General features: G+C 33.7%; 448 protein-coding genes, 6 pseudogenes and 1 riboswitch (1 of these 455 only partly in view). Of the genes and pseudogenes, 319 read left to right on the top strand and 135 right to left on the bottom strand.

Features of this window, described 5'->3' with window-relative positions; genetic code table 11:
- The 11 genes in view from wzx to JMUB898_RS01540 are tightly spaced (at most 27 nt apart) and all read left to right on the top strand, a layout consistent with a single transcriptional unit that may run on beyond the window.
- On the top strand, positions 1-469 hold the end of the coding sequence (gene wzx / locus JMUB898_RS01490) for an O-unit flippase-like protein (protein WP_002444578.1). It extends 899 nt beyond the left edge of the window; 469 of the gene's 1,368 nt are visible here — the last part of the coding sequence; the start codon falls outside the window, past its left edge; it ends in the stop codon at positions 467-469.
- Between the two features lie 25 nt (positions 470-494).
- A complete protein-coding gene (locus JMUB898_RS01495; RefSeq protein ID WP_070830063.1) occupies positions 495-1,679 on the top strand; it encodes a glycosyltransferase in 1,185 nt (394 codons plus the stop codon).
- Positions 1,680-2,561, top strand: a complete 882-nt coding sequence (locus tag JMUB898_RS01500) for a glycosyltransferase family 2 protein (protein ID WP_002444570.1) — start codon at positions 1,680-1,682, stop codon at positions 2,559-2,561.
- A 1-nt stretch (position 2,562) separates the two neighbouring features.
- On the top strand, positions 2,563-3,111 hold the full coding sequence (locus tag JMUB898_RS01505) for an acyltransferase (RefSeq protein ID WP_002444568.1): 549 nt from the start codon (positions 2,563-2,565) through the stop codon (positions 3,109-3,111).
- A gap of 2 nt (positions 3,112-3,113) precedes the next feature.
- The gene (locus JMUB898_RS01510; RefSeq protein ID WP_002444565.1) at positions 3,114-4,115 is read left to right on the top strand and encodes an NAD-dependent epimerase; all 1,002 of its coding nucleotides are present in this window, start codon (positions 3,114-3,116) and stop codon (positions 4,113-4,115) included.
- Between the two features lie 15 nt (positions 4,116-4,130).
- The gene (locus JMUB898_RS01515; RefSeq protein WP_002444563.1) at positions 4,131-5,405 is read left to right on the top strand and encodes a nucleotide sugar dehydrogenase; all 1,275 of its coding nucleotides are present in this window, start codon (positions 4,131-4,133) and stop codon (positions 5,403-5,405) included.
- A 27-nt stretch (positions 5,406-5,432) separates the two neighbouring features.
- On the top strand, positions 5,433-6,560 hold the full coding sequence (locus JMUB898_RS01520; protein ID WP_002444562.1) for a glycosyltransferase family 4 protein: 1,128 nt from the start codon (positions 5,433-5,435) through the stop codon (positions 6,558-6,560).
- Between the two features lie 15 nt (positions 6,561-6,575).
- The gene (locus tag JMUB898_RS01525) at positions 6,576-7,172 is read left to right on the top strand and encodes a sugar transferase (RefSeq protein WP_002444560.1); all 597 of its coding nucleotides are present in this window, start codon (positions 6,576-6,578) and stop codon (positions 7,170-7,172) included.
- Positions 7,169-7,789 (top strand): acetyltransferase, encoded by a 621-nt coding sequence (locus JMUB898_RS01530; RefSeq protein ID WP_002444559.1) that lies wholly within the window; start codon positions 7,169-7,171, stop codon positions 7,787-7,789. Before JMUB898_RS01525 ends, JMUB898_RS01530 begins: the two co-directional genes overlap by 4 nt.
- 5 nt (positions 7,790-7,794) lie before the next feature.
- The gene (locus JMUB898_RS01535) at positions 7,795-8,940 is read left to right on the top strand and encodes a DegT/DnrJ/EryC1/StrS family aminotransferase (protein WP_269471254.1); all 1,146 of its coding nucleotides are present in this window, start codon (positions 7,795-7,797) and stop codon (positions 8,938-8,940) included.
- A gap of 3 nt (positions 8,941-8,943) precedes the next feature.
- Complete coding sequence (locus JMUB898_RS01540; RefSeq protein WP_002444555.1) at positions 8,944-9,885, top strand: LCP family glycopolymer transferase; 942 nt, start codon at positions 8,944-8,946, stop codon at positions 9,883-9,885.
- Positions 9,886-9,985: 100 nt separating this feature from the next.
- Here the strand turns inward: JMUB898_RS01540 and JMUB898_RS01545 are convergent, their stop codons facing one another.
- Positions 9,986-11,470: an alkaline phosphatase gene (locus JMUB898_RS01545; RefSeq protein WP_037541814.1), complete on the bottom strand. Its 1,485-nt coding sequence runs from the start codon at positions 11,468-11,470 to the stop codon at positions 9,986-9,988.
- Positions 11,471-11,803: 333 nt separating this feature from the next.
- On the opposite strand from JMUB898_RS01545, the gene JMUB898_RS12630 reads away from it, so the two are divergent.
- From JMUB898_RS12630 to JMUB898_RS01685, 29 genes are all read left to right on the top strand, one after another.
- Complete coding sequence (locus JMUB898_RS12630; RefSeq protein ID WP_165764690.1) at positions 11,804-11,956, top strand: hypothetical protein; 153 nt, start codon at positions 11,804-11,806, stop codon at positions 11,954-11,956.
- 31 nt (positions 11,957-11,987) lie between these two features.
- Complete coding sequence (locus JMUB898_RS01550; RefSeq protein ID WP_002444548.1) at positions 11,988-12,653, top strand: response regulator transcription factor; 666 nt, start codon at positions 11,988-11,990, stop codon at positions 12,651-12,653.
- Between the two features lie 5 nt (positions 12,654-12,658).
- Entirely contained in the window at positions 12,659-13,555 is an 897-nt protein-coding gene (locus JMUB898_RS01555; protein ID WP_126501886.1) for a sensor histidine kinase, read from the top strand.
- Positions 13,556-13,665: 110 nt separating this feature from the next.
- Positions 13,666-14,415, top strand: coding sequence for an ABC transporter ATP-binding protein (locus JMUB898_RS01560; RefSeq protein WP_037541718.1), 750 nt, complete (start codon positions 13,666-13,668; stop codon positions 14,413-14,415).
- Position 14,416: 1 nt separating this feature from the next.
- Positions 14,417-16,426 (top strand): ABC transporter permease, encoded by a 2,010-nt coding sequence (locus JMUB898_RS01565; RefSeq protein ID WP_037541716.1) that lies wholly within the window; start codon positions 14,417-14,419, stop codon positions 16,424-16,426.
- Between the two features lie 139 nt (positions 16,427-16,565).
- On the top strand, positions 16,566-17,303 hold the full coding sequence (locus tag JMUB898_RS01570; RefSeq protein WP_002444541.1) for a DUF4064 domain-containing protein: 738 nt from the start codon (positions 16,566-16,568) through the stop codon (positions 17,301-17,303).
- Between the two features lie 312 nt (positions 17,304-17,615).
- Entirely contained in the window at positions 17,616-19,208 is a 1,593-nt protein-coding gene (locus tag JMUB898_RS01575; protein WP_095323339.1) for a solute:sodium symporter family transporter, read from the top strand.
- A gap of 136 nt (positions 19,209-19,344) precedes the next feature.
- Positions 19,345-20,532 (top strand): hypothetical protein, encoded by a 1,188-nt coding sequence (locus JMUB898_RS01580; RefSeq protein WP_002444538.1) that lies wholly within the window; start codon positions 19,345-19,347, stop codon positions 20,530-20,532.
- Complete coding sequence (locus JMUB898_RS01585; protein WP_002444536.1) at positions 20,529-21,650, top strand: hypothetical protein; 1,122 nt, start codon at positions 20,529-20,531, stop codon at positions 21,648-21,650. Before JMUB898_RS01580 ends, JMUB898_RS01585 begins: the two co-directional genes overlap by 4 nt.
- 331 nt (positions 21,651-21,981) lie before the next feature.
- Positions 21,982-23,304, top strand: a complete 1,323-nt coding sequence (locus JMUB898_RS01590) for a PrsW family glutamic-type intramembrane protease (protein WP_070871928.1) — start codon at positions 21,982-21,984, stop codon at positions 23,302-23,304.
- Positions 23,304-24,032 carry a zinc-ribbon domain-containing protein gene (locus JMUB898_RS01595; protein ID WP_002444529.1) on the top strand — a complete coding sequence of 243 codons (729 nt, stop codon included), beginning with the start codon at positions 23,304-23,306 and terminating at the stop codon, positions 24,030-24,032. Before JMUB898_RS01590 ends, JMUB898_RS01595 begins: the two co-directional genes overlap by 1 nt.
- Positions 24,033-24,213: 181 nt before the next feature.
- Positions 24,214-24,654, top strand: a complete 441-nt coding sequence (locus JMUB898_RS01600; RefSeq protein WP_002444528.1) for a MarR family winged helix-turn-helix transcriptional regulator — start codon at positions 24,214-24,216, stop codon at positions 24,652-24,654.
- 16 nt (positions 24,655-24,670) lie between these two features.
- On the top strand, positions 24,671-26,014 hold the full coding sequence (locus JMUB898_RS01605) for a dihydrolipoyl dehydrogenase family protein (protein ID WP_037541713.1): 1,344 nt from the start codon (positions 24,671-24,673) through the stop codon (positions 26,012-26,014).
- Positions 26,015-26,026: 12 nt separating this feature from the next.
- Entirely contained in the window at positions 26,027-26,521 is a 495-nt protein-coding gene (locus JMUB898_RS01610; RefSeq protein ID WP_002444524.1) for a glutathione peroxidase, read from the top strand.
- A 211-nt stretch (positions 26,522-26,732) separates the two neighbouring features.
- Positions 26,733-27,464: a phosphoadenylyl-sulfate reductase gene (locus JMUB898_RS01615; RefSeq protein WP_037541813.1), complete on the top strand. Its 732-nt coding sequence runs from the start codon at positions 26,733-26,735 to the stop codon at positions 27,462-27,464.
- A 273-nt stretch (positions 27,465-27,737) separates the two neighbouring features.
- Complete coding sequence (locus JMUB898_RS01620) at positions 27,738-29,603, top strand: assimilatory sulfite reductase (NADPH) flavoprotein subunit (protein WP_095323340.1); 1,866 nt, start codon at positions 27,738-27,740, stop codon at positions 29,601-29,603.
- 19 nt (positions 29,604-29,622) lie between these two features.
- The gene (gene cysI / locus JMUB898_RS01625) at positions 29,623-31,341 is read left to right on the top strand and encodes an assimilatory sulfite reductase (NADPH) hemoprotein subunit (protein ID WP_002444517.1); all 1,719 of its coding nucleotides are present in this window, start codon (positions 29,623-29,625) and stop codon (positions 31,339-31,341) included.
- A gap of 21 nt (positions 31,342-31,362) precedes the next feature.
- Positions 31,363-32,139: a uroporphyrinogen-III C-methyltransferase gene (gene cobA, locus JMUB898_RS01630; RefSeq protein WP_002444515.1), complete on the top strand. Its 777-nt coding sequence runs from the start codon at positions 31,363-31,365 to the stop codon at positions 32,137-32,139.
- Between the two features lie 112 nt (positions 32,140-32,251).
- Positions 32,252-32,863, top strand: a complete 612-nt coding sequence (locus tag JMUB898_RS01635; protein WP_037541711.1) for an NAD(P)-binding protein — start codon at positions 32,252-32,254, stop codon at positions 32,861-32,863.
- Positions 32,864-32,883: 20 nt separating this feature from the next.
- Positions 32,884-33,783, top strand: coding sequence for a sulfite exporter TauE/SafE family protein (locus JMUB898_RS01640; RefSeq protein ID WP_002444510.1), 900 nt, complete (start codon positions 32,884-32,886; stop codon positions 33,781-33,783).
- A 23-nt stretch (positions 33,784-33,806) separates the two neighbouring features.
- Positions 33,807-34,985, top strand: coding sequence for a sulfate adenylyltransferase (sat, locus tag JMUB898_RS01645; RefSeq protein WP_095323341.1), 1,179 nt, complete (start codon positions 33,807-33,809; stop codon positions 34,983-34,985).
- A 21-nt stretch (positions 34,986-35,006) separates the two neighbouring features.
- A complete protein-coding gene (cysC, locus tag JMUB898_RS01650) occupies positions 35,007-35,606 on the top strand; it encodes an adenylyl-sulfate kinase (protein WP_002444505.1) in 600 nt (199 codons plus the stop codon).
- Positions 35,607-35,782: 176 nt separating this feature from the next.
- Positions 35,783-37,009 (top strand): ArgE/DapE family deacylase, encoded by a 1,227-nt coding sequence (locus tag JMUB898_RS01655; protein WP_172594629.1) that lies wholly within the window; start codon positions 35,783-35,785, stop codon positions 37,007-37,009.
- 404 nt (positions 37,010-37,413) lie between these two features.
- Positions 37,414-38,190 (top strand): CHAP domain-containing protein, encoded by a 777-nt coding sequence (locus JMUB898_RS01660; RefSeq protein ID WP_002444501.1) that lies wholly within the window; start codon positions 37,414-37,416, stop codon positions 38,188-38,190.
- Positions 38,191-38,387: 197 nt separating this feature from the next.
- Positions 38,388-38,678: a hypothetical protein gene (locus JMUB898_RS01665; RefSeq protein WP_002444498.1), complete on the top strand. Its 291-nt coding sequence runs from the start codon at positions 38,388-38,390 to the stop codon at positions 38,676-38,678.
- Positions 38,679-38,891: 213 nt separating this feature from the next.
- Positions 38,892-40,742 (top strand): anaerobic ribonucleoside-triphosphate reductase, encoded by a 1,851-nt coding sequence (gene nrdD / locus JMUB898_RS01670; protein WP_002444496.1) that lies wholly within the window; start codon positions 38,892-38,894, stop codon positions 40,740-40,742.
- The gene (gene nrdG, locus JMUB898_RS01675) at positions 40,739-41,272 is read left to right on the top strand and encodes an anaerobic ribonucleoside-triphosphate reductase activating protein (protein WP_002444494.1); all 534 of its coding nucleotides are present in this window, start codon (positions 40,739-40,741) and stop codon (positions 41,270-41,272) included. The genes nrdD and nrdG overlap by 4 nt, the downstream gene beginning before the upstream one ends.
- A gap of 405 nt (positions 41,273-41,677) precedes the next feature.
- Positions 41,678-42,976 carry an anaerobic C4-dicarboxylate transporter family protein gene (locus JMUB898_RS01680; RefSeq protein ID WP_126501888.1) on the top strand — a complete coding sequence of 433 codons (1,299 nt, stop codon included), beginning with the start codon at positions 41,678-41,680 and terminating at the stop codon, positions 42,974-42,976.
- A gap of 376 nt (positions 42,977-43,352) precedes the next feature.
- On the top strand, positions 43,353-44,975 hold the full coding sequence (locus tag JMUB898_RS01685; RefSeq protein WP_044466414.1) for a BCCT family transporter: 1,623 nt from the start codon (positions 43,353-43,355) through the stop codon (positions 44,973-44,975).
- Positions 44,976-45,046: 71 nt separating this feature from the next.
- On the opposite strand, the gene cudC is transcribed toward JMUB898_RS01685, so the two are convergent.
- Positions 45,047-45,607 carry a choline uptake/conversion transcriptional regulator CudC gene (gene cudC, locus JMUB898_RS01690; protein WP_002444485.1) on the bottom strand — a complete coding sequence of 187 codons (561 nt, stop codon included), beginning with the start codon at positions 45,605-45,607 and terminating at the stop codon, positions 45,047-45,049.
- Between the two features lie 287 nt (positions 45,608-45,894).
- On the opposite strand from cudC, the gene betB reads away from it, so the two are divergent.
- From betB to JMUB898_RS01745, 11 genes are all read left to right on the top strand, one after another.
- Complete coding sequence (betB, locus tag JMUB898_RS01695) at positions 45,895-47,385, top strand: betaine-aldehyde dehydrogenase (protein ID WP_002444483.1); 1,491 nt, start codon at positions 45,895-45,897, stop codon at positions 47,383-47,385.
- Between the two features lie 151 nt (positions 47,386-47,536).
- Positions 47,537-49,255, top strand: a complete 1,719-nt coding sequence (betA, locus tag JMUB898_RS01700) for a choline dehydrogenase (protein ID WP_002444481.1) — start codon at positions 47,537-47,539, stop codon at positions 49,253-49,255.
- 175 nt (positions 49,256-49,430) lie between these two features.
- Positions 49,431-50,606 carry a M20 family metallopeptidase gene (locus JMUB898_RS01705; RefSeq protein WP_002444479.1) on the top strand — a complete coding sequence of 392 codons (1,176 nt, stop codon included), beginning with the start codon at positions 49,431-49,433 and terminating at the stop codon, positions 50,604-50,606.
- 18 nt (positions 50,607-50,624) lie between these two features.
- A complete protein-coding gene (locus JMUB898_RS01710) occupies positions 50,625-52,010 on the top strand; it encodes an MFS transporter (protein WP_002444477.1) in 1,386 nt (461 codons plus the stop codon).
- Between the two features lie 153 nt (positions 52,011-52,163).
- Positions 52,164-52,376 (top strand): sterile alpha motif-like domain-containing protein, encoded by a 213-nt coding sequence (locus JMUB898_RS01715; RefSeq protein ID WP_002444476.1) that lies wholly within the window; start codon positions 52,164-52,166, stop codon positions 52,374-52,376.
- Positions 52,377-52,411: 35 nt separating this feature from the next.
- On the top strand, positions 52,412-52,882 hold the full coding sequence (locus JMUB898_RS01720) for an antibiotic biosynthesis monooxygenase family protein (RefSeq protein WP_037541706.1): 471 nt from the start codon (positions 52,412-52,414) through the stop codon (positions 52,880-52,882).
- Between the two features lie 175 nt (positions 52,883-53,057).
- Positions 53,058-54,644 carry an acyl-CoA synthetase MbcS gene (gene mbcS / locus JMUB898_RS01725; RefSeq protein ID WP_037541705.1) on the top strand — a complete coding sequence of 529 codons (1,587 nt, stop codon included), beginning with the start codon at positions 53,058-53,060 and terminating at the stop codon, positions 54,642-54,644.
- A 349-nt stretch (positions 54,645-54,993) separates the two neighbouring features.
- Positions 54,994-57,621 carry a pyruvate, phosphate dikinase gene (gene ppdK / locus JMUB898_RS01730; protein ID WP_044466415.1) on the top strand — a complete coding sequence of 876 codons (2,628 nt, stop codon included), beginning with the start codon at positions 54,994-54,996 and terminating at the stop codon, positions 57,619-57,621.
- 1 nt (position 57,622) lies between these two features.
- A complete protein-coding gene (locus JMUB898_RS01735; protein WP_002444468.1) occupies positions 57,623-58,444 on the top strand; it encodes a pyruvate, water dikinase regulatory protein in 822 nt (273 codons plus the stop codon).
- Between the two features lie 359 nt (positions 58,445-58,803).
- Positions 58,804-60,306: an L-lactate dehydrogenase (quinone) gene (gene lqo / locus JMUB898_RS01740; protein WP_037541702.1), complete on the top strand. Its 1,503-nt coding sequence runs from the start codon at positions 58,804-58,806 to the stop codon at positions 60,304-60,306.
- 257 nt (positions 60,307-60,563) lie between these two features.
- Positions 60,564-61,487 (top strand): hypothetical protein, encoded by a 924-nt coding sequence (locus tag JMUB898_RS01745; RefSeq protein WP_002444465.1) that lies wholly within the window; start codon positions 60,564-60,566, stop codon positions 61,485-61,487.
- Positions 61,488-61,704: 217 nt separating this feature from the next.
- Here the strand turns inward: JMUB898_RS01745 and JMUB898_RS01750 are convergent.
- A pseudogene (locus JMUB898_RS01750) lies at positions 61,705-62,648 on the bottom strand (DUF1672 family protein).
- 245 nt (positions 62,649-62,893) lie between these two features.
- On the opposite strand from JMUB898_RS01750, the gene JMUB898_RS01755 reads away from it, so the two are divergent.
- From JMUB898_RS01755 to JMUB898_RS01765, 3 genes are all read left to right on the top strand, one after another.
- Positions 62,894-63,751: a class I SAM-dependent methyltransferase gene (locus tag JMUB898_RS01755; protein WP_002444460.1), complete on the top strand. Its 858-nt coding sequence runs from the start codon at positions 62,894-62,896 to the stop codon at positions 63,749-63,751.
- A 161-nt stretch (positions 63,752-63,912) separates the two neighbouring features.
- Positions 63,913-64,476, top strand: a complete 564-nt coding sequence (locus tag JMUB898_RS01760; protein ID WP_126501890.1) for a PadR family transcriptional regulator — start codon at positions 63,913-63,915, stop codon at positions 64,474-64,476.
- 24 nt (positions 64,477-64,500) lie between these two features.
- On the top strand, positions 64,501-65,673 hold the full coding sequence (locus JMUB898_RS01765; protein WP_037541700.1) for an FAD-dependent oxidoreductase: 1,173 nt from the start codon (positions 64,501-64,503) through the stop codon (positions 65,671-65,673).
- 211 nt (positions 65,674-65,884) lie between these two features.
- On the opposite strand, the gene JMUB898_RS01770 is transcribed toward JMUB898_RS01765, so the two are convergent.
- Positions 65,885-66,775, bottom strand: coding sequence for a fructose bisphosphate aldolase (locus tag JMUB898_RS01770; RefSeq protein ID WP_002444457.1), 891 nt, complete (start codon positions 66,773-66,775; stop codon positions 65,885-65,887).
- Positions 66,776-67,113: 338 nt separating this feature from the next.
- Here JMUB898_RS01770 and JMUB898_RS01780 point away from each other — a divergent pair, with 338 nt between their 5' ends.
- The gene (locus JMUB898_RS01780) at positions 67,114-68,379 is read left to right on the top strand and encodes a putative glycoside hydrolase (protein WP_002444456.1); all 1,266 of its coding nucleotides are present in this window, start codon (positions 67,114-67,116) and stop codon (positions 68,377-68,379) included.
- A 124-nt stretch (positions 68,380-68,503) separates the two neighbouring features.
- On the opposite strand, the gene JMUB898_RS01785 is transcribed toward JMUB898_RS01780, so the two are convergent.
- The 3 genes from JMUB898_RS01785 to JMUB898_RS01795 form a co-directional block, all read right to left on the bottom strand.
- A complete protein-coding gene (locus JMUB898_RS01785) occupies positions 68,504-69,865 on the bottom strand; it encodes an FAD-dependent oxidoreductase (RefSeq protein WP_002444455.1) in 1,362 nt (453 codons plus the stop codon).
- 218 nt (positions 69,866-70,083) lie between these two features.
- Positions 70,084-70,671, bottom strand: a complete 588-nt coding sequence (locus JMUB898_RS01790; RefSeq protein WP_002444454.1) for a class I SAM-dependent methyltransferase — start codon at positions 70,669-70,671, stop codon at positions 70,084-70,086.
- A 147-nt stretch (positions 70,672-70,818) separates the two neighbouring features.
- Positions 70,819-71,247, bottom strand: a complete 429-nt coding sequence (locus JMUB898_RS01795) for a hypothetical protein (protein ID WP_037541698.1) — start codon at positions 71,245-71,247, stop codon at positions 70,819-70,821.
- 282 nt (positions 71,248-71,529) lie between these two features.
- Between JMUB898_RS01795 and JMUB898_RS01800 the strand changes: the two genes are divergently transcribed.
- Entirely contained in the window at positions 71,530-72,867 is a 1,338-nt protein-coding gene (locus JMUB898_RS01800; protein WP_126501891.1) for an aspartate aminotransferase family protein, read from the top strand.
- A 187-nt stretch (positions 72,868-73,054) separates the two neighbouring features.
- Here the strand turns inward: JMUB898_RS01800 and JMUB898_RS01805 are convergent, their stop codons facing one another.
- Positions 73,055-73,618, bottom strand: a complete 564-nt coding sequence (locus JMUB898_RS01805; RefSeq protein ID WP_002444447.1) for a TetR/AcrR family transcriptional regulator — start codon at positions 73,616-73,618, stop codon at positions 73,055-73,057.
- A 135-nt stretch (positions 73,619-73,753) separates the two neighbouring features.
- On the opposite strand from JMUB898_RS01805, the gene JMUB898_RS01810 reads away from it, so the two are divergent.
- The gene (locus tag JMUB898_RS01810; protein ID WP_037541695.1) at positions 73,754-74,482 is read left to right on the top strand and encodes an ABC transporter ATP-binding protein; all 729 of its coding nucleotides are present in this window, start codon (positions 73,754-73,756) and stop codon (positions 74,480-74,482) included.
- Complete coding sequence (locus tag JMUB898_RS01815; RefSeq protein ID WP_002444442.1) at positions 74,479-75,561, top strand: ABC transporter permease; 1,083 nt, start codon at positions 74,479-74,481, stop codon at positions 75,559-75,561. The genes JMUB898_RS01810 and JMUB898_RS01815 overlap by 4 nt, the downstream gene beginning before the upstream one ends.
- Before the next feature lie 167 nt (positions 75,562-75,728).
- Here the strand turns inward: JMUB898_RS01815 and JMUB898_RS01820 are convergent, their stop codons facing one another.
- Entirely contained in the window at positions 75,729-77,180 is a 1,452-nt protein-coding gene (locus JMUB898_RS01820) for an APC family permease (RefSeq protein WP_002444441.1), read from the bottom strand.
- Between the two features lie 347 nt (positions 77,181-77,527).
- Here JMUB898_RS01820 and JMUB898_RS01825 point away from each other — a divergent pair, with 347 nt between their 5' ends.
- The 5 genes from JMUB898_RS01825 to budA all read left to right on the top strand — a co-directional run bounded on the left by JMUB898_RS01825 (position 77,528) and on the right by budA (position 83,112).
- The gene (locus JMUB898_RS01825; protein WP_002444439.1) at positions 77,528-78,253 is read left to right on the top strand and encodes a YoaK family protein; all 726 of its coding nucleotides are present in this window, start codon (positions 77,528-77,530) and stop codon (positions 78,251-78,253) included.
- A 27-nt stretch (positions 78,254-78,280) separates the two neighbouring features.
- Positions 78,281-79,165, top strand: coding sequence for a cidABC operon transcriptional activator CidR (gene cidR, locus JMUB898_RS01830; RefSeq protein ID WP_002444436.1), 885 nt, complete (start codon positions 78,281-78,283; stop codon positions 79,163-79,165).
- A 433-nt stretch (positions 79,166-79,598) separates the two neighbouring features.
- Positions 79,599-80,549: an L-lactate dehydrogenase gene (locus tag JMUB898_RS01835; RefSeq protein WP_002444435.1), complete on the top strand. Its 951-nt coding sequence runs from the start codon at positions 79,599-79,601 to the stop codon at positions 80,547-80,549.
- A 61-nt stretch (positions 80,550-80,610) separates the two neighbouring features.
- Positions 80,611-82,275, top strand: coding sequence for an acetolactate synthase AlsS (alsS, locus tag JMUB898_RS01840; protein ID WP_126501892.1), 1,665 nt, complete (start codon positions 80,611-80,613; stop codon positions 82,273-82,275).
- A gap of 132 nt (positions 82,276-82,407) precedes the next feature.
- Complete coding sequence (gene budA, locus JMUB898_RS01845; protein ID WP_002444431.1) at positions 82,408-83,112, top strand: acetolactate decarboxylase; 705 nt, start codon at positions 82,408-82,410, stop codon at positions 83,110-83,112.
- A gap of 63 nt (positions 83,113-83,175) precedes the next feature.
- Here the strand turns inward: budA and JMUB898_RS01850 are convergent, their stop codons facing one another.
- Complete coding sequence (locus tag JMUB898_RS01850; protein ID WP_037541693.1) at positions 83,176-84,051, bottom strand: oxidoreductase; 876 nt, start codon at positions 84,049-84,051, stop codon at positions 83,176-83,178.
- A 75-nt stretch (positions 84,052-84,126) separates the two neighbouring features.
- Here JMUB898_RS01850 and panB point away from each other — a divergent pair, with 75 nt between their 5' ends.
- The 7 genes from panB to JMUB898_RS01885 all read left to right on the top strand — a co-directional run bounded on the left by panB (position 84,127) and on the right by JMUB898_RS01885 (position 91,191).
- Entirely contained in the window at positions 84,127-84,945 is an 819-nt protein-coding gene (gene panB / locus JMUB898_RS01855; protein WP_044466416.1) for a 3-methyl-2-oxobutanoate hydroxymethyltransferase, read from the top strand.
- Positions 84,938-85,795, top strand: coding sequence for a pantoate--beta-alanine ligase (gene panC, locus JMUB898_RS01860; RefSeq protein ID WP_002444425.1), 858 nt, complete (start codon positions 84,938-84,940; stop codon positions 85,793-85,795). Before panB ends, panC begins: the two co-directional genes overlap by 8 nt.
- On the top strand, positions 85,792-86,175 hold the full coding sequence (gene panD / locus JMUB898_RS01865; protein ID WP_002444424.1) for an aspartate 1-decarboxylase: 384 nt from the start codon (positions 85,792-85,794) through the stop codon (positions 86,173-86,175). The genes panC and panD overlap by 4 nt, the downstream gene beginning before the upstream one ends.
- Before the next feature lie 166 nt (positions 86,176-86,341).
- Positions 86,342-87,259 carry a zinc ribbon domain-containing protein gene (locus tag JMUB898_RS01870; RefSeq protein WP_002444423.1) on the top strand — a complete coding sequence of 306 codons (918 nt, stop codon included), beginning with the start codon at positions 86,342-86,344 and terminating at the stop codon, positions 87,257-87,259.
- Positions 87,260-88,654 (top strand): TcaA second domain-containing protein, encoded by a 1,395-nt coding sequence (locus JMUB898_RS01875; RefSeq protein WP_002444422.1) that lies wholly within the window; start codon positions 87,260-87,262, stop codon positions 88,652-88,654.
- Between the two features lie 216 nt (positions 88,655-88,870).
- Positions 88,871-89,872 (top strand): zinc ribbon domain-containing protein, encoded by a 1,002-nt coding sequence (locus JMUB898_RS01880; RefSeq protein ID WP_037541690.1) that lies wholly within the window; start codon positions 88,871-88,873, stop codon positions 89,870-89,872.
- The gene (locus tag JMUB898_RS01885) at positions 89,872-91,191 is read left to right on the top strand and encodes a zinc ribbon domain-containing protein (RefSeq protein ID WP_002444420.1); all 1,320 of its coding nucleotides are present in this window, start codon (positions 89,872-89,874) and stop codon (positions 91,189-91,191) included. Before JMUB898_RS01880 ends, JMUB898_RS01885 begins: the two co-directional genes overlap by 1 nt.
- Before the next feature lie 93 nt (positions 91,192-91,284).
- Here JMUB898_RS01885 and JMUB898_RS01890 read toward each other — a convergent pair whose 3' ends face one another.
- Positions 91,285-92,967, bottom strand: coding sequence for a CocE/NonD family hydrolase (locus JMUB898_RS01890; protein WP_002444419.1), 1,683 nt, complete (start codon positions 92,965-92,967; stop codon positions 91,285-91,287).
- 150 nt (positions 92,968-93,117) lie between these two features.
- On the opposite strand from JMUB898_RS01890, the gene JMUB898_RS01895 reads away from it, so the two are divergent.
- Positions 93,118-93,711, top strand: coding sequence for a TetR/AcrR family transcriptional regulator (locus tag JMUB898_RS01895; RefSeq protein WP_037541689.1), 594 nt, complete (start codon positions 93,118-93,120; stop codon positions 93,709-93,711).
- 127 nt (positions 93,712-93,838) lie between these two features.
- On the opposite strand, the gene JMUB898_RS01900 is transcribed toward JMUB898_RS01895, so the two are convergent.
- Positions 93,839-94,288 (bottom strand): VOC family protein, encoded by a 450-nt coding sequence (locus JMUB898_RS01900; RefSeq protein WP_002444416.1) that lies wholly within the window; start codon positions 94,286-94,288, stop codon positions 93,839-93,841.
- Positions 94,289-94,454: 166 nt separating this feature from the next.
- Between JMUB898_RS01900 and JMUB898_RS01905 the strand changes: the two genes are divergently transcribed.
- A complete protein-coding gene (locus JMUB898_RS01905) occupies positions 94,455-94,955 on the top strand; it encodes a hypothetical protein (protein ID WP_002444414.1) in 501 nt (166 codons plus the stop codon).
- Positions 94,956-95,114: 159 nt separating this feature from the next.
- Positions 95,115-95,831 carry an epoxyqueuosine reductase QueH gene (locus JMUB898_RS01910; protein ID WP_002444412.1) on the top strand — a complete coding sequence of 239 codons (717 nt, stop codon included), beginning with the start codon at positions 95,115-95,117 and terminating at the stop codon, positions 95,829-95,831.
- 78 nt (positions 95,832-95,909) lie between these two features.
- On the opposite strand, the gene JMUB898_RS01915 is transcribed toward JMUB898_RS01910, so the two are convergent.
- Both JMUB898_RS01915 and JMUB898_RS01920 read right to left on the bottom strand, forming a co-directional pair.
- Entirely contained in the window at positions 95,910-96,131 is a 222-nt protein-coding gene (locus JMUB898_RS01915) for a hypothetical protein (protein WP_119520833.1), read from the bottom strand.
- A 183-nt stretch (positions 96,132-96,314) separates the two neighbouring features.
- Complete coding sequence (locus JMUB898_RS01920; protein WP_002444408.1) at positions 96,315-97,379, bottom strand: quinone-dependent dihydroorotate dehydrogenase; 1,065 nt, start codon at positions 97,377-97,379, stop codon at positions 96,315-96,317.
- 228 nt (positions 97,380-97,607) lie between these two features.
- Between JMUB898_RS01920 and JMUB898_RS01925 the strand changes: the two genes are divergently transcribed.
- Entirely contained in the window at positions 97,608-98,465 is an 858-nt protein-coding gene (locus JMUB898_RS01925) for a fructosamine kinase family protein (protein WP_002444406.1), read from the top strand.
- 71 nt (positions 98,466-98,536) lie between these two features.
- Here the strand turns inward: JMUB898_RS01925 and JMUB898_RS01930 are convergent, their stop codons facing one another.
- From JMUB898_RS01930 to JMUB898_RS01955, 6 genes are all read right to left on the bottom strand, one after another.
- Positions 98,537-99,481: an amidohydrolase family protein gene (locus JMUB898_RS01930; protein WP_002444404.1), complete on the bottom strand. Its 945-nt coding sequence runs from the start codon at positions 99,479-99,481 to the stop codon at positions 98,537-98,539.
- A gap of 189 nt (positions 99,482-99,670) precedes the next feature.
- Entirely contained in the window at positions 99,671-100,291 is a 621-nt protein-coding gene (locus JMUB898_RS01935; RefSeq protein ID WP_002444402.1) for a nuclear transport factor 2 family protein, read from the bottom strand.
- A 34-nt stretch (positions 100,292-100,325) separates the two neighbouring features.
- Positions 100,326-101,162: an alpha/beta fold hydrolase gene (locus tag JMUB898_RS01940; protein ID WP_037541686.1), complete on the bottom strand. Its 837-nt coding sequence runs from the start codon at positions 101,160-101,162 to the stop codon at positions 100,326-100,328.
- A gap of 25 nt (positions 101,163-101,187) precedes the next feature.
- Positions 101,188-102,192: an amidohydrolase family protein gene (locus JMUB898_RS01945; RefSeq protein ID WP_002444399.1), complete on the bottom strand. Its 1,005-nt coding sequence runs from the start codon at positions 102,190-102,192 to the stop codon at positions 101,188-101,190.
- A gap of 110 nt (positions 102,193-102,302) precedes the next feature.
- Positions 102,303-103,007, bottom strand: a complete 705-nt coding sequence (locus tag JMUB898_RS01950) for an SDR family NAD(P)-dependent oxidoreductase (protein ID WP_002444397.1) — start codon at positions 103,005-103,007, stop codon at positions 102,303-102,305.
- Between the two features lie 14 nt (positions 103,008-103,021).
- Positions 103,022-103,564 (bottom strand): TetR/AcrR family transcriptional regulator, encoded by a 543-nt coding sequence (locus JMUB898_RS01955; RefSeq protein ID WP_037541685.1) that lies wholly within the window; start codon positions 103,562-103,564, stop codon positions 103,022-103,024.
- Between the two features lie 130 nt (positions 103,565-103,694).
- Here JMUB898_RS01955 and JMUB898_RS01960 point away from each other — a divergent pair, with 130 nt between their 5' ends.
- The 3 genes from JMUB898_RS01960 to JMUB898_RS01970 are packed head-to-tail and all read left to right on the top strand — an operon-like array spanning position 103,695 to position 105,239.
- Positions 103,695-103,994 (top strand): DUF2316 family protein, encoded by a 300-nt coding sequence (locus tag JMUB898_RS01960; protein WP_002444394.1) that lies wholly within the window; start codon positions 103,695-103,697, stop codon positions 103,992-103,994.
- A 12-nt stretch (positions 103,995-104,006) separates the two neighbouring features.
- Positions 104,007-104,825, top strand: coding sequence for an NmrA/HSCARG family protein (locus JMUB898_RS01965; RefSeq protein ID WP_002444392.1), 819 nt, complete (start codon positions 104,007-104,009; stop codon positions 104,823-104,825).
- A gap of 36 nt (positions 104,826-104,861) precedes the next feature.
- A complete protein-coding gene (locus tag JMUB898_RS01970; protein ID WP_002444390.1) occupies positions 104,862-105,239 on the top strand; it encodes a VOC family protein in 378 nt (125 codons plus the stop codon).
- A 178-nt stretch (positions 105,240-105,417) separates the two neighbouring features.
- Here the strand turns inward: JMUB898_RS01970 and JMUB898_RS01975 are convergent, their stop codons facing one another.
- Positions 105,418-105,648 (bottom strand): DUF896 domain-containing protein, encoded by a 231-nt coding sequence (locus JMUB898_RS01975; protein ID WP_002444388.1) that lies wholly within the window; start codon positions 105,646-105,648, stop codon positions 105,418-105,420.
- A 219-nt stretch (positions 105,649-105,867) separates the two neighbouring features.
- On the bottom strand, positions 105,868-106,434 hold the full coding sequence (locus JMUB898_RS01980) for a TetR family transcriptional regulator (RefSeq protein ID WP_002444386.1): 567 nt from the start codon (positions 106,432-106,434) through the stop codon (positions 105,868-105,870).
- Positions 106,435-106,684: 250 nt separating this feature from the next.
- On the opposite strand from JMUB898_RS01980, the gene JMUB898_RS01985 reads away from it, so the two are divergent.
- The 10 genes from JMUB898_RS01985 to JMUB898_RS02030 all read left to right on the top strand — a co-directional run bounded on the left by JMUB898_RS01985 (position 106,685) and on the right by JMUB898_RS02030 (position 119,764).
- Positions 106,685-108,082 (top strand): amino acid permease, encoded by a 1,398-nt coding sequence (locus tag JMUB898_RS01985; protein WP_037541684.1) that lies wholly within the window; start codon positions 106,685-106,687, stop codon positions 108,080-108,082.
- Between the two features lie 457 nt (positions 108,083-108,539).
- A complete protein-coding gene (locus tag JMUB898_RS01990; protein WP_002444382.1) occupies positions 108,540-109,598 on the top strand; it encodes a PTS sugar transporter subunit IIC in 1,059 nt (352 codons plus the stop codon).
- A gap of 503 nt (positions 109,599-110,101) precedes the next feature.
- The gene (locus JMUB898_RS01995) at positions 110,102-111,508 is read left to right on the top strand and encodes a polyphosphate--AMP phosphotransferase (protein ID WP_002444380.1); all 1,407 of its coding nucleotides are present in this window, start codon (positions 110,102-110,104) and stop codon (positions 111,506-111,508) included.
- 448 nt (positions 111,509-111,956) lie between these two features.
- The gene (locus tag JMUB898_RS02000; protein ID WP_002444378.1) at positions 111,957-112,661 is read left to right on the top strand and encodes an aggregation-promoting factor C-terminal-like domain-containing protein; all 705 of its coding nucleotides are present in this window, start codon (positions 111,957-111,959) and stop codon (positions 112,659-112,661) included.
- Between the two features lie 193 nt (positions 112,662-112,854).
- Positions 112,855-113,343, top strand: coding sequence for a glycosyl-4,4'-diaponeurosporenoate acyltransferase CrtO family protein (locus tag JMUB898_RS02005; protein WP_037541810.1), 489 nt, complete (start codon positions 112,855-112,857; stop codon positions 113,341-113,343).
- Complete coding sequence (locus tag JMUB898_RS02010) at positions 113,343-114,833, top strand: phytoene desaturase family protein (protein ID WP_037541683.1); 1,491 nt, start codon at positions 113,343-113,345, stop codon at positions 114,831-114,833. The genes JMUB898_RS02005 and JMUB898_RS02010 overlap by 1 nt, the downstream gene beginning before the upstream one ends.
- 6 nt (positions 114,834-114,839) lie before the next feature.
- On the top strand, positions 114,840-115,961 hold the full coding sequence (locus tag JMUB898_RS02015) for a glycosyltransferase family 2 protein (RefSeq protein ID WP_044466419.1): 1,122 nt from the start codon (positions 114,840-114,842) through the stop codon (positions 115,959-115,961).
- A gap of 37 nt (positions 115,962-115,998) precedes the next feature.
- Positions 115,999-116,862, top strand: a complete 864-nt coding sequence (locus JMUB898_RS02020; RefSeq protein ID WP_126501893.1) for a phytoene/squalene synthase family protein — start codon at positions 115,999-116,001, stop codon at positions 116,860-116,862.
- A 12-nt stretch (positions 116,863-116,874) separates the two neighbouring features.
- Entirely contained in the window at positions 116,875-118,380 is a 1,506-nt protein-coding gene (locus JMUB898_RS02025; protein ID WP_044466420.1) for a phytoene desaturase family protein, read from the top strand.
- Between the two features lie 223 nt (positions 118,381-118,603).
- Complete coding sequence (locus JMUB898_RS02030; RefSeq protein ID WP_037541681.1) at positions 118,604-119,764, top strand: aminotransferase class I/II-fold pyridoxal phosphate-dependent enzyme; 1,161 nt, start codon at positions 118,604-118,606, stop codon at positions 119,762-119,764.
- Positions 119,765-119,841: 77 nt separating this feature from the next.
- Here JMUB898_RS02030 and copZ read toward each other — a convergent pair whose 3' ends face one another.
- The 4 genes from copZ to JMUB898_RS02050 all read right to left on the bottom strand — a co-directional run bounded on the left by copZ (position 119,842) and on the right by JMUB898_RS02050 (position 123,574).
- Positions 119,842-120,048 (bottom strand): copper chaperone CopZ, encoded by a 207-nt coding sequence (gene copZ, locus JMUB898_RS02035; RefSeq protein WP_002444362.1) that lies wholly within the window; start codon positions 120,046-120,048, stop codon positions 119,842-119,844.
- Between the two features lie 89 nt (positions 120,049-120,137).
- Positions 120,138-122,525, bottom strand: a complete 2,388-nt coding sequence (locus JMUB898_RS02040) for a heavy metal translocating P-type ATPase (protein WP_037541809.1) — start codon at positions 122,523-122,525, stop codon at positions 120,138-120,140.
- 269 nt (positions 122,526-122,794) lie between these two features.
- Positions 122,795-123,001 carry a hypothetical protein gene (locus JMUB898_RS02045; protein WP_002444354.1) on the bottom strand — a complete coding sequence of 69 codons (207 nt, stop codon included), beginning with the start codon at positions 122,999-123,001 and terminating at the stop codon, positions 122,795-122,797.
- A 177-nt stretch (positions 123,002-123,178) separates the two neighbouring features.
- Positions 123,179-123,574 carry a DUF3139 domain-containing protein gene (locus JMUB898_RS02050; RefSeq protein WP_002444352.1) on the bottom strand — a complete coding sequence of 132 codons (396 nt, stop codon included), beginning with the start codon at positions 123,572-123,574 and terminating at the stop codon, positions 123,179-123,181.
- A 304-nt stretch (positions 123,575-123,878) separates the two neighbouring features.
- Between JMUB898_RS02050 and JMUB898_RS02060 the strand changes: the two genes are divergently transcribed.
- The 3 genes from JMUB898_RS02060 (at position 123,879) to JMUB898_RS02070 (ending at position 128,068) form a co-directional block, all read left to right on the top strand.
- Positions 123,879-124,748 (top strand): SDR family oxidoreductase, encoded by an 870-nt coding sequence (locus tag JMUB898_RS02060; RefSeq protein ID WP_002444350.1) that lies wholly within the window; start codon positions 123,879-123,881, stop codon positions 124,746-124,748.
- An 88-nt stretch (positions 124,749-124,836) separates the two neighbouring features.
- Entirely contained in the window at positions 124,837-125,397 is a 561-nt protein-coding gene (locus tag JMUB898_RS02065) for a sugar O-acetyltransferase (protein WP_037541679.1), read from the top strand.
- A 163-nt stretch (positions 125,398-125,560) separates the two neighbouring features.
- Complete coding sequence (locus JMUB898_RS02070; RefSeq protein ID WP_002444346.1) at positions 125,561-128,068, top strand: glycosyltransferase; 2,508 nt, start codon at positions 125,561-125,563, stop codon at positions 128,066-128,068.
- A 51-nt stretch (positions 128,069-128,119) separates the two neighbouring features.
- On the opposite strand, the gene JMUB898_RS02075 is transcribed toward JMUB898_RS02070, so the two are convergent.
- Together JMUB898_RS02075 and JMUB898_RS02080 are read right to left on the bottom strand one after the other, a co-directional pair.
- Entirely contained in the window at positions 128,120-129,061 is a 942-nt protein-coding gene (locus tag JMUB898_RS02075; protein WP_002444345.1) for an NAD-dependent epimerase/dehydratase family protein, read from the bottom strand.
- 195 nt (positions 129,062-129,256) lie between these two features.
- On the bottom strand, positions 129,257-130,324 hold the full coding sequence (locus tag JMUB898_RS02080) for an acyltransferase family protein (RefSeq protein ID WP_037541678.1): 1,068 nt from the start codon (positions 130,322-130,324) through the stop codon (positions 129,257-129,259).
- Positions 130,325-130,645: 321 nt separating this feature from the next.
- Between JMUB898_RS02080 and pruA the strand changes: the two genes are divergently transcribed.
- Entirely contained in the window at positions 130,646-132,190 is a 1,545-nt protein-coding gene (gene pruA, locus JMUB898_RS02085; protein WP_037541677.1) for an L-glutamate gamma-semialdehyde dehydrogenase, read from the top strand.
- Positions 132,191-132,290: 100 nt separating this feature from the next.
- Here pruA and JMUB898_RS02090 read toward each other — a convergent pair whose 3' ends face one another.
- A complete protein-coding gene (locus JMUB898_RS02090; protein ID WP_002444342.1) occupies positions 132,291-132,842 on the bottom strand; it encodes a TetR family transcriptional regulator in 552 nt (183 codons plus the stop codon).
- Between the two features lie 213 nt (positions 132,843-133,055).
- Here JMUB898_RS02090 and JMUB898_RS02095 point away from each other — a divergent pair, with 213 nt between their 5' ends.
- From JMUB898_RS02095 to JMUB898_RS02110, 4 genes are all read left to right on the top strand, one after another.
- Complete coding sequence (locus tag JMUB898_RS02095; RefSeq protein WP_037541676.1) at positions 133,056-133,283, top strand: FeoA family protein; 228 nt, start codon at positions 133,056-133,058, stop codon at positions 133,281-133,283.
- A gap of 5 nt (positions 133,284-133,288) precedes the next feature.
- The gene (gene feoB, locus JMUB898_RS02100; protein ID WP_126514778.1) at positions 133,289-135,283 is read left to right on the top strand and encodes a ferrous iron transport protein B; all 1,995 of its coding nucleotides are present in this window, start codon (positions 133,289-133,291) and stop codon (positions 135,281-135,283) included.
- A gap of 12 nt (positions 135,284-135,295) precedes the next feature.
- Entirely contained in the window at positions 135,296-135,469 is a 174-nt protein-coding gene (locus tag JMUB898_RS02105; protein ID WP_002444339.1) for a FeoB-associated Cys-rich membrane protein, read from the top strand.
- Positions 135,470-135,658: 189 nt separating this feature from the next.
- Complete coding sequence (locus JMUB898_RS02110; RefSeq protein WP_002444337.1) at positions 135,659-136,123, top strand: hypothetical protein; 465 nt, start codon at positions 135,659-135,661, stop codon at positions 136,121-136,123.
- A 158-nt stretch (positions 136,124-136,281) separates the two neighbouring features.
- Here the strand turns inward: JMUB898_RS02110 and JMUB898_RS02115 are convergent, their stop codons facing one another.
- A complete protein-coding gene (locus JMUB898_RS02115) occupies positions 136,282-136,602 on the bottom strand; it encodes a YrhK family protein (protein ID WP_002444336.1) in 321 nt (106 codons plus the stop codon).
- 95 nt (positions 136,603-136,697) lie between these two features.
- On the opposite strand from JMUB898_RS02115, the gene JMUB898_RS02120 reads away from it, so the two are divergent.
- On the top strand, positions 136,698-137,216 hold the full coding sequence (locus JMUB898_RS02120) for a methylated-DNA--[protein]-cysteine S-methyltransferase (protein ID WP_002444334.1): 519 nt from the start codon (positions 136,698-136,700) through the stop codon (positions 137,214-137,216).
- Between the two features lie 68 nt (positions 137,217-137,284).
- Here the strand turns inward: JMUB898_RS02120 and JMUB898_RS02125 are convergent, their stop codons facing one another.
- Complete coding sequence (locus JMUB898_RS02125; RefSeq protein WP_037541675.1) at positions 137,285-138,451, bottom strand: hydroxymethylglutaryl-CoA synthase; 1,167 nt, start codon at positions 138,449-138,451, stop codon at positions 137,285-137,287.
- Positions 138,452-138,694: 243 nt separating this feature from the next.
- Here JMUB898_RS02125 and JMUB898_RS02130 point away from each other — a divergent pair, with 243 nt between their 5' ends.
- A complete protein-coding gene (locus JMUB898_RS02130; RefSeq protein WP_002444332.1) occupies positions 138,695-139,972 on the top strand; it encodes a hydroxymethylglutaryl-CoA reductase, degradative in 1,278 nt (425 codons plus the stop codon).
- An 80-nt stretch (positions 139,973-140,052) separates the two neighbouring features.
- Here the strand turns inward: JMUB898_RS02130 and JMUB898_RS02135 are convergent, their stop codons facing one another.
- Together JMUB898_RS02135 and JMUB898_RS02140 are read right to left on the bottom strand one after the other, a co-directional pair.
- The gene (locus JMUB898_RS02135; protein ID WP_037541674.1) at positions 140,053-140,487 is read right to left on the bottom strand and encodes a CHAP domain-containing protein; all 435 of its coding nucleotides are present in this window, start codon (positions 140,485-140,487) and stop codon (positions 140,053-140,055) included.
- A 255-nt stretch (positions 140,488-140,742) separates the two neighbouring features.
- On the bottom strand, positions 140,743-140,958 hold the full coding sequence (locus JMUB898_RS02140; protein WP_037541673.1) for a sterile alpha motif-like domain-containing protein: 216 nt from the start codon (positions 140,956-140,958) through the stop codon (positions 140,743-140,745).
- A gap of 188 nt (positions 140,959-141,146) precedes the next feature.
- On the opposite strand from JMUB898_RS02140, the gene cidR (JMUB898_RS02145) reads away from it, so the two are divergent.
- The 6 genes from cidR (JMUB898_RS02145) to JMUB898_RS02170 all read left to right on the top strand — a co-directional run bounded on the left by cidR (JMUB898_RS02145) (position 141,147) and on the right by JMUB898_RS02170 (position 148,385).
- Entirely contained in the window at positions 141,147-142,028 is an 882-nt protein-coding gene (gene cidR / locus JMUB898_RS02145; RefSeq protein WP_002444328.1) for a cidABC operon transcriptional activator CidR, read from the top strand.
- A 222-nt stretch (positions 142,029-142,250) separates the two neighbouring features.
- Positions 142,251-142,643 (top strand): CidA/LrgA family protein, encoded by a 393-nt coding sequence (locus tag JMUB898_RS02150; RefSeq protein WP_037541672.1) that lies wholly within the window; start codon positions 142,251-142,253, stop codon positions 142,641-142,643.
- Positions 142,640-143,329 carry an LrgB family protein gene (locus tag JMUB898_RS02155; protein WP_002444324.1) on the top strand — a complete coding sequence of 230 codons (690 nt, stop codon included), beginning with the start codon at positions 142,640-142,642 and terminating at the stop codon, positions 143,327-143,329. Before JMUB898_RS02150 ends, JMUB898_RS02155 begins: the two co-directional genes overlap by 4 nt.
- A gap of 46 nt (positions 143,330-143,375) precedes the next feature.
- Positions 143,376-145,115, top strand: a complete 1,740-nt coding sequence (locus JMUB898_RS02160; RefSeq protein WP_002444321.1) for a pyruvate oxidase — start codon at positions 143,376-143,378, stop codon at positions 145,113-145,115.
- 258 nt (positions 145,116-145,373) lie between these two features.
- Positions 145,374-147,401, top strand: coding sequence for a glucose-specific PTS transporter subunit IIBC (ptsG, locus tag JMUB898_RS02165; protein WP_044466774.1), 2,028 nt, complete (start codon positions 145,374-145,376; stop codon positions 147,399-147,401).
- A 225-nt stretch (positions 147,402-147,626) separates the two neighbouring features.
- Positions 147,627-148,385, top strand: a complete 759-nt coding sequence (locus JMUB898_RS02170) for a CPBP family intramembrane glutamic endopeptidase (protein WP_002444317.1) — start codon at positions 147,627-147,629, stop codon at positions 148,383-148,385.
- A 113-nt stretch (positions 148,386-148,498) separates the two neighbouring features.
- On the opposite strand, the gene JMUB898_RS02175 is transcribed toward JMUB898_RS02170, so the two are convergent.
- Positions 148,499-149,554: a zinc-dependent alcohol dehydrogenase family protein gene (locus tag JMUB898_RS02175; protein WP_002444316.1), complete on the bottom strand. Its 1,056-nt coding sequence runs from the start codon at positions 149,552-149,554 to the stop codon at positions 148,499-148,501.
- Between the two features lie 188 nt (positions 149,555-149,742).
- Between JMUB898_RS02175 and JMUB898_RS02180 the strand changes: the two genes are divergently transcribed.
- The 4 genes from JMUB898_RS02180 to JMUB898_RS02195 all read left to right on the top strand — a co-directional run bounded on the left by JMUB898_RS02180 (position 149,743) and on the right by JMUB898_RS02195 (position 152,720).
- A complete protein-coding gene (locus JMUB898_RS02180; RefSeq protein WP_002444314.1) occupies positions 149,743-150,153 on the top strand; it encodes an acyl-CoA thioesterase in 411 nt (136 codons plus the stop codon).
- 69 nt (positions 150,154-150,222) lie between these two features.
- Entirely contained in the window at positions 150,223-150,549 is a 327-nt protein-coding gene (locus JMUB898_RS02185; protein WP_002444312.1) for a thioredoxin family protein, read from the top strand.
- A 252-nt stretch (positions 150,550-150,801) separates the two neighbouring features.
- On the top strand, positions 150,802-151,650 hold the full coding sequence (locus JMUB898_RS02190; protein WP_037541670.1) for a YitT family protein: 849 nt from the start codon (positions 150,802-150,804) through the stop codon (positions 151,648-151,650).
- A 92-nt stretch (positions 151,651-151,742) separates the two neighbouring features.
- A complete protein-coding gene (locus JMUB898_RS02195) occupies positions 151,743-152,720 on the top strand; it encodes an alpha/beta hydrolase fold domain-containing protein (RefSeq protein WP_002444308.1) in 978 nt (325 codons plus the stop codon).
- Between the two features lie 91 nt (positions 152,721-152,811).
- Here the strand turns inward: JMUB898_RS02195 and JMUB898_RS02200 are convergent, their stop codons facing one another.
- On the bottom strand, positions 152,812-153,813 hold the full coding sequence (locus JMUB898_RS02200) for an EamA family transporter (RefSeq protein ID WP_002444307.1): 1,002 nt from the start codon (positions 153,811-153,813) through the stop codon (positions 152,812-152,814).
- Between the two features lie 19 nt (positions 153,814-153,832).
- On the opposite strand from JMUB898_RS02200, the gene JMUB898_RS02205 reads away from it, so the two are divergent.
- On the top strand, positions 153,833-154,702 hold the full coding sequence (locus JMUB898_RS02205; protein ID WP_037541666.1) for an AraC family transcriptional regulator: 870 nt from the start codon (positions 153,833-153,835) through the stop codon (positions 154,700-154,702).
- Positions 154,703-154,722: 20 nt separating this feature from the next.
- On the opposite strand, the gene JMUB898_RS02210 is transcribed toward JMUB898_RS02205, so the two are convergent.
- Entirely contained in the window at positions 154,723-155,040 is a 318-nt protein-coding gene (locus tag JMUB898_RS02210; protein ID WP_002444303.1) for a hypothetical protein, read from the bottom strand.
- 466 nt (positions 155,041-155,506) lie between these two features.
- Between JMUB898_RS02210 and pgsB the strand changes: the two genes are divergently transcribed.
- From pgsB to JMUB898_RS02280, 14 genes are all read left to right on the top strand, one after another.
- Positions 155,507-156,664 (top strand): poly-gamma-glutamate synthase PgsB, encoded by a 1,158-nt coding sequence (pgsB, locus tag JMUB898_RS02215; RefSeq protein WP_037541665.1) that lies wholly within the window; start codon positions 155,507-155,509, stop codon positions 156,662-156,664.
- Position 156,665: 1 nt separating this feature from the next.
- Positions 156,666-157,118, top strand: coding sequence for a poly-gamma-glutamate biosynthesis protein PgsC (gene pgsC, locus JMUB898_RS02220; protein WP_002444299.1), 453 nt, complete (start codon positions 156,666-156,668; stop codon positions 157,116-157,118).
- A 23-nt stretch (positions 157,119-157,141) separates the two neighbouring features.
- Complete coding sequence (locus tag JMUB898_RS02225; protein ID WP_002444296.1) at positions 157,142-158,215, top strand: CapA family protein; 1,074 nt, start codon at positions 157,142-157,144, stop codon at positions 158,213-158,215.
- Positions 158,205-158,366, top strand: coding sequence for a hypothetical protein (locus tag JMUB898_RS02230; RefSeq protein ID WP_002444294.1), 162 nt, complete (start codon positions 158,205-158,207; stop codon positions 158,364-158,366). The genes JMUB898_RS02225 and JMUB898_RS02230 overlap by 11 nt, the downstream gene beginning before the upstream one ends.
- A 2-nt stretch (positions 158,367-158,368) precedes the next feature.
- The gene (locus tag JMUB898_RS02235; protein WP_002444292.1) at positions 158,369-159,973 is read left to right on the top strand and encodes a gamma-glutamyltransferase; all 1,605 of its coding nucleotides are present in this window, start codon (positions 158,369-158,371) and stop codon (positions 159,971-159,973) included.
- A gap of 277 nt (positions 159,974-160,250) precedes the next feature.
- Positions 160,251-161,132, top strand: coding sequence for a ribose/proton symporter RbsU (rbsU, locus tag JMUB898_RS02240; RefSeq protein ID WP_037541662.1), 882 nt, complete (start codon positions 160,251-160,253; stop codon positions 161,130-161,132).
- Positions 161,133-161,153: 21 nt separating this feature from the next.
- Positions 161,154-161,558: a D-ribose pyranase gene (gene rbsD / locus JMUB898_RS02245; RefSeq protein ID WP_002444289.1), complete on the top strand. Its 405-nt coding sequence runs from the start codon at positions 161,154-161,156 to the stop codon at positions 161,556-161,558.
- A 51-nt stretch (positions 161,559-161,609) separates the two neighbouring features.
- Positions 161,610-162,533 carry a ribokinase gene (rbsK, locus tag JMUB898_RS02250; protein WP_002444288.1) on the top strand — a complete coding sequence of 308 codons (924 nt, stop codon included), beginning with the start codon at positions 161,610-161,612 and terminating at the stop codon, positions 162,531-162,533.
- 137 nt (positions 162,534-162,670) lie between these two features.
- A complete protein-coding gene (gene xylB, locus JMUB898_RS02255) occupies positions 162,671-164,158 on the top strand; it encodes a xylulokinase (protein WP_002444287.1) in 1,488 nt (495 codons plus the stop codon).
- 274 nt (positions 164,159-164,432) lie between these two features.
- Positions 164,433-165,239 (top strand): hypothetical protein, encoded by an 807-nt coding sequence (locus JMUB898_RS02260; RefSeq protein WP_126501894.1) that lies wholly within the window; start codon positions 164,433-164,435, stop codon positions 165,237-165,239.
- 551 nt (positions 165,240-165,790) lie between these two features.
- Positions 165,791-166,834, top strand: a complete 1,044-nt coding sequence (locus JMUB898_RS02265) for a PTS sugar transporter subunit IIC (RefSeq protein ID WP_037541661.1) — start codon at positions 165,791-165,793, stop codon at positions 166,832-166,834.
- A gap of 2 nt (positions 166,835-166,836) precedes the next feature.
- Positions 166,837-167,517 carry an L-serine ammonia-lyase, iron-sulfur-dependent subunit beta gene (sdaAB, locus tag JMUB898_RS02270; RefSeq protein WP_002444284.1) on the top strand — a complete coding sequence of 227 codons (681 nt, stop codon included), beginning with the start codon at positions 166,837-166,839 and terminating at the stop codon, positions 167,515-167,517.
- A 12-nt stretch (positions 167,518-167,529) separates the two neighbouring features.
- A complete protein-coding gene (gene sdaAA / locus JMUB898_RS02275; protein ID WP_002444283.1) occupies positions 167,530-168,429 on the top strand; it encodes an L-serine ammonia-lyase, iron-sulfur-dependent, subunit alpha in 900 nt (299 codons plus the stop codon).
- Positions 168,430-168,612: 183 nt separating this feature from the next.
- Positions 168,613-168,789, top strand: coding sequence for a hypothetical protein (locus tag JMUB898_RS02280; protein ID WP_002444280.1), 177 nt, complete (start codon positions 168,613-168,615; stop codon positions 168,787-168,789).
- Between the two features lie 41 nt (positions 168,790-168,830).
- Here the strand turns inward: JMUB898_RS02280 and JMUB898_RS02285 are convergent, their stop codons facing one another.
- On the bottom strand, positions 168,831-169,322 hold the full coding sequence (locus JMUB898_RS02285; RefSeq protein ID WP_002444278.1) for a GNAT family N-acetyltransferase: 492 nt from the start codon (positions 169,320-169,322) through the stop codon (positions 168,831-168,833).
- Positions 169,323-169,532: 210 nt separating this feature from the next.
- On the opposite strand from JMUB898_RS02285, the gene srtA reads away from it, so the two are divergent.
- The gene (srtA, locus tag JMUB898_RS02290; protein WP_002444277.1) at positions 169,533-170,144 is read left to right on the top strand and encodes a class A sortase SrtA; all 612 of its coding nucleotides are present in this window, start codon (positions 169,533-169,535) and stop codon (positions 170,142-170,144) included.
- Positions 170,145-170,414: 270 nt separating this feature from the next.
- Positions 170,415-171,218 carry a Cof-type HAD-IIB family hydrolase gene (locus JMUB898_RS02295; protein ID WP_002444276.1) on the top strand — a complete coding sequence of 268 codons (804 nt, stop codon included), beginning with the start codon at positions 170,415-170,417 and terminating at the stop codon, positions 171,216-171,218.
- Between the two features lie 56 nt (positions 171,219-171,274).
- Here JMUB898_RS02295 and JMUB898_RS02300 read toward each other — a convergent pair whose 3' ends face one another.
- Positions 171,275-172,267 (bottom strand): D-lactate dehydrogenase, encoded by a 993-nt coding sequence (locus tag JMUB898_RS02300; protein WP_002444275.1) that lies wholly within the window; start codon positions 172,265-172,267, stop codon positions 171,275-171,277.
- Positions 172,268-172,552: 285 nt separating this feature from the next.
- Here JMUB898_RS02300 and JMUB898_RS02305 point away from each other — a divergent pair, with 285 nt between their 5' ends.
- Both JMUB898_RS02305 and JMUB898_RS02310 read left to right on the top strand, forming a co-directional pair.
- Positions 172,553-173,215, top strand: a complete 663-nt coding sequence (locus tag JMUB898_RS02305) for an NAD(P)H-dependent oxidoreductase (RefSeq protein ID WP_002444274.1) — start codon at positions 172,553-172,555, stop codon at positions 173,213-173,215.
- 281 nt (positions 173,216-173,496) lie between these two features.
- Entirely contained in the window at positions 173,497-174,990 is a 1,494-nt protein-coding gene (locus JMUB898_RS02310) for an aldehyde dehydrogenase family protein (protein ID WP_002444272.1), read from the top strand.
- Positions 174,991-175,097: 107 nt separating this feature from the next.
- Here JMUB898_RS02310 and JMUB898_RS02315 read toward each other — a convergent pair whose 3' ends face one another.
- Positions 175,098-175,904 carry a VOC family protein gene (locus tag JMUB898_RS02315; protein ID WP_126501895.1) on the bottom strand — a complete coding sequence of 269 codons (807 nt, stop codon included), beginning with the start codon at positions 175,902-175,904 and terminating at the stop codon, positions 175,098-175,100.
- A gap of 166 nt (positions 175,905-176,070) precedes the next feature.
- Positions 176,071-176,352, bottom strand: coding sequence for a GNAT family N-acetyltransferase (locus tag JMUB898_RS02320; protein ID WP_044466775.1), 282 nt, complete (start codon positions 176,350-176,352; stop codon positions 176,071-176,073).
- Positions 176,353-176,518: 166 nt separating this feature from the next.
- Between JMUB898_RS02320 and JMUB898_RS02325 the strand changes: the two genes are divergently transcribed.
- Positions 176,519-177,472 carry a metal ABC transporter solute-binding protein, Zn/Mn family gene (locus JMUB898_RS02325; RefSeq protein ID WP_037541660.1) on the top strand — a complete coding sequence of 318 codons (954 nt, stop codon included), beginning with the start codon at positions 176,519-176,521 and terminating at the stop codon, positions 177,470-177,472.
- Positions 177,473-177,648: 176 nt separating this feature from the next.
- Here JMUB898_RS02325 and aldA read toward each other — a convergent pair.
- Both aldA and JMUB898_RS02335 read right to left on the bottom strand, forming a co-directional pair.
- Positions 177,649-179,076, bottom strand: a pseudogene (gene aldA, locus JMUB898_RS02330) (aldehyde dehydrogenase).
- A gap of 229 nt (positions 179,077-179,305) precedes the next feature.
- Positions 179,306-180,355 carry a YkvI family membrane protein gene (locus JMUB898_RS02335; RefSeq protein WP_002444267.1) on the bottom strand — a complete coding sequence of 350 codons (1,050 nt, stop codon included), beginning with the start codon at positions 180,353-180,355 and terminating at the stop codon, positions 179,306-179,308.
- A gap of 356 nt (positions 180,356-180,711) precedes the next feature.
- Between JMUB898_RS02335 and JMUB898_RS02340 the strand changes: the two genes are divergently transcribed.
- Positions 180,712-182,499, top strand: a complete 1,788-nt coding sequence (locus JMUB898_RS02340) for a cation:proton antiporter (protein WP_002444265.1) — start codon at positions 180,712-180,714, stop codon at positions 182,497-182,499.
- Between the two features lie 150 nt (positions 182,500-182,649).
- Here JMUB898_RS02340 and JMUB898_RS02345 read toward each other — a convergent pair whose 3' ends face one another.
- The 7 genes from JMUB898_RS02345 to JMUB898_RS02375 form a co-directional block, all read right to left on the bottom strand.
- Complete coding sequence (locus JMUB898_RS02345; RefSeq protein ID WP_002444263.1) at positions 182,650-184,614, bottom strand: fructose-1,6-bisphosphatase; 1,965 nt, start codon at positions 184,612-184,614, stop codon at positions 182,650-182,652.
- 172 nt (positions 184,615-184,786) lie between these two features.
- A complete protein-coding gene (locus JMUB898_RS02350) occupies positions 184,787-185,401 on the bottom strand; it encodes an undecaprenyl phosphate transporter UptA (protein ID WP_044466776.1) in 615 nt (204 codons plus the stop codon).
- Positions 185,402-185,518: 117 nt separating this feature from the next.
- On the bottom strand, positions 185,519-186,517 hold the full coding sequence (locus tag JMUB898_RS02355; RefSeq protein ID WP_002444256.1) for a ThiF family adenylyltransferase: 999 nt from the start codon (positions 186,515-186,517) through the stop codon (positions 185,519-185,521).
- Positions 186,517-187,284, bottom strand: coding sequence for a thiazole synthase (locus JMUB898_RS02360; RefSeq protein ID WP_002444254.1), 768 nt, complete (start codon positions 187,282-187,284; stop codon positions 186,517-186,519). Before JMUB898_RS02360 ends, JMUB898_RS02355 begins: the two co-directional genes overlap by 1 nt.
- A gap of 1 nt (position 187,285) precedes the next feature.
- Positions 187,286-187,486 carry a sulfur carrier protein ThiS gene (gene thiS, locus JMUB898_RS02365; RefSeq protein ID WP_002444251.1) on the bottom strand — a complete coding sequence of 67 codons (201 nt, stop codon included), beginning with the start codon at positions 187,484-187,486 and terminating at the stop codon, positions 187,286-187,288.
- Positions 187,470-188,588: a glycine oxidase ThiO gene (gene thiO / locus JMUB898_RS02370; protein WP_002444249.1), complete on the bottom strand. Its 1,119-nt coding sequence runs from the start codon at positions 188,586-188,588 to the stop codon at positions 187,470-187,472. Before thiO ends, thiS begins: the two co-directional genes overlap by 17 nt.
- Complete coding sequence (locus JMUB898_RS02375; protein ID WP_037541808.1) at positions 188,581-189,171, bottom strand: thiamine phosphate synthase; 591 nt, start codon at positions 189,169-189,171, stop codon at positions 188,581-188,583. Before JMUB898_RS02375 ends, thiO begins: the two co-directional genes overlap by 8 nt.
- Positions 189,172-189,250: 79 nt before the next feature.
- Positions 189,251-189,360: riboswitch (TPP riboswitch) on the bottom strand.
- Positions 189,361-189,826: 466 nt separating this feature from the next.
- Here JMUB898_RS02375 and JMUB898_RS02380 point away from each other — a divergent pair.
- The 11 genes from JMUB898_RS02380 (at position 189,827) to galU (ending at position 201,942) form a co-directional block, all read left to right on the top strand.
- Positions 189,827-191,092, top strand: a complete 1,266-nt coding sequence (locus tag JMUB898_RS02380; protein ID WP_002444245.1) for a pyruvate MFS transporter — start codon at positions 189,827-189,829, stop codon at positions 191,090-191,092.
- A 147-nt stretch (positions 191,093-191,239) separates the two neighbouring features.
- A complete protein-coding gene (locus JMUB898_RS02385) occupies positions 191,240-191,530 on the top strand; it encodes a putative quinol monooxygenase (protein ID WP_002444243.1) in 291 nt (96 codons plus the stop codon).
- A 167-nt stretch (positions 191,531-191,697) separates the two neighbouring features.
- Positions 191,698-193,626, top strand: coding sequence for an FUSC family protein (locus JMUB898_RS02390; RefSeq protein WP_172594630.1), 1,929 nt, complete (start codon positions 191,698-191,700; stop codon positions 193,624-193,626).
- Between the two features lie 75 nt (positions 193,627-193,701).
- Positions 193,702-194,115 carry a DUF2188 domain-containing protein gene (locus JMUB898_RS02395; protein ID WP_037541658.1) on the top strand — a complete coding sequence of 138 codons (414 nt, stop codon included), beginning with the start codon at positions 193,702-193,704 and terminating at the stop codon, positions 194,113-194,115.
- Between the two features lie 152 nt (positions 194,116-194,267).
- On the top strand, positions 194,268-194,966 hold the full coding sequence (locus JMUB898_RS02400; RefSeq protein WP_037541657.1) for a GTP pyrophosphokinase: 699 nt from the start codon (positions 194,268-194,270) through the stop codon (positions 194,964-194,966).
- A gap of 299 nt (positions 194,967-195,265) precedes the next feature.
- On the top strand, positions 195,266-196,138 hold the full coding sequence (locus JMUB898_RS02405) for an alpha/beta fold hydrolase (RefSeq protein ID WP_002444236.1): 873 nt from the start codon (positions 195,266-195,268) through the stop codon (positions 196,136-196,138).
- A 97-nt stretch (positions 196,139-196,235) separates the two neighbouring features.
- Complete coding sequence (locus JMUB898_RS02410; protein WP_044466777.1) at positions 196,236-196,964, top strand: MerR family transcriptional regulator; 729 nt, start codon at positions 196,236-196,238, stop codon at positions 196,962-196,964.
- Positions 196,965-197,105: 141 nt separating this feature from the next.
- Positions 197,106-197,786, top strand: coding sequence for a GntR family transcriptional regulator (locus tag JMUB898_RS02415; protein WP_002444230.1), 681 nt, complete (start codon positions 197,106-197,108; stop codon positions 197,784-197,786).
- 24 nt (positions 197,787-197,810) lie between these two features.
- The gene (gene gntK, locus JMUB898_RS02420) at positions 197,811-199,352 is read left to right on the top strand and encodes a gluconokinase (RefSeq protein WP_002444228.1); all 1,542 of its coding nucleotides are present in this window, start codon (positions 197,811-197,813) and stop codon (positions 199,350-199,352) included.
- 64 nt (positions 199,353-199,416) lie between these two features.
- The gene (locus JMUB898_RS02425; protein WP_002444226.1) at positions 199,417-200,775 is read left to right on the top strand and encodes a gluconate:H+ symporter; all 1,359 of its coding nucleotides are present in this window, start codon (positions 199,417-199,419) and stop codon (positions 200,773-200,775) included.
- Between the two features lie 297 nt (positions 200,776-201,072).
- Positions 201,073-201,942, top strand: a complete 870-nt coding sequence (gene galU, locus JMUB898_RS02430; protein ID WP_002444225.1) for a UTP--glucose-1-phosphate uridylyltransferase GalU — start codon at positions 201,073-201,075, stop codon at positions 201,940-201,942.
- 49 nt (positions 201,943-201,991) lie between these two features.
- On the opposite strand, the gene JMUB898_RS02435 is transcribed toward galU, so the two are convergent.
- Positions 201,992-203,935 (bottom strand): DUF5776 domain-containing protein, encoded by a 1,944-nt coding sequence (locus tag JMUB898_RS02435; protein ID WP_080981453.1) that lies wholly within the window; start codon positions 203,933-203,935, stop codon positions 201,992-201,994.
- Between the two features lie 430 nt (positions 203,936-204,365).
- Between JMUB898_RS02435 and JMUB898_RS02445 the strand changes: the two genes are divergently transcribed.
- Positions 204,366-204,557: a hypothetical protein gene (locus JMUB898_RS02445; RefSeq protein ID WP_126501896.1), complete on the top strand. Its 192-nt coding sequence runs from the start codon at positions 204,366-204,368 to the stop codon at positions 204,555-204,557.
- 446 nt (positions 204,558-205,003) lie between these two features.
- On the opposite strand, the gene JMUB898_RS02450 is transcribed toward JMUB898_RS02445, so the two are convergent.
- Positions 205,004-205,306 carry a DUF1413 domain-containing protein gene (locus JMUB898_RS02450; RefSeq protein WP_002444219.1) on the bottom strand — a complete coding sequence of 101 codons (303 nt, stop codon included), beginning with the start codon at positions 205,304-205,306 and terminating at the stop codon, positions 205,004-205,006.
- A gap of 209 nt (positions 205,307-205,515) precedes the next feature.
- Between JMUB898_RS02450 and JMUB898_RS02455 the strand changes: the two genes are divergently transcribed.
- Entirely contained in the window at positions 205,516-206,208 is a 693-nt protein-coding gene (locus JMUB898_RS02455; RefSeq protein WP_002444217.1) for an SDR family oxidoreductase, read from the top strand.
- Positions 206,209-206,318: 110 nt separating this feature from the next.
- Positions 206,319-207,551, top strand: coding sequence for an acetylornithine deacetylase (locus tag JMUB898_RS02460; protein WP_080981452.1), 1,233 nt, complete (start codon positions 206,319-206,321; stop codon positions 207,549-207,551).
- 103 nt (positions 207,552-207,654) lie between these two features.
- Here JMUB898_RS02460 and JMUB898_RS02465 read toward each other — a convergent pair whose 3' ends face one another.
- The 3 genes from JMUB898_RS02465 to JMUB898_RS02475 all read right to left on the bottom strand — a co-directional run bounded on the left by JMUB898_RS02465 (position 207,655) and on the right by JMUB898_RS02475 (position 213,289).
- Complete coding sequence (locus tag JMUB898_RS02465) at positions 207,655-209,820, bottom strand: RNA degradosome polyphosphate kinase (RefSeq protein ID WP_002444213.1); 2,166 nt, start codon at positions 209,818-209,820, stop codon at positions 207,655-207,657.
- 63 nt (positions 209,821-209,883) lie between these two features.
- Positions 209,884-211,416 carry an exopolyphosphatase gene (ppx, locus tag JMUB898_RS02470; protein WP_002444211.1) on the bottom strand — a complete coding sequence of 511 codons (1,533 nt, stop codon included), beginning with the start codon at positions 211,414-211,416 and terminating at the stop codon, positions 209,884-209,886.
- Between the two features lie 337 nt (positions 211,417-211,753).
- Entirely contained in the window at positions 211,754-213,289 is a 1,536-nt protein-coding gene (locus tag JMUB898_RS02475) for an AbgT family transporter (RefSeq protein WP_037541654.1), read from the bottom strand.
- Between the two features lie 278 nt (positions 213,290-213,567).
- Between JMUB898_RS02475 and JMUB898_RS02480 the strand changes: the two genes are divergently transcribed.
- Positions 213,568-214,386, top strand: coding sequence for an SDR family oxidoreductase (locus tag JMUB898_RS02480; RefSeq protein ID WP_002444207.1), 819 nt, complete (start codon positions 213,568-213,570; stop codon positions 214,384-214,386).
- An 80-nt stretch (positions 214,387-214,466) separates the two neighbouring features.
- Here the strand turns inward: JMUB898_RS02480 and JMUB898_RS02485 are convergent, their stop codons facing one another.
- Together JMUB898_RS02485 and JMUB898_RS02490 are read right to left on the bottom strand one after the other, a co-directional pair.
- On the bottom strand, positions 214,467-214,655 hold the full coding sequence (locus JMUB898_RS02485; RefSeq protein ID WP_002444205.1) for a hypothetical protein: 189 nt from the start codon (positions 214,653-214,655) through the stop codon (positions 214,467-214,469).
- Between the two features lie 25 nt (positions 214,656-214,680).
- Positions 214,681-215,757, bottom strand: coding sequence for a M42 family metallopeptidase (locus JMUB898_RS02490; RefSeq protein WP_126501897.1), 1,077 nt, complete (start codon positions 215,755-215,757; stop codon positions 214,681-214,683).
- Between the two features lie 180 nt (positions 215,758-215,937).
- Between JMUB898_RS02490 and JMUB898_RS02495 the strand changes: the two genes are divergently transcribed.
- Positions 215,938-216,405 carry a YehR family lipoprotein gene (locus JMUB898_RS02495; protein ID WP_002444202.1) on the top strand — a complete coding sequence of 156 codons (468 nt, stop codon included), beginning with the start codon at positions 215,938-215,940 and terminating at the stop codon, positions 216,403-216,405.
- A 68-nt stretch (positions 216,406-216,473) separates the two neighbouring features.
- Here JMUB898_RS02495 and JMUB898_RS02500 read toward each other — a convergent pair whose 3' ends face one another.
- On the bottom strand, positions 216,474-218,051 hold the full coding sequence (locus tag JMUB898_RS02500; RefSeq protein ID WP_037541653.1) for an FMN-binding glutamate synthase family protein: 1,578 nt from the start codon (positions 218,049-218,051) through the stop codon (positions 216,474-216,476).
- A gap of 158 nt (positions 218,052-218,209) precedes the next feature.
- Between JMUB898_RS02500 and lnsB the strand changes: the two genes are divergently transcribed.
- The 4 genes from lnsB to JMUB898_RS02520 all read left to right on the top strand — a co-directional run bounded on the left by lnsB (position 218,210) and on the right by JMUB898_RS02520 (position 221,380).
- Positions 218,210-218,992 (top strand): CPBP family lipoprotein N-acylation protein LnsB, encoded by a 783-nt coding sequence (lnsB, locus tag JMUB898_RS02505; RefSeq protein ID WP_044466780.1) that lies wholly within the window; start codon positions 218,210-218,212, stop codon positions 218,990-218,992.
- A 19-nt stretch (positions 218,993-219,011) separates the two neighbouring features.
- Complete coding sequence (locus tag JMUB898_RS02510; RefSeq protein WP_002444199.1) at positions 219,012-219,803, top strand: CPBP family intramembrane glutamic endopeptidase; 792 nt, start codon at positions 219,012-219,014, stop codon at positions 219,801-219,803.
- A gap of 145 nt (positions 219,804-219,948) precedes the next feature.
- Positions 219,949-220,611: an ABC transporter ATP-binding protein gene (locus JMUB898_RS02515; RefSeq protein WP_037541807.1), complete on the top strand. Its 663-nt coding sequence runs from the start codon at positions 219,949-219,951 to the stop codon at positions 220,609-220,611.
- Complete coding sequence (locus JMUB898_RS02520) at positions 220,604-221,380, top strand: ABC transporter permease (RefSeq protein WP_002444197.1); 777 nt, start codon at positions 220,604-220,606, stop codon at positions 221,378-221,380. Before JMUB898_RS02515 ends, JMUB898_RS02520 begins: the two co-directional genes overlap by 8 nt.
- 68 nt (positions 221,381-221,448) lie before the next feature.
- On the opposite strand, the gene JMUB898_RS02525 is transcribed toward JMUB898_RS02520, so the two are convergent.
- Both JMUB898_RS02525 and JMUB898_RS02530 read right to left on the bottom strand, forming a co-directional pair.
- Positions 221,449-222,918 (bottom strand): sensor histidine kinase, encoded by a 1,470-nt coding sequence (locus JMUB898_RS02525; RefSeq protein ID WP_002444196.1) that lies wholly within the window; start codon positions 222,916-222,918, stop codon positions 221,449-221,451.
- On the bottom strand, positions 222,911-223,582 hold the full coding sequence (locus tag JMUB898_RS02530; RefSeq protein WP_002444194.1) for a response regulator transcription factor: 672 nt from the start codon (positions 223,580-223,582) through the stop codon (positions 222,911-222,913). The genes JMUB898_RS02525 and JMUB898_RS02530 overlap by 8 nt, the downstream gene beginning before the upstream one ends.
- 147 nt (positions 223,583-223,729) lie before the next feature.
- Here JMUB898_RS02530 and JMUB898_RS02535 point away from each other — a divergent pair, with 147 nt between their 5' ends.
- Both JMUB898_RS02535 and JMUB898_RS02540 read left to right on the top strand, forming a co-directional pair.
- Positions 223,730-223,963 carry a hypothetical protein gene (locus tag JMUB898_RS02535; protein WP_002444192.1) on the top strand — a complete coding sequence of 78 codons (234 nt, stop codon included), beginning with the start codon at positions 223,730-223,732 and terminating at the stop codon, positions 223,961-223,963.
- A 135-nt stretch (positions 223,964-224,098) separates the two neighbouring features.
- Positions 224,099-225,265, top strand: a complete 1,167-nt coding sequence (locus JMUB898_RS02540; RefSeq protein WP_002444190.1) for an MFS transporter — start codon at positions 224,099-224,101, stop codon at positions 225,263-225,265.
- Positions 225,266-225,307: 42 nt separating this feature from the next.
- On the opposite strand, the gene JMUB898_RS02545 is transcribed toward JMUB898_RS02540, so the two are convergent.
- Positions 225,308-226,666: a carboxylesterase family protein gene (locus JMUB898_RS02545; protein WP_002444188.1), complete on the bottom strand. Its 1,359-nt coding sequence runs from the start codon at positions 226,664-226,666 to the stop codon at positions 225,308-225,310.
- An 85-nt stretch (positions 226,667-226,751) separates the two neighbouring features.
- Complete coding sequence (locus JMUB898_RS02550) at positions 226,752-228,431, bottom strand: APC family permease (protein WP_002444186.1); 1,680 nt, start codon at positions 228,429-228,431, stop codon at positions 226,752-226,754.
- A gap of 184 nt (positions 228,432-228,615) precedes the next feature.
- Between JMUB898_RS02550 and JMUB898_RS02555 the strand changes: the two genes are divergently transcribed.
- Entirely contained in the window at positions 228,616-229,215 is a 600-nt protein-coding gene (locus JMUB898_RS02555) for a YdeI/OmpD-associated family protein (protein ID WP_002444184.1), read from the top strand.
- A gap of 150 nt (positions 229,216-229,365) precedes the next feature.
- Here the strand turns inward: JMUB898_RS02555 and JMUB898_RS02560 are convergent, their stop codons facing one another.
- On the bottom strand, positions 229,366-230,418 hold the full coding sequence (locus JMUB898_RS02560) for a 2,3-butanediol dehydrogenase (RefSeq protein WP_002444182.1): 1,053 nt from the start codon (positions 230,416-230,418) through the stop codon (positions 229,366-229,368).
- 512 nt (positions 230,419-230,930) lie between these two features.
- On the opposite strand from JMUB898_RS02560, the gene JMUB898_RS02565 reads away from it, so the two are divergent.
- From JMUB898_RS02565 to JMUB898_RS02580, 4 genes are read left to right on the top strand one after another with little or no spacing between them, the layout of a single operon-like run.
- Positions 230,931-232,202, top strand: a complete 1,272-nt coding sequence (locus tag JMUB898_RS02565) for a betaine/proline/choline family ABC transporter ATP-binding protein (protein ID WP_002444181.1) — start codon at positions 230,931-230,933, stop codon at positions 232,200-232,202.
- A complete protein-coding gene (locus JMUB898_RS02570; protein ID WP_002444179.1) occupies positions 232,202-232,837 on the top strand; it encodes an ABC transporter permease in 636 nt (211 codons plus the stop codon). Before JMUB898_RS02565 ends, JMUB898_RS02570 begins: the two co-directional genes overlap by 1 nt.
- A gap of 21 nt (positions 232,838-232,858) precedes the next feature.
- Positions 232,859-233,803 carry an osmoprotectant ABC transporter substrate-binding protein gene (locus JMUB898_RS02575; RefSeq protein ID WP_172594856.1) on the top strand — a complete coding sequence of 315 codons (945 nt, stop codon included), beginning with the start codon at positions 232,859-232,861 and terminating at the stop codon, positions 233,801-233,803.
- Positions 233,803-234,489, top strand: coding sequence for an ABC transporter permease (locus tag JMUB898_RS02580; protein WP_002444175.1), 687 nt, complete (start codon positions 233,803-233,805; stop codon positions 234,487-234,489). The genes JMUB898_RS02575 and JMUB898_RS02580 overlap by 1 nt, the downstream gene beginning before the upstream one ends.
- An 80-nt stretch (positions 234,490-234,569) precedes the next feature.
- On the opposite strand, the gene lrgB is transcribed toward JMUB898_RS02580, so the two are convergent.
- Together lrgB and lrgA are read right to left on the bottom strand one after the other, a co-directional pair.
- The gene (gene lrgB / locus JMUB898_RS02585; RefSeq protein WP_002444173.1) at positions 234,570-235,271 is read right to left on the bottom strand and encodes an antiholin-like protein LrgB; all 702 of its coding nucleotides are present in this window, start codon (positions 235,269-235,271) and stop codon (positions 234,570-234,572) included.
- Between the two features lie 3 nt (positions 235,272-235,274).
- Complete coding sequence (gene lrgA, locus JMUB898_RS02590) at positions 235,275-235,721, bottom strand: antiholin-like murein hydrolase modulator LrgA (RefSeq protein ID WP_037541652.1); 447 nt, start codon at positions 235,719-235,721, stop codon at positions 235,275-235,277.
- A 538-nt stretch (positions 235,722-236,259) separates the two neighbouring features.
- On the opposite strand from lrgA, the gene JMUB898_RS02595 reads away from it, so the two are divergent.
- The 4 genes from JMUB898_RS02595 to JMUB898_RS02610 all read left to right on the top strand — a co-directional run bounded on the left by JMUB898_RS02595 (position 236,260) and on the right by JMUB898_RS02610 (position 240,368).
- Positions 236,260-237,660 carry an MFS transporter gene (locus JMUB898_RS02595; protein ID WP_002444167.1) on the top strand — a complete coding sequence of 467 codons (1,401 nt, stop codon included), beginning with the start codon at positions 236,260-236,262 and terminating at the stop codon, positions 237,658-237,660.
- A 239-nt stretch (positions 237,661-237,899) separates the two neighbouring features.
- Positions 237,900-238,832 (top strand): 2-dehydropantoate 2-reductase, encoded by a 933-nt coding sequence (locus JMUB898_RS02600; RefSeq protein WP_037541651.1) that lies wholly within the window; start codon positions 237,900-237,902, stop codon positions 238,830-238,832.
- 159 nt (positions 238,833-238,991) lie between these two features.
- Complete coding sequence (locus tag JMUB898_RS02605) at positions 238,992-239,465, top strand: DUF1440 domain-containing protein (protein WP_002444163.1); 474 nt, start codon at positions 238,992-238,994, stop codon at positions 239,463-239,465.
- 51 nt (positions 239,466-239,516) lie between these two features.
- Positions 239,517-240,368, top strand: coding sequence for an NAD-dependent epimerase/dehydratase family protein (locus JMUB898_RS02610; RefSeq protein ID WP_037541649.1), 852 nt, complete (start codon positions 239,517-239,519; stop codon positions 240,366-240,368).
- Positions 240,369-240,453: 85 nt separating this feature from the next.
- Here the strand turns inward: JMUB898_RS02610 and yidC are convergent, their stop codons facing one another.
- Positions 240,454-241,275: a membrane protein insertase YidC gene (gene yidC / locus JMUB898_RS02615; protein ID WP_037541647.1), complete on the bottom strand. Its 822-nt coding sequence runs from the start codon at positions 241,273-241,275 to the stop codon at positions 240,454-240,456.
- 180 nt (positions 241,276-241,455) lie between these two features.
- Positions 241,456-242,955, bottom strand: coding sequence for a serine hydrolase domain-containing protein (locus JMUB898_RS02620; RefSeq protein ID WP_002444157.1), 1,500 nt, complete (start codon positions 242,953-242,955; stop codon positions 241,456-241,458).
- A gap of 288 nt (positions 242,956-243,243) precedes the next feature.
- On the opposite strand from JMUB898_RS02620, the gene JMUB898_RS02625 reads away from it, so the two are divergent.
- Entirely contained in the window at positions 243,244-245,073 is a 1,830-nt protein-coding gene (locus JMUB898_RS02625; RefSeq protein ID WP_002444155.1) for an APC family permease, read from the top strand.
- A gap of 96 nt (positions 245,074-245,169) precedes the next feature.
- On the opposite strand, the gene JMUB898_RS02630 is transcribed toward JMUB898_RS02625, so the two are convergent.
- Together JMUB898_RS02630 and JMUB898_RS02635 are read right to left on the bottom strand one after the other, a co-directional pair.
- Positions 245,170-247,377 carry a cation:proton antiporter gene (locus JMUB898_RS02630; RefSeq protein ID WP_002444153.1) on the bottom strand — a complete coding sequence of 736 codons (2,208 nt, stop codon included), beginning with the start codon at positions 247,375-247,377 and terminating at the stop codon, positions 245,170-245,172.
- A 251-nt stretch (positions 247,378-247,628) separates the two neighbouring features.
- Complete coding sequence (locus JMUB898_RS02635) at positions 247,629-249,032, bottom strand: amino acid permease (protein WP_002444151.1); 1,404 nt, start codon at positions 249,030-249,032, stop codon at positions 247,629-247,631.
- Positions 249,033-249,364: 332 nt separating this feature from the next.
- Here JMUB898_RS02635 and JMUB898_RS02640 point away from each other — a divergent pair, with 332 nt between their 5' ends.
- Positions 249,365-250,174, top strand: coding sequence for a metallophosphoesterase (locus JMUB898_RS02640; protein WP_002444148.1), 810 nt, complete (start codon positions 249,365-249,367; stop codon positions 250,172-250,174).
- Between the two features lie 193 nt (positions 250,175-250,367).
- On the opposite strand, the gene JMUB898_RS02645 is transcribed toward JMUB898_RS02640, so the two are convergent.
- A complete protein-coding gene (locus tag JMUB898_RS02645; RefSeq protein ID WP_002444146.1) occupies positions 250,368-250,982 on the bottom strand; it encodes a C39 family peptidase in 615 nt (204 codons plus the stop codon).
- A 158-nt stretch (positions 250,983-251,140) separates the two neighbouring features.
- Here JMUB898_RS02645 and JMUB898_RS02650 point away from each other — a divergent pair, with 158 nt between their 5' ends.
- Positions 251,141-251,608 carry a GyrI-like domain-containing protein gene (locus JMUB898_RS02650; protein ID WP_002444144.1) on the top strand — a complete coding sequence of 156 codons (468 nt, stop codon included), beginning with the start codon at positions 251,141-251,143 and terminating at the stop codon, positions 251,606-251,608.
- Between the two features lie 150 nt (positions 251,609-251,758).
- Here JMUB898_RS02650 and JMUB898_RS02655 read toward each other — a convergent pair whose 3' ends face one another.
- The 3 genes from JMUB898_RS02655 to JMUB898_RS02665 all read right to left on the bottom strand — a co-directional run bounded on the left by JMUB898_RS02655 (position 251,759) and on the right by JMUB898_RS02665 (position 255,034).
- Positions 251,759-252,961 (bottom strand): putative multidrug effflux MFS transporter TcaB, encoded by a 1,203-nt coding sequence (locus JMUB898_RS02655; RefSeq protein ID WP_037541644.1) that lies wholly within the window; start codon positions 252,959-252,961, stop codon positions 251,759-251,761.
- A gap of 173 nt (positions 252,962-253,134) precedes the next feature.
- A complete protein-coding gene (locus JMUB898_RS02660; protein ID WP_002444140.1) occupies positions 253,135-253,842 on the bottom strand; it encodes a hypothetical protein in 708 nt (235 codons plus the stop codon).
- A gap of 46 nt (positions 253,843-253,888) precedes the next feature.
- Entirely contained in the window at positions 253,889-255,034 is a 1,146-nt protein-coding gene (locus JMUB898_RS02665; RefSeq protein ID WP_002444138.1) for a glycerate kinase, read from the bottom strand.
- Between the two features lie 182 nt (positions 255,035-255,216).
- Between JMUB898_RS02665 and JMUB898_RS02670 the strand changes: the two genes are divergently transcribed.
- From JMUB898_RS02670 to JMUB898_RS02685, 4 genes are all read left to right on the top strand, one after another.
- Complete coding sequence (locus JMUB898_RS02670; protein ID WP_002444135.1) at positions 255,217-256,704, top strand: DUF6056 family protein; 1,488 nt, start codon at positions 255,217-255,219, stop codon at positions 256,702-256,704.
- A gap of 16 nt (positions 256,705-256,720) precedes the next feature.
- The gene (locus tag JMUB898_RS02675; protein WP_002444133.1) at positions 256,721-257,101 is read left to right on the top strand and encodes a GtrA family protein; all 381 of its coding nucleotides are present in this window, start codon (positions 256,721-256,723) and stop codon (positions 257,099-257,101) included.
- Between the two features lie 240 nt (positions 257,102-257,341).
- On the top strand, positions 257,342-258,238 hold the full coding sequence (locus tag JMUB898_RS02680; protein WP_044466783.1) for a cation diffusion facilitator family transporter: 897 nt from the start codon (positions 257,342-257,344) through the stop codon (positions 258,236-258,238).
- Positions 258,239-258,449: 211 nt separating this feature from the next.
- Positions 258,450-259,136 (top strand): 2,3-diphosphoglycerate-dependent phosphoglycerate mutase, encoded by a 687-nt coding sequence (locus tag JMUB898_RS02685; protein ID WP_002444129.1) that lies wholly within the window; start codon positions 258,450-258,452, stop codon positions 259,134-259,136.
- Positions 259,137-259,347: 211 nt separating this feature from the next.
- On the opposite strand, the gene JMUB898_RS02690 is transcribed toward JMUB898_RS02685, so the two are convergent.
- Positions 259,348-259,452 carry a putative metal homeostasis protein gene (locus tag JMUB898_RS02690; RefSeq protein ID WP_000762708.1) on the bottom strand — a complete coding sequence of 35 codons (105 nt, stop codon included), beginning with the start codon at positions 259,450-259,452 and terminating at the stop codon, positions 259,348-259,350.
- 220 nt (positions 259,453-259,672) lie between these two features.
- On the opposite strand from JMUB898_RS02690, the gene JMUB898_RS02695 reads away from it, so the two are divergent.
- From JMUB898_RS02695 to JMUB898_RS02715, 5 genes are all read left to right on the top strand, one after another.
- Entirely contained in the window at positions 259,673-261,109 is a 1,437-nt protein-coding gene (locus tag JMUB898_RS02695) for an MDR family MFS transporter (protein ID WP_002444077.1), read from the top strand.
- 146 nt (positions 261,110-261,255) lie between these two features.
- Positions 261,256-262,047 carry a transporter substrate-binding domain-containing protein gene (locus tag JMUB898_RS02700; RefSeq protein ID WP_002444075.1) on the top strand — a complete coding sequence of 264 codons (792 nt, stop codon included), beginning with the start codon at positions 261,256-261,258 and terminating at the stop codon, positions 262,045-262,047.
- Complete coding sequence (locus JMUB898_RS02705) at positions 262,028-262,747, top strand: amino acid ABC transporter permease (RefSeq protein ID WP_002444072.1); 720 nt, start codon at positions 262,028-262,030, stop codon at positions 262,745-262,747. Before JMUB898_RS02700 ends, JMUB898_RS02705 begins: the two co-directional genes overlap by 20 nt.
- Positions 262,744-263,475: an amino acid ABC transporter ATP-binding protein gene (locus JMUB898_RS02710; protein WP_002444070.1), complete on the top strand. Its 732-nt coding sequence runs from the start codon at positions 262,744-262,746 to the stop codon at positions 263,473-263,475. Before JMUB898_RS02705 ends, JMUB898_RS02710 begins: the two co-directional genes overlap by 4 nt.
- 104 nt (positions 263,476-263,579) lie before the next feature.
- Positions 263,580-263,924, top strand: coding sequence for an ASCH domain-containing protein (locus JMUB898_RS02715; protein ID WP_002444069.1), 345 nt, complete (start codon positions 263,580-263,582; stop codon positions 263,922-263,924).
- A 234-nt stretch (positions 263,925-264,158) separates the two neighbouring features.
- Here JMUB898_RS02715 and JMUB898_RS02720 read toward each other — a convergent pair whose 3' ends face one another.
- Positions 264,159-265,406 (bottom strand): aminoacyltransferase, encoded by a 1,248-nt coding sequence (locus tag JMUB898_RS02720; protein ID WP_037541806.1) that lies wholly within the window; start codon positions 265,404-265,406, stop codon positions 264,159-264,161.
- A gap of 341 nt (positions 265,407-265,747) precedes the next feature.
- Here JMUB898_RS02720 and JMUB898_RS02725 point away from each other — a divergent pair, with 341 nt between their 5' ends.
- The 7 genes and pseudogenes from JMUB898_RS02725 (at position 265,748) to JMUB898_RS02755 (ending at position 270,469) form a co-directional block, all read left to right on the top strand.
- Positions 265,748-266,107 carry a DUF4467 domain-containing protein gene (locus JMUB898_RS02725; protein WP_037541642.1) on the top strand — a complete coding sequence of 120 codons (360 nt, stop codon included), beginning with the start codon at positions 265,748-265,750 and terminating at the stop codon, positions 266,105-266,107.
- Between the two features lie 26 nt (positions 266,108-266,133).
- Complete coding sequence (locus JMUB898_RS02730) at positions 266,134-266,727, top strand: DsbA family protein (protein ID WP_002444066.1); 594 nt, start codon at positions 266,134-266,136, stop codon at positions 266,725-266,727.
- 244 nt (positions 266,728-266,971) lie between these two features.
- Positions 266,972-267,940 (top strand): annotated as a pseudogene (locus JMUB898_RS02735) (metal ABC transporter solute-binding protein, Zn/Mn family); the annotation flags it as partial.
- A 117-nt stretch (positions 267,941-268,057) separates the two neighbouring features.
- Positions 268,058-268,525, top strand: a complete 468-nt coding sequence (locus tag JMUB898_RS02740) for an SRPBCC family protein (protein WP_002444064.1) — start codon at positions 268,058-268,060, stop codon at positions 268,523-268,525.
- A gap of 80 nt (positions 268,526-268,605) precedes the next feature.
- Positions 268,606-268,788, top strand: coding sequence for a hypothetical protein (locus JMUB898_RS02745; protein WP_370444535.1), 183 nt, complete (start codon positions 268,606-268,608; stop codon positions 268,786-268,788).
- Between the two features lie 134 nt (positions 268,789-268,922).
- On the top strand, positions 268,923-269,744 hold the full coding sequence (locus tag JMUB898_RS02750; protein ID WP_002444063.1) for a formate/nitrite transporter family protein: 822 nt from the start codon (positions 268,923-268,925) through the stop codon (positions 269,742-269,744).
- A 188-nt stretch (positions 269,745-269,932) separates the two neighbouring features.
- Positions 269,933-270,469 carry a GNAT family N-acetyltransferase gene (locus JMUB898_RS02755; RefSeq protein WP_002444061.1) on the top strand — a complete coding sequence of 179 codons (537 nt, stop codon included), beginning with the start codon at positions 269,933-269,935 and terminating at the stop codon, positions 270,467-270,469.
- Between the two features lie 360 nt (positions 270,470-270,829).
- On the opposite strand, the gene nikA is transcribed toward JMUB898_RS02755, so the two are convergent.
- Positions 270,830-272,305, bottom strand: a complete 1,476-nt coding sequence (nikA, locus tag JMUB898_RS02760) for a nickel ABC transporter substrate-binding protein (protein WP_002444059.1) — start codon at positions 272,303-272,305, stop codon at positions 270,830-270,832.
- A gap of 53 nt (positions 272,306-272,358) precedes the next feature.
- Here nikA and JMUB898_RS12745 point away from each other — a divergent pair, with 53 nt between their 5' ends.
- The 14 genes from JMUB898_RS12745 (at position 272,359) to JMUB898_RS02825 (ending at position 288,431) form a co-directional block, all read left to right on the top strand.
- A complete protein-coding gene (locus JMUB898_RS12745) occupies positions 272,359-272,805 on the top strand; it encodes a class I SAM-dependent methyltransferase (protein ID WP_232019005.1) in 447 nt (148 codons plus the stop codon).
- Complete coding sequence (locus JMUB898_RS12750; protein ID WP_232019006.1) at positions 272,774-273,082, top strand: hypothetical protein; 309 nt, start codon at positions 272,774-272,776, stop codon at positions 273,080-273,082. Before JMUB898_RS12745 ends, JMUB898_RS12750 begins: the two co-directional genes overlap by 32 nt.
- Before the next feature lie 471 nt (positions 273,083-273,553).
- On the top strand, positions 273,554-274,273 hold the full coding sequence (locus JMUB898_RS02770; protein WP_037541640.1) for a sirohydrochlorin chelatase: 720 nt from the start codon (positions 273,554-273,556) through the stop codon (positions 274,271-274,273).
- Between the two features lie 95 nt (positions 274,274-274,368).
- The gene (gene nirB, locus JMUB898_RS02775) at positions 274,369-276,774 is read left to right on the top strand and encodes a nitrite reductase large subunit NirB (RefSeq protein ID WP_044466786.1); all 2,406 of its coding nucleotides are present in this window, start codon (positions 274,369-274,371) and stop codon (positions 276,772-276,774) included.
- Positions 276,775-276,777: 3 nt separating this feature from the next.
- Entirely contained in the window at positions 276,778-277,092 is a 315-nt protein-coding gene (gene nirD, locus JMUB898_RS02780) for a nitrite reductase small subunit NirD (protein ID WP_002444050.1), read from the top strand.
- A complete protein-coding gene (gene cobA, locus JMUB898_RS02785) occupies positions 277,083-278,027 on the top strand; it encodes a uroporphyrinogen-III C-methyltransferase (protein ID WP_002444048.1) in 945 nt (314 codons plus the stop codon). Before nirD ends, cobA (JMUB898_RS02785) begins: the two co-directional genes overlap by 10 nt.
- A gap of 217 nt (positions 278,028-278,244) precedes the next feature.
- The gene (locus tag JMUB898_RS02790; protein WP_044466787.1) at positions 278,245-281,928 is read left to right on the top strand and encodes a nitrate reductase subunit alpha; all 3,684 of its coding nucleotides are present in this window, start codon (positions 278,245-278,247) and stop codon (positions 281,926-281,928) included.
- A complete protein-coding gene (gene narH, locus JMUB898_RS02795; protein WP_002444044.1) occupies positions 281,918-283,471 on the top strand; it encodes a nitrate reductase subunit beta in 1,554 nt (517 codons plus the stop codon). Before JMUB898_RS02790 ends, narH begins: the two co-directional genes overlap by 11 nt.
- Positions 283,449-284,039: a nitrate reductase molybdenum cofactor assembly chaperone gene (gene narJ / locus JMUB898_RS02800; protein WP_161792491.1), complete on the top strand. Its 591-nt coding sequence runs from the start codon at positions 283,449-283,451 to the stop codon at positions 284,037-284,039. Before narH ends, narJ begins: the two co-directional genes overlap by 23 nt.
- The gene (narI, locus tag JMUB898_RS02805) at positions 284,032-284,709 is read left to right on the top strand and encodes a respiratory nitrate reductase subunit gamma (protein ID WP_002444041.1); all 678 of its coding nucleotides are present in this window, start codon (positions 284,032-284,034) and stop codon (positions 284,707-284,709) included. The genes narJ and narI overlap by 8 nt, the downstream gene beginning before the upstream one ends.
- A 19-nt stretch (positions 284,710-284,728) precedes the next feature.
- Positions 284,729-285,181: a nitrate respiration regulation accessory nitrate sensor NreA gene (gene nreA, locus JMUB898_RS02810; protein ID WP_037541636.1), complete on the top strand. Its 453-nt coding sequence runs from the start codon at positions 284,729-284,731 to the stop codon at positions 285,179-285,181.
- A 9-nt stretch (positions 285,182-285,190) separates the two neighbouring features.
- On the top strand, positions 285,191-286,225 hold the full coding sequence (locus tag JMUB898_RS02815) for a sensor histidine kinase (protein ID WP_037541634.1): 1,035 nt from the start codon (positions 285,191-285,193) through the stop codon (positions 286,223-286,225).
- 19 nt (positions 286,226-286,244) lie between these two features.
- A complete protein-coding gene (gene nreC, locus JMUB898_RS02820; protein ID WP_002444035.1) occupies positions 286,245-286,901 on the top strand; it encodes a nitrate respiration regulation response regulator NreC in 657 nt (218 codons plus the stop codon).
- Positions 286,902-287,255: 354 nt separating this feature from the next.
- Positions 287,256-288,431: a nitrate/nitrite transporter gene (locus JMUB898_RS02825; protein ID WP_044466789.1), complete on the top strand. Its 1,176-nt coding sequence runs from the start codon at positions 287,256-287,258 to the stop codon at positions 288,429-288,431.
- A gap of 103 nt (positions 288,432-288,534) precedes the next feature.
- Here JMUB898_RS02825 and JMUB898_RS02830 read toward each other — a convergent pair whose 3' ends face one another.
- Together JMUB898_RS02830 and JMUB898_RS02835 are read right to left on the bottom strand one after the other, a co-directional pair.
- Positions 288,535-288,951, bottom strand: coding sequence for an Hsp20/alpha crystallin family protein (locus JMUB898_RS02830; RefSeq protein WP_002444031.1), 417 nt, complete (start codon positions 288,949-288,951; stop codon positions 288,535-288,537).
- Between the two features lie 289 nt (positions 288,952-289,240).
- On the bottom strand, positions 289,241-289,687 hold the full coding sequence (locus JMUB898_RS02835; protein ID WP_002444029.1) for a MarR family winged helix-turn-helix transcriptional regulator: 447 nt from the start codon (positions 289,685-289,687) through the stop codon (positions 289,241-289,243).
- A 164-nt stretch (positions 289,688-289,851) separates the two neighbouring features.
- Here JMUB898_RS02835 and JMUB898_RS02840 point away from each other — a divergent pair, with 164 nt between their 5' ends.
- The 3 genes from JMUB898_RS02840 (at position 289,852) to JMUB898_RS02850 (ending at position 292,427) form a co-directional block, all read left to right on the top strand.
- A complete protein-coding gene (locus JMUB898_RS02840) occupies positions 289,852-290,481 on the top strand; it encodes a nitroreductase family protein (protein WP_002444027.1) in 630 nt (209 codons plus the stop codon).
- 120 nt (positions 290,482-290,601) lie between these two features.
- Positions 290,602-290,967 (top strand): DUF3139 domain-containing protein, encoded by a 366-nt coding sequence (locus tag JMUB898_RS02845; protein WP_002444025.1) that lies wholly within the window; start codon positions 290,602-290,604, stop codon positions 290,965-290,967.
- A gap of 179 nt (positions 290,968-291,146) precedes the next feature.
- Entirely contained in the window at positions 291,147-292,427 is a 1,281-nt protein-coding gene (locus JMUB898_RS02850; protein ID WP_126501899.1) for a cation:dicarboxylate symporter family transporter, read from the top strand.
- 184 nt (positions 292,428-292,611) lie between these two features.
- On the opposite strand, the gene JMUB898_RS02855 is transcribed toward JMUB898_RS02850, so the two are convergent.
- The 6 genes from JMUB898_RS02855 to JMUB898_RS02880 all read right to left on the bottom strand — a co-directional run bounded on the left by JMUB898_RS02855 (position 292,612) and on the right by JMUB898_RS02880 (position 298,999).
- Complete coding sequence (locus JMUB898_RS02855) at positions 292,612-292,962, bottom strand: DUF4889 domain-containing protein (RefSeq protein ID WP_002444021.1); 351 nt, start codon at positions 292,960-292,962, stop codon at positions 292,612-292,614.
- Between the two features lie 178 nt (positions 292,963-293,140).
- Positions 293,141-293,569, bottom strand: coding sequence for a pyridoxamine 5'-phosphate oxidase family protein (locus JMUB898_RS02860; protein WP_241159062.1), 429 nt, complete (start codon positions 293,567-293,569; stop codon positions 293,141-293,143).
- Positions 293,570-293,633: 64 nt separating this feature from the next.
- Positions 293,634-295,739 (bottom strand): AraC family transcriptional regulator Rsp, encoded by a 2,106-nt coding sequence (gene rsp, locus JMUB898_RS02865; protein WP_044466791.1) that lies wholly within the window; start codon positions 295,737-295,739, stop codon positions 293,634-293,636.
- A gap of 1,010 nt (positions 295,740-296,749) precedes the next feature.
- Positions 296,750-297,127, bottom strand: coding sequence for a DUF1722 domain-containing protein (locus JMUB898_RS02870; RefSeq protein ID WP_002444015.1), 378 nt, complete (start codon positions 297,125-297,127; stop codon positions 296,750-296,752).
- Between the two features lie 243 nt (positions 297,128-297,370).
- A complete protein-coding gene (locus JMUB898_RS02875; RefSeq protein ID WP_002444014.1) occupies positions 297,371-298,318 on the bottom strand; it encodes a magnesium transporter CorA family protein in 948 nt (315 codons plus the stop codon).
- A 69-nt stretch (positions 298,319-298,387) separates the two neighbouring features.
- A complete protein-coding gene (locus JMUB898_RS02880; RefSeq protein WP_002444012.1) occupies positions 298,388-298,999 on the bottom strand; it encodes a TetR/AcrR family transcriptional regulator in 612 nt (203 codons plus the stop codon).
- A gap of 162 nt (positions 299,000-299,161) precedes the next feature.
- Between JMUB898_RS02880 and JMUB898_RS02885 the strand changes: the two genes are divergently transcribed.
- The 9 genes from JMUB898_RS02885 to JMUB898_RS02925 all read left to right on the top strand — a co-directional run bounded on the left by JMUB898_RS02885 (position 299,162) and on the right by JMUB898_RS02925 (position 307,846).
- On the top strand, positions 299,162-300,439 hold the full coding sequence (locus JMUB898_RS02885; RefSeq protein WP_126501900.1) for a YhgE/Pip domain-containing protein: 1,278 nt from the start codon (positions 299,162-299,164) through the stop codon (positions 300,437-300,439).
- Positions 300,440-300,629: 190 nt separating this feature from the next.
- Positions 300,630-301,409, top strand: coding sequence for an SDR family NAD(P)-dependent oxidoreductase (locus tag JMUB898_RS02890; protein ID WP_080981441.1), 780 nt, complete (start codon positions 300,630-300,632; stop codon positions 301,407-301,409).
- 186 nt (positions 301,410-301,595) lie between these two features.
- On the top strand, positions 301,596-302,015 hold the full coding sequence (locus JMUB898_RS02895) for a MarR family winged helix-turn-helix transcriptional regulator (protein ID WP_002444006.1): 420 nt from the start codon (positions 301,596-301,598) through the stop codon (positions 302,013-302,015).
- Between the two features lie 137 nt (positions 302,016-302,152).
- Positions 302,153-303,511, top strand: coding sequence for an MATE family efflux transporter (locus JMUB898_RS02900; protein ID WP_002444004.1), 1,359 nt, complete (start codon positions 302,153-302,155; stop codon positions 303,509-303,511).
- A gap of 170 nt (positions 303,512-303,681) precedes the next feature.
- The gene (locus JMUB898_RS02905) at positions 303,682-304,932 is read left to right on the top strand and encodes a copper resistance CopC/CopD family protein (RefSeq protein WP_002444002.1); all 1,251 of its coding nucleotides are present in this window, start codon (positions 303,682-303,684) and stop codon (positions 304,930-304,932) included.
- 11 nt (positions 304,933-304,943) lie between these two features.
- Positions 304,944-305,540 (top strand): YcnI family protein, encoded by a 597-nt coding sequence (locus tag JMUB898_RS02910; protein WP_037541628.1) that lies wholly within the window; start codon positions 304,944-304,946, stop codon positions 305,538-305,540.
- Positions 305,541-305,679: 139 nt separating this feature from the next.
- The gene (locus JMUB898_RS02915; protein WP_002443999.1) at positions 305,680-306,096 is read left to right on the top strand and encodes a DUF2871 domain-containing protein; all 417 of its coding nucleotides are present in this window, start codon (positions 305,680-305,682) and stop codon (positions 306,094-306,096) included.
- Between the two features lie 289 nt (positions 306,097-306,385).
- Complete coding sequence (locus tag JMUB898_RS02920; protein WP_002443997.1) at positions 306,386-307,420, top strand: NAD(P)/FAD-dependent oxidoreductase; 1,035 nt, start codon at positions 306,386-306,388, stop codon at positions 307,418-307,420.
- Positions 307,421-307,444: 24 nt separating this feature from the next.
- On the top strand, positions 307,445-307,846 hold the full coding sequence (locus JMUB898_RS02925; protein ID WP_002443996.1) for a GNAT family N-acetyltransferase: 402 nt from the start codon (positions 307,445-307,447) through the stop codon (positions 307,844-307,846).
- Between the two features lie 61 nt (positions 307,847-307,907).
- Here JMUB898_RS02925 and JMUB898_RS02930 read toward each other — a convergent pair whose 3' ends face one another.
- Positions 307,908-308,900, bottom strand: coding sequence for an acrylyl-CoA reductase family protein (locus JMUB898_RS02930; protein WP_002443994.1), 993 nt, complete (start codon positions 308,898-308,900; stop codon positions 307,908-307,910).
- 316 nt (positions 308,901-309,216) lie between these two features.
- On the opposite strand from JMUB898_RS02930, the gene efeO reads away from it, so the two are divergent.
- Genes efeO through JMUB898_RS02945 form a run of 3 tightly spaced genes read left to right on the top strand, consistent with a single transcriptional unit; the run spans position 309,217 to position 312,996 of the window.
- Complete coding sequence (gene efeO / locus JMUB898_RS02935; RefSeq protein WP_044466794.1) at positions 309,217-310,074, top strand: iron uptake system protein EfeO; 858 nt, start codon at positions 309,217-309,219, stop codon at positions 310,072-310,074.
- Positions 310,071-311,297: an iron uptake transporter deferrochelatase/peroxidase subunit gene (efeB, locus tag JMUB898_RS02940; RefSeq protein WP_126514779.1), complete on the top strand. Its 1,227-nt coding sequence runs from the start codon at positions 310,071-310,073 to the stop codon at positions 311,295-311,297. Before efeO ends, efeB begins: the two co-directional genes overlap by 4 nt.
- Complete coding sequence (locus tag JMUB898_RS02945) at positions 311,278-312,996, top strand: FTR1 family protein (protein ID WP_002443987.1); 1,719 nt, start codon at positions 311,278-311,280, stop codon at positions 312,994-312,996. The genes efeB and JMUB898_RS02945 overlap by 20 nt, the downstream gene beginning before the upstream one ends.
- Before the next feature lie 205 nt (positions 312,997-313,201).
- Here JMUB898_RS02945 and tatC read toward each other — a convergent pair whose 3' ends face one another.
- Positions 313,202-313,912 carry a twin-arginine translocase subunit TatC gene (gene tatC, locus JMUB898_RS02950; protein ID WP_037541626.1) on the bottom strand — a complete coding sequence of 237 codons (711 nt, stop codon included), beginning with the start codon at positions 313,910-313,912 and terminating at the stop codon, positions 313,202-313,204.
- A gap of 10 nt (positions 313,913-313,922) precedes the next feature.
- Positions 313,923-314,144 carry a twin-arginine translocase TatA/TatE family subunit gene (tatA, locus tag JMUB898_RS02955; protein ID WP_002443985.1) on the bottom strand — a complete coding sequence of 74 codons (222 nt, stop codon included), beginning with the start codon at positions 314,142-314,144 and terminating at the stop codon, positions 313,923-313,925.
- A gap of 182 nt (positions 314,145-314,326) precedes the next feature.
- Between tatA and JMUB898_RS02960 the strand changes: the two are divergent.
- The 3 genes and pseudogenes from JMUB898_RS02960 to JMUB898_RS02970 all read left to right on the top strand — a co-directional run bounded on the left by JMUB898_RS02960 (position 314,327) and on the right by JMUB898_RS02970 (position 317,988).
- Positions 314,327-314,846: pseudogene (locus JMUB898_RS02960) on the top strand (GNAT family N-acetyltransferase).
- A 225-nt stretch (positions 314,847-315,071) separates the two neighbouring features.
- Complete coding sequence (locus JMUB898_RS02965; protein WP_002443983.1) at positions 315,072-317,240, top strand: bifunctional glycosyltransferase/CDP-glycerol:glycerophosphate glycerophosphotransferase; 2,169 nt, start codon at positions 315,072-315,074, stop codon at positions 317,238-317,240.
- A gap of 145 nt (positions 317,241-317,385) precedes the next feature.
- Positions 317,386-317,988: a hypothetical protein gene (locus JMUB898_RS02970; protein ID WP_002443982.1), complete on the top strand. Its 603-nt coding sequence runs from the start codon at positions 317,386-317,388 to the stop codon at positions 317,986-317,988.
- A gap of 154 nt (positions 317,989-318,142) precedes the next feature.
- On the opposite strand, the gene JMUB898_RS02975 is transcribed toward JMUB898_RS02970, so the two are convergent.
- The gene (locus JMUB898_RS02975) at positions 318,143-319,822 is read right to left on the bottom strand and encodes a CDP-glycerol glycerophosphotransferase family protein (RefSeq protein WP_002443981.1); all 1,680 of its coding nucleotides are present in this window, start codon (positions 319,820-319,822) and stop codon (positions 318,143-318,145) included.
- A gap of 332 nt (positions 319,823-320,154) precedes the next feature.
- Here JMUB898_RS02975 and JMUB898_RS02980 point away from each other — a divergent pair, with 332 nt between their 5' ends.
- A complete protein-coding gene (locus JMUB898_RS02980) occupies positions 320,155-321,756 on the top strand; it encodes an L-lactate permease (protein ID WP_002443980.1) in 1,602 nt (533 codons plus the stop codon).
- 205 nt (positions 321,757-321,961) lie between these two features.
- On the opposite strand, the gene JMUB898_RS02985 is transcribed toward JMUB898_RS02980, so the two are convergent.
- Positions 321,962-323,107, bottom strand: coding sequence for a glycosyltransferase family 4 protein (locus JMUB898_RS02985; RefSeq protein ID WP_037541623.1), 1,146 nt, complete (start codon positions 323,105-323,107; stop codon positions 321,962-321,964).
- Between the two features lie 354 nt (positions 323,108-323,461).
- Here JMUB898_RS02985 and JMUB898_RS02990 point away from each other — a divergent pair, with 354 nt between their 5' ends.
- A complete protein-coding gene (locus JMUB898_RS02990; protein WP_002443977.1) occupies positions 323,462-324,940 on the top strand; it encodes a malate:quinone oxidoreductase in 1,479 nt (492 codons plus the stop codon).
- Between the two features lie 206 nt (positions 324,941-325,146).
- On the opposite strand, the gene JMUB898_RS02995 is transcribed toward JMUB898_RS02990, so the two are convergent.
- A complete protein-coding gene (locus JMUB898_RS02995; RefSeq protein ID WP_002443974.1) occupies positions 325,147-326,502 on the bottom strand; it encodes a HAMP domain-containing sensor histidine kinase in 1,356 nt (451 codons plus the stop codon).
- Positions 326,495-327,169 carry a response regulator transcription factor gene (locus JMUB898_RS03000; protein ID WP_037541621.1) on the bottom strand — a complete coding sequence of 225 codons (675 nt, stop codon included), beginning with the start codon at positions 327,167-327,169 and terminating at the stop codon, positions 326,495-326,497. Before JMUB898_RS03000 ends, JMUB898_RS02995 begins: the two co-directional genes overlap by 8 nt.
- Positions 327,170-327,302: 133 nt before the next feature.
- Between JMUB898_RS03000 and JMUB898_RS03005 the strand changes: the two genes are divergently transcribed.
- Together JMUB898_RS03005 and JMUB898_RS03010 are read left to right on the top strand one after the other, a co-directional pair.
- On the top strand, positions 327,303-328,358 hold the full coding sequence (locus tag JMUB898_RS03005; RefSeq protein WP_002443970.1) for an ABC transporter permease: 1,056 nt from the start codon (positions 327,303-327,305) through the stop codon (positions 328,356-328,358).
- Entirely contained in the window at positions 328,358-329,026 is a 669-nt protein-coding gene (locus JMUB898_RS03010) for an ABC transporter ATP-binding protein (RefSeq protein WP_002443968.1), read from the top strand. The genes JMUB898_RS03005 and JMUB898_RS03010 overlap by 1 nt, the downstream gene beginning before the upstream one ends.
- Positions 329,027-329,085: 59 nt before the next feature.
- On the opposite strand, the gene JMUB898_RS03015 is transcribed toward JMUB898_RS03010, so the two are convergent.
- On the bottom strand, positions 329,086-330,048 hold the full coding sequence (locus JMUB898_RS03015) for a YdcF family protein (RefSeq protein WP_037541619.1): 963 nt from the start codon (positions 330,046-330,048) through the stop codon (positions 329,086-329,088).
- A 186-nt stretch (positions 330,049-330,234) separates the two neighbouring features.
- Between JMUB898_RS03015 and JMUB898_RS03020 the strand changes: the two genes are divergently transcribed.
- The 3 genes from JMUB898_RS03020 (at position 330,235) to JMUB898_RS03030 (ending at position 333,727) form a co-directional block, all read left to right on the top strand.
- Positions 330,235-330,690 (top strand): MarR family transcriptional regulator TcaR, encoded by a 456-nt coding sequence (locus JMUB898_RS03020; protein WP_044466795.1) that lies wholly within the window; start codon positions 330,235-330,237, stop codon positions 330,688-330,690.
- Positions 330,691-330,973: 283 nt separating this feature from the next.
- Positions 330,974-332,365, top strand: coding sequence for a membrane-associated protein TcaA (locus tag JMUB898_RS03025; RefSeq protein WP_002443961.1), 1,392 nt, complete (start codon positions 330,974-330,976; stop codon positions 332,363-332,365).
- A gap of 147 nt (positions 332,366-332,512) precedes the next feature.
- The gene (locus JMUB898_RS03030; protein WP_002443959.1) at positions 332,513-333,727 is read left to right on the top strand and encodes a putative multidrug effflux MFS transporter TcaB; all 1,215 of its coding nucleotides are present in this window, start codon (positions 332,513-332,515) and stop codon (positions 333,725-333,727) included.
- An 83-nt stretch (positions 333,728-333,810) separates the two neighbouring features.
- On the opposite strand, the gene JMUB898_RS03035 is transcribed toward JMUB898_RS03030, so the two are convergent.
- The gene (locus tag JMUB898_RS03035) at positions 333,811-334,362 is read right to left on the bottom strand and encodes a TetR/AcrR family transcriptional regulator (protein WP_002443957.1); all 552 of its coding nucleotides are present in this window, start codon (positions 334,360-334,362) and stop codon (positions 333,811-333,813) included.
- Positions 334,363-334,502: 140 nt separating this feature from the next.
- Between JMUB898_RS03035 and JMUB898_RS03040 the strand changes: the two genes are divergently transcribed.
- Positions 334,503-335,150 carry an HlyD family secretion protein gene (locus JMUB898_RS03040; RefSeq protein WP_002443955.1) on the top strand — a complete coding sequence of 216 codons (648 nt, stop codon included), beginning with the start codon at positions 334,503-334,505 and terminating at the stop codon, positions 335,148-335,150.
- A 12-nt stretch (positions 335,151-335,162) separates the two neighbouring features.
- A complete protein-coding gene (locus tag JMUB898_RS03045; RefSeq protein ID WP_002443953.1) occupies positions 335,163-337,217 on the top strand; it encodes a DHA2 family efflux MFS transporter permease subunit in 2,055 nt (684 codons plus the stop codon).
- A gap of 330 nt (positions 337,218-337,547) precedes the next feature.
- On the opposite strand, the gene JMUB898_RS03050 is transcribed toward JMUB898_RS03045, so the two are convergent.
- Positions 337,548-338,129: a hypothetical protein gene (locus tag JMUB898_RS03050; protein WP_241159061.1), complete on the bottom strand. Its 582-nt coding sequence runs from the start codon at positions 338,127-338,129 to the stop codon at positions 337,548-337,550.
- Positions 338,130-338,407: 278 nt separating this feature from the next.
- On the opposite strand from JMUB898_RS03050, the gene JMUB898_RS03055 reads away from it, so the two are divergent.
- Positions 338,408-339,307, top strand: a complete 900-nt coding sequence (locus JMUB898_RS03055; RefSeq protein ID WP_002443950.1) for an alpha/beta hydrolase fold domain-containing protein — start codon at positions 338,408-338,410, stop codon at positions 339,305-339,307.
- Positions 339,308-339,356: 49 nt separating this feature from the next.
- Here the strand turns inward: JMUB898_RS03055 and JMUB898_RS03060 are convergent, their stop codons facing one another.
- Complete coding sequence (locus JMUB898_RS03060) at positions 339,357-339,749, bottom strand: hypothetical protein (protein WP_002443947.1); 393 nt, start codon at positions 339,747-339,749, stop codon at positions 339,357-339,359.
- Positions 339,750-339,751: 2 nt separating this feature from the next.
- Entirely contained in the window at positions 339,752-340,228 is a 477-nt protein-coding gene (locus JMUB898_RS03065) for a thioesterase family protein (protein ID WP_002443945.1), read from the bottom strand.
- A 110-nt stretch (positions 340,229-340,338) separates the two neighbouring features.
- Between JMUB898_RS03065 and corA the strand changes: the two genes are divergently transcribed.
- Together corA and fni are read left to right on the top strand one after the other, a co-directional pair.
- Positions 340,339-341,286 carry a magnesium/cobalt transporter CorA gene (corA, locus tag JMUB898_RS03070; RefSeq protein WP_002443943.1) on the top strand — a complete coding sequence of 316 codons (948 nt, stop codon included), beginning with the start codon at positions 340,339-340,341 and terminating at the stop codon, positions 341,284-341,286.
- A 46-nt stretch (positions 341,287-341,332) separates the two neighbouring features.
- Complete coding sequence (gene fni / locus JMUB898_RS03075; protein WP_002443941.1) at positions 341,333-342,382, top strand: type 2 isopentenyl-diphosphate Delta-isomerase; 1,050 nt, start codon at positions 341,333-341,335, stop codon at positions 342,380-342,382.
- A 258-nt stretch (positions 342,383-342,640) separates the two neighbouring features.
- On the opposite strand, the gene gltS is transcribed toward fni, so the two are convergent.
- Positions 342,641-343,849, bottom strand: coding sequence for a sodium/glutamate symporter (gltS, locus tag JMUB898_RS03080; RefSeq protein ID WP_002443939.1), 1,209 nt, complete (start codon positions 343,847-343,849; stop codon positions 342,641-342,643).
- Between the two features lie 348 nt (positions 343,850-344,197).
- The gene (locus JMUB898_RS03085) at positions 344,198-344,806 is read right to left on the bottom strand and encodes a DNA-3-methyladenine glycosylase (protein ID WP_126514780.1); all 609 of its coding nucleotides are present in this window, start codon (positions 344,804-344,806) and stop codon (positions 344,198-344,200) included.
- Between the two features lie 204 nt (positions 344,807-345,010).
- On the opposite strand from JMUB898_RS03085, the gene JMUB898_RS03090 reads away from it, so the two are divergent.
- The 3 genes from JMUB898_RS03090 to JMUB898_RS12755 all read left to right on the top strand — a co-directional run bounded on the left by JMUB898_RS03090 (position 345,011) and on the right by JMUB898_RS12755 (position 346,695).
- On the top strand, positions 345,011-345,610 hold the full coding sequence (locus JMUB898_RS03090) for a DUF805 domain-containing protein (RefSeq protein WP_037541615.1): 600 nt from the start codon (positions 345,011-345,013) through the stop codon (positions 345,608-345,610).
- Between the two features lie 130 nt (positions 345,611-345,740).
- Positions 345,741-345,938, top strand: a complete 198-nt coding sequence (locus tag JMUB898_RS03095; protein WP_037541614.1) for a helix-turn-helix transcriptional regulator — start codon at positions 345,741-345,743, stop codon at positions 345,936-345,938.
- Complete coding sequence (locus JMUB898_RS12755; protein WP_002443932.1) at positions 345,931-346,695, top strand: hypothetical protein; 765 nt, start codon at positions 345,931-345,933, stop codon at positions 346,693-346,695. Before JMUB898_RS03095 ends, JMUB898_RS12755 begins: the two co-directional genes overlap by 8 nt.
- A gap of 139 nt (positions 346,696-346,834) precedes the next feature.
- On the opposite strand, the gene JMUB898_RS03105 is transcribed toward JMUB898_RS12755, so the two are convergent.
- Positions 346,835-348,454, bottom strand: a complete 1,620-nt coding sequence (locus JMUB898_RS03105) for a ribulokinase (RefSeq protein WP_002443930.1) — start codon at positions 348,452-348,454, stop codon at positions 346,835-346,837.
- 182 nt (positions 348,455-348,636) lie between these two features.
- On the opposite strand from JMUB898_RS03105, the gene JMUB898_RS03110 reads away from it, so the two are divergent.
- From JMUB898_RS03110 to JMUB898_RS03130, 5 genes are all read left to right on the top strand, one after another.
- A complete protein-coding gene (locus tag JMUB898_RS03110; protein WP_002443927.1) occupies positions 348,637-349,536 on the top strand; it encodes an ABC transporter ATP-binding protein in 900 nt (299 codons plus the stop codon).
- On the top strand, positions 349,529-350,764 hold the full coding sequence (locus JMUB898_RS03115; protein ID WP_002443925.1) for an ABC transporter permease: 1,236 nt from the start codon (positions 349,529-349,531) through the stop codon (positions 350,762-350,764). Before JMUB898_RS03110 ends, JMUB898_RS03115 begins: the two co-directional genes overlap by 8 nt.
- A gap of 238 nt (positions 350,765-351,002) precedes the next feature.
- Complete coding sequence (locus JMUB898_RS03120) at positions 351,003-351,329, top strand: YnfA family protein (protein WP_002443923.1); 327 nt, start codon at positions 351,003-351,005, stop codon at positions 351,327-351,329.
- Positions 351,330-351,358: 29 nt separating this feature from the next.
- Positions 351,359-352,369, top strand: a complete 1,011-nt coding sequence (locus JMUB898_RS03125; RefSeq protein ID WP_002443921.1) for an aldose epimerase family protein — start codon at positions 351,359-351,361, stop codon at positions 352,367-352,369.
- Positions 352,370-352,659: 290 nt separating this feature from the next.
- Complete coding sequence (locus JMUB898_RS03130; protein WP_002443919.1) at positions 352,660-353,349, top strand: ribose 5-phosphate isomerase A; 690 nt, start codon at positions 352,660-352,662, stop codon at positions 353,347-353,349.
- 58 nt (positions 353,350-353,407) lie between these two features.
- On the opposite strand, the gene JMUB898_RS03135 is transcribed toward JMUB898_RS03130, so the two are convergent.
- The gene (locus JMUB898_RS03135) at positions 353,408-354,484 is read right to left on the bottom strand and encodes a peptidoglycan release complex CPBP-like subunit SdpC (protein WP_002443917.1); all 1,077 of its coding nucleotides are present in this window, start codon (positions 354,482-354,484) and stop codon (positions 353,408-353,410) included.
- 248 nt (positions 354,485-354,732) lie between these two features.
- On the opposite strand from JMUB898_RS03135, the gene hutG reads away from it, so the two are divergent.
- Complete coding sequence (gene hutG / locus JMUB898_RS03140) at positions 354,733-355,668, top strand: formimidoylglutamase (protein WP_002443915.1); 936 nt, start codon at positions 354,733-354,735, stop codon at positions 355,666-355,668.
- Positions 355,669-355,759: 91 nt separating this feature from the next.
- Here hutG and JMUB898_RS03145 read toward each other — a convergent pair.
- A pseudogene (locus JMUB898_RS03145) lies at positions 355,760-356,629 on the bottom strand (LysR substrate-binding domain-containing protein).
- A gap of 270 nt (positions 356,630-356,899) precedes the next feature.
- On the opposite strand from JMUB898_RS03145, the gene hutU reads away from it, so the two are divergent.
- The 7 genes from hutU (at position 356,900) to JMUB898_RS03180 (ending at position 365,369) form a co-directional block, all read left to right on the top strand.
- Positions 356,900-358,561, top strand: a complete 1,662-nt coding sequence (gene hutU, locus JMUB898_RS03150) for a urocanate hydratase (protein ID WP_126501903.1) — start codon at positions 356,900-356,902, stop codon at positions 358,559-358,561.
- Complete coding sequence (hutI, locus tag JMUB898_RS03155) at positions 358,561-359,796, top strand: imidazolonepropionase (protein ID WP_002443911.1); 1,236 nt, start codon at positions 358,561-358,563, stop codon at positions 359,794-359,796. The genes hutU and hutI overlap by 1 nt, the downstream gene beginning before the upstream one ends.
- Before the next feature lie 333 nt (positions 359,797-360,129).
- Positions 360,130-361,251 carry an amidohydrolase gene (locus JMUB898_RS03160; protein ID WP_044466798.1) on the top strand — a complete coding sequence of 374 codons (1,122 nt, stop codon included), beginning with the start codon at positions 360,130-360,132 and terminating at the stop codon, positions 361,249-361,251.
- 131 nt (positions 361,252-361,382) lie between these two features.
- Positions 361,383-362,264: an SDR family oxidoreductase gene (locus tag JMUB898_RS03165; RefSeq protein WP_002443907.1), complete on the top strand. Its 882-nt coding sequence runs from the start codon at positions 361,383-361,385 to the stop codon at positions 362,262-362,264.
- Between the two features lie 262 nt (positions 362,265-362,526).
- A complete protein-coding gene (locus JMUB898_RS03170) occupies positions 362,527-363,126 on the top strand; it encodes a hypothetical protein (protein WP_232019007.1) in 600 nt (199 codons plus the stop codon).
- A gap of 294 nt (positions 363,127-363,420) precedes the next feature.
- Positions 363,421-364,722 (top strand): Na+/H+ antiporter NhaC family protein, encoded by a 1,302-nt coding sequence (locus JMUB898_RS03175; RefSeq protein WP_002443902.1) that lies wholly within the window; start codon positions 363,421-363,423, stop codon positions 364,720-364,722.
- Between the two features lie 131 nt (positions 364,723-364,853).
- Entirely contained in the window at positions 364,854-365,369 is a 516-nt protein-coding gene (locus tag JMUB898_RS03180) for an SRPBCC family protein (RefSeq protein ID WP_002443901.1), read from the top strand.
- A 61-nt stretch (positions 365,370-365,430) separates the two neighbouring features.
- Here JMUB898_RS03180 and JMUB898_RS03185 read toward each other — a convergent pair whose 3' ends face one another.
- Positions 365,431-366,192 carry a MurR/RpiR family transcriptional regulator gene (locus tag JMUB898_RS03185; RefSeq protein ID WP_002443900.1) on the bottom strand — a complete coding sequence of 254 codons (762 nt, stop codon included), beginning with the start codon at positions 366,190-366,192 and terminating at the stop codon, positions 365,431-365,433.
- Positions 366,193-366,409: 217 nt separating this feature from the next.
- On the opposite strand from JMUB898_RS03185, the gene JMUB898_RS03190 reads away from it, so the two are divergent.
- Positions 366,410-368,008, top strand: coding sequence for an alpha-glucoside-specific PTS transporter subunit IIBC (locus tag JMUB898_RS03190; RefSeq protein WP_126501904.1), 1,599 nt, complete (start codon positions 366,410-366,412; stop codon positions 368,006-368,008).
- Positions 368,009-368,144: 136 nt separating this feature from the next.
- Here the strand turns inward: JMUB898_RS03190 and JMUB898_RS03195 are convergent, their stop codons facing one another.
- The gene (locus JMUB898_RS03195; protein ID WP_002443898.1) at positions 368,145-368,675 is read right to left on the bottom strand and encodes a hypothetical protein; all 531 of its coding nucleotides are present in this window, start codon (positions 368,673-368,675) and stop codon (positions 368,145-368,147) included.
- A 282-nt stretch (positions 368,676-368,957) separates the two neighbouring features.
- Between JMUB898_RS03195 and JMUB898_RS03200 the strand changes: the two genes are divergently transcribed.
- From JMUB898_RS03200 to JMUB898_RS03210, 3 genes are all read left to right on the top strand, one after another.
- Complete coding sequence (locus tag JMUB898_RS03200) at positions 368,958-369,872, top strand: bile acid:sodium symporter family protein (RefSeq protein WP_037541610.1); 915 nt, start codon at positions 368,958-368,960, stop codon at positions 369,870-369,872.
- A 105-nt stretch (positions 369,873-369,977) separates the two neighbouring features.
- Entirely contained in the window at positions 369,978-370,616 is a 639-nt protein-coding gene (locus JMUB898_RS03205) for an HAD family hydrolase (protein ID WP_037541609.1), read from the top strand.
- A 12-nt stretch (positions 370,617-370,628) separates the two neighbouring features.
- Positions 370,629-370,817, top strand: a complete 189-nt coding sequence (locus JMUB898_RS03210; RefSeq protein ID WP_037541608.1) for a hypothetical protein — start codon at positions 370,629-370,631, stop codon at positions 370,815-370,817.
- Positions 370,818-371,031: 214 nt separating this feature from the next.
- Here JMUB898_RS03210 and JMUB898_RS03215 read toward each other — a convergent pair whose 3' ends face one another.
- Positions 371,032-371,217, bottom strand: a complete 186-nt coding sequence (locus JMUB898_RS03215) for a hypothetical protein (RefSeq protein WP_002443895.1) — start codon at positions 371,215-371,217, stop codon at positions 371,032-371,034.
- On the bottom strand, positions 371,214-371,573 hold the full coding sequence (locus JMUB898_RS03220; protein WP_044466799.1) for a hypothetical protein: 360 nt from the start codon (positions 371,571-371,573) through the stop codon (positions 371,214-371,216). The genes JMUB898_RS03215 and JMUB898_RS03220 overlap by 4 nt, the downstream gene beginning before the upstream one ends.
- 384 nt (positions 371,574-371,957) lie before the next feature.
- On the opposite strand from JMUB898_RS03220, the gene JMUB898_RS03225 reads away from it, so the two are divergent.
- Positions 371,958-373,364 carry an amino acid permease gene (locus JMUB898_RS03225; protein ID WP_002443891.1) on the top strand — a complete coding sequence of 469 codons (1,407 nt, stop codon included), beginning with the start codon at positions 371,958-371,960 and terminating at the stop codon, positions 373,362-373,364.
- Positions 373,365-373,459: 95 nt separating this feature from the next.
- Here the strand turns inward: JMUB898_RS03225 and JMUB898_RS03230 are convergent, their stop codons facing one another.
- The 5 genes from JMUB898_RS03230 to JMUB898_RS03250 form a co-directional block, all read right to left on the bottom strand.
- Positions 373,460-374,332, bottom strand: a complete 873-nt coding sequence (locus tag JMUB898_RS03230; RefSeq protein ID WP_037541607.1) for a MurR/RpiR family transcriptional regulator — start codon at positions 374,330-374,332, stop codon at positions 373,460-373,462.
- Position 374,333: 1 nt separating this feature from the next.
- Positions 374,334-375,776 carry a PTS transporter subunit EIIC gene (locus tag JMUB898_RS03235; protein WP_002443887.1) on the bottom strand — a complete coding sequence of 481 codons (1,443 nt, stop codon included), beginning with the start codon at positions 375,774-375,776 and terminating at the stop codon, positions 374,334-374,336.
- Between the two features lie 13 nt (positions 375,777-375,789).
- Positions 375,790-376,677 carry an N-acetylmuramic acid 6-phosphate etherase gene (gene murQ / locus JMUB898_RS03240; RefSeq protein ID WP_037541606.1) on the bottom strand — a complete coding sequence of 296 codons (888 nt, stop codon included), beginning with the start codon at positions 376,675-376,677 and terminating at the stop codon, positions 375,790-375,792.
- Positions 376,678-376,679: 2 nt separating this feature from the next.
- Positions 376,680-377,723, bottom strand: coding sequence for a MupG family TIM beta-alpha barrel fold protein (locus JMUB898_RS03245; protein WP_037541605.1), 1,044 nt, complete (start codon positions 377,721-377,723; stop codon positions 376,680-376,682).
- Between the two features lie 163 nt (positions 377,724-377,886).
- Positions 377,887-378,255: a hypothetical protein gene (locus tag JMUB898_RS03250; protein WP_002443881.1), complete on the bottom strand. Its 369-nt coding sequence runs from the start codon at positions 378,253-378,255 to the stop codon at positions 377,887-377,889.
- Between the two features lie 59 nt (positions 378,256-378,314).
- Between JMUB898_RS03250 and JMUB898_RS03255 the strand changes: the two genes are divergently transcribed.
- Positions 378,315-379,061 (top strand): CPBP family intramembrane glutamic endopeptidase, encoded by a 747-nt coding sequence (locus JMUB898_RS03255; protein WP_002443878.1) that lies wholly within the window; start codon positions 378,315-378,317, stop codon positions 379,059-379,061.
- Positions 379,062-379,087: 26 nt separating this feature from the next.
- Here the strand turns inward: JMUB898_RS03255 and JMUB898_RS03260 are convergent, their stop codons facing one another.
- On the bottom strand, positions 379,088-379,786 hold the full coding sequence (locus tag JMUB898_RS03260; RefSeq protein WP_002443877.1) for a helix-turn-helix transcriptional regulator: 699 nt from the start codon (positions 379,784-379,786) through the stop codon (positions 379,088-379,090).
- A 465-nt stretch (positions 379,787-380,251) separates the two neighbouring features.
- Between JMUB898_RS03260 and JMUB898_RS03265 the strand changes: the two genes are divergently transcribed.
- From JMUB898_RS03265 to JMUB898_RS03295, 7 genes are all read left to right on the top strand, one after another.
- Entirely contained in the window at positions 380,252-381,043 is a 792-nt protein-coding gene (locus JMUB898_RS03265; protein WP_037541802.1) for an inositol monophosphatase family protein, read from the top strand.
- 227 nt (positions 381,044-381,270) lie between these two features.
- Entirely contained in the window at positions 381,271-382,221 is a 951-nt protein-coding gene (locus JMUB898_RS03270) for an LCP family glycopolymer transferase (protein WP_037541603.1), read from the top strand.
- Between the two features lie 522 nt (positions 382,222-382,743).
- A complete protein-coding gene (gene fdhF / locus JMUB898_RS03275; protein ID WP_126514781.1) occupies positions 382,744-385,698 on the top strand; it encodes a formate dehydrogenase subunit alpha in 2,955 nt (984 codons plus the stop codon).
- The gene (locus JMUB898_RS03280; protein ID WP_002443868.1) at positions 385,698-386,165 is read left to right on the top strand and encodes a helical membrane plugin domain-containing protein; all 468 of its coding nucleotides are present in this window, start codon (positions 385,698-385,700) and stop codon (positions 386,163-386,165) included. Before fdhF ends, JMUB898_RS03280 begins: the two co-directional genes overlap by 1 nt.
- A 163-nt stretch (positions 386,166-386,328) precedes the next feature.
- Positions 386,329-386,550 carry a hypothetical protein gene (locus JMUB898_RS03285; protein WP_002443867.1) on the top strand — a complete coding sequence of 74 codons (222 nt, stop codon included), beginning with the start codon at positions 386,329-386,331 and terminating at the stop codon, positions 386,548-386,550.
- Between the two features lie 21 nt (positions 386,551-386,571).
- Positions 386,572-387,348 (top strand): N-acetylglucosaminidase, encoded by a 777-nt coding sequence (locus JMUB898_RS03290; RefSeq protein WP_002443864.1) that lies wholly within the window; start codon positions 386,572-386,574, stop codon positions 387,346-387,348.
- A gap of 145 nt (positions 387,349-387,493) precedes the next feature.
- Entirely contained in the window at positions 387,494-388,618 is a 1,125-nt protein-coding gene (locus JMUB898_RS03295; RefSeq protein WP_002443863.1) for an FAD-dependent monooxygenase, read from the top strand.
- Between the two features lie 194 nt (positions 388,619-388,812).
- Here the strand turns inward: JMUB898_RS03295 and JMUB898_RS03300 are convergent, their stop codons facing one another.
- From JMUB898_RS03300 to JMUB898_RS03320, 5 genes are all read right to left on the bottom strand, one after another.
- Complete coding sequence (locus JMUB898_RS03300) at positions 388,813-389,772, bottom strand: 2-hydroxyacid dehydrogenase family protein (protein WP_037541601.1); 960 nt, start codon at positions 389,770-389,772, stop codon at positions 388,813-388,815.
- 82 nt (positions 389,773-389,854) lie between these two features.
- On the bottom strand, positions 389,855-390,169 hold the full coding sequence (locus JMUB898_RS03305; protein ID WP_002443859.1) for a DMT family transporter: 315 nt from the start codon (positions 390,167-390,169) through the stop codon (positions 389,855-389,857).
- Positions 390,170-390,171: 2 nt separating this feature from the next.
- Positions 390,172-390,501, bottom strand: coding sequence for a DMT family transporter (locus JMUB898_RS03310; RefSeq protein ID WP_002443857.1), 330 nt, complete (start codon positions 390,499-390,501; stop codon positions 390,172-390,174).
- 213 nt (positions 390,502-390,714) lie between these two features.
- Positions 390,715-391,215 (bottom strand): CHAP domain-containing protein, encoded by a 501-nt coding sequence (locus tag JMUB898_RS03315; RefSeq protein ID WP_126501905.1) that lies wholly within the window; start codon positions 391,213-391,215, stop codon positions 390,715-390,717.
- Between the two features lie 322 nt (positions 391,216-391,537).
- A complete protein-coding gene (locus tag JMUB898_RS03320) occupies positions 391,538-392,041 on the bottom strand; it encodes a DUF4870 domain-containing protein (RefSeq protein WP_371268608.1) in 504 nt (167 codons plus the stop codon).
- Between the two features lie 423 nt (positions 392,042-392,464).
- On the opposite strand from JMUB898_RS03320, the gene JMUB898_RS03325 reads away from it, so the two are divergent.
- Together JMUB898_RS03325 and nhaC are read left to right on the top strand one after the other, a co-directional pair.
- Complete coding sequence (locus JMUB898_RS03325) at positions 392,465-393,535, top strand: NAD/NADP-dependent octopine/nopaline dehydrogenase family protein (protein ID WP_002443851.1); 1,071 nt, start codon at positions 392,465-392,467, stop codon at positions 393,533-393,535.
- A 65-nt stretch (positions 393,536-393,600) separates the two neighbouring features.
- Positions 393,601-394,998 (top strand): Na+/H+ antiporter NhaC, encoded by a 1,398-nt coding sequence (gene nhaC, locus JMUB898_RS03330; protein WP_002443849.1) that lies wholly within the window; start codon positions 393,601-393,603, stop codon positions 394,996-394,998.
- A gap of 354 nt (positions 394,999-395,352) precedes the next feature.
- On the opposite strand, the gene JMUB898_RS03335 is transcribed toward nhaC, so the two are convergent.
- Positions 395,353-396,102, bottom strand: a complete 750-nt coding sequence (locus JMUB898_RS03335) for a CHAP domain-containing protein (RefSeq protein ID WP_044466802.1) — start codon at positions 396,100-396,102, stop codon at positions 395,353-395,355.
- Between the two features lie 591 nt (positions 396,103-396,693).
- Here JMUB898_RS03335 and JMUB898_RS03340 point away from each other — a divergent pair.
- The 4 genes from JMUB898_RS03340 to JMUB898_RS03355 all read left to right on the top strand — a co-directional run bounded on the left by JMUB898_RS03340 (position 396,694) and on the right by JMUB898_RS03355 (position 400,498).
- Entirely contained in the window at positions 396,694-398,664 is a 1,971-nt protein-coding gene (locus tag JMUB898_RS03340; RefSeq protein WP_049402103.1) for a helix-turn-helix transcriptional regulator, read from the top strand.
- Positions 398,665-398,699: 35 nt separating this feature from the next.
- Complete coding sequence (locus tag JMUB898_RS03345; protein WP_044466804.1) at positions 398,700-399,428, top strand: transcriptional regulator, SarA/Rot family; 729 nt, start codon at positions 398,700-398,702, stop codon at positions 399,426-399,428.
- Positions 399,429-399,470: 42 nt separating this feature from the next.
- Positions 399,471-399,794 carry a PH domain-containing protein gene (locus tag JMUB898_RS03350; protein WP_002443841.1) on the top strand — a complete coding sequence of 108 codons (324 nt, stop codon included), beginning with the start codon at positions 399,471-399,473 and terminating at the stop codon, positions 399,792-399,794.
- A gap of 362 nt (positions 399,795-400,156) precedes the next feature.
- Positions 400,157-400,498 (top strand): SarA family transcriptional regulator, encoded by a 342-nt coding sequence (locus JMUB898_RS03355; RefSeq protein ID WP_037541600.1) that lies wholly within the window; start codon positions 400,157-400,159, stop codon positions 400,496-400,498.
- A 111-nt stretch (positions 400,499-400,609) separates the two neighbouring features.
- On the opposite strand, the gene JMUB898_RS03360 is transcribed toward JMUB898_RS03355, so the two are convergent.
- From JMUB898_RS03360 to JMUB898_RS03390, 7 genes are read right to left on the bottom strand one after another with little or no spacing between them, the layout of a single operon-like run.
- Positions 400,610-401,446 (bottom strand): urease accessory protein UreD, encoded by an 837-nt coding sequence (locus tag JMUB898_RS03360; RefSeq protein ID WP_002443837.1) that lies wholly within the window; start codon positions 401,444-401,446, stop codon positions 400,610-400,612.
- Positions 401,446-402,060, bottom strand: a complete 615-nt coding sequence (gene ureG / locus JMUB898_RS03365; RefSeq protein ID WP_126514782.1) for an urease accessory protein UreG — start codon at positions 402,058-402,060, stop codon at positions 401,446-401,448. Before ureG ends, JMUB898_RS03360 begins: the two co-directional genes overlap by 1 nt.
- Before the next feature lie 11 nt (positions 402,061-402,071).
- Positions 402,072-402,761 carry an urease accessory protein UreF gene (locus tag JMUB898_RS03370; protein WP_002443833.1) on the bottom strand — a complete coding sequence of 230 codons (690 nt, stop codon included), beginning with the start codon at positions 402,759-402,761 and terminating at the stop codon, positions 402,072-402,074.
- Positions 402,754-403,206, bottom strand: a complete 453-nt coding sequence (gene ureE, locus JMUB898_RS03375; protein ID WP_002443831.1) for an urease accessory protein UreE — start codon at positions 403,204-403,206, stop codon at positions 402,754-402,756. The genes JMUB898_RS03370 and ureE overlap by 8 nt, the downstream gene beginning before the upstream one ends.
- 13 nt (positions 403,207-403,219) lie before the next feature.
- On the bottom strand, positions 403,220-404,935 hold the full coding sequence (gene ureC, locus JMUB898_RS03380) for an urease subunit alpha (RefSeq protein ID WP_002443829.1): 1,716 nt from the start codon (positions 404,933-404,935) through the stop codon (positions 403,220-403,222).
- 2 nt (positions 404,936-404,937) lie between these two features.
- Complete coding sequence (locus JMUB898_RS03385) at positions 404,938-405,342, bottom strand: urease subunit beta (RefSeq protein ID WP_002443828.1); 405 nt, start codon at positions 405,340-405,342, stop codon at positions 404,938-404,940.
- An 11-nt stretch (positions 405,343-405,353) separates the two neighbouring features.
- A complete protein-coding gene (locus tag JMUB898_RS03390; protein ID WP_037541599.1) occupies positions 405,354-405,656 on the bottom strand; it encodes an urease subunit gamma in 303 nt (100 codons plus the stop codon).
- 255 nt (positions 405,657-405,911) lie between these two features.
- Here JMUB898_RS03390 and yut point away from each other — a divergent pair, with 255 nt between their 5' ends.
- From yut to JMUB898_RS03420, 6 genes are all read left to right on the top strand, one after another.
- On the top strand, positions 405,912-406,811 hold the full coding sequence (yut, locus tag JMUB898_RS03395; protein WP_037541598.1) for an urea transporter: 900 nt from the start codon (positions 405,912-405,914) through the stop codon (positions 406,809-406,811).
- A gap of 343 nt (positions 406,812-407,154) precedes the next feature.
- On the top strand, positions 407,155-408,300 hold the full coding sequence (locus JMUB898_RS03400) for an acyl-CoA dehydrogenase family protein (protein ID WP_037541597.1): 1,146 nt from the start codon (positions 407,155-407,157) through the stop codon (positions 408,298-408,300).
- Positions 408,301-408,512: 212 nt separating this feature from the next.
- Positions 408,513-409,433, top strand: coding sequence for an ABC transporter substrate-binding protein (locus tag JMUB898_RS03405; protein ID WP_126501906.1), 921 nt, complete (start codon positions 408,513-408,515; stop codon positions 409,431-409,433).
- 121 nt (positions 409,434-409,554) lie between these two features.
- A complete protein-coding gene (locus JMUB898_RS03410) occupies positions 409,555-410,493 on the top strand; it encodes a nucleoside hydrolase (RefSeq protein ID WP_002443816.1) in 939 nt (312 codons plus the stop codon).
- A 111-nt stretch (positions 410,494-410,604) separates the two neighbouring features.
- On the top strand, positions 410,605-411,153 hold the full coding sequence (locus JMUB898_RS03415) for a biotin transporter BioY (RefSeq protein WP_002443813.1): 549 nt from the start codon (positions 410,605-410,607) through the stop codon (positions 411,151-411,153).
- A 39-nt stretch (positions 411,154-411,192) separates the two neighbouring features.
- Positions 411,193-411,948, top strand: coding sequence for a GNAT family N-acetyltransferase (locus JMUB898_RS03420; RefSeq protein WP_002443811.1), 756 nt, complete (start codon positions 411,193-411,195; stop codon positions 411,946-411,948).
- Between the two features lie 39 nt (positions 411,949-411,987).
- Here JMUB898_RS03420 and fdhD read toward each other — a convergent pair whose 3' ends face one another.
- Positions 411,988-412,779 carry a formate dehydrogenase accessory sulfurtransferase FdhD gene (gene fdhD / locus JMUB898_RS03425; protein WP_002443809.1) on the bottom strand — a complete coding sequence of 264 codons (792 nt, stop codon included), beginning with the start codon at positions 412,777-412,779 and terminating at the stop codon, positions 411,988-411,990.
- Positions 412,780-412,996: 217 nt separating this feature from the next.
- Here fdhD and modA point away from each other — a divergent pair, with 217 nt between their 5' ends.
- The 5 genes from modA to JMUB898_RS03450 all read left to right on the top strand — a co-directional run bounded on the left by modA (position 412,997) and on the right by JMUB898_RS03450 (position 416,878).
- Positions 412,997-413,791, top strand: coding sequence for a molybdate ABC transporter substrate-binding protein (gene modA / locus JMUB898_RS03430; RefSeq protein ID WP_002443807.1), 795 nt, complete (start codon positions 412,997-412,999; stop codon positions 413,789-413,791).
- Positions 413,792-413,804: 13 nt separating this feature from the next.
- Positions 413,805-414,476, top strand: coding sequence for a molybdate ABC transporter permease subunit (modB, locus tag JMUB898_RS03435; RefSeq protein WP_002443804.1), 672 nt, complete (start codon positions 413,805-413,807; stop codon positions 414,474-414,476).
- The gene (locus tag JMUB898_RS03440) at positions 414,477-415,085 is read left to right on the top strand and encodes an ATP-binding cassette domain-containing protein (protein ID WP_002443803.1); all 609 of its coding nucleotides are present in this window, start codon (positions 414,477-414,479) and stop codon (positions 415,083-415,085) included.
- A gap of 251 nt (positions 415,086-415,336) precedes the next feature.
- On the top strand, positions 415,337-416,341 hold the full coding sequence (locus tag JMUB898_RS03445) for a ThiF family adenylyltransferase (RefSeq protein ID WP_037541595.1): 1,005 nt from the start codon (positions 415,337-415,339) through the stop codon (positions 416,339-416,341).
- A gap of 18 nt (positions 416,342-416,359) precedes the next feature.
- The gene (locus JMUB898_RS03450) at positions 416,360-416,878 is read left to right on the top strand and encodes a MogA/MoaB family molybdenum cofactor biosynthesis protein (protein ID WP_037541594.1); all 519 of its coding nucleotides are present in this window, start codon (positions 416,360-416,362) and stop codon (positions 416,876-416,878) included.
- A gap of 26 nt (positions 416,879-416,904) precedes the next feature.
- On the opposite strand, the gene moaC is transcribed toward JMUB898_RS03450, so the two are convergent.
- A complete protein-coding gene (gene moaC / locus JMUB898_RS03455; RefSeq protein WP_002443796.1) occupies positions 416,905-417,393 on the bottom strand; it encodes a cyclic pyranopterin monophosphate synthase MoaC in 489 nt (162 codons plus the stop codon).
- A 61-nt stretch (positions 417,394-417,454) separates the two neighbouring features.
- Here moaC and JMUB898_RS03460 point away from each other — a divergent pair, with 61 nt between their 5' ends.
- The 7 genes and pseudogenes from JMUB898_RS03460 (at position 417,455) to JMUB898_RS03490 (ending at position 422,251) form a co-directional block, all read left to right on the top strand.
- Positions 417,455-418,714, top strand: coding sequence for a molybdopterin molybdotransferase MoeA (locus JMUB898_RS03460; RefSeq protein ID WP_126501907.1), 1,260 nt, complete (start codon positions 417,455-417,457; stop codon positions 418,712-418,714).
- Entirely contained in the window at positions 418,711-419,193 is a 483-nt protein-coding gene (gene mobB, locus JMUB898_RS03465) for a molybdopterin-guanine dinucleotide biosynthesis protein B (protein ID WP_002443792.1), read from the top strand. The genes JMUB898_RS03460 and mobB overlap by 4 nt, the downstream gene beginning before the upstream one ends.
- A complete protein-coding gene (locus JMUB898_RS03470) occupies positions 419,190-419,636 on the top strand; it encodes a molybdenum cofactor biosynthesis protein MoaE (RefSeq protein ID WP_002443790.1) in 447 nt (148 codons plus the stop codon). Before mobB ends, JMUB898_RS03470 begins: the two co-directional genes overlap by 4 nt.
- 1 nt (position 419,637) lies before the next feature.
- Positions 419,638-419,871, top strand: a complete 234-nt coding sequence (gene moaD, locus JMUB898_RS03475; protein WP_037541593.1) for a molybdopterin converting factor subunit 1 — start codon at positions 419,638-419,640, stop codon at positions 419,869-419,871.
- Between the two features lie 5 nt (positions 419,872-419,876).
- Positions 419,877-420,482, top strand: a complete 606-nt coding sequence (gene mobA / locus JMUB898_RS03480; protein WP_002443783.1) for a molybdenum cofactor guanylyltransferase MobA — start codon at positions 419,877-419,879, stop codon at positions 420,480-420,482.
- A gap of 12 nt (positions 420,483-420,494) precedes the next feature.
- Positions 420,495-421,517 (top strand): GTP 3',8-cyclase MoaA, encoded by a 1,023-nt coding sequence (gene moaA / locus JMUB898_RS03485; protein ID WP_002443782.1) that lies wholly within the window; start codon positions 420,495-420,497, stop codon positions 421,515-421,517.
- A gap of 383 nt (positions 421,518-421,900) precedes the next feature.
- A pseudogene (locus JMUB898_RS03490) lies at positions 421,901-422,251 on the top strand (SarA family transcriptional regulator).
- 143 nt (positions 422,252-422,394) lie between these two features.
- Here JMUB898_RS03490 and JMUB898_RS03495 read toward each other — a convergent pair.
- Together JMUB898_RS03495 and JMUB898_RS03500 are read right to left on the bottom strand one after the other, a co-directional pair.
- Positions 422,395-423,594, bottom strand: a complete 1,200-nt coding sequence (locus tag JMUB898_RS03495; RefSeq protein WP_044466808.1) for an MFS transporter — start codon at positions 423,592-423,594, stop codon at positions 422,395-422,397.
- Positions 423,594-424,025, bottom strand: a complete 432-nt coding sequence (locus JMUB898_RS03500) for a MarR family winged helix-turn-helix transcriptional regulator (RefSeq protein WP_002443780.1) — start codon at positions 424,023-424,025, stop codon at positions 423,594-423,596. The genes JMUB898_RS03495 and JMUB898_RS03500 overlap by 1 nt, the downstream gene beginning before the upstream one ends.
- 175 nt (positions 424,026-424,200) lie before the next feature.
- Here JMUB898_RS03500 and JMUB898_RS03505 point away from each other — a divergent pair, with 175 nt between their 5' ends.
- The gene (locus tag JMUB898_RS03505) at positions 424,201-424,962 is read left to right on the top strand and encodes a VOC family protein (protein ID WP_002443779.1); all 762 of its coding nucleotides are present in this window, start codon (positions 424,201-424,203) and stop codon (positions 424,960-424,962) included.
- On the opposite strand, the gene JMUB898_RS12840 is transcribed toward JMUB898_RS03505, so the two are convergent.
- Positions 424,959-425,210, bottom strand: coding sequence for a hypothetical protein (locus tag JMUB898_RS12840; protein ID WP_080981450.1), 252 nt, complete (start codon positions 425,208-425,210; stop codon positions 424,959-424,961). The genes JMUB898_RS03505 and JMUB898_RS12840 overlap by 4 nt on opposite strands.
- Positions 425,211-425,364: 154 nt before the next feature.
- Between JMUB898_RS12840 and JMUB898_RS03515 the strand changes: the two genes are divergently transcribed.
- Together JMUB898_RS03515 and JMUB898_RS03520 are read left to right on the top strand one after the other, a co-directional pair.
- Entirely contained in the window at positions 425,365-426,615 is a 1,251-nt protein-coding gene (locus JMUB898_RS03515; protein ID WP_044466809.1) for a lipid II:glycine glycyltransferase FemX, read from the top strand.
- Between the two features lie 94 nt (positions 426,616-426,709).
- Positions 426,710-429,877 carry an efflux RND transporter permease subunit gene (locus tag JMUB898_RS03520; RefSeq protein WP_037541592.1) on the top strand — a complete coding sequence of 1,056 codons (3,168 nt, stop codon included), beginning with the start codon at positions 426,710-426,712 and terminating at the stop codon, positions 429,875-429,877.
- A gap of 64 nt (positions 429,878-429,941) precedes the next feature.
- Here the strand turns inward: JMUB898_RS03520 and mspA are convergent, their stop codons facing one another.
- Together mspA and JMUB898_RS12635 are read right to left on the bottom strand one after the other, a co-directional pair.
- On the bottom strand, positions 429,942-430,259 hold the full coding sequence (gene mspA, locus JMUB898_RS03525; RefSeq protein ID WP_037541591.1) for a membrane stabilizing protein MspA: 318 nt from the start codon (positions 430,257-430,259) through the stop codon (positions 429,942-429,944).
- 250 nt (positions 430,260-430,509) lie between these two features.
- The gene (locus JMUB898_RS12635; RefSeq protein WP_002443773.1) at positions 430,510-430,674 is read right to left on the bottom strand and encodes an SE1832 family protein; all 165 of its coding nucleotides are present in this window, start codon (positions 430,672-430,674) and stop codon (positions 430,510-430,512) included.
- Between the two features lie 150 nt (positions 430,675-430,824).
- Between JMUB898_RS12635 and JMUB898_RS03530 the strand changes: the two genes are divergently transcribed.
- Positions 430,825-431,733, top strand: coding sequence for an AEC family transporter (locus JMUB898_RS03530; protein WP_037541590.1), 909 nt, complete (start codon positions 430,825-430,827; stop codon positions 431,731-431,733).
- A gap of 314 nt (positions 431,734-432,047) precedes the next feature.
- Here JMUB898_RS03530 and JMUB898_RS03535 read toward each other — a convergent pair whose 3' ends face one another.
- From JMUB898_RS03535 to JMUB898_RS03545, 3 genes are all read right to left on the bottom strand, one after another.
- Positions 432,048-432,839: a glucose 1-dehydrogenase gene (locus JMUB898_RS03535; RefSeq protein ID WP_002443769.1), complete on the bottom strand. Its 792-nt coding sequence runs from the start codon at positions 432,837-432,839 to the stop codon at positions 432,048-432,050.
- Between the two features lie 19 nt (positions 432,840-432,858).
- A complete protein-coding gene (locus tag JMUB898_RS03540) occupies positions 432,859-433,722 on the bottom strand; it encodes a GRP family sugar transporter (protein ID WP_126501908.1) in 864 nt (287 codons plus the stop codon).
- 327 nt (positions 433,723-434,049) lie between these two features.
- Positions 434,050-434,934 carry a GNAT family N-acetyltransferase gene (locus JMUB898_RS03545; RefSeq protein ID WP_002443764.1) on the bottom strand — a complete coding sequence of 295 codons (885 nt, stop codon included), beginning with the start codon at positions 434,932-434,934 and terminating at the stop codon, positions 434,050-434,052.
- A 250-nt stretch (positions 434,935-435,184) separates the two neighbouring features.
- Between JMUB898_RS03545 and JMUB898_RS03550 the strand changes: the two genes are divergently transcribed.
- Positions 435,185-437,320 carry a DNA topoisomerase III gene (locus JMUB898_RS03550; RefSeq protein ID WP_037541589.1) on the top strand — a complete coding sequence of 712 codons (2,136 nt, stop codon included), beginning with the start codon at positions 435,185-435,187 and terminating at the stop codon, positions 437,318-437,320.
- 112 nt (positions 437,321-437,432) lie between these two features.
- Entirely contained in the window at positions 437,433-438,767 is a 1,335-nt protein-coding gene (locus tag JMUB898_RS03555; protein ID WP_002443759.1) for an NCS2 family permease, read from the top strand.
- A gap of 59 nt (positions 438,768-438,826) precedes the next feature.
- On the opposite strand, the gene JMUB898_RS03560 is transcribed toward JMUB898_RS03555, so the two are convergent.
- Positions 438,827-439,231 (bottom strand): hypothetical protein, encoded by a 405-nt coding sequence (locus JMUB898_RS03560; protein WP_002443757.1) that lies wholly within the window; start codon positions 439,229-439,231, stop codon positions 438,827-438,829.
- Between the two features lie 354 nt (positions 439,232-439,585).
- Here JMUB898_RS03560 and rpsJ point away from each other — a divergent pair, with 354 nt between their 5' ends.
- The 35 genes from rpsJ to rpsI all read left to right on the top strand — a co-directional run bounded on the left by rpsJ (position 439,586) and on the right by rpsI (position 458,252).
- Positions 439,586-439,894 carry a 30S ribosomal protein S10 gene (gene rpsJ, locus JMUB898_RS03565; RefSeq protein WP_001118667.1) on the top strand — a complete coding sequence of 103 codons (309 nt, stop codon included), beginning with the start codon at positions 439,586-439,588 and terminating at the stop codon, positions 439,892-439,894.
- Between the two features lie 27 nt (positions 439,895-439,921).
- Positions 439,922-440,584 carry a 50S ribosomal protein L3 gene (gene rplC / locus JMUB898_RS03570; protein WP_002443755.1) on the top strand — a complete coding sequence of 221 codons (663 nt, stop codon included), beginning with the start codon at positions 439,922-439,924 and terminating at the stop codon, positions 440,582-440,584.
- 29 nt (positions 440,585-440,613) lie between these two features.
- Positions 440,614-441,237, top strand: coding sequence for a 50S ribosomal protein L4 (rplD, locus tag JMUB898_RS03575; protein ID WP_002443752.1), 624 nt, complete (start codon positions 440,614-440,616; stop codon positions 441,235-441,237).
- Positions 441,237-441,512 carry a 50S ribosomal protein L23 gene (gene rplW / locus JMUB898_RS03580; RefSeq protein WP_002443749.1) on the top strand — a complete coding sequence of 92 codons (276 nt, stop codon included), beginning with the start codon at positions 441,237-441,239 and terminating at the stop codon, positions 441,510-441,512. The genes rplD and rplW overlap by 1 nt, the downstream gene beginning before the upstream one ends.
- Positions 441,513-441,543: 31 nt before the next feature.
- On the top strand, positions 441,544-442,377 hold the full coding sequence (rplB, locus tag JMUB898_RS03585; RefSeq protein WP_002443747.1) for a 50S ribosomal protein L2: 834 nt from the start codon (positions 441,544-441,546) through the stop codon (positions 442,375-442,377).
- 67 nt (positions 442,378-442,444) lie between these two features.
- Positions 442,445-442,723 (top strand): 30S ribosomal protein S19, encoded by a 279-nt coding sequence (rpsS, locus tag JMUB898_RS03590; RefSeq protein ID WP_001829710.1) that lies wholly within the window; start codon positions 442,445-442,447, stop codon positions 442,721-442,723.
- 28 nt (positions 442,724-442,751) lie between these two features.
- Positions 442,752-443,105, top strand: a complete 354-nt coding sequence (gene rplV, locus JMUB898_RS03595; protein WP_000387527.1) for a 50S ribosomal protein L22 — start codon at positions 442,752-442,754, stop codon at positions 443,103-443,105.
- Between the two features lie 24 nt (positions 443,106-443,129).
- Entirely contained in the window at positions 443,130-443,783 is a 654-nt protein-coding gene (gene rpsC, locus JMUB898_RS03600; RefSeq protein WP_002443735.1) for a 30S ribosomal protein S3, read from the top strand.
- Positions 443,784-443,785: 2 nt separating this feature from the next.
- Positions 443,786-444,220 (top strand): 50S ribosomal protein L16, encoded by a 435-nt coding sequence (gene rplP, locus JMUB898_RS03605; protein ID WP_002432945.1) that lies wholly within the window; start codon positions 443,786-443,788, stop codon positions 444,218-444,220.
- Positions 444,210-444,419 (top strand): 50S ribosomal protein L29, encoded by a 210-nt coding sequence (rpmC, locus tag JMUB898_RS03610; RefSeq protein WP_000644737.1) that lies wholly within the window; start codon positions 444,210-444,212, stop codon positions 444,417-444,419. Before rplP ends, rpmC begins: the two co-directional genes overlap by 11 nt.
- Before the next feature lie 24 nt (positions 444,420-444,443).
- A complete protein-coding gene (gene rpsQ, locus JMUB898_RS03615; protein ID WP_002432741.1) occupies positions 444,444-444,707 on the top strand; it encodes a 30S ribosomal protein S17 in 264 nt (87 codons plus the stop codon).
- Positions 444,708-444,737: 30 nt separating this feature from the next.
- Positions 444,738-445,106 (top strand): 50S ribosomal protein L14, encoded by a 369-nt coding sequence (gene rplN, locus JMUB898_RS03620; RefSeq protein WP_002432661.1) that lies wholly within the window; start codon positions 444,738-444,740, stop codon positions 445,104-445,106.
- A gap of 40 nt (positions 445,107-445,146) precedes the next feature.
- Complete coding sequence (gene rplX, locus JMUB898_RS03625) at positions 445,147-445,464, top strand: 50S ribosomal protein L24 (protein ID WP_002443733.1); 318 nt, start codon at positions 445,147-445,149, stop codon at positions 445,462-445,464.
- 25 nt (positions 445,465-445,489) lie between these two features.
- Complete coding sequence (rplE, locus tag JMUB898_RS03630; RefSeq protein WP_037541587.1) at positions 445,490-446,029, top strand: 50S ribosomal protein L5; 540 nt, start codon at positions 445,490-445,492, stop codon at positions 446,027-446,029.
- Between the two features lie 23 nt (positions 446,030-446,052).
- Positions 446,053-446,238, top strand: coding sequence for a type Z 30S ribosomal protein S14 (locus JMUB898_RS03635; RefSeq protein ID WP_001829713.1), 186 nt, complete (start codon positions 446,053-446,055; stop codon positions 446,236-446,238).
- A 31-nt stretch (positions 446,239-446,269) separates the two neighbouring features.
- Complete coding sequence (gene rpsH, locus JMUB898_RS03640) at positions 446,270-446,668, top strand: 30S ribosomal protein S8 (protein ID WP_002432853.1); 399 nt, start codon at positions 446,270-446,272, stop codon at positions 446,666-446,668.
- 24 nt (positions 446,669-446,692) lie between these two features.
- Positions 446,693-447,229 (top strand): 50S ribosomal protein L6, encoded by a 537-nt coding sequence (gene rplF / locus JMUB898_RS03645; protein WP_002443729.1) that lies wholly within the window; start codon positions 446,693-446,695, stop codon positions 447,227-447,229.
- A 31-nt stretch (positions 447,230-447,260) separates the two neighbouring features.
- The gene (gene rplR / locus JMUB898_RS03650; RefSeq protein ID WP_002443727.1) at positions 447,261-447,623 is read left to right on the top strand and encodes a 50S ribosomal protein L18; all 363 of its coding nucleotides are present in this window, start codon (positions 447,261-447,263) and stop codon (positions 447,621-447,623) included.
- 20 nt (positions 447,624-447,643) lie between these two features.
- Positions 447,644-448,144, top strand: coding sequence for a 30S ribosomal protein S5 (gene rpsE / locus JMUB898_RS03655; protein WP_002443725.1), 501 nt, complete (start codon positions 447,644-447,646; stop codon positions 448,142-448,144).
- 16 nt (positions 448,145-448,160) lie between these two features.
- The gene (rpmD, locus tag JMUB898_RS03660; RefSeq protein ID WP_002432330.1) at positions 448,161-448,340 is read left to right on the top strand and encodes a 50S ribosomal protein L30; all 180 of its coding nucleotides are present in this window, start codon (positions 448,161-448,163) and stop codon (positions 448,338-448,340) included.
- A gap of 16 nt (positions 448,341-448,356) precedes the next feature.
- Positions 448,357-448,797 carry a 50S ribosomal protein L15 gene (gene rplO, locus JMUB898_RS03665; protein WP_001829796.1) on the top strand — a complete coding sequence of 147 codons (441 nt, stop codon included), beginning with the start codon at positions 448,357-448,359 and terminating at the stop codon, positions 448,795-448,797.
- On the top strand, positions 448,797-450,089 hold the full coding sequence (gene secY, locus JMUB898_RS03670; RefSeq protein WP_002443722.1) for a preprotein translocase subunit SecY: 1,293 nt from the start codon (positions 448,797-448,799) through the stop codon (positions 450,087-450,089). The genes rplO and secY overlap by 1 nt, the downstream gene beginning before the upstream one ends.
- 17 nt (positions 450,090-450,106) lie before the next feature.
- Complete coding sequence (locus JMUB898_RS03675) at positions 450,107-450,754, top strand: adenylate kinase (protein WP_002443720.1); 648 nt, start codon at positions 450,107-450,109, stop codon at positions 450,752-450,754.
- Between the two features lie 190 nt (positions 450,755-450,944).
- Entirely contained in the window at positions 450,945-451,163 is a 219-nt protein-coding gene (gene infA / locus JMUB898_RS03680; protein ID WP_001829792.1) for a translation initiation factor IF-1, read from the top strand.
- A 31-nt stretch (positions 451,164-451,194) separates the two neighbouring features.
- Positions 451,195-451,308, top strand: a complete 114-nt coding sequence (rpmJ, locus tag JMUB898_RS03685; protein WP_001829709.1) for a 50S ribosomal protein L36 — start codon at positions 451,195-451,197, stop codon at positions 451,306-451,308.
- Between the two features lie 22 nt (positions 451,309-451,330).
- Positions 451,331-451,696 (top strand): 30S ribosomal protein S13, encoded by a 366-nt coding sequence (rpsM, locus tag JMUB898_RS03690; RefSeq protein WP_002432712.1) that lies wholly within the window; start codon positions 451,331-451,333, stop codon positions 451,694-451,696.
- 21 nt (positions 451,697-451,717) lie between these two features.
- Positions 451,718-452,107 (top strand): 30S ribosomal protein S11, encoded by a 390-nt coding sequence (gene rpsK, locus JMUB898_RS03695; RefSeq protein WP_000101625.1) that lies wholly within the window; start codon positions 451,718-451,720, stop codon positions 452,105-452,107.
- Positions 452,108-452,183: 76 nt separating this feature from the next.
- A complete protein-coding gene (locus JMUB898_RS03700; RefSeq protein ID WP_002443717.1) occupies positions 452,184-453,128 on the top strand; it encodes a DNA-directed RNA polymerase subunit alpha in 945 nt (314 codons plus the stop codon).
- A gap of 16 nt (positions 453,129-453,144) precedes the next feature.
- Entirely contained in the window at positions 453,145-453,513 is a 369-nt protein-coding gene (gene rplQ, locus JMUB898_RS03705; RefSeq protein ID WP_002432926.1) for a 50S ribosomal protein L17, read from the top strand.
- 360 nt (positions 453,514-453,873) lie between these two features.
- A complete protein-coding gene (locus JMUB898_RS03710; RefSeq protein ID WP_002443715.1) occupies positions 453,874-454,683 on the top strand; it encodes an energy-coupling factor transporter ATPase in 810 nt (269 codons plus the stop codon).
- A complete protein-coding gene (locus JMUB898_RS03715) occupies positions 454,680-455,540 on the top strand; it encodes an energy-coupling factor transporter ATPase (RefSeq protein WP_044466811.1) in 861 nt (286 codons plus the stop codon). Before JMUB898_RS03710 ends, JMUB898_RS03715 begins: the two co-directional genes overlap by 4 nt.
- Complete coding sequence (locus JMUB898_RS03720) at positions 455,530-456,336, top strand: energy-coupling factor transporter transmembrane component T family protein (protein WP_002443711.1); 807 nt, start codon at positions 455,530-455,532, stop codon at positions 456,334-456,336. The genes JMUB898_RS03715 and JMUB898_RS03720 overlap by 11 nt, the downstream gene beginning before the upstream one ends.
- Before the next feature lie 3 nt (positions 456,337-456,339).
- The gene (truA, locus tag JMUB898_RS03725) at positions 456,340-457,143 is read left to right on the top strand and encodes a tRNA pseudouridine(38-40) synthase TruA (RefSeq protein ID WP_002443710.1); all 804 of its coding nucleotides are present in this window, start codon (positions 456,340-456,342) and stop codon (positions 457,141-457,143) included.
- Positions 457,144-457,402: 259 nt separating this feature from the next.
- Positions 457,403-457,840, top strand: coding sequence for a 50S ribosomal protein L13 (gene rplM, locus JMUB898_RS03730; protein ID WP_002443708.1), 438 nt, complete (start codon positions 457,403-457,405; stop codon positions 457,838-457,840).
- Positions 457,841-457,859: 19 nt separating this feature from the next.
- Complete coding sequence (gene rpsI, locus JMUB898_RS03735) at positions 457,860-458,252, top strand: 30S ribosomal protein S9 (RefSeq protein ID WP_002443706.1); 393 nt, start codon at positions 457,860-457,862, stop codon at positions 458,250-458,252.
- 106 nt (positions 458,253-458,358) lie between these two features.
- Here rpsI and JMUB898_RS03740 read toward each other — a convergent pair whose 3' ends face one another.
- Positions 458,359-459,090 carry an NAD-dependent protein deacylase gene (locus tag JMUB898_RS03740; protein WP_049402035.1) on the bottom strand — a complete coding sequence of 244 codons (732 nt, stop codon included), beginning with the start codon at positions 459,088-459,090 and terminating at the stop codon, positions 458,359-458,361.
- Positions 459,091-459,342: 252 nt separating this feature from the next.
- On the opposite strand from JMUB898_RS03740, the gene JMUB898_RS03745 reads away from it, so the two are divergent.
- From JMUB898_RS03745 to lacB, 3 genes are all read left to right on the top strand, one after another.
- Positions 459,343-460,098 carry a DeoR/GlpR family DNA-binding transcription regulator gene (locus JMUB898_RS03745; RefSeq protein WP_044466813.1) on the top strand — a complete coding sequence of 252 codons (756 nt, stop codon included), beginning with the start codon at positions 459,343-459,345 and terminating at the stop codon, positions 460,096-460,098.
- A 313-nt stretch (positions 460,099-460,411) separates the two neighbouring features.
- Entirely contained in the window at positions 460,412-460,840 is a 429-nt protein-coding gene (lacA, locus tag JMUB898_RS03750) for a galactose-6-phosphate isomerase subunit LacA (RefSeq protein WP_002443699.1), read from the top strand.
- Between the two features lie 14 nt (positions 460,841-460,854).
- Complete coding sequence (lacB, locus tag JMUB898_RS03755; RefSeq protein WP_037541583.1) at positions 460,855-461,370, top strand: galactose-6-phosphate isomerase subunit LacB; 516 nt, start codon at positions 460,855-460,857, stop codon at positions 461,368-461,370.
- Positions 461,371-461,373: the final 3 nt, after the last annotated feature.

A 461,373-nucleotide genomic window follows, 5' to 3' on the forward strand; every position in this document is an offset into this window, starting at 1 on the left:
CAATACATACTTATCAAAATTTAACTATCTTAGAGTAAAAAATAGATTTAATGAATTAATTAATTTATTTAGAAAAGCAATAGTGACGAGTTGTTTCTTTACTATTGTTGCTTTCATATTATTCTTAGTTTTGGGCAACTTAGTATTAGATATATTAGGAGCAGACTATCACTTATTTAGTTTAGTACCTATGATTATTATCATGCTTTATAGATTTCTATATAATAATCAGATGTTGTTTACGAATTTCTTATCAACTAAGAACCTCATACCACATCATAAATCCTTTTTATTGTCGGCAATCGTAACTGTTATTGTACAAGTTATACTTCTTCAATTTTTAAATTCAAAATTGATCTGGCTCATTCTACCGTTATTATTGATTCAATTAGCTTTCAATAATTGGTATTGGATCGTGTATGTAATTAAAGATATTAAAAATGATAGAAAAGAATTCCAAGCAAATTAGTAAGTGTTTGCACAGGGGGTAAATTATGAAAGTTTTATTTGTTGTAAATAATTTCAACTTTGGTGGGCCACAAAAAAGTTTATTAAATTTGTTATATGAATTAGAAGATTCCAAGATAGAAGTTGATTTAATGATATTAAATCAACAAGACGCATTAGTTCAGTATTTACCTAAATATGTTCATGTAAAGAAAGTACCAAGTAAGTTTTCATTGCTAATGCTCAATAAAAGTAATCTAGTATCTTCAGCTTTAAAAAATTGGAAAAGTCCGAAGTTAGTAATGAAAGTTTTCTTATTTGTCCTTCGCAGTAAATTAAACCTTCAAGATAATACAAAAGCAAAACAAAAATTTTGGATTAAAAATAAATGGAAAACACAATACAATGAAAACCACTATGATTACGCTATCGGTGTGTCAGGTGGCCATTCTGTGTATTTCATTCATGATTATATTAGTGCTGATAAAAAGATAGGATGGATTCGCACTGATTATAGAGTGTTAAAAAGAGATCACGATATAGATCAAAAATATTTTAGCCGAATATCGGGAATGTTAGCAGTTTCTAAAATGTGTGCTGATATTTTTGAGAATATTTTTAATATTAAACCTTATGTTTTTTATAATAGTTTACCGATAAAACTCTATGAAAATATTCCGGATGAAAATCTTGAAATTAATAAGAATTTTTTAAATCTTGCCACGATTTGTCGGTTAGATAATGGTAAGGGTCTTGATTTGTTGATTGATACAGCTAAAATTCTTAAAAAACGAAACATTAAATTTAAATGGTACGTGGTTGGAAATGGAAAATTAAAAAAATGGTTGAATGATGCAATAAAAGACAACAACTTAACTAACGAAGTCATACCTTTAGGATTCAAGTTTAATACTGGGAGTATAGTGAAGAAAGTTGATATTTTAGTGCATCCTTCAAGATTTGAAGGGAAATCTAACACTATAGATGAAGCTTTATATTATACAACACCTGTTGTCGCAACAAATTTTGAAACAGTTTTTGAGCAAATTCAAGATGGTAAAAATGGTTTCATTGTAGAAATGGAACCAATAGAAATAGCTTCGAAAATTGAGCTTCTAAACAATGATAAAAATTTATTAGATAGTATTAAACAGAATTTAAGTCAGAGTACAGATATTCAAATGCATAAAGGTCAAGAGTTCTTGAATATTATTAAAAAGGTGGGAAATTAAATGTTAACTATTTTTACACCTACATTTAATCGTGCACATACGCTACCAAGACTATATGAATCGTTACTCAAACAAACAGATCATAACTTTGAATGGTTAATTGTAGACGATGGATCAAAAGATGACACAGAAGAAATTGTTAAAACATTTAGCGAAGAGCACTTTAAAATTCGCTATATTAAACAAGAAAACGGGGGTAAACATATCGCTACAAATGTTGGCTTGAAATCAGCACAGGGCGATTTATTTACTGTTCTGGATAGTGATGATTGGTTTTATCCTGATGCTGTAGAGTTTTTTAATACTCAATTTAATAAATTTAAAAGTATGAAAGCACTTATTACTTTAGACACATACGAAGATGGGACAGTGATTGGTGAAAAACTACCTCCTCTAACAAAAGTGAATTGGGTAGACTTACGTTATAAATATAAAGTAAGGCATGACAAGTGTTACGTATTTAAAACGAATGCTATTCGAAATATGACGTTTCCTCAATATGGTAAGTCCAGACATATGCCACCATCTTATCAATGGTTTGAATTTAGTGAGTTATATGATTGTTACCTTGCTAATAAAAACACCAAGTATGTTGAATATCAAGAGGATGGGATTAGTAGTAAAGTTAAATCGAATTATTTTAAATCAGCTGAAAATTATTGTGAGTACCGAAAGTTAGCTCATAAACAATTGCCATATTTAAAAGATAAAATAATCAACTTAATGTTATTTGATGTATCTTGGATAGACACTAAGTTGAATCCTAAGTATAGATTTAAAAATTTAGAATTGTTAATTCAATCTATTATAGTATTACCACCATCATTAATACTCTATTTGTACTATAAGAGGAAATTTACCAAGAAAGGGTGGTTAAATTGATATGAAACTCACCCATAGATTAATTGATTTAATGCAAATTCCATATAATAAACTACCTAAGGCTCTGAGCGATATGATATGGAATGTTTTTACAGTAAGTGATTCTAAAATAGCAGTAACTTCTAGATATATGTATTTAAAGAAATACGCCAGTTTTATTGATAGAAATATTTATGTCGGTAAATTTGTTTGTTTAAAAAATATTGATAGGTTAACAATCGGTAAAAACGTTAGCATCCATTCATTTAGCTACATTGATGCTTATGGAGAAATTTTCATCGGGGATAATGTTTCCATAGCCAATCATTGTACGTTAATTTCCTCTGAACACACATGGGATGATCGAAATATGCCTATTAAATTTAACGCAATCTGTCCTAAGAAAATCATTATTGAAAAGGATGTATGGATAGCTTCAGGGGTGAGAATTTTAGGAGGTAATATCATTAGAGAAAGAAATATTATTGGAGCTGGTGCAGTTTTGACTAAAAATACTGAACCAAATAGTTTATACGTTGGTATACCCGCTAAAAGAATGAAGGAGGTCTAAATATGAAGGTATTAATTACTGGTGTGGCAGGTTTTATAGGTTCTCATTTATCAAAGAAACTTATCAATCAAGGATACGAAGTAGTTGGTATTGATAACATAAATGATTACTATTCAGTTCAATTAAAAGAGGATAGATTGAAATCAATAGGTAATGAAAATTTCACTTTTTACAAAACAGATTTAGAAGACAATGAAACTATCGATCAAATTTTCGACAAGGAGAAACCTGAAGTTGTAGTTAACTTAGCTGCACAAGCAGGTGTACGCTACAGTATAGATAATCCTAGGGCATATATAGATTCAAATGTAGTAGGTTTCTTAAATATTTTGGAGGGATGTAGACACCATAAAGTAGGGAATCTAATCTATGCGTCATCAAGTTCAGTTTATGGAGCAAACACAAATAAACCATTCAAAACTTCAGATAATATTGACCATCCATTAAGTTTATACGCAGCAACTAAAAAGTCTAACGAATTAATGGCACATACTTATAGTGATTTATATGACTTACCAACGACAGGACTTAGATTCTTCACTGTGTATGGGCCATGGGGAAGACCAGATATGGCACTATTTAAATTTACAAAAGCAGTTGTAAATGATGAGTCTATAGATGTTTATAATCATGGTAATATGATGCGAGACTTCACATATGTAGACGATATTGTTGAAGCAATAAGTCGCTTAATTAATAAACCTGCCCAACCTAATCCGAATTGGTCTGGATCAAATCCTGATCCAAGTTCTTCATATGCACCGTATAAAATTTACAATATCGGTAATAATAGTCCGGTGAGATTAATGGAATTTGTCGAAGCCATTGAAAATAAATTGAATAAAAAAGCTAAAAAGAATTATTTGGATTTACAGCCAGGTGATGTTCCTGAAACTTATGCAAACGTAGATGATTTATATAGAGATATTAATTTCAAACCACAGACCTCTATTCAAGATGGAGTAAACAAATTTATTGATTGGTATTTAGAATATTACAAATAAAGGGGAAATGATTGAATGAATAGAAAAATTGCAGTAGTTGGATTAGGATATGTAGGTTTACCGGTAGCAGTTACTTTTGGGAAAAAACATGAAGTCATTGGTTTCGATATTAATGATCGTCGTATCAATGAGTTAAAAGAAAATTATGACAGAACAAATGAAGTAACTACAGAGGATTTAAAAGAGACAAATATTAATTTCACTTCGAAATCAGAAGATCTAAAAGCAGCCGACTTTATCATTGTAGCTGTACCTACACCAATTGATAAAAATAATAAACCTGACTTAACACCATTGCTAAAAGCAAGTGAGACAGTAGGTAAAGAGTTAACTAAAGATACAATTGTGGTTTATGAATCAACAGTTTATCCAGGTGCAACTGAAGAGGATTGTGTACCAATTTTAGAAAAAGAATCCGGTCTTAAATGTGGCGATGATTTCTTCGTTGGTTATTCTCCAGAGAGAATTAACCCAGGAGATAAAGTTCATACATTTGAAACAATTACTAAAGTAGTTTCAGGACAAACATCTGAAGTATTAGATATTGTAGCAGAAGTATATGGTTCAGTTGTAACAGCTGGCGTTCATAAAGCATCTTCAATTAAAGTTGCCGAAGCGGCTAAAGTTATTGAGAACACGCAACGTGACGTGAATATTGCATTGATGAATGAACTAGCACTCATTTTTGATAAATTAAATATAGACACAAATGAAGTGTTAAAAGCTTCAGGCACAAAATGGAACTTCCTTAACTTTAAACCGGGCTTGGTGGGTGGACACTGTATTGGTGTAGATCCATACTATTTAACTCATAAAGCTCAAGAAGTAGGCCATCATCCAGAAGTGATATTAGCAGGGCGTCGAATTAATGATGACATGTCAAAATTCATAGCATCTAACGTTGTAAAAGGTTTATTAAAACAAGGTTTAGAAGTACAAGGTGCTACAGTAAATGTTCTAGGGTTAACTTTCAAGGAAAATTGCCCAGATTTAAGAAATACAAAAGTAATCCATATTATTGAAGAATTAATAGACTATGGTTTAGATGTTCATGTTAGTGATGTAGAAGCAGATAAAGATGAAGCAAAGAAATTTTACAATATCGATTTAAAAAGTAAGGATCAATTACCAGAGGCAGATGCAGTCGTATTTGCAGTAGCTCATAAAGATTATGTTCAAAATAAAAAAGAGTATATCAATTTAGTTAAAGAAAATGGCATTGTTTTTGATATAAAAGGTGTTATTGACGATAACGATGTAAGCTCAAAACAAGGATTATGGCGCTTATAATAATGATTGATCTGTAGGTGGAAAAGATTGGATAAGAAAAAAATATTTCATTTAGTTACAGTTTCAAAAAGTATTCCTTTAATGAACGGCCAAATTGAGTATTTAAGAAATAAAGGATTCGATGTCCACATCGTATCCTCAGCTGGTAAAGAACAAAACGCATATCCAAAAGATATTGTACATGCAATTAACATGGAAAGAGAAATTTCTATAAAACAAGATTTAATATCATTATTTAAAATGACAAAATTATTTCTTAAAGAGAAACCACTCATTGTTAATTCAGGTACACCCAAAGCTGGTCTAATCGGAACATTAGCAGCATTTATCACTCGACGACCAGTGCGAATTTACACTGTTAGAGGTTTACGTCTAGAAACAGTGCATGGTTTCAAATATAAAATACTATACGCTATGGAAAAACTAGCAATGTTTTGTGCCACGGATGTTATAGCTATATCCGAAAGTTTAAAAGATAAAATCGTATCTTTAAGATTAGAAAAACAAGGAAATATTCAAGTTTTAGGTTACGGAAGTAGTAATGGAATTAACTTGGAGAAATTCTCTAAATCGTATAACGACATACCAGTTTCAATTGAAAACCAATTAGAAAATCACTTCGTATTAGGTTATGTGGGAAGAATAGTAAAAGATAAAGGTATTCGTGAAGTAATAGAAAGTTTTAAAATCCTTAAAGATAAAGGATACAAAGTAAAACTCTTAATCGTGGGCGCATTAGAAAAAGATGATTCAATAGGTGAAGAATACTATAACTTTATTTCAAACAACAAAGACATTGTGTTAACGGGGCATGTTGATCAACCTGTAAATTACTATAATCATATGGATGTATTACTATTCCCTACGTATAGAGAAGGATTTGGCAATGTGAGTATTGAAGCGCAAGCACTTGAGATCCCAGTAATTACTAGTAACGCTACAGGTGCTAAAGATACAGTTGAAGATAAGCATACAGGATATATAGTTGAAATAGGTGATTATATAAAAATTGCTGAGAAAACTGAAACTTTAATCATTGATGAAACTTTAAGATACGAATTAGGTCGTAACGCTAGAAAACGAGTTATCGATAAATTTGATAGTAAAATTATTTGGAAACATCTAGAAACAATTTACCGAAATAAAAATTTATAAGAGAGTGTGTTGACTATGCTTAAACGTGCTTTTGATGTTGCAGTGAGTTCTTCCGGATTAATCTTATCATCCCCCATCATTTTAGGCGCATCGATATTAATAGCTAAAAAGTTAGGGAAACCCGTTTTGTTTAAACAAACAAGACCAGGTCAATATGGTAAGCCATTTCAAATTTATAAATTTCGTACAATGACTGATGCAAAAGATGAAAATGGTGAACTATTACCAGATGAACAGCGTATGACACCTGTAGGTCGATTTATTAGAAATTCAAGTATTGATGAACTACCTCAACTTATCAATGTGTTAAAGGGAGATATTAGTTTAGTTGGTCCTAGGCCTTTGTTGATGGAATATTTACCACTCTATAATCAAGAACAGAAAAAGCGTCATAATGTTAAACCAGGAATTACAGGATGGGCACAAATAAATGGTAGAAATGCAATTTCATGGGATGCTAAGTTTAAACTAGATGTGTGGTATGTGGAAAATCAATCATTTAAATTAGATATGTATATTATCTATAAAACGATTGTTAATACATTACAAAAAAAAGATATTAACGCGCCGAATCACGTTACAGCTGAAAAGTTTAAGGGGAATCACGTATGAGCAAACCAGTTTTATTAATAGGTATGGGCGGTCATTCAAAAGTAGTGAGAGATATTATTGAAAGTAGCACTGATTACCATTTAGCTGGTTACTTAGATGATGTCATTAATGATTATTATGAAGAAGATGGATTAATTTACGATAATCTAAAAGACATCAATCGATTGAAATCACAATATTATTTTGTTTTAGCAATCGGTAATAATACAGTGAGAGAAAAAATATTTAATAAAAATGATATTCCGATTGAACGTTTCCCAGTTTTTATTCACCCGTCATCAATAATTAGTCCAAGTGCTAAAATTGGTTATGGTACCGTTGTTATGCCTAAAGCTGTTATAAATGCAGATAGTAAAATCGGAATTCATACCATTATTAATACTAATGCGATTGTTGAACATGATAATCAAATTGGAGATTATGTTCATATTTCCCCAAGTGCAGTATTAGCTGGAGGAGTAAAAGTAGGGAATTTATCTCATATAGCTCTTAATGCTACAGTATTGCCATTAGTTGAAATTGGAAGTCATTGTGTAGTGGGTGCAGGAGCCACAGTAATAAAAAATGTTAAATCAGAATCAACAGTCATTGGTACGCCAGCAAAATACAAGGAGTGAAAAAATTGAAAGAAGAAAGAATTTACTTATCACGCCCTCACATGGGTGGAAGTGAACAAAAATATATTCAAGATGCTTTTGAGAAAAACTGGATTGCCCCGTTGGGAGAAAATGTTACAGAATTTGAAAATAGCGTTAAGGCTTATACAGGTAGTGAAGCAGCATTAGCTGTTGGTAGCGGTACTTCGGCTATACATTTAGCGCTTATTGAAGCTGGCGTAGAAAGAGATGACATTGTATTCTGTAGTTCTCTAACTTTCTGTGCATCTGCAAACCCAATTATGTATCAAGGAGCTAAACCAGTATTCATCGATTCTGAAAATGATTCATGGAATATGTCACCAGTTGCATTACGTAAAGCATTTGAAAAATTTGAGAGAGAGGGAGTTAAACCTAAAGCAGTAATAGCCGTTAACCTTTATGGTCAATCTTCTAAAATAGATGAAATTAAACAAATTTGTGATGAGTACAATGTTGTATTAGTTGAAGATGCGGCTGAATCTTTAGGAGCAATATATAAAGGTCAGAAAAGTGGAACATTTGGCCATTTTGGTATCTTCTCATTCAATGGTAATAAAATCATCACTACTAGTGGCGGTGGTATGTTGATTTCAAATGATAAAAAAGCAATTGCACACGCATTGTTTTTATCTACTCAAGCACGAGATAAGGCTCTACATTATCAACACAGTGAATTAGGTTTTAACTACAGATTAAGTAATATATCAGCAGGTATAGGCAGAGGTCAAATGGAAGTATTAGATGAACACATCGATCGTAGACGTGAGATATTTAGTACGTATGAGAAAGAATTGTCACCATTGGGTGGTTTTAATTTCCAACCAGAACTTCCTGATTCAAAAGCCAATCGTTGGTTAACTGCTTTAACAATTGATTGTGAGAAGACAGGTTTTACTGCAACAGAGCTTATTGAAAAACTTCAAGAACATAATATTGAAGCAAGACCTGTTTGGAAACCTATGCATTTACAACCATTGTATGAAGGTTATGAATTTTTTAAAGAAGATAAAGATAATAGTGCATTTTTATTCAAAAATGGTGTATGCTTACCTTCAGGATCAGATATGACTGATGAACAATTAAAGCATGTTATTAATATTATTATTAAGGAAATGCATAATAGGGGGTAACTCATGGCCAGAGAAAAGAAAAAGAAATCTTTAGTCTTTAAAATTCTAGTAATCATTTTAATAGTCTTTATACTATTAGCAATAGTATTTGGTATTTATATTTTTTCAAAAGTAAATTCATTAAGTAACGCAATTCATAATCCATTAGATAGGGATAAATCTGAATTAAGAAACAAGGCTGTGGGTGATGGAGATCCAGTGTCAATTGTAATCTATGGTATAGATGAAGATTCAGAACGTAAACAACAAAATTCAGGTCAAAGAACAGATTCTATAATCATGATGTCTATTAATCCTAAAGATCACAAAACAGTAATGGTAAGTATTCCACGTGATACAAGAGCTAAAATTGTGGGAAGAGGAACGACTGAAAAAATCAATCATGCCTATGCTTATGGTGGACCAACCATGGCAGTAAAGTCTTTAGAAAAATTAACTAACGTGCCAGTGGACCATTATGCTGCAATTAACATGGATGGTGTTAAAACAGTTGTAGACCAATTAGGTGGTGTTGATGTAACAAGTAACGCTACATTTAAATTCCATGGATATCAATTTAATAAAGGTCAAAAATACCATATGAATGGCGATAAAGCTTTAACTTATATGAGAAGCCGTGAACAAGAGGGCGCTGGTGGCGATAGTGGCCGTCAATTACGTCAACAACAAGTCATAGAAGCAGTGGCTAAAGAAGGTTTACAAATCGGATCAATAACTAAAATTGATGGAATCTTTAAAGCAGCTGAAGATAATGTTAAAACAGACTTAAGTTTAGGTCAGTTAAATAAAATGCGTCAAAATTACAATGATGCCCAAGATAACGTTGAACGTGATACAATCCAAGGTGAGAATAAAATTGGGAACGACAACTTGTGGTACTTCTATCCAGATGAAAACAATCTAAACAAGGTAATGAAAAAATATAAAGACAATTTAGATTTATAAATTAAAACCCAGTTAGAACGATGAAAGGTTCTAACTGGGTTTTGTAATATATAAGGGTTACTTGGCTAAACGCCGATATCCTCACAACGCTCTACTATTATTATTGTTGATTTTGGTTAGATGCTACATCATTTTTAAAGAAATCAAAGATGTTTTTAGCACTTTGAGTATTTTCCATGTTACCTTTGAATTTACTTGATCCTGGACCATAAGCGTAAGTATTCACGTCTTCACCGGTATGTCCGTTTGTAGTCCAACCAGTATGTGATGCATCATTGATCGGTTTTTGAATTGCATTTTGTAACTTAGTTGTAGCAGCAGCTACTTTTGGATCTTTTTCGTCTTTACCTTCTTTTTGAAGTTTGCGTAAATCTTTCGCAGCTTGTTTTACTTTATCCATTTGTTTACTTGGGAAGTTGATACCGTACCCTTCGTTAATCACTTTTTCTGGATCTTTTCCTGAAGCAATCTCTTTAGTCATATACATACCAGAGTGTTTCATTTTATGAATGGCTTCTGGATCCCACTTATAATCTTTACCTTTAGCGATAGTCATACCACCTGTAGAATGGTCGGCTGTTGCAATAACTAAAGTATCTTTATTTGTTTTAGCATAATCGATTGAATTTTGGAATGCTTTTTCGAAACCACTCATCTCAGACATGACACCAGTAACATCGTTAGGGTGAGCCGCCTTATCGATTGAAGCGCCTTCTACCATTAGGAAGAATCCTTTTTTATTTTTATCTAACTTACTTAATGCACTTTGTTCCATATCAACGAGTAAAGGATTTTTTGACGGTGCATCGATTTGAAGTGGCATATCTTTTTCAGAAAATGTACCTAAAACTTTATCACTTTGAGAATTTAGAAGTTGTGTTTTATTGTTAACTAAATCGTAACCATCTTTTTTGAATTTCTTATCAAGGTGACCATTTTCTTTACCGAAGTATTTAGAACCTCCACCTAGCATTACATCTACTTTGTGTTGGCCATTGATTTTATCATTATAAAATTGTTGAGCAATTTCGTCTTTTTTATCACGAGAATCAACATGAGCGGCGTAAACAGCTGGTGTTGCGTCTGTAAGTTCAGCAGTCGTTACTAAACCTGTAGATTTACCTTGTTCTTTAGCTTGTTCTAATACTGATTTTAAAGGCTTTTTGTTGTTATCAACGCTAATTGCGCCGTTATATGTTTTATGTCCTGTGGCGAAAGCAGTACCGCCAGCAGCTGAGTCTGTTACATTTTCTTTAGGATCATTAGGATATGTACGATTTGTTCCTTTTAAATATTTATCGAACGCAGTAGGGTTCATTTTTTTAGCGCCAGGTTGATTTTTATAATAACGGTAAGCTGTGTTGAAAGATGGCCCCATGCCGTCACCAACCATGAAGATAACATTTTTAGGATTCTTAGTATTACCAAACGCGATGGCATCATCTTGTCCTTGTTGGCCTTGTGCATTTTCTCCTGGACCTGCGCCACTTCCAGATGCATGCGAGATATTTGAAACGCCTAAAACTGAAGCAGCCACCATTGAACTTGCTATCGTAGTTTTACTCAATTTATTTATAAAATTCATCATTAAGGTACCCCCTAAATAAGTATAGTTATGTATTGCAATTTCAGTATAGAATATGAATTTTGACTAAAAGTAATTTTTAAGTAAATGAATTGTAAATGGATATAATTCTAAAAAGAATTTAAATATAAATTGTTTAAAATTAAATTCAACACATGAGCAAGTGAATCAAAAATTACATTTCTTACGAACACCAACAGCTATTGAGTGTCAAAATATCGTGATAGAATAACTTATTTAAAAATGTCTTTTTAAGTCATAAACATGTAAAATGAGGATAAACAGAATCTTAATTAATAATAGGAATTTTAACTCTTTGAAGTAGGTGAAATGATGATACTTGTTATGTTATCTCCAATTTTAATCATTGGATTTATTGCTTTAGGTATATTTGAAGAAAGACGAAGAAGTAAAAAGGCTCAAGAACAAAAAGACCAAATTGAAAAAGATAAAAATAAAGTTTATGATTCAGAAGAGGATAAATAAATTACACAATGTGGTTGAAAGGTGAACAGGTATGAAGATTCTCATTGTAGAAGACGACTTAGTGATTGCTGAAAGCTTGGCGAATGAATTGTCAAAATGGAACTACGACGTAAAAGTGGTTGAGAATTTTGACAAAATCATGGAAGATTTTCATGAAATGGATCCGCAGCTTGTCTTATTAGACATTAATTTGCCCACGCTTAATGGCTTTCATTGGTGTCAAGAAATGCGCAAAGTATCCAACGTCCCTATTATGTTTATAAGTTCGCGTACGGATAATATGGATCAAATTATGGCAATTCAAATGGGTGGCGATGATTTTATTGAGAAGCCGTTCAACTTATCGTTAACCATCGCAAAGATCCAAGCTTTGCTACGACGAACATACGACCTATCAGTATCTAATGACGAATTGGATGTGAAAGGCTGTAAACTTATCCTTGATGAAGCAAAACTAATTAAGGAAGGCGAAGCGGTTCAATTATCACTAACAGAACTTCAAATTCTGAAAATGCTGTTCCAAAATGAAGGTAAATATGTAAGTCGTACAACTTTAATTGAAAAATGTTGGGAATCTGAAAACTTCATCGATGACAATACATTAGCAGTAAATATGACACGATTACGTAAAAAATTATCATCTATCGGTGTGGATCATTTTATAGAAACAAAGAAAAATGTCGGATATAGGGTTTAAAAATTATGTTACTATCATTTATTAAATCAATTCGTAATGAAATCTCAATCGTAGTATGTATATTTTTATTATTTGCACTTATTTTCTTCCTGTTTACACTGCCATTCAGTGCTTTCGGTCTTGCGCTAGGTATCGTCTTACTCGTCATATCCATTCATTGGTGGATTAAATATCTTGGATTTAAGAAGGATGAGCGTCTTAAAGAGACGATTGATAATTTGGAAAATGAATTAACAGAAGTGAAAAATCAACAAGTGGAATATCGTAATGATGTAGAAAGTTATTTTCTAACATGGGTGCATCAAATTAAAACGCCTATAACAGCTTCTCAATTATTACTTGAACGTAATGAAGAAAATGTCGTAAATCGTGTTAGACAAGAAATCGTACAAATCGATAACTATACAAGCTTAGCTTTAAGTTATTTGAAATTACTCAACGAAGAATCCGATATGACAATTTCAGAAGTTGAAATGAACGAACTCATTCGTCCACTTATTATGAAATATAGAATTCAGTTTATTGAACAACATATGCGAATTCATTATGAAAAATGTGAAGATAAAGTTTTAACTGATGCGCAATGGGTTTCAATAATGATTGAACAAATTCTTAACAATGCTTTGAAATATGCACGTGGAAAGGATATATGGATTGAATTCGATGCATCAGAACAATCACTTATAATCAAAGATAATGGCGTAGGTATCAGTAAAGCAGATATTCCCAAAATATTTGATAAAGGCTATTCAGGTTATAATGGCAGACTCAATGAAGAATCAAGTGGAATAGGTTTATTTATTGTTAAACATATTTCTAATCACCTGAATCATGAGGTCGATGTAGATTCAAAACTTAATGAAGGTACAACATTTAAAATCCATTTTCCGAGAGAAGATTAGCTAAACTTTCAAAACTGTAAGTTTGCCAACGATATTTGTAAGAAATTATGAATGTTGTTGGCGCTTTTTTATTTTATGATAATAAGTGAAATGAGAAAGGGGCATTCATGATGTTATTAGAAGTGAAAAGTGTAAAAAAAGTATATGGCAGAGGGCTTAACTCAACGACTGCGTTAAATAATATGAACTTAGAAATAGAAGAAGGCGAATTTGTAGCTATTATGGGGGAGTCTGGCTCCGGTAAATCTACATTGCTCAATCTCATAGCTACTTTCGATAAATTAACTGAAGGCTTTATTACATTGAATGGTACAGCGATTAATAAATTGCGAAATAAAGAAATTGCCCGTTTTCGCAGGGAAACATTAGGGTTTGTCTTTCAAGACTTCAACGTACTTAATACTATGTCCAACAAAGATAATATTTTGATGCCACTTGTCCTTGCGAATGAACGCCCTAAAACGATGGACGAACGTCTTAAATCGATAAGTACTCAATTAGGGATTCATGATCTACTAGATAAATATCCATACGAAATTTCAGGTGGTCAAAAGCAACGTGTTGCCATAGCCCGTGCACTGATCGCTCAACCTAAATTACTCCTTGCCGATGAACCAACAGGCGCGCTTGATTCTAAAACTTCTAAAAACCTTATGAAACTCTTTAGAGAAATTAACCAAAATAATCAAACGATATTAATGGTCACACACTCCAATATTGATGCCTCCTATGCCGAACGTGTGATTTTTATCAAAGATGGTAGATTATATCACGAAATTTATCGCGGTGAAGAATCTCGAGATGAATATCAGAAACGAATTGCCGACAGTTTAGCCATCTTAAATGGGAGAGGTGATTAGTGTGACATTCAAGATGCTTTGGCAAATGGTTAAACGAAGTTACGTTACACAACGTCATATTATCATCCCATTTATTATTGCTGTAAGTATTATGTTTGCTATAGAGTACATATTAATCTCGATTACACAAAACACCTATACTCAAAAGCATAATAGCTTTTTGCCACTATTTGCCATACTTGGTAATGTACTAATGTCTATGTTGACATTGATTTTTGTTGTTTATGCAAATAACTTTGTGATTAAGAGAAGGCAACGAGAATTCGCATTGTATATGATTTTAGGGATGGAGAAGAAACATCTTAAAATTGTACTTATTATTGAATCTTATATTAATTTCATAATTATAAGTTGTATTAGTATGATTGGTGGATACTTATTCGGTTCTTTATTTTTTATGCTTATAAGTAAGGTATGGATAGGCAAAAATGCGAGTTTAGTTGATTACCCATTTGACTTTAAGTCCATGTTAATTACTTTAACGATGCTGATTGTAGTTTTAAGCGTTCTCAATATGATTAATATTATAAAAGTAACTTTCCAAAGTCCGCTTAAACTAGTCGATCAAAACGTAAAAAAGTCAGGGAAAACATCTAAAATTTTTACTTATATTGTATTGGTATTGGGCATCCTTGCGACAGGCACTGGGTATAGCATTGCCTTACAAGATAATTCGGCAATGGGTTCATTAGCGTCTATATTTGTGGCGATGTTCTGCGTATTTCTAGGCACGTACTTTCTTTTTATATCTTTGAGCGTTGTAATACTGGATTGTTTGAAAAAAATACCAAAATTCTACTATAAGACCAATAACTTTTTTACCGTATCTAACCTAAGAAGTCGTTTGAAATCCAATGCGGTAAGTTTGGCTACCATTTCGTTATTATCTACTTTTCTTATAGTCACTTTAGGTATGACAATTCAAACATACAGAGGTTTCAATGAAAGATTAGATAATATATGGGCGAATCAATATAAAGTCGATATGAGTGGCGACTTTCATAAAGATAAAAAAGTAAAAAAAGATATGACAAAAACAGAAGATTATATAAAAAAACATGTCAAAACTGATACATTTAAAAGGTATACCTTAGATACAATCAATGCTGAATTAGAAATGAACAAAAATGGTTCAACATTGAATCCGAGCTCAAATCAATTTGATGGTAGATTATTCTATTTATCTAAACAAGTACCTCACTATTTTACAATAACTTTTATGACACTTGCCGATTATAATCATTACCATTCCCATCTTAATCTTAAAAGTAATGAAATTGCCGTTAACACGGATAATAGTTTATTAAGCAAGACTAATAAAATAGAAATTAATGGAACTGTATATAAGGTGAAGCATATCAAAAAAATGAATATCAATACTTTAGATAACGTCATGGATGGTGCCTATATCGTAACGAAGAATAATCAAACAAAGACAAAGATATTTAATTATTTAAATAAAGATAATCGAGAAAAAATTTATCCTTCAAGTTCTCATATAGAGTTTAATAATATGGAAGATAAACCTCTGACACATGCTCAAATGAATAAAATTAATAAAAAGATTAAAGGATTCATAGAGGATAAACCAACGTTTAAGAGGCAGTGGATAGGAGTTAACGGAGGGTTAATATTTGTAGGCACAGTTGTATCATTTGTCTTACTCATTGCGATATTCTTGATGATGTATTATAAACAAATTTCTGAGGGTTACGATGATCGACACGAATACGAAGTCATGAAGAAAATTGGATTAGAACAAAGTTTGATTAAACAAATTATTAACAAACAAATCATCTGGATATTTTCAATACCTGTAATTGTAGCAATGATTCACACCTTGGTTGCATCTAAAATAATTTTTAATCTTCTTGGATTCGTAACAGTTAAAGACATTGGAATGTTTGCGACAAGTTACTTAGGAGTAATTGTAGTATTTATTGCTATATACTCTCTCATGTACTGGATTACTTCGCGTATTTATTACATGATTGTTAATAGTAGACGCTAAATTGTTTAATACTTCAAATTAAATATTTATAATTAAAATGGATATTATCAAAAAGTTAGTATCCATTTTTTATTTATCAGGAATAAATCTCATCTGTGAGGGTATAAAATAAATAACTTAAAAAGGAGGAATAATAAACATGATTAAACGTACTGGTGAAAAAGTTCTATCCTGGATTGGAAATATTCTCCATCTTTTATACTTAGGTTTTATTGTTTTAATGGTTTCCATGATGGGCAATAAAGATTTTAAAGATGAAATGATTAACAGTAGTCAAAGTTCAAATCCAAACGTATCATCTGATCAACTTAACCAATATTATGGTATGTTATCAAGTATGGGGACAGGTTTTATTATATTTTTAATTGCATTATTGATTCTTGCAATTATAGGTACGATTTTAATTAGTAAAAAACCTAAAGTTGCAGGTATTTTACTCATCATTGCAGGTATAATAGGTATATTTACAAGCTTTATCGCAGGAATTCTATGGCTTATTGCAGGTATCATGTTATTAGCACGTAAACCTAAAGATGATATCTATAATCATAATGGTGACTATGCAAATAACGAATATCAAAGTAACAACAATCATGAACGCTATGAAAACGGCGATCAACAAGTAAACGAGAAAAACAATTCATTTATTTTATCTGAAGAAGACAAGAAAAATGAACAACAAGACATTAAAGAACACTATTCAAATGATAGCCACAATGACACTCAAAACGTTAATGAGAATAGAGACAACCATGCCAACCATCAAGACAACAATCATCAAGACTTAAACGCTAATACGCATAAAGATAACGATTTTATTGATAAAGAAGAACAACTTCGCAAAGATAAAAAAGAAGAAGATCCTTTTAAATATTAAACAGCTACAAATACTAGTTTAATATTAATGTTCAATATCGACCTGACACTCAAGTTGGGTCGATTTTTTACGCAATTCAGATGCATTACGAACGAGTTTCTTCCTATTATATAATATAAATTTTCAAACTGATTTGTATATGAAAATGAAATTTACATACAACTATTGAAAATATTAATGAATTAGTCTAGAATTCTTCAATGCGCACAATTCAATGCGTATATGAAAATGAAGTTTTAAAAATAATATTTACGTCTATATATATCTTGCGTGCAAAGTTCAACTTAAAATTTGAGGGAGGTTGTTTAAAGAATGAATTGGATATCGATAGTCTTATTCATTCTAGTTGTAGGGGGTATATCATTATATGCCTATCTGCAATCAAGAAAGGTTAAAACAGATAGTTCGGACGGTTACTTTATGGGAGGTAACAGTCTCACAGGATTTACAGTCGCTTCTACGATTATTATGACCAATTTATCTACAGAACAAATTGTAGGACAAAATGGTCAAAGTTATGCACAAGGCATGGAAGTAATGGCTTGGGAGGTCACTGCAGCTGTCGCAGTTGTATTACTTGCATGGGTGTTTCTACCTAAATATCTACAATATGGTGTAAGCACAATTTCAGAATTCCTAGAACTGAGATATGATACATTCACTAAACGATTTGTATCCATCTTATTTATCTTCACGTATGTAGTTTCCTTTTTACCTGTAGTACTTTACTCAGGGTCACTCGTTTTCAACAAAATGTTTAACGTCGACAAATATTTAGGTGTGAGCAGTACTACTGCAGTCATTATTATTTCTTCAGTTATCGGTATCGTAGGGATTCTCTATCTCTTCGTTGGCGGTTTATCATTGAGTGCATTTAGTGATTCAATTTATGGAATGGCGCTCATTGTTGGCGGTCTTGCGATTACAATTCTTGGATTAGGCCACCTAGGTGACGGTAATTTCTTACACGGTTTCGATAAAATGGTCCAAAACACACCTGAGAAATTGAACGGTTTCGGTAAGATAGATTCCGATATCGTGCCATGGCCAACACTTTTCTTTGGTATGTTCTTCAATAACTTATTCTTTTGGTGCGCTAACCAAATGATTGTACAAAAAGCACTCGCCGCTAAAAACTTAAAAGAATCACAAAAAGGTGCAATTTACTTAAGTTTATTCAAGGTATTCGGTCCTTTATTTACTGTGTTACCAGGTGTGGTAGCGTATAACTATTTCAATGGTAGTATCAAAACTTCAGATAACGCGTATCCTGCACTTGTCAGTTCCGTTCTACCTGATTGGGCGTTCGGCTTATTTGGTGCGGTGATTTTCGGTGCGATTTTAAGTTCATTCGTAGGTTCTCTAAATAGTACAACAACGTTATTGACGTTAGATTTCTATAAACCTATTTTCGGGAAAAATAAATCCGACAAACACATCGCACGTGTAGGTCATATTGCTACTGTTGTCATTGGGGCAATTGTAGTAGGACTTGCGCCTGTCATTTCATTATTCCCAAGTGGATTATACGCAGTTGTACAACAATTTAATGGTGTATACAGTATGCCAGTTTTAGTACTTATTTTAGTAGCCTTTTTCTCTAAACAAACTTCAAAATTAGGTGCTAAAGTGGCACTTGCAACACACATTGTACTATATGCAATAGTCAGTCTCGTATTTACGCAAATCAACTATCTCTACACGTTTAGCGTATTATTCTTTGTAGATTTAGCTATTGTATTAATTTTCAATAAGATTAAACCGTCAAGTGAGTACGACTTGAAGTCACGTAAAGCAGTTGTTGATACAACACCATGGAAATATCGTTATATTGCAGGTACTATCATTCTTTTACTCGTTGTATTAAGTTATGTTATCTTTTCACCACTCGTACTTGCGAAATAAATGTTACATTTGGAATTTGATAAATGAATGAACACAAGTGTGCGTTGAAACCCGTATCAATCGGCGTAGACGTACACTTTAGTTATATTAAATTTAATTTTCCTGAAAATGAAAACGAAAGGAGGGTCAATGGTATATGCATACAGTAGGCATCATACCGTCACCCGGTGTTGCGCATGAACATGCGAAGAAAATAATACCAAGAGTAAAGAAACTACTCACTGAACGTATTGACGGGGACAATCACTGGAACTTTGATATTAAAGTAGATTTGATGATTGGTTCAGCGGAGGATGTGCATGAAAGTGTTGATAAAGCTGCAAAACTCAAAGAGCAACATCAATGGGATTATGTCATTTGTTTAACAGATTTACCAAGTATTTCTGATAATAAAGTCGTTATTAGTGATTATAATAGTGAGAAACAAGTGGCAATGTTATCTTTGCCATCACTTGGCGTTATTGATTTAAAACGTAAATTGATCAAAACGGTAACTTCTTTGATTGAACAACTTTATTATGAAAAACCAAAAAGTAAAAATGCGCCTCATCCATTTGTACGTATGAAAGCAGTTGAACCTGAAGAAGATGAATCATCTAAAGAGCGCTATATTAATACGTTGTTTATTATGAGTTGGATACAGCTCGTTGCGGGTTTGACACGTGCAAATCAACCGTGGAAGAATATATTTAACTTTAAGAAGATTATATCTGTAGCGTTTGCGACAGGAACTTATATTTCTATCTTCTCCATGCCATGGGAGTTAAGTGTCATCTATTCACCATTCAGATTAATATTACTGATGGTCATTGCCATAATAGGAATGGCAGGCTGGCTCTTCTATGCGCATCAGCTATTGGAGAGAAAGACTGCAAAGTCGCAACGTGTGTACCGTTATATTTATAATTCAACGACACTCGTCACTTTAAGTATGATTACACTTATCAATTATTTCATTTTATATATCTTACTAGCGATTAGTATTACATTATTTGTACCCGTCGATTTATTCAATAGTTGGACAAGCGCTAAAGCGCAGTTCACATTTACGAATTATCTGCGATTGATTTGGTTTGTCGCATCATTAGGTTTATTAGCAGGTGCTATGGGTTCCACAGTTGAAAATGAAGAAAAAATACGTCGTATTACGTACTCTTATCGACAATATCATCGTTATAAAGAAGCAGAACAAGAACAAGAGCAACAAGAGGAATCTCAAGATGTTTCTCATCAAAAAGTGGAACAACAAGCATCTAGTAATGAAAATAAAGATGAGCAATATGAAGGCAAAAAACAAGGACACAGAGAGGAGGATGAGTCATGACAGAAACAGAAAAAATAACAATTGGTCTTGTTGTAGCACCTGGTGTCACAGAACGGTTAGGTGAAAGTTTAATCCAAGAACTACCAGACGTACTTTCCGAACAGTACAACAATAAGAAGGAATGGACGATTGATTTAGTCACTGATCCATTAACTGGTTTCGCAGAATCTGTAGATGAAATTTTCAAGAAAGTTGCAGATTATCATGATAAACGTCAATGGGATTACGTTATTTCCATCACAGATTTGCCGATGTTTGCTGAACATCAAGTGATGGCATTGGATATTAATATGTACAACGGCGCTGCTATCTTTTCATATCCTGCATTTGGATGGCGACCTGTGAAGAAAAGATTTAAACAAGCAATAGTAAGCATCATTCAAGAATTACACGAAGCGGAAAATGTAGATCGTAATTATGATGATAATAACAATATTGAAACTTCTGTTAGTAGACAATTTCCTCTCTCGAAAATTAGTAAAACAAAAGTATATTTAGAAGAGACAGACTCTTACCATTTAAGATATTTATCTGATTCACGTTCTAGAGGTATGTTTAGACTTGTCAGTGGGATGACTTTCGCGAACAATCCATTAAACATGATGGCAAGTTTAAGTAATATCGTAGCAATTGCCTTTACAACTGGCGCATTTGGTTTAGTGTTTACGACAATGTGGCAAATGGCAAATAGTTTCTCAATGTGGCGTTTATTTGGTATTTCAATTATAGCGATTATCGGCATGCTTATTTGGATTATGATGTCACACAATTTATGGGAATCTATCAAAGAGAGCAACAATAAACGCATTACTTGGCTATATAATGCAACAACAGTCATGACTCTAGTCATCGCAATTATCATCTACTATATTATTCTTTACTTGTTATTCTTAATTGCCGAACTTGTATTACTACCAGCTGATTTCCTCGGTCAACAAGTAAGTCTCAAAGGTCCCGCTGGTCCAGACCTTTATCTAAGTATTCCTTGGTTTGCAGCTTCCATTTCAACTGTTGCAGGTGCCATTGGTGCAGGTCTTTTAAATGACCAATTAATTAAAGAAAGTACCTATGGTTATCGACAACGCATTCGCTATGAAGATAATTATGATGAAAAATAAATAGAAAAAATTTCATACTTATTTGAAGTATGATAAAAAGGGTCTGAATGCGAATGATGAGGTACAAATGTTGGCTGAGACGACACGGTAATGATCAAACAATACGAAGTAATTTGAAAAAATAACCACTCCAAAAAAGTTTGGAGTGGTTATTTTTATATGTATAAATATTTTAATGACTGATATTGAAGTATAACTTTTACATTTAAATAGGAGAAGTAAGGTAAATAAGAGTAATTTAAACTATTAAGAGTATAGATTTTCTATAAAAAATAATTTAAAATATTGTGTAACAACTTATTTTAAAGAGAAAATGAAAGTAGGGTTGGTTATGCAATGTTCAAATTGTGGAGGAGTCATTCAAAAGGATGATAAATTTTGTGCCCATTGTGGAAGTAAAACTGAGGGGCATGGGGAGAATCATTCTGAAAATAATTTAGAAAGAAAGTGTCCAGCATGTTCTGAAGTTGTCGGGGAGAATGATCAATTTTGCATGAATTGTGGTAGTCCGATTGAAAAGTCAGAAACACAAATAAATTCGAGTATAGTTGCAACAAATTATTCAAACACAAATAATCACATTGAGAAAGAAGCAACCGAGAGTATTAATTTTACTGAGGAAGCTAAAAATTTATTTAATAGTACAACGAAATCTATAGGGAAATTAGCTGGAAATGATGAAAGCTTAAAATTAAACTTGAGAGACATGTTCTCTGAAGTTTTTAAACATCACAATAAACATGATTCAGACGAAGTATTCATTGCAGGTACACGAAACACAACGCCTCATATAAGTGAAGTTTCGGAAGAATGGAGTAAGCCATGGGTATTTTCTAGAGTGTTTATAGCTTTGGCTATTACTTTCGGTGTGTTATGGGTGTTAACTAATGTTCTTGGAAATGAGAACAGTATTCCAGGGATGATATTTATAGGTGCTTTAACAGTTCCTATTTCCGGTTTGATTTTCTTTTTTGAATCTAATGCATTTAAAAATATCAGCATTTTTGATGTTATGAAAATGTTCTTTATTGGTGGAGTCTTTTCTTTAATCAGTACAATTATATTGTATAATTTTGTTACGTTTAGTGACGAATTTCAATTTTATGGCATCATGACGATTAGAGACGCATTTTTAGTTGGTTTAATTGAAGAAATTGGGAAAGCTATTATAGTAATTTTATTTATCAATTATTTAAAAACAAATAAAATTTTAAATGGTTTATTAGTAGGCGCTTCTATAGGAGCGGGATTTGCAGTGTTTGAGACAGCTGGTTACATACTTAATTCAGGGTTGCAATCTGTAGATAGTTTAAGTGCGATGACTGATGTCATTGTCTTAAGAGGATGGTCATCTTTAGGGGGACACTTAGTGTGGGCTGCTATCGTTGGTGCTGCAGTTGTTATAGCTAAAGGAGAACGTCAATTTGAGTGGAGCAATATATTAGATAAACGTTTCTTGTTCTTCTTTTTTGCCTCAGTAATTTTACATTGTATTTGGGATACAGATATTACCATTTTAGGAAGCATGAATCTTAAAATGATCTTATTAATTATTATTGCTTGGTTACTCGTATTTATTTTAATGAAATCAGGTTTAACTCAAGTAAATAAACTTAGGGAAGCGTATTTTTTAACGGAAAAGAGTGAAGCGTAATGAAATATTGTCCAAATTGCGGAAATCAATTGAAAGAGGGACAATCATTCTGTAATAAATGTGGAACGCATATTAAACAATCGAATCAAAATCATTCACCTCAATCGAATGGTAATCATCGAAATTATCAACTATATCAACAGAAAGAAGAGAAGAAACCCACAGTGTGGATTGTGTTGTTATCTATCATCTTTGTTTTATTAATTGCCGCAGTTCTGTATGGTGGGTATTACGCCTATAATCATTATGTTAAGAATGATGATACAGAAGCAGAATCAACACAAACGACTCAAACGGATTCGAATGATTCGCAAAGTAAAAGTGATTCAACTTCCAAAGGTCCTCGCATTGATATCTTTAGTAGCGATTTTGATAAAAATTATATGAAATCTGCTTCGACACGTGGATATCACGGTATATACAAAGGTATGACACGTAAAGAAGTAGAAGATAAATTTGGTAAATCTAATGGAAATGTAGAGGGTTCAAATTATAATTATGAAACATATGGCAACTTGGCAGTGGCTTATGAAAATGATGAAGTTGTTCAAGTTGGTATAGCACCAAGTAATGTGTCGGAAGATCAATTTATCCAAACATACAACGAACCAGATGAAAGAAAAACCAACCAATTAATTTATGACAGTAATAAAGATAATGATTTCTCAGTATTAGTTAACACTAAAGATGGGAAAGTCTCTGTTATCGAAAATGTTGATCAAATATAACTTTTAATCAGTATTGATGCGATGGCTGAGAGGAGCAGTATCATTCGAAGAGTAAAAGTTGCAAAGAGTTGCGAAAGCAACTCTTTTTTTATTTGGCATACAATTATGCAGAATTTTTGATTTGCATTACACAATGTAATAGAATGCAATCAATCGTGTACGATTGAAAAGAGGTGAATGTGTGAATCAACAATACAGAGGACTTGCGAATCAACTATGTTTTTCCGCATATAATGTAAGTCGCTTATTTGCACAATTTTACGAAAAAGAACTTAAACAGTTCGGTTTAACCTATTCACAATATCTCGTGTTATTAGTTTTATGGGAAAATGATGAACAACCACTGAATGTCATTGGGCAACAATTAGATTTATCTAGTAACACGTTGACACCACTATTAAAAAGACTCGAACAAGCAGGATGGGTTAAAAGAGAACGCGCGCAAGAGGATAAAAGACAATTAATTGTCTCGCTTACTCACAAAGGTCATCAACAACAAGATGCTGTATTCGCAGCCATATCTCGTTGTTTACCAAAAGAGTTTAATATAGATGAATATGATGAAACCAAACGAGTATTCGACGAACTAGAACACACACTCAAAGCACTCATACAAAAATAAGTAAAGGATGAGGAAAATGAAAAAATATGACGTTGTATTTCTAGGAAGTGGACACGCAGCATGGCATGCCGCATTAACTTTAAAACAATTTGGTAAATCTGTTGCGATTGTTGAGAAAGATACAATTGCTGGAACATGCACTAACTATGGCTGTAATGCCAAAATTTTACTTGAAGGGCCATACGAAGTCTTAGAAGAAGCGGAGCAATATTCAAATATCATTAACACTCAAAACCTCGCCGTGAATTGGCAAAATTTAATGGATTATAAAAAAGAAGTGATTCACCCGATGTCAGGCAGCCTTAAATCAATGTTTGAACAACAAGGCATTGATGTCATTATGGGAAAAGGTAAAATTGTGGATGAATATACCATCGATGTAGAAGGTAATCAAATCCAAGCAGATTTCATAGTGGTTGCTACAGGTCAGCACAGTAATAAATTAGATATTGATGGGAAAGAACTCACGTATGATAGTCGTGATTTCTTATCAATGGAATCTCTACCCCAAAGTATAACTTTTATTGGAGCGGGTATCATAAGTATAGAATTCGCATCTATCATGATTAAATCAGGTGTTGAAGTTAATGTGATTCATCATTCAAATGAACCTTTAAAAGGCTTTAACACATCTCATGTAAATAAATTAATTGAAAAACTAAAATCAGAAGGCGTACAATTTTATTTCAATGAAAATACTCAATCAGTTAAAAAAGACGGACAACATTTTGTTGTGACGACTGAATCTGGGTTATCTATTGAAACAGAGTACGTACTAGATGCGACAGGAAGAAAACCAAACGTGCAAGAGATTGGTTTAGAAAATGTAAACATTGAATTTAGCGATAAAGGTATAAAAGTCGATGATTATTTAAGAACAAATGTGAAAAACATATATGCAAGTGGCGATGTAATTGACAAGACGATTCCTAAACTAACTCCAACTGCAACATTTGAATCTAATTATATCGCTGCGCATATTCTTGGATTAGATCAGAATGCAATTCAATATCCAGCAATTCCTTCAGTATTATATTCATTGCCAAGATTGTCTCAAATTGGTGTCACAGTAAGTGAGGCTCAAAAGAGTGATGACTATACTGTTAAAGATATTCCGTTTGGTAAACAGATGGTGTTTGAATATAAAAATGAAACTGAAGCAGAAATGTCTATAGTATTAGATCGTCATCAACGATTAGTCGGTGCAGAAATTTATAGTAATGATGCAAACGATTTAGTCAATCTATTAGTATTTATTATTAATAAACAAATGACAGCTCAAGAATTAAATCAAAATATTTTTGCTTTCCCTGGAGCATCTAGTGGCGTTATTGATTTATTAAAATTCGCAATGATGTAGAGGTGTATCTCAATGAGTAAGGATGTTTATGATATAGAAGTTGAAAATTATGATGGTTCTACCTACTTTTTAGAAAAATATAAAGGAAAAGTTCTAATTATTGTAAATACCGCAACTAATTGCGCATTAAGTGATCAATTTGAAGGACTAGAAACGTTATATCAACATTATAAAGAAGAGGGCTTAGTCATTCTAAGCTTTCCATGCAACAACTTTGACAACCAAGAACCGGGGTCGATAGAGGAAATATACGACACGTATCGACAACAGTTTGGTATCACATTTCCAATTCATTCAAAGACTGATGTGAATGGAGAAAATGAACATCCTTTATATACTTTATTGAAACGTGAAAAACCAGGATTATTTGGTTCACCAATCAAATGGAATTTCACTAAATTTATCATTGATAGAAATGGTAAAGTTGTAGGAAAATATTTACCATTTGATAAGCCAGAAGAAATGGAAGCACACATCAAAGAATTATTAAATGAATCCAAAGATTAATGATAAGTTTCCTTCAAAGTCGTTCTAAATTGAATGACGCTTTGAGGGAAATTTTTTTATTTATTTTCTAAAAATTAATCATGAATATTTACACTCTCATCTTGACTTTCAATATAAAAGTAGTTAAAGTATAAAACATAATTATTCTGACAATTCAGATAGGAATTAACATAATTGAATAAATTTATGAACAAGGGGGTACCATAAATTGATTTCAGTCGATAAGATTACTTATCAAAGTTTTACGGGCGATCCATTTATTAACGCTATCAATACTGACGATGAAACAAAGGGCGCTTATCAAATATTAAATTGGGCGTACAAAACATATGGTGACGACATTGTTTATTCTTGTAGTTTCGGTGCAGAGAGTATGGTACTCATCGATTTAATTTCTCAAATTAAACCAGATGCTCAAATCGTTTTTCTAGATACTGATCTACATTTTCAAGAAACCTATGATTTAATCGATAGAGTGAGAGACAAATATCCACAACTTCGCATTAAAATGAAGAAACCAGAACTTACATTAGAAGAGCAAGCTGAAAAATATAATCCGGCCTTATGGAAGAACAATCCAAACCAATGCTGTTACATCAGAAAGATAAAGCCACTTGAAGAGGTATTAACTGGAGCTGTAGCTTGGGTTTCTGGATTAAGACGTGCTCAATCACCAACACGTGCTAGCACAGATTTTATTAATAAAGATGAACGTTTTAAATCAGTTAAAGTATGTCCGTTAATTTATTGGACAGAAGACGAGGTTTGGGACTACATCAAGAGTAATGACTTACCTTACAATGAATTACATGATCAGCATTATCCTAGTATCGGCTGTATTCCATGCACTGCGCCTGTATTTGACTCGAATGATTCACGTGCTGGAAGATGGTCTAACTTCGAGAAAACAGAATGCGGATTACATGTTGCTGACAAACCATAAAGGTAAATAAAATTTTTTACAATTAAAACCTAGTATTCCGATAAGGTATAAAGAATAGGTTGCATTTTGACTATGTGAGTATGATGTTTGAAATGATATACGAAGAACATTCTCGGTGGCTCATGTATACTCATTGTCCGACAAAATGCTTTATTTTCTTTGTTTTACTGTAGAGAATATTTGGTACATACTAGAATTGACGATATTGCAAATTCATTTTCAAATATAGAGTAAACAAAATATCGGGATATTATAGATAAGAGGTGTATATGATTGAACTTAAGTGTCACTAATAGTCCCTTTACTGAAGGGCAAGCATCACAGATTAATGAATTACTCCAAACCTTAACACCAGACCAAAAAGTATGGTTGAGTGGCTACCTTATAGCAAATCAACAATCGAATGTTGCAAATGGAGAAACCTCTCTTAATGGTACAACTTCTTCAACACCATCCGTAGAACAGAAAACGGAAGAGATGTTGCAAGAGAAAGAGCCTGAAGTTATACCACAGAAACGTTCGATTACCATTCTTTATGGATCTGAAACAGGTAATGCACAAGGATTAGCAGAAATATTTGAAGAACGTTTATCAGATATTGGAAACGAAGTCACGCTCAAGTCTATGGATGATTTCAAACCGAAAGATCTTAAAAAAGTTGAAGACCTATTTATCGTTACAGCAACGCATGGTGAAGGTGATCCACCAGATAACGCAGTTGAACTACATGAATATATTCATGGTCGTAAAGCGCCTAAATTAGATGGTGTGCGATTCTCAGTGTTAGCTTTAGGTGACCAGACATATGAATTCTTCTGTCAAACAGGTAAGGATTTCGATAATCGCCTTGCAGAACTTGGTGCGGAAAGAATTTATGACCGCGTCGACTGTGATGTGGATTATGATGAAGACGCTGAAAAGTGGATGGCAAATGTCATCAATGCCATAGATTCTACGCCAGCTGATACAGATAGTGAACAAGTGGTGAGTGAATCAATAAAGTCCGCAAAGGAGAAGAAATACTCTAAGTCCAATCCTTATGATGCTGAAGTTTTGACGAATATTAATTTAAACGGTCGAGGTTCGAATAAAGAAACAAGACATGTTGAATTACTACTTGATAATTTTGGTGAAGAATACGAACCGGGCGACTGTCTGGTGGTCTTACCTCAAAACGACCCAGCACTTGTTGATTTATTAATCAGTACATTAGGTTGGAGTCCAGATACTCAAGTATTAATCAATGATGATGGAGACACACTTAATCTTGAAGAAGCATTAACATCACACTTTGAAATTACGAAATTAACGAAACCGTTAATAGAGAATGCGACCACTTTCTTCGACAATGAAGAACTATCTGAGAAAGTTCAAGATAAAGCGTGGATTCAAAATTATATCGAAGGACGCGACTTAATCGATTTATTAAATGACTTTGCTACAACGGATTTACAGCCGGAAAATATGTATCAATTATTGAGAAAGTTACCACCTAGAGAATATTCAATATCTAGTAGTTATAAGGCAACGCCTGATGAAGTGCACATTACTGTAGGAGCTGTCAGATACAATGCGCATGGTCGAGATCGTACAGGGGTATGCTCAGTCCAATTTGCTGAGAGAATTCAAGAAGGAGACACAGTGCCAATTTACTTGAAACGTAATCCGAACTTTAAATTCCCTCAAAATGAAGAAACACCAGTTATTATGATTGGTCCTGGTACAGGCGTAGCACCTTTTAGATCTTACATGCAAGAACGTGAAGAACTAGGATTTAAAGGTAATACATGGTTATTCTTCGGTGAACAACACTTTACAACTGATTTCTTGTACCAAACAGAATGGCAAGAATGGTTAAACGATGGAACACTATCTAAGTTGGATGTGGCATTTTCAAGAGATACAGACCAAAAAGTGTATGTGCAACATAAGATTGCTGAAAATAGTGAACAATTTAATCAATGGATTGAGAATGGCGGTGCAATCTACGTTTGTGGTGATGAAAGTAAAATGGCTAAAGATGTTCACTTAGCAATTAGAGAAGTATTAATGAAAGAACAAAACTTATCTGAAGAAGATGCAGAAGAATATTTAAAACAATTGAAACGAGATAAGAGATATCAACGAGACGTGTATTAATTGAAAGGATGGGGGATACATGGCTAAAACAAATAAGCAAATTTCAGAAGAACTTGGTAACAATCTTGATGAAATGGAATATTTAAAAGCCGATAGTGACTTTCTACGTGGCACAATTGAACAAAGTCTTGCTAATCCTATTACGGGCGCAATTTCACAGGATGATGCGAAACTATTAAAGTTCCACGGAAGTTACATGCAAGATGATAGAGACTTAAGAGATGAACGACGTAAACAAAAATTAGAACCAGCATATAGTTTTATGATTCGTGTGCGCGTTCCCGGGGGTAAAGCGACACCAGATCAATGGATAGCAATGGATGAAATTTCAAACAACCATGCCAATCATACGATTAAATTAACGACGAGACAGGCATTCCAATTCCATGGCATTCTCAAACGTAATTTAAAACAATCAATGAAAGAAATTAATAACGCTGTGCTAGATTCTATCGCTGCATGTGGTGATGTGAATCGTAATACTATGTGTAATCCGAATCCCTATCAATCTCAAGTGCATAAGGAAGTGAATGATTACGCCACTCATATAAGTAATCATCTATTACCTCGTACGGGCGCGTATCATGAAATTTGGCTAGACGGTGAGAAAGTTTTAGATTCTAGTGTGGAAAAGGAACCGATATACGGCAGTACGTATCTACCACGTAAATTCAAAATCGGTATTGCGGTACCACCTTCAAATGATATCGACGTGTATTCTCAAGATATTGGATTAATCGCTATCGTGGATAATGGCGAATTAGTTGGGTTCAATGTCACTGTTGGTGGGGGCATGGGTATGACGCATGGTAATACAAACACATACCCTCAACTTGGTCGACTGATCGGTTTTATTCCTAAAGAGAGTGCTGTAGAGGTCTGCGAAAAATTACTTACGATTCAACGTGATTATGGTAATCGTGAAAATCGTAAAAACGCACGTTTCAAATATACTGTTGATCGATTAGGAGAACAGTGGGTTAAAGAAGAATTGAATCGTCGTTTAGGATGGAAGATTGAAGAGGCACGAGATTTTGAATTTGAACATAACGGTGACCGTTTAGGTTGGATTGAAGGGAACGGTAATTGGAATTTTACTTTATTTATCCAAAATGGCCGTGTCAAAGATACTGAAGATTATCAATTGAAAACAGCATTAAGAGAAATAGCTGAAATTCATACAGGAGACTTCAGACTATCACCTAACCAAAACTTAGTCATCGCCAATGTAACACCAGAGAAAAAAGATGAAATTCAAGCCATTATTGATAAATATAGCTTGACTGATGGCAAGAACTATACTGGATTACGTAGGAATTCTATGGCATGTGTAGCCTTCCCAACTTGTGGGTTAGCGATGGCAGAATCTGAAAGATATTTACCATCACTTATTTCTAAGATAGAAGACTTATTAGACGAAGCGGGTGTACAAGACGATGAAATCACAATCCGTATGACAGGTTGTCCAAACGGTTGTGCGCGTCCAGCGCTTGCAGAAGTTGCATTTATCGGAAAAGCTCCAGGTAAATACAATATGTATTTAGGCGGGGGCTTCAAAGGCGAACGTCTTAATAAATTGTATAAAGAAAATATTGATGAAAATGAAATTCTAAATAGTTTACGTCCATTATTGATAAGTTACGGAAAAGAGCGCTTAGACGGCGAACACTTTGGTGACTTCGTTATCCGTTCAGGTGTCGTAGCGAAAGTTCACGATGGTCGAGACTTCCATAGCTAATCAAAAGGGGGAGTGATTGATATGGGCAAGGTATTTCTAGTTGGCGCAGGCCCTGGTGATCCTGATTTATTAACGATTAAAGGGTTAAAAGCCATCAAAGAAGCTGACGTTATACTTTACGATCGTCTTGTTAACAAGAAAATTTTAGAATTTGCGTCACCCTCGACCAAATTCTTCTACTGTGGTAAGGACCCTAACAGGTATGCTTTACCTCAAGAAGAGACGAATAAAATGATGGTCGCTTTAGCTAAAAAAGGGCATACAGTTACACGCTTAAAAGGTGGCGATCCTTTTGTCTTTGGCAGAGGCGGCGAGGAAGCAGAAGAGCTAGCAAATTACAATATTCCTTTCGAAGTTGTGCCAGGCATTACCTCTGGCATTGCAGCACCTGCATATGCAGGCATTCCTGTTACGCATCGTGACTTTAGTTCGTCAGTGGCGTTCGTAACTGCAGTGAATAAAACAGGAATGACTAAAGAACAATATTGGGAACACCTAGCTAATGGACCTGAAACTTTATGTGTGTATATGGGAGTGAAACGACTTCCTGAAATCTGTCAATTATTGATTAAACACGGTCGTTCAATTGATACACCTGTAGCACTTGTTCATATGGGAACATCAGAACAACAAATAACAGTTACAGGTACATTAAGTACTATTGTAGAGAAGTCACACCAAATTAAAAATCCAGCTATCATTATAGTTGGCGATGTTGTTCATATGAGAGAGAAGATTAATTGGTTTAGAGAACAAGCAGATCAAGCTGAAATGTCACTGAGTTTATCGACAAAGTAACATCTGAATCGTATGGTGATTTAAATCAATCCTTTGTTGTTTTAATATTAATTTTCAGAAAATGAAGAAAAATAGTAAGATGAATACTATAAACTTTCAGGAGGGCTTTAACGTGAATATGCCATTAATGTTGGATTTAACAGATAAGAAAGTCGTAATTGTGGGCGGGGGTAAAATCGCCACGAGACGCGTTCAAACATTATTAGATTATACGACATTGATTCACGTGGTAAGTCCAACCTTAACTGAGACCATTGAACAACTGGTTAAAACAAAATGTATCACATATTCGAATAAGTGCTTTGAACCACAAGATATTGATGATGCAGACTTTGTGATAGCAGCCACTAATGATCAGAAGATAAATGAAGAGGTGATGCACGCATTACCTCGACATGCATTATTTAATCATGCGGGACAAGCCGAATTAGGTAATGTAACGTTTCCCAATATCTTTAAAAGAAACCGATTAACGATTGGCGTTTCTACTGAAGGGGCAAGCCCGAAATTAGGCCAACGTATTATCAAAAATTTAGAACATACATACACCGAAGATTACGCGGATTACGTTCAATTTTTATATGAAAGTAGACAATACATTAAAGCACTCAGAATAGAGCCATCTGATAAACAAGCGTTACTTGAACAAATTTTATCAGAAAAATATTTAGATGAGACTAAGCAACATGAATTCATCCGATGGCTTAAATCACAAGTCAAATGAAGAATGGGGGCGTATAATATATGCGCAAAGTATTAATATTCGCAATTGCAGGCTTCTTAGCTCAACTTGTAGATGGGTCACTCGGCATGGGATTCGGTGCATCGTCGTCATCTATACTATTAACTTACGGCATCGCACCAGCAGTTGTTTCTGCTACGGTTCATTTTTCAGAAATTGCAACTACTGCAGCTTCAGGAACATCTCACTGGAAATTCGAAAATGTTCATAAGCCAACGATGTTAAAGCTTGCGATACCTGGTTCTATTTCCGCATTTATTGGAGCGGGTGTTTTAACATTTATTCATGGTGATTATATTAAACCGTTCATTGCATTATTTTTATTAAGTATGGGGTTCTACATTTTATATCAGTTCCTATTTAAAAGAACACATGAACATCATACACATGTTGGAGATTTAAGTAGTTTCAAAGTTATTCCACAAGGCGCGATCGCTGGGTTTTTAGATGCTATAGGTGGTGGCGGCTGGGGACCAGTCAATACGCCACTTTTGCTCTCAAGTAAGAAGATTCAACCACGTTATGCGATTGGTACAGTCTCAGCGAGTGAATTTTTTGTCACGTCTTCTGCTGCATTAAGCTTTATTATATTTTTAGGTTTAACGCAAATTAATTGGTTTGCTGTCATTGCGCTTAGTGTTGGTGGAATGATTGCAGCTCCGATTTCTGCTTATTTAGTTAAAATTTTACCTATAAATATTTTAGCTATTTGTGTTGGTGGTTTAATTATATTCACAAATAGTAATGCATTATTAAGTTATTTCGTTAAAGATGCAACAATTTCAAATACAGTTAGATTTATTATTCTTGCGTCAATCATTGTTCTACTCATTGTTCAGATGGTTCGAAACAAGTTATTGTCTTTTTCTTACAAGAAAAGCCGAGTAAACAAATATAATTAATTGGATAAAGGGGTTATGAAACGATGTCTAATAATGAAGAAGTAATCAATTATACAATCAAACCACATGGTGGAGAATTAATTAATCGAGTACTCGAAGGTGAAGAAAGAGAACATTTAATCAAAGAAGCTTCATCCTACAAGTCAATCACGTTAAATCCATGGAGTATATCAGATTTAGAGTTGATCGGTATAGGTGGATTTAGTCCCTTAACAGGTTTTATGAACAAAGCGGATTACACGGCAGTGGTTGAAGACACACATTTAGAAAATGGATTAGTTTGGAGTATTCCTATCACACTTCCAGTAACTGAAGAGGAAGCGGATCAGCTAGAAATTGGAGAGCATGTTGCCTTATACGGTGAAGATGGAGAATTATACGGTACTTTAAAATTAGAAGAAAAGTACAAATATGATAAAGAAAAAGAAGCGAAACTTGTATACGGAACAACTGAAGCGGCACATCCAGGTGTGAAAAAGGTATATGAAAAAGGAAATGTTTATTTAGCAGGTCCTATACAATTATTGAATCGTCCTAAACATGATGAATTTTCCGATTATCATTTAGATCCAACTGAGACAAGACAGTTATTTCATGACTTAGGATGGAAAACAGTCGTTGGGTTCCAAACAAGAAATCCTGTTCACCGTGCCCATGAATATATTCAAAAATCAGCGTTAGAAATCGTGGATGGTCTATTATTAAACCCTCTAGTTGGAGAAACAAAATCTGATGACATCCCTGCTGATGTACGTATGGAAAGTTACCAAGCCATTCTTAAGAATTATTTCCCGGAAAATAGAGCGCGTTTAGTGATTTATCCAGCAGCTATGCGTTATGCAGGGCCACGTGAAGCAATACTTCATGCGACAGTACGTAAAAATTACGGATGTACACATTTCATTGTAGGACGTGATCATGCGGGTGTAGGTGATTATTACGGCACATACGAGGCACAAGAACTCATTTCTCAATTTGAAGATGAACTAGATGTTCAAATATTAAAATTTGAACATGCATTTTATTGCGAAACGTGTGGCAATATGGCAACCGCTAAAACATGCCCTCATGATGCATCGCAACATTTGCATCTAAGTGGTACAAAGGTAAGAGAAAAGTTACGTAATGGTGAATCACTACCTCCTGAATTCTCTAGACCAGAAGTTGCTGAAGTGCTTATTAAAGGGTTACAACAAAAATAATAAATAGAGGGGAAAGATAACATGAGTGAATCTAATCATATTACTTGGCATGATTCAGAAGTAACGAAAGAAGAAAGACAAAATCGTAATGGCCATAAAAGCGCAGTGATATGGTTCACTGGATTGTCTGGGTCTGGTAAATCAACCGTATCCGTCGCTCTTGAAAAAGCATTATTCAATGAAGGGAAACAAACATACCGTTTAGATGGGGATAATGTACGTCATGGTTTAAATAAAAATTTAGGTTTTAGCCCTGAAGACCGTACTGAAAATATCCGTCGTATTGGTGAAGTAGCCAAGTTAATGGTAGATGCCGGTTCATTGACTGTTACGGCATTTATTTCTCCTTATAAAGAAGATCGTGATAACGTTCGTGCAATTCTTGAAGACGATGAGTTTATTGAGGTCTATACACAATGTAGCGTTGAAGAATGTGAGAAACGTGACCCTAAGGGATTATATAAGAAAGCACGTGATGGAGAAATACCTGAATTTACAGGAATTAGCGCACCTTACGAAGCTCCAGAACATCCAGAAATTATTCTAGATACGGAAAATGAAACAATTGAAGAATCTGTAGATCGCGTCATCCATTATCTTAAAGCACATCGATATATTTAAAAGGTTGAAACATTCAGTTAGCATGATTGTTTTGAATCGATTTCCATTGAAAACATTGCCATGCATACACTAGTGAGCTATTTAAACTAATACTACTTTTTCATCTTATTATATAATGTTTAACATTGCTGTATTTTGTTAAGAAATAAATGAAGAACAAAAAAGGTAGTGATGAAATGAGTACATTTAGTGAAGAAGAAAAACTACAAATATTGGCAGATATGGTAGAGATTCGAACAGAAAATGATAATGAAATCGAAGTGTGCCAGTATCTACAAAAGTTATTATCAAAGCATGACATTGGTTCAAATATTTTAAAAGTAAACGATAAAAGAGCAAATATCGTAGCTGAAATTGGAAGTGGTTCTCCAGTATTAGCAATAAGTGGTCATATGGATGTTGTGACAAGTGGAGATGAAAATGAATGGACATATCCTCCATTCGAACTCACTGAAAAAGATGGGAAATTGTATGGTAGAGGAACGAGTGATATGAAAGGTGGCCTTGCAGCACTTGTCATTTCACTTATTGAGCTTAAAGAAGAAGATGCTTTAAAAGATGGTACAATACGCTTATTAGCTACAACAGGAGAAGAAAAAGAGCAAGAAGGTGCCAAATTATTTGCTAAAGAAGGGTACATGGACGATGTAGATGGTCTCATCATCGCCGAGCCTACAAAAAGTATGATATTTTACGCACACAAAGGTTCAATGGATTGTAAAGTTTCAGCGAAAGGTAAAACAACGCATAGTTCAGTGCCATTCTTAGGTGATAGTGCGATAGATACGCTTGTTGATTTCGTGAATCAAATGAAAAACAAGTATCAAGATATTAAAAAAGAAGATACAAAACATGAATTAGATGTAGCGCCAATGTTTAATAGCCTTCTTGATGATTCGTTAACTGAGGAACAAGAAAATATTGTATCAGGATTTTCAATGGTTGGTTCCATTATTAATGGTGGAAGTCAGTTTAATTCAGTTCCTGGACATGCCTACATAGAATATAATGTTAGAACTGTACCGGAATATGATAACGAATTTGTGAAGAAGTTATTTAAAGATGTCATCAAAGAAGTAGATGAGGATAGATTAACTTTCGAAGTGCCAAGCGATAATAGTTTGGTAAAAAGTGATAAAGACAACGCGTTAGTCAAATGTATCGCTAACATTGGTCCTGATTATGTAGATGATAAAATGATTGTCAGCGCATTAATCGGTACAACAGACGGTTCTAATTTATTAAAAGATCGCGAAGATGATGTTGATTTTGCAATTTTCGGACCTGGTGTACCACTTGAAGCACATCAAGTAGATGAATATTTAGAAAAAGATACATATCATAACTATATTGATCTATATAAAGATGTGTTTGTGAAATATCTAGAAGATAAAAGTAAATAAGAACAATCATGAAGGCAATGTATTATAGTCATACGTATAGTAAAAAGACGATTAACTCTTAAGAGGTGGAACGTAAGTTTCACCTCTTTTTTATGAAAAAATAAGGTTGTAAAATTATCAGATAAATTACAACAGTTCGTACAACATTGTTGAATAAAATGCTATAACTCCTGTCATGAAAGTAAATTTAATTCTGTAAAAATCAAACATCATTTTTACAAGAAAGCGTTACATTATTATGATTCATTTACAAAGCATTAACATCGCCCACAAATGGTTGTGTGTCTGTTAGAGTGTGTCTTGTCGTTAATTAACGAAGAAAAATTAAAATGATATTGCAAATAGAAAATTGAAGGTAGCCACGAGATAGTTAAAGATTTACAAAATTTAGGAGGATATTAAAAATGAAAAAAATCGCTACAGCTACAATCGCAACAGCAGGTATTGCAACATTCGGTTTCATGCAACATGATGCAGATGCAGCGGAAAATAACAATAACGGATATAACCCTAATGATCCTTATTCATACAGCTACACTTATACAATTGATCAACAAGGTAATTATCACTACAATTGGCAAGGTAACTGGAGCCCTAATCAAGCTCAACAAGGAAATAACGCTAACTACTCAAATGCTAACCAAGGTACTCAAAACTATAATTCAAATAATTATTATAGCTACAATTACAATGGTTCAAATAACAACCAAACTCAATCATATCAATCAAACAATAATGGCGGAGGTTTAGGTGCAAGCTATTCAACTTCAGATAGAAACGTTAAAGTTACTACACAATCTGCACCAACACAACAATCTTCAAACCATTCATCAGCTGCATTCTCAGGTCAAACATCTTCAGGTTCAAACCTTTACACTTCAGGTCAATGTACTTATTATGTATTTGACAAAGTAGGCGGTAAAATCGGTTCTACATGGGGCAACGCTAATAACTGGGCTAACGCAGCTGCACAAGACGGCTACACAGTAAATAACAAACCTAAACAAGGTGCGGTAATGCAAACATCACAAGGTGCTTTCGGTCATGTTGCATATGTTGAAAACGTAAACAACGACGGTTCTGTAAAAGTATCTGAAATGAACTATAACGGCGGACCTGGTGTTGTATCTACACGTACAATTTCAGCTAGCCAAGCAAGCGCTTATAACTATATTTCATAATTTTGTATCCACAAATATATTTAATATTGAAGTCACGAATCGGTAGAGGTTCGTGGCTTTTTTTGCATTTATTTTAGAAAAGTGGAATAGCCATCAACAATACATAGCCTTATGTGATTGAACACGTTATTTAAGGGAAAAACACAACTAAGAATAGCATTAAACTAACTAAAAAGTGTTGAGGATGGTGAAATCGCATGGAATTTAATATTTGGATGTGGATAATATTAGCAGTAATTATTATTGTTACTATTGCTGTCATACTCATATTAACGGTAGGTTCAGTATATGAAGAACGTGCTTATGATAAACGTTCAAAAGCCGAAAAACGTAAGAATACGGAGAAGAATCTTGAAATGGCAAAAGGGCATACAGGTGATGAAACAGAGACATTAGAAAATCAAACTAAAGACAAAACACATCATGAAGCTGATAAGGCTAAAGATAAATTTGCTCATAATCATAATATAGAAGATAAAAATAAATAATTTAAACAAATATGAATGTCCTAACACTTGAATTAATTGTCATTTGTTAGGACATTTTTTAATTGTCTGCAACAATCTATTCGTCATACATATAGTTCACTAAAAGTTAAACTCTTTGTGACGTTTCTGTGAACGACTAGGTTATTCATTGTAATACTATATATAGTGTTATATTTTAAAAATAGATACTATATATAGAGAAAGGTGATAAAAATGACGACATTAGAGCAATCGTTAACTCGATTAATTACTAAAGATCCTACTATATTAAATGAAAATGCAAATAAAGATAGTAATACATTCTCAACAATGAGAGATTTAACAGCAGGCACTGTATCAAAGTCCTATGCACTCGAACATTTACTTCCTAAACAAGTTGCCGAAGCACATTTGTCAGGAGATATACATTTCCATGATTTAGATTATCATCCTTTTCAACCACTAACGAATTGCTGCTTAATTGATGCGAAAGATATGTTGGAAAATGGATTTGAAATAGGCAACGCACATGTCACTTCTCCTAAATCAATACAAACTGCCTCAGCACAACTTGTTCAAATCATCGCAAATGTGTCTAGTAGTCAGTATGGTGGCTGTACAGTCGACCGTGTAGACGAATTATTAAGTACATATGCTCAACTTAACGCACAACATCACCGTGAAGTAGCTCAAGAATTTGTTCAACCGGATAAATTAGATGCCTACGTAGATAAACAAGTTACAAAAGACATTGGAGACGCGATTGAAAGTTTAGAGTATGAAATCAATACACTTTATACTTCAAATGGTCAAACACCGTTTGTAACATTAGGATTTGGACTTGGGACAGATGAATTAAGCCGTAAAATTCAACAGGCTATTTTACGTACACGAATTAAAGGGCTTGGTAAAGATCGTATGACTGCCATTTTCCCTAAACTAGTATTTTCAATAAAGAAAGGTGTTAACTTTAATCCTACTGATCCAAACTATGACATTAAACAACTCGCACTAGAATGTTCTACGAAACGTATGTACCCTGATATTCTCAATTACGATAAACTTATTGAGCTATTAGGTGATTTCAAAGCGCCGATGGGTTGTCGCTCATTCTTACCTAGTTGGAAAGATGCTGAGGGTCATTTTGAAAATAATGGACGCTGTAACCTTGGCGTCGTTACATTGAATGTTCCAAGAATTGCTATTGAGTCTAATGGTGACATGAATATGTTTTGGGATATTTTCGAAAAAAGAATGGAACTCATGCATGATGCGTTAGTGTATAGAATTGAACGTTTAAAAGATGCGATACCTAATAATGCGCCTATCTTATACAAAAGTGGTGCATTTAAATACAAATTGAAAGCTTCAGAAGACGTAGACGCACTATTTAAGCAACAACGTGCTACGATTTCAATGGGTTACATAGGCTTATATGAAGCAGCTACAATGTTTTACGGACCAGATTGGGAAAGTAATCAAGAAGCTAAGACGTTTACATTAGATATTCTTAGAGAGATGAAACATTATCAGAACGAATGGACAGAGAAATATGATATTTGGTTCAGTATTTATAGCACGCCAAGTGAGTCGTTAACAGACCGATTCTGTCGATTAGATAGAGAACGTTTTGGTGACATACCTGATATCACTGACAAAGGTTACTATCAGAATTCATTCCATTACGACGTACGTAAAGATGTCACACCTTTTGAGAAGTTAGATTTTGAAAAGGATTACCCTTACTACGCTAGTGGAGGTTTCATACACTATTGTGAATATCCTAAATTGAACCATAATCTCAAAGCTTTAGAAGCAGTATGGGACTATTCATACGATAAAGTTGGATACTTAGGAACAAATATACCAATTGATCATTGTTATAAATGTGATTATGACGGGGATTTTGAAACGACTGAAAATGGTTATAAATGTCCACATTGTGGCAATAGCGACCCTAAAACTGTCGATGTGGTTAAACGAACATGTGGCTATTTAGGAAATCCTGTTCAAAGACCTGTCATCGAAGGACGTCAGAAAGAAATTTGCGCAAGAGTCAAACATATGAAGGAACCACGCTCATGAGTCTATTAGACATTAAAACTGGACAGAATCATATCGCGAAAATTGAAAGTCACAGTTTTGTTGATGGTGAAGGCGTCCGTTGTAGTGTGTATGTTTCTGGTTGTCCTTTTCAATGTAAAAAATGCTATAACGAGAAGGCACAAAATTTTAAATATGGTGAAACATTTTCAGAAGATATTTTAGAGGAAATATTGGAGAATTGTGAGCCTTCCTATATTTCTGGATTAAGTATTTTAGGTGGAGAACCATTTTGTAACTTAAATATTACGTTACGCATTGCCCGTGCTTTTAGACAACGGTTCGGACACAGTAAAACAATTTGGATATGGACCGGGTTTCTTTTTGAATATTTAAAACATCAAACAGATGAACGTCGAGAATTACTTGAACTTACTGATGTATTAGTAGATGGGCTTTTTATGTACCAACTTTATAAGCCTAATTTGCCATATAAAGGGTCATTAAATCAACGTGTCATCAACGTTCATGATTCATTACAACATGACGGCATTATTGAATATGTGTCTTGAAGAAGCGGGTGAAAGTCTAATTTTGAAAAATATACGAAGTATTGATGGCGACACGCCTGCAGGAATAGCATGCGTCTTGAGACTACAGGCTCAAGCCATGCCCGCGGCAAGGGAGCCTAAGCAATACGAAGTATTGAATATAAATGTAGCAGTGAGATGAATCCTTATTGAAATCATCTTACTGCTTTTATTTTTAGATAATTATGTATCAGACTATCCTTTTTTTATATCTAACATGAAATTTCAAATAAATGAAATGACGATAATGATGAAAAGTGATAATGATTAAACGTTGTTAAAGCGAAGAATAATAATATTCTTGTTATATATATACTTATTACATCTTTAAATGATAAAATATAGGTAATGACTAAATTCGTTCATCAAGAGTAAGGAGATCCTTCCATGTTATTGTTTATCATAGAAATCATCATAATGATTCTAGCGATACTATTAGGACTTAGAACAGCCGGTGCGCTTGGTTGTGGTATCTTTGCCATTGTCGCACAGCTGATCATGATATTTGTATTTCAATTACCTCCGGGTTCAGCCCCTGTTACAGCAGTTTTAATCATTCTTTCTATCGGCATCGCAGGTGGGACACTTCAAGCTACAGGCGGTATCGACTACTTAGTTTATATTGCATCACGTGTGATTGAACGTTTTCCCAAATCTATTATTTTTATAGCACCAATGATTGTGTTCTTTTTCGTGTTTGGGATCGGAACAGCGAATATCGCTTTATCTTTAGAACCGATTATTGCAAAGACTGCTCAGAAAGCACACATTCAACCTAAACGTGCATTGACTGCTTCAGTATTGACAGCCAATTTGGCATTACTTTGTAGTCCGGCTGCTTCAGCAACTGCTTACATTATTTCAGTTTTAGCGGGTTATCATATCTCAATGGGAAAATATTTGAGTATTGTATTACCAACAGCAATCATTAGTATGCTATTACTGAGTGTGTTCTGTACGTTTGTCGGACGTAAAGAGAAAGTACGTGGTGATTCAGAGCGTTTAGTTCAAATTCCAGAGGTTGAACTTGAGAATGAATTTTCAGGAAAAGTAAAAATAGGCGTGCTAGTCTTTCTACTTTGTGTTATGGGAATTTTAACGTTTGGTATATTTCCACATCTGATGCCAGAATTTGATGTAAATGGAAAGACAGTGAAAGTTGAAATGACTGAGATTGTACAATTCTTTATGTACTTAAGCGCAGCAATCAACTTACTATTAATTAAAATTAATACGTCTGAGATTCTCTCATCACATATTACGCAGTCAGCGATGGGAGCGTTGTTTGCAGTATTAGGGCCAGGTTGGCTAGGGGCTACAATCTTTAATGCACCTCAAAACTTAAAGATATTAAAAAATGACATTGGTCAAACTGTCAGTCAGGTTCCTTGGTTAGTCATAATCTTAGTATCTGTGGTTGCAATGATTGTCATTTCACAAACTGCCACAGCTTCAATAATGGTGCCAATTGTAATGAGTATAGGTATACCACCTATTTACTTTGTCGCAATGGTCCAAACATTAAATGTTAACTTTGTTATACCCGCACAACCTACATTACTTTTTGCTGTTGAACTGGACGAAACGGGACGAACGAGACCAACAAGCTTCATCGTACCAGGATTTTTCGTTATTACTGTATCTATCATTACAGGATTCCTAATTAAAACATTATTGGGATATTAAAAATTGAGATGAAATTCAAACTACTTTTCCAATCAAATGGGGAAGTAGTTTTTATTTGAAAAAATTGAAATACTTTGATGAAGAAATACATTTTTGGAAATAAATAATTATTCAATATAAATGCATAAAAATCCAAAGAGAACATACTGTAAAGTTCGTTCATTTTGTTAAATTTTAATTTAACACTGTTGTCATAGTCATTTTGTATAAACATCAAAATGTTTAAAACTATATAAATATTCAATCAAGTCATCAAAAATATTTGTATGGAATTTGCATTATTATTAAAACTTCGTTATTGTCTTTTTTGTGAATCAATAAAAATTGAGCGTAATTGAACAACACGATTCATAAAATAATATTAGGGGGATCACAATTGAAAAAGGAAAAAGTTATGGACTGGCCGACCTTTATAGGTGTAGTTGTCGTATTACTTTTTGCTGTTATACCTATGATGGCCTTTCCAAAAGCAAGTGAAACAATCATCACAGACATCAATAGTGCCATTTCAAATTCAATTGGTTCTGTGTATTTATTTATGGGGCTTGCAATATTCTGCTTCGTTCTATACATAGCATTTGGTAAGTACGGTAATGTCACGTTAGGGAAGGCAAGTGACAAACCAGAATTTAATAATTTCACATGGGCTGCAATGCTATTTTGTGCTGGTATCGGTTCAGATATTTTATATTGGGGTGTCATAGAGTGGGCATTCTATTATCAAGTGCCACCAAACGGCGCGAAATCAATGTCTGACGAAGCACTACAATATGCTACGCAATACGGTATGTTCCATTGGGGCCCTATCGCATGGGCAATTTATGTTCTTCCTGCATTACCTATTGGCTATCTTGTATTCGTTAAGAAACAACCAATCTATAAGATCAGCCAAGCTTGTCGACCTATCTTAAAAGGTCAAACAGATAAATTTGTTGGTAAATTAGTAGATATTTTATTCATCTTCGGTTTACTTGGTGGTGCCGCTACATCATTAGCACTAGGTGTTCCTATGATTTCAGCAGGTGTCGAAAAGTTAACTGGTTTAGATGGAACAAACATGGTTTTACGTTCAATCATTCTTTTAACAATTACAGTTATTTTCGCAATTAGTTCTTATACTGGATTGAAAAAAGGTATTCAAAAATTAAGTGACGTCAACGTGTGGCTTTCATTTGTACTTTTAGCCTTTGTATTTATCGTAGGGCCAACAGTGTTTATTATGGAAACAACTGTGACAGGCTTTGGTAATATGTTAAGAGATTTCTTCCATATGGCGACATGGATGGAACCATTTGGAGGCATTCACGGACGTAAAGAGACACACTTCCCACAAGATTGGACAATTTTCTATTGGTCTTGGTGGTTAGTATATGCGCCATTTATTGGTTTATTCATCGCACGTATATCTAAAGGTCGTACCCTGAAAGAAGTCGTTCTTGGTACAATCTGTTATGGTACGTTAGGATGTGTATTATTCTTCGGTATCTTTGGTAACTATGCAGTTTACCTACAAATTACTGATCAGTTTAATGTTATTAATTACTTAAACAGCCATGGTACTGAAGCGACGATTATCGAAGTAATGCATCAACTACCATTCCCAACACTTACAATTATTTTATTCTTAATTTCAGCATTCTTATTCTTAGCAACTACTTTTGATTCTGGTTCATACATCTTAGCAGCTGCATCTCAGAAAAAAGTTATCGGTGAACCTTTAAGAGCTAATCGCCTATTTTGGGCATTCGCATTATGTTTATTACCATTTTCACTCATGTTAGTGGGTGGAGAAAGAGCACTTCAAGTACTGAAAACTGCTTCAATTTTAGCAAGTGTTCCATTAATCGTTATCTTTGCCTTTATGATGATATCCTTCTTAATTATACTGGGTCGAGATAGGATTAAACTTGAAAAGCGTGCAGATAAACTGAAAGAGGTTGAACGTCGTTCGCTTAGAATTGTTCAAGTGAAAGAAAAACCAGAAGACGATAATCTATAACTATAAAGAAAAGCCAAGAGAAAGGTGACGTTTTGACGTCACAATCTCTTGGCTTTTTAATGTTTTGTAACTTAATTTTCTTCATTTTTATGTTCAGGAATTGGGAAGTATTTAAATATTTCGCCAGTTTCTAATGCCTCGCAAAGTTGTGCTAACCATTCATAGTAAACTTTTGAATGATCTAATTGTGCTTTAACATTTAACGCGTCTTCTTTGTCTGCTTCATCTAAATGATCTTTATTTAAAAGTGGATTGATAATCTTTTCAGCATCTTTAATTGCCTCCATATTCGTATCAATCTCTCGTTCCCATTTTCGAGTGAAGAAATTACGGAAAAAATTAAAGAAATCTTTCTCAGCAATAAAATGTTGCTTACGACTTCCACGTGTGAATTGCTGTTTAACAATATCAAATTCTTGAAGCTTCTTAACACCTGAACTCATACTTGGTTTACTCATTTGAAGTTGTTGACGCATTTCATCTAGAGTCATACTACCTTCAAATACCATAATGCCGTATAAATTTCCGACACTACGGTTGATACCGTATAAATCCATCGTTTCACCAATTGAGTTAATCACTAAATCTTTGGCTTGTTCAACTTGGTGCGCGTCGCTATTTGAACGTGTCATCACTGCACCTCCAATTTCTAATATTGCATTTTACCACGTTAATTAAGCTGTATAACGTAATTTTTAAAATTTTAAATATGCCAAACTATTATAAAACCTTTTTTCAAAAATGAAAATCACTTTATTAATTTGTTTTGTCATAGTTGTTATTGTAACTTACTTTGACTTTATAACATGCGTTTTACAAATATTTTTTAAGAAATTGACACGTTTTCAATACCTATGCTAACATAAATTTGTAAAATTCGTTAAATAAAAATTTAACAAACTTAACGGAGGTTGTTTTGATGGAACTTGTAGATAAATTATCAAATCGCCAATATATTGATGGTGAGTGGGTTGAAAGTTCAAATAAAAATACTAGAGATATCATAAATCCTTACAATCAAGAAGTCATCTTTACTGTAGCTGAAGGTACAAAAGAAGATGTTGAAAGAGCTATTCTAGCAGCAAGAAGATCATTTGAAGAGGGCGAATGGTCACTTGAAACAGCTGAAGTTAGAGGTAAAAAAGTAAGAGCTGTTGCAGATAAAATTAAAGAAAATCGTGAAGAGCTCGCAAAACTTGAAACGTTAGATACAGGTAAAACATTAGAAGAATCATATGCTGACATGGATGATATTCATAATGTGTTCATGTATTTCGCAGGATTAGCGGATAAAGATGGTGGCGAAATCATCAATACGCCAATTCCAAATTCTGAAAGCAAGGTTGTCAAAGAGCCAATCGGTGTTGTAACGCAAATTACACCATGGAATTATCCTTTATTACAAGCATCTTGGAAGATTGCACCTGCGCTTGCGACAGGTTGCTCTCTAGTGATGAAACCTAGTGAAATTACGCCTTTAACTACGATTCGCGTATTTGAACTAATGGAAGAAGTTGGTTTCCCTAAAGGTACAATTAACTTAGTATTAGGTGCTGGCTCTGAAGTTGGTGACGTGATGTCAGGTCATAAAGAAGTTGACTTAGTATCATTCACAGGCGGTATAGAAACTGGTAAACATATTATGAAACAAGCGGCAGATAACGTAACAGAAGTGGCATTAGAACTTGGCGGTAAGAATCCAAATATCATCTTTGATGATGCAGACTTCGAATTAGCAGTAGACCAAGCTTTAAATGGTGGCTATTTCCACGCAGGTCAAGTGTGCTCCGCAGGATCAAGAATTTTAGTTCACAATAGTATTAAAGATCAATTTGAAAAGGCACTTATCGATCGTGTAAGTAAGATAAAAGTAGGTAACGGCTTTGATGAAGATACTGAAATGGGACCAGTGATTTCAACTGCACATCGTGAGAAAATTGAAAATTACATGGAAATTGCAAAACAAGAAGGTGCCACAATTGCTATCGGTGGTAAGCGTCCAGAGCGTGAAGACTTACAAGATGGTTTATTCTTCGAACCTACTGTAATCACTGATTGTGATACTTCAATGCGTATTGTACAAGAAGAAGTCTTCGGTCCAGTTGTTACTGTGGAAGGCTTTGAAGACGAAGAAGAAGCAATCCGTTTAGCTAATGATTCTATTTATGGTTTAGCGGGTGCTGTATTTTCTAAAGATATGGGTAAGGCACAACGCGTCGCGAATAAATTAAAACTTGGCACAGTTTGGATTAATGATTTCCATCCTTATTTCGCTCAAGCACCATGGGGTGGTTATAAACAATCAGGTATCGGTAGAGAACTTGGTAAAGAAGGTCTTGAAGAGTACTTAATTACAAAGCATATCTTAACGAATACTAATCCAGAACCAGTTAATTGGTTTAGTAAATAAGTCATAAGTTCATAATTTATTATTAAAAATAAAAAACAATTGCGAGTGAGCGCTAAATTCGAACAAGAGCGCTCACTTCAATATGTGAAACCTTTTAAGAAAGAGATGTTGAGAAACAAAGAAAACAAATCAATTTTGGAGGTCGAATTCGATGAGAAGAAAACACGATTCATATGATTACATCATTATCGGTGGCGGTAGTGCAGGTTCAGTACTAGGTGCCCGTCTTTCTGAAGATAAAGATAAAAATGTTTTAGTATTAGAAGCAGGACGTAGTGACTATTTCTGGGATTTATTTATTCAAATGCCAGCAGCGCTTATGTTCCCTTCAGGTAACCCATTCTATGATTGGAGATATCAAACTGAAGAAGAACCACATATGGGACGTAAAGTCGATCATGCCAGAGGGAAAGTACTTGGTGGTTCAAGTTCAATCAACGGAATGATTTATCAAAGAGGTAACCCAATGGATTACGAAGGTTGGGCAGAACCTAAAGGCATGGAAACATGGGACTTTGCGCACTGCTTACCTTATTTTAAAAAGTTAGAAACTACATACGGTGCGTCACCATATGATAAAGTTCGCGGACATAATGGACCAGTTAAATTAAAACGTGGACCAGCAACAAATCCTTTATTTAAATCATTCTTTAATGCAGGTGTTGAAGCAGGTTATCATAAAACGCCAGATGTGAATGGCTTTAGACAAGAAGGATTCGGACCATTTGATAGTCAAGTCCACCATGGACGCCGTATGTCAGCATCTAGAGCTTATTTACGTCCAGCTATGAGACGTAGAAATTTAGATGTTGAGACACGTGCTTTCGTTACTAAGTTAAACTTTGACGAGAATAATAGTAAAAAAGTAACGGGTGTAACATTTAAGAAAAATGGTAAAGAACAAACAGTCAAAGCAAACGAAGTCATTTTATCTGGAGGCGCATTTAATACACCTCAATTACTACAATTATCTGGTATCGGTGACTCAGAATTCCTAAAATCTAAAGGAATTGAACCACGTATGCATTTACCAGGTGTAGGTGAAAACTTTGAAGACCACTTGGAAGTTTACATTCAACATAAATGTAAAGAACCTGTATCATTACAACCAAGCCTTGATGTTAAACGTATGCCTTTCATCGGATTACAATGGATTTTCGCACGTAAAGGTGCGGCAGCGTCTAACCACTTTGAAGGTGGTGCATTCGTAAGATCAAATGATGAGGTAGATTATCCTAACTTAATGTTCCACTTCTTACCAATTGCGGTACGTTATGACGGTCAGAAAGCCCCTGTCGCACATGGTTACCAAGTACACGTGGGTCCAATGTATTCAAATTCAAGAGGTAGCTTGAAGATTAAATCTAAAGATCCATTTGAAAAGCCAAGCATCGTGTTTAACTACTTATCAACGAAAGAAGACGAGCGCGAATGGGTAGAAGCAATCCGAGTTGCTAGAAATATTCTTAAACAAAAAGCAATGGATCCATACAATGGAGGAGAAATTTCACCAGGACCTGAAGTACAAACTGATGAAGAAATTTTAGATTGGGTTCGTAAAGATGGTGAAACGGCATTACACCCATCTTGTAGTGCGAAAATGGGACCTTCTTCTGACCCAATGGCAGTTGTAGACCCATTAACAATGAAAGTGCATGGCATGGAAAACTTACGTGTCGTAGATGCTTCAGCAATGCCACGTACAACAAATGGTAATATTCACGCACCAGTATTAATGTTAGCTGAAAAAGCAGCCGACATTATTCGAGGCAGACAACCACTTGAACCACAATATGTAGATTATTATAAACATGGTGTTCATGACGAAAAAGCTGGCGCTATGGAAGACGATCCATTTTATCAACATTAATTCATAAATAAGACTGCGCGCACACTTCAATTATCATTAATTGAGGTGTGCTTTTTTATGAGGAAAAGATACCAACGATAATTGTGTTTAACATTTTTAAAATATATAGTAAAAAGACACTGCACAACATTCTTTCGCAATTAAGTTTTATAATTGTATTGAGGAGAGGATTTCAATGAATCAAGAATTAATTAAACGTTTACGTGAAAAAGAAAGTAAAATGATAGAGATGAGACGTTATCTTCACGAACATCCAGAACTTTCATTTCATGAAACAGAGACACCTCAATACATTGCAAACTTCTACAAAGATAAAGATTGTGATGTTGAAACAAATGTAGGGCCTAATGGTGTCAAAGTGACGGTTGATAGCGGTAAGCCTGGGAAGACGCTTGCGATACGTGCAGACTTTGATGCACTACCAATTGAAGAACAAACCGGACTTTCATTTGCCTCTAAAAATAAAGGTGTGATGCATGCATGTGGGCATGATGCACATACAGCGTATATGCTCATACTTGGAGAAACATTAATAGAAATGAAGGATCAATTCAAAGGTAAAATTGTGATTATTCATCAGCCAGCTGAAGAAATGCCACCAGGTGGTGCCCAAGGCATGATTAAAGATGGCGTGCTTGATGGTGTGGATCATGTGTTAGGTGCACACGTAATGAGTACGATGGAAGCAGGGAAAGTCTTTTATCGAGAAGGATTTGTTCAAACCGGACGTGCTTATTTTAAATTAGTGGTACAAGGTAAGGGTGGACACGGGTCATCACCTCATATGGCAAATGATGCAATTGTTGCTGGAGCGAACTTTGTAACAACTGCTCAAACCGTAGTTTCTAGACGACTGAGTCCATTTGAAACAGGCGTCGTGACAATCGGTTCCTTTGATGGTAAAGGCCAATTCAATGTCATTAAAGACCAAATTGAAATAGAAGGAGACGTACGTGCACTCACGGATGCTACGAGGGACACCATTCAAGACGAATTAACACGACTTGTTAATGGTTTGGAAGAAACCTTTGGCGTGACGTGTGAGTTTGAATTTAAAAAGGATTATCCAGCCTTATATAATGATCCAGATTTTACATCATATGTTGCAGAAACGATTAAAAATGCGAAAATAGAAGATATTAAAGGTGTAGAAATCTGTGAACCGCAACCACCATCAGAAGATTTTGCGTTTTATGCTGCCGAACTGCCTAGTACATTTATTTATTCGGGTGCAGCGCCAGAAGATGGAGAGATCTACCCTCATCATCATCCAAAGTTTAATATTAGTGAATCATCAATGCTTGTAGCTGCAGAAGCTGTGGGTACTGTTGTTTTAGATTATTTAAGTTAAAAGGAGAATGAAACATCAATGAATCAGCAACAAGAATATAATGGGACACGACAACTTTTAGCGGGTATCGTCCTTGCAGTCATCACATTTTGGCTGTTTGCTAACTCGCTAATTAATGTCATTCCAACTTTACAAACTTCATTCGGAAGTTATTTAAGTACAATCAGTATCGCGGTTAGTCTAACCGCCTTATTTAGTGGCATGTTTGTAGTAGGAGCAGGTAGTTTAGCCGATAATTTTGGTCGCGTACGCCTTACTATGATAGGGCTTTGGCTCAATATTATCGGCTCTTTATTAATTATCATTACTGACTTTACGCCACTATTATTAGTAGGTCGGGCCATCCAAGGATTATCTGCTGCAGCAATCATGCCAGCGACATTATCATTAATTAAAGCGTATTATCATGGAAACCATCGTAGAAGAGCATTAAGTTATTGGTCCATTGGCTCTTGGGGAGGCTCTGGTTTTGCCTCACTATTTGGAGGTATCATTGCTACATTCTTAGGTTGGAAATGGATATTTATTTTTTCGATAGTGGTCTCCGTTATTTCCTTAATATTAATTAAAGGGACACCAGAATCTAAGAATCACAATACTTCGGCAAGAAAATTTGATATTGTTGGGCTCATTTTACTTGTTATTATGATGCTCAGTCTCAATGTTATCATTACTCAATCTGCACAATTAGGTCTCTTTTCAGTAGCGATTGTATCGTTAGCCGTTGCATTTGTACTCTCAGCCATTCTGTTTTTCATTTTTGAAAGTAGGAAAATCAATCCACTCATCGATTTTTCATTATTTAAGAATCGATTCTACACCAGTGCGACGCTTGCAAATTTTTTAATCAATACAGTAGCTGGTACGCTCCTTGTTACCAACACATTTGTACAACAAGGTATAGGCTTAAGTTCTTTTGAAACAGGGTTATTATCAGTGACTTATTTGATAGCAGTCCTCGCAATGATAAGAGTTGGGGAGAAAATCTTACAAGAATTTGGACCAAGAAAACCTATGCTTATTGGCACAATGTCGACTACGATTGGAATCTTTTTAATGTCGATTACATTCTTTCCTGTTCCAATGTATATCGTTTCATGTATATTCGGTTACTTGTTGTTTGGATTAGGTTTAGGATTATTTGCGACGCCATCTACTGATACAGCTATTTCAAATTCACCCGAAGAAAAGGTAGGCGTAGCCTCAGGTATCTATAAAATGGCTTCCTCTATAGGTGGTGCCTTTGGTGTAGCAATATCAGGTGCAATTTATAGCATATTTTCCACATTATTCGACCCTAAACTTGGTGCGATGATAGGACTATGGTTTAATACAATGATGGCGTTTACTGCATATTTTATTGTTTGGTTAACACTTCCTCACCAAAAGACAAAATCATTATAGAAAGTACCATTGTTTCTTTTAAAAATGACAACCTTTTTATGGTATTTTCTTTTTTATAAATGCAAATAAAATTTAAATGATATAGTTTGGTATGATGTATTATTTGTAAATTCGTGATAGTATGAATTTATATTACGAAAAAGAGGTGATCGTGTGAGTTTCTATGAATTTATACAAAACTTTGTTGGTGATCAAACGCCTTTAGGTGAATTAGCTGAGTGGGTTAATCAAGACGCACATTTTCCTGTAGAAGAGACAGTAGCTGACAATATTATTCACTATTTTAATCAAATTAAAAATTTTGATCACGAACTCATAGAAGTTGTTAAACGGTCACTATCACTATACGAACAAAGCAAAATTTAATACTTACAAATTGAATTGAAATGAAGGAATCATACATGTTAATCAATGACGCTTATAAAACATATATTATAGAAGAAACTGATGATTGTTTTATGATTGAGAAGAATAATGATAAACAATATTATGAAGTCTTAGAAACTATTAATCAGCTATCTAATGATACATTTTGCGTGCTTAATCATCTTTTTGTGAATGAGGGACATGAAGAGATGTTTGAGGATAAGTTCTTACAAAGAGATAAACATTTGCAAGATGTGCCAGGCTTTAAAGCATTAAGATTTCTTAGACCTAAAACATATGGGAGACATTATATCATCGTCACATTATGGGAAAGTCGTCAGGCATTTTATGATTGGCAAAATTCTAGAGAATACGCAGAAACACATAAAAAACGTGGTACATCAAAAGGTGTCGACCATCAGATTGTTAACCGCGACTTGTCATATAATGTAAGAGTAGAGTTAGAAAAATTAAATGAACACATAGACTTTGAAAACGTCTTTTAAATAAAGTCTTACCCTTTAGCGATTTAAAGGGTAGGACTTCTTATTTTTTATGAGTACACCAAGTTTTAACATCACGAAAATTCAGAAAATTATTATAATGCAAGGGGTATCCGTTTGATAGGATATCAAGTTCTGATAGTATGAGTATGAATGTGAATTGAAAGGAAGTAAAATTATGAATAAATCAGATTTACTCGCACCAGAGAAATACAATATTATTTCTGAAATAGAAAAATACGCTTCAAACACTTCTAAGAAAGCGATTATTTATAAAGATAATGAACATGACAATATCTCAGTTAGTTATGAAGAACTTATGCATAATGCGAATAAAGTGGGGAATGTCTTTTTAAATCATGGGCTTAAAAAGGGCGATAAAGTACTTATCATCATGCCACGTGCCATTGCAACATACGAATTATACATTGCAGCGTTAAAATTAGGCATCGCCATTATACCGAGTTCTGAAATGCTACGTACGAAAGATCTTCAATACAGAATTACACATGGTGAGATTGATGCAGTTATTGCGATGCACTCACTCACTAAAGAATTCGAAGGTGTAAAAGAATACGAACAATTAACTAAATTTATTGTCTCAGGTCATCAGCAAGACTGGATTTCTATTGATGATGAAAAGGCTGAGGCAAGTGATATGTTAGAGACTGCTGACACTTCACGTGATGATTTAGCGATTCTATCATATACTTCAGGAACTACAGGGAACCCTAAAGCTGTTACACATTCTCATGGATGGGGTTATGCACATTTACAAATGGCACCTAAACATTGGTTATGCATTGAAGAAGATGATCTTGTTTGGGCAACAGCCGCTCCGGGTTGGCAAAAATGGGTGTGGAGTCCATTCTTATCTATTCTAGGTACAGGGGCAACAGCGTTTGTCTATAATGGGCGTTTCCAACCAGAAACATATCTTGAATTACTACAAGATTATCAAATCAATGTGCTTTGTTGTACGCCAACTGAGTATCGTATGATGGCCAAATTGAATAACTTGCAAGATTATAATTTGGAACACTTACACAGTGCAGTATCAGCAGGAGAGCCTCTCAATCGTGAAGTTGTAGAACAATTTAAAAGAAACTTTAATTTAACAGTAAGAGATGGATATGGTCAGACTGAAAGTACGTTACTTATTGGTTTCTTAAAAGATACTGAACCTCGTCCTGGTTCAATGGGGAAAGGTATTCCAGGTAGCTTTGTCACTATTATTGATGATGATGGTAATGAAGTGCCTCCTCATACAAAGGGAAATATAGCGGTACCTTTAGACTTACCTGCACTATTTAAAGGTTATTATAAAGATGAAGAACGTACGAAAGCAGCTTCAGCCGGTGAGTATTATGTCACTGGAGACTTAGCGCATAAAGATGAAGATGGCTATTTCTGGTTCGAAGGTCGACGTGATGACATTATTATTAGTTCTGGTTATACAATCGGACCTTTTGAAGTTGAAGATGCGTTAACGAATCATCCTGCAGTAAAAGAATGTGCGGTTGTCGCAAGTCCTCATGAAATTCGAGGTAACATCGTTAAAGCATTTGTTATTTTACAAAATGACTATAACGGTAGTGAAGAACTTATTAAAGAACTTCAAACATTCTGTAAAAATGAAGTTGCGCCATACAAATATCCAAGAGCGATTGAATTTGTTGACGACTTACCTAAGACAAATTCAGGAAAAATCAGACGTGTTGAATTACGCGACGCAGAAATTGCAAAGTATCATAACAAAAATTAAAACAATATAAGTTAGGATGTCATATCAATCCTAAAATAGAGCTCTAAGATGATTTCTATTTATGAAGTACACCTCAATAGTTGGACAAAAAAATCTAACTTTATGAGATGAAGTGCAGGAATAGAATTATCTTAGAGCATTTTTTATATCAATGTGCACCTTATATCTATTGAGAATTCAAACGTTTCGTCGAATTTTTTAACTCGGGATTTTGTTGGCTCAATGTATGTTATTCACTAAATCGTAATAAATATGAAATCCTTTTCATGTAAATAGTTGTAATTCTTTTTCTAATATGACATACTCTAAAATGATTAGTATGACATATTAAATGAAGAGGTGGTCTAAAATGACACAATATATTTATGCATTTGATGAAGGACGCATTTCTATGAAAGATTTATTGGGAGGTAAAGGGGCCAATTTATCAGAAATGAAACGTCTTGGCTTACCAGTTCCTGATGGCTTTACGATTACAACCGAGGCTTGTATTGATTATTTAAAGCAAAATGAACAATTACCTTCTGAAGTTAAAACACAATTGATTCATCACTTAACATCATTTTCAGAAAGAACAGGGAAATCCTTCTCATCAGATGATGATTTATTGTTAGTTTCAGTACGTAGTGGTGCGAAGATTTCTATGCCAGGTATGATGGATACCATTCTTAATTTAGGTTTGAACGATGACAATGTTAAGAAACTCGCCGAGAAAACAAATGATGCACGTTTTGCTTATGATTGTTATCGTCGTTTATTACAAATGTTCGGTGAAGTTGTATATGGTATTCCAATGCTTGCATTTGATACATATTTTGACGATTTTAAAAATCAACACAATTACGAGAACGATGCGGATATATCTGCTGAAGGGTTACAAACAATTTGTGAAAGATTTAAAGAAATTTATAGAGAAGAAGTGTATAAACCTTTTCCACAAGAACCATTAAAACAATTAGAAGAAGCAATCGAAGCGGTATTCAAATCATGGGATAATGATCGTGCACGTGTATATCGAGATTTAAATGATATACCGCATGATATTGGTACTGCCGTAAACGTTCAAGAAATGGTATTTGGAAATAGTGGTGAACAAAGTGGCACGGGGGTAGCATTTACGAGAGACCCTGTCACTGGGGAGAACAAATTATTTGGTGAATATTTATTAAATGCGCAAGGTGAAGATGTTGTAGCGGGAATCCGTACGCCTCAAGACATCGATACATTGAAATCACAAATGCCAGATGTTCATCAAGAATTTGTAGAAGTGACAAAACAATTGGAAACACATTATAAAGATATGCAAGATATTGAATTTACGATTGAAAACGGTAAATTATATTTACTACAAACACGTAATGGTAAACGTACGGCAAGAGCTGCAATTCAAATTGCTGTTGATTTAGTTAACGAAGGTTTAATTTCACGTGAAGAGGCTGTAACGAAAGTAGATGTAAAATCTATCGATCAGTTATTGCATCCTAATTTTAAGGAAGAGGCCTTAGAGCAAGCGACTGTTATATCGAAGTTAGGATTACCAGCAAGTCCGGGAGCGGCAACAGGAAGTATCGTATTCTCTGCAGAGGAAGCGAAAGAACAAGCGGATGAAGGAAAGAAAGTTGTATTAATGCGTCCAGAAACATCTCCAGAAGATATTGAAGGTATGGTTGCAAGTGAAGCAATTGTTACTACACATGGCGGAATGACATCCCATGCAGCAGTGGTTGCGAGAGGAATGGGTAAATGTTGTGTCACTGGATGTTCGGATGTTGAAATTGATACAGTGAATAAAACTGTCTATTATCCTGATGGTGAATTGCATGAAGGAGACATTGTGTCCGTTGATGGTTCTACAGGTGACATCTATTTAGGCGAGATTGAAACTGTAAATGCTGAGCATAGTGATGCGTTTGAACAATTTATGGAGTGGTCAGAAGATACTGCACGTTTACAAGTTAGAATGAATGCAGAAACGCCTCAAGATATCCAAGCAGGATATAACTTTGGTGCGAAAGGAATCGGACTCGTAAGAACTGAGCATATGTTCTTTGGACCAGAACGTCTGGTGGAAATGCGTCGATTTATATTAGCATCAAATCACGATGAACGTGTCGAAGCACTTGAGAAGATTAAAACGTATCAAGTGAAGGACTTTGAAGAAATATTTAGATTATCTCAAGACCGACCAACAATTGTCCGTTTACTTGATCCACCATTGCATGAATTTTTACCAAGTTCGGATGAAGATATTCAAAACGTAGCACAACAGCTAGATATATCTACAGATATATTACGCAAACGTATGGCTGAATTAAATGAAGTTAACCCAATGTTAGGACACCGTGGATGTCGTTTAGCAGTCACTTACCCTGAATTATATGAGATGCAAGTGGAAGCAATTATTGAAAGTGTATTGAAGCTTCAACAAGATGACATTAAATGCCAGCCTGAAATTATGATTCCGCTTGTATCAACGGTTGAAGAGTTTACAACATTGAAAGAACGTTTAGCTGCAACGATTACTCAATTGGAAAATGACGCAAATACGAAGGTCAATTACCTTATTGGTACAATGATAGAAACACCAAGAGCTTGTCTTATTGCGCAACATCTTGCCAAACATTGTGATTTCTTTAGCTTTGGAACGAATGACTTAACACAGTTAACTTATGGTTTCTCTAGAGATGATGCAGGGAAGTTTATAAATGTGTATACTGAAAGTAATATTTTACAGCTTGACCCATTCCAAACATTAGATACAGACGGTGTAGGGCAATTGATTCAATTAGCAGTTGAACAAGCTAAACAGGTTAAACCAGAGATTAAGATTGGTGTATGTGGTGAACTTGGTGGTGACGCGAAATCAATTTACCAATTCAACAACTGGAATATCGACTACGTTTCATGTTCACCGTTCAGAGTACCTGGTGCCATATTAGCTACAGCTCAAAGTCAGGCGGAGGAAAGCGAGCGATAAGGTGAAAGAGAATAATGATCAAGTTTTAAAGTTATTTATAGTTTCTGATTCAATTGGAGAAACAGCGCAACGTATGATTCATGCAACATTAACCCAATTTCCAGATTTAACACAGGTAGAAATTAAGAAATTTCCCTATATCAAGGATGAACAGGAATTTCTCAATGTTCTTCAACTTGCTCAAGAACAACATGCAATTGTTGCAACAACATTAGTGAGTGAATCGTTTAATGCTTTAGGTCATCAATTTGCCAAAGAACACGATATTCCATATGTAGATTATATGTCAGAGTTAATTCGTATTATTGAAAATCATACACACGCCGAGCCGTTAATGGAGAGCGGAGCATTACGTAAACTCAATGATGAATATTTCAAACGAATTGAAGCGATCGAGTATTCAGTTAAATATGATGATGGCAAGCATTTTACAGATATCGGAGAAGCGGATGCACTCATCGTTGGTGTTTCAAGAACATCAAAGACACCTTTAAGTATGTACTTAGCGAATAAAGGATATAAGATTGCGAATATCCCACTCGTTCCTGAAGTCTCAATTCCTGATAATGTGTATCAACAAAAGGGTTTGAAAGTATTTGGGTTAACTGCAAGTCCAAATTATATTGCAAACATTCGTCGTAATCGGGCTGAAACGCTAGGTTTATCGGCTGAGTCTACCTATAATAGCTTGGAACGTATTAAGAAAGAATTGTCTTATGCAGAAGAAGTTTTTAAGAAATTAAATGCGACTGTGATTAATACTGAATATAAATCAATTGAAGAATCAGCATTTTATATTGAAAAGTTCTTAATGCAGAAATAGAAAATATAAAATTATCGCACATATTCGATGATGAGTTTCATTTGTCAGCGGATATGTGCTTTTAATTTGAATGAAAAGGAGGGAATATGAAAGGTATGAAGTTACTTATTTGAAAGTGAAAATTTATTTTGTAATTCATATTTCTATTATAAAAAAGTTATTATTACAAAAATGAATTGTCTTAGCTATAATAATTTACATTTCCTTAGCATTGTTTTAACATATAAGTGTAATAACTAGTAAAGGGTAGAGAAAACTCTTTCATTCATGGAGTTGTAAGCAGGGAATACTTGATTGAAAAGAACAACTCTAATGAACTGGTAAGCATTTTTATACAATTTTTTGGAGAGGTGAACAACATGGCAAAGTCTGAGAAAAAAGACGTTGTGTTAATTGGTGCCGGCGTACTTAGTACAACATTCGGTTCAATGTTAAAAAGCATCGAGCCTGAATGGGACATCCACTTATATGAACGTCTAGACCGTCCAGGTATTGAAAGTTCAAACGAACGTAATAATGCTGGTACTGGACACGCTGCGTTATGCGAATTGAACTATACAGTTCAACAACCAGATGGTTCAATTGATATCGAAAAAGCAAAAGAAATTAACGAACAATTTGAGATTTCTAAACAATTCTGGGGTCACTTAGTTAAAAGTGGTCAAATTGAAAACCCTAGAGAATTCATTAATCCATTACCTCATATTAGTTTTGTACGCGGTAAAAATAATGTGAAGTTCTTAAAAGATCGTTATGAAGCCATGAAGAATTTCCCTATGTTCGATAACATCGAATATACTGAGGATATTGAAGAAATGAAAAAATGGATTCCACTAATGATGAAAGGTCGCGAAAATAACAGCGGTGTTATGGCGGCTAGTAAAATCGATGAAGGTACAGATGTGAACTACGGGGCATTAACTCGTAAAATGGCTAAGAACCTTCATGACTCACCAAATGTGGAAGTGCAATACAATCATGAAGTTGTAGATTTTGAACGTTTATCTAATGGTAAATGGTTAGTTAAAATTAAAAACCGTAACACTGGCGATGTATTCGAACATCAAACAGATTACGTGTTCATCGGTGCTGGTGGTGGCGCAATCCCACTATTACAAAAAACAGGTATCCCTGAAAGTAAACACTTAGGTGGTTTCCCAATTAGTGGACAGTTCATTGCTTGTACTAACCCTCAAGTTATTGAACAACATGACGCCAAAGTATATGGTAAAGAACCACCTGGTACACCTCCAATGACTGTACCTCACTTAGATACACGTTATATTGATGGTGAAAGAACATTATTATTCGGACCATTTGCGAATATTGGACCTAAATTCCTTAAATTTGGTTCTAATTTAGATTTATTCAGATCTGTTAAACCATACAATATTACAACATTATTAGCTGCAGCTATTAAAAACGTGCCATTGATTAAATACTCAATTGACCAAGTCATTATGACTAAAGAAGGTTGTATGAATCATTTACGTACGTTCTACCCTGAAGCACGTGACGAAGATTGGCAATTATACACAGCTGGTAAACGTGTACAAGTGATTAAAGATACTGAAGAAAACGGTAAAGGTTTCATCCAATTTGGTACTGAAGTTGTAAATTCAGAAGATCACTCAGTGATTGCTTTATTAGGTGAATCACCAGGGGCATCTACTTCTGTTTCTGTAGCTTTAGAAGTTTTAGAACGTAATTTCCCTGAATATACTTCAGATTGGGAACCAAAAATTAAAGAAATGATTCCTTCTTATGGTGAATCATTAATTCACGATGAACAATTAATGAGAAAAATACGTAAACAAACTTCAAAAGATCTTGAATTAGGTTACTACGATAAAGCTAAATAATTAAAGTTAACTCGTGAGAGACGTGTGAGATGATAAAACATCTTGCACGTTTTTTTGTTTGTCTTATGATTCTAAAAAATATTTAAAACATAAGTAACCAACTACTTTATTTAATTCAAAAATATTTATTAAAATATATAGAATACTATATAAAATACTCAGTTATTACTGTAGAATAGAAATATAAACATTTATTTTATCAACATGTTTATATTAAATACATATCATTACGTATAAGAACTAAAAAGGAGAGAAAAATGAGAAAATTTTTAGGGATTTTATTAATTATGATTATTATTGGGGTGGTAGGTTGTTCACATGATTCTGATTCTAACAAATCCTCTTCTAAGAAATCAGAGAATAAAACGGATGTTGCGACGAAGTATTCAGAAGAAGATAGTAAAAAAGATCAATATAAGAAGCTAGAAAAAGAGGTTAAAGGATTAAAGCAAGTTCCTATTTTAGATAAATTAGATCCTTTGATGACTGAAAAGACTTTTACTAATAAGACGGGGATGCAAGGTTGGAAAGATTATAAGAAATTATCGGATAAGGTCACATTAGCTGATTTAAAATACACAGAGGAATCTGAAGGTTCATCACTTGAAGAAGTAGATAAATTTTTTAAAGATAAAAAGGGTATCAAACGAAAAGTAATGAAAGACCCTGATAAAGATGTTAAACATATTGATTATTTATATATTGATCGACATGGTAAGAAAATTGGGAATACAGATGAACCAGAAAATTATTCTCAAATCATGGCTACGTTCAAAAAAGATAAATTGATTGCTCTATCAAATCAACCTGGATTGTTTCATATGAGTCCCAAGGACCAAATTGCTAAAAAAGATTTAATTAAAGTTAAAGAATTAAAAGATATCACAAAGTTAAAGAATCCTAAGGCAATTTCGTACAGTATCGTTCAAGTGAAATATAAAGGCAAGCCTTATACTGATTTTTCAGTGTTAGGTAATGGTTCTGACTCAGATAAAGATGTTGCAGATGCTGTTTTAGCTTATTACTTATTCTCACCAGTAGAGTTAGATGGTAAAAACCATAAAGTACTAAATGTAAGTTCAGCTCCATTTATGAGTGCACAAGCTGACTTTTCAACATATCAACTTGAAGTATTTAAAAAAGTAGCAGAAGAAGAAGAAAAATATATGAGCGATAATTAGAGTATGCTGATAAATTAAAAATAATTTAGCTGTCAGGAGCTTTATCAGTTTTAAGATTTAATCTTTGCTTATATATTTAGGGATAATTTAAACAAATAGCCACTCTTTCTAACGTCTATTAAGACATAGAGAGAGTGGCATATTTAGTTAGCAGTTTTGTTATTAATATGAATTTCATCCACTACTTAATTCAATGATATCTAAATCGGTCGCATGTTTATTTTCGTTCATCATATCTGCCACCCTCGATGGAAATGACATTGCTTTCTGGTTTTAAACGCCCATGTCCATCAATCTTTGTTGGAGATACGTTATCTTTGTAAAATCTTACGAATTTCTTACCAGGATATAATTTCATTACGTTATTTATAGGTTTTTGTAAGTTCCAAACATAATCTGCAATCTTGTCTCTATTTTCATTATCTTTGTAATATGCAATAAAATCAGACTCTGCTTGTTTTTTATTTCAGGATGTTTCGCAATTAAGTTATCAAATTGTTGATTAAATTCTTCACCGTTCAACTTCATTATTGGTTTGAAATCTTTTTTAAACTTGTCCAATCCTTCAATGCCAGGAGCATTAAAGTTTAAGTACTGTTTTGTAACGCCATTAAATTCTTGCTTTTTTTGAAGTTTTTCATTCATGGCATAATAACCATTTTTTTCAACTTCATGTTTAAACTTGTGGCGTGCTTGTTCGATTTCATTTTCATAACGTTTATACATCATTGCGGCAACTGCAGCGGAGGTTTCGTTTTCATGACCAGGTGTAAAGGTTGTGATTGTTAAGCCATTATCAGACTCAACGAAAATTAATTTTAGTTGGAAAGGGATATCATACTTAACAGTTCCAACTACCAGTAGACCATCAGTTTTACTTTTTTCACTGAAACCAGAAGAATTAGTATAAGCATCGACCAAATTAATTTTACAATCTAACCCAAATGTGTCTTTTACATATTTTTTATATTGTTTCTCGGCTTCATCTTTATATTTTTCTTTAAATTCCTCGTTGCGTTTTTTATGCTCACCAATGTACTTGCCGTCATAATTTTTTACACTCACTTTTTTGGGAATATCTTTTGTTTGATCTTTATCCATGAATGAACAACCTTCTAAAATCATTGATGTACACAATACTATGGTAATAAGTTTTTTCATAACTTAATATCTCCTCTACCATGAGTCGCTTTATATATAATTAGTAATATATTATAAAATATAAAATGTTTAAATATAATATTATTATAACTTATTAGTAAGTATATTGACTATTATTTTTAAAGATTAGGAAAATTATATTGAGTTATGTACCAAACTAACCACATCTAAGTGAAGTTTAATTATTTTTAATAACTGGTGACTGACGATACAATAATTACAAAGTTTATTCGAAGGAGTTTGTAATGATGGTGGATATGAATATCTTTGATCAACAATTTTGGAAAGACGCTTGGGATAATGATCCTAATACTCAAGATAAAAGGATGAAACGTGCAGGTTTAGGAAATCCTGATGCACCAGGATTTGAAAAATGGGCTGAGAACTTCAATAAAAATTCGTTTACAGAAGAAAGTCAGAAACGCACAAAGCGTATTATGTCATGGATTGAGAACCAAACGGGCGCATTTAAAAACTTAAGTATATTAGATGTAGGTGCTGCTTCAGGTGTATTTAGTATTCCTTTCGCAAAAGAGGGGGCTAAAGTTACGAGTCTCGAACCATCAACTGTATTACATGAGATGTTAAAAGATAATGCACAGCATTATGATGCTTCAATTAAGACGATAAATCAGTCGTTTGAATCAATATCAGCTTCAGATTTAAATAATGTAGACTTTGTCTTTGCATCTATGTGTCCAGCAGTAACAACTTGGGAAGCGGTTCAAAAAGCCATTGATATCGCAAATCAGTTTGTTTATGTGAGTTTAATAGCAGGACCTAAAGAAAACTCAATTGTAGAGAAGGTGACTGCATTTTTAGAAATGAAACCCTCACCCATGACAGCCGATATGTATTATTTAATGCAACTACTGTATTGTAATAATTATACCTATGACACATTAATTGAACATCACACTCAGCATACTGAAAAAAGTGTTGAAGAAGTCATGCAACAATTACCATCATGGTTAAAAGAAGTAGAAATTGAAATAGATCATCAACAAATGGAAAGTATTGAACAATACTTACAAGATAAATATGGAGATAACGTCCCATTAACGACAGGTGGTAAATTTGGGAAGGTATTAATACATCTTTAAAATTTAAAAATATATAGAGTGAATCGGAATACTGTTCTGACAACATTTATGTGAACAGTATTTCTTTTTTTATAATTTATTTCGATATATCGTTGACTTATTTCGATATATCGCTTAATATAATGATATATCGAAATGATAATTAAAGAAAGGTGATATTTATGTTCAGAAGAAGACCAGAAATGATGAGACAACATATGGAAAAATTTGAAGGATTTGATTTTGGAAGAGGCGCTACTGGCTTTGGTAGTCCAAGAGGTGGCGGTCGAGATCGCTTTTTCAAAAAAGGAAATTTACAATTTGTCATTCTTAAAATGTTGAAAGAAGAATCTAGACATGGTTATCAAATTATTAAAGATTTAGAAGAACGTTTCAAAGGTTTTTATGCGCCGAGCCCTGGTTCAGTTTATCCCATATTACAAATGTTAGAGGATAGAGAATTTGTTTCTATTTCTAAAGACGGAAAAAAGAAAGTGTATTCAATAACTGAAGAAGGCGAAAAATTCTTGGAAGAAAATATTGATAATGATGCGTTTACTCAAAGAATGGAACAATTCCAAAACATTGATTTTGAGCAATTGAAAGCTTCTCGTGAACAATTACATGAAGTATTTCAAGGTTTTATGAAAGCAAGTCAACGTGCTTTACAAGATGAAGGAATGAAAAAAGAGTTTGATCAATTTGTAGAAGAAACAAAAGAACGTTTGAAAAAATTTTCCGAATAAAAATAGATAATGGAGGGTTTTGGAATGAATATAAAAGATGTTAAAAAGGTAGGTATTATTGGTGGAGGACCTGGAGGATTGATGTTAGGTCTTCTATTACAACAACAAGGGTTCGAGGTTTCCATATTTGAAAAAGCTGGGTTAGATGTTAATAGAGACCGTGGTGGATCATTAGATATACACGAAGAAAGTGGACAGTTACCATTGAAAGAAGCGGGTATGATTCATCGGTTTAGAGAACTTGCACGTTTTGAAGGCGAAGATACACGCGTATTAGATAAAGATGGGAAAGTGTATTATGAAGAAACTGCTGACCCAGAAGTTGAAGGTGGTCGTCCAGAGATTGATCGTGGTGAACTTTGCGATATCATTAGTGAACAATTAAAAGAGGGCACTGTCGTATATGGTAAAACGTTCGAATCGCTTACTCGATTAGATGATGGACAAGTTAAAGTTTCATTCGTTGAAGGAGACACAGCTACGTTTGATTTCGTGGTAGGTGCTGATGGAGCATTTTCAAAAGTGAGACCTTATTTAGCAAATGTGGACGTTGAGTATAATGGTATTTCAATGGTGGAACTGAATGTAGAGGATGTGTATAACCAATATCCTGATTTGGCTGAGTTTAATAAACACGGTAAAATGATGGCATTTGGTGACCACAAAGCGATACTCGGCCAAGTGAATGGCGATGGCAGAATTAAAGTATATATGTCATATCAAATGGATTATGATGAATTTGATAAATTTAAAGGGATGAACAAGTCAGAAATTAAAGAACAGTTATTGAACGATTTTGGAGATTGGCATCCAGAATTAAAAAAATATATTGAATATGCAGGCGATGATATATTATTACGTCGCATATATAAATTACCTATTGGTTTCAAATGGGAAAATCAACCTAATGTTACTTTAATTGGAGATGCAGCACATCTTATGAGTCCATTTGCGGGCGAAGGTGTGAATATGGCATTTTATGATGCGTATTTATTAGCTGAAGCGCTTAAAGAAAATGACGAGTTACAGATGGCTTTAAAAGAATACGAAGACAATATGTATGAAGCATCGGAACAAAGTGCGCGTGAGTCTCAAGCTAACTTGGAAGAAATGTTTGGTGACAATGCTGCACAAAAATTTGGAGATTTCTTTAATCAAATAGGTGAGTTATTTGAAGAACATCAATCACATAAATAAATAGATATTTAAAAAATGCCGGCTGGTTGTCTTGAACCAGTCGGCATTTCATGTACTTCCGAACGAGGAAATAATTTAACTTCGCCGGAAAGATAGACGGGCTACGAAAAGCAGGTTTTTCGGCAGAAATACTCAAAGTTCGACAAAACTTGAGAAACAGTTTTGCTCACTTTTCGATTCTGCTCAAAACCTAAGCGCTTTTCTTCGCACCTTAGTTTTTATTTACTGATGCGTCGTAGATTGAGTCTACAGCATCACCTAATGCTTTATCGAATTCTTCTTGTGATTGGCTAGCACGTAAGTCACTAGCTAATGCACGTGAGAAGCTTGCGATTAATTCATCGTTTTCTTTTAATAATTTGTTAGCTTCATCTCTGCTGTAACCACCAGATAATACAACTACACGTACAACGTTTGGATGTTCAGCTAATTCTTTATATAAGTTAGGTTCAGTAGGAATAGTTAATTTTAACATTACAAGTTGATCATCATTTAATGAATCTAAGCCTTTTTTGATTTCAGCTTTTAATACTTTTTCAATTTCAGCTTTATCTTTAGCATTAATGTTAACTTCTGGTTCAATGATTGGTACTAAACCTTTAGCAATGATTTTTTTAGCGAATTCAAATTGTTGTTCAACAACATCTTTGATACCTTGTTCGTTTAATTCTAAGATGTTAGAACGCATTTTAGTACCGAAAATATGACGTTCATTGGCACGGTCTAAAGTTTCGTCTAAGTCATTGATTGGTTTCATTAATTGAACACCGTTTTGTTGTTCAGCAAGACCTTTATCAACTTTTAAGAAAGGCACAATGCCTTTGTCTGCTAAGTAGTCACCAGTGTATTTACCCTCAACTTCGCGATCCATTGTTTGTTCGAAGAGAATGGCACCTAAGATTTTATCAGGTGAAAATGAAGGTGAAGTCACTACGCGCGTACGCATATCGTGAACAAGTTGGAACATCTCATCTTCATTGCTATATTGGTCTTCATTAACGCCATATTCTTTAAGCGCTTTAGGTGTACTACCGCCACTTTGGTCTAATGCAGCGATAAACCCTTTACCATTAGTCATTTTTTCTAATTGTTCTTTATTCATACTTTCCACTCCTTAACATAACTTTCACTTACAGTATGATAAAAATTATATTTTATCTCAAGTTTTTCAACTCGAAATTTATGTGAAACTGTCTTTAATCGTGTATGAAGTCATAAATTTGACGAAAATTAGAATTATATTGATGGCAATGTAAAAAGATGGGCATAAATTAATTGAGAGCCGTACACACGTTTTAATTCAATTTTCAAAATAGTATGTTATTCTATGTTTATAAATAATTAGTAATAATATAAATATATTACTTAATTACGCATTTTAGTAAATTTAATAGTAATAAATTTAAATTTATATTTTGTGTGTTTGGGAGGCGACAGGGTATGAATAAAAAGAAAGTTCTAGCTGTTTTTGCTACAAGTGCATTACTATTATCAGCTTGCAGTCATGATGAAGGACAGGACAATAAAACGAACGATGAAGACAAAGGGGATAAACAATCAACTAAACAATCTAGTAAGAAACAAAGTGACAATGCGGTTCAATACCCTAAAGATGGTGTGAAGGGCATTTATGTGGCGAGTGGTTCTACTAAAGATGAGAAAATGGATGAACTGATTCAATACATTAAAGATTCTAAACTGAATTCAATGGTTATAGACGTTAAAGATGATGCTGGTAACATCACAATGAAGTTCCACACTGGAAATAAACTCATAGATAAAAACGAAATGGATCTTGCTGAAGCAAAGCCACTTTTAAAGAAATTGAAGAAAAACAATATTTATCCAATCGCACGTATTGTTACCTTCAAAGATACTAAATTGGCTAAGGAACATCCTGAATGGTCATTTAAAGATAAGGATGGGTCAGTTTGGGAGAATGGTAAAGGCGATAGCTTTGTTAATCCGTTTGTAAAAGATGTTTGGAAATATAATGTTGCAATTTCTAAAGCTGCAGCAAAGGCTGGGTTCCGTGACATTCAATACGACTATGTTCGATTCCCTGAAGGCTTTGAAAATGAAGCAAGCAATTTAGATTATGATAGAGGCGACTATCAAAATAGTAAGTTAAGTTCTGGAGACCAACGTGTAGATACTGTAACTAAATACTTAGAATATGCACATAAAGAATTGGAATCATATCATGTTAAAATTTCTGCAGATGTCTTCGGATATTCAGCATTAGTTAAAAATGCGCCAGGTATTGGACAAAGTTTCCCTAAAATCTCTAAAAATGTAGATGCAATATCTTCAATGATTTATCCATCTCATTGGAGTCCAGGAGACTTTGGATTAAAAGCACCAGATACAGAACCTTATAAAACAGTGAATCGTTACATTCAACGTGAAAATAGTATTTTAAATAAATTAGGTAACGATAAACCGAAATCAAGACCGTGGATCCAAGATTTTACTGCCTCTTATTTAGGTGAAGGTAAATATAAGGAATATGATGCACAAGCCATTTCAGATCAAGTTCAAGCGCTTAAAGACAATGGTATCAATGAGTTCTTAATTTGGAATGCAGCTAATGACTATACAAATGGACCTAATTATCACCCTAAAAAAGAAAAAATTAAAGACAAAGGTGAAAAAAAGCATAAGCATAAAGACTCAAAAGAAGATAAACAAAATCAAAGCAATTAGTATATATTTCAATCATCTTAGTGTCATTCTATATTAGACGCTAAGATGATTTTTTACATAAAAAAACTCAGTAAGACGACGATAGCGTACGCCTTACTGAGCATTTATTACTTATTCAAATGAATTAGAATAACATTTTGTCGCTTCCGAACGTATCGCCCAATGCTTGTTGCGCTAATACATTGAGATAGTTCCAAGGACGGTCATAATCAGGTTGGAAGAAGAAGTCTTGTACAGCAAATTGTTCTAAAGTGAAACCAGCTGATATCGCAATAGAAATCGTATTGATAGAAGCTGTTACATCTTCAGTAGACATCACTTGTCCACCTAAAATTTTATGACTATCTTCATCGTAAATGATTTTCATATGAACTTTTGTATCATCTTGCATAAATTTAGGATGAATAAGTTCTTCTACATATTTCTGACCTAGATTACCATCATAACTATCCGCTTCAGTACCATGGACACCTGTTTGTCCGAATTTATAATCAAATAATTGTAATCCAGAAGTACCGGATACTCTAGGCATTGTCATATCGTTACCAGTCATGTTTTTCGCTGCAACAACGCCTTGACGACGAGAATTGGTTGCGAGCGCGATATAACGATCTTCATTAACTGGTGCGAATGGTACAAGTGTTGCGTCACCACCTGCGTAGACATCTTTAGCAGATGTTTGTTGTTGATGATTGACATTGATAATACCTTTTTTACCTAAATCAATTTTGCCATCTAACCATTCTGTAGCAGGTTCAACACCCACTGCGAATAATACGGTATCAGCTTCGTATTCAGCTTTATCTGTCACAACTTTAGTCACATAACCATCGTTGTCACCTGAAAGTGATTGAACGGTTTCGCCACCTTTGAAATAAAGACCGTGTTGTTTAGAATTTTCTTCTAAAATATCAGTGAATTCTTTATCAAGGTAAGTGTTTAAAATTCTATCTGCAATATCAACAATTGTTGTTTCAATACCTGCTTTAGCAAAGGCTTCAGCAGCTTCAATACCAATGTAGCCACCGCCTACAACAACTGCTTTTTTAGATTGTGGCATACGTTGTTTAATTTGATTTGCCCATTCACGACCTCGCATAAATAAGACGTTATTATATTGATCTATACCGTCAACAGGAGGTGTGACAGGTTTGCCACCTGGACTTAAGAACAATTTATCATATGACACTTCGTTAGATTGTCCGTTTTGTTCTACGGTAATCACTTTTTTATCCGTGTCTAAGTCAGTCACAGTACTATTAGTATGAATGTTCACGCCTTGTTCTTCATAAGAAGATGTTGAAGCATAGTGTAATGAATCAAGTGAAGGAGAAACATTTTCTAAATAACTTTGAATTCCACAGGATAGGAATGAAGGTTTATCGCCACTTTCAAACACTTCGATTTCAGCACTTGAATCTTCTTTTAAAAGGGTTTCAATAGCTTCATAACCTGCATGTGACGTACCAACAACTACATATTTCATAATCTAATTCCTCCTTAAAGAATGTATATCTATTTACAATTAATATGCATAAGATTAATTTAGTGTTTACAATACTTCATTTTCCCTTTAAAGCCTTGTTTATTCATTTGTTACTTGTTTCAAAGTTATTTTTCAAAAAATCGTCATAAAAAAGGCCGAAACAATAGCGATTCGTCACTATCTTTCGACCAGTTATAAAAGTAATTAATGTTGTTCGATTATGAAGTTTTGAGTAAAGACTTACGTCTAGCGATCAATAATCCGCCTGCGAGTAGTGAGGCAGTAGCTGCGACTTCTGTGCCTCGAATACTGTCATGATTACCACTTTCTGGAAGTGTCTGTTTAGATTGCTCCGGTAAATCAGAAGGCTGCACATTTCCAACATAGAACGCGTTAAGTTCTCTAGCAGAATCCACTGATGTGTCAGCATTTGTTGCATGATGTGTTTCTTTATAAGTTTTAGTTGTAATACCTTGTCCTGTATAACAATCTTTATTATTTAAAGTACTATACTCACCATAGTTTCCACTTTTATATTGAACTTCTCCATTTTTGTAGACTTTATATGTGCCTACACCTGCACCAGATTTATTACTAATGTCGATTTTGTAGTAATCTCCTTTATCTTTGACAGTGTTGAAATTCTGTAAGTAGGGATTGCCACCGCTGTTTTTCATAGCTTGTTGTGCTACATGTTTTGCATTATTTGCAGTTACTTCATCCGCTTTTGCTTCAGAAATATTTACAGTGGAAAATAATACTGCACTTGTTAAAACAGTTGATGCAAGAAGAACAATCTTGTTCACAATGATAACCCCTTTTCGAATTAGAGAATTTAGAATTTGATAGAATGTTTTCTACGCTTTTAGTGTACCACCTGAATTGAATAATCATACCGCTTTAAATGAAACCACATCGAAACTTTAAGGTAAGTTAAAAAAGTTAATATAAACTCATAAATGTTTATTTGAAATCGTAGGAATACAAATCGCCATTAATACCATAAAGATAATATGAGCAACCATCCACCAGAAGTATTCAGACCAGCTAAATGTAAAGAATGAACGTTGTGCTATAGCGATTAAAAAAGGGTACATAATAATAAAAATAACTATTAAAGGAAAGTATGCTAAATAGTAAAGTGACTTTGAATATTGATAAATGATTAAAAATATGACATAAATCGTAAACCCAATACATAGATGAATCAGACCTTCGACAATGGTAGGTACGTTTTTGGGATCTACAAGAAAATCAATATTAAGCAATAACTGTGTTAAATGTGTTGATTGTAAAAGGACATCCATCACCATCGTAGTGATTAATAGAAGTGCACTAATGATGAATGCACATAGTAAGTGATAACCATATCTTAACCACATATCATTTCCTCCAATCATTGTATTACTTATTTTAATTCCCGTATCCATTATGTTTATACATCGTTGCTTATCAAGTTAATTTCATATTTAAATTAATGAAGAAGTTTAATTTTTTAATTATTCTGAAAATATTTACAAATCAGAAAATTATTAGTATATTGATTACTACCATAATATCAAGAATTCATTTTGAGACTGATAAAAATATAAAAAGAGAGTGTTTAGATGGACTAAAAACAGTATGAAGAATGAATGATAATTCATAGGGAAGGTGAATTTATCATGAGTAAAGCAGAAAAACTAATAAATGAAGATGGAGAATATTTCGCGAAATCAGGACGAATCAAATATTATCCTTTAGCTATTGATCGTGGCTTTGGTGCCACATTAGTTGATGTAGACGGGAAAGAATATATTGATCTCTTATCAAGTGCCAGTTCACAAAATATTGGACATGCACCTAAGAAAGTGACCGACGCGATTAAAAGACAAGCAGAAAAATTTGTGCACTATACGCCAGCTTATATGTATCATGAGCCGCTAGTTCGTCTATCTAAAAAGTTATGCGACATTGCGCCGGGCAATGATGAGAAAAGAGTGGCATTTGGTTTATCAGGATCAGATGCTAATGATGGCATTATCAAATTTGCACATGCTTATACTGGGCGACCGTATATTATCAGTTTTACGAATGCTTATCATGGTTCAACATTCGGTTCATTATCGATGTCAGCCATTAGTTTAAACATGCGTAAACATTACGGACCATTACTCAACGGTTTCTATCATATTCCATTCCCTGATAAATATAGAGGGATGTTCGAGCAATCACAACCTAATACAGTTGAAGAATATTTGGCTCCTCTTAAAGAGATGTTTGCAAAGTATGTGCCAGCTGAGGAGGTTGCATGCATCGTGGTTGAGACGATTCAAGGTGATGGTGGGTTGTTAGAACCAGTGCCGGGTTATTTTGAAGCATTACAAAACTTATGCCACCAACATGGTATTTTAATCGCTGTTGATGATATCCAACAAGGACTTGGTCGTACTGGCACATGGAGTTCTGTATCGCATTACAATTTCACGCCAGACCTCATCACATTTGGAAAGTCCTTAGCAGGTGGTTTACCAATGTCAGCGATTGTAGGCCGTAAAGATATCATGGAAAGTCTTGAAGCACCGGCTCATTTATTTACAACTGGAGCGAATCCAGTAAGTTGTGAAGCAGCTTTGGCCACAATTGAAATGATCGAAGAAGAAGATTTATTAACGGCTTCCACTGAAAAGGGGAACTACGTACGTCAGCGTATGAATCAGTGGGTTAAACAATATGAAAGTGTAGGAGACGTGCGAGGTGTAGGACTATCAATAGGTATTGATATTGTATCTGATAAAAAAGATAAGACACGCGATCCAGAAGCGGCTTTAAAGATATGTAATGATTGCTTTAAACATGGCGTTGTGATTATTGCTGTAGCCGGCAATGTTTTACGATTCCAACCTCCACTAGTGATTACTTATGAACAACTTGATCAAGCGCTCGACACCATTGAAAATGCCCTTCAAGCTTTGCAACAAGGTAAACTAGATCAATATGAAATTACAGGTCAAGGATGGTAATCATCAAATCATGAAATTGTAGCTCAAGTAAATAAAAATAAGTTAAATTAGCAACAATAAATATGTAATAAGCCTCGCTATGCATCATTTAATGGTCATAGCGAGGCTTTAGTATATTGAATCTATAACAATTGGATATTAAAGAAATACTTGATAATAAGTAATTGTGTTTTATCATGTTATCAATTTATTTGAATGCACTAGTAATGATTTTATTCATAATAGTTGCTAATTCATTAGGTTTCTCTATACATCCTCTATTAACCCAATCTTGTATTACTCCGAAAATGGCATTACTGATAAAAATTAATAAGAAATACTTTTCTTTTGTCGTTAACAACTTTGTATTTAAGATGGGTACGATATTGATTTCTATATTTCTTTGTAATACTTTTTTGATTTCTTGATGCAACTTATGTGCACTGTTATCACCTAATAATATTAATATAAGAGACCCACTTGTTGACCAGAACTTAATAGCATTTTCAAAAAAATAAGTTTGTGAGGAAAATTCTTCTTTTAATAATTCTCTTTTTCCTTTTTTTAATAGTTCATTTAGATGAGAATAAATAAAATGTTCTTTATCATTATAGTGTGAATAAAATGTTGTTCTACTGATTTGACTTTCTTTACAAATGTCTTTCACAGTTATGGTCTCATATGTTTTTATTTTTAAAAGTCTCATCATTCCATTACGAATACGATTTTGAGTTTTGGTTACACGGATATCCCTAATATCTCTTTCTCTCATTATGATCCACCTTTTAGTGAACAATTAATGTCAATGTGTTCGCTTTTTAATAATTTTTATCACTATAATTACATAAAACTCTTAACATTAAATATATATAAACTGTAAGTCATGTCAACAAAGGAGGCAATTTGTATGGATCGAAGCATTGCTAGCTTGTACGAAGTGGTAAAATCATATGGAACACATAAAGTGTTAAATCGTATTACTTTAGAAATTAATAGAGGAGAACTTCTTGGTTTAATTGGACCTAGTGGTTCAGGTAAGACGACAACGATAAAATGTTTACTTGGTATGGAAAATTTCGATTCTGGTTCAGCTGAAATTTTCAAACAAAAAATACCTAATCGTCAAGTTTTAAATAAAATCGGTTATATGGGGCAAACAGATGCACTTTATGAAAATTTAACTGCTTATGAAAACTTAGACTTCTTTGGTCACCTTTCAGAATTAAAAGGTAAAGAATTGGAAGACAACATTAAGAAAAATATGTCTTTAGTTGATTTAGAAAACACATTGAACAAAAAGGTTAATCAATTTTCAGGGGGAATGAAACGCCGACTATCTTTAGCAATGGCTTTGCTTGGTCAACCCGATTTAATCATATTAGATGAGCCGACAGTAGGAATCGACCCTAAGTTACGTAATCAGATTTGGACACAATTAAAAAATATAGTCGATAAAGGAAAAAGTGTGGTAGTAACCACTCATGTTATGGATGAAGCTGAGCGTTGTGATAAGGTTGGCTTAATTATAGAAGGTAGATTGTTTGCCTTAGATACTCCTAAAAATCTAAAAAAGAAATTTAACGCTGATACGATTGAAGAAGTATTTATAAAAGCCGAGGAGGTGAGTTCATCTTGAAACTTTTCGCAATAGTCAAACGTGTTATGAAGGAATTACTTCGTGATAAACGTACGCTTGCACTTATGTTTTTAGCTCCCATGCTGATATTGACATTGATGTATTTCGTCTTTAATGGTAATGAAGAAGACTTGAAAATTGGTATAGATCATTCAGTGTCATCTAATATTACAAACCATCTTCCTTCTTCAAATTTAGATATTAAAAAATATAAAACACAAAAAGATATTAAATCTAAAATAGAAGACGACAATTTAGATGGGTTTATATATCAAAAAAGTCATACACTTCATGTGACTTATACAAATGAAGATCCTAGTAAATCTAATCAGATTAAACAAATGATTGGCCAAGCAATTCAGAAAGATAGACTTAGTAGTGTAAAGAAAGTTTCTGAAAAAATGCCAAAGTCAATGCAAATGAAGAATAAGCAAGATATTGATATATCTAATCATTATTTATATGGCGATTCTAATAGCAACTATTTTGATAAAATGTTTCCTATTTTAATGGGATTCTTTGTATTCTTATTTGTATTTTTAATTTCGGGCATTACATTATTAAGAGAACGCACTACAGGAACATTAGAACGTGTTTTATCTACTTCTATTCGTCGTACGGAAATTGTTTCAGGTTATCTTATAGGCTACGGAATTTTCGCTATCATTCAAACACTGATTATAGTGCTATTTTCAATTTATCTTCTTAGTATTCATTTAGCGGGTAGTTTAGGATATGTTATTTTAATTAATATATTATTAGCCATTACCGCATTATCAATGGGGATTTTCATTTCTACATTTGCTAATTCAGAATTTCAAATGATTCAATTTATTCCACTATTTGCTGTGCCACAAGTATTCTTTTCAGGTATATTTCCTTTAGAAAATATGCCCCATTGGCTTAGCAATATAGGATATTTATTCCCATTGCGATATGCTGGTAATGGTTTAATAAACGTAATGATAAAAGGACAAGGATGGACTCATATTTGGTTCGATTTACTTATACTCACATTATTTATAATTGTGTTTATCGCTTTAAATATTATTGGATTAAAACGTTATAGAAAAGTATAAAAGTGTATTGTGAGGTATGTGAAATCGAAACATCCTATTATATATTGATGTAAAATGACGTGTAAATACGTAGTATTGAATATAAAAGTAGCAGTAAGAAGATTCTAGCTGAAATCATCTTACTGCTATTATTTTTGGAAATTATGTCCCAAGCTCTATAATATGAATTATTTTGGTACGTGATACTCTTCTTCTTCATTTTTCTTAGAATGTTTTAGGCCATAGAGTAAATAAATCACAATACCTATAAAGAACCAAATTAAAGTATATAATTTAGCTTCATGACTTAAACCCCAGAATACAAGTAATACGAGCACAAATGTAATCGCAGGTAAAACGGGATATAATGGTAATTTAAAAGCTGGTTTAGGTAAATCTTTACCTTCACGTTTTCTTAGACGATACATTGCAAGTGATACAAACATAAATGCAACTAATGTACCTGCAGAAATCAATTGCGCTAAGAAAGTGAATGGGAACATTGATCCAATTAATACACCAATAATTGTTAAAATCACTAATGCTCTATTAGGTAAATGTTTATGATTTAAATGACTCAACCATGCAGGGAGTAAGCCATCACGACCAAATGAATATAATAGACGAGATCCGGCTAACATCATACCTATTAAAGCCGTAAACATACCGATCACCGAGATAGCTTGAACAACTGCTGCGATGATACCGTGACCACTTTGACGTAATGCCCAACCTACAGGTTCAGCGTTACCAGCATATTTAGAATAGTGGAACATACCAACTAATACTAAGGCTACAGCTACAAATAGTACAATTGCGACAACTAAAGACCCTAAAATGCCTCTAGGCATCGTTTTTTGAGGATTAATTGCCTCTGCAGAGTTAGCCGCAATTGAGTCAAATCCGATATATGCTAGGAATATCATTGAGACACCAGCGTATACACCTTGCCATCCACCGAAGTGACTGCCTGAAGCAGTGACTTTATGCTCAGGAATAAATGGTACATAATTGCTGAAATGAATTGCTGTTAAACCAACAATCACGAAAAGGATAATCGCTAACACTTTAAGTATAACTAAAATATTTTCAAGACGTGCAGCCTCACTCATACCACGAGAAAGTAATAAAGCAGTCAAGATAATAACCACAGCTGCAATAATATCAATGACGCCACCATCACTACCAAACGGATTCGATAATGCTTTAGGTAAGCTAATTCCAAGTGGTGCAATAAGTCCTCTTAAGTTAGCTGAAAAACCTGATGCTACGAAAGCAACTGCAATAAAGTATTCTGCTAAGAGAGCCCATCCAGCAACCCATCCGAAGAGTTCGCCAAATAATACGTTAATCCAAGAATAAGCTGAACCTGCGAAAGGCATAGTTGATGCCATTTCAGCATATGTGAATGCTACAAGTCCTGCTACGATAGCTGCTAATAAAAATGATAATGCTACTGCAGGTCCTGCATGCTCTGCAGCTACCACCCCAGGTAAGGTAAAAATTGATGTTGAAACGATGGTACCTACACCTAATGCAAGGAAATCACGCACACGCAACGTACGTTTAAGGTGTCCATCTTTGTTTTGATAAATTGTTGGATTCTCTTTTCGAGTAATCCGGTTAAAGAAACTTGACATAATGAACCTCCACTGATTAAAAAGTAATCTATTTCGAACAGCTATTTAAATTGTTTAATATTCTTGAAAAACGCTTTATTAACAATATGAATGATGAGCTATTTCTAATAATTTATATCATAGCACAGAATAATGTGTTTTTATCTAAAAATTCTGAAAAATTAAAGCTTTTTATGTCTATTTGATGAATAAATCAAACTTAAGCTTATCGCGAAATGATAAACTTGATTATATCAGATATCTGAAAAATAAGAATAGCTTTTTAAAAGGAATTTTTACCAATATTTTACAAATTACATTTAAACAGTGTAAAACTAATAAATTAACAACTGGCATTTAAAAGGTGTATGATAATTTTGAAGAAAATTGAAAAGAGGTGGGTAGACATTTCACTAGATAAATATCTCACTCAAAATATTTATCAATTTAAAGAAATAGCAATTGCATTGACGTTTGTTGGTGGATATGTAGATGCCTATACCTTTTTAGAACGAGGTGGAACTTTAGCAGCTGGACAAACGGGGAATATCATCTTTTTAGCTTCTGAAGTGTCACATCATAACCTTAATGGTGGTCTTTTAAAAATTATTTCAGTACTCTCCTTTATGATTGGCGTCATGTTTGTTTCATTGATACATGCTAAAATTGCGACAAGATATTGGCGTTTAATCGCGTTACTTCCAATCACAATTAGTAGTATCGTTGTCGGTTTCACTCCGAGTACAGTATCTAATTTATTTATTATTCCGCCACTCGCATTTAGTATGGCCATGCTAACTACCGCTTTCAGTAAAATCGAAGGCGAAGGTTATGCAAATACCTTTTCAACTGGTAATTTAAAAAAAGGCGTTGTCGCATTAAGTGAATATATGATAAATAAAGATAAAGTACAATTGAGTAAATCGTTACTTTACATTAGAATAGTAATAAGTTTTGTTGTGGGGGCAATTGTATCTGCGTTACTTCAAAAATTTATGGGAATCTATACCATATTAATTGCTGCAATCATTTTACTGGGTGTCTTAATATTTTATAGCTTCCTCATTTATCGCAGAGAACGTAATATACAGTAATATTAATTTGCATAAGGATGAGAATAAATGGAAATTAAACAAATAAAATATTTCGTAGAAGTTGTTCGCCAAGGTGGAATGACACAAGCATCTGAACATTTATATATTGCTCAATCAACGATAAGTAAAGCGATTAAGAACATTGAAAATGAATACGATATTACTTTATTCGACCGTTCTCAGAAACAAATTAAACTCACTGACATTGGGCAAACATTTTATGATAACAGTTTAGAATTTTTAGCATTATTTGAAAAGCTTTCATTAGAAATGAATGATGTGGTGAATGTTCAAAAAGGTCACATTAAAATAGGTCTGTCACCTATGATGAATGTGCAAATGTTTACGAATGCCCTCAACCAGTTTCATAAGTTATATCCGAATGTGACGTATGAAGTGATTGAAGGCGGAGGTAAAATAGTTGAGAATTTAACTGCCAATGACGAAGTAGATATCGGAATCACTACTTTACCAGTAGATCACACGCTTTTCCATTCAATTCCTTTATACAATGAGGAATTACTACTTGTGGTAAGTAATGATCATCACCTTGCACATTTGAAAAAGGTCGACTTAGCTGAACTGAAAGATGAAGAATTCGTACTCTTCCATGATGATTATTATTTAAAAGACCAGATCATTGAAAATTGTAAACGGATAGGCTTTTACCCTAAAACAGTGGCAAACATCTCACAAATCAGTTTTATTGCCAATATGATTCAACAAGGTATAGGTATCAGTATCGTACCAGAAAGTTTAGTACATTTAATGGGGGACAATGTTACGTCTATCCAGTTAGAAAATGTAGAGCTCTCTTGGCATCTAGGTGCGATTTGGAGAAAGGATGCATACCTGAATTTTGTAACACGCCAATGGATTGATTTTATATCACAACTTGAGCCTATTAAATAGAATACGTTTAATCTGTTTGAGTTATTAATCATAGACTTAATATAAACTGGATAATAAATTCCAAAATACAAAGCTCCTAAAATGAAGTGAATGAATACTTCGTTTTAGGAGCTTATTTTATGTTGTTACCTCACTGTTTAAACACGTAATGTAATATGACTGATTACGTTTTTCTATAGATGAACCATTCCTTTTAAGAATAGTAATAATCGTTATTATGTATTTTATTAATACTTCGTTGTGTACTATAATTGTAAATGTAATGAAGTTGGTCACTAAATACTATATTTTGTATAAATTGTAACAAATTTGTCACTGAAATGACGAATATATAAAGAAGTAGAATTAAAATTCTAGTTATTTTAATGAAAATATTATAAAAATAAAACTAAGCACATCATTGTGTAACTTTATTTCGAAGGAGTTCGTTAAAATGAAAAAATTTAGTAAAAAAGTAGTATTAATTGGTGATGGATCAGTAGGTTCTAGCTATGCGTTTGCAATGGTCACACAAGGTATAGCAGATGAATTTGTCATCATTGATATTGCGAAAGATAAAGTGGAAGCTGACGTGAAAGATTTAAACCACGGCGCACTTTATAGTGCATCACCTGTTACAGTCAAAGCGGGAGAATACAGCGATTGTAAAGATGCAGATTTAGTTGTGATTACAGCTGGTGCGCCACAAAAACCAGGAGAAACACGCTTACAACTCGTCGAAAAAAATACAAAAATCATGAAAAGTATCGTTTCAAGCGTGATGGATAGTGGTTTCGATGGCTTCTTCTTAATCGCAGCGAATCCTGTAGATATCTTAACACGTTATGTTAAAGAAGTGACTGGTTTACCAGCAGAACGCGTCATTGGTTCAGGAACAGTATTAGATAGTGCTAGATTTAGATATCTTATTAGCCAAGAGTTAAATGTTGTACCTTCTAGCGTTCATGCAAGCATTATTGGTGAACATGGTGATTCTGAATTGGCTGTATGGTCACAAGCTAATGTTGCGGGTATCTCAGTATTTGATACTTTAAAAGAACAAACAGGCAGTGAAGCAAAAGCTGAAGAATTATACGTTAATACAAGAGATGCAGCTTACGACATTATCCAAGCTAAAGGCTCTACTTATTACGGTATTGCTTTAGCACTTTTACGAATCTCTAAAGCATTATTAAATAATGAAAATAGTGTTTTAACTGTGTCAAGTCAATTAAATGGGGAATATGGACATAAAGGAGTTTATTTAGGTGTCCCAACACTTATTAATCAAAATGGGGCAATTAAAGTATATGAAACACCTTTAAGTGATAATGAAAAACAATTATTTGATCAATCAGTGAACACATTAGAAGAAACATATGAATCAATTAAGCATTTAGTGTAAATGTTTTAAAATTAAAAGAGGATAGCTAGGAAATTAAATTTTTGAAAGGATATGAAAATAAATGGCTGACAAACAATATTCAGCAGCAGATATGGTAATTGATACTTTAAAAAATAATGGAGTTGAATACGTATTCGGTATTCCGGGAGCTAAAATAGATTACTTATTTGACGCATTAGAAGATGATGGTCCAGAATTGATTGTTACACGTCATGAACAAAACGCAGCAATGATGGCACAAGGTATCGGACGCTTAACAGGTAAACCGGGAGTAACACTTGTAACAAGTGGCCCTGGAGTTAGTAATTTAACAACTGGTTTACTCACTGCTACATCTGAAGGTGATCCAGTGTTAGCAATTAGTGGTCAAGTTAAACGTAACGATTTATTACGCTTAACTCACCAAAGTATTGATAATGCATCATTATTAAGATCATCTACGAAATACAGCGCAGAAGTTCAAGACCCAGAATCATTATCAGAAGTTATGACAAATGCCATGCGCACAGCAACGTCAGGCAAAAATGGAGCAAGTTTTATTAGTATTCCGCAAGACGTTATCTCTGCACCAGTTGAAGCGCAAGCAATTTCGCTTTGTCAGCAACCTCAACTCGGTGTCCCAACTGAAAAAGATGTTCAAATAGTCATTGATGAAATCAAAAATGCAAAATTCCCAGTTCTTTTAGCTGGAATGAGAAGTTCAAGCCAAGCAGAAACGGAAGCTATCCGTCTTTTAGTTGAAAAAACAAATCTCCCTGTCGTTGAAACATTCCAAGGTGCAGGTGTCATTAGTCGAGAATTAGAAAATCATTTCTTCGGACGTGTAGGTCTTTTCAGAAACCAAGTTGGTGACGAATTATTAAGAAAAAGTGATTTAGTCGTTACAATTGGTTATGACCCAATCGAATATGAAGCAAGTAATTGGAACAAAGAATTAGATACTAAGATTATTAATATCGATGAAGTACAAGCAGAAATTACTAATTATATGCAACCAGTTAAAGAATTAATTGGAAATATTGCTGGAACAATTGAATTGATTTCTGAACATGTAGACGAACCATTCATCAATCAAGACCATTTAGATGAACTTGAAAAATTAAGAGCTGAAATCATTGAAGCAACGGGGATTAAAGCTACACACAAAGATGGTGTGATGCATCCAATTGAAATTATTGAAACGATGCAAAAGGTATTAAGCGATGATACAACAGTGACTGTTGACGTAGGAAGTCATTACATTTGGATGGCACGTAAATTTAGAAGCTATAATCCAAGACATTTATTATTTAGTAATGGTATGCAAACATTAGGTGTTGCACTTCCTTGGGCTATTTCAGCAGCGCTTGTTCGTCCAAATACACAAGTCGTTTCAGTAGCTGGTGACGGTGGTTTCTTATTCTCAGCCCAAGATTTAGAAACAGCGGTACGTAAAAACTTAAATATCATTCAATTAATTTGGAATGATGGACGCTACAACATGGTTGAGTTCCAAGAAGAAATGAAATATAAACGTTCTTCAGGCGTAGAGTTTGGTCCAGTTGATTACGTTAAATATGCTGAAGCATTTGGAGCTAAAGGATTACGTGTTTATAATCAAGAAGAATTAGAAGCGGCGATTAAAGAAGGTTATGAAACAGATGGTCCCGTAGTCATCGATATTCCAGTGAACTATGAAGATAATATGAAATTATCTACAAACATGTTACCGAATGCTTTAAATTAATTCGACAACGTATGTGATAGTACTATCATTTTCAAAAATAAAAGAACGCATTCTAAAGAGAAAGTTTAAATCTTTAGATTGCGTTTCTTAAAGTGTAAGAACGAGTGAATATTAATAGGAGTGAAATGAATAATGACTAATGTATTATATCAACACGGCACGTTAGGCACGTTAATGGCAGGTTTATTAGAGGGAACAGCCTCTGTCAATGAGTTACTAGAACATGGAGATTTAGGTATTGGCACGCTTACTGGTTCAAATGGTGAGGTCATCTTTATAGATGGTAAAGCGTATCATGCAAATGAACATAAGGAATTTATTGAGTTAAATGGAGATGAAATGACACCATATGCCACTGTGACACAGTTTAAAGCGGATAACCAATTCCAATCTTCGAATAAAGACCAAGATGCGATATTTGAGGAAATTAAAGAACAAATGGTAAGCGAAAATATGTTTTCTGCAGTGAAAATCTCAGGAAAATTTAAGAAAATGCACGTACGTATGATGCCTGCTCAAGAACCTCCGTATACGCGTTTAATTGACTCAGCACGTAGACAACCTGAAGAAACGAGAGAAGACATTAAAGGTGCAATTGTAGGCTTCTTTACACCTGAATTATTCCATGGTGTGGGTTCCGCAGGTTTCCATATTCACTTTGCGAGTGATGAACGTGACTATGGTGGTCATGTACTAGACTTTGAAGTAGATGATGTTAAAGTCGAAATCCAAAACTTTGAAACATTTGAACAACATTTCCCTGTAAATGCGAAATCATTTACAGAAGCGCATATCGACTATAAAGATGTTGCAGATGAAATCAGAGAAGCTGAATAATATTTCGATTCCCAAAGACGTATCAATAACGCCTTTGGGATTTTTTTATGCTTTGATAACTATTTATTCACTTTCTGTTTGTGTGAATTGACGATGATAGGACTTTAAGAATATATAAACTGAGTCGAGATAGGGTGTTTCTAGTTGATGATAACGGGCACGTTCATAAATATATCCTTGAATCGCCTCGACTTCCAAAGGTTGTTGATTCATGACGTCATAATACATGCTTGTTCCCATCTCGTCTGGATAACCTTTATAAATTGCCATGATGTCATCAACCGTTTGCTTTGGAAAATGAATACCCTCAGACTGAGCAACTTTAAGACCCTCTTCAAGAATGTTGCGGCAAAGTTGACTCATTTCTGGCAATTGTAAAATTTTAGCAGTTTGATGACCAATCGCAGTGATTGAATTAATACCTAGATTAACTAGTAATTTATACCAAATTTTATGTTCGATATTATTTTCTAAAATAAGTTCAATTTTAGTAGAAGAAAGTAGTGTTTTTAATTCTCGTGTCTTTGGCGTATCTTGGACGTGAAGACGATAATCTCGAAAATGTGTAACCTGATTTGCTACTTTTTGACCACTAATGTAGACGACTGCTTGATGAACATGTTGATATGGAATACGTTGCACTTGTCCATAACCATTTTGCGCTAAAATAATTAAAGTATCTGGATGTGCGAGTGCTTTTAATTGTGTAATTACAGTGCCGAGTTGATGTGTTTTAACAGCAATGATAATGACATCGAATGTTTGATTCATGTTATCGTAAGAACTAACATCAATGGTTATCGCTTTAGAAGTATTTTCCGGGAAATAAGTCATCGATTGCTTTCGACGACCAATGAGTTTCGTTTCTGGTAAAATCGCTTTTAATTCGGCAGCAATCGTTGTTCCAACGGCGCCAGGACCTATGATAGCAATTGTCATGAGATAATTCTTTCCTTTCTTGGTGCAATTCATTATACTATTGCTAATAATAAAGGAAATAAAGGATGAAATGAATTGAAAACATTAAGTCAATTAATGAAGATGAAACACGAGCAAACGAAATTATCTATGGTTACAGCTTATGATTTTCCGAGTGCAAAGCAAGCACAGCAAGCTGATATCGATATGATATTAGTTGGAGATTCACTTGGCATGACCGTTTTAGGTTATGAAAGTACAGTTCAAGTTACAATAGAAGATATGATTCATCATGGTAAGGCAGTGAGACGCGGAGCACCTGACACATTTGTAGTTGTAGACATGCCTATTGGGACTGTAGGTTTAAGTGATGAAGACGACTTAAAGCATGCTTTACGTTTGTACCAAGAAACACAAGCGAATGCATTAAAAGTGGAAGGCGCACATCTTGTTTCTTTCATTCAAAAGGCGACACGTATGGGTATTCCAATCGTTTCTCATTTAGGACTAACTCCTCAAAGTGTCGGGGTGATGGGCTACAAATTACAAGGTGGCACGAAAGAAGCAGCTATTCAGTTAATTGAAGATGCCAAGGCAATGGAAGAAGCAGGCGCAGTATTACTCGTTTTAGAGGCAATTCCAAGTGACTTAGCTCAAGTGATTACTGAGAAACTTACTATACCAGTGATTGGTATTGGTGCCGGTAAAGACACAGACGGACAAGTATTGGTATATCACGATATGTTGAATTATGGTGTGGATCGCCAAGCTAAATTTGTTAAACAGTTTGCTGACTTTTCAATAGGTATTGAAGGTTTGAAACAATATAATGATGAAGTTAAAAATGGAACATTCCCTTCAGAACAACACACATACAAGAAAAAGATTATGGACGAGGTTGAAACCAATGACTAAAGTCGTTACTACTATTAAAGAAATGCAAAACATCGTTAAGTCATATCATCGACAAGGACAAACAATAGGCTTTGTACCGACAATGGGAGCATTACATGAAGGTCATTTGAAAATGATGCGTATGTCAGTAGAAGATAACGATGTGACAGTGATTAGTGTCTTTGTTAACCCATTACAATTTGGACCCAATGAGGACTTTGATGCTTATCCACGTCAAATTGATCAAGATGTTGCGGCTGTAGAAGCGATAGATGTTGATTATGTTTTTTATCCGAGTGTTGAAGAGATGTATCCAGATCAATTAGATATCACTTTGAAAGTAGGCCGTTTGGCTGAAGTGCTTGAAGGGGCGCAACGCCCAGGTCATTTCGAAGGCGTGGTTACAGTTGTAAATAAATTATTTAATATTGTACGTCCTGACTTTGCTTATTTTGGGAAAAAAGATGCCCAACAACTTGCAATTATTGAAAAGATGGTTAAAGATTTCAACCATCCTATTGAAATTGTAGGTGTGGATATTGTAAGAGAAGACGATGGTTTAGCTAAAAGTTCACGAAACGTTTATTTAACAAATGAGGAACGTAGTGAAGCTGTACATTTGAGTAAAAGTTTGCAACTTGCACGTGAATTGTACGATAAAGGCGAACGACAAAGTGACGTCATCATTCAAAGTATAGTTTCTTATTTAAATGACCATACGAGTGGACATGTAGACGAAGTAGCTATTTATAGTTACCCTGAATTAATCGAACGGGAAAGGATTAATGAGCAAATATTTATTTCATTAGCGGTGAAATTTTCAAAAGCGCGCTTAATAGATAATATAATAATTGGAGATGAAAAGTATTGATTAGAACGATGATGAATTCTAAAATTCATAGAGCAAGAGTTACAGAGTCGAATTTAAATTATGTAGGAAGTATTACGATAGATACTGACATTTTAGAGGCAGTGGATATTCTACCTAATGAAAAGGTAGCAATAGTAAACAATAATAATGGCGCTAGATTTGAAACATATGTTATTGCAGGTGAAAGAGGAAGTGGCAAGATTTGTTTAAACGGAGCAGCTTCAAGATTAGTTGAAGTTGGAGATGTTGTGATTATTATGACATATGCACAATTAAACGAAGAAGAGATTAAAACGCATGCACCTAAAGTAGCTGTTTTAAATAAAAATAATGACATCGTTGAGATGATTCATGAAAAAGAAAACACGATAGTTTTATAGAATTTATAGACTTTTCTTAGCCGAGGTACTTATAGAGTAGCTCGGTTTTTTATGTTAAAAAGCGTGGATTACTTTAAAAATATTATATAAATATAAAATTATATAGATAGCAATATAAATATAGTATATAATCTAAATTATCTTAATATTGGAGGTCCAAACATCTATGAATTGTCCTAAATGTGGTCAGAACTATCAACAAGAAGACGTCTTTTGTGGCAACTGTGGCACAAAGCTCCCTGAGAGCGTAGCAGAAACTACAAAGACAACATCAGAAACTGCAAATAAAGAGGCACAAGGTGAACAAAGTGTAATCCAAACACAAGTAACAAAGGAAATTGAAGAAGTAACTACAAATTCAAAGGAACAAGCATTCTATCACCACCAAAACATCAATCAGTCAGTAGTCAATCAAAATGATACGCATGAACATATTGAAACGCCGTTAGAACAAGGTACACAAAGTAATAATAAAGATACATTCTATGAAATGAAGCAATTTTTTATAAGTGCTTTTACACATCCAGATCAAGTTTTAAAAACGGAACAAACATTTAGTACTAAATTACTTTTAATACTCATCATTGCTGGATTAGCTGTAGTTGCCTTGTTATTTAGTGCATTAATTCCAGACCAAGTAGGTTTTTTTGAAGTGTCAAAATCTAGTATCGTATTTAAATTTACAGTGAGTTTAGCTATTATCTTAGCCGTTCATATCGGCATCACTTATTTAGTTGTCAGATTAACGATACTTCCAGAAGTTAAGTTCAATAAAGTATTTTCGGACTATATATTAATCAATACATTCACAGTTGCTTTATTAATTCTTTCAGCGTTTTTATTTGCGTTAAGTTCTTACAAATTTGCTTCGCTGATTATTATCATCATGTATTTATTTTTAACAATATCACCAGCATTCATGCTTGCGAAATATAGTTCAATATACAATACAAGAATTTCAAGTTTGTATGGAATTTTGATTCTATTATTTGTACTTTCAATTATCATTTTAGTTTTTGGTCAAAATATCATTGAAGGTACACTAATGCAAAACTTTAGTAAATTATTTGGAAGAGTGATTTAAGTGAAGTTTTGTAAACACTGTGGAAATCCTTTAAACCCTAGTCATAAAGTTTGTACGAGATGTGGCAGGCCAATAGGTCATATAACACAAACAGCACCTAAACATGAAGTTCATCAGCCATATCCTCCGGGTCGTTATCATGATGGGTATCAATTTAAGAAGCCGAATAAACCGTTAATTGTTATTTCAATTCTCGTCGCTATGATCACGATAACACTGATTGCACTGTTCTTTTTTCTGAAACATCAGCTTTCTCCTGAACAAACTGTTGATCAAATTTCAGATGCACTTAAAAAAGAAGACGCTCGTCATCTTTCTAAATTATTAACTTCTGACGGTAAGAAGCTCGACGATAGTGAAGCACAAGCGTATCTTCGTTTTTTGAAAAATGAAGGCAAATTAAGTGAACTAACGCAAGATTTGAAAGATAGTCTTGATAAAATGAATACATCGAAGACGAAAACACACACTGTGAGTATTAATAATTTAGCAATTATTCAAGTTGTTAAAAAAGGTAAGCGTTATGGCTTGTTTAATCATTACGAGTTTAATATTCCTAAATATTCAATTGATATGTATGCACAAGATGATGGAAAAATTAATTATGAATATAACGGTAAAAAGCATACGATTCATTTGAAGAAAAGCGAAACTGCTCATGTAGGCACATTTCCACTTGGAAATTACCAGCTTGAAGCTAAAAAGCAAGTTGGTAATAAAACATTCAAGGGAAATTTAACGATATTAATGACACCCGCTCGCTCAATCGTTAAAGAAAATTTTAAAGAAAAACGGTTTATGATCAAAGCAGATAATACTTATAAAGTGAAAGATATACGATTATTTATTAACGATAAAGATAAAGGTAAATTAGAAGAATATAAAACGTATGGCCCATATACTTCAGATGAAAAGGTGGTTGTACACCTTGAAGGCAAAGTTGGTAAGCATCTTATTAAAACAAATCGTGAGCAAGTAAAATTACCTGAAGGAACTGAAGAATACAAAACAATCACGCTCTCATTCGATCCGGAAGAAATAAATAAGTTTGATGATGATGACACTGATTCAGATGACTCAAACAAAGATAAAAAAGAAGATAAAGAACATAAGGAAAAATCTGATGATAAAGAAAATGACAATCAAGAAAAGAAGAAAACAGATTTAACACTTTCGGAAGCAAAAGATATAATAAAACAATTTGATGAAAGTGCTCCCTCTGATTCTAACCACTCTTATGTGTTACATCCTTATATGAAATGGGGCGACTCTGTTATAGATGTTAAAGATAAATCAGGAAGAACAATTTACATATATTATATTTCTACTAAAGAAAAATTTATTTCTAAAGGTAATATAGATGGGGATCATATAAATAGTGGTTACTATCATTAACTTATTATAAATCGATAATGAGTTGATTCTTTATCATGCCTCTAAGATTATTTTCATTAGCAAAATAGTCTTAGGGGCTTTTTATATTGCTATACCACTAAATTTTAAATTAAAATAACGTGAATCAATAAAAATATTTAAATTACTGTAGATAACAATATAAATGTAATGGTATAATTTTAAAGATTTCAAAAAATTAAAATGGGAGGGACATTTATGCATTGTCCGAAATGTGGAAATCCAATTGAACCAGACGATTTATTCTGTGGGGAATGCGGGCATAAAATCGAAAAACGTTCAAAAGCTGTGCATTCTGCTGAAAGGGATATTTCAAATGCAGAACATACAGAATCCGAAGCACCACATCAAGATTTAACAGGAAATAACAAGTCTATGTACGACGCTGAAAGCATGAACGAGCAACATTCAACTACACAACATAAAGGTCAGCAACAAGTATCTCATGAGCAACAAAGACCTCATCATCACAATACTTCTACATACGAGCAACACACACATCCACAGTCATATCATTCTTATCAAGATAAACAACAACAAGCTAATCAGCCTAACCAATTTAGTGAACAAGCTAAAGAAGTAACAGAGGAAAGTAAAGGTTTCTTTAAAAGCGCATTTGTTTCACCAGATCAAATCATTAAAAGCCAACATACGTTTAGTTTTAAATTATTATTTTCTCTTCTTATCATAGGTTTGATTTTGATAGCACTTTTAATTGGGGCAATGATTCCATCTGAAGTCGCTTATATAGGCACTTCAAAAGGATCCATAGTAATATCTATACTTTTAGGGATTGTTCTCTTTTTAGCAGTAATCATAGGAGCAACATATGGTGTGACACGTTTAGTTGTAAGACAACCTATTACCTTTAAAAAAGTACTCTCAGATTATGTTCTTATCAACAGCGTGACCGTTGCAGTATTACTTATTTCTATTATATTGTTTTTTGCGCATTCTTATCGTTTTGCGTCAACAGTATTTATATTATCAATCTTATTATTAGTAGTTTCTGGTGTGTACTTGATTGCCAAATATAGTGCCAATCATGACACACGACTATCTAGCTTTTACGGAATAATTATATTTAGCGTTGTGGTTTTCTTATTTATAAGTATTTTTGGAGAATCATTCTTTAATCAGATATTCGGAAACTTAATTGATCGTTTAGGTGATATTTTTGAAGGAGGTATGAATTACTAATGAAGTATTGTAGTAATTGTGGTCAACCCTTACGTGAAGGTGTGAAAGTTTGTACGAATTGTGGTACGCCAGTCAATCAACATCATCAAAGTCATTCTCAACCTCAGTATCGCCAAACTTCAAATCATCATGCTCCAACACATAATGGAAATAAGAAGACATGGATAATTATTTCTATTGTTGCAGTAATCATTATAGCTTTGATTGCACTGTTTTTAATTTTGAAAAGTCAATTGTCACCAGAAAAGCAAGCGTCTCAAATTGCGCATGCAATTAAACAAGATGATGCGAAAGCTTTATCTAAAGAAGTGACATCTGGTAATAGTCACTTGAGTGAAGAAGAAGCTCGTGCATACCTTAATTATATTAAAGAGGAAGATGATTTAACTCATGTAGGCAACAGCATTGAACAAACTACAAAAGAAGTTAAAGATAATTATTATAAAAATTCCTCAGTAGATGCAAATGGAAATAATATTTTAAATATTTCTAAAGATGGGAAAAAATATTTATTCTTTGACAATTATCAATTTGACGTTCCTCATTATTCTATCAATCTTTTAGCAAGTAATAGCGGAAAAGTGACTTATCAATTTAATGATGAGAAACATACAATTACAGTTAATGAAAATGAAGAGAAAAAGTTAGGAACATTTCCAATTGGTAATTATAATTTAAAAGCAACTAAAAATATGGATGGTAAGAAATTTAACGGCGCAATCGTGATAAATATGAGCGATGATACGTCGAATGCATATGAATCATTCAAACAAAAACGCTTCAATGTCTTTGTAGATGGTGGTTATATGTTGGATAATGTGAAAATATATGCAAACGGCAAACAAATAGGTGATGAATCATCATCAGAAACGTATGGTCCTTATGATCCTGATGAAGATGTTGTAGTACATGCTGAAGGTTCATACGAAGGCAAAACATTTAAATCTAATTCTGTAAATGTCGCTAGCGCAAGTGAAGATGATGGTGGAGTAACAGATGTAGATTTGAAATTTGATGAAGATGAAATCGACAAATATGTAGATGAAGATATAAAGAGTGACTCAGAATCAGACTCTAATGATGATTCTGAAGAAGTGACACGTGATAATGTAATCGATAAAGTTGAATCATACGAAGGTCACAATTTAGATACAAGTAAATATACTTATAAAGAACCTGAAAAAACAGATGATGGTGATTGGGGCTTCTCATTTACTGATAAAAACGGTGATTTAGCTGGATCATATACTGTAGATTCAGAAGATGGTCTTGTTACCAAATATGATAAAGATGGCGAAGAAGTTGGTTCAGGTTACTAATAGTTAGAAGAAAAGCACTAACATAAGCAACTAAGTCAATTAGAATTTGAGTAATTCAAAATTGGCTTAGCATGACTTAGTTAGTGCTTTTTATTATTGAGGTATGATTGGAATAATCAATTGAGAGTCATAGTTTCCACCGGTATGAACATGATGGATACCTTGATTGACAGTTTCATGATGTTCATAACGTGTGCTTAAACCTGGAGAGCTATTGCCTTTAATGATTTCATTTCCTTTAATCACAACTACAATAGATTCTCCTTTTTTGAAATATGTGCTTGAAGGTAATATCTCAATTTCAATAGGTACAATTTCACCATTTTTAATTTTTAATTCTTGTTCATGTTTGTGCCAAGGTTGTGCAATGGTTGATTTGTCTTTATCTAGTTCTCGGTGTGATACCCTTAACCAACCTGTAGCTACTTGTCCATTTTCAATATGGTTAAAGTCAGGGAAATGAACTTCTTCACCCTGTTTATTGAGTTTTTTGATTCCTGCAAAGATATCCATATCGTCAGTTTCTTCAGTTGAAACCCACAATTTTAAGTTCATATTACCTGTGATTTCTGTATCTTCTGAAAAGGTATGAGTAAATCGTAATTCGTCAGTATCTTTTTCAGAATGATAACTTGTAACGTGAGTTTGATTTGGTACTTCATGAGTTAATGACATGTCTTCTCCTTCTAAATATAGAGAAGTATATTGTGTATTTGGAATAGGAAAATTAGAAGCTTTCCGATAATGACCTTGATAGAATTGATTTCTAACTTCATAAGTCACATGAGGTGTATCTTTCCAATCATTGTCTTCTTTTTTTAAATAATAATCGAAGAATGACTTTTGTTTTTCTAGATTTTCACGTGCATAGTAACTTTCCCATTCCTTACGTCCATGTATATATAACCATTTATCAACTGAGCTTGCTTGTTTGAAGCCTTCGAAAGAGCCACGATTGTGTAATCCTTGCGTAGACCAACTTGCACAAGTTAATAAAGGAATACGTATATTTGATAGAGGAACTTGGCGTGCTTTCCAATAATCATCGAAAAGTGGATGCGCACTTTGTGCTTTAATTAAGTCTTCTATATTAGGATTTTTTGGCCATCTTGCGAAAATACCTTGAATCCAAAAGCGATAAAAACCTGTATCTGGAATACCACCGTGGAATGCGATTTCACGATACATATCATTTAAACCTTCCCAAGGAATCATAGCTTTCAAATGAGGTGGATTTAGAGAGGCTACCCACCATTGAGTAACAGCTAGATAAGAAACACCATTTGTACCAACACTTCCATTGCTCCATTCTTGTTGTGAAGCCCATTCAATCACTTCGTAATAATCTTTGGCTTCTCGTTCTGACCAAGGTGATAACACGCCATTTGAACCAGAGCTTCCTCTAAGTGCTACTTTAACTACGACATAATCATTTGGTACCCAAAATCCAGGATCTGGAGATTCTTCTGGTGTAAAACTTGAAGTCGCTATATTTCCTAATGTAGGCCATTTTGCTCCCATATTAGTGATTTTAGGTTTATTATCTTTCCCATATGTGTCCGCTGACATAACGACTGGAAAGCGTCCTTCTTTGTTAGGTCTGAAAATATTTAAATATAACGCTTCGCCATCTTTCATAATAACTTTGACATCTTTTTCCATGATCATTTCTTGGTTACCATATTGTACGCTGTCTACAACAATATGGTTAGTGCCTGATTTTACATCGTTAACATGAGTCACTTCTAAATTTGGATTTCCTAATAATTGTTTCATAGCTTACCCCTTCCTTTGTTGAGAATCATTTTCAATACATCTTCATCATACAAAGAGGGAATATAGATAACAATCCTCATTTCTTTAAGTTTGTCTAAAATCCAACACATTGCTTATAATTGTGGAAAGAAATTAATAGAAGGTGACATGATGTCTCAAGATAGGAGAGTAAGAAAAACACAAAAAGCTATTAAAGACGCGCTCATTTCATTGCTCAACAAGAAAAGCTTTAGTGATATTACAATTCAAGAAATTTCAGATATGGCAGATGTTAACAGAAGTACATTCTATACACATTATTTAGATAAATATGATTTATTAGATCAAATGGAAAATGAAAAGATTGATGAGATACGAAGTTTTATAAAAGGAAATACTCATTTTGATAATGAAACTTTTTCTGAAAATCAGCTACGAGAAACAATGGAATTTGTAATTAGTAGTATAGGAAAGCATCTAGAATTTTATAAACTGATGTTTAATATTGGAAAAGACTCTAATTTGCATGAGAAACTATATGAATTATTAACAGGCCACCTTAATAATGTTGTAAACGACGATGACAAAATCGGCGATATTCCATTCCCATATTTTATGAGTTATGTTTCAGGAGCAGGTTTATCATTGATACGTCATTGGGTTGAAGATGAAAATAGAATTTCACAAGAAGCATTGATTCAACATTTTTATGAAATCGTGAATTATGGTCCTGCAACGATTATAAGAAGAGAAAAAAGAAGTTGAAAATACTGAGAGGGAAGTTGACTGCTAGGGAAACGCAACCACGTAAAACTGACGTAACAAATTAAATATACTCCTAAAAAGAAGTCTCAAGTGCTTCATTTTAGGAGTTATTTTTCCGAATAACCTATTATTTATTCATTTTCGAATAATCTTGGCCGTTAAGCATCCAACGTACACCATATTTGTCCGTAAATGCTCCCATTGTTCCGCCCCAAAATTGTTCAGCAAGAGGCATTTCAATATTTAAAGATTCATGATCTTTAATTCTATCGTAGAAATTTTCAACTCTTTCAGCATCGTCTTTATCATTAACATCATAATCAATTAATAATGATATTCCATTATTAATGTTTTCCACGCGACCAAAAGAATCAGAACATAAGATTTTAACACCTAATATTTCAAATTCAGCATGCATTGTTGCTTCATCAGCTTGATCTTTTGTTAAACCAAAGTTCTCAGCTTGCTCTTCTCCAACTGCTAATCTATTCACATTTGTTGCGCCAAACACATCTTCATAGTATTCAATAGCATCTTTAGCTTTTTCAAATGATAAATAAGGATGTAATTGTGTCATATTTTTATAACCCCTTTATTTACAAAATTTCTTTCTAAAGCGATCATACTATAAATATAAATGAGTGTCCTCAAATTAAAACTATTAAAATGTCGGCTATATTTGACACATTTGAACTTGTCGTATATATTTGACATTGAGAAAAGATATTGAGGAGTGAAACGAGATGAGTAAATTCAATGATTTAATGCTTAATTGGGTCACAAGTACCTCTACGAAAAAAGATGAAAGAGAAAAATCGGAGCTCAATCAAAAATTAGCAAACATGTTCGGGATATACTATATAATTACTGCAATATTAATTGCAGTGTTTACAGGTATAGATATGTATCATCACACCATTTCGATACAAACGATACTTTTATTTGCTACGTTCTTTATATTTAATTTGATAATCGTATTTAACTTTAGTAAGAACCGATATTTTGAGGAAGCGGCGTATTCACCAAAAGAATATAAGAAATTAGTAAAGCGATACACAATACTGAGTATTATATTTATGGTTTATTTTGGTTGTTGCATGGCATTCTTTTCGGTAATGTTAGATTATTTTTGGAACGATCCTATTAGTTGGACCAATAATATACTACATGGATTGATTTCAGGATTCTTTTTTGGTGCATTCATGTTTTGTGTGTATATTATTAAGCTGAAAAAGGAATACTGAATGATTAAAATAAAGTGCTAGCGTATGAATGTTTAACAGGAAAATTTCATTTTTAAGTATTTTAAAAATTAAATATTAAAATAGCCTCTCTTTATACATCTGATAATATATAATAAAGTCAAACTATATTTACCGGATGTATTAAAGGGAGGTTTTGTCATGATCGAAGCGGATCAAATATTGGCAAAAATGAAAAATCAGAAAATCAATTACGATAAAGTTTTGAGAAAAATGATATCTCAGTGGGAACGTGAAGGGGAGCGTCCACGAATTTTATTACATAGTTGTTGTGCACCATGTAGTACTTATACTTTGGAATTTCTTACACAATATGCAGATATTGCGATTTACTTTGCTAATCCTAATATTCATCCTAAGAGTGAGTATTTGAGACGTGCTAAAGTTCAAGAACAATTTGTAAAGGATTTTAATGAAAAGACAGGCGCCAATGTGGAATACATTGAAGCGGAATATAAACCACATGAATTTATGAAAATGGCTAAAGAAAAGGGGCTTACTGAAGAACCTGAGGGAGGGCTACGATGTACAGCATGCTTTGAAATGCGCTTAGAAATTGTAGCGCAAGCGGCAGTCAAATATGGTTACGATTATTTTGGAAGTGCCATCACACTTTCTCCTAAAAAGAACGCGCAACTCATTAACGAGTTAGGTATGGATGTTCAAAATATCTATAATGTTAAATATCTGCCGAGTGACTTCAAAAAGAATAAAGGGTATGAACGCTCTATTGAAATATGTAAAGACTATAATATATTTAGACAGTGTTATTGTGGTTGTGTCTTTGCAGCCATGAAACAAGGCATTGATTTTAAACAAATTAATAAAGAAGCAAATGCATTTTTACAACAGTTTTAACGATAAAAATCCCAAAAGTAGAAGGAAATGAGCGTTTTAGTAAAGGCTACTTCTCTACGTTTGGGATTTTCTATAGCATTACATCATTTTATGAATAAATCTAAATATGGCTAAACCTGCGATAACAATCATTGATAAAAGTGAGAATATCTTAAACTTTTTGCTCTCAGTTTGTTTCTCTGATTCGCCTGTTTCCATCATTTCACGTAATTCGCGTTCAATTTCTAAGTCTAAATCTGTTTTTCGATAACCGTTTAAACCTTGTCGTTCATCTTCATTATCCTCATGTTGCTTAGGCATTTCAGTCGATGTCTCTTGCTTCACTTGTTCATTTTTATCTTTGTTCTCGTCACTCATCTTTATGCCTCCTAAATTCATGAAACACATATTTTTATTACAGTATAAAACGTTTTAAATATATGTAAAGAATTTTTTAAAGGTAAAATATAATTAATATGAATTTACGACTAACGGATTATCAAATTATGCATCTAAACCAATAATATCACTTACCTTATGATAGTTATTTTCAGTTAGATACTGGGCAATTTCTTTATTTATTTTCTTAGTTAAACCTGGACCTTCAATGACTAAAGAAGAATAAATTTGTAATAATGATGCACCGTTTCTTAACATTTTAATCGCATCTTCTGAACTAAAGATGCCTCCAGTACCAATAATTAAGAATTTACCTTGCGTCTCTTGATATGCATATTTAACAAGTTTTAAGTTGCGTTCAAATAAAGGCTTACCACTTAATCCGCCTTCTTCAGTTTTATTGTCTGAAGTTAATCCATCACGTTGACGCGTTGTATTGGCAAGGATAACACCGTCAAACGTTTTCGTAATTGACGGTAAAATGTTTTTGAAACCTTCTAATTCCATGTCTGAAGTTAATTTTAAGAATATAGGTACATTGATTTCATTTTCAGATTTAAAATGAGTTAAAGCTTCACAAAGCATTGAAAATTCATCTTTGTCATGGAAATTCTGTAAATTCTCAGTATTTGGAGAGCTAATATTTACAGTAAAGAAAGTGACGTCATTCTTAAATGTGTCAATTACTTTAATATAGTCTTGATAGCGGTCTTCGTATGACGTATTCTTATTCACGCCAACATTTATGCCAACTGGAATAGTGTAGGCATGACGTCGTATGTTACTAAGCGCTTTGTTCATACCAATATTATTGAAACCCATGCGATTAATTAATGCATTATCTTCAACTAAACGATACATACGTGGCTTTGGATTACCTGGTTGAGGTTTAGGTGTAATACCACCTAACTCAATTGCGCCAAAACCAACATGTTCTAAGGCCTTAGGTACTTCGCAAGATTTATCAAATCCAGCAGCAAGTCCTATAGGATTATTGAATTTGATGCCATGGATCGTTTGAGCAAGTATAGGATTACTATAATTGAAAAGTTTATCCATGACTGAATACATAATTGGAAATTTTTGTACTGTTTTGAGGGCATCAATGGTCATTCCATGTGCACGCTCAGGATCTAGTTTAAATAAGAAAGGTTTAACTAATTTATACATGATAACGCTCCTATTTCATTATATTTGAGGCTTACTATCCCCAACTTAATATATTTGAAATCCATTCTTTTAATAGACTAGCATTTTAATAAATATTTTCATAGTTAAATTAGTGAAAGTTAAAAAATTGACTTAATTACAAAGTATAAAGTTGAAGTTGAGATTAATCATCTACAGAATAGGAAATATAATAAGGAATAACGATAAACTTCTTAGGAAGGTGAAAGCATGAAAGCAGAATGGAAAGAAGAACTACCTTTAGAAGGAATTAAGGATATCTCGCCTGTAAGTGGTGGAGATGTTAATGAAGCATTTAAAGTGACTACAACTGAAGATGACATATTCTTTTTACTTGTACAGCGTCATAGACCTGAATCATTCTATGCAGCTGAAATTGCTGGGTTGAATGAATTTGAAAATGCTGGAGTCACGGCGCCACGTGTGATTGCTAGTGGCGAAATCAATGGTGATGCCTATCTTATTTTAAGTTATCTTGAAGAAGGTGGACGTGGAAGTCAACGTGAACTTGGGCAACTTGTTGCGAAAATGCATAGCCAACAGCAACCCGATGGTAAATTTGGTTTTAGTTTACTACATGAAGGTGGAGATATTTCATTTGATAATACATGGACGGATACATGGAAAGAAATTTTTATTGATAGAAGAATGGATCATTTAAGAGATGAACTCATGCGAAAGGGTTTATGGAATGAAGAGGACAACAACGTTTATGAACAAGTGAGAACTGTAATGGTGAATGAATTGGATAACCATGAAAGTAAATCTTCTTTATTACATGGTGATTTATGGGGCGGCAACTATATGTTTCTTACAGATGGAAGTCCAGCTTTATTTGATCCGGCACCACTTTATGGTGATAGAGAGTTTGACTTAGGGATTACTACAGTTTTCGGTGGTTTTACGGAAGAATTTTATGATGAATATGAAAAACATTTTCCATTAGCGAAGGGTGCTCAAAAGAGATTAGAATTTTATAGATTATACTTACTCATGGTGCACTTACTTAAATTTGGTGGCATGTATGCGGCCAGTGTTAATCGCTCGATGGACACAATTTTAGAATAATATTAAACAACCCCACACAGATGCGTTGGTAAAAACGTTCGCTATTGTGTGGGGATAGTTATTGTAGAAAATTAATATTTCATTTTATCTAATAATGCTTTGCCGTTGTCATATAACATATGAATTTTAGAGTCAATTGTAATTAAATCTGTTGATTCTATTTCATTGGCTAACATTGAGACGACTTGATTCGTCGTATAAGGTGCATCAGAACCATAGACAATCTTATCTGGATCAACCATTTCTAATAATGTAGGCAATTGATAAGGTAAAACCTTTCCAGCTAAATCAAAGTAAAGGTTCTTCATCACTTGTTCTAAATCATCGGGTTGTTTTTCAGAGCCAAACATCTTATTACCCATAGCCACACGTTGAGCGATGACAGGTAGTAATGCACCGCAATGAGGGACAATCCATTTAATATTAGGATATTTACTAAAGACATTCTTCTGACTCATATAAATAATTGTACGTGTCGTATCAAAGATAAATTCCATTAATGGTGGCGGAACTTCCTCGCTCATTGCTTTAATCGCAGGTTTTGGTTCGTTAGGATGAATAGCAACTGTAGCTTGACGTTCATTTAACTTTTCAAGAACTGGGTCTAAGCGTTCATCACCTAAATAGACGCCACGTGCATTGGTTGGCAATGTAAAGCCTAAAGCTTGTTGGTCATCTAGCGCTTTGTCTATTGTATTGACGCTTTCTTCTGCGAGCGGTAACGGTAAAGTAGCGAAGAATCCAATTTGATCGCTGTATTGTTGAGTGATGTCGGCTGCGTATGTGTTAACTTCCTCTGCAAGTTCTAACATTTTGTCATCTGGTGCAGCACTGATGTGTGGACTTGAAATGGATAAGACACCATATTCAATATCCTGTTCTTTCATTAAATTGATATATGATTCTGGTGAAAATGGGGGCGTCTTCACGCCATCACCTTTGCCATCAAAGTAATCATCAAGAAATTGACTAAAGCCAGGAGAAATATAATGTGCATGTAAATCTATCTTTTTCATTCTATATACTTCCTTTTAAGTTTCAGTCATCACGCTTTCTTACGGGAACGAGACGAGGAGCCAAGATCTTGGCACTCGTTCTATACCGTAAGGAGGCGGATGCCTTTTTAATTATTACATTTAACTTTGTAGTTTCTACGATTGGGATAGTGAAAATAATTTTTCTAAATGATATTTCTGTCTTATTGCTTATTCTTCATTTTGAGTTAACCAATGATCGAGCTGTTCGTAATATTTATTAACTGCCTCTGGTCGATCAATACCTGGTAAGTCATGATTAACGTCATAACCGAGTTCATTGAGTGCATAGGATAAACAAGCATAACTTTTACGATATCCTTCAAAGTCTGAGTTAGGTAAATTAATAGTAGTTGGTATCACAGGTGTTAATTTATCTTTTTCATAAATGGAACCTAAACCTTTAATTAACCAAATGCCTTCTTCATTTTTTTCGAGACTATAAATAATTTTAGCGTCAGAATCTAATTGCATTTCAACGTTTTTGATATCAACTCGAAATTGTATTGTAGCTTGCATCATAGCGATAGCACGATTGTCATTTATCCACATTTGCGTATTATAAATTTGATGTGGAGCATAGCGATTCATTTCTTCAGAAGATTTGACAAATTCTTCACCTGTACCATCAAACCATGAAATATTTACACGAGAATCTTCTGCAAAGCAGCTTCTCATACTATCCCATAAAGCATTGTCTCTACAGAAACGTTCAAATTGAATTAACTCTAAAATATTTTCCTTATCCAATAAAGTTTCGTTGGTATAAGGTTTATTTCGTTCAAATAGCATTGAATCAAACTCCTTTTTAAACTTCTAAAACGGATTAATTCCAAATGTTTAATAAAACTTCAGCAAAGCCTTCAGGTTTCTGAATATAACCTAAGTGACCGCCAGGGATATCAACAATTTCAATTCCAGTTTCATCTTTAATGAAGAAGTTTACTTCTTGAGGGAAAGAACCTTTAGAGTCTGTACCATTTAATAGCGTAATTATATCTTTATGTTGATTTAAATCCTCAATAGAAATATCAGATTCAGTGTATTGTCGTATTTCATATTTGAACCAACCTAGCATTTCTTCAAAGCGTTTTTTACTTTCCGCGTCATCTTCAGATTGTGCAGGTTTAGACATATATTGTTGGTCAAGTTGACTTGTTTTTAATGTTTCACCGAAAAGTTTCATTGCTTGAGGCATGCCTTCATTAACTGCAATATCTATGATTTCTTCATTTTTATCTTGCCAATACTTAGCATTTGGTAAGAAAGTATTGATAGGTGGTTCATGGAAAGCAATGCGTTTCACAACATCTGGATGTTCTTTTAAAACGTGCATAGCTACAATGGCACCTGAGCTTGAACCTAACACGTATACAGGTTCATCACTTAATGATTTCGCTAATTCAGCGATGTCTTGAGCATCACGTTTAACGCGATAGCGACTGTCAGGGTTTGACACTTCTTCTGGTAACGGTTCAGTTAATTCGCTTTGACCATATCCGCGACGATCGACTGCAACCACTGTGAAATGGTCTTGGATTTGTTTTGCTAGTGGCATGTAAATGTCACCAGTTCCATTTGCACCAGGAATTAAAATAAGTACAGGACCTTTACCAATTTTGTGATAACGTAATTTAGCCCCATGTAATTCTAAAGTTTCCATTTGAAAAACCTCCATTTGAGTCTATTTATTTTTCTAAGCCTAATAATTTAGCACCATTTTTATAGCTGATTTTTTCTTTTTCTTCTTCTGTCAAATCTAATTCGTCTAGGAATGTCCCTAATTTATCAGGTTCAACGTAAGGGTAATCTGCTGAATATAAAATTCGATCGACACCGACTTCTGCTTTGACTAAATCAAATTGTGGTTTAGTTAACATTCCGCTTGGCGTAATATAGAAATTATTTTTGAAATAATAACTAATAGGGTGTTCTAAATGGTCGGCAAATAAGATGTCATCCATACGTTCAAGGAAGAATGGAACAAATTCTCCCCAATGTCCAATAATCATATTTAAGTTAGGATGACGATCAAAGACACCAGATAATACGAGGTGTATAGCGTGAATACCCACATCTACATGCCAACCGTAACCAAAACAAGCGAATGTAGCTGCAGTTACATCTGAATAATTACCTTTATAATAAGCTTGGTAGACATCGCTTTGAACTGGAGAAGGATGTAAGTAAATAGGTACATTTAATGCTTCAGCTGTTGCAAATAAATCATCGTATTGATCTTGATCTAGGAAGCCATTTTTAGGATGTCCCATAATTAATGCACCTTTAAAACCTAATTCTTTAATGCAACGTTTGAATTCTTCAACTGCTGCTTGAGGTTCGTTGATAGGTAATGTGGCAAATCCCACAAATCTATCTGGATGTTCGTTAACATATTTTGCTAATGTATCATTGGCTTGTTGACATAGTTCGATGGCACGCTCACCTTCTAAATTGGAAGGTGCACCATTACCATATGACAATACTTGCATTTCAACATCATGTTCATCCATGAATTTGATACGCTCATCATGTTTTGTAATGTCATCTGCATTCGTAAAGCCTGATTTTTGTTCTAGACCTTTTAGCATGGTTTGCATTGGAACACCGTTAGGGTCTGAAGACATGTACTTCATTGTTTCTTTCTGAATGTCATCCACGACATAATGTTCTTCAAAATTAATACTTTTCACTTGAAATCCTCCAGAGATTGATAAAACTAATTTTTTGTGATTATTATGTGCGATTTACATTTAATGCACTACGTTTTTCCCATTAAAAATAAAAGCAAACACGTACAAAATTACCAAGGCATTGGGCCGTCACCGTCGATAAACGTGCCAGTTGGACCATCAGCATTGATTGTGGCGAGTTCAACAATTGGTTTGACGCCTTCTGATGCTGGTTTAGAGTTGTTGCTGAAGTCTCCAACCAAATCAGTGTTAGTTGAACCTGGGTCTGCAGCATTAATTTGCATGTGTGGAAGACCTTTAGAATATTGTAAAGTCAACATTGTCACCGCTGATTTTGAAGAACAATAAGCGAGGGAATTCACTTTTGATTCAGCTTTATCAGGATTTGTCACCATACCGAATGAACCTAAACCACTACTTACGTTAACGACTACAGGCTGTTGTGATTGCTCTAGTAATGGGATGAATGTATTCATCATTCGAACGATACCGAAGACATTTGTGTTATAAACTTTTTCAACATCTTCTACAGTTATGTCGGCTACTTTGGCAAATCCGCCTGAAATTCCAGCATTATTAATAAGTACATCGACACGTCCTTCTTTTTCGGAAAGGGTTTTGAAAGCTTGTTGAACTGACTCATCATCGCTAACATCAAGTTGTACGTAATCAACACCTAATTCATTAGAAGCTTTTTGACCACGTTCTTCATTTCTTGAACCAATATAAACTTTATAGCCTTTCGCTTTTAATTCTTTAGCTGCCTCATATCCTAAACCTTTATTTCCACCAGTAATTAACGTTACTCTATCCATTTCAAACACCTCGATTAATTTAAATATAGTCTCATTAAGTTATCTCTAATTTCGTTATTTGAAAGTTGTCTTTTACTTCTTTGAATTTCATAAGCCTTTGTAGATAAAGACTTTAATAGCATATCCGTTTTGAATGTAGCCCATCTTTCATCATGACCGTCATGAAATAAATCATAATAGAAATCGAATAAGTCAGAGAAAAATTGGCTATGATGAAATTGAGTCTTAGTATTACTTTCCTCAATACAATTTAATAAATCACTATTTTCAAATTTAAATTTAAGAAAAACATCTAGGGATTGTTTCATAATCTCTTCTTTAGATTGAGAAGTTGAGGCTACACGCTTCATTTGATGGATAATTTCATCAAAATCATGTTCGATAATGTGATAGCACAAATCGCTTTTATCTTTAAAATGACGATAAAGTGTACCCATACCAATTCCTAGTTCTTTAGAAATCCTATTCATGCTGACGGTATCAACACCATGTTCTTTAAATAACTCAATGGCTTTTTCTTCTATGCGTTGACGATTTTCTAAAGCATCTTTTCGCAATACATTCACCTTCTTAATTAATAATTATTGACAAACGGATAATGCTCCGTTTATTATAAGTCATGCTAAATACGAAATCAAATAAGAGACTATATAACAATGAAATTATATGAAAGTGAGTGATTGACTCATGTCATTAAATAAAGAACAAAGACGTATCACTGCTATAGAATTACAAGAACATTTCAATGAATCAACGTTAAGTATGGAAGATATTGCTAATAAAATGAGTATTTCAGTAGAAGAAGTGGAAAAGGTATTGAACATGAATGCACCAAATGGTTTCTTTGGTAATCAACTTCAAAGATTTATTCATCTCGTTTGGGATATTCGTGATGTAATGAATTCAAATATTAAAGAAAATGGAGATACGCCTGAAGAATATACTTATTTAAAAGGTGAAAAAGAAGATTATTGGTTTTTACAATAGGAGAGAGATAAAATGACAAAAAGTATTTTAGTAATTGGAGCAACTGGTAAACAAGGTAATGCTGTTGTGAAACAATTGTTAGAAGATGGTTGGCATGTGCGTGCTTTTACAAGAAATAAAAATAATGAGAAATTAACGTCTATTGAGAATGAGCATCTTGAAATCTTCGAGGGAGATTTAAGCAACGAAGATAGTTTGGCTCAAGCAATGCAAGATCAGTATGGATTGTATAGTGTGCAACCAATTATTCCGGATAATGTTGAAGAAGAGTTAAGACAAGGTGAAATGATTATTGATACGGCCGAAAGACAAGGGGTCAATTATGTAGTTTATAGTACGGCTGGTGGAGTGAACCGTGATAGAACTGGCCCGCATTTTGAAGCTTTAGCCCAATTGGAAAATAAAATCAAAGCATCACGTTTAAATTTTACAATTATCAAACCTTCATTCTTTATGGATAATTTCTTAAGAATCACCAAAGTAGAAAATGGAGAAATTAAAATACCAGAGTTTATTAATCCAAATGTGAAATTTGCAATGATTTCTTCCATTGATATTGCTAAAATTGCATCCACATTATTCGAAGATGCAGAATCATACAATCATCAAGAATTAGAAATTGCTTCTGATGAACTTACTTTAAATGAAGTAGTGAAAACATTTGCGACGGTGACAGGCAAACCTACAGAAATCGAAGGGGCATTTTCAAGTGGTACTGCTGAGAGAAGCTGGCTTGAAGAAAAAGGATATGTTATTGATTTTGTACAAATGGAACGTATCAACCCAACGCGTTTAACACTCGATAAATGGATTGCCGAAGTAGATTTTTAGACTTTCTGTTAATCATCAAATTTAAGAGGTGAAGATATGATGCATTCAATGTGGTTTAATTTAAATGTTAAAGATTTAGACCGTAGTGAGCAATTTTTTAAAACATTAGGATTTGAAATTAATAAAAATCCTGACATGTTAGATAAGATGGTAGGTATTTCGATTGGCCAAACCATTGTGATATTAATAGAAAATAATCATTTCGAATCTGTATCACATCAAGAAGTTGACGCGCATCCTAATGAAGTAATGATTTCATTAGGGGTGAAAGAAAATAAAGAAGTGGACGAATTAGTAGAGAAAGTAGAGTCTGCAGGGGGAACGATTATCGATCCACCAGGAGTAAAGCAGGGTTATTATGGAGCAATGTTCGCTGATCCAGACGGACATAAATTTAACTTTCTAGTTTGTTAAGGTTAATAATTATTACATTAGAATTTCTACAGATTAAAATCTTAGTTGTTTAGAGGAATACAATAGACCAGGTCTATTGCATAAGAGTTTCTACAGATTAAAATCTTAGAAACTCTAAAAATATAAGTGGCGCCGTGTACATTATTTTAGTACATGGCGCCTTTATTTATACCACAAATTATTCTTGAATATTGCCATATTCTTTACGTAATTCGTAAACTTTGTCTGGTGTAACGTCTTGACCAAGTGGATCAAGTACTTTCATTGTTGAAAATGTTGTAAGTACTTGTCCACGAATCATTTTCAAATATTCTTGTCTTAATTGATGTTGTTCTTGTTTTTCTTCAATACTTAAACTTTCAACTTTTTCTTTATTTGCTAATTGATTAATTCTATCTAATAATTTCATAAATGAATATCCTCCTTATTTTCTAGGAATAAAACAACAGTTATTATCTATACAACACATGTTGTTTAAATTCAATATACGCTCATGGATGTTCTTTTACAACCAACATGCTCATATTAAAAGTTGCTTAAGCAACATATAATCATATGTGTTGTTTAAATGTATTAAAAAATAAAAACCACTCACAATGTGTGAGTAGTGGTTGTAAGCAAATAAAATTTAAAGTTGTGTAATATGTTGAATGAGGAAAGGAAGATTTTTCTTAATAAATGTTTCTGGCGTGAGTTTGCTTGTTTCTAACCAATGCTTAGCCAATCCACAAACACCTGCTGCTAAGAAACTTGCGCTATTTACCAGTATCTCTCGTTCATGACTAGGGAAACTATTTTCAAGCATAATAGTGAAAATATCCTCCAGTTCATTATTGATACGTTTATGCGCTTGATTACAGAATTCTTCACTGTTCATTTCGCAAGAATCTTGAACTTCAACCATATAATAGGCAATAGAAATAAATATATTAGAAAGAATTTCCTCATTAATTACTTCTGAAATATTTAAAGTATCGTTTAAATCCTTAAGAATAGTTACAGATAGTGTGTAATCGAGAATATCATATTTATCTGTAAAATGCGCATAGAATGTCGCTCTATTCACTGTCGCTTCATCGGTGATATCTTTAACACTTACTTGAGATAATTTCTTTTCTCTTGATACTTTTTGAAAGGCATTAACAAGTAATTTTTTAGTTCTGATAATACGAGGATCAATTTTAGTAGCGTCCATGTTTTCACCTACCTAACACGTGTTGTTTAACTTAATTAAATTATCTTCTCTAAATAGGCAGATGTCAACGAAGGAGATTCGATGAATACATAAGTATTTGATTGTTTTTAATTATTTAGGGTATTATAAAAATTACAAGAATAAATGATTTGATTTTGAGAAGAATTGTTTATTAGATAAAAAGGGGTATCTAATTATACATTAACATTCAGACATAAATATACTCCACGAAATGGAGAAGAATGAAGTTATGGCAGATAAGCTGCAAAGAGAATTAAGTAATAGGCATATTCAATTGATTGCAATTGGAGGCGCTATTGGGACTGGGTTATTCCTAGGTGCAGGTGCATCAATTCATTTAGCAGGACCTTCTATATTACTGACATATATTATAGTTGGTTTTATATTATTTATGTTTATGAGAGCAATGGGAGAATTGCTTTTATCTAATTTAGGATTTAAATCTTTTGGGGATATTGCGCATCACCATATAGGTTCTATGGCAGGATTCATGGTCGGTTGGACGTATTGGTTAACTTGGATTATTTCTGGTATGGCAGAAGTGACTGCTGTAGCAAAATATGTTGACTTTTGGTATCCAGAAATGCCGAACTGGATTACAGCTGCGGCTACAATATTAATTTTAGTTGCTTTAAACCTATTTAGTGCAAAGTTATTTGGAGAGTTAGAATTCTGGCTATCAATTATTAAAGTCATCACGATTTTTGCGTTAATCATTATTGGTATCGTTATGATTGTGTTTGCGATGAAGACACAATATGGTCCAGCAACAGTAACTAACATTTGGAAGGAAGGTGGCTTCTTCCCGAATGGTGCTTCTGGATTTTTCATGTCATTCCAAATGGCAATATTCTCGTTTATTGGAATTGAGTTAATAGGTATTACAGCAGGTGAGACAAAGGATCCACATACGACGATTCCTCAAGCAATTAATAATGTACCTTTCAGAATATTAATTTTCTACATTGGTTCGTTAGCTGTGATTATGTCAGTCGTACCATGGGATAAATTAAATCCTGATGACAGTCCATATGTAAAATTATTTGGACTTATTGGTATTCCATTTGCTGCAGGAATTATTAACTTTGTCGTATTAACTGCAGCAGCATCATCATGTAACAGTGGTATCTTTGCGAATAGTCGTACAATGTTTGGATTAGCAGGAAGAAAGCAGGGACCAGCGTTCTTACACAAGACAAATAAAAATGGCGTTCCATACTACGCAATTCTTGTGACTTGTGGATTATTAAGTATCTCAGTTATTTTAAATGCAATTTTTAAAGACGCAACGAAAGTATTCGTTCAAATCACTACATTTTCAACTGTATTAAATATCTTAATATGGGCAGTGATTATGGTCGCATATCTTGGTTTCTTGAAGCATAATCCAGAGTTGCATAAGGAAAGTAATTATAGAATGCCAGGCGGTAAATACATGGCTTATGGTATTTTAGTATTCTTTGCTTTCATTTTTGTGATTTTACTTATTAATAGTAGTACGCGTTTGGCAGTTCTTTCTATACCTGTATGGATTGGCGTATTATTCCTGATGTATCAAAAATATAAAAAAGAATCTCGTAAAACAGAGATTCCTACAGAAACTGAAGAAGACGTTGAAGAAGCATAATATTAATTGATAAATAAATTAAGACAATATAAAACAAAATCCCTAGTAGCGTTTTTGGGCTGACCGAATTCTCTACTAGGGATTTCTATATGTTTAGATTATTCTATCTTGAATTTTCGGCTCTATACTAAATAGGACCAATTTTTCTATTGTCATTAATGATGAATTTTAGATTTTCACGGACTAGATTGTATTACAAGTTACCCAGATTATTAAATAATTCGCTTTCTAGATAGTATTTTCTAAATTTGTAAAATTTATCCAAAAATAATTATCTAAATTTTCAGAAAAATATGATATACTATTGTTCATAGTCTTGAGAAGCGTGTATGAATTTTATTAGATATCCCTCTAAGTTTATTGCATCAAAGAATCATTTAATTGACTCATACATTGCCTATCAAGACTTCTGTTTTATATACATATTGATTACTTAGCATATTGGGAGGTTTAAGTCATGTCAGCGATTAGAAATATTGACGGACCAAAGGATTTTATTTTTAGAGTTTTATCAGGGGTAGCGATTGGGATTGTCGCGGGACTCGTTCCAAACGCCATTTTGGGAGAAATTTTCAAGTATTTTATGCAATATCATCCTATTTTTAAAACTTTATTAGGAGTCGTACAAGCCATCCAATTTACTGTACCAGCGCTTATTGGTGCGCTTATCGCAATGAAATTTAATCTAACACCTTTAGCTATCGCAGTCGTTGCGAGTGCCTCGTATGTTGGAAGTGGCGCAGCTCAATTTAAAAACGGTGCATGGGTCATCGCAGGTATAGGGGACCTCATTAATACGATGATTACAGCAGCAATTGCAGTGTTATTGATTTTACTTGTAGAAGAACGTGTAGGCAGTATGGCACTGATTGTCTTTCCAACAATTATTGGTGGATTGTCTGCTACTATAGGTGTGTTTACGTTACCATATGTAAGATTGATTACAACTGGTATAGGAAATATGCTGAACAGCTTTACTGAATTGCAACCAGTACTAATGAGTATGCTTATTTCAATGGTCTTCAGTTTTATTATCATTTCACCATTATCAACGGTAGCTATTGCGATGGCTATTGGTTTATCGGGAATTGCAGCGGGTTCTGCGTCAATCGGTATCGCTGCAACAGAAGCGGTACTTCTAATTGGAACAAGCCAAGTCAATCGCTTAGGTATTCCACTTTCTATTTTCTTTGGTGGAGTGAAAATGATGATGCCAAATATGGTGAAATACCCTGTGATTATGGTACCTATTTTTATTACAGCAGCTTTATCAGGTATTGCCTCAGGAATGATTGGTATTGGAGGAACAAAGGAATCGGCAGGTTTTGGATTTATAGGAATGGTAGGGCCAATTAATGCATTCAAATTTATGCACGTTGATTCACCATGGCTAAGTGTATTACTTATTGTCGTTGCCTTCTTTGTTGTACCATTTTTAGTTGCATGGATTTTAGATTTATTACTAAGAAAAGTCATTCGCTTATATTCAAATGACATATTTAAATTTATGGGATGAAAATGAGCATCCTGAACTGTAGACGAAGTGAGAATGCATATGGCAGACTTAAAAAACTATCTTAATAACGGAGTCGTATTTACTTAAATGCACGCTAAGTAAGATGATACCAATAGGAAATATTTTATTCTTAGTAGAAATACGTAGTATTGATGGCGACACGCCTGCAGGAATAGCATGCGTCTTGAGACTACTTGTAAGTCAGTTGATTTTTTAAAAGACAGGCTACGCAGTAGCTGATTGATGTTGAGCTAATGTAGGCTCAACATCTAATCATCCTTGCGGGGGTGATAATACGAATTCTTGAAATCTAGAATTCTGTATCACTCCCAAGCCATGCCCGCGGCAAGGGAGCTAAGCAATACGAAGTATTGATATATTAATCAGAGGTTGTCTACAGTTTTTACTCTTCAATGTTTAAGGCATTGGAGAGTTTTTTTATGTGCTAAAATTAACAATGATAGAGTTGCTTTTTGAATGTATCAAAAATAAAGGGTGAAACGATGTCATATAATATAGAAGCATTGCAATTAAAAGTAGCACAATTAAGCAGAAAGACACACGAATTAGGTATTCCTGTCATGATATTATTCGAAGGTGTGCCAGCTTCAGGTAAAACGCGCTTATCTAATGAATTATTACTTAACCTAGATGCTAAGTATACCGATTTTATAGCTACTAAATCACCAGAAGCTCATAATCTAAGATATCAATTTCTGCAAAAGTACTGGAATACATTACCGCAGAAAGGTAATATCAATATTTATTTTAGAAGTTGGTATTCACATTATCTCGACTATAAAGAGAATCAAATTAAACAGAATCAATATTCGAATTACGATGTTTTGATTAGACAAATTGATGATTTTGAAAATATGTTAAAAAAAGATAATTACGAAATCATTAAATTTTTCATCGAAATCAATGAAGAAAAGCGTCAAGAACATATTGAACAAACAAAAGAAAATCCATTAATGAAATGGAAAGTACAAGAGTATGAGAAAGTCATACCTCAAGACATTTACATAAGTGAAATGCGACAAATAATAAATGATAGTGATGATTGGAAGGTCATTGATTATACTGAAAGAAAGCAAGCAATCGAAAATATGTATCTACATATAATAGAAAGATTAGAATCTGCTATAGACAACTTTCAAACTCATGAAAGCGTTATCGATGGTAATTTTAATAAAAACTTTTCTACATCATTATTCGATATAGAAGTACCTAAAATTCATAAAAAAGAATACAAAGACCAAATGGAAATATTACAAAATAGGATGAGAGAACTCCAATTTGCATTATATGAACGTAAAATACCATTAGTTTTAGTATTTGAGGGCATGGATGCAGCAGGTAAAGGCGGAAATATCAAACGTATAAGGGAGAAACTCGATCCAACAGGATATCAAGTTCATGGTATAAGTGCACCGACTGATGTTGAAAAGAATCATCACTATTTATGGAGATTTGCAAAAGAAATGCCAAAATCAGGGCATGTAGAAATATTTGATCGGAGTTGGTACGGAAGAGTTCTTGTTGAGCGAGTTGAAGGATTTGCTGAACAAGCAGAATGGAAACGGGCTTACAAGGAAATTAATCAGTTTGAACAAATGTGGACAGATGAAGGAGCTTTAATTATCAAGTTTTTCTTATGTTTAGATAAAAAAGAGCAGTTAAAGCGATTTAAAGATAGAGAAAAGAATCCAGATAAACAATGGAAAATTACACATGAAGATTGGCGAAATAGAGAAAAATGGGATCTATACTTAGAAGCGAGTTACGATATGATTAAGCATACAAATATGAATGAAGCGCCATGGCACGTTATACCAGCAGATCACAAAAAGACAAGTCGTATTAAAGTACTACAAACAATCATTAATAGATGTGAAGAAGTGCTGTAAAACGATATCATGGATTTAATATCAAGATGATTTTCAAGGATTTTCTCTTTGAAAGTCATCTTTTTTTAGATGAATTGAGCAAAATTAGATTATAGAATTATTACGGTAGTGTAACAAAGTTGAAATCTGTAATATTACAGATAACTTAATAGTTGAGTCAAACCTATTAAAGAACTGATGTAAAACCACAAATATCGATGAAATTTTAAACGATTATTAAGGAATTATATGTTACAAAGCGATACATAAATATTTCAAGATTACAAAACTAAGTATGCATTGTAATTTTTTGTAAGGAACGTGTAATATACAAATGCATTTTTTATGGTATAGTGAATACCGTCAAAAGTTAACAAAAAACATTTTCAATATCGCACAACGAAATTTAAACACTAAGAATATAATTTACAAATTTTAATTTTAAAACATATCTGGAGGATTTTATATTATGAAAAAGACAGTTATCTCTACATCATTAGCTTTATCTTTAGGAGTTGCAGGTTTTGCATTAACAGGTCACGAAGCACACGCTTCTGAAGCTACAAACGTAGATCAAGCTCACTTAGCTGATTTAGCTCAAAACCACCCTGATCAATTAAATGCAAAACCAGTTCAAGCTGGCGCATACGATATTCATTTCGTAAACAATGGTTTCGAATACAACTTCACTTCTAATGGTACTAACTGGTCATGGAGTTACCAAGCAGCTGGTTCTCAATCTTCATCAGCTGACTACACTCAATCATACAACCAAGAAAGTTCAAACCAATCAGTAAGTTCTAATACACAATCAAGTAACACTAATGTTGAAGCTGTTTCAGCGCCAACTACTAGTCACCATAACTACAGCACTTCAACTACTTCATACTCTGCACCATCTTCAAGCTCAGCTTCAACTGGTGGATCAGTTAAAGCTCAATTCTTAGCTGCTGGTGGTACTGAAGCTGCTTGGAATGCTATCGTAATGCCAGAATCAGGCGGTAATCCTAACGCAGTAAACCCAGCTGGTTACAGAGGTTTAGGTCAAACTATGGAATCATGGGGTACTGGTTCAGTAGCTTCTCAAACTAAAGGTATGATTAACTACGCTAACAGCCGTTACGGTTCATTATCAAATGCAATTGATTTCCGCGCTAGCCACGGTTGGTGGTAAGATTTAATTTATAACTGGATAGCACAATCGAGTTATAAATGTTCGAGGATGACATCAGTCATCCTCTTTTTTTATGCAATTTTTTAATTGTGTTGAATAAAGTAACTTAAGCGTTTCATGCCTTATATCGAAGGGAATATAAACGAATAACTATCAATCGGTTTCTGTATCTTTTAAAGAAAGCTGTGAAATGATGAAGAACATTAAAAAGTTAGCTCAATTAGTGATTTTACATAGTGTTTTCTGGTTTTCAGTACAGATGAGTATCGCACAATTGGGAACTCGCATACCGTTACGCTTCTTTGATAAGAATGCGCACTTTTTTCGTCCTTTTCAATGGGAAAAAGGTGGTCAAATTTGGGGCGATACACTCCAAATAAGTAAGTGGAAAAAATTGATCCCTGAAGGTACAAAACTCAATAGTGCGATTTATGATAAAAGTGATTTAACTAATAATATAGAAGAAACACGTCATTTATTATTGGAAATGAGAAGAGCCGAATTAGTTCATTGGTTATCAATGGTTCCTCTGATTGTGTTCATTAAGACATCTAAATACATAAAATATATCAATTTATTGTATGTCGTATTTAGTCATGTACCTATCATTATTGTTCAGAGATATAATCGACCGAGAATTGAACGATTCATTCGTTTAGTTGAAAAGCGAGGGAAGAAATGATGACAAAGTCAGTTATTGTTATAGGTGGCGGATTAGGTGGTATAGCCGCTGCAATACGAATGGCTCAAAGTGGCTTCAACGTGAAATTATTTGAACAAAATAATCATATTGGTGGTAAAGTCAATCGCTTAGATGAAAGTGGATTTGGTTTCGATTTAGGACCGTCAATATTAACGATGCCTTATATCTTTGAGAAATTATTTAATTACAGTGATAAAAAGATGTCAGATTATGTCGAAATTGAACGTTTACCATTGCAGTGGAGAAATTTCTTTTCAAATGGTGAAACGATTGATCTATATGAAAATAATGAAGCTACAGTATTAAACAACGTGCAATTGAATGAGAAGGATAAAGCAGAACTTGATCGATATTTTAAATACACTGAACGTATTTATCGTTTTACGGAAAAGGGGTACTTTAATCATGGCCTTGATACATTACCTGAAATATTAAAATATCATGGACCATTGAAAGCGTTACATGGTTTTGATTACTTTTCAACGATGCAACAGGCCATTCATCGATATATTTCAAATCCGAGATTAAGAGAAATATTGGGTTATTTCATTAAATATGTAGGTTCATCATCTTATGATGCGCCAGCTGTGCTTTCAATGTTATTTCATATGCAACAAGAACAAGGATTATGGTATGTCAAAGGAGGCATACACCACTTGGCTCAAGCATTAGAGCAACTTGCGATTGAAGAAGGCGTAGAGCTTCATACGGGAACATCTGTGAACAATATTAAAACGTATCATCATAATGTCACTGGTGTACGTCTTGCTAATGGTGACATCGTTGAGGCTGATTACATTATTTCGAATATGGAAGTCATTCCGACATACAAATATTTGCTTCATTTTAGTCAACAAAAGATCGATCAACTTGAAAAGACATATGAACCAGCGAGTTCAGGGTATGTGATGCATTTAGGTGTCAATCGATCATATCCGCAATTGGCACACCATAACTTTTTCTTTTCCAACGATTCTAAACGAAATTATGATGAAGTCTTTCATCAAAAAGTGTTGCCACAAGACCCTACCATCTATCTTGTGAATTCGAACAAAACTGATTTACAACAAGCGCCTGATGAGTTTGAAAATATTAAAGTATTACCGCATATTCCATATATTCAAGATAAACCCTTCAAAAAGGAAGACTATGAAGCGTTTAAAACACGTGTATTAACTAAATTAGAAAAAATGGGACTCACTGATTTAAGGAAGCATATGATTTATGAAGATATGTGGACGCCAGAAGATATTCGCCAACACTATCACTCTCATAGAGGTGCCATTTATGGTGTGGTGGCTGATAAAAAGAAAAACAAAGGCTTCAAATTCCCTAAGCATAGCAAGTATTTCGACAATCTGTTCTTTGTAGGAGGATCAGTAAACCCTGGTGGAGGGATGCCAATGGTAACGTTAAGTGGACTTCAAGTCGCTGATAAAATTAATGCAATCGAAGCTCAGAAGGAGTGATCGTAGTTGAAAATGATACAATTCATACTTACTATACTATCTACGATTTCACTCATATGTGGTCGACTTATATTTAATCAAAGACATCGATTACTATCATCGCAAAGCCCTATTATTCATAGTAATGAAGTCACAATTATTATCCCAGCGAGAAATGAGGAACGTCGGCTACCTCATTTGCTTCAATCATTGCAAGGGCAACAAGGTATTTATGAAGTGATTGTGATGGATGATGGTTCTAAAGATAACACAAAAGAGATTGCACAAACATTTGGTGCGACAGTGTACGAGACAGAACAGAATTTCGATAGACAATGGTTTGGTAAATCCCATGCCTGTTATCAAGGTGCTACAAATGCACAATCAGAGCTATTAATGTTTGTAGATGCAGATGTAACGTTTGGTCATCCCCATGCGATTGAAAAGATATTAAATACGTATCGCAAACAACATAATCATGGATTACTCAGTGTTCAACCTTTTCATGAAACGGGTAAGTTTTATGAGAGTTTATCAGCAATTTTTAATTTGATGACGGTTGTCGGGGTGAATCAGTTCTCAAGTTTAGCTCGTCAATCTAATAACGATATTGCTTTTGGTCCTATTACATTAATGCATCGAGATGATTATTTTAAAACGGATGGACATAAAAATGCACAGCATTCAATTATTGAAGGTTTTGCTTTAGGAGAAAAGTTTGAAAGTGTACAATTACCTGTAACGGTTTACGAGGGTGGAAACGATGTTAAATTTCGGATGTATGAAGACGGTATTCAATCGCTTATACAGGGGTGGACGAAACACTTTTCAGTAGGGGCAAATAAAACACAACCGCAAATCATGTTAGCTATTGTTATGTGGTTAATGGGTTCAATCACGTCCACTCTAACACTATTGATAAGTGTATTTACCAAGCCTGCATCAAGAATTGTGTCTTACCTATTCTATGTTTTATACACGTGCCAATTTGTACGATTACATCGAAGAGTGGGTGCTTTCTCAATGGTATTGCTCATATTACATCCGGTATTATTTATCTTTTTCATATTTATCTTCGCAAATTCTTGGCGACATACGCATTTTTCTAAAAAGGTCGAATGGAAAGGTCGTTCATTTAAAATAAATTAAAAAGTAAACAAATCTCATAACAATTAGGAGGAGAATCATGACAACGAATGAAGAAAATTTTAAATATTGTCATCAAATTATGAAAGAACATTCTAAAAGCTTTTCATATGCCTTTGACTTCTTGCCTGAACAAGAACGTCAAGCAGTATGGGTGATATATGCAGTATGTCGAATTATAGATGACAGTATTGATGTGCATGAAAATCCTCAAATACTAAAAGATATTCATGAAGATATTTCATATATTGAAAACACAATTGATATCAGCCATCACGAATTTAAAAGTAATCAATCTATTATGGTAGCACTATATGTTGTTTCACAACACTACACGATTGAGTACCAATCATTTTATAACCTGATTCAAAGTGTTTATGAGGATCAGAACTTTGAAATGTTTGAAACGGACGAAGCACTTTTAAATTACTGTTATGGAGTTGCAGGAACAGTAGGTGAGGTCTTAACACCTGTACTAGCTCAGTCACCGAATAAGGAGACGTATGCTACCGCACGTAAATTAGGCGAAGCGTTGCAAATCACTAATATTTTACGTGATGTAGGTGAAGACTTTGAGAATGGCAGAATTTACTTTAGTGAAAGTAGTCTTGCGCGCTTTGATGTCTCCATTGAAAATGAATTCAACCATCGCATTTCAAATCAATATATTGATTTATGGGAATATTTTGCAGCAATCGCAGAAGATGATTATGAAATAGCGTTGTCGAATATTGACACTTTTAATAAAGAAGCCCAACCCATTATAGAATTAGCAGCAGTGATATATCGCGCTATTTTAGATGAAGTAAGAAAAGCGTCTTATACTTTACATCGTCGTGTCTACGTTTCAAAGCTTAATAAAGCGAAATTATATAGAAAGATTAAAAATAAATATCAGTTATAGGTGGAATGTGGTATGAATATTGCTGTGATAGGTGCAGGTGTCACTGGCTTAGCAGCGGCAGCTAGACTTGCTTCTCAAGGAAATCGTGTAACCATCTTTGAAAAGAATAATCGTATAGGCGGGCGAATGAGTCAATTCACGAAAGATGGTTTTACGTTTGATATGGGGCCATCTATTGTGATGATTCCAGAAGTATATAGAGCAGTATTTGAAGAATGCGGTAAAAATTTTGAAGATTATGTGGAAATGGAACAGTTGCCATATATCTATGATGTATATTTTGGGAAAAATGATAAAGTACGCGTACCGACAGATTTAGCAGAGTTACAAGAAACGCTAGAAAGTATTGAACCTGGTACTACGCATGGCTTTATGTCATTTTTAACGGATGTTTATCAACGTTATGAAATTGCGCGTTATCATTTTCTAGAGAAAACATACAGAAAGGCTTCAGATTTCTATAACTTGGAATCCATCATTCAAGGTTTGAAATTAAAAACGTTAAATAATGCTGATAATTTAATAGAAAATTATATTGATAATGAACGTATTCAAAAATTACTGGCATTCCAAATGCTATATATCGGAATCGATCCCAAACGAGGCCCTTCATTATATTCGATTATTCCAATGGTCGAAATGATGTTTGGCGTCCACTTTATTAAGGGAGGCATGTATGGCATGACGCAGGGTTTAGTTCAATTAAATAAAGATTTAGGCGTTGAAATACAACTCAATGCTCAGATAGATGAAATCATCATTGATCCTAAGTATAAACAAGCGGATGGCGTGAGAGTCAATGGCTTAGTGCAACGATTTGATAAAGTCCTGTGTACTGCAGATTTTCCTTATGCTGCAGAGAAGTTAATGCCGTCTCACTCTCGAGTTAAAAAATATAAACCTAGTAAAATTGAACGTTTAGATTATTCTTGTTCTGCATTTATGATGTATATCGGTATAGATAAAGATATTACTGATGAAGTCATGCTTCATAATGTGGTCTTTTCTAAGCGATTTCGACAAAACAATGATGAAATATTTGGCGGTAGGATATCAGAAGACCCATCAATTTACGTTTATGTGCCAGCAGTTGGAGATTCAAGTTTAGCGCCGAAAGGTAAGACTGGATTGTATATTCTAATGCCTACACCTGAATTGAAGACTGGTCAGATTAATTGGAAAGATGAATCAATCATTGAACAAGTAAAAGACATTATTTATCATCAATTAGAAACGATTGATGCGCTAGAAGACGTGAGATCACACGTTATTTCTGAAACTGTATTTACGCCTATTGATTTTGAAAAGGAATACAACGCAAAATTTGGTACAGCGTTTGGTTTAATGCCTACATTAGCACAGAGTAATTATTATAGACCACCGAACGTTTCAAGAGATTACAAAGATTTATATTTTGCAGGAGCAAGCACACATCCAGGAGCTGGTGTACCCATCGTGCTTACAAGTGCTAAGATTACAGTGAATGAAATGTTAAAAGATATTGAGAATGGTGTTTAAAAGAGAAGATTTTGTCGTTGTTATGATTAATTTATTTTACTTTGAGGAACTCACATTTGTGGGTTCTTTTTTAAATTTAAAATATAAAGAGAAACAGTATATATAATGAGTGGGGCAACTTTAAATTGATTCAGTTCAGAATATTGTAAATATTGACATAATTAAGGTTGTTGATAAAATTGAAGATAACATGAGGACATAGATGAATTCGAGGGGGCTTATGATGGTTATTTCAGATAGACTTGCAGCAATTCCTGATAGTTATTTTGGTAAAACGATGGGGCGTAAAGTTGAACATGGACCTCTACCACTGATAAATATGGCAGTAGGGATTCCTGATGGTGAAACGCCCAAAGGTATTGTCAATCATTTTTCAGAAGCATTACGTATCCCTGAAAATCAAAAATACGGTGCATTTCACGGTAAAGAATCATTTAAAGAAGCTATTGTGAATTTCTATCAACGACAATATGGCGTAACGTTGCACAAAGATGATGAAGTATGTATCTTGTATGGAACAAAAAATGGACTTGTAGCATTGCCGACATGTATTGTGAATCCTGGAGAAACCGTACTTTTACCCGATCCAGGTTATACTGATTATCTAGCAGGTGTCATGCTGGCCGATGCGAAACCAGTGCCACTTGAACTTGAACCTCCTGACTATTTACCAGATTGGAATAAGATTGACCCACAAACTTTAAAGGAAACAAAATTAATTTATTTAACCTATCCAAATAATCCTACTGGTTCTACAGCCACACAATCAGTCTTTGATGAAGCAATTGAAAAATTTAAGGATACAGATACTAAAATTGTCCACGATTTCGCCTATAGTGCATTTGGATTTGATGCTAAAAATCCGAGCATTCTTGCCTCGAAAGATGGTAAAGAAGTTGCGATAGAAATCTTTTCATTATCTAAAGGATACAACATGTCAGGTTTTAGAGTAGGTTTTGCAGTAGGGAATAAAGAGATGATTCAAGCTTTGAAAAAGTATCAAACACATACGAATGCAGGAATGTTCGGAGCACTGCAAGATGCTGCAACATATGCGCTCAATCATTATGACGACTTTTTAAAAGAACAAAATGAAACGTTTAGAAAAAGACGTGATATGTTTGAAGCAAAACTACAAGAGGCGAAGTTACCATTCGTTCATTCTAAAGGTGGGATATACTCGTGGTTGCATACGCCACCTGGATATAATAGCGAAGAATTTGAACAATATTTATTACAAGAGAAATCTATTCTAGTCGCACCAGGTATACCGTTTGGTGAAAATGGGAATGATTATGTCAGAATTTCTCTTGCATTAGATGACGAACAACTAGAAGAAGCAGCAGAAAGATTAACACAACTCGCAAATATGTATGACGTGTAAATGTGAATCAAATTAAAAAAGCATGGAGTGTGAGCGATAATTATATCGCATTTCACTCCATGCTTGATTATTTTAGTTTATTTCGCGTCATAACCTTGGTCTTCGATTGCTTCTTTCATTTGAGCAACGTTGACTTTTGAATCGTCGTATACAACGCGAACATGTTTTTCATTTAAATTTACTTCTGCAGTATGAACGCCATTGAGTTTAGCTAAAGAAGATTCCACTGCATCTTTGCAATGTTCACAGCTCATTCCTTCTACTTGAATCGTTTCCTTTGTCATAAGTCCCACTCCTTATTGGTTTTCCGCTTGTTTCTAATTACTATATTAAAACGCCCTTGCAAATTTTGAAAGTAAAGTTTACTTAAAGCCTATAATTTCATATTTTTAAGACGAAGTGCATTGGTAACCACACTGACTGAACTTAATGCCATAGCAGCACCGGCAATCCATGGCGCGAGAAGGCCTAAGGCTGCAATTGGGATACCTGCGACATTATAACCAAAAGCCCAGAATAAATTCTGACGTATATTGCGAATCGTCGCTTTACTCGCTTTGATCGCTTTAGGTAATAGTAATAAATCTCCGCCAAGTATAGTGATATCTGCAGCTTCAATTGCTACTTCTGTACCTGTGCCAATCGCAATTCCTATATCAGCTTTTACTAGGGCTGGTGCGTCATTGACACCATCACCAACCATTGCTACGTTTCTTCCTTCTTCTTGTAAAAGTGACACCTGTTCTGCTTTTTGTTCCGGCAACACTTCCGCGATAACTCGGTCAATACCAACCTCTTGAGCAATCGCTTGTGCGGTTTGTTTATTGTCTCCTGTAAGCATAACAACTTCTATATTCATATTTTGTAACTCAGATACAGCTTGTTTTGCAGTATCTTTTACAGTGTCAGCAACAGCAATGATGCCTTTAAGTTCTTGTTCAATGGCTATCATCATAGCAGTTTGACCTTGTCGTTCATATTGAGCAAGTTTCTGTTCATTGTCTGCATCAATCGTGATATCAAAGTCATGCATTAATTTGCGATTACCAATTAATACGTGTGTTTCATTAATCATTGCTTCAATGCCATGTCCGGGTCTCGCATTGAATGATTCATTGTCCAATAAGGAGAGCCCTTTATCTTCAGCAAAAGTGACAATGGCTTCAGCGAGTGGATGTTCAGATGCTTTCTCTGCACTCGCTAAAAGTTGAAGTGTCTCTAAATCACCAGCGTAGTCTGTAACTTTAGGTTTACCATTAGTAATTGTGCCCGTTTTATCTAATACAATCGTGTCAATATGATGCGTGCGTTCTACAAATTCGCCGCCTTTAAATAGAATACCGTTTTCAGCAGCGCGGCCCGTACCTACCATAATAGATGTAGGCGTTGCTAGACCTAAAGCACATGGGCATGCAATAACGAGAACAGATATTGCAGCTAGTAATGCAGGTTCAAATTGACCTGTATGCACGAATACAATCCACACAATAAAAGTGACTATGGCAATACCCACTACAATAGGTACAAAATAGCCAGAAATGATGTCCGCTAGTCTTTGGATAGGCGCTTTAGAACTTTGGGCTTCTTCAACGACTTTGATAATATTTGATAAAGCAGTATCACGACCTACTTTAGTTGCTTTCACATGCACTGACCCGTTCTTATTTAATGTTGAACCAATAACAGTATCACCAATGACTTTTTCAACTGGTATAGATTCACCTGTCAACATGGATTCATCAATGGATGTGCTACCCTTAATGACTTCACCATCAACAGGAATTTTCTCTCCTGGTTTAATGATTAAAGTATCACCCTCGATGACTTCATCAAGTGCTACCATGACTTCTTGATTGTTTCTTAATATACGCGCTTCTTTAGCTTGCAAACTTAATAACTCGCCAAGTGCATTCGTTGTTTGGGATTTAGCACGTGCTTCTAAATACTTTCCAAATAAGATTAAAGTAATTAAGATTGCGCTCGTTTCAAAATATAAATGAGGTTCATTTACGTGGTGAGTTAACCATTGAATCATTTCATAAAGACTGTAAAAATATGCAGCACTTGTGCCTACAGCGACTAATACATCCATATTCGCTGAGCCATTACGCAAGTTTTTATAAGCGCCCACATAGAATTGCCAACCAATAATAAATTGAACAGGCGTAGCCAGAATGAATTGAAACCACGGATTCATTACAATTGCTGGTAGATGAAGCGGAAGTAAATGAACAAACATCATAAGTAATAACGGTGCTGATAAGATAGCTGAAATAATTAATTTCGTGCGTTTTGCTTTAAGTTCTTGTTCTTTACGAGACGTTTGTTGATCATCGTCGTTATTTATCGGTTCAGCGTCGTAACCCAATTTTTGAATACGTTGAATGATTCGATCCGTATTTATGGCATTAGGATAATAAGATACTAATGCTTGCTCCGTCGTTAAATTGACTGTAGCGTGTTGGATTCCTTCAGTTTTATTGAGGACTTTCTCTATACGATTGGAACACGCGGCACATGTCATTCCTGTGATGTCTAATTCTTGCTTTTCTGTTCTAACATCATAGCCTAACTTTTGTATTTCTGAGATAAATGATTTGGAATCATATTGATCAGCGTCGTATTCGATTGTTGCTTTTTCAGTGGTGAGGTTAACTTGTGCTGAAACATCGTCAAGGCGATTAAGTTTTTTCTCAATACGGTTGGAGCATGCCGCACATGTCATTCCAGTAATATCTAGCGTCGTTGTTTTATGTGTCATAGGAACGCCTCCGTTTCTTTTCACAAGTTCAATGTACCCCCTATAGGTATATAAGTCAATCTCTTTGTTTAATAATATTGAAAATAAAAACACGTACGTCATCGATAAGGATTACGCACGTGTGATAGCATTTATATTTAAGAAATTGAGTGAACAATCAAAAGATCAGGCATGTGAAATGGAAAAATTGTTGAACGTGTATTTATTAGTATTGAAAATATAATGATTGTGATTTCAATTTCGGATCGTTGTTACGTTATTTAAATGTATTAGAAAAAGTCAGATGGCTTTAAGTTTTCTAAGTCTAAATCTTTAAAGTTATTGAAGTTAAAGTTAGAGAAATCTTGAACAATTTCGCCACTTTTAGCTTGTTCGTAGTAATGGCCTGCTTCATTAAGGATATCGTGGTCTTGGAATGTTTTGATGATTCCTAAGATAATAAGGACTGAAATAACGCCTTTTAATAGTGTCTTCATATTTGGATGGCTCCTTTGTTTATTTCTTGAGATAGATTATACAAGACTTTTTTTGAAAACACATGCATCCATAGTATTGAAATTACATCAAACTTTAGAACTACTTCTTCCAAGGGAAGTTAGTAGTTCTTATGCAATAGACGAAGTCTATTGTAAACCAAAGTCTTCAATTATTTCTTATTTTAAATCATATTTTTCCTCAAAGCGATGTCGCTTTCTATATTCTCTGTATTTTTTATCATTATCAAAACGCTCTTTATATTTCATTTTTAATTCTGCATCTCCAGTTACTTTACCATCATCATTAACGTCATATTGATATGTATTATAGGGCTCATCTTTAAAAGTGACTTCAACATTATTTTCTCTAGTGTTCAACGTGAAATTGGGTTTCTCTGTTTTAATTTTGTCTTCCCATCCTTTTTGTTTAAGCAAACGATGAACTTTAGCTTTAGTTTTAGCTTCTTCATGACTTTGGTAATTAAAATAAATATATTTACCTATATTAAAAATTAATCCTGGGCCAACGAATATAATAATAATGATGGTTATAATTATATATTTTTTCTGCATTTTAAACTCCTTAAATAAGTGTTTTTACATCTTTAATATTTTGAAGAATTTAATAAAATAATACACTTTTATCATATGTTTTTTAATGAATCAGAGTCAAACTCTTATGAGGAACCCCTTGTTGTTAGGGCCCCAACTTGCATTGCCCGTAGGATTTCTTGAGGAAATCCTCTGTGTTGGGGCCCCGACCCCAACTTGCATTGCTTGTAGGGTTTCTTGAGGAAATCCTTTGTGTTGGGGCCCCGTGTTTGTTTTGGAGCTTATGTGGGAATGTGTTTTGTAAATGTAGAGGAGGTTGATTTTTGTGAGTTTATTGGATTTTCATAAGGAGATAAAAGGTTATACTCAGGATAGACAACCGGGGATTGAAGCGGATATGAATCCTAAACCAATTGCTGAGCTTGATGAATATAAAGCTGCAGGAAAGTTACAAGGTAAAGTAGCATTAATTACTGGCGGGGACTCTGGGATTGGTCGTTCAGTCGCAATCCTTTATGCGAAAGAGGGTGCAAACGTAGCGATAGGTTATTACGACGAACACCAAGATGCAGAAGACACTGTTCGACGCTTAGAAGAATTAGGTGTCAAAGCGAAAGCATATGCACATGACTTAAAAGATGAAAAGCAATCTAAACAACTCATCGATAATGTCGTTAAAGATTTCGGTGGATTAAATATTTTAGTAAATAATGGTGGTGTGCAATTTCCTAGAGATAACTTTGAAGACATTACACCCGATCAAGTTAAAGAAACATTTATGACAAATATTTTTGGAATGATGTTCTTGTCACAAGCAGCTGTGCCACACTTATCAGAAGGCGATGCCATTATTAATACTACGAGTGTGACGGCTTATAGAGGTTCTGGACATCTGATTGATTATTCTGCTACGAAAGGTGCTATTGTCTCATTTACTCGCTCTCTAGCGACAACATTAATGGAGAAAAGTATTCGTGTAAATGCTGTAGCACCTGGTCCAATCTATACACCATTAATTCCATCTACTTTTGATGAGGAAAAGGTTGAAAATCAAGGTGGCGGTACACCTATGGGTCGTCGTGGTCAACCAGCAGAACTTGCGCCGTCTTATGTTTTCTTAGCTACACATGCTGATAGCTCTTATATCACTGGTCAAGTGATACACGTTAATGGTGGAGATTATATTACAACTTAATACGTTGAAAAGTGTTCACTGAGAGTTTACTTAATAACTCTTAGTGACTTTTAAAATAAATTGATTAAGCAAAGATTGAGGAATGTTTATGACTGAAAAGGAAAAAATGTTAGCACATCAATGGTATGATGCAAACTTTGATGATGAATTAAAAAAAGATAGATTGAAAGCGAAGGAATTATGCTTTGATTTGAATCACACGCGTCCAAGTGATGAAGAAAAACGAGACAGAATCATGAATGAATTATTTGGATATCAAACTGAGAACGTAGGTATCTCTATACCTTTTGATACTGATTATGGTTGGAATGTTAAATTTGGAAAAAATGTATTTATTAATACAAATTGTTATCTAATGGATGGTGGAGGTATTACATTTGGAGATAATGTCTTTATCGGACCTAATTGTGGCTTTTATACCGCTACGCATCCTTTAAATTATAAAGAACGTAATAAAGGTTTAGAACTCGCTGAACCTATTGTCGTAGGAAGCAATACTTGGTTTGGAGGACACGTGTCAGTGATGCCTGGCGTCACAATTGGAGACGGTAGTGTCATAGGTGCAGGTAGTGTTGTAACTAAAGATATACCTCCTAATAGTTTAGCGGTGGGTAATCCCTGTAAAGTAATCAAATCTATAGAACAATAGAAGCAGTGATAGAGTTTAGAATAAATTTACATTGAACATATATAACATTATATAAAAAAAGTATATAATATTTTATGGATAAGGAAAGATAAATTTAAAGAGAAGTTTTAACACTCGCACATTTAAATTTATGTATATTAATGACATCTAAGAAGGGGAATCTATGAAAAATTTTAAAAACTTTATCGCTAATCAAAGTAGAAGAAAAATTAATTTTATTACATCTCCAATAAATATGATGAATAAATCAAATTATAATCATCAAGTGATGACTTACGCTAAATATTATGGTGATTTAAAAGTCAAAGACCATCAAATTCTATATCAAGTGAGAAATGGTAAGAATATTACAGGTAATCCTTATGCAATATTTCTATACTTAGTGAATCATAAAGAATATAGAAGATTTCTTCATAAATGGGTGGTCGATTCTAAAGAAACATTGAACTTCTATAAAAATAAATTTAAGAATTACAATAACGTAGACTTTGTCATTATAGACTCGAGTGATTACTTAAAATCACTTGCTGAAAGTAAATATTTAATTAACGATTCAACTTTTCCCTTATATTTTGCCAAAAAGGAAAATCAAATTTACATCAACACATGGCACGGGACACCTCTGAAATATATGGGATTAGATATGGACAACAATGTACAAGGATCACAGAACATTATTAAGAATTTTTTATCCAGCGATTATATAATCAGCTCAAATAGGCATACTACAAATATATTCAAAAGCGCATTTAACCTTCATCACATCTATAATGGAGAAATTCTTGAAAAAGGGTACCCCAGAATTGACTTAACATTAAAAAATCAAAAATCTCAAATTCTTAATACATTGAAAGGTCTTATTAGTGAAAATGAAGAGAAAATATTATTATATTGTCCGACATGGCGAGGAGAAGATTTAAATAATCCAGATATAAATATAGAAAGCATACTTAATGAAGCAAAAGAGCTTGAAGCACATTTAAATTATAAAGTATTAGTAAAAGTACATCCTTTTATTTATGAAGAGGCTAAAAAGGATTGTGATTTGAAAAATTATTTAATTCCTGACTATGTTGATACCAACGAATTATTAGCAATTGTTGATTTAATGGTTACAGATTATTCGAGTATTTTCTTTGATTATTTAGTAACGAATAAACCAATCATTTTTTATACTCCTGATTATGATGACTATAAGTTCTGTAGGGGAATGTATATTAATCCAAATGAATTGCCTGGTCCCGTTTGCACCCATATTAACGATGTCATTTCTTCAATCAATAATAAAAGTTATGAAAATCATCAAATTAAAAATAATTATGAAAAATTTAAAACGACTTATGTAAGTTTAGAAGACGGACATGCTTCTAAAAATATCGTTGAACATATTTTTAATCGAAAAGCGGAATCCCCAAAACGTAATACAACAAGAAAGAAAACAATTTTAATTTATCCAGGTGGAATGAAAAATAATGGCATCACTACATCAATCATTAATTTATTAGAAAATATTGACTATCATCAATATGATATTACGATATTTTTGAACTATAGTAAGAAAGAAGAAATGTTGAGCAATTTAGATAGAGTGAATCCAAATGTAAGAATTATATTTAGAAGAGGGCCATTACTTGCATCCTTAAAAGAGTGTTATAAGGTTGATTTTGTAAAACAAAGAGGGCTTCAATCATTTTTAGAAAAACTCCTCTACCCTAAAAAGGTATATCAACGAGAATTTAGAAAAATATTTGGAGATTCTCATTTTGATTATGCTATCGATTTTAGTGGTTATTCTATGTTTTGGGCTAATCTTATTTTAGCAAGTAATGCTAAACGTAAATTAGTTTATTTACATAGTGATATTAAAGCAGATATGGAAAGAAGAATTAATGGTGTGAGACCACATTATCAAAATTTAAAAGGTTTGGTTTCTCTTTATCCATATTTTGATAAACTCGTCAGCGTTTCCGAAGCTACGAGTCTTTTAAACAAAGAAAAAATAAATAATCCTTTATTAAGTGATAAGTATTGTTCTTCAAGAAATACGATTAACTTAAATAAGATACACACTTTAGTAGAAGATGATTCAGATCGATTCGAGAAAAATGGTGAGTCAGTCTTAATCAATATTAAAAATGGTAATGTTCAAACAGTTGAGTTTAGTAACAATGACTTTAAAATTGTGAGCATAGGGCGACTTTCTCCTGAAAAGGGATTTGATCTACTCATTAATGCGGTTGCTAAATTAGTGCCAAAATATCCAAACATAAAATTATATATTATGGGTGAAGGACCATTAAAAAAATCTCTACAGTCGCTTATAAAAAAATTAAAAATGAGAAACCATGTGTTTTTATTAGGACACAGAAAAAATCCATTTTATGTGATGAAACAATCAAATTTATTTGCACTCACTTCTCATTACGAAGGACAATCAATGGTACTATTAGAAGCTTTAACTCTAGGAGTGAATGTTCTTGCATCAGATATTGTTGCTAACAGATATGTATTAAAGGATGGCAAGTATGGAACACTTGTTATCAACGAGATAGAGGAGATTGCAAAAGGTATTGAAACATTCATATTAGGTCAAAATGAGAAATATGAAAAGTTTGATGCTGAAGCTTATAATGCTAAAGCTATTAAAGAATTCTATGATTTACTACAATAAAAATAAAAATCAAAACGGTTGGTCAGCTCATGATTCACCGTTTTGATTTTTTTAATGACTATTTTTACTATATGATACGTAAGCGTTAATACCACTATGAATATTAAATTGTGGTGAATAACCCAGACGCTTAAGTGGGGTAATATCTGCATATGAATGTTTGATATCACCTATTCGACATTCTTTATAAATGTGAGGAATGGTATAGCCAAAGACTTTTTCAAAGGATTTAAAAACAGTATTAAGAGATGTTTCGCTTCCAGCTCCAACATTGAATATACCCCCATTAGTGTCTTTAGAATAAAGTACTGTCCATATTGCTGAAACTAAATCATCTATATATACAAAATCACGCGTTTGTTCACCGTCACCATAAAACGTAAATTGTTCTTTATTAATAAATTTTGCATTAAGAATTGATAAAACGCCTGAATAATCAGAGTTCGGATTTTGTTTTGGTCCATAAACATTGAAAAATCTTAAACATACAGTAGGTACGTTATAGAGATGATGATAAATGTGAGCGTACTGTTCTCCAGAAAATTTTTGTATCGCATAAGGGGAAAGAGGGGCTACTTTAGAATTTATCGTTGATTTAGGTAGATCAGGCAAATCGCCATACACAGCGGCAGATGATGCGAAAATAAATTTTTTAATTTGACTATCCCATTTTCGTGTAGCTTCTAATAAATTAATCGTTGCATTAATATTAGTCTCGTTTGAGATAACAGGTTTTTCAATTGTTTCAACTACACTTACCATCGCAGCTAAGTGAAAGATATAATCAAATTGTTCTTTTTTAATTAACTCTGAAACAAAAGTCACATCAGTAATATCTTTTAAATAAAAATGTTCTTTAGGTATGAAATGAATATTTTCTAATCTTCCTGTACTAAGATTATCAATGACATGTACTTCCACTCCTTCATTAGTTAAACGTTCTGAAATGTGTGACCCAATAAAACCTGCGCCCCCAGTAATTAAAGCTTTCATAGATGCACTTCCTTAAGATGTATTGAATAATTAACACTAACATTATACTATAATATTTTTATTTAATTTAACTAAATTTCAAGGTTGAGTATTGTTGAGTTAAGGATATTTTTCATAAACTAAAAAAAGACGAGTTCTATATAGATAGAACTTGCCTTTTATACTTTAACCGAAGAAAATTAGTCTTAATTTATTTTAATCCATATTATTATTTTGATAGCTTTCGTAAATATTTTCATATTTAATTTTTCCTATTCCACCTACAATGTATTTTCCAAATTTGAATAAATTAAAGAGATATCCAACTGTAATAGCTAGAGTAAGTGTAACGATGGTATTGAATAATACATTTTTAATGGGGTTACGACTCAGTAATCCTAAATCATGAACAAAGAAATAATGAATTAAGTAGATACAATAAGAATAATTACTAATAAATACAATAAATTTTGGTACATACTTAATATAAGAAGAGAAAAGGAAAAACAATAAAATTACCATTGTTACATAAATAGGAGTGTCCACTCTTTTTGATTCTACCCATGTGCTTATACCCAATATATAATTTAAAAACATAAAAATTATTGAGAGAAATGCTCCAATAATAATATGCCAAGTATAATCTTTGATTTTATTCATAAACGCTTCATAATAAGTTCCTATATAAAAGCCAAGCAAGAAATAGCTCAACCATCCTATGAAGATCATCCATCCCTCACGATCCCATATAGCTGCTAATATCGGATTATTAGGAGGCGATATAAAAGTTCTCATGGCCCAATACATAGTAGTTATTAAAATTGATATTACAATCATTTTAATAGGATTTAAACCAATTAAGTATTTAGAAAATAGCCAATGCAGTAAATAAAATTGAAAAATGATTACTATAAAATATGTAACAGCTCCTCCGTGAAACATTGTATCTCCAACATGGAAGAGATATTCATGTAAATTTTTCGGTCTAAAGTAAAAATAGGAAATGCTTAAATTGATTATTACATAAGGTATCCCCAAATAGATTAATTTATTTTTGAAGAATCCTTTCTTTATCTTGGAACCATAATTTTTGGCTAGTAAGAATTCTGATATAAACACGAACATAGGTGTACTAAACATTAATAATAGTTGGAATAGTCGGAGAGATGTACTATGTGGAACGTCATGCATTTTTGAAAAAGTAGTGGTAATTGAGTGGATAATTACTATACTTAAACAAGCAATGGAACGCATCCAAAAAATTACAGATGTATAAGTTTTCATGTAGTGATACCTTTCTGAATTTATTTTGTTTTATAAAATACTGGCCCAGTCATTAATTGTATATAATAATCTTCTTGTTTTCAACAACATTTTTTAATATAAAAAGAATTAAATATATATACGATAATCATATTATTGACTATGATAAATCATTTGCTGTCAACTTATTTTCAAGACTTTTCTGATAATATAAATGTAAGCGATTGCAAAATCATGTTGTTACATAGTAGAATGAAATAAATGATATGAACTATCATTTAAATGTATGTCAATGTTTTGTGATTTTTAAATAAATTTAAAATACATAGGGGGTAAATGAGAATGGTAGTACCTTTCAAAAATGAACCTGGGATTGATTTTTCAGTTCAAGACAATGTAGATCGTTTTAATGAAGAATTGAAAAAGGTAAAAGGCCAACTTGGTCAAGATATTCCTTTAGTCATTAATGGAGAGAAAATTGATAAAAGCGACAAATTTGAGTCTTTAAACCCTGCAGATACATCTCAATTGGTTGCAAAAGTCTCTAAAGCTACAAAAGATGATGTGGAAAATGCATTTAAAGCAGCTAATGAAGCTTATCAATCATGGAAGAAATGGTCGCATAAAGATCGTGCTGAATTATTATTACGTGTAGCAGCGATTATCCGTCGTCGCAAAGAAGAAATTTCAGCTGTTATGGTTTATGAAGCAGGTAAGCCATGGGATGAAGCGGTTGGTGATGCTGCTGAAGGTATCGACTTCATCGAATACTATGCACGTTCAATGATGGATTTAGCAGATGGTAAACCTGTATTAGATCGTGAAGGGGAACATAACAAATATTTCTATAAACCAATTGGTACAGGCGTTACAATCCCACCTTGGAACTTTCCATTTGCAATTATGGCTGGTACAACTTTAGCTCCTGTAGTTGCAGGTAATACAGTATTACTTAAACCTGCTGAAGACACTGTATTAACAGCATATAAATTAATCGAAATATTAGAAGAAGCTGGTCTACCTAAGGGCGTTGTCAACTTTGTCCCTGGTGATCCTAAAGACATTGGTGACTACTTAGTAGACCATAAAGACACACACTTTGTTACATTTACAGGTTCTCGTGCCACAGGTACACGTATATATGAACGTAGTTCAGTAGTTCAAGAAGGTCAACACTTCTTGAAACGTGTCATTGCTGAAATGGGTGGTAAAGATGCCATCGTTGTTGATGAGAACATAGATACAGATTTAGCTGCTGAAGCGATTGTAACTTCTGCATTTGGCTTCTCAGGACAAAAATGTTCAGCATGTTCACGCGCCATTGTTCATAAAGATGTACATGATGAAGTCCTTAAAAAAGCAGTTCAACTTACAAAAGAACTCACTCTAGGTAATACTGAAAATAACACATTCATGGGACCAGTCATTAACCAAAAGCAATTCGACAAAATTAAAAATTATATCGAAATTGGTAAAGATGAAGGCCAATTAGAACAAGGTGGGGGCACTGATGATTCAACAGGTTACTTCATTGAACCAACTATCTTCTCAGGTCTTAAATCTTCTGACCGTATCATGCAAGAAGAAATCTTCGGACCAGTTGTTGGATTTATTAAAGTAGATAATTTCGATGAAGCCATCGATGTAGCGAATGACACAGAATATGGCTTAACTGGTGCTGTGATTACTAATAACCGTGAACATTGGATTAAAGCTGTGAATGAATATGATGTAGGTAACTTATATCTCAACCGTGGTTGTACTGCTGCAGTTGTTGGTTACCATCCATTTGGTGGCTTTAAAATGTCTGGTACAGATGCGAAAACAGGTAGCCCTGACTACTTATTAAACTTCTTAGAACAAAAAGTTGTTTCTGAAATGTTCTAAATAAAATCAATTTAGCCGTCATGATGAAGGTGAAACGCGTATACTTACGTGCTTCTCTTCAAATGACGGCTATTTTATATCACTTTTAATTGTAGATGGCTTACTCAGAAATGCTTAGATTAATCGCTTTATGAAAGACGGCGTCAATTTCTGAAGCTGGCCAATCAATATCTTCTTGTTTGATCCACTCCATAAATCCATCTAATGTCGAACCATAAATGTAAAAGACAAGATTTTCTGGGATTGCAGTATCGACCGAAATACGATGTATATTTTCTTTAATATCTGCCTTCATAATGTCTACACAAAATTCTCTAAATATTTTAGCGAATGAAACATCATCTTTTTGAACCTTCTCTATTCTTTCTAATTCTTCTTTATTCGTAAAGGTAGCTTCAATCGTTTGGAACGGATTATTTAAACGTTCTTTTAAATCTGTTGAAAAGTAGTCTTTAGTGAGTAATTTAAATAAATAGACTAATAAATCATATTTATCATAAAAATGTTTATAAAATGTTGTGCGATGAACCATCGCATGATTACATATCTGGTTAACTGAAATTACTTCAAAACTTCGTTTTTCTAGTAGTTCATAAAGACTTGTTGATAAAGCTTTTTTAGTTTTAATTACTCTTAAGTCATTTTCATTCATAACATAACCTCACATTAAAAATCTACACTGTATAGTTAGACTATAGCGATGATAATTTTATAACGCAACGATAATGATTAAAATAGTCGAATTTTACATATTTTCACCAAATCGACACATTTAACTTTTTGTAGATATTGTAAAAAATCACGTAGAGGCATATTCTTTTCTTAATGATAATGATTCTTAATTAGAGATAAAAAGGTGAGTATGATGTTGAATGTAAAGAATGGATTAAAAGACAAAAAATATAGAATCAAGCATATAGGAATTACAAATAAAAAAATGCTATATCGGTTAGGTGCTATGGGTGTAACTAAAGGTAGCGAAATCAGTATTAAGCAACAATGTTTGTTAAATGGACCAAGTATCGTGGAAATAAATGGGCAATATCTCAGTATAAGACAATCTGATGCACGCCTTATTGCATTGGAGGACTAATTTCGATGAGTGAGACTTTCTGTATATTAGGTAATCCAAATGTAGGTAAAACCTCTTTATTCAATGCTTTAACCGGTTCGTACGAATACGTAGGAAATTGGAGTGGGGTAACAGTAGAAAAAAAGATTGGTAAATTGAAAGGGAGTTTAGGTAGTTTAATTGATTTACCAGGTATTTATGACTTGTCACCGATCTCCAAAGATGAAACAGTTGTCACTGATTATTTATTGACGACAAATTTCACAGGCGCAATCAATATTATTGACGCTAGTCAACTTAAGAGAAATATGCAACTCACTATTCAACTAATGGAATTAAATGTGCCATTAATTATTGGATTAAATATGGTCGATGTAGCGACACAAAGAGGTATCAAGATTCAATTTGATCAATTAATGAAAAGGTTAAAAATACCTATGTTCCCAATCGTGGCTAGAAAATCTAAAGGGACTAATGACATATTACATGAGTTAGAGTTTTTAAAGCCCGATGACAGACAAGTATTTAAAATTGATTATGGTAAAGAAATTGAAGATGCAATTGAACGCATGAGTTTAATTATAAAAACAAATTCAAACTTTCCAAAAGAACGCATTCGTTTTATAGCAATACAATATTTACTCGATAACGTACAAATTTCTCAAAAATTAAGTGATGCAATTTTAGAACAAATCGCGCCCATTAAACAAGAATTAAACCATCAATCAGATTTATATGCTCGTGAACAAATTGAAAAGATACGCAATAACTATATCAATGAAATATTAGAAGGTGCAGTTGAATATCCTGAAGAAGAAAAACAATTCCTCACTGCCACTATAGATAAACTTCTTATTAACAAGTACTTAGGGATCCCTATTTTTCTAGGTATTATGTGGCTTATTTTTCAAACGACATTCACATGGATAGGCACCCCATTATCTGACCAGATGGATAGCTTCATTGGAGGGCCATTTACAGATTGGGTAAAGTTACTCATGAATGATTTGCACGTTTTGCCATTTCTTCAAGATTTAATTACGGACGGCATCATCGCTGGCGTAGGTTCAGTACTTGTCTTTGTGCCTCAAATCGTCGTGCTGTTCTTCTTTATTTCTTTATTAGAAGATTCGGGTTATATGGCAAGGATTGCCGTCTTAATGGATAGAACAATGGAAACCATTGGACTCAGTGGTAAATCATTTATTCCAATGATTATAGGATTTGGGTGTAATGTGCCAAGTATTATGGCTGCACGCAGTATTGAAAATGAAAAAGAACGTTTGATTACGATACTCATCGCACCTTTCATGTCTTGTTCAGCGCGTTTACCTGTCTATGCTTTATTTGTGGGCGTATTCTTTAAAGCTTATCAATCTCTAGTAGTGCTAAGTCTATATTTATTAGGGATTTTAGTCGCGTTGATTGTCAGCACGATTTTAAATCGCTGTATTTTAAAAAATTCAGATTCGATTTTTATCGTTGAGCTACCTACTTATCGCGTGCCATCCTTTAAAACACTCTGGAGAAGTACTTGGGAAAAGGCTAAAGGATTCGTAAGAAAAGCTGGTACATTTATTTTTGGTGGTTCAGTAGTAATTTGGGCTTTGACTTACATCGGCCCTCATGGCGTGAATGTGAAAATAAACCAAAGTTTCATACACATTTTAGGAGAGGCAGTGTCACCAATTATTGCACCACTAGGTTTTGGTACATGGCAAGCTGGTGCAACATTAATTCCTGGATTTTTAGCTAAAGAAGTGATTATTAGTTCTATGGCAATTCTCTATTCATCCAGTGAAGATGGTTTGGTTCATGTTATCCAACAGCAATTCACACCATTATCTGCATATGCCTTTATGATATTCATATTACTCTATGTACCATGTATCTCTACAGTCGAAACGATTCGTAAAGAAACGTGTTCATGGAAATGGACATTATTCGCACTCATTTATCCGATTATTACTGCATATGGATTAACGCTAGCATTTTATCAAATAAGTAAATTATTTATATAAGGAAGTGATAATATGTACATCGCTATTAATATAATCATTTGTTTAGCGATATTTGGTTATACAATCATGTCGCTTTATAAGTTCTTTAAACGTTCTAAGTCAGGGCAATGTGGCGGTTGTAAGACAGGTTGCCAGTGTGACCATCCCGCCTCAGACAAAGTAAACCCAACACATTCTAAAATTTAAAGCTATTCATATAAACTTCTTCGTTTTCGAGTACGGCTCGTTAATGAAGAAGTTTTTATTATTAAGAAAAAGTTGAGTAATTATTAATTTACAAAAATAATGATTAATAATTTTAAAAAGTGATATATTATATGTAACTATAAATAGTAGTATTTAATTATTTTGCAGTAAACATGGAGGATTTGACTTATGAAAGGTAGCAAGAAGCTTGATAACTTATTAGAAGATAATAAGAAAAAATTAAAGAAATTATTTAAGTATGATAAGAAAGAAGCGTTATCATTCACGAAAGAAGATAGAGAAAAAGTCAAAGATAAGTTTGGGGTCTATGTTATTTTTGATCAAAAGAAACCAGTATTTGTAGGGCAAACAGGTGGTTACTCAACAACATATAAGCCTATTTCTAAAGATTTATATACTAAGTTAGGTCAATATAATTCACAGTCTGATAGTGGTACGACGAAATTTAGAAAAGGATTTGCGCAAAGCAACAATCTAGATACTTCTGATTTAAAAAGTATCACTGCAGAAGAACATAGTTTAACGTTCCAATACATTAAGGTGAAAGATGAACCAACTTTTATTAATATTTTAGAACTTTTAGCTTTAGAATATGCGAAAGACAAAGGTTATCAGCTGTATAATTTTGAATAAGTAAACAAAAAGATACAGATGCAGGTAACAACACGTAATCTTTAATCATTCATTGAAGTATCAATATAAAATACGCTCTAAGAGAGCGGGACAGTAGTAATAAATGATGTCCCAATCTCTTAGAGCTATTATTTTAGAATTTATGACTAGGTTGCGTCTTAAAGTTTAGATTGATGTTGTAATTCTTCTTGATATTTACGTTTATAAAATTTAGATAACTTGAGATCGTGAATAAATGAAATAACTGGTCGTGCTGTCATCTGCAGACTGCCTATGACAAAGAGTATAGTGCCAGCAACCATTGTTTGGTCACTAAAGAAGAAAAAGCTTCCCACTAGAAAGATTAAACCTAATACAATATCATTAATTTGATATAAAGCTTTGTAGAAAGTGGTAATTTGATTGGCACGATTTTGACTTTCAGAACTTAAATTATTTTTATTAAAATGAAGATCAACATCGTTTTTATGATGAATCATAGATATTCCCCCACATTATTTGATGTGTAAAGCATTCCCATTTCCATTTCTACTTAAACTCAACGCGTATGAGATAAATAAAAGGAGTTGTTACAATGCAATATCAAACGACATATCAATCACCACTAGGCCAATTACAGTTAATTAGCGATGGTACTTCGCTGACTCATCTTTTATATCCACATCAATATGAAAAAAATATTGATATGAAAGATGATTTACCTATTTTCACTAGCGCTAAACGATGGTTAGATCATTATTTTAATGGTGACGATCCAATGATAGATTTTCAATTATTGCCACAGGGAAGTAATTTTCAACAAGAGGTTTGGAATGAATTAACGACAATTAAGTATGGAGATTTAAAAACATATGGAGATATTGCGAAAATAGTAGGTCGGAAATTAAATAAACCAAAGATGTCAGCGCAAGCCGTTGGAGGTGCAGTAGGAAGCAACCCTATTTCAATCATCATACCGTGTCATCGTGTTGTTGGGAAAGATGGTAGTTTAACAGGTTATGGAGGCACAATTGATAACAAAATTAAATTGTTAGAAATTGAAAATGTCGATATGACAAAACTTTATCGTCCTAAACATAGTACAAAACCATAAGATAATAGAAAGGGAGTAGGATAGCGAAATCAATTTCGCTGGCCTACTCCCTTGCACTTTATTATTTTTTATTCTGGAATATGATATTCACGGATATCTTCTTGAATGTCTTTTAAGTAATAAATATCTTTGTCTTCATTAGATTGTTCAATCTCATGGTTAAAGTCTAAGTCGTCAAAACGTTTAAAGAATGATTCATATTCTTCAACAGATACTTCTGTACGATTGTTTAATAATGATTTATGACCTTCGATATCTAAATGTTTGTCGAAGCCATCAACAAGTGTTGCACTGAAGAATTCGCCTACAGAACCGGAACCATAACTAAATAATCCGATTGTTTGATCGCCTTTAAGGTCACGTGTCTCTAGTAATGAAATTAAGCTTAAGTATAATGATCCAGTATAAATATTACCGACGTAGCGATTATAATACACTGCATCTTCATAACCTGATTTCAAACGTTCTTGAGTCGTTTCATCAGCATTATCAATAATCGAATCTAATGCTTTTTTGCCCATTTTAGTAAATGGAACATGGAAACAAAGTGATTCAAAGTCAGATAATGATTTTCCTTGGCGACGTGCGTATTCATTCCAGCTTTCTTGGAAAGATTTGATATAAGCATCTTTAGACAATGCTCCGGCAACTAGTGGGTATTTATGCCCAGTTGGTCTCCAGAAATCATATACATCTTCAGTGTATGCAACAGCGTCATCGTTTAATTTTAAAATACTTGGTTCATGTGAAATCATCATTGCTACAGCGCCGGCACCTTGTGTAGGTTCACCGCCAGAGTTAATACCATAACGTGCAGTGTCACTTGCGATGACTAATACCTTTTCATTAGGACGTTGTGCGAGGTAATCTTTAGCAAGTTGTATAGCTGGTGTTGCGGCATAACATGCTTCTTTCATTTCAAAACAACGCGCGAAGGGTTGGATACCTAACAAATGATGTATCTGAACGGCAGCTGCCTTTGCATTATCGATAGCAGATTCAGTTGCGACGATAACCATTCCAATATTCTTTTTATCTTCGTCTGTTATAATATCCTTAGCAGCATTTGCTCCCATAGATACTATATCTTGGTTTACTGGGCTTACGGCCATCTCTGTTTGACCGATTCCAATGAGAAATTTATTTGGATCAACTTGGCGTGCTTCGGCGAGTTTTGCCATGTCTACATAATACTTTGGTACGTAAAAGTTTATTCTATCGATACCTATGTTCATAAGGCGAATCATCCTTTCATTTTTAAAAGTAGCATTAGTATCATATCAGAACGATACATTATTATACAATGAAATATAACAGAATAATTCATCAAAGTATAACAGAAATGTAAGCGTTTTACACGATAATTTGCTACCATGTAATCAATCGCATATGCGAAGTTTTAGAATCTTTAATTTTCAGGAAAATAATTATTAACAAGTTTAAAATAAATAGATAGACATATATAAAGGAGTATACTCATGAAAAGTTTAGAAAAGGGATTTAGACATTTATCGCGAGAAGACAAATTAAAACAATTAGTCGAATATGGTTGGCTTCATACTGATAATTATGAATCATTACTCAATCAACCACTTATAAATGAAGAAGTTGCGAACAGTTTAATAGAGAATGTCATTGGACAAGGCGCTTTACCAGTAGGACTATTACCGAAGATAGTGGTGGATGATAAAGAATATGTAGTGCCAATGATGGTAGAAGAACCTTCAGTCGTGGCAGCTGCGAGTTACGGGGCAAAATTAGTGAATCAAAGTGGAGGATTCAAAACGATTTCTAGTCAACGTCTAATGATAGGACAAATCGTCTTTGATGGTGTGGAAGATACTGAACAATTATCTTCAGATATTGAGCGTCTTGAGTCTCAAATTCATCAAATTGCTGATGAGGCATATCCATCTATCAAAGAACGTGGTGGCGGTTATCAACGTATCGAAATTGATACATTTCCAGAACAAAATTTATTGTCACTGAAAGTATTCGTGGATACGAAGGACGCGATGGGTGCCAATATGTTAAATACGATTCTTGAAGCTATTACAGCACACCTTAAAAATGAATTCCCAGACAAAGAGGTATTAATGAGCATCTTATCAAATCACGCGACAGCTTCCGTTGTAAAAGTGCAAGGTGAAATAGATGTTAAAGACTTAAATAGAGGAGAGAGAAGTGGCGAAGACGTAGCTTATCGAATGGAACGTGCATCGGTACTAGCACAAGTTGATATTCATCGTGCTGCTACTCACAATAAAGGAGTAATGAACGGTATTCATGCAGTAGTTCTAGCCACAGGTAACGATACTAGAGGCGCAGAAGCCAGTGCACACGCCTACGCAAGTCGTGATGGACACTACAGAGGTATCGCAACATGGGAATATGATAAAGACCGTGGCAAATTGATTGGTACGATTGAAGTGCCAATGACATTAGCAATTGTTGGCGGTGGAACAAAAGTATTGCCAATTGCTAAAGCTTCTCTTGATTTATTAAATGTGGAAACAGCTCAAGAATTAGGGCATGTTGTAGCTGCAGTGGGATTAGCCCAAAACTTCTCTGCATGTAGAGCGCTTGTTTCAGAAGGCATTCAACAAGGACATATGAGCCTACAATACAAATCCTTAGCCATTGTAGTTGGTGCCGAAGGGGAAGAAATTGCAAAAGTTGCAGAGGCATTAAAACAGGAACCTCGCGCCAATACAGCTAAAGCTAAAGAAATTTTAGAAAATATACGCCAATCATAATTAAAAAGCCATCAAACGGGTATGTTCTCCATATGTAATCATAAATATGGATAGATACTTGTTTGATGGCTTTATACATATTAATAAATGTAATTGTAGTGGCGTGCGGATGATTTACTGATAATACGTGTGCCATAACCTAAAGGCACGTTATAGTTATATTCCGAAATTTTGATGCTACCACTTTTATATACTCTTTCAACGACAGCAACATGGCCATAATAACCTGCAGTTGATTGCATCACAGCATATTTTCTTGGTTTGTGACCTGTTGAATAACCTGATCGACGTGCATTATAGTACCAGTTTTTAGCATTTCCCCATCTGTTAGAAACAGGTTTTCCTAATTGTACACGACGTTTATAGGCCCACCAAGTACATTGGTGTTTGTTGTAATAATTATATGAAGCAGCGTGAGATACGTGCGTTTGTTCCATTGTTTGATATGTCAAAGTTCCAGTGAACATTATTCCAGTAGCGATAATAATACGTGATAATAATTTTTTAAGTTTCATTTCTTCTCCCCAAAAAATGTATTTATTTATTAACCTCACTCATAATAATATTTAAAAATACGTAATACAATATAAGAAACGAATTATACAAGTAAATGTAATCCTCATGAAATATTGTGGCAGATTTTGTAATAAAGTTAATATTGTATGCAATTTATAATAGAAAAAGGCGCCCATAGGAGGACGCCATGCGAGATGATAAACCCCATGTATTTTTGTATATGATAAATGTTAAAAGCATTGTTCCAACATCAATTATATACCGGTGAATTGGTTGAAAACAGCAAGTGCACGTTTGATACTCGTCACTGGTATGTTTTCAGGACATGGATTATTTCGAAAATATGTCAATATTTCACTATGGCTCTTCACTTCTTTAGGAAAATTGATATCTTGATTAATCCAATCAACCAATTCACCTAATGGTGTGTCATCACCAAGGAAATTTTGCATAAATTCGTAAAAGCTCAATTCCTCACCTCAAAAAATGTAATCTGAGCCAAAAACGATTATAACATATTTTCATTTGTTAAAAATACTTACTAAATAAGAATGATTATACTGAATTGTATTCAAAAAAATTTTAATCACTAGAAAGGTCAATCTTATTGTATAATTAATTGTAGTTAATATTTATTTTTATAAAAGAGGGGATATGCTTGGATATTAAACATATGAAGTACTTTGTTGAAGTCGTCAAACAAGGTGGAATGACAAACGCTTCTAAATCACTATACATCGCACAGCCTACCATTAGTAAGGCGATTAAGGATATTGAAGCGGAAATGGCTGTCCCTTTATTCGATAGAAGTAAGAGAAATTTAGTCCTTACAGATGCAGGAAAGATTTTCTTCAATAAGTGTAAGGAAATTATCGCCTTATATGATAATTTACCTACTGAGATTAATAGCATGTTTGGTTTAGAATCAGGACATATTAATATTAGTATGTCAGCAGTCATGAGTATGCGTAAATTTATAGGTATATTAGGGGAATTTCACCAATTGTATCCGAATATTACATATAATCTCATTGAAAGTGGAGGGAAAACTACAGAGCACCTCATCTTAAACGATGAAGTTGATATCGGTGTTACGACTTTGCCAGTTGACCATCATTTATTCGAATCTATTTCACTTAATAAAGAAGATTTAAGAGTGGTGTTACACAGAGAACATCCGTTAGCACACAAATCTTCTATTAATATGGAAGAGTTAGCAGAAGAAAATTTTATATTATTTAATGAAGATTTTTATTTGAATGATAAAATTATTGAAAATGCTAAAAATGCTGGGTTTGTTCCCAACATGGCGTCTCAAATATCTCAATGGAACGTAATAGAAAATCTCATTATAAATAAATTAGGTATTACCATTTTACCAGCAACGATTTCTGAATTACTTAATGATGACGTAAAAATGATTAAATTAGAAAATGCTAATACAGATTGGGAACTTGGCGTTGTGTGGAAGAAAGATAAACGTTTAAGTCATGCAACGAATAAATGGATAGAATTTTTAAAGGAAAACTTAACAGAATAAATTGAATCACTTCATTATGAGATTAAGAAAAACTGTCGATAGTGTACATCATTATTCGACAGTTTTTTTATCGGATTGTGCAAACGGTTTCATAGATTAGAGGAATAGAAAACATTCTGAATAGATATTTTCACTATAGAATCGCGAGCATTATAATAGATAGTAACACTGAAAAAAGTTAGTAACAATTTAGACACAATTTGATAGAAAGGGATGTTGATGATGGAGAGGGCTCGATTTTTGGTTAAATTAATACTTCAACTTGCACTCATCTTACTCATTACTTTTATAGGTACAGAAGTGCAGAAACTATTACACATCCCACTTGCAGGTAGTATCGTTGGTTTAATATTGTTCTTCTTTCTTTTACAGTTTAAGATTATTCCAGAAAGTTGGATTGATGTAGGGGCTAATTTCTTACTCAAGACAATGGTATTTTTCTTTATCCCATCAGTAGTAGGGATTATGGATGTTGCTTCTAATATTACATTGAATTACGTATTGTTCTTCATCGTTATTATTATTGGCACATGCTTAGTCGCTTTATCTTCAGGTTTCATTGCTGAAAAAATGGTAGGAAAAGACAAAATAACAAAAGGGACAGATCAGTCATGAATGATTACTTACAAGCCGTTCTCATGATATTATTAACAGTCGTTTTGTACTATGGTTCGAAGAGACTTCAAGATAAATATAAAAATCCATTTCTAAATCCCGCACTGATAGCTTCAATAGGGATAATAGTTGTATTATTGGTTTTTGGAGTGAGTTATAAAGGGTATATGAAAGGTGGTAATTGGATTAACCACGTTTTAAACGCTACAGTCGTTTGTCTTGCTTATCCGTTATACGAAAATAGACAGAAAATAAAGCAATATATATCTGTTATATTTGCAAGCGTGTTGACTGGTGTACTGCTCAATTTTGTGTTAGTATTTACAACGTTGAAAATCTTTGGTTATTCTAAGGACACGATTGTCACCCTATTACCAAGATCAATCACTGCTGCAGTTGGTATCGAAGTATCCCATGAATTGGGAGGCACAGATACGATGACTGTACTCTTTATTATAACTACAGGTTTAATCGGCAGTATTTTAGGTTCAATGTTATTGCGTATGGGAGGTTTTAAGTCCTCTATAGCCAGAGGATTAACTTATGGGAATGCTTCTCACGCCTTCGGTACAGCAAAGGCATTGGAATTAGATATAGAATCAGGAGCATTTAGTTCTATTGGTATGATTCTTACGGCTGTCATTAGCTCAGTCTTAATACCAATACTGATTTTAATGTTTTACTAAAGGGAAAGATGTACTCATATATTAGAAAGGGAGGCTATTTGTAAAAATGGCAAAAATTAAAGCAAACGAAGCATTAGTTAAAGCGTTACAAGCTTGGGACATCGACCATTTATATGGTATTCCAGGTGACTCAATCGACGCAGTAGTTGATAGTTTACGTACGGTAAGAGATCAATTTAAATTCTACCATGTACGTCACGAAGAAGTAGCAAGTTTAGCAGCTGCTAGTTACACTAAAATGACAGGTAAAATCGGTGTAGCATTAAGTATCGGTGGACCTGGTTTAGTTCACTTATTAAATGGTATGTATGATGCTAAAATGGATAACGTTCCTCAATTAATTTTATCTGGTCAAACAAACAGTACTTTATTAGGAACTAAAGCATTCCAAGAAACAAATCTTTCTAAATTATGTGAAGATGTTTCAGTATACAATCACCAAATTCAAAAAGGTGACAACGTATTCGAAATCATTAACGAAGCAATCCGCACTGCATATGAGAAAAAAGGTGTAGCAGTAGTTATTTGTCCAAATGACTTATTAACTCAAAAAATTAAAGACACAACTAACAGAGCGGTTGATACAACTAAACCAAAACCTGTATCACCAAAATTCAAGAGCATCAAAAAAGCTGCGAAATTAATCGATAAAGCTAAAAAACCAGTAATGATTATTGGTGTTGGTACACAACATGCTAAAGACGAATTACGTGAATTTGTTGAAGCAGCAAAAATTCCAGTAATTCACACACTACCAGCTAAAACAATCTTACCTGATGACCATCCATACAGCATTGGTAACTTAGGTAAAATTGGTACAAAAACATCTTATCAAACAATTCAAGATGCTGACTTATTAATCATGGCTGGTACAAACTACCCTTACGTAGATTACCTACCTAAGAAAAATATTAAAGCAATCCAAATTGATACAAACGAAGCTAATTTAGGTCACCGTTTCAATATCAATGTTGGTATCTTAGGCGACAGTAAAGTTGCTTTCCATCAACTAACTGAAAATATTAAACACGTAGCTAAACGTGCTTTCTTAGATAAAACATTAGAACGTAAAGCAGTTTGGGATAAATGGATGGAACAAGATAAAAACAATAATAAATCACCATTACGTCCAGAACGCTTAATGAAAGCAATCAATGCTAACTTAAAAGACGATGCAATCATCTCAGCAGATGTTGGTACTGCAACAGTTTGGTCAACACGTTACCTAAACTTATCAGTAAACAATAAATTCATCATCTCAAGTTGGTTAGGTACAATGGGTTGCGGTCTTCCAGGTGCTATGGCAGCTAAAATTGCATACCCTAACCGTCAAGCTGTAGCTATTGCTGGTGACGGTGCATTCCAAATGGTAATGCAAGACTTCGCAACTGCAGTACAATATGATTTACCAATGACTATTTTCGTATTAAACAATAAACAATTATCATTCATTAAATATGAACAACAAGCTGCTGGTGAATTAGAATATGCGATTGATTTCTCTGATATGGATCACGCTAAATTCGCTGAAGCTGCTGGTGGTAAAGGTTATGTTGTTAGAGACGCTAGCCGTCTAGACGATATCGTAGAAGAAGCTATGGCTCAAGACGTTCCAACTATCGTTGACGTTCACGTTGATCCTAACGCTGCGCCATTACCAGGTAAAATCGTTAACGAAGAAGCGCTTGGTTACGGTAGATGGGCTTACAGATCAATCACTGAAGATAAAAACTTAGACTTCGATCAAATCCCACCAATCTCTGTAGCAGCTAAACGTTTCTTATAATAGTTGCTTCTTAAAGAACTCGACTTATGCGTCGGGTTCTTTTTATTTGAAAAAATAAAGAATTGTCTTGTAAACGCTTAATCAAGTGTGTATACTAATTGTAAATAAATAGTAAGCATTGCGTGTTACTGGTCATGCAGGCATGAGCAAATGAGAGTTACCATTTTTCTAGATATCTAGAAAGTGATGGTCTTGTTTGTTCATGTCTTTTTTTATGCCAATGTACGCTTTTACTATAGATAGAGAGGAATGTTTAACATGTTTAAAAAGTTATTTGGGCAGTTACAACGTATTGGTAAAGCATTAATGCTTCCAGTTGCGATTCTACCTGCTGCCGGTTTACTTTTAGCAATAGGTACAGCTTTACAAGGTGATTCACTTCAACACTATTTACCATTCATAAAGAATGGCATTGTCCAACAAGTTGCTACGATGATGACAGGTGCTGGTGGAATTATTTTTGATAATCTACCAATCATATTCGCATTAGGTGTAGCCATTGGTCTTGCGAGCGGTGATGGTGTAGCAGCTATAGCAGCGTTTGTAGGATTTATCATTATGAATAAGACAATGGGAGCATTTTTACATATTACATCTGAGCAACTTGGTGATCCTTCTAAAGGTTATGCTAATGTACTTGGTATACCAACATTACAAACAGGTGTGTTTGGCGGTATCATCGTAGGGGCGCTCGCCGCTTGGTGTTACAATAAGTTTTACAATATTTCATTACCATCATATTTAGGTTTCTTTGCAGGTAAACGCTTTGTACCTATTATGATGGCTACGACTTCGTTTATATTAGCTTTTCCAATGGCAATCATTTGGCCTTATATTCAAACGGGCCTAAATTCATTTAGTGAAGGATTGCTCGATTCTAATACAGGTTTAGCGGTATTTTTATTTGGTTTTATTAAGAGATTACTTATTCCTTTTGGATTGCATCATATCTTCCATGCGCCGTTCTGGTTTGAATTCGGTTCTTGGAAAAATGCAGCAGGAGACATTATCAGAGGGGATCAACGTATCTTTATAGAACAAATTCGTGAAGGTGCACACTTAACATCTGGTAAATTCATGCAAGGTGAGTTCCCAGTTATGATGTTTGGTTTACCTGCAGCAGCATTAGCGATTTATCACACAGCGAAGCCAGAAAATAAAAAGATAGTTGCTGGTTTAATGGGTTCAGCAGCATTAACTTCATTCTTAACAGGGATCACAGAGCCTTTAGAATTCTCATTCTTATTCGTTGCGCCATTATTATTCTTTATACATGCTGTACTTGATGGTTTAGCATTCTTAACTTTATATTTATTAGATGTTCATTTAGGTTATACATTCTCGGGAGGATTTATTGATTATGTATTACTAGGCATCTTACCTAATAAAACGTCTTGGTGGTTAGTCATTCCAGTCGGTTTAGTGTATGCAGTCATTTACTATTTTGTATTTAGATTCCTTATCACTAAATTTAACTTTAAGACCCCTGGCCGTGAAGATAAACAAACTGCTACCAAGAGTACCTCAACAAGTGAACTTCCATTTGCCGTTTTAGAAGCTATGGGTGGCAAAGAGAATATTAAACATTTAGACGCTTGTATCACGCGTTTAAGAGTTGAAGTAGAAGATAAATCTAAAGTAGATGTACAAGGTCTAAAAGCTTTAGGTGCTTCAGGTGTTCTAGAAGTTGGTAATAATATGCAAGCCATTTTCGGACCTAAATCAGACCAGATTAAGCATGACATGGCTAAAATTATGAGTGGTGAAATTACTAAACCTAGTGAAACGACAGTGACTGAAGATGTTTCTGATGAACCGATTCATGTCGAAGATGTGAGTGAAACAGAACTCTTTGCGCCTGGCCATGGTCACATCATCCCACTTTCTGAAGTTCCTGATAAGGTGTTCTCTGAAAAGATGATGGGTGATGGTGTAGGATTTATTCCGGAAAAGGGTGAAATCGTTGCACCTTTCGATGGCACAGTGAAAACCGTTTTCCCTACGAAACATGCAATTGGTCTAGAATCAGATTCAGGCGTGGAAGTATTGATTCATATCGGTATTGATACTGTAAAATTAAATGGCAAAGGTTTTGAAAGTCTAGTCCATGCCGATGAAACAGTGACGCAAGGTCAACCATTAATGAAGATTGACTTAGCTTATTTGAAAGAAAATGCTCCAAGTATCATTACACCAGTGATTATTACAAATCTAGGAGCGCGTACTTTAAATGTTGAAGATGTTAAAGACGTTGATCCTGGAAAGGTCATTATGACAATTAAATAATAATAGCTAATTGGAAGTGGGATAGACCCGTGTTGTAAGCCCGCTGTAAGATGGCTAGGATTGGAAGCACTTAATATAAGTGTACTGTCAATTTGGAAAAACAAGCTGAGTATTGATGTCTTAGCTTGTTTTTTTACATCTTTATTGACATAAGCATTGATAAATTGCAATGTAGAGGTATAAGTCACATGTATGTCATAACAAGTTGAAGGGTGGATATGGGGCATGATTGATTCCAAGTTAGACAAAAAGTCGAATGAAAGGCACAAAGGTAATAAAATCCTCAATGTTTTAATCATCTTTGTCATGTCAATTGCTATACAAATACCAGTAGGCATATCATTAGTTGCGCTTCCCTTATCATTGCGTCTAAATGATTGGTATACGATTGCCATAAGTATGCTTACTCTAGGGATAGCATTACTTATTGTATGGGGTGTGCGGTCATATTATTTACATCGTACATATGAATATCAACACTATAAAATGAGAGCAAGAGACATTTTAATTAATTTAGGTTTCTTTCTCCTAGTGATTATGTGTAGTATTAGTGCTAACCTTTTAATGCTCTATTTTACAGGTGATACAAACACAGAGAATGAAAAAACAATAGATGAAAGTCTTAGCTCACTTGTAGATAAAAGTCATTTACCTCATCCTACTATTGTACTTGTAACAGTATTATGTATTTGTTTCATAGGACCTTATCTTGAAGAGCTTGTGTTTAGAGGAATTTTCAAAGAAACTTTATTTATGAAAAGTCGCTTCTGGTTGCCTTTAATCATCTCATCAATGGTATTCAGTTCACAACATCTATCATCAAATATATTCTCCTACGGATTATATTTTTTAATGGGATGCGCCCTCTATATTACTTATAATAGAAGGCGAAATTTGAAGGATAGTATGATGGTACATATGCTCAATAATTCTCTGACAACAATTCCTATTTTTATTGGTTACTTGTACTTCTACTTTAAGTAACATTGAGAAATTTAACTAAATAAAAAGCATTTAATTCAAACTTGGTCATCTTTAACAAAATGATTGAGTAAGAATTAAATGCTTATTTTTAATGTTGTAAAAAAGAGTTCGCCCTATGCTGGGGTAATATCATTTTCAATTAATAATTTAATTGCTTTGTGATCTGTAGCATTTCTGAATAAATCATATGCATTTTCAATGTCACTTAACTTACTATAATGTGTGACGAGTTGTTCAGGTTGAATAATCTTACTTTTTAAAGCTTCTAATAATTCTTCAGTCGTATTACCTGAAACTAAACCTGTTGTGACATTGATATTTTTAATCCAAAGTTTATCAATATCGAATTGAACTGGTAGACCATGAACGCCGACATTAGCAATGGTTCCATCTACACCTATAAGTTTTTGACATAAATCAAATGTTTGTGGAATACCTACAGCTTCAATAGCGACATCCACGCCACGAGGGTTGAGTTCTTTTACTTTTTGAATAGCTTCTTCAGCATTTTTGGAATTAACAACGTGTGTTGCACCTAGTGATTGAGCTGTTTCTAAACGATTATCATCCAAATCAATCATAATAATTTTAGAAGGAGAGAAGAACTGAGCAGTTAATAAAGTGGCCAATCCGACTGGACCAGCGCCGACGATAGCGACAGTGCTACCAGGTTTTACTTTACCTTTTAATACGCCAATTTCATAACCAGTTGGTAGAATATCTGATAACATGACGAGTGCTTCGTCAGGTAAAGAAGCGGGTGCGTGATATAAAGAATTATCTGCAAAAGGAACTTTAACATATTCAGCTTGGGTACCATTGATTAAATGTCCTAAAATCCAGCCACCATCATTTTCACAATGTGCGTAAATCCCTTTTTTACAGTAATAACATTTACCACAAGATGAAACTGCAGAGACGATAACTTTGTCTCCAACCTTAAAGTTATTTACATTACTACCTACTGATTCAACAATACCGATACCTTCATGACCTAAGGTTGTATTTGCAGTCACTTCAGGCGTATCACCTTTAATAATGTGTAAGTCTGTTCCGCAAATGGTTGTCTTTACCATTCTAATAATAGCGTCAGTGCTCTCTTTAATTTCAGGCTTCTCTTTATCGATGAGTTCCGCAACGCCAGGGTTAACATAGTTATACGCTTTCATAGTAAAACCTCCTATTATTGTGAATTATTTCACAATAATTATACCATGATATAAAAGAATAAAGTTGAGTTATTTTTATGACAAAGCTTCTTCAAATGATGTCATAAACATTTCGTTAGCACTTTTAATGAAAATAAATATCTAAACATTTAAAATAGAAGTGAATATATAGATAAGGAGTAATCATCATGAGTGAAGAAGGTAAATTAGTAGCTGAGAAAGAAATAGAAGTGAATAATTATGATATTGATGCAATGGGGATTGTCAGTAACATTGTGTATGTCAGATGGTTTGAAGATTTACGAACAGTATTTATCAATCAACATATGAATTATTCAGAGATGTTGAAAAATCACATCTCTCCAATATTGATGAAGACTGAAATAGAGTATAAAGTGCCTGTTACGATACATGATCGTCCCATCGGTCGTTGTTGGTTAGTGCAAGCGAGTAAATTGAAATGGATCTTTAAATTTGAAATTTCTTCAGGTGACAAAATTCATTGCGTAGGATCTCAAATGGGTGGATTCTATCATCTTGAGCAACAAAAAATTACAAAAATGCCACAAGTATTTCAAGATATTCTAAAAAGCGAATAAATTCAGTAAGAGATAAAAGTAACTCGTACTACTATAGTTAATAAATTTATAGGATTGAAGGTGTTTACCATGGTTCAAAACATACAAAGCATAGAAGAATTTCATCAACTGATTCAAACGTATCCTCTTGTGGTCATTCATGTCATGAGAGAGCATTGTAGTGTTTGCCATGCAGTACTCCCTCAAATTCAAGATTTGTTAAATGAATATCCGCATGCAAAATTAGGGGTTATTAACCAATCGCAAGTTCAAGATATTGCAGGGGAACTTTCTATTTTCACAGTTCCTGTTGACTTGATTTTTATGAATGGTAAAGAGATGCATAGGCAAGGTCGTTTTATTGATATGCAAACCTTTGAACATCAACTTCAATTAATGTACGACGCAATTGAATAAAAATAAGTATAGGGAGTCGTAAGAGTAGACTTCACTTCTTATAATACGAGGCTGGGATATTATTGTTTATCTCAGCCTTGTTTGACGTGTTGGTAGTATATGTATGAGGTGAAAGTGCGCTTATATGAAGCTGCTCTCAACCCTAATTGATTGGGCAGTCAAATACTTCGTGTTACTATTAAATACGTGTGACTTTTCAAGAATAAAAAAAATCAAACAAATAAAATCTTAGTTGACATGGAGGAGGCTCAAATGGAGAAAAAACGTCGTCAAGAACACTTGAAAAATATTATATTCTGTCTACTCGGTACGCTTATTATAGCGCTTGGCGTTAATATGTTTGTTATTCCTGGTAATTTAGGTGAGGGTGGCGCTATCGGACTTTCACTTATTTTAAACTATACATTAGGAATTTCACCTGCGCTTAGTTCATTCATCATTAATGCCATACTCATTGTTGTGGGTTGGAAATTTTTAAGTCGTACAACAGCTATTTATACAGCGATAACGATCACAGCAAGTTCTATCTTTCTTGATTTAACAGAACATTTTGGACTAGGTATTCATGAAAACTTTATTAATTCTGTATTCGCCGGTCTACTTATAGGAATTGGTTCAGGCCTAGTGATTGCTGCACAAAGCACATTAGGCGGTACTTCTGTCATCGCGAGAATTATCAGTAAATATTCTGAAGTTAAAACCTCTCAAGCATTATTGATACTAGATGCTTTAGTTGTGTTATCTTTCCTTCTTGTATTGCCAGTTACAAATGTACTCTATACGATAGTCATGCTTTTCATAGTGGAAAAAGCAATGGCATTTGTAGTTGAAGGTTTCAATCCTAAAAAGGCTGTAACCGTGATTTCAAAATACAATAGAGAAATTAGCTCTGACATTTTCCAAGCAACTGGAAGAGGCGCCACATTGCTTAGTGGTAAAGGCGCTTATCAACAAAATAACACAGATGTCCTATATGCGGTGGTCTCTCAAAGTCAAATTGGTACAGTGAAAAAAATCGTCAATTCTTATGATGAGAGCGCCTTTCTCGTCATCCACGATGTACGTGACGTATTAGGTAATGGCTTTATCAATCTTAAATAGCCAAACAGATTTAAGATGAAGCCAATTGCTCAACGTTTTTCTATTTTTGATTTAAAATTAAATTAAATAGAAAACGAGGAGGTAGAAAGCTCATGTTTAAAAAATTAGTTACTATTATAGGTTCTACGATTATGGGCACAATTTTATTCGCAAGAGTAAAAGAAAAAAGAAGCTATAAGAGCTTTTTACAGGAAAAAATGATACGTATGTCAGGAATGAAGAAGACATTTGAAAATGTTGAAGATGCCAAAGCTGCTTTAGAGGAAACCAAACATGTGACGGCTGGAAAGTATAATGGTACAGATTATGAATTTAGACATAAAGTCCAAATTAAGGACTATTATGGTTCATTAGTTTATATCATCAATGACAAAGGCAATCGTGATCAACGTACGATTCTGTACATTCATGGTGGGGCATGGTTTCAAGATCCTTTAGATTCTCACTTTGAATATATTGATTTAATGGCAGATACTTTAGATGCAAAAGTTGTCATGCCTATTTATCCAAAAGTTCCGCACAGAGATTATCGTACAACATTTGAATTATTAAACAAACTTTATCCTCATTTACTTAATAAAGTAGATGATCCAAACCAAATGACGATCATGGGAGATTCAGCAGGTGGTCAAATTGCGTTGGCCTTTGCTCAGAAACTTAAAAAAGATAACATGCCACAACCTAGTCATATTGTATTAATTTCACCGGTATTAGATGCGACATTTAGCAATCCTGAAGCTCAAAAATATGAAAAAGAAGACCCAATGTTAGGTATAGAAGGAAGTAAATATTTAGTAGAGTTATGGGCTGGTAACACGTCGCTAGATGATTATAAAATCTCTCCAATCAATGGAGATTTAGACGGTTTAGGGCATATTACAATTGCAATTGGTACGAAAGAAACGTTGTACCCTGATGCAGTAAAACTTTCTCATATGTTGAATGAAAAAGGTATCAGTCACGAGTTTATTCAAGGGTATAATCTGTTTCATATTTATCCGATATTCCCAATACCTGAACGCCAACGTTTCTTAGAACAACTGAAAAGTATTATTAATAAAGACAAATGATAAAGAAAAGCTCACAATAGACATTTGAATATGTTTCTTGTGAGCTTTTACATATATAATTATGACTGACTATGAATGTGTATGTGGCTCATTATGTACCTTCGGGTTGCTTTTTCAAAGAAAGGATGAGAATGAGTAACATAATCAATAGCATTCCTAAAATTTGTAGGGGTTTAAATGTGATATTTAGCCAAAGACTACTGGCGAGAACGGCTACGACAGGTTCGATTGTTCCAAACAATGTCGTTTCTTTCGCTGAAAGGTATTTCAAACTATCAATAAAAAGATAAAAGGCTAATGCAGTGCCTCCAATAATACCAAAAATTAAAAACGTGATAGTAGAACTATGCCATTGTGAAAAATGAGCGTGCCAAATGGGATGACGTAGATTCATCACAAGGCCAGAAATAATCATTGCCCATCCGACAACGAGAATAGATGCATATTTATTCAATAATTGATTCGCATAAATAGTATAAAATGCTAAAGCAAGTCCAGCTAAAATGCCCCAAAATAAACTTGAAGGTGCAACGACTAACTTCGATACAGAACCATTCGTTAGCAGTAAGAAAGTACCAACAAGTGTTAAAATCATTGCCAAGACATCAAATATTTTTAACCGCTCTTTTCCTCTAAATACAAACCACAATATGATATAAACAGGCGCAATATATTGAAGTAGTGTGGCAACAGCTGCGTTACCAGTATTGATTGAAGACATATAGGCATATTGAACAATTAACATCCCAAATAAGCTATAAATAAGTAGAGTCACTATATGGGAGAGGTGCTTAAAAATAATAAATACAGACTGTTTAGGATTCATAATCTTAAATATCATTAATAAAAATAACCCGCTGATGATTAAGCGCGCAGTCACGTACCAGTCTATTTGAATGCCTTCATATTTAAATAAATAGTCGGAAACAGTGCCGCCTAAGCCCCATAAACTTGCGCCTATCACTGCAAAGAAAATACCTTTTATTCTAGATTCCGTGTGACTTAGCAAATTGCCACCTCCAAATAGATGATTAATCACATCATATATGGTATATAATAAAAAATATATATCTATTTCGATAAAAAGTATCAATATATTGAGGTTGTTAACCATGACAATAAATATTAAGTTGAAAGACAATTTAGAAGAAGTCATTCAATATCCAGATGTATTATGGCAACATGTAATCTTACATACAAAACTTAATCAAACGATTTTAGGTTATATACCGTTACACTGGCATAATGATTTGCAATTGATGGTTGTGACACACGGAAAGATCAATATTAAAATTGCTGGACAAAATGTCATATTGAAGGAGAATGAAGGATTTTTTATCAATACGAATATCGTACATGAAATCGAAGATAAAGAAGAGGATGCGTCATTTTATTGTTGGAATATCGGGTTACCCGATGCAACTGATTATGTCAATTTTAAATATGTAAATGAAATTATAAATCAAATAGACTTTCAGCCTTTTATGAAATTAACTACAAAAATTCAAGATGAGAGAATTTTAATTGAAAAGGTTAAACACGTGGGGGGATTATTTGAAGAGAGGGGAGCGCACTATCAACTCAATATTTTAAGTGAGTATTATTTATGTTTAAAACAACTGATCACACTCATTGATCGAGACCAGAGTATTAATGATTATTTCTTCGACCCAAGAGTCAAAGACTGCATTAATTATATTCAAGAGCACTATGAACATAAAATAGGTATGCGTGACTTAAGTGAAATATCGAAAATCAGCAATTCTGAAACGATTAAGTTGTTTAAAAAATATGTAGGTCTCACGCCTTTTCAATATTTACTCCACTATCGTTTGGAAAAGGCCGCAAAGCAACTCACGCTTACTTCTAACAATGTCACTGAAGTTGCTATGGGTTATGGTTTTTCAACTACAAGTTATTTTATACAAGTCTTTAAAGAAAAGTATCACGTGACACCTAAACAATTTCAATTATTACACTAATAAATATGCGAATTCAGTTATCAATATACCTGATAACTTGAATTCGCATTTTTTTGAGTGTGATTATTTGTTTGAGATTTATTTGAATCTACCATTTGGTAATTAGTATTCGTGAATGAATGTGAATGAGATGAATCTGAGCTACTTGATGTTGAACTTACGTCTTCATCACTATTTCTAGATGTGTTGTTGATACGAGAGTGATCACTATCTAACACAGAGTTACTCATATCTTTACCTTGTAAACTACCGATTAGTATAAAAGCAAGATAACAACTACAAATGACTAAAATGATTGCAAGATAGATGCCAACAGCGAGTTTTACTGGTTTATCCATCCATATCCTCCTAAGGTCGTAGTAACTTTCATATTCAACTTAACATCTAATCTTTAATCTAATGTAAATTCAAAGTAAAGTTCTTATTACTTTACAAAAAATAATGATGAAAATTTAAGATTTGTACAATTTAAATACGAAAATTAATATTTAATAAGCAAAAACCATAGAAAACATGCATAAAAATTTACATTTCTTTACATTATCTTAATCTTGCATTAAAGGAGTTAAAACTGAGTCAATACCTACATGATAGTCTACTATTAGTTAGAGAATAAAAAATTTGTAACAAATTTAGATGAATTATATATATTATATTGACTTTTGATTAAATTTTTCTTTAGACTTTAACTTGATGGAAACGTTTTAAATTTTTGTAAAGATTGTGAGTTAATTAATTTAAAATCAGTTGTTTATCATTTCCATTAACAATTTAATATTACACAGAAAAGCGAGGTAAGATGGATTGATTCTCATTATAGTGTGTGTCCTGTTGATTCTATGGCTCGGTATAAAAGAAAAAAGACGTCATGCGAATCGACTTAATAAAATTCCTATACGAATTAATATTAATGGTATTCGTGGGAAATCGACAATTACTCGGATGGCTTACAGTATCCTTCGAGAAGACCATTACAGAGTAATTGGTAAAACGACAGGAACAGATGCAAGAATGATGTACTGGTTCACACAGAAAGAATACGATGTAATTAGGAAACCTCAAGGTGCTAATATCGGTGAACAGCGTGATATTATTCGTAAGGTTGTTAAGCAAAAAGCAAACGCACTTGTTAATGAGTGTATGGCTGTAAACCCTGACTACCAAATAACGTTCCAAAAAGACTTGGTAAAGGCGAATATTGGCGTCATCGTAAATGTTATGGAGGACCATATGGACGTATTAGGTCCTACACTTCAAGATGTGGCTCAAGCCTTTACTGCAACGATTCCTTACAACGGTAAATTAGTTGTAATGAAAGATGAATATACTGATTTCTTTGCGAAAGAAGCTAAAAAGCGGAATTCGGAATTAATCGTCGTAGATAAAGATGAAATACCTGAATCATACTTAAGAAAATTTGACTACTTAGTCTTCCCTGATAATGTTGCCATTGTCTTAGGTATTGCAGAAGCTGTTGGTATCGATCACGAGACAGCACTTCAAGGTATGTTAAATGCCCCAGCGGATCCAGGCGCGGTGCGTATTAAATATTTCCATGCAAATAACACAAAAAATGTGTTTGTTAATGCTTTTGCAGCAAACGAACCCAAATCTACAAAGGCAATTTTGAACAAGGTGGAATCATATAATTATCCATACAATAAGAAAATCATTATTCTTAATTGTCGTTCGGATAGAATTGATAGAACACAATTATTTGTTGAGGATTTCTTAGAAGATGTTGATTATGATGTATTAATTTGTACTGGTAAAAGTACGCAATTGGTTTCAAACCTTATGCAAAAAATGCCAGAAAAGAAATATTTAAATTACGAAGGGCAAGAATTCTCAGAAATTGAAAAAGGAATTATGCATGAATCTGAAAATGCACTTGTCTTTTGTGTCGGAAATATCCACGGCCCGGGTGGAAGAATAGCGGAATTCATAGAAGGGATAGAATAAAATGATAGGTTCAGAGTTATATTTCTCCTTATTCGTAGGTGTAGTTCTCAGTTTAATTTTTGCTGAGAAATTCGGGATTAACCCGGCAGGACTTGTTGTTCCTGGTTATTTAGCTTTAATTTTTGATCAGCCCATAATGTTATTATCGGTATTAATTATTAGTTGTTTAACATTCTTTATTGTTAATAACGGTATTAGTCAATGGGTGATTTTATATGGTAGAAGAAAATTCGCTGCCATGATTTTGACAGGTATGGTACTGAAATTTATATTTGACCTCCTTTATCCTCTGACACCATTTGAAATGGTAGAAGTATCAGGTATTGGTGTTGTCATCCCTGGTATCATTGCAAATACAATTCAAAAACAAGGTGTCGTAATCACATTATCATCAACGATGTTATTAACATGTATTACTTATGTCATCTTATTCTTATATAGCTTTATCAACTAATCACGAACAAGGAGCGCGTAATAATGAAAAAGAAAAAACGATTATCGCCCAGTGAGTGGTTACTTAAACAGTCGAAACGACATAAAAGAAGAAACACGCTTTACACGGCGATTGTCCTTTTAATAGCTTTAGTTTTATTGGTATTTGCTATAAAAGCAATACATGTCAATCCTGTTAAAAGTGATGCTAAAAGTGGCAATAGTATTCGAATTACATATTTAGGTAACATTACGTTAAATAAACACATTCGTCAAAATAATCTCAATGAAGTTTTCTCAGGTATTCAAGACACTTTGAAGAATAGTGATTTTTCTACTGCTTCTCTATTGGTTAATGAATTTTCAAAAGATCAAAAAGAAGAACTTAATAAAAACTTAGAAAACATCATGTTCTTACGTAAGCAAAATATTAAGAGTGTGAACCTCATCAACCAATCCATTGATAATATTCAAGCGACAGAGTTGATGAGACGAGTAGAATCTCAAGCAGGTTATAACTTCTTAACAGGTAATGGTTCAAACCCAATCAATAGTAAAACCGTTCAACAAGAGATTAAAGGTAAGAAAATTGCAAATGTATCATTTACTGATATTGAATCTAATTATACGAAACCTTTAAAAAACACGACATCAATTAGTTTAGATCCTGAAATTTTTTATCCATTGATTAAAAAATTGAAAGAGAATAATGATTATGTCGTTGTGAATGTTGATTGGGGAATTCCTAATGAACGTAACGTGACGGATAGACAAAGACAATATGCACACGCATTATCTGATGCTGGTGCGGATGTCATTATCGGTCATAATTCAGTAGTTCAAAAGGTGGAAAAATACAAGAAAACACCTATCTTCTACAGCTTAGGTAATACAACTTCAGATGACTTCTTATCTAAAAATCAAAAAGGTATGATTGTACAACAAGATTGGAACGGAAAAAATAACAAATTCCATATCACTCCAATACAGTCTAAAGACGGTAGAATCTCTAAAGATGATATGAACAAGATGGATCATATTCGTTTCCATAACAATATCAAAGATAAATCAATTAACTTAAAATCTGATAATAGTGGAGGTTATACTTTTGAATATTAAAAAACATTGGTTGCCAATCGTTGTTGTCGTTTTAGTCATTGTCATCTTTTTATTAGTGACATTTGCCAAAGCAAATGAAGGTTTAGATAAATACGAGCAAGATGAATTAAAAACTGGAGAACAGCAATATCTTTCAAAAGGGGCAAGCTAAATATGAATATATATAATAAAGTGACCTTAAGCGTCATTTTAGTTATAACGATTGTGATTTCATTCCTCTTTTATTTCATTACGACTGAAAAGAAAGTGGATAAAGACACGTTGTATGAAAATAAAATAGCGAACCATAAACAATCTGGTAACCAAAAGAAATATGGTGTTGCCTCTAATAACGCTATTGCCACTAAAGTAGGTAATAAAATTATTGAAGATGGCGGTAATGCCATTGACGCGGCTGAAGGTGTTGCGTATGCGCTTGCTGTCACTGAACCTCATTCCTCAGGTTTAGGTGGTGGGGGTGCGACGCTATCATATAACGGTAAAGATGGTGAAGTGCCTAAACTATATGAATACAAAACAATGTCTTCATATAATTTCAAGCAAGGTGACAAAATTGGTACGCCAGGATTTGTAAGAGGAATGCATGATATGCATGAAAAAGAAGGTAAGATGGACGAGAAGAAAATCTTCGACTATGTTATTCCTCTAGCAGAAGATGGATTCGAAGTAGATTCAGAATTAGAACGTAGTTTGAAAATTTATGGATCTAAAATTGACCGTAATTCTCCTTTCTTCAAAGGCAGTAAAACGGTTCGTGAAGGTGACGTTGTCAAACAAGATAAGCTTGCTGACACCTTGAAGAAAATTCGTGATAAAGGTCCAGATTATTTCTATGAAGATGTCGGTAAAAGTGTATCTAAACAGTTGAAAAATGAATTGACTGAAAAAGATTTTACGACCTTTAAAACAGAATCTAAAGAACCCGTTAGCACTACATATAAAAATAACAAAGTTTACTCAGCCTCTAATCCATTAGGTGGTACATTAACATTACAAGGTCTTAAAGTAGATGAAAAAGAAAACCAAAATAATGCAGACCGTACGAATTTTATCACTGCTATGATTAAATCACGTGACTTGATGTATCAAAACCGTGATATCGTAAACGGTTCAGAGGCAAGTAATGAAGAAAGTCTTTCTGATGAATATTTACTAGGCCAATTAAATAAAGTTAATGTAGGCGGTAATACTGAGAATAGTAGTGATTTCAACCAAATTAGAACTGATAATACAAGTACGACTCACTTTGTTGTTATCGATAAAAACGGCAAGTTAGCAAGTACAACAAATACGCTCTCAAGTTACTTTGGTTCAGGTGATTTCATGAAAGAAGGATTCTATATGAATAACTCATTAGGAGACTTCTCTAAAGATTCATCTAGCCCTAACTATGGGGAGCCACATAAAGCACCAAGATCATTTATTTCACCTTCAATTGTAGTAGGACCTAATTTCTACATGGGTATTGGTACTCCAGGTGGTAACAAAATCCCAACAATATTAGACGAAACAATTGTGGATTATTTAAATGGTAATGGTACACTTCAAGAATCGATTGATAAACCACGATTTTATAATGATGGTGGAACAATCTTCTATGAAAATGCTATGAGCGATGAAGATATTAATATCTTCAAGAGTCTCGGCTATGGTGTTGAAGAAAAACGTAATGACCCTAACTTTGGTAGTGTCCAAGGTGCGGTGTACGATAAGAACAAAAAAACGGTTGATGTAGGTTCTGACGTAGGTAACCGTTAAAATTGAATATAATGTATCGAAATACACCTTTAAAGTTGAAATTGAATTCACTTTGAAGGTGTATTTTTTATGAAATGAAATTCTCTGATAAAAACATTTAATTTTAAAGTGACTTATTTCTGATTGCAAGCTTAAATAGCCTTTTATAAACAAATTTTCAAATCATCTGCGAATTTTTTATGACATCTTTTGTAAGCGTGTACAGTCAAATATAGAAATAGTATGATGATTGAGTAAAAGTTTTACATACATAAATTTGATGACTAAGAGGTGGCTTATGGATTTCATAGCGTTATTAATAGGATTAGGACCATTATTAGGTTGGGGGCTGTTCCCAACAATTGCCTCTAAATTTGGTGGACGTCCAGTTAACCAAATCTTCGGGGCGACAGTGGGTACGCTCATTTTTGCTATTGTATTAGCCTTAGTAAAAGGTATTGGCATACCTGGAGGAATGGCGCTCGTATTTTCAATTATTTCAGGTGCAGGATGGGCATTTGGACAAATCATTACATTTAAAGCATTCGAGTTAGTAGGTTCTTCTAGAGCAATGCCAATCACAACTGCTTTTCAATTATTAGGTGCTTCATTATGGGGCGTTTTCGCATTAGGAAATTGGCCCGGCGTAGCGAATAAAGTGGTAGGTTTTGTTGCACTGATTGTCATTTTAATTGGTGCACGAATGACGGTTTGGACTGAAAAAAGTGAACAAGAATATAGTCAGAATCTTAGAAAAGCAGTGATTTTATTACTGATTGGAGAAATTGGTTACTGGGTTTATTCAGCAGCACCACAAGCAACTGATATTGGTGGGCTAAAAGCATTTTTACCACAAGCCATTGGAATGGTACTTGTCGCTGTAATATATGCATTGATGAATATGCAAAAAGGCAATGCCTTTAAAGAAGCGGTAAGTTGGAAACAGATTATCTCTGGTTTCTTCTTTGCATTTGCAGCTTTAACATATTTAATTTCAGCTCAACCCAATATGAATGGCCTTGCTACTGGCTTCGTACTTTCACAAACATCTGTAGTTTTAGCTACATTAACTGGAATTTTCTTTTTAAATCAAAAGAAAACGCCAAAAGAATTGATGATTACCATTGTCGGGTTAGTCTTAATACTTATCGCAGCATCTGTGACAGTATTTATTAAATAATATAGTGAAGGATTGATATTTATGAAAAAGACAGAAGTATTAAATAGTCATATTTCACAAGCAATTTCAACGTTAGGTCATTATGATTTATTAACAATTAATGATGCAGGTATGCCCATACCAAACGATGATAAACGTATAGACGTAGCAGTCACGAAAGGTTTGCCTCGTTTCATTGATGTGTTAGAAAATGTGCTAACTGAAGTAGAAATTCAAAAAATATATTTAGCCGAAGAGATAAAGACGCATAATTCGAAACAATTAAAAGCAATTAAGCAGTTAATCAATGAACATGTAATCATTGAATTTATACCGCATTCTAAAATGAAAGAAATGCTACAATCGCCTTTGAATAAAGGAAATATACGAACAGGTGAAACGACACCTTTTTCAAATATTATACTGGAATCTAACGTAACGTTTTAAAGTATTCAAAAATTTAAAAATCATAATATATATAAAGAAGGTGCCATTCGAATGAGTAAGAATAAAGTGGTAATCGTAGGATCTACAAATGTCGATAAATTTATTAATGTCGAACGTTTTCCTAAACCGGGAGAAACGTTACATATCGATCAAGCGCAACAAGAGTTTGGTGGAGGCAAAGGTGCGAACCAAGCTATTGCTGCTGGTCGATTGGAAGCAGAGACGACATTTATAACGAAAGTGGGTAAAGAAGGAAACGCAGATTTTATCATCGATGATTTTAAAGAAGCTTCTATCAATACTGACTACATCTTAACTTCTGAAAATGAAGAAACAGGACAAGCATTTATAACTGTGACTGATGAAGGACAGAATACAATTCTGGTTTATGGTGGAGCGAACATGACTTTAAATGCTGAAGATGTCAATCATGGTGAGCAAGCGATTAGAGAAGCAGATTTTGTTGTTGCTCAATTAGAAATTCCTATTGAAGCCATTGAACAAGCGTTCAAAATAGCTAAAGCACATGGTGTAACAACGATACTTAATCCTGCGCCTGCAATTGATTTGCCAGATTCACTACTTTCGCTCACTGACATCATTATCCCGAACGAAACTGAAGCAGAACGATTATCTGGAATTTCTATAAAAAATGAAGCCGATATGCAACAAACGGGAGATTACTTCTTTGAGCGCGGTATTTCAACAGTACTTATCACGCTAGGTGAACAAGGTACGTACTTTGCCACGCAACATGAATCTCACATTGTTCCGGCATATCAAGTCAAAGCCATTGATACGACTGCAGCGGGTGACACATTTATTGGTGCTTTTGTGAGCAGATTAGAAAGGGATTTGAGCAACCTTGAAGATGCGATTCGATTTGCTAACCAGGCATCTTCTCTTACTGTTCAACGAAAAGGCGCACAAGCATCAATCCCAACCTACAAAGAAGTAACAGCTCAATATCAGTAATAATTATTCCAATAAAAGTAGGTACAAATGTGCCTACTTTTTTAATATAACGTTTTCATACTGTGACAGAGCGTTTATGATAGAGATATAAAGAAAACGCTTATACATAATTGCTTGAATGAGAAGGTGAACAAAAGATGGAAGAAGTTGTATTAGGCATTGATTTAGGAACAAGCGCAATTAAAATTATTGCAGTCAATCATCAAGGAGAAGTATTAGATACAGTCAGCGAACCATTAGAATTATTCCAAGACCAACCTGGATATAGCGAACAAAATCCTGACGATTGGTACGAGTCCACGAAACGTGGCATCCAACGTATAACAAGCTCCCAAATGTTAAAGAATAAGATAGTTAAAGGTCTTTCTTTTTCAGGACAAATGCATGGCTTAATCATATTGGACAAACAAGGCAAGCCGTTACGAAGAGCAATCCTGTGGAATGATACGAGAAACTCAGAACAATGTCGCCAAATTAAAGAAATATACGGAGAGCGACTCAATTATAATCCTATTTTAGAAGGCTTTACATTACCTAAAATGTTGTGGGTTCAACAGCACGAACCTGATATTTGGGAACAAGTGCATGTATTTATGCTACCTAAAGATTACTTAAGATATTGTCTTACTGATCAAATACATATGGAATACAGTGACGCTGCGAGTACATTACTTTTAAACCCACAAACGAATCAATGGACGAAAGAAGTTGGCGCACGATTTAACATTCATGATATCTATCCACCATTAGTTCATTCACACGAATGTGTTGGATATATTAAATCATCGCTTGCGAAAGAACTTGGGTTTGAGAGTGATGTTGCAGTTTATGCAGGTGGTGGCGATAATGCTTGCGGTGCGATAGGCGCTGGAGTCATTAATGATAAGGAAGCTTTATGTAGTGTTGGAACATCTGGCGTAGTGTTAAATGTCGAATATAATCATGTCACTGCTTATGATCATAACCTTCATTTCTTCAATCATAGTATTCCAGATACGTATTATGCGATGGGAGTCACATTAGCTGCTGGCTATAGTTTAAATTGGTTAAAGAAGACCTTCTTTGAAAATGATTCTTTCGAAACAATTTTAAAAAATGCAGAAACATCAAAACTAGGTGCCAATGGGCTATTATTTGCGCCATATTTAGCAGGTGAGCGGACACCCCATGGTGATGCGCAGATTAGAGGGAGTTTTATAGGAATAAGTGGACAACATACTAAAGCCGATTTTGCACGTGCAGTAGTTGAAGGTATTACATATTCACTATATGACTCTATAAAATTAATGCGAGAAGCGGGACATGAGATTAACTCGATTACATCTATTGGAGGAGGCGCTAAAAGTAAGTTTTGGTTACAACTGCAAGCCGACATTTTCAATATGGAAGTTAAGAAATTGAAACATGAAGAAGGACCAAGTATGGGTGCCGCAATGTTAGCAGCATATGGATTGGGATGGTATGCGAGTATAGAAGCATGTGTGGCATCATTTATAAAAGTTGAAGAAATATTTAAACCTAATAAAGAAAAGCACCAGCAATATAAAAAATATCATGATATCTATCAACGAATTTATCACCAAACTAAGCACTTAACAGAGGATTTATTAAAAATTTCTAAATAAAAGGGTGGAAACCATCGGATTTGAGGATTCGATGGTTTTTTAATTTTTGATTTATGTGATTGCTAAATATGGAAAACCGTTGATTAAAATCGTGTAGAAAATAGACTTTTAAAAAGTTAATAGACCAAAAATGATTTTTTGTTGATGCGACTTAAGAGAATAAATATTTCCTTGAAAATGTACGTTGACATTAAATAAATTAAAAAGTTTAATAAAAATATAATTTTGAAAATAATATAGCAGCACGATAATAAGACACCGAGAGGATGATTAAATGTTAATTTCAAAACGAGAATTATGTGAGTCTTTATATCGCATGTCACCAAGAAGATTTGCATATATGAATGAACTCGAATATCCTGATTTATTATTAACGATTGAGCGACACGATATTTCACTTCCTACTTCAAATCAACTTCAAAAAGCCATACAATTCGGACACTATCCCCTGACTCATACTCACAATCTTAACAAGGAAAATGAAGAGATTTTTATCAAAATAAAAGATGAAACGCTAAAAATGAATGAAGAGGAGAGGTTGAATTTTCTTCAATTTTATCCCTCTCATCAAATGCATGAGATGATAAACGCCTATTCAAGAATGACAAAATTAAATATAAAAGAAACGAAACGACCACTAAAATTACCATTCCCCCTTGATCAAGATACATTGGTAAAAGAAATGAATATACCACAAAATAACGAAAGTACTCCTGTCTTTTTATATGTACTACAAAAGCTACTCTCTGAAATGAAAAGATGTGACTTAAAATTCTCACTCCACGAAAATATTTTAGAAATTAAATATTCAAACCACATCATTAAAGCATTTTTTAACCTTCATAAAAATAGTAAGGTGATATTTCCTTTACAAATATTTATTAGTGCACATTGTAGACATGCTCCTTTTATTGAACAAATAGAGTCACTATCTGTCGTTTCTTCTAAAGAACTATTATCGAGTATGAGTAAATTGTTATTATTAATATTTCAATTGCCTGAGACACTTACTAGACTGGAGTATTCACTAAGTCAAAGGAACCACACTTTAGCTGAGAAACTATCTAAAAAATATAAATAAAGGTTAATGTAATGTGCAGTTATCGGGTTAGGGGGCCTCCAAATGGTCAAAAATATTTATAATGTGATAGGTAAGAGAGAAGTTAAGATAAAATTCTGCTTTTTATTCAATGAATATTGATGTAAAAAGTTATATTTAAAATAAACATTCATATTTAAGGGCGTATTGCACAAGAAATTTGCAAGAAGCCCTTAAAAATTGTGAGCAATTTGTTACATAAATAGAGTTGAAGCGTTAAAATAATAAAGTCGCCTAAATGTTGTATACTAGTTACTTTATACATTGTAATAAGACATAATTAATATGTTTTGAAATTTGAGGGGATAATTAAATAAAGCGTTTACATTTATTTGGGTTATGGTGTAAAATGTATTAAATAGAATCAAATAACAAAATATATTCTATTTTAAACTTTTTAAAGTGATAATAATTGCAATTAGTGAATAATTTCACAATACGGACTAAATTATTATACAAAAATTATTGAAATCGCTTTCTTAAGGGTGTACGATAGCTATGGCCTAAAAAAACAGAAAGAAGGTTTTGGGGAAATGAATATAATCCTAGGAGTAGGGACTCTAGTACTTGTACTTATAATTATGACATTGTTCTTAAATTTTGCGCCATACGGTAAACAAGGTTTACAAGCTTTATCAGGGGCAGCTTGTGCAACATATTTACCACAAGCGTTTTTAAGTTACGCTATTGGTGGCGTATTTCATATTAAATTTTTTCAAGAAATTGGTGATTTAGCAGGAAGTTTAAGCGGAATTGCAGTAGGTATTCTAACATGTTTAAACTTACGCGTATCTCCAGTATTTGCTGTTATCGTTGGTTTAGTATTACATGATCAGAAATTATTACCAGCATTCATAGCTGCATATATTGTTGCTTTTGGAATTAAATTCATTGAGAAGAAAGTTCCAGAAGGACTAGATTTAATTGTTGTTATTTTATTGGCTCCAGCAATTACATTTGGTTTAGCAAATCTGATTTCACCAGGGGTCATCGCTGTTCTTAAACAAATTGGTTCAGCTATTTCTTCTGTAGGTAATGACAATCCATACGCATTAGCAGTTATATTAGGACTAGTTATCCCAGTTACAGGTATGACACCATTAAGTTCAATGGTTTTAACAAGTTTATTAGGTTTAACAGGTATACCAATGGCAATCGGTGCCTTAACATGTACAGGTGCTTCATTTGCCAATGCAGTTTTATTCAGCAGACTACACATTGGTAAGAAAACAAATGCATTCGCAGTATTTATTGAACCATTAACTCAAATAGATTTAATTGCACGTTATCCATTACAACTCTTCGGTTCAAATGCAATTATCGGAGTTGTAAATGCTTGTATCGTTACATTTAGCGGCTTAGTTATTAACGTAAAAGGTATGGCAACGCCTATCGCAGGTGCGATTGTATTATTTGGTTTTAATAATGCAGTAACTTCAGTTATAACAATTGTTGCAGTGGGTATAGTAAGTGTAGTACTTGCATTTGTTCTAAGTTCACTTATCAAGAAATTTGATTTAATGAATATTAGTTTTAAATTGCCAGGGAAAAAGAATCGAGTTAAGGAGAGTGTTTAATAATGGCTAAAAGCTATGATTACCAAAGCGCTTTTGACATTATTGGACCAGTTATGATGGGACCATCAAGTTCGCATACTGCTGGTGCAGTAAAGATAGGTAACTCAGCACGAGCTGTTTTAGGAGATGTGCCTAAAAGCTTAGAAATTCATTATTATGAATCATTTGCTAAAACGCATCAAGGACATGGAACAGACGTTGCTGTAGTAGGTGGTGCTATGGGCTATAGCACATTTGATAATCGAATTAAATCAGCTTTAGATATTGCTAAAGAAGATCATATAGATGTAGATATTATCGAAGAAGACGGGGAAAGTATTGGGCAACATCCTAACTGTGCTTATATTAAAGCTGACACTAAGGATGGTCGTCATATTGAAGTCATTGGTATTTCAATTGGCGGTGGTACAATCAAACTCAAAGGTATTAATGTGAATGGTTTAGAAGTGGAAATTAATAACGGGCTTCCAATGCTAGAAATCGATGGCGAAATAGATAAAGCACAAGTCAATCACCTAATTAATGATATTACAGATATGGAAGTTGATTTTGGTGATGAAACAGTCAAAACGAGCGACAATAATTGTTTAGTCGTATTACCTTTAAACAAAGCAATCTCAGAATCAACATTAAATAAAATTAGAGATAAATACAGTGACTTAAACGTTTCCTATATCAATTAGAGGGGGATTAAAATGTTTGATTCAATTAGAGAGACAATAGATTATTCGGTTGAAAATAACATTACATTCGCTGATATTATGATCAACGAAGAAATGGAAAGAGAAGGCATATCACGCGATGAAGTACGTGAACGCATGAAACAAAATCTTGAAGTTATGCGTGACGCTGTTGAAAAAGGAACAACAGGTGAAGGTGTAGAAAGTGTTACAGGTTATACAGGACACGATGCAGCTAAACTTCGTGACTACAATGAAAAGAATCATGCGCTATCTGGCCGAGAAATGATTGAGGCTGTGAAAGGCGCTGTTGCTACTAATGAAGTTAACGCAGCAATGGGTATTATCTGTGCTACACCTACAGCTGGTTCATCGGGAACTATTCCCGGCGTACTTTTCAAACTAGAAAAAACACACGATTTAACAGAAGATCAAATGGTAGACTTCCTTTTCACTTCAGCATTATTTGGACGTGTTGTAGCGAATAATGCAAGTGTTGCAGGTGCAACAGGTGGTTGCCAAGCAGAAGTAGGTTCTGCATCAGCAATGGCAGCTGCAGCTTCAGTGGCTATCTTCAAAGGTACACCAGAACAATCTGGTCATGCGATGGCACTTGCAATAAGTAACCTATTAGGTTTAGTTTGTGACCCAGTAGCAGGATTAGTTGAAATTCCTTGCGTAATGAGAAACGCAATTGGTTCAGGTAACGCATTAATTTCAGCAGACCTTGCATTAGCTGGTGTAGAAAGTCGTATTCCAGTGGACGAAGTAATTGGTGCAATGGACAGAGTTGGCCGTAACTTGCCAGCATCTCTTCGTGAAACTGGTTTAGGTGGCTTAGCAGGTACACCAACTGGCGAAGAAATTAAACGTAAAATTTTCGGTGAAGCTGACAATATGGTGAATAATAAATAAAAGATAAATTGAAATTTAAAGCACTTAGGTTTTGTTTGAAAAAACAAAGCTTAAGTGCTTTTTTAGTATCAACAAGGATAAGTCCCTCGCACTCCTTTATAAATCGCGAATGAATAAATTCAGTAAACGCTTCTTTACAAAACAAGGGCCCCAATCTAAAATAACTTAAAAGGGGCTGATGCAATGCTAAGATTGTTTCTTATCTTTATTGCATTCATCATTAACACGACGATAACTTATTTGGGAACTACGGAGGGAACATGGGTCAACTTATTATTTAAATCGTTATCGCTAAGTATGATTCTTGTATTTATGTTCTACTATATTCGTTTTGTTATTGAAAATAGAAATAAAGAATGAAGTTGAACTAAGTAGTTTATTATAGCTCAACTTCATTCTTTTTATTTGTATAAATCTAGCTGATAAAATGCTAAATCTAACCATCTTTCAAATTTGTATCCTACATTCGTGATTGTTCCAGCGTGAGTGAAATTAAATTTCTTGTGTAATTGAATACTTCCTTCATTTGAAGCATCAATACCAGCTACAATCGTGCGATAATTGTTGTCTTTAGCGTGTTGAATGAGTGTGGTTAATAATTGTGAAGCGATACCTTGACCACGATATTTGGGATCTACATATATAGAATGTTCAATCGAATAAAGGTACGCAGGCCAATCTCTAAAGGAACCATATGTTGCATATCCTACAATATGGTTATCCTTAACATAGACCCATATGGGCTCATCGGCCATTGCCTTCGCTTCAAACCACTGTACGCGTTCTTCTAATTCTTTAGGATCATAAGTGTATATAGCAGTAGTATTAATGATTGCATCGTTATAAATATTTAAAATATCAGGTAAATCCTCTTTTCTAGCAAATCGTATCATTTACATCCCTCTTTTCATATTTCTTTTCATTAAAAACCAATTTACATGAGTAATCAATAACTTGTTAAGTTTTATTACATTATGTTTAAAAAGAAAATGTTTATCAGCAAGTTAAACTAAGTCACTCATGTTGGTGTTGAAAAATAATGCTATACTAAATTTAAAATCATATTTATTCATTGAGAAATATAATTTAAAGGAGTTACTGAAATGAAAAAATGGACGAGTCATTTAATGACGTTCATAGGCATATTGTTAATCATCCTAGCAATTTATTTGTTCGCAAAGCCACATATTGATAATTATTTCCATGATAAAGATAATAATAATAAAATCGAACAATATGATAAAGATGAAAAAAAGGATGTCTCAACAAAACATAAAAAGCCTACAATTCCAAAAGATAAATCTAAAATGGCAGGTTACATTGAAGTGCCAGACGCTGAAATTAAAGAACCTGTATATCCAGGACCTGCCACGCCTGAGCAACTCAATAGAGGTGTAAGCTTTGCAGAAGGTGATGAATCACTTGATCAACAAAACATTGCAATCGCTGGTCATACATTTACTGACCGCCCACATTATCAATTTACAAATTTAAAGGCTGCTAAGAAAGGGAGTAAAGTATATTTCAAAGTAGGTAACGAAGTTAGAAAGTATAAAATGACGAAAATCCATGATGTCGATCCTACAGAAGTGAAAGTATTAGATGAACATAAAGGTAAGAAGAATCAATTAACATTAATCACTTGCGATGATTATAATGAACAAACAGGTGTCTGGGAAAAACGTAAAATATTTGTAGCAACACAAGTAAATTAATGTTGAACGAGACGTACGAGGCTGGGATATCATTTGGTATCTCAGCTTTTTATGAAATTCTGCAAACCATGCAAGTTGGGTGTGAAGCAATGATAAGCATTTGACTAAATGACATGTCTGACTCACACACGTGTGTGTTTGTTTTTTTATGATATGAAATGTCTTTCAAAAGATGAATATAGTTTCAGTGTCTTGTCCTGAACTTCATTACATTTAATCTCAAAGATATAATGAGGATAAAGTTGTTCACATAAAGGGGATGCATGAAATATGATAAGTGCAATTGCAGTTGATATGGACGGTACATTTTTAGATTCAAACAAGCAATTTGATGAAACACGTTTTGAGCGCATTTTTAAGAAATTAAGGGAGAACCATATTCAATTTATAGCGGCTAGCGGCAATCAATATGCTAAGTTAAAGTCAATCTTTGGTGTTAGAGATATGTTTTTTATTTCTGAAAATGGAGCAGTCATTTATAAAGGGGATCAATTATATAATTACCGTAGCTTTAATCGTAAAGAATTTCAAAATGTGGTAGATTATCTAAATATTGATCACAACATGAAAGAGTTAATAGTATGTGGTATAAAAAGTGCATATATTTTAAAAAACACTTCCGACACGTTTAAAGAAGACGCTTATTTTTATTATCATCAGTTGGAAGAAATTGATTCATTGCAAGATTTACCTCAAGATGATTATGTGAAGATAGCATTTAATATTAATCGAAAAACGCATCCTCATGTTGATGAAGCATTGAACGAGACTTTTAAAGATACCATTCAACTTGTGTCTAGTGGTCATGACAGTATAGACGTGATTATGCCAAATATGACAAAAGGACAAGCATTAACACGATTACTTAATGAGTGGGAGATGTCATCTGATGAATTAATGGCATTTGGTGATGCAAATAATGATAAAGACATGTTAGAACTAGCCAAACACAGTTACGTAATGGCCAATAGTAGTGATGCCTCACTTTTTGAAATTGCGAATAGTGTAGCGCCATCAAATGATGAACAAGGCGTTTTAACTACGATTGAAGAAAAAGTGTTAAAGCATTTATAAGCATATGAAAAGGTGAGACAGCGATATTAACGCTATATCTCACCTTTTTTAATATATTAATTTAAACGTGTATCACAAGTGCCTGTTTGAATTACAGATAATGCTGCGTTCAAGCCACCTTCAACTAAGTTTTGTACTGCTTCGTCTGAAAAGAACGCGATGTGAGGTGTTACTAAAATGTTTTCATGTCTAATGAGTTCTAACAATGTTTGGTCTTCAATTGTTTTATTTGTCCAATCGAATGTGAAGTAGTCGGCTTCATTTTCATAAGTATCGATGGCAGCACCATATAAAGTACCATTGTTTACAGCTTCGATAAGGTCAGGTGTGTTAATGACAGCGCCACGAGCAGCATTGACTAGCACAGCACCTTTCTTAACTTTCGCAAACATTTCTTTATCAAATAGATGGAAGCTTTCTTTATTAGCAGGAACGTGAAGTGAGATAATATCTGCATCTTTAATCGCTTCTTCAACTGAATCCTTATACTCTAAGAAATCTAGAGAATCATTTGGATATGCATCGTAGCCAACAACTTTTGCACCGAAACCTGCATAGATTTTACCAGTTGCAGCTCCAATACGGCCTGTACCAATAATCGCAACGGTCATATTTTTAACAGGTTTAGACATTATTGGTGCAGCCCAAGTGAAGTTATGATCTTGTACGCGTCTTTCAATAGCTGGGAATTTACGCACAAGTTGTAAAGCAATAGAAACTGAATATTCGGCGATTGTCTCAGGTGAATAACTAGGAATGTTAGAAATAACAATACCATGTTTTTTAGCAAGATCTAAATCATACATATCAAATCCTGCAGTACGTTGAGCGATTTGTTTGATGCCGTAAGCTTCTAATTTAGGGTAAACTTCATCTTCCAATTTACCAAATTGCATTGTAGTGACACCGTCGTAGTCTTTAAGTTGATCTACAGTATCTTTACTTAAAAGGTCAGTAGAAGTTGTCACTTCAATATTATTTTTTTTACCCCAATTTAATGCCATTTCTTTCTCATATTCGCGTGTACCGAAAAACATAATTCTTGTCATTAAAAATAACCCCATTTCTAAAAAAATAAAAAAACAATAATAACAATAAGTTATCTAGATAAAAAATAATTAAGTAAGACTAAAACTTACAAACCTATTATATTGTGAAAGTTTTCACAAATCAAGAAAGAACATATTAGTCGAGAAAGAAAAATGTGAAAATATTCACATTAATAATAAACGTGTCACTTTTTTAAGAAAGAAACCAATTACTTTTGTTGTGTATAAAAGTCATTTATACTTTCTTTATGAAAAGAATCGATTAGTAGGAGGATGAACATTTAAATGAGCAGTATGAATCAAAAGATTATTGATGCGTTTGAATTTAGACATGCAACGAAACAATTTGATCCATCTAAAAAGGTTAGCGATGAAGACTTTGAAACAATATTGGAATCAGGTAGATTGTCACCAAGTTCTTTAGGTTTAGAACCTTGGCATTTTGTAGTAGTTCAAAGTGAAACATTGAGAGATAAATTAAAACCATATAGCTGGGGTGCTCAGAAGCAATTAGATACAGCAAGTCACTTTGTATTAATTTTTGCACGTAAAAATGTAACATCTCACTCAGATTATGTTCAAAATCTTATCCGAGGCGTTAAAGAATATGAAGAAAGTACCATTCCAGCAGTAGAGGAAAAATTTGATAACTTCCAAACAAACTTCCATATTAATGACAATGAGCGTACATTATATGATTGGGCAAGTAAACAAACATACATCGCTTTAGGAAATATGATGACTACAGCGGCGCTATTAGGTGTAGATTCATGCCCAATGGAAGGATTCGATTTAGATAAAGTTACTGAAATTTTATCAGAAGAAGGAATTCTTGATACTGAACATTTTGGTATTTCAGTCATGGTTGGTTTTGGCTATAGAGCTGAAGAGCCCGCGCACGGTAAAGTCCGTCAAAGTAAAGGTGATGTCATTAGTTGGATAGAATAAAATGCTATATTTATCTTTAGATTCTAGAACTCAAACTTCTAGAATCTATTTTTCTTTTTCAATAAAATATAAAAATTTTGTGTAGTGAATAACACATTGCTAAGTGGGTATATCACATATGTGACTTTTTTTAGAAATAGTATAAACACATCATTTTGAAAATGGATTAAAAGAGGTTAGAATTAAAAATACGAAAAGTAAACGTTTACATTTTTCATAGATTCAAAATTTACGAAAGATAGTTTCAATAAATTAATTATCACTATAAAGGATGGATTAAAATGGCAAATATTAACGTTAGAGATTATATCGACGAAAGTTATGGCTTGTTTATAAATAACGAATTCCAAGCAAGTGGTAGTGGTGAAACAATCACAGTAACAAATCCTGCGAATGGTGAAGATTTAGCCAAAGTTGCTAAAGCAGGTAAAGATGACGTAGATAAAGCAGTTCAAGCTGCGCATGATGCGTTTGAATCATGGAGTAAAATTTCTAAGGAAGAACGTGCTGATTATTTATTAGAAATTAGTAATAAAATTCATGAAAATACTGAACGCTTAGCAGCTATCGAATCACTACAAAACGGTAAACCTTATAGAGAAACTTCAACATTAGATATTCCTTTAGCTGCAAATCAATTTAAATATTTCGCAAGCGTGTTAACAACGGATGAAGGTTCAATTAATGAAATTGATGAAAACACTATGAGTTTAGTAGTTAACGAACCTGTAGGTGTAGTTGGTGCAGTGGTTGCGTGGAACTTCCCAACATTATTAGCTTCATGGAAGTTAGGACCAGCATTAGCAGCAGGTAATACAGTTGTTATTCAACCATCATCTTCAACACCGTTATCATTAATTGAAATTGCTAAAATTTTCCAAGAAGTTTTACCTAAAGGCGTAGTGAATGTATTAACAGGTAAAGGCTCTGAGTCTGGAGATGCAATCTTTAACCATGAAGGTGTAGATAAATTATCATTCACAGGTTCAACAGATGTAGGTTATGGCGTAGCTAAAGCTGGAGCTGAGCGCATTGTACCTACAACATTAGAGCTTGGTGGTAAAAGTGCTAATTTAGTCTTTGACGATGCAAACATTGATCAAGTTGTTGAGGGTGTCCAATTAGGTATTTTATTCAATCAAGGTGAAGTATGTAGTGCAGGTTCAAGATTACTTGTACAATCTTCAATCTACGATAAATTAATTCCTAAGTTAAAAGAAGCATTTGAAAATATTAAAGTAGGCGATCCATTTGATGAAAATGTAAAAATGGGTGCGCAAACAGGTCCAGAACAAATGGAAAAAATTCAAAGCTATGTAAAAATTGCTGAAGAAGATAATAATGTTAATATTATTACAGGTGGCCATCGTTTAACAGACAATGGTTTAGATAAAGGTTATTTCTTCGAACCAACATTAATTGAGGTAAATGACAACAGCAACCAACTTGCCCAAGAAGAAATCTTCGGCCCAGTATTAGTCATTGAAAAATTTGAAAATGATGAAGATGCAGTAAAAATTGCTAATGATTCTGAATATGGTCTAGCAGGAGGTATCTTCTCAACAAATATTAATCGCGTGTTCAATGTAGCCAAAGCTATGAGAACAGGACGCATCTGGGTTAACACTTATAACCAATTCCCAGCAGGTGCACCATTCGGCGGTTATAAAAAATCTGGTATCGGTCGAGAAGTATATAAAGATGCTATTAAAAACTATCAACAAGTTAAAAATATCTTCATTGATACAAGTGACCAAACAAACGGCATGTATTAATTGAGATAAAAACTTCAAACAAAAAGAGGGCCAAAAGCCCTCTTTTTATACTGTCTGCAAAGATTGAACTTTGTAGGCAGTTTTATTTATACATAATTATAAAAAATCTATTCAGGAACCACGTTTGTATCACCATGGATAGTAATATCAAAGCCTTCGGGTGAAGTAACATGTGTTTCTTCTGAATTTGGTTTATATATGTCAATATGAGTTAAACCATAAGTGCTTTCGTTCGCTTCTCTTTTATGATTGGACTGCCAAGTATTAGCTGCAATATGGTGATGATATTTTTGTGTAGACATAAAGAGCGCTTGTGGGAAGTTAGAAATATGTTCTAATCCTAACTCATCAATATAAAATGCACGTGCTTGTCCTAAATCATGTGTTTTAAGATGTAAGTGGCCGATTTTTCCATCTTTTGGCCGACCTTGCCATCCCTCAGTCGAACGTTGTTCAATTAAATCGTTAGCATCAACTTCTAGCGTATCCATCTTCACGAAACCATCACGCCATTGCCATTCATCAGTAGGACGATCTTGATAAACTTCAATTCCATTTCCTTCTGGATCAGCAAAGTATAAAGCTTCACTTACAAGGTGATCACCGCCACCCACGGCAATATTTAATTGAATTGCGTGATATAAGAAATTTGCCAAGTCTCTACGTGTAGGTAAAAGAAAAGCAATATGGAATAAACCTGCTTCTCTATAGCCAGGTTGACGGCCGTCATGTAATTCTTGAAGAGTAAGGGTGTGCCCATTAGCACCTACATTCAATATAGTTTGTTGCGCATGTTGTGCTTTAATTGTAAATCCTAGCACAGTAGAGTAAAATTCAGTCATTTTATTTAAATCTTTAACGTTTAAAGTAATATTTGTAACTTGAGTTGCTTCAGTAGAATGGAATGAAGTCATTTCGTCTTACCTCCTATGATGAAAAGTCACCATTGTTTAATATTTATATCTAGTATAATTAATATACTCTTAAAACATTTAATACGCAAGCTTTAATATCTAAAAAAATTCCAAGAAGGTGAATACACTTCTTGGAAACTGAATTACTATTTATTTGTTACTTTTATTAACCTAAATACACATCTTGTGCATGGTCATCTTTTTCTAAAACGTCTTTAGCGAATGGGCAAGATGCAATGATTTTTAAATTGTTGTCACGTGCATATTCAACCACGCGATTGACTAATTTTTTACCTAAACCTTGTCCACCTAATTCATCTGATACACCTGTATGATCAATATCAATTTCGTTGTTGTCTACTTCTTTGAAAGTGATAACTGCTTGCGGGTTATTTTCATCTTCTCCAACATAAAATTTATGATCGCCTTGTTTGATTTCTTCAGCCATTTACGTTCACTCCTTTAAAAATGTATATACATATAAATATCACTTTTCACGCTTTATGAAACATTTGAAATACATTACATGATTAATATATCGTTAGCTATTGCTTTTTTGATAAGTAACCGATATAGTGATAAACGAAATAATTACGCTTTATGGGGGTCTCATTTTGAAAAGAAAGGCGATCATCTGGATTACATTATCCATTATATTAATACTGAGTGGATGTAGTAAAAGTATGAATCATAAAAAAGACAATATTAGTAGTCAAAATAAAATGAAAATATACACAACTGTGTTTGCGTTTCAAAGTTTTACTCAACAAATCGGCGGGAAGTACGTAAATGTTGAATCTATCTATCCTCCAGGTGCAGATTTACATTCTTATGAACCAACGCAAAAAGATATGATTAATATTGCTAAAAGCGATTTGTTTATTTATTCAAATGATGACTTAGACCCAGTTTCTGCGAAAATCACCCAATCTATGGAAAATAAAAACATGAAATTAGCTCTTGCAAATGGTTTGAAACAAAAAGACTTGATTCACTCTGATGATCATGATGAGGATGGGGGACATCAACACCATCATGAATCAAGTAATGATCCTCATATATGGTTAGATCCAGTATTAGACCGTGTATTTGCAAAGGAAATCAAAGATAAATTAATTCAACAAGACCCTAAGCATAAGTCTTATTATGAAGAAAACTATAAAAACTTAGATAAAGAAATCAAAGATATTGATAATAAAATGAAAAGGATCACTAAAAATCCGAAACGTGATAAAGTAATCATTTCACATGACTCATTAGGTTACCTCGCACATCGATATCATTTTAAACAAGAAGGTGTGAATGGAATGAATGACGAAGAACCGAGTCAGAAGAAGATATTAAGCATTGTGAAGGAGATTAAAAAGTCAAAATCTCCATATGTACTATATGAACAGAACATCACTTCTAAAATTACAGATGTGATTAAAAAGGAAACTGACACCCAACCTTTAAGTTTTCATAATTTAGCAGTGCTTACGAAAAAAGAACAAAATGATGACGCCATCACTTATCAATCATTAATGAAAAAAGATATCCAATCTCTAGAAAAAGCATTAAATCATTAAAAATACCTAGCATTACACATATACTTCAAATCGAAGTTCAATGTGTAATGCTTTTTTATTTATCAATCAACAAGAGGAAAGATAAACATAAGTGGTAAATTATATTTTCCCAAATAAAATAGCCCCTCAAATTTAATTTAAAATGAGGGACTAATAATACGTTTCTGCTTGAATATTTATTTATAGCGCAAGTAGCTCACGGTAGTGTTGTAATATTCTTCGAAACCATGGATGCCGTCTGCACCCCCTAATCCTGATTCACGCCAACCGGCATGATAACCGTTAACGACTTCTTCGGCTTCACAATTTGCGTAAACTTCACCGAATTTTAAACGCTCTGAAGCGGTCATCACTTCTTGTAAGTTTTCAGAGAAGATGTATGAAGATAAACCAGCATTTGTATCATTAGCATCTTCAATGACTTAGTCAAAGTCTTCATAAGTGGCAATCGCTAATACAGGACCAAATATTTCCTCTTTAAATACACTATCTTCAGTATTTACATGGTCTAGAATCGTTGGTTCATAGAAGAAACCAGCACGGTCTAGTTTATGACCACCCATGACTAATGTTGCACCATTAGTCACAGCAGATTCTACTTTTTCATGAATACTATCCAGTTGTTTTTGGTTAATGATTGCGCCATAATCTGTATTTTCATCTAAAGGATCTCCGACAGTCAGTTGACCCATTTTGTCTTTTACTTTTTCTACAAACGTATCATGGACATCTTTATGAACAAAGATACGTTCTGGACAAGTACACACTTGACCTGCATTATTAATACGAGCAGTAACGATATAGTCAACAGCTTTGTCTAAATCAGCATGTGGTGTGACGAGTACAGGAGCGTTACCACCTAATTCAAGATTTAATTTCTTAACTGTTTGTGCTGCATGCTCATAGACGGATTTACCTGCGCGCATACTACCTGTTAATGAAATAAGTTGGATATCTTTATGAGTTGCGAGTTGAGTGCCAACAGTTTCGCCGGTACCAGGAATAATTTGAATCAAACCAGCCGGAATCGTTGAAGCACGGAAGAGTTCAGCTAAACGTAATGTTAATAATGTTGTTTCTTCACTTGGTTTAATGACGACGGAACAGCCAGTCACGATAGCTGGAATAACTTTACGCATCAAGACCATAATCGGTGCATTCCAAGGCACAATCCCTGCTGTGACCCCAATTGGTTTCTTAGTTAATTGAATGATTTCATTCTCTACACTATTTTGTAACACTTCGCCTTTGTTACTCATACTTAAACTTGTCATATAGTCGATAAATGTAATTGATTTATCAATTTCTCCATAAGCTTCGGCGAGTGTTTTTCCTTGTTCTTTCACATATAATTGTGCAATTTCATCACGGTTTTGTTCTAATAGAGGAATAAGTAATTTGACGTGTTCAGCACGAGTCGGTTGAGGGACACGTTCCCATTCGAGTTGAGCGTGTTTAGATTTTTCAATCGCTTCATTGACTTCTTCTTCAGTCGCGAACGTAATTGTATCAAATTTTTCTCCTGTAGCAGGATTAATGACATCCATCGTTTCAGTTGATTTACTTTCGATAAATTCATTGTTAATAAATAATTGATTTGTCATTTGAGACACCTCCATCCTCTATATTCCCGAAATTGATTATCCTAATTTTGAAAATGAAAAAGAGGTTGGGACATAATCAATTGTCTCAACCTTCTTTAATATATTGGCAGTAGATGTCTGAATTGAAAGTGCGCTTATATCAAGCTTCTTTCAATCCTAGCCATCCTTGCCGGGGTGAGACAACGAAAATAATTTTGATAAATTATATTTCTGTCTCACTCCCTTAAATTTATTTTCTAAGAATACCTTTATAAATCACTGGGATAAGTAAGATAAAACCGAATAACCCCATAATAGGGAAAACTTTACCAATCAATGAGATAAATCCGATAAATGTGCATATGAACGTAATGATAGACATCACGATGATTAAACTATAATAACGTTTCGTAAATGGTTGGCTAAAACGAGAAGCAAATGCGTACATCAGGCCGACAACCGTATTGTAAATCACTAATACCATAATGACAGACATAATTGTGCCAATTGAAGGTGAGATTTGCTTCGCTAAGAGTAGCGATGGTAATGCCACATGTTTAATTTTATTAAATTCAGTGACTAGACCTAAATTGATCATTAATAATAAGAACGTGATGATGATACCGCCAATCAGACCGCCATAAATCGTCGACTTCTGGAACTTCAGTTTGCCGCCCATCACTGTTAAAAAGCTAAACGCAGCAGCAATTTGTAAGCTTGCGTAGTTAATCGCATCGAACCACCAACCGGGTGAAATAGATTTATTATGATTGGAGTACTCATTTGCCGCAGTAAAATCCACGTGTCCTGTAATAAAATAATACATCGCAATCATGACTACAATTGCAACTAGGAATGGCGTGACGCCTCCAAGTACTGCAATAAGTCGATCAAATTGTAAAAATAGAGTAAGCAAAATGAGCACGACGAGTATGAGAGAACTTAACCAGAATGGTATACCAAAACTTTCATTTATTGTTGAAGCGCCACCTGCAGTCATAATGATGGCGAGTGAAAATAAAAACACAGTCAGTATGATATCGAATAGTTTTGCAATGACTGGGTGTAAATAATAGCGGATGGATTCAGAATGATTTTGAGATTTTAGGCGGTAGCCAGTGTTTAAAACAAATATTCCGCCTAAAGTCACAATCAGACCAGTAATCAGTATGCCAGTAATACTATAAATGCCATGGCTTGTAAAAAATTGAAATATTTCTTGTCCTGTCGCAAATCCTGCTCCAACCACCACGCCAACAAATGCAAATGCCACGATGATGGATTCTTTAACAGTATTCATTAAACATGCATATCCCTTCAAAATTGATATATTCTATATGTATTCTTTTCTTTTAAAAAGTTTAAAAATCACATTCATCTATTGTAGATGATAAAGATAAAAAAATAAACAGTAAAGTTCATCACATATGTACGATTGTCTAAATGTGACGTACGATTATTTGTGTTTAATGTATAATTGATGTGTATCACACGTTTGAAATTTTAAATTATGTTAAGTTTAATTTTGTACTGTTGAATTAAAGATATAAATTTACAAAAGTTTTAAGCAAATGGTAATGCATGAGTCCACCATTTTTGATAGTATTAGGCAATATTGAATATAGAATACAAGTAAAAATATAAGAAGGTGTTTGTATGTCATTGAATTTGCCCATTATGCTGACGATTGTTTTATTCTTAGCATTAGGGATTTTCAGTCAATGGTTAGCTGACAGAATTAAATGGCCTTCCATTGTAGTTATGGCAATTGTTGGATTGTTAGTCGGTCCAATTCTGGGATTGACTAATCCTAAGGAAGCGCTTGGTTCAGACGTGTTTAGTCCGATTGTTTCTTTAGCCGTCGCAATTATACTATTCGAAGGTAGTAGTAATTTGGACTTTAGGGAACTGAAGGGCATCTCCAAAGCAGTCATTCGAATCATTACAGTTGGTGCAGTTATCGCATGGATATTAGGCGCTATTGCGTTACATACCATTCTCAATTTCCCATTATCCGTATCGTTTGTGATGGGGGGACTCTTTTTAATTACAGGTCCAACCGTGATTCAACCTTTACTCAAGCAGGCGAAAGTGAAGAAGAATGTTGATTCCATATTACGATGGGAGAGTATCATTCTAGACCCAATCGGTCCAATGCTTGCGTTAACGGCGTTTTATATCTTTCAAATTCTCGAACAAGGTATTAGTTTCGTCGTTATTCTACTCTTTGTTCTGAAAATGATAGCCGTCGTCGTAATCGGCTTTGGTGCATCATACTTATTCAATTGGTCTATCCGTCGCGATATGATTCCACAAAGTTTGATGCCTCCGATTCAACTCATATTTATTCTATTAACATTTAGTATTTGTGATGAAATACTTTCTGAATCGGGTCTATTAGCAGTGACAATCTTTGGATTAAATATGGCGCGTAAGAAACGTCATGATTTAATTTTCAAAGAATCTGACCATTTTATCGATAATGCGTCATCGATTTTAGTCAGTACAGTCTTTATTTTAATTACATCTTCACTTTCAAAAGATGTATTATTAAACGTATTATCATGGCAATTAATTATTTTCTGTTTAGTCATGATTGTATTAGTTAGACCGATTTCAGTACTATTTTCAACGTTTAGAACTGAAATTTCTAAAAAAGAACGTGCGATTGTCGCAATGATGGCGCCAAGAGGGATTGTGGTTCTTACCGTAGCGCAATTCTTCTCAAGTTTATTTATGGACGATAAAGTAGCCATGGCGAAGTATATAACGCCAGTAACGTTCGGATTGGTTTTTATTACTGTGGTGATTTACGGATTTAGCTTTACACCGCTAAGTAAATTATTTGGTGTTGCGAGTAATGAACCACCGGGTGTTATCATTGTGGGTGAAAGTGAGTTTTCATTCCATTTAGGAGTGAATTTAAGAGATCATGGAATTCCTGTTATGATGTTTAATCTATTTGAAAATACTTCTGAGAAAGCACATGAAGCGGGGTTTGAAGTCTTTAAAGGTAATTTATTATCAAGTAATGATCGTATTTACTCTGACTTACTTCGCTATAACAAATGTATCTTGATGACGCAGTCGTTCATTTTCAATAGTTTGGCATTTAATGAACTGGTACCAGAATTTGGTTTGAGTAATGTAGATATGATGCCTGTTTCTTTCAATGATGAGCAGGCGAGAAATAACTTGAGTGGACCGATTCGTAATCATATTTTATTTGATGAAAATCATAGCCCACGATGGTTTAATAACTATATTACGCAGCATAATATCGTGGAAGTGCCAGCCGAAGAATATCATGAGCTGACTGATAATGACATGTTAATTTATTATATTAATGATGATAAAGAAGTGACGTTTAAACGTAGTAGTAGAGAATTACCGCAACATGATACAGGTGTATACGGTATCTTAAGAAATGCTTATCATGCGTAAACGTTATTAAATATGAATATAAAAAAGGTCATCTGCTTTCTGGGAAGTGTATCCACAGAAAGTGTGATGACCTTTTTAACATTTAGAAGGATTACAATGAACTTTGCCCATTGCATAAGAAATACTAAGCGCTAAAGCGCAAAGTATTTCTTATTTCAAGTATCTGTCGTGCATTAATATTTTTAAGATATCAATTTGGTCTTGTAATTCTTTACCGACATTGGTGTCTCTGATTTTCTTACGTTGAAGTTCTTCGTCTACCACACGTTTTACTGATAACTCATCAGTACCGTCTGATAAGACCTTTTCCTTAGTATTAAATTCCTGATGTGCCACCAATTGCATTCCGAAAGAATTATATAGCAATGTATAACCGGCAATACCAGTTGTAGATTGATAGGCTTTAGAGAAACCACCATCAATGACTAACATCTTACCATCAGCTTTGATAGGATCTTCGCCATCGATTTCTTTCACAGGCGTATGCCCATTAATAATGCGACCTTCATCAGGATTCAAGCCAAAGTCTTTAAGCATCTTACGAATCATATCAACATCTTCACGTAAATGATAATAAGGATTCTTTTCCTCTTTATGAGACACTTTATCTTCAATAAAGTAACGTTCAAACGTTGTCATTGCACGCTTACCAAAGAGGGAAGAGTATTTACCTGTCCATAAATACCACACTAAATCAGTAGAAATATCGTCTGTGATATCTTTATGATCAAAGGCTTTGCGCACATGATATTCAAAGACATCTAATAATTCACGACCACTTAATTCTTCACCCTCGATCTCGAAAGCTTCCATTTCTCCATTTTCATCAACTGGGATACAACCATGAATCAGTAGATTTCCATTATATGGAAGGTATAGTTTACCTTCACGCATTAAGAATGACATATGGCGTCTTAATTTCTCAGATTGTTGGAAAGAAAGAAGTAACTTGTCGACTACTTCCTCTTCCTCTGGTAAAAGTTTTGCAGGGTCATTAGGATCTACAGTTTGGAAACATGTGTCCTTAAGAGGGTATGTTTTACCGTAAACTGTAATTTCATTTTTATTATAATCAATTTTTTCTAATACTAAACGTTCTTCCATTTCGAAAGAAGGACGACGCTTAATAATAGGCATTTCAAGCTTGAATTGAATCATCGCAATCGCTTGATGAATCTTAGTGATTTGGCTTTCCTCACGTTTTGTTAAGCTTGCTTCTTTATCAGGACGTTTCTTAGGTTTAAAAGCAGGGTTCTCGCCGTCGTAATACTTTTCAGCCAAAGTAAGTAGAGGGCGTAAGTTAATGCCATAAGCGTCTTCAATAATATCTAAGTTATCATAACGTGCACAGATACGAAGTAGATTAGCCAGACATACTTTAGAACCAGCATAAGCGCCTATCCATAGTACATCATGGTTACCCCACTGAATATCGACTGAGTGATAGTTAATAAGTGTGTCCATAATCTTATCTGGTTTAGGACCACGATCGTAAATATCGCCAACAACGTGAAGATGGTCGACGACAAGACGTTGAACCGTATATGATAATCCGATAATAAGGTCGTCTGATTGCTCTAATTCAATAATTTGGTTAACGAGTGTCTCATAATAAGGCTTCTTATTGTGGAATTCGTTACTTTTATAAAGTAGTTCTTCAATAATATATACGAATTGTTCTGGTAAGGCCTTACGTAATTTCGAACGAGTATATTTAGATGAACAATATGTAATTAATTCAATGAGAAGTTCGATTGTTGTGATATACCATACATTTAGTTTACCAATTGAATCAAAATTGTTTTTTACTAATTTTAATTTTTCTTCTGGATAATATACTAAGGCTGCTAAGTCATTAATCTCTTGTTGAGATAATTTATCTTCGAAGATGTCATTAATTTTGGCTCTCACGTTTCCTGAACCATTACGTAAAACGTGTTGGAAAGATTCATATTCACCATGAAGGTCGCTGACAAAATGTTCAGTGCCTTTTGGTAATTCTAGAATGGATTCTAAATTAATGATTTCCGTCGCTAATTTCTCAGCACTATCAAACTTTTGAGAGAGTAAATCTAAATATTTTTGTTTCATTTCACTTTCAGTAATAGGAGTCATGCTTAGTCACCTCTGTTTAATATTTCCACCACTTATGCATTTAATAATGCGCTTACATAAATTATCTTTAAAATACGCTACTTTTTCAATGAATGCGTCCTAAGAATTTAAATTCATACTAAAAAAGCTGAGCGAGCCGATTAAAATAGTAATGGCATACTCAGCTTGAGTTTTATTTAACGTTTTTGCGACGCTTCATGAAGTAACGTATGACGAAATAGATAATTGCGATAATAATGATGACATACATAATACGTGAATATGTGTGAATGCCATTCATTAGTGCACTGAAGCTATCACTTAACACTCGTCCAAGTAAGATGAGTGCGAAGTTCCAAATGGTCGTACCGAGCAATGAAAGAATAGTAAATTGTACCACATTCATGCGGTTGATACCGGCTGGAATAGTGATCAGTACACGTAATACTGGAACAAAACGACATAGGAACACGGCCCATGCACCATATTTTTTAAACCAGTCGTTCGCACGCTTTAAATCTTTACTTTTTAATTTCATCCATTTTCCGTGGCGATCAACAAAGCGATATAATCTTTCTTCAGATATTAAGCGACAAATATAATATAAAATCAATAGACCGATAAACGAAGCAATTGTGGCGATAATTAATAACGTCCAAATAGATAAATGCGACTTCACGGACAATAATCCAGCAAACGTTAAGATAATCTCAGAAGGAACAACAGGTAAAACGTTCTCTAATAAGATTAAAATAAATATTGCCATGTAGCCCCATTTACTAATAAATTCTGTAATAATATGTTCCATTTAAAATTTGTTTCTCCTTTAAATCAAGCAATGGTCGAGCATCGTTTGTTTATTATAACCAATATTAACAGTAAATGCTTAAAATTAATAACGAAGATACATCAAATTCTAATGAAACTAACGTATTGATTTTAATAATGTATGATAAATACCTTGTGCTTCTTCATCACTTTGGATACCATAAGCATTCATACGGCCATCTTTAAATAGCGTAAATTCGTAGTTTTCGTATTGAATGAGTTTCGCGAATGAAGTTGATTTAATAACATTTCCTGGGAAATGATTAGCATAGTCGAAAGCGTGCTTCGGTAATCTAAATAGAAACGTTTGGCCACACATAGATTCGATTTGATTATCCTTTTTCAAGTTGAGTAGGTCATATTCTTGATTTTCACACACCGGGCAGTCTTTATTTTTCAGAATATCTATGTTCATCGCCTTATAGTTTATATCAAACGCATCAACTGTAATTAATTGTTTGGAAAAGCCTTTTCCAGCAAGATAGCGAATTGCTTCAGCGACTTCATAACTCGCTACGATTGAAATAATAGGAGGAAGTACACCATTGATAGCGCAACTTTCTCCTGTTTCTGGCATCGTTTGCATGAGACATTTCAAACAAGGGCCTTGATGATCAATACCATAAATCGTTCCTTTACTACCTACAGCTGCACCGTAGACCCACGGAATTTGATACTTATGACACACTTCATTAATTAAAAAGCGAACTTTAAAGTTATCCATACCATCGATAATCATGTCAGGTTGCACTTCACTTATAATATCTTCAATATTAGATGAATTTACCTCAACATCGTAAGCAGAGATAGCAATATTTGAATTGATTTTCTTAATTTTTTCTTTCACAGCTTGGACTTTAGAAGTGAGGTGATACGCATCTTCTTCATCATAAAGTGTTTGACGGTGTAAATTTGAAATCTCTACGATATCCATGTCAATGATGGCAATATGATTAGCGCCCATACGTGCAAGTTGATCGATAATATGAGTGCCTAACGCACCAGCACCAAAGACTAGGATGTGAGCGTTAGATAATTTTGTTTGTCCGTCTTCGCCAAACGGTTGAAAGCGTGTTTGTCGATCATAACGTGACATTATAAGAATCCTAATCCTTCAGTAGGGCTTGAAGCTTGTGCTGTATATTTCACTGGAATTCGCCCAGCTTCGTAAGACAATCTTCCAGCATTGATGCCAAGCTTCATTGCTTCAGCCATTTTGACTGGATCCTTTGCAGCAGAGATTGCTGTATTAAGGAGAATTCCATCAGCACCTAATTCCATCGCATGACAAGCATCTTTAGGAGACCCAATGCCTGCGTCTACAATCACTGGTACGTTTGCATTTTCAATAATATAGCTTAGATTGAGTGGGTTATTAATGCCACGTCCTGTACCAATAGGTGAGGCAAGTGGCATCACTGCATGTACACCGAGTGCTTCTAAACGTTTTGCTAGGACGAGGTCGTTTGAGATATATGGGCATACGATATAGCCTTTGTCTAAGAGTACTTTACATGCTTCATATGTTTCAAAAGGATCAGGAAGTAGTGTTTCGTCGTCTCCAATTACTTCTACTTTAATCATGTCGCAAACCCCAGCGTGATTTGCAATTTCTGCGATTCTAATTGCTTCTTCTGCTGTTTTAGCCCCAGCTGTATTTGGAAATGTAATAAAATCTTTTAGGTTAACATTGGCAAGTGGGTTAGGTAAGTTACGGTCATATAGATTCATACGTCGAACTGCGAAAGTTAACACATTTGTTCCTGATGCTTCAATCGCTTTTGATTGAATATCTTCATTTTCAAATTTACCAGTACCTAATAATAAGCGAGAGTGTAATTCTAAATTTCCAATTTTAAACATATTATCCGCCTCCAACGATTTCTAATAATTCTAATCGGTCATCTTCTCTGACTGTATGTTCATGGTATGCATCTTGTTTGATTAACGCTTTATTAAATTCAACGATGACGCGTGTTGGATCTAACTCGAGTGATGTGAGCACATCATGTATTGATTGTTCATGGTCGAAACTGAACGTGTCGCCATTAATGATACACTTCATAGTTATTCCTCCTTGATACGCTAAAACTTGAATAATGAGGTGGTTTGATACCTGAAATTAACCAATTTGCGATATCCCGACCAATAATAGGTGACAATAAGATACCGTTACGATAGTGTCCAGTGATCACAAATAAGCCATCATCGATTTGATCCATCATAGGCACTTCATTGTCTGTATATGGACGAACGCCTGACCATTCCTTAAGAATACGACTATGTTTAAGTTCTGGAATGCGTTCGCACGCATGATTGAATAACCAGTTTAACCCTTTCTTAGTAGTACCAACCGAATAGTTATCGAACTCGCTTGTTGCACCAATTAAGAACCGATTAGGTTGTTTTGGAACGATGTAACAACCATTCGTCATAAATAATGTTTCTGAAAGATTGAGCTCGTCATTTTCCAATAACAGAACTTCACCTTTCACGCCAATCACTTTTCTATGAAGATTGTAATTTTTAAGAAGTTGAGAGGACCAAGCGCCCCCAGCAACGATAATTTTACGTGCTTCAATAAGAGGTTGTTGGTCAGTATAAACTGAGTAATAACCATTATTTCTTTCAATAGATTGCACCTCAGTGTGATGATAGCGCGAGATGCGTCTCATGTTGAGTGACTCTAGTAATGCTTTGGTGTATGCGTTAGCGTTGATTTGGCCATCATGTGGGATATGAATCGCTGCATAAGATGGCTTCACATTTCCATTCGTTAAGTGCATGAGGTCTTCAGGTGATAATTGTTTAACACTAGGGTCGTTTTGCTTTAGAAAGTTGTATTGTCGTCGCAAGGATTCAACATCTTCTTTACTATGCGCAATTTTAATTAAACCTGAATCTTGAAACTGAATATCAATACCTGTTTCGTTCATTAATGATTCACTAAGAAGTGGGAACATTCCTCGTGATTCAATCGCTAGTTTGAATAAATCACTTTCTTCGGTGAATTCATTTTGCGCGCCTAACATCCCACCAGCTTTATATGACGCATGTTTACCTGGGACATCTCTATCTACAATAGCTACATCGTATTGCGTTGCACTTAATTGTCTTGCTATCGACATGCCGATGACACCTGAACCAATAATAAGCACATCATGCATGTTTCAACCACTTCCTTTTTAATTCTTTTATGTCCTCGAGTGACGCATTCATGAAAAATGAAATGGCACAAATTCCCGCGAACCTTTTTGTTACCTGAGCAATTGTCTGTTGAGAAATACCTCCTATGGCATAGATAGGAAAAGGGAGATTCAACACCTCTTCAATTTCGTCATTTGTCCGTGGTAATTCATTTGGATGCGACGTCGTAGGGAAGATATGACCGAAGAATACATAATCCAACCCTCTATCAATACATTGACGTACACTTTTGGCATTATGGGTCGACATGCTCACTTGTATGTCAGGATGGGTCTTTTTGTATGAAAATGCTGTTTCATCATTTTCCTTAAAATGAATGCGTTTGAGATTTAAATCTTCTAATAAAGCAATATCGCTATGAACAATGATTTTGTCTTTAGCAAACCCTTGATTCATTAAGTGAATCATCGATTGCTTTAATTCTTTTTGAGGCATTGATGTTCGAAATAATAATCCATCAATACCTTCCGCAATATCTAAGTAATGTTCTAAATCTTGAGCAGTAAGGACTTTATCGTAAGTAACCGCAATAAATATGTGTATCACCCCAAATCCACAAATAAAAAAACGCTATCTCCCTGAATTGGGAAATAGCGCTTAGATTATGTATATAAATCCTAAAACTTTCGCATCGCCACTTCCCTACGCCAGTATGAACTGGATCAGGTTCTAGGAATTATAAAGTCTATTCTTTACTCTCAGCCTTAAACAAAGGCACTTCCAGTGGATTGATATAAAATTTTATCAAAGATATGTAACCGTTTTTCTTAATGTATATATTACTATTTTTATCTATATACATCAAATGCTATTGAAAGAAAGTAAAACCTGTTGATAATGTATAAATTTGCAAAACACTTACTCATAGTGAATATTTAATAATATACTTTATGTTTTAAACGATTCATTTTCTGTAAAATTATAGTTTTGAACTTCATGAAATCATACAAGACGATCAATTTAACCAAACTCAAAAGCGAGTGGTGAAATATACGAAAAATATACATTTTTTCAAGAAATTTCGTTCAAACTATTGTAACCGTTTTCACAACATGCTATATTATAAAAAATTGTAGCGCTACAACTTACTCAAGTTGTTCTAAAAAGGGAAGTTTCAACAGACATCATAGGAAATTTCTGAAACTTAACGACATCTTAAATAGAAACAACATAATATTAAAGGAAGTAGGAAACAAATATGAAAGAAAAACGCAGTAATGTACGTTGGTATTTCGCAATAGGGTTCTTCTTCATTGGCGTTATTGCATATATGGATAGGTCTAATATCTCATATATCGCTGCTCCGATGATGAAAGATTTAGGTTTAACCAAAACACAATTCGGACTACTTGCCTCATTCTTCTCGCTAGGTTACGCATTTATGCAAGTGCCATCAGGGATGTTAGCTGAGAAGTTTGGACCACGTAAGATGATTACTATTGCACTTGTATGGTGGAGTGCTTTCACAATTTTAACGGGAATGATTAAACACCATGGATTGTTATACTTTATAAGATTCTTATTTGGCGTAGGGGAAGCTCCAATGTATCCATCTAATGCCGTATTTAACTCTTTCTGGTTTGCTAAAAATGAAAAAGGAAGAGCATCTAGTGCATTATTAGCAGGTTCTTACTTTGGTCCTGTGCTTGCGCCAATCATTACGATTGCTATCGTTAATGCGTTTAACTGGCAAGCGGTATTCTATATCTTCGGTGCGATTGGTATCGTCATGGCTATTCTTTGGGCGATTATTGCTAAAGATTTACCTGAACACCATAAGATGGTTAGTGATGCAGAGAAGAAATATATTACTGAACATCGTGATACAGTTGCGACTGAAAAGTCTTTACCACCATGGAAACGCTTCTTAAGTCACTTCAGTTTCTATGCCATTGCTTTACAATATTTTGTAGTACAATTCGTTATCGCATTATTCTTAATCTGGTTACCTACATATTTAGCCGAACAGTATCATGTAGATTTCAAAGATATGTCAATCAGCTCTCTGCCATGGTTATTCATGTTCTTTTTAATACTTTCAGCTGGAGCGATATCAGACAAGATTTTGAATTCAGGAAGTTCTCGCTTTGTAGCTCGTGGCGTAATTGCTATTGCAGGATTCGTTGTATTCTCTGTATCTATTTTCTTAGCTGTCCACACAGACAACTTATATATGACGATTATTTGGTTATCACTTTGTTTAGGTGGCGTTGGTATTTCAATGGGTATGAGTTGGGCTGCAGCTACAGATTTAGGACGTAACTTCTCAGGTACAGTCTCTGGTTGGATGAACCTATGGGGAAATATCGGCGCATTGATTAGCCCATTACTTGCCGGTATTGTCGTAGATCAACTAGGCTGGTCAATGACATTGCAATTATTAATTGTACCTGCTGTCATTGCTGCTATTTTATGGTTCTTCGTTAAGCCAGATAAGCCACTTGTTGTAGATGAAAAACATTAATTCAATTAATTTCAAAACATACTAAGATTTCCAAACCACTCGTCTTAGTATGTTTTTATTTTTTTAAAAGTTAAAAAGCATTTATAATGAATCTAACATGATTCAACCATTAATACGTTTACAATCATACTTAGGAGATGATGACGAGTGATTATTATTAATGCGAAGCTTCAAATTGATGAAAATAAACGCGACGATTATTTAGAGCTAATGAATGAACTGGTTCAAAATTCTAGGCAAGAAGAAGGAAATGTATTCTATCATCATTACGAAGATGTAAATGAAAAGAATGTCTTCGTTGTGGTTGAAAATTATAAAGATGAACATGCGGTGCAAGCACATAACGACTCTGGACATTTCCAAACATTCAGTCAACATATTGGTGACTATGTTATTAAAGAGCCAGAGATTAATGTGAGTGAAACAATCGAAAAATAAACTCATTTAGCCCAATATTGAAGATATGAGTGTTATAATTAAATAATTGAATAGATGTATCAACTACAACTATGTTTACGACGAGCGGAACAATATTAGAAACACCTCATTTGTTCCGTTCTTTTTTGTGTTTCATTTCGGGAATGCTTTAGAAAGGAAGGTAAAAAATGAATCAAATCTTGAATTCTTTGATTCGCTTTGATACGTCAAAGATTGATTATTTTAAGGGGATAAGACAAGGTCTACTTATGGTATTACCTGCATTGATAGGTTATCTATGTGGTTTCCCAAGTTTTGGGTTGCTCATTTCCACTGGTACACTCGCCCATATCTATGTCTTCAAAGGGTCTCCGCAGTCTATGCTTAGAACCGTCATCATATGTGTGCTGTCGTTTACAGTTTGTATGATATTAGGCACATTGACTGTAACACAGCCTATTTTATTTGGCTTATTACTATTAATTGTGGTTGCGGTGCCTTATTATAGTTTCAATGCACTTAAACTCGCTGGTCCATCATCGACATTCTTTTTAGTAACATTTTGTTTACCCATTAATTTGCCAGTTGCGCCTGATCAAGCGCTCATTCGTGGATTAGCCATCTTTATTGGTGGTGTGTTAGCTACAATTACTGTACTTTTAACCATCTTTTTCACAAAGGAGAAGGCCGAAGATCGAGCGATTAAAGCTGACTTTAAGACACTTCATAATTTATTACATCATTTTAACGATGCAGAACAATTTAAGAGATATGCCCGTAATGCTGTAACGGAATTTAGAACTTCTGAAAAGTTATTAATCACTTCTACATCAGGTGGGAACGGTAATTTAAGTAATAGATTCCAAAAATTGATTTTACTGCATACATCAGCACAAGGGATTTATTCAGAGCTATTAGAATTAAATGAGAAAAATATCCGACCATTACCTGAAGATTTAGTAGAAATGATGGATTATATTATTAAAAATGTAAGATACCCACAACAACTTCGACCTTGGACAAAAACAGTTGATGTGGCACCAGAATTCCAAAATCTTATGAATCATATTTTGAAAATAGATGAAATGATTCATGCCAATGAACATCACATTGAATATGAAGCGGATATTCGAAAGCCATTATATAGTAAGCGTATATATCAAAACTTAACGTTTGATTCAATCGTCTTCAGAAACGCCTTACAATATACGGTGATTATGGGGATCGCGATTTTTATAGCACTGGCATTTAATATACAGAAAGCATACTGGGTGCCATTAACAGCGCACACAGTCATGTTAAGTAATATGACTACGATTCGAACACTCGACCGTTCACTTGCTAGAGGGCTCGGAACTATAGTTGGTGCCATCGTATTGTCTGGAATACTTGCATTTAATATTAACCCAGTTGTCGCTATATTGATTATGAGTATTTCAGCACTCATGACGGAAGCATTTGTGGCATCGAACTATGCATTTGCTGTTATCTTCATTACAATCCAAGTCATTATTTTAAATGGCTTAGCATCTCAAAACTTAAGTATCGAAATTGCTTACACACGTATTATCGATGTACTTGTAGGTATTATTATTGCAGTTCTGGGCATTCTTTTCCTAGCTCGTAGAACAGCGTCATCCATGTTGCCAAGTGCAATTGCTGAACTTGTTCGTAAAGAAAGTATTCTATTTCATTATTTATTTTCCGAAAATAAACAAGAAAACAACGACCGCGATAAAGTTGAAAAATTAAATTTATCAGTAAAAATTAGCAATGTGACGCAAATGTATAACTCAGCAAATGGGGAACTATTCAGTAATAAAGAAGCAGTACGTTATTATTATCCTAGTATCTTCGCATTAGAAGAGATCAGCTTTATGTTAGAACGTGCGATGAATAATAAACATAGACAAACGATAGATGATCAACAAATGGGTGAATATCTTGTCGTATTTGAAAACATTGCTAAGCATTTCCAACTCCAAACGGACTTAAATATGAAAGAGATGAGTCATTTACCTCAATATAATTATATTCGTGCGGCACTGATGAATATCCAACGAAATTGTAGCGAACAACGTAAAGATATTACGCATAGTGAAGAAGGTGCACATTAGTTCTCGTTTGTTACTCTGTTTCAATCTTATATTTTAGTGGTAAATATTTACTAAAATAATTGAGGAGGTATGACGATGCCTTGGACAATGAATGATTATCCGCAAAGTTGGAAGAACTTTGATGAACTTGAACGTAAAAAAGCGATTGATATTGGCAATGCCATGTTGAAAGATGGCTATAAAGAAGGCGACGTAGTTCCAATTGCTACACAACAAGCTGAAAAATGGTACAAAGATGCATCTAAAGAAGAATTAGATGAATTGAAAAACAAACATATTACGGAGCATCAGAAAGATCAATCTGCGAATCCGAAACTTAATGAAGAAAATATCCATGTCTATTTTGAAGATGATGAATGGAAAGTGAAGACTGAAGATGCAAAGCAAGCGTCAGATACTTTTGAAAAGAAACAAGATGCTGTTCAACGTGCCAATGAAATTGCTGAAAACAAAAATACTAAAGTCATCGAACATAAAAAAGACGAATAAATAAGTGGAATGAATTTAAACCGTATAGGCTGCGTGCTTATACGGTTTTCGTAGTTCTATGGCAATAAAACTAAAGTATGATGGGCTAACGTTTCTCACTTAAAATTAATTTCGATATAATGAAGGTGGATAGAAAACGGAGGTCGAGAAGTATGTACGTAGAAAGAAAACCTTCATTATATGTCGAAGATTTAAGAAATGAATTTAAAAATAGTTTAACTCAATTTCAAGATAGTGATGCTGCTTTCGATACACTAGTAGGATTTGTGGAATTAGATCATTTGTATTCCTCTGCTTTAAAGGAAATTAGTACGAAACTCAGTATTTTAGACGAGAATTTTAATCATCAATATAAACATAACCCGATTCATCACATGGAAAGACGCGTTAAGGAAATGCATAGTTTAGTAAATAAACTGAACCGAAAAGGTTTAGAAGTAAGTGCTCAGAGTGCCAAAGATAATATTATGGATATTGCTGGCATTCGAGTTGTATGTAACTACCTTGATGATATTTATGTCATTGAAAAAATGTTATTAAAACAAGAAGATGTGACGTTGTTAAAGCGTAAAGATTATATTGAGCATCCTAAAGAGAATGGCTATCGCAGTTTGCATATTGTTGTATCGATTCCAGTCTTTTTAGCAGATTCTGTAGAAGTCACACCTGTAGAAATTCAAATTCGTACGATAGGTATGGATATGTGGGCAAGTTTAGAACATAAGATTCGATATAAGAATGACGCTGACACTGAAAAATATAAAGGACTACTTGAACAATGCGCAACTGATATTACAAATGTCGAAAGTAAAATGCAGCAAATACACTCTGAAATCTCAAATAAAGATTAACCTTGAGATATTAAAACGCTTTGATAAATGTTCAAAGTTTATATGATTAAAAGAAGCTCATTTGATATATTGGCAGTAGATGTCTGGATTGAAAGTGCGCTTATATCAAGCTTCTCCCAATCCTAGCCATCCTTGCCGGGGCGAGACAACGAAATTAATTTTGTTAAATTATATTTCTGTCTCGCTCCCTTTTTTGTGCTTAATTTGAATAAATATTTAATTTATTATTACAATAATTATATGAAAAGAACTTATATGATATTATAATTTTAATTGATATTAGAATAACGAGGTTTTTTATGATTAAAGAGAATTTTACAACTAAGGTTTATCCACTTAAACAATTTAAAGATGAGTATAGTGAAGTCGCATTTGCAGGCAACTCAAAATCCGATGATGTGATTGTGTTCATTCATGGGGCATTATTAACATATAAAATTATGACGATGTTTGAACCTTATTTCAGAGAATATCAATTGATATTCGTCAATTGTCCTAGTAGAGGTAAAAGTTCACAACTAGATAGAGATTCACATACACTTGATGATTATTCGGAACGTATTTATGACGTTTTAACTCAAGTCGTTGAAGAACAACACATTCAAAAATTAAGTGTAGTGGGCTATTCTATGGGTGGCATGATAGCAACGAGGTTGCTTAAATATAATACACTCCCAATCACTCATATGATTTATTTACATAGTGCTGCTAAAATCACTCCTGATGCAAGTATGTTGGCCCGTCTTTTTACAAGAAATAGTAAAAGAGATACATTAAAAGATGAAGTGAAAGCTGTAAAGAATTTGCCTCAATACATATTAGATAAAACAATCTATGCCCATAAGGAAAATGCATTAGATCTTATTCAATTTGTAGCACCAATTAAGACGATTATTACTGATATCATTTACACTATTAATACAGATTATCTACCAGATATTGATGAGATTAGACAGTTTCCTAAGATATTATTTATGTCTGGTAAAGAGGACCAAATTATTCCCTATACAGATTCGCAAGCGACACTTGAAAAGTTTAAACAACTTGGCGGAGAAACAAAAGAAATTATTTATCCTGGCATAGGACATATAGATTTTCCAAGTGTTTTGGAAACAACTTCTGAAGATCAAATAGGCGTAGTAGATCACATTAAGGATTGGATTTCAAATTAATTAAAAAAATAAGACGGTAGGGCGTCTTAAAATTGATAAAAGGTGTTGCTAGTGACGTAACGTCATTTAATAAAGTGTGATTAGGAGGTGAAAATCTATGTCAACTTATACAACAGGAGATATAGCTAAAAGATGTCATGTTTCAGTACGAACTGTTCAATATTATGATAGACAAGGAATCTTGCGACCAAGTCAGATGTCAGATGCAAATCGGCGCGTTTACACGGACGAAGAAGTTAAAAAACTTAAACTTATTATTGTACTTAAAGAATTAGGGTGCTCACTCAAAGACATCAAGTTATTATTGAGAAATGAAGAAACACTCAAAACACTTAGCTCTATGTTAAAAGTGAAAGAGGATGAACTACAACAAGACATAAGCAGAAAAGAAAATGTAGTCAAAAGAATTAAAGAAGTTCGTAAATACTTTAACAAGACATCAATTTCTCCAATTACACATTTATATGACATAGATCATATTATGAAAGAATCATTAAATTTAAAAAGTATCAGAAAGAAATTATGGCTAGCCACTGGGATAGTAGGAATCATTCAATACACTGGACTTGTTGCTTCTATTGTCACGAAAGAGAAAGAACCATTCTTATCAGTGACGCCAGTGACAATCGTATATGCGCTCGTATTAACGTATTACTACAAAAACAATGTGTCTTATTTATGCCCTAATTGCCAAAATGTATTTAATCCTAAAACTTTAGACTTTATTAAAGCACAACACACGCCTAAAACTAGAAAGCTCACATGTCCAGATTGTCATGAAACACACTTTTGTATCGAAGTTCCAAAAAATGAAGAACAATGTTAATACAAGCCCCAACGTAACTTTGCGTTGGGGTTTTTTATCGTTCGTAGTAGTCAAAACTAAAAGAAAGCGCTTGCAATTATAAATTTCGTATATTAACATACTTGTATACAAGTTAAGTCATTCGACTTTGGGGGTGGAAACATGACTTATGGTTATCCTAAAAAGTGGTTAGAAGGTTTAACAACAGGAGAATCAATTGCAGCCGAAATACGACTTGGTATTGTAAGTGGTGCAATTACTACTGACACATTACTTACAGAGAATCAAGTTGCAAAGCAATTTAATGTAAGTCGTTCTCCAGTAAGAGATGCTTTCAAATTACTTCAAACTGATCAGCTGATTCATCTTGAACGTATGGGCGCACAAGTGCTACCTTTTGGAGAACAAGAAAAGAGAGAAATGTATGACCTTCGATTAATGCTTGAATCTTTCGCATTTTCAAGGTTAAAAGACCAGGATACCCAAACAATTGCTAAAGAAATGAAGAAGCAACTAGAGATGATGAAAGTCTCTGTACAATTTGAGGATGCAGAAGCTTTTACCAAGCATGATTTTGAATTTCATGAAGTCATGATTTTCGCGTCTAATCATCAATATTTAAAGACATTTTGGAACCACTTAAAGCCAGTCATGGAATCACTCATTTTACTATCAATGAGACATCGAATGGATACAAACAAGCAAGATTTTGAACGCATCCATCGTAATCATCAAGTATTTATAGATGCGATAGAACAGTATGATTCTGAAAAACTAAGAGAAGCGTTTCACTTAAACTTCGATGACGTTGGAAAAGATATTGAAGGCTTTTGGTTACGTTAATGAAATAGAAAAGAGGGACCTATAATGAAGTACATGATTGGTGTAGATATTGGTACGACAAGTACGAAATCAGTACTTTACGATGAAAACGGAAAGTTCATAATGAAACATAATATAGGCTACGACTTACATACACCCAATGTAGATGTCTCAGAAGAGAACCCGGATGAATTATTCGATGCCGTATTAATGACTGTGAAATATATCGTTAGAGAAGCGGGTGTCTCGAAAGAAGATATTAAGTTAATTTCATTTAGTGCTCAAATGCATAGTTTAGTAGCTATGGATGCACAAAATAAGCGTTTAACAGAGAATATCACTTGGGCAGACAATCGTGCGAGTCGTTATGCAGATTTAATTGAAAATGACCACAACGGATTCGATATTTATCATCGAACTGGTACACCGTTACATCCAATGTCACCATTATCAAAAATATTTTGGATGAAACACGAACAACCTGAAATATATAATCAAACAGCAAAATTTGCGGATATTAAGACTTACATATTCTACCAATTATTTGAAAAATATATCATCGATTATTCAATGGCATCTGCGACAGGCATGTTTAACCTTGAACAATTAGATTGGGATGAAGAAGCACTAGAATTATTAGGTATTACTAGAGAACAATTACCTGAACTCGTTCCAACTACTCATATTTTAAAAGGAATGAAAAAACGTTATGCCACACTCATGGACATTGACGAAAATACACCAGTCATTGTAGGTGCAAGTGACGGTGTGCTATCAAATTTAGGGGTGAATAGCTATAAAAATGGAGAAGTAGCAGTCACTATCGGGACATCTGGTGCAATTCGTACGGTTATCGATAAACCACGTACTGATGAGAAAGGGCGTATCTTCTGCTACGTGCTTGATGAAGATCATTACGTAATTGGCGGGCCAGTGAATAACGGTGGCGTTATACTCAGATGGCTTAGAGATGAAATACTCGCTAGCGAAGTAGAAACTGCCAAACGATTAGGCGTTGACCCATATGATGTTTTAACTCAAATCGCTAGTCGAGTGAAACCGGGAGCAGAAGGGCTTATCTTCCACCCATATCTTGCCGGTGAACGTGCGCCACTATGGAATGCAGACGCAAGAGGTTCATTCTTTGGATTGACCCTTTCCCATAAAAAGGAACACATGATACGCGCAGCATTAGAGGGTGTACTTTATAACTTATACACTGTTTACCTTGCGTTAATAGAAGTGATGAACGAAACACCAAGTACGATCAAAGCGACAGGTGGTTTCGCTAAAAGTGAAATTTGGCGTCAAATGATGGCAGATATCTTTGATACAGATCTTATCGTGCCAGAAAGTTATGAAAGCTCATGCTTAGGTGCATGTGTACTTGGATTAAAAGCATTAGGCGAGATTGAGGATTTCTCAATAATTGAAGAAATGGTGGGCACAACGAACGCACATCATCCAGAAAAGGACACAGTTGCTATTTACCAGAAACTCGTAAAAATCTTTATCAACATTAGTCGCTCTATGACAGTGAATTATAGTGAAATTGCGAATTTCCAACGAGAACATATAAATGAATAATCGCAATGCCAATTAACCATATAACTTGCAACTCAGACATTAAAAGAGAAAGAAGGGGAATGTTATGTTTGGAGAAATTTGGCCACTCATAAGTGTTGTATTAGGAATTGTTATATTACTTACTTTAATTATTTTCATGAAATTAAATACCTTTATTTCGCTAATCATTACTTCAATGATTACTGCGTTACTACTTGGTATGCCACTTAATAAAATTATGGAAACCATTGAAAATGGTATGGGGAGTACATTAGGACACATTGCATTAATCTTTGGGTTAGGTGCGATTCTAGGTAAACTGCTTGCCGATGGCGGTGGTGCAACACGAATTGCTGACACGCTGATTGCAAAGTTTGGACAGAAACACGTGCAATGGGCAATGCTTATTGCTGCCTTTATCGTCGGTATTGCATTGTTCTTTGAAGTGGGATTAGTATTACTTATTCCGCTTGTATTCACAGTAGCTAAACGCGCGAATGTTTCAATCTTGAAACTTGGACTACCAATGGTAACAGCCTTATCAGTGACACATGGTTTCTTACCACCACACCCAGGGCCAGTGGTTATCGCTAAAGAACTTAAAGCAAATATTGGTGAAGTCTTACTTTATGGTATGATCATTGCTATCCCAGTTACACTGATTGCAGGTCCTTTCTTTAACCGCATGGCTCAGAAGATGATACCAAGTGCTTATACGCGTGAAGGTGACATTTCATCTCTTGGCACACAAAAAGAATTCAAAGAAGAAGAAATGCCAAGTTTCGGCATCAGCTTATTAACAGCTATTTTACCAGTGATCCTTATGCTTATTTCAACTATCGTTCAACTTGTCACAGGTCATGAAAAGCCAACAAACTGGTTTGAACAAGTGATTTACCTCATTGGTACAGCTGGAACAGCAATGTTAATCGCAGTTATCTTTGCTATCTTTACAATGGGTATTATGAGACATCATAAAATGGAAGACATCATGTCCTCAGTAACCAATGCTATTTATCCAATAGGCATGATGCTCCTTATCATTGGCGGTGGCGGTACATTCAAACAAGTACTTATTGATGGCGGCGTTGGTGATACAATCGCTAAAATGTTCGAAGGTTCACACATGTCACCTATATTACTTGCTTGGATTGTTGCAGCAGTGTTGCGTATTGCACTTGGTTCAGCAACAGTTGCAGCCGTTTCAACTACAGGTATCGTATTACCATTACTCCATCATTCAGATGTGAACGTCGCACTTGTCGTACTCGCTATCGGTGCAGGTAGTGTCATCTTATCTCATGTGAATGACGCAGGCTTCTGGATGTTTAGAGAATACTTTGGCCTTACGATTAAAGAAACCTTCTTAACATGGTCATTATTAGAAACTATTATTTCAGTATCAGGCATTATCTTTATCCTATTTATTAGTTTATTTGTATAAAAACAAGTCGAGGTCGGGACAAAAGTGTTTAGGATTTGAGCAGAACCGAACGATGAGCAAAATTGTTTCTCAAGTTTTGTCGAATTGTGTGTGTTACTGCCGAAAATCCTGCTTTTGGGACGCCGTTAATTGGTTTCCCAGAGCACAAACTATAAAGGTCCCGACCTCGTGTTTTTATATGTTAAATTTCAATATTCTCATTTATTAAACACCACTACAATTACTATGAAAGCATTTTAAATAATGATAAACTTTACAATGAATGCGATACATAACATTGATAAAGGGGTTTGAATATTGAGACAAATTAAAAAAGCAATCATACCTGCTGCTGGGTTAGGTACACGTTTCTTACCAGCAACGAAGGCAATGCCTAAAGAAATGCTTCCAATTTTAGATAAACCAACAATTCAGTACATAGTGGAAGAAGCATCTCGTGCAGGCATCGAGGATATTATTATCGTTACAGGTAAACATAAACGTGCAATCGAAGACCATTTTGACAATCAAAAAGAACTAGAAATGGTACTTGAAGAAAAAGGTAAAACTGAATTACTAGAAAAAGTACAATATTCAACAGAATTAGCTAATATTTTTTATGTACGTCAAAAAGAACAAAAAGGTTTAGGACATGCAATATACTCAGCACGTCAATTTATTGGTGATGAACCATTTGCGGTTCTTCTAGGTGACGATATTGTTGAATCCGACACACCTGCGATTAAACAGTTAATGGAAGTTTATGAAGAAACTGGCAACTCTGTTATTGGTGTCCAAGAAGTCCCTGAATCTGACACGCATAGATATGGTATTATAGACCCACTTTCAAAAGAAGGGCGACGTTACGAAGTTAAAAAGTTTGTGGAGAAACCTAAACAAGGTACTGCACCATCTAACTTAGCAATTATGGGACGCTATGTATTAACACCTGAAATATTTGATTATCTTAAAACACAGAAAAAAGGCGCAGGTAATGAAATTCAACTCACTGATGCCATCGAACGTATGAACAATGATCATCAAGTATTTGCATATGACTTTATCGGCAACCGTTACGATGTTGGTGAGAAATTAGGCTTTGTCAAAACAACTATAGAATACGCACTCAAAGATGAGAGTATGAAAGATGAACTGAAACGTTTCTTAAAAGAACTAGATAATAAATAAAGTAAAGAGGCACGCAGAAAATTAACATTCTGCGTGCCTTTGTTATGCGTTAATTTAAAACTTCAACAAAATTAATGTTAGCAGTAATGTAGTAGCCGTCTACTGTTTTTAATCTTGGAGTAAAGTTTTTTGTATAATCAATATCAATAATATTTAATTCTTCATTAGGTTGCATCGTTCGAATCGGTTCATTTTTGAAGGTAACATCAGTATATAGTTTACACTTCTTCAATATTCTAATTCTTTTAGGAATAGTAGAAACGTATCCATCTTTCTTTTGTAATTCGGTAGGATTTACGAAATTTACATTAGCAGTAATAAAATGATTATCTTTTGTAATTAATCTTGGTGTCCCTTTAGATGTTTGACCCATTCCAGAAATAGCAACCAAACTACCTTTACTAATTGAATTAAATTCCTCTTTGAAATCTGCATCCATATAACTTTTTATAGATTTTGTAGTAATGACATAATTAGGTGCCTCGCTTAAATATTTATTTACTTTCGTTTCTTTAGTAGACGTATTGGAACCTTTAGTGTCTTTAGATTCTTTATTTTGACTATTTACAAATTCTAATTTAAAGTTTTGACGTTTTAAATTTACTTTGTCGTTGAAGTTTGGATAAGTAGCAAAAACGAGTGCTGATTTATGATGATTAAATTGAACTGCAATATTAAAGTCGTATTTATAAAAGTTAATGTCCTCAGACTTTATATAAATGTAGTTGTCCTTAAGTTCATAATTAATTTTCTTAGAATATCTTTCATCATGAATTTTTATTAATTCTACATATTCAATTTCTACATCAGCTTTAGTGAACAATTCAATAACTTCATAAAACGTATTATCTATCATTTCTGTTCCTTTATAAACTGGTATACATTCTTCTTGAAGTTGAATTAAATGATTGAATTTATCAGGATACTTTAGATAAACATTCTTATCTTTAATATATTTTTGTTTACTGGAATCATAAATCATATAATGAATATATTCTTGTAATGCTTTTTTATCTGAATGAAAAAGTTGGTAGATATTCTTGTATTTATCTGTAATGAGTAAATCTTCTATATTAAACCCAGCTTCTTTAATAATAGTTTCCACTTTAGAAAATTGATTAAAGAAGAATGCTTTATCCTCAGATTTTAAGAATGTTTTAGACACTAGAAAACGTTGCATGTAGTCTATCTCAACGATACGACTTAAAATTCCTTCCATAGCTATTTTGGGAATTTCCAAATTGACTATTTGACGAAGTACTTCTAAATTGATTTTAGATTTTTCAATAACATCTGTAGATTTTACTAGTGAAACATTGTCTGTATATCTATTGATATGATACACGGCTGAAGTAGTCATTGATGCACTTTTACTCTTACTTATTAACTCCGCAAAGAATAATTTATCTTCTCCAAATTTCATATGTTGAAATTTAATATCATTATCTATTACTGTAGAGCGCTTGAATATCTTTCCTGGTGGACCTACAGCTCGGAATACTTTGTTGATTTCATAAGGAACTAAACCATTAGCTTCTTGGAAGGAAGCAAAACGAGCTAGTTTAGAAATCGTGTTATCCGTATGCTTAAAGCATTGACCAAAGCCAAAGTCGGCCTCATGTTCAACCATCTGTAAGACTAACTTTGGAAATCCTTTACTGTCTAACCAGTCGTCGGCATCCAATAATGCAATATACTCTCCATTTGCAACCTCGATACCCACATTACGAGGTTGAGATGGACTGCCTGAATTTTCTTCTAATTGAACACACTTAATGAAATCATATTTCTTCTCGTAATACTGCAGAATCTCATATGAACGATCTGAAGAAAGATCATCTACAAATATAGCTTCAATCTGAGTATGATCCATTTCTAAATCAACTAAAGATTGCACACATCTCTCTATAAACGGTTCCTTATTATAAACAGGAACAACAATTGAAATTAATTTATTAATTTTAATCTCCCCTAAAAAGCAAAAATGTAATATAAAACAATTTTAGAATTACAAAATAGTTATACACTATAAATAGGTATTTTACAAGAGCTATAATTAGTGAAAGAATAAAAGCGTGCTAAATATTAATTTCTTAAAACTAGAAATTATCGCTAATGAATATAAGATTTTATGCCGAATGGTAATAGTGTAGTAACAATGAATTTATCTTTAGAAACACCAATACGTGATGATATTTATAGATACATTACCTGATAAAACTTAACTATATATTAAGTAAGTACCGATAAAGCTAGATATCCATGATATATTATTAGCTCTATTGGTGCTTTTTAACTAAAATTTACATTAATATAAATAAGTGATGATTTTGTGAAAAGTATCACAAAATACTTTTAATTTACATGAAAAGGTGTAGTATATGAATTGTAAGGAATAAGAAATAAATTTTGGAGTGATGACTATGAGAAATATAATTGAGGATTTAATATTCTCAGATGCAAGTAGTTATGACATTTATATACACACTGGCGTAAATCAAGGTCTTATTGGAGATCTTAAAGATGGTTATTTAACAATTGACTCAATCCCTTATGTTGACGCCGAAAGATTATATTATTATAGTCTCGAACGTAAATCCCTTGTTACTAGTTAACCTAAGCTATTGATAACTCCCGAAAATGATGAAAACGCGCCTTGCTCTCAAAGAGTAATTGAGGGCAAACATACTCTATATACCCCTAAAATCTAGAATAATGTGTTTGAAGACCACATCTTACTTCCCCGTGAGATGTGGTTTTCATTATGCTTTGTTATTCAATTGAATTTAGATATACAAGGACTTCTACAAATCGAACAAAAAATAAGGTCATCCGACTCCTGTGGGAACAGGACAAGTCGACAACTTGCATAGCAAGGTTGAGACTGTCCCCACGGAAAGCGTGATGACCTAAAAAATGTTTCATCGAAAACCGTTGCGTGACGCTTGGCGGAGAAGGAAGTGAGAGTGACTACAGGCACGAACCTTACTCGCAAAAAAGCGTCGCAACTAGGTTGAGAGATGTTCATCGAATAATTGAATATACTTTTCTAGCATTTAAACTATTGAACTATTCGACCTCTTGGGTTTTCTTTTTTATCATTTTGTTTAAAGTTCTTTTTAATGCCATTGTATGCATATGTGATATTGAATAGCTTATTCTTCGCAGCATCTCTACTCGCAAATGGTAATCTCACATCACTCATTTTCTCAACTGCGCTTCTAAAAGCCTTTTCCTCTTTTTGTCTTTCTTTCAAAGACATATTTAACCATTCTTCTTCAGTAAACAAATCTTCAAAATGAAATTCAAATGCAGTACGATGCTTCATTTCTCTTAATTCTAAAACACGATCATGATAAGACATCTCTTACATTACCTCCCTCTATCTTCTTCATATATATGCCCATATATGTAAGTTACATATCTACTTTATAATGATTATTAAGAACATACAATGAAATTATAACACTTTTTAATATAGGTAATCACTTCAATTTTCTAAAGTAACGAAAAGCGTTAAGATGAACTTAACTACGTTGAAATTCATTTTCAGAAATAAAGGAGTCGAACAAAATGGTAGAGTTAAAAGATAAAATAGCAGTGATTACAGGTGCAGGTAGTGGCATAGGTGAAGCCATCGCGAAGGCCTTAAGCAATAACGGGGTAAGCGTTGCACTTGCCGGACGTAATGAAGATAAATTACAAGCTGTTGCACAACAACTTAACGTCGACACCAAGGTGATTCCAACCGACGTAACGAAAAAAGATAGTGTGGATCAAATGCTACAAGTAGTGAAAGGGCACTTTGGCAAAGTCGATATCGTGGTAAATAGCGCTGGTCAAAGCTTATCTTCAAAGATTACAGATTATGATGTCGAACAGTGGGATACGATGATAGATGTCAATGTGAAAGGTACACTTTATGTGTTACAAGCAGCCTTACCGTACTTATTAAATCAATCAAGTGGACATATTATAAACATTGCTTCAATTTCAGGATTTGAAGTTACAAAATCAAATGCAGTTTATAGTGCAACTAAAGCAGCCATCCATACAATTACTCAAGCTCTTGAAAAAGAACTCGCTCGTACAGGTGTCAAAGTGACAAGCATTTCACCAGGTATGGTTGAATCCCCAATGACAGAACATATGGATTTCGGCGACCGTAAGAAATTAGAAACACGAGATATTGCTGAAGCAGTAGTGTATACATTGACGCAACCAAGTCATGTAAATGTCAATGAAGTAACGGTTAGACCTGTTTAAGAAAAATGGACACAAGGTCAGAAGCGAAAAATCACAATAGAAAAGATAATGTTAAACTTGAATTGTAAACGTTTAGATTCATTTATTTTACATAAAGGATGGGATTTGAATTGAATAATCGTCAATTTGAGATTTTAGATATGCTTGTTGGATTTAATACTGAAAGTCCTCCAGGTCGTAACACGGATCCACTTCAAGATGAAATTGAATCTTTATTGAGAGATTTAGGGTTTTCAATTCAACGTGAACATTTGTATGACAATGATAGTGTGATTGTTGCGACGTTGAAAGGTGAAGATTCAAACGCACCGAAGTTGATTCTCAATGGTCATGTAGATGTAGCTTCAGTTGATGATGATCAGTATTGGCAGTATCCTCCTTTTCAATTAACGGAAGTGGGTGGCTGGTTATATGGCAGAGGCGTGAGTGATATGAAAGGCGGCATGTCATCATTATTCTATGTTCTAGAAAGGTTAAAACAAGAAGGCCGACGACCTAAAGGTGACATTATCGTACAATCAGTGGTCGGTGAAGAAGTTGGCGAGGCAGGGACCAAACGTGCATGTGAAATAGGTCCTAGAGGCGACTTGGCATTGGTTCTGGATACAAGTGAAAATCAAGCGCTAGGCCAAGGTGGCGTGATTACTGGTTGGATTACAGTGAAAAGTAAAAATACGTTACACGATGGCGCACGTAGTCAGACGATTCATGCGGGCGGTGGATTATTTGGTGCCAGTGCTATTGAAAAAATGATGAAAGTGATCCAAGCGTTAAACGAACTTGAACGTCATTGGGCTGTGATGAAAGAAAGTCCAGGTATGCCTCCAGGTGCGAATACGATTAATCCAGCAGTGATTGAAGGTGGTCGTCATCCAGCATTTATCGCTGATGAATGTCGTTTATGGATTACGGTTCATTATTTACCTTACGAGCGATATGAAGATGTTGTTAAAGAAATAGAAGATTACTTAAATCGCGTGGCAGAAGCGGATATTTGGTTGAGAGAGAATCCACTTGAGTTTGAGTGGGGTGGAGAATCTATGATTGAAGATAAAGGAGAGATCTTCCCAAGCTTTACAGTGCCGGTAGAACATCCAGGCTTTAAACAGTTAGAGATTGCGCATCAACACGTTCATGGTCGTTCATTACAACATGGCATGAGTACGACAGTTACTGATGGCGGTTGGATTGCTCATTTTGATATTCCTACTATATTATATGGTCCAGGTAGTCTAGAAGAGGCGCATAGCGTTGATGAAAAGATTGAAAAAAGTGAATTAGAACAGTATAGCAATGTATTATATGAGTTTCTGAAACATTGGTATGAAACACCTAGTAAATGAGAAAACTATTATTTATGAAGAGAGCGGGATAGAAAATAATTTTGTTAAATTATATTTCTATCCCGCTCTCGCTTATTAATATTATTTTATAAGGTTATTCATTCTATCTTTTAAATGTATCTCTTAATCTGCTCATCCAACTACCGCCACGTTTTGAACGAACGGGTTGACCTGTTGGCTGAGCAGTCTGCTTTTTTAGCTCTTTACCGTATTTAATTGCTTCTTGCATAAGATAAGCTTGAGAATTTAATGGAGATAAATTGTTTTGAACATAGTGATAGACACCATTTTCATCTTGGAAACGTCCTTTTTCATTATCTGAAAGTTGCAAGTTCATGTAATTTACTAAACGTTTTCCAATATTTTTATCTTCAACAGGGAATAAGATTTCGACACGTTTAATCATGTTACGTGTCATCACGTCTGCTGATGATAGGTAGATACGTTCGTCACCATTATTATGGAAATAATAAATACGTGAATGTTCAAGTAGTCGTCCTACGATACTTACGACTTCGATATTCTCGCTGATGCCAGGTATACCTGGTTTAAGACAACAAATACCACGAATGATAAGTTGAATCTTCACGCCGGCTTGAGAAGCTTCAAAGAGCTTTTCAATAATCGTTTTATCGGTGAGTGAATTCATCTTCATCATAATCTTGCCATTTCCATGTTCTAAATGACTACTAATTTCTTTATCGATACGGTCAATAAAGACGTCACGAATATCAAATGGCGCTACAATCAGTTTATTATACTCAGGTTTAATAGAGTAACCACTTAAATAATTGAAGAAATTAATCGCATCTTCAGCAATGTCTTTATTTGTAGTAATCATCCCCATATCTGTGTACAGTTTAGCTGTTTTGTCATTATAGTTTCCTGTACCAAGATGTACAAATGATGTTAGCTCTCCACCAATACGTTTAACGACAAGCGCAATCTTACTATGTGTCTTTAGATGCGTCATACCGTAAATCACATGGCAACCTGCATCTTCTAACATACGTGCCCAATGAACGTTATTCTCTTCGTCGAAACGTGCTTTCAATTCTACAAGTACAGTGACTTGCTTACCATTTTCAGCAGCTTCCTTCAAACTGTTAATAATCGGTGAATCTTTACTTACACGATATAATGTTTGCTTAATGGCAATGGTGTTTGGATCATCGGCCGCTTCACGTATGAAGTCTACAATAGGTTCAAATGATTCATATGGATGATGGAAGAATATATCTCTTTCTAGAGCCAATTTATAAATATTGTTATTTCCTAAAGATCTCGGTACTTGGGGCGTATATTTCTCATACGTTAGATATTTGAGTTTATTAGAGAGATGGCTCACTAAACCGAATAAAAATGTTAAATCAAGTGGACCATTTAAGAAGTATACGTCATTCTCTTCAACTTCTAATTGGTCAATCAGCCATTCGATATTCTCTCTTTGTGCAGTGCGACCATCGACTTCTAAGCGCACAGCTGAGCCGCTTTTACGTTCTTTTAAGAAGCGCTCGATTTCTATCAGTAAATCTTCGGCACCATCTTCGTGAATCGTCAAATCTGCATTTCTTGTGATTCTGAAGGTAAAAGTATTTAAAACTTCATAACCGGTAAATAGATAGTTGATAAAGTAAGTAATGACATCTTCGACCATTACAACATATTGTTTAGCACCTTCATTAAGTGTTAGAAATCGAGGGATTAATGATGGAATTTGTACGATTGCTGAGTTAATGGCATCTTCAGTGTCGATATCGACAAATATGTTTAAACTTTTATTGTTTAATTTTGGAAAAGGGTGATACGCATCAATACCTAATGGTGTAAGTGTAGGTAGAATGCGTGATTTAAACTCTTTTTCTAATCTTTCGATGAGCGTTTCAGATAAACAGTCGGGTTTGACCATTTCAATATCATAATGTCGTAACTCTTCAATCAGTTCATTATAGCGTTGATATTGAGTATGAACATATTCTGTATTTTTTATCTTTATCGCATCAAGTTGTTCTTGAGGCGTCATTTGAGCTTTATTTTCAGGTTTGTCATAGCCTAACTTCACTTGGTCTTTTAAACCAGCTACGCGCACCATAAAGAATTCATCTAAATTCGAACTAAAAATAGAGATGAAATTTAACATTTCGAGTAATGGATTATTCTTATCGTAAGCTTCCTGAAGGACTCTATAGTTAAAATCGAGCCAACTTAACTCCCTGTTATTATAGTACTGTGGTAAATTAATATCCTTTTCTCCCAATTGAGTTTGCATACTCTCAATACACCTCATTATTTAATCTTTGTTCTTGTGTAGTCTAAAAATATCATACGAATTTTAAGATTTTGTAAAGATGATTGCTACTTTCCCCTTTAAAATCTTTTCAATATGTTTCTTCTGCCTATTCGCTTGATACTCTTCAGCAATAGGCTCTCCTTTGTAGTAAACATAGAGTTCGTATTTATCGTCTTTTTTCTCTTTGAGTTTAACTTCTTCTACAAAACTGGTATGTGAGATATTTAACGCGTTTACGAATTTAATAATGCCACCTAAGGCTTGAATGGTATCAACTTCTTTTCCACTGAACCATTGCGTTTCTTTACAATAAAATTTAAGTAATGATTTATTTTTAAAGCTTGCGAGAAGGGCTAACTTCACACGATCTTTATGAGGGAACCCGTTAATCATTGAATTCGCAATTAAGTAATACGTGTGTGGTGAACTTGAATCTGAATCGATAAAGCTACCTAAGTAATACATATACGCACCTTCAACGAATAAGTGTTTATCATGATCTGTAATTTTTAAATCACTATGTTTTAATAGTTGGTCGAGTAGGGATTGTGCTAATTTTAAGCGACGCTTCGCACTTTCTTCCTCAATGTGATATTCATTGGCTAAATGCTTTAAAGCATCTCTACGTACATGTTCTTTTTTAAATTCATGAGGATGACGTTTGCGAATCAGATTCATGGCAAATCCTTCACGAATACCATTTCTTGAGAAAGTGAATTGTGTCGCATCTATTTTTTTGAAAAGTGTCTTAAACACAGACACGGCAGGTAGAATAATGTCTACGCGATCTCGACTTAAACCGTCTAGATTGGTTAATTCATCGCGAGAACTTTTACGAATGATATCGTAAACTTCATCTATATCCTTTAATGACATGGTATAGTTGTGAACGCCACCGATAGGATAAGAATGTTCAGATTGATGTATACGAGCAACGTTACGTGCTGAGCCACCTACACCTACAAGCGCGATCTCTTGATCTTTCAACCAATCTAATTGATTGAATTGTTCGGATAAGAATTTTTCCATACTTTTAATTGCTGGTTTATCATTATGATCTTTATCCCCGAAGAACTGACGTTTCAATGTGACAACGCCAAATGGGAAGCTATGTGCTTCTTTTAATTTCTTATCTTTAAAAAGTGTCACTTCGGTAGAACCACCACCGATATCAACGGATATACCATTTTCAATATCTGTAGTATGTGAAATCGCATAATAACCATAAAATGCTTCGTCTTCTTCAGGGACGATTTGAATTTCAATATTTAGTTCTTTTTTGATTTGTTTGATAATGTCGTTACTGTTTTTAGATTGACGAATCGCAGCTGTCGCAATAGGATGAAGCTCTTGAACATTAAATTTGTCGGCAACTTTTTTGAAACTTAAAAGTGCTTCTTTCAAAACGGCAATACCGTCATCATTCATTTCAGTGTCACTGGTCAAATACTGACTTAGACGTGCGGGCGTCTTAATATTTAAGATTTCATTCAAACCCGTTTCTTTAGTGAAACCAAATATCACAAGTCGAATTGTATTTGAACCAATATCTATTAATCCAATTCTTTCTTCCATCTCTACCTCCTGTGTTTGATACGGGAAGTTCTAAATACCCCTGTTTAATTTTATTTTACATGATATAGATAAATTGAAAAGATTTTTAAGAAACTTTTTGTTAAAGATTTAATGTAATTTGAGACAATTATAATATTTTAGGCAATATGTATATAAAAAGTAGAAAAGAAGATAGGATGAAGGAATCATTGTCCGATTGATTTATTGAAGATTTAAAATTGAAAGTAAATATAAAAGTGGACGTGGGAGAGAAATAGCATTGAGCGAAATTAATTTCATAGTCCCACACCCAACTTGCAATGTTTGTAGAATTTCGTAAAAAGAAATTCTCTTTGCTTTACATTTTAATTGGTCCGCCTGGTCCAACAGGGATTCCGAGTAAGAACCAAATGAGGGTAAAGGCAATCCAAACAATTGTAAGTGCGATAGAGTACGGCATTAAGCTTGATAGTAATGTGCCAAGCTTCATCTTTTTATCATATTTTTGAGCGTAAGAAAGTAATAAAGGTAAGTATGGCATCATAGGTGTAATAGGATTGGTGATGGAATCACCTACACGATAAATGGCTTGTGTGAATGCAGGGTGGAAGCCGACTAAAATGAGCATCGGTACAAAGATAGGTGCTAAGATGCCCCATTTTGCAGAAGCACTACCAACCAACATATTGACCATTGCACTTAAAATAATAATGCCGATAATTAACACAATGCCATTCTGATGTTGTAATAATTTCGCGCCTTTAACCGCAGCAATCACACCCAGATTGCTCCATTCTAGAAAGGCAAGTAATTGTGCAGCAAAGAACACAATCACGATAAAGGAACCCATCGAACCTAGAGAATCTGCAATCATGCTACCTAAGTCTTTAGTGTTTTTAATTTCTCCACTTAATACGCCGTAAATCGTGCCCGGTACCAAGAACACGACTAAGATAATCAATCCCACGCCATTAATGAGTGGGGCGTCATCTAACAAACTACCTGTTTTCGCATTTCTCAAAAAGCTATGTTCAGGTATTGCGCATATAATAAGTAACACGATAAGTACGACAAAACTAATATTTGCAAAGAAGAGCGCTTTATTTTCTTTGGGTGTGATATGTGAAGAGGTTTCTTCTGTATCTTCGTGTGCTTGGCTGTCGTCATATTTTCCTAATCTAGGGATGATCAATTTCGTTGTAACTAAATGAATCGTTGGCAATAGAACGACTACGCTCGCAGCGATGAAGTACCAGTTCATAGCGACATTGGTTTTAATATTTTTGGATACAATGCGTGCGGCTGGATCTGTAAACGAATAGACTAGAGCATCTTGCATGCCTACGACTAAGTTCGCCGCGAATCCTCCAACGGCAGACGCATATGCCATGGCTAAACCTGCAATAGGGTGGTAACCAATCTTTATAAATAACATTGCAGCGAGTGGTGGCAGGATGATTGTTGCTGCATCTCCTGCGGTACTGCCTAATATTCCGATAAGTATAATCGTTGGAACGATCAATTTCTTTGGTGCTCTGTTGACGACTGAAATCATTAATTTATCGAAGTAGCCAGACTTTTCAGCTGCACCGATACCAATCATAACGCCTAACACTAAACCGAGTGCTGGGAATTCGGAAAAGTTCTTAATCGCGTTGTTCATGATATAAGCAAATCCATCATGACTCAGAATGCTCTTAATGTGAATGGTCTTTCCGTCACCTGGATGTTTGACTGACACATTGAATAAAGAAACAATCCAAGTGATGATTGCGAGCCCTACACACATTAAGAAGAAGAGTACTGCTGGATCAGGTAATTTATTTCCTACAAATTCAACGCCATTTAAAAATTTACTTACAAAAGACTTTTTCTCCTTTGTATTTGCCACCATCAATGACTGCCCCCTTTGTTTAGTTATAACAACCATACCCATATTTGCCATTTTTAGGTAAGAATTTTCTGAAATTTAAAACTTAGCATACAGGATTATTGATGATATGTAAACGTTACCACTAATTTGATGGTTCATTTTCCAGAAAATGGATATCACATATTAAAGCGTTATCATTGAGATGTCGGCGTTTAAGGTAAATTTAAATGTGGAATATACATTGTAATTAACGAAAAAGTTTCATGTAGAAATCTAAAAATTCGGGAGAGTGACAGATAATGAAACGATTAGAGAACAAAATTGCAGTGGTGACTGGTGCAAGTACAGGTATCGGACGAGGCTCTGCAATGGTATTAGCGAGCGAGGGTGCGCACGTACTAGCTTTAGACATCTCTGATGAGTTGGACAATACGGTGCAAGAAATTAATGACGCAGGTGGACAAGCAACAGCTTACAAAGTAGATATATCTGACGATCAACAAGTGCAACAATTCGCAGATGAGGCGAAAGAGAAATATAGTCGTATTGATGTGATATTTAATAATGCCGGAGTGGATAACGGAGCAGGTCGTATTCATGAATACCCAGTAGAGGTGTTCGATAAGATTATGGCAGTAGATATGAGAGGGACGTTCTTAGTCACTAAATTCTTATTACCATTGATGATGGATCATGGCGGTTCAATTATAAATACGGCTTCTTTCTCAGGACAAGCTGCAGACTTATACCGCTCAGGTTATAATGCCGCAAAAGGTGCTGTCATTAACTTTACGAAATCGATTGCGATAGAATATGGTCGTGAAAATATTCGTGCAAACGCGATAGCGCCTGGTACGATAGAAACGCCACTTGTTGATAACTTGGCAGGTACTTCTGAAGATGAAGCGGGTCGCACATTCCGTGAAAATCAAAAATGGGTGACACCTTTAGGACGATTAGGTACACCAGATGAAGTGGGTAAACTTGTCACATTCTTAGCTTCAGATGATAGTTCATTCATTACAGGTGAAACCATTCGTATCGATGGTGGCGTCATGGCATACACATGGCCAGGAGAAATGCTCAGTGACGACAGTTGGAAAAAATCAACGAAATAAATGTTTTGATTGAAGTTAAACCCCAGTCAATGTTCAGATGACTGGGGTTTATTTATGATATTGAATATTGAGTTCTGTAGTTATTGGGCGCAATCTTCACATAGTTTGTATTGTGCGTCAGCCCAACTTGCTAAATGCGTATAACCTTTTAAATCCTTTGCTTTTACTTTAAGTGTCAGTTGTTCCTCTTTACCTATCTCTTTTCCACAATTTGAACATTTCATTGCTCCAAAAATTGATGTTTTTTTGTCATCATTTTTAGAAAACATGATTAGCCTCCTTAATCAATTTGAATTACCACATTAATGCTTGATAACTTTCATCATTAAGTGAACGGACAATTTCAGTGATAAGACGGACAGAATTTTCATAGTCATCCGTGTTTAAAACTGAAACATTAGAATGCATGTATCTGAGTGCGACACCTATTGTAATCGTAGGTATACCTTCATTGGCAACATGGATACTACCTGCATCCGTTCCACCACCTGGCGTTGTAGCCCATTGAACAGGAATATTGTGAGCTTGAGCTACCGATTTAATATGTTTACGGAAACCATCGTGGGCAATACTAGTGGCGTCCATCATAATCACAAGTGGTCCATCACCTAATTTACCCTCATTCTTTTCGTTCGTCATACCTGGAACATCGAAGGCCACGCCAACGTCTACTGCGATGGCTAAGTCTGGCTTGATAAGATTGGCCGCAACTTTGGCGCCGCGTAAACCAACCTCTTCTTGAACTGTTGCGCCAGCGTATAAGTTAATATCAATGTTTTCATCTTTAAGACGGTTGAGAACGTCTATAGCTAATGCGCAACCGTAACGATTGTCGAACGCTTTCGCAGTTAAATATTTCTCATTCGCTAGCGTTTCGAATTCACTATAAGGTGTAATCATATTGCCGAGTTCCACGCCTGCTGCTTCAGCTTCTTCTTTACTTGCCACACCGATATCTATATACATATGTTTAATTTCAACGGGTTTCTTACGTTCTTTAGGTGTAAGTGCATGTGGCGGTTTTGAACCTATGAGACCTCTAATTTCTTTACCATCCTCAGTCGTGATCGTCACTTTTTGAGATAACATCACTTGGTTCCACCAACCACCGATAGGCGTGAAATAAATATAGCCATCTTTATCAATTTGAGTTACGATAAATCCAATTTCGTCTAAGTGGCCGGAAATCATTAAAGATTTTGAGCTATTTTGAGCGTTCTTTTTCCCGAAAATGCCACCCAAATTGTCTTCGATGATGTTATCACTCACAGGTGTTAAATAGTCTTTCATTAATGATTTTACTTGCTGTTCATGTCCAGCAATGCCATTAACGTCGGTTAATGACTTGAGTAATGCTTTAGATTCTGGCATAACTATTGCCTCCAATAATAAGTCTTTGAATATAGTATAACATTTGTGAGAATTGCTATTTGTGATTATGATGTTTTGAATTTAATTTTCCGAAAAAATGAATGGAGTGAATAAGTAACATATTCGAGGGGAAGGTGGTATAATTTATATAAGAAAAATAGACGAGAGAAGGCGACAACAATGAAAAAAGTGATTTCACTTTTAGTAGTGATAGTCTTAAGTACTGTTGCACTTACAGCATGTAGTAAAGAACGTACGAAGACATATGAAGGCGATGTCAATGGTAAGAACGTCATTACATCACTGACATATAAAGATGATGAAGTACTTAAGCAGTCTACGATTGGAACATTGAAGTACGACGATTTAGGAATTGATAAGTCACAAGCGAAAGAGATATTTAAGAAAGATGAGAAAACGTTTAAAGGTCTTAAAGGTGTGACATATAAGGTTGATTACAAAGATCAAAAGGCTGTAGAGCATATTGAAATTGATTATAAAGACGTAGACGTTGATAAATTGAAGAAAAATTTAGGATTTGAGTCTGCTAAAGCAGTTAAAGATGATCATGTGAGTATGCATAAAATTGTTAAACAGCTTAAACGTAATGGTCTAAAAGAAAAAAGTAAAATGAATGATGAAGAATAGGTTATACAATATATTTATGGTTATAGAAAGAGTGCGGTGTTTCAGTTGAATCACCGCACTCTTTTTATTTATGAAATTAATTTAAGTTTATAATCTTTTATTTTTTGTGTAGCGCCATCAAGTTCTCTATAAATGATATGATCTGCTGAAATTTCAGTAGGGCTTGTTACGCCGACAGCCGCTGCGATGTTAAACAATCCTTCATGTAAACTTGTCACGTAGTTCGTCACACGGTATTGCTTCTCATCTACGATAAGTGCTTTCTCTTTTTTAGGGTCTGTCGTTGCTACGCCTACAGGACATGTATTAAGGTGGCACTGTTGACTCATAATACAACCTACACTAATCATCATGCCTCTTGCGACGTTAACTAAATCTGCACCTAATCCTAATGCGATAGCAATCTTGTCTGGTGTGATTAATTTACCTGAAGCAAAAATTTTAATTTTATCTCTAATACCATACTTTTCTAACATACCTGAAACAATTGGAAGGGCAGTTAGTAAAGGTAAACCAACGCCGTCTTCAAGTTCTTGGAAGGTAGCCCCTGTACCACCTTCGCCACCATCTACAGTGATAAAACTTGGATAAATATCGAGTTCTACCATTGTTTTTACAAGACTTTCGATTTCCTCAACTTTACTTACGACAATTTTAAATCCTGCAGGTTTCTGACCTAAATCTTTAATCTTTTGTACAAAGTTAAGTAATTCTTCGGGATTGTTAATAAAGTCGAAGCGGTTAGGTGAATTAATTGTTTCGTGTGGTTTAACATTTCTGATTTTAGCGATTTCTTCTGTGACTTTATTGCCTTCCATATGGCCACCACGCGTTTTAGCACCCTGAGCTAATTTTAATTCGAACGCACGAATATTTTTACGATCTGCCAATTGTAAAAACATGTCTTTGTTAAAGCGTCCTTCCTTATCTCTCACGCCGAAAAGTCCAGGCCCAATTTGGAAAATGATATCACCATCACCTTTAAGATGATAATCAGAAAGGCCGCCTTCACCTGTATTCATCCACGTACCTGCTTTAGATAAGCCTTTAGATAATGCAGTAATAGCATTTTTACCTAGGGCACCATAACTCATCGCTGATTGACCGACGAGACGTTTAATCTTAAATGGATGTTTGAGCTCAGCTCCTAATACAACTGCATGTTCATCTGATAAGAAGAAAGGATCAATTTCTGATCTTTTTCTATGTTCATCACGACTAAATAATCTTTCATTTTCTATTTTATATAAAAATGTTGAAATTAAGTCTGAATTATCGACATGTAATTCAGTTGCTTGGAGTGGAAACATTGTATTTTGTATGTAGAATCCATCTTTATACTCAGTCTGAGTACCATAACTCGTCATTCGAGAGTTATATTTACCTGCAAGCACAATGTGTTTATAATCATTTCTTGAAAATGGTTTTCCTTCATTATCATCAGCGAAGAAATATTGACGTAGTTCAGGACCGACTTTTTCAGAAATATAACGAATACGTCCTAAAACAGGAAAATTTCTAAGTACACTATGTTGATCTTGACCTTTATCTTTAAATAGCCAAATTAACCCTATAATAACGACGCTTAATAGCACAACCATGATAATGATATTGACTATAAATTGCATCGTAGTCAATAAAGACATAAACATTCCCCCTAAAACAATTTATATAGTTTTATGATACAACAATGTATGCGTTTTACAATGAAAGAGAGTAAAATTATTTTAAAAATTAGATTGAAATTATTACTTAAGTACATTTAAATGGTAATGTAATGATATTGGATGATTAGAGGTGAACTATGAATAGGGAACAACAGTCGACAAAGAAAGAACAACCTACGCCGTTATGGAGAAGTAATCATATAGTCAAAAAAGACTTCATACTCATACCCGCATTTATCATTTTTCAAAGTATCATACCTATTATCATTGTATTCGGAACACTTGGCGTTACTGCGATGCTTACACAACATGCACCGCCAGAGTGGTTTTATAATCTTTCATTAAGTTTCAGTTTTGTACTAGCACAATTTTTAGTCTTATTTTTATTTTATGCCATACATAAACGGTATGTTGTGGATATTGCACGCCGACAATTTTATTTTGCCAAAAAACATGTAAATCGCATCGTTATTGTGGTGATGATTGTATTTGTGCTAATGTTACTTATTGAGTGGCTAGTACAATTCTTACCACTGTCATTGAATTATAATGCGACACAATATGAACGTCGCGTGGAAGGCTTATTTTTACATCCTATCGCAATTGGCTTCACATTTATTTCAATGGTTATTTTACGCCCAATGGTTGAAGCGTTGATTTATCGTCACCTTGTTATTCATGAACTAGGTAAGAAATTGAATAAAAAATTAGCGATTGCTGTTTCAATTGTTGCAGAAGCATTGGTTCATGTTTACGATATGGCATCTGTACTTGAATTGATACCTTATTTGTTAATTGCGAGCGGTGCGACATATATTTATGTGAAATCAGGTGAAAATCTGGCTTCATCATATATTTTTCAGGCGAGCATTCAATTGCTCATTTTTATAGAAATGCTATATAAACATTTTGTCTTATAAAAAATAAAAGGAGTATGAAATGGTTAGCGAATCACAAGAACAACATCATCAAGCTTATCCTTCATTTAATAATGAATTTGCTTCAAAAAGAATAGTTAAAAGAGATTTTTGGTTAATCCCAATTTATGTATTTTCGTACATGGTATTACCGATAATACTAGGATTTTTAATTACTATTTTTTGGGGAGCATTAAATCCGCTTTTATCAGAAAAATATCTATTTGACTACTTTATGAACGCGACATCAGTTTGTACAATAATAGGACAATTGCTTTTCCTATTATCTTTTTATCTTATGCATCGTAAAACAATTGTACCCATTGCGATATCTCGTTTTAAAGCACTTAGAAAACATATTATATTAATTATAGGCACAATCGTACTCATTTATTTATTCAGTGCATTATACGGATACGCTATGGAATTTTTACCAGAAAAGTTTCAATTTGAAGACACTGAAAATAATAAAGAAATAGCGAAAATGTTCACGCATGGATGGTTAATTCCATTTCTATACATTGATATCGCAATTCTTACACCATTTGTAGAGGAATTATTATTTAGACATTTACTGATTCACGAATTAGGTAAGAAACTGACGTATGGTGTGATGTACGTGATATCTATTGTTATATTTGCGGGCGTACATTGTATTGATGCGAAATCACCTTTTGAAATAGGACCATACTTAATTATTGCGACAGGTATCGTGGCCGCTTATCACTTTAGTGGTCGGAACCTTGCTACTACAATTACTATGCATATGACGATTAATACAATATCATTTATTATGATGGTATTTACTTTATAGAGTGAGGGCACACGTTGAGGCGTGTGCTTTTTTATTTTCAAGACAAATTAAATAATCAGAAAATATAAATATTTAATGACTCTAGTTAAAAATCTTATATTAGGGAATATAAATACGAATGGGTTCAGAGAAAGGAGCGTTAGTCTTGCTATTAAAAGTAGAAAATCTTACATATGAAGCGGATAAGCGAACAATATTAGACGACATCAACCTTAATATTGAAAAAGGAGAAACGATTGCTATCATTGGGCCTTCTGGAAGTGGGAAGAGTACGTTATTAAAACAGCTTAACAATTTAATTAGCCCTACAAAAGGAAAACTCTATTTGCATGATAAGTTGTACGAAGATTACTCTCCAGAAGAATTAAGATCACGTGTCAGTTATCTTATGCAACAGAGTGAGTTGATTAGCTCAACCATTGAAGATAATATGAAATTTCCTTGTGAAGCAAGAGGGGACAAGTTTGATAAGGAAAAGGCAAAGCAACTCATCAATCAAGTAGGTTTAGGCAATTACGATTTAGATGCTGAGATAGAACACATGTCAGGTGGGGAACGACAAAGAATTACGATTGCACGTCAACTTATGTATGAACCTGAAGTCTTACTGTTAGATGAGTCAACAAGTGCTTTAGACACTAAAAATAAAGAAAACATCGAAAAGATTATCTTTGAATTCGCTAAAAAGGGGATAGCGATTCTTTGGATTACTCATAGTGATGACCAAAGTATGCGTCATTTTCAAAGAAGGATTACAATCACTGATGGTAAAATTTCGAATGATGAGGAGTTGAGCGGGCATGAGTAGTACAGCATTGTGTTTAACAGCACTGTTATTATTAATTCCAATATTTATTTCGTACAAGGAAGGCTTACATATTATTAAAGATTTAGTTATAGCTACTATAAGAGCTGCTATACAATTAATAATCTTAGGCTTCTTACTACATTATATTTTCAAAATTAATGAAAAATGGTTATTAATGATTTGTGTGTTAGTGATTATTATTAATGCATCATGGAACACAATTAGTCGTGCTTCACCAGTGATGCATCATGTGTTTTGGATTTCATTCGTAGCCATCTTTGTAGGTACTGCATTACCATTAGCGGGCACGATTGCTACTGGCGCGATTAAGTTTACAGCTAACGAAGTCATTCCAATCGGAGGAATGTTGGCGAATAATGGCTTAATTGCGATTAACCTAGCTTATCAGAATTTAGATAGGGCCTTTGTTCAGGATATTTCAGGTATAGAGTCGAAGTTAACTCTTGCTGCTACACCTAAGTTGGCATCTAAATCTTCCATTAGAGAAAGTATACGTTTAGCTATTGTTCCTACAATTGATTCAGTTAAAACGTATGGTCTTGTTTCAATTCCTGGAATGATGACTGGTTTGATTATAGGGGGCGTACCACCTTTACAGGCTATTAAATTCCAATTGTTAGTTGTATTTATACATACAACTGCAACGATTATGTCAGCATTAATCGCTACTTACATGAGTTACGGACAATTCTTTAATGCACGACACCAACTCATCGCAAGAACCGCAGATGTTAAAGAAGAGGATTAATAAATAAAGATGGAACGCCTTATATAATGCTTTGAATTTGCATATAAGCGTTCCATTTTTTGCCTTATTTAGATATTTTCTTTAAGTGTTATTTTAAAATGAATAGCATCATAACATTGTAAAATTTGAATGTCTCCTTCATGATAATTAATTGCTTCTTTGATAACAGAGAATCCTACGCCATGATTCTTTTTATCTCTTTTTGTTGTAACACTTCGTTCCAAAACATCCTCTAGATTAATATTTTTATCAAATCCCTCTCCGTTATCTTTATAATTTATGGTTAACTGAGACTCATTTTTTTCTAGTTCTATTTCAATTGAAGGATAAAATTTATTATGTTGAATACTATTATCTATTAAATTCATGAACAACCTTTCAAAATATAGTTTATTTCCATAAAAATTTGTTTTAGCTTCGAATAGATAGCCCACATGAATTTTTGAGTAATTCAAGGAAGAAATAAGTTTATTAATAGTTTGTTGTATATTAAACGATTGTTTGTCACTTTTCATTTGAGAAGTTTCCACATCAAAATTGGTACTTAAAGACTCAATTAATTTATTCATATATTGAGCTTTTTCAATAATTAAATTCTGATAATGCTTTTGGGTATCTGCTACTTTAATTAATTTAGAGTATCCATATATCGAAGTTAAAGGAGATTTTAAGTCATGAGATATCTGGTTTAACCATTTTTCTTTATAATAATTGATTTGATTTTGATAGATTCTGTCATTCAAAAGTTGATCATTGAGATTAGACAAAGATTCATTAAGTTCCGTGTATAATTTTTTTGATCTTTTCTTGATTTTACCTTCTTCAGGCTTGAACAGCTTTCCATTGGATAAATTTTTTATCCAGTCTGTATAGAAAAATAAAGGTTTAGTTAGTCGCTTAGATACAAAATAGGCTGTAATTAATGCTAAGATGATATCTAATATGATAAATATAGCTAATACGATATAAAGCTCATAGCCTTTAATATCATTTGAAGTTGAAACTTCATCAGGACCTAGTACAGGTCTTTGATTGGTATTTTTATAAAAACTTATTTGTTGATTGTTATTTAGATTATAACGATATTTATTAAAGTCTTGAGTTGCAATGCTATCTAATAATTTACTTGTACTAACATCATCAATATTTTTTATTGAAGTATGAGATTTATTCTTATAAATAAATACGAAGTAACCACCTTTATAGAAGGGGATAGAATGAGCGTAATTGATATTTTTTGATATTTCAATTTTTATGGATATATTTGATTTATTTTTTGGATATATTACTTTTTCTTTATTATTAATTATATAAATCTGAGTGTTGGTTTTACTAGCTAAGTTTTTTAGGTGGTTATCTGGTTCAGTTTTGTTTGAGAACAAATTGAAGTAATCAGGATCCAAATTTCTAAAATCACCGTAAATATATTTAAACGAAAAAAATATAACGAATATAATAGTAGTAAGGGTTAATATTAAATTGATTGATAAAAATATCGCCAAGTATTTAAAGAACTTAAGTGTAAATCTCTTATTCATCTTTAACTTCCTTATACATATATCCTTTGCCTCTCACTGTTTTTATTAATTGAGGATGATTGGCATCGGACTCAATCTTTTTTCTAAGTGTTCTAATATGAACCATTAAAGTATTATCATCCACACTCGTGTGAAATCCCCAAACTTTTTCATAAATTTGGTCTTTAGAAAGAACTTGATTTCTATTATTTACAAGAAAAAGCAATAAATCATATTCTCTTGAAGTTAAATTTATAGTTTTATCTTTTACCTTAACTTCTGTAGAATTAAAATCAATTTTAAGATTTTTATAACAATAACTCGTTTTATCATTATTTAAATGTAGTGCTACTCTATAGTATAATTCCATTGGATCAAATGGTTTTTTTATGTAATCTACTGCACCATTTTCAAACCCTCTATACACATCAATTGAAGTATTTTTGGCTGTAACTACTATGATGGCAGTTTCATTTAAATTCACGTATTTAATAAGTTGGTAACCATCCTCAGAGTTTAAATTTAAGTCCAACAAAATAACTTGGTAATGTGTTTGTTCAATCATTTCTTTTGCTTTACTAATTTCTGATGCACAATCAATATTTGTAATACCCTGATTGCTTAAAGATAGCTTTATAAGTTCTTGGATATCTCTATCATCTTCTATAATTAAAATTCTACTCATATATAGACACCTCAACTTTAGTTTAATTCTAAATACTTAAATAAACTATGGATATTACAAGATTTAAGGAAGAATTAAGGTAAATATAAAATGATTTTAAGTTTACCTCTCTATACTGGCATTAATAATTAAAAGAGAGGTAATAAGATGAGAGGACTTGCAAATGTATTAAGTATTATAGCGACACTATTTGGAGTCGTTTTATTTACAAGATTTATTTGTATATTACTAAATCAATATTATCATTTAAATATTGTGTATAAAGACCTCATTTACAATGATTATCTAATGTACACACTGATGATAAGTATGGTATTATGCATTATTATCGAAGAGTATATAAGACATCACTTTTTAAATGAAGGTGAAAATAAAAATTAACGTAATAGACACCAAAAATGAATTTTATATTATATAATGAAACAGTTACGAATCTTTAAAATAGTTTGTAGCTGTTTTTATTTTTGGCTACAAATCTTTCTAAGACAATCTATTTTTTGTGAAAGGAGATTAATTATGTCTATTGTGCGAATTGCAACTTTTATATTGAGTGTTTTTATTGTGGGAATGGTCGAAATGATGGTTGCTGGAATCATGAATTTGATGAGTCAAGATCTTCATGTTTCAGAAGCGGTCATTGGACAGCTCGTTACGATGTACGCCCTCACGTTCGCAATTTGTGGTCCAATTTTAGTCAAGCTGACAAACCGATTTTCAGTACGACCTGTTTTATTGTGGACGTTATTCGTCTTTATTATTGGTAATGGTATGATTGCGATTGCGCCAAATTTCCCAATTCTAGTGGTTGGACGAATTTTATCTTCAGCAGCAGCGTCGCTAATCATCGTAAAAGTCTTAGCACTTACAGCCATGCTGACTAAACCTAAGAATAGAGGTAAGATGATTGGCGTGGTTTATACTGGATTTAGTGGTGCGAATGTCTTTGGTGTGCCTATTGGAACGATGATAGGCGACTGGGTTGGATGGCGTTTCACGTTCTTATTTATTATGTTGGTCAGCGTTGTAGTTGGTTTATTAATGATGATGTATCTTCCTAAAGATCATGAATTAGCACATGCCAATCCTTCTTCTGAAAATGAAACGCAAACACCATCACGTATTTTACGACCTGCTGAAATAGTAAAATATCTCATTATCACATTTCTCGTGCTTGTAGCAAATTCAGTGACATTTGTGTATATCAATCCATTGATATTATCTAAGGGGCATGAATTGTCATTTGTTTCTCTCGCATTACTCGTTAATGGTGTTGCGGGTGTCATTGGCACATCACTTGGTGGTGTCTTTTCAGATAAGATTACAAGTAAGCGATGGTTAATCATTTCAATATCGATATTCATCATCATGATGCTTATATTAAATCAAATTCTAGCTGGAACTGTGATATTATTGATTGGGCTATTCATATGGAATATTATGCAGTGGAGTACGAATCCAGCTATTCAAAGCGGTATCATTGAACATGTTGAAGGTGATACGAGTCAGGTTATGAGTTGGAATATGTCCAGTCTTAACGCGGGAATTGGATTTGGTGGCATCGTTGGTGGATTAGTCATGTCACATTTATCCGTTCAAGCTGTGACGTATACAAGTGCAATTATTGGATTATTAGGCCTGATTGTTGTTATCACTTTAAAGAATATTCATTATGCTAAAAATTAAAAACTGGTACGCTCATGAATAGAGAAGATGAGCGTACCAGTTTTATTTGTATATAAAAGTAGATTGCGTATCACGTTGATACGGAGACCAAGGCATTTCACTATATCTTGCAAAATATGCTAAATCTGATATCATTCGCTGACTTAAGTCTATATCACTTTTAATGATGTCATATTGATTTGTAGTTAAAATATCTAAATGGCCAAACCAAAACACGATATCGAGAATATGATAAGCAGTTTTAAAATGTGTACTATTCGGACGGCACCAATCAAAACGTGCGAGCCATTTATGAGGTGTATGGATATGTTGTAAAAGGTGGATGGCTGGTTCTATAAAGTAGTATTGAGTGATGAGCTCTCTTTGTTGTTGTGCAGTTCGTGCATGATTTTTAGAGATATCTATATCATACAATTTCATTACTTCGACAAAACGAGATGGTGAGAGTGTTCTTGATTCATTTTCAATATAAATGTCACCTTCAGAATTTGTAAAACTCATAAATACTGGTTTCGGAAAGTCATCTATAGTTCTTGTCATGATAGGGCTTTGAATAGGACGATAAATTAAATCTAGACTTCTCGATTTACCTCGTTCTGATTCATGTAAATCCATAAGACGTAAGATGTCTTCGTGAGTAAGAGATTCAAGAGATTTTCCTGGGTAATAGGTATTGATCAACGTCGAAAAATGATTCGCCTTTAATTGAGCGTTCTCTTTAGTTTCATTAAATAACGCACCACTTAACAACATAACTTTATGATAATACGTATCTAATTCTGGTATTTGCATTAAAGCAAGGATGCTCATACTTCCTGCAGATTGTCCCATTAAAGTCACATTGTTAGGATCACCACCAAAGTATTCAATATAATGATGCACCCACTTTAAAGCATTCATCTGATCAGAAAGCCCGTTGTTATAATCAAATTGAGGATCTAGCGCTGACCAATCTAGAAAGCCTAATGCACCTAGGCGATAATTAAATGTAATCACAATGATATCTTCATGTTCAACGATATGGTAAGGATTATATAAGTCTGCTGTTCCATGACCCTGCGTAAATCCACCCCCGTAAAAATAAACAACTACGGGTTTTATCTTACTGCTACAACTTTTTCTCCATATATTGAGATACAGACAATTTTCATTTTGTATAAAACTGTTAAAACCATTTTGTTGAGTTGAAAAGAAATCTTCAAGCGCATTATAAGGTTGAGGTGGAATAGGTTGGACCTTCCTTGCATCAATATATGAGTTGCTGATTCCATGGTTCAATTGAGAATGTTTAAAACGTGAAGTTGCATTGAATGGTTGCGCATAGGGGATACCTAAGAATCTATCAATTTGACCATCACTGATTCCATTAATCGTTCCACCCTTAACGTTAACTTCTACCATCTCTTCATCTCCTTAATGATCTTATTTTAAATAGTAACATTAAAAAACGCTCGAGACATTGATCTCGAGCGTTAGGTCATGTGATTTAGTTGTTTTGTTCTTGGCGGTCTCTTTCTTTCCAATCTTTATGTCTTGCTTTTCTACGGCGTTTTCTTAATTTATCGCCCATCTTCTTGTTCAATTTATTAGCACGTTTGAAGTAGATACTTTCGAAATAACTTGTCGTACCTAATTGATAGAAGATTAATGCGACGATTGCAATCACTAAGAAATCCCATGGATAATGAATCCAGTTCATACCTTTGAATTCTTTACTTCCTATGAATGATAAGAAGGCTAGAACGATAAGATAAATGATAATCCATAAACTACCGCCGATTTGTTTTTTAGTATTTTTCCAATTCATCTTATATTCATAGAAGAAATAAATTGGTAAACCTAAAATAATAATGAAAATAACTTCTGCAGTTGTCGGCCACATTGCCCAATAAATTGCAAGTGACGCAAGAACGAATGACAATGGTGCCATAAATTTCAAGATGTTCGCTTTGAATGGACGTGTCATCTTAGGTGCCATTTTACGTAATGAAATAACTGTTGTTGGACCTGTTAAGTAAGCAACGAGTGTTGCAGTGGAAATAACAGCTGCCAATGTACCCCAATCACGGAATAATGTAACCATAATCATACTTACAATCGCGTTAAATGCAATGGCAACACGCGGAATATTATATTTTTCATTCATTTTTCCTAAGAATTTAGGAATATGACCATTCTTTTCCATAGCGCGTAATACACGACCAGTAACTGCGACGAATGATACGCCAGTACCAAAAGGAGATACTACGGCTTCAACATATAATAAAATAGCAAGCCAGTTAATTCCTAATAAGATCGCCATATCTGCGAATGGTGAATTGAAGTTGATACCATTCCAACCATGTTCATGAATCATAGAACTTGGCATTGAAGTAATAAATGTACTTTGAAGAATGATATATAATACTGCACTTAATGTAAGCGAAATCGCAATACCACGTGCAATATTTTTCTCAGGATTTTTAATTTCAGAACCCATATTAATGATTGTTTGGAATGCATTAAATGAGAAAATGATACCTGAAGTTGTTGTCGCAGCAAAGATTGGTGCACTACCATATGGCATGAACGTACTTGCTGAGTGACCATAGTTGTTTGTATCAAATCCTGAAATCATTAACATAATGATTGTTAATAAAGGTACTCCCAATTTAAATACTGAAATTAAACTTGTAAATGAAGTTAATAATTTAACTGACCAGTAGTTTAAAAGTGAGAAGATTGCGATAATGATGTAAACGGCAAATAAACCAATCGTACTGATGGAACCGTCTTTCATTAAAGCTCCCATAGGTTTAGCCCAGTCCCAAGGCCAAGAACTCATATACTGTACAGCAGAAACAGCTTCAATTGGGATAATTGTTACGAGTGAAACCCAATTGGCCCATGCTGCAATGAATCCAAGTAGTGATCCGTGAGTATACTGTGCATAGTTACTCATACCGCCTGATTGAGGGAACATTGTTCCGATTTCGATATAGTTGTAAGCTATCGTACCAATAACTACGAAACCAATAATCCAAGAAATGATGGCGGCTGGACCCGCGATAGATGAAGCCTCCCATGCACCGAATAACCAACCAGAACCGATAAGAGAACCAAGTCCTAGTAAGACGAGTTGCGAGAGGTTAATCTTACTACTTTTCGATTTATTATTTTTTTCCATAATTACTCCTTTTTATATGCTGAAAAATTCAACAAATTACTACGCTACAATTATACGCTAGATTATTTAATAGTCAAATTGTGTATTTGTATAAATTTAATAAACTTTGCATAATTCGATTTTTCTGAAAATTAATTATATAATAGGCTTTAATACTAAATAAAAGGATTGGAAAGATTAAATAATGGTGAATAAACAAAAAAATGAAAAAGTAGAAGAATTTTTAAATAAAGATAGTCAATGGCAAGAATGTTATCAATTTCTTAGAGATTTAATTTTTCAAGATACAGAACTTGAAGAAACTTATAAATGGATGCACCCGTGTTATACATTAAATGGAAAGAACGTGGTTCTCATTCATGGCTTTAAACATTATGTAGCGCTTCTCTTCCATAAAGGTGCCATATTAGAAGACAAATATGGAACATTAATTCAACAAACTGAAAAAGTACAAGCAGCACGTCAACTTCGATTCGAAAGTTTAGATGAAATTAAAAATCGCGAAGAGGAAATTAAATATTATTTAAATGAAGCAATTAAAACTGAAAAAGCAGGTAAAAAAGTTGAGATGAAGAAAAATGAAGACTATGAAGTACCTGAAGAATTAGAACAGAAATTTGCAGAAAATCCACAACTTAAAGAAGCTTTTTATCAGCTAACACCTGGACGACAACATCAATACCTGTACCATTTCTCACAAGCAAAACGCAGTCAAACACGTATTAATCGCATTGAAAAGTATGTGGATCATATTTTAAATGGAAAAGGAATGCAAGATAAATAAAAAGGAATTTATCTAAAGCATGACAAAATCACATCGACTCAACCCGAATCAAAATAAACTGTCGATAAAGCCAAAGACTTTATCGACAGTTCTAAGTGAACAGATTCCAACTTGTTCACTCTTTTTATTTCACTCTAAATTCGTATAGAATTATTTTTGGTCGCCATTCAAACGTACTAAAATTTTAGCTTGAGATTTGTCATTTACAAGTTGATTAAATCCACTTTCAACGATATTATCTAATTCAATTTCATCAGTAACTACATCTTTAACATTTAAGCTACCGTTTGCGATTAAGTCGATAGTTTGTTGGAACGTTGTAGGTGTGTAAGCAATTGTAGTTGTTAATTTAACACCTTTATTCATTTGTAGTAGTGGGTTAAATTCTACCGGATGACCGAAAATAGCCACAATCACTGATGTGCCTCGAGGACGTGTCACTTCGATAGATTGTTGTAATGTAATACCTACGCCAGCGACTTCAAATGATACATCTACACCATTGTCAGTATGTTCGTAAACTGCTTTCACTGGGTCTACATTTGCAGAATTGAAGGTATGTGTTGCACCAACGCTTCTCGCTTTTTCTAAACGTTCTTCAGATAAATCGAAGACAAAGATTTTACTTGCGCCAGCCGCTTTCGCTGCGATAACAGTTAATAAACCAATTGGTCCTGCTCCAAATACTGCGACAGTGTCACCGAATAATAATTCGCCTTCCTTAACTGCTTGTACTGCAACGGCAGTTGGTTCTACAAGTGCGCCTTCACGTGCTGTTACATTATCAGGTAAATGATATACATTTGTTTCAGGTGCATTAGTGAATTCAGCAAATCCACCGTCTGAGCCTAAACCAATAAATGAATAACCATCATATAAATCGATGTTTTCTTCTTTTTCACGTTTAGAAACTGTAGGATTTACAACAACACGGTCACCTTTTTTGAAACGCGTAACGTCTTTACCGACATTTTCTACTACACCTGAAAATTCGTGACCTAACGTCACAGGTGCTTTTTGACCTAATAGTGGGTCGGGTTTGTCTGTTGAAATGAAAATAGGTCCTTCTAAATATTCATGTAAGTCTGTGCCACAAATACCTGTCCATGATACTTTCACTTGAACTTCATTATCTTTCAATGCTTTAGGTTCGCGATCCTCTACACGTACATCTTTTTGTCCATACCAGACTGCTGCCTTCATATTTAACAACCCCTCAATTGTAAATTTGACATCCGAAACTTCTTCAGTCTTTTGATTAGCGTAATAATTCTTATTACACTTTGAGAATAATACTATTATTATGGGATTTCAATAGTTTACGGCAAAATTATGTGAAATAATTCACGAAATTTTAATTTCCTATTTTTCTCACTGAAAATTAATTTTCCAATGTTATAAATGTAGATATCATTGCTTTTTTATAAAAACTTTAACTTAAAAAATTGTTACTATGTGCCCGTGAGCAATGTTTAATAAAATAATATAGGGTATATAGTTATGTAACGGTCGAAGTTCAAGCCAGCCCATGAGTGTACAGTTTTGAGCAAGCTTTGTTATTACTCGTGTATGATTACATATTTAAAATTTTAAAAGCAAAGGCCTCTGCGCTCTTGTTTAACTTATGAAACTATTTGTTTAACAACTGCTCTTGAGGTCTTTTATTTTTGAAAATGAGCTTCGTTACTTTAACCACAAGAAAGGGGAACACAACTATGTTAAGTATCAAAAACTTAACCAAAATTTATTCAGGGAATAAAAAAGCGGTTGATAGTATCTCTTTGGATATTGAATCAGGAGAATTTATCGCATTTATTGGGACAAGTGGTAGTGGTAAGACGACTGCCTTACGTATGATTAATCGTATGATTGAGGCAACTGACGGCCAAATTACGATGAATGGGAAAGATGTGCGTAATATGAATCCTGTTGAATTGCGTAGAAGTATTGGTTATGTCATTCAACAAATTGGATTAATGCCACATATGACTATTAGAGAGAACATTGTTTTAGTACCTAAACTCTTAAAATGGTCTAAAGAAAAGAAAGATGCTAAAGCGAAAGAATTAATTAAATTAGTAGATTTACCTGAGGAATATTTGGATCGTTATCCTGCAGAATTATCAGGGGGTCAACAACAACGTATCGGTGTCGTACGTGCACTGGCTGCTGAACAAGACATCATTTTAATGGATGAACCGTTCGGAGCACTGGATCCAATTACTCGTGACACGTTACAAGATTTAGTTAAAGAATTGCAACAAAAATTAGGTAAAACATTTATTTTCGTCACACATGATATGGATGAAGCCATCAAATTGGCAGATAAAATTTGTATCATGTCAAAAGGGCAAGTCGTTCAATACGATACGCCAGATAATATTTTAAGAAATCCAGCTAATGATTTCGTTAAAGATTTCATTGGTCAAAATCGTCTTATTCAAGATCGTCCGAACATGAAGACAGTAGAAGGTGCCATGATTAAGCCGGTAACTGTTCATGCAGATGATTCATTAAATGATGCGGTCAATGTGATGAGACAACGTCGTGTAGATACGATTTTCGTTGTGAATAATCACAACACGTTGCTAGGGTTCTTAGATATCGAAGACATTAATCAAGGTTTAAGAACAGGTAAAGAACTTATCGATACAATGCAACGTGACGTATATAAAGTACATATAGATTCGAAATTGCAAGACTCTGTGCGTACCATTCTTAAACGTAATGTAAGAAATGTGCCAGTCGTCGATGATCATAACCAACTCATTGGCTTGATTACCCGCGCCAACTTAGTAGATATCGTTTACGATTCTATCTGGGGTGAAGACGAAAGTGAGACTACTAAGGCTGAGACCTCTTCTGAAAATGGTTCCCACAATCGCGTACAACAAGAGCAAGAAGAGAATATTGCGCAAGAATCGGAGTTACAACATAAAGGAGCCAACGAGCCTGACGATACTCAGAAAACGGGAGTTGATCAATAATGGGTGCATTCTTCCATGAGTATGGCGGTCAACTAGTATCAAAAACGATAGAACATTTCTATATTTCTATTATTGCGTTACTCATCGCAATTGTTGTAGCAGTACCTATAGGCATCTTGTTATCTAAAACGACACGTACAGCCAATGTCGTGTTAACAATCGCAGGGGTGCTTCAAACGATTCCTACGCTCGCAGTGTTAGCTATTATGATTCCGATTTTCGGTGTAGGTAAAACACCTGCAATTGTAGCTTTATTTATCTATGTATTATTACCGATTTTAAATAATACAGTATTAGGTGTGAAAAATATTGATAAAAACGTCATTCAAGCAGGTCAAAGTATGGGAATGACTAAAATGCAGTTAATGAAAGATGTGGAGTTACCACTTGCGTTGCCTTTAATTATCAGTGGTATACGTCTCTCAAGTGTGTACGTCATTAGTTGGGCTACACTTGCAAGTTACGTTGGTGCAGGTGGCTTAGGTGATCTTGTATTTAATGGTTTAAATCTGTATCAACCACCTATGATTATTAGTGCAGCAATTTTGGTTACACTTTTAGCATTAATCGTCGACTTTTTACTTTCATTAGTTGAAAAGTGGGTAGTGCCTAAAGGTCTTAAAGTATCTAGATAATTAAAAAGGGAGGAAACGTCATTGATGAAACATTTGAAATATACAGTTATTCTCATTGCATTGTCTCTCTTAGTATTATCTGGATGTAGTTTACCAGGCCTTGGTGATGGCAATGCAAAAGATGATGTCAAAATTACAACAACTGAAACAAGTGAAACAAAGATTATAGCTAATATGGAAAAGTTAATGATTGAACATGAAACAAAAGATAAAATTAAGCCAACTTTAATAGGTAACTTAGGATCTAGTATTATCCAACATAATGCGTTGCAACGTGGAGATGTTAATATGTCAGCGGTTCGTTATACCGGCACAGAACTTACGAGTGTACTTGATGCGAAACCGACTAAAGATCCTAAAAAAGCGATGTCAGAAACACAACGTTTGTTTAAAAAGAAATATGACCAAAAATATTACAATTCTTTAGGTTTTGCGAATACTTATGCATTTATGGTCACAAAAGAAACTGCTAAAAAGTATCATTTAGAAAAAGTGTCCGATTTAGAAAAGTATAAAGACAAATTACGTTTAGGTATGGACACACAATGGATGAACCGTGCTGGAGATGGTTATCCTGCTTTCGTTAAAGATTATGGATTTAAATTTGATAGTGCACGTCCTATGCAAATCGGACTTGTATATGATGCACTCAAAAATAAAAAGTTAGATGTAGCCGTCGGTTATTCCACTGATGGTCGTATCGCTGCTTATGATTTGAAAATCTTAAAAGATGATCGTAAATTCTTCCCACCATATGACGGCAGTCCGTTAGCTACAGAAAAACTTGTAAAAGATAATCCAAAAATCGATAAAGCTTTGAAGAAATTACAAGGTAGAATTACGACGAAAGAAATGCAGAAATTAAATTATGAAGCAGATGGTAAAGGGAAAGAACCAGCAGTGATTGCAGAAGAGTATCTGAAGAAACATCATTATTTTGATGATGAAAAAGGGGGTCAAAAATAATGAAAGGTAATTTATTACATTCAATATTAGAGTATTATTCTCTCAACTGGGCCTTCCTTTTAGAGTTGTTCTTTAAGCATTTATTGATGTCAGTGTATGGCGTCTTATTTGCATGTATCATTGGTATACCGGTTGGTATTTTTATAGCGAAATATAAACGTTTATCATGGATCGTCATTACAATTGCTAATGTTATTCAAACTGTACCAGCCATTGCGATGTTAGCCATTTTAATGTTAGCAATGGGTCTTGGACCAACGACAGTGGTAGTGACCGTATTCCTATATTCATTACTTCCTATTATTAAAAATACTTACACAGGTATTGTTGAAGTAGATGACAATATTAAAGATGCTGGCAAAGGAATGGGGATGACTGGTAACCAAGTACTTCGTATGATTGAATTACCGCTCTCATTATCGGTAATTATTGGAGGTATTAGAATTGCGCTTGTCGTAGCCATTGGTATTGTAGCGATCGGTTCATTTATCGGGGCACCAACACTCGGAGATATTATTATTCGTGGTACGAATTCAACTGATGGTACAACATTCATTTTAGCTGGCGCCATTCCAATCGCATTAATAGCTATTATTATAGATATTGGCTTACGTTTCTTAGAAAAACGTTTAGACCCAACCCGTAAAAATAAAGGACAAGAACACCAAGTTCAAAAATTAAGCTAATATCAAAAAATGAATACTTAATACAAAATATAGCTCCTAAAAGAAGTCATTACAAAACTTCATTTTAGGAGCTATATTTTTTATAGTAAGATGGGTGCGAGTATAGGCACAACAGCTACCACAATAACACCTACGATAACTACGGCAATACTCCCCATTGATTCTTCCGTTTCTCCTAAATCTTTAGCAGCAGCGACACCTAACGTATGACCACTTGTTCCTAATGCTAAACCTCTAGCGATAGGATTAGAAATTTTAAATAGTTCAACTATTTTAATACCTAGCGCAGAAATCACAACCGCATTAAGAATAACGGCTAATGACGTTAATTCTTTAACCCCACCGATACCTTCAGATACAGGTAAGGCGATAGCTGTTGTTGCAGCTTGAGGTAACATTGATGCAATAATTTGTGAACCAAATTGGAATATTTTAGCTACTAGGTAGATGAGCATCAGTGCACTCACTGTTCCTATTGCAATGCCACCAAAGATTTCAAGCCAGTATTTTTTCAATACTTCACGTTTTTTATATAACGGAATAGCGAAACTAATTGTAGCCGGCTCTAAGAAGAAGAAAATAACGTCACCACCAACTTTATATTGTTGATAGCTGATGCCAGTTACTTTTAAAAATACAATCCCTACAACCATACTGACAAATAAAGGTGCTAATAAAAAGAACCCGTTCGTCTTTTTATAGAAATATGTAGCAATCACAAATGGAATTAAGGACAGTAAAATTCCAAAGTAGGGTGTATTGATTCCTAAATGTTCAATCATTGTTTAACCTCCGATTTGACTCGTTTCTTTATTTTTCTCTCTAGAAGGGAATAATGATTTCGTCACTAAGAGTTGAGAGGCGAAACCAGTGCAGACGAGTAACAAGATAGTAGAAATAATAATCAATAATATAATTAATATTGGGCTTTTGCTTAAAATAGGCAAAGAATTGATTACTGAAATACCAGCTGGAACGAATAAGAAACTGATATTATTCGTTAGTGCTGTTCCTACTGTTTCAACTTGTTCTAGTTTGACGATGCCAGTACATAATGCGATAAATAGCAAAACGAGACCAATCACTGAAGCTGGCATTGGAATCGGAATAAATGATTCGATAATTTTAGCAATAAGTAAGACGGCAGCTAATGTTAAAGCTTGTTGGAAAAAATGATATGTTTTTCCTTGTTGAACTTTCGTATCTTCATTATTCGAATTAGAGTTTATCAAAACAATAATTCCTCCTTTACTTTCTATAAAACACATTGTAATACTTATTATTTTTTAAGTGGTGTTTAATTTATACAAATATTCAAAACGTTAATAAATCGCCATAAAAAATATATTTTTTAGACTTATTTCATCATGTATAGTGACGTGGAAAAATTTTCAAGATCGTTGAATAAAGCACTTACATTCCTATAAAGACTGGTATGGATGATTAAATATGTCGGCATACGTATTCAGTAGAGTATGGAAAAATCAAAGTAGATAGTGTAGAATATGTTTCTATATTTACAAATTTTCTAAAAATTATAAGAAATTAATGTACAAATTAAGATAACTCACGTGACACATCATTATTTAAGCTAATTATTATTAAGTATTATATGATTTAAAAAGAGAATTGATGTGTGATAAAGTTTCTTAATGTATTATTTCTAAAAAAGCAGGGGAAACTTTTAGAAAGTTGTTTCGGGAAATTATATTAAGATGAGTTAGTCTTTCATGAATAGGGTTTCTAATTCAATAGGAGGAAAAGTGATTGATGGATAATTCAAGAGCATTTAGGGGAGATAACCGCCTATTATTAGGTATCATATTAGGGGTTATCACATTTTGGTTATTTGCGCAGTCGTTGGTTAATTTGGTTGTGCCGTTGCAATCATCTTATAACAGTGATATTGGTACGATAAATATCGCCGTAAGTTTATCAGCGCTATTTTCAGGTTTATTTATTGTTGGGGCCGGAGACTTTGCGGATAAATTTGGGCGTGTCAAACTCACATATATTGGTTTGGCCTTAAATATCATTGGTTCAGTTCTTATTATCATCACGCCTTTACCAAGTCTATTAATCATTGGTCGCGCCGTTCAAGGTTTGTCAGCAGCTTGTATTATGCCGGCAACCTTAGCAATTATCAATGAATATTATATTGGTACAGCTAGACAACGTGCTTTAAGTTATTGGTCAATTGGATCATGGGGCGGAAGTGGCGTTTGTACTTTATTTGGTGGTATGATGGCTACCAATTTAGGTTGGCGTTCTATCTTTATCGTTTCAATTGTATTGACTATACTTGCTATGTTTTTAATTAAACACACACCTGAAACGAAAGCAGAACCTATTGGAAACCAACCATCCAAGTCTAAGAAGTTTGATGTCATAGGCTTAGTCATTCTTGTCGTTTGTATGTTAAGTATTAATGTTATTATTACGCAAACATCGAATTATGGTCTATTTTCTCCAATCATCTTGGGTTTAATCGCAGTGTTTATCATTTCTTTAATTGCCTTTGTGATATATGAAAATAGAGTTAAACATCCACTTGTTGATTTCGAAATATTTAAAAATAAAGGCTATACCGGCGCGACGATTTCTAACTTTATGTTAAATGGTGTAGCTGGCGGTGCTTTAATAGTAGTTAATACTTACTACCAACAAGAATTAGATTTTAATTCTCAACAAACGGGTTATATTTCACTTACATATTTAATCGCCGTCTTAATTATGATTCGTGTGGGCGAGAAAATTTTGCAAGAGTTAGGACCTAAGCGCCCGTTACTCATGGGAAGCGGTCTAACGGTGTTAGGGTTAATTTTACTATCGTTAACATTTCTCCCAGATTTCTGGTATATCACAGCAAGTGTTGTAGGATATTTACTATTTGGTGCAGGTTTAGGAATTTATGCCACACCATCAACAGATACTGCAGTAGCTCAAGCACCAGACGATAAAGTTGGTGTTGCTTCAGGTGTATATAAAATGGCTTCCTCTTTAGGTAATGCCTTTGGTGTCGCAATTTCAAGTACAGTTTATAGTGTGCTTGCTTCTCAATTAAACTTATCATTAGGCGGTTTTACCGGCGTCATTTTCAATGCCATTGTTGCATTCATTGCTCTAGTATCGATTTTAATTTTAGTACCGAAAAAACAATCAAATTTATAAGTGATTTAAGACTAGGAAAAATAGTTTTGTTCCTAAAAGGAAAACGAAGTATTGACGGCGAGTTGTCTGATGAATAGTGTGAGCCTTTAAGGAACTATGAAAGTATATTGAATCTCCTAGTCTTATTTTACAGGTAAAATTAACAGAAAATTTAGAAAAAATACTTATGATGCATTGACGCGCAGCAACAAAAGTTGTACTTTAAAAACAAAATCACTCAATTAAAGGGGATGGCTTGCATGAAAATAGCAATTGCTGGTTCAGGCGCACTCGGTAGTGGATTCGGAGCTAAATTATTCCAACATGGTTATGATGTGTCACTTATTGATGGATGGGAACCACAAGTCACGTCAATTCAACAAGAAGGGTTACACATCGATATCAACGGTTCAATGTATCATTTTGATATTCCTATGTATCGTTTCTCTCAAATTCCACAATCTGAAGTCTACGATATTGTCTTCCTTTTTCCTAAATCAATGCAACTCAAGCATGTTTTGGAAGACATACAACCTCATTTACACAATCAAACAATCATTGTATGTACAATGAATGGATTAAAGCATGAACGTGTTATTCGAAATTATGTTGAAGAATATAGAATTGTACGTGGCGTAACAACATGGACAGCAGGAATAGACAAACCAGGACGTACGCACCTCATGGGAAGTGGCCCTGTTGAAATAGGAAGTCTCGTTCCTGAAGGAAAAGATAATGTTAAAGTTGTGGTGGATATTTTAAATAAAGCTGAATTAAATGGGGTTGAGAGTGATAATTTGCATCAATCCATATGGAAAAAGATTTGCGTCAATGGAACAGCCAACGCGTTATGTAGTATCTTGGAATGTAATTTAGCTACATTAAATGACAGTAGTTATGCTAAAAATTTAATTTATCAACTGACACAAGAAATTGTTCATGTGGCTACAACAGATGATGTTTATCTTAATGTAGATGAAGTATTTGAGTATCTGATTAATTTAAATGAGAAGGTAGGACCACATTATCCATCTATGTATCAAGATTTAATTAAAGATCACCGTAAAACAGAAATTGATTATATTAATGGTGCTGTGGCTCAATTAGGTAAGGAAAATAATATACCAGCGCCAGTTAATGCATTTGTAACAAATCTTATTCATTCAAAGGAAAATCAATTGAATGCACAATAAAATTAAAGAAACAGCTTACAAGTTATAGCCTAATTAATGATTTCAGATATAAGGTTGAACGTATGCTGTTTCTTTTTTATTAATTTAAACGATATCTTATGCTTTAGTATTTTACAAAAGGGTAAACAAATACACGTAAGATAAAAAGGAGATGAAATCATGTCCAGTACATGTCGACGTATCATAGTTACAGGAATTGTCGGCGGTTTTATTGGTGGAGCTGTGAAAATGGGCTGGGAAGCGCTTATGCCCCCGAGAACACCTGAACGTGAAGAAGAACCACCGCCTTTGACATTATTAAATCAAGTCGGATTACCTGAAAAAATTAAAAATGCCTCGTATACTTACAATCAGAATGAAATTCCTCTGACGGTCATGGGTATTCATTATGGTTTCTCAATTGTGCATGCGTTTGCGTATGCCGTCTTAGCTGAAAAGTGTTCCAAAGTAACTGCATTAAGAGGTGGTTTATTTGGAATTGCTGTTAATACCTTTTTCCATGAATATCTTTTACCGCAAATGGGATTAACTCCAAAAGTTGAGGAATTACCGAAAGAAGAACGTATTTCAGAATTATTGGGACATATCGTTTGGATGAATGCCATTGATTATGTCAGATCTGCTCAAAAGTAGAGTAGATTTGGGAATTCATTTTCAGAAAAATAGAAAGAGAAGGTGAATAAATTGAGTAAAATATTCGTAACAGGTGCAACTGGATTAATTGGAACAAGATTAACAAAACGTCTCAAAGAGGAAGGACATGAAGTTGCTGGTTTCACAACATCTGAACATGGCAAACAAAAATTAGAAAGTGCTGGAGTTCAACCCTATGTAGGAGACATCTTAAAGGCTGAAACGATTGATGCAGCGATTGAAGCATTCAAGCCTGAAATCATCATTAATCAAATTACTGATTTAAAAAATGTAGATATGAGTGCTAATACTAAAGTGAGAATTGAAGGCTCTAAAAATCTTATGGATGCCGCACTTAAACATAATGTGAGAAAAGTCATTGCTCAAAGTATTGCATTTACGTATGAACCTGGGGAAGGTTTAGCGACTGAGGAGACGCCTTTAGATTATAATTCAACAGGTGACAGAAAGATTACTGTAGACGGTGTTGAGGGCCTTGAAAAAGAAACTGCACGTATTGATGAATATGTGGTACTACGTTTCGGTTGGTTATATGGGCCTGGAACTTGGTACGGTAAAGATGGTATGATTTATAATCAATTTATTGATGGAGATGTTACTTTAAGTGATGGTGTAACATCATTCGTTCATCTTGATGATGCTGTAGAAACATCAATTCAAGCGATTCATTTTGATAGTGGTATTTATAATGTTGCTGATGATGAGCCAGTTAAAGGATCTGATTTTGCAGAATGGTATAAAAATCAATTGCAAGTTGATCCAAAAATCAATATTCAACCTGCGCAACCATTTGAAAGAGGCGTAGCAAATGATAAATTTAAAGCACAAGGTGGTACTTTAATCTATCCAAGTTGGAAAGATGGTATGGACCCTATAGAATAAAATAAAGGCACGATTTAAAGTAAGACATCGCAATCATTGATTGCGTTTACGTTTCACTTTAAATCGTGCTTTTTTAATTTTTTATTTATTCTATTTCCTTTTCTTGATTCTGATTTAAATGCTTTTTAAGATTAGCAGCTTCTTGACGTGCCAGTTTACCATAATAAGAGTGGGCAAAATGCATTTGTATAATCAAGAAACCAGCACTTATACTCCAGTATAATCCTAGAGCTGAAGCTGAAGTCAATGAAGCATATGTAATAAATATGGGTGACACAACCATGATGACATAATACGTTGTTCGTTGATCTTTAGGATAATGTATTGAATTGACTAACGGCTGAATAAAATACATACTCGCTGCGATAATAGTCATAATTAAGTTAGGTTCTGTTAAATTAAACCATAAGAAATGAGGATATTTTGTAATACCATCACTAGTAGGGTATTTTAAGCTCATATATAGTCCCATAAGAATAGGGATTTGAATTATGACAGGCAAGCATCCGATCATATTTTTAAATGGATTAATACCATATGATTTATATTTTTTCATTAGTAATTGGTTTGCAGCGTTACGTTCTTCTTGTGAATCAGCATTTTTAATTTTCTCTCTAATTGCATCTAATTCAGGTTTTACTACTTTTGTTTTTTCGCGCATCATATGCATATTTTTCACTTGAATCAGCATTAAAGGAAGTAAGATAAACCGAACGATGAGTACAATCACAATAATGGCTAAACCGTAATTATCATGAAAAAGTCTCCCTAAAAAGTGAAGTAAACCATCCATAGGTTTAACAAATGTATTGTAGAAAATGCCAGTCTGATTTTCTTTCTTAGAATAATCACAACCAGTTAAAAATATAATCAAACTTAACAATACTAAAGTGAGTCGTTTATGCATCGTCATCTTCCTTCTTCTTTCTATCTCTATTTGGATAACTAAATTTTATCAAAAAATTATATACAAAGTATTAAAAAAAGCAAAAAATTGCACATCCTAAAAGTAACAAAATACGTACTTTTGAATGTGCAATCGTTCCTAAATGTTAAAAATCTTTGCTTAGATGCAATAAAATGCAATCTATGTTTTTGGCTGACGTGTCAAAATAACAACAGAAAGCCATATCATAATCATGAGCATGAAAATATAAAAACTAGCGATGAGCCACTTAGCATGAATCGGTAACCATGATAATACGAATGTCCAGCTAGCATTACCTAAAATAAATAATGGAAGCAAGTAAATGGCGATACTAAATAAAACAAAGAGTGTCAGTAGGAGTAAAAAACTGATAAACGCAATTTTTCTTTTATCATATACGATTCGTTTAAGTTTCAATTTATTTAAGCGACTTAGACTCAGTATCAGAAATATAAATGTGCCAATACATGAAAGAATTGTAATTGTGTGATTAAAATTTGCTGATTGATCAATTTTTTGCTCAATAGTTGTATAATGATCATTATTTAAAATTTGCGAATTTAAATTGTCAGTTAAATTTGTAACATGTGAAGAATTCATATTCGCTAATACGACAATGCCATATGATTTTTTCGGATTTAATAAAATTTCAGATGAGAAATTGTCTAAAGTGCCTGTGTGATAAATAGTATGGTCATTCGAATTAATAAACCATCCTGCCCCATAACCATTTGCATCTGCTATACCCTCAGATTTAGAAATGGCCTGATGGGATTGTTCAACAATAGATCGTGTTTTGTCGGAAGGTTCCAATTGCATTTTAATCCAATTTTCCAAATCTTTTGTGCTAGACATCATAAACGCTGAAGGTGTATCCCCAATATTGAATTCTGGTGTGGTTTTTTCAGTGTCACCACTGATTAATTCATAACCAGAAGCCTCATTTTTACCTTTTTTACTTGTAGTTTTAAACGTCGTATCTTTCATGTTTAAAGGTGATAATATATGTTCCTTAATATAAGATTGGTATGATTGGTGTGAAACGTTCTGAACAATGAGACCCAAAATATCGTAGTTCATATTAGAATATTCAAAGGCATCTCCAGGCGCTTCATTCAGTTCTTTACCTTTCGCATAGTCTACTATATTTTTAATACTATTATAGTCTTCAGAATAATGATCTTCTTCAGTGATATCGCTAGGTATACCACTAGTATGACCGAGTAGTTGCTTTATTGTAATGTCCTTTTTTTCATCATCATAATTCATATAAAAACCAGGTACATATTTTGATACTTTATCGTTTAAATTCAGTTTACCTTCCTTAGCAAGTTGTAGCACACTGTATCCAGTAAATGCCTTTGTATTTGAAGCAATTTCAAATCGAGTACGGGGTGTTACTTTTGTTTTCTGACTTACATTAGCATAACCATAACCTTTATTTAAGAAGATTTTATTATCTTTAATGATTAATACAGAAACTCCTGGTATTTTCCCATTTCGCATTGCTGAATGAACAATGCTATCGATTTGCTTTTGCGAATGATGTGTTAACATCGTTTCGGTTTTACTATGTGCTGTATAGTGTTTTGTTAATATACCGCTCATTAAAAGCACCATCATTACGAAAGCAGTGATAATAAAAGGTTTTGTTTTCATTATGCCATCCTCTATCAATTATGTTTTATATTTTTGATTGTACGCAACCTAGATGTAATAAGTGTGTTTATTATAACAGTTTTCGTAAAGATTACTTCATAAGAAGACTCATCACGTTGTTGACAATCTTTTTGTAGTTAAAATAATTGGTAATTTACAACTAAAAATAAGTGTATTATAACACTAATTGAGTAAACTATATAATAAAAGATATCATGAAATCCTATACATTTTCTAAAGATGGGAGTATAGTTTAGCCATTGATAAAGAGTTAAAGAGGTAGGAGTCATGTTCAATCAATTTAAAAGACTTTTGATCGGTAGACCAAAGAAAAATAGAGATTTGAAGGATGAGAAAATAACTAAATTCAAAGGTTTAGCAATCTTATCTTCTGACGCATTATCTTCTGTGGCATATGGGCCAGAGCAGATTTTAATTACTCTATCAGTAGTTGGAGCCGTTGCTTCATGGTATACTTTGCCAATTGCTGGTGCGGTACTTATTTTACTTGCAGCTTTAATCATGTCATATCGACAAGTGATATACGCCTATCCTAAAGGTGGAGGCGCGTATATGGTATCTAAGACGAATCTCGGCGAGAAATGGGGATTGCTCGCAGGTGGTTCGCTATTAGTCGACTATATTTTGACAGTTGCCGTAAGTATTTCGTCGGGTGCAGATGCATTTGTAGCTGCATTTCCAAATTTATATCATTTTAAAGTATTAATTGCTTGTTTATTAGTTTTATTCATATTAATCATGAACTTGAGAGGATTAACTGAATCGGCAACAGTGTTATCCTATCCAGTTTATTTATTTATCATAGGTTTAATTGTATTAATTATTGTAGGAACATACAGAGTTGCAACTGGAGACATTCAACCACATATGCATTCGACTGTGGGGACTGCAGTACCAGGAGTGACATTATTCTTGCTGTTGAAGGCATTCTCTTCTGGGGCATCATCTTTAACTGGTGTAGAAGCGATTTCTAATGCCGTGACTAACTTCAAAGATCCTGCACCAAAAAATGCAGTTAAAACACTTATCGCAATGGGTTCAATCCTTGCTGTCTTACTTGTAGGAATCGTGGGGTTATCTTACGTTTATGGCATTATGCCACAAACTGAAACAACAGTATTATCTCAATTAGCATCAAAAATATTTGGTAATAATGTTGCTTTCTATTTCGTCCAAGCAACGACAGTAATGATATTAGTACTAGCTGCTAATACAGGATTTACTGCTTTTCCGATGTTGGCTGCATCAATGTCTAAAGATAAATACATGCCACGTATGTTTATAGTTCGTGGAGATCGTTTAGGTTATTCTAACTCGATTATTGTATTAGGTGTATTGGCAATTATTTTGATTATTGTATTTAATGGAATGACAGAAAATTTAATTCCTTTATATGCCGTTGGTGTGTTTATCCCATTTACACTCGCTCAGTTTGGAATGGTTTTAAAATGGACAAAAGAACGACCTAAAGGTTGGGGGATTAAATTATCATTTAACTTAGTAGGCGGAACAATTACGTTTATCGTGTTTATGATTTTATTAATTACTAAATTCACTCAAGTATGGCCAATATTACTGTTCTTACCATTTGTTGTGTCCGTATTTATCAGAATTAATACGCATTATAAAAATATAGCTCAAGAATTGCGTTCAGATATCGATGTACATGATATTCCTGTAGTGGATCGTAATTTGGCTATTGTGCCAATACCTAGTATTACGACTGCGGTTGATAAATCGATTTATTACGCACAAATGTTGGCTAACAATGATGTGATTGCAGTACATGTGACTTTTGGTGATGAAGACGATAAAGCGTTGATGGAGAAATGGAAACGACACTTCCCAGATGTAAGATTAGTCATCCTGCATTCAGAATATCGAAGTATCATTCGTCCTATTTCAAGATTTATCGACAAAATTCGTAAGAAAGCAAATGATCAAAATTATTTAATTACAGTGGTTGTGCCTGAATTTATTCCTAAGAAACCGTGGCATAATTTATTGCATAACCAAACAAGTTTTAGATTGAAAATGCACCTCATCTATCAAAAGAACGTTATTTTATGTACAATTCCATTTAAACTTAAAAAATAAAATTTGCACCATTTAAAATAGAGAAAGGCTCAGAAAGAATGTGTTAATCATCTTTCTGAGCCTTTTATATTGAGGTATCCAATGATTTATTAAGTTCTATTCATCTGATTCATGTGATAGGACAATTTCATTATAGTTGATGTTTTCACGTATTTGAGTTGCGACTTCATTTGTAATTTTATTACGCTTAATTAATTCATCTAATACACTTCTTTGTGTATATAAGCCTTCTAATTTCAACTCTCTTTGAATTTCAGGAACGAGTTCATTTGTATGTTGACCGTTTTCTTTAGATGTCTTCGTGAGATGACGGGAACGGCTACGTAACATTCTGGATAGTGAATAGTATTGATTAATGACTAAACTCACTTCTAATACATTTGAACTATTTTGTTCTTCCTTCATTCTTAGAACGATATGATGATTAACAATTCTTAATATCTTTTGAACTTGTTTATAACTTCCGTAAAATTGTTGCTTCCTAATTTCACGTTGTTCTTTCAATTCTTTTCGAGAATTTTTATAAGCTTCACGTTGTTCTCTAATTTTTTCTTTGTTTTCACTAGACGGTTGATGTGCTTCTTTTAATTTTGCATGCGCTTGTTTATGAACTAAGCGTTCTTCTTTTCTACGATTTTTTCTAGCTTTGAAACGTAAGTAAATCATTCTGAAGAAACGTGTGAATTTTTCAACGAAAGTTTTTTCATTATACGCTTGCGTTGCATCCATGACGCTACGATAATCACGTAAATTTGTTGCATCGATTTTGCCACTATTGATAAGTCGTTCCAATGTCTCTGTTTCAACATCTTCAGCAATATCTTCTAATCTCCGAAGTTCCTTCGTATTCTTATTATCTGGCTCTATATTTAACAGAAATCCTAATTCTTGGAAGTATTGGTTCATCACTTGTCTATAATCTACTGTTGGCTGTTCTTTAGATTCCTTTTTAAAATGATCTATCACATTCTGAACGATGAAAATCTTAGCCGATTGATAACTCATACCTTTGAATTGAGGTTCCTCCTCAGAAGGCGTAATCAGAGGTAAGATGACTTGAGCTAAAATTAAACTAATTAAGACCATTAACGATGCAATAAATAATAAATCATTGCGATATTCAAATTGATGTCCATGATTAATCATATACGGTAAGGTTAATGCCATTGAGAGTGAAATTGTACCGTGTATTCCGCACATTGTCATAATGAATGCATAATGTGCTCGCTTTGGAGGTGTTTCTTCATCCTCCGACTCATTCATATAATATTGGATATTTTTCGGGAAATAAAAATCTTTATACCATAAGAAGACCCATATAAAGCGAAATACATAGATTGCAAGTGCAATTAACAAAGTAATCGTAATTAGGAATTTAATATTCTCAGGTTCTTCTTTAACAATCTCCATCAACACTTCGGGTACCATAAAGCCGAGCACCACAAATACAAATCCATTTAATGCATAACTCAGCGTATTCCATATTTGCGTAAAGTTCATTTGTAATTCTGTTTGTGCACGGATTAAACGGTCTCGTTCTAAACCATGAATTAAACCTGCTACAACGACAGCGATAATGCCTGATGCATGAAGTTCTTCGGCCAAAAAGTAAACAGCAAATGGTGTAAGTAGTTGGATAAATGTCAAAGTGTTATTGTCCTTAAGCCCTTTATTCGCTGTAAGGTAAATACGGACTCTGACAACAATAATGCCAAAGATCGCACCAACTAAGATTCCAATAATAGTAGAAATAATAAATTGTTCAATGGCATTCATTGCAGAGAATACACCTGTCACAAGCGCAGTGACCGCAATTTTAAAGGAAATGATACCTGCTGCATCATTCAGTAAAGATTCACCTTCAAGAATCGACATTGATCCTTTTGGTAAAACCTTTCCTTGTGTAATCGCAGAAACAGCTACAGCATCAGTTGGACATAGGATGGCTGCAATCGCAAAAGCGGCTGGCATAGGTAGATCAGGCCATATCCAATGTATAAAATATCCAACGCCGATGACAGTTGTAAAAACTAATGCCATTGCCATCAATATAATTGGTTTGCGATATTCGAGTAATTTAGTTCGCGAAACATGTGTCCCCTCAACGAAGAGGAGGGGCGCAATGACGGCCATCATAAATACTTCGGAATCAAATTCGAAGTGCATTGGGATAGGTAGGATGAAGATAATCACACCTAAACCGATTTGAATAAATGCAGTAGGTATCTTCGGAAACATATTATGTAAAACAGAACTTACGATTACTGCAAATATAAATATTAAGAAAGCTTCTAATAGTTCCATATGATTCTCCTCTATAAAATCAATAACATATATTTTACCATTTCATCGTATAAATAGCATGATTGCAATGTTTATAAAAAAAATAATCATCTATTTGATTATTACCCATAAAAGAAGAGATACATACAGATGATGATAATTGATATAAAAAAGGGAGTAGTGACAGCAATATAATTTTGCTTAATTATATTGCGACCCCACTCCCATGGTATTTGGATGGATATACCCCAATCCTCTTTATTAAATTTAATTTATGTGTTTTCTGCATGCTTTTTATCGAGTATGCGTTGTTTTTTGGCTAAAGCTTTAGCATTCGTTTTGTACTTTTTATAGTAGAAGAATAGGAAGATAAACCAAATTGGTGAGATAAATATTGCCGCACGCGTGTCATTACTAAAGAATAATAATATAAACACGAAGAAGAAAAAGGCTAAAACGACAAATGCAACACCTTGACCCCCAATTAATTTAAATTTACTATTTCTATGTGCTTCGGGATTCTTTCTAACATAAACAATATATGAAACGATAATCATCGCCCAAACGACTAAGAATAGAACAGTTGATAATGTTGTGACGTAGATGAATAACTTGATGGCGTCTGGGAAGATGAAATTTAATAATGCAGCCACTAATAGCGTGATTGATGAAACAAACATTGAAAGGTAAGGTACGCCATTGCTATTCGTTTTAGTTAACACTTTAGGTCCTAAACCTTGTTTAGCCAAACCGAATAAAATACGGCTATTAGAATAAATACCACTGTTAGTTGCTGAAGCTGCAGCAGTTAATACGACAAAGTTAACGATGCCGGCTGCAAATGGAATACCAATTAAGCTGAATAATTTAACGAATGGACTACTGTCCGGATCAATATTATCCCAAGGTATCACTGACATAATGACTAATAAACCACCAATATAGAAGAGTAAAATTCTGACAGGTACGTTGTTAATCGCTTTAGGTATTGTCTTTTCAGGATCTTTCGTCTCACCTGCAGTTACACCGATTAACTCAATACCAATGAACGAATATACTGCAATTTGGAATGACATTAAGAATCCGAATGTACCATGTGGGAACATGCCGCCGTGTTTAACCAAGTTTGTAAATGATGCATGACCGTAGTGCGTCTTAAATGATAGGAAAATTAAAACCAATCCAACGATTACCATCGCGACAATCGTTACCACTTTAATGATTGAAAACCAAAATTCAAGCTCTCCAAACAATCTGGCACCAAGTAAGTTAAATGAAATTAAAATCAATACAATAAATAATACAGTGAGCCAATGGGGGACTTGAGGATACCAATATGCAAAATATTGCCCCATAGCTGTTAAATCAGACATACTTGATACTACCCAACAAATCCAGTATGTCCATCCAATGACGAAGCCTCCGAAAGGCCCTAAGTATTCATTTGCAATATCTACAAATGAATTAAACCTAGAATTACTTAATAACAATTCTCCCAATGCGCGCATAAATGCGAATAAAATAATCCCAATAATCATGTAGGTAAATAACAGTGAAGGTCCAGTTAACGAAATCGTTTGTCCAGAACCTAGAAACAATCCAGTACCAATCGCGCCACCAATTGCGATTAATTGAATGTGTCTGTTATTCAACTCTCTATGCAACTGTCTAGCCATAGATTTCCTCCTCAGAAAAGCAAATATGAAAGCGTTTTCTTTCGTTTAATAATATAGAAATGAGTTGAATAAAGCAATAATTTTCAGAAATATAAGTAAATACATTTATTGTAACATTTGTGATAATAAATACTTATGATTTTTTAGAATTATCAAAATATTCGAACGCAATCATTTTAATTTATAAAAATTCATTAAAGCTAAAAATTATACTTAATTATAATCCTTATTCTTCAAATAGCAAGTCATTATACAATACTGATTAATTAACTTTGATTTCTTGATATGTAATAATAAATATTAATTTAATCATAGTTGAGAAGGGTTAAACGATGAAAATAGGAGCAATTTCAGATTTACATGTAGACCGTCATCCAAAATTGGAGCAAGATGAATATTTAAATGTCTTGAGTCAGGTTATTCAACATAGAAAGCTAGATATCTTATTAATTGCGGGAGATATTTCTAACGATTATCAAATGAGTTATCATTTTATAAAGCAATTAAAGGATAATATTAATATTCCGACATACTTTATACCTGGGAATCACGACTTATGGTCAGATGATTCTGATAAAACATCTACTGAAATTTTAGATTACTACAAGTCAAAAGAAGAATGTCTAATTGGGCGACCTTTCATTATTAATGACGAATGGGCAATAGTTGGAAATACAGGTTGGTATGATTATAGCTATGCCGATACACGGTTTACTCAAGATAAAATCCAAAAAGGTAAACATTACGGGGCAACGTGGCAAGATAAAGTGAGAATGGATTGGTCACTCTCTGATCAACAACTATCTAAAATAGCAGCGAATAAAGTAGAAGAGGATATCAAGCAAGTGTGTAATCGGAATATCATATTAATGACGCATATTGTTACACATCCTCAATTTGTTGTGCCAACACCACATCGTATTTTTGATTTCTTCAATGCGTTTATAGGGACTCATGATTTTGATGCTATCTATGAAGCATATCCTATCAAATATAGTATTATGGGGCACGTTCATTTTAGAAAGGAAATTAAGGAAAATGGAATAACTTATCTTTGTCCGTGCTTAGGGTATCAGCGACAATGGAGAACGCCAGATATGGTGATGGAAATGAATCACGCACTAGTAGATTTTGATATTTAGTATTTAAATATAATATAAACATAAAGAGGTTGGGAACTTTATCGTTTATGCTCTGGGAGACCGATTAACGGCGTCCCAAAAGCAGGATTTTCGGCAAGTAACACATTCACAATTCGACAAAATTTGAGAAGCAATTTTACTCATTGTTTGGTTCTGCTCAAATCCTGAACACTTTTATCCTGACCTCTTTCATTTAATTAGGATTGATATACACACACATTTGACCGGGTGCATCATAACTACGTTTTAATTTCGATTTTTTAATTTTAATGATCTGTTTTTTATTGGGGATAATCGACGGCAAGATGATACCTTTTGCTATCCGAGTCCATAAAGGGTCGATATAATAGTAGTGAGTCTCATCATAACCGATAAGTAAAGTGACATGAATATTCGATACGAGTCGTGTAGGTTGATCATCTAAATGAAAAACGCGATGAAGGGGTCGAGTGCCTAAACTTGTATGATAAATAATGACAGGTTGACCACGATTGATAATTTGTTCAAGTTGTTCCAAACTCGTGCCTGTACCATTTACTACACGTTGATCATATTGTTGTAAAAATGGGACAAAAGCATCTGGAAATATCGTTTGATGATAACCAAACTTAACTAGTAAAGGATGTCCCACGTAACCTTTGTATGGATTATTTGGATGGGTGGGCCATTGACTCATGATATGAGTGGCTTTGATTGAATAATGATTAAACTGGAGTAACATAGCTGCAGAAACACCCTCACAACCCATCACCATAGGTATCGGGAATAATTGACTTATAGGTTTAACTGGTAGAATCGTTTTCTTCATAATTTTTTCCTCAACGTACTAGTATTTATGTAGTATTAAATATTATATAACGTACGATTCATTTAGTATATTAAAATGTTTATTCTTTTTCATAAGGTTATTATTGTGAAAAGGGGTTATAAGATATTTGAGTAAAATTTTAAACGGGGGTATATCAAATGGACTATAATATAAAAAATCTTGATAAAACTAGGATTATTGGTGTTTACAGACATTATAAAAGTGGTGGACACGCACAAAGTAATATTGCAGATTTCTGGGAAGATGTACATTCAATGAAATTGGATGAACGATTAATTGAAAAAAGTGATCAACAACTCAACGGACTTTTAGGTGTATGTATACCTCATCAAGATAAAACGATGGACTATGCAATTGGTGTTACTAGCGCTGACGACCCACATGATGGTTTGGATACATTTTATTTAGAAGGTGGAAAATATTTAGTCGTAGAAGCGAAAGGACCTGTTCCTAAAAGCGTTCAACAAACAATGAATCACATTCATCGAGAGTTGATTCCAAATGAAAATATCGAAGTTAAGCAAGCACCATTTTTCGAATTATATAGAGAAGGCGACACAGAAAGTGATAATTATATTACAGAAATTTGGATGCCAATTCATTGATTTGCTTAACCATAACATAATTGTCTAAATATCATTTCTAACATGATATGACAGAGACTTTGAATAATAGATATGATCATAGCCTCTAAAATGCTTTTACTTAAAAGTCATTTTAGAGGCTATGATATTTAGAAGGTGGAAATTTTGATATTAGGAAACCTTTTTAGAATACAGTTTGAAATATATTATTTGTAGTACAACAAGTAATATTGCAGTGATACTAATAATCATTAAATAAGGTGTCATGTCATGTTCTCCGTTTAAACCGACGAGGGGAGAGATGATTCCACCTAAGATAAATTGAAACAATCCAAGTAAACTTGAAGCATTACCACTTCCACCTGTACGCTCTTCCATTGCCATTGAAAAGCCTAATGGTGCAATTGAGGTTACTGGTGAAATGTTAATAAAGAACGCAATAAGTAACACATATAAGGGCAGATGGAAAGTTAATGTTATGACGAGTAATATCACTCCTGAAATTTGTATAAGTGTTAAGTAAATTAAAATCTTATGTCTACTTATTTTTTCAACTATGAGTGCGACAAGCTGACTTACAACGATTAAACCTACACCATTAATCGCTAACATAACACTAAATTGTGGAGCACTCATATGATATATCCTTTGGGTAATAAAAGGAGATGCTGATGAATAACTAAATAGCATCACGTAAGTTAACCCTTGTAACAGCATAGGTATCACAAATGCTGGTTTTTTAAGTAAATATATGAAATCTTGTAGAATATCTTTGAAATTAAGACGATTTTGGGCTGTGTGTATGTGTGAAGGCATTTTCAAGAAAACACCAACCAATACAATGACAGCGATGAATGTTAGAAATGCAAATATCCTTCTCCAATTAGAAATGGATAATATCAATCCGCCTAGAAGTGGCGCTAATATAGAAATAATCCCATTCACTACCATTAAAGATGCTAAAAACTTAGCTAACGCATTACCATCATACTTATCTCCAACTGAAGCTTTGGCAATGACAATCGCGCCGCCACTTGTTAATCCTTGAATGAATCTCATGATTAAAAATAATGTGAGATGTGTAGTGAATACAGAAATCATTGATGCGATGAAGTATCCTATCATTAAAATCATTGCGACACGTTTACGACCAAAAACGTCTGAAATCGGACCGAATAAAAATTGCCCGAGTGCGAGACCAATCATTGCAAAGGATAATGTAAGTTGTATTTCTGAGGTTGATGTACCAAAATCATGCTGAACTTTAGGCAATGAAGGTGTGTATGTATCTATTGTGAGCGGGCCGAAAGCAGTCATTACTCCTAGAATAATGATTAATATCATTGAGAAGTGCTTGGCACTTGAATTTGTCATAAATAATCTCCTTTGAACAAGTTACAGCATTAATTATATACGTTTTACATATGTTTGTAAGTATTAAACTTTAATCTGAAATTTAAAATAAATAAAAACCCTAGAAAGCTAGTTGATTACATTGCTTTCTAGGATTTAAATGGATTCGACGATTGGGTATGAATTGAGTTGCTTTAATTATTTGAATTTGAGCTGTTACCGTTAAGAATACTTTCTAATTTTGATTTAATGCTATCAAATTTAGTGTTGATATCGTCAAGCATACTATTGATTTTACTTTGGTTTTCGTTGTTTTGTTGTGCGTTGTTAGCATTTTTAAGTTTTTCTAGTTGTTTTTGATAAAATTGAGTGAATTTAGAGTCGGCATTGTTTTCTTCTTTTTGTTTTAATTTGTCAATTTCACTTTGTAATTTATCAATTTGAGATTCACTGTTTTTATTATTTTTAATATCACTTTTAGCAGAGTCCACTTGTTTGTTGATGTCATCATTCTGACTTTCAACTTGTTTTTTATAATTTTGAGACACATTTGGATCGTTATTTACTTTATCATCATTGTGATTCATGATTGCGCGTGTTACGAATATCGCTACCACAATTAATAATATAACGACAAGTGCGATGAGCCATTTTTTAGTTCTACTTGATTTTTCATTTTCTTCTTCTAATTGCTGTTCCCGACGATAGTCACGGCCATTGTAGTAACGTTCCGGTTCATCTTCAAAGCCTCTGTTATCTCTATGTTGATTTGGTCGTTGAGCGTTTGGTCGATTTTGAGATTGTGCTCTGTTTCGATATTCATCTTCTTCTGCTCGTCTTTTATGATTTTGATATTGGTTATCATATTTGTAAGAATCTCTATACTTGTCTGTTCTTTTCATAATGTCACCTCATTAATAATGGTAAACTTCAATGTCTTAGATTTAATTATAAATTTAATTTGATTAATCTTGCGATGTTTGACGCAGTTCTTTGAAGATATTTGGGTCCATTTTCAAGAGCAGTCTTAATATCGCATGGATGTTCAACAATACTAAAGACACTATCAATGCCGTGCTCATACACTGCTTGATAATTGGTTCCGAGACTACCGCAAATTGCGATAACTGGAATGTCAAAGACTTTGGCCGATTTCGCAACGCCTATAGGTGTCTTACCGTAAATCGTTTGTTTATCCAATTGACCTTCTCCAGTAATGACAAGATGTGCATCTTTCACTCTTTCTTGAAAATGTGTTTCCTCTAGAACTAGTTCGATTCCTGGTTGTAGCTTAGCATCTAAGAAAGCGAGTAATGCAGTTCCCATTCCGCCAGCTGCACCTGAGCCAGGGCTATCTTTAACACGCTTGTGTAATTCTACTTCAATTTTATCATGATAGTGGCTAAGTGCGGAATCCAACTTTGGTATCATCTTTTCTGTTGCGCCTTTTTGAGGTCCATATACTTGGGTTGCGCCATTTTCACCTAACAGTGGGTTAGTTACGTCACAAGCCACTTTAAATTCTACGTCATGTAGTAATGGATTCATTTGAGAGATATCAATACGATGAATGGAAGATAATGCTGCGCCACCCTGTGCAATCTCTTTATCGTCAACATCTTTAAAGGAAACGCCTAATGCTTGCAACATTCCAACGCCGCCGTCATTCGTTGCGCTTCCTCCAATGCCTAAGATGATTTTTTTAACACCATGATGAAGTGCATGATTAATGAGTTGTCCAGTTCCATATGAAGATGAGTAAAGTGGATTTCTTTCATCTTCTTTCAATAAGTCAAGGCCGGAAGCAACCGCCATTTCGATGATTGCTGTTTGATGTTGATTACTTATGGCGTACATTGCTTCAATCTCTCTATGAAGCGGGTCTTTGACTTTAGCGGTGTATGATATCGCGTTTAAAGCTTCTTTTAAAGCCTCAGTTGTACCTTCGCCACCATCAGCCATAGGAATTAAATCGAATGTAATATAATTATCCCAGACCTCTTGAAATCCTTGTTGAATGGCTTGTGCTACTTCTTTCGCTGTCATGCTCTCTTTAAATGAATCAGGTGCAATAACAATTTTTAAATGTGACACATGATATCACTTCCTATTAGTATGTCTTATTTCTATTTTATATAAAAATGAACTTCAACTAAAGTAATGTTCATAATTATCTTTAGTAAAAGGATGTATTTTATAATATTATATGTCTATAATAAAATTTAAATAAATCATGTTTTTCATAGAACATCAAGACATCACAGAAAGGATAAGTTATGAATCAAATTAAACAACACGAACAACTTTATTGGTATATAGGTATTATTGTTTTCTACTTCATTATGGCTATTTTAACGCCATTATCGTTTGTAGATTGGCATTGGTACTTAAATTCTCATTTGAGTTCATTGAGTCATGATCTCATGCAGAATAATGGAAGATATTTGGGGAGTTTTTTAGAAATTATTGCTATGCATAGCGCAATCTTCAAATGTTTAAGCTATACGTTTTTGTCATGTTTCATCATCTATTTATGCACCATGATAGTAAATGTGAACAGAAAATTATTGTTTATTATTATAACTTTTACTTTATCTATTATTATCCCAAGCTCAATTTATAGTGAGACTTATGGATGGTTTGCAGGATTTTATAATTATATCCCTTCATCAATCGTTTCGCTTTTTATTTTATATTCTATTATATATATACTTTATGGTGAGAAAGAAGCGAGTATCAATCATCTTTGGCTTTTTTTAATCGCATGCTTATTCGGCCAATTATTCATAGAGAATATGACAATATACAACAGTTTAATGATTCTCATAGGTTCAATTATTTATTTCTTTCAACATAGAAAGCTCAGTTATTACTTAATTGTAGGATTTATGCTAAGTTGTATAGGTGCGATTATCATGTTTTTAAATCCTATTTATTTTGAAATTATTGAAGGAAAAGCGGCATATTATTTAATTTCAGATAAAGGGGGATTCATACATAAAGCAGGCTATACATTGTTGATGCAATTACCAAATTATATCTTTCTTGATCAATATATAATATTAACTGTTATATCACTACTAGTAGCGGGCCTATTACTTAAAAATATAATATTTAAAACGAAGCATATCATCTTAAAAATAGCACTATTCAGTTGTTTATTTAGTCTGCCTGTCTATAAAGTATTGATTTATAATCAATTTCATTTCGAATTGTATACGAAATCATTTTCAATCGCCGTTTTAAATTTACTAATATGTACCGTTTATTTTGTAAGTTTGATTTACTTCATTGTATTAGTGATAAATGAAAGATATCTGAGAGCCATCGCAATAGGCTGTCTCGTGTCTATCGTATTAGCAACGTTACCTTTGTTATTTGTCGCGCCTATAGGCCCTCGGAACTTTTACTTTATTTATGTACTATGGATGATACTTGTACTTTGTTTTGCAAAGCAATATGGTGAAAGTATTAACAGTGCTACAGTTTTTATAAAAACGCTAGTTTGTATACTAAGCTTTATTTTAATTGTAGGATTTAGTTTGATTTATAATAATAGTGTACATAGAATTGAAAATATTGAAACGCAACTTAAAAATGGTAAAAGTCATAAGAATATCATTCTAGAACGTTTACCATTTGAAAGATACACACATTTAACAACACCTACACAGGAAAGGGACTTAAATGATCTCAAGGCATATTATGACTTACCTAAAGATTTAAAATTTAAAGTAGTACCTTTTGGAGTAGATGGAGAATAAATAAAGGAGACACATAATGAGATTAACCCAAACACATTATGAAATTATAAAATTTGTAATAGTGGGTGGAATCAATACTTTAAATTACTATATTGTATATTTATTACTTCTAAAGTTATTAAATGTTAATTACTTAGTCAGTCACGTCACAGGATTTATTGTGAGTTTCATCATTTCATATTACTTAAATTGTTATTTTGTTTATAAAGTCAAACCTACTTTAAAAAAGTTTTTGAGTTTTCCGTTAACGCAAGTTGTGAATATGGGGATGCAAACGCTATTGTTATACATATTCGTGCAATGGTTTCATATTTCTTCAGAAATTGCACCATTTGCAGGATTAGTGATTACCATTCCAATTACTTTTATCTTATCTAAATGGCTGTTGCGAGATTAAACTGTTAACCATACCATCTAAGTCGATTGAAGTTTAGGTGGTATTTTTTATATGAAAAATGATTTAAGAAAGTGCCATAAAAGTGAGGCATATTTGATGAAATTAAATTAATAAATTAGGTAAATCTAAAAATTTAATTAGTTTGTTTACATAAAAAATACAGAAATAAAAAAACGTTGTAATAGCTCGAATATTGATTCATACTATGATTACTAAAGGAAAATAAGGTGGTAAGTTCGCATGTCTCAAAGTGAAAATTTGAAGATAGCCCAACGTGGTGCCTACCTCAGTTTAGTCGTTTACATCATCTTATCGATAACCAAGTATGTAGTTGGATATATGTATAATTCAGCTGCTGTAAGAGCAGATGCTTTAAACAATATGACGGACATTCTCGTATCAATTGCTGTTATTGTAGGTCTTAAAATTTCTATCAAACCAGCTGATAAAAATCATCCTTATGGTCATTTGAAATCTGAGAATATTTCAACGTTATTAGTTTCGTTCATTATTATGTTTGTAGGGATTCAAGTCGTTATTGAAAATGCGCCAAGATTAATCACGCATGATAGACATGTCCCGAATATCATGACTATTATTGTTAGTGTTATAAGTGGTGTAATTATGTTAGGTGTATTTTACGTTAATCACAGACTTGCTAAGAGAACAAAAAGTAGTTCATTAAGTTCAGCCGCAAAAGATAATTTATCTGATAGTTTAGTTAGTATCGGAACAGCAATTGGTCTAATATTTACACAAATTGGATTTCCGATTGTCGATATTATTTTAGCGACATTTTTAGGATTGTTAATTATTTATACAGGTTTTGGAATCTTTAAAGAGTCTATATTTACTTTAAGTGATGGTTTTAATGAAAAGGATTTGGAAGAGTATCGTAATGATATCTTGGAAGTGGAAGATGTTATTGATGTAAATAGCATTAAAGGTAGATATCATGGTAGTAGTATTTTTCTTGATGTAACGATTGTGGTTCAATCTGATTTATCTTTATATGAAGCGCATCAAATTTGTGATAGAGTTGAAAATCATTTACATGGTAAAGGCATTTCGTCAGTATATGTTCATCCAGAACCTAATGATAAGGAACATCATATTAATAATGACTCAATATCATAACATATCAATAGATCTTGCTCTTTGTTAATGTGAGCGGGGTCTATTTTTTTATGAGTTAGGATGATGAATTTTAAAAATTGATAAGGGAACAGGATATTACTAAAATAGCCATACAATTGTTTGGGAAATATGGGAATTGCGTTTTATAATAAAAGTAGTGAGAGAAAAGTGTGGCCAATTAAGTAATTTAAACTAGGAAGGTGTTTTTCTTATGCCAAAATTAATATTATGTCGTCATGGACAAAGTGAATGGAACGCTAAAAACTTATTCACAGGGTGGTCAGACGTTAAGTTATCGGAACAAGGTATTGAGGAAGCGAAAACAGCAGGAAAAAAAGTAGAAGAAAATAAATTGGAAATTGATGTTGCTTATACATCATTACTTACAAGAGCTTTAGAAACTACACAATATATTTTAGCTGGTTCTGATCAACAATGGATTCCAGTTCATAAAAGTTGGCGTCTCAATGAACGACACTATGGTGCACTACAAGGTTTGAATAAAGATGATGCTCGTGAAAAATGGGGCGAAGAGCAAGTGCATCAATGGAGACGTTCTTATGATGTTCAACCGCCTGCAGAAAGTGAAGAACAACGTGATGATTACTTACGCAATCGTAGATATAATCACTTAGATAAAAGAATGATGCCGTACTCTGAAAGTTTAAAGGATACTTTAGAACGTGTGGTACCTATATGGACTGATCGAATTTCACAACATCTATTAGATGGAGAAACAGTACTTGTGTCTGCACATGGTAACTCTATAAGAGCATTAATCAAATATTTAGAAGATTTATCAGATGAGGAAATCGTCGGATATGAAATTAAGACAGGTGCACCACTTGTTTATGAATTAACAGATGATTTGGATGTTAAAGATAAATACTATTTATAATATAGAAAAATAACGCAAGCCATTAAATGATAAAGTATTAAATTATCATTTAATGGCTTTTCTATTGTGAAGTTATAAGCTGATAGTAAGGAAATTTAAGAATAAAATGTTTAATAGCTTACCCAATTCGGGGAAATGATAACGATATCGTAAGTTGATTCACATTCAAATAAATATTTTTAATGATATTTGCATAGTTAAATTTTAAAAATTATTTAGCTCTTTTATGTTGTTTAATAATCTTTAAAGCACGTTTTCTTGTTTTGATATTTGGACTGTTAAGATTACGTCGTGCAGTTTGTAAATCTAGTTTCATATCATTTTCCTCCTTTTCTAGCTATATTATGGAAGAAAAAAGTTTATTTGTAAATAGTAATTATTACGATTTACTAAAAATAGTTATCCTTTCTCAAAGGCACTAACAATTTTTGAAGTTATTTTCAGTAGTAAAATGAGTCAATTATATGATTGATGCACTCAAAATATGTATAATAGGCAAATATCTAATTGATAATTTATAAAAAGGAGGGATAATCATGTCTTTAAAAACCAAGTTAGTCATGATTATTACAATGTTACTTGGTGGATTCTTTGGATTATTAAATGAGACACTATTAACAACTGCATTACCAAGTATTATGAAAGATTTTCATATCCAATATTCCCAAGTACAATGGCTAACGACAGCGTTTCTACTCACGAATGGGGTAGTCATTCCATTGTCAGCTTTAGTCATTCAACGCTTTACAACAAGACAAGTGTTCTTAACGGGAATTCTGATTTTCTTTATAGGAACAATTGTCGGAGGTTTCAGTCCTAATTTTACAATTTTATTATTCGCAAGAATTATTCAAGCCTTAGGTTCGGGAATTATGATGCCATTAATGATGACAACCATTCTTGATATTTTCGAACCACATGAACGTGGTAAATACATGGGTATCTTCGGACTTGTCATTGGTTTAGCGCCTGCGATAGGTCCTACGCTATCAGGTTATTTAGTGGAGTATTTTAACTGGAGATCGTTATTCCATGTCGTTGCACCTATTGCGGCAATCACATTTATCATTGCTTTATTTACCGTTAAAAATGTTGGCACAAACGTGAAAGTGCCTATTGATATCATTTCGATTATATTATCTGTCTTTGGATTTGGTGGTCTATTATATGGTACAAGTTCGATTTCACACGATGGATGGGATGATCCAATTGTCATAACAACAATTATTGGCGGTATCATACTCGTAGCATTATTTATTTGGAGACAATCTCATCTTGAAACGCCATTACTTAATTTCGGAGTATTTAAAAATAAACAATTTGCTATAGGATTATTAATCATGGCAGTAACGATGATTTCCATGATTGGTTCAGAAACAGTACTACCGATGTTTGTTCAAAACCTATTAAATGAGTCTGCACTTGATTCAGGACTTATACTTTTACCTGGTGCGATTGTCATGGCAGTGATGTCTATGACTTCTGGTGCTATGTATGAAAAGTTTGGTGCCAAGCCATTAGCTATCATCGGTATGTTAATCGTGATTATCACAACCTCTTATTTCGTAGTGATGGATGAACATACATCAACAATTATGTTAGCAACCGTTTATGCGATTCGTATGATAGGTATTGCTTTAGGATTAATGCCAGTCATGACACATACGATGAATCAATTAACACCAGAAATGAACGCACATGGATCTTCCATGACGAATACAGTCCAACAAATTTCCGGTTCAATTGGTACGGCAGGTTTAATTACAATCTTGAGTCAGGCGAGTCAACATTTTTCACCTAAAATGAGTGACTATAAAGGTATGAATAAACAAGAAATAATTGGTCAAATTAAAATTGATACGATGCTTCATGGTTACCATGCTGGATTTTTATTTGCGGTTATTATTACAGTTATTAGTTTCCTATGTACATTTATGATTAAGAAAACTTCCAAATCTAAGACTCAAGAGTAAACATGCGTGCGTGTTTTTGAGTATAAAAAATATATTAGAACATTCTGAACACTTGATATAAAAGAACTTCTTATTGACTATTATAATTTTAAAGGATAAAATATTTTTATTCCGATTAGAATAATAAGAATAAGGGGTTTAGATAAATGAAGAGACTTTTATTTTGCGTTATCGCATTAGTTTTCGTGTTAGCCGCATGTGGCAATAACGATTCTTCAAGTAATAAAGATGGTAAATCAAGCAGCAAAGATGATAATACATTACGTGTAGGTACTGAAGGTACATATGCACCATTCACTTTCCACAATAAAAAAGACCAATTAACAGGTTACGATATTGATGTCATCAAAGCCGTAGCTAAAGCAGAGAATTTGAAATTGAAATTCAATGAAACATCATGGGATTCAATGTTCGCTGGATTAGATGCAGGACGTTTCGATGTTATCGCTAACCAAGTTGGTGTCAATAAAGACAGAGAGAAGAAATATAAATTCTCAGATCCTTACACATACTCAAGTGCAGTATTAGTCGTTCGTGATAATGAGAAAGATATTAAATCATTTAATGATGTTAAAGGTAAAAAGCTAGCACAAACATTTACTTCAAATTATGGTCAGTTAGCTAAAGATAAAGGTGCTGACATTACTAAAGTTGATGGTTTTAACCAATCAATGGATTTATTATTATCAAAACGCGTTGATGGTACATTCAATGATAGTCTTTCTTATTTAGATTATAAGAAACAAAAGCCTAATGCTAAGATTAAAGCAATTAAAGGTAATGCTGAACAAAACAAATCAGCTTTCGCATTTTCTAAAAAAGTAGACGATAAAACAGTTCAAAAATTCAACGAAGGTCTTAAGAAAATTAGAGACAATGGTGAATTAGCTAAAATAGGTAAGAAATGGTTTGGTCAAGATGTTTCTAAGTCTAAATAGTGAACAACAACACGCTTTAGATGCAGCAAAACAAGCATTTGGTCCAATGTTAGAGGGATTGGTGAAATACTCAATCCCTATTACTATAGTTACATTTATATTAGGACTTATTATTGCCTTGTTTACTGCATTGATGCGTATTTCAACAAGTAAAATTTTAAGAGGTATCGCACGCGTTTATGTTTCAATCATTCGAGGTACACCAATGATTGTTCAGTTATTTATTATATTTTATGGTATACCAGAGCTTGGAAGACTTATTACCAATGATGCGGATAATCAATGGACATTAGCACCAGTTGTAGCAGCAATTATAGGATTGTCATTCAATGTAGGCGCTTATGCATCTGAAATTATTCGTGGAGGTATTATTTCAATTCCGAAGGGACAAACTGAAGCGGCATATTCAATCGGAATGAATTATCGCCAAACAGTTCAGCGTATTATTCTACCACAAGCGATACGTGTTTCTATCCCTGCATTAGGTAATACATTTTTAGGGTTAATCAAGGATACATCATTATTAGGATTTATTCTTGTAGCTGAAATGTTCAGAAAGGCTCAGGAAGTAGCTTCAACTTCGTATGAATATTTAACAATATATATTCTTGTAGCTATCATGTATTGGGTTGTATGCTTTATCATCTCTATTATTCAAGGATGGTATGAATCACGCATTGAAAGAGGGTATCGCTCATGATTGAATTAAAAAATATCCATAAGTCTTTTAATGATACAGAAGTGATTAAAGGTATCGATTTAACAGTCGATAAAGGTGAAGTTGTGACATTAATAGGACGTTCAGGCTCAGGAAAGACGACCTTACTACGTATGATGAATGCATTAGAAATACCAACTCAAGGTTCAGTGTTTGTAAACGGTAAAACCTATACTGAAAAGGATAAAAAATCACAAATCGAAGTGCGTCAACAATCTGGTATGGTCTTCCAGAGTTATAATTTATTTCCACACAAATCCGCATTAGAGAATGTGATGGAAGGTCTTGTTACAGTTAAGAAAATGCAAAAAGCTGAAGCTAAAAGTAAAGCAATGGAACTATTGGAAAAGGTAGGTTTAGTGCACGTTAAAGATCAACGTCCTCATGCATTATCAGGAGGGCAACAGCAACGTGTAGCCATTGCTCGAGCGTTAGCTATGAATCCTAAAGTCATGCTTTTCGATGAACCTACATCAGCACTTGACCCAGAGTTAGTAAATGATGTGTTAAAGGTGATTAAAGAACTAGCTGATGAAGGTATGACAATGGTCATTGTTACACATGAAATGCGCTTTGCTCGAGAAGTTTCAAATCAAACAGTCTTTATTCATGAAGGTGTAATCGCAGAACAAGGCGCACCAGATGAATTATTTAATCATCCTAAAACTGAAGAATTAAAACGCTTTTTAAATGTAATTAACGAAGAATAGTAGAGGTAGCCATGTAGACGTGAATTAGACGTTTACATGGCTATTTTGTGTTAGAATAGGTGTAATTTAATTTTTCAAAAAAGAACAGTTTGAGGAGTGAAAGAATGGAGCACTCGATGAAACTCTATGTTGAGCCATTTGAAGCGGTTCGCAACAATAGAAAGACGATAGAAATAAGATTAAATGATGAAAAAAGACAATCAATTAAAATAGGAGACACGATAGTCTTTACAAATATAGAATCACCTGAGAAAAAACTGAAAGTAAAAGTGTTAGAAAAAAGAGTTTTCGATACTTTCCAACAGTTATTTAATTATTATGATAATGATGATCTCGGTTATAGTGATAATGTTTCGCTAGCACAAAAAGTAGCTAGTATTTATAAAATTTACAATCAAAATGATGAATTAAATCACGGCGTTGTAGCTTTAAAAATAAAATTAGTTTAATCATAAATATGACTGTATATAAAAACTGCCCCCAAAGTCAGAGACCTTGAGGGCAGTGTAAAAGGTTGAGACTAAAATATATTCTCAAAAGAATCAAGTAGTATTGATGGCGACACGCCTGCAGGAATAGCATGAGTCTTGAGACTACAGGCTCAAGCCATGCCCGCGGCAAGGGAGCTGGTCAATACGAAGTGATATTATAATCTAGTTAATGTCTCAACAACACAACTTCTATTATTTACGGTTTTCTAGTGTTTCTTTTACTTTATAGAAAATAGGTTTAATCGGTTTGATAAAGTCACCGATATATTCATAAACATCAGCATTAAAGCCTTCTTTGAACTTTTGAACACCTGCATCTTCAGCATCTTCACTAAAGTCCCCAGTAATACCATAGAAATTATATCGATCAATGTTATGTTCTTTTGCGAACTTAATCATTTCCCATTGTAAACGATAAGCTCCCATATACGCATTATATTTAGGGTTTGAACCACTTGAAAGATAATATACTTCATGATCATTATAAATATACAATGCTGCAGCTAAGTTCAGTACTTGTCCTTCTTCATCAATTTTTTCTTTAGTCTGTTTGATTTTACGTTCATTACTATCAAATTGTTGTTTAACTTGAGTATGTTTTGTCTTATTTTTCTTAGAATTAGGATTCTCTTCAAGTGTTTGTTCAACCTCTTTAAGTTGCTTTTCTAATTCTTTATGTTTGTCTTGTAACGTATTTAAATAATCTTGTAAGTCAATGTAAGCAAGTTTAAGCATTGCATGGTCTTCATATGTTTTTTGCATATCTTCGAAATATGGTTTTTCACGGAATTTGAAACCATGTTTCTCTTCGGCCATTTGGAAGAGTTCAAAGAACGTATCAGTTTCTTCGATAGGAAGTGTTTTAACTTGGACGCCCATTTCATATGTTTTCTTAATGTTACGGCGAGTTTGATAATCCATTTCTTTCAATAACTGATCTTCGGATTTATCTTTAAGATTTAGAACGGATAACCAGCGAATTTGGCTCATCGTATCGTAACCAACTGTATAGCCTTGGTGTTTATAACCTAAGTCTTCTAACGTTTTAATGAAAGGTCGATTATCAAATGATTCGATAATTTCACCTTCAGCATTTCTTAAGTTTTCTAACAAGTAAGGGTCAACAAGTACATATAAACAGTTGCGCTTTTTCAAATAATCTGTGAGGGATTTGAAGAAGAAACGAACTAATGTCAAGTTGCGATAATCCATCACTGGACCTCTATGTGTGTAGAAATATTTAAAGAATTTAAGTGAACGTGCTTCTGTTAAAAGACAAGCAGCAATGACTTTATCATTGTCATCCTTAACTCCCACAAGATGAACGTCACCTTTCATTTTATTACGGTTATTATAATGTATACTGGATTGTGTATAATGAGAAAAGTTTTCTGAAGTAAATCGATCAAATTCTTCAGATGTCAAGTTAACAAATTTCATCATCAATCTTCCCCTCTATGTCGATTTCGTTATCAATATTGTCATGATTTATCTATTTTACCAAACTAAAGGCATCATTACATATAATAACACAAATAATAACGTCATACTTTTGTATGAGATAAATTTACCCCAACTTAAATAATCTTAATAAAATCATAAAATTAAGAATAACTAGCATCGTAGCTCTATTCGTTATATGATAGAATTTATAATGAAAGAGTGAGATTCTAGCATTGCTCATTTTTGAAAAGGAATTCAATGAATGTATAATGTATAGACTTTCACGGTAATTTAATTTTCTACTAATTAGAATAAGTAGAGAGGCAGGAGTGAGTAGTTTGAAGAAATTGGCAGTTTCTTTAGCTGTAATCGCAGTATTGTTAGCAGGTTGCAGTAGTAGTAAATACACAGATAAAATTGATAAAGCTGTGAAAATGCAAGACAAAAAACAAGAAAAAATTGCTAAAAACGATTCAGGCGATGAAGTCAAACATTTTGATAAAAAAGATGCAAATATCTATGTTTTTAATAAAGGGAAATATGTCATTCTAGCTTATAAACCATTAAGTGATGATGCAGAAGTTCATTATTATACTTATGAGTTTAAAGGTAAAAAGGCACATTACAAAGAAAACTTTAATTCAAAAGGTTATTACCAATCGCATGAACCTGACTATAAAGAAGAGAATATGAAATAATCGCGTTTTAGCAAGAAGGAGCACCAATGAAAAAAGTAATTGGATTAATGAGTGTCATAACTATTATTCTATTGTTTGGATGTTCAAAGCAACCTAGTTCTACTAATGATGTACAAAATGGAAAGCCACTCATAGTGATGTATGGTGATTTTAAATGTCCATATTGTAAGAAAGTAGAAGACAATGTGATGCCTAAATTAAAGAACAACTATATTGATAAAGATAAAGTAAAATTCCAATATGTGAATTTAGCCTTTTTGGGAAAGGATTCTATTATAGGTTCTAGGGCACAACATGCAGTCAATCACTATGCACCTAAGTATTCACTCCAATTTCAAAAGTTAATGTTTGAACAACAACAAGATGAAGATAAACAATGGATCACTCATAAATTAGTAGATCAACAAATTGATAAATTAAATATAAGTCAACATAGTAAAGATAAAATTAAAAAAGACTATAAAACTAAAGATTCTGAATCATGGAAAGCTGCTGATAAAGATAAACAAATAGGTAAGGAACATCATATTAAACAAACACCAACAGTATTTATTGAAGGTAAAAAAGTTAAAGACCCATACCATTTCAGTAGTTATGAAACATTATTGAAAGACAAATAATACTATCTTAAAAAGAAGAGACAAACGTATTTTAATAAAAGAACAAAGTATTGATTTTAATTGGCCTCTATAGTGAATGTTATAAATTCATTATAGGGGCCATTATTTTATTTTGATTCATTTTGAAGGACTTTTTTACCATTCAAATAGATATCAATCATACTTTTTTGAAAAACACCTTGTAATTTAGTGAAGTTAGGTTTATACTTTTAAATCGTAATAATTACTATTTAGGAGGCTGTTTATGAAAAAGGTATTAAGTTTATTATTCATTATCCCTTTATTTGCTGTAATTTTAACAGCGTGTGGAAATGATGATAACAAAAAGCAAGATGGGAAAGTCACTATTAACACGACAGTATACCCACTTCAATCTTTTGCAGAACAAATAGGTGGAAAGCATGTTGATGTGAAATCAATTTATCCAGCAGGTACGGATTTACATAGTTATGAGCCTACTCAAAAAGATATATTAAATGCGAGTAAGGCAGATTTATTTGTCTATACTGGTGACGATTTAGATCCAGTCGCTAAAAAGGTTGCTAGCACAATCAAAGATAAGAACAAAAAACTTTCTCTTCAAGATAAATTAGACAAATCAAGTTTACTTCCTGACCACCATCATCACGGTGAAGAGCATGAGGGGCATGAGGAACACGAACATCATCACCACGGAGAATATGACCCGCATATCTGGTTAGATCCTAAGATGGATCAAACATTTGCTAAAGAAATCAAAGATACGTTAGTTAAAAAAGACCCTAAACATAAAAAAGAATATGAAAACAATTATAAAAAATTATACAAACAACTTAGTGATTTAGATAAAGATATGAAAAAGGTCACTAAAGACAAAAAGAACCATACCGTATTCATTTCACATGAATCAATGGGTTATTTAGCACATAGATATGGATTCAAACAAGAAGGTATTCAAAATATGAATGCTGAGGATCCATCACAGAAAGAATTAACTCAAATTGTTAAAGAAATCAAAGATAGTAAAGCGAAATATATTCTTTATGAAGATAACGTTGCGAATAAAGTGACAGAAACACTCCGTAAAGAAACAGATGCGCAACCACTCAAATTTTACAACATGGAATCTTTAAATAAAGATCAACAAAATGATAAAGATTTATCATATCAATCATTAATGAAAGAAAATATTAAAAATATAGATAAAGCTTTATCAAACAATACAAAAACAAAATAGCAATACGACATTGAGTCCTCAGTCGAATGATTGAGGGCTCTTAATACCTTTTAAAATGTATTTCTGTTACGATAAAGACACTAATAAAACAGAGATAAAATGTGAGGGTTAATTATGCCAATAAAAAAAGAAAAGAACAGAATTATTTTTTCTAGAACATTTAATGCACCGGCGAATAAAGTATTTGATACATATACTCAGAAAGAACTTTTCGAGCAGTGGTTTTATCCTGAAGGTGCTTCTGTAGAAGTGTATCAATTTAATGCTGTTGAGGGTGGAAAAGCATTTTTCGCAATTAAAGCACCGAATATGACAAGTTATACAATTACGGAATATCAGAAAGTACAAAAGCCACATCGCCTTGAATACTTAGATTATTTTGCAACGCCACAAGGAGAGAAAGATACATCTATGCCAGGTATGCAAATTTTAATGGATTTTAAAGAGAGTAATGGTAAGACAACTGTAACTTCTACATCTGTTTTCCCAACACAAGATGCTGCTCAACAAGCTTTAGATATGGGTGTGGAACAAGGCATGAACGGTACCTTAGACAATTTAGAAGCGCTATTAGAGAAATAATGTCATAAATATGTCAGAGTCAAAAAGTCTTATATCATATATAATTAGAATTAAGAAAATATCATGCAAGAGAGGTATATATGATGAAACAAAGATATTTGAAAGTATTGGGACTTTACACATTAACTACTGGCATATCCACAATGTTAGTTACTTCTAATTGCGTATCTAATAAGGCATTAAGATTTATTTTAAGAACAGCACTCGGATACGGCATATTTGCATATTGCTTACACTTTTTAGCTCAACGTAAGCGCAAATAGATCTCAACGTCACTCTAAAGTAGGGGTGGCGTTCTTTTTTTATGGAAAATAAAATTTAATATACACTTATCGAGCGCTAACTAATATAATGTAAAAGTATCATTAAATGCGTGAGGTAGGGAGAGAAAGTAAATATGTTCAAGAATAAGAAAAACATTGAAGATACATATGCTACAAAAGCTATTGTTCACAACATAGCAGGTCAAGTTCAAATGAAGGAGGTTATGGCGGATAAGACACCAACTCGTTATGCCTTAAAATCGATGATGGCTGGGTTCTTGCTATCTATTGTTACGGTTTTCATGCTCGCAATTAAAACACAATTTGCGTCTACACATAATGATGGATTAATTAACTTAATGGGTGCCATTTCTTTTAGTTTGGGACTTGTACTTGTCGTGCTTACTCACTCTGAGTTGCTTACAAGTAATTTTATGTATTTAACAGTGGGTTGGTACTATAAAGTAATAAGTATGAAGAAAGTCGTTTGGATTTTTATTTTCTGTTTTATTGGGAATATTATTGGTGGATTTATTCTATTCTTCTTAATGAAGTTTTCACACGTGATGACACCTGAGATGACAGACAGTTTAACTACACTCGTTCACAAGAAAACAGTCGAGTCGACATGGCTCAACATATTAGTTAAAGGTATTTTTTGTAATTTCTTCATCAACATAGGTATTTTTATATCTTTACAATTTAAAGAAGGACTAGCCAAAGCATTTTTCATTGCTTGTGGTGTCATCGTCTTTGTCTTTATGGGCTACGAACACGTTGTATTTAATGCTGGTCTATACGCTGGTATGATTTTCTTTAATGCAGATGCGCTATCATGGATTGACGTCATTAAGAATATTGTCTTTGCATTTATTGGTAACTATATCGGTGGTGGCATTTTCGTAGGTTTAGTGTATGCATATTTAAACGGTAAACGTGACAGTTTATCTCAATAAACTTTAGCAGGTTCATTTTTTGAACCTGCTTTTATTTTTGGAAAATAATAAAATGACAGCTAATGACATGAGTACGCCTTCATATTTAAAAAGATTAATTAGATCATATAAGCTCAATTAATGGACATCGATAAGCCGACAAGGTAGGCTATGACTCATGTTCATTGTTAACGTTTGGGAGTGAAAATATGTCAGAAATAAATATAAGAATAGCAAATGAAGAAGATGCAGAAGCGCTACATCAACTAATGTATGATGCCTTTACACCGTTAAGAAAATTAGGCATTGATTGGCCATCAGTGAATGCAGATTTAAATATGGTCAAAGAAAATATCGTGAATAATACGACCTTTGTGATGGAAAAGGATAATGAAATGATTTCAACAATCACTGTTAGATATCCATGGGGTAGTGTAAGAAGTATATCTGGATATCCTTTCGTATGGTGGTTTGCTACAAAGCCTGCATACGATGGACAGGGGTATGGGAGTCGATTATTGAAATATGTAGAAGAAGATTTCTTAAGAGATACATTAAAAGCTGCTGCGGTCACATTAGGTACTTCCGCTCGATTACATCCTTGGTTGCTACAAATCTATAAAAAAAGAGGGTATGAAATATACGCAGAACATGAGAATGACGATGGCGATTTAGGTGTGATTATGCGTAAAATATTGATACCTGAACGATTTGAAGAGAAAATACTAGGACAACCACCATTTTAAAAACTGAGCTAAGATTGATTAAAAAAACCATCACATTTTAAATCAATAATATATAAACGAGTGATTGGCTCAAAAGAATTATTCTCAAAAGATAAACGAAGTATTTATGGCGAGACTCCTGATTTCTTTAAAAATGAACTTAAGTGCGAAGCACTTAAGTAAGCAATTCTAATGATTGAAATCAAAGAATTGCTTTAAAGACCAAGGCTGAGACGGCACCCTAGGAACGCGAAGCCATACAATACGAAGTATTGAATATAAAAGTAGCAGTAAGAAGATTCTAATTGAAATCCTCTTACTGCTATTATTTTTTGGAACTCTCTTAAATTAAGATTAATTTCTCAAATTCTACTTAAGAGATTATTCTTTTTTACTTACTTTATAATCAATTAAATATATAGACTCTGGTGTAACGTTGAAGTTTTGAACTTTGTTGCTTACACCATCTATTTGACTGTTATAAGTGATATAACTATTCGGTATATCATCTTTAGATTTTTCTAAAATATCATTTGTCACTGACGCACGTTGTTTTTCTCCAAAAGTCGTATTTAACTTATTAATAAGTTGAGTAACTTCTTTGTTGTTGTAATGACCTTTGTTGAGTGCACCATTTGGTAAGTACGCTGTATTGAAGAAGTAACCTGTATCACCACGAGGTACAGTTAAATAACTATACATGGACACATCCCATGCTTTCGTATCTTTTAAGTAACCATCAATATCATCTACATTACGTAATTGAATATCAATATTCGCTTTTTTAGCCTCAGATTGAATAACTTGGCCAATTTTAGGTAATTCTGGGCGTCCATCATAAGTGACCATATTGATTTTAAGTGGGTGAGATTTCGTATATCCTTCTTGTTCTAATAATTTCTTCGCTTTTTTAATATCTTGATTTTGAACTTTTCCATTTTCCACTGTTTTAAGTCTGTGATTGAAAGGTCCTGAAGCGGGCTTAGCATAATTTTTAGATACATCTTTAGCAATTTCTTTACGATTGATAATCATATCAAATGCTTTTCTAACATTTTTATTCATCTTTTTACTTTCATGATTATATAGTAGTAAATGTGTTCTAAATCCTGATGTACTTTGGATTTCTGCTTTTTTCGAATTTTTTACATCATTGATTCGATCTATTGGCACATCAGTCGTTAAATCAGATTTGCCTGACAATAGATTATCTACACGTGTATTACCATCTTCGTGGTAAGTTACATTGATTTTCTTCAATTTAGGTTTCCCTTGCCAGTAATCTTTGAATTTAGAGAGTTCAAGTTTTTGTGAACGTTTGTAATTATCTATTTGATAAGGTCCTGTACCTACTGGCTTATCACTCACTTTACTTTTCGCTTTCACATCGTAAATCGCTGCGAATGGACTCGCCAATTCTGATTTTAATTCAGGATAAGGTTCTTTAGTTGTAATTGTGACTTTTTGACCATCTGCATCAATTGATTTAATCGGTAGTGAACCTTTTAATAAATCACTTTTCTTCATACCTTCTTCGAGACTTTCTTTCACTGCTTGACCAGTTAATTGTCGTCCATCTTGGAATTTAATTTTATCTTTTAAAGTCAGTTCTAATGTACTATCTGATTTTTGTTTATAACTTTTAACTAATAGAGGTTTAACTTTCCCATCTTTAGACATTTTGAAAAGTGATTCTAAAGCACCTACTTTAACAGGGATATCAGTCTCATATGGCGCAATTGACTTCGTCTTTAATGGGATATCGATGTTTAAGGTATCTTTATCAGTTTTTGAATGATTACCACAGCTTGCTAAAATAAAAGATACCATTACAATAAGAATTATAAACTTTTTCATAAAACAAGTCCTTTCTATAAATAAATGAACATAATATGTGATAGGAGAACGATATGTCTAACATTAAAAGTAACATTATCAACTACTGGAATAAGCGATCTCAATCTTTCGTACAACACAAAAAAGAAGAGCTTCACAGTGAACAGGCACAACTTTGGATTAACGAAATTGAACGCTATGTTCATCTAGATAGTATACAAACCATTTTAGATATTGGAACGGGAGCAGGGTTTTTAGCAATTTTATGCTCCAAATACGATTGTGATGTGACTGGTATTGATATTTCACCTGAAATGATTCATCAAGCTCAGAACTTATCACAAGAATTAAACGTTCATATTCAATTCAAAGTGATGGATGCTGAAGGTTTAAACTTTGCGGATGACTCCTTTGATCTTGTCATTGCTCGCAATGTGACTTGGTTAATGACAAATCCTTCCAAAGCTTATGAAGGAGTGGTTAAGAGTATTGAAACCACACGGTCATCTTTTAAATTTTGATGCGGATTATGGAAAAGATAATTTTACGCAAATATCAGATTTGTCGAATAGTCATGCGCATAACGATTTAGAGTTTTCAATGCTCAAAGAAAGTGAACATCTAAAAAATGCGATAGATATTAATCAGCACACTCGACCAACATATGACTGTCAGATTCTAGAAAAATGTAATGTATCTAAAATAGAAGTGGATCCAAGTGTATATCAAAGAGTGAATCGTCCACAAAGTCAATTCTATAACCCATCTCCGTTATTCGGTATACATGTTGTTAAGTAAAATAGCATAGTTTTAAATACAAATTCTAAACCAACTCTTTAAAGATAATGCTTTGATACCAATACTTCGTATTGACTAGCTCCCTTGCCGCGGGCATGGCTTGAGCCTGTAGTCTCAAGACACATGCTACTCCTGCAGGCGTGTCGCCATCAATACTCCGTTAAGCAAATGTGAGTTCTTGATGGAGAAGGGTTTCTAGTAGTTTGCTTCACTAATTTTACTTAGTAACAATCATAGTTTTAAATATTATTATTTTTAATTTTAGACATATTTGTTATTCGCTAACATATTGATTATATAACTTATAATGAAAAATTAAAAATTTTTGTCAGATTTAATGACGTAAATAATTTCGTGAGGACATTCCCTCATGTTTGGGATAAGGGGATTCCCTACTTTTTAAAATAATGTGAAAATAATCACAAATATTCGAAAAATTGTTATACAATGCAGTTGAAAGGATTGGTAATAGTGATAGGTAACATATTAGTCGCGCACGGTATGAGAAAAGGTGAACAAAACAGGGCATTAGAAGAATTTATTACTACACTCCTGAAAAATGAAGACTACCATTATGAGTTGGCCTTTCTAGAAAGTGATACTCAAAATTTAGAGATTACAATGGAAAAAATGATTGAAAAAGGAGTTTCAAGATTTAGAATTGTTCCATTACTCATATTTAGAGCGATGCATTATATCGGTGACATTCCTGAAATTTTGAAAGAAATGAAGGTCAAACACCCTCACATAAAGAGTGAAATGAGTGAACCACTTGGTACACATCCTTATATGAAAAAACTTGTAGAAAAAAGAATTGCTGACGTAAAATTACAAGAAACATCAAATGCTGCAACGGTTATTATCGCACATGGTAACGGAAGTGGTCGATTTACGAAGGCACATGATGAACTTAAAGAATTTGTTAAAACAATTGATTCAAATCAACCAGTATACGCTAGAGCGTTATATGGTGTTTTAACATTTAGAAATGACTTAGACGAAATCTCGAAGAACTATGACGACCTGATTATCGTGCCTCTATTTTTATTTGATGGTCGCTTAGTAAATAAAGTCAAACGTCTTATTTCAGAAATGGACATTCATTGTGATTTGCATATCACGCCATCAATCAATTTTGATACGATTTTAAAATTGATTATTCGTGAACGTTTGGAACAATTGAATGTTTAATGTTACTTGACTCACTACTTCCTTAGTTTAGACCTTATTACCAATCCTTTAGCAACAGATGGTAAAGTAATTTTTAATGTTAGAGGAGCATATATATGTCTAAACAAAAATTAGTAATGATTGGCAATGGTATGGCAGGAATCAGAACGATAGAAGAAATTATCAATCGTGATGCAAATCGATATGACATCACTGTCATTGGTAAAGAACCTTATCCTAACTATAACCGCATCATGTTATCTAATATTTTACAGAATAAGATGACTGTAGAAGAAACAATAATGAATAGTTATGATTGGTATGCTGAAAATCGTATTACTTTAATTAATGATGACCCAGTTGTAAAAGTGAATAGAGAAGCTCAAAGTGTTATGACGCAAAGTGGCAAAGAAGTCAATTATGATATTTGTATTTTTGCGACTGGTTCAAAAGCGTTCGTTTTACCTATTGAAGGTTCAGATTTACCTAGCGTGATTGGCTGGAGAACGATTGAAGATACTGAACGAATTATCGATATTGCCAACAAAAAGAAAAAAGCAATTGTAATTGGTGGGGGATTACTTGGTTTAGAATGTGCTAGAGGTTTACTTGATCAAGGTATGGAAGTCACAGTTTTACACCTTGCTGAATGGCTCATGGAAATGCAATTAGACCGTAAAGCTGCCGACATGCTTAAAGCAGATTTAGAAAAGCAAGGCATGCATTTTGAATTACAAGCAAACACTAAAAAGATTATAGGAAATGACGATGTTGAAGCTGTCCAACTCGCTGACGGTCGAGTCATCGAGACAGATTTAGTTGTGATGGCAGTAGGCATTAGACCTTATTCAGAAGTTGCTAAAGATGCAGGATTAGACGTTGAGCGAGGTATTGTAGTTAATGATTACTTACAAACGTCTGACGCTCATATTTATGCTATAGGTGAATGTGCGCAACATAATGGTAAGGTATACGGGCTTGTAGCTCCTTTATATGAACAAGGTAAAGTACTAGCTGATTATTTAACTGATAATGAAACGAAGGGCTATAAAGGTTCTACAACGTTTACTTCATTAAAGGTTTCAGGTTGCGATTTATATAGTGCGGGTCAAATTGTGGAAAATGAAGAAGTACATGGCATTGAAATCTTTAATAGTATAGACAATATCTATAAGAAAGTTTATTTAAACAATGGACAAGTCGTAGGTGCGGTATTATATGGCGATACAGACGATGGTTCTCGTTTTTATAATATGATGAAAAAACATGAATCATTAGAAGACTATACCCTTGTGTCATTATTACACAAAGGAAATGAAGCATCTGGTACGTCAGTTGCTGACATGGCTGATGATGAAACAGTATGTGGTTGTAATGGTGTGGACAAAGGAACGATTGTTAATGCAATTACTAAAGAAGGACTCACATCAGTAGATGAAGTAACGCAATCAACGAAAGCGGGTAATTCTTGTGGTAAATGTAAGAAACAAATAGGAGAAATACTTCAATACACTTTAGGAGATGACTTTGTTGCTGCGAAGCCTGCAGGTATTTGTAGTTGCACAGATTTAACTAGAGATCAGATCGTAACACAAATTAGAGCTAAAGGACTTAAAACATCCAAAGAAGTCAGACATGTTCTGAATTTCAAAGATAAAAATGGATGTCCAAAATGTCGTCCAGCTATTAATTACTATTTGAATATGGTATATCCATTCGAACATCAAGATGAGAAAGAATCACGCTTTGCGAATGAACGCTACCATGCCAATATTCAAAATGATGGAACATTTTCAGTGATACCTCAAATGAGAGGCGGCGTGACTGATGCCGATCAATTAATTAGACTCGGAGAAGTGGCTAAGAAATATAACGTCCCATTAGTTAAAGTTACTGGGTCACAACGTGTAGGGTTATATGGTTTGAAAAAAGAAGAACTACCTAAAGTATGGGAAGATTTAGGCATGCGTTCAGCTTCGGCTTACGGTAAAAAAACACGTTCAGTTAAAAGTTGTGTAGGGAAAGAGTTTTGCCGCTTTGGTACGCAATATACAACACGTTTAGGTATTAGACTTGAAAAAACATTTGAATATATTGATACACCTCATAAGTTTAAAATGGGCGTTTCAGGTTGCCCAAGAAGCTGTGTTGAGTCTGGTGTCAAAGACTTTGGTGTCATATCAGTCGAGAACGGTTTCCAAATCTATATTGGAGGTAATGGTGGCACTGATGTCACTGTGGGACAATTGCTCACAACAGTTGAAACAGAAGATGAAGTCATCCAATTATGTGGTGCGCTCATGCAATATTATAGAGAAACAGGCATCTATGCAGAAAGAACAGCACCTTGGCTCAACCGTTTAGGCTTTGAAAATGTTAAAGAAGTTTTATTGGATAAAGATAGACAACAAGAGTTATTCAATCGAATTATGGAAGCTAAAAAAGCAATTGAAATGGAGCCATGGCAAGCTATTGTAGAAGATAACAATGCACAAAAAATCTTTGAAGTTGAGAAGGTGTAATAAATGAAAGCAATGGAAAAGGTAAAAGTCACTACTATAGACGCGTTAACGCCTCTTATTGGTAAAAAGGTTATCGTAAACGAAAAAGAAATCGGCATCTTCTTAACTGAAGATGGAAAGGTTCACGCTGTAAGTAATATATGTCCGCATAAACAAGGGCCATTGTCAGAAGGAACAGTGAGTGGAAAGTATGTGTATTGTCCGTTGCATGACCAAAAAATAGATTTGGATTCAGGAGAAGTTCAAGAGCCTGATACAGGATGTGTGAGCACATATCAAGTTGAAGTGATTGATGGAGATGTCTATCTATGTCTGTAGATTCAATGGGCAAGGTTTACCTGGTCGGAGCAGGCCCTGGAAATCCTAATTTACTAACCAAAAAAGCAGAAAAATTAATTAGAGCCGCTGATGTGATTCTCTATGATCGCTTAGTTAACCCATTGATTTTACAATATGCACCTCCACATACTGAAATGATTGATGTAGGCAAGAAACCTTATTTCAAACATATTCAACAAGACGAAATAAATATGAAAATGGTTCAAATGGCTAAAAAATATCATTGCGTTATCAGACTAAAAGGCGGCGATCCAGCAATATTTGGGCGAGTAACTGAAGAAATCACTACGCTTAAAGCGTATGGTATTGAACATGAGATTGTACCTGGAGTGACTTCAGCGAGTGCAGCAGTTGCATCATTAAATACTGGCTTAACAATGAGATCAATCGTACCAAGTGTCACTTTCTCAACAGGTCATTTTAAAGATTCGTCCAATCGAGAAACAGATATTCGTAATTTAATTAACGGTGGTACTTTGGCTATTTATATGGGAATTAAACGATTAGGTCATATTATTGAACAAATTACAGCTTACACAAACGAAGACTACCCTATAGCAATTGTATTTAATGCCACATGTTACAACCAACAGGTAGTGACAGGTTATTTAAGTACGATTGAAGAAACGTTAAGTCAAACGCATTTCGATGGACAACCAGGTATCTGCATTTTAGGTTCGTTAGTGAAATATATCGATCAATCCAATTTTAATATGGAGAAAATGGCTGAGGATGTAATGCCAACGTTATACCTTATTAAAGGTGATAAAGAACTGGCTTTAAGAAAAGCTGAAGAACTGTATGAAGAAGGGAAACAATGTTTATTAGATTATGATGAGCAATATCACCCATCACAACAAACCATTTATCAAAATTTAATCAATCAATATCATATTGAATATATTGAAGTTTAGAAGACGCTATACTTCTTATTTTAATTTACTTTGCTAATGAAATGAGACCATGAATTCAATTTCGAATTCATGGTCTTTTTTAGGGATTAAACATGTTTAATTAGGCATTTCCCTAATATCTAAACTTTGTGAAAAAATATACAATCTATTTGAACGTAATAACAATGATAGGAATGTGAAAGTAGCAAATGCATTTGATAGTAGGAGGATATTATTGATGGGAAAATTTGGATTAAATTTCTTTAAACCGACTGAAAAGTTTAATGGAAATTGGTCGGTTTTAGAACATAAGAGTAGAGAATGGGAGAAAATGTATCGCGAAAGATGGAGTCATGACAAAGTTGTTCGTACAACGCATGGCGTCAACTGTACAGGTTCATGTTCATGGAAAGTGTTTGTGAAAAATGGTGTTATTACGTGGGAAAATCAACAAACTGATTATCCGAGTTGCGGACCGGACATGCCTGAATTTGAACCTAGAGGATGTCCGAGAGGGGCTTCATTTTCATGGTATGAATATAGTCCACTTAGAGTGAAATATCCATATATAAGAGGTAAATTATTAGATTTATGGACTGAAGCATTAGAGGAGAACAACGGTCATCGCATTGCTGCTTGGGCTTCGATCGTTGAAGATGAAGAGAAAGCTAAAATTTATAAGGAAGCTAGAGGTAAAGGTGGACATGTAAGAGCGAATTGGAAAGATGTCACCGATATTATTGCTGCGCAAATTCTTTACACAATTAAAAAAGATGGACCAGATCGAATCGCAGGATTCACACCTATACCAGCAATGTCGATGATTAGTTATGCTTCAGGCGCTCGATTTATTAATTTATTAGGTGGAGAGATGCTTAGTTTCTATGATTGGTATGCAGACTTACCTCCTGCATCGCCACAAATTTGGGGAGAACAAACGGATGTACCAGAATCAAGTGACTGGTTTAATGCTGCTTACATTATTATGTGGGGCTCAAATGTACCGTTAACACGTACGCCTGATGCACATTTTATGACAGAAGTCAGATATAAAGGGACTAAAGTAATTTCAGTAGCACCTGATTATGCTGAGAATGTAAAGTTTGCTGACAATTGGTTGGCGCCTCATCCTGGTACTGATGCTGCTGTAGCTCAAGCGATGACGCATGTTATTTTACAAGAATTTTACGTTAATCAACCGAATAACATGTTTATAGATTATGCAAAACAATATACAGATATGCCTTTCATTATTATGTTGGACAAAGATGAAAAGGGTTATAAAGCTGGTAGATTCTTAAGAGAGAGCGACTTAGGAATTGAAAGTGAAAATAGTGAATGGAAACCAGTGATTAAAGATATGGTCAGCCAACAGTTTGTCGTGCCAAATGGAACGATGGGACAACGTTGGGAAGAAGGTAAGAAATGGAACTTAAAATTAGAAACAGAAGATGGTACTCAAATTAATCCAGCTTTATCAATGACAGATGATGATTACGAATTACAGACAATTCAATTTCCTTATTTCGATAGTAATGGTGATGGCATATTTGAAAGACCTATACCGACTCAAACCATTCAATTAGCAAATGGTGAAGAAGTTTGTGTAACGACTGTTTATGATTTGATGACAAGTCAATATGGTGTTCAACGCTTTAATCATGAATTAGAAGCACAATCATATGAAGACAGTACATCTAAATACACACCTGCGTGGCAAGAATCAATCACAGGCATCAAAAAAGAATTAGTCATTCAAGTAGCTAGAGAATTTGCACAAAATGCTATCGATACGAATGGGCGTTCTATGATTATTATGGGTGCCGGTATTAATCATTGGTTTAATTCCGATACGATTTATCGTGCCATATTAAATTTAGTAATGTTATGTGGCTGTCAAGGCGTAAATGGAGGCGGTTGGGCGCACTATGTAGGTCAAGAAAAGTGTCGTCCAATAGAAGGTTGGAACACAATTGCATTTGCTAAAGACTGGCAAGGACCACCACGTTTGCAAAATGGTACAAGTTGGTTCTACTTTGCAACAGATCAATGGAAATATGAGGAATCAAATGTAGATCAATTTAAATCTCCACTAGCCAAAAATATTAAACATCAACATCCTGCTGACTATAATGTGACGGCTGCACGATTAGGATGGCTTCCATCCTATCCTCAATTCAATAAGAATAGTCTTTTATTCGGTGAGGAAGCGAAAGAGGTTGGAGACAATTCAAATGAAGCCATTCTGAAAAGAGCGATAGATTCGGTTAAAAACAAGGAAACACAATTCGCAGTTGAAGATCCTGACTTAAGAAAGAATCATCCTAAAACACTCTTTGTTTGGAGATCTAATTTAATATCTAGTTCAGCTAAAGGGCAAGAATATTTCATGAAACACTTATTAGGTACGCGGTCAGGTTTAATGGCAGAACCTAATGAAGACGATAAACCATCAGAAATTAAATGGAGAGAAGACACAGTCGGCAAATTAGACTTGTTGGTGTCATTAGATTTTAGAATGACTGCCACACCACTATATTCTGACATTGTTTTACCAGCAGCTACTTGGTATGAAAAACATGACCTATCTTCAACTGACATGCATCCATTCATCCATCCATTTAATCCAGCCATTGATCCATTATGGGAATCACGTTCAGATTGGGATATCTATAAGACTTTGAGTAAAGCTATTTCAGAGATGGCTAAAGATTATTTGCCAGGAACATTTAAAGATGTTGTAACAACGCCTTTAGCTCATGATTCTAAACAAGAAATCGGTACAGCATATGGAGTAGTCAAAGATTGGTCTAAAGGAGAAGTGGAAGGTATACCAGGTAAAACAATGCCTAATTTCTCTATTGTAGAACGTGATTATACTCAAATTTACAATAAATATGTTACAGTCGGTCCTTTATTAGAAAAGGCTAAAGTCGGGGCACATGGTGTAAGTTTTAGTGTTTCTGAACAATACGAAGAATTAAAAAGTATGGTAGGAACTTGGAATGCTGATAACGACAATTCAATACGACATGGTAAACCACGTATTGATACAGCTAGAAAGGTAGCTGATGTGATTTTAAATATTTCTTCGGCTACAAATGGACAGTTATCTCAAAAATCTTATGAAGATTTAGAGAATCAAACTGGTATGAAATTAAAAGATATTTCAGAAGCACGTGCGTCTGAAAAAATATCATTTTTAAATATTACATCACAACCTAGAGAAGTTATTCCTACGGCAGTCTTCCCAGGTTCAAATAAAAATGGACGACGTTATTCACCTTTTACAACCAATATTGAAAGACTTGTACCTTTTAGAACCTTAACTGGCAGACAAAGTTATTATTTAGACCATGAAATATTCCAACAATTTGGCGAAAGCCTACCTATCTATAAACCAACTTTACCACCTATGGTATTTGGTACACGTGATAAGAAGGTTAAAGGCGGACAAGACGCCTTAGTACTTAGATATTTAACGCCTCATGGCAAATGGAATATCCACTCAACATATCAAGATAATGAACGCATGCTTACTTTATTTAGAGGTGGGCCTGTTGTTTGGATTTCTAATGAAGACGCAGAAGCACATGATATAAAAGATAATGATTGGTTAGAAGTCTATAACCGCAATGGTGTGGTTACTGCTAGAGCAGTTACATCACATCGTATGCCAAGAGGCACAATGTTTATGTATCATGCTCAAGATAAACACATTGAAACACCAGGATCAGAAATTACTGATACACGAGGTGGTTCACATAATGCACCAACAAGAATTCACTTAAAACCAACGCAACTGGTTGGAGGATATGCTCAAATAAGCTATCACTTTAATTATTATGGACCAATCGGGAATCAAAGGGATGTTTATGTGGCGGTAAGAAAGATGAAAGAGGTGAATTGGCTTGAAGATTAAAGCTCAAATAGCGATGGTCTTAAATTTAGATAAATGTATTGGTTGTCATACGTGTAGTGTTACATGTAAGAATACATGGACAAATAGACCTGGTGCGGAATATATGTGGTTCAATAATGTAGAAACTAAGCCAGGTGTGGGATATCCAAAGCGCTGGGAAGATCAAAGTCATTATAAAGGTGGCTGGATTCTAAATAAAAAAGGGAAACTCGAATTAAAGTCTGGTAATAGATGGTCAAAAATTGCATTAGGAAAGATCTTTTACAATCCTGATATGCCACTTATCAAAGATTATTATGAACCTTGGACATATAACTATGAACATTTGACAACTGCAAAAGAAGGTAAGCACTCACCAGTCGCTAAGGCGCATTCACTGATTTCTGGCGATAAATTAGATTTAGAATGGGGACCAAACTGGGAGGATGACTTAGCAGGGGGTCATGTCACAGGTCCAAAGGATCCAAATATTCAACAAATTGAAGAAGATATTAAGTTCCAGTTTGATGAGACATTTATGATGTATCTGCCGAGATTATGTGAACACTGTCTTAATCCAAGTTGTGTTGCATCGTGTCCTTCAGGCGCTATGTATAAAAGGGATGAAGATGGCATCGTATTAGTCGATCAAGACGCGTGTCGAGGCTGGCGTTATTGTATGACTGGTTGCCCTTATAAAAAAGTTTACTTCAACTGGAAAACGAATAAAGCTGAAAAATGTACATTTTGTTTCCCTAGAATAGAAGCAGGTATGCCAACAGTTTGTTCAGAAACGTGTACAGGTAGAATGAGATATTTAGGTGTTCTATTATATGATGCTGATCGCGTTCAAGAAGCGGCTTCTGCAGTGGATCAAAAAGATTTATATGAAAAACAATTAGATTTATTCTTAGATCCATTTGATGAAGAAGTAATCGCTGAGGCTGAGCGACAAGGATTAAGTCATGAATGGATTAATGCAGCTCAAAATTCTCCAGTATATAAACTCGCTGTAGAATATAAAATGGCATTTCCATTACACCCAGAATTTAGAACAATGCCTATGGTTTGGTACTGCCCACCTTTAAGTCCGATTATGAGTTATTTCGAAGGTCAAAACGCAGGACAAAATCCAGATATGATTTTTCCTGCGATCGAAGAAATGCGTTTACCTATTGAATATTTAGCAAATCTATTAACTGCAGGGGATACGGCACCTGTCAAACAAGGCTTACAAAAAATGGCTATGATGAGAAGTTATATGAGAGCAAAAGTGACTCAACAACCGTTTGATTATTCTAAACTTGAACGCTTAGGTTTAACAGAAAGCCAATTAAACGATATGTATCGATTATTGGGAATCGCTAAGTATGAAGATCGATTTGTTGTTCCGTCATCACATAAAGAAACGTATTTGGACACTTATAAAGCTCAAGGAAGTCAAGGGTATGGTGGAGAATACTTTGGCGCTAATTGTGAAGGCTGTGGTGTGGCAGTAGGTTCTGGTAAAACAGGACAAGAGATTTATAATGATAATTTCTATGGAGGGATTTTCCGTGATTAATCTTCAGAAATTACATCTTTTTCAAGAAAGCTTAGGTTATCTAGGACAACAAATTAATTTTCCGGAGAAACTTACCTTTCATCCAACAACATTCGAAGAAACCATTACACAGTCGCACCCAGGTTATGAAGAATTAAGTCATTATCGAAATATAATGATGCAATATTCTTTATTTGAAATCAAAGCCATCTATACGGATACGTTTGATTTTAGTAAAAATTATCCTTTATACATGACATATAATAAATTTGATACTCAGAAAGAACGCGGACAAATGTTAGCTAAGTTGAAAGTATTGTATGAAATGTTTGGACTTAAAATGGTAGATAACGAGTTGTCAGATTACCTACCATTGATGCTTCAATTCTTACAAATTGCCGATTGGGAGAATGATGACCGAGCACAGGAAAATTTGCAATTAATTATTATGATTATTGAAGATGGAACTTACGAAATGGCTAATGAACTTGCTAAAAATAATAACCCTTATGCGTATGTAATTAAAGCTTTAAGAAAGACTTTAAAAGCGTGTATCGAGTCGCCTAGAGAGGTGGAAAGCCATGCTTAATCAATTTATTTGGATTATCTATCCGTATTTGTGTTTAACTATTTTCATTATTGGACATTTAGCACGCTATAAATATGATCAATTTTCTTGGACGGCGAAATCCAGCGAATTAATTGAAAAGAAACAATTAAAATGGGGCAGTTTATTGTTTCATTTAGGTGTTATTCCAGTATTTTTTGGGCATGTGGTAGGTTTATTGGTACCTGCAAATTGGCTTGAAGCGGTTGGAGTTAATAATCATATTTATCATATTGGTGCGGTATATATAGGAAGTATTTTTGGTATAATAACATTATTAGGTATGATGTTACTTACGTTAAGAAGACTTACAATCAAAAATGTAAGACGTTTAAGTTCTTTTTCAGACATATTCGTTAATATTCTTCTGTGTATCATATTGATAATGGGTTGTTATTCAACTATTTTCACGAATGCAGTCCAACCTGATTTTGACTATCGCCAAACCATAGCCATTTGGTTTAGACATTTATTTATGTTTTCACCTAATGCTGACCTTATGTTAAATGTACCGTTATCTTTTAAAGTTCATATCTTATTAGGATTCACAATATTTGCATTATGGCCATTTACGAGATTGGTTCATGTGTGGAGTGTCCCGCTTTCATATATGAATAGAAGATATATTATTTATCGGAAAAATAAAGTTTAATGAAGAGGGGATGGGTAAGTTGAAACCAGAATCTTTATTACACAACAAAAGTCTACAAGATAATTTAGATCGATTGAGAAAGAACGAAGGTTATGATTTTGGCGCAATTGCAATGTATGAGCATTATCATAGATCTTCTCCAATTAAATGGAAATATGTCTCAGGAAATACGAATGAACGGTACAAACTTATTATTTTAAGAAAGGGCAGAGGCTTAGCTGGTACTGTTATGAAAACAGGGAAACGTATGGTTATTGCAGATGTAGATATGGCATTAACTCAAGCCGAGAAAATAAAGTTTCCCATCATCTTGAATGAAGCACTAACAGCAGTAGTAGCAGTACCATTATGGCTTGATGAACAAATGTATGGTGTATTATTGTTAGGTCAACGAAATCATCAACCTCTTCCACAGACATTAGAACAACTTGATATACAAAGTCAAATTGGATTTTTTACAGAAATGAATTAGGTGATAACCATGCAAAGTAAACTAGAAGGCAGTATTGAAGCACTATTGCATAAGTACTACGATGCGACGACTGAAAAGATTGTCTTTGTGAATCATCTCGGTAAAATTATAGCGATGAATGACGCCGCTAGCGATATTTTATCTGAAGAAGATAATTATAATGCGATGACTCATGCAATTTGCAATCGTTGTGAAGGATATTCTAATGAATATGATATTCAATCTTGTGAGAATTGTTTTTTAGAAGAAAATCAACTACAGAAATCAAATTTCCAAGTATTTATGAAGACGAAAGATAATAAAGTAGAACCTTTTACGGCTACATATCAAACGATTGATTCAGACAGAGGGATTAGTGCGTTTACTTTACAAAATGTGTCTCCTCAAATTGAGAGACAAGAAAAAATGTATCAACAAAAGATGTTGCATAAATCGATTCAAGCACAAGAAAATGAACGAAAAAGAATTTCTCGTGAACTTCATGATAGTGTGATTCAAGAAATGTTAAATATTGATGTTGAACTGCGACTTTTAAAATATAAATATCAAGATGAAAATTTAGTAGACAGTGCGCAGCATATTGAGGGTTTAGTATCGCAACTCATTGATGACATTAGAAATCTATCAGTCGAATTGAGACCCTCCTCATTGGATGATTTAGGTATTGAGGCTGCCTTTAATTCTTATTTCAAACAGTTTGAAGAGAATTATGGTATTCAAATTAATTATCAATCTAATATCAAAGGTATGCGTTTTGATAATGAGGTTGAAACGGTGGTATATCGTGTGATTCAAGAAGCTGTATTAAATTCATTAAAATATGCTGAAGTAAACGAAATAGAAGTGAATATTAATAAAAGTGACAATAGATTACTAGCTGAAGTTGTAGATCGTGGAAAGGGTTTCAATATTGAGGATAAGCCTAAAGGATCAGGGTTGGGCTTTTACGGCATGAAAGAACGTGCTGAATTAGTTAATGGAAATATTAACATTGAATCTCATATTAACAAGGGAACCATCGTAACGTTAGATATACCTATATAAAAATCTTGGGGGAATTAATGTGAAGATTGTTATAGCAGATGACCATGCTGTAGTAAGGACTGGATTCTCAATGATATTAAACTATCAAGAAGATATGGAAGTTGTAGCAACTGCAGCAGATGGTGTGGAAGCATATCAAAAGGTCTTAGAGTATAGACCCGATGTTTTAATATTAGATTTAAGTATGCCACCTGGCGAATCAGGTTTAGTCGCTACAAGCAAAATTTCTGAAAGCTTCCCAGAGACAAAAATTTTAATTTTAACAATGTATGATGATGAAGAATATTTGTTTCATGTACTGAAAAGTGGTGCGAAAGGTTATATTTTGAAAAATGCGCCTGATGAACAGTTAATATTGGCTGTGAGAACGGTATATAGAGGGGAAACATATATTGATATGAAATTAACCACTTCTTTAGTTAATGAATTTATTAATCAATCTAACCAAGAAGAAGTTAATTATTCATCAGACCCATTTAAAGTTTTGTCTAAACGAGAACTTGAAATCTTGCCTTTAATTGCCAAAGGATACGGTAATAAAGAAATCGCTGAAAAGTTATTTGTGTCTGTAAAGACGGTCGAAGCACACAAAACGCATATAATGAATAAATTAAATCTTAAAAGTAAACCAGAACTTGTTGAATATGCGTTGAAAAAGAAATTGCTTGAGTTTTAAATGAGTAGAACGCTCACTTTTAAGAATATAACAAACCAAAAATAGCTATGAAAAATCGATAACGGTTTTTCATAGCTATTTGTATTTAAAGGCTGAGTCGCGACTTTCAAGAGAGGAAACTCATCTCTAGGTTCAGCACATTAATAACTCAATTTATTATAGGGAAAAAGAAGCTCTAAATCAGGGGAAATCCTTATGTTCATTTTTTCACAATCATCTTAAAATTAAATTGTAATTAGTACTGTGTCTATATCACTTATTCGCTTTTAACGACTTTTAATTTTGACCTCTTATCAGATGATAGGCGCGGTACTAATATTTGTTTACTATAAATTTTATGAAGGTGAAAACAACATGAAAAAAGGAGTTTATCAGCTTACATTACAAACGCTAAGTTTAATAGTTGGATTTATGGCATGGAGTATTATTTCTCCATTGATGCCGTTTATAACTCAAGATATTCAAATTTCGGCTAGCCAAGTATCTGTGATTTTAGCTATTCCGGTCATTTTAGGATCAGTTTTGCGTGTACCATTTGGTTATCTTACAAATATAATTGGTGCTAAATGGGTATTTTTTAGCAGTTTTATTATTTTGTTATTTCCTATATTCTTTTTGGGACAAGCACAAAGCACGACAATGCTTATGGTATGTGGCTTCTTCTTAGGAGTAGGGGGTGCAATCTTCTCAGTAGGTGTAACGGCTTTACCAAAATATTTCTCTAAAGATAAAGTAGGACTAGCTAACGGTATATATGGAATGGGAAATATAGGAACAGCGATCTCATCTTTTTGTGCACCTGTTCTTGCTGGTTTAATAGGTTGGCAAAGTACAGTAAGAAGTTACTTAATTATTATCGGTTTATTTGCAGTATTAATGTTCTTATTGGGAGATAATAAAGAAACGAAAGTTAAAGTACCTTTAATGTCACAAATGAAAGTGTTATCGAAAAATTATAAATTATATTATTTAAGTTTGTGGTATTTTATTACGTTTGGTGCTTTTGTTGCATTTGGTCTATTTTTACCGAATTATTTAGTTCATCATTTTGAAATTGATAAAGTAGATGCGGGTATTCGTTCAGGAGTATTTATTGCACTTGCAACATTCTTAAGACCACTTGGTGGAGTGTTAGGGGATAAATTTAATGCAGTAAAAATGCTTATCATAGACTTTATGTTCCTGATTATAGGAGGCATGATTTTAAGTTTATTTGATGGTATGATTCACTTCACAATTGGTTGCTTAGCGATAAGTATTTGTGCGGGTATTGGTAATGGTCTTGTCTTTAAATTAGTTCCATCATATTTCTCAAAAGAAGCTGGCTCAGCTAATGGTATCGTGTCAATGATGGGAGGACTAGGTGGTTTCTTCCCACCTTTAGTCATCACGTTTGTGACTGGTTTAACAGGATCTAGTCATCTTGCCTTTGGATTACTTGTGTTATTCGCATTGATTGCGTTAATGACAATGATTCATTTATATAAAAAGGAAAACGTCTCTAACATTTCAACGATATACGACAAATAGCTAATATATGACAAATTAATTTTACTATTTGTTTAAAATACGATTGCTTAAGCATATACATTATAACCCTCAATTCTTGATAGAGTTGAGGGTTAAATTTTATTTATTGAATTGCAATCGTTGTCGCTTTCTCGTCTTCATCGATGACTTTAGGCAATGTAACGTATAAAACGCCCTCTGCATGGTTAGCAGTAATCGCTTCTTTATTAATGTCATCGAACTTAAAATGTCTTTCTAATTCACCAGTTGAACGTTCGTTTAACTGTATTTTTTGGTTTTCATTTTTAAGCTTTTTATTGGCTTTAATCAATAATATATTTTGTTCAAATTTGAGTGAAATATCTTCCTTACTTACGCCAGGTAATTCTGCCTCTACGATATATGCCTCGTCTGTGTCATAAATATTTGTAGGGAAGGCGCTTGATGAAAATTGATTATAGACTTGTTTGCCTATGTCTTTAAACAATTCGCTAGGATCATTTTTGAAAAAATTATTATTAAAGAACTCATTACTATTCATTATACTCCACTCCTTAAAAAGTGTTAGATAATCAATTGATGATAGGACACCTAAATTTCAACTTCATTATATAAATTGAGTTGAAATAGGTAAAGCAAGAACACTTTTAAAAAAGAGGTATTTATATAAGTTTAGTAGGGATTATGAGTAAAAAAATATTTGGTTCGTACGAGAGAATAAGACAAAAGCTTACTATACATACTGTTGTTATTAAGTTGTGCCGTTTATGCCGAAGTTGAATGTGTCAAAGATTTTCAAAAAGTCTACTTTTGTCTCTTCTCTGCTAGTATTACTTTTCTAGATTTTTATCAAAATTTTTAGAAACAAAATTTTGTAAGTTCGCAATTAATTCTTTAGCTTCATCTTGATTGATATTAAATTCACTATAAACTTTCATCGAGATATCTGATAAAGTCTTTTTTATTTCTTTACCTCGTTCTGTTAGTGAAATTTGAAGATTACGTTCATCCTTCTCTTCACGGCTTCGAACGACATAGTTTTTCTTTTCAAGCTTTTTCAATAAGGGGGTCAGTGTTCCCGAGTCTAGAAATACTCGTTCACCAAGTTTTTTAATATTAAGTTTCTCATCATCTTCGATCGCCATTAGTACTATGTAACCTGTGTAGGTAAGTTCATACTCTTTAAGGTAATTCGTGTACTTCTTAATGATTTCTTTGGACGAAACATAAAATAAAAAACATAATTGTTTACTTAAATAACTATTCTCTACATACATTAAATCACTCCTTGTTAAAGTAACAATATTATGAAGTGTATGACTTGTCAAGTGCTGATTTCATCACTATAATCAAATTGTTTTAAATTAAATTTAGGGTGCAATTGAATCAAATTTATTTGATTGTAAAACTCAAACGAATATAGAAAAAGGGGAATTGAGATATGAGCAGAATAAATGATTTTAATGAAATACTTAATGAAAGAAAATCGGTAAAGGTATTTGACAGTGACTATAAAATTCCACATGAAGAAATGGATGAAATCATAATTAAAGCTACAAAGGCACCTTCTTCAGTTAATATGCAACCATGGAGAATTGTCGTTGTTGATAGTGATGAAGGTAAAGCTAAACTTAAAGATGCATTTGGATTTAATTCAAGACAACTGACGACATCATCAGCAATGATTATTATATTTGGTGATTTGCAAAATTATGAAAAAGCGGAACAAATTTATAGTGATGCTGTAGACCAACAACACATGACTGAAGAAATCAAAACGCAAATGTTAGAATGGATTCTTCCTTATTACAAAGGACTTTCAAAAGAAGGTATGAAAGATATTGTAAATATTGATAGTAGTTTAATGGCAATGCAATTCATGCTCACAGCTAAAGCTTATGGATATGATACAAATCCAATTGGTGGTTTTGATAAAGAAAATATTGCTGAAATTATCGGTTACGACTCAGAAAGATATATACCTGTGTTAGCAATTGCTATTGGTAAAAAAGCTCAAGAAGCACATAGCTCTGTTAGATTACCTGTTCATGAAATTAGAGAATATTTATAATATGAGTTTGCTATTGATGAAGTAAGATGAGAACATTTTGTTACAATATGAATGAATCTCTTTAACAACAATCATAATTAGTTCATACTTAACAAGATAAGTATAAAAGGAGTTTCTATCATGAGTAGAAAACAGGTTATTTTTAGAATTATAATTATATTAATCATTTCTCTTATTTTAGCTGTTGTATTTTTCTTTGGGCTAAAAACTTATCAAGGTCATAAAAATATTGAACTTATGGATAGCTATATTAAAGAACACCATCTTCAAGATAAAATCAAAAAACAAGAGACTTTATATAGTGCGAAAAAAGGAATGTATTATAAACAAATTGTTTATAAAGACGAACCCAATGTGACTTATGTACTTCAACCGATAAGTACGAATAAAGGTATTTTCTCTGAAGGTTTTGATAGTGAAACTAAGAAAAGTATCAAAAAAGCTAAACACAGTGATTTCGATAAAAATTATAAACCCTCTAAATAAGTAGATTTTATGACACACGATTTCAAATAAACGTTGGAATCGTGTGTTTTTTACAATATTTATTGTTTTTTCATGCGGAACCTTAAAACTTTTATTCATTATCCAAGTTAAAATTTATGTAGATATTTTAATTTTATCTGATATAATTAGGTGATGTCAGATGAAGGGGAGTTTGCATTATGGCTCTATTCAAGAGAAAAATAAGTTTACCAACGCAAGTTATTATTGCATTGGTACTAGGTGTCATCGCGGGGCTTTTATTATTTGGACAAGATAATGTAGCAAATTACATTAAGCCATTTGGTGACATTTTCTTAAATTTAATTAAAATGATTATTATCCCGATTGTATTCTGTGCATTAGCCTTATCTATTTCGAATTTAGGGGATTCAAAAAAGGTAGGAAGCTATGGATGGAAAGCAATCCTTTACTTTGAAATTATAACAACAGTCGCTATAGGGTTAGGGATTATCATAGGTAACTTGTTCAAACCAGGTTCAGGTTTAGATCCTGATAAATTACCTAAAGGCGATATTTCTAAATATCAATCTTCAGCACAATCAGCTGAACAAGCTACAACATACGGTAATCATTTAATTGATACTATCGTAAATATTGTGCCTACTAATTTATTTGAATCTTTAGCAAAAGGTGATTTATTACCAATCATCTTCTTCGCTGCTTTCTTCGGCTTAGGATTAGCTGCTATTGGTGAAAAGGCAGAACCTGTTAAAGGTTTCTTAAATGGTACATTAGAAGCAGTATTTTGGATGATTAATAAAATTTTAAAACTCGCTCCTATTGGAGTATTTGCATTTATATGTACTACTGTTATGACATTTGGCGCATCAGCTTTAATTCCGTTATTAAAATTATTAGTTGTTGTTGTTTTTGCAATGATCTTCTTTGTGGTAGTTGTATTAGGCATCGTTGCAAGAATGGTTGGAGTAAGTATCTTCTCAATCATGAAGATTTTAAAAAGCGAGTTGTTGCTTGCATTTTCAACTTCAAGTTCAGAAGCAGTACTACCAGTTATTATGAAGAAAATGGAAAAATTTGGTGCACCAAAAGATGTGACATCATTTGTTATTCCGATTGGTTATTCATTTAACTTAGACGGTTCAGCATTATATCAATCTATCGCAGCATTATTTGTGGCTCAAATGTTTGATATTCATTTATCATTAACACAACAAATCGTGTTGATGGCTACTTTAATGATCGCTTCAAAAGGTATGGCTGGCGTGCCTGGTGTATCTATTGTAGTTTTATTAACAACACTAGGTTCTATGCATTTACCAGCACAAGGTCTTGCATTAATTATCGGAATTGACCGTTTATTAGACATGGTTCGTACATGTGTTAACGTGATGGGTAACGCATTATCAACTATTGTTATTTCTAAATGGGAAAATGTTTACGATAAAGAAAAAGGCCAAGAGTACCTTAAAACACTATAAAAATTTATATCTGACATTTTTAGCGAATCTTAAAACTTTAGTTTTTAGATTCGCTTATGCATTTGTCCAAAGACAAATGTAAACATATGGAAACTTTAGTTTTTAGATTTGCTTAAAAAAAGACCTTGAAATGAAACAGATTCTTTCATTTCAAGGTCTTTTTTATCATATAGGTATGGCCGTATTACATGCCGTGGTGCATACCTTTCATATCATGTATTTTAGACATTAATCCATGGGGAACATCATCATGATCTACTTTTTTAACTTTAGTAATTTTACCTGATTTTTCATCTTTGAAAATCATGACAAAATCTTCTTTTTTCACTGAAACGTTAGCATTTGATGGTAACTTAACATTTTTCTCTATTTTTTCATCTTTTTCGCTAATCATTTTGTCTATTGTAGTACTATTTTTCATAATACCGTAATACGTATCTTTTTTACCTCCAGTCATCATCATAATGACAAGTACAATACATACAATCAACATGATTGCGATAAGTCCGAAACCTAAGGCTTTCTTATTTTTCATAGCTGTATAAAACTCCTTTATCTATATTACTTCATTTATACAAAACTTCTAATCACTTTGCAATTGTATTTAAAACATTTTTAAAATTAAAAACGTTAAAAATTCATAGAATGATAACATTTTGATAATCAAAAAGCCCTCTGCCATCAATTTCATGACAAAGGGTTCGAATAAACAGTTAAACTTCTATTGTAATAGGTGTATCTAAATCATCATCATTCATTAACTTAATTGATTTAGGTTGTACTTTTAATACACATAATTCCGGATCTTGTTTTGAATCGAAGAACGTCTTATCTTGAGTTTCCCATAACCAATCAATCACTTTTTGATCTTTAACAACCTCAATTTGAGCATCAATTTCTACAAAACTATTATTTGTAGTCTCGTTATAACCTAATAAGATATAGGCATAAGGGTTATCTTCAATTTCTTCCACTTTTACTGAATTAATGTTTGTTTTAGTATATAAAGTTAAATCATCATTGTAAAAAACCATATATCTACTATTAGGTTTATTATTATATGCAGTTGATAATACACCGACTTTTGAATTGTCTAATACTTTTTCTATTGCTTGAGTTGCTTGTTGTTTATCCACACTCATCATCTCCTTATTCATTCATATATCCAATCGGAGACGATATTAAACCAAAGCTCTTTATTGACTTTTATAACGGTTTAATGCAGATATATTTCACCTCATCATGTTTCAGTGTAAGTTGAAATGGTTTGTGATTTTCCTCTTGGACAGCCAATTCTGTTTTAGGATGATTACATTTATCTAATTCTTCAAGAATACTTCGTTCAATGTATAATAACTCTTTACTTTTTGGTAGTAAGTTCTGAATTGAACCATGTTCATTGTTTAAAGTATTAATAATGATGAGAGAATTTACATTTAATTGATTTTTGAAAATGAATTTCTGCTTACTATCAGATAAGTAACGGTCATTAATTTTATTAAATAATAGAAAATGATAATTTCCGCCTTTACGACTCATCAAATAGTTGTTTCCAACTTCCAATGGTTCATCTACAAATGAAGCAACCATTTTGTAGATATGCATTAAAGGTAGTGGGCTACCATAGCTATTGAATAAAGAAATATATTGTGAATCGTCATCAATAAGTTGATAGCTAATTCCACCACCGTATCTCATTAAAGCGATTAAATGACATACTAAATCTGATAATTGCAGAGGGTTAGCGCCATTATTAGTATATTTAAAGCATTTTAATGATAGATTGTTATAGACAAATCTTGTGGAAGAGATACCAGAATCTAACATAAACTGTTTATAATTTTCAAAATGTGTAGATGAGTGATGATATGTTTTGCGTTTATTTAATAATAAATTTTTAGTTTCAAGATTTTCGATATCAATAAAATAATAGTCAAAATTTAAACGTTTCATGATGTCGTAGGTATGATCAATCGACGCAGATTCACGAAGTAGGCCTTCTACAGTCATGCCATATCGGATTTCCCTATTTTTATTTTTAATTTTCAAATGACATAGATGAATTTCATTGACTGACATGCTCTCTGAATCGAAGACAAGCATGAGTTTAACTAACTTTTTATTAGTTTTGTAATCTTGGTTACTTTGTAAAAATGACAATATCACTTGATTAATAGCTTCAAATTGTTGTGTAGTTTTTATTTTCATGGCTAGGCCGATATCTTTTTCGAATAACTTTTCAAAGCAACGGTTTAATAAATTGAAATTGATATGACTCACAACAATGTCACTAATGTCTTGAATGAATACGACGGGTTGAGGTAAGTATGAAAAATCGATGTCATAATACTCATTGAATACAAACTGAAATAACTCATTAAAGTTTTCGAAACGAATAAACGCTTTAGAACTTTTGGTGCGATCTTTAGGATTAAACTGGTCAATATCTTTTTCAGTAATTTCAGTAGCGAGTTGGTCATTAAATTCAAATTGGTTAATTAAATCTTTAAATTCTGAGTAATTTTCATTAATAAATTGAATCGTAGGGTTTAATTCAATTTTAGAAATATAAGATCGGAACTGCTTAGGACTAAATCCTAAATAATTTTTAAATTGGTTTGTAAAATTTGTATGACTGCTAAAGCCAGAATGTTCAGATATCGCATTGATAGAGTCATCAGTAGATAATAGTAATTTAATTGCATGTATCACTTTTAAACTTGTGAAGTAGTCTTTAAAGTTCATATTTAAATATCTTACGAATAAGTTTGAACAATATGATTCTGAAATATTGCAGTGCTGTGCCACTTGCCGTAGTGATAACATTTCTGAAACTTTGGTATGGATATAGGTTAGACCTTCGACGAATATAGGATGGTTGATAGCAACTTTAGGAATATATTTTCCTTTGTACCTAATTACTGACTCTTTATATAAAGTTTGTATAATTTTTGAAATTGCTTGATTATCTTGTTCCTCATTATTCATAAATCGATGGATAGATTGTAGAATAATATTTTTAACGAAACCACTTGATTGCAATAAATGTCTGTCAAAGTAACATTTAAAGAATTGATTATCTTCATTATAAAAATAAAAAACAGGTATAGAGAGCGTAACTAAATTCGAGGATTGATTAACGTAATAAATATCTGTTTGATTAATAATAGCGATATGGTTGTCTAAATCCTTCGTTTCTCCATTGATTGTAATCTTAAGATCATTTGTTAATGAAAACATGAGAATGATTCGATTAATATTGCGAGTAGGGGGCGAATGATGATGTTTATATATATTTAAAAGACAAGTCATGATTTAGAAATAGGCTCCTTATTGAATATTAAATGTTATTATAATGTATTCTTGTAGAAATGGTAATAGTGAAAAATAAAATTTTTTATTCGTGATGTTAAGCAACCTATTCAAAATTATAAGTAGTGTACAATACAAATAATTATTTAGGAATATAGAGTTCTTATTTTGGAAATTTTAGATAGAGTGCAAATGAATTTTTTGGTACATAATAAATATAGATTTCGACACAATGTAAATTCAAAAAAGAAGTTGATGTAAAGTCTTAGACGATTTACGATTAATTTTAAATTGAATTAATTTTTGGAGAGAAATCACAGCAATTAAATGTACGATGTTTGTTTATTACATCTAGAATCGACAACAGAAAAAAAGAAACATCAAAAACAACACATATTTTTCTACCTTTAATTGTTTAACTATACCAATAGAATAAACAACAAGAAGAATTCAGTTATACTTAATAATTTTCTCGAAACTTATTCATCAATCATCTTAGAAATAGGCATCTAGAAAGTAATGGCACCATGGAATAAGAAAATGTTCAAACAACTAAGAATCAATTACATCATGAGACGAACATTCTTTCTTTAACAACCAGAATCAACATCAAGACAAACTAATGTAAAGACAAATTATTAAAATGTATAAAACAACTTTAATTAAACAACTAGAATCTACATCTATGAACATTTAAAGTATAATCGATCAACAACAATTGTTTTAGTAGCAACAATTAGAAAATTTTTAGTTAAATTACTCTCCCCCGAAGTACGATTAATTTAAAAGAAAAACAATTCTTGTGGTGCCATGATAAGTTTTATAACTTATTAAATATCAGCTTAATGTTTTAGTTATTAGAACCCATTAACAATAAGACGAGTCAGTACATCAAAGTTATTATCATCAAGTCTTATATCGGGCACATCTTAGAAATCCAAATCTTTTTTCAGAATCAAATAGCACGTACATAATTGCAGTAAAGGCTAGGGTATAATTATATCCTGGCCTTATTTTAATTGTTTCAATACAGTACTATTTTGAAGATAACGCACTTCATATTTGTCTGAGAGTTCTTTCAAATAATTAAGGAGTGTTAATTGATTGAGCTGATTATCATTAAATTTATTTTTTAATAATAATGCTTTGTGTTGTTCTTCATCTGTTGCTACTTTTTTGAAATATCCCCACATATGATCATAGGCATTAATAATAGAGCCTTTAGTTGGTGTGATTGCTAATGCATTTGCAATTTCATTTTGGACCTCTTTTAGGGAGGGGTCACCTTTTAACATATCTCTAATATTGTCATATGCATGTTGATGATGTAATAAAACATGATATTTTTCTTCACTCCATAGTTTCTCAATTTTTCCTCGTTCTTTCATGATTCACTCACCTCAATTCATATATTTAACAATACCCTTACACATGATTTTAAAATTACGTGAATACTGAAAACCATTAAATGCGTATTATGGGTATGTAGTCAGATATATTAGAACCTTTGATTTCAGACACTTTAGCATGTTGTTTGTTAATAGAGTTAGACAATATAAAAATGCCTCAGAAAGATTGTAACTTACAGTCTTTTTGAGGCATTCGTGTTTTAAATGATTCATATATTTAATCTATAATTTCTGTTTGCGCCATAAGAAAATACTTACAATTGCAACAAGTATAAGAGAAATACCTACTACAATAACCCATGAAGCATAACTATGCGCATCGATTGGCAATGGTACGTTCATACCAAAGAAACTAAACACTAATGTTGGGAGTGTGAGAAGTACTGTGAACAACGTTAATGTCTTCATTATCGTATTCATATCATTAGAGAGTAATGAAGCATACGAGGTTGTGATACTCTCAAGGATACGTTGATGTAACTCGGTTGTTTCAATCGCTTGATTGTTCTCGATTACTAAATCTTCTAGTAATTCTTCGTCTTCTTCAAAACGCTTAATTGCAGGTAATCGGAATAACTTTTTAATAATGGTATCATTACCTTTTAAAGCTGCTAAGAAGTAAACTAAACTTTTTTCAACTTCCATTAATTTAAATAGTTGTTTATTTGTAATATTATTTTTCAAATCTTTTTCAATACGGATTCTCGATTTATTGAGTAAACGTAAATTCCTATTATAGTGATTCGCAATCGTTAATAAAATTTCGAGTGCAAAGCGACTATGAAAATTTAAATGAATGTCATCTTGTCGTGCGAAATTCTCTAGGAATTCATTTTCAGCGTCACAAACAGTCATAATCATACCATTACCAATAATGATACCAAGAGGGATTGTGACAAATGACAACACACGTCGGTTGGTTGAATTGACAATAGGTAAGTCGATGATGATAAGTGAATAACCTGTATCTTCATCGTATTCAATACGTGCGCTTTCTTCAGAATCTAAGGGGTCACGAATGAAGTCTTCAGGAATATTGTAAAACTCCATTAAATTTTCGATTTCTTCACGTTCAGGTTCAACGACGTTAATCCATGACGCGCTATGATCCACTGTAGTTTCTATGATTTCATTTGAATTGCTACTTGCATGTTTATAAGCAGTAATCATAACTATTATTCCTTTCAAAATCTTTTATATTCTATACTTGATTAACAGTTAGATTCTTAAGCGTCTAATTTAAGCATTGTTCTTTTGATATTTATATTCAGCCATGATACGTAATGGTCCATTAAAAACAATTTTATATATATGATGAGTGAGTTCTTCAACTGAAATACGATGAGGATCTAGAACCCAATATTTAATTGTATTAATTGTAGCTCCAGCTACATAACTATGAAAATACATTTCCGGTATACCATCGATTTCATGATTGATACTCATATATCTACTCATATTTTCTTTCATCAGTTCACTTATTTTTTCTTCAAGTTTACTTGTACGTTCTAACTGTAAAATTGTATGATAAAACTCCAAATTATCATCAATATGTTGAAGGATTTTTGTCAGTACATTTTCAATAAAGAGTTGAGAAATCTCTTCAACAGTTTCTCCGTTTATATGGTTGAAATGTGTAAGATGAGAAAGCTCTGAAATACATTCATCTTCCATGTCAGTTAGCAACATATATTTATCTTCATAATGTAAATAGAACGTACCTCTATTCACGTCAGCTTCAGATGTAATGTCTCTGATAGTAATCTTATCTAGATCTTTGTTCTGTAATAATGTTGTAAATGCCTTCTTAATGGAAGATTTTGTCTTTCTAATGCGCCTATCTTCTTTCAATTAAATATAACCTCCCGTAAAATAATAGACAATTTACAACAATGTGTTCAATAACAGACGTATCTCTATAAATTGATGATTGTTAAATTGTTCTTACCTATTATAATAGACAACGTGAAAATTATTCAACACATTGTTCAATAAAAATAGGGAGGTCATTTCATGAATATATTTAAAAGTAAATTATTATGGTTCGCGCCTATTGCTGCGATAGTAATTTTAGTTATTTTTTCTTTAGCATTTTATCCGGCATTTAATCCTAAACCTAAAGATTTACCAATTGCCATCGTGAATAATGACGAAGGTACAACAATTCAAAGTAATAAAGTAGATATCGGTAAAAAAATTGAAGATAAATTATTAGATAGTGATTCAGATAAAATCAAATGGGTCAAAGTTGATAAAGAATCTGATTTGCAAAAAGGTTTCGATAATGAGAAATACTACGGAGCAGTTGTCTTTGAAAAAGACTTTTCAAAAAATGCGATGAGTAAAACTCAAAAAGTTGTCATGGATAGTAAAAAATCAGAAATGAAAGAGAAAGTTGAATCTGGTGAAATTCCAGCACAACAAGCTCAAAAAATGAAACAAAAAATGGGTAATCAAAGTGTTGATGTGAAACAAGCAAATCTTAAAACGATTGTTAGCCAAGGTTCTAACTTACAAGCATCAAATATTGTGACTAACGTTTTATCTGGCATCGGTGAAAACTTAAATAAACAAATTACAAAACAAAGTTTATCTACACTCCAAAAGCAAAATGTAGATGTAAGTCCTAAAGACATTCAAGGTATTACTAATCCAGTTAAAGTAGATAATCAAAAAGTCAATAAAGTTAAAGACCATCAAGGTGGCGGTAATGCACCATTCTTAATGTTCATGCCAGTATGGATGGGCTCAATGATTACTTCCGTTCTATTATTCTTTGCATTTAGAACAAGTAATAACTTTGCAATTCAACATAGAATTATCGCTTCAGTAGGACAAATGGTTACTACTGTTATAGCAGCATTCTTAGGAAGTTTCGCTTATATTTACTTTATGAAAGGTGTCTTAGGATTCCACTTCGATCATCCTAATAGAGTGGCGCTGTTTATCGCTCTAGCAATTATGGGATTCGTTGGACTTATTTTAGGAATTATGGTTTGGTTAGGAATGAAATCATTACCTATCTTTATCTTGCTCATGTTCTTCAGTATGCAAATGGTTACATTACCAAAACAAATGCTCCCTGGAGGCTATCAAAAATGGGCATACGGTTGGAATCCATTTACTCATTACACTACAAGCTTAAAAGAACTTATATATATGAATAAAGCCATAGAATTAAACGGAACAATGTGGGTGTTTATCGGCTTTATGATTTTCGGTATTGTTTCAAGTTTAGTTGCTGCCATTGTTAGAAAACACAGCACTAAACGTACTGAAGTACCATCTTAATATGACCAATACAACGTTAGCTTAATAATAGCTAGCGTTGTTTTTATTTTAAAAAAATTCATTGAGCATATATATGATATTTGGTGAACTAAAAGAAATACAAATGAACAAAAGTAAGCGTTTACACTATGAAAACGAACATAAATAAGCTAAAATGTTGTTATACATAAAGACAAGGAGATGGAGAATGATGTCAGTATTAGATCAATTTAAACTAGATGACAAAGTCGCAATTGTGACAGGAGGCGCATCTGGTTTAGGCAAAGCAATGGGGAAAGCTTTAGCAGAAGCGGGAGCAAATTTAGTCATCGCTGATATGAATCTGGAAGTAGGTCAAGAAACTGCTAAAGAATTTGAAGAAGCAACAGATAATAAAGCAATTGCTTGTGAGGTAGATGTTACAAATTTAGAACAAGTCAATGCAATGGTCAAAGAAACGATGGATACTTTCGGACACATAGATATCTTATTCAATAATGCTGGTATTAATGAGCATGTGAAATTTGAAGATATGCCTTATGATAGATGGAAGAAAACGATGGACGTGAATTTAAATAGTATGGTACTTGTAACGAATGCGGTAGGTGAAGTATTTCGCAAGCAACAACATGGTGTGATTGTAAATACATCTTCCATGTCTGGCGTAATTGTTAATTCACCTCAACCACAAGCTGCATACAATACATCTAAAGCAGCTGTTATTATGCTTACGAAAAGTCTAGCGAATGAATGGGCTGAACATAATATTCGAGTCAATACGATTGCACCAGGTTATATGAAAACAGAACTCACTAAAGACTACTTTGCAAAAGGTGGCGACATGATAGATACGTGGATGAATATGACGCCAATGAAACGACCTGGCGTTCCAGAAGAATTACAAGGCGCAGCATTATATTTAGCATCTGATGCTTCATCATTTGTAACAGGTTCTGTTATTACAGTGGACGGCGGATATACAGCACTTTAATTAAGTTGAAAAAAGTTCATAAATAGGAAAAGGTTTGGGTGTAATAGCCCAAACTTTTTATGTGGACAAAGTAAAAAGCAATACGCACTAATTTATCAGAAAATTAGAACTTTAATATATCGGATTGACGTTTTCGATATACGTGCTATTATATTACTTAGATATCTAACTAAATGAGGTGGAACAATGAATTTAACATTTCAATATTTGATTCGTAGTCTTGCACATCAAATGAAGAACTACGCAGATAAAAGGTTAGATGACTTTGGTATAACTCAAGAACAAAGCCATACACTTGGTTACATTTATCGACATCAAGAAGAGGGAATGACCCAAAAAACATTATTAGAAGCCTTTGATCGAAAAGGATCTACAGTAAGTAGTACTTTGAAAATTCTTGAGAGCAAAGGACTCATATACCGTAAAGTCAACCCTAAAGATACCAGAAGCAAACTTTTGAAACTCACTGATGAAGGTATTACACTGGTTGAATCATTTATTAAAATCTTTGATGAGATTGAAGAGAATATGTTAAAAGATTTCACCGACAATGATAAAGAAAAGTTAAGAGAATATTTTGATAGAATGATGAACAATTTAAAATAAATGCAAGATTAGAACTATAGTGTTGAAATCATCTGTACTTTAGTATGTGGCACAAAGGTTCTAATCTTAAATTTTAAATATATAGTTAGATATCTAATTATTAGGTATCTAAACAAAAAGAAAAGGGAGTTTATGAAATGAAAGACGAACAACTATATTATTTTGAGAAATCTCCAATTTTTAAAGCAATGATGCACTTCTCAATTCCAATGATGATTGGGTCATTACTTAGTGTTATTTATGGTATTTTAAATGTATATTTCATAGGATTTTTAGATAATAGCCATATGATTTCAGCGATTTCACTTACTTTACCTATTTTTGCTGTGTTAATGGGATTTGGTAATCTTTTTGGCGTCGGTGGAGGTACATTTATCTCTCGTTTACTTGGTGCAAAAGATTACAGTAAAGGTAAACATGTAGGAAGCTTCTCAACATATGCAGGTTTTATTCTAGGTATTATCATTGCAATGATAGCTTTACCTTTTACAGATCAAATCGCACATATTTTAGGTGCTAGCGGTGAAACATTAACGTATACAAGTAACTTCTTAAAAGTGATGTTTTTAAGCTCACCCTTCGTCATTGTATTCTTTATTTTAGAACAATTTGCACGCGCTGTGGGGAAACCTATTATTTCAATGATTGGTATGTTATCTAGTGTAGTTTTAAATATGATTTTAGATCCTATCTTCATTTTTGGTTTAGATTTAAATGTCGTTGGTGCAGCATTAGGAACAGCAATTTCTAATGTAGTTGCCGCACTCTTTTTTGTGATTTACTTTTCAAAAAATAATGAATCGATATCACTTCGACTAAAAGATGCAACACCTACATCTGAGATGTTAGCTGAAATCTTTAAAATAGGTATTCCAGCATTCTTGATGGTCGTATTAATGGGCGTGACTGGATTAGTATTAAACCTATTCTTAGCGAAATATGGAAACTATGCGATTGCAAGTTATGGAATACAGTTTCGACTTGTTCAATTTCCTGAGTTAATTATTATGGGATTGAGTGAAGGCGTAATTCCACTTATTGCATATAATTTCGTATCTAACAAAGATAGAATGAAAGATACAATTAAAGCGGTTATTATCTCTATTGCAATCATTTTTGTGATAAGTATGAGTGTTGTATTACTTTTCGGTCATCAAATTATCCAATTATTTAGTACAGATGTTCACATCGTTCATCTTGCGACCTTCATGTTAAAAGTCACTATGACATCATTACTTCTTAATGGTATTGGCTTTTTATTCACTGGTATGTTACAAGCTACAGGTCAAGGACGAGGTGCCACAATTATGGCGATACTACAAGGGACTGTAATCATTCCAGTACTATTTGTAATGGAACATCTTTTCGGATTAACTGGTGTGGTATGGTCATTATTAATTGCTGAAACACTTTGTGCTTTAGCAGCTATGCTCATCGTTTATTTATTACGTAATCAATTAGCTGTTGATAGAGACGAATTACTTGCAGAAGCATAATTCAAATTAATCTATAGGCAAGTTTAGAAACAGTATTAATGAAGGTTTCTAACTTGTCTTCTTTTTTGTCTAAATAGTGAAAAATTAGAATTGTTATTGTTAAGTGAAAATGTAAGCTATATCATTGAAAACAGGGCAAAATTTATAAGGACATATAAGAGGAGGTTTCAATGTTACTACGTAATAAGATGTCTAAGTACATCATTGCATTGGTGATTATATTTTTCATGACATTGGTTCCAGCCTTTGAACATCAAGCTTCTGCACATGCAACTTTAGAAAAGACTACGCCTCAAGAAAAGGGTGTTGTTAAAGAAAAGCCAGAAGAAATTCAATTGGAATATAACGAACCTGTGAATGCAAAATATTCAAATATAACATTATATAATGATAAAGGTAAGAAAATCAGTGAAGTCAAGCCGACGACCTCAGGATGGTCTAAAACTTTAGAGTTCCCTGGTGATCAAATTGCTAAAGGAACAAATACGGTTGAATGGCATGCAATTTCTGCTGATGGCCACGAGGTCAGTAATAAATTTGAATTCTCTGTTGGAAAAGTGACTGCCAAAAATGTAGACACTTCAGATGCTTTTTATGCGCAACCAAGTTTTTGGTTCGGTGTCTTTAGATATCTGACAGAGGGCGCGACAATTATTTTAGTTGGCTTGTTCTGGGTAAATGGTATTGCCAAACGACGAGGTTTACGACAATTTAATGTCTTACCTAAACAAGTAGGCGTTACTTGGATAATGGCAATGACATTACTCATGTCGATGATTGTTTACATGATGACACTCACGTCAGATGTGTTAAATGATATTTTAACGTTAAAAGCAGATGTCATTATGCAATTTCCATATATTATTAGTTCAATTGCTCTAATCGTGTTATTCATATTGATGACACTTAAAGATATGGAAAAAGTATGGTACTGGTTGGTATCACTTGCGATGATATTAGCAATAGCGATGTCAGGACATGCTTGGTCACAACATATACCTTTATGGTCTATCATCATAAGAACGTTACATTTAGCAGGTATGACATTATGGCTAGGTGCCTTAATTTATCTCATCTGTTATGCCAAAACTGAACGCGGAAATCAATTAACTAATGTGAGACAGATGTTGTTAAGAACAAATATCACAGCTGTAGCTATATTAATTATTTCTGGTGTGTTGATGGCGATAGATGAAACAAACATACTGACAATTTGGAGTCATCTACAAGCTTGGACAATATTTATGATCCTCAAAGTGATTGGTACTTTAATAATGATGATTTTAGGTTTCTATCAGACAACCAAAGCTTTAGGTAAAAGAAATAAAGTAAATCAACCAACATTATATATAGAACTTATTATCGGTATAGCATTAATCTTTGCTGGCGTGATGATGAGTCAAATTAATATTCCAAGTTAAGGAGGACAATGATGTTACGAAAATTAATATCTATGACAGTGATTTTATTCTTTGCAATAGGGTGCTTTAAATACGCTGACGCCCATGTCACGCTAAATCCTAATCAAAGTGAACCAGGATCTTATGATAAATACGATGTGCGTGTGCCTGTCGAACAAGATGATAATACTGTAAAAGTTGAATTAAAAGTACCTAAAGGTGTAAATGTTGCAAACGTTGCACCTGTACAGGGATTCAAACATCATTTCGAGAAAGATAAAAAAGGCAATATCACTAAAATTACTTGGACAGCAACAGGGAAAGGTATTGGACCTAATGAATTTATCGAATTCCCAATCGTTGCAGCTAATCCAGAAGATGAAGGTACATTTAAATGGAAGGCATATCAAACATATGACAATGGTGATGTTGTAAAATGGACTGGTAAAGAGGACAGCGAACATCCTGCACCAACAACTACAGTGAAAAAAGGTGCGAGTGCAAATGATAATAAATCTGATGAATCAGCATCCACTGGTGGTGGATCTATCGCTTTATGGATAGTATCTATATTTGCAATTATTATTTCATTAGTTGCTTTATTCAAACATGCACGTAATAAAAAATAAGTATTAGCTAAAAATTCCTGAGGGGATCTCAGTAATCCTTTTCAGGGATTTTTATTATTACTACAACGATTCTTCGTGATTTTGTCACTTTAATATTTAACAATATGTTCTATAATATAATCGTGAGGGAGGACTCATCATGCGTAGATTACTATATTCTTTTCTTTTTTATATGATTATAGGATTACTAAGTGGTTTTTATTATAGAGAATTAACGAAAGCGCATCATTTTACGGGCGATACACAATTAGCGCTTGTGCATACTCATACACTCATATTGGGGATGTTTATGTTCTTACTATTATTACCACTTGAAAAGGTATTTAAATTAAGTAGTTATTATTTATTTAATTGGTTCTTCGTCGTTTATCATTTAGGTGTCATTGTGACAATTGGAATGATGACAGTTAAAGGCACACTACAAGTTGTTGGTGCTAAATACTCTCCAGAAGCATTAGCAGGCTTTGCAGGTATAGGACACACTGGAATGCTTGCAGGACTGTTATTACTCTTCTTTTTACTCAGACAAGCCATCATTACAGAACCCAGAGATTAACGTAAGGAAAATTGAAGTATAAAGAATATTAGAAAATTACTGTCATTCGAGAAGACATATTTTCTTGAAAGAAATACGTAGTATTGGAATTTTAACTTTATATTTCGAAGAGTTATCTATAGTCTAAAACTCGTGAGATATTGAACTCACGAGTTTTTTATTTTGCGAGCGTTGTTTTAATATTTTCAATCTTCTATTTCACTATAGTATAATGATTGTGTGTTAAATGATAACTATTATCATTGGGGAATATCTGATGTAATTTACATACATCATAGGAGGAAATCATATGGAAGACGTTACAATTATTGGTGGCGGTCCAGCTGGATTATTTGCAAGTTTCTATTCTGGATTAAGAGGGATGTCAGTTAGAATCATAGACGTGCAAGATAAATTGGGTGGCAAAATGCAAATTTATCCAGAAAAAATTATTTGGGACATCGGGGGCGTGGCACCTAAGCCATGTTACCAAATTATTGAAGATATGATTCAACAAGGTTTGCATTTTCAACCTAAAGTCAATTTGAATGAACGTGTAACTGATATACGCAAAGTTTCAGAAAGACATTTTGAAATTGAAACAGAAGAGGGACATATTTACGAATCTAAAGCAGTTATTTTCGCCATAGGTGGAGGTATAATCAATCCTAAACCACTTGATATTAAGGGAGCAGCACGATATCAACTCACTAACCTTCATTATGTAGTGCAATCATTTTCAAAATTTAGAGGCAAAAATGTGCTCATTTCAGGAGGCGGCAATACAGCATTAGATTGGGCGAGAGATATTGCTAAAATCGCCAATCGTGTTACAGTCGTTTATCGAAAAGCAGAAACGAGTGGTTATGAAGCGATGAATAGGATTTTGGAAAATCTTGGTGTACAATTATTGCCAAATACTAAAATTAAACAACTCATTGGAGACGACAATGAGACACGCATCCGTCAAGTTCAATTAGAAAATGTTGAGACTGGTATATCAGAAACTCAAGACTTTGATGAGGTGATTATTAGTCATGGTTTCGATCATGAGAATCCACTACTCAAAGATTGTACATCTCAATTTGAACTTTATGACGAATATCGTGTTAAAGGATTTGGAAATACCACAACGAGTGTCGATGGTATATATGCTTGTGGAGATATTGTGCATCATGATGCAAAGGTTCATCTGATTGCAAGTGCGTTTAGTGACGCAGGTAATGCTGCAAATTTAGCCAAAACATATATAAATCCGGAGGCAGCTACTGAAGGCTATGTATCAAGTCATAACGACATTTTTAAAGAATCTAATGAAGATATCGTTAATCAATATCTGTATTGAGTTGAATGAAAGGACGAAATAGGGATGGCATTAGTTAAATTTGAGGCGCCTAAAGTTCAAGACTATTGTGATTTAAGAGTGAACGCAGGTATGAGTCCTAAATCGATTGAAGCGGCTGAAAAGGGGTTACCCAATGCTTGCTTTAACGTCACAATTTATGAGCAAGAAACTTTAATAGGTATGGGACGCGTAATTGGTGATGGCGGTACCGCATTTCAAATAGTAGATATCGCAGTGGATAAAAGTCATCAAGGTTTAGGCTATGGTCGTAAAATAATGGAAGAAATTATGACTTATATTGATAGTGTTGCAGAAAAAGGAACCTACGTCAGCTTGATGGCAGATTATCCAGCAGATCAACTTTATGAAAAGTTCGGTTTCAAAAGTACAGAACCCTATTCAAAAGGAATGTACATCAAATATTAAATTGAAAGCGCGCGAGTGGGTATCAGATCCACTCGCGCGCTTTTTCATACATTATTTATACTTAAGCATTGAAATCAATGACAATACGTCCAGTATTTTCATGATTAATGACTTTATCAATAGCATCAGGAATATCCTCGAATGAGATAATATGCTTGATATCATGTAATTGATCAGGTTTTAAATCTCTTGCTAATCGTCTCCATACACGTCTACGTAATTTAATAGGTGTAAATACAGAATCAATACCGATGATACTCACACCTCTTAAAATAAACGGAAAGACAGAACTTTCGAATTCCGTTCCACCAGTCATACCAATGACAGCTACGCTACCATTATTATCTAAACGTTTAACAATATAAGGTAAGTTCTTACCACCTACTGGGTCAATGGCAGCTTGCCATGTACGAGAAGCAAGTGATTTATCATCATTATCAGGTAAACGGTCAATTACTTCAGTGGCGCCTAATTCTTTTAGTTGGTTATCAACATCTTTACGACCTGTACTTGCGACAACATCGTATCCTAAATTATCTAGCATCAGCATTGCCAATGTACCAACACCACCAGTCGCACCTCTTACAAGCACTTCATTACCTTCAATTGACATGCCAGCTTTTTCTAACTTTTCAATGGCTAAACCAGCAGTATAACCTGCTGTTCCATAAATCATCGCTTCTTCTAAAGTTAAACCTTCAGGCAATTCAATCACCCATTCTGATTTAACACGGGCATATTCGCTAAATCCTCCATAGTGACTTACTCCTAGATCATAACTTGTGACGATGACTTTATCTCCAACTTCAAAACCAGGTGCATTTGTTTCTTCTATCGTTCCTGCCAAATCGATACCAGGGACCATTGGATACTTTTTCACGATAGCATTATGATCTTGTGCAGCTAACGCATCTTTATAATTGATACCTGAATAATGTACTTTGATAAGGACATCTCCCTCAGGTAAATCATCTTTTGTTAGGGTTTTATATTCTTGTGAAACTTTGCCATTCTCGTCTTGATTAACTATAAAAGCTTTGAATTTTTCAACCATTATCAGTCACTCCTTCAAATGTTTTATATATCAACTTCGCATAGTTAAATGTATTCATTGGTTCTAAATTTACTTAATTATTGTTTACCCAGTAATTTTACTTTTTAAAATGACTATCTTTATAAAGTACCTTTTCTCATTTAAAAATTAAAATGATATTTTGATAAAAAGTTAAAAGAGTTGTTATTGACACAAATAACACCCACGAATATAATTATCATGATAATGATTATCAATTGAGAAGTTTTGTATGAATCTCATTGGGAGATTGAATGTCTTAACAATACATAGTTTAAATTTTTTATGAGGTGAAGTAATGAAGAAATTACCAGTGATTTTATTAGCATCATCATTGTTATTAGCAGCATGTGGAAATAATGACAGCGATAAAAATAGTTCAAGTTCAAATAATAATAGCAGCAACAGTAGTAATAAAAAAGAATTAAACGAAGCAACTAAAAAGTATGAGAAATATACAGATGGTCAACTTGATCAATTCTTAAAAGGAACTCAAAAATTTGTTGATGCGATTCATGATAATGATATGCAAAAAGCGAAAGAATTGTATCCTAAAGTACGTATGTACTATGAACGTTCTGAGCCTGTAGCAGAAGCATTTGGTGATTTAGATCCTAAAATTGATGCTCGTTTAGCTGATATGAAAGAAGAGAAAAAAGCGGATCAATGGACTGGTTATCATAAAATCGAAAAACAATTATATCAAGATAATAAAATCGATAGCACGACTAAAAAAGATGCAGATCAGTTATTAAAAGATGCGAAAGAGTTACATGCGAAAGCAGACACTTTAGATATTACGCCAAAATTAATGTTGCAAGGTTCAGTTGACTTATTAAACGAAGTTTCAACATCTAAGATTACTGGTGAAGAGGAAATCTATTCACACACTGACTTATACGACTTCAAAGCTAATATTGAAGGTGCACAAAAAATTTATGAATTATTCAAACCTACATTAGAGAAGAAAGATAAAAAGTTAAGTGCTGATATTCAAAAGAACTTTGATAAAGTGAATAAACTGTTAGATAAATATAAAGACGGTGACGGTTACAAATCATATAATGAAGTAACTAAGAAGGATAGAAAGGCATTATCTGATGCTGTTAACTCTTTAGGTGAACCGTTAAGTAAGATGGCCGTGGTTACAGAATGAGTAAATTAGATAAAGATCAATCATCGCAAATGTCGCGCCGTTCATTTTTAAAAATGTTAGGCATCGGTGGGGCTGGCGTAATGATTGGAGCAAGTGGTATCGGAAGTATCTTCTCATTTAAATCAATGTTTGATACGCCAGAAGATGAAGAGAAGGATGCATATGAGTTCTATGGCAAAGTTCAAGCTGGAATAACTACGCCAACACAGCGGTCTATTAATTTCGTCGCTTTAGATTTGAAGACAAAAGATAAATCTGAAATTAAAGAGATGTTTAAACAGTGGACTAAGATGGCGGCACAAATGACTGATGGTGATGCTGTAGGAAAAGAAAGCAACAATCCTTTACTACCTCCTGTTGATACAGGTGAAGCGATTGGTTTAAGTGCAAGTAAGCTCACACTTACGTTTGGCGTAAGTAAATCATTTCTTAAGAAGATAGGTATGTCAGATAAGATACCTAAAGACTATAAAGATTTACCACACTTCCCAAATGATCAACTTTCTGATGATTATAGTGATGGAGACATTATGATTCAAGCGTGTTCAATGGACGATCAAGTCACATTTCATGCAATTCATAATTTAATACGTCCATTTAGAGATGTTGTACAAGTCAAATGGTCTCAAACAGGTTTCGTATCAGGCCAACTTCACGAAACACCACGTAATTTAATGGCATTTAAAGATGGTACAGTTAATCCTCGTCATACTGATGAATATAAAGATTATGTATTTATTAATGATGGATGGGCTAAAAATGGGACATACTGTATTATTCGTCGTATTCAAATCCATATTGAAACTTGGGACCGTACTGCGCTTGAGGAACAAGAAGCTACGTTTGGTCGTAAACGTCAATCTGGAGCGCCGCTTACAGGTAAGAAAGAGTTTGACGAACTCGATTTGAAAGCAAAAGATAGCAGTGGTCAATACGTCATTCCTGAAGATGCACATGCACGCTTAGCGCATGAAGCCAAGACTTCTATTAAACGTCGTGCCTATAACTATGTTGCAGGAACAAATGAGAAGACGGGTGCATTAGAAACTGGATTACTATTTATTTGCTTCCAAAAATCAACACAACAATTTATTGATATTCAAAATCATTTAGGTCATAAAGATAAATTAAACGAATATATTACACATCGTGCCTCCGCAACATTTATCGTGTTACCTGGTGTAAAAAAGGGAGGATACCTCGGTGAAACATTATTCGATTAAGATACTTGCCATCTTAATTCTATTATTAACTGTATTAAAAGTAGCACCTGTACATGCAGAAGATGCTTCAATGAGTGAAGCATATGTATCGATTACAGATGCTAAATCAACAATTAATGATGATTCTAAAAAAGATAGCGACAAGCAAAAAGCGATTCGCAATGTAAAAAAAGAAATTGATGCTTTAAATGTGAAAGATAACAAAGAAGGTAAAGCAGTTAAAAGTAAATTAAAAGAAGTTGAAAATGCTAAATCTTCAGATACACAGGGAGATAAGCTATCCGAATTGACTAAAGCATTAATTGCTTATGAAGATTCTCAGTCTTCTAAAGATGCGTCAGGTCAAATAAAAGAGCTTAAACAAGCAGTAGATGCGAAAGATGCGCCCATACAAAAAGCGATTAAAAGTAAAAATCGTTCAGAATTAGAATCAATTAATAATAGCTTAAATCAAATATGGACAAGTCATGAGACGGTAATTCGTAATTATGATCAAGGAAAATATGGCACAATCGAAGTCAATTTAATGCAACTTCGTGTTGCCGTTCAAAAGGATCCGTTAGATACTAAGAAAGTTAAAAATGCATGGGATACCTTTAAATCGAGTATCGACACGGTAGATCAGAAACAGTCTTCTGAAGATAATGGAAAGTACAAAGTCACGCAATTAAATGACGAATTAGATAAAGCGATTAGTGGTATTAACAACAACGATTTAAATAAAACTGACGAAGCCTTATCTAAATTCATTCAAATTTGGCCATACGTCGAAGGGAAAATCCAAACAAAAAATAGTAGCTTATACACGACGATTGAAGACAAGATTCCTTATTATCAAAGTATATTAGATCATAGTAATAAAGAACGTGTTAAAGATGGTTTAAAAGATATTAATAACGATATCAAAGACACTGTTGGAACAGGTGATTATACCTTTGTCGATGTGATGATTATCTTCTTACGTGAAGGTTTAGAAGTGCTACTTATTATTATGACGTTAACAACAATGACACGTAAAGTTAAAGACCATAAAGGCACATCCAGCGTTATTGGTGGAGCGCTTCTAGGTTTAGTTTTAAGTATTACACTTGCAGTCATCTTCATTGCAACGATTGGTAACAATGGTATTGTACGTGAGGGTATGGAGGCTGTGCTAGGCATTGTTGCAGTTATATTGATGTACGTTGTCGGCGTGTGGATGCATAATCGCTCGAGTGCGAAACGTTGGAATGAAATGATTCAATCGATGTATCAGAATGCAATTAGTAATGGTAATCTCGTATTGTTAGGTACAATTGGTTTAATTTCAGTGCTCCGTGAAGGTGTCGAGGTCATTATATTCTATATGGGTATGATAGGAAGTATTAAAACCCAAGACTTCATTATCGGTATCGCAATAGCTATTGTGATTTTAATCATCTTCGCCTTTGCGTTTAGATTCATTGTAAAATTAATTCCAGTACACTATATCTTTAGAGTACTTTCAATACTTATCTTTATCATGACATTTAAAATGTTAGGTGTAAGTATTCAAAAATTACAATTATTAGGTTGGATGCCTCAACATAGTATTGAAGGACTTCCTACAATCAGTTGGATTGGATTCTATCCAAGCATTGAAACAATTACTGCTCAAATTATTCTTATTGTGTTGATACTTTTCTTTGTATTTAAACAACGTAAAAAGAATCATTTATAAATAAAAAGAGGTTGGGACATAATCAATTGTCTCAACCTTCTTTAACATATTGGCAGTAGATGTCTGAATTGAAAGTGCGCTTATATCAAGCTTCTTTCAATCCTAGCCATCCTTGCCGGCGGGGCCCCAACATAGAGAATTTCTTAAAAGAAATTCTACAAACAATGCAAGTTGGGAGAGAGACAACGAAAATAATTTTGATAAATTATATTTCTGTCTCACTCCCTTTTTGCTTTCGGGATGTAATTTTCGCAATAAACATACTGATTTCAAATAAAATAATTAACGGCAATGTTAATACCAAATTTAAAATTAAATCTGGTGGTGCGATAATACTTGCTGCAACAAAGCATGCGAAGTAAACATATTTTCTATAACGTCCTAACTGAGTCACATCAATTAATCCGAAATGTGCTAATCCCATAAATAATATAGGTAATTGGAATATAAATCCAAAGACGAGTAACCATCTTATTAGTTCTCCTAAATAAGCTTTGAATCCGATAACTTGATCAATACTTAGTAGGTGAGATAGATTTTCCGAAAAGTTAATAATCATAGGGAAGCCAATGAAAAAGGCAAAGGCAACCCCTGAAATAAATAAAATTGCACAGAAAAAACTGTATTTATATATAAACTGTCGTTCATATGCATGTAAACCTGGTGCAACAAATGACCAGAGTTGATAAAAAATGATTGGTATAATAATACATATCGCAACTGTGAATATAATCATGACATAGATTTGAATTGTTTCTGTAAACGAAAAAGTATGCAACGTAACATGTGCACGTTTAATATATCTAATCAATGATTGAATCCACCAATGAGATGAAATGTAAACGATGATGACTGAAATAATAAATGCAATGAAGATAACGACTAGTCTATGACGCAATTCACCAAAATGTTCTATTAATGAAGAATTACTTAGATTGTTCTCGTTGTGATTTGGATGCTTTACTGGGAGTTTCGTGTGAATCTTCGTCTATATGTTCAGCTGCTGATTTAAATTCTTTCAAAGTTGAACCGATTGCTCTACCAAATTGTGGTAATTTCGTTGGTCCGAATATAATTAATGCAATAATTGCAATAACGACTAAACTCGTTGGGCCAGTGATACCTACGACAAACATACTTCCTAACATAATATAACCTCACTCTATTTTTTACGATTTTCATCTATAACTTTATACTCATTGATAAATATTATCAATACCCAAATGATAGTATTGTAAAATAATTAGGTTTGATGCTACGAATAAAAAACAGTGCCATTTTTATTAAAATACGTTAAAGTGGTTTAAACGATAAAAAGGGGATGTTGATGATGAATGAACGTATTCGTGAAGTGAAAATTGATGAAGTAACCATTTTACAAGATATAGCTAAAAGAACGTTTTATAATACATTTAAATCATCCTATAGTGACGAAGACTTTAATAAATTTTTTGATGACGCGTATCATCTAGATAAATTAGAAAATGAACTCCAAAATAAAGCATCGTTTCATTATTTTTACGAGGTTGGCGAACAGGTAGTGGGTTATTTAAAATTAAATATTAATGACGCTCAAACTGAAAAAAATGGGTGATGCGTATTTAGAAGTGCAGCGCATTTATTTTGATGAGAACTATCAAGGTGGAGGTAGAGGCCACCGTTTGATTGATTTAGCTATTAAAAAAGCACATGAACATGACAAAACTAAAATTTGGTTAGGTGTGTGGGAACATAATCCTAAAGCGATTCGCTTTTACGAAAAAAGAGGATTTGAAATCACGGGGTCTCATGAATTTTATACAGGAGATGTGATTGATAGAGATTTAATCATGGAGAAGACATTGATATAAATGTTGGAATAGAATTTACTGTGTTTATATTAAAGGCATTAAAATATAAAAGGGTGTACCTATTATTATTAGCGTTTGTGGCAAATTTTAGATATAATTGTAACATTAAATTTCCATTAATTATAAGTTAATTTATAGTAAACCATTAAGTAGTATTCCTACATAATTTATCTAAAACTTACATGTTGGATCATTTTTATATAGTAGAAAGAAAGGACGTATAGTATGAATACACTGACAATTATTGTCACATATTATAATTCAGAGGAATATATTCAAAGTTGCTTGGAAAGTATTAAACAACAAAGAACTCAAGATTTTGATGTCATTATCGTTAATGATGGTTCTACGGACCAAAGTGAACAATTAATGAAAGAAGCTTTAAAGGACTATAACAAAGAGGTCAATTATATTAAATTAGACCGTAACCAAGGACACGCACACGCGCGTAACGTTGCATTAGATGAAGTAGATACACCATATTTTATGTTTTTAGACGCTGATGATGATCTAGCTTCTTATGCGGTAACATTTTATTTGGAAAAGTTAAATTCAACCGATGGATTAGTCGCTCCAATACATTCATTTTCAATTAAACGTCCGCAATATGTCGATTTAGATAGAGTGAAAGTTGAATATTACCATGCCGCTCAAAATTTAAATTCATTTTTAAGAAAGCAGACAGCTTGTAATATTATTTTTAGAACAGCGATTGTTAAAGCACATCATATTCGATTTAATGAAGATTTGGATATTTATATTGATTGGTCATTCCTTCTTGAATACATGAAATATGTCAACAAATTCATTCGTATCCTGAATTTCCCATTCTACTTCCGTGGCGAAGTGTATGATCCATTTGAGACATTAACGTTAAGTGAACAGAATTTTGATGTATTATTTGAAGATTACGTCAGAAGTTTCTACGATGCGTTAGAACGTACTTCAAACAAAATGACACGTGAATTTATTATTTATAAAATGCAAAATAGAATTGCGAGAGATTTCGATCCTACACACTATGATATTAAGCAAAGATATGAGGCACATAAAAATACACTTGTAGAACTATCACGCTTCCTCAATGTACATCTTGTTAAACAACAAAAACTTATCAATATGATAGAAACAATACTATTAATGAATGATGATACGGATAAAGCCTTTAAAGTGAATCAATTCAGAAAGACATTGCGCCATGTGAAGAACGTTGTGTTGAGAAGAAAAAATAAAGAACGTTCAATGTATGAATTAACAGATAAGGAAGAGAATGTTAAGCCTCAAACAATTGTATTCGAAGCCTTTGGCGGTAAAAACTATAGTGATAGTCCTAAATATATTTATGAATATATGCAAAAATACTATCCAAATTACCGCTACGTTTGGTCACTTAAAAACCCTGACAAGAGCGTAATTCCAGGTAATGCAATTAAAGTGAAACGTGGTTCAACTGAGTTTTATCAGGCTTATTCTGAAGCAAGTCATTGGGTTTCTAATGCGCGTACGCCTTTATATTTAAACAAAAAAGAGAATCAAACATATATTCAAACTTGGCATGGTACACCATTGAAACGTCTTGCTAACGACATGAAAGTGGTTCGTATGCCTGGAACAACAACTTCTAAATATAAACGCAATTTCAATCGTGAAACTTCACGTTGGGATTACCTTATTTCTCCTAATAGATATTCATCTGAAATTTTCAGAAGTGCATTCTGGATGGATGAACCTAGAATCTTAGAAATTGGATATCCACGAAATGATGTATTGGTAAATCGAGCAAATGATAAAAAGTTTATTGAGGAAATTAAAACGAATCTCAATTTACCACATGATAAAAAAGTCATCATGTATGCACCAACATGGAGAGACGATGAGTTTGTGAGTAAAGGTAAGTATCTATTTGAATTGAAAATTGATTTAGAAAATTTATATAAAGAACTAGGTGATGATTACGTTATCCTATTACGTATGCATTATCTTATTTCAAATGCTTTAGACTTATCTGGATATGAAAACTTTGCCATCGACGTTTCCAACTATAACGACGTTTCAGAATTATTCTTAATTAGTGATTGCTTAATCACCGATTACTCATCTGTGATGTTTGATTACGGTATTTTAAAACGTCCACAGTTCTTCTTTGCATATGATATCGACAAGTATGATAAAGGATTACGTGGCTTCTATATGGATTATATGAAGGATTTACCTGGTCCAATCTATACAGAACCATATGGTCTAGCAAAAGAGTTAAAAGATTTAGAGAAGGTACAAAATGAGTATCAAGATAAAATTGATGCTTTCTACGATCGATTCTGTTCAGTGGATGATGGTAAAGCGTCTCAATATATCGGAGAATTAATTAATAAAGATATTGAAAAGAAACGTTAAATTTAATACTTAGTTAATAAAAGTGGGGTATAATATTAATAAGGAATTAATATTATACTCTTTTTTTATGCTTTTTTGAAAGTGAGTAGCTATAAAATCAGAGTAACTAGCGTTTGATTTTTATATAAAGCAGGAGGAGATTCACATGAAAAGATTATTAGCAAGCATCACTGTACTGTCCTTATTACTCGCAGCATGTTCTCATAATGAAAATAATGAGAATGATAAGAAGGACAACAACTCAAAAACAGAACATAAAGATAAAAAATCTGACAGTAACTCAAAAGATAAGTCTAAAAATCATCAAAAATCTCAAGAGCAAAATGATAAAAATTCAAAATCTAACGATAATGGAGACAATAATCAAGCATCATCCAGTAATCAAGCGAATAATGGTGACCATTCACAAACAGGAAAGGATAATAGTAATCACAAAGATTATGTAGCGCCATATCAAAGTAAAGATGCGACACAGGTAGCAAGAGGTCTCTCACCATTCAAAGGTAATGAAGGGCAAGCATTACAGCAGTTACCAAATTTCAAAACAGCCCTTGATATCGCGCGTAAAGAAGCGAATATGTTTGGTAATTCAACTAAGAAGTATAATGATTATTCAATAGAAGCAACTGAAGATGGCTTTAGATATGTATTTAGCTTTAAAGATTCATCTAAAAAGGATAATTATTCTATTGTAACTGTTAACCGTCAAGGCGAGCCAACACTTATTGATCCAAATTATCAACCATAATATAAATTGAAGTAACATACCAATTGCAGGTTAAAATCAAATCTATATTGAAAAAAATAATCCCTCAGAAAGATTGAAGTACAATCTTTTTTGAGGGATTCGTTCGTCTTAAGTATACATATCATCTATAGCTGTTAAATTAAGATTAATATGTTTAATTTAATTGTTGGGTAATTAAATGGCTCAGTTCTTCTAATGATTGATTATGTCTGTTTACCAATTTACTGTCGATATGAGGTACTTCATCAGAAATTAAATTATTTGTGAGTAATGTTGCATCTGTGTACCATACTTGTTTAAGGCTCTCAAGTACATCTTCATACACGCCACGTTCTTCAACATATTCAGCATGCTGAGGTGTATAAAGACATACCTTTTTATTAATCGTGAGTGCATCGAAAATAATAGAAGAATAATCCGTCAATACGATATCAGATACAATAATTAAGTCTTGAGTTTCCACACTTTCAGGAGGGACAATGACTTGTTCGGGTATGTGTATATCCTCACTTTCAACATGTCCTTTAAATATGACATTATATTTAGCGAGTAACTGCTCTGAAATAGGTAAAATATCCTCTTCGGATGGATTCGTTTTCCAGGTAGGTGCATAGAGTAGTACAGGTTTCGATGGATCTAAGTTTAGTCCTTTGATAATTCGTTTTCGTAATGATAGATCCTGTGCTCTATTCAATAAATAGTTGACTCTTGGATAACCTACAGGCAAGATGTCTAATTTCTGACTTGGAAAAGCTGATTCAAAATACGTAACAACAGGTTTTGAATCAACGACAAGATAATCTTGATGAACCCATTTATTATATTTACGTGCACGATAGTTATAAATATTTAAGTTTTGATGTGGCTCTTTACTATCTAAGAAGAGACGCTTAATCGGTGTGCCATGCCATAATTGAATGACTTTACCGTTAGGACGTATGTCATCAGGTAAGTAGCTCTCGATAATAACCACTTTAGCAGTTTCAATTAATTCTTTAGCCTTTTCATCCTTAGGAGAGTAGAAATGAGGCCCCGTTCTATCCTCTGTTATAAAATAAGATTCAACAGTAGGGTTATGTTTAACAAAATAATTAAACAAATACTTCGAGTTTCCTCTGTAATTATAATCAAAACCTAAGAATATGACATGGTCTTTCGTTTTAGATTCATCTTTGTCATAAAGATAACTAATTTCTCTATGCTTTCTTAGAGAGTAATTTTTAATTGGATTGACTAGCCATCTAGGTGCTTTAAATTTAGTGCTTAGCAATACTGAATCAGAATAACGAATGCTGTCATGATCATTAAAAGGTACACGTGTAAACGGAATTCTGCGTTGATGTTCATAGGCAATTTTATTTAAGAAAAATTTGTCCCTATAACTCAAGTGATTACGATCAAAACTTCTCCAAAATACTTTACTTGTTCGAAGCGAATCTTTGAAATCTAATGCTACATGTCCATCTACAGCGACATGGCCTTTAAGAATGGTGAATAATGCTAAATCGAAGATAGTCTCAACTTCAAATTTATGTAATAAGGCAATAGTAGATTTCATTTCATAAATGACGTTCGGATATAAATTAATATTTTGTACCCAATCTTCAAATTCAATATACGATTTACCAAAGTATCTACAATCATTAAGATACTGATTATGTATTGTATAGTCGACCACAAATGATGTTGATGGTAACTCAATCGATTTCAACATTGATTGATGAATTTGAATTTCGTTTGAATAGGGTACAAAATGTGTGTAACCTTCATGTATTGCTCTTTCTAATTGTCCTTCTAACTTTTCCATATGGGAAATATTAATTTGTTTTATCATTCAAATTCCTTCTATCTCATAACTTTTTTAATGTATTTATTTTAACACGAGGGACGTTATGATTCATCATTTCACAATTTAAAAATGATTAAATATGAAATTCCAAAATCTTGAGTGAAGATAAGTTGAAACGTTTTCCAACGCAACTGAATAAAGAGTGAAAAGTCTGTTGAATTTTTAAAAGGAAGATGATATATTTTAATTGTGAAAAACTTCACAAAATTGTGAAAGCATACAGATGATTTTTAGTTATCGATAACACATTTTTAATTTTTTCAGTATGTGACTAGCTAGTAATTTTATAGAAAATTTTAGGAAAGAAGAGTCAAAATATGTTAGTACAAACATTTAATCCATTTGATAATTTAATATTATCAAGTTTAATCGCAGCGATACCTATTGTTCTATTCTTACTATGTCTTACTGTTTTTAAAATGAAAGGAATTTATGCCGCGATAACGACACTTGTCGTGACATTAATGATAGCCGTTCCATTTTTCAAATTGCCAGTTGGTATTGCATCTGGGGCAGTTGTAGAAGGTTTCTTCCAAGGTATTATACCGATTGGTTATATCGTTATGATGGCCGTTCTACTTTATAAAATCACATTAGAATCAGGACAGTTTTCTACGATTCAAGATAGTATTACAAGTATTTCTCAAGACCAACGTATTCAATTATTGCTGATTGGTTTCTCATTTAATGCATTTTTAGAAGGAGCAGCAGGATTTGGGGTACCTATTGCCATTTGTGCATTATTATTATCTCAACTTGGATTTAGACCATTACAAGCAGCGATGTTATGTTTAGTTGCGAACGCTGCTTCAGGTGCGTTTGGTGCCATTGGTATTCCAGTTGGTGTTGTAGACACATTACATTTACCTGGAAATGTTTCAGCGATGGGTGTATCTCAGACATCTACGTTAACTTTAGCCTTTATTAACTTCTTTATTCCATTCTTACTAATATTTATTATTGATGGTTTTAAAGGTATTAAAGAAACATTACCTTCTATCTTAGTGGTTTCAATTACGTATACCGCATTGCAAGCACTCTTAACTGTATTCAATGGTCCTGAGTTAGCTGATATTATACCGCCACTTGCATCTATGTTAGCTTTAGCATTATTTTCTAAGAAATTCCAACCGAAAAATATCTTCAGAATTCAAAAAGATGTCGAACCAGAACCCGTTCAACATCATAAAGGTAAAGATATATTATACGCATGGAGTCCATTCATCATATTAACAGTCATTGTAATGATTTGGAGTTCTCCATCATTTAAAGGATTATTCTTACCAAAAGGGAAGTTATCAAGTTTAGTATTTAACTTTAACTTGCCAGGTACCTTTAGTGAAATTGCACATAAACCTATCGTGTTATCACTTAATATTATTGGACAGACAGGTACAGCCATCTTACTTACAATTATCATTACGATATTAATGTCTAAGAAAGTAAACTTTGGAGATGCCGGACGTTTATTTGGCGTAACATTTAAAGAATTATGGTTACCAGTCTTAACGATCTGTTTCATTCTAGCTATTTCTAAGATTACGACATACGGTGGCTTAAGTAGTGCAATGGGACAAGGTATTGCTAAAGCGGGTAGTGTCTTCCCAATCTTATCTCCAATACTTGGATGGATAGGGGTATTTATGACAGGATCTGTAGTAAATAACAACTCTCTATTTGCGCCTATCCAAGCGTCGGTTGCACAACAAATTGGAACGAGTGGTTCTTTACTTGTTGCTTCTAATACAGTAGGCGGGGTAGCAGCTAAACTGATTTCACCTCAATCTATTGCGATTGCCACAGCTGCCGTTAAAGAAGTTGGTAAGGAATCCGAATTATTAAAAATGACTTTACGTTATAGCATTGGATTATTAATTTTCGTCTGTCTCTGGACATTTGTATTATCACTTTTATTATAAAAATGAAATACACTTATCACCGAATTTGGTACAAGGAAATTAATTTTACTAGAAAGATATTTCTATCTCACTTTCGAAATATCAATTCTAAAATAAGAGCTCTAAGAGGAATTCTAATCAAAGAACTCCTCTTAGAGCCTATTTAATGTCAAGATATCGTTTGCCAGTTATGAACTAAGCTAATTGCCCGAAGCGGTTTACTTTATTATCTAAACATCGACATAAAGTCTTCATATACTTTATCAGGTTGATATAATTCTAAAGTTTCTCTGCCACCTTGAACGATGTGTTCAAGCTCATGGTAGTTATGCGTGGTTAAATCTATTTGTTTCGCAAGTTGTGAGACGTTTTCATACTCAACAAGGTAACCATTCTTTCCATTTTTAATAATAGCATCTGGTCCCACATTCCCTTTAAAGCTGATAACGATATTATCTTGAGCCATAGCTTCTAATATGACCATTCCAAAACCTTCATTGCGAGAAGGAACAACGACAATTTTACTTTGAGCTAATTTACTATTTAAATCTTGTGTAGATTCATTGAGTTGTATAATATCCCCCAAATCATACTGATTGATAAATTCTTGAAGTTGTAATTTTTCTTTACCATCTCCATAAATATGAACCTCGTAATTTAAACTTCTCAAATAATCTTGAATGAGTCTGACGCTTTCTAGAAGTAAGTCAAATCCCTTTTCATATTCAAGACGTCCAGCAGCTACAATGATATTTTTCTTTGGCGCTGCAATCTTTTTCTCAGTAATCATATTTGGAACGACGTAGACAGGCGTCTTGATTTGAGATTGATATCTTTTGCGATCTGCTTCTGTTAACGTTGTAATCTTATTTAGATTGCGATACGCTGCTATGATTTCTCTTTGATATTGTTCAGGGTGGGCTTCGAAATTCATATGTTCCATACCAATGGTTGAGACTTCAGTTTTAGCATATTTAGAAATAAGTATGTTGAAGCTTGCGCGTGTTCCTACTAACACATCGGTAGAAACGTTTTTGATAGCTTTAATTATTTTCTTTTCTACATAACTTGAAAATTGATTGAGTCCCGGTTCGTGTTGAGAAATATGTTTCGTCTTTAAGAATGGCGTGTATGTTTTAACGCGGTTCGCAACAATCGCCTTTAAATTTTTAGGCTTAAAACGATAGTCAACAAGTACTTTAATCTTAATATCTTTATGCAGTTGGAAATAGGGCGTTTCAGCACCTCTAAATACTGAAATGATAGTAACAGGATGTCCTTTTTGTGCCAATGTATTCGCAAGTTGTGTTACAGACTTTACCGTTCCACCCATTGCATAAATGTTATGCATGAACAACGTGAACGACTTCATGAATTTAAACACCTCATTGTTTCTTTGTTATTATAAATAATTATAACATTAGACTTGCTTTCTCAGGTAATATGTTAAAATGGTCAAGTGGTTAAAATTTAAGACTACAAGTTTAATTATTTATGTATATCTGACTTTTTATCCTTTTGTGAAATACAATTTATGTATATAATTAAAGTAGTCTAATCAATGGTTATGATGAGAAGGTATATAGACTTCTTAAATAACTCTTGGGATATATTTTTTTTATAGATTTAGAAAGCGCTTTAATTTTAATAAGAAAATCTATGTTAAAACAAATCCATTAGAGTCAATCGTTCCATTTATTCATTGAAAAGGGGGACTGTATTTGTTATGAGTACACAACATAGCAAAACAGATGTCATCTTAATTGGTGGCGGTATTATGAGTGCAACGTTAGGAACATTACTTAAAGAATTATCACCTGAGAGAGAAATTAAATTATTTGAGAGATTAGAACAACCAGGAGAGGAAAGTTCAAATGTTTGGAATAATGCAGGAACAGGGCATTCAGCATTATGTGAATTGAACTATACTAAAGAAGGTAAAGATGGCTCAGTTGATATTACAAAAGCGATTCAAATTAATGAACAATTCCAAGTGTCTAAACAGTTTTGGGCGCATTTAGTACGTACTGGTCAATTAGAAAGTCCAGGAAACTTCATACAATCTGTGCCACATATGAGTTTTGTCAAAGGTGAAAATAATGTACGTTTCTTAAGAAGCCGTGTAGATAGTCTACAAAAGAACGTTCTTTTTGAAAAAATGGAAATCTCTGAAGATCCTGAAAAGATTAAAGAATGGGTACCGCTTATGATGGAAGGACGTCAATCTGAGGAACCGATCGCTATTACTTACGATGAAACAGGAACGGATGTGAACTTCGGCGCATTAACGAAGAAATTAATTAGTAATTTACAAGATAAAAACGTTGAAGTTAATTATAAACACGAAGTTCAAGATATTAAGAAACAAGATAATGGCAATTGGCATGTTGTCGTAAAAGATTTAAAATCTGGCCAAGTCACACACTATGAGACTGAATTTGTATTTATTGGTGCAGGTGGCGCAAGTTTACCATTATTACAAAAAACAGGTATTAAAGAATCTAAACACATTGGTGGTTTCCCGGTAAGTGGTTTATTCTTAAGATGTAAGAACCCTGATGTGATTCAACGACATTATGCGAAAGTATATGGTAAAGCTGAAGTAGGTGCACCGCCTATGTCAGTACCTCACTTAGATACACGCTTTGTGAATGGTGAGCGTTCATTATTATTTGGACCATTCGCAGGCTTTTCACCTAAATTCTTAAAAACAGGTTCATACCTAGATTTAATTAAATCTGTAAAACCGAATAACATTGTAACGATGTTAAGTGCAGGTGTGAAAGAATTTAACCTAACTAAATATCTTGTATCACAATTGATGTTATCTAACGAAGAGCGTGTCGATGATTTACGAGTATTCCTTCCTGAAGCGAAAGATGAAGATTGGGAAGTTATCACGGCCGGTCAACGTGTTCAAGTCATTAAAGACACTGATAAATCGAAAGGTAATCTACAATTTGGTACAGAAGTGATTACTTCTGAAGACGGTACGCTAGCAGCATTATTAGGTGCTTCTCCAGGCGCTTCGACTTCAGTAGATATTATGTTTGATGTATTACAACGTTGTTATAAATCTGAATTTAGTGGTTGGGAATCTAAAATTAAAGAAATGGTACCATCATTTGGTTTGAAACTTTCTGAACATGAAGATGTTTACCGTGCAGTTAATAAAGAAATTAAAAAATATTTAAATGTGAAATAAATTTTAAACGAAGAGGGATTGAGAGAAGCTCGGTATCAGTGTACTTTCAATTCAAACACTTTCCGCTAATAGGTTAATAGAGTGTAGGCATATAAAATTAAATGTTAATACGTAGTATTTGATATAAAAGTAGCAGTAAGAAGATTCCAATTGAAATCCTCTTACTGCTATTATTTTTGGGAATTATGTCTCAGCTCTCTTTTTATTTACATATTCAATTGAATGGAGAATATTGTAGAATCGTTTGAATGTAAGAAGATATGTCCTCCATGTAATTCAATAATTGATTGAGTGATAGCTAAACCTAAACCGTTACTCGTGTTATCAGTACTTGTTTTATAAAATCTCTCGAAAATGTGAGCCTTATCTTGATTTGAAATGGTACCTTCATTTTCAATTGTAAAAATGATATTGGATGCTTCTTTAAATAAACGCATTTGAATCATACCTTGTTGTGGTGAATATTTAATCGCATTGATAATTAAATTGCTGAACGCTTGATGTATCAAACGATCATTTCCTAGGAAATACACATCTTCCAACTCAGTCATGATAACTAAATCTTTATTTTCTGAACGATAGTGTTCATGTCTTACGATATCTTTAATTAATGCATTTAAGTGTATATGATCGTTAAATGTTAAATGAGCAGCATTGTCTAATTCTGATAGTAACAGTAATTCTTTTGTTAACTCGCTCACTTGTGATGTGATACTAAATAATTCATTAATATAAGATGTGCGTTCCTCTTTATTTTTGGAAAACTGTAACTGAGTAAGTAATCTTTGCATATGTGTTAATGGTGTTTTGATTTCATGAGAGACATTTTGTACAAAGTGCTGTCGCATTTGGTCAACTTGTCCTAGACTTTGTCTCATATGATCAAATATCAATTGTAAAGTTCCAATTTCATCTTGTCTCGTTTGTTTGATTGGCGTTTGGAAATCACCATGCATGAGTCTGTTGGTCGCATTTTTCAAAGCAGAAACAGGCTTAATAATAGAATACGTAGACGCAATAACTAATGAAATTGAAATGACCAGTAATAATGAAAGTAAAACTGCTAAAAATATTCTAAATTCGCTGAATGTTTCTCCGATATCAGGGCGCATAAATACGGCTAATGGTCCATGCTGAGTATGAAAACGCACGCCCACTGTATTGTCTGTTTCGTTGTCGAAGAATCCAGTTACGAATAGTTCGAAAGGTTTATTCTTAATACCATGATAATCTTTGCCGTTCAAGACGGATTGTATAGCGTGATTTGATAATGAATCCTTTCGAAAAGCTTCTCCGTAAAAGTGCTTCGATTGATGCGCGTCCACGGTAAGAATTTGGTAATTCATATCACCTAAATGTTTAAAATAGGACGTCAATTGCTTACTATTTTGTGTTGTTTCATACTCTCGCGCTTGCTTTAAGGTGTGCATAATTTTAGCATCGTTAGAGGACTTCAAATTAAAGTGATAATAAACATTCGTAAGTAAAAAGCTAACTAAAGCGCTAAAAAGTATAACAGTAATCGTATATATAGCTATTCTGGAATAGAGTGTTTTAAACATTTTGACTCACCATATATCCTTGTCCGCGCACAGTATGGATGGATACTGAAGCCTCTAATTGCATTAATCTTTTGCGCAGCCTTTTAATATGTACATCGACAGTTCGATCATCACCTTCATAATCAAAGCCCCAAATTTTCTCAATAATGTCATCTCGAGTAAATATATGTTTAGGATTTGATACTAATAAGAATATCAATTGAAATTCCTTATTAGGCAGATTCACTGTTTTCGAATCGACGCTAAGTTCCATGTAAGACTGGTTGAGTGTCAAATTGCCAAGTTTCAGTTCGCTTTCAGCATTGATTTGGTATCTTCGTAATACTGCTTTGATTCTGAATAACAATTCTTTAACTTCAAACGGTTTAGTCACATAATCGTCAGTACCACTTAAGAAAGCACGTTCTTTATCACTTAGCGCATCTCTTGCTGTTAACATGATAACAGGTAATTCATAATCTTCTTTCAGTTTTTGACATAATTCGAAACCATCCATGCCCTTCATCATAATATCGACAATCGCGATATCTACATTCTCTTTTTCTAGAAAATGAAGTGCCGTTTCGCCACTTAAAAATGTATGTGTGCGAATATGCTCATTGATGAGGTGGGTTGCTACATAATCCAAGATTTTACGATCGTCATCAACGATTAAACAATTAACCATAGTATGTCCGCTCCTAAGTTTTTCTATCATTATACTATTTCAAATTTAACTTTAACACATCGATCTTAGTTCATATTCAGTTCACATTCACTGCTTAGAATCTTTAACTATAAAGATAAAGGAGTGACGATACATGAATTTGGCATGGAAGGAAATAAAATTTTATAAATTCAGATTTATACTAATCATGCTGATTGTGTTTTTAATGGCAATCATGGTTCTATTCATTAGTGGTTTAGCTCAAGGATTAGCTAGAGAAAATATTTCTATATTTGAACAGTTTAAAGGGAATCAATTTATCATTCAGAAAATGAAAGAACCACAAATTGAAAAGTCTGCATTGTCAGAGGACCAACAACGACAAATCGATAAGGTAGTTAAAGCAAAACCAGTCAATATGATACAGAAGACATTAAATATTAATGAAAATGAAGAAAATGTGGTCGCATTAAATCGTACTAAAGACAGTGACTGGAAATTAACTTCAGGTAGATATCCGCAACATAAAAATGAAATTGTAGTCAATAAGAAGCTTCTCGCAGAAGGTCTTAAAGAAGGAAGTACAGTTAAATTTAAAAATAGTGATCAGAGTTACAAAATCGTAGGCATTTTAAATGATGCAATGTATGCACATAGTAATGTTGTAATATTGAACCAATCTGTTTTTCAAAATGAAAGTAAAGCCGTAGCATCATTTTATTCAACAAATCAACTCAGCAAAGTACAGAAAAAACAAATTCAATCCATTCAAGGCACTCAAATCGTCAACACCCAAGATTTAACAGACCATATTGCGAGTTATAAGGCTGAGCAAAGTCCATTAAAAATGATGATTTATAGTTTATATGTGATTACTGCAATTGTTTTAAGTGCATTCTTTTATGTCATGACCATTCAAAAAACATCTGAAATTGGAGTGCTCAAAGCTATAGGTATCTCAACACCACATTTGTTAATCTCACTGATTTTACAAATTTCTTTAATTACGTTTATTGGCGTAGCCTTATCAGAGATTTTAATCATGATGATAAATCAAATTATGCCGGTGACTATGCCATTTCATCTAAGTATAGGTAACCTGCTTTCAGTGGTAGTGATATTTCTAATCGTAGGTTTAATCGGTGCATCACTGTCATTTATTAAATTATTAAAGATTGATCCAATTGAAGCTATTGGGGGTAATGAATAATGACTTTAATCGTAGACAATATCGTTAAAACTTTTGGGGAAAATGATTCAGCAACTCAAGTACTTAAAGGCATTAACTTTGAAATTAATAAAGGGGAGTTTGTCATCCTTAATGGCGCTTCCGGCTCAGGTAAAACGACATTATTAACAATATTAGGTGGTTTACTGTCTCAAACCTCTGGAGATGTATTATATGATGAGAAACAGTTATTCATTAACGGTAAGGACAATTCGCAATTTAGACTGAATGATATAGGGTTTATATTTCAATCCTCACACTTGATTCCTTATCTGACAGTAGAAGAACAGTTACTTATTGTAGGTAAAGAAGCGGGAATGCCTAAGAAAAGTGCTAAGTCTAGAGCAACACAATTACTTAATAATATAGGATTGGCGCATCGACTTCACAGTTATCCGCATATGTTATCTGGTGGGGAAAAGCAGCGTGTGGCAATTACTCGCGCATTTATGAATCAACCTAAAATCATTCTAGCAGATGAACCTACAGCAAGTTTAGATGCCAAACGAGCTAAAGAAGTAGTATCAATGATAAGTCAACAAATTAAAGCACACAATAAGATTGGAATTATGATTACTCATGATACAAGTTTATTCGAATACGCAGATCGCGTCATAGAATTATATGATGGACAAATTATAAAACAATAAAAATGAAGCAAGAGAACAGTTGATGTCGCAAACCATACATCATTAGGTTCTCTTGCTTTTTAATTTAGAATTAAACTGAGAATGCTAATCCAAAAAGTGATTGCAAAATAAATGGTTAGTAATAAGCGATATTGATACATAACACCTAAGAAATCTTTGATTAATGCTCTACTGAAAAAGTGGTACGGTGTATGACTGCCAATACCCTCAAATTTTAAACCTAACTTTTCAGCGAGTCGTAACGATCTTAAAATGTGAAATTGACTTGTTACACAAAGAAGTTGCGACTGACGTTTGAAATGCGTTTCAATAATTGGTTTAGAATATAAGAAGTTTGTATACGTATTCGTGGATTGATTCTCCATTAAGATTATATCTTCAGGTATACCTTTTGCTATTAAATAACGTTTCATTGCTAAAGCTTCAGTAATCGGTTCGTCAAGACCTTGCCCGCCACTTACTAAGAAATAAACAGGCTTTGCTTGTGAATGATAAACATTTATTGCGCGGTTTAACCGTTCAGCTAACATAGGTGTAACTTGCTCTGTGAAGATACCAGCGCCAAGCACCATAATCAAATCTACATTTTTATGAAATGAATGACTCCCAAAGGCAGAGGACCAAGATACATAACATATAAATGCAAAAAACGTGCTAAAAGCAATTGCACTCAGCCATAACGCCAGTCCATTGATAACTGGGATTGAAACTGTACTGATATAGAAACAAGCTATTAAAAATAAAGCAAGTTGATAGGCGTTAATACACATATTTTTTAGAAAATGACGACCACGACTAAAGTTAAATAAATGACGATGTTTCATTATAATGAGTATAGAAGCAATAATCATTATAATGGATAAATCATAGGGCAGTGTTAAAGTGATTAAATGATACGTCACGATGATGAAACCTAAAATAACTGTTGAAATAAAGCTCAATAAATTAAGTGTTAAAGGTTGGTCAAAGTACAAAGATACAATGAGAATAAATGCGATGATGGTTAAAATGATTGAAATCATGATTGATGTTCCTCTTTTTATATTGTACTTATAAATGTAGACTAACCAATCATAATTAGCAATCTTAAAGATAAAGTATTGCTCAGAGAATTTGAGGTTTCAATTATCCAGTATTCTTGCTATTATTTAAAAGTATGAAAAATAATTTTTTTATAGAAATAGATAAAATAATATAGGAGATTCTACATGGTTAGAAGAATAGAAGATCATATTGTATTTTTAGAGAAATTTATTAATGATGTAAATACATTGACGGCTAAGTTACTTAAAGATTTACAAAATGAGTATGGCATTTCATTAGAACAATCGAATGTGCTTAGTATGTTGAAAAATGAGTCTTTAACAGTGAGTCAAATTACTGAAAAACAAGGTGTAAATAAAGCGGCAGTAAGTAGAAGAGTTAAAAAATTATTAGATGCTGACCTAGTTAAATTAGAAAAATCTGATGCTAATATCGACCAACGTTTAAAAATTGTTAATCTTTCTGAAAAAGGTAAAGAATATATCGCCAAAAGAAAAGCAATCACGAGCAGTATTGCTAACGATATGACGAGCGACTTTTCAACTGAAGAAATTGAAAAGGTACGACAAGTACTTGAGATTATTGATCATCGAATCAAATCTTTCAATTCTAAATTTTAATTTATTCGAAGATTTAGACTATACATAGAATCACTCGTAGGAATATAATGATGTATGTGTAGATAATCGTTAAGAGATAAGACTAAATAAGTATTTATTTGATGATGAACTGTTTATATAATTTAAATAAGTATGTAACTTTCTTTTAATTAAAATACAATGAAAACTACATATAATGAGAATTGTATTTTTAATCTAACCTCTGTAAAATAAAACGGGTAGATAAAATAATTATATAATATGAATGTGAATTGAATGTAGTGTTAGAAATAGAGGTGATAGAATGAAACAATGCCCAAACTGTGGCCAGACAGTCAGTGATGATAATAATCAGTGTCCTAAATGTGGGCAATCGCTACCAAAAAATAATAAAGCTAAACAAACATCATCTCATTCATTCAATGATAACGCTACGAACCTTAAATTACGTAGAATTGTTCCACTAGGAATTATCTTTTTTATTTTGATACTTATTGTCATTTTATTCTTCCTTTTAAAGAATTTTAATTCTCCAGAAGCGCAAACTAAGATTCTAGTTAATGCGGTTGATAATAATGATACGCAAAAGGTTGCAACAGTGTTAAGTACAAAAGATAATAAAGTGGATCCGGATGAAGCGAAAGAATATATTAAATATATTAAAAGTGAAGTCGGCATGAAAAGCTTTAAGAGTGATATCAAAGAGACCGTCAGTAAATTAAATAAAAATAATTCTAGTGTCGCTTCTTATATTCAAACAAGAAGCGGACAAGATGTTCTAAGAATAAGTAAAAATGGAACGAGATATTTATTCTTCGATAATATGAGTTTTACGGCTCCAACAAAACAACCGATAATTAAACCAAAAGAAAAAACTAAGTATGAATTCAAAGCAGGCGGTAAAAGTAAAACAGTCATCGCAGACGCTCACAAAAATACACCCCTTGGTAATTTCATTCCAGGTAATTATGAATTGCCAGCTAAGAAAACCACACAGAATGGAACGTTTAATGGTAATTTGAACTTCGATTTTAGAGATAGTAGTTCTGAGACAGTTGAAGCATCCGAAGACTTTGATCAAGCGTATTTAAATATTAAATTAAAAGGCGCGAGCAAATTAAGTGATAGCTCTGAAAAAGTTAAAATTAATGATCGAGAAATGTCATATTCAAACTCAAAAGAATATGGACCATATCCTAAAACGAAAGATATTACGATTTCAGCGACTGGTAAAGCCAAAGGACGTACATTTAAGTCTGAAACTAAAACAATCAGTGCTGATGACTTAAAAGATAATACCAAAGTGACATTAGAATTTGAAAGTGATAAAATTAGCAGCTATGTTGAGAAGAAAGAAAAAGAGGAAAATAGTCTTAAAAATAAATTAACTCAGTTCTTTACCGGCTATTCAACAGCAATTAATACAGCTTTCGACATCAATGATTTTGATTTTATTTCAAGTTATTACAAGAAAAACTCTTCTATTTATAAACAAATGAAAAATAATTTTCTGACACAAACAAAAGTATCAATGATTTCTCCTCAAGTGCTGAGTGCAAGTAGAAGTGGAGATAAGATTAAAACCACAATCCAACAAATTGATTTAACAGGAAATTACGTTAATAAAGATTATGAATTAGAAATAGATTCTGATAACAGCAACATGCAACTTACAAAAGCAGACGACGATGAGTGAGCGCTTTCGTCTGCGGTCTAATCTGAGCCAAATGCAAAAATGCATTTGGCTTTATTGCTACCATTTAGTAATATTAGTAATTATCGGAACACGTTTATGAAATAGTAAATGTAGGTTCGCTTTAAAAAATAAAAAGGGGAGTTAATATTGGAAAATTCTCGCTCAACGTATCATAAATCTATACTATTTATTGTCATTTTAGGGGCACTCACTGCAATAGGACCCTTATCGATTGATATGTTTTTACCAGGTTTGCCTAATATTAAAAATGATTTTGATACAACAGCATCGAATGCACAATTAACGATTTCACTCTTTATGGTCGGTTTAGCATTCGGTAACTTATTTGCAGGTCCAATTTCAGACGCTTCAGGACGTAAGAAGCCACTCCTCATAGCAATGATAATATTTACGTTAGCGAGTTTAGGTATTATTTTCGTTACGAATATTTGGATTATGATTGCACTAAGACTGATTCAAGGATTAACAGGTGGCGCAGGAGCAGTGATATCAAGAGCCATTGCAAGTGATATGTATTCTGGCAATGATTTAACTAAATTTTTATCCTTACTAATGCTTGTAAATGGTGTTGCGCCTGTGATTGCGCCAGCACTCGGTGGGGTAATCTTAAGTTTTGCCACTTGGCGTATGGTTTTTATCATTTTGACTGTATTTGGATTACTCATGTTCGTAGGTACTTTATTTAAAGTTCCAGAATCACTTGAAAATGAACACCGCGCCAATAGCAATATTGGAACAATGTTTAAAAATTTCAAAGATTTATTTGCCACGCCACGATTTGTTCTACCTATGTTGATACAGGGCGTGTCATTTATATTATTATTTACTTATATTTCAGCATCTCCATTTATCGTACAGAAGATTTATGGTTTATCTCCATTCCAATTTAGCATCATGTTCGCGTTTATTGGCATAACATTGATTATCTCAAGTCAACTGACAGGTAAGTTAGTAGATTATATGGATAGTCAACAACTACTTAGAATTATGACGGCCATTCAAATTATAGGTGTGATACTTGTTTCGCTGATATTGATCAATCATTTGAATTTCTGGTTATTAGCCATCGGTTTTATTATACTCGTTGCACCTGTCACGGGTGTTGCCACACTAGGCTTCTCAATTGCGATGGATGAAAGTAAGAGTGGTAAAGGGAGTTCATCTAGTTTATTAGGATTATTTCAAACGCTCCTTGGTGGTTTAATGTCTCCTTTAGTTGGTATTAAAGGTGAAAATGATCCTACTCCGTATATCATGATTATCGTCATTACAGCGATTATATTAATCATTTTACAGTTAGTAAATATGAAAGTATTTAAAAAAGCTAAACCTAATCAATGATGTTGATTTCCTTCTTCAAAGTGCTTGTTAGAAAGTCGTACTTTGAAGAGGGGAATTTCATTTTAAGTTTAGCTTTTATTATTTTATCGTTGTAGTTTAATTGTATTTGCGAGTAAGACGCTAGCGACGTCTTCAGGTGATTCTTTGCAACCATGACGTAACCAATCAAAAAGTATGCCAGCTTGACCACCAACAGAATAAATCACAAACATACGCTTATTCTGAATGGTTGTTTCATATCTATCCATTACTTTTTCATAGCATCGCTTTGTCTCATTAATATAATCAAGCGCAATTTCCTTATTAGGATGAATAATGAGAGTTGCTTTATAAAATGCTTCCTTACGCTTAATATATCGCGCAACGAGTAAGAAAAATTTATATAATTTCTTTTGATCTTGCTTGATATTATGAAAATCTTTATAAAATGAATTCAATATAGCCTTATATTTATTTAAATGATAGTTTTGAATTTTCTCTAATAAATGATATTTATCTTGAAAATGATCATAAAATGTCGAACGATTTACACCACTATAAGCACATATCATTTTGATTGTGATTTCCTCAAAAGGGTATTCTTCAATCAATTCAATAAGGCTTTTTATTATTTTATATTTCGCACGTTGTTTCATTGTTTCACCTGATCAATCTGAATAATATTTTTATATAAAATGCTAACCAACACAATTGTGAAAAATGTTGGTGTTTTTTTTAGTGACACATCTCTATAATAGATAAAGTGAATTTTAAAAGCAAATAGGAGGATATATTCATGAAGAAAATGGTATTAGTGAATGTCATTACTATCATTGTTCTTGTAGTAATAGGTGTTCTAGGTTTCTGGTTCTGGAATAATGCAACAAGCTATGTAACTACAGACAATGCAAAAGTAGACGGAGATCAAATCAAAATCTCTAGCCCAGCTTCAGGAGAAATTAAATCTCTAGATGTGAAACAAGGAGATAAACTTGATAAAGGTGATAAAGTAGCTGAAGTTTCAGCTCAAGGCGAAGGTGGTCAATCTAAAGATATGAGCATCAAAATGCCTCAAAACGGTACAATCGTTAAAACTGACGGCATGGAAGGTTCAATGGCTCAAGCTGGTAACCCAATCGCTTACGCATATAATTTAGATGATTTATACATTACTGCAAACGTTGATGAAAAAGACATTTCTGATGTAGAAAAAGGAAACGATGTAGACATCGATATCGATGGTCAAAAAGCTTCTATTAAAGGTAAAGTAGAACAAGTTGGAAAAGCAACTGCAGCTAGTTTCTCATTAATGCCTTCATCTAACAGTGACGGTAACTACACTAAAGTGTCACAAGTCGTACCAGTTAAAATTTCTCTAGATTCTGAACCATCTAAAAATGTTGTTCCAGGTATGAACGCTGAAGTTAAAATCCATAAAAATTAAGGGGGTCATTTCATGACAACGACCTTCATTATTGTTTATATTGTTATAGCGCTCATACTTATTGGTCTAATTAACGTACTTTTTTCAAAATCAAGAAAAAAAGCTAAAGATCAAAAAGTGGAACAACGTTCGACTAAGGATTCTGAGAATCAAAGTTATCAATCTAAATTTAAAGCAAGTGATCTAGATAAACAATCTGAGTCTAACAATGCTTCAAGTCAAATCAGAAATCATTCTGATAATATCGAAGATGATAAAAGAAAACATCACTTCGAAACTACTAATGAGGGAGATCAAACATCTTCTAAAGCTACTAATGCAAATAGCAAATATGATGCATATCCTGGTTCTCTACGTCGCTCAGATCAACACGAAGATCAAGCGAATGATGAGAAACAAGATCATCAAAAAGATAATACTGAACAACCTAATGAAGAATCAGATGAAGTTTTAAATCCAATTGACCCTAACTCAGAAGAGGGTAGAGTCAATGAAAAGATTAAAAAACAAGAATCTAACTTCATTTTCGGTAAAGGTATTTCAAGAGGTAAAATTTTAGCAGCAATGTTATTTGGTATGTTCATTGCGATTTTGAACCAAACATTATTAAACGTTGCTTTGCCTAAAATTAATACGGAATTTAATATTTCTGCTTCAACTGGACAATGGTTGATGACAGGATTCATGTTAGTGAATGGTATTTTGATTCCAATCAGTGCATTCTTATTTAATAAATATTCTTATAGAAAATTATTTATTGTAGGTTTAGCATTATTTACAATTGGTTCACTTATCTGTGCGATTTCATTTAACTTCCCAATTATGATGGGTGGTCGTGTACTACAAGCGATTGGCGCAGGTATCTTAATGCCATTAGGTTCTAACGTTATTGTAACGATTTTCCCACCTGAAAAACGTGGTGTCGCAATGGGGACAATGGGTATCGCAATGATTCTAGCTCCAGCTATTGGACCTACTTTATCAGGTTATATCGTTCAAAATTATCATTGGAACATTATGTTCTATGGTATGTTCTTTATCGGATTAGTCGCAATTGTAATTGGTATGTTCTGGTTTAAACTTTACCAACGTACGACAAATCCAAAAGCTGATATTCCTGGTATTATATATAGTACAATCGGTTTCGGTGCTTTATTATACGGTTTCTCTGAAGCTGGTAATAAAGGTTGGGGTTCAACTGAAATCGTGACAATGTTTATTATTGGTACAATCTTCATTATCTTATTCGTTATTAGAGAGTTAAGAATGAAGGCACCAATGTTAAACCTTGAAGTATTAAAATATCCAACATATACACTTACAACAGTTATCAATATGATTGTTATGATGAGTTTATATGGTGGTATGATTTTACTTCCATTATATTTACAAAATTTAAGAGGTTTCTCAGCACTCGATTCAGGTTTACTTATGCTTCCTGGTGCTTTAGTTATGGGTGCTTTAGGACCTGTTGCAGGTAAGTTATTAGATACAATTGGTATTAAACCATTAGCCATCTTTGGGATTGGTATTATGACTTATGCAACTTGGGAACTAAGTAAATTAAACATGGACACACCTTATCTTCATATTATGGGTATCTATGTATTACGTTCATTTGGTATGGCATTTATCATGATGCCTATTATGACAGCAGGTATGAATGCATTACCTGGCCGTTTAATTTCTCATGGTAATGCTTTTGTTAATACGATGAGACAATTAGCTGGATCAATTGGTACAGCGATATTGGTGACTGTAATGACGACTCAACAAACTAATCATGTTGCAGCATTTGGCGATGAATTAGATAAAACAAATCCTGTCATTCAAGATCATATGCGTGAATTAGCACAACAATATGGTGGCGAATCAGGCGCATTAAAAGTGTTATTAGAACATATTAATAAACTTGCATCTGTAGAAGGTGTTAATGATGCATTTATCATTGCAACTGTGATTAGTGCCATTGCCTTAATCTTAAGCTTATTCTTACAAAGTAAGAAAAAAGCACAAGCATCTGCTGAAAAAGCAAATGCCGAAGATAAAGCAGCTCACCAAGAGTAAATATTAATTAAGAGATAAAAAATTGTGTTGTGGGGGCACGATTTTTGAAGAATCGGTAACGTTCCGTCGTTATCGATTCTTTTTTGGGAGCGGGACAGAAATATAATTTAGCAAAATTATTTTCGTTGTCCCGCCCCGGCAAGGATGGCTAGGATTGAGAGAAGCTTGATTCAAGTGCACTCTCAATTCAGACATCTACTGCCAATATGTTAAATGAGACTGATATATTTAATATTTTCTAGACTATTATGCATGCGCAAAAAGCGCAGGCGAACCATAATAAAAAGGCCTATCGATGACTCAACTAAGAGTGATTGATAGGCCTTCAATTTATCGTATACGAGCTAGACGGTTACGGAAGAATAAACTAATAAATAATAACGCAATACTACAAGCAAGTAGAATTAATCCATTATGAATTGCATCAGCTTCCGTAATCACTTGATCTGGTGAAACACTTAAATAATATTTCTTAAGAGACTCTGAAATATTTTGAGCAATTGTATGAATGATATAACTGAAATACATAGTAATAAAAAGCATTACCGCTAAAATAATGATATTAAAAATTTTTAATAATGTTCGATTAAGAATGATAGTAATCACAGTTATAAACATACTAATGAGACATAAAACAAAGAAAATATTAAAAACTAAAATAAGGTTATCTATTGAATGTTGTAGATCATTCATGTCACCTAAATTAATATCTAAATTTCCAATTTTAGTAACAGTATCTTGGAAATTTCGTATTTCATGAAAATTAATCTTTTGATTAGCGAAGACTATATTAAAAATAGGTTGTTTTAACATACTATATCCTGTAATAGCAGTTAAAACTAATACAATAATATGAATAACGATACTTACCCAAGAACGTTTTTTCTTTCCATATTTTTTACCGCGATGCATTTCTTGATTACGAAATTGTGAATTGAAATCACTTGGATTTTGATTTGCTTCAGTCACTATGATGCCTCCTTCAATCACATTTTTTCTATTTTTATCTTTTTAATATAATGTCTGTTATAATTGGCTTTATTCAAGTATCACTATCAGTAATAGACATCATTATTTAAAGATGCAATTGATATATGTATTATTATATCTTTTTTAAGAAAACGAATATACAGATTTAAGCAAATTGTTTTCTAAATTTAAAATTTGAAAAGGGGCAGGTTGGTCACGCTATGAAAAACTATTTAATGAATAGAGTCGTTAATAAATATATACTTCATAACAGATCTATTTTCTTTAACAGTGATGAAGAAGTAGAACAATTTTTAGAGAAAAGAAGAACTGAAAATAGTAAAAAGCATAAACAACCGTCTACATTAAATGTAAAATCTAATCTTGATAAATTATCTCTAGGAGATATGCAAGTGTTTAGATTTAATTTTAGACATGAAGCTAAACATAAAATCTTATATCTCCATGGTGGATATAACACATTGCAACCGTCACCGTTTCATTGGAGATTATTGGATAAATTGGCTCTCAATACATTAAACGAAGTCGTATTACCAATCTATCCAAAAGCGCCGGAATATCATCTTGAAGATACCTATCAAGCTATCAAAAAAGTATACGATGAATTAGTTTCTGAAGTAGGTAATGAGCATATTGTGATTATGGGAGATGGTTCTGGTGGAGGATTAGCGTTGCGTTTCGTTCAATCCTTGGTTGAAGAACAGCAACCTGTACCGAGTAAACTATTCTTAATATCACCTTTATTAGATGCCACATTATCAAATAAAGATATTACTGAAGAATTAGAAGACAAAGATATCTTAGTGAGTCGATTTGGGGTTAATGAGTTGATGAAAGCATGGTCTAATGGCTTGCCACTAACTGATAAGCGTGTTTCTCCATTGTATGGAGAACTAAAAGGTCTACCTCCTGTATATATGTATGGTGGTGGTAAGGAAATTGGAAATCCGGACATGAAGTTGTTTGCACATTTATTAGAAGACAATGGGCAGTACATTGATTTTAAAGAATATCCTAAAATGGTTCATGATTTCCCGATTTATCCTATTAGACAATCGCATAAAGTCATTAAACAAATTACAAAAGCAATACAACAATAAAACAGGACTTTGGAGGTGGTTCAAACTTCCAAAGTCCTTATTCATTATCCTATTCAATGATTGAATTGATATGAGTTACAACAAAGTTTTGGCCTTTTAAGTAATAAAATGAAGCGATGAATTCATCAAATTGATGTGGTATATCAGTAAAATTACTAAAAGTAAATTTCTTTTCTAGATTTTGATCTCTCACGTGCTTTTCATAATTATTATATTGAATGAGAAATTCTTCATCGATATGATTTTCCTCAATTAACGTTGAAATCTCATCAATCGCAAACTTTTGCCCTTGTAAGTAGCTCATATGAATTGCACGCTTGACTAGTTGAGACGCCGGTCCATTGATAACCAATTCTTTTTGATTATTTAATTCACTCAATTCAAATTTAACATCATCTTTTAAATCTATAAGTTCACTTTTAATGCGTTGACGTGTAGGCATATTTATTCTCCTTTTTTAGGGATACCAATTCGATGTCCCAGTTGTTTTGGCCATTCTATTTTTTCTTGCTCTGATTCATATGCTTTAATGAAATTCATATATTTCTCAGGAAATGCCGCAGAACGACGTTGCTTTGTATCAATGCCCATCATCATGACTTCATTTGTAGCTGCAACGGTACCATTTTCATGTAGCATTCTTAAAAAGAAATGCGTACGTTTATAATCATAATCATAAAGGTATAATTCAACTATGAATGTTTGACCTAATGACAATTCTGCTAAATACGTTGTATGTTCCTCAATAGTAAAAACGGTATATTGGCTTGCTTCTCTTTCTTCAAGAGATAAGCCATGACTATAGTTAAATTCATTAACCACTTCGCTAAATATCATATTGTAATACGCATCATGCATATGATTGTTATTATCAATTAAATCTTCGGTTACATTTCGAGTAACCTTGAATGTGTGAGACATCTCTTTTTCCTCCCCTTATACCTAACACTATCTTACTAGATAAAATTAACACATACACGTAATTAAATTCATGATAAAATGTAACAGAGATAACAAGAGGGGGAAGTAAAATGACCTTAACCGTAAGATATCAATCATTAACACAACCTCTTACGGAAGTAGCAAATGTTCGGGATGTTCCTAAAGATGCAACAATTGTTTGGTATGATTTTGAAAATGCTTCAGAACGTGAGAATGATTTTCTCAGAAATAACTTTAACTTCAACTATTTAGAAATAGATGATGCCATTACTGGTATACCTCGCGTGAAGTATAAAGAATATAAAGCATATCAGTATATGATATTCCATAGTATTATAGACTCAGATTATTCTCCAATTGCGCTTAACGTCTTTTTACAGGATAAAATTCTTGTAACGTATCATCATAAGCCCTTTAGATCATTGAAGAGAGTAGCTAAATATAATGCTGAAAATCATGACGCTGATTTGGACTGCGCAGATATAGTAATACATATACTGGATAGTATGGTGGATAAATACTTTGATTTCGTATATGGCATCGAGGATAAAGTTTATAATTTCGAAGCACGACATGTCGATGATCGGTATAGTAAAAGTGTAATGGAAAATGTCTTTCAATTACGTTCCGATTTGATTAAAATTAAGCGTGTCATGTTTCCGATGCAAGAAGTAGTTGATACGATTAAAAGTGAAGGCAATATCATTAAAGATGCTAAGCACTCAATGTATATTCAACATATCGATGATCATCTGATCAAACAACGAAGTGTCATTAGAACAGCGCAAGAGATGACAAATGAAATACGTGAAAACTATGAGTCATTTACTTCATTTAGAATGAATAGTATTATGCAAATTTTAACACTAGTATCAGTTATTTTCTCTCCGTTAACTTTTATAGCTGGTGTATACGGTATGAACTTTGATTACATGCCTGAATTAAAATGGCATTATGCTTATTTTGTTTGTCTAGGCGTCATGCTCGTGATAACAATTATTTTAATAATCTTTTTCAAAAGGAAAAAATGGTTCTAAAAGAGGAACAATCATATTATGAACTTTAACAAAGGATGGTATTTCAATGAGTGATTCACTGAGAGAACAAAGAAAAAATGAACATGTAGAAATTGCAATGTCACAAACTGATGCACCACAATCTGATTTCGATAAATTGAGATTCGTTCATCATTCAATACCTAATATTGATGTCAATCAGGTCGATTTAACGAGTCATACATCTCATTTCGATATGCAATTTCCAGTTTATATTAATGCGATGACTGGAGGCAGTGAGTGGACGAAACAAATTAATGAAAAATTAGCTATTGTAGCCAGAGAAACAGGTTTAGCAATGGCAGTAGGCTCTACCCATGCCGCTTTAAGAAATCCTAAAATGGCTGAATCATTCAGTATTGCAAGACAAATCAATCCTGAGGGAATGATATTTAGTAATGTTGGCGCAGATGTACCTGTAGAGAAGGCTGTCCAAGCAGTTGATTTACTTGAAGCTCAAGCGTTACAAGTTCATGTAAACTCTCCTCAAGAATTAGTTATGCCAGAAGGTAATCGTGAGTTTTCAACATGGATGGACAATCTTGAATCCATTGTGAAACGTGTGAATGTACCGGTTATTGTTAAAGAAGTTGGCTTCGGAATGAGTAAAGAGACCTTTAAATCATTAGTTGAAATCGGTGTTCAATATGTAGATGTAAGTGGTCGTGGTGGTACAAACTTTATTGATATTGAAAATGAACGTCGCACAAACAAAGATATGAATTATTTAACACAATGGGGACAATCAACAGTAGAATCTTTACTTGAAAGTACAGATTATCAGGATAAGTTGAATGTCTTTGCAAGTGGAGGCTTGCGAACACCATTAGACGCCGTGAAAAGCTTAGCTTTAGGTGCTAAAGCAGTTGGTATGTCGAGACCATTCTTAAATCAAGTGGAGCAAACAGGAATTACGAATACAATTGAATATGTAGAATCATTCTTAGACCATATGAAGAAAATTATGACGATGTTAGATGCAAAAGATATTGAAGCATTGAGACATAAGGATATCGTATTTAGTCCGGAATTAATTTCATGGATTGAGCAACGTAGTCTAGATATTCATAGAGGATGATAAATAAAAAGGGAGCGGGACAGAAATATAATTTAACAAAATTAATTTCGTTTTCCCTCTCCCAACCTGCATTGTTTGCAGAATTTCTTTTTAAGAAATTCTCTATGTTGGGGCCCCGCCGGCAAGGATGGCTAGGATTGAGAGAAGCTTGATGAAAGCGCGCTTTCAATCCAGACATCTACTGCCAATATGTTAAAAGAGACTGAGATATTTAATATGTCCCAGTCTCTTTTCTAATAATTGATGTAAATATTGTATCTAACTAAAGAACTGTATGAAGCCCATCACAATGATAACGCCAATTAAATCGATTAAGAAAGCACCTACGATCGGTACAACTAAGTATGCTTTTGGTGAGCTACCATACTTTTTAGTTATAACATCTAAATTAGCCATTGCGTTTGGTGTGGCACCTAAACCATGACCAATGAATCCGCCTACCATTACTGCGGCATCATAGTCTTTACCAAGACCTCTAAATAAAACAAAAATAGAGAATAAGACCATAAATACCACTTGTATCAGAACGATAATCAGAAGTGGAATCGCAAGTGAGTATATTTCAGTTAGTTGAATACTCATCAAAGCTAATGATAGGAAGATACCTAGGGAGATATCCCCGATTTGATCATTAATTTTTAAGTCTACAATATTCCATCCAGAGAGTTCTGACACATTTCGAATAATTACAGCTACAAACATGGAACCTACATACATTGGAATATTTACACCTGTTAAATCAGTAAAAGTATTTCCAATATAAGTACCTAATGCCATACAAAATACTAAGATTGTAAACTGTATGAAAAAGATTTGCGTAGGTTTGAATTTATTATGTAGCGTTTTGTTATATTCAACTTCGCCATAATTTTTAAATGACTCATCACGATGTTCAGGTTTTAGGTTATAACGTTTAATTAAAAATTTGACGACGGGTCCACCGATTAGACCACCAAATACAAGTCCTAATGTAGCGGCAGCGAGTGCTGCAGTGACGGCTGAGTCAATACCCATATCTTGAATTGTTTTACCATATGCAGCAGCGTTACCGTGACCACCTTCCATTGACATTGATCCAGCAGTTAAACCTAATAGTGGTTGAATATTTAAAACTTTGGCTAATGAAATACCTATAATATTTTGACAAAAGGCCATAATTCCACAGAACATGAAATAAAGTAACATGACCTTTCCGCCAATTTTAAATAACTTAAATGATGCACCTAAACCAATTGTTGTGAAAAATGCTAACATAAAGAAATCCTGAATAAATGATGCATCAAGTTTGATTTTAATAATATGTAAAGAATCGAGTATGGCTACGAGAATTGAAAAAAGTAATCCGCCAATCACTGGCGCAGGTATACAAATTCTCTTTAATATCGATACATGATTAACAATTGATTGTCCGATTAAATATAGAACACATGCTAAACACAAGGTTGTGATTGCATCTAACTCTATCATAAAATGCCCCCTTAGAAGTAGTCCCAAAACCTATGTTTAATACTTAATCTATATAATTATGTAAGCGTTATAAAAATGGCCATGTTAACCATTATACACGCGTATTTAAAATAAATCTAGATATTCAATTAATATTAATTATATATATCTAAAATTCTGAAAATATTAATTTAAATTATATTCCGAGTTAACAATAAATTAATATATAGTAGACATGATATTCAAAACGATTCAGGAGATATCGATATTAAATAATAAATAAGCGAGGAAGCTCTGTACTGAACCCCAAAAGTTGGACTAAAAAATCTAACTTTAAGGGGTGTATATCATGAGCGCCTCGCTTTACTTTTATTTCCATGTGTCATCAGGATTTTGAAAGTCAGATTTACGCATGCGTGATACATATGGATTGCCTTTAACAGTATAACGAAGTGGTTTGTGTGTCCATTCTCCTTTATTAGGAATACCAATTCTTCCACTTTCTACTATTTCTTTAGGATATTTTCTATTATTAATATCGATGGAAAGGCGACAATCATTAAGTGTTGAACCATCTATAGCTCTAGGAATATTCAATGCTTTTGTCCATTTTCCTGGGCCGTTCGTTATTTCATAACCTGTTTTACCACGATTCATTTTCATCGCTTCTATACCATCTTCTGGTTCAATGGCACGAATTAATACGCCTTCTGGAACGCCTTGTGTACGTGTGACAAAATTGATGAGTAAGTGGGTATGCATCACATGTGCGTATATCGTTCCTCCCGTTTTATAAAGAGACGTTACTTTAGGCGTCTGTTTACCACCGTAACCATGTGCGGCTCTGTCATTGAAACCTAAATAAGCCTCAGTTTCCACGATGTAGCCAGAGTAGTATTGATTGTCATCTTGATATATGATTTTAACGCCTAATAAATCTTTAGCAGTTTGTGTTGTTGCTTTATTGATAAAGTCCACAATCATCTCACCTTAAAATATAATAAGAATACTTTATAGAAAATTTGAATTGAGAATTAAAATTTAAAATATACATTTTTATTAAAGAAATGTTTTGATATACTCAATATACAAGTTTCTACTATAGTTTACTCTTTTTTAATTTATCAAAGAGTAGAAGATTTTAAAACAGTTTTACATGACACAGAAAAAGGAGAATGAATGATGCGAGATAAAGTAAGTTTTGGGCGAGCACTTAAATTATTTTGGAGTAATTATGTTAACTTTAAAGGTCGCTCAAGACGAAGCGAATATTGGTATGCAACGTTATGGAATTTAATATTTGTAATTCCAGGATTAATTGGTCTATTTATAGGTTTTATGTTTGCGATGATAGGATCGGCAAGTCACGATGAAGCCGCTTTAACTATTGGTGGATCTTTACTCATTTTAGGTTACTTATACTGCATTATCTTTGCCTTAGCCACTTTAATACCTAACTTGGCTATTTTAGTTAGAAGATTTCATGACTTATCATTTTCAATGTGGTTACCAATTAGTGGTGTAATAGTAATATTTATTGTCAATGTTACTGCTAACATTATTTCACTTAATGACAAATGGTCAGACAATGGTTTTGTTTTACTCTTATTATATATATTACTTGCAATCCAATGGATATATTCAGTTATTCTTTTAGTCATGGTTTGTCTTAACGGTAAGAAAGAAACAAATAAGTATGGACCTAGTCCTAAATTCACTGAATACGCAACTAATTATGAAGGTAAAAACCATAATCCAGTTGATAAAGCTAAAACTAATTAATTGGCTTTTCACTAGCGGTCTCTCAAAGAGGCCGCTTTTTTAAAATAAAAGTGTCATATATATTTGACTTCTGCCTATTTGTTTGATTATGATAAAAGTACTTAATCATTGTGAAAGAAGGGCTACTGATTTGAATAAAGTGAAACAATTTAGAGCACATCAGAAAATATCTCAACTTTCTCTAGCCCGAGCTGTTGGTGTTTCTAGACAAACAATTAATATGATAGAAAATGACAAATATAATCCATCTTTAAAATTATGCATTAATATCGCGAAAAAACTAAATGTGACATTAAATGATTTATTTTGGGAGGATGACCATGATTAGTCGGTTATTTAAAGTAACAGATGAGCATCAATTACAAAGATTGAATCGTTTATTTGCTAAATTTGGGGCGCTCATTTTTATTTTTTTGATAGCTATGTTTTATTTTGAGGTCATGTTTGATGTTGAACGCGCGTATTTATCTCCATATTTAATAGGCACCATTTTATGTATCGTTGTCTTAGTTAGTATGTTAGTGACCAATGGATATAGTGATACTAATAAAGAAATATATGTTAGAAATGACAACGAAAAAAAGATGCTTAATAAAATGAGCTTTATAAAAAGAGCGATCTTTTTAATTCTAGCATTTGCATATCTATACCTGATTCCCAATATCATCATTCCTATTTTAATAGGTAACAAGATGTTTGGTTTCCAACCCTCGTCGCTTATCATATTTATCCCATTAATTGTCTTTATTTTCACTGGAGATAAGAGAATTAAAGTATCAGATAAACCAACTGCTCCAGTTAAGGAAAAGATTAATCACACGGAGCCATTGCTCCATCTTATACCTCAATACCATTTTAGTGACGAATATGAACGAATGAGGATAGAAATGGAGTACGCAAAGAACTTCGTATGGTTGGTTATCTCGCTTAGTCTTATTTCTATTATAGATATTGTCATTGAAATAGTGATGAATCATACACCTTATGCATCAATAGTTACACTTATTTTCAATGCCATTTTAATCATTATCGCTACTTTAAAAGTCATTTCAATAAAAAAGAATAATATAAGTCAAAAGGCTTAATTCATCAAAGTAAAGCTTAATAGTCATATAAAAATCTCTAAGAGGTTGGGACGACGAAATTAATTTTTCTAAATTGTATTTCTGTCTCACTCTCTTAGAGATATTTTTTTGAAATCTACATTCCAATCTGACGATTCAATTATTCATGTATGTAGGATAGTTCTGGATTTTCATGACCTAAAATATCATGTAGTTTTCGATATTTATCGAACAGTTTGTCATATGCTTTGACTTTATCAGGTTCCGGTTCTTTGATGTAGTAAATAGGCTGTTTCATATGTTCTACGGTTTCTTTTAATGATGGATATGCACCGCCAACATTGGCGCCCAGCATTGCTGCACCGAGTGCGGTAGCATTAGATGATTCAAGTACTACTACTTTCTTGTTTAACACATTTGCGTAAATATCCACTAATAATTGACTTTTCTTTGGAATACCACCTGAGGCATAAACCGTATGAACTGGAATTTCATTGTCTTCAAATTGTTTCATGATCATCTTAGTACCGTACGCTGTCGATTCTAAATACGCACGGTGAATCATCTCGAAAGGTGTTTGCAATGTTAAGCCAAAGACGCTACCTGAAAGATGGCTGTCACTTAATATGCTACGGTTACCATTATGCCAATCGAGTACTATGACATGTTGTTCTTCTACATCGATGTCGCTTGCGAGCTCCTCTAAAAATTCAAGTATTGAAACTTCCTTTTCCAAAGCTTGGTCAACGATATGTTTCGGAGCTAACTGCTCAGAATAACTAAATAAATCTCCGACAGCAGCTTGACCTGCTTCATATGCATATAAACCTGGGATGACTGCATCTTTCACAGAACCAGTAATCGCAGGGATAGGTTTTTGTTTAGGGTCTAGCATTAAATGACAGGTACTTGTGCCGATAACAGCTGTAAATTCACCTTGTTCAATAGCCCCTGCACCTAGTACACCTGAATGGGCATCAATCATATATGGAGAGATTTGCACTTTCTCAGGCAAATTCCATAATTGTTGATAATATACTGCTAAATTTCCTGCGCTTTCACCTATATGTACGACCGGTGCTTCACATTTTTCCTTAACGATAGTAGGCAAAGTTGTATCTACAGCTTCAAAGAAGTCATAGTTAAACCCGTTCACTTCATCCCAAAAACCTTTGAACCCAATACCACAATTGGAACGAATATTTTTATTTGTAAGCAAGCTTGTAATGTAGTCACCAGCTTCCATGATATAACTCGTGCGTTCAAGTAATTCAGGTGCTTCATGTTTCATTTCTAATATTTTTGGAATCATCCATTCACTATTGACGCTTGAACCGTAATAATCGAGCCATTGATTAGATGTTTTATCACTGGCTTCAACCATTTGTGTCGCTTCATCTTGAGCGCCATGATGTTTCCATAATTTAACATAGGCGTGTGGATTGTTTTTAAAACGATCTTGTCGATGTAATGGTTCAAAATTTTCATCTAAAAAGACAATCGTACAACTTGTGAAATCGACACCAATGCCTAATACATCATTTTTGTTCACTTTGCTCTCTTCTAATACATATTTAACGCCATTTTCTAAAACATGAAGATAATCGTCAGCATTTTGTAAGAAATAGTTACGAGGGAGTGCTTCGCCATTCAATGTTTCGGCAATTGTACCGTGTTCATAAGTTTCTTCATAGCTTGAGATCATCTCACCATTGGATGTATCCACAAGAATCACTCGACCTGAAGCTGTACCATAATCAATGCCAATACTGTAGCTCATTTGTCTAACCCCTTTAAATTTGAAAAGTATGTATTGCTACGAAACTTATAGATAATGATAGGGCTTACAAAAAAGTTTGTAAAGTTTATTAAGTTTCAAAATTTACATATAAGAATTAATTGAATAATGTTATATTAAAAAAGAATTTAAACCAAAAAATCATATTGATAGGAGTATAAAATATGAGTTTGATAATTGATCATGTCACCAAGAAATTTGGAGATTTCACTGCAGTTAATGATATTTCTTTGAAACTTGAAAAAGGAAAAATGTTAGGGTTTCTAGGGAGAAATGGTGCAGGTAAAACAACTACATTTAGAATGATACTCGGGTTGAGTGAGACGACAGAAGGTACCATTACATATGAAGGTAAAAAAATAGGTAAACACATGTATAATTCGATTGGTTATCTTCCCGAAGAACGAGGCTTACATCCTAAAATGACAGTCGAAGAAGAATTAACGTATCTTGCGACGTTAAAAGGCTTATCTAGTAAGGAAATTAGACAACGTATTGATTATTGGTTAGAGCGTTTTGCGATTACGGAAAATAGAAAAAAGCGGATTCAGTCACTCTCAAAGGGAAATCAACAGAAAATCCAATTACTTGCGAGTATGCTTCATAATCCTGAACTACTCATTTTAGATGAGCCATTCAGTGGTTTGGATCCAGTTAACGTAGAGCTATTAAAACGTGCGGTAAAAGATTTAAATGATAAAGGTTCTACCATCATATATAGTTCACATCGTATGGAACATGTGGAGGAACTCTGTGATGACGTTTGTATCATTGATAAGGGTGAGTTAGTTGTTTCTGGAGACATTCAACATGTTCGCTCTGAACATGGTAATAAGCGTGTGATTATTGAAGCCGATCATCACATTGATGGCTTAGATGAGATTGCCGGTATTTTAAATATTGAGCAACATAAACGTGATATTCGAATAACAATTGAAAATGAAGATATCGCTAAAGATATTTATAAGAAAGTGATTGAACAAGGATTTGTAAGACGTTTTCAAGTTTTAGAACCTTCACTTAATGACATTTTTATAGATAAAGTAGGTGAAACACATGAATAAATTTTGGTCGACCTTTAAACTCACGTATATCAGTAAAATTAAATCAAAAGCATTTATCATTTTTATGTCTATCATTGTCATACTGATGATTGCACTTTCAAATATAGATAAAATTATAGATTTATTTGACAATGGCCCAGATAAAGTTGGCGTTGTGACGCAAAATGAACAAATTTATAAAGTATTAAAACAACAAAGTCACGCACTCGATGATGACGCTACTTTTAAAAAAGTCAGTGAAAAAGATGCACATAAGTTAGTAAAAAATGAAAAATTAAAGAAAGCCTATATCGTGAAACAAGATAAGCATCATCAATTATCAGGAACGATATTGAGTAAAGACAACGTAGAGGCTGAGGACGAGCAAAAATTGACTGAGGTACTTACTTCTATCCAATCTCAATTGGTCGCTTCGAATCTCAATTTAAGCCAAAAAGAATTGAAACAATTACAAGCAAGAAGTCATGTAGACAGTAAAGTCATCTCTAATAAAGAGGATAGTCAATTAAATTCAGGGGAACAAACTTTAAATTACATATTAGTTTATGCGACGTTAATGCTTATCTTCTTTATTGTATTTAATTACGCTGGACAAGTTGCGATGGAAATTGCTACGGAAAAGACTTCTCGCGTCATTGAGATGATAATTACAAGTGTGTCACCAGTGATTCATATTTTAGCTAAAATTGCAGGCGTTATTGCTGTGGCATTCACTCAAGTTATTATGATTATTATCATGGCATTACTTTGTGTCTATGCATTTGATTTAAAAAGTTTATTTAAAGAATTTGACATTCAAATGAATCATCTTGCATGGCAAATTATCATTGTAAGCATACTTTGCCTTATTGTTGGTATCTTAAGCTATGTATTACTTGCAGCTATTCTTGGCTCATTAGCAACGAGAATTGAAGATATGAATCAAACGCTTATGCCGTTAACTTTATTAGCTATGATCGCATTTTATATTGCAATATTTAGCATCATGAAGCCGGATATGCTGCTTACTAAGATTACAAGTTTTATCCCATTCCTAGCACCGTTTGAGTTATTAGTACGTTCTCAATCCTCAGATTTAGAAATTTGGGAAATCGCTGTGAGTATGGGGATTTCAATCATTGTAGTCGCACTATTATTATGGATTGCTGTTAAAACGTATAAAGATTCTGTGCTTACTTTTGAAAAGGGATTATTCAAATCAATTCAACGTCTTGTGAAAAAGAATTAATCAAACTAAGTCAAGCAGTTTTATTTTTATGTTCTAAACCTATGGAATATTAAAAGAAAAAGTGTAACAATATGTATGTGAAAATACCGTCGTTAAATTAAAGATAGATTTATAGAATCTAACATTGATACAATGTTACTTATCATATCAATCTAAATTAAATACTATTCTTATTTATAACTGAACTACCCCTTCGTTATAGTGAATAGGATAAATTTTAAAGGTGGTGCATTGTATCGTGTTTTATTCTGCGTTTATTTTCATCATAGCAGGCCTCTGTGAAATTGGTGGAGGCTATTTAATATGGTTATGGTTAAGGGAAGGCCATTCATATTGGCTAGGTTTATTAGGTGGTATGATACTCATACTATATGGCGTAGTGGCCACGTTTCAGGCGTTTCCGACATTCGGTAGAGTATATGCTGCATATGGTGGTGTGTTTATTATTATGAGCCTTCTTTGGGCTTTTGTGATAGATAAACAGACGCCAGATAAATATGACATTATTGGCGCCTTAATTTGTATGATAGGCGTATTAGTGATGTTATTACCTAGTAGAGCTTAATTTAACGTGGTTGAAAGGGAGATTATGTAATGATAGTTGAAGTTGAGCATCAAAGACATGATGTTGATTTAATTAAAATTGATAATGATGAAACGAAGATTGTATTTACGAATTACGGGGCTAGAATCGTTTCTTGGAAGTATCACGACAATAATATTATTTTAGGGAATGTTGTAGAAGCTGATGAATTCTATTTTGAAAATCCTTTTAATTTTGGTGCCACTATCGGTCGCTATGCAGGTAGAATTGCCAATGCTTCATTTGAATTAGAGGGACAAACATATGAATTAGAAGCAAATCAGCATCCACACCATATACACGGTGGCTCTAAAGGTTTAGATACTAGAATTTTTGATTATGAAATTGTAGACGAAATTGGCCAGATTAAAGTCATTTTCACAACAACGATTAAAGAAAAGGAAGATCATTATCCGGGCGATATGACTATTAAAGTCACACACACTTACGATGCTGATCAACGCTGGACGATACAATATGAAGCGGAATCCACGCAAAAAACGCTATTTAATCCAACAAATCATGTGTACTTTAATTTAAATCGAGATAATAATGTTGTTGATAATCACAAAATATCAAGTTCTTCTTTAAAAATGTTTACTTTGGATGATAACCATATTGTGAAACAAGAAGCGCCACTTGATTTCTATGATGTATTTAAAGAAAAGAGTGTACTGTTTAAAGATATATTTAATAGTACAAATGAAAAACTTCATCAGCAAATGCAACGTTATAAAGGTTTAGATCATCCATTTGAGGTAGGAGAGCGTCAACTTCTTATTGATAATAATGAGTTTGAATTAAAAGTCGAAACAGATATGCCACATATGGTGATATATACTTTTAATGAACCACAAAATTGGGATAGTGATTTCAATATTTATAAATCTCATTCTGGATTTACTGTGGAAACTCAAAATCTCCCTAATGATATCAACATGTATGGTGAGAAAGCGCAGTCTATTTTAGAAGCACATACGCCTTATCTTTCTAAAACAAGCTATCAAATTAATGAAAAGTAAATAATTAATTGAAAACGTCGGGTCTCCATTTTATGAAACTGAAATGGTAACTCGACGTTTTTAATATTTTGACTTTACAGAGTGTGTGATTTCTAGATGAATGGGGATGTTTTAAATGAGGAGCTGCTATCAATTCAAGTTGCTTACTTTTTAAATATTGAGATGATTGAACTCTAATTTTAAAAGAGAAAAAGTATGAAAATTAATTTCATTATCTAAAGGTATTTAAAAATAATTAAACTCATGTAAAATGAAATTAAGGAAATTAGAGAAAAGGGGATAATCAGCAAATGAAAGACGTAAAAGAACTTAAACTCATGACGTTAGATGATGTGATTAGTCAGATAGAAGATGGTATGACGCTTGGGATAGGGACTGGAAGTACAATCGAATTGCTAGTACCTAGAATTGCTGAATTGGTTCATCAACATCATTACGATATTACTGGCGTATGTACATCAAATAAAACGGCCTTTCTGGCGAAAGAATTAGATATTAAAATTGTTGAGGTTAATGATGTCAATCACATTGACTTAGCTATCGACGGTGCTGATGAAGTAGATCCAAACCTTAACCTTATTAAAGGTGGTGGCGGTGCACTATTCAGAGAGAAAGTGATTGATGAAATGGCTGAAAGATTCGTTGTCATTGCTGATGAAAATAAACTTGTTGATTATTTAGGGCAAACGTTTGTATTACCAGTTGAAGTAGATAAGTTTAATTGGTATCAAGTAGCGAAAAGAATAGAAGACATTCAAGGAGTGAAAGTTAATAGACGCGTGAATGAGGATGTTCCATTTACGACAGATAATGGAAATTACATATTAGATTGTACATTGCCAGAAGGCATTGACCCTTATGACATGCATGAATTTTTAATACATCTAACGGGTGTATTAGAAACAGGTTACTTCCTTGATATGACGGATCAGGTAATTGTGGGAACACAAGATGGCGTTAAAATTATGAATAAAGCGTAGAATATATAAAAAGAACTTGAGGGTTACAAAATGCCTCAAGTTCTTTTTATAGGTTTTGTTATTCTTTTTTAGTTGAATCTTCGGTAGTTTGTTCTTCTGCTTCGTTGATTTCATCTTTCGCATCGCTAACTACAGATGAATGACGGTCTTCTGTGTAAGACGCACTATCCTTTAAATCTGAGTTGTCAGTATGCGTTTGTTCAGAATCAACTGCTGAGTGTGATTCATCTTTTGGTTTCTCAACGTTTTCCTTTTCAGAGTCAGCTTCTTTGGAACGATTGTTCACGCCTTCGAAATCATCCTCTTCAGTATGGTCTAAATAGTTGTTAGGTTCAACTTCTTCTAAACTTTGCTTTGTTGTTTTATAAACAATAGCACGAATGATTAAACTTAACACGATGAAGACAACACCTACAAGAGTTGTTGAGATCGCAATGACTTTCATTGAGAAAAGATCGCCGGTTTCCTCACTAAATAAGAATACTAATGCAAATGTCATCGCAGCATGGAAGACTGTAGCAATGTAAATGGTACGTCCTTGAGTAGCTCTGATTAATTCACCGATAATCATTGAAAACGCAAATGTATATAAGAAATGGTAACCAGCATATTCCAGACCGTATGTAGTATTAGCAGTAAAGATTGAATAAATAATACCTACAACAATACTTGCAAAGAAAGTGTTCATCTTTGTTTCAAGAATATTTTGTAAGTATGAACGGAAACCAAATTCAGTAACAAAAGCCATTAAAATATGGCCAATTAATATTGTAATTAATGATACTGATAAATCTGATGTTTGTAATAAGATGAAACTATCAGCAAAAGTATTAAAGCTATACATACCAATCATAAGAATAATTAATGGTAAGATAAGCGCTAAAATAAGTCGTTCAATAACCTTTAAACTGATTGAAAACTTTAACCCTGCTAATTGTTCTTTTTTATACTTAAATACTAAAATACATACAATTGATGCTATTAAAGGTGCTAAATCTTTGATGTCAAAAACAAATCGTTTAACTCCAATGGATACTTGGAAATCTCTAAGTATAACGGCTAAGGCCATTGTTATAACAAAGAAGACAAAGACCATCATAGCCCATTGAAACCCAGAAATTCGAGAGTTCTTCATTTTATGTAACCTCCATTAGGTAACAAGCTAAATTTATTTTATTTACAATTATACATCTTACAAGGAGATGTTTAAATTGTCTATTTTAATTATCATCAAAATGTAATAGTCTTGAATCATTTTGTTAGCTAATCGTAATTAAATATTTTCTTTTCAGGGTATCAAAATATTACAAGCGTTGAATTCAAATACACCAATAGTTATACTTTATTTAACTATTGTGATTAACAAATCAAGGGGGAAGTATCATGTATAGACTTGCTGAACGTGATTTATGGACAGGTCGTCTAGATAGTGAAACAGATGTAAAACAATTTAGACACTTTCAAACTGTAAAATTTGGTGATTTATCGAAAGTTGAAAAATCTGGGACACGAAAAGGGGTAGGTATATTAGGGTATGCTGTTGATAAAGGCGTCGAATTAAATAAAGGACGTGTAGGTGCAAAAGAAGGCCCGAATGCGATTAAAAAGGCGTTTGCAGGTTTGCCAGATTTAAATCAATGTGAAGAACTTGTTGATTATGGCAATGTCGAGCATGATCACGACGCCCTGATTGATACTCAAAAAGAATATGCAGAGTTAGCTGCTAAATCTATTCAAAATCATAAGCAAACATTTTTACTTGGTGGCGGACACGATATTGCTTATGCACAATACTTAGCTACGCGTAAGGTTTACCCTAACGAATCTATTGGCGTCATCAATATTGATGCCCACTTTGATACACGTGATGAAGGTGAGTCTACCTCAGGCACAAGCTTTAGACAAATATTAGAGCAAGATGATAACGCTGATTACATGGTATTAGGTATATCACAAGGTGGTAATACTCAAGGATTATTTGATTATGCTAAAGAGAAACATGTTCAATATGTTTATGCTGATGAATTGTTAAACCAAGTGTCTCCCCCAATTAAAGATATGATAGAGCATTTTATTCATGATCATGACATTATTATGTTTACCGTTTGTATGGATGTTGTGGATAGCGCGTTTGCGCCCGGGGTAAGCGCACCAGCTGTACTAGGTATCTATCCTCACACTGTATTTGAATTAGCTAAACGTATTATACCAAGTGAGAAGGTTGCTTCAATCAGTATTGCTGAAATGAATCCTCAATATGATTTAGACAATCGCACTGCGAAACTTGTAGCAAACTTAGTACATCACTTCTTAATTTAACTCCTTGAAAATGTAAGCAAAATGACTACGTTAATTATAAATAAAACACCTGTAAAAGTTAGGATGATGATTCCCACTTTTACAGGTGTTTCTAAATATCCCAGTAATCTAAACATTGTTGTATTAAAGACATGACTTGTTCTGAATGTTTACGTTTTTTTAAATAATTAATAAAAATCTTGCGTCCTAAGTTAGGACGTATTTTTATACTATCTAAATTCTTGGCAAAATAAGACTGATAATAAAAGCGAGGCACAATTGCATAACCGAGATTTAAATGCACAAAGTTTGTAGCAGATTCAAAACGATCTGTTTCCACTACAATATTTGGAAATTCATTTCTTCTATTAAAATAATCGTCTAGATGCTTGCGTACTTGCGAATTTTTATTTGGCATAATGAGAGGCAGATTTTCTATTTTAATTGTCTTTTGATTTGGAAATTCATTTTTAGGGGTGAGTAAAACATATGGTTCTTCATATAGAGGGATAGACGCAATATCTTCGTGATTAATTTTTTCATTGGTTAGCGCAAAATGTACATCGAAATTAAGTAACTGATCAATAGAATCGCTTCTATCGTGAACTTCATACATACGATATTGTTGATCTGGAAAACTTTTATGATGTATCTGTGTGACTTTAGCTATCCACTGACTTGTAGATTCCAATATGCCCATTTTAATTCTTGGTTCTGATGTAATGTTTAAATCATACATCTTTTCAACAGTAGAACGATATTCCTGAACTAATTGTGTCGCATACTTATAAAACTGAATGCCTTTTTCGGTGATTTTGATATCTTTCGTAGTCCTCATAAATAAGTCATAACCTAAATCTGCTTCCATTTTTTTAATTGTAGCGGTCAATTAAGGTTGACTAATATGTAAAAAGTTAGAAGCTTTTGTAAAACTATTGTATTTAACTATAGCCAAAAAATATTCTAGCTGAATGATTTTCATGTAAAGCACCCCGTATTTATAGTTTTAAGTTATAAATGATTAGTTTATTTATATTTGTTGTCTATATCTCAGACTATTATACTGTAATTACAAAATATTTGCTGTGTTAAGTCGTTTAACGCATTGAATATTTTGAATAATTTAATTAATTTTAGTACTCTTTTCCCTATTTTATAATATTCAATCACAAAAGAAATTTGTTTTTAGAAAAAATGAATAACAATCAATTTGAAAATGCATGTAAACAATAATCAGATGGGAGAGATTGACATGAGAGAAATTCACGCTAAAAAAGGGTTAGACATTGAGTGTAAAGGTTGGGAACAAGAAGCGGTATTAAGAATGTTATATAACAACTTAGATCCTGAAGTTGCTGAGCATCCTGAAGAATTAGTTGTTTATGGTGGGATTGGTAAAGCTGCTCGTAACTGGAAAGCATTCGAAGCAATTGAAAACACATTACGCGATTTAGAAGCAGATGAAACAATGTTAGTTCAATCTGGTAAACCAGTTGCAGTGTTTAAAACTCATGAAGAAGCACCACGTGTATTAATTTCAAACTCTGTGTTAGTTCCTGAATGGGCAAATTGGGATCACTTTAATGAACTCGATAAAAAAGGCTTAATCATGTATGGACAAATGACTGCAGGAAGTTGGATTTATATCGGTTCTCAAGGTATTGTTCAAGGAACTTATGAAACATTCGCTGAACTTGCTAAGCTAGAATACAATAGCGATTTAACAGGGACTATTACATTAACTGCTGGCTTAGGCGGTATGGGTGGCGCACAACCACTAGCAGTTACGATGAATAATGGTGTTGCCATTTGTGTAGATGTAGATGAAACACGCGTTGATAAACGTGTTGAAACTAATTATTGTGATGTTAAATCTACAGATTTAGACGAAGCATTGAAAATGGCACAAGAAGCTAAAGATAAAGGGGAAGCATTATCCATTGGCTTAGTAGGTAATGCTGTAGATGTTCATAAAGCAATTTTAGACAAAGGTTTCAAAATAGATATCATCACGGACCAAACAAGTGCGCATGATCCATTGAATGGTTATGTGCCACAAGGTTATTCAGTGGAAGAAGCAAAACAATTACGTAAAGAAGATCCTAAAAAATACGTTGAATTAGCTGAGGCTTCAATGGCTAAACATGTTGAACTCATGTTAGAGTTCCAAAAAAATGGTGCTGTAGCTTTCGACTATGGTAACAACATTCGCCAAGTTGCCTATAATAATGGTGTTGAAAATGCCTTCGATTTTCCTGGGTTCGTTCCAGCGTATATTCGTCCGTTATTCTGTGAAGGTAAAGGGCCTTTCCGCTTTGCAGCATTAAGCGGTGATCCAAAAGACATTGAACGTGCTGACGAAGAAATGAGAAAGTTATTCCCAGAAAATGAAAAATTGTTAAGATGGTTAGATTTAGCGGAAGAAAAAATATCTTATCAAGGATTGCCATCCAGAATTGCATGGTTAGGTTATGGTGAACGTGCAAAAATGGGGTTAGCTCTAAACAAACTTGTACGTGATGGTGAAATATCTGCCCCAATCGTTATTGGACGTGATCATTTAGACTCTGGTTCAGTCGCTAGTCCAAACCGTGAAACTGAAGGCATGAAAGATGGCAGTGATGCAGTTGGTGACTGGGCTGTATTAAACGCATTAATTAATACTGCAGCTGGCGGTTCTTGGATTTCATTCCACCACGGTGGCGGTGTAGGAATGGGCTATTCACTACATGCTGGTATGGTTGTTGTGGCTGATGGATCAGAACGTGCGGAGAGAAGATTAGGACGAGTACTTACTACAGATCCGGGTATGGGAGTAGCAAGACACGTTGATGCAGGTTATGATATTGCGATTCAAACAGCTAAAGAAAAAGGTGTCAAAATTCCAATGATTGATGAAGCAGGTGATAAATAATGAATGATTTAATTATCCAAAATATTCAAGAATTGATTTTACCTAAATCTACTGACAAACCTTTAAAGGGTAGAGAGTTAGATGAATTAGAAGTTGTTGAAAATGGCACGGTAGTCGTTAAAGATGGCAAAGTCGTTTATTCTGGCCCTCATACAGATGAATATGAAGCAAATGAAACAATTGATGCTACTGGTAAGGTTGTTTCACCTGCGCTTGTTGACGCACATACGCACTTTATATTTGGCGGTTCACGTGAGCATGAAATGTCTCTCAAACGTCAAGGTAAATCATATTTAGAAATTCTTGAGTCTGGTGGAGGCATTCTTTCAACTGTTAAATCTACACGAGAAATTAGTGAGGAAGACCTTTTCAAAAAAGCAGAGCATGATTTATTAACTATGATTAAACATGGTGTGCTTACGATAGAAAGTAAAAGTGGATATGGTTTAGATAAAGAAAATGAATTGAAACAATTACGAGTGTCTAATCAATTAGCTGATAAATATAATTTGGATATCAAACATACTTTCTTAGGACCTCATGCGGTGCCTGAAGAAGCTGAATCGAATGAAGCATTCTTAGAAGAAATGATTGAATTACTTCCTGAAGTTAGAAAATATGCTGACTTTGCAGATATTTTCTGTGAAACGGGAGTATTCTCAGTGGAAGAATCTAAGCGTTATATGGAAAAAGCTAAAGAAGCTGGCTTTAAAGTTAAAATTCATGCAGATGAAATTGATCCATTAGGTGGTTTAGAATTGGCAATTGATGAGGAGGCTATTTCTGCAGATCACTTAGTAGCATCTAGTGAAGAAGGTAAAGCCAAATTAAAAAATAGTGATACAGTGGCTGTGTTATTACCAGCTACGACATTCTATTTAGATAAAAATGATTATGCTGATGCACGTGGCATGATTAATAATGGCGGTGCGATTGCAGTGGCAACTGATTATAATCCAGGTAGTAGTGTAACGAATAACTTACAACTTGCCATGGCTATAGCAGCTTTAAAATTAAAATTATCTCCTAATGAAGTATGGAACGCTGTGACAGTGAATGCTGCAAAAGCTATTGATGCTGACGCAGGTACGATTAATGAAGGTGACAAAGCAAATATCGTCATTTGGGATGCACCTAACCATGAATATATTCCATATCATTTTGGTATTAATCATGCTCAAAAAGTGATTAAAGATGGCAAGGTTGTTGTTGATAATGAATTTAAATTAGATTAGTTGATGTGTGAATCACAAATGCACTAGGAAATTAAACTTAATCAAGGAGCCCTTAAAATGAATTGATGTACATTCGTTTTAGGGGCTCGTTCTATATCAATAAAGCTTTCAGATAAAAATATTACTAAAATATTTGATGAAAATAAAAGTATGTAGTGGATATTTTTCAATAACGTAACGATTAAACTTTTCTTATTAGAAACGCTATGTATATAATTTAAGAAAATTCGAAATATTCGAAATGTAAAGACCATTTATTAGAACTCGGTCATTTCAGGTTCTATTTTATATTTGTTTTACAGTCATTTTCGAAAAGAAGGGGTTGAATCAAAGATGGCCAATTATTCAGATTATGTCAATTGGAGACGTACATTTCATCAATATCCAGAGCTCTCCAAAAAAGAGTTTGAAACAACAAAACGTTTAAAACGAATATTAGAAAGTTATCATATTTCGATTTTGGATTTACCTTTAGAGACAGGTTTAGTTGCTGAGATAGGACAAGGAGAACCCATGGTAGCTGTGAGAACTGATATTGATGCCTTACCTATAACGGAACAAGTGGTGCATGAATTTACTTCGACAAATGAAGGTGTCATGCACGCATGTGGGCATGATATTCATATGGCGAGTATATTAGCTGTTGCAACACAACTTAAAGCGATAGAAAGTGAATTGAATGGACGTGTGAGAATACTTTTTCAAGCTTCGGAAGAATTAGGCGATGGTGCTATTAAACTAAGTCAAACGGGGGCACTTGAAGGTGTGAAAGCGGTGCTAGGTTATCATAATTATCCAACTCTAGATATAGGAGAATTTGCAATCAAAAGTGGTGTGACAACGTCAGCAGTAGATCGTTTTGAATTTCATATTCAAGGAAAGGGCGCACATGCTGCGAAACCTGAACAAGGTAATGATCCAGTTATCGTAGTAGGTCAGTTGATAAATAGTTTACAATCCATTGTAAGCCGTAATTTATCAGCATTTGATAGTGCAGTCATAACAATAGGTGAAGTATCTTGTGGTAATACTTGGAATGTGATTGCTGACCAAGCGTATATTCAAGGTACGGTGCGTACATTCGATGCTGAAAAACGTCAATATATAGAACAGCGTATGCACGAAATTTCTGAAGGGTTGTCTCAAGCATTTAATGTTGAAATGGAATTGACCTATACACAGTTACCAGGTGCTGTCGTCAACGATGAGAACTTAACAGACCAAGCGATAGAAGTTGCTAAAGAAGTAGGATATCACGTTCATATGATGACAGAACCGCTCACTATCGGAGAAGATTTCTCAGGTTACACGAAAGATTATCCTGGTGTTTTTGCGTTCATTGGTTCAAATAGTAAGTACGATTTACATCATCCTAAATATGATCCTGATGAACGTATCCTTGAAAAAGTACCAACATACTTTGTGAAACTTGTGCAGAAATTGTTAAAGGGGTAATGATTGATTTCAAATATTGTTTTTGTGATAAATTCGTGCTGTTAAATTCATTTTCCGAAAATAAAATATGATTAAATAATGAGAAATTGTGGGTATAAATAACAGAAACTACAATTAGGAGATGATGATTGATGTCAGCACAAGATCCTAGAAACAAATTTAAAACGACGGATTATGAAAAACAAGAGCAAGCGTTACCAGGATTACAATCCAAGATGACGCCACAACCAGATTGCGGAGAAACATCCTATGATGGGCATGGGAGATTAAAAGGTTATAAGATGTTAGTCACTGGTGGTGATTCTGCAATCGGACGCGCTGCTGCAATAGCCTATGCCAAAGAAGGCGCAGATGTCGCTATTAACTATTTACCTAGTGAAGAAGATGATGCACAAGAAGTGAAACAAGTGATTGAGGGTGTTGGACAAACAGCTATCCTTATTCCTGGTGATTTAAGAGATGAACAATTTAACTACGATATGGTTGAAACAGCCTATATTAAATTAGGCGGTTTAGACAATGTTACTTTAGTTGCGGGCCATCAACAATATCATGATGATATCCATGGGTTTAATACAGAAGCATTTGCGGAAACGTTTGAAACGAATGTTTATCCTGTGTTCTGGACTGTTCAAAAAGCTTTAGAATACTTAAAACCAGGCGCATCAATTACTACAACGTCATCCGTCCAAGGTTATAACCCAAGTCCGATACTACATGATTACGCTGCATCAAAGGCTGCTATTATTTCATTAACGAAAAGTTTTTCAGAAGAACTTGGCGCAAAAGGAATTAGAGTAAACTGTGTGGCACCTGGTCCATTCTGGTCACCACTTCAAATTACAGGCGGACAACCACAAAGTGCTATACCTCAATTTGGCCAACAAACACCTCTTGGACGTGCAGGTCAACCCGTAGAGCTCTCAGGCACATATGTATTGCTAGCTTCAGAGGATTCTAGCTATACTACAGGACAAGTGTTTGGTGTCACTGGCGGTACACAAATCGACTAAAAGGTTACGGACACCGTTTTTATTAAATTATCATTCAACAATGTCATTCGAGTTCCTAAAATGAAGAATTTAAAATTCATTTTAGGAGCTTTTTTACTTTGATAGAGGTGCCAGTTTGTTTTGAGTAGAAAGTGTGGCATTTTCCTCAATTGAAGCGAATGGAAGCGATTTGATAAACGCAGATGATTTCATGTACCATGTATGTAAGGATAATGGTTCTAAGTAAGATGATGGGCAAATAAAAAGAACAAGGTGATACTGCGTGAGAACATTCTTAATTAGATTTTTACCTTACATTTTATTAACTATAGGAATAGGTAGCATCATAATATTTAATTATAATCCAATTATTACGATTTCAATATTTCTTGTACTTTGTATATATAACGTTTTAGTCAATCTTTATTTAGTTAATGAAAATATAACAAAGGGCATGATTTGGATTCACCCCATTATTGATCGTATATTAGGAGCGATAGCCGCTATCGTTTATTTGGGTATGTTTTCATGGGTGATTTTAAGACATATTACCTTTCCTACTGTATTTTTTATAGTGTTATTGACTGGTTTAATTACACTTTACCTAGAATATAAACTTAAAATTATTGATGATAAAAAAGGGAAGCAAGAAAAATATATAAACGATACAAGTATGGCTGACTATAAGGTTGTGTCACATCGCACTGAAAAAATATTTAAAATAACTTCAATTATCACAACGGTAATGAGTATTTTACTTATCATTTTGAGTTTGTATTTAAAATGGTGGATTTTATTTGGCGTATCAATAGCATTATTAATTATAGTCGCTATTGCCTTATCAATTTATGAAAAATATTTTACGACGCGTATTGAAGAATAATTTTTAAAAAGCTATGTATTTTAAGTATTGACGTTGTAACTATAATCTTGTAATGTTAGACACAATTCGCGTAGCTTATCAAGATAAGTTGAGAGCTGGACAAAGAAGTTTCTGCAATGTTGTATCGTATACAATGACTTACAATCTTAATGATCCTTGGCGCCAAGTCTCAAGATAGAGAATTTCATTAATGAAGTTCTACAAGCATTACAAGATGGGAGCGGGATGCCGAAATCGTTCTTTGAGAATCAGATTTCTGTTTCGCTCCTATTTTTATGGAAAGTAGGTTGAATAATGGAGAAAATAAAGAAAGGTAACGCATGGGCGCTACTCCCATTACTTCTATTTGTATTACTATTTCTAGGCGTGGGAATCGTTTCTGGCGATTTCACAACGATGCCTTTAAATGTAGCGATCACAATTACAGTAATTGTTGCCTTACTTATGAATAGAAAGGAATCCTTCGCTAAGAAGGTAGAAGTATTTACAAAAGGTGCTGGACATTCGAATATTATTTTGATGATGTTGATCTTCATTTTAGCGGGTGCCTTTTCAACTACAGCAGAAAAAATGGGCGGTGTCACATCCACAGTTAACTTAGGATTATCACTTATCCCACAGAATTTAATCATAGTAGGATTATTTGTGATATGTATGTTTGTGTCTATTTCAATGGGAACGTCTGTGGGTACAGTAGCTGCCATTGCGCCAGTAGGTTTTGGATTTGCTCAAGCTACGGATGTGCCTGCAGCTTTAGCGATGGCTACAGTTGTTGGTGGTGCGATGTTTGGAGATAACCTTTCAATGATTTCAGATACAACGATTGCTGCTGTTAGGACCCAAAGAACTAAAATGAGTGATAAATTTAGAGTTAATTTTAAAATTGTCTTGCCTGGAGCAATCCTGACAATTATTATTCTGTTCTTATTAACTAATGGTATTTCAATTGATCATGCTAAAAATTATGACTATAACTTATTCAAAGTCATTCCATACTTATTAGTATTAATTCTTGCGCTCATAGGGGTCAACGTCATTATTGTATTAATCGGCGGTACAGCGTTAGCAGGTGTGATTGGATTAATAGATGGCTCATTCGGTTGGAAAGGGCTACTTAGTGCTGTATCTAAAGGGATTATTGGTATGGAAGATATTGCAATGATAGCCTTACTCATAGGTGGACTCGTAGGTATTATTCAACACAATGGCGGTATAGATTGGTTACTACAATTCGTCCGTTCTAAAGTGAAATCAAAACGTGGTGCTGAATTAGGCATTGCTAGTTTAGTGAGTGCGGCTGATATTTCTACTGCTAATAATACGATTTCTATTATTATGGCAGGACCGTTAGCTAAAAATATTGCAGATGAATATGATGTTGATCCTAGGAAATCAGCAAGTATACTAGATATTTTTGGTGGTTGTTTCCAAGGATTATTACCGTATAGTCCTCAAGTGATTTCAGCAGCTGGCGTAGCAGGTATATCTCCATTTTTACTTGTTCCATACAGTATCTATCCGATTTTACTTGGCGTATGTGGCTTAGTAGCGATTATTTTGAGGGTCCCACGACTGGACCATAAATCCAAAAAGTAAATAGCAAAATTGAAGGAGGCTAAAAGTGCTCAGTCGTTTTTAGCTTCTTTTTAATATTAAGAGCATTCATAGTTTGTGACATAGCTTAAATACGTTAGAATAGAATTAAGAGTGAAAGTAGGTGAAAGATAGTGGCAAAATATAATGTAGAGAATGAACACGTAGAAATCGACATTGAACGATTATTAAAATTTACTCCAGAAGTAGTGTATGAAGCGTGGACGAAAGAAGAGCTTCTCAAACAATGGTTTATGACTACGCAACGTACAAATCAATCTTTTGAAGCGGATATTCAAGAAGGCGGACAGTATCGAATTGTAGACCGTAGAAATGGCAAACAAAATGTGATTGAAGGTACATACAAGGAACTAGTGTTAGATGAGTATGTGAAGATGACAATTGGCATGCCAGGATTGAGTGAAGAAGAGGATATTATCGAAGTGGAATTCTTCGAACGTGAAAATGGTGGCACTCAAATGCTCTTCTACTATCGCTCATTAGTTGAGAAAGAAAGACGTTTAACTACATTGGAGTATAAACAAAAGAAAAAAGAATATCATGATTCAACAGCACATGGATTTGAATTAATGATTGATCAGATGCAAAATGTTCTAGAAGAACGTGAAGAACAACAAAGTCATACTTAATAAAATCGCAAGCATTAGTGTAGTAAGCATGTTGACCTTACTACGATTGCTTGCGATTTTTTTATGTTAATTCATTTTTCTCTTTGCGTTCATTATATTTTCTTAAAAGTGTTTCGAAAAAGATGTGATAACTGATAAAACTTGAATAATCTGTACCATCATTTAAGTAAAACGTATTACTAGATACATAAACATTATAATTTGCTTGTTGTGCCAAGGAATTATCCTTCATCGTCGTGACGGAAATGAAATACTTTTGTCTTAATTGAAGTAGTTGTGTTACTTCTGTTAACTGATAAGTTTCCCCAGATAATGAAATAATAAAGAACAAATCTTTGGGAACAGTTTTATTTAAAACCATTTTTAATTCATGAATATCGTGAAGAAGAATGATATTTTTGTGCATGGTCAGTAAAATACGTTGCGCTTCTTCTGCCACATTCATTTGAGCACGACCGGTGCCATATAAATAGATTGTTGTTGCTTCGTGCATTTTGCTCGTTAATAAATTATAATCTACACGATCGAGATAACTAAAGGTGTTCTCAATTTCTTGTTTGAATTGTTCAATTAAATCAGAGGGGAGTTGATTTTTCTTTTCATTTTCAAATTTTAAAAAGGATTTAAAGTCACTATAACCATCAAATCCTAACTTACGTGTGAAACGATGAATCGTCGCATTAGAAGCATGCGTATGTATAGCTAAATCTTGAATTTTCATATTTTTACAGTCTTCGATATGTGTATTTACATAATGTGCGATTTGTATATCGTTATCATTTAAATTATCGAAATTAGAATTTACACGTTCATCTAATATCATCTCAACACCTCAATATTATTTATTGAAAAAATTTCCGCACAATGAAAATATAATCTGATTATACAAAATAGTTTCAAAATCCGTCAACGTCATTGTAGTAATGTAAGCGTTTACTATATATTGAAATTAAGTTATTTATTTTTATAAAGTTTCACCATTAAAAGATGATAGAGGGAGTTAAAGTGAAACAATCATATGGGATGTGGAGGTTTTAATTATGAACGCAATTAAACGTTTTGGTAGTGCGATGATTGTTCCAGTATTAATGTTTGCATTTTTCGGTATCGTACTCGGTTTTGCAACACTTTTCAAAAATCCAACAATTATGGGTGGACTTGCAGATCAACATACATTCTGGTTTAAATTCTGGTCAGTCATTGAATCTGGTGGCTGGGTTATCTTTAATCATATGGAAATTGTATTCATTGTTGGTTTGCCTTTATCTTTAGCGAAAAAGGCTCCTGGTCATGCTGGTTTAGCCGCATTAATGGGTTATTTGATGTTCAACACATTTATTAATGCAATTTTAACGCAATGGCCTCATACCTTTGGCGCAAATCTTAAAAAAGGCGTAGAAAATGTCACAGGTTTAAAAGCAATTGCAGGGATTGAAACGTTAGATACAAACATCTTAGGTGCTATCATTATTTCAGCCATTGTGACATGGATACATAATAGATATTATAGTAAGAAATTGCCTGAGATGTTAGGTGTATTCCAAGGCTTAACATTTGTTGTAACAATTTCATTCTTTGTTATGTTACCGATTGCTGCAATTACTTGCGTTGTATGGCCAACGATTCAAAATGGTATTGAATCTGTACAACATTTCATTATTGGATCTGGTTATATTGGTGTTTGGTTGTATCATTTCTTAGAACGTGTGTTAATCCCAACAGGATTGCATCACTTTATTTACGCACCTATTGAAGTTGGTCCTGTCGTTGCAAAAGATGGATTAAAAGCTGAATGGTTTAGACACTTAAATCAATTTGCAGAAAGTAGCAAACCATTAAAAGATCAATTCCATTATGGCTTTATGTTGCAAGGTAATGGTAAAGTCTTTGGTGCTATTGGTATTGCTTTAGCAATGTATTCTACGACGCCTAAAGCAAACCGCAAAAAAGTAGCAGCATTATTAATTCCTGCTACGTTAACTGCAGTAGTGGTTGGTATTACAGAACCTTTAGAATTTACATTCTTATTTATCGCACCATATTTATTTGTCATTCACGCATTATTAGCTGCTACAATGGATACAATCATGTATGGCTTTGGTGTTGTGGGAAATATGGGCGGAGGATTATTAGACTTTATCGCTACAAACTGGATTCCATTAGGCCAAAATCACTGGATGACATATGTTGCACAAGTTGTGATTGGTTTAATATTCTCAGGAATTTACTTCTTTGTATTTAGATTCTTGATCTTAAAATTCGATATTCCATTGCCAGGTCGTCGTGCTGAAGAAGAAGTTAAACTTTTCTCTAAAAAAGATTATAAAGAGAAAAAGGGTGAAGGTAATACTGACAATTCAGGATTTACGCCAAGTAATGAATATGAAGCGAAAGCATACTACTACCTAGAAGGTTTAGGTGGAAAAGAAAATATTAAAGATGTGACAAACTGTACCACACGTTTACGCTTAACAGTAAATGATGAATCTAAAGTAGAAGATAGTGGTTACTTTACTCATGACCAAATGGCACACGGCTTAGTGAAGAGTGGCAAAAATGTCCAAGTTGTTGTGGGTATGACCGTACCTCAAGTACGAGAAGCATTTGAACACTTAGTTTTTGATGAAAAAAATGATTAGTGAGTTTTGAATATAAAAGTAGCAGTAAGAAGATTCGTAATTGAAATCATCTTACTGCTATTATTTTTTGAGACATTATATCCAAAACTGATTGTTTATATTAAAAAATCCAGTGACTATTCACTGGATGGTACATTTATGAAATACGTGCCTTATGCAACATCTTAGCACGATAACTTGCAGATAAAATATCAATATTACGTGTTGCAATAGTATGAAGTAATTGCGTGAACACCTCAGGAGCACATAACACACTCGCACAATTATTATTTAATGTATAGTTAACATCATGATGATTAGCAAACATATTCATGATATCAATCACTTTATCTTTAATAAAAGGATCTTGTAATCCGTCGATAGCTAAATCAAATCGTTTGGCTGATTGATAAAGATGTTCAGAATCAAGAAGTTCATCGACATGCTTAGGAGATAAAATTTGATAAATAGAATAATTATGGAAGCTTAAAAAACTAATTAAATAAGGTAATTGTTGCTTAGGTAGGCTCACCTCTAAAGCATACATGTTATTTTGTTTGAATATAGAAAATTGTAATGACTCACAGAATTTTATTTCTTTACACAAATGAGTTAATTTTTTTCGCGTTGAGCGAGATTTCAAACCTGCAATATTGATAATGTAGGTTTCAAATTTATCAATCAACATGTTATGACCTCCCAATCTTTAACATTCTTTATATAGGTATCAAACTAGCGTAAAACAAAAGCGTACGTTGTCCGTTTAAATAGATTGTACCACTCTTTTTTTGTATATTCACTAAGACTTTTGAACGAAGTTAAAATTTATTCTTTTGTAATCTTTTCTTAACAAAATTTATAAAAAATAGAGTTTTTACCGCTTAATTTAATGAATATTCTGAAAACATATTGAGATAAATGACTTCCTATGATAATATTTGAAATCATTGTATTAAGGGAAGTGTTCTTCATGTTAAATAAAATAAGTCAGTTTACGACTAAAACTTTTTTATTGTGGATGATTTTAGCAGCTATCATTGGTTTGATGTTCCCCCAACAATTTGCTGGTTTAGGATCGTTTGTACCGTATCTCTTAGGAATTGTTATGTTGGGAATGGGAATGACTATAAGTCCTAAAGATTTTAAAATCGTTTTTAAATCACCTAGACCAGTCATTATAGGAGTCATTTTACAATTTACAATAATGCCTTCACTAGCTTTTTTGATAGCTAAGGCGTTTAATTTACCTTCAGAAATTGCAATAGGCGTTATTTTAGTTGGGTGTTGCCCTGGAGGAACGTCAAGTAATGTTATGAGTTATTTAGCAAATGCTAATGTGGCCTTATCAGTCGCAATCACTAGCGTTTCAACACTTCTTGCTCCAATAGTTACTCCTGCATTAATTTATCTATTTGCGCACGAATGGCTAAAGGTTTCATTTATGAGTATGTTTTGGTCAGTCGTTCAAGTTGTTTTGATCCCTATAGTTATAGGGTTCATTTTCCAAAGACTTGCAAAGAAAGTTGCGGAAAAAACTGCTACAGCTTTGCCTATTATTTCTGTTGTTGCTATTTCACTTATTCTTGCATCAGTCGTTGGTGGAAGTAAGGATCAAATTGTTAAAACAGGATTTCTTATATTCTTAGTTGTAATTCTTCATAATGTTTTAGGTTATACGATTGGTTTTGTTTTAGCACACATATTTAAACTAGAACGTAGAGATAAAAAAGCAGTGGCAATTGAAGTGGGTATGCAAAATTCAGGTCTCGCTGTTTCATTAGCGACAGTCCATTTCAGTCCGTTAGCTGCTGTTCCAGGCGCAGTGTTTAGTTTTATACATAATATTTCAGGACCTATACTTGCTAAATATTGGTCAAAACGTTAATCAGTGATTTAATTTTGAAAACAACGTCTACAGTTCATCTAGTAACAGTAGGCGTTGTTTGTGTTAGTATGTGTAATAACAGTGATTAAAAAAGGAGAAAAAAAGATGTATAGAGCAGTGATCTTTGACTTTGATGGAACTATTATTGATACAGAACGTCATTTATTTGAGACAATTAATAAACATCTTAAGTTTCATAAAGTCGAACCGATTTCTATTGATTTCTATAGACAATCAATAGGTGGCGCAGCTACAGATTTACATAATCACTTAGAAACTGCGATTGGTTTAGATAAGAAAGAGAAAATTTATCAGGAACATCATGAAACCAGTGGAGATTTACCTATCATCGACACGATTAAAGCGTTAATGAACTATCTCAAACAACGACATATTCCGATGGCAATTGCAACGAGTAGTTATAGAGAAGATATATTGCCAACATTTAAAAAGTTAGGTTTAGACGACTATATTGATGTGATCGTAGGTAGGGAAGATGTCGAGAACGTTAAGCCTGACCCAGAACCTTATTTAACAGCTGTCCAGCAATTAAACTATAATCCAACTGTTTGTTTAGCAATTGAAGACTCAGTGAACGGGGCAACAGCTGCTATGATGGCAGGATTAGATGTTGTCGTAAATACAAATGTGATGACTGCGCATCAAGACTTTTCAACCGTGAATTATGTTGGTAAGGACATGTCACTTGAAGATATCGTGACGCAATTATTTGAAAATAAATAGGAGGCACATAACGTGGGTTATACCATACTATTCTTTATAGCAGGACCTATCATCTTAGCCATAGGGAACCTCATATTAGGACCTATATTTAATAAAAGAACACCATTTCACGTACAACTTAGATCATTTATCATTGGTTCTATTGTTTACCTTATCCTTGCAACGATAGGATACTTTCTTCTATTACAGGGAAGACTATAAAATAACTTAGAAGATAAGATAAAACGTTTAGTTATTCCTAGATAAACAAAATAGCGATATGAAATAAGCTCTAAGACACTTCTTTAATGTCCAGAACGCACTTAAGTTAGATTATTTAGTCCAACTTTTAAGGTGTATCTCATAAAGAAATGATCTTAGAGCTATTAATTTGAATTTGATATTGAGTATGTAACTAACTTAAACATACATTAGATTATGTGGTTAATTTTAGAATTAACGTGACGAGTATGAGTACAATTAAAACTAAATCAATTCCCACCATTATAGTATATCGAGTAGATTTTTGACCTTGATTTTTAGCTAATTTCATCGCTTGATAATTAGGCACTAAGCTGATGATTAATAATATTAAAATCACAACGCCAATAATAATTGTCATGACAAATGACCTCCATTTTTTCTTCTCTTAATCAGTTCCCATATGATTCCTGCTACGATTCCAATAATTAAGCCACTTATCACGCCTATTTGCGTTGTAAAGAAAAATGTTCCAATAAGCAAGCAAATGACTAATGATATTGGAAGGGTAGTACCGTAAATCATTTTACGTTCATCAGAACTTAAGATTGTAAAAGCCACTATATAAATGATGAAGAAAGCCAGTGTTGCTAAAAGCGTACGACCCACAACATGCATTAAATCAGAATGCTTCATAGTAAAATAATTTAGTAAGAAAAACACAATCATAAAAATCAAAGCAACTTTGATTGCACGTTGTATAAGTGCTTTATCCATAATCAATCTCCTTTAACTATTTAAAGAAAGTATATCACACTCACTCAGTCATTTAGAATGAAACCATTTATGTAGTGATATCATCAATCTATTTATAAAAACTTAAGTAAGTTCCATATTGATAATCAACACATTGAAACGCAATAAATATTTAACAATCTCATCGACCAACAGATTGAAGGCTTAGTCGCTTTAATAGATTTAATTTTCAGAAAAATAATCAAAATAGGTATTTTCAAAAATCAAAAAGGTTGCTATTATAGTTTTGTAAGCGATTTCAATAAATTGTAAAAATTTTGTTTCAATTTCGTCAATTTGTAGTATAATTACGAAAATAAGATTATCATTAAAATAATAATCTAGATTTAGAGATGGGGTAAAATTATGGAAAATAATGAATTACAAAGGGGACTAAGTGCACGTCAAATGCAAATGATTGCACTTGGTGGAACAATCGGTGTCGGTCTTTTCATGGGTGCGACTAGTACTATTAAATGGACTGGCCCATCAGTTATTCTTGCATATCTAATTGCAGGCATCTTTTTATTCTTAATCATGAGAGCAATGGGGGAAATGATTTATATCAATCCTACGACAGGATCATTTGCAACATTTGCAAGTGACTATATCCATCCAGCGGCTGGTTATATGACAGCATGGAGTAATATCTTCCAATGGGTAGTTGTAGGGATGAGTGAGGTTATCGCGGTGGGTGAGTATATGAACTATTGGTTCCCAAACTTACCAAACTGGATACCGGGAATTGTTGCAGTTGCATTATTAATGGGAGCAAACTTAGTTTCAGTTAAAGCCTTTGGTGAATTTGAATTCTGGTTTGCATTAATTAAAGTCGTTACAATTATTTTAATGATTATTGCAGGTTTTGGACTTATCTTATTTGGAATTGGAAATGGTGGACATGCAGTAGGTATTTCTAACTTATGGACACACGGTGGATTTATGCCAAATGGTATTGTTGGATTCTTCTTCGCCTTATCAATTGTTATCGGTTCATATCAAGGTGTTGAACTTATTGGTATTTCAGCAGGTGAAACTAAAAATCCTCAAAAGAATATTGTTAAGGCAGTCAATGGGGTGATTTGGAGAATTTTAATCTTCTACCTTGGTGCAATTTTTGTCATCGTTTCTGTTTATCCTTGGGACAAATTAGGGGATATCGGAAGTCCATTTGTAGCTACATTTGCCAAAGTTGGAATTACATTCGCAGCTGGTTTAATTAACTTTGTTGTATTAACAGCGGCATTATCAGGATGTAACTCTGGTATCTTCAGTGCCAGTCGTATGATTTATACATTATCTAGACATGGTCAAATGCCTAAGATTTTCTCTAAAGTAATGAAAAATGGTGTACCATTCTACACAGTATTAGCAGTTTCAATTGGTATTTTAATTGGAGCCTTATTAAATGTTATTCTTCCTTTATTGATTAAAGGGGCAGATAGTATTTTCGTATACGTATATAGTGCTTCAATCTTACCTGGTATGATTCCATGGTTTATGATTTTATTTAGTCATTTACGCTTTAGAAAATTACATCCTGAAGAAGTGAAACAACATCCTTTCAAAATGCCAGGAGGCGCGTTTGCGAACTACTTAACAATTGCGTTTTTGATTTTGGTACTCATAGGCATGTTATTTAATAAAGAAACAGTTGTCTCTGTTGTAATAGGTATCGTATTTTTAGCTTTTGTGACACTTTATTATTTCATTCGCTATAATAAAAAAGATCAACATGCAAAGAAAGCTAGAATGACGCAAGAACGTCAATAAAATATAAATGTCTGATTAATAAAATGAAAAAGCGATTCGTTCATACATTTTCTCTTAAGAAATTTTAAGTATGACGAATCGCTTTTTCTATTTGTCTAATGTTTAAATTCAATATTTGATAAATGCTTTCGATAATTATCTAAAGCCATTTTAGATTGAGTAATGAAATCTAATGATGACTGGTAATTCAATGCGATGTAACGATAATAAAGTACATCTATTGTAAACATTTGTGCAAATAAAGAAGTGGTAGCACCCATGCGCATTTCATTTTCATCCGTTTGACCATAAGATAAAATAATATCAGATCGCTTGGCAACAGGGTTATCTGACGTACTTGTGATTGTTACCACAGGAATATGATAATCAGATACAACCTTAGCAATGGAACGCATTTCACTTTGCATACCATTATTTGTTATAAACACAACACAATCTTTAGCGTTATGAGTTGCTAACATCGTTGTGAAAATGTGTGTTTCTTGTACAAGTTGAATATTTAAACCAATGCGTGACAACTTTTGATATAAATCTGTAGCTACAACAAATGATGCGCCATAACCATAGATAAAAATCGTCTCGGCTTGTTTAAATAAGTCGCATATCTGATCGATAATCTTATCGTCAATTTTTTCATTCGCATTATTAAGTGCACCTTTAGCCCGTGAATGCATCTTCTTTTTAAGAGAGTCAGTGTTTTCATTGTCTACAAGTTCTACATTATACACAGACGCCTCTTTAGGTAGAAACTTTGAAAGACCAATTTTTAATTCGTGAAATCCGCCTTCAGTAATTTTTTTACTAAATCTAATAATCGATGAAGGACTGGTATTCAAAGTTTCAGCTATATCTTGTGAATTCATATTCACCACTTTGTGAGGTGAATTCAATATGAATTGAGCAATCTTTTTTTCATTTTTTGTGAGGTAGGGGTACTGGTTGTCAATTTCATTCAAAATGTTTGGCAATTTAATCACCCATTTGATCAGAATTTCTCATTTCCTTAGTCGTACCAAAGAAATAAGTGAAAATGAATCCTCCAGCATATGCAGCAAGTAAGCCGGCAATATAACCGAGGTACATATTATTTGCAATTAATGGTAATAGTGAGATACCACTAGGCCCCACAGCAGTAGCACCGATATGACCAATACCTCCAACTACAGCGCCACCAATACCGCCGCCAATACATGCAGTAAAGAATGGTCGACCTAACGGCAATGTCACCCCGTAGATTAAAGGTTCGCCGATGCCCAAGAATCCAACTGGAAGGGCACCTTTTAAAGTGTTGCGTAATTTTTGGTTTTTACGACATCTTACCCATAGCGCTAATGCAGCCCCCACTTGGCCAGCACCTGACATTGCAGCAATAGGTAATAAATACGTAGATCCCGTTTTATTAATTAATTCAATATGAATTGGCGTGAAAATATGGTGCAAACCTAACATAACGAGAGGTAAGAAAAATGCACCAATAATGAAACCACTAAATATGCCACCTACACCAATCACCCAATTAATCACGTGGACAAGTCCATCTGAGATAAATCCAGCGAGTGGCATGATGATAAATATAGTTAATAATCCAATTATTAATAGAGAAATCGTTGGCGTCACAATAATATCAATTGAGTTAGGGACCACTTTATGTAATCTCTTTTCAACTAAACTGAGTAGCCAAACAGCAAAGATAACACCAATGATACCGCCTTGACCAGCGATTAAATGTTCTCCGGTAAAGATATTTTTAATTGGATTCTCATCTGTAATTCCTGTAAGTAATGTCGCACCACCAATAACACCGCCTAGTCCAGGTGTAGCGCCAAATACTTTCGCTGCGTTGATACCTGTGAAGATGGCTAAGTATGTAAGCATACCGTCTTTGATGACATTTAATACTGCTACAACTTGTTTGATCCAATCTCCAGATATCGCACCAGCGGTTAATAAATTATTTAATATCGCTGCAATCCCACCAATTAATCCGGCACCAATAAAGGCTGGGATTAAAGGTATGAAAATGTTAGCGATAGACTTTAAAACTTTGTTCCATTTGCTTTGTTTACGATGACTTTGAAAATTCTGTTTATTTTCACGAGCGCGTTCTTCAGCTTGTGTTTTATAACTTTTATTTTCAGAGTTAGCAGTATCTTTACCTAATGGTGCGCCGCTCTCGTCAGCCATATAGTTCGCGACTTTGTTCACAATACCAGGGCCAACGACGACTTGAAGACGTTCATCCTCAACGACACCTAAAACACCATCGATACCTTTTAATTCATCATAATTGACTTGATCGTAATCATGAATTTTAATTCGAATACGTGTCATACAGTGGATAATATCATCAATATTATTGATACCGCCCACTGCATGAGTAATATCTTTAGCAAGACGTTCTTCTTTACTCATGGAAATTCCTCCCTTAAGCGTTGATGGCTTGCTTAATCACTCCATTACTCTTTTCTAAACGCAATTTAGCGTCTTTTTTAGTCGTATTACATAAATGCATGACAACTGCAGTTTTAATATGATGTCCCGCTTCATCATACAAGTTTTGTGCATCTTGCTCACTTAAATCACAAATATCTTGAATAATGCGGATAGAACGGTTGACTAATTTCTTGTTAGTTGGTCGCAAATCAACCATTAAGTTATCATATACTTTTCCTACACCAATCATGGTCATAGTAGAAATCATATTCAACACAAGCTTTTGTGCGGTGCCAGATTTCAATCGAGTAGAGCCTGTTAATACTTCTGGGCCTACATTTATTTCTAAGACATGGTTGGCACATTTACTGATTTCGCTCTGAGCATTACATGAAAGGGCAACTGTATCAGCTTGAATGTCATTTGCAAAGTTGAGCGCGCCTTTAACGTATGGTGTACGACCGCTCGCAGAAATACCAATGACAATGTCTTTATCATTTAAATGAATATCCTTTAAATCTTGTGCACCTTGTTCGATATTATCTTCAGCACCTTCTACTGCAACCATCATTGCTTCTTGGCCACCTGCGATAATACCCACGACTTCCTCAGGACGTGTATTAAAAGTCGGCACACATTCAGCTGCATCTAAAACGCCGAGTCTACCACTTGTACCTGCACCGATATAAATAATGCGACCGCCATGATTAAAGCGTTGAATGGCACTTTCTATCACTTGTGTTAATTGAGGAAGAACCGATTCAATGGCTTTAGGTACATTTTGATCTTCCAGATTCATTGTTCTTAAAGCATCTTGAATATCCATTTCATCTAAATGCATCGTCTGAGTATTTCGTGTTTCGGTGGTTAAACGCTTCATTGTCATTCTCCTTCGTATATAAATTTGAAAGTATCCCCAGGCTGTATCAGTGTTAACAATGGGAGGTCATCATCGCTTATACGAGCGATACGGTTAATATGTGGATGCCCTTGAAGCATTGTTTTCACTACTTGAATTTCCCCTTCATATCTCCCGTTAAGTTGATTATCTACTGTAACGTCTCCAACATTTCGTTGTTTTGTACCGATTGGCTTAATATCTTCATCATTGTTTGCTCGAGAATATTGAGAACGAATAAGATGCTTGGGTGCATCAATACGTGATGTATGTGTTCGTAGAATTCTTTTTGAAAATGAAGCATCCAAATCTTTGAGATGTATTGTAAAGTGACGATTGAATACCATATCAGACAATTGCTGTGCTAGAGCGATACTTATAGCACTATCACCAATTACAATGTGAGCTACACCACTGTTCTGTAACTCATAAGCTGAAATTAATGGATGTGCTGAGCGATGTGATTCTATAGTAGGTAATCCTTTAAAAAGAGGACCTCTTAATTCTGTACCTGGAATAAAGGCATATATTTTAGCATGTTTATCGTAGACATGAATAAGTTGATTTTTATTGTCAATAAAAGAGCGTGAAAGACCTGTGTCAGGTCGTGGATAGTAATTATGACAGTAAATTAATTGTCTCTGATGATCATGTTCATATATACGTTCCAACATCTCTTGAGTGATCGTGCTTGCATTTAAGCAACATTGGAATCCATGACTTTGTACCTCATCAATAAGGTCAACATTCAATTGATCATCAATGCGTATCGTAAAAGCCCCATGAGGCAATTGATTTAAATAACTGTATAATGATTGATTAAGCAAAGAAGGATTAACATCAATAATATAAGTGATGTCATATGAAGATAAAAGCTGACATAATTCTCCCAGATATGCCAACTGATGGTGCTTACTTTCTTCAGGAATTTGTAAAGACGTGAAAATCGTACGATATCCCAATGATGCCATATCTAGAATGTATTCTTTATCTAATGCTTTACCTAAATATACTGAAAAGCCAAGCACATCTAACACTCCTTTGTACTACTTAATCAGTACCGATTATAACGCTATTAAGAAAGGTTTACAATTTGAGGTATAATTTAAATAATATAACAATAAAATTTAAAGTATTTTGTTTCTTAAGTAGTATAAAATAAAAATAAGTACAATTTTGTGGAGTAAATGATTAATGTTTATTTGAAATGTTGTGGGGAGTTACTTGATATTGATGATCTATTTTTAAAAGTTGTTCATACAATAGTATTTGTTTCGTATTGATATAAAAAAGTATATCACCTTGAGTAACAGTCAAAAGGGGATGGATATGTAATTGCTGTATGACCTCATAGTAGGTAGCAAATTCAGGAGTGGTGCCTAAGATAGCTTTATGATCTTCAACCCATTGATGTTCCGTTTCAACATTTTGATTAAATGCGTTCAAAGTTTCTTCAAATTTGTTATGATGAATGAGTGCATAATATTTAGCAGTTTCACTCAAAGTGAGCAGATTTACAATTTGCAGTTTGATATGTTGTGTGGTTTCTAAATAATTCATAGTACCTCCAATAATATTTAATTTTGAACATAAATTTGTAAAAAGAAAGGGATACGTGAATGAAAGCGAATGAAAGAAAGAAAAAATATAAATGGAGTGATATTGCGTGGAGAGATTTAAATCTAATACCTATAGCACTTGTTGGATTATTTATATTTAGCTATGCAGGTTTAGCATTAGGTTGGCTCTATTTCGGACATATATCTGAGTTACAATTAGCTATGATAGGAACACTAGGTCAACTGATGGCTTATGTGGTTGTCATTTTTGTATTTTATTTTTTACATATACATACTTTTAGTGAAAGATTTAAGAAGGGGATCACATATCTAAAAAAGCGTTGGTTTATCATTATTATCGTATTTTTAATAGCACTTGGATTATCAAATTTATATGATTATTTAATGCAATTCTTACCTAAACATTTGCAGTATTCAGATACACAGAATGAAATGGCATTAGATCAATTGTTTGAGACACATGCATTTATTCCATTTGCATTTTTAATGATTGTTATCGCAGGTCCAGTAGTTGAAGAATTAGTATTCAGACATATAATTATAGGAGAATTAGGGAAGAAATTTAATTTTATCGTTATGGGGATTGTCTCAGCGATAACATTTACTTTGATTCATGTCACTGATGCTAAATCGCCATTTGAATTTGGAGCATATTTTATTCTAGCATTGTCTCTTGTGTTTGTTTATTTGATTTCAGGGAGAAATTTAGCGGCTTCAATAGGTTTACATATGTTAAATAATCTCGTTTCATTTATATATACAGTTTGGACCATTTTTTATAAATAATTTATTTATAGCCCAGCTGACACTGTTTAATTTGTAGTGTCGGCTGGGTTTAAAAATTGCTGGTAATTGTCGATTGAAATATCTTGCGTTTTAATGGTCTTTTCAAAGGAATAAGAAATGTCTTGAATGTCCATAATCGGTAGCTCGCGTGTATGCCCTCGGCCTATATCGAATATGACAGCATTCCATTGTCCATATTTGCATAATAAGCCTATAAAGATGACATTTTCTGCTTGCATTCTCTCATTTTCCAAATAATCTACGAGCATGACATTACGCTCAGTACAATAAATCAAAATATCTGAAAATAACTGAGGTAGTGTGACATTAGTGCTTTCTTCAAATTTGATATAGTAATCCATTTTCTTTAATAGTTTTCTTAATCTTGTTTGAGGCAAATTTAAACATTGTTTAATAATAGATTGAATTTCTGACTGGTAAGGAAGTGTCGAATAAGATTGACTTTCATTAAGTGTAAGAAACAACGCTGACAATTGATTTTCAGTTAATGATAAAGAAATTTTTGATTGGGCATCTTTAATTTGATAACCACCAAGCTTGCCGTGTTGTGCATATACCTTTACACCTTGTTCTTCTAAATCATCAATATCTCTTAATATCGTTCTTTTAGAAACATTAAATTCTTTGGCGAGTTGCGAAGCGGTCATTTTATCAGAATTTTGTATAGCCTGAATGATTCGGTTTTGTCGTTCTAATTTATTCAATGAAAGTCACCTCCATAAACATTACATATTACATTTATTATAACATATAAGCGACAATGATGACATTTTCTGCTTTTTTCAACCGTTATAGTGTAAAATTACTAAATTTTCTTTTGGAAAACGCTTACAATTTAAAAATCATTGTGTTAGTATATTATTTGTAACAGGGGGAGCGATTAGACAAAGGGGTAGAGCTATGTAACAGATAGCTGTGTAATCGTTCAAGTTACATCAAAACATCTTCAATATTTATTACTTACTTTCCTTTCTATTTGTCGGCTAGCTCGTGACTAGCCGATTTTTCTTTTTCAAAAATAAAATTCAAAATACCATTCCAAATAATAGTAAATTTCGTATAAAATAATATTTAAGCAAAACGAAGAGCAATTCATCAATATCACCTTGCTTAAAAAGTGATATAGGGTTATGGGAGATTCATATACATATTTAATTGGTGGTGGAAAAATGGTTTCAGAAGATTTAAGAAAACTAGATCAATTGATTTGTAATTGGTTAAATATTGTAGATGATATTTTACCTCAGTTAATTGAAGAAATGCATACAGATACTAAAAAGGATAGATTCGATCTTGTTACAAATGTAGACAAACAAATTCAAGATCACTTTCAAGCGTTTCTCAAAACTGAACTACCTACGCATCAATTGTTAGCTGAAGAAAAGAATAATGATGATATTCAACCTTATGAGGGGCATTTATGGATTATGGATCCAATTGATGGAACAGCTAATTTGGTAAAACAACAAGAAGACTATTGTATTATTTTAGGATATTTTGTAGATGGAGCACCACAACTTTCATATATATATGATTATCCTCATGGCAAACTTTATAAAGCGATTGCTGGGGAAGGTGCATATGTAAATCAAAGTCCGTTACTACCTCCTCCAACCTTATCAATTGCAGATGCGATACTGTCATTTAACCCTCATGTATTGAATGATGAAACGATTAAAGATCTATTCCAATCGTCATTTAGTTATAGAATTATTGGCTCATGCGGCTTAGATTCAATAAGAGTGATTAAGGGGCAATTTGGGGCACACATCAACACGAATCCTAAGCCTTGGGACATTGCAGCTCAATTTTTATTTGCGAAAGAACTTGGCTTGAAAATGACAGGCTTAGATGGTGGAGAAGTTGATTTCGGACAAGGTGGGCCATTTATTATTAGTAATCCTGGTTGCCATAAAGAAGTACTAGAAATCATGAATAAAGGCAGAGGGTATCAAAAATAAACCCCGTTACACATAGAAAATAAATGATATAAGGGTACCTTAGAAGGATGTTTAATCTTTCTAAGGTATTTTTTGATTATATATATAAAATTATTCATTTTTGTTTATTCCTCTAAAATAAATCAATGAATAGGTCTACAGATGTATAGTAAATATTTTATTTTATAATATACTTATCAATGGAATAAGAATATGAATATGAAATAAAACGAAAAGGAGTGGTTGGAATGCGACGTTCAGATAAAAGAAAAATGAGCTTGCCAACTAAAATTCTTCTTTGGGTAGTGGGAATTTTATTTTTACTTACAGTTATTGCAGTCATCTATGTAGGTGCAAAAATATTTATTACGGGAGATAAAATTCATAACCCTTTAAATAGAAGTCATTCAGAATTACGTTCGGGAAAAGTAAACTTAAAAAATGGAGACCCTTTTACAATTGCTTTATTTGGTGTGGACTCTGATGCAGAACGTAAACAGCAAGGTGGAGGTCAACGTAGTGATACCATCATGATTTTATCAATTAATCCTAAAGAGAAGAAAACAGAATTAGTAAGTATACCTCGTGATACTCAAGCGAAAATTGTTGGAAGAGGAACAACAGAAAAAATTGCTCATGCCTATGCTTATGGTGGTCCAAATATGGCAGTTAATTCTCTTGAGAAATTAATGAACGTTCCTATTGATCATTATGCAACCATTGATATGGATGGATTACATGATATGATTGATGTTTTAGGTGGTGTGGATGTTGTAAGTAATGACACATTCTCAGTTGATGGTCTTCATTTTGAAAAGGGAGCAAAGACACATGTCAATGGCGATGAAGCAATGAAATTCATACGTAGTCGTAAAGAAGAAGGCGCTGGCGGTGACTTTGGTAGACAAGAACGTCAACAACTTGTGTTAGAAGCGATGGCTAATAAAATGTCGAGTGCTTCATCAATCACACATTTCAATTCATTAATGGACGAAATACAAAATAATGTAAAAACAGATTTAACACTTGGAGATCTTAACTTAATTAGAAAGAACTATAAAGATGCGAATCAAACAGTTAATCGTCATCAATTAGATGGTGAAGGCGGTATTCAAGATGATGGATTATACTACTTTGTACCAAGTGATTCATCTAAAAATGAAAATACTCAATTATTAAAAAATAACCTAGATTTATAAAAGAGGTACGATATTTAAAACTTTATTAAATGCTTACCTGCAGTTCGGAGGGAGAGGGACAGAAATATAATTTAGCAAAATTATTTTCGTTGTCCCTCTCCCAACTTTCATTGTTTGTAGAATTTCTTAAAAAGAAATTCTCTGTGTTGGGGCCCCGCCGGCAAGGATGGCTAGGATTAAAAGAAGTTTGATATAAGCGCACTTTTAATTCAGACATCTACTGCCAATATGTTAAAGAAGGTTGAGACAATTAATTATGTCCCAGCCTTCTTTTTGTTTGAGGTGTTATTTTACTAGGTATAATTATAGTAGCTAAAAAGGTAATTATTGTCCTAATTGATATTGATTTTCAATTAAATAATTTTAAAATACAAAATACTAGTAAACACTTAACTTTTTACATAGAAAGTAATACAATTTAGATAATTCTATCTTGAAATATATGTGGGGTATTTTTCAGATAGAGAAAGCAAACATGAAAAGTCTATTACGGTAAAAAATATATAAATGGGGTGTAAGCCTATGCAAGAACATTTAGTAGTCACGTTAGATGGCACTGATTATCTTGTGGAACCTGGCACAAATTTACTCGAGTTCATTCGATCTCGAGATACTTTCGTACCTGCGATTTGTTATAACGAATCAATGGGACCAATCCAAACATGTGATACATGTATGGTTGAAATTGATGGAGAGATTGCACGTGCTTGTGGTACGACAATCGACCGTCCAATGAATGTTAAAACGAACAACGACGATGTTCAATCAAGTCAAAAAGAAGCATTAGATCGTATATTAGAAAAACATATGCTTTATTGTACTGTATGTGACTATAATAATGGCGACTGTGAAATTCATAACACGATGGATGAGTGGGGCGTTCAACATCAAACGTATGAATACAAAGAGAAGCCTTATGAAAAAGATTATGGTCCATTTTATCGTTATGACCCTGACCAATGTATCCTATGTGGACGTTGTGTAGAGGCATGTCAAGACGTAGAAGTGAACGAAACAATCAGTATTGATTGGGATCGTGAACATCCACGTGTGATTTGGGATAATGATGTACCAATTAATGAATCATCATGTGTGTCATGTGGTCAATGTGCCACAGTATGTCCATGTAATGCGATGATGGAAGTGAATATGGAAGGCAACGTTGGATATATGACTGATACTGAACCAGGTTCACTTGTAGCAATGATTGATTTAATTAAAAAATCTGAACCAGGTTATGGTCCTTTATTAGCGCTTTCTGATTCAGAATCTGAAATGCGTAAAGAGCGTATCAATAAAACGAAAACAGTATGTACATATTGTGGCGTAGGATGCTCATTCGAAGTATGGACAAAAGATAGAGAAATTTTAAAAGTTCAACCATCTCATGATTCACCTGCAAATAAAATTGCATCATGTGTTAAAGGTAAATTCTCTTGGGGACATATTAATTCAGATCAACGTTTAACTAAACCATTAGTTAGAAAAGATGGTGCTTTCCATGAAGTAGAATGGGATGAAGCGCTAGAAGTCATCGCTGATAACTTCAATAATATTAAAGAGAAACATGGTGCGGATAGCTTATCATTTATTTCCTCTTCAAAAGCTACGAACGAAGAATCTTACTTAATGCAAAAACTAGCACGACAAGTGATTGGAACAAATAACGTAGATAATTGCTCACGTTATTGTCAAGCACCTGCTACGAAAGGTTTAATGCGTACAGTCGGTATCGGTGGCGATGCTGGTGGTATTGATGATTTAGAAAAAGCAGCAATGACTGTATTAATTGGTACAAATACTGCTGAAGCACATCCAGTTATTGCTTCACGAATGAAACGTGCACAAAAACTATTTGGTCAAAAATCTCATGTATTTGATATTAGAAAACATGAAATGGCCGAACGTGCAGATGCATTCTATCAACCTAAACCAGGTACGGACTTAGTATGGTTAGGTGCTGTAACGAAATATATTATCGATAATGACCTTCATGATAAGGCATTCTTAGATGAATGGGTTGACTATTTCGATGAATATTATAAATCACTAGAACCATTTACAATGGAATTTGCAGAAGACACAACTGGTATTCCTAAAGAGCGTTTGATTAGCTTTGCCCATGAAGTTGCGAAAGCAGAATCCGTTGCAATTTGTTGGGCTATGGGTATCACGCAACAAGATATCGGTAGTGACTCAAGTACAGCAATTTCTAACTTACTGCTTGTAACTGGTAACTATAGAAAGCCTGGTGCGGGCGCTTATCCGCTTCGTGGCCATAATAACGTTCAAGGTTGTAGTGATATGGGAAGTATGCCAGACCAATTCCCAGGTTACCAACTTGTAACTGACGATGAAATTAGATCTAAATTTGAGAAAGAATACGGTGTGGAATTAAGTCCAACGCCAGGTCGTGACAATCACCAAATGATTGAAGGTATCCATAATGGCGACGTTCACTCACTATATCTATACGGTGAAGACACAGGAATTGTTGACTCTAATATTAACTTCGTTCAGGCTGCCTTTGAAAAGTTAGATTTCATGGTCGTACAAGATGAATTCTTAACATTTACAGCGACTTATGCAGATGTTGTATTACCTGCAAGTCCTTCATTAGAAAAAGATGGCACCTTCACTAACACTGAACGTCGTGTTCAACGCTTATATAAAGCTTTAGATTCACTTGGTGACTCTAAAGCTGACTGGGAAATCTTCCAATTAATTGCGAATCAACTTGGTGCTAATTGGGACTACAGTCATCCTGGAGAAGTGATGGATGAGATTGCTCGACTAACACCTTCATATGCGGGTGTAAGTTACGATCGCTTAGAAGGTTTCAATAGTTTACAATGGCCTGTCGATAAAGACGGTAAGGATACGCCACTTCTTTATCTAGATGGATTTAATTTTGAAAATAAAAAAGCAAAACTTTATCCACTTACATTTGATAATTTCTTCAAAGAAGATGAAGTATATGATATTCACGTTAACAATGGACGTTTACTTGAACATTTCCATGAAGGTAACATGACATATCAAACTGAAATGATTAAATATAAAATGCCACATGCATTCGTTGAAATTTCACCTGAATTAGCTCAAGATCGTGATATACATGAAGGTGCTGAAATTAAACTTATCTCTGAGTCCGGAGAGGCCACATTGTTAGCACATATTACAGATCGAGTGAAAGGCAAAGAAATTTATATTCCGTTGAATAACGATGCAATGGCAAATGGCGATATGGGTGCAATTAACTTACTTACTAACAGTGACGTTGATAAATACACAGATACACCATCTTACAAACGTACAAGTGCACGTATGGAAGTCATTTCTAAACGTGGTAAGTCACCATTGAATCCTACAAACTTCCGTGTAGATAAACAGCGTCATCCACAATATAGTGTTCAAGTACAGAAAAAATGGAATCGTTCTGATTACGTATTCCCAGGGAAGCAGAGTGATAAATAATGGCTGAAAGAATAACTGAAATTAAACGTCTGAAAAAGTCACCTGAACAAATTAAGAGCGAAAATTTAAATGAAGTCATTGATGCTATTGCAGAGAATAAGGATAGTATTCTTAAGGCAATCCGTTTAATTAATACTTTAGATGAAGCGAAAATTTTAGATGCACTGAATGGTGGATTTAAAGCACGACAAGTGATTATTAATAAGTTTGCCGTTGAATTAAATAAAGATATTTATACAGGTTTATTATCTAATATGGCGCAAATGGTATTCCTACTTGGAGATCTAAATGTAAAAGATTTAAGCGACATGCTTAATCGCTTGAATAAAGGTTTACATGTAGCGAACCAAGCAAGTCCTAATGCACGTACATCTATTAGAAATCTTATGGGTATTCTAAAAGACGACGACATGAACCGTAGTTTAACTTATATGTTGAATTTACTTAAAGGCATGTCTCGCGATTAAAGTTCAATAGCAATATATTTAAGGAAGTTGAGATAATTAAATATATCTCAGCTTCCATTTTTTTTAAGTCGACATTTACTTTCAACTTCATGTATGATGATATGTATATGAAAAAGTTAAATTCAAGGAGTGAAGGCGTATCAATCCTAATATATTGAAAGCCATGGCAATAACTTCCAATGTCTTGTTAGTTATTGGAATCGTATTTTTAATTATGCTTAAACTCATGCTAGCGATTGCTTTCTTTGCAGTATCTTTAGCAATTAGTTTAGTGATATTTAATGTCATGTTTAGAGACCGTACAGGTATGAAGATTGCTATTAATGTATCATTCTTTATTGTTGTTATAGCAATTGTCATAGCCTATTTCGTTTTATCAAAATAGTGATTTGGGAGTTAGATATAAATGATGAAGAATCCTAAGTTTCGCATGACATCTCTATTAATCATTGCTATTTTAGTCATTTTTGTGGTTCTTTTCCTAATTTTTGATACTAACCTTTTTAAAAATGATATAAAATATACCTTCAATGAAGCTGTCGACAGACAAAAAGGGGAAGGTGTCATTAATACTAAGGAAAAAGATGGCGAATTTGTAAATGCACAAGATAGTGATGTTGCGCGAGCGATGAAGATTAAACATGGCGATAATCCATTGAAATACATGGACATTTCCGAGAAAGTCCCTATGTCAGAAGCGGAAGTTAATCGTATTCTGAAGGGTAAAGGTATACTGGAGAACCAAGGTCAAACGTTTATCAAGGCGCAAGATAAGTATGAGGTCAATATTATTTATTTAATCAGTCACGCCTTAGTAGAAACTGGAAATGGTAAGTCTGAACTTGCTAAAGGTGTGAAAGATGGACATCATCGTTATTATAATTTCTTCGGTATTGGTGCATTTGATGAAAATGCCGTTCATACAGGTAAGAGTTATGCCAAACAAGAATCATGGACTTCTCCTGAAAAGGCGATTATGGGTGGTGCATCATTTGTAAGATATCATTACTTTAAAAATAATCAGCTTAACTTGTATCAAATGCGTTGGAACCCGCAGAATCCCGGTCAACATCAATATGCGAGTGATATTAATTGGGTAGACAATATAGCTGATATGATGAAGAAGTATTACGATAAGTTTGGTATTAAAAAAGAAGATATTAGAAAGAAATATTATAAATAAGATAGAGGTTAGCACATGGTCAAAGATGTTGCTAACCTCCTTTTATGAATATGTAAAATTTAACTTTTAAAATACTGAGTCGAACTTTTAAACACTACAACATATGATAAAATATTAACGAATGATAAATTTGAGGTGTATACGAATGAAAATTGCAATTGTAGGTGCAGGTATTGGCGGATTAACAGCTGCTGCACTTTTAGAAGAGCATGGTCATGAAGTAAAGGTGTTTGAGAAAAAAGCATCTTTAAGTGAGGTTAGCGCAGGAATCGGAATAGGCGATAACGTCCTTAAAAAGTTGGGTAATCATGATCTTGCTAAAGGGATTAAAAACGCTGGGCAAAATTTGATAGCGATGAATGTGTACGATGAAAATGGACGTGAATTAATGTCTGCACAATTAAAACGTCAAACGTTAAATGTTACATTACCACGTCAATCGTTACTAGAAATCATCAAATCTTATGTTCAGCCATCCTCTATTTATACTGAGCATGTTGTAACAGGATTAGAGCAAACGAATTCTAAAGTCACAGTGCATTTTTCAGAACAAGAGAGTGAAGCATTCGACTTATGTATTGGCGCTGATGGGCTTCATTCTAAAGTAAGAGAAGCGGTGCAAGCGCCTACTAAAATTAATTATCAAGGCTATACTTGTTTTAGAGGACTTGTAGATGATGTTCAACTTAAAGATGAACATGTGGCGAATGAGTATTGGGGTACTAAAGGTAGAGTGGGCATTGTACCACTGATTAATAATCAAGCATATTGGTTTATTACTGTACCTGCTAAAGAAAAGGATCCTAAATATCAAACATTTGGAAAGCCACATTTGCAAGCTTACTTTAATCATTTTCCTAATGAGGTGCGTCAGATATTAGATAAACAAAGTGAGACAGGCATCTTATTAAATGATATTTATGATATGAAACCTTTAAAAACATTTGTCTACGGTAGAACGTTATTATTAGGAGATGCAGCTCATGCGACGACACCTAATATGGGACAAGGTGCAGGGCAGGCAATGGAAGATGCGATTGTGCTAGTTAACTGCTTAGAAGCATATGACTTTGATAAAGCGATTGAAAGATATGATAAATTACGCGTTAAACACACTGCTAAAGTGATTAAGCGTTCTAGAAAGATTGGGAAAGTCGCACAAAAACGTAATCGATTCGTTGCTAAATTACGTAATGCAATGATGAAAGTGATGCCTAATTCATACGCATCCGCACAAACTAAGTTTTTATATAAATCAAAGGAAAAATAAAAAGAAAGATGGGAGCGGAACAGAAAAATAATTTAGCAAAATTATTTTCGTTGTTCCGCCCCGGCAAGGATGGCTAGGATTGAGAGAAGCTTGATATAAGCGCACTTTCAATTCAGACATCTACTGCCAATACATTAAAGGAGGCTGGAGTATCTAATGATTTCTCGTCCTCCTTTTTTGTTTAGAGTGATCGTCTATTTATTATTTACGACGAATTGTGGTTCTTCACCGCTTAATTTTTTAATTGTATCATTTGCTACAATTTTAGCCATGAAATCTCTAGCTTCGAATGTTGCATTACCAATATGAGGTGTGAGTACAATGTTCTTAAATGATTTAAGTTCATCAGTGATTTCTGGTTCGAATTCATAAACGTCTAAAGCTGCGCCTTCGATTTCTTTATTTTCAAGAGCTTGAACAAGTGCCTGTTCATTTACTATTGGGCCTCGACCCACATTGATAAGGTAAGCAGTAGATTTCATTTGTTTAAATTGTGCAGTATCGATCAAGTGATGTAAATCTGGATTATACGCTGCATTGATTGTAATAAAATCAGCATTTTCTAATAACGTATCTAAATCCACATATTTGGCACCAATTTCACGTTCTTTTTCTTCTTTACGATGAGGTCCTGTATATAGAACGTCCATATCAAATGCACGTGCACGTTTAGCTACTGCACCACCAATTTCTCCTAAACCGATAATACCAATCGTCTTTCCTGAGACTTCTCTACCACGGAAGAATAGCGGTGCCCATCCATCAAATCCTTGAGTTCTAGATAGTTCGTCACCTTCAACGATTCTGCGTGCTACACTTAAAATTAAACCAATTGTTAAATCAGCTGTAGCATTTGTTGAAGCCTTTGGTGTATTCGTTACATCTATATTTTTCTCTCTAGCATAATCAATATCTACATTATTGAAGCCAGCACCATAATTAGTGATAATTTTAAGGTTTTTGCCACTATCAATAACTTCTTTATCGACGTTTGTTGAAAGTAAACTAACTAAAGCAGAGGCATCTTTAACGCCTTCTTTTAACGTTTCTTTATCTATAATGCCATCCCCATCATACATCTCTACTTCAAAATGTTCTTTTAATAAATTTAATCCCACTTCAGGAATTGCGCCTGCGATATATACTTTTTCCATCATTATCACTCCTTCTTTTAATATCAGTATAGTAAAAGAGGAAAGCGCAAACAATAAATAAAGCTAATTACATGTGTTGTAATTAGCTAATTAAACGTAATCCTACTACAGCTATAAGTATCATTAGAATACAAATAATTCTTCCAACATGTTTAGATTCTTTATAGAATAACATGCCAATGATGGTACCACCAGCAGTGCCTATACCAGTCCAAATTGCGTAAGCTGTACCCATTGGGATATCATGCATTGCAAGCTTTAACGTACTAAAACTTAATATAAAAGCAAGGCCTAACAAAATGACATATATCTTATTTTGGGTGCGTGACAATTCGTTAAGTAAAACGACACCAAGTACCTCTAGTCCGCCAGCAATAAGTAAAAATATCCATGACATCTTTATTGACCTCCTTCTTCATTTTCATTTGTAGTAAGTTTCAAACCGATAATACCTGCAATGAGGATAATCATTAAGATGACTTTAGCAAGAGTAAAAGGTTGATTAAAGAAAATCATATCTACAAGCACAGTGCCAACTGCTCCAATACCTACGAAAAAGGCATAAACTGTACCTACTGGTAAGTGTTTAGATGCATCGATAACAAGATAGAAACTTAAAGCAATAAAAAAGAGGGTAACTACCCAACTTAATAAAGAATGTGCATTATCTAAACCTGTAACCCAGATGATTTCCACAAATCCTGCTATGACGACTTTTAGCCATTGCATATGTATATGCCTCCAATTGTTAGTGATAAAACTATTCTCTCAAATAAGAAGGGGAGAGGCAATCTAAGAAGGTTGAGTATACGGTGGTATATCAAAATTGGTTAATGTAAAATATTAGTTTAAAAAAGACTAAAAAATACCCTTTAAGGTAAAAATGTTTTGGATTTTACCTTAAAGGGATGAAATGATTTTATTTATCATCTTAGAGACTGATTAGTCTAAGTGGATGTAATTGTATGAACTTGCTTCACTAGATGAGATTGTTCGTGTATCTACAACATAAGGGCCACCGTTATAGTTCATTTCTGATACGGTAACTGAGCCATCGCTACTCACATTTTCTACATAAGCGACGTAACCATATGCGCCATTAGATGATTGTAAGATAGAACCTTTTTCAGGTGTGTGATTAACTGTGTAACCAGATGCTTCAGCTGCAGAAGCCCAGTTGTTAGCATTTCCCCATGTTGAACCAATTTGTCCTCCCACTTTATCGAACACGTACCAAGTACATTGGCCTGCTGTATATAAGTTACCTGAAGTAGAAGACATTGATGTAGTTTCAGTACTATAAGATTGTTGATTACTAGTGTTGTATTGAGCGTTGTTTTGTATATTTTGCGTATTTTCTTCGGCATGCGCATTTGATGTTGTTCCCAATAATGATGCGCCAATACCCGCTGTTAATGTAGTGATAGTTACTAATTTTTTCATAATTTAAAAATCCTCCCAAAGTTGATAACGATAATTTGATACATCTTAAAATGTAGCGACTTTGTATTAAGAATACATCTCGTTAAATGTTTGACGTCATCTGTAACGACACAACATACTCTAACAGATAAATTTTTATTTGTGGGTGTTGTTACGGTTTCGTAAACCAATTAAAAAAACCTTGACCATCGTTGTAATAAACGACCATCAAGGTTACAGTGTGTTACAAATTCTCTGTGGGGCATAGCTAGTTCATTTGTGTAGATAATTAGGAAAAAAAGCTTATGGATTTATTACAAGGTCTTGTAATAAACCATTTTTACTATTTAATGAAAGGAATAGTAAAAGGTATTTTATAAGTTTTGCCTGACATGTATTTCACACAACCAATAATATTGAAAACTAAAGCAACGATTGATAATACAAATAGAGCCAAGGCAATAATTACCATAACGATAATTGCAATAGCTGCTATTACAGTATTATTCGGATTTAACATAGCTATAAACATGAAAACATAAACTAAAATCACACCTACAATTGCATAAATAAAATAAGAAATAAAGTAATTTAAATAAGTCTTACCTGCTGTATCAATAAGTTTTGAGTCTTTACGTTTTACTAACCAAATGACAAGAGGTGCGATAAAGCTTGTGAATAAACCTAGTAGATAGATGAGCATTGACATTAAACGTGCGTCTTGATCCTCATCTTGTCTAATTTTTGAATTGTGTTCATCTGAAGTATGTTGATGTTGTTGTTGCGATTGAGTTAAACTCTCTGAATGACGTTCGTTGTTATTACGCTCTGACTCAGATGTATACATTGAGTTTGAATTTGATTCTGATTCGTTGAAACGGTGATTTTCACTGTTATCCATAATATGTATCCTCCAAAATAAATAAATTAACACACATAATACACTTATAACTATATCAAAACAAAATATATTATTAAATGATAAATTTAAATTTCTAACTTAAAATACCAAATAAGTTTAAAATATGTTTTAATCGGTTATATAGTATTGTTAATCGACATGACATGTAAATGTTGTCGACAATCTGAAATAATGAATTAGAAAATAACGTTTGAGCAATAACTTTTAAATAACCGCGGAGCGGGTCACAGAATTCAATAACATAAAGATTGAATTCAGACCCACTCCTTTTTTATGAAAAGATTTAAAATGATAGAAATCATACATGAGAGAATATTTAACAACTTTAAGATGAAAGAGGGATAAAGTATGAAAATAGCTATTGTAGGTTCAGGTAACGGGGCAGTAACAGCTGCAGTAGATATGGTAGATAAAGGTCATGACGTGAAATTATACTGTCGTAACGAATCCATTGAAAAATTTAATAACGCTTTCGAAAAAGGCGGATTTGATTTTAATAATGAGGGCGAAGAAAAGTTTATAGAATTTACTAATATAAGTGATGATATTGAATATGTTCTAGAAGATGCTGATATCGTTCAAGTTATTATTCCATCATCATTTATTGAATATTATGCTAAGGTGATGTCTCATTATGTGACAAATGAACATCTTATTTTCTTCAACATTGCTGCGTCTATGGGTTCTATTCGTTTTATGAATGTTTTAGAAGACCGTCACATTGATGTACATCCTAAATTTGCTGAAGCAAATACACTCACTTACGGTACGCGTGTAGATTTCGACAATGCACGTGTAGACTTATCATTAAATGTACGTAGAGTCTTTTTCTCAACATTTGATCGTAGCGAACTCAACGAAAGTTATGAGAAAGTATCACAAATTTATGATCATCTTGTTAAAGAAGAAAGTCTATTAAAAACAAATCTTGAAAATGGTAACCCTGAAGTGCATCCAGGTCCAACACTCTTGAATGTTGGTCGTATTGATTATGCGGAAAATTTCTCACTTTATAAAGAGGGGATTACAAAGCACACGGTTCGTTTACTCCATGCAATTGAAATTGAACGTTTAAATTTAGGAAGAAAATTAGGGTTTGAATTGTCTACAGCTAAAGAATCTCGTATTCAAAGAGGCTATTTAGAACGCCAAGATGAAGATGAACCATTAAATCGTTTGTTTAATACGAGTCCAGTATTTTCACAAATTCCGGGTCCTAACCACGTTGAAAATCGTTATCTAACTGAGGATATTGCGTTTGGTTTAGTTCTATGGTCAAGTTTAGGAAGAGTAATAGACGTACCAACGCCTAATATAGATGCAGTCATTGTTATTGCATCTACAATATTAGAGCGTGATTTCTTTGAGGAAGGTCTTACTGTAGAAGAATTAGGCCTTGATAAATTAGGTTTAGAATAATTGAACACGATTAAATATTAAGAAAAGAGGTTTTGCATCAAATCACTGCTGAAGGGAGTAATCGTATGACACAAAAATATAGAAAGCCTACATTTTTGGAGTCAATTTCAACGATTATTGTGATGGTTATTGTCGTTGTAATTGGATTTATCTTTTTTAATATACCTATTCAAGTGCTGTTATTAATTTCATCAGCATATGCTTCTTTTATAGCATATCGAGTGGGGTTAAGATGGGAAGATTTAGAAGAAGGTATTTCAAAGAGACTTAATACTGCCATGCCTGCCATTTTCATTATTTTGGCTGTAGGTATTATCGTTGGGAGTTGGATGTTCTCAGGAACAGTACCGGCATTGATATATTATGGATTAAAGTTTCTTAACCCAAGCTACTTTCTAGTATCTGCGTTTATCATTAGTGCAATAACATCAGTTGCTACAGGTACAGCATGGGGATCTGCTTCAACAGCAGGTATTGCTTTAATTTCTATTTCCAATCAATTAGGTGTAGCACCTGGTATGGCAGCTGGGGCCATCATTGCAGGGGCGGTATTTGGAGATAAAATGTCGCCACTTTCTGATACGACGAATTTGGCTGCTTTAGTGACAAGGGTAAATATTTTTGCTCATATTAAATCAATGATGTGGACTACAATTCCTGCTTCAATCATAGGACTAATCGTTTGGTTCTTTGCTGGGTTACACTCTGGAGGTAACGCTAACCCGAAACAAATACAAATGTTATTGAGTGAATTAGATAAGGTTTATAACATAAATTTAATTGTGTGGATACCACTTATTGTTATTGTGATTTGCTTATTATTGAGAGTATCTACAGTGCCATCCATGCTCATTTCAAGTCTAAGTGCTTTATTAGTGGGAACGTTTAATAATCATTTTAATATGATTGATGGTTTCAAAGCGACATTTGATGGTTTTAGTCATACTATGGTTCATCAGTCTCATTTATCTAAGAATGTAATATCGTTAATAGAGCAAGGTGGCATGATGAGTATGACACAAATTATAGTAACGATTTTTTGTGGCTATGCATTTGCTGGTATTGTGGAGAAAGCCGGATGCCTAGACGTGATGTTAGAGACGGTTGCAAAAGGTGTGAAATCTGTAGGTACACTTATATTAATAACTGTTGTATGTTGCTTGATGCTTGTCTTTGCTGCTGGAGTGGCTTCAATTGTAATTATTATGGTCGGCGTATTGATGAAGGAAATGTTTGAAAAGATGGACCTGTCTAGATCAGTGCTGTCACGTACACTAGAAGATTCTAGTACAATGGTCTTACCACTTATACCATGGGGAACTTCAGGTATTTACTATGCTCAACAGCTAAATGTATCCGTTGGAGAATTCTTTATCTGGACTGTACCTTGTTATTTATGTGCTTTCATTGCAATTGTCTATGGATTTACAGGTATTGGAATAAAGAAGTTAAGTAAAAACTAAGTTTAATCTTATTTTTAAGTGGAATATATTTAATATGTTGAAACATGATTTGTAGATATAAATGTAGCGATTATATCTCGTATAGTTTTAACATTTTAATATCCTTCTATATAGTTGTTGTATTTATTTTGTAGCGGAATGAATACATAACTATATGAAAGTAACGAATTCTTTTGATACATCTTATTCATACGTGATAATGATTTAGAATGACTGTACATGAATATTTGAATTTGTTTAAGAAAAAATAATTTTTTAGCCTATCACCTATTGAGGTGATAGGTCTTTTTTTATAGAAAAATAAAAAACATTCATCCTGTTAAATGGATGAATGCTTTTAATGAAGTGCGTATATTAGTGAATGTAGTTGTATGAAGCAGCTTGGCTAGCAGAGATTGTACGAGAAGTTACAACACCTGCACCATGTCCGTAGTTCATTTCTGAAACAGTGATTGTACCATTGCTGTTTACACTTTCAACATATGCTACATGACCAAATGCACCTTGTGAAGTTTGTAAAATCGCACCTTTAGATGGTGAATTATTTACAGTGTAACCTGCTGCAGCGGCAGCGTTTGCCCAGTTATTTGCATTGCCCCAAGTTGAGCCGATTTTTCCGCCAACTCTATCGAACACATAATACGTACATTGACCTGAAGTATATAAATTACCGCCTGCTGAAGAAGCATTTGATAATGAAACGCCATTTGAAGATGGTGCTGATGTAGAAGTAACGTGAACATTTCTGCTAGTTGAAGAATAGCTAGAACCTAAACCACCAGTTTGATTATAAGCGTTTGAATAAGATTGATTAGTATTACCATAATTATTGTAGTTGTAGTAATTATTTGAATTACTATAGTTAGAGTAGTTGTTATAGTTGTAATTATTGTAGTTATTGTCTAAACGATCTGGGCTCCAGTTACCTTGCCAAGTGTAATGATAGTTACCTTCTTGATCGATTGTGTATGAATAGCTGTAAGAAGATGGATCATTTGGGTTGTAACCACCATTATTTTGTTCTGCTGCGTGAGCATCGTGACTTGCAAAAGCGAAAGTAGCGATTCCGGCAGTTGCGATTGTAGCTGTAGCGATTTTTTTCATTGATAAATATCCTCCTGAGAATTAAATTATAATTTTTTATTTAATAGAAATGTAACCAGTAGGTTACTCATTTTTTATTTCGTTCTCTTAACGATAAGCAATACTTTAACAGAAAAAAGTACGCTTGTGTGCCTTGTTAACGTTTTGTAATTTTTTGCTAATATTGTTACACGATTTCATTTAACTCAATTTTTATTTTTAAACTGGTTAAATTCGATGATGACAGGTTTTTATATTTTTAGTACATATTTCCTTGTTACAACACTGTAAATTTACAGAAAATTCTTTAGGACAATTGAATTTGTTAATAATCGATTTTTCTAATGAATTAAAATATAAAAATATATAACGAATGAGTAAATAGAGTGGATATTAAAAGATTTATTAAGGATATCGAGATAAAAATATTGAGATGGGCTATTTAAATAAAAATGAAAATTGATATAATATTAATCTAATTTGTTACAGCTAAAATTTTGAACATTGTACAATTATTAGTGAAAAATAGATGTTGTCTAGTTAAATTTAGTTTTGACAGTCGGGGAGAAGTTTATTAAACAAAAACACATTAATACATCGCGAGGAAGACATATGAGAGATAATTATTCGATACGTGTTTTTAATCATTTAGCTATAGAAACAACTAAAGCGTTAAGTATAAGAGTATTCTACTGTTTAAAAGGCAATTGTAAAATGACTATCAATTTACAAGAATTTGACTTAAGCAAAGATGAAATCGCATTTGTGATTCTAAATGATATTTATAGTATAGAAAGTAGTAAAGATTCGATATGCTGTGTAATCGACATACCTATTCATTTATATATGAGAATTACTGGGCATCATATTTTATCCAGTGGTTCAAAAATTGATAAAGATGAAAAAGGTAGAACTAAATATTGGATTTTAAAATTATTAGAAATGCATTGTATCCAGAAAACAGATGAAGTAGAAACGAATAAATTAATTCAATATATTCTTGTAGAATTAAGTACTTGTAAAGTTGAATATTTAAAGTTTAATAAGAGGATGTATTTTTCTGAAGAAGTTCATGAATATTTAGTCAACCATCATGATAATAAGATAAATAAACAAGATTTGGTTAATGCAGTAAATATATCTAATCAAACACTTACGCATATGTTTAAGGAAACGCCTTTTCAAACATTTAATCAATATCTTAATCATATTCGATTAAAGTTTTGTCTTATCGATATTTTAACTACACATAGACCAATTGAAGATATAGCTATTGAGCATGGATTTCATCATTATTCTCGATTTATACAGTTATTTAAAGATACATATGGACAAACACCTAAATTGATTAGAAAAGATTATAGAACGACGTCTATCTTCCAAAATGAATCTGAAGAAATTGATTTAAATCGACATATTCTAAAGTTAGTGAGTTCAATACAAGAAACAACTCAGCATAAAATAGAAGAACGACAAATAAAGATGAAAGAAAGTCATGTGAGATATCATCCGTCAGACATCTACATTGAACAAAATAAAAGTAATTATTTTGATCAATTGTCTTTTCTAAATATGAAACGAGCGCTAAATATCAATAAAAGAACGATACACTATATTGTAGAGTTGGATTATTTAAATATTTCAAAAGAAAGAGAAGTGTTTATCAAAGAGTTATACAAACTCTTACACTTTATTGCAGATTCAAATATGTCTCCAATATTTAAAATAACAACTCAAAGATCAGATGTATTTACTTCAAATGAAAAAATGTCTTTTAATCATGCATTAGATGTATTGTTTTTAGTATTAAGACAATTTAACCATCTTCATTTAGGATTTCTTATTGAAAGGGTGACAAGTCATTTTGTTGAACAACTTAAACAAATGATTAATAGATATTTTGATGAGTATCAATTGATTTATCGATTTAAAAAAGGTCAATACGAAGAAGTGGATTTAACACAAATAGAATCAAAAGTGGATAAAACCATGATACCTGTCATGCAACTAGAAACAGTAAACATTTCACTCTCCAAATTAATTGTTGAAGTAGATTGTTTAGTAAATAGTAAAGAAACGATATTAAATCAAACAATACTTAATCATTTTAAATTATTGATGACGCATTATGATAAATTGGGCGGATTAGTGTTACCACAATCTGAACAATATGAAATAACTAAAGCAGTCAAACAAGAATTAAACTCGTTTCAGTTATTAACATATGTATTAAGTATGCTAAATCAGTTAAGAGGATATATTGTCTATAGAAGCAATGAGATGATAATGACGCGATATAAACATGAGTATCAAGTGGTAACTTACTTTTTAAATAGTAAGGTAAAAATGAATGTGCATCAGTATCGATTAATTTTTTCAGATATTAAACAACTCAGCCATGCAGACACTGAATATATAGATATTCAACAATATGCGATGAATGAGAATAAAAGTCTGGACAATCTTATGCTGTATCATCAACAGCATTGGTTAGCTAAATTAAATCATAAAGACGTAATAAATTCTTCAATCGATATTCCTAAAGTTAGTATTGCCCACATCAAATTTCTTAGTTCATTGTAGAGCGTGGTTGATTGCTAAGAGAGGATTGTCATCAAATGCATCAACAGAAGATTAAAAGTTTTCTTGCGCACTTTGTATTAGATCACATATCAATAGAATATTTAAGATTTTCCTATTACTTAACAATAGAACAATTTAAACTATTACAGTTTATTTATCAATTTACTCATCATCACAGCGAAGGCTTAAGTTTGAATGCTATTATTTTTTACAAAAATTATCAAAAGAATCATCTACTTAAGCTCATTACCCATTTATATGATTTTAATTGGATTTCAAAAGAACGCGATCCATTAGATCAGAGGCGACTAGTCATTAATTTAACTCAGCATCAACGAGAAAAAGTATTACAAATGTTTGAAGATTTTAAAGCATTTCTAGAAATGAAGTCAAAGTCAATCAAGCATATACATCACTTCACCATCATTCCATACTATTTTACATGTCATGAACAATTTGAAGAAATTCAAAAATCCGCCAACTTTAAACACTTATCATTGGAAGAACTTTATATTCTAGGTTTACTTATTATTAACAACAAGCAAACCACTTTTAAAAATATTAAAGCACATTCGTTAAAAGGGATTGTTACAGTAAGTCCAATTATTAAGAAATTACAATTAAAAGGTTATGTAGATAAAAGTAGAAGTAAGGAAGATGAGCGAAATATCGTATTAACTATTAAAGAAGAGAAGGTACCTTACATCAAATCTACAATCGAGGAATGTTACAGATGCTTAGAAAAGGGAATAGAACAATTATAATTAAATTTATAATGAAAGATATAGCAAGGAGAGTACATACTTATGATTCTAGACAATGTAAATCCAGACGATTTGTTTCCTACTGAAAAGAAAGGGCCATCAGTTCTAGGTATAATAGAGTATAGCGTGCAAGGTCAAAATGAATTCGAAGGTGCTTTTATTGCCACGAATGAACGCTTAATTATGAATGTAGATATGAATGGTCAATTCTACTATAGAAATATTCGTTATGATGAAGTGAATCAAGTTGATTATGACGGTAAAGATATCATGTTTGAATTTAATATTGGGAAGGTCCCAATGAAACAAATAAAAACTGAGGATGTACAAGCGTTTGTAGATTACGTTAAGCAAAAGATTCAATAAAAACGTGTAGCTATTGATTTGAGAATAAACTTTGATGTCAAAATACCTTTTAATCATTCTTAACAAAATATTATGTGAAGTCCAATTAAACTGATAGGTAATATAAAAAATTTAAAAAATACGTTGGTGTAATTAGTGTTATATCATTTGGATTATAAATTTTAATTACATCAAAATCACTAATATAAATGTTTGGGTTTAGAAATAAATCTATAAATGCATATTGTAGTAATAAAAATATTGAATTTTTATACCTATTTGTTTAAAATGTATTTTGTAACATGGGCGGAGAAATTTTCGATTAGATAAAATACATGTGAACCTTTCTACAACAAGATGTGCATCAGAGGAGTGGTTTTAAAATGGGAAAAATAAAAGACATCAATGATTTGGTCAATGCTACATTTCAAGTGAAGAAATTTTTTAGAGATACTAAAAAGCAGTATAATTTAAATTATGAAGAAATTTATATTCTTAATCACATTTTAAAAAGTGAATCTAACGAAATATCTTCAAAAGAAATTGCTACATGTTCAGAATTTAAACCGTACTATTTAACGAAAGCATTACAAAAGTTAAAAGACTTGAATTTACTATCAAAAAAGCGAAGCGTGCATGATGAAAGAACAGTTATTGTATTTGTAACAGCAGAACAACGAGAGAAAATTAAAAAGTTAATTGCAGAATTAGAAAAATATATTTAATAATACTAGAGAACTGAAGTTTCATGTGTGTTTTAAGATGAAGATTTCTAAAAAAGACTAGGTATACTACCAATATAGTATACCTAGTCTTTTTAAATTGAACAAAATTATTTAGTATTTTCTTAAAAAATCAAGTTGACGATGATAAAGTCTTTGTGCAATGAAGGATTGAACATGTGTTAATATCTTTTCAATTGCTTGAGTGCGGTGGGCGAGTATTCTGATAGCAAGACCGTGAGTAGGTAATTGAGAAATGCCTAATCTACAATCCATTCCTTTTTCAAAATGAGAAATCGTGTCATAAATGTCATCTATAAAGTTCTGATTGACATCAGGGTGAACGAAATACGCTGAACCTAAATGTGTATAATCTTCCATATAACCCATTGAGTCGATTTTATTCTTCTCAGGATTTAATAACATATTGTCAAATGTGACTAATTCACCATCCATATATATTTCATTTACTAAATGCATATATTTATAGGTAAAGTCTTGGTCGTTGGAAGAATAACCAGGTGTCAAAATATCTGTGTAAAACATTGAACTTCCACTTTTCAAATTAAAGGTATTATGTTGATAGAATTTAGCATTTTCATAAGCAATAATAGGATCTGCCACAAATTCCATATATGAATCATTCTCTAAATTGAATGTCTGATATTGTTCCACACGGTCATTCAAAGTTTTATAAATTTTAGTTGCACCTTGTGATGTGAGTGTGACTTGTGCATTTTCTTCAAGATTTATATTTAAACGATATCGGTCGCCGTCTAAATATCCGCCACCTACATTTACAATGTAAAAGGTTGGAATTGTAGATTGATTAAGATAGACAGGACGAATGACTTTCAGTGCTTTCTCGAAAAATATATATCGTGCAACTGAACGTTTACCGTTATGAAATACTGTTAAGTCAAGTTCTCCTGTCCATTTAGATTGTGTCATTATGCTAACCCTTTAAGTAGTGTATCTCGTTCAATCCATTCAATTACTTCGTCTAAACCTTCGTCTGTTTTCAAATTAGTGAAAGCGAAAGGTCGATTACCGCGGAAAACTTTAGTATCTTCAGCCATTTGATTTAAAGATGCACTTACATATGGTGCTAAATCTGTTTTATTAATAATGAAGAAATCAGATTTAATCATTCCTTGGCCACCTTTACGTGGAATTTTTTCGCCTTGCGCAACATCGATAATATAAATTGAAAAATCAACAAGTTCAGGACTGAATGTAGCAGCTAAATTATCGCCACCTGATTCAATAAAAATGAGTTCTATATCATCGTTACGTTCTAAAAGTTCATCAATAGCTGCAAAATTCATAGAAGCATCTTCACGAATAGCAGTATGTGGGCATCCACCCGTTTCTACACCAATAATTCTATCTTCAGGTAATACGCCCGTATTGACTAATATTTTTTCGTCCTCTTTAGTATAAATATCATTTGTAATAACACCGATACTCATATCTTTTGATAAACGTTTAACGACTTTTTCAATTAATTGAGTTTTACCTGCACCTACAGGTCCGCCAATTCCAATTTTGATTGGTTCTGCCATAATTTGGCCTCCTATGAAATAAATATTCTTACATTAACATTTTCATGTTCCATTTGATTAAGTTCTAGACCTGGAGCGGTCATGCCAAAGTTAGATTCTTCTAAATCTATAATGTGATCACGTGTTCTTTCAATATATGGAATCATTTCTTTGACTACTTTTTGTCCAGCTGTTTGTCCGAGAGGAATAGCTCTTACAGCATTTTGCGTTAGACTTGAAACATTTTGATATAAATAGTAATCGATAATCGTATTGATATCGAGACCTAGGTGATGTCCTAACATGGTAAAGCAAATCGCAGGGTGCAATTTCGCTTTTTTAAGTTTCATCTGATCATGATACCAATGAATCCAAGTCGCATCGTAAAGTTCCAATGCTAATTTAACCATACGTGTACCCATCTGTTTGGTACCCACACGTGTTTCTTTAGGTAAACTTTGTACGAAAATTTTTTGATCGATTTCTAGTATTTTGCTCTCGTTTTTATTTTCTAATGCGTCATATACGATTCTCATGGCTAAGCCATCAGCATACGTTAATTGTTCATTTAGGAATAGTTTTAACCAACGTGTAAATGATTCAGCATCATTGACTGTTTCTCGTTGTATATATGTTTCAAGTCCAAATGAGTGACTAAACGCACCGGTTGGAAATTGTGAATCACAGAACTGAAATAATCTCAATTTTTGATGATCAATCATGAGAATGTCCTATATGTCTAAAGGCTTGATTTACCTTTCTATCTTCGTGGCTATAAGGGATGCCTAGTTGTTTTAATAAATCTTCTACGAGATAGTCATATTGAACTAACATTTCAGTTTCTGTAAATTGAGCAGGGAGATGACGGTTACCAAGTTGATGTGCGATATCTCCCATTTCTTTAAGATTTCTAGGTTTAATAACTAATAAATCTTCAGAGTTAACGTCGACAATAATCATATTCTTATCGTCTTGGAATAAAATATCTCCATATTGCAGATCGATAGGTTGTTTTAAACGAATACCGATTTCATTGCCATGATCAGTTGTAACACGTTGGATGCGTTTAACTAAATCAGAATTTTCTAAGTAAACTTTTTCAACGTGCTTTTGCTTTTCTTCTGGAGATAAGTTTGCAATGTTGCCTTGGATTTCTTCAATAATCATTTGTGCATGCCTCCTAGAATAAGAAGTATCTTTGAGTAAGTGGTAATTCTGTTGCCGCCTCACTGGTGATTTTTTCACCATCAACAAATACTTCATAAGTTTGCGGATCTACATCTAATTTAGGTGTAGCATTGTTGTTTTTCATATCTGCTTTAGACAGATTACGAATGTTTTTAACGGGACGAACCATACGTTTTAAATTTAATTGACGGTAGATACCATTTTCATAAGCAGTATTAGAAACGAAAGTCATTGCTGTATGTGTAATATTTCCGCCATATTGACCGTACATTTTACGATATTTTTGAGGTTCAGAAGTTGGAATAGAGCCGTTTGCATCACCATTAACCGCTGAATTGATAAGACCGCCTTTAACGATAAGTTCAGGTTTAACACCAAAGAAAGCAGGTTCCCACATTACAAGATCTGCAAATTTACCAGCTTCAACAGAACCTACGTATTCAGAAATACCATGAGTAATCGCTGGGTTGATAGTATATTTCGCAATATAACGTTTAATACGATTGTTATCATTATATTCTGAATCTCCTTCAAGGAAGCCACGTTGTGCTTTCATACGGTGTGCAACTTGCCAAGTACGAAGGATAACTTCGCCAACACGTCCCATTGCTTGAGAGTCTGAACTAATCATACTGAAGACACCCATGTCTTGGAGTACGTCTTCTGCTGCAATTGTTTCCTTACGTATACGAGAATCTGCGAATGCAATATCTTCAGGTATAGAAGCATTTAAGTGGTGTGTAATCATAACCATATCTAAATGTTCATCGACAGTATTTTGTGTGTAAGGTAGGGTAGGGTTCGTAGATGACGGTAGAATATTAGGGTAAGAAGCGGATTTAATTAAGTCTGGTGCGTGTCCACCGCCAGCACCTTCAGTGTGATACATGTGAAGTACTCGACCTTTAACAGCTTCCATCGTATCTTCCATAAATCCTGCTTCATTTAGCGTATCTGCGTGTAATGCGATTTGAATATCAAATTCATCTGCAACATCTAATGCATGACTTAATGCTGAAGGCGTAGCTCCCCAGTCTTCATGGACTTTAAGACCAATAACACCTGCATGAATCTGTTCGATTAAAGCAGTGTGGTTAACGGCTTGACCTTTACCAGTAAATCCTACATTAATAGGTAATTCTTCAGCGGCTTCTAACATACGGTGAATATGCCATGGTCCAGGTGTTACAGTAGTAGCTTTTGCACCTTCAGAGGCACCAGTTCCTCCACCAATATGAGTTGTGATACCACTTTCAAGCGCAACTTCCGCTTGTTCAGGATTAATAAAGTGAACATGTGTATCAATACCGCCAGCAGTAACGATTTTACCTTCTGCTGCAATGACATCTGTAGTAGAACCAATAATAATATCTACGTTATCCATAATGTCAGGGTTTCCAGCTTTACCAATTTTGAAAATGTAACCATTCTTAACGCCAATGTCTGCTTTGACAATTTTGTCATAATCAATAATAAGTGCATTGGTAAGTACTAAATCCGCAACATTTTTATCATCTCGAGTGACGTTAGGGTTTTGAGCCATACCATCTCTGATAGATTTACCACCACCGAAAGTAGCTTCATCTCCATAATTGGCATAATCTTTTTCAACTTGTGCAAAAAGGTTTGTATCACCTAATCTCACTGAATCTCCAACGGTTGGACCGTATAAACTTGTATATTGAGATTGTGTCATTTTAAAACTCATGATTACTTACCACCTTTTTTATTTGCGTTTTGCTCGCCTTCATCCCCGAAGACACCAGCATTTTCATCTTCCTTACCAGTAGGGCGATATACGCGTTCTTCATCTATATCTCCATTAACTAAACCACGGAATCCATAAATTTTGCGACGTCCAGAATATTCAACGAGTTGAATTTCTTTTTCATCACCGGGTTCAAATCTTACCGCAGCACCGGCAGGAATATCTAAATGTTTACCGTAAGCTTTTTCACGATCAAATTTTAATGCCTGATTAGCTTCGAAAAAATGGAAGTGTGAACCAACTTGAATAGGTCGGTCACCAGTATTCTTAACCTCTAAGACTGTTTCAGGATGATGCTTATTTATTTCTATTTCAGTATTTTTAACTTTAATTTCTCCTGGAATCATTTTTGTCCTCCTTAAACTATTGGATGATGGACAGTAATTAATTTAGTTCCATCTGGGAATGTTGCTTCGATTTCTATTTCTTTAATCATACTTGCAACGCCATCCATGACATCTTCTTCATTTAAAATCGTTTTTCCATAGCTCATAAGTTCAGCAACAGTTTTACCATCACGTGCTCCTTCTAGTAGTTCATCACTAATTAAAGCGAGCGCTTCAGGATGATTAAGTTTAAGGCCTCGTGCTTTTCTGCGACGAGCGACTTCTGCAGCCACAACTATCATTAACTTGTCTTGCTCTCGTTGTGTAAAGTGCAAAATAATCCCTTCTTTCAAAAAATTTGCCTTGCAAAATTAATATTAAGACGATTTAATTAAATTAACAAGTAAAACGAGAAGAAAATTTTGGTTATTTATATAAAGATGGTTTAAACTTAGTATATATTTACCAATAAATATAAAATTTATCTAATATTTAAAAAAGTTCTATTAGAAAAAGTATTATTAATATCAGAAGCATTTTATGAATATGCTAGAAAATGCTTTTAAATTTTAAGAATAAAGGTGAAAGAATTGAAAACAATTAGTATTATGTTAAAGAATATCTCTCAAGTTTTATTAATTAATAATAAGTGGACCGGATTGTTTGTATTAATTGGTTTGCTTATAGCAAATTGGCAAGTTGGTTTAAGTGCACTCATCGCTAGTGCTATCTCATTTGTTTTGGCTCCATACATGAATTATTCACAAGATGAGATTGACAATGGTCTCGCAGGTTTTAGTCCTGTTTTAACAGCTGTAGCGCTCACACTTTTCCTTAATCATAATTTGAGTGGCTTAGTGATTACTTTAATTGCAACCATTTTGACGCTACCAGTAGGTTCGGCTATTAGAGAATTGTTGAAGCCTTATGGTATAGCGATGTTAACATCACCTTTTGTGATGATGACATGGATTACTGTGTTGATACCTGGTCAAGTTAAATCTTTAAATACACAACTTGATATCATCCCTAGCCATATTAAGAAAACATCGTTTGATACGGGGAATGAAACGATTCAGTTTTTCCAATCTTTAACTGAAGGATTTAGCCAAGTATTTCTTGTGCCAAGCGTGATAGGTGGCTTGTTGATTATAATTGGAATTTTTATAGGCTCAAGAAAGGCAGCTATCTTATCAATTGTTGCTAATATTATTGGTTTCTTAATTGTAGGATTGTTAGGTGGTAATTATAGCGATATTAATGAGGGCTTGTTCGGCTACAATTTAGTTTTAACAGCGATTGCTTTAGGAGTCACTTTTAAATCTACAATGAACGCATATTTAGCAACAGTGCTTGGTATCGTTTTAACAGTCTTTATCCATTTGGGATTAAATACGTTATTAGAACCGTTTGGATTACCTGCACTTACCATGCCATTTATTTTAGCTACATGGATCATGTTATTTGCTGGAATGAAAAATCGTGCATAAGGTGTCGCATTTGTTTTTATAAAAAGTGATAATCATATATGCATACAGAAAAAGAATTTTTAAATTTAAAATCAAATAAATGATATAAAATGAGCTCCTAAATGGATTGATTAAACATTCATTTTAGGAGCTTTTAGATTGCGATTAATTTTTTATCCTTGATACTTTTAGCAATTCATATGACATCTGCTTATAGTGAAAGTGTTTATACGAATGCTCATGGTTGCTAGTTCCTTTATAATTTGAATGATTTTCAGTGGCAGTTGACTTCCATATATAAAAGTCGAGTGTTAAACTAGGAATAATTAAAGGGATGTAATTATGAATATTCGAGGTGAGAGTTGTGGTACAGTCATTTCTAGTACGCACAGAAATTCAAAAGCGGTGGATTCAAAAATTTAAAGAAGTGGAAGATATATTTAAAGAACGCGCTACTGAAAACGATAAAAAAGCGCAATTTCCATATAAAAATATTGAATGGCTTATTCAAGAAGGCTATACAAAACTAACATTACCGAAAGCCTATGGAGGCGAAGGGGCAACCATTGAAGATATGGTTATTCTTCAAAGTTATTTAGGTGCAATAGATGGTGCTACTGCTTTATCGATAGGTTGGCACTTAAGTGTGGTGGGCCAATTATATGAGCAACATATGTGGGATCAACGAATGCTTGATGCATTTGCTAAAGAAGTAGTCAATGGTGCACTTGTAAATCGAGCAGTAAGTGAAGCCGAAACAGGAAGTCCAACAAGAGGTGGTCGCCCAGGTACACATGCGGTTAAAGTTGACGATGGTTACGTTTTAAATGGAGTTAAAACTTTTACATCAATGAGTAAGGCATTGACGCATTATATCGTTGGTGCGTATGTTGAAGAGATTGATTCAGTTGGATTCTTCTTAGTTCCTCGAGAATATGCAGGTGTAGAGGTTGCTGATAACTGGAATATGGTTGGTATGCGTGCAACTGAAAGTCATGATCTTGTATTGAATGATGTTCATGTACCAACAGAATACTTTGTTGAAGCTGGACTTAAACCTCAACCGAATGGCTGGATTCTTCATATTCCAAGTTGTTACTTAGGTATCGCACAGGCCGCTCGTGATTATGCTGTTCATTTTGCGGAAAATTATAGTCCAAATAGTATCGAGGGAATAATTGCAGATTTACCTACTGTCCAACAAAATTTAGGTAAAATGGAAAGTTTATTACTATCGGCAAGACATTTCTTGTGGAGTACTGCACATGGGTATCAATTATATGAAGAAGATGCTCAGATATGGAATGTGACTTCTGCGAGTAAAGTGATGGTGATGAATCAAGGACTAGAAGTGATTGATTTGGCAATGAGAATTGTTGGTGCTAAAAGTTTAGAAATGGATCGACCATTACAACGATATTATAGAGATATGCGTGCGGGGTTACATAACCCTCCAATGGAAGATATGGCCTATACGAATATAGCTAAAAGTATCACAGGTAAGATGTAAGGAATGTTTAAGATTGAACGAAGCTTGATATAAGTGCACTTTTAAATGTGAAATCTACTGTCCATATGATAAAGGAGACTAAGATTATTAATTGTAGCTTAGTCTCTTTTTTATTTTCCAAAAATATTTACTTAACAAACTATTGTAAAACTACAAATATTTACGTATAATTAATCGTGAAATTGATAATCGTTATCATTTAGGAGGAAGTTATGAAAAAATTATTATTACCTTTGATTGCGTTAATCCTAGTATTAGCCGCATGTGGTAACAATTCAGATAGTGGGTCAAAGGATTCAGATAAAAAAGCAGAAAAAAAGTCATACAAAACGGATGATGGCAAAACAATTAAAGTACCTAAAAATCCTAAGCGTATTGCAGTAGTGGCACCTTCATACGCTGGTGGAATTAAAAAATTAGGTGGAAATGTTGTCGCAGTAAGTAATCAAGTTGATCAAAGTAGTATCTTAAAAGATAAATTCAAAGGTGTAACTAAAGTGGGAGACGATGATGTAGAAAAGGTAGCTAAACAAAAACCTGACTTAATCATTGTTTTAGATCAAAATAAAAATATTAAAAAATACAAAAAAATCGCAGCTACAGTACCATTTAATTACCAAAAACATAAATATTTAGAACAACAAGAAGAATTAGGTAAATTATTAGGTAAAGAGGACGAAGTTAAAAAATGGGAAAAACAGTGGAAAGATCAAACAGCTAAAGATGGCAAAGAAATCAAAAACAAAATTGGTGCCGATTCTACAGTCTCAATCTTCGATGAATTTGATAAAAAATTATATACTTACGGAGATAACTGGGGCCGCGGTGGCGAAGTCTTATACCAAGCATTTGGTCTGAAAATGTCTAAAGGCCAACATGACTTAACTAAAAAAGCGGGTTGGGCTGAAGTAAATCAAGAGCAAATTGAAAAAGTTGCTGGTGATTACATTGTTTCAACAAGTGCAGGTAAGTCTACTCCAGGTTATGAGAAAACAAATATTTGGAAAAACTTACCAGCAGTGAAAAAAGGCCATGTTATAAAAGTTAAAGCTGAGACGTTTTGGTATAATGATCCATATACTTTAGACTTCATGCGTAAAGACTTGAAGAAAAAATTAATGGATGCAAAATAAAAGGGAATTAACGAATATCAATTGAGTAAATGGAAGAGGTTGCCGATAAAAGGTAGCCTCTTTTTTAAAATCAACATAATTAAAATTTGTTAAAATAAATTAAAAGTATAGAGGAGGAATAATGATGACTAACGTTTATTTTAATCATGATGGTGGCGTAGATGACTTAATTTCTTTATTTTTATTACTCCAAATGGAAGATGTGGATCTGATTGGTGTGAGTACTATTGGAGCAGATTGTTACCTAGAACCCTCACTTAGCGCATCTATTAAAATTATAAATAGATTTTCAAATAAAGGTATTCAAGTTGCCCCCTCACACGAAAGAGGTAAGAATCCTTTCCCGAAAGAATGGAGAATGCATGCATTCTTTATGGATGCACTACCAATTTTGAATGAAACACGTACGCCTAACCGTGCTAAAGTCAGTGATTATGAAGCGTATGAAGATATTATTCAAAAGGTTAATATGAGCTCTAAAAAAGTGACATTATTATTTACTGGTCCGCTTACAGATTTAGCCAAAGCAATTCGTCACAACGACGCCTTTTTAGCGAATGTTGAAAAATTAGTTTGGATGGGCGGTACATTTTTAGATAAAGGTAATGTAGAAGAACCAGAACACGATGGAACTGCAGAATGGAATGCATTCTGGGACCCTGAAGCGGTGAAAACGGTTTTCGATAGTAAGATTAAGATTGATATGGTCGCTCTCGAAAGTACAAATCAGGTGCCATTAACATTAGATGTACGTCAACGTTGGGCTGATGAGAGAGAACATGTAGGTATAGATTTTCTAGGAGTAAGCTATGCTGCCGTGCCTCCATTAACACATTTCGTAACGAACTCAACCTACTTTTTATGGGACGTACTTACAACAGCTTATGTAGGTAAACCTAAACTCGTTAAATCAGTGAAAATGAATGTAGATGTTATAAGCCATGGTCCTAGTCAAGGTAAAACTTATAAAGATGAAAATGGGCGCAAAGTGAATGTAGTTAACTACGTAGAAAGAAATGCGTTTTTCGACTATATTTCACAGCTTGCTAAACGAGTATAGTGATTAAGCATTTTTATAAAGAAGAAAAAGACCAGTTAACTAATGTAAACTTTTTATTTATTAAAGTTTACAATGATGATATAATCATTCTCATGTAAGGAGGATGAACAAATGACTACGAAACACTTAGTTTATACAGCTTTAATGACGGCAATTATTTGCATTTTAGGATTGGTTCCTGGTATACCCTTACCATTTATGCCAGTGCCTATCGTATTGCAAAATATTGGGATCTTTTTAGCAGGAATTATTTTAGGACGTAAGTTGGGAGCTACCAGTGTCATCGTATTTTTACTATTAGCTGCAACTGGGTTACCAGTATTATCAGGAGGACGCGGAGGTATTGGTGTCTTTGCTGGTCCTTCAGCTGGATTCTTATTCTTGTATCCATTTATTGCCTATTTTATAGGCTTAGTAAGAGATCGCTATTTTGGGAAAATTAATTTTGGCGTACTTCTAGTAGCTACGTTAATCATTGGCGTATTAGTATTAGATATTTTCGGTACCATTATTATGGGATTCATTATACATATACCGGTTTCTAAGGCAATTTTATTGTCATTTACATTTATGCCAGGGGATATCATTAAAGCAATTATTGCTAGTTTAATTGGTGCCACAGTTTTAAATCACACACGATTTAGAACTCTGATACAATAAGGGTAATCAATTTTAGAAATATTTGCAGAGGCGATAAGTATGTCACGGATAACGTTTGAAGATATCTATGTAGATGGTACAAAGTGGTCTGAAGATCAACGCAAAGTCATTTATTTAACTTCGAATCAACCATTACAATTTTCGAGTAATACTTGGTTTTATAAGATGATGCCTTCTATGAATCAATGGTTAGAAGATATCAATGTGCAGCAACGTCTTCATACTCAACAGGGCTCGAATCATCTTTCGTTTTACTTTCCGGAAAATGAACCACTCACTCAGCAATGGATAGATTTCATTCAAGAGCGAGGGTTTGAGCTAGGATTAATGGAATTATATGTTGTAGAGGGCGAAGATTTATCGAAATTGCCACAGAATCAGCAAGTAGAGATTCAGCATGTCTCTGAACAAAATATTGAGGATTATTTAAAAATTTATCAATACTTTGCTCAACCGTTTGGTGAATCATATGCCATTGCAAGTGCACAACATATAAGAGCTTATTATGAGAACGATATTCCACAAAGACTTATCGCATATATTAACCAACAACCTGTTGGCATCGTGGATTTGATTGTTTCAATGAAATCAATTGAAATTGATGGCTTTGGTGTACTAGAAACCTATCGTCATCAAGGGGTTGGTTCAACGATACAAGCTTATATAGGTGAGGTGGCTGAAAAGAAACCCGTTATACTTGTCGCAGATGGAGAAGATACTGCCAAGGATATGTATCTTAAACAAGGTTATACGTTTCTTGGTTATCGGTATCAAATTTTAAAAGAAAATATTTAAATAAAAAAGCGAATTAGAAAAGGAATGTATGTTCCCAATCTAATTCGCTTTAATACGTTCTGGATGACTATATATATTGAAATTACCATCACGGATGAAACCAATTGCGGTAATATTTAAATCTTTAGCTAATTGCACAGCAAGCGTAGTTGGTGCAGATTTAGATAGAATCACTCCAACACCTATTTTGGCAGCTTTGATTAAAATTTCTGAAGAAATACGCCCGCTAAATATAAGTACTTTATTTCTAACTGAAATATGTCTTTGTATACAATATCCGTATAGTTTATCTAGCGCATTATGACGTCCAATGTCCTGCCTATGTTCAAAGAATGTACCTCCATCACTGATTGCAGCATTATGAAGTCCACCGGTTTGTTTGAATATCACACTAGCACTTTGAAGTTGTGTCATCATTCTTAGAATTTGTTGTGGTTGTAATTCAATTTTTGACATTGACGTTTTCGCAATGGCTGCATCATTATGAAAATAAAATTCACGGCTTTTTCCGCAACATGAAGCAATCATTCTTTTAGTTGAATATTCAAAACGATCGCCTAATGATTTTGTTAATTCGACATGTGCAAACCCTTTACTATCGTCAATTTGTATTGATTTTAATTCATCTCTTTTTAAAATAGCGCCCTCAGAAGCTAAAAAACCTAGAACAAGTTCTTCCATATTTGTAGGACTACAAATAACGGTAGCGAACTCTTCGCCATTGACCATAATTGTTAATGGGAATTCTGTTACGTAATTATCTTCTGTTTCAAATAATTCACCATTCTCATAACGCACAATTGATTGGTCAGTTGATACGTCTTTATTCATAATATTGTGCCCCCACTTTAGTCATAATATAATCATAAAACTAAATGTTGGAAATTTAAATTCTTTTGTTTATAGGTTTATATTGCTAAAAATGTTATTAAATAAATTAGCTTAGCATTCATTAATTATTACGAATTTGTTCAATAACTTTTACATAAATATCCTTTTCAAAGTAAAACAAAAGAGTATAATAAAAACAGAGTGGAGGGATTTATTCATGAAAAGAAAACACATTTTAGCTTTAATTATTGCAGTGTGCTTAGTATTAGCAGGATGCTCTAATTCTAGTAACAGCAATAAAGATGGCGATAAAAAAGAATCTAGTTCGCCTGACAGTGGTAAAAAACAAGAATTACAAATTTCTGCAGCAGCGAGCTTAACAGACGTAAGTAAAGCACTTGAGAAAGAATTTAAAAAAGACCATAAAGATGCAAACATTAAATTTAACTACGGTGGTTCTGGTGCATTAAGACAACAAATTGAAACAGGCGCACCTGTAGACGTATTTATGTCAGCTAATACAAAAGATGTCGATGCATTAAAAGATAAAAAGAAAGCACACGATACATACAACTATGCTAAAAACAAATTAGTGCTTGTAGGCGATAAAGATAAAAACTATCAATCAGTTAAAGATTTAAAAGGTAATGACAAACTTGCATTAGGCGAAGTTAAAACTGTGCCTGCAGGTAAATATGCTAAACAATACTTAGATGACAACAAATTATATGATTCAGTTAAAGATAAAATTATCTATGCTAAAGATGTTAAACAAGTTCTTAACTATGTAGAAAAAGGTAACGCGCAAGAAGGCTTCGTTTATAAAACTGACTTATACAATCAAAAGAAAAAAACTGATAAAGTAAAAGAAATTAAACAAGTTCAATTAAGTAAACCAATTGTGTATGAAGCTGGCGCAACTTCAGATAAGAAATTAGCTAAAGAATGGATGAAATTCTTAAAATCTGACAAAGCTAAAAAAATTCTTAAAGAATACCAATTCTCAGCATAAGGAGTTATAAACCATGCCTGATTTAACGTCATTTTGGATATCTTTACGTGTTGCAATAATCAGTACAATTATTGTTACAATACTAGGGATTCTTATTTCTAAATGGTTATACAATAAGAAAGGGCATTGGGTGAAAATCCTTGAAAGTTTTATTATATTACCTATTGTGCTACCACCAACGGTACTAGGTTTTATATTATTAATTGTATTCTCAACAAGAGGACCTATAGGTCAATTCTTTACAAATATTTTACACTTACCCGTAGTGTTCACATTGACAGGTGCAGTTATTGCATCTGTCATTGTTAGTTTTCCACTTATGTATCAACATACAATTGGTGGCTTTAGAAGTATTGATAGAAAGATGTTGAATACTGCACGAACGATGGGAGCGAGTGAATCTAAAATATTTTTTAAATTAATTTTACCTTTATCTAAACGTTCAATTTTATCTGGTATAATGATGAGCTTTGCACGTGCCATTGGGGAATTCGGTGCAACATTAATGGTGGCAGGTTATATTCCTAATAAGACGAATACATTGCCTCTTGAAATCTATTTCTTAGTTGAACAAGGTAAAGAAAATGAAGCTTGGCTCTGGGTACTTGTACTAGTCGCTTTCTCTATAACAGTGATTGCTACAATTAATTTAGTTAATCGGGATAAATATAGGGAGGTCGATTAGATGTTAAGAATTCAATTAGAATACTTGTTAAAGGACACACAAATCCATGTCGATATCGATGATCATGTCCCTAAGATTTACGCTATTCGTGGACCATCTGGAATTGGGAAGACTACAGTATTAAATATGATTGCTGGTTTGAGAGAAGCAGATTATGCTTATATTAAGGTGAATGAACGTGTGTTGACTGATTCGGAGCATAAAATCAATGTCAAAATTCAACAACGTCACGTGGGCTACCTATTTCAAGATTATCAATTATTCCCTAATATGAATGTTTATAAAAATATTACTTTTATGGCTGAACCATCTGAACATATTGATAATTTAATACAAACGCTCAACATCGGTCACTTGATGAATCAGTACCCGATGACATTGTCTGGCGGTGAAGCGCAACGTGTAGCTTTAGCGCGATCACTGAGTACGAAGCCAGATTTAATTCTACTCGATGAGCCCTTTTCAAGTTTGGATGATGCGACAAAAGAAGAGAGTATTGAACTTGTTCAAAAGATATTTAATGAATGGAAGATACCTATTATATTTGTTACGCACTCAAACTATGAAGCTGAAAAGATGGCACACGAAATCATTAATATTGGAAAGTAAATAATTATAAATATAAGAGGTTGGGAACTTTAAAGTTTACGCTCTGCGACACCGATTAACGGCGTCCCAAAAGCAAGGTTTTCGGCAGTAACACTCACAATTCGATAAAATTTGAGAAATAATTTTGCTCATTGTTCGTTTCTGCTCAAATCCTAAACACTTTTGTTCCGACCTCTTTTAGTGTTTAAATTTTGTGACTTATCAAGATAGCTTATATAATGGAAACAATGATAAATGAAAGGGTAACTCATATGAATCAAGAACGTTATTCGAGACAAATGTTGTTTAAACATATCGGTAATAGAGGCCAAGAGAAAATCGAACAACAACATGTGCTGATTATCGGGATGGGAGCACTAGGTACGCATCTTGCTGAAGGTTTAGTTAGAGCAGGTATTGGTAAATTAACTATAGTAGATAGAGATTATATTGAATATAGTAATTTACAAAGACAAACCTTATATACTGAAAATGATGCAAGAGAAGCTTTGCCAAAGGTGATTGCCGCACAACGTGCACTCACACATATTAGGAATGATATTGAAATTCATGCATTGATTGAACATGTGAATTATCAATTTCTAGAGAAGCATGGTAAAGATGTGAACTTTATTCTCGATGCGACAGATAACTTTGATACAAGACAATTGATCAATGATTTCTCATATAAATACGGCATACCATGGATCTATGGTGGAGTAGTTCAAAGTACGTATGTAGAGGCAACATTTATACCTGGGCAAACGCCATGCTTTAATTGCCTTATGCCACAGCTTCCTTCAGTCAATTTAACTTGTGACACAGTGGGTGTGATTCAACCCGCAGTTACAATGACTACAAGTTTACAATTAAAAGATGCTTTAAAATTACTTACCCAAAATGAAATCAAAACGCGTTTAACTTATGGAGATATTTGGGAAGGCGATCACTTCACAATTGGGTTTAGTAAAATGTATCGAGAGGATTGTCCTACGTGTGGTCATCATCCGTACTATCCACATTTAAACCAAGAGAAACAAAGTTATGCGACATTGTGTGGTCGTGATACAGTTCAATATGAGAATCGTAATATTTCCCAGGAAATGCTCATCGCTTTTCTTGAGCAAAATCAAATTCATTATCGTACCAACAATTATATGACGATTTTCAAATTTAGAGGGCATCGCATTGTTGCTTTTAATGGAGGCAGGTTCCTGATTCATGAAATGACGCATCCTCAAAACGCTATGCAATTAATTAATCAATTATTTGGATAAAATAAGGAGTTGAATATGATGCACAATCATCAACACGAACATGTTAAATTAGAAAGAAATATTAATGTAGCTGTTCTAACCATTTCTGACACAAGAGATGAAGAGACTGATAAAGGTGGTCAATTGGTACAATCTCTTTTAAAAGAGATTAACGTAACCGTGGAGAAAGATAATTATAAAATTGTTAAAGATGATAAAAATGCAATTACTTTACAACTTAAGCAATGGTTAGATGAACATGAAGAAATTGACGCCATTATTACTACAGGTGGGACTGGCATTTCTCAAAGGGATGTTACGATTGAAGCAATACGACCGTTGTTATCTAAAGAATTAGAAGGCTTTGGAGAGTTATTCCGATATTTAAGTTATACAGAAGATGTAGGCACACGTTCACTATTATCACGTGCAATTGGAGGAACTGCTAAAGATAAACTTATCTTTGCGTTGCCAGGTTCCACAGGTGCGGTTAAACTTGCGATAGAAAGATTAATTAAGCCAGAACTTAATCATCTTGTGCATGAATTGACTAAATAATATGAAAGAAACAACTAGTGTAAAGACTAGTCGTTTCTTTTGTAATCTCCGGATTTGCCACCGGATTTAGATTCTAAGTATGTTTCACCAATAATCATGCCCTTATCAACAGCTTTCGTCATATCATAGACAGTTAAAGCTGTCGCTGAAGCTGCTGTTAAGGCTTCCATTTCAACACCTGTTTTACCAGTGGTTGAAACAATGGCAGTAATATTAAGAACATAAGAAGGTGCTTGAGTGGAATCCCATTCAAATTGCACATCAATACCAGTTAATGGTAAAGGATGGCACATTGGAATAATCGTAGACGTGTTTTTAGCTGCCATGATTCCAGCAATTTGGGCTGTATTCAGTACATTACCTTTCTTATTTGTATTATCGATAATTTGTTGATAAATGATTTCATTTACAGTAATGCTTGAATGAGCACGAGCTTGACGTTTGGTCACTTCCTTTTCAGAAACATCAACCATCTTAGCATTACCTTGTTTGTTAATGTGTGTAAAGTCAGTCATTATATACCTCCTAGCAGAACTTAGTATATCACGAAAATATTTATTTTTTGGAGATGAAAATATGTCAGTTGAGAAAAGAACCCCAATACCAGTAAAAGAAGCTATTTCACGAGTGATGAAGCAAAATGTAGAAGTACGTAAAACTCAAGTAAAATTAGATGATAGCTTAGGATATGTATTAGCTGAAGATATCGTGGCGACATATGATATACCTCGCTTTAATAAATCACCATATGATGGCTTTGCGATTCGTAGTGAAGACTCTAAAGGCGCAAGTGGTGAACATCGTATTGAATTCGAAGTGATAGATCATATCGGTGCTGGATCAGTTTCTAATAAGAAAATTGGGAAGAATCAAGCAGTCCGTATTATGACAGGTGCACAAATACCTGAAGACGCGGATGCTGTCGTAATGTTTGAACAAACCGTTGAATCCGAAACAACATTTACGATACGTAAACCATTTGAACATTTTGAAAATGTATCATTAAAAGGTGAAGAAACGACGACAGGTGACATTGTCTTACAAAAAGGTCAACATATCAATCCGGGAACTATTGCCGTATTAGCAACTTATGGTTATACAGAAGTACCAGTAGCAATGAAACCGAGTGTTGCAGTTATTGCTACTGGTAGTGAGTTACTTGAAGTAGAAGATGAACTTGAACCTGGTAAAATTAGGAATTCGAATGGGCCTATGATTAAGGCGTTAGCTGAAAGTTTTGGTTTAGAGGTCGGCGCATATAAAATCCAACAAGATGATCTTGAAAGTAGCATTCAAGTTGTTAAAGAAGCGTTGTCACAACATGATATGGTGATTACTACTGGCGGTGTTTCAGTAGGTGATTTTGACTATTTACCAGAGATTTATAAAGCAATCAACGCTGATGTCTTATTTAATAAAGCCGCTCAGAGACCTGGCAGTGTAACAACTGTAGCATTTGCAAATGGTCAGTATTTATTTGGACTATCTGGTAATCCTTCAGCATGTTTTACAGGATTTGAACTTTACGTTAAACCTGCTGTGAATAAAATCATGGGTGCAAAAGCGTGTTATCCTCAAATGATTAAAGCGACATTAATGGAAGATTTTACTAAAGCGAATCCGTTTACGCGTTTCATTCGTGCGAAAGCGACTTTAACTCCAGCAGGTGCGACAGTAGTCCCTTCAGGTTTTAATAAATCAGGTGCTGTTGTTGCGATTGCGCATGCGAATGCGATGATTATGTTGCCAGGAGGTACGCGTGGATTTAAAGCAGGTCATACTGTTGATGTGTTACTGACGGAATCCAATGCCTTTGAAGAGGAACTGTTGTTATGATTTTACAAATTGTCGGTTTTAAAAATTCTGGCAAGACGACTTTAATGGCACATGCGGTTTCATTTTTAAAGGAAAAAGGATATACAGTTGTAACGATTAAGCATCATGGACATCAAGGTGAAGATATTACCTTGCAAAATGATAGTGTAGACCATATGAAACATTTCAATGCAGGCGCTGACCAAAGCATTGTTCAAGGTGCTACGTATCAACAGACAGTGACACGTTGCTATAAACAGAATCTTACTGATATTATTAACGAATCTGTTACAATTGATTGTAATATCATCTTGGTTGAAGGATTTAAAAATGAACATTTCGACAAAATTGTTGTATACAAAGATGATAAGGAATTAGAAAAATTATCAAAATTAACACATGTACGTTTTAAAGTGAATTTGAATGAGCCGAATGCCTATAAACATTTTGAAACAGCATTGTTAGAATTGATTAATATAGAAGGATTGAAAGATAAATGAAGCAATTTGAAATCGTGACTGAACCGATTCAAACTGAGCAATATAGAGACTACACAGTCAATGAGCATCAAGGTGCAGTTGTCGTTTTCACAGGTCATGTTAGAGAATGGACAAAAGGTGTGCGCACGGAATATCTAGAATATGAAGCTTATATTCCTATGGCAGAGAAGAAATTAGCGCAAATTGGTGATGAAATTAAGCAACAATGGCCTGGAACAATTACTACAATTGTCCATCGTATTGGACCATTGAATATCTCAGATATTGCCGTACTCATTGCAGTTTCTTCACCACATAGAAAAGATGCGTATCGTGCAAATGAATATGCGATTGAACGTATTAAAGAAATTGTACCAATATGGAAGAAAGAAATTTGGGAAGATGGTGCAGAATGGCAAGGCCATCAAAAAGGCACACATCAAGAAGCGAAGAGAGGTGAATAATGTGAGAGTACTTTACTTCGCAGAATTGAAAGAGATTTTAAATCAATCATCAGAAGAAATCGATATAAAAAAGGAGATGACGGTTCAAGAGTTTGAGGCTCATCTTTTTAATCAACATCCAGAAATTGATGATAAAAAATTTCAAATTGCAGTTAATGAGGAATTTGTAAGAAAAGACGATATCATACAACCACAAGATACTGTCGCACTTATTCCACCAGTTAGTGGAGGATAAATTTAATGAAAGCAATTATACTGGCAGGTGGTCATTCTGAACGCTTTGGTCAACCAAAAGCATTCGCTGAAATTGATGGCCAACCTTTTTATCAGAAAATCATAGAAACCTTAACAACAACAAATATGTTTAATGAAATTATTATTAGTACAAATCAACAATTAGCATCACAATTTAAGTATGCACATGTAGTTGTTGATGATAAAGAAAATAAAGATAAGGGCCCTTTAGCAGGAATTTATTCAGTAATGAAGCAGTACTCAGATGAGGAACTGTTCTTCGTTGTTTCTGTAGACACACCCATGATTACGAGTAAGGCTGTCAGTGGGTTATATCAATTTATGATATCTCATTTAATTGAAGATCATTTAGACATTGCAGCTTTTAAAGATGGAGACATGAAGATACCCACGATTGCATTTTATGGACCGCACGCAAAAGAGGTTATAGAACAAGCACTACAATCTAGTGATTATAGTATGAAGAATGTTTATAAACAACTATCCACTGATTGGTTAGACGTTTCAGAAATCAATTCACCTCATTACTGGTATAACAATATTAACTATCAGCAAGATTTGGACTCTTTAAAACTAGAAATTAAAAAATAGGGAGGTCCAATTATGGTAGAGCAAATTAAAGATAAGTTAGGCCGACCCATTCGTGATTTAAGGTTATCTGTCACAGATAGATGTAATTTCAGATGTGATTATTGCATGCCTAAAGAAATATTCGGTGATGACTTTGTCTTTTTACCTAAAGATGAATTACTTACGTTTGATGAAATGACTCGTATTTCTCGTATTTATGCTGAATTAGGTGTGAAAAAGATCAGAATTACTGGAGGAGAACCTTTATTACGTCGTAATCTATATCAATTGATTGAGCAATTGAATGAAATTGAAGGTATAGAAGATATTGGCTTAACAACAAATGGATTGCTCTTAAAGAAACATGGACAAAAGTTATATGACGCAGGCCTTCGTCGTATCAATGTGAGTTTAGATGCTATCGATGATCAAGTCTTTCAAGCAATTAATAATCGAAATATCAAAGCTTCAACAATTTTAGAACAAATTGATTATGCGGTATCAATAGGTTTTCACGTCAAAGTCAATGTTGTGATTCAGAAAGGCGTAAATGATGATCAGATTATTCCAATGATTGATTATTTTAAAGATAAAGATATTGAAATACGCTTTATAGAATTTATGGATGTTGGTAATGATAATGGATGGGATTTTAGTAAGGTAGTAACTAAAGACGAAATGTTAAGTATGGTTGAGCAGCACTTTGATATAGAACCAGTAGAGCCAAAATATTATGGGGAAGTAGCTAAATATTATCGCCACAAAGAAAATGGTGCAAAATTTGGATTAATCACAAGTGTCTCTCAATCATTTTGCTCTACATGTACACGCGCAAGACTATCATCAGACGGGAAATTTTATGGTTGCTTATTTGCAACCGTAGACGGCTTCAACGTTAAATCATTTATGCGATCAGGCGTTACAGACCAAGAATTAAAAGACCAATTCAAAGCACTATGGAACATAAGAGACGACCGCTACTCAGACGAACGAACAGAACAAACCGTAGCCAACCGCAAACACAAAAAAATCAACATGAACTATATTGGGGGTTAGGGGCCCCAGCAAAGAGATTCTCGAGAAGAGAATCGACGGGCAATGCAAGCTGGGGTTAGGGTTCCCGACACCAAAATCCCCGTGAGGAGAATATCCTTTAAAAACCTCAAAATATTGCTTTGTGTATTGTTTGAATTTTAAATGTATATATTTAAAAGCAATTCGTTAGATTAACTTTGCTGTGGCAAAATCTATTTAGATATTTTATATGCCTTTCAATATATAACTGATTGTTTAAATTGTTTAAATTCTTAACAAGATTTAGACGCTATTTTAATATTTGTAATAGAATAAATGCAAACTTTGTTATATAATAAAGTTAAGCAATTGAATTTTATAATGCAAACATTACATCTAAGAATCAACATAGGAGGCATTTTATTATGAGTAACAAAGTACAACGTTTTATTGCATCTGAAAGAGAGTTGAGCCAATTAAAGCATTGGCTTAAGACAACTTATCGTATTTCGATTGAAGAGTTTGTGGTTTTATATAAAGTATATGCAGATACAAAGATTAGTGGGAAAGAATTACGCGATACTTTACATTTCGAAATGTTATGGGACACAAGTAAAATTGATGTGATTATTCGAAAAATCTATAAAAAAGAACTCATTTAAAAATTACGTTCAGAAACAGATGAAAGACAAGTATTCTATTTCTTTGACGCTAAACAAAAGAAATTATTAGATAAAATGACTGGTGAAATTGAAACCATTAGTATTGCGAACTAAGTAAAAATAAAGAACTAAATAAATGAAGTATTGATATAAAAAGCGCCTCTAAAATGAATTGATTCAAAAATTCATTTTAGAGGCGCTTATATATATTATGATAGAAATTTCTATTTTAACTTTTGCTTAATCAAGTTAAGTTATTAAATGCTTTGATGTTTTACTTTTCGTCCGTGAACAAGTAAATAAATAATCAAAGTAACTACTCCTAGAATTCCCATAATTCCAAACAATTGACTATAAGTAATCATATGTGTAAATAAACCTAAGAATGATGGTCCGAATCCTATGCCAATATCCAAGCCTATGAAATACGTAGATGTAGCTAATCCATATTTTGTAGATGGAGATACTTTGATTGCAATGGCTTGCATAGATGATGATAGATTACCGTATCCAATACCTAGGGCAATACCAGCAATTAATAACATCCAACCATTGAAACTAAACATTAGCATTGCGAAACTAATGACTAAAAAGATAAACGCTGGATATACTACTACATTTTCATTTTTATCATCCATTAAACGACCGGCAATCGGACGCGTAAATAGAGATGCTACCGCATAAAAGATAAAGAAGTAACTTGCCGCTGTGACTAAGTTTCTTTCTACGGCAAATGCTTGTAAATAAGTTAAAATTGCTGCATAAGTCACACCAATGAGCATCATAACGATTGCAACAGGTATTGCTTCTTTCGCAATAAAGTGGCTCAAAATCGAACCTTTTTGATGTACTGAATCATTTTTAGCTTTAACAGTTTGAAATTGTATTCTAATAAATAATGATAACAAACCACTGATTACACCAAGAACAACACAGATAATAAATAGTATCTTAATTGAAAATGAATTCATTAATAACATACCAAAGAATGGTCCAATGGCGGTACCTAATACTAAACTTAATGAAAATAAGCTAATACCTTCACTTTTTCGTGTAGGTGGTGTGACGTAGGCGGCTATGGTACCTGTAGCAGTTGTAGCGATTGCTGTGGCAATACCATTGAGTAATCTCACAATCATTAAGAACCAAACTGAACCTGGTATGAAATAAAGTAATTGTGTGATGATTAAACAAATTAATCCAAATATAAGTATCTTTTTCGGACCAAACTGATTCACATATTTACCAGTAATAAAACGGCCGATTAGAGATCCTACAATGAATAGTCCTACTACAAGACCTGCAAGCGAATCGGAAGCATGGAATTCAGTTTTACTGTATCCAGCGATGACAACGATTAATAAATACATACATAAGTATACGAAAAAATTAATCGCAAAATTAAGATTAAAACTTTTGGTGAAAATAGGATCCTTAGTAGGTATCGCTTCGTTCATTATTTATCCTCCTTAATTAATGTCTCGTGAATTTGAGACATAATCTCTATAATTTCTGAGAGCTTTGCTTCTGTTAAACCTACTTTTTTAATAATGTTTTCTTGAACAACCGTTACTTCTTCATTAATTGCATCGAACAATGCTTTACCTACAGGCGTTAAACTTAATAATTTTTCTCTTTTGTCATTACCTTGAGTAGCAACAATCCAATTATTTTCAAGTAGGACCTTAACAATTTTACGAGTTGTAGGTTTTTCAATTGAACGACGATGAGAAATTTTAACCAATGTAGTTGGTTGGAAATTAGCTATATCTCTCAGCACAAGCCACTGACCTGTATGGATATCATGCTTATCTAGAATAGGTTGTGTTAATTTTATATAAGGTCTATAAACTCCGATGAAACTATTAAAGAAATCATTGTTTAACATGGGCGACACCTCATCTTGTCATTATAGTTAGCTTAGCTAACCTTTTTGGCACAAAAAGTATTATATGACTGAAATATGAATTTTGCAATACTTTTTTATTCTTTTTGATATTAAAAGTAAAATGGTCGGCTTTTTGTTAAAATAAGCATTAATAAGAGGTAGAGGGGTGAGATAGATGGAGCTCAAATTTGATCATATCATCCATTACATCGATCAACTCGAGCGATTTCAATTTCCTGGGAAATTATTGAAATTACATAGCGGTGGTAAGCATCATAAATTTGGAACTTTTAACCAATTGTCTTATATTAATGGTAATTATATTGAAATGTTAGACGTTGAGGATAAAGAAAAATTGAAGAAGTTAGCAAAGTCTGAAGAGGGACGCGTATCATTTGCCACTAAGATTGTACAAGATAACTTTATTCAAGGTTTTAAAACTATCAGTTTGCGAACGAATGATATTGAGCAAGTAAAACAAACTTTAACTGATAGAGGTATTGATACGATAGGGCCTTTACGAATGGAAAGAGATAATAAAAAAGGCGATAAAGTAGGTTGGCAATTATTGTATATTGCTAATCCTGACTATAGGGTTAAACCGCCGTTTTTCATACAATGGGACGAAAGCGAAGCGTCTAGAGAAGCACATCTGAAAGATTTTTATCAAAAGCAGTTTTCGATTGAAGCAGTAGTAATTAGTAGTAGTCAACGACACAAAACTGTTGAGGATTGGAAGCAATGGTATGATATGCAAATCTTACATGAATATGATACTTATACAGATCTAATCTTGAAAGATGATGATATCCTTTTCAGAATTGAAGATGGAAAAGAATCAGGCTACCGCACACTAATTATTAAAGATGCTAATGCGACAGCGCCATATTCAATATTTATTAGAGGTGCCAAATACAGATTTGAACCTATTAATTAGTATAAATATTGGTAGGTACTTTGTGCGATAATGCCGATATGGATGAGCGCAATAAAAATAGAAATGATACTTAAAATTGTGTCAAAACGAGATGTTCTTATAAGTGAGAAGAAAAGAGACAGAACGAACGTTAATGCAACACATATCACTCTAAGACTAAAATAAGATACGGTAAGCGGATGGCTTAACGTCACTATTATTGCAATTATGTTTAATAATATAAATACAGATAGTATAATCTTTCTCATTAAGAAAACCTCTTTCTATCTCATAATAATAAATATTATATCAAGATTTAACAGGATGTCAGAACTAAAAAGGTTTATAGCATACTTAATCGACAGCGATTAAGATAGGATGTATAATTAAAATTACTGTAAAATAAAGGAGATATTATAAACCATGGAAAAGATGAATATCACTAATCAAGAACATGACGCATTTGTAAAATCTCATCCAAATGGCGATTTACTGCAATTATCTAAATGGGCAGATACTAAGAAATTGACTGGATGGTATTCTAGAAGAATTGCGGTTGGTGAAAATGGTGAAATCAAAGGTGTAGGGCAATTATTATTTAAAAAAATACCAAAACTTCCTTATACGTTATGTTACGTATCAAGAGGGTTTGTCACAGATTATAGTGATAAAGAGGCCCTAGAAGCATTATTAAAATATACAAAAGTAATTGCAAAAGAAGAAAAAGCCTATGCAATCAAAATTGATCCAGATGTAGAAGTCGATAAAGGGACTGATGCATTAAAAAATCTACGTGATTTAGGATTTAAACATAAAGGCTTCAAAGAAGGTTTATCTAAGGATTATATCCAACCACGAATGACGATGATTACGCCAATTGATAAATCTGATGATGAACTTATTCAAAGTTTTGAACGTCGTAATCGTTCTAAGGTACGTTTAGCTCTTAAACGAGGCACTAAAGTAGAACGCGCAGGACGAGAAGGACTTCAAACTTTTGCGAACTTAATGAAGATTACAGGAGAACGTGATGGCTTCTTAACGCGCGATATTAGTTACTTTGAAAATATTTATGATGCACTTCATGAAGATGGAGATGCCGAACTTTTCTTAGTTAAGTTAGAGCCAAAGCCTGTTTTAGAAAAAATTAACAAAGACTTGGAAGAGCTTAATAACGAAAAAGAAAAGCTACAAGCTAAAAAACAAGACAAAAAAACACTAAATAAAATCAACGATACAGATAATAAAATTAAAAAGACGGATGAACTTAAAAATGATATGCTAGAACTTGAAAAAGTACATCCTGATGGTATTTACTTATCCGGTGCATTGTTAATGTTCGCTGGTAATAAATCTTATTATTTATATGGTGCATCTTCGAATGATTATCGTGATTTCTTACCTAACCATCATATGCAATTTACTATGATGCAATATGCACGAGAACACGGTGCAACAACGTATGATTTCGGTGGTACGGATAACGATCCAGACAAAGATTCAGAACATTATGGATTGTGGTCATTCAAACGTGTATGGGGCACATATTTAAGTGAAAAAATAGGTGAGTTTGATTATGTACTTAATCAACCATTGTATCAACTTATTGAGCAAGTAAAACCACGACTAACTAAAGCTAAAATTAAATTATCACGTAAACTAAAAGGTAAATAATTAACATAATGAGAATCTGAACGCGTCTATGATATTACTAGAACGTTCAGATTTTTTACTATAAATGAATTTATAAGTGGAAGGGAATAATAGGATGATAAAAAAATTATTACAATTCTCATTAGGTAATAAATTTGCTATATTTCTCATGGTTGTATTAGTCGTTCTAGGGGGCGTGTATTCGAGCGCGAAATTAAAACTTGAATTGTTACCAGATGTAGAAAATCCAATGATTTCAGTTCAAACAACGATGCCAGGTGCGACACCTCAATCTACACAAGATGAAATTAGTAGTAAAATTGATAGCCAAGTGCGTTCCTTAGCATATGTAAAAAGTGTCAAAACAGAGTCAATTCAAAATGCGTCTATCGTAACTGTTGAATATGACAATGGCACAGACATGGATAAAGCAGAAGAGCAACTTAAAAAAGAAATCGATAAAATTAAATTCAAAGATGGTGTAGGAGATCCAGAATTAACACGTAATTCTATGGATGCCTTTCCTATGGTCGCCTATTCATTCACCAGCAACCAACACGATTTAAAAGATGTGACCAAAGATTTAAATCAACAACTCATTCCAAAACTTCAAACGATTGACGGTGTCCAAAATGCACAATTAAATGGGCAAACCAATCGTGAAGTGACATTAAAATTTAAACAAAAAGCATTAGATGAAAAAGGTTTAACAGCAGATGATGTTGAAAACTATATAAAAACTGCAACACGTGAGACACCGCTAGGATTATTCCAATTCGACAAAACAGATAAATCTATAGTTGTAGATGGCGAATTCAATTCGGTTGATGCTTTGAAAAATCTTAAAATACCAATGTCTGCTGCAGGCCAAGGTAGTCAAAGTAATGATAATTCTAGTAGCGATAGTGAAAATGAGAACAGTAGCTTAATGCCGAAAGATAATACAAATGCTTCAAATTCTAATTCGAAGACATCTAGTAGCGATGGTAAAATGCCATCTGTTCCTCTAAAAGATGTTGCACAAGTCTCTGTAGGAGATGAACGTACCTCCATTTCTAAAACGAATGGTAAAGATGCAGTGAACTTACAAATTATAAAAGCTCAAAATGCGAATACGGTTCAAGTCGCAAGAGATGTTCAGAAAAAAGTGGACGAATTTGTTAAGAATAATCATGGCATGACTTCAACTAAGACAATGGATACGGCTAAACCTATTCAAGACTCTCTTTATACAATGGTTGAAAAAGCAGCATTAGGAACAATTGTGGCTATTATCGTTATCCTATTATTCTTAAGAAATATTCGAACAACTGCGATTTCCGTAGTATCTATCCCATTGTCTATTTTAATTGCGCTCGTAGCTTTAAAATTGAGTAATGTATCATTAAATATTTTGACGTTGGGTGCCTTAACAGTAGCCATCGGTCGTGTGATTGATGACTCTATTGTAGTAGTGGAAAATATCTACCGAAGATTATCCCATCCAAATGAAAAGTTGAAAGGCGAAAATTTAATAATCAATGCTACGACTGAAGTGTTTAAACCCATTATGTCGTCTACGTTAGTAACTATTGTCGTGTTCTTACCACTTGTATTTGTATCAGGTTCAGTGGGTGAAATGTTTAGACCATTTGCTTTGGCTATTACGTTTAGTCTTCTCGCATCGTTACTTGTATCTATTACAGTTGTGCCTTCTTTAGGTGCGACCCTTTTCAGAAAAGGCGTGAAAACAAAGCGTCAACATGAAGGTTTAGGCGCCATCAGTCGAGGATATCGTCAAATACTTAAATGGTCGTTAAATCACAAATGGATAGTCATTATCGTAAGTATCGTGATTCTCATAGGCAGCATCGGGTTAGGGGCAACAAGTTTAGGAACAAGTTACATTTCATCTGGCGATGACAAGTTCTTAGCGCTTACTTATACACCTAAACCTGGGGAAACTGAAAAAGCAGTACTCAATCATGCTGAAGAAGTTGAAAAATATTTGGATAGTAAAGATAAGGTTCAAACTGTGCAATATTCTGTTGGAGGCCCGACACCACAAGATCCAACAGGAAGTACAAATAGCTTGGCTATCATGGTTAAATATAAATCGGATACTCCTAATTTCGATGAAGAACCGGATAAAGTCTTAAAACATATTTACCAATTCAAGCAACCAGGAGAATGGAAAAATCAAGACCTAGGTACAGGAGCAGGAAATGATTCTGTTGAAGTAACTGTAAAAGGTCCTTCTACTGATGATATCAAAGGCACTGTAGAAAAAGTTGAGAAAACGATGAAAGATATTGATGGTATTGCGAATGTTAAATCCGATTTAACACAAACTTATGATCAATATGAAATTAAAGTTGACCAAAATAAAGCAGCAGATAATGGCATCTCTGCAAGTCAATTAGCTATGAATCTTAATGAAAATTTACCTGAAAAGACGATTACAACAGTGAAAGAAAAAGGTAAGAAAATCGATGTTAAAGTGAAGCAAAATAAACAAACTGACTGGTCAGCGAAGAAATTGAATAACATAGAATTGAAGAAACCGACAGGCGGAACGATTAAATTAAGTGAAATCGCTACATTGCAAAAGACTACAACGCCAAGTAAGTTAACTCAAGAAGATGGAGACTATGCTACGACTGTCTCAGGCAAAGTCACTGATAAAGACGTAGGCGGAAAATCACGAGAGGTTATGTCTAAATTAAACGATATTGATAAACCACATAACGTTAAATTGAATGTAGGTGGTGCGACCGATGATATCAATACAGCTATTTCTCAACTTATTATAGCGATGGTCGCAGCAATTATTATCGTTTACTTAATACTTGTGATTACATTTAAGGGTGGACTTGCGCCATTTACGATACTCTTTTCACTACCATTCACAGTGATAGGGGTTGTGCTAGCGCTCGTGATTACCGGAGAGACAATTTCCGTACCAAGTCTTATAGGTATGTTAATGTTGATAGGTATTGTTGTTACTAATGCGATTGTATTAATAGATCGTGTCATTAATAATGAAAAGCAAGGTATGGCAATGAAAGAAGCATTAATTGAAGCGGGTGGCACACGTATTAGACCGATATTAATGACTGCCATTGCGACAATTGGTGCCTTAATACCATTATTATTTGGTCAAGATAGTTCAATTCTTATTTCAAAAGGGATGGCCGCTACAGTGATAGGTGGTCTTGTGTCATCAACTATTCTGACACTCATCGTCGTGCCAGTCATTTACGAAATACTATTCACGCTTAAAAACAAACTTTTTAGAAAATAGACTCACAAAACGAAAAAATCGACTTAGGCCGCTCACTATGGTAGCCTAAGTCGATTTTCCATTATTAATATAAGAATAGCGCCAATATCACATAAATCACTATCAAAATAATTGATATAATATTTAAAATGTTAACGCCTTTTTCGTCGTCTTTCAGTTTTTTAAAGCCAGTGACTTCAATATTACCTACAAGCAATAATAAGACGATAAATACCCACCAGTTTTCTTTAGGGAATTGCAAAGTAGTGATAGCAACTACAAATAATAATAAAACACCCATGATAATTCTTAAAATTCTAGTAAAAATTGAACGCATTTTAAAAATACTAATATAAGCGACAATTAAATATAAAATGGGCAATAAGATAAGATACAGTAGCATCTGAGACATCCTTTCCTTTACGAATATTATATTAGCACGATAAAAAGTAGCTGACTAGGATGTCTAGTCAACGGTATATGTAAATCCTGAACTAATTATAAAAATAGCCATTGAATGTTCAAATTAGAATATGATGATGTGTTTGTATGATCGAGCTTGTCCGATGCAACCTGTGATAACAACTTGCTTTATTAATGCCATGCACATTACTTTGTCGACGCGCGCAATCTTTTTATTAAATTCAACTCAATTAGCTATTCATTTTAGCGCGGACATCTGCTATTTCTTTTTCAATTTCTTCTAATTGATTAAGTAGTGGGTCAATATTTTGATTGAGCGATTCACGTTTATCTAAATCATTCTGTAAACGTACGTAATCATACTTAAGTTCTGTTAATTTAGATTCTAAATCCATAGAAACAAATCTCCTTTTATAATTGAAATTGATTATTAACTATATTTAAATAAGATTATATCATGAAACAAGACACTTCTAAAAATTGAAAGAGATATGTTAAAGTTATCAACTGTAAAAAGTGAAATTTTTGGGAAAGAGGGAATACATGTGACTGAACAATTTGTCATGATTATATTACTCATTGCACTTGGTTATTTCCTAAAGCGTATCAATTATTTAAAAGCTACAGATAGCCAAGTTCTTTCAACGCTCGTATTAAATGTCACATTACCTTCTCTCGTTATCGTTAACTTAAACAGTGCCGATTTAAATATGTCATTCTCTATTTTACCAATCATGATGATTGTGTATGGTGTGATTGCTAAAATCATTGTTGTATGGTTTTTCAGAAAATATGACAATCACATGCGTGGCTCAGTGGGTATGATGACAGGGTCAATGAACATCGGACTTTTCGCATATCCATTAGTTAATGCAATTTGGCCTGAAAAGGGTATGGTATATTTCGGTATGGCGGATATCGGTGGCGCAGTCATTATGTTCGGAGTAACTTACTTTGTAGGGAGTTATTTTAGTGAAGGTGCAGACCAATTCAATTTTAAATTCTTAGGGAAAAAATTGATTCAATCTGTACCACTCGTGACATATATTGTGATGTTTATACTGAATATGTCTAATATTCATATTTGGAAACCGGCGATAGATTTCTTTAGTATTCTTTCTAAAGCCAATATGCCTTTATCTATGATTTTACTAGGTGTCATGTTAAGTTTTAGCATTGATAGAGAATACTTGCCTGTGACAATTAAATATTTATGTCTACATTACGGCTTAGCGATTGTAGCTGGTACACTCGTTCATTTCTTTTTACCGGTTTCAGATCAAATGATTAAAACAACATTGCTAATTACATGGTTGTTACCTGTAGGCGTAGCGATCATTCCTTATTCTATTCAATTTAAATATAAGACATTGCCTTTTATAGGTATGGTCACCAACTTAACGATTGTGATCAGTATTGTCATACTCTATATTTATCAAGCACTCTTTGTATAATTGTATTTGCTCCTTTTGAAAATTAAAATTAAGTGCGGATACCTTTAACATGGGATGAATCACTTGAGAAAGGAACAACATCCTCATTCATTAAGAATAAACGAAATATTGCATATAAAAATAGAGGTTGGGAACTGTGTTCTGGGAAACCGATTAACGGTGTCCCAAAAGCAGGATTTTCATCAGTAACACTCACAATTCGACAAAATTTGAGAAACAATTTTGCGCATTGATCGGCTCTGCTTAAATCCTAAACACTTTTATCCCGACCTCTATTATTTTTGGACAATTATGTCCAAGGTTGTCACTTCAAATTATCCTTTGCCACCCATAAATGCAGGATAATTCGTCATACCACCATCAACATATAAAGTTGTGCCATGGATATAGCTGGCTAAGTCAGATGCTAAGAATAAAGCAACATTGGCTACATCTTGAGCTTCTCCAATTTCACGTGCTGGAATCATTTCTAAAGTTTCTTCACGTGTTTTAGGATCAGAGAATTTCTCTTTCGTATGTTCAGTGACAATGGCACCTGGAGAAATATTGTTAATACGAATACCATATTGCGCATATTCCATAGACATCGTTTCCATCATTAACTTCATTCCGCCTTTGCTTGCAGCATAGTTGACGTAATTTGGCCATGGAATCGTATCATGAACACTTGAAGTATTAATGATCACGCCTTTTTTATCTTCTTTAAGGAATTGGTTAATGGCTTCTCGTGAACCGATAAATGCGCCAGTTAAGTTAATATCGATCACTTTTTGCCATTCATCTAATGACATTTCGTGCGTTGGGATTGGCTTTTCAAAACCAGCATTATTAATCATAATATCAATGGTGCCGAACGTTTCCACTGCAGATTGAACAAGATGCTTCACATCTTCTTCTACAGATACATCGCCTTGAACTGCGATAGCTTGTCCGCCAGCGCTTTGAATCGTATTTTTAAGTTCTTCTAATTCATCTAAATGACGATCAGAACGATAATTTAATACAACTTTTGCTTTCGCTTTACCAAAGTTTTCAGCAAATGATTTGCCTATACCACTACCTGCTCCGGTAATAACGACTACTTTGTTTTCTAATTCTTGAAACATTTTGACTCCCCCTAGACTACTATTTTAAGTTACCTAGAATAATTGATGCGATAATAATAACGACAATACCTGACCATATACCAATCATTTGGCGGCGATCTTTTTTCTCTCCTAAAATAAAAATCCCACCTAATGTAGATACGATCACAAGTAATTGTGATAATGAGAAACTTGTAGCTACACCCACTTTAGGTTGTGAGTAGAACATAAATAAGTTACCAATACCCCATACGACACCAGGTATGAGATTGAGCGCAGTAGATTTAACAGAGGTTTGATGATTCATTGATAGAATAAATCCTCCGATTGCCATACCAATTGATTGGAAGAATAGGGCATCTGTACCACTTACTCCGAAAATATCACCAAGTACGACATAACCTACATAGCCAACTGTGGATATAAGTAAAATCCCCATAGCTTTTTTAAATTCTGGATTGTTAGATGTACCTTCATTCTTAGCTTTAAGTGAGGTTAAAGCGATACCGACTACAAGTAATACCATTGCAATTAAGCCCATGACAACTTGAACCATTGTGCTCCATTCTCCTAAGAAAATAGCACTAAACAAGGTTGTACCAACAAGTTGCATACCTGTAGAGATTGGCATAGTTTTTGATACACCGATTAAATTGACTGATTTCAATTGATTGCCTTGACCAAATGCCCAAAGCGCACCAGAAATCAGACCTACAATAATGACAGTAAAATTATCAAAAGCAGCATTACCAGTTAATAGTAAACCGATACCGACAATTAATGTACCTAATGTCGTGCCTCGGATTTGATTGTAGGGGCCACCACCTACAAATACATTTATAAATACAACACTACCCCAAAAAAGGGCCGGTAATAGTGCGATAAGAAAGTCTAAAATTTGCACTTATTACTCACTCTCCTAAAACATGATTAAGTGTCCCCTTAACACTTGAAATCATTTTAAAGCATAAAAATTAATAAGTAAAAAACAAAAACTTGAAGTTGCAATAATTGTAATTACTAATCATTGTATTTAAGTGAAACAATTTGAATGTTAAAACATTAGGAAAGGTTAGTGTTTGTATTTTCGAAATAAGAAGACAAATGGTATAGAAATTAAAAAGACTGTAAATCACACGTTAGTTTTAGAACTATAGGTTAAAGCTCTAAAAACAATATTGATTCACAGTCAAGGTTTATTGTTATATTTATTTAAAAATATGATATTCAGTTATTGAGTGAAATCTTGGTGCACATGTTGAGGTTCGAATTTATATTTTTTATATTCGTAATTAATTTGAAATCCTAGTTCATTAAAGCGTTCCACAAGTTTGCTGTTTTTATTACGGATTTTGAAATAAACCTTATGAATAGAATAATGTTCAAAAGCAAATTTCAACGCATATTCTAATAAATCAAAGGCAATTCCTTTAAGACGATAATCAATATGAGAACTAAAATATTTAATTTCAGCACTATGTCGTTCAGCGTCTACTCGTAAATATAAATAACCTTTAAGTAACCCTTCGCTAACAAATAAGAACAATCGGTGATGTTCATCTAGTGATTCTATAATCTCCTCCGGTGTCATCGCATCATGTTTGAAAGTCATTAAATGTAACTTACTGAATGCACGATAAAAACCTCTTTGGTATTCAATGATATTCTGACTATTAAAAGTCTCTCCTAGATCTTGGTGAGCTTCTAAATAATAATCTGTAAAATTATAGCTTGCATGTATTTGCTTCATGAAAGGTTTGTATTCTTGCACACCTTCTTCAAATGAAAAATTAAAAATAGTCTCTTCGGGTTGATGTTCAGTTAATTTGTCGAAAAGTAATTGGAAATGGTCGTCATCGAGTTGGAAATCTTGTGCTATAAAAGGTCCTATCACTTTATATCGATGATGATCATATGAGAAAGCGAGCATTAAAGCTAAAATTGTTCCATCTTCTGTTAACGCGACAACTCCAGAATTGCTAATTGCTTCATTTAATAAAGTATCAAAGTCTTCATATTGTTGTGGAAGTTTATATAAATAAGATGTTGATAGGTATAGAGATGATTCAATAAATGCTTTTATTTCTTGTGGCTCACTCAATTGAATGATATCCATTAATCTACCTCCGTCTCTCACGTCTTTAATTTAAATGTATTTTGCCGATAAGTTCTTCCTTAATTATATTATATTTCTAGAGAAATAAAAGTTTATCGATATACTCACATGTTACAATATGACTAATACTAATCAATGGATCAGATAGTTTATTTATGAAAAGTGTTAAATAGAATGAACATAAGAATTAAATCATTACTTATTTAATATAAACTATTGATGTAATTCATTTTCAGAAAGGGAAGTTATGATGAAATCCTTAATATTAGCTGAAAAGCCATCGGTAGCGCGAGACATAGCCGATGCACTTCATATTAAAAATAAAAAGAATGGCTATATCGAGAACGAAAAATATATAGTGACTTGGGCTCTAGGGCACTTGGTCACAAATGCGGCGCCAGAACAATATGATGCGTCATATAAAGAGTGGAAACTTGAAGATTTACCGATTATTCCTAAATATATGAAAACGATAGTTATTGGTAAAACAAGTAAACAATTTAAAATTGTTAAGTCATTAATATTAGATAAAAAGGTAAAAGATATTATTATTGCGACGGATGCAGGACGCGAAGGTGAACTTGTAGCGAGACTTATTCTAGATAAAGTTGGAAATAAAAAGCCTATTCAGCGCTTATGGATTAGTTCCGTAACGAAAAAGGCAATACAAGAAGGATTTAAACATTTAAAAGATGGTCGAGCATATAATAGTCTGTATCATGCGGCATTAGCTCGTAGTGAAGCGGATTGGATAGTAGGGATTAATGCGACACGTGCATTAACGACGAAATATGATGCACAATTATCTTTAGGTCGTGTACAAACACCAACCATTCAACTCGTTCAGTCCAGACAAGATGACATTAATCATTTTCAACCTGAAAAATATTATACGCTGTCAATTAAAGTAGATGGATATGAGTTCACGTTTAATACGCAAAAGCATTTTAAAAATAAAAAAGACCTAGAAACGATTGAACAACAAGTGAAGAATCAAGAGGGGAAAGTAATAGATGTAAAATCCAAGCACAAGAAGTTGTATCCTCAACAGCTATACAATTTAACAGATATACAACAAGATGCGTATCGTCGTTTCAAAATGGGGCCTAAAGAAACATTGAACACATTACAACATTTATATGAACGACATAAGATTGTAACGTATCCACGTACAGATTCTAATTATTTAACACATGATATGGTAAGTACAATTAAAGAACGTTTACAAGCTTTGCTTGCAACAAATTATAAATCTCATGTGCGTGAACTTATTGGTCAATCATTTTCACCTAAAATGTCTATATTTAATGATAGTAAGGTATCAGATCACCATGCGATTATACCAACTGAAGTGAGACCATCTCTCGAACAACTGAGCCAAAGAGAATTTAAAATCTACATGCTTATTGTTGAAAGATTTCTAGAATCTTTAATGAAACCATACGAGTATGAAGGCGTAACGGTTAACTTTGAAGTGGGCGATTTGATGTTCAGTTTAAAAGAGAATATCCCTAAACAATTAGGATTCAAAGCCTTAAAAGAAGATACATTACAGCCATCAAAATCACATCAATTTGTGATTGGACAACAGTTTAAAGTTCAAAAAGTTGATATACATGAGCATGAAACTAAACCGCCTGAATACTTTAATGAAGGTTCATTATTGAAAGCAATGGAAAATCCTCAAAACTATATTCAGTTGGATAATAAAAAATATGCTCAAACTCTCAAACAAACAGGTGGAATTGGTACTGTCGCAACACGCGCTGACATCATCGATAAACTGTTTAATATGAATGCACTTGAAGTACGTGATGGTAAAATTAAAGTAACATCCAAAGGGAAACAGATATTAGAATTAGCGCCAAGTGAATTAACTTCACCATTGTTAACGGCCCAATGGGAAGAAAAACTTACACAAATTGAAAAGGGCCGATATAATTCAAAGAAATTTATGGATGAAATGAAGCATTTTACTAAAGATATAGTGCAGAAAATTAAAAGCAGTGAACAAAAATATAAACATGATAACTTAACTACAACCGAGTGTCCTACATGCGGTAAATTTATGATTAAAGTAAAAACTAAAAATGGACAAATGTTAGTTTGTCAGGATCCTTCATGCAAAACGAAGAAAAATATTCAGCGTAAGACTAATGCACGCTGTCCAAATTGTAAGAAAAAAATGACGTTATTTGGTAGAGGGAAAGAAGCAGTATATCGATGTGTATGTGGGCATTCTGAAACTCAAGCTCAAATGGATAAACGTATGAAAGAAAAATCTAGCGGTAAAGTTTCCCGTAAAGAGATGAAAAAATATATGGGAAATCAGGAAGAAATAGATAATAATCCTTTCAAAGACGCTTTAAAAAATTTGAAATTGTAGATAAATAGCGAACGAAATCATGATATTAAAATTAAAAGTTCGCGTTTAGTATTGTTTTTTACGAATATAGGTATTAAAATATTAAAGTATTTCAAATAAAGGAGCATTTACCGTGAAAAAATACTTTCAGTTCGATAAGTATGGAACAAATTACAAAAATGAAATTTTAGGCGGCATTACAACATTCTTGTCAATGGCTTATATTCTTGCTGTAAACCCTCAAGTTTTAAGCTTAGCAGGAGTTAAAGGTATTTCGAGCGATATGAAGATGGACCAAGGTGCGATATTTGTAGCAACTGCATTAGCAGCATTTGTTGGTTCGTTATTTATGGGACTCATCGCTAAGTATCCAATAGCTTTGGCGCCGGGGATGGGTTTAAATGCCTTCTTCGCATTTACAGTCGTACTCACAATGGGTATTCCGTGGAAAGTTGGTTTAACTGGCGTTCTCTTCTCAGGAATATTCTTTGCCATCCTCACTGTAACCGGATTAAGGGAAATCATCATTAATGCCATACCTTATCAAATGAAAATGGCTGTTTCAGCAGGTATCGGATTATTCATTACCTTTGTTGGACTTCAAAGTTCTGGAATCATCATTAAAAATGATTCTACATTAGTTACACTAGGACATTTAACTAAAGCACCAGTGCTTCTAGCGATTTTTGGTATTATAGTAACTGTGATTTTATACACTAAAAAAGTTCCAGGTTCTATTTTTATAGGTATGATTATTACAGCTATCGCTGGTATGTTAACTGGTCAAATTCATGCACCATCTGGAGTTATTGGAGATATACCAAGTATTAAACCTACTTTTGGTGCTGCATTTGAATCATTTAAAGATCCAGGACAATTATTTACGGTACAATTTTTAATCGTCATTCTTACTTTCTTATTTATTGATTTCTTTGATACTGCTGGAACTTTAGTAGCAGTAGCAACTCAAGCAGGTATGATGAAAGATAATAAGTTGCCAAGAGCGGGTAGAGCTTTATTCTCTGATTCATTAGCAACGATTGTCGGAGCTATCTTTGGTACAACAACTACAACGTCATACATAGAATCTACTTCTGGTGTGGCAGTGGGGGCACGAACAGGATTTGCAAGTATTGTAACTGGTATTTGTTTCTTACTCGCTTTATTCTTTAGTCCACTCATTGAGGTTGTGACAAGTGCCGTAACGACACCAGCACTTGTAGTAGTAGGTGTACTCATGGCATCTAATTTTGCTGAAATTAATTGGAAACGTTTTGAGGTTGCAGTTCCAGCGTTTATTACTATTATTATGATGCCATTATCTTATTCGATAGCTACCGGTATTGCATGTGGGTTTATATTCTATCCACTTACAATGCTCATTTCAAAAAGACACAAAGAAGTACATCCAATTATGTACGTATTAATGGCTTTATTTATTCTTTACTTTGTATTTGTTCATAAATAATAAAGAAAATGGTCGGTTCCTTCTCTAGGTTCCGACCATTTTATACTATAGAAATAGAATTATTTATTATCATATTCGTCTTTGTGCTGATTTTTATATTGAGTATATATCACTTTAGCATCTTTATTTGGTAGATAGGTTGGAGCAGATAATACGATAAAGACAAAGAAAATCATTAAGAAGAATAAAATCCAATGAATAATCATGCCCACAAAAGGTATAAATGCCATAAATGAACCTACAAGACCAACGATTGGTATAATAACCATAGGTTTTATGGCGTTTTGACTATCTACAAGTAAAATGATTGTAATGATGAAATAAAGTAAGGCATTAAATAATAAAGGTTGCCAGCCAAAACTCATGATGACACTGCCACCTAAAAATGGAATGCCATAGAAAAATTCACAAATGATAAGAAATACACCCAAAATCGCTAAAGTTATTTTAACTCCATTTTTCATTAAATCACTCCTATTCTCTTCCTATTATATAAAACCTACCATTATAAATATATTAATATGTTTTCAAATTCGACAGAGAGATAAATTAAAAGTAAAAAATTTCAATAAAACGGTTGAACAACCACTCTATTTCAAGTACAATAATCAAGTATGTGTTAGACAGATATATAGAAAGTTACTGGAAAACCTTGATTTATCAGTGTTTTTCATGTAATATATCTAATGTTGGACTTTAAGAAAAGCGATGAAGCGAAAGGTTACTGACACACCCGGCCGCTTTGCCATGGCGTTGTGTGAGATAGTTTTCGTGGAGAAGTCTATCACTTAAATGTAGACGAATAAGGAGGGAAAATTATGGCAAAACAAAAAATCAGAATCAGATTAAAAGCTTATGATCATCGTGTTATCGATCAATCAGCAGAGAAAATTGTTGAAACTGCAAAACGTTCTGGTGCAGACGTGTCTGGACCAATTCCGTTACCAACTGAAAAATCAGTTTATACAATTATTCGTGCCGTGCATAAGTATAAAGATTCTCGTGAACAATTCGAACAACGTACTCATAAACGTTTAATCGATATTGTTAACCCAACACCTAAAACAGTTGATGCTCTAATGGGCTTAAACTTACCATCAGGTGTAGACATCGAAATTAAATTATAATAGAAAAATTTAGGAGGTGGACTTTCGATGACCAAAGGAATCTTAGGAAGAAAAATCGGGATGACACAAGTTTTCGGTGAAAACGGTGAATTAATCCCAGTAACAGTAGTAGAAGCTAGCCAAAACGTTGTATTACAAAAGAAAACTGAAGAAGTTGATGGATACAACGCAATTCAAGTAGGATTTGAAGACAAACAAGCATACAAAAAAGGTTCTAAATCTAATAAATATGCAAATAAACCAGCTGAAGGTCACGCTAAAAAAGCTGACACAGCACCTAAGCGCTTCATTCGTGAATTCCGCAACGTTAACGTTGATGAATACGAAGTAGGTCAAGAAGTCTCAGTAGATACTTTTGAAACTGGCGACATCATTGATGTTACAGGCGTTTCAAAAGGTAAAGGTTTCCAAGGTGCAATTAAACGTCACGGACAAGCTCGTGGACCAATGGCACACGGTTCTCATTTCCACAGAGCACCAGGTTCTGTAGGTATGGCTTCAGATGCTTCAAGAGTATTTAAAGGTCAAAAAATGCCAGGCCGTATGGGTGGAAACACTGTTACAGTTCAAAACTTAGAAGTCGTACAAGTCGACACTGAAAATAGCGTTATTTTAGTTAAAGGTAATGTACCTGGACCTAAAAAAGGTTTAGTAGAAATTACTACTTCAATCAAAAAAGGTAATAAATAATTTAAAAAGCGAAAGGAGGAAATTGCATAATGGCTAATTATGATGTTTTAAAAGTAGACGGATCTAAATCAGGTTCAGTTGAATTAAGCGATGCAGTATTCGCTATCGAACCAAATAATAGCGTTCTTTTCGAAGCTATTAATTTACAACGTGCGTCATTACGCCAAGGTACACATTCTGTTAAGAATCGTTCAGCTGTACGTGGTGGTGGACGTAAACCATGGAGACAAAAAGGAACAGGTCGTGCACGTCAAGGTACTATCCGCGCTCCACAATGGCGTGGTGGTGGTATCGTATTCGGACCAACTCCAAGAAGCTATTCATATAAAATGCCTAAGAAAATGCGTCGTTTAGCATTACGTTCTGCATTATCTTTCAAAGTTCAAGAAAAAGGATTCACTGTTGTTGATACTTTTGGTTTTGACGCTCCAAAAACAAAAGAATTCAAAAATGTGTTAACTACACTTGAACAACCTAAAAAAGTATTAGTTGTTACTGAAGGCGAAGATGTAAATGTTGAATTATCAGCACGTAACATCCCTGGCGTACAAGTTACAACTGCTCAAGGATTAAACGTTTTAGATATTACTAGCGCTGACAGTGTAGTAATCACTGAAGCTGCTGCTAAAAAAGTTGAGGAGGTGCTCGGATAATGGATGCAAGAGATATTCTTAAGCGCCCCGTAATCACTGAGAAATCTTCAGAAGCTATGGCAGAAGATAAATACACTTTCGATGTTGATACTCGTGTGAATAAAACACAAGTTAAAATCGCTGTTGAAGAAATCTTCGATGTAAAAGTTGATAGTGTAAATATCATGAATTATAAACCTAAGAAAAAACGTATGGGCCGTTACCAAGGCTATACAAACAAAAGAAGAAAAGCGATTGTTAAATTAAAAGAAGGTTCAATCGACTTATTTAACTAAAAATAAATTACCAATAAGGAGGTAAGCGACAATGGCTCTTAAAAAATATAAGCCAATAACAAATGGTCGTCGTAATATGACTACTTTGGATTTCGCAGAAATCACAAAGACAACACCTGAAAAGTCATTATTACAACCGCTACCGAAAAGAGCGGGACGTAACAACCAAGGTAAATTGACTGTTCGCCATCATGGTGGAGGACACAAACGTCAATACCGTGTTATCGATTTTAAACGTAACAAAGACGGAATCACTGCTAAAGTTGATTCAATTCAATATGACCCTAACCGTTCAGCAAATATTGCATTATTAGTATACGCTGATGGTGAAAAACGCTATATCATCGCACCTAAAGGATTACAAGTTGGACAAACTGTTGAAAGTGGTGCTGAAGCAGATATCAAAGTAGGTAATGCTTTACCATTACAAAACATTCCAGTAGGTACTGTAATCCACAATATTGAGTTAAAACCAGGAAAAGGCGGACAACTTGCTCGTTCAGCTGGTGCAAGCTCACAAGTTTTAGGTAAAGAAGGTAAATATGTATTAATCAGATTAAGATCTGGTGAAGTACGTATGATCTTATCTACTTGCCGTGCTACTATCGGTCAAGTTGGTAACTTACAACATGAACTAGTAAATGTTGGTAAAGCAGGACGTTCTAGATGGAAAGGCGTTCGTCCAACAGTACGTGGTTCTGTAATGAACCCTAACGATCACCCACACGGTGGTGGTGAAGGTCGTGCTCCAATCGGTAGACCATCTCCAATGTCACCATGGGGTAAACCAACTCTTGGTAAGAAAACACGTCGTGGTAAAAAATCATCAGATAAACTTATCGTTCGTGGACGTAAGAGAAAATAATAATAACAACTTATTTGGGTGTGCGGCTTAACTGCTGCACGCACACAATAAGAAGGGAGGCGCCCAAATGGCTCGTAGTATTAAAAAAGGACCTTTCGTCGATGATCACTTAATGAAAAAAGTAGAAGCACAAGACGGAAGTGAAAAAAAACAAGTAATTAAAACATGGTCTCGTCGTTCTACAATTTTCCCTAATTTCATCGGTCATACTTTCGCAGTATACGATGGACGTAAACATGTACCTGTATATGTAACAGAAGATATGGTAGGTCACAAACTAGGTGAATTTGCTCCAACTCGTACATTCAAAGGACATGCTGCAGACGACAAGAAAACTAGAAGATAATTTTTAATAAGTAGAGGAGGAAATCCTAATGGAAGCAAAAGCGGTTGCTAGAACAATAAGAATCGCACCTCGTAAAGTTAGATTAGTTCTTGACTTAATCAGAGGTAAAAATGCTGCTGAAGCTATTGCTATTTTAAAATTAACAAACAAAGCTTCATCACCAGTAATTGAAAAAGTATTAATGTCCGCTTTAGCAAATGCAGAGCATAACTATGACATGAACACAGATGAATTAGTTGTCAAAGAAGCATATGCAAATGAAGGACCAACTTTAAAACGTTTCCGCCCACGTGCACAAGGTCGTGCAAGTGCAATTAACAAACGTACAAGCCACATTACAATCGTCGTAAGTGACGGTAAAGAAGAAGCTAAAGAAGCTTAATAAACTTTCTAAGGAGGGAATACTGTGGGTCAAAAAATTAATCCAATCGGACTTCGTGTCGGAATCATCCGTGACTGGGAAGCTAAATGGTATGCTGAAAAAGACTTCGCTTCACTATTACACGAAGATTTAAAAATCCGTAAATTTATTGATAATGAATTAAAAGAAGCATCAGTTTCTCACGTAGATATCGAACGTGCTGCTAACCGCATCAACATCGCAATTCATACTGGTAAACCAGGTATGGTTATTGGTAAAGGCGGTTCAGAAATTGAAAAACTTCGTAACAAATTAAACGCTTTAACTGATAAGAAAGTACACATTAACGTAATTGAAATCAAAAAAGTTGATATCGATGCTCGTTTAGTAGCTGAAAATATCGCACGTCAATTAGAAAACCGTGCTTCATTCCGTCGTGTACAAAAACAAGCTATTACAAGAGCTATGAAACTTGGTGCTAAAGGTATTAAAACTCAAGTATCAGGTCGTTTAGGCGGAGCTGACATCGCTCGTGCTGAACAATATTCAGAAGGAACTGTCCCACTTCATACACTACGTGCTGACATTGATTACGCACACGCTGAAGCTGATACTACTTATGGTAAATTAGGCGTTAAAGTATGGATTTATCGTGGAGAAGTTCTTCCTACTAAGAACACTAGTGAAGGAGGAAAATAATAATGTTACTACCAAAACGTGTAAAATATCGTCGTCAACATCGTCCAAAAACAACTGGTCGTTCTAAAGGCGGTAACTATGTAACATTTGGTGAGTATGGTTTACAAGCTACTACAACGTCTTGGATCACTTCTCGTCAAATCGAATCTGCTCGTATTGCAATGACACGTTACATGAAACGTGGTGGGAAAGTTTGGATTAAAATCTTCCCTCATACACCGTATACTAAAAAACCTTTAGAAGTACGTATGGGTGCTGGTAAAGGTGCGGTTGAAGGCTGGATTGCAGTCGTTAAACCTGGTAGAATCTTATTCGAAGTAGCTGGTGTATCTGAAGAAGTTGCACGTGAAGCATTACGTTTAGCAAGTCACAAACTTCCAGTAAAAACTAAGTTTGTAAAACGTGAAGAATTGGGTGGTGAAACAAATGAAAGCTAAGGAAATTAGAGACTTAACCACTTCAGAAATCGAAGAACAAATCAAATCTTCAAAAGAAGAGCTTTTTAACCTACGCTTTCAGTTAGCTACAGGTCAATTAGAGGAAACTGCACGTATTCGCACAGTAAGAAAAACGATTGCACGTCTAAAAACTGTTGCTCGTGAAAGAGAAATTGAACAAAGTAAGGCTAATCAATAATAATCGAAAGAGGAGGTTACAAAAGTGAGCGAAAGAAACGATCGTAAAGTGTATGTAGGTAGAGTTGTTTCAGACAAAATGGACAAAACGATTACAGTTCTTGTAGAAACTTACAAAACTCACAAATTATACGGTAAACGAGTAAAATACTCTAAAAAATACAAAACTCATGATGAAAACAATTCAGCTAAATTAGGAGACATTGTTAAAATTCAAGAAACTCGTCCTTTATCAGCAACAAAACGTTTTCGTTTAGTAGAAATTGTTGAAGAGTCAGTAATTATTTAATCAAGATTAGAGATAAGGGAGGTTTAACGAATGATCCAACAAGAAACACGTTTAAAAGTAGCAGACAACTCTGGTGCTCGTGAAGTTCTTACAATTAAAGTATTAGGTGGATCTGGTCGCAAAACAGCGAATATCGGTGATATTATCGTATGTACTGTTAAAAATGCAACACCAGGTGGCGTTGTTAAAAAAGGCGACGTTGTCAAAGCTGTTGTAGTTCGTACTAAATCAGGTGTTCGTCGTAACGACGGTTCATATATCAAATTTGATGAAAATGCATGTGTTATCATCCGTGATGACAAAGGCCCACGTGGTACTCGTATCTTTGGTCCTGTTGCTCGTGAACTACGTGAAGGTAACTTCATGAAAATCGTATCATTAGCACCAGAAGTACTTTAATACAAATTTAACCAATCATACTATTTAAGGAGGTGCCCACATGCATATCAAAAAAGGTGACAACGTAAAAGTTATCGCAGGTAAAGACAAAGGTAAAGAAGGTAAAGTAGTTGCTACTGAACCTAAAAAAGACCGTGTCGTTGTGGAAGGTGTTAACGTAATTAAGAAACACCAAAAACCAACTCAATTAAATCCTGAAGGTGGAATCTTAGAAACAGAGGCAGCAATCCATGTTTCTAACGTACAATTATTAGACCCTAAAACTAACGAACCTACACGTGTAGGATACAAAACAGTTGATGGTAAAAAAGTTCGCGTTGCTAAAAAATCAGGCGAAGAAATCAAATCTAATAATTAATAACTAGTTGAAAGGAGGATCCACTTTGAACCGTTTAAAAGAAAAGTACAATTCTGAAGTTACTGAGAACTTAGTGAAAAAATTCAATTACAGTTCAGTAATGGAAGTACCTAAAATTGAAAAAATCGTTGTGAACATGGGTGTAGGTGACGCAGTTCAAAACTCTAAAGTATTAGATAATGCTGTTGAAGAGTTAGAATTAATCACTGGTCAAAAACCATTAGTAACAAAAGCAAAAAAATCAGTTGCAACATTCCGTTTACGTGAAGGTATGCCAATCGGTGCAAAAGTTACACTTCGCGGTGAAAGAATGTATGAATTCTTAGATAAACTTATTGCAGTATCATTACCTCGTGTACGTGACTTCCAAGGTGTTTCAAAAACAGCATTCGATGGACGTGGTAACTACACATTAGGTATTAAAGAACAATTAATTTTCCCTGAAATTGACTATGATAAAGTAACTAAAGTTAGAGGAATGGATATTGTTATCGTAACTACTGCTAACACTGACGAGGAAGCTCGTGAATTGTTATCAAACTTCGGTATGCCATTTCGTAAATAATCTCTAAAAAGGAGGCTAATTAAGTGGCTAAAACTTCAATGGTTGCTAAGCAACAAAAAAAACAAAAATTCGCTGTTCGTGAATACACTCGTTGTGAACGCTGTGGTCGTCCACATTCTGTATATCGTAAATTTAAATTATGCCGTATTTGTTTCCGTGAATTAGCTTATAAAGGCCAAATTCCTGGCGTACGTAAAGCTAGCTGGTAATAATTAAGAGTCTGAAAGGAGGCAACAATCAATGACAATGACAGATCCAATCGCAGATATGCTTACTCGTGTTAGAAATGCAAACATGGTTCGTCACGAGAAGTTAGAATTACCTGCATCTAATATTAAAAAAGAAATTGCTGAAATCTTAAAAAACGAAGGTTTCATTAAAAACGTTGAATACGTAGAAGACGATAAACAAGGTGTTATTCGTTTATTCTTAAAATATGGTCAAAACAATGAACGTGTTATCACAGGATTAAAACGTATCTCAAAACCTGGTTTACGTGTTTATGCTAAAGCAAATGAAGTACCTAAAGTATTAAACGGTTTAGGTATCGCATTAGTTTCAACTTCTGAAGGTGTTATCACTGATAAAGAAGCAAGAAAACGTAACGTTGGCGGAGAAATTATCGCATACGTTTGGTAATAATTAATAAGGAGGTGCCATAACATGAGTCGTGTTGGTAAGAAAATTATTGACATCCCTAGTGACGTAACAGTAACTTTTGATGGTAATCATGTAACTGTTAAAGGTCCTAAAGGTGAATTAGCAAGAACTTTAAATGAAAGAATGACATTCAAACAAGAAGAAAACACAGTTGAAGTTGTAAGACCATCTGATTCTAAAGAAGACAGAACAGACCATGGTACAACTCGTGCTTTATTAAATAATATGGTACTAGGTGTTTCTCAAGGTTTCGAAAAAACACTTGAACTTGTTGGTGTTGGTTACCGTGCTCAAATGCAAGGTAATGACTTAGTACTAAATGTTGGTTATTCTCACCCAGTAGAAATTAAAGCTGAAGACGGTATTACTTTTGCTGTTGAGAAAAACACAACTGTTAAAGTATCTGGTGTTTCTAAAGAACAAGTTGGTGCTATCGCATCTAACATCCGTTCAGTAAGACCTCCAGAACCTTATAAAGGTAAAGGTATTCGTTACCAAGGTGAATATGTTCGCCGTAAAGAAGGTAAAACTGGTAAATAATAGATAACACTCTAAAGAAAGGAGTATTGAAATGATCAGTAAAATTGATAAAAACAAAGTACGTTTGAAAAGACATGCTCGTGTTCGTACTAAATTATCAGGTACAGCTGAAAAGCCACGTTTAAATGTGTATCGTTCAAACAAACACATCTATGCTCAAATTATTGATGACGTTAAAGGCGAAACTTTAGCTCAAGCTTCATCTCAAGATAAAGATATTGCTAGTGAATCTACATCAAAAGTTGATTTATCAACTAAAGTAGGTCAAGCAATTGCTAAAAAAGCAAGCGATAAAGGTATTAAAGAAATCGTATTCGACCGTGGAGGTTATTTATATCACGGACGTGTAAAAGCTTTAGCAGAAGCAGCTAGAGAAAGCGGATTAGAATTTTAATTTAAAGGAGGGACACATTCATGGCTCGTAGAGAAGAAGAAACTAAAGAATTTGAAGAACGCGTTGTTACGATTAACCGTGTTGCTAAAGTAGTAAAAGGTGGTCGTCGTTTCCGTTTCACTGCATTAGTAGTTGTAGGTGATAAAAAAGGTCGTGTAGGTTTCGGTACTGGTAAAGCACAAGAGGTACCTGAAGCAATCAAAAAAGCTGTAGAAGCAGCGAAAAAAGATTTAGTAGTTGTTCCACGTGTTGAAGGTACAACTCCTCACACTATCACTGGTCGCTACGGTTCAGGTAGCGTATTCATGAAGCCAGCTGCACCTGGTACTGGGGTAATCGCTGGTGGACCAGTTCGTGCCGTATTAGAGTTAGCAGGAATTACTGATATCTTAAGTAAATCATTAGGATCTAACACTCCTATTAACATGGTTCGTGCAACTATCAATGGTTTACAAAACTTAAAAAATGCAGAAGATGTTGCTAAATTACGTGGCAAATCTGTAGAAGAATTATACAATTAAGGAGGGAAAATAAGTTATGGCTAAATTACAAATTACCCTCACTCGTAGTGTTATTGGTCGTCCTGAAACACAACGTAAAACTGTTGAAGCATTAGGTCTTAAAAAAACTAATAGTTCAGTAGTTGTTGAAGATAACCCTGCTATTCGTGGGCAAATCAACAAAGTTAAACATTTATTAACAATTGAAGAAAAATAATTAAGGAGGTGCCGAAATGAAATTACATGAGTTAAAAGCAGCAGAAGGATCACGCCGTGTACGTAATCGTGTAGGTCGTGGTGCTGCAACTGGTAACGGTAAAACTAGTGGCCGTGGTCAAAAAGGTCAAAAAGCACGTTCAGGTGGTAAAGTAAGACCAGGATTTGAAGGTGGACAATTACCTTTATTCCGTCGTTTACCAAAACGTGGTTTCACTAACATTAACCGTAAAGAATATGCTATTGTTAACTTAGACCAACTTAATAAATTTGAAGATGGTACTGAAGTAACTCCAGCTTTACTAGTAGAATCTGGTGTTGTTAAGAATGAAAAATCTGGTATCAAAGTACTAGGTAATGGTTCACTTGATAAAAAATTAACAGTGAAAGCTCATAAATTCTCAGCTTCAGCAGCAGAAGCTATTGATGCTAAAGGTGGAGCACACGAGGTGATCTAATGTTTCAAACGCTTGTGCGTTTCTTTACAACTAAGGAAGTGCGTAACAAGATTTTCTTCACTCTAGCAATGTTAGTTATTTTTAAAATAGGAACGTATATTCCTGCTCCAGGAGTTAATCCTGAAGCATTTAACCATCCACAAGGTTCTCAAGGTGCCACTGAGTTATTAAATACTTTTGGTGGCGGTGCCTTGAAACGTTTCTCAATATTTGCGATGGGTATTATGCCCTATATCACCGCATCCATTGTTATGCAATTATTGCAAATGGATATAGTGCCTAAGTTTACAGAATGGGCTAAACAAGGTGAAATGGGTAGAAGAAAAATTAATAATGTAACACGTTATTTCGCTATTATTTTAGCTTTTATCCAATCAATAGGTATGGCTTTTCAGTTCAATAATTATCTCAAAGGACAACTGATTATTGATAAATCAGTTATGAGTTATTTATTGATTGCAGTTGTTTTAACAGCAGGAACAGCTTTCTTAATTTGGCTTGGTGACCAAATCACTCAGTTTGGTGTTGGTAATGGTATTTCTCTTATCATCTTTGCTGGGATTTTATCAACTTTACCATCAAGTATTGAACAATTTGGCCAATCACTATTTGTTGGTCAAGATGATACTTCATTAGCATGGTTAAAAATTGTAGGTTTAGTTGTAGCATTAATTTTATTAACAGTTGGTGCTATTTTTGTACTTGAAGCTAAACGTAAGATCCCTATTCAATATGCGAAGAAACAATCTGCTCAACGATTAGGTTCACAAGCAACTTATCTACCTTTAAAAGTTAACTCAGCAGGTGTTATTCCAGTAATCTTTGCGATGGCATTTTTCTTATTACCAAGAACGTTAACATTATTCTTCCCTAAAGCTGAATGGGCACAGAATATTGCTGATACTGCCAATCCTTCAAGTAATATTGGAATGATTGTTTATATCGTATTAATAATTGCATTTGCATACTTCTATGCATTTGTACAAGTTAATCCGGAGAAAATGGCTGATAACCTTAAAAAACAAGGTAGTTATGTCCCAGGTATTAGACCTGGTGAACAAACAAAAAAATATATTACTAAAGTTCTTTACAGATTGACATTTGTTGGTTCTATATTCTTAGCAGCTATAGCAATTTTGCCGATTATAGCAACTAAATTTATGGGCTTACCACAATCAATTCAAATTGGTGGTACAAGTTTATTAATCGTTATCGGTGTAGCTATAGAAACTATGAAGACATTAGAAGCTCAAGTAAGTCAAAAAGAATACAAAGGCTTTGGTGGTAGATAATTTGTAGGAGGGCATTTATGAATATCATTTTAATGGGTTTACCTGGCGCAGGTAAAGGTACTCAAGCGAGTGAAATTGTTAAGAAATTCCCAATACCACATATTTCTACTGGTGACATGTTCAGAAAAGCGATTAAAGATGAAACTGATTTAGGTAAAGAAGCTAAATCATACATGGATCGTGGAGAATTAGTTCCTGATGAAGTTACTGTAGGTATCGTTAAAGAACGTATTTCTGAAGACGATGCGAAAAAAGGATTCTTATTAGATGGATTCCCAAGAACAATCGAACAAGCTGAGGCATTAAATAACATTATGTCTGAGCTTGATAGAGAAATTGATGCTGTCATCAATATTGAAGTTCCTGAGGAAGAGTTAATGAATCGTCTTACAGGTCGTCGTATCTGTGAGAAATGTGGTACAACTTATCATCTTGTATTTAATCCTCCAAAGGTTGAAGGTATTTGTGATATCGATGGTGGAAAGTTATATCAACGTGAAGATGACAATCCAGAAACAGTATCAAATCGTTTGAGCGTTAATGTTAAACAATCAAAACCTATTTTAGAGTATTACGATGAAAAAGGTATTTTGAAAAACATTGATGGTTCAAAAGATATTGATGAAGTAACGAACGATGTCATTGATATTTTAGATCATTTATAGATAGATCAACGATTTACGATCTATTTGCTAAGTGAATATTTGAGTGAAATTTAATAGAGTGAGTGACAAATAATGATTTGTAATTCCCGTATTTTTGTTAAACTTATAATAACTAGTCACGAATAGATTCGTATTGTTAAGTTGTCTATTGACGATTACCTTACTATTGCAAAAAGGGGGAAGTTAATCAATGGCTAAACAAGATGTAATTGAATTAGAAGGTACTGTATTAGATACTTTACCAAATGCAATGTTTAAAGTAGAATTAGAAAATGGTCATGAGATTTTAGCGCATGTTAGTGGTAAAATCAGAATGAATTACATTCGTATTCTACCTGGCGACAAAGTAACTGTTGAGATGTCTCCGTATGATTTATCACGCGGTAGAATTACTTATCGTTATAAATAATCGTCACTCCATAATATAGGGAGGTATAAAAATGAAAGTAAGACCATCAGTAAAACCAATTTGCGAAAAATGCAAAGTCATTAAACGTAAAGGTAAAGTAATGGTAATTTGTGATAATCCTAAGCACAAACAAAGACAAGGTTAATAAAAGAGAGGTGTAAATTAATATGGCACGTATTGCAGGAGTGGATATTCCACGTGAAAAGCGCATTGTTATCTCATTAACATACGTTTATGGTATCGGTACTTCAACTGCTAACAAAATCGTTGAAGAAGCAAACGTATCAGCAGATACTCGCGTTAAAGATTTAACTGATGACGAATTAGGTCGTATCCGTGAAGTTGTAGATAGCTACAAAGTAGAAGGTGACTTACGTCGTGAACAAAACTTAAACATTAAACGTTTAATGGAAATTTCATCATACCGTGGTATTCGTCACCGTCGTGGCTTACCAGTTCGTGGTCAAAAAACTAAAAACAACGCACGTACTCGTAAAGGCCCGGTTAAAACAGTAGCTAATAAGAAAAAATAATAGGTAAAGGAGGCAAAAATAATGGCACGTAAACAAGTATCTCGTAAACGTAGAGTGAAAAAGAATATTGAAAACGGTGTAGCACATATCCGTTCAACATTCAATAATACTATCGTAACTATCACTGATGAATTCGGTAATGCATTATCTTGGTCATCAGCTGGTGCATTAGGATTCAAAGGATCTAAAAAATCAACACCATTCGCAGCACAAATGGCTTCAGAAACAGCTTCTAAATCAGCTATGGAACATGGTTTAAAAACTGTAGAAGTAACAGTTAAAGGACCTGGACCAGGCCGTGAATCAGCTATCCGTGCATTACAATCTGCAGGATTAGAAGTAACTGCAATTAGAGACGTTACTCCAGTACCTCACAACGGTTGTCGTCCACCAAAACGTCGTCGCGTCTAATTTAGGATTGTATTGTTACAGGTCACTGAGCAAACAGTTTAAATCTAGTCGACGTATTTAAGGAGGATATTTGTAAATGATAGAAATTGAAAAACCTAGAATTGAGACAATTGAAATTAGTGAAGATGCTAAATTCGGTAAGTTCGTTGTTGAACCACTTGAACGTGGCTACGGTACTACACTAGGAAACTCCTTACGTCGTATCCTACTATCTTCGTTACCAGGTGCAGCCGTTAAGTACATCGAAATCGAAGGAGTTCTACACGAATTTTCAGCAGTAGACAATGTTGTAGAAGATGTTTCAACAATTATTATGAACATTAAAAAATTAGCATTAAAAATTTACTCTGAAGAAGATAAAACTCTTGAAATTGATGTTAAAGATGAAGGCGAAGTAACTGCAAGTGACATTACTCACGACAGCGATGTTGAGATTTTAAACCCAGAACTTAAAATCGCAACTGTGTCTAAAGGTGGACATCTTAAAGTGCGTCTTGTTGCTAATAAGGGTAGAGGTTACGCATTAGCTGAACAAAATAATACTAGTGATTTACCAATTGGTGTAATTCCTGTTGATTCACTATACTCACCTGTAGAACGTGTTAACTACACAGTAGAAAACACACGTGTAGGTCAAAGTAGTGATTACGATAAATTAACTTTAGATGTTTGGACTAACGGTTCAATCACTCCACAAGAATCAGTTTCATTAGCAGCTAAAATAATGACTGAACACTTGAACATCTTTGTAGGTCTAACTGATGAAGCTCAAAATGCTGAAATCATGATCGAAAAAGAAGAAGATCAAAAAGAAAAAGTACTTGAAATGTCTATCGAAGAATTAGACTTATCTGTACGTTCTTACAACTGCTTAAAACGCGCAGGAATCAATTCTGTACAAGAGTTAGCTGATAAATCTGAAGCTGACATGATGAAAGTGCGTAATTTAGGTCGTAAATCTCTAGAAGAAGTTAAATACAAATTAGAAGATTTAGGATTAGGATTAAGAAAAGAAGATTGATAAAGGAGGTTAACTCATGGGTTACAGAAAATTAGGTCGTACTTCTGATCAACGTAAAGCAATGTTACGTGACTTAGCGACTTCTCTTATCGTAAGTGAACGTATTGAAACTACAGAAGCTCGTGCTAAAGAAGTACGCAGTGTAGTAGAGAAATTAATCACTTTAGGTAAAAAAGGAGATTTAGCTTCTCGTCGTAATGCAGCTAAAACTTTACGTAACGTTGAAATCTTAAATGAAGATGAATCAACACAAACTGCTCTTCAAAAATTATTCGGTGAAATCGCTGAACGTTATAATGAACGTCAAGGTGGTTACACTCGTATCCTTAAAGTAGGCCCTCGTCGTGGTGACGGTGCTGAATCAGTAATTATCGAATTAGTTTAATTTAGGGATTGAGACATTAAATTATGTCTCAGTCACTTTACCTTAATAAATACACTTACTACTTATATATAAAGCAAATGAGTGCAACGATAATGTTTGCCACATACAAATATTGTCTAGCTCAGAGTGCCCCATCTAACTAAATATTTCTTATAAGCGTGAACTCAACAATACGATGGGGTGCGCGCTTTTTTATTTAAGCTATAGTCAGAGATTGCTATAGCTTTTTTGTTTTCTTGTCTAACATAGTTAAAATATAAGATTATCTGTGTGAAAAGAACGTATGTGATATACAGATAAATTGAATTATTGTAAAATATTTAAAGTAACGACATTATTTAACAGAAGGAGTTGTTTAGTGTGAATGAGACAATGAATATCATTGAATTTAAAAATGTATCTTTTCAATATCAAAGTGATTCTGCGTTCACATTAAATAACGTATCTTTTTCTGTTCCTATTGGAAAATGGACGTCGATTGTAGGTCATAATGGTTCTGGGAAGTCTACTATAGCTAAATTAATGGTAGGCATAGAAGAAGCTAACGAAGGTCAAATATTATTTAAAAATGAAAAAATAGACAATTCAAATATACATAAAATTAGAAATCAAATTGGTATTGTATTTCAAAATCCAGATAATCAATTTGTCGGCTCAATTGTGAAATTTGATGTTGCTTTCGGTCTAGAAAATCATGCAGTCCCTCATGATGAGATGCACATTAAAGTAGATAAAGCATTATCAGAAGTAGACATGCTTAATAAAGCTGATTACGAGCCACATTCACTTTCTGGAGGTCAGAAACAACGTGTTGCGATAGCTGGCGTATTAGCACTAAATCCATCTGTTATTATTTTAGATGAAGCAACAACTATGTTAGATCCTGATGCGAAAGTATCACTCTTAAAGCTCGTACGTGAAGTGAAAGAAGATAATGAAGTAACAATCATTTCTATAACTCATGATTTAGACGAAGCGATGGAAGCTGATCATGTTATTGTTATGAATAAAGGAACTGTTTTTAAACAGGATTCACCTGAAGAAATATTTAAATATACTGATGAACTAACTTCTATTGGATTAGATTTACCTTTCTCTATGAAAATGAATCAACTACTAGGATTTGATTCATCATTTGTGACATACGAAGGGTTGGTCAAACGATTATGAGTATTCAGTTAAATCATGTTAGCTATACTTATCAAAAAGGGACGCCATATGAATATAATGCTATAGAAGATATATCTTTGATTTTGGAAAAAGGAAAGTATTACGCAATTATAGGACAAACAGGTAGTGGAAAATCTACCTTGATACAGCATCTTAATGCGTTATTAAAACCAACAAAAGGGTCAATTGAATTTGAGGATATTGAAATAACACATAAAACTAAGGATAAATATTTACGACCTATCCGTAAAAAGGTAGGCATTGTATTTCAATTCCCAGAATCTCAACTATTTGAAGATAGTGTAGAAAAAGAAATAGAATTTGGACCGAAAAACTTTAATATGGACTTAGAAAAAGCTAAAGAAAAGGCTTATCAATTATTACTTGATTTAGGATTTTCAAGAGATATCATGTCACTTTCTCCTTTTCAAATGTCAGGTGGACAAATGAGGAAAATTGCAATTGTATCTATTTTGGCTATGGATCCAGAAGTTATTATATTGGATGAACCAACAGCTGGCTTGGACCCTCAAAGTAAAGAGCAGATTATGACTCTTATTAAGCGAATTCAAGTGGAAGAAAATAAGACGATTATTCTAGTCTCACATGATATGAATGATGTTTCGCGATATGCTGATGAAGTTATTGTGTTAAGTAATGGTAAGGTAGCTGAACAATCAGAACCTAGAGAACTATTTAAAAATACAGATAAGTTAGCTGAGTGGCATATTACGCTACCAAACATTATTAGATTACAAATAGATTTTGAGCACAAGTATCAAATATCCTTACCTAAACTAGCTTTAAATGAAGAGGAATTTATTGAGATGTATAAGGAGTGGCAAAATGAAAAATAAATTAATCATTGGACGCTATCTCCCAAATCATTCGACTGTACATCATCTTGATCCTAGAGCAAAGCTCATATTTGTCTTTGTGTTTATAATATTTATTTTCTTTTGTCATTCGTTTGGCACATACGCTTGGATATTTTTACTTATCATTATATCTATGAAATTGGCTAAAATCCCATTCGGATTTCTAATGAAAGGGCTCACGCCTATTTTTTTCTTCTTAATATTTACTTTTTTAATGCATATCTTATTTACTAATGGAGGAAAGACACTTTTACATTGGGGCTTCTTTACAATAGAGTCTAATGGGGTGATAGAAGGAATTTACATTTCATTACGTCTTATCTTTATAGTGATGATTGCGACAATTATGACGCTTTCGACAAGTCCTATAGATTTAACTGATGCCTTTGAAAAGTTATTAGCACCATTGAAATGGGTTAAGATTCCCGTTCATCAATTGAGTATGATGATGTCTATCGCGCTAAGGTTTATACCTACTTTAATGGATGAATTGGAAAAAATTATTTTAGCTCAAAAATCAAGAGGGTCTGAAATAAGTTCAGGAAGTATTGTGACACGCATTAAAGCATTTATCCCTCTTATGGTTCCATTGTTTATTTCTGCCTTTCAAAGAGCGGAAGAATTAGCAATAGCTATGGAAGTAAGAGGCTATGATATGAATGTTAAACGAACTAGTTACAGATTACTACACTGGCGATTAAAAGACACGATAACGTTAATTCTATTAATACCAATTGGACTTATCTTATTTATTATTAAATACTCAGGAGTGTAAACATTGCGAATTTTAGTAGAAATTGCATATCAGGGTAATCAATTCCTTGGCTTTCAAATTCAACAGCAGGGGAGAACAGTACAACAACAATTTGAAAAGATTCTTAAACGTATGCACAAGCGTCATGTACGAATACATCCTACAAGTCGTACGGACAGAGGCGTGCATGCGTACCAACAATTCTTTCATTTTGACACTGAGTTAAATATTGATAATCAACAATGGCAATATGCGATGAATCGTTTCTTACCTAATGATATTTACGTTAAAAGTGTTCAAACAGTAGATGAAAACTTTCATTGTAGATATGACTGTGTAGGTAAAAGATATCGTTATAAAGTCTATCAAGGCGCACATCGTGATCCGTTTAAAAGTGGTCTCGAAACATTTATAGATAATGATTTAGATTTAGCTAAAATGAATGAAGCGGCTCATCATTTTATTGGAACCCATGATTTTACAGGTTTTTGTTCTCAGAAAACTGAAGTGGAAAGCAAAGTGAGAACCCTATATCAAAGTGAAGTGGTTCAAACTGAAGCAGGTTTTGATTATGTGGTTACTGGTTCAGGATTTCTCTATAACATGGTTCGTGTTCTTGTGGCATTTTTAATAGAGGTGGGAAAAGGGAAGCGAAACCCCGACGAGGTTCCACAACTCCTTGAAGAAAAAAATAGAAACAATGTACCTTTCACTGCACCCTCAGAAGGACTCTATTTAGAAAAGGTTTACCTATCACCAGAATCACTTAAGGAAGAGTTTGGAAATGATATTAAAATACATCTTAAAAAATCGTTGGAAAATGATTGAATGTCATTGACAAAAGCATTGTGAAATTATAAGATTATTAACGGTATTGTTTTATATCACCCCACGATAAGCCCCGGAAACTTATTGTGTTACTAGATATATAAGCAAAGCAGAACAACAGTTAACAAAATAAATGAAAACTTACGCTTTTAAATCGTAACAATAATTAAAATTGTGCGTTGAATGATCATAGGTTCGAATGTGATCAATTGACAAAACAATTAAGAACGAAGCATTTATTTTTAGGAGGACAATTATTATGCGTCAAACATTTATGGCAAATGAATCAAACATTGAGCGCAAATGGTATGTTATTGATGCTGAAGGCCAAACATTAGGTCGTTTATCATCTGAAGTAGCTGCTATCTTACGCGGTAAAAATAAAGTAACTTATACACCACACGTTGACACTGGTGATTACGTAATCATCATCAATGCATCTAAAATCGAATTCACTGGTAATAAAGAACAAGATAAAATGTACTATCGCCACTCAAATCACCCAGGTGGTTTAAAATCAATCACAGCTGGTGAATTAAGAAGAACTAACCCAGAACGTTTATTAGAAACTTCTATTAAAGGTATGTTACCAAGTTCACGTTTAGGTGAAAAACAAGGTAAAAAATTATTTGTATATGGTGGCGCTGAACATCCACACGCTGCACAACAACCAGAAAACTACGAGTTACGTGGTTAATTAGAAGGAGGAAATTACATTGGCACAAGTTGAATATAAAGGTACAGGCCGTCGTAAAAACTCAGTAGCACGTGTACGTTTAGTACCAGGTGAAGGTAACATTACAGTTAACAACCGTGACGTACGTGACTACTTACCATTTGAATCATTAATCTTAGACTTAAACCAACCATTCGATGTTACTGAAACTAAAGGTAACTATGACGTTTTAGTAAACGTTCACGGTGGTGGTTTCACAGGACAAGCTCAAGCTATCCGTCACGGAATTGCTCGTGCATTATTAGAAGCTGACCCTGAATACAGAGGTTCTTTAAAACGCGCTGGATTACTTACTCGTGACCCACGTATGAAAGAACGTAAAAAACCAGGTCTTAAAAAAGCTCGTCGTTCTCCTCAATTCTCAAAACGTTAATTTTGGCGAACACACATCAACACTTCCCATTATTTGGGAAGTGTTTTTTTATGTTATTACAATGATGATGAGACTAACTATAAAGTTCCCAACCTCAAAATATTATCTATTTTTTCGTGACGTTTTCGACAACTTCTGTCATATCATCATGTATGACTAAGTCAGCACTTTGATCATACGGTGTGTGATCTCTATTGATAATTACTAAATTGTCACCTTTAAATTCTGAAACAAAGCCTGCTGCTGGTTGTACTACAAGCGATGAACCAAGGACAACTAGCGTGTCAGCATTTTGTATTTTTTCTAAAGCTTTGAATACTGTGTTTTGATTCAACATTTCACCGTATAATACGATATCAGGTCGTATAATCTGACCACACTTTTCACAATATCGAATGTGGTTGTCCATCACTTGAGATTTTGAGTATTCATTGTAGCAATTGATACAGTAAAAACGATTTAAAGTGCCATGTAATTCATCAACGTGTTGACTACCTGCATCTGTATGTAAGCCATCAATATTTTGAGTAATAACACCTAAAGATTGACCTTCATGTTCTAATTCTGCAATCCATTGGTGTACAATATTTGGTTTTTTATCAGCAATTAATAATCTTTTATGATAAAAATCAATAAAACTTTCTTTGTCATCATTTAAATGATCTACACTTAGTAAATATTCTGGAGATTGTCCATCTTTTGAAATCTCATCAAATAGACCGCCCATTGAGCGAAAATCAGGAATACCACTTGCTACAGAAACGCCTGCACCAGTGAAAAATACAATTTTTTCGGATTCTTCTATCATTTCTTTTAATCGTTGAATTTCCGTATCCATAGAATCACCTCAGTTTTTAAATTTCTTTTTAACTAATCGAAAACTGTTCGTTTTCACCACAAATAATTTATAAGTGAATATCAAGTTTCCATGTTATGATTTTTGTAGCAACATATTTACATAATTGATTACTTTATCATTTTAAAGTATTTAAAGTGTGTTATAAAATTATATTAAGACATTAGAAAAGTAAATTAAAGTTAAAACAAATTAAGTATGTAAATGACGTTATCGTAGGAAGTGGATATAGATATGAACAAATATGATAGGCTAGACGAAATTACTAAACTTGTTAATAAAAGAGGGACTGTTAGAACAAATGAAATTGTAGAAGATTTAAATGTATCAGATATGACAGTTCGTCGTGATTTAGCAGAGTTGGAAGAGAAAGGTGTGCTTACTAAGATTCATGGTGGCGCACGTAGTAATTCTGCATTTCAATATAAAGAGATGTCCCATCAGGAAAAACATACGCACTATATCGAGGAAAAGAGATATATAGCTAAAAAAGCTGTTGAGTTGATTGAGGATGGAGATACTATATTTTTAGGTCCTGGTACGACTGTTCAAAAGTTAGCTGAAGAAATTAATCATCATACGCTCACAGTTATCACAAATTGTTTGCCAGTTTTTAAAATTCTAATGAAAAAACAGAGTCTACATTTTAGAGTGTATTTGTTAGGTGGAGAAATGAGAGATTTAACTGAAGCATTTGTGGGAGAGATGACGAATCAATTATTAAATAACTTGCGATTTAGTAAGATGTTTTTTAGTAGTAATGGAGTTAAAGATGGCGTTGCGATGACTTCATCAATGGATGAAGCTTATACCCAACATCTAGCATTGAATCATTCAATTGAGAAATATTTACTTATTGATTCTTCGAAAATAGGGAAAGATGATTTCTCTTCTTTCTGTGAATTGAAAGAATTAAATGCAGTATTAATGGATAAAAATGATTTGGAAAAGACAGAACAAGTTGAAAAATATGTTGAAGTCATAGACTAACACTTAAAACTTAATAAAATATAGTTTAAGAGAAAGTGCTCTTATACCTCGTCAACCTCTATGGAGCGGAAAGTGAAATCATTCTACAAGAATGAGATTTCACTCTCCGCTCCTTTTCTGTTGATTTGAAGAAGTAGTTTAAACAATAAGTTCACTAAATGTTTGAAATCAAACATCAAACAAACAAAATACAAACAGTATTTGTTGATTTATTGTTGTGTAGTGTTTATAATTTAAACATAGTTAATTGAAAGCGCTTTTCTCTCATTCATCTATTTAGTGCTTTCAAAATCATTTTAAAAGGAGACTTAAAATGACAATTATTATCGGTTCAGATGTAGACGGTAAACGTCTAAAAGATTTAATTAAAGTTTATTTAAAAGAGAACGATTTCGAAGTTCTAGATGTAACAGAAGGTAAAGAGTTAGATTTTGTAGATTCGACAGTATCTGTTGCACGTGAAGTTCAAAAATCCGATGACAATTTGGGAATTGCCATCGATGCCTATGGTGCAGGTAGTTTTATTGTTGCTACAAAAATTAAAGGAATGATTGCAGCTGAAGTTTCAGATGAGCGTTCAGCATACATGACTAGAGGACATAATAATTCCAAAATGATTACTTTAGGTTCTGAAATTGTTGGAGATACTTTAGCTAAAAATGTAGTTAAGGGATTTGTTAACGGTCATTATGACGGCGGACGTCATCAAATTCGTGTAGATATGCTGAATAAAATGTGCTAATAGGAGGAGAACAAATGAAAATTGCTATAGGTTGTGACCATATTGTCACTGATACAAAGATGGAAGTATCACAGTTTTTAAAATCAAAAGGACATGAAGTTATTGATGTTGGGACTTATGACTTCACACGTACACATTATCCAATTTTTGGTAAGAAAGTTGGAGAAGAAGTTGTAAGCGGTAATGCTGACTTAGGTGTATGTATTTGTGGTACAGGTGTTGGTATTAATAATGCGGTTAACAAAGTTGCTGGCGTTCGTTCCGCACTCGTACGTGATATGACTTCAGCTTTATATGCGAAAGAAGAGTTAAATGCAAATGTTATTGGTTTCGGTGGGAAAATCATCGGCGAACTTCTAATGTGCGATATTATTGATGCATTTATCAATGCTGAGTATAAACCTACAGAAGAAAATAAAAAATTAATCGCAAAAATTAATCATCTTGAAACTCATAATGCTAAACAAGAAGATCCACATTTCTTTGATGAATTTTTAGAAAAGTGGGATAAAGGCGAATATCACGATTAAGGA

The sequence above is a fragment of the Staphylococcus caprae genome (assembly GCF_003966625.1).
Lineage (GTDB): Bacteria > Bacillota > Bacilli > Staphylococcales > Staphylococcaceae > Staphylococcus > Staphylococcus caprae.

What these genes read in the sequence shown, in the direction of transcription:
- JMUB898_RS01495 (WP_070830063.1), top strand. Translation starts at nt 495, where the DNA reads ATGAAAGTTTTATTTGTTGTAAATAATTTCAACTTTGGTGGGCCACAA.
- JMUB898_RS01500 (WP_002444570.1), top strand. Translation starts at nt 1,680, where the DNA reads ATGTTAACTATTTTTACACCTACATTTAATCGTGCACATACGCTACCA.
- JMUB898_RS01505 (WP_002444568.1), top strand. Translation starts at nt 2,563, where the DNA reads ATGAAACTCACCCATAGATTAATTGATTTAATGCAAATTCCATATAAT.
- JMUB898_RS01510 (WP_002444565.1), top strand. Translation starts at nt 3,114, where the DNA reads ATGAAGGTATTAATTACTGGTGTGGCAGGTTTTATAGGTTCTCATTTA.
- JMUB898_RS01515 (WP_002444563.1), top strand. Translation starts at nt 4,131, where the DNA reads ATGAATAGAAAAATTGCAGTAGTTGGATTAGGATATGTAGGTTTACCG.
- JMUB898_RS01525 (WP_002444560.1), top strand. Translation starts at nt 6,576, where the DNA reads ATGCTTAAACGTGCTTTTGATGTTGCAGTGAGTTCTTCCGGATTAATC.
- JMUB898_RS01530 (WP_002444559.1), top strand. Translation starts at nt 7,169, where the DNA reads ATGAGCAAACCAGTTTTATTAATAGGTATGGGCGGTCATTCAAAAGTA.
- JMUB898_RS01540 (WP_002444555.1), top strand. Translation starts at nt 8,944, where the DNA reads ATGGCCAGAGAAAAGAAAAAGAAATCTTTAGTCTTTAAAATTCTAGTA.
- JMUB898_RS01545 (WP_037541814.1), bottom strand. Translation starts at nt 11,470, where the DNA reads ATGAATTTTATAAATAAATTGAGTAAAACTACGATAGCAAGTTCAATG.
- JMUB898_RS12630 (WP_165764690.1), top strand. Translation starts at nt 11,804, where the DNA reads ATGATACTTGTTATGTTATCTCCAATTTTAATCATTGGATTTATTGCT.
- JMUB898_RS01550 (WP_002444548.1), top strand. Translation starts at nt 11,988, where the DNA reads ATGAAGATTCTCATTGTAGAAGACGACTTAGTGATTGCTGAAAGCTTG.
- JMUB898_RS01555 (WP_126501886.1), top strand. Translation starts at nt 12,659, where the DNA reads ATGTTACTATCATTTATTAAATCAATTCGTAATGAAATCTCAATCGTA.
- JMUB898_RS01560 (WP_037541718.1), top strand. Translation starts at nt 13,666, where the DNA reads ATGTTATTAGAAGTGAAAAGTGTAAAAAAAGTATATGGCAGAGGGCTT.
- JMUB898_RS01570 (WP_002444541.1), top strand. Translation starts at nt 16,566, where the DNA reads ATGATTAAACGTACTGGTGAAAAAGTTCTATCCTGGATTGGAAATATT.
- JMUB898_RS01575 (WP_095323339.1), top strand. Translation starts at nt 17,616, where the DNA reads ATGAATTGGATATCGATAGTCTTATTCATTCTAGTTGTAGGGGGTATA.
- JMUB898_RS01580 (WP_002444538.1), top strand. Translation starts at nt 19,345, where the DNA reads ATGCATACAGTAGGCATCATACCGTCACCCGGTGTTGCGCATGAACAT.
- JMUB898_RS01585 (WP_002444536.1), top strand. Translation starts at nt 20,529, where the DNA reads ATGACAGAAACAGAAAAAATAACAATTGGTCTTGTTGTAGCACCTGGT.
- JMUB898_RS01590 (WP_070871928.1), top strand. Translation starts at nt 21,982, where the DNA reads ATGCAATGTTCAAATTGTGGAGGAGTCATTCAAAAGGATGATAAATTT.
- JMUB898_RS01595 (WP_002444529.1), top strand. Translation starts at nt 23,304, where the DNA reads ATGAAATATTGTCCAAATTGCGGAAATCAATTGAAAGAGGGACAATCA.
- JMUB898_RS01605 (WP_037541713.1), top strand. Translation starts at nt 24,671, where the DNA reads ATGAAAAAATATGACGTTGTATTTCTAGGAAGTGGACACGCAGCATGG.
- JMUB898_RS01610 (WP_002444524.1), top strand. Translation starts at nt 26,027, where the DNA reads ATGAGTAAGGATGTTTATGATATAGAAGTTGAAAATTATGATGGTTCT.
- cysI (WP_002444517.1), top strand. Translation starts at nt 29,623, where the DNA reads ATGGCTAAAACAAATAAGCAAATTTCAGAAGAACTTGGTAACAATCTT.
- cobA (WP_002444515.1), top strand. Translation starts at nt 31,363, where the DNA reads ATGGGCAAGGTATTTCTAGTTGGCGCAGGCCCTGGTGATCCTGATTTA.
- JMUB898_RS01640 (WP_002444510.1), top strand. Translation starts at nt 32,884, where the DNA reads ATGCGCAAAGTATTAATATTCGCAATTGCAGGCTTCTTAGCTCAACTT.
- sat (WP_095323341.1), top strand. Translation starts at nt 33,807, where the DNA reads ATGTCTAATAATGAAGAAGTAATCAATTATACAATCAAACCACATGGT.
- cysC (WP_002444505.1), top strand. Translation starts at nt 35,007, where the DNA reads ATGAGTGAATCTAATCATATTACTTGGCATGATTCAGAAGTAACGAAA.
- JMUB898_RS01655 (WP_172594629.1), top strand. Translation starts at nt 35,783, where the DNA reads ATGAGTACATTTAGTGAAGAAGAAAAACTACAAATATTGGCAGATATG.
- JMUB898_RS01660 (WP_002444501.1), top strand. Translation starts at nt 37,414, where the DNA reads ATGAAAAAAATCGCTACAGCTACAATCGCAACAGCAGGTATTGCAACA.
- JMUB898_RS01665 (WP_002444498.1), top strand. Translation starts at nt 38,388, where the DNA reads ATGGAATTTAATATTTGGATGTGGATAATATTAGCAGTAATTATTATT.
- nrdD (WP_002444496.1), top strand. Translation starts at nt 38,892, where the DNA reads ATGACGACATTAGAGCAATCGTTAACTCGATTAATTACTAAAGATCCT.
- nrdG (WP_002444494.1), top strand. Translation starts at nt 40,739, where the DNA reads ATGAGTCTATTAGACATTAAAACTGGACAGAATCATATCGCGAAAATT.
- JMUB898_RS01680 (WP_126501888.1), top strand. Translation starts at nt 41,678, where the DNA reads ATGTTATTGTTTATCATAGAAATCATCATAATGATTCTAGCGATACTA.
- cudC (WP_002444485.1), bottom strand. Translation starts at nt 45,607, where the DNA reads ATGACACGTTCAAATAGCGACGCGCACCAAGTTGAACAAGCCAAAGAT.
- betB (WP_002444483.1), top strand. Translation starts at nt 45,895, where the DNA reads ATGGAACTTGTAGATAAATTATCAAATCGCCAATATATTGATGGTGAG.
- betA (WP_002444481.1), top strand. Translation starts at nt 47,537, where the DNA reads ATGAGAAGAAAACACGATTCATATGATTACATCATTATCGGTGGCGGT.
- JMUB898_RS01705 (WP_002444479.1), top strand. Translation starts at nt 49,431, where the DNA reads ATGAATCAAGAATTAATTAAACGTTTACGTGAAAAAGAAAGTAAAATG.
- JMUB898_RS01710 (WP_002444477.1), top strand. Translation starts at nt 50,625, where the DNA reads ATGAATCAGCAACAAGAATATAATGGGACACGACAACTTTTAGCGGGT.
- JMUB898_RS01720 (WP_037541706.1), top strand. Translation starts at nt 52,412, where the DNA reads ATGTTAATCAATGACGCTTATAAAACATATATTATAGAAGAAACTGAT.
- mbcS (WP_037541705.1), top strand. Translation starts at nt 53,058, where the DNA reads ATGAATAAATCAGATTTACTCGCACCAGAGAAATACAATATTATTTCT.
- ppdK (WP_044466415.1), top strand. Translation starts at nt 54,994, where the DNA reads ATGACACAATATATTTATGCATTTGATGAAGGACGCATTTCTATGAAA.
- lqo (WP_037541702.1), top strand. Translation starts at nt 58,804, where the DNA reads ATGGCAAAGTCTGAGAAAAAAGACGTTGTGTTAATTGGTGCCGGCGTA.
- JMUB898_RS01745 (WP_002444465.1), top strand. Translation starts at nt 60,564, where the DNA reads ATGAGAAAATTTTTAGGGATTTTATTAATTATGATTATTATTGGGGTG.
- JMUB898_RS01755 (WP_002444460.1), top strand. Translation starts at nt 62,894, where the DNA reads ATGATGGTGGATATGAATATCTTTGATCAACAATTTTGGAAAGACGCT.
- JMUB898_RS01760 (WP_126501890.1), top strand. Translation starts at nt 63,913, where the DNA reads ATGTTCAGAAGAAGACCAGAAATGATGAGACAACATATGGAAAAATTT.
- JMUB898_RS01765 (WP_037541700.1), top strand. Translation starts at nt 64,501, where the DNA reads ATGAATATAAAAGATGTTAAAAAGGTAGGTATTATTGGTGGAGGACCT.
- JMUB898_RS01770 (WP_002444457.1), bottom strand. Translation starts at nt 66,775, where the DNA reads ATGAATAAAGAACAATTAGAAAAAATGACTAATGGTAAAGGGTTTATC.
- JMUB898_RS01780 (WP_002444456.1), top strand. Translation starts at nt 67,114, where the DNA reads ATGAATAAAAAGAAAGTTCTAGCTGTTTTTGCTACAAGTGCATTACTA.
- JMUB898_RS01785 (WP_002444455.1), bottom strand. Translation starts at nt 69,865, where the DNA reads ATGAAATATGTAGTTGTTGGTACGTCACATGCAGGTTATGAAGCTATT.
- JMUB898_RS01795 (WP_037541698.1), bottom strand. Translation starts at nt 71,247, where the DNA reads ATGTGGTTAAGATATGGTTATCACTTACTATGTGCATTCATCATTAGT.
- JMUB898_RS01800 (WP_126501891.1), top strand. Translation starts at nt 71,530, where the DNA reads ATGAGTAAAGCAGAAAAACTAATAAATGAAGATGGAGAATATTTCGCG.
- JMUB898_RS01805 (WP_002444447.1), bottom strand. Translation starts at nt 73,618, where the DNA reads ATGAGAGAAAGAGATATTAGGGATATCCGTGTAACCAAAACTCAAAAT.
- JMUB898_RS01810 (WP_037541695.1), top strand. Translation starts at nt 73,754, where the DNA reads ATGGATCGAAGCATTGCTAGCTTGTACGAAGTGGTAAAATCATATGGA.
- JMUB898_RS01820 (WP_002444441.1), bottom strand. Translation starts at nt 77,180, where the DNA reads ATGTCAAGTTTCTTTAACCGGATTACTCGAAAAGAGAATCCAACAATT.
- JMUB898_RS01825 (WP_002444439.1), top strand. Translation starts at nt 77,528, where the DNA reads ATGATAATTTTGAAGAAAATTGAAAAGAGGTGGGTAGACATTTCACTA.
- cidR (WP_002444436.1), top strand. Translation starts at nt 78,281, where the DNA reads ATGGAAATTAAACAAATAAAATATTTCGTAGAAGTTGTTCGCCAAGGT.
- JMUB898_RS01835 (WP_002444435.1), top strand. Translation starts at nt 79,599, where the DNA reads ATGAAAAAATTTAGTAAAAAAGTAGTATTAATTGGTGATGGATCAGTA.
- alsS (WP_126501892.1), top strand. Translation starts at nt 80,611, where the DNA reads ATGGCTGACAAACAATATTCAGCAGCAGATATGGTAATTGATACTTTA.
- budA (WP_002444431.1), top strand. Translation starts at nt 82,408, where the DNA reads ATGACTAATGTATTATATCAACACGGCACGTTAGGCACGTTAATGGCA.
- JMUB898_RS01850 (WP_037541693.1), bottom strand. Translation starts at nt 84,051, where the DNA reads ATGACAATTGCTATCATAGGTCCTGGCGCCGTTGGAACAACGATTGCT.
- panC (WP_002444425.1), top strand. Translation starts at nt 84,938, where the DNA reads ATGACTAAAGTCGTTACTACTATTAAAGAAATGCAAAACATCGTTAAG.
- JMUB898_RS01870 (WP_002444423.1), top strand. Translation starts at nt 86,342, where the DNA reads ATGAATTGTCCTAAATGTGGTCAGAACTATCAACAAGAAGACGTCTTT.
- JMUB898_RS01880 (WP_037541690.1), top strand. Translation starts at nt 88,871, where the DNA reads ATGCATTGTCCGAAATGTGGAAATCCAATTGAACCAGACGATTTATTC.
- JMUB898_RS01885 (WP_002444420.1), top strand. Translation starts at nt 89,872, where the DNA reads ATGAAGTATTGTAGTAATTGTGGTCAACCCTTACGTGAAGGTGTGAAA.
- JMUB898_RS01890 (WP_002444419.1), bottom strand. Translation starts at nt 92,967, where the DNA reads ATGAAACAATTATTAGGAAATCCAAATTTAGAAGTGACTCATGTTAAC.
- JMUB898_RS01895 (WP_037541689.1), top strand. Translation starts at nt 93,118, where the DNA reads ATGTCTCAAGATAGGAGAGTAAGAAAAACACAAAAAGCTATTAAAGAC.
- JMUB898_RS01900 (WP_002444416.1), bottom strand. Translation starts at nt 94,288, where the DNA reads ATGACACAATTACATCCTTATTTATCATTTGAAAAAGCTAAAGATGCT.
- JMUB898_RS01905 (WP_002444414.1), top strand. Translation starts at nt 94,455, where the DNA reads ATGAGTAAATTCAATGATTTAATGCTTAATTGGGTCACAAGTACCTCT.
- JMUB898_RS01910 (WP_002444412.1), top strand. Translation starts at nt 95,115, where the DNA reads ATGATCGAAGCGGATCAAATATTGGCAAAAATGAAAAATCAGAAAATC.
- JMUB898_RS01915 (WP_119520833.1), bottom strand. Translation starts at nt 96,131, where the DNA reads ATGCCTAAGCAACATGAGGATAATGAAGATGAACGACAAGGTTTAAAC.
- JMUB898_RS01920 (WP_002444408.1), bottom strand. Translation starts at nt 97,379, where the DNA reads ATGTATAAATTAGTTAAACCTTTCTTATTTAAACTAGATCCTGAGCGT.
- JMUB898_RS01925 (WP_002444406.1), top strand. Translation starts at nt 97,608, where the DNA reads ATGAAAGCAGAATGGAAAGAAGAACTACCTTTAGAAGGAATTAAGGAT.
- JMUB898_RS01930 (WP_002444404.1), bottom strand. Translation starts at nt 99,481, where the DNA reads ATGAAAAAGATAGATTTACATGCACATTATATTTCTCCTGGCTTTAGT.
- JMUB898_RS01935 (WP_002444402.1), bottom strand. Translation starts at nt 100,291, where the DNA reads ATGCTATTTGAACGAAATAAACCTTATACCAACGAAACTTTATTGGAT.
- JMUB898_RS01940 (WP_037541686.1), bottom strand. Translation starts at nt 101,162, where the DNA reads ATGGAAACTTTAGAATTACATGGGGCTAAATTACGTTATCACAAAATT.
- JMUB898_RS01950 (WP_002444397.1), bottom strand. Translation starts at nt 103,007, where the DNA reads ATGGATAGAGTAACGTTAATTACTGGTGGAAATAAAGGTTTAGGATAT.
- JMUB898_RS01960 (WP_002444394.1), top strand. Translation starts at nt 103,695, where the DNA reads ATGTCATTAAATAAAGAACAAAGACGTATCACTGCTATAGAATTACAA.
- JMUB898_RS01965 (WP_002444392.1), top strand. Translation starts at nt 104,007, where the DNA reads ATGACAAAAAGTATTTTAGTAATTGGAGCAACTGGTAAACAAGGTAAT.
- JMUB898_RS01970 (WP_002444390.1), top strand. Translation starts at nt 104,862, where the DNA reads ATGATGCATTCAATGTGGTTTAATTTAAATGTTAAAGATTTAGACCGT.
- JMUB898_RS01975 (WP_002444388.1), bottom strand. Translation starts at nt 105,648, where the DNA reads ATGAAATTATTAGATAGAATTAATCAATTAGCAAATAAAGAAAAAGTT.
- JMUB898_RS01980 (WP_002444386.1), bottom strand. Translation starts at nt 106,434, where the DNA reads ATGGACGCTACTAAAATTGATCCTCGTATTATCAGAACTAAAAAATTA.
- JMUB898_RS01985 (WP_037541684.1), top strand. Translation starts at nt 106,685, where the DNA reads ATGGCAGATAAGCTGCAAAGAGAATTAAGTAATAGGCATATTCAATTG.
- JMUB898_RS01990 (WP_002444382.1), top strand. Translation starts at nt 108,540, where the DNA reads ATGTCAGCGATTAGAAATATTGACGGACCAAAGGATTTTATTTTTAGA.
- JMUB898_RS01995 (WP_002444380.1), top strand. Translation starts at nt 110,102, where the DNA reads ATGTCATATAATATAGAAGCATTGCAATTAAAAGTAGCACAATTAAGC.
- JMUB898_RS02000 (WP_002444378.1), top strand. Translation starts at nt 111,957, where the DNA reads ATGAAAAAGACAGTTATCTCTACATCATTAGCTTTATCTTTAGGAGTT.
- JMUB898_RS02005 (WP_037541810.1), top strand. Translation starts at nt 112,855, where the DNA reads ATGAAGAACATTAAAAAGTTAGCTCAATTAGTGATTTTACATAGTGTT.
- JMUB898_RS02010 (WP_037541683.1), top strand. Translation starts at nt 113,343, where the DNA reads ATGACAAAGTCAGTTATTGTTATAGGTGGCGGATTAGGTGGTATAGCC.
- JMUB898_RS02020 (WP_126501893.1), top strand. Translation starts at nt 115,999, where the DNA reads ATGACAACGAATGAAGAAAATTTTAAATATTGTCATCAAATTATGAAA.
- JMUB898_RS02025 (WP_044466420.1), top strand. Translation starts at nt 116,875, where the DNA reads ATGAATATTGCTGTGATAGGTGCAGGTGTCACTGGCTTAGCAGCGGCA.
- JMUB898_RS02030 (WP_037541681.1), top strand. Translation starts at nt 118,604, where the DNA reads ATGGTTATTTCAGATAGACTTGCAGCAATTCCTGATAGTTATTTTGGT.
- copZ (WP_002444362.1), bottom strand. Translation starts at nt 120,048, where the DNA reads ATGACAAAGGAAACGATTCAAGTAGAAGGAATGAGCTGTGAACATTGC.
- JMUB898_RS02040 (WP_037541809.1), bottom strand. Translation starts at nt 122,525, where the DNA reads ATGACACATAAAACAACGACGCTAGATATTACTGGAATGACATGTGCG.
- JMUB898_RS02045 (WP_002444354.1), bottom strand. Translation starts at nt 123,001, where the DNA reads ATGAAGACACTATTAAAAGGCGTTATTTCAGTCCTTATTATCTTAGGA.
- JMUB898_RS02050 (WP_002444352.1), bottom strand. Translation starts at nt 123,574, where the DNA reads ATGCAGAAAAAATATATAATTATAACCATCATTATTATTATATTCGTT.
- JMUB898_RS02065 (WP_037541679.1), top strand. Translation starts at nt 124,837, where the DNA reads ATGACTGAAAAGGAAAAAATGTTAGCACATCAATGGTATGATGCAAAC.
- JMUB898_RS02070 (WP_002444346.1), top strand. Translation starts at nt 125,561, where the DNA reads ATGAAAAATTTTAAAAACTTTATCGCTAATCAAAGTAGAAGAAAAATT.
- JMUB898_RS02075 (WP_002444345.1), bottom strand. Translation starts at nt 129,061, where the DNA reads ATGAAAGCTTTAATTACTGGGGGCGCAGGTTTTATTGGGTCACACATT.
- JMUB898_RS02080 (WP_037541678.1), bottom strand. Translation starts at nt 130,324, where the DNA reads ATGAAAACTTATACATCTGTAATTTTTTGGATGCGTTCCATTGCTTGT.
- pruA (WP_037541677.1), top strand. Translation starts at nt 130,646, where the DNA reads ATGGTAGTACCTTTCAAAAATGAACCTGGGATTGATTTTTCAGTTCAA.
- JMUB898_RS02090 (WP_002444342.1), bottom strand. Translation starts at nt 132,842, where the DNA reads ATGAATGAAAATGACTTAAGAGTAATTAAAACTAAAAAAGCTTTATCA.
- JMUB898_RS02095 (WP_037541676.1), top strand. Translation starts at nt 133,056, where the DNA reads ATGTTGAATGTAAAGAATGGATTAAAAGACAAAAAATATAGAATCAAG.
- feoB (WP_126514778.1), top strand. Translation starts at nt 133,289, where the DNA reads ATGAGTGAGACTTTCTGTATATTAGGTAATCCAAATGTAGGTAAAACC.
- JMUB898_RS02105 (WP_002444339.1), top strand. Translation starts at nt 135,296, where the DNA reads ATGTACATCGCTATTAATATAATCATTTGTTTAGCGATATTTGGTTAT.
- JMUB898_RS02110 (WP_002444337.1), top strand. Translation starts at nt 135,659, where the DNA reads ATGAAAGGTAGCAAGAAGCTTGATAACTTATTAGAAGATAATAAGAAA.
- JMUB898_RS02115 (WP_002444336.1), bottom strand. Translation starts at nt 136,602, where the DNA reads ATGATTCATCATAAAAACGATGTTGATCTTCATTTTAATAAAAATAAT.
- JMUB898_RS02120 (WP_002444334.1), top strand. Translation starts at nt 136,698, where the DNA reads ATGCAATATCAAACGACATATCAATCACCACTAGGCCAATTACAGTTA.
- JMUB898_RS02125 (WP_037541675.1), bottom strand. Translation starts at nt 138,451, where the DNA reads ATGAACATAGGTATCGATAGAATAAACTTTTACGTACCAAAGTATTAT.
- JMUB898_RS02130 (WP_002444332.1), top strand. Translation starts at nt 138,695, where the DNA reads ATGAAAAGTTTAGAAAAGGGATTTAGACATTTATCGCGAGAAGACAAA.
- JMUB898_RS02135 (WP_037541674.1), bottom strand. Translation starts at nt 140,487, where the DNA reads ATGAAACTTAAAAAATTATTATCACGTATTATTATCGCTACTGGAATA.
- JMUB898_RS02150 (WP_037541672.1), top strand. Translation starts at nt 142,251, where the DNA reads ATGGAGAGGGCTCGATTTTTGGTTAAATTAATACTTCAACTTGCACTC.
- JMUB898_RS02155 (WP_002444324.1), top strand. Translation starts at nt 142,640, where the DNA reads ATGAATGATTACTTACAAGCCGTTCTCATGATATTATTAACAGTCGTT.
- JMUB898_RS02160 (WP_002444321.1), top strand. Translation starts at nt 143,376, where the DNA reads ATGGCAAAAATTAAAGCAAACGAAGCATTAGTTAAAGCGTTACAAGCT.
- ptsG (WP_044466774.1), top strand. Translation starts at nt 145,374, where the DNA reads ATGTTTAAAAAGTTATTTGGGCAGTTACAACGTATTGGTAAAGCATTA.
- JMUB898_RS02170 (WP_002444317.1), top strand. Translation starts at nt 147,627, where the DNA reads ATGATTGATTCCAAGTTAGACAAAAAGTCGAATGAAAGGCACAAAGGT.
- JMUB898_RS02175 (WP_002444316.1), bottom strand. Translation starts at nt 149,554, where the DNA reads ATGAAAGCGTATAACTATGTTAACCCTGGCGTTGCGGAACTCATCGAT.
- JMUB898_RS02180 (WP_002444314.1), top strand. Translation starts at nt 149,743, where the DNA reads ATGAGTGAAGAAGGTAAATTAGTAGCTGAGAAAGAAATAGAAGTGAAT.
- JMUB898_RS02185 (WP_002444312.1), top strand. Translation starts at nt 150,223, where the DNA reads ATGGTTCAAAACATACAAAGCATAGAAGAATTTCATCAACTGATTCAA.
- JMUB898_RS02190 (WP_037541670.1), top strand. Translation starts at nt 150,802, where the DNA reads ATGGAGAAAAAACGTCGTCAAGAACACTTGAAAAATATTATATTCTGT.
- JMUB898_RS02195 (WP_002444308.1), top strand. Translation starts at nt 151,743, where the DNA reads ATGTTTAAAAAATTAGTTACTATTATAGGTTCTACGATTATGGGCACA.
- JMUB898_RS02205 (WP_037541666.1), top strand. Translation starts at nt 153,833, where the DNA reads ATGACAATAAATATTAAGTTGAAAGACAATTTAGAAGAAGTCATTCAA.
- JMUB898_RS02210 (WP_002444303.1), bottom strand. Translation starts at nt 155,040, where the DNA reads ATGGATAAACCAGTAAAACTCGCTGTTGGCATCTATCTTGCAATCATT.
- pgsC (WP_002444299.1), top strand. Translation starts at nt 156,666, where the DNA reads ATGATAGGTTCAGAGTTATATTTCTCCTTATTCGTAGGTGTAGTTCTC.
- JMUB898_RS02225 (WP_002444296.1), top strand. Translation starts at nt 157,142, where the DNA reads ATGAAAAAGAAAAAACGATTATCGCCCAGTGAGTGGTTACTTAAACAG.
- JMUB898_RS02235 (WP_002444292.1), top strand. Translation starts at nt 158,369, where the DNA reads ATGAATATATATAATAAAGTGACCTTAAGCGTCATTTTAGTTATAACG.
- rbsU (WP_037541662.1), top strand. Translation starts at nt 160,251, where the DNA reads ATGGATTTCATAGCGTTATTAATAGGATTAGGACCATTATTAGGTTGG.
- rbsD (WP_002444289.1), top strand. Translation starts at nt 161,154, where the DNA reads ATGAAAAAGACAGAAGTATTAAATAGTCATATTTCACAAGCAATTTCA.
- rbsK (WP_002444288.1), top strand. Translation starts at nt 161,610, where the DNA reads ATGAGTAAGAATAAAGTGGTAATCGTAGGATCTACAAATGTCGATAAA.
- xylB (WP_002444287.1), top strand. Translation starts at nt 162,671, where the DNA reads ATGGAAGAAGTTGTATTAGGCATTGATTTAGGAACAAGCGCAATTAAA.
- JMUB898_RS02260 (WP_126501894.1), top strand. Translation starts at nt 164,433, where the DNA reads ATGTTAATTTCAAAACGAGAATTATGTGAGTCTTTATATCGCATGTCA.
- JMUB898_RS02265 (WP_037541661.1), top strand. Translation starts at nt 165,791, where the DNA reads ATGAATATAATCCTAGGAGTAGGGACTCTAGTACTTGTACTTATAATT.
- sdaAB (WP_002444284.1), top strand. Translation starts at nt 166,837, where the DNA reads ATGGCTAAAAGCTATGATTACCAAAGCGCTTTTGACATTATTGGACCA.
- sdaAA (WP_002444283.1), top strand. Translation starts at nt 167,530, where the DNA reads ATGTTTGATTCAATTAGAGAGACAATAGATTATTCGGTTGAAAATAAC.
- JMUB898_RS02280 (WP_002444280.1), top strand. Translation starts at nt 168,613, where the DNA reads ATGCTAAGATTGTTTCTTATCTTTATTGCATTCATCATTAACACGACG.
- JMUB898_RS02285 (WP_002444278.1), bottom strand. Translation starts at nt 169,322, where the DNA reads ATGATACGATTTGCTAGAAAAGAGGATTTACCTGATATTTTAAATATT.
- srtA (WP_002444277.1), top strand. Translation starts at nt 169,533, where the DNA reads ATGAAAAAATGGACGAGTCATTTAATGACGTTCATAGGCATATTGTTA.
- JMUB898_RS02295 (WP_002444276.1), top strand. Translation starts at nt 170,415, where the DNA reads ATGATAAGTGCAATTGCAGTTGATATGGACGGTACATTTTTAGATTCA.
- JMUB898_RS02300 (WP_002444275.1), bottom strand. Translation starts at nt 172,267, where the DNA reads ATGACAAGAATTATGTTTTTCGGTACACGCGAATATGAGAAAGAAATG.
- JMUB898_RS02305 (WP_002444274.1), top strand. Translation starts at nt 172,553, where the DNA reads ATGAGCAGTATGAATCAAAAGATTATTGATGCGTTTGAATTTAGACAT.
- JMUB898_RS02310 (WP_002444272.1), top strand. Translation starts at nt 173,497, where the DNA reads ATGGCAAATATTAACGTTAGAGATTATATCGACGAAAGTTATGGCTTG.
- JMUB898_RS02315 (WP_126501895.1), bottom strand. Translation starts at nt 175,904, where the DNA reads ATGACTTCATTCCATTCTACTGAAGCAACTCAAGTTACAAATATTACT.
- JMUB898_RS02320 (WP_044466775.1), bottom strand. Translation starts at nt 176,352, where the DNA reads ATGGCTGAAGAAATCAAACAAGGCGATCATAAATTTTATGTTGGAGAA.
- JMUB898_RS02335 (WP_002444267.1), bottom strand. Translation starts at nt 180,355, where the DNA reads ATGAATACTGTTAAAGAATCCATCATCGTGGCATTTGCATTTGTTGGC.
- JMUB898_RS02340 (WP_002444265.1), top strand. Translation starts at nt 180,712, where the DNA reads ATGTCATTGAATTTGCCCATTATGCTGACGATTGTTTTATTCTTAGCA.
- JMUB898_RS02345 (WP_002444263.1), bottom strand. Translation starts at nt 184,614, where the DNA reads ATGACTCCTATTACTGAAAGTGAAATGAAACAAAAATATTTAGATTTA.
- JMUB898_RS02350 (WP_044466776.1), bottom strand. Translation starts at nt 185,401, where the DNA reads ATGGAACATATTATTACAGAATTTATTAGTAAATGGGGCTACATGGCA.
- JMUB898_RS02355 (WP_002444256.1), bottom strand. Translation starts at nt 186,517, where the DNA reads ATGTCACGTTATGATCGACAAACACGCTTTCAACCGTTTGGCGAAGAC.
- JMUB898_RS02360 (WP_002444254.1), bottom strand. Translation starts at nt 187,284, where the DNA reads ATGTTTAAAATTGGAAATTTAGAATTACACTCTCGCTTATTATTAGGT.
- thiS (WP_002444251.1), bottom strand. Translation starts at nt 187,486, where the DNA reads ATGAAGTGTATCATTAATGGCGACACGTTCAGTTTCGACCATGAACAA.
- thiO (WP_002444249.1), bottom strand. Translation starts at nt 188,588, where the DNA reads ATGCATGATGTGCTTATTATTGGTTCAGGTGTCATCGGCATGTCGATA.
- JMUB898_RS02380 (WP_002444245.1), top strand. Translation starts at nt 189,827, where the DNA reads ATGAAAGAAAAACGCAGTAATGTACGTTGGTATTTCGCAATAGGGTTC.
- JMUB898_RS02390 (WP_172594630.1), top strand. Translation starts at nt 191,698, where the DNA reads ATGAATCAAATCTTGAATTCTTTGATTCGCTTTGATACGTCAAAGATT.
- JMUB898_RS02395 (WP_037541658.1), top strand. Translation starts at nt 193,702, where the DNA reads ATGCCTTGGACAATGAATGATTATCCGCAAAGTTGGAAGAACTTTGAT.
- JMUB898_RS02400 (WP_037541657.1), top strand. Translation starts at nt 194,268, where the DNA reads ATGTACGTAGAAAGAAAACCTTCATTATATGTCGAAGATTTAAGAAAT.
- JMUB898_RS02405 (WP_002444236.1), top strand. Translation starts at nt 195,266, where the DNA reads ATGATTAAAGAGAATTTTACAACTAAGGTTTATCCACTTAAACAATTT.
- JMUB898_RS02410 (WP_044466777.1), top strand. Translation starts at nt 196,236, where the DNA reads ATGTCAACTTATACAACAGGAGATATAGCTAAAAGATGTCATGTTTCA.
- JMUB898_RS02415 (WP_002444230.1), top strand. Translation starts at nt 197,106, where the DNA reads ATGACTTATGGTTATCCTAAAAAGTGGTTAGAAGGTTTAACAACAGGA.
- gntK (WP_002444228.1), top strand. Translation starts at nt 197,811, where the DNA reads ATGAAGTACATGATTGGTGTAGATATTGGTACGACAAGTACGAAATCA.
- JMUB898_RS02425 (WP_002444226.1), top strand. Translation starts at nt 199,417, where the DNA reads ATGTTTGGAGAAATTTGGCCACTCATAAGTGTTGTATTAGGAATTGTT.
- JMUB898_RS02445 (WP_126501896.1), top strand. Translation starts at nt 204,366, where the DNA reads ATGAGAAATATAATTGAGGATTTAATATTCTCAGATGCAAGTAGTTAT.
- JMUB898_RS02450 (WP_002444219.1), bottom strand. Translation starts at nt 205,306, where the DNA reads ATGTCTTATCATGATCGTGTTTTAGAATTAAGAGAAATGAAGCATCGT.
- JMUB898_RS02455 (WP_002444217.1), top strand. Translation starts at nt 205,516, where the DNA reads ATGGTAGAGTTAAAAGATAAAATAGCAGTGATTACAGGTGCAGGTAGT.
- JMUB898_RS02465 (WP_002444213.1), bottom strand. Translation starts at nt 209,820, where the DNA reads ATGCAAACTCAATTGGGAGAAAAGGATATTAATTTACCACAGTACTAT.
- ppx (WP_002444211.1), bottom strand. Translation starts at nt 211,416, where the DNA reads ATGGAAGAAAGAATTGGATTAATAGATATTGGTTCAAATACAATTCGA.
- JMUB898_RS02475 (WP_037541654.1), bottom strand. Translation starts at nt 213,289, where the DNA reads ATGGTGGCAAATACAAAGGAGAAAAAGTCTTTTGTAAGTAAATTTTTA.
- JMUB898_RS02480 (WP_002444207.1), top strand. Translation starts at nt 213,568, where the DNA reads ATGAAACGATTAGAGAACAAAATTGCAGTGGTGACTGGTGCAAGTACA.
- JMUB898_RS02485 (WP_002444205.1), bottom strand. Translation starts at nt 214,655, where the DNA reads ATGTTTTCTAAAAATGATGACAAAAAAACATCAATTTTTGGAGCAATG.
- JMUB898_RS02490 (WP_126501897.1), bottom strand. Translation starts at nt 215,757, where the DNA reads ATGCCAGAATCTAAAGCATTACTCAAGTCATTAACCGACGTTAATGGC.
- JMUB898_RS02495 (WP_002444202.1), top strand. Translation starts at nt 215,938, where the DNA reads ATGAAAAAAGTGATTTCACTTTTAGTAGTGATAGTCTTAAGTACTGTT.
- JMUB898_RS02500 (WP_037541653.1), bottom strand. Translation starts at nt 218,051, where the DNA reads ATGTCTTTATTGACTACGATGCAATTTATAGTCAATATCATTATCATG.
- lnsB (WP_044466780.1), top strand. Translation starts at nt 218,210, where the DNA reads ATGAATAGGGAACAACAGTCGACAAAGAAAGAACAACCTACGCCGTTA.
- JMUB898_RS02510 (WP_002444199.1), top strand. Translation starts at nt 219,012, where the DNA reads ATGGTTAGCGAATCACAAGAACAACATCATCAAGCTTATCCTTCATTT.
- JMUB898_RS02520 (WP_002444197.1), top strand. Translation starts at nt 220,604, where the DNA reads ATGAGTAGTACAGCATTGTGTTTAACAGCACTGTTATTATTAATTCCA.
- JMUB898_RS02525 (WP_002444196.1), bottom strand. Translation starts at nt 222,918, where the DNA reads ATGAATAAGAGATTTACACTTAAGTTCTTTAAATACTTGGCGATATTT.
- JMUB898_RS02530 (WP_002444194.1), bottom strand. Translation starts at nt 223,582, where the DNA reads ATGAGTAGAATTTTAATTATAGAAGATGATAGAGATATCCAAGAACTT.
- JMUB898_RS02535 (WP_002444192.1), top strand. Translation starts at nt 223,730, where the DNA reads ATGAGAGGACTTGCAAATGTATTAAGTATTATAGCGACACTATTTGGA.
- JMUB898_RS02540 (WP_002444190.1), top strand. Translation starts at nt 224,099, where the DNA reads ATGTCTATTGTGCGAATTGCAACTTTTATATTGAGTGTTTTTATTGTG.
- JMUB898_RS02545 (WP_002444188.1), bottom strand. Translation starts at nt 226,666, where the DNA reads ATGGTAGAAGTTAACGTTAAGGGTGGAACGATTAATGGAATCAGTGAT.
- JMUB898_RS02550 (WP_002444186.1), bottom strand. Translation starts at nt 228,431, where the DNA reads ATGGAAAAAAATAATAAATCGAAAAGTAGTAAGATTAACCTCTCGCAA.
- JMUB898_RS02555 (WP_002444184.1), top strand. Translation starts at nt 228,616, where the DNA reads ATGGTGAATAAACAAAAAAATGAAAAAGTAGAAGAATTTTTAAATAAA.
- JMUB898_RS02560 (WP_002444182.1), bottom strand. Translation starts at nt 230,418, where the DNA reads ATGAAGGCAGCAGTCTGGTATGGACAAAAAGATGTACGTGTAGAGGAT.
- JMUB898_RS02565 (WP_002444181.1), top strand. Translation starts at nt 230,931, where the DNA reads ATGTTAAGTATCAAAAACTTAACCAAAATTTATTCAGGGAATAAAAAA.
- JMUB898_RS02570 (WP_002444179.1), top strand. Translation starts at nt 232,202, where the DNA reads ATGGGTGCATTCTTCCATGAGTATGGCGGTCAACTAGTATCAAAAACG.
- JMUB898_RS02580 (WP_002444175.1), top strand. Translation starts at nt 233,803, where the DNA reads ATGAAAGGTAATTTATTACATTCAATATTAGAGTATTATTCTCTCAAC.
- lrgB (WP_002444173.1), bottom strand. Translation starts at nt 235,271, where the DNA reads ATGATTGAACATTTAGGAATCAATACACCCTACTTTGGAATTTTACTG.
- JMUB898_RS02595 (WP_002444167.1), top strand. Translation starts at nt 236,260, where the DNA reads ATGGATAATTCAAGAGCATTTAGGGGAGATAACCGCCTATTATTAGGT.
- JMUB898_RS02600 (WP_037541651.1), top strand. Translation starts at nt 237,900, where the DNA reads ATGAAAATAGCAATTGCTGGTTCAGGCGCACTCGGTAGTGGATTCGGA.
- JMUB898_RS02605 (WP_002444163.1), top strand. Translation starts at nt 238,992, where the DNA reads ATGTCCAGTACATGTCGACGTATCATAGTTACAGGAATTGTCGGCGGT.
- yidC (WP_037541647.1), bottom strand. Translation starts at nt 241,275, where the DNA reads ATGCATAAACGACTCACTTTAGTATTGTTAAGTTTGATTATATTTTTA.
- JMUB898_RS02620 (WP_002444157.1), bottom strand. Translation starts at nt 242,955, where the DNA reads ATGAAAACAAAACCTTTTATTATCACTGCTTTCGTAATGATGGTGCTT.
- JMUB898_RS02625 (WP_002444155.1), top strand. Translation starts at nt 243,244, where the DNA reads ATGTTCAATCAATTTAAAAGACTTTTGATCGGTAGACCAAAGAAAAAT.
- JMUB898_RS02630 (WP_002444153.1), bottom strand. Translation starts at nt 247,377, where the DNA reads ATGGAACTATTAGAAGCTTTCTTAATATTTATATTTGCAGTAATCGTA.
- JMUB898_RS02635 (WP_002444151.1), bottom strand. Translation starts at nt 249,032, where the DNA reads ATGGCTAGACAGTTGCATAGAGAGTTGAATAACAGACACATTCAATTA.
- JMUB898_RS02640 (WP_002444148.1), top strand. Translation starts at nt 249,365, where the DNA reads ATGAAAATAGGAGCAATTTCAGATTTACATGTAGACCGTCATCCAAAA.
- JMUB898_RS02645 (WP_002444146.1), bottom strand. Translation starts at nt 250,982, where the DNA reads ATGAAGAAAACGATTCTACCAGTTAAACCTATAAGTCAATTATTCCCG.
- JMUB898_RS02650 (WP_002444144.1), top strand. Translation starts at nt 251,141, where the DNA reads ATGGACTATAATATAAAAAATCTTGATAAAACTAGGATTATTGGTGTT.
- JMUB898_RS02655 (WP_037541644.1), bottom strand. Translation starts at nt 252,961, where the DNA reads ATGACAAATTCAAGTGCCAAGCACTTCTCAATGATATTAATCATTATT.
- JMUB898_RS02660 (WP_002444140.1), bottom strand. Translation starts at nt 253,842, where the DNA reads ATGAAAAGAACAGACAAGTATAGAGATTCTTACAAATATGATAACCAA.
- JMUB898_RS02670 (WP_002444135.1), top strand. Translation starts at nt 255,217, where the DNA reads ATGAATCAAATTAAACAACACGAACAACTTTATTGGTATATAGGTATT.
- JMUB898_RS02675 (WP_002444133.1), top strand. Translation starts at nt 256,721, where the DNA reads ATGAGATTAACCCAAACACATTATGAAATTATAAAATTTGTAATAGTG.
- JMUB898_RS02680 (WP_044466783.1), top strand. Translation starts at nt 257,342, where the DNA reads ATGTCTCAAAGTGAAAATTTGAAGATAGCCCAACGTGGTGCCTACCTC.
- JMUB898_RS02685 (WP_002444129.1), top strand. Translation starts at nt 258,450, where the DNA reads ATGCCAAAATTAATATTATGTCGTCATGGACAAAGTGAATGGAACGCT.
- JMUB898_RS02690 (WP_000762708.1), bottom strand. Translation starts at nt 259,452, where the DNA reads ATGAAACTAGATTTACAAACTGCACGACGTAATCTTAACAGTCCAAAT.
- JMUB898_RS02695 (WP_002444077.1), top strand. Translation starts at nt 259,673, where the DNA reads ATGTCTTTAAAAACCAAGTTAGTCATGATTATTACAATGTTACTTGGT.
- JMUB898_RS02700 (WP_002444075.1), top strand. Translation starts at nt 261,256, where the DNA reads ATGAAGAGACTTTTATTTTGCGTTATCGCATTAGTTTTCGTGTTAGCC.
- JMUB898_RS02705 (WP_002444072.1), top strand. Translation starts at nt 262,028, where the DNA reads ATGTTTCTAAGTCTAAATAGTGAACAACAACACGCTTTAGATGCAGCA.
- JMUB898_RS02710 (WP_002444070.1), top strand. Translation starts at nt 262,744, where the DNA reads ATGATTGAATTAAAAAATATCCATAAGTCTTTTAATGATACAGAAGTG.
- JMUB898_RS02715 (WP_002444069.1), top strand. Translation starts at nt 263,580, where the DNA reads ATGGAGCACTCGATGAAACTCTATGTTGAGCCATTTGAAGCGGTTCGC.
- JMUB898_RS02720 (WP_037541806.1), bottom strand. Translation starts at nt 265,406, where the DNA reads ATGAAATTTGTTAACTTGACATCTGAAGAATTTGATCGATTTACTTCA.
- JMUB898_RS02730 (WP_002444066.1), top strand. Translation starts at nt 266,134, where the DNA reads ATGAAAAAAGTAATTGGATTAATGAGTGTCATAACTATTATTCTATTG.
- JMUB898_RS02740 (WP_002444064.1), top strand. Translation starts at nt 268,058, where the DNA reads ATGCCAATAAAAAAAGAAAAGAACAGAATTATTTTTTCTAGAACATTT.
- JMUB898_RS02745 (WP_370444535.1), top strand. Translation starts at nt 268,606, where the DNA reads ATGATGAAACAAAGATATTTGAAAGTATTGGGACTTTACACATTAACT.
- JMUB898_RS02750 (WP_002444063.1), top strand. Translation starts at nt 268,923, where the DNA reads ATGTTCAAGAATAAGAAAAACATTGAAGATACATATGCTACAAAAGCT.
- JMUB898_RS02755 (WP_002444061.1), top strand. Translation starts at nt 269,933, where the DNA reads ATGTCAGAAATAAATATAAGAATAGCAAATGAAGAAGATGCAGAAGCG.
- nikA (WP_002444059.1), bottom strand. Translation starts at nt 272,305, where the DNA reads ATGAAAAAGTTTATAATTCTTATTGTAATGGTATCTTTTATTTTAGCA.
- JMUB898_RS12745 (WP_232019005.1), top strand. Translation starts at nt 272,359, where the DNA reads ATGTCTAACATTAAAAGTAACATTATCAACTACTGGAATAAGCGATCT.
- nirB (WP_044466786.1), top strand. Translation starts at nt 274,369, where the DNA reads ATGTCTAAACAAAAATTAGTAATGATTGGCAATGGTATGGCAGGAATC.
- nirD (WP_002444050.1), top strand. Translation starts at nt 276,778, where the DNA reads ATGAAAGCAATGGAAAAGGTAAAAGTCACTACTATAGACGCGTTAACG.
- cobA (WP_002444048.1), top strand. Translation starts at nt 277,083, where the DNA reads ATGTCTGTAGATTCAATGGGCAAGGTTTACCTGGTCGGAGCAGGCCCT.
- JMUB898_RS02790 (WP_044466787.1), top strand. Translation starts at nt 278,245, where the DNA reads ATGGGAAAATTTGGATTAAATTTCTTTAAACCGACTGAAAAGTTTAAT.
- narJ (WP_161792491.1), top strand. Translation starts at nt 283,449, where the DNA reads ATGGAGGGATTTTCCGTGATTAATCTTCAGAAATTACATCTTTTTCAA.
- narI (WP_002444041.1), top strand. Translation starts at nt 284,032, where the DNA reads ATGCTTAATCAATTTATTTGGATTATCTATCCGTATTTGTGTTTAACT.
- JMUB898_RS02815 (WP_037541634.1), top strand. Translation starts at nt 285,191, where the DNA reads ATGCAAAGTAAACTAGAAGGCAGTATTGAAGCACTATTGCATAAGTAC.
- JMUB898_RS02825 (WP_044466789.1), top strand. Translation starts at nt 287,256, where the DNA reads ATGAAAAAAGGAGTTTATCAGCTTACATTACAAACGCTAAGTTTAATA.
- JMUB898_RS02830 (WP_002444031.1), bottom strand. Translation starts at nt 288,951, where the DNA reads ATGAATAGTAATGAGTTCTTTAATAATAATTTTTTCAAAAATGATCCT.
- JMUB898_RS02835 (WP_002444029.1), bottom strand. Translation starts at nt 289,687, where the DNA reads ATGTATGTAGAGAATAGTTATTTAAGTAAACAATTATGTTTTTTATTT.
- JMUB898_RS02840 (WP_002444027.1), top strand. Translation starts at nt 289,852, where the DNA reads ATGAGCAGAATAAATGATTTTAATGAAATACTTAATGAAAGAAAATCG.
- JMUB898_RS02845 (WP_002444025.1), top strand. Translation starts at nt 290,602, where the DNA reads ATGAGTAGAAAACAGGTTATTTTTAGAATTATAATTATATTAATCATT.
- JMUB898_RS02850 (WP_126501899.1), top strand. Translation starts at nt 291,147, where the DNA reads ATGGCTCTATTCAAGAGAAAAATAAGTTTACCAACGCAAGTTATTATT.
- JMUB898_RS02855 (WP_002444021.1), bottom strand. Translation starts at nt 292,962, where the DNA reads ATGAAAAATAAGAAAGCCTTAGGTTTCGGACTTATCGCAATCATGTTG.
- JMUB898_RS02860 (WP_241159062.1), bottom strand. Translation starts at nt 293,569, where the DNA reads ATGAGTGTGGATAAACAACAAGCAACTCAAGCAATAGAAAAAGTATTA.
- rsp (WP_044466791.1), bottom strand. Translation starts at nt 295,739, where the DNA reads ATGACTTGTCTTTTAAATATATATAAACATCATCATTCGCCCCCTACT.
- JMUB898_RS02870 (WP_002444015.1), bottom strand. Translation starts at nt 297,127, where the DNA reads ATGAAAGAACGAGGAAAAATTGAGAAACTATGGAGTGAAGAAAAATAT.
- JMUB898_RS02875 (WP_002444014.1), bottom strand. Translation starts at nt 298,318, where the DNA reads ATGATTACTGCTTATAAACATGCAAGTAGCAATTCAAATGAAATCATA.
- JMUB898_RS02885 (WP_126501900.1), top strand. Translation starts at nt 299,162, where the DNA reads ATGAATATATTTAAAAGTAAATTATTATGGTTCGCGCCTATTGCTGCG.
- JMUB898_RS02890 (WP_080981441.1), top strand. Translation starts at nt 300,630, where the DNA reads ATGTCAGTATTAGATCAATTTAAACTAGATGACAAAGTCGCAATTGTG.
- JMUB898_RS02895 (WP_002444006.1), top strand. Translation starts at nt 301,596, where the DNA reads ATGAATTTAACATTTCAATATTTGATTCGTAGTCTTGCACATCAAATG.
- JMUB898_RS02900 (WP_002444004.1), top strand. Translation starts at nt 302,153, where the DNA reads ATGAAAGACGAACAACTATATTATTTTGAGAAATCTCCAATTTTTAAA.
- JMUB898_RS02905 (WP_002444002.1), top strand. Translation starts at nt 303,682, where the DNA reads ATGTTACTACGTAATAAGATGTCTAAGTACATCATTGCATTGGTGATT.
- JMUB898_RS02910 (WP_037541628.1), top strand. Translation starts at nt 304,944, where the DNA reads ATGTTACGAAAATTAATATCTATGACAGTGATTTTATTCTTTGCAATA.
- JMUB898_RS02915 (WP_002443999.1), top strand. Translation starts at nt 305,680, where the DNA reads ATGCGTAGATTACTATATTCTTTTCTTTTTTATATGATTATAGGATTA.
- JMUB898_RS02920 (WP_002443997.1), top strand. Translation starts at nt 306,386, where the DNA reads ATGGAAGACGTTACAATTATTGGTGGCGGTCCAGCTGGATTATTTGCA.
- JMUB898_RS02925 (WP_002443996.1), top strand. Translation starts at nt 307,445, where the DNA reads ATGGCATTAGTTAAATTTGAGGCGCCTAAAGTTCAAGACTATTGTGAT.
- JMUB898_RS02930 (WP_002443994.1), bottom strand. Translation starts at nt 308,900, where the DNA reads ATGGTTGAAAAATTCAAAGCTTTTATAGTTAATCAAGACGAGAATGGC.
- efeO (WP_044466794.1), top strand. Translation starts at nt 309,217, where the DNA reads ATGAAGAAATTACCAGTGATTTTATTAGCATCATCATTGTTATTAGCA.
- efeB (WP_126514779.1), top strand. Translation starts at nt 310,071, where the DNA reads ATGAGTAAATTAGATAAAGATCAATCATCGCAAATGTCGCGCCGTTCA.
- tatA (WP_002443985.1), bottom strand. Translation starts at nt 314,144, where the DNA reads ATGTTAGGAAGTATGTTTGTCGTAGGTATCACTGGCCCAACGAGTTTA.
- JMUB898_RS02965 (WP_002443983.1), top strand. Translation starts at nt 315,072, where the DNA reads ATGAATACACTGACAATTATTGTCACATATTATAATTCAGAGGAATAT.
- JMUB898_RS02970 (WP_002443982.1), top strand. Translation starts at nt 317,386, where the DNA reads ATGAAAAGATTATTAGCAAGCATCACTGTACTGTCCTTATTACTCGCA.
- JMUB898_RS02975 (WP_002443981.1), bottom strand. Translation starts at nt 319,822, where the DNA reads ATGATAAAACAAATTAATATTTCCCATATGGAAAAGTTAGAAGGACAA.
- JMUB898_RS02980 (WP_002443980.1), top strand. Translation starts at nt 320,155, where the DNA reads ATGTTAGTACAAACATTTAATCCATTTGATAATTTAATATTATCAAGT.
- JMUB898_RS02985 (WP_037541623.1), bottom strand. Translation starts at nt 323,107, where the DNA reads ATGAAGTCGTTCACGTTGTTCATGCATAACATTTATGCAATGGGTGGA.
- JMUB898_RS02990 (WP_002443977.1), top strand. Translation starts at nt 323,462, where the DNA reads ATGAGTACACAACATAGCAAAACAGATGTCATCTTAATTGGTGGCGGT.
- JMUB898_RS02995 (WP_002443974.1), bottom strand. Translation starts at nt 326,502, where the DNA reads ATGTTTAAAACACTCTATTCCAGAATAGCTATATATACGATTACTGTT.
- JMUB898_RS03000 (WP_037541621.1), bottom strand. Translation starts at nt 327,169, where the DNA reads ATGGTTAATTGTTTAATCGTTGATGACGATCGTAAAATCTTGGATTAT.
- JMUB898_RS03005 (WP_002443970.1), top strand. Translation starts at nt 327,303, where the DNA reads ATGAATTTGGCATGGAAGGAAATAAAATTTTATAAATTCAGATTTATA.
- JMUB898_RS03010 (WP_002443968.1), top strand. Translation starts at nt 328,358, where the DNA reads ATGACTTTAATCGTAGACAATATCGTTAAAACTTTTGGGGAAAATGAT.
- JMUB898_RS03015 (WP_037541619.1), bottom strand. Translation starts at nt 330,048, where the DNA reads ATGATTTCAATCATTTTAACCATCATCGCATTTATTCTCATTGTATCT.
- JMUB898_RS03020 (WP_044466795.1), top strand. Translation starts at nt 330,235, where the DNA reads ATGGTTAGAAGAATAGAAGATCATATTGTATTTTTAGAGAAATTTATT.
- JMUB898_RS03025 (WP_002443961.1), top strand. Translation starts at nt 330,974, where the DNA reads ATGAAACAATGCCCAAACTGTGGCCAGACAGTCAGTGATGATAATAAT.
- JMUB898_RS03035 (WP_002443957.1), bottom strand. Translation starts at nt 334,362, where the DNA reads ATGAAACAACGTGCGAAATATAAAATAATAAAAAGCCTTATTGAATTG.
- JMUB898_RS03040 (WP_002443955.1), top strand. Translation starts at nt 334,503, where the DNA reads ATGAAGAAAATGGTATTAGTGAATGTCATTACTATCATTGTTCTTGTA.
- JMUB898_RS03045 (WP_002443953.1), top strand. Translation starts at nt 335,163, where the DNA reads ATGACAACGACCTTCATTATTGTTTATATTGTTATAGCGCTCATACTT.
- JMUB898_RS03050 (WP_241159061.1), bottom strand. Translation starts at nt 338,129, where the DNA reads ATGCATCGCGGTAAAAAATATGGAAAGAAAAAACGTTCTTGGGTAAGT.
- JMUB898_RS03055 (WP_002443950.1), top strand. Translation starts at nt 338,408, where the DNA reads ATGAAAAACTATTTAATGAATAGAGTCGTTAATAAATATATACTTCAT.
- JMUB898_RS03060 (WP_002443947.1), bottom strand. Translation starts at nt 339,749, where the DNA reads ATGCCTACACGTCAACGCATTAAAAGTGAACTTATAGATTTAAAAGAT.
- JMUB898_RS03065 (WP_002443945.1), bottom strand. Translation starts at nt 340,228, where the DNA reads ATGTCTCACACATTCAAGGTTACTCGAAATGTAACCGAAGATTTAATT.
- corA (WP_002443943.1), top strand. Translation starts at nt 340,339, where the DNA reads ATGACCTTAACCGTAAGATATCAATCATTAACACAACCTCTTACGGAA.
- fni (WP_002443941.1), top strand. Translation starts at nt 341,333, where the DNA reads ATGAGTGATTCACTGAGAGAACAAAGAAAAAATGAACATGTAGAAATT.
- gltS (WP_002443939.1), bottom strand. Translation starts at nt 343,849, where the DNA reads ATGATAGAGTTAGATGCAATCACAACCTTGTGTTTAGCATGTGTTCTA.
- JMUB898_RS03090 (WP_037541615.1), top strand. Translation starts at nt 345,011, where the DNA reads ATGCGAGATAAAGTAAGTTTTGGGCGAGCACTTAAATTATTTTGGAGT.
- JMUB898_RS12755 (WP_002443932.1), top strand. Translation starts at nt 345,931, where the DNA reads ATGATTAGTCGGTTATTTAAAGTAACAGATGAGCATCAATTACAAAGA.
- JMUB898_RS03105 (WP_002443930.1), bottom strand. Translation starts at nt 348,454, where the DNA reads ATGAGCTACAGTATTGGCATTGATTATGGTACAGCTTCAGGTCGAGTG.
- JMUB898_RS03110 (WP_002443927.1), top strand. Translation starts at nt 348,637, where the DNA reads ATGAGTTTGATAATTGATCATGTCACCAAGAAATTTGGAGATTTCACT.
- JMUB898_RS03115 (WP_002443925.1), top strand. Translation starts at nt 349,529, where the DNA reads ATGAATAAATTTTGGTCGACCTTTAAACTCACGTATATCAGTAAAATT.
- JMUB898_RS03125 (WP_002443921.1), top strand. Translation starts at nt 351,359, where the DNA reads ATGATAGTTGAAGTTGAGCATCAAAGACATGATGTTGATTTAATTAAA.
- JMUB898_RS03130 (WP_002443919.1), top strand. Translation starts at nt 352,660, where the DNA reads ATGAAAGACGTAAAAGAACTTAAACTCATGACGTTAGATGATGTGATT.
- JMUB898_RS03135 (WP_002443917.1), bottom strand. Translation starts at nt 354,484, where the DNA reads ATGAAGAACTCTCGAATTTCTGGGTTTCAATGGGCTATGATGGTCTTT.
- hutG (WP_002443915.1), top strand. Translation starts at nt 354,733, where the DNA reads ATGTATAGACTTGCTGAACGTGATTTATGGACAGGTCGTCTAGATAGT.
- hutU (WP_126501903.1), top strand. Translation starts at nt 356,900, where the DNA reads ATGAGAGAAATTCACGCTAAAAAAGGGTTAGACATTGAGTGTAAAGGT.
- hutI (WP_002443911.1), top strand. Translation starts at nt 358,561, where the DNA reads ATGAATGATTTAATTATCCAAAATATTCAAGAATTGATTTTACCTAAA.
- JMUB898_RS03160 (WP_044466798.1), top strand. Translation starts at nt 360,130, where the DNA reads ATGGCCAATTATTCAGATTATGTCAATTGGAGACGTACATTTCATCAA.
- JMUB898_RS03165 (WP_002443907.1), top strand. Translation starts at nt 361,383, where the DNA reads ATGTCAGCACAAGATCCTAGAAACAAATTTAAAACGACGGATTATGAA.
- JMUB898_RS03175 (WP_002443902.1), top strand. Translation starts at nt 363,421, where the DNA reads ATGGAGAAAATAAAGAAAGGTAACGCATGGGCGCTACTCCCATTACTT.
- JMUB898_RS03185 (WP_002443900.1), bottom strand. Translation starts at nt 366,192, where the DNA reads ATGATATTAGATGAACGTGTAAATTCTAATTTCGATAATTTAAATGAT.
- JMUB898_RS03190 (WP_126501904.1), top strand. Translation starts at nt 366,410, where the DNA reads ATGAACGCAATTAAACGTTTTGGTAGTGCGATGATTGTTCCAGTATTA.
- JMUB898_RS03195 (WP_002443898.1), bottom strand. Translation starts at nt 368,675, where the DNA reads ATGTTGATTGATAAATTTGAAACCTACATTATCAATATTGCAGGTTTG.
- JMUB898_RS03200 (WP_037541610.1), top strand. Translation starts at nt 368,958, where the DNA reads ATGTTAAATAAAATAAGTCAGTTTACGACTAAAACTTTTTTATTGTGG.
- JMUB898_RS03205 (WP_037541609.1), top strand. Translation starts at nt 369,978, where the DNA reads ATGTATAGAGCAGTGATCTTTGACTTTGATGGAACTATTATTGATACA.
- JMUB898_RS03215 (WP_002443895.1), bottom strand. Translation starts at nt 371,217, where the DNA reads ATGACAATTATTATTGGCGTTGTGATTTTAATATTATTAATCATCAGC.
- JMUB898_RS03220 (WP_044466799.1), bottom strand. Translation starts at nt 371,573, where the DNA reads ATGGATAAAGCACTTATACAACGTGCAATCAAAGTTGCTTTGATTTTT.
- JMUB898_RS03225 (WP_002443891.1), top strand. Translation starts at nt 371,958, where the DNA reads ATGGAAAATAATGAATTACAAAGGGGACTAAGTGCACGTCAAATGCAA.
- JMUB898_RS03235 (WP_002443887.1), bottom strand. Translation starts at nt 375,776, where the DNA reads ATGAGTAAAGAAGAACGTCTTGCTAAAGATATTACTCATGCAGTGGGC.
- murQ (WP_037541606.1), bottom strand. Translation starts at nt 376,677, where the DNA reads ATGAAGCGTTTAACCACCGAAACACGAAATACTCAGACGATGCATTTA.
- JMUB898_RS03250 (WP_002443881.1), bottom strand. Translation starts at nt 378,255, where the DNA reads ATGAATTATTTAGAAACCACACAACATATCAAACTGCAAATTGTAAAT.
- JMUB898_RS03255 (WP_002443878.1), top strand. Translation starts at nt 378,315, where the DNA reads ATGAAAGCGAATGAAAGAAAGAAAAAATATAAATGGAGTGATATTGCG.
- JMUB898_RS03265 (WP_037541802.1), top strand. Translation starts at nt 380,252, where the DNA reads ATGGTTTCAGAAGATTTAAGAAAACTAGATCAATTGATTTGTAATTGG.
- JMUB898_RS03270 (WP_037541603.1), top strand. Translation starts at nt 381,271, where the DNA reads ATGCGACGTTCAGATAAAAGAAAAATGAGCTTGCCAACTAAAATTCTT.
- fdhF (WP_126514781.1), top strand. Translation starts at nt 382,744, where the DNA reads ATGCAAGAACATTTAGTAGTCACGTTAGATGGCACTGATTATCTTGTG.
- JMUB898_RS03280 (WP_002443868.1), top strand. Translation starts at nt 385,698, where the DNA reads ATGGCTGAAAGAATAACTGAAATTAAACGTCTGAAAAAGTCACCTGAA.
- JMUB898_RS03285 (WP_002443867.1), top strand. Translation starts at nt 386,329, where the DNA reads ATGGCAATAACTTCCAATGTCTTGTTAGTTATTGGAATCGTATTTTTA.
- JMUB898_RS03290 (WP_002443864.1), top strand. Translation starts at nt 386,572, where the DNA reads ATGATGAAGAATCCTAAGTTTCGCATGACATCTCTATTAATCATTGCT.
- JMUB898_RS03295 (WP_002443863.1), top strand. Translation starts at nt 387,494, where the DNA reads ATGAAAATTGCAATTGTAGGTGCAGGTATTGGCGGATTAACAGCTGCT.
- JMUB898_RS03300 (WP_037541601.1), bottom strand. Translation starts at nt 389,772, where the DNA reads ATGGAAAAAGTATATATCGCAGGCGCAATTCCTGAAGTGGGATTAAAT.
- JMUB898_RS03305 (WP_002443859.1), bottom strand. Translation starts at nt 390,169, where the DNA reads ATGTCATGGATATTTTTACTTATTGCTGGCGGACTAGAGGTACTTGGT.
- JMUB898_RS03310 (WP_002443857.1), bottom strand. Translation starts at nt 390,501, where the DNA reads ATGCAATGGCTAAAAGTCGTCATAGCAGGATTTGTGGAAATCATCTGG.
- JMUB898_RS03315 (WP_126501905.1), bottom strand. Translation starts at nt 391,215, where the DNA reads ATGAAAAAATTAGTAACTATCACTACATTAACAGCGGGTATTGGCGCA.
- JMUB898_RS03320 (WP_371268608.1), bottom strand. Translation starts at nt 392,041, where the DNA reads ATGTATACATCTGAGTCAGAGCGTAATAACAACGAACGTCATTCAGAG.
- JMUB898_RS03325 (WP_002443851.1), top strand. Translation starts at nt 392,465, where the DNA reads ATGAAAATAGCTATTGTAGGTTCAGGTAACGGGGCAGTAACAGCTGCA.
- nhaC (WP_002443849.1), top strand. Translation starts at nt 393,601, where the DNA reads ATGACACAAAAATATAGAAAGCCTACATTTTTGGAGTCAATTTCAACG.
- JMUB898_RS03335 (WP_044466802.1), bottom strand. Translation starts at nt 396,102, where the DNA reads ATGAAAAAAATCGCTACAGCTACAATCGCAACTGCCGGAATCGCTACT.
- JMUB898_RS03340 (WP_049402103.1), top strand. Translation starts at nt 396,694, where the DNA reads ATGAGAGATAATTATTCGATACGTGTTTTTAATCATTTAGCTATAGAA.
- JMUB898_RS03345 (WP_044466804.1), top strand. Translation starts at nt 398,700, where the DNA reads ATGCATCAACAGAAGATTAAAAGTTTTCTTGCGCACTTTGTATTAGAT.
- JMUB898_RS03350 (WP_002443841.1), top strand. Translation starts at nt 399,471, where the DNA reads ATGATTCTAGACAATGTAAATCCAGACGATTTGTTTCCTACTGAAAAG.
- JMUB898_RS03355 (WP_037541600.1), top strand. Translation starts at nt 400,157, where the DNA reads ATGGGAAAAATAAAAGACATCAATGATTTGGTCAATGCTACATTTCAA.
- JMUB898_RS03360 (WP_002443837.1), bottom strand. Translation starts at nt 401,446, where the DNA reads ATGACACAATCTAAATGGACAGGAGAACTTGACTTAACAGTATTTCAT.
- ureG (WP_126514782.1), bottom strand. Translation starts at nt 402,060, where the DNA reads ATGGCAGAACCAATCAAAATTGGAATTGGCGGACCTGTAGGTGCAGGT.
- JMUB898_RS03370 (WP_002443833.1), bottom strand. Translation starts at nt 402,761, where the DNA reads ATGATTGATCATCAAAAATTGAGATTATTTCAGTTCTGTGATTCACAA.
- ureE (WP_002443831.1), bottom strand. Translation starts at nt 403,206, where the DNA reads ATGATTATTGAAGAAATCCAAGGCAACATTGCAAACTTATCTCCAGAA.
- ureC (WP_002443829.1), bottom strand. Translation starts at nt 404,935, where the DNA reads ATGAGTTTTAAAATGACACAATCTCAATATACAAGTTTATACGGTCCA.
- JMUB898_RS03385 (WP_002443828.1), bottom strand. Translation starts at nt 405,342, where the DNA reads ATGATTCCAGGAGAAATTAAAGTTAAAAATACTGAAATAGAAATAAAT.
- JMUB898_RS03405 (WP_126501906.1), top strand. Translation starts at nt 408,513, where the DNA reads ATGAAAAAATTATTATTACCTTTGATTGCGTTAATCCTAGTATTAGCC.
- JMUB898_RS03410 (WP_002443816.1), top strand. Translation starts at nt 409,555, where the DNA reads ATGATGACTAACGTTTATTTTAATCATGATGGTGGCGTAGATGACTTA.
- JMUB898_RS03415 (WP_002443813.1), top strand. Translation starts at nt 410,605, where the DNA reads ATGACTACGAAACACTTAGTTTATACAGCTTTAATGACGGCAATTATT.
- JMUB898_RS03420 (WP_002443811.1), top strand. Translation starts at nt 411,193, where the DNA reads ATGTCACGGATAACGTTTGAAGATATCTATGTAGATGGTACAAAGTGG.
- fdhD (WP_002443809.1), bottom strand. Translation starts at nt 412,779, where the DNA reads ATGAATAAAGACGTATCAACTGACCAATCAATTGTGCGTTATGAGAAT.
- modA (WP_002443807.1), top strand. Translation starts at nt 412,997, where the DNA reads ATGAAAAGAAAACACATTTTAGCTTTAATTATTGCAGTGTGCTTAGTA.
- modB (WP_002443804.1), top strand. Translation starts at nt 413,805, where the DNA reads ATGCCTGATTTAACGTCATTTTGGATATCTTTACGTGTTGCAATAATC.
- JMUB898_RS03440 (WP_002443803.1), top strand. Translation starts at nt 414,477, where the DNA reads ATGTTAAGAATTCAATTAGAATACTTGTTAAAGGACACACAAATCCAT.
- JMUB898_RS03445 (WP_037541595.1), top strand. Translation starts at nt 415,337, where the DNA reads ATGAATCAAGAACGTTATTCGAGACAAATGTTGTTTAAACATATCGGT.
- JMUB898_RS03450 (WP_037541594.1), top strand. Translation starts at nt 416,360, where the DNA reads ATGCACAATCATCAACACGAACATGTTAAATTAGAAAGAAATATTAAT.
- moaC (WP_002443796.1), bottom strand. Translation starts at nt 417,393, where the DNA reads ATGACTGACTTTACACACATTAACAAACAAGGTAATGCTAAGATGGTT.
- JMUB898_RS03460 (WP_126501907.1), top strand. Translation starts at nt 417,455, where the DNA reads ATGTCAGTTGAGAAAAGAACCCCAATACCAGTAAAAGAAGCTATTTCA.
- mobB (WP_002443792.1), top strand. Translation starts at nt 418,711, where the DNA reads ATGATTTTACAAATTGTCGGTTTTAAAAATTCTGGCAAGACGACTTTA.
- JMUB898_RS03470 (WP_002443790.1), top strand. Translation starts at nt 419,190, where the DNA reads ATGAAGCAATTTGAAATCGTGACTGAACCGATTCAAACTGAGCAATAT.
- mobA (WP_002443783.1), top strand. Translation starts at nt 419,877, where the DNA reads ATGAAAGCAATTATACTGGCAGGTGGTCATTCTGAACGCTTTGGTCAA.
- moaA (WP_002443782.1), top strand. Translation starts at nt 420,495, where the DNA reads ATGGTAGAGCAAATTAAAGATAAGTTAGGCCGACCCATTCGTGATTTA.
- JMUB898_RS03495 (WP_044466808.1), bottom strand. Translation starts at nt 423,594, where the DNA reads ATGAACGAAGCGATACCTACTAAGGATCCTATTTTCACCAAAAGTTTT.
- JMUB898_RS03500 (WP_002443780.1), bottom strand. Translation starts at nt 424,025, where the DNA reads ATGTTAAACAATGATTTCTTTAATAGTTTCATCGGAGTTTATAGACCT.
- JMUB898_RS03505 (WP_002443779.1), top strand. Translation starts at nt 424,201, where the DNA reads ATGGAGCTCAAATTTGATCATATCATCCATTACATCGATCAACTCGAG.
- JMUB898_RS12840 (WP_080981450.1), bottom strand. Translation starts at nt 425,210, where the DNA reads ATGAGAAAGATTATACTATCTGTATTTATATTATTAAACATAATTGCA.
- JMUB898_RS03515 (WP_044466809.1), top strand. Translation starts at nt 425,365, where the DNA reads ATGGAAAAGATGAATATCACTAATCAAGAACATGACGCATTTGTAAAA.
- JMUB898_RS03520 (WP_037541592.1), top strand. Translation starts at nt 426,710, where the DNA reads ATGATAAAAAAATTATTACAATTCTCATTAGGTAATAAATTTGCTATA.
- mspA (WP_037541591.1), bottom strand. Translation starts at nt 430,259, where the DNA reads ATGCTACTGTATCTTATCTTATTGCCCATTTTATATTTAATTGTCGCT.
- JMUB898_RS12635 (WP_002443773.1), bottom strand. Translation starts at nt 430,674, where the DNA reads ATGGATTTAGAATCTAAATTAACAGAACTTAAGTATGATTACGTACGT.
- JMUB898_RS03535 (WP_002443769.1), bottom strand. Translation starts at nt 432,839, where the DNA reads ATGTTTCAAGAATTAGAAAACAAAGTAGTCGTTATTACCGGAGCAGGT.
- JMUB898_RS03545 (WP_002443764.1), bottom strand. Translation starts at nt 434,934, where the DNA reads ATGGATATCATTCAATTGAGTGAGCCACAAGAAATAAAAGCATTTATT.
- JMUB898_RS03550 (WP_037541589.1), top strand. Translation starts at nt 435,185, where the DNA reads ATGAAATCCTTAATATTAGCTGAAAAGCCATCGGTAGCGCGAGACATA.
- JMUB898_RS03560 (WP_002443757.1), bottom strand. Translation starts at nt 439,231, where the DNA reads ATGAAAAATGGAGTTAAAATAACTTTAGCGATTTTGGGTGTATTTCTT.
- rpsJ (WP_001118667.1), top strand. Translation starts at nt 439,586, where the DNA reads ATGGCAAAACAAAAAATCAGAATCAGATTAAAAGCTTATGATCATCGT.
- rplC (WP_002443755.1), top strand. Translation starts at nt 439,922, where the DNA reads ATGACCAAAGGAATCTTAGGAAGAAAAATCGGGATGACACAAGTTTTC.
- rplD (WP_002443752.1), top strand. Translation starts at nt 440,614, where the DNA reads ATGGCTAATTATGATGTTTTAAAAGTAGACGGATCTAAATCAGGTTCA.
- rplW (WP_002443749.1), top strand. Translation starts at nt 441,237, where the DNA reads ATGGATGCAAGAGATATTCTTAAGCGCCCCGTAATCACTGAGAAATCT.
- rplB (WP_002443747.1), top strand. Translation starts at nt 441,544, where the DNA reads ATGGCTCTTAAAAAATATAAGCCAATAACAAATGGTCGTCGTAATATG.
- rpsS (WP_001829710.1), top strand. Translation starts at nt 442,445, where the DNA reads ATGGCTCGTAGTATTAAAAAAGGACCTTTCGTCGATGATCACTTAATG.
- rplV (WP_000387527.1), top strand. Translation starts at nt 442,752, where the DNA reads ATGGAAGCAAAAGCGGTTGCTAGAACAATAAGAATCGCACCTCGTAAA.
- rplP (WP_002432945.1), top strand. Translation starts at nt 443,786, where the DNA reads ATGTTACTACCAAAACGTGTAAAATATCGTCGTCAACATCGTCCAAAA.
- rpmC (WP_000644737.1), top strand. Translation starts at nt 444,210, where the DNA reads ATGAAAGCTAAGGAAATTAGAGACTTAACCACTTCAGAAATCGAAGAA.
- rplN (WP_002432661.1), top strand. Translation starts at nt 444,738, where the DNA reads ATGATCCAACAAGAAACACGTTTAAAAGTAGCAGACAACTCTGGTGCT.
- rplX (WP_002443733.1), top strand. Translation starts at nt 445,147, where the DNA reads ATGCATATCAAAAAAGGTGACAACGTAAAAGTTATCGCAGGTAAAGAC.
- rpsH (WP_002432853.1), top strand. Translation starts at nt 446,270, where the DNA reads ATGACAATGACAGATCCAATCGCAGATATGCTTACTCGTGTTAGAAAT.
- rplF (WP_002443729.1), top strand. Translation starts at nt 446,693, where the DNA reads ATGAGTCGTGTTGGTAAGAAAATTATTGACATCCCTAGTGACGTAACA.
- rplR (WP_002443727.1), top strand. Translation starts at nt 447,261, where the DNA reads ATGATCAGTAAAATTGATAAAAACAAAGTACGTTTGAAAAGACATGCT.
- rpsE (WP_002443725.1), top strand. Translation starts at nt 447,644, where the DNA reads ATGGCTCGTAGAGAAGAAGAAACTAAAGAATTTGAAGAACGCGTTGTT.
- rpmD (WP_002432330.1), top strand. Translation starts at nt 448,161, where the DNA reads ATGGCTAAATTACAAATTACCCTCACTCGTAGTGTTATTGGTCGTCCT.
- rplO (WP_001829796.1), top strand. Translation starts at nt 448,357, where the DNA reads ATGAAATTACATGAGTTAAAAGCAGCAGAAGGATCACGCCGTGTACGT.
- secY (WP_002443722.1), top strand. Translation starts at nt 448,797, where the DNA reads ATGTTTCAAACGCTTGTGCGTTTCTTTACAACTAAGGAAGTGCGTAAC.
- JMUB898_RS03675 (WP_002443720.1), top strand. Translation starts at nt 450,107, where the DNA reads ATGAATATCATTTTAATGGGTTTACCTGGCGCAGGTAAAGGTACTCAA.
- infA (WP_001829792.1), top strand. Translation starts at nt 450,945, where the DNA reads ATGGCTAAACAAGATGTAATTGAATTAGAAGGTACTGTATTAGATACT.
- rpmJ (WP_001829709.1), top strand. Translation starts at nt 451,195, where the DNA reads ATGAAAGTAAGACCATCAGTAAAACCAATTTGCGAAAAATGCAAAGTC.
- rpsM (WP_002432712.1), top strand. Translation starts at nt 451,331, where the DNA reads ATGGCACGTATTGCAGGAGTGGATATTCCACGTGAAAAGCGCATTGTT.
- rpsK (WP_000101625.1), top strand. Translation starts at nt 451,718, where the DNA reads ATGGCACGTAAACAAGTATCTCGTAAACGTAGAGTGAAAAAGAATATT.
- JMUB898_RS03700 (WP_002443717.1), top strand. Translation starts at nt 452,184, where the DNA reads ATGATAGAAATTGAAAAACCTAGAATTGAGACAATTGAAATTAGTGAA.
- rplQ (WP_002432926.1), top strand. Translation starts at nt 453,145, where the DNA reads ATGGGTTACAGAAAATTAGGTCGTACTTCTGATCAACGTAAAGCAATG.
- JMUB898_RS03715 (WP_044466811.1), top strand. Translation starts at nt 454,680, where the DNA reads ATGAGTATTCAGTTAAATCATGTTAGCTATACTTATCAAAAAGGGACG.
- JMUB898_RS03720 (WP_002443711.1), top strand. Translation starts at nt 455,530, where the DNA reads ATGAAAAATAAATTAATCATTGGACGCTATCTCCCAAATCATTCGACT.
- rplM (WP_002443708.1), top strand. Translation starts at nt 457,403, where the DNA reads ATGCGTCAAACATTTATGGCAAATGAATCAAACATTGAGCGCAAATGG.
- JMUB898_RS03740 (WP_049402035.1), bottom strand. Translation starts at nt 459,090, where the DNA reads ATGGATACGGAAATTCAACGATTAAAAGAAATGATAGAAGAATCCGAA.
- JMUB898_RS03745 (WP_044466813.1), top strand. Translation starts at nt 459,343, where the DNA reads ATGAACAAATATGATAGGCTAGACGAAATTACTAAACTTGTTAATAAA.
- lacA (WP_002443699.1), top strand. Translation starts at nt 460,412, where the DNA reads ATGACAATTATTATCGGTTCAGATGTAGACGGTAAACGTCTAAAAGAT.
- lacB (WP_037541583.1), top strand. Translation starts at nt 460,855, where the DNA reads ATGAAAATTGCTATAGGTTGTGACCATATTGTCACTGATACAAAGATG.